Below are 439,520 nucleotides of genomic sequence, written 5' to 3' on the forward strand. Positions count from 1 at the left end.
TGCACCTGGGCACCGGCTTCCAGATACGCCGCCGCCAGCACTTCACCAATGCCGGCAGCCCCGCCGGAAATCAACACACGTAACCCAGGATAGGGCTGCAGCCGCTGTAAGACACTCATGCACGTTTACCTCCTGAAGCAGACGGCCGCGAACGGTCGTTCTTGACGAGCAGGCGCGCCAGGGAATCGGCGGCCTGCATGATGTCATCGGTCACCGCTGCGCGTGCACCGGCGCCATCGCGGGCCGCCAGGGCTTCGACGATGCGCGTGTGCGCCTCCATCGAGCGTTGCAGGTGAGCTTTATCCGGGGCGACCAGCGCAAAGCACGGGCCCATGTGCAGCCAGAAGTTTTCCACGGCGGCCATGGTCAACTCGGCCTGGGCCACGGCGTAGATCCGCCGGTGAAACGCAAAGTTGGTCCACAGGTAGCGCGACACGTCGACTTCGTCGGCGGCGTGCTGCATTTGCTGGCAGAGGTCGGTGATTTCGTCGAGGTCGGCCTTCTGCAGGCGCAGCACGGCTTTTTCCGCCAGCAGCCCTTCGAGGGCGACCCGTGCATCACGAATTTCACGCAGGCGTTCGACCGTCATCAAGCGCACGCGCAGACGAGAGGTTTCGGTGACTTCAAAGGCGTTTTCGGCGCTGAGGCGTTGCAGGGCTTCGCGCACCGGCATCGGGCTGGAACCGAGGGCTTCGGCAAGGCCGCGGATGGTGAGTTTCTGGCCAGGCTGGAAACGGCCACTCATCAGCGCTTCGCGGATCTGGCGGTAGACCTGGTCTTGCAAGGTATCGCGGGACACCTGGCGCAGGGTGGGCAGGAGGAGCGGACCATCTGTCATGAGGCAAAACCTGTGTTGTCGTTCTTATGGCCTCAATATGTGATCACAAATCAAATATGTCAAATAGTTTCCTGATTTTGGGAGTTGCACATACAACTGTGGGAGTGGGCTTGCCCACTCCCACAGTTGCAGCGCATTTAACCTGATATCAGGGTTTTAGCGGACGCTCCTGATCCCGCTCTGAAAGCTCGGTGCCATCATCGGGATGTTTCCAGGTCTGCGGTTTTTCTTCCTCCCGCCGCTGGGGCTGCTCACGTTCCGGCTCGTCGCGCCGTTTCTGTTGATCCGTCATTGCCACCTCCCATCCGTAAGAATTGGTCACATCTTCAGCATAGACAGCGAACGCATTTCCGACTGCATTACCGATTGATAGCCAACGAACATCAATCTATCCAAAATTGTCACTTAACATTTCTAAATGTGTCAGCCACTATTCCAGGTCTTAAGCGAAACAAGCACATTCAAAAAGAACGCTGGAGACATAAAACCATGACTAGCCCTACCCGGCCCGACTCTACCCGTTCGAAAGTGGGGGCGGTATTTCGCGTTACTTCGGGCAACTTCCTCGAACAGTTCGACTTTTTTCTGTTCGGTTTCTACGCCACCTACATCGCTGCCGCCTTCTTCCCCGCCGCTAATGAGTTTGCGTCATTAATGATGACCTTCGCCGTATTCGGCGCAGGGTTTCTGATGCGTCCGTTGGGCGCGGTCATCCTGGGTGCCTATATCGATGACGTCGGTCGCCGCAAAGGGCTGATCGTGACCTTGTCGATCATGGCCAGCGGCACCCTGCTGATCGTGCTGGTGCCCGGTTATCACACCATCGGTTTGTGGGCACCGCTGCTGGTGCTGCTCGGTCGTTTACTGCAAGGCTTCTCGGCCGGTGCGGAACTGGGCGGTGTGTCGGTGTACCTGTCCGAAATGGCCACGCCAGGCCGCAAAGGCTTCTACACCAGCTGGCAATCCGGCAGCCAGCAGATCTCCATCGTGGTCGCCGCCGCACTGGGTTATGGCCTGAACGTGTGGATGGAGCCGGCCGTGGTGGCCGATTGGGGCTGGCGCATTCCGTTCGCCCTCGGCTGCGTGATCATCCCGTTCATTTTCATCCTGCGCCGCAACCTGCAGGAAACCGAAGAGTTCGCCAACCGCAAGCATCGCCCGACCATGCGCGAAGTGATGGCGACCCTGGTGAAAAACTGGACCGTGGTCATCGGCGGCATGCTGATGGTGGCCATGACCACTACCGCGTTCTACCTGATCACCGTGTATGCGCCGACTTTCGGCAAGACCGTGCTGCAATTGAGCACGTCCGATGCGCTGCTGGTGACCTTGCTGGTAGCCGTTTCGAACTTTGTCTGGCTGCCGATCGGCGGCACCTTGAGCGATCGTTTCGGTCGCAAGCCGGTGCTGATCGCGATGACCGTACTGACCGTTCTCACGGCTTACCCAGCGCTGTCCTACGTGGTGAACGCGCCAAGCTTCGCCCATATGCTGGAAACCCTGCTGTGGTTCTCCTTCCTCTATGGCATGTACAACGGCGCGATGATCCCGGCCCTCACCGAAATCATGCCGGTGGAAGTGCGCGTGGCGGGCTTCTCCCTGGCCTATAGCCTGGCCACCGCGATCTTCGGCGGTTTCACCCCGGCGATCTCCACCTGGTTCATCCACATCACCGAAGACAAGGCCTCGCCGGCCTACTGGATGATGTTCGCCGCAGCATGCGCGCTGTGCTCGACCCTCGCGCTGTATCGTCGTGCCAACGCCCGTGGGCAAGTGATGCAGGGGGCCGCACAATGAAGGCTCTGCTCAAGACCCTGACGGCCCTGGCCCTGGGCGCACTGGCATTGTCGGCCCAGGCCGAGCAGTTGAAGGTAATGACATCGGGTGGCTTCACTGCCGCCTATAAACTGCTTGGCCCGCAATATGCCAAGCAAAGCGGCGATACCCTCGACACTATCCTCGGCCCGTCGATGGGCAAGGCGCCGGAAGCGATTCCCAACCGCCTGGCCCGAGGCGAACCCGCTGACGTGGTGATCATGGTCGGCTACGCCCTGGATGACTTGATCAAGCAAGGCAAGGTCGACCCGGCCTCCCGCGTGGAACTGGCAGACTCGCGCATCGGCCTGGTGGTAAAAGCCGGCGCCGTCAAACCGGCCATCGGCACCGATGCCGAATTGAAAGCCACCCTGAGCAAAGCCAAGTCGGTCGCCTATTCGGACAGCGCCAGCGGTGTATACGTCGAGAAAGAGTTGTTCAAGAAGCTCGGCATGCCCGCCAAAGGCACCATGATCGAACGCCAGCCGGTGGCCGAACAGGTGGCCAAGGGTGACTACGAAGTCGGCCTGCAACAGGTGGCGGAATTGTTGCCGGTGCCAGGTGTGACCTTCGTCGGCAAGATCCCGGAAGATGTGCAATCGGTGACGCGCTTTGCCGCCGGCATTCCGGTCAACGCGCAACACCCGGAGCAGGCCAAGGCGTTGTTGCAATTCCTGGCCTCACCCCAGGCGCAACCGGTGGTGCAATCCACCGGCCTGGACTCGGTGTCACGCTGAGCGAAACGGCATCTCCCGCAATAACCGCTCCAACTCCAGCGCCGCTGGCGGCAATGTCCGCCCGCGGCGTTTTATCAAGCCCACGTTGCGCATCACCTGCGGTTCCACCAGCGGCACGCCGACCAGGATCGGGTGCTCCAGGGCCGGCATCGCAATCGATGGCACCATCGCCACGCCCAATCCCGCCTCCACCAGGCCGATCATGGTAGTCACATGGTGCGTTTCGCAGACACTCGGCTTTTTCACCCGTATGCCGCGCAAGGCCTGGTCAAGCAGGAGGCGGTTGCCGGAGGTCTTGTCCAGGGTGATGTAATCATGTTCGCAGGCCTCGGCCCAGCTCACGCTGTCGCGCTGGGCCAGCGGGTGATCGCGGCGACAGGCCAGCACGTAGCGCTCCTGCAACAACAGTTCGAATTCCACTTCCTCGGCCAGGCTGCCGCTGAAACTCAAGCCGAAATCCGCTTCGCCACTCTCCACCGCGCTGCACACCTCGCCGGCACTGGTATCCAGCACCCGCAAGCGGATCTTCGGGTACAGCTTGCGGAATTCGGAGATCACGTGGGGCATGAAGTAGTACGCGGTGGACGGCACGCAGGCGACAGTGACATTGCCCATGCGCGTGGACGCGACGTTGCTGATGCCCATCAGCGCCACGTCGAGATCGTCAAGCATGCGTTCGACTTGTGGCAAAAACGTACGGCCCACCATGGTCAGGCTGACCCGCCGGGTAGTGCGTTCGAACAGCTTCACATCAAGGGCGGTTTCGAGCTTTTCGATGCGCCGGCTGAGGGCCGGTTGCGAGATGCGGATGGCCTCGGCGGCGCCACGGAAACTGCCCTTGTCTACCACGGCGCGGAAGGCCTGGAGGTCGTTGAGGTCGAAGTTGATGATCACGGGAGGGCCAATATGGTCGAAGTGGCGGGCATTATCGTACGCGAGCCGCAGGGTCGCCATCTGTGCGTGACCGATACGCCGTTAAATGACCCGCGTCACTGGCCAAACAGAAGGCCCAAACTATAGTCCCCCAGGGCACTTTTTAAAGTGACGCCCCCCCCGAACGAATCCGCTTGAAACAATTCCAAACAGCTCAATTTAGTATAGATTGCGCGCACCGCATCAATGGCATTCAAGGAGGTTACCGTGGCAACTCTGCAAACGAACACAATCCAGGCCCTGCAAGCTAATCGCAGCTCTCTCCTTGACCAATGGAAAGCCCGTCTCGAAGCCTCGGGGGCCACGCGCAATATCAAGCCTGACGACGTGCAAACACAGACCGCCGAGTTCCTGGCTCTGCTGACTGAAGCCCTGCAAAATGGCGGTTCGCAGCACATCGATCATGAAAACTGGGCACAAACCCGCCTATTCCTGGAAAAGCTCTCCCACACCCGCGCCCTCGCCGGCCAGGACTCGCAGCAGACCGCCAGCTTCATTTTTGTCCTCAAGGGCCCGCTGTTCACGCTGTTGCAGCGTGAATATGCCGACCAACCGGCACAATTGGCCGAACAACTGCTGACAGTCTCCGAGCTGCTCGACGCCCTGGGCATGCACACCATCCGCACCTTCCAGAAATCCCGCGAGTCGGTGATCAAGCGCCAGCAGGAAGAGTTGCTGGAGCTGTCCACGCCGGTGGTCAAGTTGTGGGAAGGCGTCCTGGCCCTGCCGATGATCGGCACCCTGGATTCGCAACGCACCCAGGTGGTGATGGAATCGCTGCTGCAACGCATCGTCGACACCGGCGCGGAAATCGCGATCATCGACATTACCGGCGTACCGACCGTCGACACCCTGGTCGCCCAGCACCTGCTCAAAACCGTCACGGCCATCCGCTTGATGGGTGCCGACTGCATCATCAGTGGCGTACGCCCGCAAATCGCGCAGACCATCGTGCACCTGGGTCTCGACCTGCAAGGCGTGGTCACCAAGGCCAACCTGGCCGATGCGCTGGCACTCTCCCTCAAACGCTTAGGCGTTACCGTCACCAAGGCCGTTTAAGCATGGAACGCATCCCTATTTTGCAGATGGGCGAGTTCCTGCTCGTGACCATCCAGGTGGACATGCACGACCAACTCGCGCTGACCCTGCAGGACGACCTGTCCGAGCGCATCAGCCGTACCTCCGCCCGCGGTGTGCTGATCGATATCTCGGCGCTGGACATGGTCGACTCGTTCATCGGACGCATGATCGGCACCATCTCCGGGCTGTCGCGCATCATGGATGCCCAGACGGTATTGGTCGGCATGCAGCCCGCCGTAGCCATTACGCTGGTGGAACTGGGCATGACCCTGCCTGGCGTGGCGACGGCGTTGAATGTCGAGCGCGGCATGAAACTGCTGCGCGACCGGGTAGAACACTCATGACCCAAGCCAGCAATGGCACCCACCCGGTGCTGATCGAACAGGACGTCGTGCTGGCTCGACAACTCGTACGCAAACTGGCCCAGGACTGCGGCATGCGCCTGATCGACCTGACCAAGCTGGTCACGGCGGTCAGCGAGTTGGCGCGCAACACAGTGGTCTATGGCAAGGGTGGCTACATGGACTGGGCGGTGGTCGAAAAAGACCACCGACCCGGCCTGCGCCTGACCTTTCGCGATGAAGGCCCGGGCATTCCCGACCTGAAACTGGCAATGACCGACGGCTGGACCTCCGGCAGCGGCCTGGGCCTGGGGCTCACCGGGGCCAAGCGCCTGGTGGATGAATTTGAACTGGAGACCGCGCCAGGCCAGGGCACCCGCGTGACGATCACCCGATGGGCCTGAATATTCCCAGTGCCTTGACGCATGTGCTGCTGATTGAAGACACCAGCCAGGTCGGCCACGCCCGCCGCACGGCGCAGCAACTCGCCGAGCAGTTGGGCTTCGACGACACCGATGCCGGGCGCGTGGCCCTGGTGGCCACCGAACTGGCCAGCAATGTCCTCAAGCATGCCGAACATGGCCAACTGCACCTGCGCACCACCGGTAATGGCGGCCTCGAACTGGTCGCCATCGACCGTGGCCAAGGCTTCGACCTGAATAGCTGCCTGGTGGACGGTTACTCTACCGGGGGCACCCAAGGGATTGGCCTGGGTGCGATTTCGCGCCTGGCCCAGGTATTCGATGCCTACGCCAATCCACGCGGAACGGCGATCCTGGCCAGGCTGTATCCACGCGGCTCAGTGGCAAAGGACATTCGCTACGGGGTCAGCCAGCACTCACTGCATGATGATCCGCATTGCGGCGATGCCTGGCACCTGGCAATCGAACCCGGTGGTTTCAGTGTGATGGTGGCCGATGGACTGGGCCATGGCGAATATGCCGAGCAAGCCGCCCGGGCAGGTGAGGTGGTATTTGCCCAGAATGCCTTCCTGGATTCGACGGTGCTGATGAACGATCTGCACATTGCCATGAACGGCACCCGCGGTGGCGCCCTCGCCGTGGCCCAATACGATGCCCAGGCCGATAACCTGAGGTTTACCGGCGTGGGCAATATTGGCGCCAGCCTGATCGGGCCGGAAAAGTCCCGTGGCCTGGCCTCCCATCCCGGGATCGTCGGCGTGCAGTTTCGCAAGGCACATGCCTTCGACTACGCTCAAGTGGGCGGCCAGTTGCTGATCCTCTACAGCGACGGCCTGCAGTCACGCTGGAACCTGTCGGACTACCCCGGGCTCGTCCACCGCCACCCTGCCCTGATCGCCGCCGTCCTGCACCGTGACTTCTGTCGCGGCCGGGATGACGTCACGGTCTTCGTGATTGCCCTGGAGGCCATTGATGGCTGATACCCCTGCCGCGCTCGCCGCTGAAATACAACGCCTTCGCCTGGAGGCGGACGCCCTGCGTGCCGAGCTGGACGAAACCAACCAGGGCGTGCTGGCACTGTATGCCGAACTGGACACCCAGGCCGACCAACTGCGCCAGGCGTCGGACCTCAAGAGCCGCTTCCTGTCCTACATGAGCCATGAGTTCCGCACGCCGCTGGGCTCGATCCTGAGCATCACCAGCCTGCTGGCCGATGAGCTGGATGGCCCGTTGAGCGAGGAACAGCACACCCAGGTCGGCTTCATTCGCAACTCGGCCCGCGAACTGCGCGAGATGGTCGATGACCTGTTGGACCTGGCGAAGATCGAGGCCGGACGTATCAGCATTTCCCCGGCCTGGTTCGATATGTTCGACCTGTTCTCGGCGTTGCGCGGCATGTTCCGGCCGATTGTCGATGCGTCCTCGGTGGACCTGATCTTCGAAGAGCCCTCCGGCTTGCCCAAGCTCTACACCGATGACAAGAAACTGGCGCAGATCCTGCGCAACTTTATCTCCAACGCGCTGAAGTTCACCGCGCAGGGCGAAGTGCGGGTGTCGGCGCGCATGGAGAATGAACACGAGATACGCTTTGCGGTGCAGGACACCGGCCTGGGTATACCGGGTGAATTGCACAGCAATCTGTTCGAAGACTTTTCCCAGATCGATTCGCCGTTGCAAAAGCGCCTGCGCGGCACCGGCCTGGGCCTGTCCTTGTGCAAGCGTTTCGCCGAACTGCTCGGTGGCCGGGTAGGCGTGGAAAGCACACCCGGTGTGGGCTCGCTGTTTTTTGTGGTCATTCCCTTTTCCATCGCCAGCGAGACCGTCGATGAAACGTGACATACAACTGCTGATCGTCGACGACAACGCTGCCACGCGCTATGCCCTGCGCCGACGCCTGGAGCGCCATCATTACCTGGTACTGGAAGCCGGCACGGGCCAGGAAGGGCTCGACCTGATCGCGAGGGGCAAGATCGACGCACTGATCCTGGACGTCAACCTGCCGGACATGAGCGGCTTCGACATCGTGCGTGGTTTGCGTGCCAACCCGGCCACGGCCTTGCTGCCGGTGGTGCACGTTTCGGCGGCGTCCATCGAGACCGGCGACATCATCACCGGCCTGGACGCAGGCGCCGATGCCTACCTGATCCACCCGGTAGACCCCGAGGTGCTCCTGGCGACCCTGCGCACCTTGCTGCGGGTACGCGACACCGAATACGCACTGCGCGAAAGCGAGGCGCGCTTCCGGGAAATCTTCTTCAATATCAGCGCACCGATTGCGGTGATGGACGCGCAGTTGAAGGTTCACGAGTGCAACCACGCCTTCGCCCAACTGATCCACGACAACCTCAACCCGGACGCCCTGCTCGAATGCTTCGCCAGCGATCAATACAGCGTCATCCAGGAGCTGTGCCTGCGCCTCGCGGCGGGTGAACGCTGGAAGGGCACGCTGCAGATGAAGGTCGATGGGCAACTGCGCGAAACCGAATGGCAGATTTCGCCCTATGACCGCGCCGAATTGAGCCTGGTGTTTGTCGAGGACGTGACCGAACACCGCCATCGTGAACGTCACCAACAGGCCGAGCTGGCCAACGCCGCCACCCAGTTGGCACGTACGGAAGCGCAACTGCTCCAGGCCCAGAAAATGGATGCCCTGGGCAAGCTCACCGGCGGTATCGCCCACGACTTCAACAACCTGCTGACGGGCATCATCACCAGCCTGGAACTGATCAAGAAGCGCATCGAAAGCCAGCGCACCGACAAGGTCCTGGGTTATGCCGACGCGGCGCTCAGTTCAGCCCTGAGCGCCGCCGGCCTGACCAACCGTCTGCTCGCCTTCGCCCGCCAGCAGCCGCTGGACACCCGGCCGACCGATATCAACGCACATATCCGCTCGCTGGAAGAGTTGCTGGTGCGCACCATCGGCGAACACATTGCCCTGAAACTGGAGCTGACGAGCAACCTTGCCGTGGCGCTGGTAGACCCGATCCAACTGGAAAGTGCGGTACTGAACCTGGTGATCAACGCGCGGGATGCACTGCCCCAGGGCGGGATTATCTGGGTGACGACTTACCCGTCGTATTCCAACGGCAACCTCAAGCTGGAAGATGGGCCGTACGTTGCCCTGTCGGTACGGGACAACGGTGTGGGCATCGAGCACAGCGTGATCGACAAGGTGTTCGACCCCTTCTTCACCACCAAACCCGTCGGCCAGGGCACCGGCCTGGGTCTGTCGACCATCTATGGCTTTGCCCGCCAGTCCGGCGGTGATGCACAGATTCGTAGCGTGACCCGCCAGGGCACCGAGGTGACCCTCATGCTCCCCGCCGCCGACGGCCCCGCCACCCTTGCCACCAAGACCGTGGCGGTGCCGGGCAACAGCAAGGGCGAACACATACTGATCGTTGAAGACATGCCCTCGGTCCGCAGTTTTGTCGCCGAGGTACTGACGGATGCCGGCTACCGCTGCAGCCTGGCGGCCGATGGTGACGAAGCCATCGTCATCCTGAAAGCCAATGCGGGCATCGATCTGCTGCTGACGGATGTCGGCTTGCCGTACATGACTGGCCGGGAGCTGGCCGACCACGCGCGAGCCCTGAACCCCAACCTGCCGATCCTGTTCATGACCGGCTACGCCGAGAATGCGGCCAACCGCCAGAACTTCCTGGGCGAACGCATGGACCTGATCACCAAGCCTTTTCATATCGATGAGCTGCTGGAAAAGATCAGACAGGGCGTAGGGGAGCAGGGCTAGGCGCCGATAGACCGGGACACCTAACAGGGCAGGAAGCCTATCTGCTGGCGGAAGGCGGCAGCGATCCGGTGCTGGAACGCACGCGTGCCCGGGCCTCAGAAATTTTCACCGTAAAACTGCGCAGTATCACTCAATTGATCGAGCCGCGAACCTGTCAGGAATGACAGTACCGCTGGTCTTGCAACGCGTTGACGGGTGGCCGCTTCGGGACTTTGCTTAGGCATACCGCTACCGGCAATGTGTCGGCGTACAGCGGGAGACATGGGTTTGCGAGGATACGAAGAATGAGCGGAAGACAAAACGGTACGGTGAAGTGGTTCAACAGCGAAAAAGGGTATGGGTTCATTACTCCGGAGAGCGGGCCTGACCTTTTCGTTCATTTCAGAGCGATTCAGGGGGATGGATACAAAGAATTGAAAGAGGGGCAGAAAGTCACTTTCGTAGCCGTGCAAGGTCAGAAGGGCATGCAGGCGGATGAAGTGGCCGTGCAGGTCTGATCCCCTTCGGATCAACGTTTGAGGCCCTCACTGAAGTCGCTATGTTGCACTGAAAAAGGAGAACGGCCATGCCCTGTAAAGCTCCGCGGACTGCAATCACCACCAGCAGCGAGACAGCGACCTACGATGACCAGGATATCTTCTTCCACAGCCCGTCCTTCGCCAGGGGAGGCCAGTTGCTACGCGAAGGGCAAACCGTGACCTACGAGTTGAGAAGAAGAAGCGACGGTGTGCTGGAGGCATTCAACATTCGCGTTGAGGAAGAACCCAGTACGCATTAGTGCAGCCTACGGCGTGCCATGAACCGCGTTCGCGGCACGCCTTTCACTCTTTCCTCCCCCGTACGGCCAACGCCCCACCTGCGCACGGACTGCTGCCTCGTCATGCAGTGCGTGCCAGAGCGTCGCATCGATAGCACTGATGATTACTATCGAAACGAGCGCCTGCCCGATTTTCAGTACCGGTTCCTATAATCGCCTCCAATTTCCCTCCCCCGCGCCTGGCTTCAGGCGACATTCACCCTGGAACCCAACACCATGCCAAGTGCCAGCCAAGCCCCCAGCGGCCTCCCCGAACATAATCAACAGAGCGTCAAACAGCAGTGGCTGGCGATTCTCTCGGTCGCCGTCGGTGCCTTCGCCCTGGTCACCAGTGAGTTTCTCCCGGTGGGCGTGCTCAACGACGTCGCCGCCGACCTCGGCATCAGTGCCGGCCACGCCGGTCTGATGGTGACCCTGCCCGGCATCATGGCGGCCCTCGCCGCCCCGTTGCTGTCGGTGATCATTGGCGCCATGGACCGCCGCTACCTGCTGATCGGCCTGACGCTGATCATGATCATTGCCAACATGGTCGTGGCGTTCGCCAGTGACTTCAGCCTGCTGCTGTTCGGCCGCGTGCTGCTGGGCATCAGTATCGGCGGTTTCTGGGCGACGGCCATCGCCCTCAGCGGCCGCCTGGCGCCCAAGGGAGTGGACGTCGCCAAGGCCACCTCGATCATCATGATGGGCGTGACCCTGGCCACCGTACTGGGCGTGCCGGTCGGTACCTGGCTCAGTGGCTTGATGGGTTGGCGCATGACGTTCCTGGTCACCGCGCTGGTGGGTATCCCGGTGTTGTTGGCGCAGGTCCTCCTGCTGCCCCGGCTGGACCCGGAGAAAGCCATTCTCGTGCGCGACCTGCCCGCCTTGTTCATCAACCCACGGGCTCGGGTCGGGTTGATCGCGGTATTGCTGATCGGGTTGGCACACTTTGCTGCGTACACCTATGTCGCACCGTTCTTTAAATACAGCTCCGGTTTCGACGGCCCAACGATTGGTTCACTGTTGCTGCTCTTTGGCGTGGCTGGGGTATTCGGAAATATTTTTGCCGGTTTTGCCGCCAACCGCAGCGTACGCCACACCTTGATGCTGGTTGCACTGATGATCGGCACCAGCACCGCCCTTTTCCCTTACTTCGCCACCGGCATGACCGGCGCAGCGATGCTGATCGGCCTGTGGGGCTTTGCCTTCGGCGCCTTCCCGGCCTGTGCAAGTATCTGGATGTTCGTGGTCGCGCCCAAGGATGTCGAACGCGGCATGCCGCTGTTCGTCGCCTTGTTCCAGGTGATCATTGCCCTGGGTTCGTTCTTTGGCGGGCGGATCGTCGACCAGATGGGCAGCTCGGTGTTGTTGAGCCTGGCCACGGCCTTGGTCGGCGTCGGTTTTATGACCGTGCTGGTGCTGGGGCGGAATGTAAGCAATAGCCTGGCGGCCCAACCCGCCTGAGCGAAGAGTGCCCACCCAAAAAGCCTGCTGAGCCTTAAGCCCAGCAGGCTTTTTTATTTTCAATGTCGCAACGACCGTCACAGCGATGGAAAAGCCTGGTAATGAGAATTCGCACAATGAATCTTGTGCCCCCGGGCCCCTGGGCTAGCCTGAAAAAGTCGCCGCCGTGGCGACAGACTGCCAAGGAGGTTATATGCCAGCTAGATATCGTGATGCGGTCACAGGGGAGTACGTGACAGAGGCTGAGGCAAAGAAGAGGCCTAGGGAGACGGTGAAGGAGACGGATAAAAAGCCGCCGTCAAAGCCCAGGGGCAAGAAGCAGGGTCACGCTTGAAGGCTTGCTGGCCACAGCGAAGGAACGATTACATTCCAAAATGAAAAAGCCCCGTAGCTTACTCGGCTACGGGGCTTTTTCTATGTAATGGCGGAGAGATAGGGATTCGAACCCTAGGTACCGGTGAAGGTACAACGGATTTCGAATCCGTCCCATTCGGCCACTCTGGCATCTCTCCAACGGCGCGCATCATAACAGCATGATTCGTGGATGCAAAGCGCCGAAGCGATTTTTTTCCGTGCTATCAGATGCTTGCGTCGATTAAAGCGGTACGCCGAGACGATTGGCGACTTCTTCGTAGGCTTCGATCACGTCACCGAGGCCCTGGCGGAAGCGGTCTTTGTCCATCTTCTTCTTGGTGTCCTTGTCCCACAGGCGGCAGCCGTCCGGACTGAATTCGTCGCCCAGAACGATGGAGCCGTCGTGGAACACGCCGAACTCGAGCTTGAAGTCCACCAGCAGCAGGCCGGCGGCGTCGAACAGCTTGCTCAGCACGTCGTTGACCTTGAGGGACAGCTCCTTCATGCGCGCCAGTTGCTCAGCGGTACCCCAGCCGAATGCCACGACGTGGGATTCGTTGATGAACGGGTCGCCCTTGGCGTCGTCCTTCAGGAACAGTTCGAAGGTGTACGGATTGAGCTTGAGGCCCTCTTCCACGCCCAGGCGCTTGACCAGGCTGCCGGCGGCGTAGTTACGCACGACGCATTCAACCGGGATCATGTCGAGCTTCTTGACCAGGCACTCGTTGTCGCCCAGCAGTTTGTCGAATTGGGTCGGGATGCCGGCCGCTTCGAGCTTCTGCATGATGAAGGCGTTGAACTTGTTGTTCACCATGCCTTTGCGATCAAGTTGTTCGATGCGTTTGCCGTCGAACGCCGAGGTGTCGTTGCGAAACAGCAGGATCAGGCGGTTGGCGTCGTCGGTCTTGTACACCGACTTGGCTTTGCCGCGGTAGAGTTCTTCACGTTTTTCCATGATGGGCTCCGCTTGCTAAATGGTGGGCTAGGCGATGTGTCGCCAGTCGAGCCCTGAATCTTGATCGGCCAGTTGCAGCCAGTCCGGGTCGCACCCGAGGGTGTCGACAAAACATTGCCGGGCCAGCTGCGGCAGGTTGTTCTTGCTGCTCAGGTGGGCCAGGACCAGGTGTTGCAAGTCTTGCCAGCCCAACTCATACACCAGGTACGCCGCCTGGTGGTTGTTCAAATGTCCCAGTTCGCCGCCCACCCGCTGCTTGAGGAAGTAGGGGTAATGACCACGGGCCAGCAGGTCTCGGCAATGGTTGGACTCGATCATCAAAGCATCGAGGTTCCGGTAGCCGTCCAACACCTTGGCGCAGTAGGAACCCAGGTCGGTCAGTACGCCGAAGCGCCGCTCACCGTCACTGAAGACATACTGCGTCGGCTCCTGGGCGTCATGCGCCACGGCAATCACGTCGATGCTCAAGGCGCCGATTTGCAACTGCTCGCCACCGGCCAGGAAACCTGCGGGTTCAATGGGTTTGCGCATCCCGCGCAAGGTGCCGCGACTGAGGTACACCGGGAGATTGTAGCGCCGAGACAGCAAACCCACGCCATGCACGTGGTCGGCATGTTCGTGGGTTACCAGAATCGCGCTCAGCTGCGCGGGGTGAACCCCCAGGCGCAGCAGGCGCCGCTCGGTTTCTTTTAACGAGAAACCACAATCCACCAGCACATACGTGTCGTCATGTGCGACCAGCGTGCCGTTCCCTTGGCTACCGCTGCCGAGAACGGCAAAACGCATCGGATCAGCCCAGGTTGTCCTGAATCACGCCCAACACTTTGCGCGCTGTTTCAGCTGGCGCAACGGTATTGATGTTCTTCTCGACGGTGACCTGCACGCTGTCGCCCACCTTGCTCAAACGAACCTGGTAACGCTCGGCGCGGGTCTCGATCTCTTCCTTGGTCGGCTTGCTGCCGAACAGTTTGCCGAAGAAACCAGGCTCGTCGTCTTTACGCTCGGCCTTTTCCGCCACGTTGATGTAGTACAGGCCCAGGCTGCGGTTGATGTCTTCAACGCGCCAAGGGCCCTGCTCCAACGCGCGGCCAACACTGGCCCATGCACGGTCGAGGTCTTCACCCAGGTTCAGCACCACGTTGCCGCTGCCGTCTTCGGTGAGGCTGACGCGGCTCGGGGTGTCGTAATCACGGGCGGCGAGCAGGGAAACCGAACCACCCTTCTCGGAGATACGGCTCATGCTGGCCAGCATCTCGTCGACCAGCGCCGAGTCGACACCGGTGTTAACCGAGCGGTTGGTGAAGTCAACGTTGGCGGTGCTGCCGGCCGGGCGCTCGGCGCTGACCACGTAGACCTCACTGGTATTGCGCTGTACGCCTGGCTCGATGCGCACACGCACGCGGGCTTCGCTGTCGGCGGCTACGCCACCGGCCTGCAAGCGCTTGGCCATGGTGGCGGACAGCTCGCTGCCCTGCTGCCATGCGGTGGTGAACTCACCGGTCTGCGGGCGCTGCTCGTCCAGGCGGAAACCGTTGTCCTGGAAGAACTGCACGGCCACCGGCCAGACTTCGGCAGGTGGGCGTTGTGCCACGATCCAGCGCGAGTCGCCGCTCTTCTGCAGGCTGTAGTCGCTGGCATCCGCCACCGCCGAGATCGGCTGTGGACGCGGCACCACGTATTCACCCTTGGTGGTGTCGTCGGCGACGTTGCGCGGGATCGGCAGCAACGGGTCAAGGCGCTTGGCGACGTTGACGCCCGGCGGCAATTCCATCGGTTTGGTGGGTTGTGCTTCCAGGTAATCGCTGCCGCGGTCACGGAAGTAGCCTTCCGGGCCCCAGATCCAACCGCAGCCACTGGTGCTGGAGATAATCAAGGCAAGTGCGGAAAGTCCGGCCAATCGCTTCATGCGTAGTGCTTCCTCAATTAAACCAGGACGCCGGACTGGCGCAGGGCCTGTCGCAGCGGTTCGTGACAGGCTTCGCTGAGACGGGTGAGCGGCAGACGGATACCGCCCGGCATCATGCCCATTTCAGTCAGTGCCCATTTCACGGGAATAGGGTTGGATTCGATAAACAGTGTCTTGTTGAGCGGCATCAGCTTCTCGTGGATCGCGCGGGCGGTCACGGCGTCGCCTGCGATGGCGGCGGCACACATTTCGCTCATGGCGCGGGGGGCCACGTTGGCGGTCACGGAGATGTTGCCCTTGCCGCCCAGCAGGATCAGCTCGACAGCGGTGGCGTCGTCACCGGAATACACCAGGAAATCGCTGCTCACGCCGGCCAGGATGTCCTTGGCGCGCTGCAGGTCACCGGTGGCTTCCTTGATACCGATGATGTTCGGCACGGTGGACAGGCGGATCACGGTCTCGGCCTTCATGTCGCACGCGGTGCGACCCGGTACGTTATAGAGGATCTGCGGGATATCGACCGCTTCGGCAATGGCGCGGAAATGCTGGTACAGGCCTTCCTGGGTCGGCTTGTTGTAGTACGGGGTCACCAGCAGGCAGGCGTCGGCGCCAGCCTTCTTGGCGTTTTTGGTCAGCTCGATGGCTTCACGCGTCGAGTTGGCTCCCGTACCGGCGATCACGGCAATACGGCCGGCAACACGCTTGACCACGAATTCGATGACCTGGATATGTTCTTCCACGTCGAGGGTAGCCGATTCACCGGTGGTGCCGACCGCCACGATGGCATTGGTGCCTTCTTGCAGGTGGAAGTCCACCAGTTTGCCCAGGCTGTCCCAGTCGAGATGACCTTGTGCATCCATGGGTGTGACCAGTGCCACCATACTGCCCGCAATCATGCAACCGCTCCTGCCGGAAAAAGAGAGCCGTAATGGTACTGGCGCCAAGATGCTTGCACAAGCGAAGTACCGCCTGAGGATGCGTTCTGCCGCAACTAAACGACGGGCAATGCCATCATTGGACGAAAGCATGCCCTGAAGCACGCTGAAATCGGACCGATCACGCAATGAAAACGCCACCTCCTATCCCTTGGCGACGGTTTTCGCTACCCTTCATCCTTTGATCGATACAGCCCACACGGTATCGACCGCTCATCGTTTTAGGAAGGCTGCATGTCCACCCCCACAGTTCGCGAACAATTCCTTGTTATCAGTGCCCTCGGCGCCAACCCCATGGAGCTGACCAACGTCCTGTGCCGCGCCAGCCATGAAAACCGCTGCGCCGTCGTGACCTCCCGCCTGACCCGCCACGGCGAGTGCAGCGCGCTGGTCCTGCAGATCTCCGGCACCTGGGATGCCCTGGCGCGCCTGGAGACCGGCCTGCCAGGCCTGGCCAAGAAGCATGACTTCACCGTCAACGTGGTGCGCAGCGCAGCCCTGGAGAATCGTCCCCAGGCCCTGCCGTATGTGGCTTACGTCAGCTCCGCCTACCGCTCGGACATCGTCAATGAGCTGTGCCAGTTCTTCATCGACCACAACGTCGAGCTGGAGAACCTGACCTGCGACACCTACCAGGCCCCGCAAACCGGCGGCACCATGCTGAACGCCACGTTTACCGTGACCCTGCCGGCCGGCGTGCAGATCAGCTGGTTGCGCGACCAGTTCCTGGATTTCGCCGATGCCTTGAACCTCGACGCCTTGATCGAGCCATGGCGCCCACAGAACCCAATGTAAGGAAGTTTTCATGGCGGTAGTCATCGACAAACCCGTAGCCGATTTCGAAGCCCAGGCCACCAGCGGCCAGACCTTCAGCCTCGCCGCCCTCAAGGGCAGGCAAGTGGTGATCTACTTCTACCCGAAGGACAGCACGCCGGGCTGCACCACCGAAGGCCAGGGCTTTCGTGATCAGTACGCAGCGTTCAAGGCGGCCAATACCGAGGTGTTTGGCGTGTCGCGTGACAGCGTGAAGTCCCACGAGAACTTCAAGGGCAAACAGGAGTTTCCCTTCGAGCTGATCAGTGACAAGGATGAAGCGGTTTGCCAGCTGTTTGATGTGATCAAGTTGAAGAAGCTGTACGGCAAGGAATACCTCGGCGTGGATCGCAGCACCTTCCTGATCGACAAGGATGGCGTGCTGCGCCAGGAATGGCGTGGTGTGAAGGTGCCGGGCCATGTGGATGCCGTGCTGGCGGCGGCGCAGGCCTTGAACAAAGCCTGAGACGCAGCAGACTTTTGTATGAGCGGGCTTGTCCCGCTCACTACAGAAGCGGCGCCACGACAGGCTCCTGCCGCGGCCACGCGTCCAGCACCGCCTTGAACAGCGTTGCCAGCGGGATCGCAAAAAACACGCCCCAGAATCCCCATAACCCACCGAACAACAGCACCGCGCAGATGATCGCCACCGGGTGCAGGTTGACTGCCTCTGAGAACAACAGCGGCACCAGCACATTGCCATCCAGGGTCTGGATAATCCCGTAAACCGCCATCAGGTAGATGAACTGGTCGCTCCAGCCCCACTGGAACAAAGCGATCAAGGTCACGGGCACCGTCACCACCACGGCGCCGACGTAGGGCACTACCACCGAAATCCCCACCAGCAAGGCCAACAAGGCTGCGTAGTTCAGGTCCAGGGCGATGAAGGCGATGTAGGTCACGCCCCCGCAGATAATGATCTCGATGACCTTGCCGCGAATGTAGTTGGCGATCTGCCGGTTCATTTCCTCCGCCACCCGGGTGATCAGCGCGCGCTCGCGCGGCAGGTAGCCTCGCACCCAGCGACCGATCATGGCGCGGTCCTTGAGGAAGAAGAACACCAGGATCGGCACCAGCACCAGGTAGATCATGATGTTGACCAGCAGCGGCAGGCTGGACAGAGAAAAGGTCAGCGCCCATTGCCCGAACTTTCCGATCTCGCCGCGCGCCACTTCGATGGCTTGCAGCACCTGTTCGTCCGACACCAGATGCGGGTAGCGCTCCGGCAACAACAGCAACAGCGACTGCCACTTGGCGAGCATGCCGGGCAGTTCATTGAACAGGGTGATCAACTGATGCCATAGCAACGGCAATACCACCACGATAAACAGCACCAACAAGCTCATGAACAAGGCGAACACCAGCCCTACCGCCGCCCCACCCGGCAGGTGCAGGCGCTCTAGCGTAGTGACCAGGCCCTGCATCAGGTAAGCCAGCACCATCCCCGCCAATACCGGCGCCAGCATGCCGCCCAAGGTGAGTACGGCCGTAAAGGCCAGAAACAGCAGGACTGCCAGCACCACCGCCTCCTCATCGGAGAAGTAGCGCTGGATCCAGTCTCGTAACACTTTGAACATCAATCAACCTCGGGTGATAGGGCAAACGATTCAGGCCTTGCGCAACCAGTAACGGTACACACCGGCGGCGTCTTCTTCATGCAGCAGCGTGTGGCCGGCCAGCTTGGCAAACGTACGGAAATCACGCTGGGAGCCGGCGTCCGTAGCGATCACCTTGAGCACTGCGCCACTGCTCAGACGGTTGAGTTCCAGCTTGGCCTTGAGCAAAGGCAGCGGGCAATTGAGGCCGCTGGCATCGAGTTCGGCATCAAAGGCTACAGCGTTGGTCATGGTTTACTCCGGGCAAGCGTTGAGAGTGCTTAGAATATCTGGTCCGAAGCTCAGTGTCCGGCTACAGTAAGCTCTTTGTCGAAAGGCTCTGTGCATGACTTTTTTGCGCCCCACCCTGCTGACGCTGGCTTGCCTGCTGGCCTCCCCAGGCTTCGCCGACGACCTGCCGTCACTTGGCGACGCCAGTTCTGCCATTGTCTCGCCGCAACAGGAATACCAACTGGGCCGCGCGTGGCTGGCCTACCTGCGGGGCCAGGTCTCGCAACTCAACGACCCGCAGCTCAAGGACTACGTCGAAACCAGCGTGTACAAGCTGGTGGAGACCAGCCAGGTCAATGACCGGCGGCTGGAATTCATCCTGATCAACAGCCCGCAACTGAACGCTTTTGCCGCACCGGGTGGCATCGTCGGGGTCAACGGCGGCCTGTTCCTCAACGCCCAGACCGAAGGGGAATATGCCTCGGTACTGGCTCACGAACTGGCGCATTTGTCCCAACGCCACTTCGCCCGTGGCGTTGAAGCGCAACAGCGCATGCAGATTCCGATGATGGCCGCCCTGCTCGGCGGCATCATTGCTGCTGCGGCGGGTGCAGGCGATGCAGGCATTGCCGCGATTGCCGGCACCCAGGCCGCGGCGATCCAGGAACAACGTCGGTTCTCTCGCCAGAACGAACAAGAGGCAGACCGTATCGGCATCCTCAACCTGGAAAAAGCCGGATATGACCCGCGCTCCATGCCGACCATGTTCGAACGCCTGATGCGCCAATACCGCTTCGACGCCAAACCGCCGGAGTTCCTGTTGACGCACCCGGTCACCGAATCGCGGATCGCCGACACCCGCAACCGCGCCGAGCAATCCAAGCCTGGCGGCAAGGAAGACAGCCTGCGTTATCAGCTCATCCGTGCGCGCGTGCAATTGCAATACGAAGACACCCCTGGCCTCGCCGCCAAGCGTTTCCAGGCGCAGCTGGACGAAAACCCGAAGAACGATGTAGCGCGCTACGGCTTGGCTATCGCCCAGATCAAAGGCTCCCAATTCAAGCAGGCTCGGGAAAACCTCGCGCCGCTGCTGGCCAAGGCGCCCAACGACATCACCTACAACCTGGCGCAGATCCAGCTGGACATCGACAACAGCCGCCTGCCGGATGCCCAGCAACGCACGGATCGGATGCTCACCCAGTACCCAGGCAACTATCCGTTGAATCAGGTGCGCGTGGACCTGCTGCTCAAGCAGAACCGCACGGCGGATGCAGAAAAGGCACTGGACGGTTTGCTCAAGTCTCGCCCGGATGACCCGGACGTGTGGTACCAGGTCGCTGAGACACGCGGTTTGTCGGGCAACATCATCGGTTTGCATCAGGCCCGCGCCGAGTACTTTGCGCTGGTCGGTGATTTCCAGCAGGCCATCCAGCAATTGGATTTTGCCAAGCGTCGCGCCGGCAGCAACTTCCCGCTGTCGTCGCGCATCGATGCACGCCAGCGTGAGTTGATCGAACAGGAACGCCTGGTCAAAGGGATGATGAGCTAAACCGATCAGGCACAAAAAAGCCCCGCCCTCGTTAAACGAAGGCGGGGCTTTTTGTTATTACCGACTTACTCAGCCAGTTTGAAGGTAATGAAGCTGGCGCGGCCCTGACGCAACACACGCATCGACACCGAGCGGTTCTTCGGCAACGCCTTGGCGATGTCGGTGAACTGCTTGGTGGTCTCGATCGCCTGGTTGTTCAGGTGGGTGATGACGTCACCCGGCTGTAGGCCGATCAGAGACGCCGGGCCATCCTGCACTTCCTTGATCACGACGCCGCTCTTGAGGTCAAAGCTCTTTTTCTGCTCAGCGGTCAGCTCGGCCACGGCGATGCCCAGGCGGTTGCTGCTGCGCTCGGCGCCCGGCTTGGTATTGCCCAGGGCATCCAGGGTGGCGCCTTCTTCAGGGATTGCGCCCACGGTCAGCTCAACAGTCTGGCGCTTGCCTTCGCGGATCACTTCCAGCTTGGCTTTGCTACCCGCCTTGAGCGCACCTACGAGATGCGGCAGGTCGGCCGACATGACGATTGGCTGGCCGTTCATGCTCAGGATCACATCGCCAACTTGCAGGCCGCCTTTGGCAGCCGGGCCGTCGTCCTGGATCTGTGCAACCAGTGCGCCGGCCGGCTTGTCGAGGCCGAAGGACTCAGCCAGGTCTTTATTCACTTCCTGGATCACTACACCCAACCAACCGCGGCTGACCTTGCCACCGCTTTTCAACTGGTTGGAAACGTCCATGGCCACGTCGATCGGGATCGCGAACGACACCCCCATGAAGCCACCGGAACGGGTGTAGATCTGCGAGTTGATGCCGACCACTTCGCCCGCCAGGTTGAACAGCGGACCACCAGAGTTACCCGGGTTGATCGGCACGTCGGTCTGGATGAACGGTACGTAGTTTTCGTTCGGCAGGCTGCGGCCGATGGCGCTGACGATGCCTTGGGTCACGGTATGGTCAAAACCAAACGGCGAGCCGATGGCGACCACCCACTGGCCGGCTTTCAGGTCCTGGGATTTGCCCAGCTTGAGCACAGGCAAGTCCTTGCCGTCGATCTTCAGCAAGGCCACGTCGGAACGTGGGTCGGTACCGACGAGCTTGGCTTTCAACTCACTGCGATCGGCCAGGCGCACGAGAATCTCGTCAGCGTCGGCAATCACGTGGTTGTTGGTAAGGATGTAGCCGTCCGACGAAATGATGAAACCCGAGCCCAGGGACTGGGCCTCGCGCTGACCACCGCCACCACGGGGTGCGCGCTGTTGCGGCATGCCGCGCTCGAAGAACTCGCGCAGCATCGGCGGCAGGCCTTCCAGGTCCGGCATCTGCTGGTTGGAGACTTTGCGATCCGGCAGTTTCTGCGTGGTACTGATGTTCACCACGGCAGGTGAGGCTTGCTCGACCAATTGGGTGAAGTCAGGCAGCTCGACTGCTTGCGCAGGCAGGGCCTGACCCAGCACCAACACCGTGGCGACTATGGATAGGTAAGACTTCAAACGTGGTATCGACATACAGCTCCCGTTACGACGAGCAGGGTTGAGCGACAGGGTTCAAGAAACGCCGGAAACCGCGACCGACATCTTTGTTCCGCGAATAAAACAAGGCCAGAGCCGACAAGCCCTGACCTATAAAAAACATGGGGGATTTTTGCAAGTGAAAATGCTGATCCAGACATTTCATGCTCTCGGCAGCCAACCTGGCATGGGAATACAGTGAAACGTCAGGATGAACATAGGATTAACGACTCACGGTTGGGCGGCTGGCTTTTTTTCACCGCGCACCGATAGGGCGATACGCTCTGCGGTGCCGATGGGTATTTCACCCACCACCGTTACCATCATCTCACCGTCTACCGTATTCAGCCGACGCGATACCGCGACTGTAGGGCCCAACTGAGTGCGGGTCTCCGTCATGCTTGCATCGCTGATCGGCTCCAGGAATACCGAGAACCGCGCCAGCCCGTCTTCATACATCAGGCTGTCGACGGTCGCCTTGGTCTGGGTATCTTTGCGGGCACTGGTGTTGGTCAATTGAAAACCCGGTGGCAACCATTCCATATGCCAAGTCTCGGTAGATTGCACCTCGGGCGCTTTGCTATTAACGACGGCGATAGGTGTGCAGTCGTTGCTGGGTTGCAGTTCCCGGTCATCAGGCACGACGGAAGTATTCAACCGCGTGAACTGGAAGCGCTCCAGCAACTGCCCTTGATCATTGAGCAACAGGGACTTGAGCGGCAGCGCGGTTTCCCGATCCAGGTGCAGTTCAAAGCCATAACGGTACTGGTCACGCGGCGTGATCGATACGATGACCGCATTTCGACCGGCCACGCGGGACTTGCCAATGACGGCCAGTTCGTAGAATTGATTGAGTTTTTGCGGATCAAGCGCACGTGATGGTGCATCACGCGAATTGCCAAGGCCTGCGACAAGAGTGCCGCTGACGCATTGCGTCCGGCCATTCAACCGCACGACTTCCTGGGCAGAACCATCGAGCTGCAAGAGCCGCTCACGGACCTGACCGTCCTGGACACGATGCCAGATGTCATGGGTAGAAAAACTGCCGTTGCGTTCGTAGACGAACGTACCTTGAAAGCTTTGCTGTTGCTCTGCACGCCCAAGTCGAGTCAGCCAGTCTTGGGCTTCATCGGCGTGGGCGGGGAGTGCAAACCAGCCACTGAGCAAAAGCGTAAGGAGCGGTATGGCTCGCATAGAGCTCCTTACGGATTAGCGGTTTTCCAGGCTTGCTGCACGAGCATAAGGCAGAGCGCTTTCAGTGCCCTTCAGAGCCGATTCCTGTGCGTGTTGGCGCAGGTAGCCTGGAAGACGCTGGTCTTGCCAACCGGATTGCCCTTGCAGTACACCGTTGGCCATCGGGCCGGTGGTGTCAGCGCTTTCCTTGTAGCCGGCCAATACCGCTGGGCCTTTGACCTGCGGACCCGCCATTACCGGCTGCTGGGTCTGCTGAGCCAGTTCGGCACCGGCGATCTCGTCCTGGTTGTACAGGCGAACACCCGCCAGCACGGCGACAGTCACCGAGGCAGCAACCGCCAGGCGACCCAGGCTACGCCATGGACCACGAGCAGCCTTTGCCGGAACGGCTTCATCAGCCAGTGCAGCAGAAACGGCCGCAGCAATATCCAGACGAGGGATTAGAAGATCCTTGTGCATCACCGCCCGAGCGACTTGGTAACGAGACCAGGTATCACGGGTTTCGGCGTCATCAAATGCGTTGAGCACTCGACGAAGTTCCAGTTCATCCGCTTCGTTATCCATCACTGCGGACAGCGATTCCTGCAGGGCATCACGACTCATGGCGGTTCCTCTCTTGGCTGTCGCCGCTGTCTTTAGTTCTCTTGCAACAACGGTTGCAAGGCTTTATCGATGGCTTCCCGGGCCCGGAAAATCCGTGACCTTACAGTCCCCACCGGACACTGCATGACGCTCGCAATGTCTTCGTAACTCAGACCATCGAATTCACGTAAAGTTAACGCCGTACGCAAATCTTCTGGCAGTTGCTGAATTGTGCGATGAACGGTGCCTTCGATCTCGTCGCGCAGCAATGCACGCTCCGGCGACTCGAGATCCTTGAGGCCGTGATCACCATCGTAAAATTCCGCATCTTCTGAACTTACATCGCTATCCGGTGGGCGGCGTCCGCGAGACACCAGATAGTTCTTCGCCGTGTTGATGGCGATTCGGTATAGCCACGTGTAAAACGCACTATCACCGCGAAAGTTACCAAGTGCACGGTACGCCTTGATAAAGGCTTCCTGTGCAACGTCCTGCGCTTCATGGGTGTCGTGCACAAACCGCACGATCAACCCGAGAATTTTGTGCTGGTATTTCAGCACTAGCAGATCAAAAGCTCGCTTGTCGCCGCGTTGAACGCGCTCGACCAGCTGCTGATCCTCTTCCTGGGTTAGCATGAACACTCCTCGTAGTACTTGAAGGAGGCTTGCATAACTAAACGATCAGGCTTGCAAACATAGACTCGGTCTTTTCGCAAAAGTTCTCCCCCTTCAAGCAAGTTTCCGGCACGCACTGATTTGGCACACACGAAAAACGCAGCACGGGCAACGCCGACTGCGCGAATAATCTTGTCGTCGGTTTTCTGACGCGTCCAATGCTCCCGACGGGCCAATAAACTCAACGTTTTCCCAGCTTTCGGGCAACCTGCTATTGAGTCGGGGGCCATGCAAAAAGTTCCCGCCTCAATAACCAGCTGATTTTACCCGAGCCGTGCACCGTAATCTCACATTGCCACGAATGCCCGGCTATTGTGCCGCTCCACCCCTCTATATACTAGTAGCCCGTGTGACCCTTTGATTCGCCGATCCAGGCGTCCTGTTTGCGCCACCTCTTCGGATCGCTTTTTGCGGAATCCTTCAAATGAGCCAACAGTTTCAACACGATGTCCTGGTGATCGGCAGCGGTGCGGCCGGCTTGAGCCTTGCGCTGACCCTTCCCAGCCACCTGCGCATTGCGGTTCTGAGCAAAGGCGACCTGGCCAACGGCTCTACGTTCTGGGCCCAGGGCGGTGTCGCCGCGGTGCTGGACGACACCGACACCGTGCAATCCCACGTCGAAGACACCCTCAACGCCGGCGGCGGCCTGTGCAATGAAGAAGCGGTGCGTTTCACCGTCGAGCACAGCCGCGAGGCCATCCAATGGCTGATAGACCAGGGCGTCCCCTTTACCCGCGATGAACACGCAGGCAGCGACGACGGTGGTTTCGAGTTCCACCTGACCCGCGAGGGCGGCCACAGTCACCGCCGCATCATCCATGCCGCCGATGCCACCGGCGCGGCTATTTTCAGGACACTCCTCGACCAGGCCCGCCAACGCCCCAACATCGAATTGCTGGAGCAACGCGTCGCCGTCGACCTGATCACCGAAAAACGCCTGGGCCTGGACGGCGAGCGCTGCCTCGGCGCCTACGTGCTCAATCGCGGCAGCGGCGAGGTGGACACCTACGGCGCACGCTTCACCATCCTTGCCTCCGGTGGCGCGGCCAAAGTCTACCTCTATACCAGCAACCCCGATGGCGCCTGCGGTGATGGCATCGCCATGGCCTGGCGCTCCGGCTGCCGGGTGGCCAACCTGGAATTCAACCAGTTCCACCCCACCTGCCTGTATCACCCACAGGCCAAGAGTTTCCTGATCACCGAAGCGCTGCGTGGCGAAGGCGCGCTCCTGAAACTGCCCAATGGCGAGCGCTTCATGCAGCGTCTCGACCCCCGTGCCGAACTGGCCCCGCGCGATATCGTCGCCCGCGCGATCGACCATGAAATGAAGCGCCTGGGCATCGACTGCGTGTATCTCGACATCAGCCACAAGCCCGAAGCCTTCATCAAGACCCACTTCCCCACCGTCTACGAGCGCTGCCTGGCCTTCAATATCGACATCACCAAAGGCCCAATCCCCGTAGTACCGGCCGCGCACTACACCTGCGGCGGCGTGATGGTCGACCAGCACGGACGTACCGACGTACCCGGCCTTTATGCGATTGGCGAAACCAGCTTCACCGGCCTGCACGGTGCCAACCGCATGGCCAGCAACTCGCTGCTCGAATGCTTCGTCTATGCGCGCTCTGCAGCGGCGGACATCCTTGAACAACTGCCGCGCATTCCGGTGCCCGCCGCCCTGCCCCGCTGGGACGCCAGCCAGGTGACCGACTCGGACGAAGATGTGATCATCGCGCACAACTGGGACGAGCTGCGCCGTTTCATGTGGGACTACGTGGGGATCGTGCGCACCAACAAGCGCCTGCAACGGGCGCAGCACCGGGTGCGGCTGCTGCTGGACGAGATCGATGAGTTCTACAGCAACTACAAAGTCAGCCGCGACCTGATCGAGCTGCGCAACCTGGCCCAGGTCGCCGAACTGATGATCCGCTCGGCCATGGAACGCAAGGAGAGCCGGGGCCTGCATTACACCCTCGACTACCCGCAGATGCTGCCCGAGGCCCGCGACACTATCCTGGTGCCAACCACCTACGGCGGCTGAACTTCAGGCGCACACGCAGGCGCCGATGCACATCGGCGGCCTGCGCGTCCCTGGGCACACAGGCTGAACGTACCCGCCATTCGCCCTGCACCCGATAACGCAGCACCACGATCAACGGCAACGCCAGGCTGTCGGGACGCAATTGCACGGCGTGCCAGCCCCGTGCGGCGCTCCATAGCTGCCAACCATCTTCATCGCGTCGCAGGCCACGAATCGACGAACGGTGAGTCAGCAAGATAGAACGCGGCAAAACCCAGGCGGCGTGCGCCAGGCACACCAGCATGCCCAGGCTCGAAAAAGGAAGTTGCATAAACATCAAGGCGCCCAGCGCAAACAGCTGGGCAAGCAGGTACGCCGCCAGCAACAGCCGCGAGGCCTGCCAGCGGCATTCAAAGCTATTACTTGGGCTGGACACGATCCAGGATCATGCGGACCATGCGCTGCAGCTCCGGGTCTTGCGACTCGGCGCGCTCCATGAACCAGCCGAACATGTCCTGGTCTTCGCACGTCAGCAGCCGCACATAGAGGTCGCGATCCACTTGATTGAGCGTCGCGTAGACCTCTTTGGTGAAAGGTACCAGCAACACATCCAACTCCAGCATGCCGCGACGGCTGTGCCAGTAGAGGCGATTGATTTCTACATCTTCGACCATGGAGCGCTCCTCAAATAGGCGGCAAGTATACAGACCCGACGGCACCGGAACAGTCGGCTTTGGTCGCCCCATACGGAAACTATCCATTTGCCGGGCGCCCCTCTATGATGCACCCATGACTTTTTTTGACCTGCGATGACCCATGGCCGACTCTGCTTTCTTCTGCCCCCTGTCCCACGAAGGCGTTCTCGCCGTCCGCGGTTCCGACGCTGCCAAATTCCTTCAGGGCCAACTGACCTGCAACCTCAATTACCTGAGCGACACCCAGGCCAGCCTCGGCGCGCGCTGCACGCAAAAAGGGCGCATGCAGTCGAGCTTCCGCATCCTGCTGCAAGGTGACGGCGTGTTGCTGGCCATGGCCAGCGAGCTGCTGGAGCCGCAACTGGCGGACCTGAAAAAATACGCCGTGTTTTCCAAGTCCAAACTCACCGATGAAAGCGCCTCCTGGGTGCGCTTCGGCCTGATGAATGCCGACCCGGCCCTGACGGGCCTTGGCCTTGAGCTGCCTGCCGAGACCGACAGCGTCGTGCGCAACGATACGTTGATCGCCATCCGCGTCTCCCCTGGCCGCGCTGAACTTTGGGTACCTGCCGAGCAAGGCGACGCCGTACGCAGTCAATTGGCTGCAACCCTTGAACAAACCGATCTGAATGAATGGCTGCTGGGACAGATCCGCGCCGGCATCGGCCAGGTCATGCCCCAGACCCGCGAACTGTTCATTCCACAGATGCTCAACCTGCAGGCCGTGGGCGGCGTCAGCTTCAAGAAAGGCTGCTACACCGGCCAGGAAATCGTCGCGCGCATGCAGTACCTGGGCAAACTCAAACGTCGCCTGTACCGCCTGAGTCTCGATACGTCTGAAATGCCCGCGCCAGGCACTCCGCTGTTTTCTCCCAGCCATAACAGCTCGATCGGCGAAGTGGTGATCGCCGCAAAAGCTGACCAGACCGTTGAACTTCTGGCCGTATTGCAAGCCGAAGCTGCCGATAGTGAAGATGTGCACCTGGGCGCGCTGGAGGGGCCCCGCTTGCAACTGCTCGACCTGCCTTACACGCTCGACCGCGATCGAGAGATCCAGCGCTGATCGCCGTACCTTTGTTGCAACACCCTAGAGAGCATGAATGAACAAGCTGGCGGAAAAAGTCCAACAGGCTTTGGTGAGGGCCATCGATAACGATGACCTGGTTCTGCCGACATTGCCGGAAGTGGCCCTGAATATTCGTCAGGCCGCCGAAGACCCGGAGATCAGCATCAGCCACTTGAGCAAAGTAATCGGTCGCGACACCGCACTGTCGGCACGCCTGATCAAAGTGGTCAACAGCCCGTTGCTGCGCGCGACCCAGGAAGTCACCGACCTGCACACCGCCATCACCCGGCTGGGTACCAACTACAGTAGCAACCTGGCGATCGGCCTGGTCATGGAGCAGATCTTCCACGCGCGCTCCGACGTGGTCGAACAAAAGATGCGTGATGTGTGGCGCCGCAGCCTGGAGGTCGCGGGTGTGAGTTATGCCCTGTGTCGCAGCCATTCCCAACTCAAGCCGGACCAGGCGGCCCTTGGCGGCCTGGTGCACCAGATCGGTGTGCTGCCGATCCTGACGTACGCCGAAGACCACTATGAGCTGCTCGCCGACCCGGTCAGCCTCAACCACGTCATCGAGAGCATCCACCCGCTGCTGGGCGACAAACTGCTGGGCGTCTGGGACTTTCCGGAAATGCTGGCGAAACTGCCGGGCCAATACCTGGACCTGGAGCGCGATTCAGCCCGCCTCGACTACATCGACCTGGTACAGGTCGCCGTGCTGTATTGCCATCGCGGCACCGATCATCCTTTGGCAAACGTTGCGGTCTCCACCTTGCCGGCGATCAAGAAACTGCGGGTCGACTCTTACAGCGACGCCTTGCGCGCCGAGTTGGATGAAGCGCGCTCGATGTTCTATTGATCAACCCGCGATAAAACTCACGCGCACCTTCAAGCCGGCGTGCTCGCCATCGTGCAGGCTGATCTGCGCCAGGTGCGCCCGGCAGATTTCGCCGACGATCGCCAGCCCCAGGCCTGAGCCCATGCCCTGCTGGCTGCGCCGGTAGAAACGCTCGAACACCCGGTCCCGTTCATCCAGCGGGATGCCCGGCCCATCATCTTCCACTTCCAGCACCGCCGGCGCCGTCACCCGCAGGATCACATTGCCGCCCGGTGGCGTGTGGGCCAGGGCGTTGTCCACCAGGTTGCTCAACAACTCGTTCAACAGGGTAGGTTCGCCGCGCAGCCACACCGGCTCGTCGGCTTCCAGCGCCAATGCCACACCGCGCGCATGGGCCAGCGGTGCCATGGCCATGCCCAACTCACGGGCCAGTTGGCTGAGGTCGAGCAACTGCGCGCCGCCTTCGGCAATGGCACGCGCCCCATTTTCGATGCGCGCCAGGGACAACAGTTGATTGGCCAGATGGGTCAGACGGTCAGTGCCCTGGGCGGCGGCTTCGAGGGTGCTGCGCCAGGTGGCGGGGTCCTCGGCGCGCAAGCCCAGTTCCAGCCGGGCCTTGAGGGCTGCCAGTGGCGTGCGCAGTTCATGGGCCGCATCGGCAATGAACTGCGCCTGGCGTTCGAACTGGCCGCGCAGGCGTTCGGTGAAATGGTTGAGGGAACGCACCAATGGGCCGAACTCATGCTGCACTTCCACCAGGGGCAACGGCCGCAGGTCGTCAGGCTGACGCTCCTCCACTGCCGTACGCAGGCGCTCGAGCGGCCGCAACGCCGCACTCACGGCAAACCACACCAGCAACAGTGCGCCGACGGCGAGCATGCCCAGGCGCAGCAGGGTATCGGCCATGAGGCTGCGGGCCATGCTCACGCGCGCTTCATCGGTTTCGGCAACGCGGATTTCGGCCATGCCGTTCATGTTCGGTTCGGAAACGGCCTTGAGCAGGCTCACCACGCGTACCTGCTGGCCCTGGTAGATGGCGTCGTAGAAGCGCGCCAATGCCGGATAGTCATCGGTGCGTGGCGTACCCGGCGGTGGACCGGGAAGGTTTTCGTAGCCGGAGATCAGCTTCTGGTCGATGTCGTTGACCTGGTAGTAAATGCGCCCGGCACTGTCATAGGCAAAGGTGTCCAGGGCCACGTAGGGCACGTTGGCGCTCAGGGTGCCATCCACCTGGGTCAAGCCGGCGGCGATGGTACGCGCAGAGGCCAGCAGCGTGCGGTCGTAGGCGGTATCGGCGGCCTCGCGACCGTTCCAGTAGGCGCTCATGCCACTGGCCAGCATCAACAGCACCAGCAACAGCGCCAGGTTCCACAGCAAGCGCCAGCGCAGGCTGCTGGGCTTATGCATCGCGGGCTTCCAACAGGTAACCGAGGCCACGGAAGGTCACGATGGCGATGGGCTGGCCATCGAGTTTCTTGCGCAGGCGATGCACATAGATTTCGATGGCATCGGGGCTGGCCTCCTCGTCCAGGCCGAACACCTGGGAAGCCAGTTGTTCCTTGCTCATCACCCGGCCCGGGCGGGCAATCAGCGCTTCGAGTACGGCTTGCTCGCGGGAGGTGAGTGTCATCAGTTCACCCCCTACGGTAAAGCGCCGGGTGTCGAGGTCGTACACCAGCACGCCGCAGGCCTGCTGACGCTCTCCGCCCAGCACGCTACGCCGCAGCAGCGCCTTGACCCGCGCTTCCAACTCCGTGAGTTCGAACGGTTTGGCGAGATAGTCGTCCGCCCCAAGATTGAGGCCGTGCACGCGGTCTTTCACATCACTGCGTGCCGTCAGCATCAGCACCGGCAGATTTTTCCCACGGGCACGCAGACGTGCGAGCACCTCGAAACCATCCATGCGTGGCAGCCCCACATCGAGGATCGCCGCCGCGTACTCCTCGCTGCTCAGGGCCAGGTCCGCCGCCACGCCATCGTGCAGCACGTCAACGGTCAGACCCGTGCTCTTGAGCGCTTGCGCAACACTTTCGGCGAGTTGCAGATGGTCTTCAACCAGCAAGACACGCATGGATTGCTACCTCATTCAGGGGTGGTCGGTGCCACGCTTTGGCGGGCAGTTTACAGGCGCCGACCGGCCTGTGAAGCCCGAAAACATTGAAAGCCGACTGAAAGGTTAGTGAAAGCTTCGCCCTTTAGCATCCAGCCTCGGTGGTCTATGCCCGCCAAGCTGCCTTATCCGCAGCGCCCGAAAAACGCCTCGAAGCGTTTTCGCCAAAAATAAGAACAATAACGGAGTACACAACGATGCTGTCGACACAGCCCCAGGCCTCCTCGCCTGTTCGTTTTTCTCGCCTGACCCAGACCGCCCTCGCCAGTGCTGCTACCCTTGCCGGCTTTTCGCCGCTTAGCCAGGCTGCCTTCTTCGAAGACAGTAGCGCGACCCTGGAAACCCGCAACATGTACTTCAACCGCGACTTTCGCGATGGCACCAGCGCGCAGCAATCCAAGCGCGACGAGTGGGCCCAGGGCTTCATGCTCAACCTGCAATCGGGCTACACCGACGGCACCGTAGGCTTCGGCGTGGATGCGCTGGGCATGCTCGGGGTCAAGCTCGACTCCAGCCCCGACCGCACCGGCACCGGCCTGCTGCCCACCCATGACGATGGCCGCGCCGCCGACGAATATTCCAAGCTGGGCCTGACCGGCAAAGTGAAGATCTCGGCCACCGAGCTGAAGATCGGTTCGCTGATCCCCGAGCTGCCGATCCTCAAGCCCAACGACGGGCGCATCCTGCCGCAAACCTTCAACGGCGGCCTGATCACCTCCAGGGAGTTCAAGAACCTGGTGTTCACCGGCGGGCGCCTGGACAAAGCCAAGGACCGTGACGACACCAATTACGAGGACATTGCCCTCAACAACAAGAACAGCCGCTTCGTCAGCGGCGCCACCGGCAAGCATTTCAATTTTGGCGGGGCCGACTACAAGTTCGCCGACAAGATCACCGGCAGCTACCACTTCGCCCAACTCGACGACGTGTACCGCCAGCACTTCCTCGGCCTGGTGGCTGCGCGCCCGATGGGTCCCGGTACGTTCGGCACCGACCTGCGCCTGGCCATCAGCGATGACACTGGCGCCGCCCGTGGCGGCAAGATCGACAACACCTCCCTCAACGGCCTGTTCAGCTATGCCCTCAACGGCCACAAGCTCAGCGCCGGCTACCAGCACATGTCCGGTGACAGCGCCTTCCCCTATGTGGATGGCAGCGACCCGTACCTGATCAACTTCGTGCAGATCAACGACTTTGCCGGCGCCCAAGAGCGTTCCTGGCAGGCGCGCTACGACTACGACTTCGCCAAGCTGGGCATTCCCGGCCTGAGCTTCATGAGCCGTTACCTCTCAGGTGACAACATCAAGCTCAAGAACGGCGAGACCGGCAAGGAGTGGGAGCGCAACACCGAGATCAAGTATGTGGTGCAAGCCGGCACGTTCAAGGACGTGGCCGTGCGCCTGCGCAACGCCACGTACCGCTCCAACTACTCGGCCCGTGATGCGGACGAAGTGCGTCTGCTGGTCAGCTACAGCGTTGCACTTTGGTAAGTAGTGCCTGGTAAGCCATTCATAACAACAACGACGGAGATAACCATGACCCTTTCACTGCGTAAACTGGCCCTCGCCGCCGGCTGCATGCTGTTCGCCGGCCAACTGCTGGCCGCTGACGAACCCAAGCGCCCAGAGTGCATCGCCCCGGCCTCGCCGGGTGGTGGTTTTGACCTGACCTGCAAACTGGCGCAAAGCGCGCTGGTCAACGAGAAGCTGCTGAGCAAGCCGATGCGCGTGACCTACATGCCCGGTGGGGTGGGCGCGGTGGCCTACAACGCCGTGGTCGCCCAGCGTCCTGCGGATGCCGGCACGCTGGTGGCCTGGTCCAGCGGTTCGCTGTTGAACCTGGCCCAGGGCAAGTTCGGCCGCTTCGATGAAAGCGCCGTGCGCTGGCTCGCGGCGGTCGGCACCAGCTACGGGGCTATCGCGGTGAAAGCCGATTCGCCCTACAAAACCCTCGACGACCTCGTCAAAGCCTTGAAGAAAGATCCGGGCAGCGTGGTGATCGGTTCCGGTGGCACCGTCGGCAGCCAGGACTGGATGCAAACCGCGCTGATCGCCAAGGCTGCCGGAATCAACCCGCGCGAACTGCGTTATGTCGCCCTTGAAGGCGGCGGTGAAATTGCCACCGCTCTGCTCGGCGGCCATATCCAGGTGGGCAGTACCGACATTTCCGACTCCATGCCGCACATCCTGAGCGGCGACATGCGCCTGCTGGCGGTGTTCTCCGAACAGCGCCTGGACGAGCCGGAAATGAAGAACATTCCGACCGCCAAAGAGCAAGGCTACGACATCGTCTGGCCAGTGGTGCGTGGCTTCTACCTCGGGCCAAAAGTCAGCGATGCCGACTACGCCTGGTGGAAAGAGGCGTTCGACAAACTGCTGGCCTCCGAGGAGTTCGCCAAGCTGCGTGACCAACGCGAGCTGTTCCCGTTCGCCATGACCGGGCCGGAACTGGACACCTACGTGAAGAAACAGGTGGCTGACTACAAAGTGCTGGCCAAAGAGTTTGGCCTGATCCAGTAATCGCCCCTCTTTTGTGCGGCCACGCCCTTTAGCCAAGCGGCGTGGCCCAGGAGTTCCACATGCTCTTACAACGCATTTTCGCCGCCGCGCTGCTGCTGGCCTGCGCCGGCCTGGCGCTGATGGCCTGGCCGTACCAGGCGTCGTTTTCCTACGAGCCGGTGGGGCCGCGTGCCTACCCGCTGCTGATGCTCGGGCTGATGAGTCTGGCACTGATCTACATGCTGTTTCGTCCACAGCCGACCAAACACACCGAAGAAGAACCCGCGCTGGACCGCGAAACCCTGATCAAGATCGGCGTGTGCGTCGCGCTGTTGATCGTGTTCGCCGGCACCTTCGAACCCCTGGGCTTCATCCTCAGCAGCATGCTGATCGGCATCCCCATGGCGCGCTTGTACGGTGGTCGCTGGTTGCCCAGCGTGGTGATCGTCACGTTGATGGCCATCGGCTTGTACCTGCTGTTCGACAAAGCCATGGATGTACCGCTGCCCCTCGGCCTGCTCGACGTTCTGGAGAACTGACATGGATACTTTCGGCTACCTGGGCCAGGGCTTCGGCGTTGCACTGTCCCCTTACAACCTGGTGACCGCGTTGTGCGGCACCCTGATCGGCACCGTGGTCGGCCTGTTGCCGGGCCTGGGCCCGATCAACGGCGTGGCGCTGTTGATCCCCATCGCCTTCGCCCTGGGCCTGCCGCCGGAATCGGCGCTGATCCTGCTGGCAGCCGTGTACCTGGGCTGCGAATACGGTGGGCGCATCAGCTCGATCCTGCTGAACATCCCGGGCGAAGCGTCCACCGTGATGACCACTCTCGACGGCTACCCCATGGCCCGCAAAGGCCTCGCCGGTGTGGCGCTGTCGCTGTCGGCCTGGAGTTCGTTCATCGGCGCGTTTATCGCCACCTGCGGCATGGTGCTGTTTGCGCCGTTGCTGGCCAAATGGGCGATTGCCTTCGGCCCGGCGGAATATTTCGTACTGATGGTGTTCGCAATTGTCTGTCTCGGCGGCATGGCTGGCGACAAACCGCTGAAGACTTTTGTGGCAGCACTGATCGGCCTGTTCCTCTCGGCGGTCGGCATCGACGCCAACAGCGGTGTGTATCGCTTCACCGGCGACAACATCCACCTCACCGACGGCATCCAGTTCGTCGTGCTGGTACTGGGCCTGTTCTCCATCAGCGAGATCCTGTTGCTGCTGGAGAAAACCCACCGTGGGCAGGAGGCAGTCAAAGCCACCGGGCGCATGATGTTCAACCTGAAAGAAGCGGGCGCGGTCTTCGTGGTGAATATCCGCTGCGGCCTGCTCGGCTTCATCATGGGCGTATTGCCGGGTGCCGGCGCTACCTTGGCCTCGGCCGTTGCCTACATGACCGAAAAACGCCTGGCCGGTGCCAGCGGTAAATTCGGCCAGGGCGACATGCGCGGCCTCGCCGCTCCGGAAACCGCCATCGGCGCGTCCGCCTGCGGTGCCCTGGTGCCGATGCTGACCCTCGGCGTCCCCGGTTCGGGCACCACCGCGGTGATGATCGGCGCACTGTCGCTGTACAACATCACCCCGGGCCCGCTGCTGTTCCAACAGCAACCGGACATCGTCTGGGGCCTGATCGCCTCGTTGTTCATCGCCAACATCATGCTGGTGATCCTCAACATCCCGATGATCCGCATCTTCACGCGCATCCTCGCCGTGCCGAACTGGGCGCTGGTACCGGTGATCGCAATCATCACCGCCATCGGGGTATACGCGGTGCACGCCACCACCTTCGACCTGTTCCTGATGGTCGGTATCGGCATCTTCGGCTACATCCTGCGCAAGCTCGACTTCCCGCTGTCGCCGGTGCTGCTGGGTTTTATCCTTGGCGGCCTGATGGAGCAGAACCTGCGCCGTGCGCTGTCGATCTCCAACGGTGACTTGCAGATCCTGTGGTCGAGCCCGATCACCTTTGGTGTGTGGGTACTGACCGCGCTGATGCTGGCTTTCCCGTTGCTGCGCATCTACCGTAAACGTGCCCTGCAGCGTCGTGCCGTGGCCGATGTCTGAGGTCACCTTTAAACATTGGTGGGGCACACCGCTGGTCGGCCTGGCCGGCGGATTCCTGGCCAGCCTGGTCGGCTGGCCTTTGCCGTACATGGTCGGTTCGCTGCTGGCGATCATCCTGGTGCGCTGCCTCACGCCGTGGCAGCTGGCGGAGATTCCCGGCGGGCGCAAATGCGGCCAATGGGTGGTGGGCATCGGAATCGGCCTGCACTTCACCCCGGTGGTGATCGAACAGGTGATGAGCCACTTCGGGCTGATCTTCTTCGGCGCACTGGTCACCAGCCTGTCGAGCGTGGTGGGCGTGTGGTTGATGCGCCGTAGCGGTGAAGACCGCGCCACGGCGTTCTTCTCGAGCATGCCCGGCGGTTCCGGTGAGATGGTCAACCTCGGCGCGCGTAATGGTGCGGTGCTCAGCCGTGTTGCGGCAGGGCAGAGTCTGCGGGTGCTGATGGTGGTGTTGTGTGTGCCGGCGATTTTCAAGTACTTGCTGGAAGGCGGTACACCGCAGTTTCATCCGGCGCCGGTGAACTGGCCGTGGCTGCTGGCGCTGTTTCCGCTGGGCGCCTTGGTCGCCTGGGGTTGGCAGCGCTTGCGCCAGCCCAACCCTTGGTTGTTCGGGCCGTTGCTGGTGAGTGCCACAGCCAGCGTGGTCTGGGACCTGCATATCGGCCTGCCCGATGGCGGCAGCCAGATTGGCCAGTGGTTGATCGGTAGTGGCCTGGGTTGCCACTTCAACCGGCAGTTCTTTCGTCGGGCGCCGTCGTTCATGGGGCGCACCTTGATTGGCACCGCGTTGACCATGGCGCTGGCGACGTTGGCGGCGGTGGGGCTGAGTGCAGTGACTCACTTGGATTTACGCTCGCTGACCCTGGGCATGATGCCCGGTGGCATTGCCGAGATGAGTCTCACGGCCGAGACCCTGCAACTGTCGGTACCGTTGGTGACGGCGATGCAGGTGATGCGGTTGTTGTTTGTGCTGTTTCTGGCGGAGCCGTTGTTCAGGCACTGGAACCGGCAACCGTAATCCACCTGTTTCAAGTAGCCCGTCCTGGGCCGCTACCGCTGGTCGGCACTGTCATTTCTCACAGCTTGTCGCCGCACTGCCCCTGGCTTTGAATGAAATCCGAACTCCCCGCATGCGCGATGAGCCAGCGTTCTATTTCAATCAGGGATCACGATCATGACAACCGTTACCGGTACACCAATCACAACCAACTTCGGCACTCCCAAAACGCAGGATGAAGAGGTCTACGAATTCGACCTCAGCAAACCCGAGCATATCCCCCCTGTCGCGTTCGAAGAATTATCATTAAATATACCCGGCCTCAGGCAGCCCTATACTGAGTACGATGGCGGGATCAATAAAGCAGCGAAAAATCTCCACCCTGAAAAAGGTCTCTTGTGTATTCTGAATCCATACTTGGATATGATAGAAAATGATTTCGTCGAGCTGTTCTTCGGAAGTGCTATTGAGCCAGCTGCCTTTACGACAGTTTCTGCTACCCAAGCTTCGGCGGGGTTATCGATTTCCTTGTATGTGTCACTCGCATGGCTTGAATACGGTCCCGTTTTTCCCTGTTTTTTCAGGGTCACGCGCGCTGGCGGAGGCGACGCGGAGACGAAAAAATTCAGGTTCTTTGTTGACGATGTTGAACCTGCCGGGCCCAACCCAGACGATGCAACTTATCACGACTATATAACTGCACCGCAATTGGAGAAACACATCATCGAAAATGGCGTGCAGCCAGAAGATGCTCAGATGGGTGTCAAGATACAGATCCACAAGTACCCAAATAGACAAGGTCTGAACCCGCTTTATGATTGGGCCGCACAAGATACAATTTGGCTGAGACTCAACGGCCATGTTGTGAGACACGAAGTAACAGAGGACGAAGCGAAAGGTACGGCCCCAATCACCATCACCGTCTACGATGCCAAATGGAAAGAAGTCGGCTACGGCGCCGTGATCATTCAACATTATGTGATAGACAAAGCTGGGAATAAAACAGTTTCCCCCTCCCCGCTGACAATTGTCGAGTCTTTTGTCGGCAACCCACATCCTCTTTTAGCTCCACCTTTTATCGCTGAGGTTAACGATGAAGGGAAGGTAGATATTGGCCTACTGGACGGTGAAGATGCGACCATCGTTATTAATGTCCCTGGCAACGACTTCCTAAAATTCGATGTAATAAAAGTAATTGCAGTGGGATATACCGCCGCAGGAACCCGTGTCGAAAAGGAATATACCGGCACCATCGACTCAGTCTTTACTAACAAGTATATTTCCCTGCCTTTCAAGGATTTAGAAACACTGGTCGGCGGAACCCTGCGTATTCACTTCGAACGTATGCGCGAAGGGGTCACACCTCATCGTCGTTCGAGAGTCAATGTATATGACATCATTGGCCACGCGATCCCGGTCGAGCTTCCTCCGGCGATAATTCTTCAGGCACCAGATGGCAATATACCGGCAGACTCTGCATCGATTACCGTCTGGATCAATCACTATCCAGGACAAGACCCGTCCGACGCGGTGATGTTGATTTTAATTGGGACCTACGCTAATGGAGCCGGTTACTATCGAGAAGTAGGGCCGCGACCCGCCGGAACAGGCAACATTATCTTCAACATCACAAACGGTCCCAACGGCGACATTGCCGGTCTTGAAGGAGGCACACTGGACGTTCATTACTCAGTCACGAATGAGGCCGGAACTCGTCCGTCCGAACCTGCCACCTTTGATGTAGGCGAACTTGTCCCTTCATTTGATCCTGTTGAGATTGAGGAGGCCCCGAAACCAGATTATGTGTTTGATCCATCCGTGAGCCTTTTTGGTGCAACCGTTTTTGTCAAGCGCAACTCGGCCTTTACTCAAGGCAGTACCGTTACATTGCATTTTGAAGGTTCGGCAGCGGGTGGCAGCACCACTAAACCTTTCCTCATTATTCCCATCTGGGTGGGGAGAGACCTATACTTCGATATCGAACGTTCTGTCGTGGTAAAAAACCTCGACAAATCAGCCAGGCTTTATTACACACTGACCAAGGCAAATGAACGTACGCGTATTTCCCATGCAGTGGATATGCGAGTTGGGGCGCCGCTGAATCTTCCAGTGCCGCAAATATTGGAGTCGACTGTTATAGAGCAAGGCAAAAGTGCGACGATGAATCCTGTTCACGTGCTAAATCCACCCGTAGCTACGTATCGCGTGCGTTATAAAATGCTCAACAGCGACCTGATTCAACCCTATTTTACAGGCAAGCCAGGTTTGGGAACGCCGACGATTACGCCGAAGTATGGAAACGCGGCGGATGGTTTTGTTGACTTTCAGATAAGCAATTCAGTGATCGCCGCCAACTTGGAAAGACACGTTATCGTACAATACAGGGTAACTCGGGGAAATGCGAAGTTACTGTCAGACCCATTGGACCTGGAAATACAAGCACTCCCTAACTCCGCCGCGAACGTGGTGAGCATTCCCCAAGCGTCAGGAGGTCAAGTCGACGCCAATACTGCCAACACGGTACAAGTGCTCGAATACCCCTTTATGCAGCGAGGTCAGCCCGTTTGGATATCTTTTGAGCATGATGATGGAACACCGGATTATCTGGTGCGTGACGGCGACCCGGTAACGCTCACAGAGTACAACTCCAGAAAAATCGTCACCTCTATCCCCAACGACTACCTGAAATCACGCCCAAATGGGAGCCTCCTTCGCATTAAAACACAGGTCTCAATGGATGGACTCAATAGCCAAAACTCTACCGTGCGCTTGTATGCACCACCCTACAGTATTAAAAGACAGGCGGGGATTGTTGCTCACATTGATGTAGGTGCAACCCCTAGGAGATTGGTACTCAGCCCAGATGGAAGCAGGGTCTACGTGACCAACCATGATTCTCACACCATCTCGGTAATCTCAACAGCCTCCCACAAGGTAATTCACACCATCACTGGATTAAACAGGCCCTATGCAATCACTGTAAGTCCAGATGGCGGAAGATTGTACGTGTGCAACTTAGGTTCACAACGTGTAACAGTCATCAACACGACCAACTATGCCTTCATCAATCAGATACCGGGGTTTGCCGCCCCCTATTCTATTCTATTGAACAAAGATGGCTCACGCCTATATGTGTCCTGTAATGCTTCACACGCTGTGTATACCCATGACGCGCTCGATGGCAGGCGCCTACATACGTTATCAGGGTATACCAACGCTGCCGGGCTGGCTTTCAACCCAAGCCAAACCCGACTTTATGCAGGCACCAGAAACACACTTTTTGTTATTGACCCACAGTCCAATGCCGCAGTAGCATCAATTTCAGGATTCACTAACCCTCGAGACATGGCTTATAGTCCGCACAACACCAGCACAAACCCTACGCTGTACGTGGCTAATAGCAGCGGCGCGAGTGTTCATATAATTAATGCGGGCTCCAATACCAGACGCAGTATCCTTTCCGATTTTTCCAATCCATTCGGCATCGTCATGCACCCTACCCAGCCACTCGCCTATGTTACCGACTACAATAATAATACGGTAAAAATAATAGATACCATTCAGGAAAGGGTGATCGATGCCATCTCGGGGTTCAATGGTCCCTACGGAGTGGCTATCAGCAATGACGGTTCCACCCTTTATGTGATCAATGGCGTGGGTGGCACAGTAGCGGTTTTAAACACCTGAGTTTTAATCACCCAGAAACAAAATGCCCCGTGCGTTACAGCCCGGGGCATTTTTCATTTATGCGCTCTCAAAAGTCATACCGCACCCCCACATTCACCCCCCACGGCTGGTCAACGCTCTTGCCCATGCTGCGCTCTACATCGGCGTGGACCTTCCAGTTCTTCGACACGGCCATGGCCAGTCCGGCTGCCATTTCAACCCGGGTACCCGACAGGTCGTTGTTGAAGCTGTTGCCGTTCACCGACACCTTGTTGCTCTGGTTGAACTCATGGGCAACGGCAGTCCGCAAGTACGGCTGCAGCACACTGCCTCCGTCCAGTTGGATGTCACGCCCGGCGGTCACACCGGCCTTGCCCACCACCGAAGCGGTACGCGCGCCCTTGGCTTGCAGGCCATTATCCAGCTCGTAGCTCTGGCGCTGGATGATCGCCGTGGCCAATTGGCCGTAAGGTTCCACGAAGAAGCCGTCGTCCAGCTTGATGTGGCGGCCCACTTCGGCCGAGGCGGTTACCGCATTCTGCGTGTAGTTGCCCTTGGCTTTCTTACCGTCACTCATTGCCACGTTGGACTCGTTGTGCAAGCGGTTGAACTTGAGCACGCCATCGAAGTAGAAGCCGCTCTCAGCGTCCAGCCACGTGGCGTAACCACCGGCGTAGTAGCTGTTGACGGTGGCTTTGCTGCCACGGTTCAGGTCCAGGTCGGAGGTGCTGTGACCGGCCAGGAAGCCTGCCAGCCATTGGCCGTCGCCGCCGGACAACGGTACGTCGGCACCCAGGGTGAAGCCACGCTGGACCTGGTTGTACTGCACACCTTTATCGCGGTTGTTCACTTCAAACTTGTTGCCGTACGTACGGCTCCACAAGCCGCTGGACTTGCCATCGCTGTGACGCAACTCCCCCATGCGGGTACGCAGGTTGGTCATTTCACCGTAGAGCACGCTCGGCGCTGCGTTGGCCAGAGCCAGAACGGAGTGGGTACTCGGGCTGATGACCTTGCTGTCCGGGTCCAGCAGCCAGTCTTTGCCTTCGTTGTCGTTGACCAGGCTGTAGGAGTAGGTCCCCACGTCCACGCGTTCACCCAGCAGGCTGAACTTGGCACCGCCATCTGCGGTGTGTACCACGTGCAGGCGGTCATCGCTCAAGGGGTCGGCACCGCTGCTGGCGATCAGCAGTTTGTGGTCACCCGACGACGTCCCGGTGACGTTAAGGAAGTCACCGGTCAAGGTGGAGAAATCCGCCGTCATGATGAAGGTGCCGTTGCCCGACAGGTTTTCCACGTCCAGTTGATAGAACACGCCCGGGTCGCCGAACTTGACGTTGCCGCCGCTCAGGGACAGGTCGCCCACTTGCTGGTTGTCGACCATCACCCAGGTCGCGTCGCTGTTGATCGCCAGCTTGTCGACGTTCTCCAGGCGACCAGTGAGGATCGAGCCGTTGCTCAGGCCAACGCTGGCGCTGCCGCCGTTGTTGATCACGTCGCCGTTCATGATGGCGTGGTCGAGGCTCAGGTCCAGGGCGCTGCCGGTGCCCACTTGGATGTTGCCGGTCAGGGCGCTGTTGTTGACGCGCATGTTGGCGTTGCCGCCCCCCGTCAGCTCGAGCATGTTGCCGTTGCCGCCGACCAGGGTGGAGCCATTGCGCACGTCGATTTCAGCAGTGAACGGTCGCTCTACGCTGATTGCCGGACCATTGAGCCCAACCACCCGCGAACCGTCCAGGGTCAATTGAGGCGTCGCAGGCACGGTCAGGCTTTCACCCGTCATTACCACGCCACTGGTAGCCCCTGTAATTTCACTGCCGGTCGCAATCGCCGCCCCCCCCTGCAGCACCAGGCCCTGCTGGCTTTGCCCTGTCAACGTAGAGTTATTCAGTTCCAGCAGGCTATGGGAGGTGACGTTGGCTCCCCAGGTCGCACCGATGACTTCGCTGCCATTGACCTGTGCGTAGGAACCAGTCGTCGTGCCCGTCTGGCGAGCCACGTTCAAGCCGCCGCTGAAATGGCTGGTAATCTTTGTGCCGGTGATGACTGCGTTCGAGTTGGCCAGGGTAATCGCCGCCTGGGAGGCGTGTGCCGAGGTCACGGTGGCACCGGTCATGGTCAGATTGGAGCCGGTCGTAGCACGGATTTCCTTGACCGTCGCGCCGTCGTGGACAGTGAGCGTCGCACCGTTCCGGGCAATGTAGTCGGTAGCGCCTGTACCGGGATAGACGTCATGTTTGCCGCTACCGACGTTACCGTCTACGACGATCGCGGAGAGCGCTTGCTCGCTCAGTAGGTAGAGCGGAGCAACCGCCATGAGTTTGATGATTGACGATAAACGCGACAAGCGAAAACGATGGGAAGCAATAGAAGTCATGCCATGTAGCCTCAGAAGTAAATACCAGTTCGAATCCGGATCCCGTATCGAATAGGTTTCCGTTTTCTTCGGCGCAGAGACTAAAGACCTGACTTCCCGAGTCCTGTAGGACTTTCCTTAAGGTCACACAGGTAGCGACTAAAGGTCATTACACAAAAAAGCCTCACCCTTTCAATCAGAAAGGATGAGGCTTCATCGTTGCTTCAAAGCGTACCGCTGCGACGTGACGCCCCCGGAACGCAACTACCCGGCACACCACCGCCAGTACCGACGAGGTCCCAGGCCGCCCTGACCTCATCGGAGATGCCCCTATCGCCTGTCGAGGGGCGATAAAGTTTCCAGCGCACGCCGACATAGCCTCGACCTGTAGTACCCGTGTGGTCTTCGAACCAGGCTCTCAAATCCATTGGCACAACCAGACCAAGATTGACATCTGAACTGTTGAGTTTGAACCACGCACTCTCTATGGGCGGACCGACAGGCACACCGATCGGTGCAGTAGGTAGGACATACACATACCTGACCGCCTCAATCATCACTTCATCGCCGATCTGGAGCAATCCAGGATCCAGGACCTGGATGGGCACACCCATCCAAGGACTTCTTGTGCAATTGATGTAGTAGCTGAAGTTCGTCTGGCCGGTAACAGGCTGGGCGTTACTAAAGATCGCATCGGCCAGGCCGCTTAGATTGAAGACTTCTACGACGACGTCTCGATGTGGCGAATGTTTGTAATTGACCGCATCACGGATGAGGCAGAAAAGGGGAATAGTACCGTTCCCCGTCACATCGATGTCATCCCAGTCCACGGTAACCGTCACGATAAACCCTGGGGCTTCGGCCCCCGTCACAGGATAGGTGGCGACAACATTGCCCGCATAGACAAAGTCAATGAAATCACCTGTCTCCAGGCCGGGTGGCAACAAGAAGGTTGCGGTGGCATCAAATCCACGGTCTTTTTCCGAGAGACGATTGAGTGGCCTTGGCAGCGGTCCTCCGCCAATCAGATCAGGCTTGGCCAGGTTGGAGTCTACCGGGCCTGGGTCCGGGTTGGTGACGCCCGGCTCACGCAGGTCGACGTCTACCTGCGTGTCTGGCCCTGGGTAAGTGCTACCGTCCTCGCGTTCAACGGTGAGTTTAATGTCCGCAGTGTAAAAGTCCCCACCTGCCGCAATGGCCGCAAACTCTGCGGGAATGTCCAGCGGGAAGACGCCCATGCCGATGCGTTCCCGGTAGATCACATCCGCTCCCCAGCGAACCACCAAGAAATCGGAGGGCAGATGGCCGGTAAGGTTTGCCAGGCGCACCGTCGCACCGTTGCGGGCTTCCTCTTTATCGATGAGAGGAGCTTCCAACACCGAGACAGCACCGAATTGCGGTGGATCGTTGAGTCTGACCCGCACATAAGCCGCAAGGGAGAGGACTGTGGCGTTACCAGAACGATCCTCCAGGATGTACTGCACGGGGATTTCGCCTGACTTTGCCAGGATCATCGCGGGGGGAATGGTCCCCGTAATGGCTCCTGTCAACGGAACTTTATTCTCCAGCGGGTGTGCGATCGTCCCGACATGAACCCTATAAATATCTCCCCCGCGACGATCGGCAGGATCAGGAATAGTGAATTCCAGACCGTCTTTTCCGTCCAAGTCGGCAGGAGTCAGTTCCGAACCGTAATCTTCCAGTGTGATCAAACCAGGTTGGTTGTTGTAGTTAGGGTCCTGCTTATCCACATAGACCCGGATGATGTTGTAGTCAACGTCATTGGCGCCGAAATTGACTACATGCACCTGGATGTCCTTGATGCCATGAGTCTGCAACGCGGATTTAGGCCCTAGATCCACCATCACAGGGTCTGTCAGAGCGTCTGTGCGGTCATAGGTCCTGATCTCTATAGGCCTGCCGTTAACGAATACGGTGAGTGTTTCAAAGAGATTGAGAAAGCCACTCCGATCCCACAGCCGGATGGACAGCACCACGCCCCGCAGTTGCATGTCCCTGTCCACAATATTCTTATGTGAGTCCCCAGGAATAGCGGGTAACAACCCGTCGATCAAAGGGGCAGGCTCAAGTGTGGGATCAATGACGGGGTCTTCCCAATCTTCCATGGGAAACTGCGGTTGCGCGGACGTTTTTTTATTGATGATGTTTTGGGGCTTGTTGGACATGGTGCACACTCCTGGTAGGAACAAGTTTTCACCCCGGTCAGCCCGGGTCGTCTATCGGGAAGAACGAACTACGACCGACAACTACCTGGTCTTGCGAACCTGCTGATCTCGTGCCCATTAAATGTGAGTTTTCGATCACCCGTAACTGTCAAACTTAACAGGTGCCGAGCGTTTGAAGCGCGCACGGGTGTAACGCCAGTGCGCGCGGCTTCAATCATCCGAAAGGCAAGGCGGCCGGCCACCAGGACGGATCAACGTAATGGCCACCAACCTGTAAGGAGACCACCCCATCCCGCCTCCTGCGGGTTTCATCACCCGGTACCGCGCTTTGGCTGAACCATATCGAGGATTTGTTTGCCCGGTAGGTGGTTTCACCAACCCTGGGTGCAGGATGTAGGGGTCGAAGGGAACTCTGAACTCATAACCATCCCGAGCCTCTGTGGAACTCAACGTATGGGAAAATGTGTCAATCGTTTCGGGCATGACGCCACTCGGATGACCGTTGGGGTTAGCGTAACTGGCCCATTCGAGAACCACCTGGTCACCGCCTTCCAGCAAGCTAGCGTCCCCCGGAATGAAGACGCCTACACCGTTAACCCAAGGCCTCAATGGGCAACTGATAAACCCTGCATCAGGCCCCGGTCCATAGGTGACACCAACGTACTCCAGGTCCTGCAACCCGACGATGGGCACAGTGTTGACAATCACCGGGGTGTCCTCTGCACGTTGGCGGTTCACACCATTAAAGGTCCAATAGAAGAAAGCGAAGATGCCGCCGCTACCAACAATGGGTGCCAAATCAGCCCAGTCGACGAAAAACTCGATCTCCTGCCCGGCGACGTCGGTGAGCTGCACGGTGTAGGTGGCCAACGGTACCGGATGGGTACCTACCATCAGCTCCAAGGTTTCGTTGGCATTAGGCTCGTCGAACAGCAAGGTCACGACCCGAACAGGGAGGCCCACGTCATTGGGGGTCAGCAGGTTGTCGCCGTCTCGCCCCTTGACCGTGACTGTCTCCAGCAAGCGGTTGATCGGGTGCGGATTGTCTGGGTTGACAGAGCCGGCAACCGTCAAGTTGACAGGGACAAATCGAGGTTGCGAGTCCCTGGGCGCCGCCGGAACTCGCTCCCATGTGTAACCCGCCCGAATCGTCCCCGGCGTCACCTCAAAACCACCTGTGGCGAGGACCGAATACGGGATTCCCACGGGGATGGGCCAAGTCTGAATAGCCGCAATCTCAATTACAGGCAAAGGAATCAGGTTCCAGAGAGGACGCAGAATGTCCCCCGGTGCAGAGCCGAATATTTCAGGAATATTCATGAACACACCACCGGGCTCGCGGGCATCGCTCAGTGTGATGAGTCCGTCGTTCAACTGAGGCAGGTCGACCGGGCGCAGCTCAACAGGTGTTACAGGCAAATTGATATACAAAATGCTGGTAAATGACGGACCCGATTCGCGTTCTGCCCGGTCTCGCAGCCAGTAGTATGCGTTGTACTCTCGATTGGACGCCAGACCACGCAGGACGTCCCCGGGGAAAATCACCTCAACGGGCGCTCCGTCCTTGTGTGCTTGGGTGATGGTGGTCTTGGCAACAATATCCTGTTGCCGTGGATGCCTGTGCAAGGGCCGACGCATAGGCAAAAGAGCCAGGTAGGCTTCGACCACATCGCCTAATCGCATATCCAGCCAGGCAGGCGTGGTCGAAGAAACGATGGTGCCCACCACTTGATCGTTATGGGCGGGGTCATTCAGGTAATCATCAGTGACCCCGTTTTGTTCAATTTCAGGTGGAAATCGCAAGCGTGGGCCACGCTGCCCCTGATTAGGCCCGACCTTGTCACTGTCCAGCAGGGTTACAAAAGACGACTCGCCGGGGTTCCCACTGCTTTCCCTGAGCAACACTTCGTAGTGCAAGTTATGCAAGCCAGCGGCATCCATCAGAGTGGACGGTACCACCGTGTCAACGAGAGGCAAGTCGGTGGCATCGTAAGGTGCCTCCAGCCGCTTGGTGTCAAACGGTACGCCATCCCAGTACCAGACAACGGCAGTTATGTCGCCAGGGAGCAGAATGCCAGTCCCCCCCCACAGGGCGGGTACCTGGACTCGCAACCCCGTACTTTGAAAGGGCACCGAGATCTTGAAACCAACATCGTCAGGCATCAGAGTCAACGCATCCGGCGCCACCGGGGCAACCGCTTCCAGTACCCCAGGAGTCCTGGAATTAACGGGCATTGGCGTCGTTACAGTGGGTTTAGTCATATCTAATCTCCTTGGCAATCAGCAGTAAGCCGCCGTCGACCAAGGGGTGGTATGCACTAGCCCCCACGGCCGAGAAGAGTAGTTAATACGTTTGAACTGACTACGAATACTGTCAGAACTAACAGGTATCCCTGCATTCTGAAGCGTGCAAGAAAAGTGAAGCCCGTGTAGAAACAACGAGTAGTGCCGTACAGGCGGCGTTGCACCGCCCTTTTCAATCAGACCAGCGGCAATCGCCACTCAATCGGCGTCTCACCATTCTGCTCAAGAAACTTGTTGGTCCGGCCGAAATGCCCACACCCCAAAAACCCGCGATACGCCGACAACGGTGACGGATGCACAGAGGTCAGCACCAGGTGCTTGGTCGCGTCGATCAGCTTCTGCTTGCTCTGGGCATGGGCGCCCCACAGCAGAAACACCAGGTGCGGCTGATGTTCGCTGACCACTTCGATAATCCGATCGGTAAAGAACTGCCAGCCCTTGCCCGCATGGGCGTTGGCATTGGCGCGCTCGACGGTCATGGTGGTGTTGAGCATCAGCACGCCCTGATCGGCCCAGCTCTGCAGGTAGCCGTGGTTGGGGATGTCGATGTTCAGGTCGCGCTTGAGCTCTTTGTAGATATTGACCAGCGACGGCGGCGTCGGTATGCCCGGTTGCACCGAGAAGCACAGGCCGTGGGCCTGGCCGGGGCCGTGGTACGGGTCCTGGCCGAGGATCACCACCTTGACCTTGTCCAGTGGCGTGGAGTTGAGCGCGTTGAAAATCAGCGGGCCGGGCGGGTAGATCTCTTTGCCGGCGGCATGTTCCTGGCGCAGGAACTCGCGCAACTGGGCCATGTACGGCAGCTCGAACTGATCCCGCAGGGCGTGTTTCCAGCTGGGTTCGAGTTTGATACGGTCGTCGTCGGTCATGGTGAATGGTCTTGTCAAAAAGAATGAGGCGAACCCTAGGAAAGCCGACCCCGCTTGTCAATTGATCTGACACATCGACGCCACTTTCCTGCGAAGCGATCATACTCATCCTTCACCTTCTCGATTGAGGTCACGATGAACCTGCACTTCGAAGAGCTGACCGGCAGCGACGGCGCCCGCATCGGCATCGCCAGCCTCGACGCTGAAAAGTCCCTCAATGCCCTTTCCCTGCCGATGATCCTCGCCTTGAGCAGTCGCCTGGACACCTGGGCCAAAGACCCGAATATCGTCTGCGTGCTGTTGCGCGGCAACGGCCCCAAGGCCTTTTGCGCCGGTGGCGAAGTGCGCAGCCTGGCGCAGGCTTGTCGCGAAGAGCCCGGTGTGGTGCCGGCGCTGGCGGCGCAATTTTTTGCGGCGGAGTATCGCCTTGATTACCGGCTGCACACCTACCCGAAACCGGTGATTTGCTGGGGTCACGGCTATGTGCTGGGCGGCGGCATGGGTCTGCTGCAAAGTGCCGCGATCCGCATCGTCACCCCCAGCAGCCGGCTGGCCATGCCGGAGATCAGCATCGGCCTGTACCCGGACGTCGGCGCCAGTGAGTTCCTGTCGCGCCTGCCGGGCAAGCTCGGGTTGTTCCTCGGACTCACCGGTGCGCATATAAACGGGCGTGACGCGTTGGACCTGGGCCTGGCCGACCGTTTCCTGCGTGACGACCAGCAGGACGAATTGCTTGATGGCCTGCTGCAACTGAACTGGCAGGAACAGACCCCGATGCAGCTCAACAGCCTGCTCAAGGCGCTGGCCCAGGAAGCCGCCAGCCAGCAACCCGAAGCGCAATGGCTGCCGCGCCGGGCACAGATCGACGAATGGCTGGATGTGGGCGACGTGCGGTGTGCCTGGCGCGCCTTGAGCCTGCTGAGTGAGCATACCGATCCACTGTTCAGCCGTGCCGGCAAGACGTTGAGCGAAGGCTGCCCACTGACCGCCCATCTGGTGTGGGAACAGATCCAGCGCGCCCGTCACCTGTCCCTGGCCCAGGTGTTCCAGATGGAATACACCCTGAGCCTCAATTGCTGCCGTTATCCTGAATTCAGCGAAGGGGTGCGCGCGCGTCTGATCGACAAGGACCAGGCGCCCCATTGGCATTGGCCGGATATCAACGCCGTTCCTGAGGCGGTGGTGCAGGCCCACTTCGACAAGGCCTGGGAAGGTCGCCACCCGCTGGCCGACCTGTCCGATTACTGACGGCTGCGCCCAAAAAAAAGCGGCGCTTCATGCGCCGCTTGCCGTACAGGCCCGTCAACGGTGACCGCCGCGGCCACCTCCATGGTCGGAGCCGCGACCGTGTCCACCACCATTCCCCCAATGACCTCCGCCCCAGCCCTGGTTTGGATACGGCCGGTAACCGGCACGCGGCCCGTAGTAACGCGGGGCCGGCTGGTAATAACGCGGGGCCGAGTAGTAGCGCGGTTGTGGCGCGTAGTAGCGCGGCGCGGGGTAGTAATCACGGCGGTACTGATACGCCGTGCCGCCGCCGTAGTAATACACCGGTGCCGGTGAGGTATAGACCTCGGATCGATAGTAGCTCTGGCCTCCATCGTAATAGGGCACGCAAGCGGAAAGGGTCAGACCGAGTAAAGCGCTGAGCAGCAGTCGTCGATACATGGCGGCCTCCTGGACCGCGGAAGAGCGCCTCCAGCGACGCTGGAGGGCGGCACTCAACTTTCATTGAATGACGAAATATCTGACATCAAAAACTGAATCTGGTGCGTTTTCGTAATAGGTTGAAACATCTACGTGCGCTTTATCGATTCAGTAAATTTATCTGGCTCGCAACTTTCTCAATTGCGATGATGTCACTATGACATCGCCAAGGGCCAGGGAGGCTCTAGCGTGCACCCTTCGCTACCCTGCCCGGACCTGACTCATGAAAATCTCAACCAAACTGCTGCTCTCATTCCTACTGTGCGCGCTGGTCACCCTGGGGGTGGGCCTGCTGGGGATCAAAGGCGTGGTTCGCCTCTCGTCAGCGCTGGAGCTGACGTTCTCCAACAACCTGGTCTCGGTCAGCAACACGGCCGCCACCCTCAATGGCATAGTGGCCCATAACCGTGGCTTGTATCGCTTGCTGGATGCCAGCAAGGGCGACGTCTCCCCACAGGATCGCGACCGTGTGCGCCAGGATATCGCCCAGGAACTCAAGCGCAGCCAGGCTGCGTACGCCACCTACCGCGCTACGCCGCTGGAAGACGACGAACGGGCAGCGGGAGACAAGCTTGACCTGCTCTGGCCCAGCTACATCAGCAACTCCGAAAGCATCATGGCGATGCTCGACGGCGGCCAGGTCGATCAGGCCCGCACCCAACTCAACACCAGCAATAATGAACTCTTCCGCCAGGCACGCGAGCTGATCCGCGTGATGATCGAGTCCAACAACCGCCAGATCAAGGAAGGCGCCATCGCTGCCGAGGAACTGCGCAACAGTGCCTTGACCTGGATGATCAGCGGCATTGTGCTGGCCTTCATCATTGCGGTCATCATCGGTGTGTTGATCACCCGCCTGATCACCCGCCCCATCGCTCAAGCCGTGCAGAACGCCCAACGCATTGCCCAGGGCGACCTGACCCAGGCCATCGTCACCGAGCGTACCGACGAAGCCGGGCAACTGCTGATGGCCCTCTCGGATATGCAGGGCGGCCTGAAAAGCACCCTGGTGGAAATCGCCAACGCGTCCGACCAGCTTGCATCGGCGGCTGAAGAACTGAGTGCGGTCACCGATGAAAGCAGCCGTGGCCTGACCCGCCAGAACGATGAGATCCAACAGGCGGCCACCGCCGTCAACCAGATGACCGCCGCCGTGGACGAAGTGGCCAGCAACGCCGTCTCGACCTCTGAAGCCTCGCGCCAGGCCACCACCGAAGCCGAAGAGGGTCGCCAGCAAGTGGAACAGGCCGTGTCCGGCATGAGCTCGATGGTGGTTGAGATCAATGACTCCACGCAGTCGGTGGCAGACCTCGCCGGGCAGGTACGGGAGATCGGCAAGGTGATCGATGTGATCCGTGGCATCGCCGACCAGACCAACCTGCTGGCGCTCAATGCGGCCATTGAAGCGGCCCGTGCGGGTGAGCAAGGTCGCGGTTTTGCCGTGGTCGCCGATGAAGTGCGCGCCCTGGCCCATCGCACCCAGACGTCCACGGTCGATATCGAAAAGATGATTGGTGAAGTGCAGACCGGTGCCGACGACGCCGTCGCGGCGATGAACAAGAGCCTGACCTGGGCTAACAACACCCAGACCCTGGCGCAGAACGCCGGCGAAGCGCTGCAACGGATCACCACCAGCGTGGCGAAGATCAATGAACGCAACCTGGTGATCGCCTCGGCCTCGGAGGAACAGGCCCAGGTGGCCCGCGAAGTGGACCGCAACCTGCTGAACATCCAGGACCTGTCCACCCAGACGGCCGCCGGCGCCCATCAGACCAACGCCTCCAGCCAGGACCTGTCGCGCCTGGCCACCTCGTTCAACGTGCTGGTCAGCAAGTTCCAGCTCTGAGTGGCCTGGGCGGGGACGGCCCTGTATCGTACAGGGCCTGGCGGAATCATCCGCAACCTTGCCCGAACCAGCCCATGACCACACCCACCCTTTGCCCCGCCTGCGGTGCACGCAACGACTGCAGCCTGGCTGACCCACGTACGGTTGACCAGGCCTGCTGGTGCTACAGCGTCACCATCGACCCGGCGGTGCTCCAGGCCCTGCCCGATGAACTGCGCAACCAGGCCTGCCTGTGCCCGCGCTGTGCCCAGGTCGATGAGCAACTGCGTAGGGTTGAGCCGACGTAATGCGGGTGGATCGTTTCCTCAGTAACCTGCCGCGCTTCAATCGCAAGCAAGTGCGCCTGCTGTTGGTTGAGCGGCGTGTGGCGGTGGATGGCGTGGCCGTCAGCGACCCCCATCACGAGGTGCGGGAATTCAGCCGAGTGAGCGTTGACGATGAGGTGCTGCAGGCAGGCAAACCGGCGCGTTACTTCATGCTGCACAAGCCCCGGGGGTGCGTGAGCGCCACCTCTGATCCGCAACATCCGACGGTTCTGGATTTACTCGATGAGCCGGACAAAGGCGAATTGCACATTGCCGGTCGTCTGGACTTCAACACCACCGGCCTGATGCTGATCACCAACGACGGCCAATGGTCGCGGCGCCTGACGCAACCGCAGACCAAGTTGCCCAAGGTCTATCTCGTCGAGACCGAACAGGCTATCGGCCCCGAATACGCAATGACATTTGCCAAGGGGATGTACTTCGCCTTCGAAGACCTGACCACCCAACCTGCCGAGTTGGAGTTGCTCGGGCCGAGACGCGCTCGCTTGAGCATCATCGAAGGGCGTTATCACCAGGTGAAGCGCATGTTCGGGCACTTTGATAACAAGGTCATCGGCCTGCACCGCGAGCGCATGGGCCCCCTGGTGCTGGATGCGACCCTTGCGCCCGGCCAGTATCGGGCGCTGACTGACGACGAAATCCGACAGGTCTGACGACCGTTCAGCCGCTGATAGCAAAAAACCGCCAGGTCACCTTGCGAGGTACCGACTCGACTGCTTGAATCAGGATCACCAGTTCAAATATGACTGGCGAGTCGCCTATAACCTCCAAGAAACACCTTGCCCCGCCCGCGCTTGATCTACGGGCCTTCCAGGCAAACAGCCCGTCACAACAACACCCGTCGGCCAGCCGTCATCGGATCGACATGGGCCCTCCTTTTCCAGGCGTATGCCTACCTGTCACAAAGCTCGTGCAGAGTGATCTGCGCGCCCTACCCGCTTGCCAGGAGTCTTACGACATGAGGCCAGAAATCGCTGTGTTGGATATACAGGGTCAGTATCGGGTTTACACGGAGTTCTATCGCGCGGACGTTGCTGCAAAGACCATCATCCTGGTCAACGGCTCCATGGCCACCACGGCATCCTTCGCCCAAACCGTGAAAAGCCTGTACCCGCAGTTCAATGTGGTTTTGTACGACCAGCCCTACGCCGGTCGCTCCAAAATCCATAACCGCCATGAGCAGATGCTGACGAAGGAAGTCGAAGGCCAGATCCTGCTGGAGCTCATCGACCACTTTGCCGCTGAACATGTGCTGTCGTTTTCCTGGGGCGGTGCCGCCACCCTGGTCGCCCTCGCCCACCGGCCACGTCGCGTGGAAAAAGCCGTGATCAGCTCGTTCTCCCCAGTGATCAACGCGCCCATGCGCGACTACCTGGAACGCGGCGTCGACTACCTCGGCAACCTCGACCGCGATCGCGTCGGCCACCTGGTCAACAGCACCATCGGCAAACACCTGCCGTCACTGTTCAAGCGCTTCAACTACAAGCACGTGAGCAGCCTGGCCGAGCACGAGTATGGGCAGATGCACTTCCACATCAGCCATGTGCTCAACAGTGACCGCCTGTGCTACCTCAAGGCGGCCAGACAGATTGACATCCCGGTGTTGTTTTTGAACGGTGAATGGGACGAATACACCAGCGCCCAGGATGCCAAGCTGTTTGGCCAGCATGTGGCAAAAAGCAGCTTCAGCACGATCCAGGCCACGGGGCATTTCCTGGACATGGAGCACAAGGCCGCCTGTCGGGACAGCCGGGATGCGGTGGTGGGCTTCTTGAAACCGGAGCGCCAGGTCAGCCGATTGCGTTATCAGACCGGCCCGGCACAACATGCCTTTGCACTCTGAAACACGCCCCCTTGCAAGAGCGGGCTTGCCCGCGAAGAACGTCAACGATAACGCTCGTCTCCTGAGAGAACGTGGCGCTCTTGAGTCTTTCGCGAGCAAGCTCGCTCCTGCAATGGGTTCGCTTGTCGATGTGTGAGACATCTGTAACCCACACATTTTTTTGAAGAAAAACTTCAAATCCCGGCGAACTTCTGGTACAAAGTCAGCCGCTCTGAGCGGGTATAGTTTAATGGTAGAACAGTAGCTTCCCAAGCTTCCGACGAGGGTTCGATTCCCTCTACCCGCTCCACTCAGACTCTCGTTCCGCGTCAGGTTGTCTCTGACGAGGGATGCAAAAAACCGGTCCTTTGGTGGCCGGTTTTTTTATGCGTTGAATTTGATGGGAGGGTGGCAACTGCACGCAGGCGAGTGAACCGGGTAGCTTTCGGGATACCGGCACACTTTATGCGTTGCGTGCAGTTGCCATCGAGCATGTAGCGGCTGACAAACCATAAATAGCCTTCCCATGGTGTACAACCCAACGCGTTCCGATGAGCGTGTAGGCAACTTCGCAAGATCAGACTTCAGCGGTCAACGCGTAGATGCACATTGTGTTTTTCGGCTTTCCTCCCCCGTGGTATGGGCGGCCTGGAGTCTGTACAAGGCGTTGGCTCCTGGACCAACGCCGCCCGAGCTGGACATACCGCCAGACACTCAACCGCTTGAGTGAATTCCCCGCTGCACCACCCACGCCAACGGCAACGTCACCCCCAACATCCCGGCCAGCAGCATCACCGCCACCGTCACGCCCAGCGCATCCCCCACCCCGCCGAGCACCACCGGCGCCAGCGCCCCGCCACCAATCGTGCCGGTGTAGAACACGGCGAACGCCTGTTCGCGTTTCTCTGCTGGTGCCAGATCGGGCACCGCACCGTACAACACCGAAGACGTGCCGTTGAGCACCAGCCCCAGCACCGGCAACATCACCATCAACCCGCTCAACGGCAGGTACACCGCCGCCACGATCAGCAGTACCGTGCAGCCCTCCGTCAACCACACCGTCTTCATAATGCCGATGCGTGCGCCCAGGTAGCCGCAGAATAATTTGCCGAACGCGCCGCCGATAAACAGCAGGGTCAGGGCCAGGCCAATACCGGCGGTGCCGGCCCCCTTGGCCTGCAGCAGAAACGGCAGGAAGGTGAGAAAACCCATGCGCACGGCGCTGTCGAGGGTGCCGGTGAGGATCAGTGCGCGCAGACCGGTGACGGAGCCTGTTCCGGTGAAGGGTTTGGCTTTTTTGGTCGAGGACGCTTCGGATGTTTGCGCAGGAATAAGCCACCACAGCAACCCCGCCGCCGCCAACCCCAGCAACCCCAGCAACGTGGCACTGGCGCGCCAACTGATCAGCGTGAGCAACAGGCCGACCAGACCGGGGATCAGGGTTTTGCCGATGTCGCCGGAGAAGTTGTACTGGGACAACGCCTGCTTGATTCCGCCACCGTCTTCGTAGGCATCGCTGATCATCGAAGACGCCAGCGGGTGTTGGCTACTGGCCCCCAGCCCACCGAGCAGCAGCGCCAGCAATAGCATCACCAGCCCGGTGGCCTGGCTCACCAACAGGTAAGCCGTGCCGGCGAGCGCGGTTCCGCCGACCAGCATCGGCACTCGGCCCCAGCGTTTTGCGGCGCGGCTGGCCATGAGCTGGAACACCGCCATCATCCCGGAATAGGCACCGCGCAACAGCCCGACCTGGGCGTAGGACAAGGCGAACTGTGTTTGCCAGATCGGCAGCAGCACGTAGATGACATCGGTCAGGCCATCATGCACGGCGTGGGCGCTGCAGCCGGCGATCAGCGTGCGACGGCGGGGTGGGATGGCATTCATGGCGTCGGGATCAGTTGGGGTTTGGCGGGCCTCCAGCCGGTCAGGGCGATCAGCAAGGTCAACACCTGGAAGGTGATAATCAGCGCCACACACCCGGCCCAGCCCCAGCGTTCCCAGATCAATGCCGGGACAATGGCGCCGCAACTGCCGCCCAGGTAGTAACACGTGAGGTACACCCCCACAGCGCCTGCCTTATTGTCACGGGCCGTTGCCGTGGTGAACGCGTTGACTGCCGACTGCGCGAGGAATACGCCGGTAGAACTGAGGGCCAGGCCCACCACGATGCACCACAAGGAAGGCACCAGCGTCAGCGCCGAGCCGCTGATGCCCAGTAGCGCAGCCACACTCAGCAGTTCGGAGTGGGGCCGGGATTTGCTGAGGCGCCCGGCGATGGGGATCACGATCAGCGCCAGCAAAAACACCATATACAGCGCGCCCAATGCCGCAGGCCCCAGGCTGAAGGGCGGTAATCCAAGGTACAAACCTGCGTAGGTAAACGCTGCGACCTGTGAGAACAACACACAAAATCCTACGGCGTAGGCAGCCAGCAAAGGCTTGCTAAAAACCGCCGAGAACGAGGGTTGAACCTTCTCTGATCGCGCACGACTCATCGGCAACAGAAACTGGATAAACCCACCCACCATCAGGCTCAGCACCGCCAGCCATTCAAAGGCTTCGCGCCAGCCGACATATTCAGTCACGACGCCTGTGATGAAACGCCCGGCGAACCCACCCAGCACGGTCCCTGCCACATACAGGCTGGTGACCTCCGTCAGCGTACCGCCACGCCAGCGGTCGCCGATATACGCCACGCTGGTGGCGAACACCACCGGGATCAACACACCCGCCACACACCGCCACACCAACACTTCGGCAAAGCTGTCGGCCCAGGCGGTCATCAGTGACGGCAGCGCCAACAGCAAAGCCGCTGCGCTGATCACCGTGCGTGGTTCGAAGCGCCCGGTCAGGCGGCTGACAAACGGCGCAGTGATCGCCACGGCCAGCGTCGTCACGGTGATGCTCCACCCCGCCGCCTTGGCGCTGATGTGAAACTGCGTAGCAAATGTCTGGAGAATGCTCTGTGTGGCATACAGGTTGAGGAACGCCGCGCAGCCACACAGGAACAGGGCAAGACGGGCACAATGCAGGCGCGGTTTCATGAAACCTCTCGTTTTATTTTGTGAGGTCTTTATAGAATGGCCGGCAGGTCTTGAACCAATACCGATTTCGGACCGATCAATACCCAAGGACCAGGATGCTCGACCTACGCAAACTGCGTTACTTTCTGACCGTCGCCGAAGAATTGCACTTCGGCCGCGCAGCTATTCGCCTGCACCTGGCGCAACCGCCGCTGACGCGACAGATCTCGGCGCTGGAAACCGAGCTGGGCTTCAAGCTGTTCGACCGCACCAGCCGCACGGTCACCCTCACCGCGCAAGGCCGCTCATTCCTGCCCTATGCACGCGGCGTACTGGAGCAGGTGGAATTGGCACAGGTGATCGCCGGCAAACTCGCGGCAGGTACGGCCGGGCAACTGGCGTTAGGCTATGTCAGCTCGATCGCACTGTCGGACCTGTTCAGCCAGGCGATCCAGGCGTTTGCCCAACGCTTTCCCGATGTGCAATTGACCCTGGTGGAATGCGCCTCGGGCAGCCTGGGTGCGCAGGTGACAGATGGGCGGCTGGATATCGGCCTGAGTCGCCTGTTGCCCCAAGGCGAAGCGGTGCAAGCGCTGTCCCTGGGTGAAGAACGCCTGGTGGCCGCTGTGTCCAGCGACAGCCCGTTGGCCAATCAACCCAACGTCAGCCTGGCGCAGCTCTGTGCCTACCCGTTGATTCTGTTTCCAGCGGATTATGGCTCGGGGCTCAACCAGTCCATCGAACAGCTTTACCGGCACCACGGCCAGCCGTTACGCCCAGGCCCGACCGGGCGGCAGATCACCTCGATCATTGCGCTGGTGGCCGCCGGACAAGGCGTGGCGTTGGTGCCGGCGTGTACGCAGAGCCTGGTGAATAAAGGCGTGACGTACAGGCCGTTGGTGGAAGCGGATGCGTGTGCGCAGCTGTTGGTACTGACCCGAACAGAATCAAAAAGTGTACTGGTTGATGCGTTTCTCGCAGTCATTGCACAGACGCTAAAGGTCCGGTAACGCCGCTGCAAAACCTCGCAATACCTCCTTGCGGCGCCATTCCGCCGCGCTCATACACTCTCTTGACCACCTGCCAAAACGCCGGTCATCGACCACTGGTAGGTAGAGTGTTGATAATTTCATTTCAGTGGTTATAGTCACCACCATCACACACCACAAGGAGGTGTTGTGGATAGCCGATATTTGATAGGTCACATCGTTGCGGACGGTTGGTATCTGGTATGCATCAGAGGCAGCCATCACCACTTCAAGCACCCGACAAAACCGGGGCTGGTGACGATTCCCCATCCAAAGAAGGACCTGTTGGACAAGACCGCCAAGAGCATTTTGAAACAGGCTCTGCTGAGTTAACCGTCCGTGGAGGACAACAGACATGCTTTACCCGATTGCAATTTCAACCGGCGACGACGACCACGCCTGGGGCGTGGAAGTCCCGGATATTCCCGGCTGCTACTCCGCCGGCGATGACCTGGACGACGCCATGGCCATGGCCCGCGAAGCCATTGAAGGACACTTCGAGATCCTGGCGGAAGACGGTGCACCGATTCCCAGCGCGCAAAAGGTCACCTTGCACGCCGCCAACCCTCAATATGCAGGTTGCACCTGGGCGGTGGTGGACATTGATGTCACCAAGTACCTGGGCAAGGCGCAGAAGCTGAACATCACGCTGCCCGGTTATCTGCTGAACCGCATCGATGAATATGTGCTGCACCACCCGGAAGAAAAAAGCCGTTCCGGCTTTCTGGCTTCAGCGGCACTTAAAGTGTTACAGCAGGACCACTGAACAAATCGAATTCAATCGCAAGAAACGTAGTTTCCAGTTGGGCGGCGTGGTCTAGATTCAACGCTACCCCGCCTACCCAGGAGCCCGCTCATGTCCTACGAATACAAGCTCATGCCTTCGCCTGTCGGCGTACTCACCCTCGTGGCGCGTGCTGGCAAACTCAGCGCCATCCTCTGGGCAGAAGAACGCGCCAACCGCGTGCGCCTGGGTGAACTGCACGAGGCCAATGACAGCCCGGTGTTGCTGGAGACCGAACGCCAGTTGCACGAGTACTTTGCCGGCAACCGCAACCAGTTCGAACTTGAGCTGGACTTTACCGGCACCGATTTTCAGAAGCAGGTCTGGCAGGCGCTGCTCACCATTCCCTTTGGCGAAACCCGCAGCTACAGCCAAATTGCCCAGCAGATCGGTAACCCTAAAGCCGTTCGCGCAGTGGGCGCGGCCAATGGACGTAACCCGATTTCGATCATTGCGCCGTGCCATCGGGTCATTGGCGCGTCGGGCGGCTTGACCGGGTTTGCCGGAGGGTTGAAAGCCAAGCAATATTTGCTCGCGCTTGAAGGTACTGGCCAGGTCGAATTGGCGTTTTAAGAAGCGTCGGTCAAATGTAAAAAGAAATTTCAAAGATTCCCTGCGGTCCATAACTTCATCACCCTTCCAAGGAAAACGGTCATGAAATTCTCCGCAGTCTCCCAATCCCTGTCCCGCTGGGCCGGCAGCCCGCGCACGTTCTACGCGGCAGTGGCGCTGATCCTGGCGTGGAGCTTGAGCGGGCCGTATTTCCACTACAACGACACCTGGCAACTGATCATCAATACCTCGACCACCATCATCACCTTCTTGATGGTGTTCCTGATCCAGAACACGCAGAACCGCGATAACGACATCCTGCATATCAAGATCGACGAGCTACTGCGTGTGTCCAAGGATGCACAGAATGCGGTACTTAGCCTGGATGGGCTGGATCGCAAGGAACTGGAAAAACTGCGCCAGGAATATCGCAGCATCGGCAACGCCGGCACGGTAAGCCTGAACAGCAGTTGTGGTCATGCCGCCGACGATGCGGCAGCGACCAAGACCGATTTGAACCAGGCATGAAAAAACGGCGGTTGGAGAAGATCCAGCCGCCGTTTTTTCAGTTCAGGAGACAGGCTCAACCGTCGCCTTGATGACCTTTGCCATAGGTCGACGCCAATTCACGGGCTTTTTGCAGACGCTCCTCCAGCTTGGGCAGCGTCTCATCGACCAGGGCTTTGATTTCCGGCACATCCGACGCCGCACCTTCCTGCTTGAACAGGGCGATGGCGTCTTCGTTTTCCTTCACTTGCTGCGCAGTGTAGGCCGCATCGAAGGAGTCGCCGTCCTTGAGTTCGGGCATCAGGGTTTCGGCTTTATCGACAATCTTTTCGCGCGGTGCCACGGGCAGGTCGAGCTTCTTGGCGATGGCCGCCAGGTGCTGGTTGGCCAGGGTGCGCTCGTTGATCACCTCGATGGTGTAGTCCTTGATTTCCTGGGACGAGGTCTTGGCGTGGGCCATGCGGCTGGTTTCGATATCGGCCATGCCTTTGGCCGAAGCCTGCTCGATGAATTCAGCAGGCGACTGGGCGAAAGCATTGCTGGCGCCGAGGCCCAGCAGCATCGCGAAACTGGCGGTGCGTAACCGGATAGCCATGCGGCTCATGATGGGTTCCTCCAGGGCAAAAATAGGGGCGGGGAATACACCCCGCCCTCATTTCGAATTTTGAGGGCGGTAAAGGTTTAGAAAAAACTTGTCAGTGCGACGAACGGTCATCACCGAATCAGGCGGGCTTGCCACCGTTGCAGTGTTCGCCCTCAATGGGCCGATCAGCCTTTATCGAGGGTGCGCAACTTCTGCGGCAGCCCCCACAGCAACAGCGCCGCCGCCAACAGCGCACACACACCGATCACGTAAAGCGCCGGGGTGGTGCTGCCGGTGAGGTCCTTGATCCGCCCCACCATCACCGGGCTGACAATGCCGCCGAACTGCCCGAGGGTATTGATCACCGCAATGCCTCCCGCCGCGCCTGCACCGGCGCCGGCCAGCAACTTGGGTGGCAGGGTCCAGAAGGTCGGGATCGAGGCGATGATACCCGCGCCCAACATGCCCAGGGCGATGATCAGGAAGGTGGTGTGGTCGGCAAAAATCCCGGCACTGAAAAAGCCTATCGCCCCCAGCACCACCAGGCCGCAGACAAACTTGCGCCGCTCGCCGGTGGCATCCGACAGCCGCCCGATTACCACCATGCTGATGGCGCCGCACACATAAGGAATCGCTGTGAGCAGGCCGATCATCACCGGGCTCTGGGTGCCGGCGCTGCGGATCAATTGCGGCGCCCAGAAGTTGAGGCCGTAGGACGCCACCTGGATCAGGAAGTAGATAAAACCGAGCATCAGGAACCCGGGGATGCGGATCGCCGACAGCAGCGAACCGCCGTGCTGGTTCGGCTCATGCTTGGCGATACGGCTTGCCAGCAACGTCTTCTCTGCCGCCGTCAGCCAATGGGCGTCTTCGATGCGATCCTTGAGCAACGTCAGCACCAGCAAACCCAGGCCAATGCAAGGCAAGCCGCCGAGCAGGAACAGCCAGTGCCAGCCGCGCATTTGCAACACGCCGTCGAGGTGTTCCAGCACCAGGCCGGAGAACGGTGCACCGACCAGACCGGCAAACGCCGAGGCCAGGAACAACATCGACGTGATACGCCCACGGAAGTGCTGCGGGAACCATAAGGTCAGGTAATACAGCACGCCTGGCGCAAAACCCGCCTCCATCGCGCCGATGATGAAGCGCAGGCCGTAGAACTGCCACTCGGCCGTGACAAACACCATGGCCGCCGTCGCCAGCCCCCACGACATCATGATCCGCGCAATCCAGCGCCGGGCGCCGACCTTGTACAGCATCATGTTGCTCGGCACTTCGAAGATCACATACCCCACCACGAACAGCCCGGCCCCCAGGCCATAGGCGGTGTCGCTCAGGCTCAGGTCGGCTTGCAGCTGGAACTTGGCGAAGCTGATGTTGATCCGGTCAAAAAACGCGAACAGGTAGCACACCATGATCAGCGGCATCAGGCGCCAGGCGACCTTGCTGACCAGGGCTTTTTCGGCATTGATTTCTGCGGCCGGGCACGCGCCGGCCTGCAACGTATGAGTGCTCATGGTTTCTCTCCAGCGGGCTGCTCAGCGGCGCCCGATTGTTTTTGTTGTCTGGTACGGCGTTACAGCATGGCGATGTAGGCCGGCGGCGCATGCAGGTCGCCGTTGCGCCCGGCCTTGGCGACCTGGCCGGGCAGGTCGTGGCCCAGCAGGGCCGGCAAGCGGCGGGACATGTGCAGCAGGTGCGGCAGATCGATCCCGGTGTGAATCCCGACTTCGTCGCACAGGTTCACCAGGTCTTCGGTGCAGATATTGCCCGACGCCCCCGGCGCAAACGGACAGCCGCCCAAGCCGCCGAGCGCCGCGTCAAAGCGACGGGCACCGGCCTCATAAGCGGCCAGCACATTGCACAAACCCAGACCGCGAGTGTTGTGGAAATGCAGGGTCAGGTCACGGGCGGATACGCGCTGCAACACGCGCTTGACCAGGCGTTCGACCTGACGCGGATTGGCCATGCCCGTGGTGTCGGCCAGGCTGATGCCCTGGATGCCCAATTGGAGATAAGCGTCAACGATGCGCAGCACGCGGTCTTCATCGATCCTGCCCTCGAACGGGCAACCGAAGGTGGTGGCGATGCTGCCGTTGAGCCTTACCGGATGGTCGGCGGCAAAGCGCGTGATATCGCCAAACGCCGCCAACGACGCTTCACAACGCATACGCATATTGGCCAGGTTGTGGGTCTGGCTGGCGGACATCACCAGGTTCAATTCATCGGCGCGAGACGCGACGGCACGCTGCGCGCCCTTGAGGTTGGGGATCAGCGCCACGTAGATCACACCCGGTTTACGGTCGATGCCCTGGAACACCTGCTCGCCATCACGCAACGCCGGGATGGCCTTGGGCGACACGAATGAACCGGCTTCGATCCGTGAGAAACCAGCGAGGGAAAGCTGATCGATCAAGGCGATCTTGTCCGCTGTTTCGACCCAGGTCGGCTCGATTTGCAGGCCATCGCGCGGGGAGACTTCCTGCACGATCAGCGGGTCGCAATAGTCTGAAATCATTGCACCACTCCCGAGGTTTTCAGGCGTTGGATATCGGCACCGGCCAGGCCCAGGCTGCCAAGAATTTCGTCGGTGTGCTGGCCCAGGGTCGGGCCTTGCCAGTTCACGCCGCCTGGGGTTTCCGACAGTTTGGGTACGATGCCCGGCATCTTCACCGATACACCGCCGGGCAGCTCGGCATTGAGCAACATCTCACGCGCCTGGTAATGCGGGTCGCTGACGATATCCGCCACGGAGTAGATGCGTCCGGCCGGCACTTCGGCGGCTTCCAGGGCGCTGAGCACCTGCTCGATGGGCAGGTTGCTGGTCCAGTGGGTAATCGCGGCGTCGAGCAAACCGCTCTTGGCGGCGCGGCCATCGTTGTGGGCGAACTCGGGCGCTTCGGCCAGGTCGGCGCGGCCGATGGTGTGCATCAGGCGCTTGTAGATCGGGTCGCTGTTGCCGGCGATCACCACGTAGGCCCCGTCGGCGGTCAGGTAGGTGTTGGACGGCGCAATGCCCGGCAAGGCGCCGCCGCTGCGTTCACGCACATGGCCGAGCATGTCGTATTCCGGCACCAGGCTTTCCATCAGGTTGAACACGCTTTCGGCCAGGGACACATCAACAATCTGCCCATCGCCCTGGCCGGTCTTGACCCGCAGCAGCGACATCAGTGCGCCGATCACACCGTGCAGTGAAGCCAACGAATCCCCCAGGCTCACGCCGACCCGCGCCGGTGGCGAGTCCGGGTTGCCGGTGGTGTAGCGGATGCCGCCCATGGCTTCGCCGATCGCGCCGAAACCCGGACGGTCGCGATACGGGCCGGTCTGGCCATAGCCGGAGATACGCACCAGGGTCAGCTTCGGGTTGAGAGCGTGCAGCACGTCCCAGCCGAGGCCGAGCTTTTCCAGGCCGCCGGGGCGCAGGTTTTCGATGAGCACGTCGGCGTCGCCGAGCAATTGCTTGATCAGGTCCAGGCCTTCCGGGGACTTGAGGTCCAGCGCCAGGGACTTCTTGTTGCGCGATTGCAGGTACCACCACAGCGACGTGCCTTCGTGCAGCTTTCGCCATTTGCGAAGTGGGTCGCCCTGGCCCATGGCTTCGATCTTGATCACCTCGGCGCCAAACTCGGCCATCAGCCGGGCGGCGAACGGCGCGGCAATCAGGGTGCCGATCTCGATCACCTTGATACCGCTCAGGGGAGCCGTCATCGGGTGTACCTCTTATTCTTGGAATGTGCGGCCAAGACTAGAGGGCCGATGCAGGAGAAATCCAACCGTCAGTTGGCAAGCAGCGTTCGCTAAACGCGAACGCTCAAATAATCGAACAACAATCGACTGACCGGTGACAGTTGGGTTTCATCGCGCACCACCAGGATCAGGCTGCGATCCGACCAATCGTCCGTCAGTGGTACGGCATGCAAACCCAGTGCGCGACCAAATAATTCATAGGCTTTCTGCGGCAGGATGCCGATGCCCATATTGGCCTGCACCATCCGGCACATCGCATCAAACCCCGGCACGTGAATGCGCAGGCGCAGCAGCTTGCCCGCCTCGCGTGCAGCCGCGTGGGTGCGCATATTGATGGAGCTGGCGGCGTGCAGGCCGACATAGTCGCTGTCGAGGGTTTCGGCGAAGGCCAGGCTTTCGCGGCTCGCCAGTGGATGATCCTTCGGCATCAGCACCACCAGTTTGTCGTGGCGATAGGTCACGCTGGGCAGGCCTTTGGTGTCGGTGTCACTGGAGCAGATCCCCAGGTCCGCGACGCCATCCAGTACGCCCTGCACCACGCCTTTGCTGGGGCGTTCTTCCAGATCGGTTTTGACTGCGGGGTGCAGTTCGGAAAAGTCCCGCAGGTCTTCCGGCAGGAACTCAATGATCGCCGACAGATTGGCCAACATCCGCACATAGCCGCGCACGCCATGGCTGTGTTCGCCCAGTTCCAGGCCCATCTTCTCGACGTTGAACAGCATCTGCCGCGCATGGTGCAGCAGGGTTTCACCGGCGGCCGTCAGGTCCATGCCCTTGGCCCGCCGCACGAACAGGCTCACGCCCAGCACCTGCTCCAGTTCCATCAAGCGCTTGCTGGCGGCGGACACGGCGATGGCTTCGCGGTTGGCGGCACGGGTCAGCGTGCCTTCCTCGAACACCGCGACGAACAACTGCAGCGTGATCAGGTCCAGCCGACGCACCAGACTCTTGTGCAGCATCAGCAACGCTCGCTGGCCAGCCGGTTGATCCCGGCCTGTTCCACCACCGGCTGCGGCGCGCCGTGGCTGGCCGCCTGCAACATGGCCCGGCCCACCGTCTCGGTACTCACTACCCAACCCGGTTTCAGCCGCCGTACAAACGACAGCAACGGCCCAAGCACGGAATAAAACCACTGATACAACGGCGTCTTCGAGCGCACGCCATGCAGCGGCTGGATCACCCCCGGCCGAAACACATACACCGCCTTGAACGGCAGGCGCAGCAAAGCGTTCTCGGTCTTGCCCTTGACCCGTGCCCACATCGACTTGCCCGCCTCGGAACTGTCGGTACCGGCGCCGGACACATAGATAAAGGTCATCTGCGGGTTGAGCCGCGCCAGGGTGCTGGCGGCGACCAGGGTGAGGTCGTAGGTGAGGTGGGTGTACCTGGCTTCATTCATGCCCGCCGATGAAACGCCGAGGCAGAAGAAACACGCATCAAAGCCTTGCAGCAGGTTTTCCAGGGGTTGGAAATCCAGCATGTCGCTGTGCAACACCTGGTGCAGCTTGCCGTGTTCCTGGGTCAGGGGCGTGCGACCGACGGCGACCACTTCCTGCACGTCGGCGGCCAGCAGGCACTCCCGCAGCACGCCCTGGCCGACCATGCCGGTGGCACCGAATAACAGAACTCTCATCCACTACTCCCTTCATCCCGCTGGTTTTGACTACCTGAGAGACAGGTCTTCGGAGGCTATCGTCACATTAGGCCCTTGCACTACCACCTTACTCAATATGGTGACAGGTGACTTCATCAAATCGTACGACGCCTCTGGGTATAGCTCGAAACACCACGATAAAAAACGCCTTGATCTCGTTACCCATTCAGTGCAGATGAATACACGCCAATGAAAATTGTAGGAAGTTACACACATCAAAATATCCGCCGACTGTCACCTCAAAAAGAAAGTCCTGACTTAACCTTCAAAAAAATTCCCATTAGTGTTATTTCTCTCCATCGCCAAGGACAGAAAAATGGAAAGCTCCAGGTCAACCAACAAATTCTCAAACTATAAAAAAATCATTCAAACCTCCAACCAAGACTGGGAATCGGCCAAAGAAGGACTAACCTGTGAACTTAATGCAATCATCAAAAGCAACAACTGCTTTGTCGACCAATACGGCCGTGAACTTCAAAATTTCTGTACCACCTCCTACCTCGGACTTGATTACAACCAGCAAATACTGGATGGCGCTATCGAAGGGATACTCAAAGCCAAGACCCTGCGAGTAGCGAACTCAAAAAATAGATGCAAGCTGGACATGCTCGAACAATATGAAACAGCGCTTTCAACGCTTTTCGACTCAATCTGTCTGAGCACCTTATCTTGCAGCGCGGCCAGCGCTGGATTACTGCCCTTACTTGCCAGCGGAGCGTTTACCAAAAACGTCCCCCCTACGATGATATTCGACAGACATTCTCACTATTCAATGAACTATATGAAGGCCTCCTGCGCGGATGAAACAGAAGTAATAACAGCGCCGCATAATGACATAGACTTCATTGATGAATCATGTAAGAAACACAAGAAAGTCGCCTACGTAGCCGATGGCATCTACAGCATGGGTGGAAAGGCGGATATTGACGGTTTGATCTACCTTAAATCCCGCTATGGTCTATTTTTATATCTGGACGACTCGCATGCTCTGTCGGCTTTTGGGGATAAAGGAAAAGGCTTCATCCGCCCTAATTTTCAAACGCTAGACGATCAAACCTTAATCATTGCAAGATATGACCCATGAAACAATACGTTTATTTTGCTCAAGGTTCCTGAGTCTGATAGAAGAAAATAAACGTGCTCGCTGAATTACACACGTTTCAAAAATGAAGAGTTTCAAACGGCACGATTCATATAACCCGACTTCCGACGATTTGTTCAGAACTCACGCTGGCGGTTTCCTCGTCTTGAAAAATACCACCACCCTTGTCATAGCCTGCAGTGCCGCCTTCCTCGCCCAAGTCGGCATCAGCAGCTACCTGCCCGCCGTCCCCACGATTGCAAATGCACTCCCCGCCGCCGAAGACCACGTCGCGCTGGCGCTGGCGATCTACTTGGTCGGCATGGCATTGCCGATGTTGCTGTGGGGCAGCCTGGGCGAACGCTTTGGGCGTAAGCCGGTGCTGTTGGCGGCGCTCTGCGTGTATGCGCTAGCGAGTGCGGCGATTCCCTCGGCGTTCAGCGTTGAAGTCTTCTTGGCGTTGCGGCTGGTTCAAGGGTTGGGGGCAGGCGGTGTTTCGGTGATGGCGCGGGTGTTGGTGCGTGACAGCTTCAGCGGTGCATTGCTGGCAAAAGCGTTGACATGGCTGGGCATGACTTTCGTGATTGCTTTGGGCATCGGTCAATTCGTTGGGTCGTTGTTGCAGGTGGTCTTCGGCTGGGAGGCGATCTTCTACGGATTGGCGATTGGCGCAGTCGGTTTGATGCTGGTGTTGAACCGGGTGATATTCCCTGCACGGGTAAAGGTCGATACATCGGCATCTGCCTGGCGTATCTACGCCATGATCATGCAGCATCCGCCGTTTCTGCACGCGGCGTTGGTCGGTGGCCTGGGTTATGGGGTGATCATCGCCTTCAACACCTGTGCACCGTTGATTCTGCAAGGGCGTTTCGAGTGGAGCGCGGCGCAATATGGCTGGCTGGGTTGGCCAATCAGCGTGGCGTATCTGGCGGGGGCATTAATGGTCAATCGCTTCGTCGCTCGCACGGGGCGGCTGAAAATGATGGGTTGGGGCATGACCCTGGTTCTAACGGGAACGGCTGTGATGTTGCTGAGCAGTGTGTTTGCTGGCGGAATCGCTGTCTTGCTGTGGCTGCCTTACTGCGTGGCGGTGCTGGGGCAAGCGATGAGTTACCCGATCAGTTTGTCCCTGGCCAACGATGCCTCACCGGTGAGCGGCTCCTACGCCATGGCGTTGAGCGGCTTCATGCATCAGTTGATGGCCGCGTTGATCGGCGGCGTGGCGAGCCTGCTGGTGAGTCAACAGGCCTGGCCGTTGGCGGTTTTATGTGTGGTGTTGGCGGGCGCCGCATCGATATGCGTCGCCCGTTGTCGGATGGATTAAAACGCGCTGCGAAAGATCTCCTCGATCTGCCGCTGGTCCGCGCGGCGTGGGTTGGTGAGGCCGCATGCATCCTTCAACGCGTTGGTCGCCAGCAGTGGAATGTCCTGCAGTTTGGCGCCGAGTTCGCGCAACCCCGCCGGGATTTCGACGTCGTGGGCCAGGCTGCGAATCGCGGCGATGGCGGCCTGGGCGCCCTCTTCATCGGTGATGCCCTTGATGTCCGCACCCAACGCTCGGCCTACGTCGCTCAGGCGTTTGGCGCTGACGCTGGCGTTGAAGCTTTGTACGTGGGGCAACAACACCGCGTTGCACACGCCGTGGGGCAGGTCGTAGAAACCGCCCAGTTGGTGGGCCATGGCGTGTACGAAACCCAGGGATGCATTGTTGAACGCCATGCCGGCGAGGAACTGCGCGTAGGCCATGTTTTCCCGTGCGGCCTTGTCAGTGCCGTCGCGAACGGCCAGGCGCAGGTTGGCGCTGATCAGTTCGATGGCCTTGATCGCACAGGCGTCGGTGATCGGTGTGGCGGCGGTGGACACGTAGGCTTCGATGGCGTGGGTCAACGCGTCCATGCCGGTGGCGGCGGTGAGGCCCTTGGGCATGCCGACCATCAGCGCCGGGTCGTTGACCGACAGCAGCGGCGTGACGTTGCGGTCGACAATGGCCATTTTCACGTGGCGGCTTTCGTCGGTGATGATGCAGAAGCGGGTCATCTCGCTGGCGGTGCCGGCGGTGGTGTTGATGGCCACCAGCGGCAGTTGCGGTTTGCTCGATTGGTCAACGCCTTCGTAGTCGCCGATATGCCCGCCGTTGGTGGCGCACAGCGCAATACCCTTGGCGCAGTCGTGGGGCGAGCCGCCGCCCAGGGACACCACGAAATCGCAGGCGCTCTGCTGCAACAGCGCCAGGCCTTTCTCGACGTTGTCCACATTGGGGTTGGGCTTGGCGCCGTCGTAGATCACCGAATCGATGTCCTGCATCGCCAGTTTCTCGGCGATCATGCTGGCCACGCCGACCTTGGCCAGACCGGCATCGGTGACGATCAACGCCTTGCGAAAACCATAGTTGCGGATGGCGATCATGGCTTCGTCGAGGCAGTCGGTGCCCATGATGTTGACGGCGGGGATGAAGAAGGTGCTGCTCATGGTCAATCCTCAGAGGCTTTATGCCTACAGAATCAACCGATCACGCGGTCTGCATCTTGATCAGGATCAACGCTCGCTCGTGATAAAGTCACCGTCCAGCCGATTTCGAGTAGACCCGCCCCGATGAAGGATTTCCAGGATATAGACGCCCACCTTGAAGACTGGAGCGCACTGCGCGCGAGCCTCGACTTCAGCGGGATTCTGATCGGCAACGGCGCCAGCCGCACGATTTGGGAAGACTTTGCCTACGACTCGCTGTTCGAAAATGCTCGCACCGTCGAAGAAAAACCCCTCGGCCAATCCGAACTCAGCGTGTTCGATGCCCTGCAAACCCGCAGCTTCGAGCAGGCCCTGGGCGCGTTGAAGACCACCAGCCGGGTCAACAAGGCCCTGGCCGTCAGTTCGGCGGCACCGCGCAACCGCTATTACGCGATCAAGGAAGCGTTGATCAATACCATCCACGCCGTGCATATCCCCTGGCGCCTGGTGCAACCGTCGACGCTGGCGACCCTCAACACGGAGTTGCAGCACTACGCGACGGTGTTCACCAGCAACTACGACTTGCTCAACTACTGGGCGACCCTGCACGCGCCGGGCATCGACGATCTGTTCCGCAGCGCCGACGCCAGCTTCGACCTGCGCAACACCCGTACCGACGCCACGCGTATTTTGTACCTGCACGGCGGCCTGCACCTGGTGCGCAACCTCGACGGCACCGCGCGCAAACTGCCGACCACCGACAGCACCTTGCTCAGCAGTTTTGCGATCAACAACACCATCAAGACCCTGGACGATGTGCCGCTGTTCGTCAGCGAGGGCAAGGTGCAAGAGAAGCTCAAGACCATCCGCAGCTCGGATTACCTGTCGTTCTGTTATGAGCAACTGCTGAACCACCAGGGCGCGCTGTGCATCTTTGGCCACGAGCTGGGGGAGCAGGATCAGCACTTGGTGGATGCGATTCGCCAGGCCGATGTGACAACCCTGGCAATCTCGGTGTCGGGGCGCAGCGATGGGTTTATTCGTCAGCAGAAGCGGCGGTATTCGCAATTGTTCGACGGGGCTGGAGTGGCGCTGAAGTTCTTTGCGGCGCGTACCCATCCATTGGGTAATCCGGCGCTGTCAGTTCCTGTCGAACGCTGATCACTCTTCGCCGCTGTGCACCACCACCAATAGCTGCGCCTGCACCGGCCCCACCGAACGCAACCGATGGGGCTTCTGCGCATTGAAGTGCAATGCATCGCCCCGCTCCAGGATCACCCGTTCACTCATGAAGTCCACCTCCACCTGGCCTTCATGCACGAACAGAAACTCTTCGCCCAGATGCTCCTTGAAGGTCTTGTCGGTGAACTCCGCCGGCGGATAGATGATGAACGGCAGCAGGCTGCGTTCACTGACCTGATGGGCCAGCACCGCATAACCGGGCGAGGTGTCGGGCCGCTCATGGCTGCGCACCAGGCTGTAGCTGTCCAGGCTGACGCTGTCTTCGCTGAACAGTTCCTCGACCTTCACGTTCAATGCCTTGGCCAGTTTCAGCGCGGCGGCAATCGATGGCGTGTTGAGCCCGCGCTCGACCTTGGACAGGTAACTCTTGGTCATCCCGGACTTTTCGGCCAGGGCTTCCAGGGTGACGCCAAGTTTTTTTCTCAATAATTTCAAACGGATAGACATGCGCGGCGGTTAATCCATGCAGTAAGCGATGAGCTGTGCTTGCCAATGACACAAAGTGTCATATAGCATCTTTAGTGTCATTTGCCTTCACCCAACGACCTTGCGAGCAGCGGGAGACAGCAAATCCGACGTCCATTGAACCCTCCAAAGGACACCGACATGGCCAAGACATTAGCACTCCCGAAAGACCAACTGGTCAAGCAAGCGCTGACCCAGATGCAAAACACCCTGGCGGATAATACGTGGACCGACCGGCAAAAGCTGGCGCTCACGTGTCGCATCCTGTTCGAGAACGGCCACGACTCCGGCCTGGCCGGGCAGATCACCGCGCGCGGGCCGGAACAGGGCACCTATTACACCCAGCAACTGGGCCTGGGGTTTGACGAGATCACCGCCAGCAACCTGTTGCTGGTGAACGAGGATCTTGAGGTGCTGGAAGGCCACGGCATTCCCAACCCGGCCAACCGTTTTCACAGCTGGGTGTACCGTGGGCGGCCGGATGTGAACTGCATCATCCACACGCACCCCACGCACATCGCCGCGCTGTCGATGCTGGAAGTCCCGTTGCAGGTGTCCCATATGGATCTCTGCCCGCTGTACGAAGACTGCGCGTTCCTGGAGACCTGGCCGGGTGTGCCGGTGGGCAACGAAGAAGGTGAAATCATCACCACGGCTTTGGGTGACAAACGCGCGATCCTGCTCTCGCACCACGGCCAGTTGTCCACCGGGGCGAGCATCGAGGAAGCCTGTGTGATCGCGCATTTGATCGAGCGCGCGGCCAAGTTGCAGTTGCTGGCGATGGCGGCCGGCACCATCAAGCCGATCCTGCCGGCGCTGGGTCGCGAGGCCCATGCCTGGATTTCCCGGCCCAAGCGCCATGGCGCCGCGTTCAACTACTACGCACGGCAGAACCTGCGCCAACACGCCGATTGCCTGAACTGATCTGCCCTTTTTCGACCGGAGACGTTCCATGTCCAGCCCAACCATCCACGGCATCATCGGCTACACCATCACCCCGTTCAGCGCCGACGGCCAACGCATCGACCTCGACGCCCTGGGCCGTTCCATCGACCGCCTGATCGCCAGCGGCGTACACGCCATCGCGCCGTTGGGCAGCACCGGCGAAGGCGCCTACTTGAGTGATGCCGAGTGGGATGAAGTCAGCGCCTACAGCCTGGCCAAGATTGCCCGGCTCGTACCGACCATCGTCAGCGTGTCCGACCTGACCACCGCCAAGGCCGTGCGCCGCGCGCGCTACGCCGAGGCCAATGGCGCCGATGCGGTGATGGTGCTGCCGGCGTCTTACTGGAAGCTCAGCGAAGCGGAAATCCTCGCCCACTACGCCGCGATCGGCGACAGCATCGGCGTGCCGATCATGCTCTACAACAACCCGGCCACCAGTGGCACGGACATGTCGGTGGACTTGATCCTGCGCATCATCAAGCAAGTGGCCAACGTGACCATGGTCAAGGAGAGCACCGGGGATATCCAGCGCATGCACCAGTTGCATCGCCACAGCGACGTGCCGTTCTACAACGGCTGCAACCCGCTGGCGCTGGAGGCCTTCGTGGCGGGCGCCAAGGGTTGGTGTACGGCGGCGCCGAACCTGATCCCACAGCTGAACCTGGACTTGTACGACGCGGTATTGAGCAATGATCTGAACCAGGCCCAGGCGCTGTTTTACCGCCAGTTGCCATTGCTGGAGTTCATCCTCAAGGGCGGGTTACCGGCGACAATCAAGGCAGGGCTGCGGTTGACCGGGCTGGAAGCGGGTGATCCACGGTTGCCGGTGTTCCCATTGGCTGAAACAGCACGCAATCAATTGAAGGCGCTGCTGGACGTCGCCTGAAAAAACGCCCCGGTTCTTGCGAGCCGGGGCATTTTGGTTTTCGCGACACTTTCAAGTCTTGTCTTTGATCGTGGTCGTCGGGCCATTGGCCTTTACGCTTGCAATGCCATTGTCCCGTGCCGCTGTCGAGGAATACTGCTCGCTGGTACCAATCACTTGGTGATTGGCAGCCTTGAGGTTAAAAAACGGCTGGCCATTGCTGGCCACTTTTTTCTCATAGCGCTCGTCATGCGGGCTGTTGGTCTGCACGGAAGCAATACCGTTTTCGGCTGCGTTGCGGGTGACGTAAAGCTCGCTGGTCAAAATGGTTTCTGCGTTCGCCGCCTTCAACTCGAAACGGAACTGCCCGTTGCCGCTTTTGCTCAACTCATACCATCCAGCCATGACTCTCTCCTTATCAAGTGGGATTTTGTTCACCTGCTTGTAGGATTAAAGGTCATACCCGGCTGATTACCAGCCATGAACTCAGTGAACTGTCATTTATCCAAATGACAAATGACAATAGTTCTCGATATCATTCACGACTTTTCCACGTCGTGCTTCGTCAAGAAGGATATCCATGTCTCGTCCCAAGCCCGACCCGTTGTCGGCCGATGCCTTTCGCGGGTTTTATACAGACATCCTGTATTTCCTGCGCAAACGCACGGGCAACGCCAGCGACGCGGCGGACATGACCCAGGATGTCTTCACACAGTGGCTGGACTACCGCGACCGGGCCAAGGTCGAGCAGCCACGGGCGTTTCTGTTCCAGATGGCGCGCAACCTGCTGCGTGATCACTGGCGCAAACAGAAGGTACGGCACACCGTCCACTCTGATCAGGCCGAAATGGATGCGGAGCCTGTCACCGACGAGCAAAACGACCCCATGGCCGCCGCGCAACGCTTGCAACGCCTGGAACAGTTGAAAGAAGTCCTCGCCGAACTCTCGCCCCGCAGGCGAGAAGCCCTTATGCTGCACCGCTTCGAAGGCCTGAGCCAGGCGCAGATCGCCGAGCGCATGGGCATTTCGACCAGCATGGTGGAAAAGCACATCGCTTTTGCCCTGCTGCATTGCAAGCGACGCCTTAAACACGAACCGGGCACGGAGCAGCCAGAATGAACCGCCTGAGCGACACTGACGTGCAGGACATCGAAGACAGCGACGCCATCGATGCCCAAGCCGCCAGCTGGTTTGCGCGCAACCGCAATGGCGTGGGGCGTGCCGAGCGAAAAGCCTTTGCCGCCTGGCAGGCCGAGCCCGCCCATGCCCGCGCCTATGCCGAATTCGAGCAACTATGGGCAGACCTGGCCCAATTGCAGCAACTGAACAAACCCATGGCGCTGCCCAAGCGCAAACCGTCGGTGTGGCGCCCTGCCCTGGCCGTGGCAGCCGCGTTGCTGTGCGCGGTGTTGGCTACCTCTATCGGCGCACCCCGCGAGCTGTATCACACCCAGGTCGCGGCCCATGCCAAAGGCATGCGCACCCTCAACCTGCCCGATGGCAGCACCTTGTATGTGAATGCCAACACCCGCGTACGCGTGGATTTCACCGCGCACCAGCGCATCCTGCACCTGGACAAGGGCCAGCTGTACATCGAAGTGGCCGCCGACAAGGAACGGCCGCTGTTCGTGCAAGCCGGCGAGGCCAATGTGCGCGTGGTCGGTACCGGCTTCGATGTGCGCCGCAGCCAGCAGCAACTGGTGGTCAGCGTCGCCCATGGCCAGGTCGCCTTCGAGCCGGACGCGAAAAGCCCCATCACCCTGCTGGGCGCCCGGCAACGTGCGATCTTCAGCTACGCCAAGGGCACATTGCAGCAGCAGACCCTCGCCCCCGAAGAGGTCGCCGACTGGCGCAGTGGTCACCTGGCGTTTCGCAACCGCGAGCTGGCCAGCCTGGTCGATGAGTTGAGCCTGTATCGCCCCCAGGCGCCACTGCAGGTCAGTAACACCGTGGCGCATCTGAAAGTCTCGGGCAATCTGGATGTGAATGATCCCGACGCCCTGCTCAACGCCCTGCCCGCCTTGCTGCCGGTGAAAACGGTGATGTCGACCGACGGCATCGTGAGGATCGAACCGAGCAAATAACCCCACTGAATTCTTATTTGAGAATATTTTGCATTCGCAGGTGTGGATTTTTTCAGCTGCACCGTCTTCCTCCGGTCTGAGTTCGATACGCACACCTTTTCGGCCAGTTGGCCATACCGGGGGATTTCATGTTTCGCGCGCCTTGCCACGCTTCGCACCTGTTTCTTCGACCGACCCTCATCGCCAGCTGCCTGGTATTGAGCCTCAGTGCCCAGGCCGAGGCATTCACGCTGCCAGCCCAGGCGCTGGCCACATCCCTGAGCCAGGTGGCGCAACAGGCTCAGATCCAGTTGCTGTTCGACGAAGAGCTGCTCAAGAACGTGCAGGCGCCCGCGCTCAACGGCGACTTTACGCCGGAAGTGGCGATTCGCACCCTGCTGAAAAACGGCGAGTTCACCCTGATCAAGGTTGGCAGCACTTATGTCGTGCGCCCCGATGAGGGCAAGACCACCAACAGCGGCGCAATCCAACTGGACGCCTTGAGCGTGATAGGCACTGGTACCGAGGTCGACTCCAGCACCGTCGGCCGCTCGACCCTGAGCCAGGAAGACATCGACCGCTACCAGTCCAACAACATCCCCAGCCTGCTGCAGACCCTGCCCGGCGTGAGCCAGGGCGGTTCGCTGAAGCCTGGCGGCCAGACCATCAACATCCGTGGTTTTGGCGATGCCGAAGACGTGCCGCTGACCGTCGATGGCGCCACCAAGAGCGGCTTTGAGCGCTATCAACAAGGCACCGTATTCATCGAGCCCGAGCTGATCAAAAGCATTGAGGTGGAGAAAGGCCCCAACTCGCCATTCACTGGCAACGGCGGTTTCGGCGGCACGGTCAACATGACCACCAAGGACGCCCCCGACCTGCTCAAGGACGGCCGCAACAGCGGTGCGATGCTCAAATACGGTTACTCCAGCAACGACCACGAGCAGGTCTACAGCAGCGCCGTGTATGGTCGCACCGACGACGGACGCTTTGATGCCCTGGCTTACCTGACCCAACGCGACGGCGACGACATGAAGGTGGCCGCCAAATTACCCAACGAGAACAACCAATACCCGATCAACCCCCAGCGCCTGCCGAACTCCGCCCAGAACGTCGACGGCAAGCTGTTCAAGGTCAACGCCCACTTCACCGAAGAGCACGCCGTTGGCTTGTCCTACTCGCGTTCACACAGCGACCGTTGGACACCGTTTTCTGCCGCCAGCTATCCCACGCCGCCCACCCAGGCGAATATTGACCGCTATGGCTACGAAGCGGCACTCAAGCGTTTTCTGGCCCACCGCGACACTGTCGACACCACCTGGTCCGGCAAATATGAATACACCCCGCTGGACAACCCGCTGGTGGACCTGACCGTCAAGTACTCCCAGTCCAACACCGACCAGACCGACGAACGCGACGCCACGGCGTTTTTCCAACTGGCCACTGGCGGGCGCAAGATGGACACCGCCTACACCGACAAGAACCTCGACATACGCAACGTCAGCCTGTTTGATACAGGTCCCTTGCAGCATGCCGTCACGGTCGGCGGCCAAATCCGCAAGCACATCCGCGAAACCGAGATGTGGATGCCGGGTACCACGTACAACACCCCACGCTATAACTATGGGCATTTCCAGCCAGGCTTCATGCCCCATGGCAAGGTCGATACCAACAGTTTCTTCGTACAGGATGCCGTCACGCTGGGCGACGTCACCATCACGCCATCGATGCGCTACGACCATGTCCGCAACCGTGGCGAAGCCAACGATGCGCCGTACTACAGCAATCCCGACCCGTCCTTCGGCCACGATTACAGCGACCGCACCTACACCGGCTGGTCGCCGCGCGTGGCGGTGTTCTGGACCGTCAACCCGAACCTGGGGCTATTCGCCAACTGGAGCAAGACCTGGCGTGCGCCGGTGATCGACGAGCAGTACGAAGTTCAAGGCCTGGGCAACCGCACCGCCACCAGCGTCGACCTCGACCCGGAACGCATCACCTCGATCAGCGTGGGCAGCGTCAGCAGCTTCGACAACCTGATCGCTCATGACGACAACCTGCAGCTGCGCACCACCTTCTTCCACAACAAAGTCGAAGACGAGATTTTCAAGTCCACGGGTGTCGGCTGCCAGAACCAGGCCATCAATGGCGGGACCATCTCCACCGCCTGCCCGCCGGGGGCCATGTCCAACTACCGCAACATCGGCGGGCTGACCATCAAGGGCTTCGAGCTCGAATCGTTCTACAACTCCACCTACCTGTTCGGCTCGGTATCGTTCGCTTATGCCAAGGGTGACCACGAAGGTGCGTACACCAACCCGTGGGGCCCGGACGTGGCCGCGCGCGATATTCCGCCGACCAAATGGGTGCTGGTGGTGGGCACCAATATTCCGGCGTGGGATGCCCAGGTCGGCTGGACGGGCCAGTTCATCGGGGCAACCACACGTTTGCCCAGTGATAAATACTCCGGCGGCCCTGGCAGTAGCGTGGGGGATCTGTTCTACGACCAGTACGGCAACAAGCGCTACAACACCCAGGGCCTGTTCGCCAAATGGAAACCCCAACAGGCTTATCTGAAAGGCACCGAGGTGAACTTCACCGTGGACAACCTGTTCAACAACAACTTCCGCCCGGCACTGAGCGGCGACCGCGCCTACACCAAGGGCCGTGATGCCAAGGTCAGCATCACCCGCTTCTTCTGAAAAACTGTACGGATAAATCCGCACTCAGCTGTAGGCCCGCAACCGGCGGGGGATGTGGCTAGATGGGCTTCCCTTGAAGCCCTCTCGTTTTGGTTGCCCCATGAGTTCGCGCGAAAATACCGGCATGGCCCTCGGCCTGCTGGGCGTCATCATCTTCAGCCTGACCCTGCCCTTCACCCGCATCGTGGTGCAGGAAATCCACCCGTTGCTCAACGGCCTGGGCCGAGCGCTGTTTGCGGCGATCCCGGCGGCGGCGCTGTTGTTGTGGCGCCGCGAACGCTGGCCGACCTGGCGCCAGGTGCGCGGGCTGTGCCTGGTGATCGCGGGGGTGATCCTCGGTTTCCCGGTGCTGTCGGCCTGGGCCATGCAGACCTTGCCGGCGTCCCACGGCGCATTGGTCAACGGCCTGCAACCGCTGTGCGTGGCGCTGTATGCGGCGTGGCTGTCCCATGAGCGGCCATCGAAAGCCTTCTGGGCCTGCGCAGCGCTGGGCAGTGGATTGGTGTTGAGTTACGCGCTGATTACCGGCGCCGGTAGCATCCAGGCCGGTGATTTGCTGATGCTCGGTGCGATTGCGGTGGGCGGCCTGGGGTATGCCGAAGGCGGTCGATTAGCCAAGGAAATGGGCGGCTGGCAGGTGATCTGCTGGGCGCTGGTGCTGTCGACGCCGGTGCTGATCGGCCCGGTGTGGTACCTGGCGGCGCAGCATCAAGGCGCGATTTCGATGCGCGCGTGGTGGGCGTTTGGCTATGTGTCGCTGTTCTCGCAGTTCCTGGGGTTCTTTGCCTGGTACGCCGGGTTGGCCATGGGCGGGATAGCGCGGGTCAGCCAGATCCAGCTGTTGCAGATCTTCTTCACCATCGCGTTTTCGGCGCTGTTTTTTGGTGAACACATCGAGCCGATAACCTGGCTGTTTGCGTGTGGGGTGATCGTGACGGTGATGCTGGGGCGCAAGACGGCGGTGCGACCTGCGCCCGTAGCATTGGCCGATCAGGCCAGGTAACCCTCCGCGCGCAGCAGGGTTTCCAGGCAGTGTTCGGTGATGTGGTAGAACGCCTTGAGTTGCTGGATCTTCTCCAGCAACTGCGCGTTGTCCAGCGGCTCTGAGCGCTTTACGGCCAGGATCATCTTGTTCTTGTTGGTGTGCTCCAACGAGATGAACTCGAACACCTTGGTCTCATAACCGCAGGCTTCGAGGAACAACGCCCGCAAACTGTCGGTGACCATTTCGGCCTGCTGGCCCAGGTGCAGGCCGTATTGCAGCATCGGCTTGAGCAGCACCGGGCTCTGGATCTGCAGGCGGATCTGCTTGTGGCAGCACGGCGAGCACATGATGATCGACGCGCCGGAACGGATGCCGGTGTGGATCGCGTAGTCGGTGGCAATGTCGCAGGCATGCAGGGCGATCATCACCTCCAGTTCGCTGGGGGCCACGCTACGCACGTCGCCACACTTGAACACCAGCCCAGGGTGCTCAAGGCGGGCGGCGGCGGTGTTGCACAGGGCCACCATGTCTTCGCGCAATTCAACGCCGGTCACTTCGCCCTCGGCCTTGAGGGTGTTGCGCAGGTAGTCGTGGATGGCGAACGTCAGGTAGCCCTTGCCCGAGCCGAAGTCGGCAACGCGCACCGGCTGGTCCAGCTTCAGCGGTGACGAGGTCAGCGCATGGCTGAACACTTCGATGAACTTGTTGATCTGCTTCCATTTGCGCGACATCGACGGGATCAGCGCCTGCCGGGCATCAGTCACCCCCAGGTCGGCGAGGAACGGCCGGCTCAGGTCAAGGAAGCGGTTTTTCTCGCGGTTATGCTCAGCCGATGGCGCTTCGCGCAGTTGCTGCGGCTTGCTTCTGAACAGCGAGCTTTTGTTCTTCTTGCTGTATTCCAGCTGGGCTTCGTCGGTCAGCGACAGCAGGTGCGCGTTCTTGAACCGGGCCGGCAGCAACTCGGCAATCGCTGCCACCCCCTCGGCCACCGGGAAGTTCTTGGTGATATCGCGGGTCTTGTAGCGGTAGACGAAGGACAGGCACGGCTGCTCCTTGACCGTTACCGGCTTGATGATCAGCCGTTGCAACTCGGCTTCATCGCCGACGTACTTGGCCAGCACCAGCTTGATAAAGGCATTCTGCGCGAGGCTTTCGCTCAGCAGTTCGATGAACTGGGCATGATGATCCGGTTGAGCAGTGACAGACATGAACAAAAACACCTCGGGCAGGGAATGCCGGGCATTTTAGGGGGGATAGTGATTCAGGGCACGGGGTTATTTGATCAGTGGTCATTGGATGGAACACCACAGAACCCAATGTGGGAGGGGGCTTGCCCCCGATAGCAGTAGATCAGCCAATGAATCGGGTGACTGACACACCGCTATCGGGGGCAAGTCGAACCGTCGCACCGCCCCTCCCACATTTTTTTGCCCAACACTGAGTTTTATTCGAGTACGACCAGGCGATTGGGCAGTTCATTGCGGGTTTGCGTCACCGGCACATGCACCTTCAACAACTCGCCACAGGCCTCGATGCACGCCACAAACCCCGCCAACGTCTGCCCCTGCTTCACCTGCTGGGTAAACGCCTTGACGATCCCATCCCAGTTGCTGTCATCCAGGCGACTGGAAATGCCGTCATCCACCAGGATCTCCACGTACCGCTCGGCCTCGCTGACAAAAATCAGCACACCGGTGCTGCCCAGGGTGTGATGCAGGTTCTGCTCGAGGAACTGGCGTCGCGCCAGGTTGGAGGCGCGCCAGTGGCGCACCGAACGCGGGATCAACCGTGTCGTCACCTTGGGCAGGCGGAACACCAGGCACAGCACGATGAAGGTCGCCCATTGCGCCAGCAGCAAGGTGTACATGGTCAGGTAGCCCGACAGGTAATGCACCACTCCCGGCACCACCAACGCGATCAGGCTGGCCCACAGCAGCGGGATGTAGGCGTAGTCATCGGCGCGGGCGGCCAGCACGGTCACCAGCTCCGCGTCGGTGGTCTTTTCCACGCGGGCGATCGCCTCAGCGACTTGGCGCTGCTCGTGTTCAGTCAGTAATGCCATGGTTGTGCTTGCTCTCTCATTATTATCATCACCAGCCGCCTGAAGCCCCGCCACCGCCAAAGCCGCCACCGCCGCCGCGGAAACCACCGCCGCCGCCCCCGCCACCACCGCCGCGTCCGCTGCTGCTAAGAATCGCCAGCAGGATCGCGCCCACCGGCAGGCCCAGGCGATTGCACAGCCACAACACGCCGATCAGCAGGATAAACAGGCCGATGGAAAACCCGGGATTATCCTTGGCAAAGTTGGCGTCCGCCACATGGGCCGGCACGGCCAGCGGTTCGCCGCTCACCACCTGCACCATCGCCGCCACACCGTCGCTGATGCCCTGGCTGAAGTTGCCGGCCTTGAACTTGGGTGCAATCACCTGGTTGATGATCACCCACGACTGCGCATCGGTGAGCACACCTTCCAGGCCGTAGCCGACTTCGATGCGCAATTTGCGCTCATCGCGGGCGACGATCAACAGCGCGCCGTTGTCCTTGCCCTTTTGGCCGATGCCCCACTGGCGGCCCAGTTGATAACCGAAGTCCTCAATCGGCACGCCCTGCAGGTCGGGCACGGTGACCACCACGATCTGGTCGCCGGACGTCTGCTCCAGCGCCTGCAATTGCTGGGTCAGTTGCGCACGCGTGGCCGGGTCGATCATCTGGGCGTTGTCCACCACCCGCCCGGTCAGCGCCGGGAAAGTCAGCGCAGCCTGGGCCACGCCCACGCAGGCCAGAAGCCACAGCGCCAGGCCTATCCGTAATAAACGCATCGACACCTCAGCGCAGCCTTATTTGAACTTCACTTGCGGCGCTTTATCGGCATCGGCACTGGTGGCTTCAAACGTGGCGCGGACCGGCAAGTCGCTGTACATCACGCTGTGCCACAGGCGGCCAGGGAAGGTGCGGATCTCGGTGTTGTAGGCCTGCACCGCCTGGATGAAATCGCGACGGGCCACGGCGATACGGTTTTCGGTGCCTTCAAGCTGGGATTGCAAGGCCAGGAAGTTCTGGTTGGCCTTCAGGTCCGGGTAGCGCTCGGAGACCACCATCAAACGACTGAGCGCGCCGCTCAAGCCGTCCTGGGCCTGCTGGAACTGCTTGAGTTTTTCCGGGTTGTCGAGGGTGCTGGCATCCACCTGGATCGAGGTGGCCTTGGCCCGCGCTTCGATCACGGCGGTGAGGGTGTCCTGCTCATGGGCGGCATAGCCCTTGACCACTTCCACCAGGTTGGGGATCAGGTCGGCGCGGCGTTGGTACTGGTTCTGCACCTGGCCCCAGGCGGCCTTGGCCTGTTCGTCCAGGGTCGGGATGTTGTTGATGCCGCAACCGCTGAGCACCGTACCGATCAATAGCAAAACCGCGGCTTTCAAGCCCCAGCGGTAACCTTGTGCTGCTTGCATGGTGTTTCTCCTGGCGAACCTTGATGGAATTGGGCACCGGTAAGGCATAATCCGCTGCCACGACTGGATTGCATCGAATCAATCAGCTAAAAAGATGCCCACCGCTAATAAGAGTTCCGAAGTGTGCGGCATTTGTCGGTATAACACTCGAACAACAACATTACGTTCCCCACATTTTGGCAGAACAGCGCATTTTCGCTGTGCAGTGAGCCGAAAAAGGATATTCATGAAGAAGCTGTGTTTGCTCGGCCTTGTTGCCACGCTGGCCACCCACCCCGCCTGGGCAGAAACAAAGCCTGCTGCGCTCAAGGACAAGGACGCCTTCGTCAGCGACCTGCTCAAGCAGATGACCCTCGATGAGAAGATAGGCCAATTGCGCCTGATCAGCATCGGCCCCGAAATGCCCCGCGAGCTGATCCGCAAGGAAATCGCCGCCGGCCGCATCGGTGGCACGTTCAACTCCATCACCCGCCCGGAAAACCGTCCGATGCAGGACGCGGCCATGCGCAGCCGCTTGAAGATCCCGATGTTCTTCGCCTACGACGTGATCCACGGCCATCGCACCATCTTCCCGATCAGCCTGGCCCTGGCCTCCAGCTGGGACATGGACGCCATCGGCCGCTCCGGGCGCATCGCCGCCCAGGAAGCCGCCGCCGACAGCCTCGACATCACCTTCGCGCCGATGGTCGACATCTCCCGCGACCCGCGCTGGGGGCGTACCTCCGAAGGCTTCGGTGAAGACACCTATCTCGTTTCGCGCATTGCCGAAGTGATGGTCAAGGCCTTCCAGGGCGTCAGCCCCGCGAACGCCGACAGCATCATGGCCAGCGTCAAGCACTTCGCCCTGTATGGCGCAGTGGAAGGCGGCCGCGACTACAACGTGGTCGACATGAGCCCGGTCAAGATGTACCAGGACTACCTGCCGCCGTACCACGCGGCGATCAAGGCCGGTTCCGGCGGCGTAATGGTGGCGCTGAACTCGATCAACGGCGTGCCCGCCACCGCCAATACCTGGCTGATGAACGACCTGCTGCGCAAGGACTGGGGCTTCAAGGGCCTGGCCGTGAGCGACCATGGCGCGATCTTCGAGTTGATCAAGCATGGCGTGGCCAAGGATGGGCGTGAAGCCGCCAAGCTGGCGATCAAGGCCGGCATCGACATGAGCATGAACGACACGCTGTACGGCAAGGAACTGCCCGGCCTGCTCAAGTCCGGCGAGATCGAACAAAGTGACATCGACAACGCCGTGCGCGAAGTGCTCGGCGCCAAGTACGACATGGGCCTGTTCAAGGACCCGTACCTGCGCATCGGCAAGGCCGAGGATGACCCGGCCGACACCTACGCCGAAAGCCGCCTGCACCGCAGCGAGGCCCGCGATATCGCGCGCCGTAGCCTGGTGTTGCTGAAAAACCGGGACAACACCCTGCCGCTGAAAAAATCCGCGACCATCGCCCTGGTCGGTCCGTTGGCCAAGGCGCCGATCGACATGATGGGCAGCTGGGCCGCCGCCGGCAAACCCGAGCAATCGGTGACCCTGCTCGACGGCATGAACGCGGTGATCGGCGAAAAAGGCAAGATCATCTATGCCCGTGGCGCCAACATCACCAACGACAAGGCGGTGGTCGACTACCTGAACTTCCTCAACTTCGATGCGCCGGAAGTGGTCGATGACACCCGACCTGCCCAAGTGATGATTGACGAAGCGGTCAAGACTGCCAAGGATGCCGATGTGGTGGTGGCCGCCGTGGGCGAGTCCCGTGGCATGTCCCACGAATCCTCCAGCCGCACCGACCTGAACATCCCGCAAAGCCAGCGCGACCTGATCAAAGCCCTCAAAGCCACCGGCAAGCCGCTGGTATTGGTGCTGATGAACGGTCGCCCGCTGTCGATTCTGGAAGAGAACCAACAGGCCGACGCCATCCTGGAAACCTGGTTCGCCGGCACCGAAGGCGGCAACGCCATCGCCGACGTGCTGTTCGGCGACTACAACCCGTCGGGCAAGCTGCCGATCACCTTCCCGCGTTCGGTGGGGCAGATCCCGACCTACTACAACCACCTGACCATCGGCCGACCATTCACCCCAGGCAAACCGGGCAACTACACTTCGCAGTACTTCGATGACACCACCGGGCCGCTGTTCCCGTTTGGATATGGCTTGAGCTACACCACATTCGGCCTGTCGGACATGGCGCTGTCGTCCACCACCCTGAACAAGACCGGCAAGCTCGACGCCAGCGTGACGGTGAAGAACACCGGCAAGGTCGATGGCGAAACCGTGGTGCAGCTGTATATCCAGGACGTGGCCGGTTCGATGATCCGCCCGATCAAGGAGCTGAAGAACTTCCAGAAGGTCATGCTCAAGGCTGGCGAAGAGCGCACCTTGCACTTCACCATCACCGAGGAAGACTTGAAGTTCTACAACACCCAGCTCAAGTACGCGGCGGAGCCAGGCGAGTTCAATGTGCAGATCGGGTTGGATTCCCAGGACGTACAACAGCAAACCTTCGAACTGCTGTAAACATGTGGGAGGGGGCTTGCCCCCGATAGCGGTGGTTCAGTCAATATTTTCAGTGACTGACACCCTGCAATCGGGGGCGAGCCCCCTCCCACATTTGCCTCCCAGTGAACTGGCTAGCCACGTCTATCCAGCAGGTTCACCACCAACCGATCAATCCACCCCCACACCCGCTGCTTCACCCGCCGCCACAACGGCCGCGACTTCCACGCCTCCAGGCTCACCGCCTGGCTCTGGGCAAAATCCCGCTCGAAACTGCCCGCCACCGCCCGCGTCAACTCAGGGTCCAACGCCTCCAGGTTGGCATCCAGGTTGAAGCGCAGGTTCCAGTGATCGAAGTTGCACGAGCCCACACTGACCCAGTCATCCACCAGCACCATCTTCAGGTGCAGGAAACACGGCTGATACTCAAAAATCTGCACGCCCGAACGCAGTAAACGTGGGTAATAACGATGCCCGGCATAGCGCACGGACGGGTGATCGGTACGCGGGCCGGTGAGCAGCAAACGCACTTCCACACCCCGCCCCGCCGCCCGGCGCAGAGCACGACGCACGCCCCAGGTCGGCAGGAAGTACGGAGTCGCCAACCAGATACGTGTCTTACTGCTGTTCAAGGCACGGATCAACGATTGCAAAATGTCCCGGTGTTGGCGGGCATCGGCATAGGCCACACGACCCAGACCCGGTCCGGTGGCGGGCATCCTGGGTAACCGTGGCAAGCCGAAATGGGTGGCGGGTTTCCAGGCGCGGCGCGCGTTGTTGGCGTGCCATTGGCGGTCGAACAGGGCTTGCCAGTCGAGCACCAAGGGTCCGCTGATTTGCACCATCACTTCGTGCCAGTCGGCACTGTCGTTGCCCGGCGTCCAGAATTCATCGGTCACGCCGGTGCCGCCGACAAAGGCGATGTCCTGGTCGATCAACAGCAGTTTGCGATGGTCGCGGTACAGGTTGCGCATCCAGCGGCGCCAGCGCAGGCGATTGTAGAAGCGCAGTTCCACACCGGCATCGGTCAAGCGCCTGCGCAGCCCGAGGGTAAACGCCAGGCTGCCGTAATCATCGAACAGGCAGCGCACCTGCACACCGCGTTCGGCGGCCAGCACCAGCGCCTGCACCATGGCTTCGGCGCAGGCGCCGGCTTCCACCAGGTACAACTCCAGCTCGACTTGCCGCTCGGCGCGGGCGATACCCACCAGCATCTGCGGGAAAAAACTCGGCCCGTCGATCAACAACTCGAAACGGTTGGCGCTGCGCCACGGGAACACCGCGCCACTCACGTCAGCGCGCCGTAAAGATCAGCACCGCACCCACCGGCACCGACAGACTGATCGACTTGAGCCCCGCCGCCTTGCGCAGTGCGGCCACACCCGGCGCCAGGTCGAAGTCCTCGGCATGCACCACCAGCGGCTCCAGGGTGACCACCTGGAAACGCCGGTCATCCAGGCGCGTGGCCAGCAGCTCGGCGCTGTAGGTCTGGGTCTTGCCGTGCAGCGTCACCGATAACGGCAGGCGCAATTCAAGCTGCGCGCCGGGGGCCAGGTCGTTGATGGGTTGCAGGTTGATTTGCGCGTTGACCAGCGCCTCGGGGAACGTCTTGATCTCGAACAGCTGATTGCGCATGCGCTCGTCGCGCAGCGGGATGCCGCTGTTGACGGACTCCAGCTCCACCTCAAGCTGCGCCGCGCCCTTGCTGTCGACCTTGCCATGCAACACCAGGAAGCGATGCACTTCGGCGATTTCGGTGTTCTTGGTGGTGACGAACGACAGCCGCGAGGACTCGTTATCCAGGTACCAGTCGGCATGGGCAGGCACGGCAGCGGCGGCCAACAGGGCGAAAGCCAGGGGTTTGATCACAGAAGCGTTGAACATTGAAGACTCGTGGGGCGAAAAACCTGGACGAACCTTAACCGGATCGCGAGGGTTACGCCAATGCGCGCTGCACTTCGCGCACCGTCTCCTCCAGACTGGCCATGTGCAGGTTCAACACCCGCTCAACCGGCGCCTGATGCATCGGCCAATGCAGCGCCATGCTCCCAACCAAGCGACCATTGGCGCGCACTGGCAAGGCCACGGCACGAATCAGAAACGGCAGGCGCACCGGATACTCCCAATACCCCTCGGTGCGCTGGCCGAAGCCCTGATGCTGGGTTTGTTCGCAGGCCTGGTACTGCTCGTCCGCCGCCACCCGGTCACGGCCCGCCAAACGTTGAACCTCTTCGGCCGGCAATTGGGTCAGGCAGGCCTTGCCCATCGCTGAATGAAACAGGCTGGCGTGCTGGCCGACGATCTGGCAATTGTTCGGGTAGAGCTTGCGCAACACACTGGGAATCGCGCTTTCCATGACCTCCAGGCGCTCGCCATCAAAACAGGACAAATCCACCACCAACCCGGTGCGCTCACTGAGCTCCAGCAGCCAAGGCGCTGCGCTTTCCACCACCTGGCGCTTGAAGCGTTGCTGGGTGTCGCCGAACAAACGTTGGGCACGCAGGCGGTAACGACGATCGCTCAAGCCGCGATAGACCCAACCCTGCTCCTGCAACGTCAGCAACATGCGCGACACTGTGGCCTTGGGCAGACGTGTGAGGTAATGCAACTCCTCCAGCCCCAGGGCCTGGTGCTCGCCCAGCAACTCGACGATTGCCAGTGCGCGCTCGACCGAGCGTACGGTGCCTGTCTCCATGTTCGATCTCCCTGTTGCCGATGGATGATCATTGTTCACAGCAAGATACAGGCCCGGTCGTGGCTCAACCCGTCGATTCAAGGCACGTCGGCGGTCGACGCTGCACCCATTGCGTCAGCTGTTCATGAGCATAGGCCAATTGCAACACCGCCCGATCCGCCTGGGCCGGGCCGATGATCTGCATGCCCATGGGCAGGCCCTGGGGGTTGAAGCCCACCGGGATGCTCATGCTCGGCAGCCCCGCCAGGGTCGGGCCGATTACCACTTCCATCCAGCGGTGATAGGTGTCCATCTCACGCCCGCCAACGTGGCGCGGCCAGGGTTGTTGTGCCTCGAAAGGGAACACTTGGGCAGTCGGTAACAGCAGGAAATCGTAGTGCTCGAACAGTTTGGCGAGGGCGCGATACCACGCGCTGCGGTCCACCGACGCCTGGTACACCTGCTGGGCCGTCAGATTCAGGCCGCCCTCGACTTCCCATTGCGCTTCGGGCTTGAGCCGCGCACGTTTCTGAGGGTTGGCGTAGGCCGCGCCGAGGTTGCCGTGCACCAGCCAGTGGCGATGCACCAACCAGCTGCGCCACAGCCGCGCCATGGAAAAGTCCGGCTGACAGCTTTCCACCGTGCACCCCAACGCGATGAAATCATCGAGGGCTGATTCGCACAGGCTCAGCACACCGTCGTCCATCGGCAGGTAGCCGTTGTAATCCCCCAGCCAACCCAGGCGTGCGCCCTTGAAATCACGCTGCAAGGGCTGGCTGAACACCGTCGGATCGTCCTTGGACGACAATGGCACCCGAGGGTCATAACCCGCCTGGATACCCAGCAACCGCGCTACATCCGTCACGCTGCGGCCCATCGGGCCTTCGGTGCCCAACTGTTGCACGAACATTTCAGGCATAGGCCCGTGAGGTACGCAGCCTTGTGACGGACGCAAGCCAAACACATTGTTGAACGCCGCCGGGTTGCGCAGCGAGCCCATCATGTCGCTGCCATCGGCCACCGGCAGCATGCGCAGCGCCACGGCCACGGCCGCCCCGCCGCTGCTACCGCCGGCTACCAGGCTGGGGTCGTAGGCATTGACAGTGGTGCCGAACAGCGTGTTGTAGGTCTGCGAACCCAGGCCGAACTCCGGCACGTTGCTCTTGCCGATGATGATCGCGCCACTGGCACGCACCCGAGCCACGCTGATGGCGTCTTCAGTGGGCACGTGCTCGGCGAACAAGGGCGAACCCAGCGTCGTACGCAAGCCTTTGGTAGCCGCCAGATCCTTGATCGCCTGGGGCATGCCGTGCATCCAGCCACGTGACTGGCCCTGGTCCAACTCGCGATCACGTTCCCGCGCCTCGGCCAACACGTCATCGGCATCGCGCAGCGACACCAGCGCATTCACCCTCGGATTGAAGCGCTGAATCTGCGCCAGATAGGCCTGCACCACCTCTACGCACGACACTTGTCGCGCGTGGATTGCCCGCGACAGTTCGGTGGCATCCCAATCAACAATACTCAAGGCTTCACCTCTTTGGAAAACGGCAGTGGTCGCTTGGCCCGCAGTGCCTCATGCATGCAGTAAGTGCCCAGCAGCGTCAGCACGCAAGCGAACAAGACATAGAAGGATGGCGCGACGGGCGTGCCCAGCACTTTGGTCAGCCACGTGACGATCAACGGTGCGAAACCGCCGAACACCATGACCGCCACGTTATAGGCGACCGATACACCGGTCGAGCGAACTTCGATGGGAAACTGCTCGGCCAATGCCGTCGGTGCCGGCCCGAAAAAACCACCGATGGCTGTGCACAGCAGCACCTGCATCGCCAGCAGCCGCTCGATGGACGGTGCGGCGGCGACCCACACGTACAGCGGATAAACCATGACGAAGAATGCGAGGGTGAATGCCATCAACACCGGCCGCCGCCCCAGGCGATCCGAGAGCAGCCCGGACAGTGGAATCACCACGGTCATCAGCGCCACCGCAAACATCTGCACCATCAATACTTGGTCCAGTGGCAGACCAAGGCTTTTGTGGGCGAAGGTCGGCATGTTCACCAGCACCACATAGAACGACACCGTCGCACCACAGGCCAGGCCCATGGAGACGAGGATGCCGCGTCTGTACTCGCGCACCACCTGCACCAGGCTCGGCGCCGGGCCGCTCGCCTGTTTGCGTGCCTCGATGAACTCCTCTGGATCTTCCATGTGCCGACGAATCCACAGGCCCACCGGGCCAATCAGCAAACCGAACACGAACGGCAAGCGCCACCCCCACAGGTCGAGGGTTTGCGGCGAAAAGAAATGCGTGACCGCCGCCACCATCGCTGCGCCGCCGAACACGGCCAGGCATTGCCCCACCAATTGCCAGGAGCCATATAAGCCCTTGCGATGGGCCGGAGCGCTTTCCACCAGAAACGCCGTTGCGCTCGCGTATTCACCGCCGGTGGCAAACCCTTGAAGCATGCGTGCCACCACGATCAACAACGGCGCGCCCATGCCGATGGCGGCGTAATTGGGCGCGAACGCGATCAATGCGATGGACACGGTCATCAGCCGGATAATCAACTGCATCGCGGCCTTGCGGCCTTTGCGGTCGGAATAGATCCCCAGCAGGATGCCCCCCACCGGGCGCATGAAAAAGCCCACGCCAAAAGTGGCCAAGGCCATCAACAGCGACGCGTACTCGTCATCCGAAGGAAAAAACTGCCGGGCAATGATGCTCGCCAGAAAGCCGTAGACAATGAAGTCATACCATTCCAGCGCATTGCCGATTACGGCCGCCACCACTTGGCGGGTGCGGGACACACCTGGTTTTGCAGTCTGCATGAGGAACACTCCATTCAACCGATCGAGGGAAAGGGTCCAGCGGCAGAAAAAGAAGATCGTCAGACAGGCTTGAGCCAGCTCTCGGCCAGCGCGCCCCAATAGGCGGCACCCGTCAGCAGGATATCGTCGTTGAAGTCATAGGCGGGGTTATGCACCATCGGCCGCGACACGCCATTGCCGATGAACAGATAGCTGCCGGGGCAGCGTTGCAGCATCCAGGCGAAGTCTTCGCTGCCCATCAGCGTGCGGGTGTTGCCGTCCACCGCATCGGCGCCTAGCAAGGCGACGCCAACCTGGCGAGCGAACTCGGTTTCTTCGGCGTGATTGACCAGCACCGGATAGGCCGGGCGGTGTTCGATCTGCGCCGTGCAGCCAAAGCTGGCAGCCTGGGTGTGGATGATGGCGAGCACGCGCTCCAGCATCTGTTCGCGCACCTTGGGGTTGAGCGCGCGCAGGCTCAGACGCAACAGCGCCTCTTGGGGAATCACATTGGCTGCCTGGCCCGCTTGCAGCGCGCCCACCGTGACCACGGCCGCTTCCTGAGTGTCGATATTGCGCGCCACCACCGTCTGCAACGCCATGACCAGGCTCGCCGCCGCTACCAACGGGTCCACCGTCAGATGTGGCATGGAGCCATGGCCGCCAACGCCTTCGAGGGTCACCGTGAGCAAGTCCTGCGACGCCATCATCGGCCCGACGCGCAACCCCAGATGCCCCGCCGGCAGCCCCGGCATGTTGTGCATGCCAAACAATCCATCGCAGGGGAAGCGCTCCAGCAAACCATCGGCCAACATGGCTTCGGCACCACCCTGGCCCTCTTCGGCAGGCTGGAAAATCAGGTTCAACGTGCCGTCGAATTGCCGCGTCGCCGCCAGGTAACGCGCGGCGCCAAGCAGCATGGTGGTGTGGCCGTCATGCCCGCAGGCATGCATGCAACCGGCGTGCTGGCTGGTGTAGGCCGCGCCGGTAGTTTCGATGATGGGCAACGCATCCATGTCAGCGCGGATGCCCAGGGTGCGCGAGCTGCTGCCATTGCGCAGCACGCCCACCACGCCGGTCTTGCCGATGCCGGTGTGCACCTCATAGCCCCATTCCCTCAGGCACTGCGCCACGAGGGCCGAGGTGCGGTTCTCTTCGAAACCGAGTTCAGGATGGGCGTGAATGTCGTGGCGCACGGCGCGCAAGTCGCCGGCAACGTCGCTGAGCCAATCCAGGATGTGCTGGTGTGGGCGCATGGTGATTCTCCTCACAGGCGGGTGTTCCCGTTCTTGTTTGCTGCACATCGCCAGATAACCGCGAAGTGCGCAGGAGGACAATCAAAGGTGGTTCCACCCTGTGGAACCTCAGGGCTCCAGGCGACACCCCTGGCGGTCGCCCAGCCACCTCGCCGTGTGCGTGCGCCCCAACCCGCTCGCCGCTACCTCACTGCGCTCCGGGTTATCACTGAACGCACTGGTCGGCACGTACTGCTTCACATACCCGCGGCAATACGCCGCCGGATTGTTCTGCACATACCGGCACGAACAGTATTCCTTGGCCGTATACGCCGCGATGATGTCGGGGAAGGCTTGCAGGTTGACGCGTTCGTGCCAGCCCCACCCCAGCAAGGCGAGCAACAGCAACAGCAACAGGCTGGTAAACGGCCGACGACGAATCATGGTTGCACCGCCGCCAGCACGCGCTTGAGCAGTTCGTTATGGCGATAGCTGCCGTCGCGGTCATCGCCGTAGCGCACGATCACCAGGTGTTCATCGGGCATCACGTATAACGCCTGGCCCCAGTGGCCGAGGGCGGCGAAGGTGTTGGCGGGGGCGTCAGGCCAGGGTCTCGACGCGCCGGTATTGAGCCACCAATGCCCACCCGGGACGGCTTCATCCTGGCCGACCTTGTATTTGTCGAAGGGCTGGCGATTGAAGGCGACCCAGTCTTTGGGCAGCAGTTGTTGATCGCCCCAACGCCCGTCCCGCGCCATCAGCAGGCCGACCCGTGCCAGGTCGCGGGCGGTGAGGTAGGCGTAGGACGAGGCGACGAAGGTTTCGTCGGCGTCGGTTTCCCAGGTGGCGTTGCGAATACCCAGCGGCTTGAACAGCGCATCCCACGGGTAACTCATATAGGCCTTGTGGCCGAGCATGCCCTTGAGGGTGGCGGACAGGATATTGGTGTCGCCGCTCGAATAACGGAACACCTGGCCCGGCTCAGCCGTCGCGTCGGTGTCAGCGGCAAAGTCGGCCATGTCACCGCGACCACGGGTGTAGAGCATCGCCACCACTGACGATTTCAGCGGGGCGTATTCGTAGTCTTCCTGCCAGTCCAGGCCCGAGGCCCAGTTCAGCAGGTCGGCCATGGTCACCTTGGGGTGTTGTTTCATCGGCGGGTAAAAGCGCGCGGCGGGATCGGAGAGTTTGAAGCGGTTCTCGCCGTAGGCCACGCCGAGCACCGTGGCCATCAGGCTTTTGCTGACCGACCAGGTCAGGTGCGGGGTGCTGGCGGTGGTGGGCGCGGCGTAGCGCTCATAGAGGATCACACCATCGCGGATCACCAACAGCGCATCGGTGCGGATGCCTTTGCGGGTGGTGTCGTCACGCGGCGGGAACGCGTAGGCATTTAGGGCATCGACAGCAGGGCCTTCGAGCGGCGTGGCCTTGAGCCAGTCCTTGTCAGGCCAGGTTTCGGCATGGGTGGCAACAGTGACAAACAGCAGGGCAACATACAACAGGCCTCTGACCATGGACGCAGACTCAAGGAACGATCAAACCCGGGAGGCTAGTCAATGCCAATGACCGTTTGAAGACACCGCTCTGTTCTTGAAGGCATACGCCACGTCAATAACCTTTGTTGGTGAAGGCCCTCCCCGCTTGCCCCAACGCTCCTCTCGCCCCTTAAACACCAAAGCGGCGTGACCGTTTGATTCAAAGACGCCCATCCGACCCTGGGCCAACTGCTCAGGCGGCACAGCCTCCACCTCGTCCCAAACACCTAGCCGCCTGAATGCATATTCAAGGCGGCCGCCGCTATTCAGCACGTGCATCGCCTCGGTAAAGCTCGCCGGGCCAGACTCCTGATACCGTTTGGCGCTGACCGCGAACATGAAATTGGCATACAACACCGTCATCGGATCTTCGCCTTTAAGCTGCGCAACAGCTGCGGCCTGTTTCAATTCGTCCTTCGTCAAGAACGTCGATTCCCCGTTTCTCAGCGTGACATGGTAGCCATCGGCCGTTTCACGCACCGATTTGAATACGTCCGTAGGACGCTTGCCAAATTGCATCATCACCGCCTTGATCGCCGCAACAGTCGAGCAATTTGCTTTGTTCCACTGACTGAAATCGCCCCAGATATTTCCGACTTTCCCTCCACCGGTGGACGCCGCAGGTTTGTAGTCAAATAGTTTCTCTCCCGAAACATTGGGCTTTTGACTCATCTTTTCGCCATAGGTACGACCATCTTTAACCCGTGTGCCGGTATGCCCTTCCAGAGGCGCAGGGACTGAAAAGGAAGTCGGCGGGAAGGCCGATGGTGTCGTGTCAGGACGCGGGGGAAACTGCGTAGCAACGGGATTTGGCATAGGTCAGCGCTCTGAAAAGCGGAGCCTGTCTGAAGCTCCTGACAGCTTGAAGGCCCAACTGCCTTCAAACCCGGCCACTGGGTGACCAATACCCCTCATTGGGTTCCCGCGGTCTTCTGCCCTGCGGCTTGCAAGGCGCTGTCATCCAAGCGTCACCATAACTTCATGGAGATGACACCGAGCCTACATAGCCTGACTTTGGACAAACAAGTCGACCGGCCGAAAGGTGGCTGGCACTCGGAGATTCGCCATGACTCAGATCGCCCGCATCAGCGACACCGGCAATGAACGCCGTCTGCAAGCCGAACGCCTGGTTGGCGCGCAGGCGTTGCAGGAAGCCCAGGCCCTGCGGTTCAACGTGTTCAGCGGCGAGTTCAACGCCAAGCTGAAAGGCGCGGAACTGGGCCTGGACATGGATGACTATGATGTTCACTGCAGCCACATCGGTGTGCGGGACTTGAACAGCGGTCGACTGGTGGCCACCACCCGTTTGCTGGACCATCAGGCGGCCAGCACCCTGGGCCGGTTCTACAGCGAAGAAGAATTCAGCCTGCATGGCCTGCTGCACCTGCAAGGCCCGATCCTGGAGATCGGCCGCACCTGCGTCGACCCCGCTTACCGCAACGGCGGCACCATCGCGGTGTTGTGGGGCGAATTGGCCGAAGTGCTCAACCAGGGCGGCTACAGCTACCTGATGGGTTGCGCGAGCATCCCGATGCACGACGGCGGCATCCAGGCCCACGCGATCATGCAGCGCCTGCGCGAACGCTACCTGTGCAACGAACACCTGCGCGCCGAACCGAAAAAACCGCTGCCGGCGCTGGACTTGCCGTCCAACGTGATCGCCGAGATGCCGCCGTTGCTCAAGGCTTACATGCGCCTGGGTGCGAAGATCTGCGGCGAGCCGTGCTGGGATGAAGATTTCCAGGTGGCCGACGTGTTCATCCTGCTCAAGCGCGATGAACTGTGCCCGCGTTACGCGCGCCACTTCAAGGCTGCAATGTGATGAGCCGCCTGCGGGTTTACGGGCGCATTGCCCGCGTGCTGGTGGTGGTGGCGCTGGGCCTGAGCATGGCCAGTGTGTTTGGGGTGTTCGAGCGCTTGGGGATCGCCAATTCGATGGTGCGGCGCCAGCGTTGGTCGCGGTTTTTCATGGCGCGCCTGACCAACGCCCTGCCCTTTCGCGTGACGGTGCACGGCGAATTGCCAACGCAGCCGATGCTATGGGTGAGCAATCACGTGTCCTGGACCGATATTCCGCTGCTCGGCGCCGTGGCGCCGATGTCATTCCTGTCCAAGGCCGAAGTGCGCACCTGGCCGGTGGCGGGCTGGTTGGCGGCCAAGGCTGGCAGCTTGTTTATCCGCCGGGGTTCGGGCGACAGCCAGTTGATCCGCAAGCAGATGACCCGCCACCTGGAGCAACAGCACCCGCTGTTGATGTTCCCGGAAGGCACCACCACCGATGGGCGCAGCCTGCGTACGTTCCACGGGCGCCTGCTGGCCAGTGCGATCGATGCGGATGTGTCGCTGCAACCCGTGGCGATCCGTTACCTGCGTGATGGGCAAGTGGACCCGCTGGCACCCTTTATTGGCGACGATGATTTGCTCTCGCACTTGATGCGCTTGTTTGCCAATGACCAGGGCGATGTGGAAATCCATGTGCTCACGCCGATTGCCTGTGCCGGGCAGGAACGTGCGGCGCTGGCGTATCAAGCGCAGCAGGCAGTGCAGAAGGCGTTGTTCGGGCCGGTGCCGGAAGCGGAACATGTGGATGCTCGACCAGCATTCGCTGCCTGAACTCAAGTGAACACCGTTCAAATGTGGGAGGGGGCTTGCCCCCGATTGGGGTGTGTCAGTCACTGCATGCTTTGACTGAACCATTGCTATCGGGGTAAGCCCCCTCCCACATTCAGCTTTACCTTGTCAGTTGGATCTGTGCGAATGCTTGCAGCTCGGGGTAGAACCGTCGGAAATCTTCACTCAGCGGCTCGTACAACTCTCGTAACTCGTGCATGGCATGCCCCAGTTCCTCGGGTTGTGTCAGCCGCCGCGAAATCCCCCGCAACACCTGCTCCATCACTGCAAACTCTCGGTACGAACCCAGCCAATCATCCGCCGCCATATACGGCGCAATCTGCGCCAGTCGCCCCGGCAATTGCGGTTCGGCGGCAAGCACGCGGTACACCTGCGAGGTGAAGTGTTCCAGTGGCTGGTCGGCATATAGCGCCCAATCCCGCGCCAGGCAGTGGTCGAAAAACACATCGAGGACGATCCCGGCATAACGCCTGCGGGTCAGGCTGAAGCGTGACAACGCCTCCCCCACCAGAGGGTGGCTGTCGGTGAAGCGGTCGATGGAACGATGCAGCTGGATCGCCGATTCGATTTGGGGGCTGAACTGGCCCTGCAGGCGGCCTTTGACAAAGTCGCCATAGAGGCTGCCCAGCAGTTGCGCAGGAAGTTGGCCGCCCAGGTGCAGATGTGCGAGATAATTCATGGCGCGCAGTCTACCACTGCCGTCAACGTATCGTTATAACCCGATATACCGAATGAGCCTAGGCTCAGACCAAAATCATATTGGTATATCGGGATAGACCGATTTAAAGTTCGCCTCATCGCGATATAACGCTGTACGCAACCGAGCACCTGCCATGTCCATCGACCTCGACGAAATAATAAAAGCCCTGGCACACCCAGTACGACGAGACATCCTCACCTGGCTGAAAGACCCGAAAGTGCAATTCCCCGAGCAACTGCACAACCACGAATACGGCATCTGCGCCGGGCAGATCGACCAGCGCTGCGGCTTGTCCCAGTCGACGGTATCGGCCCACCTGGCCACCCTGCAACGCGCCGGGTTGATCAGCAGCCAGAAGGCCGGCCAGTGGCACTTTTTCAAACGCAACGAGGACACCATCCAGGCCTTCCTCGCGGCGCTCACCACCGAACTCAACGCGCACGACAGCGCCGCGTTGTAACAAGGAAACGCCAATGCCCCTCTCGCTCCTCATACTGGCCCTCAGCGCCTTCGCCATCGGCACCACCGAGTTCGTCATCATGGGCTTGTTGCCCGATGTGGCGACGGACCTGGGTGTGTCGATTCCCGGCGCCGGCTGGCTGGTGACCGGTTACGCCCTGGGCGTGGCCATCGGCGCGCCCTTCATGGCATTGGCCACCGCCAAATTGCCACGCAAGGCGGCGCTGGTAGCGTTGATGGGCATCTTCATTATCGGCAACCTGCTCTGCGCCCTGGCCAGCGACTACAACGTGCTGATGTTTGCCCGTGTGGTCACCGCGCTGTGCCACGGTGCGTTCTTTGGGATCGGTTCAGTGGTGGCGGCCAACCTGGTGCCGGCCAACAAGCGTGCTTCGGCCGTGGCCCTGATGTTCACCGGCCTGACCCTGGCCAATGTGCTCGGCGTGCCGCTGGGCACCGCGCTGGGCCAGGCAGCCGGCTGGCGCTCGACCTTCTGGGCGGTGACGGTGATTGGGGTGGTGGCGTTGATCGGCCTGATCCGCTTCCTGCCGGCCAGGCGTGATGAAGAAAAACTCGACATGCGCGCCGAACTCGCCGCCCTCAAGGGCGCCGGCATCTGGCTGTCGCTGAGCATGACCGCGCTGTTTGCCGCGTCCATGTTCACCCTATTCACCTACGTCGCGCCGCTGCTCGGCGATGTCACCGGCGTGTCGCCCAAGGGCGTGACCTGGACCCTGCTGCTGATCGGCCTGGGCCTCACCGTGGGTAACATCATCGGCGGCAAGCTGGCGGACAAGCGCCTGGGGGCCACCCTGGTCGGCGTGTTCATCAGCATGGCGGTGGTCTCCACGGCACTGACCTGGACCAGCGTCGCCGTGATCCCCACCGAAATCACCCTGTTCCTGTGGGCCACCGCCTCGTTTGCCGCCGTGCCTGCGTTGCAGATCAACGTGGTGACCTTCGGCAAGGCCGCACCGAACCTGGTGTCCACCCTGAACATCGGCGCGTTCAACATCGGCAACGCCCTGGGTGCCTGGGTAGGCGGCAGTGTGATCGCCCACGGTTTCGGCCTGACCAGCGTGCCCTTGGCCGCAGCGGCCCTGGCGATTCTCGCGCTGCTGGTGACGCTGATTACTTTCCGTCAGGGCGGCGATGCCGACCTGGCCCTCGCTACCCACTGATCAACCACTTAATAGAGAAAGGTGTTATCCCATGACGACTATTTTCGATCCGATCAAACTGGGCGACCTGGAACTGTCGAACCGCATCATCATGGCGCCGCTGACCCGCTGCCGTGCCGACGCCGGTCGCGTGCCCAACGCGCTGATGGCCGAGTACTACGTGCAACGCGCTTCCGCCGGGCTGATCCTCAGTGAAGCCACTTCCGTGACGCCGATGGGCGTGGGCTACCCGGACACCCCAGGCATCTGGTCCAACGACCAGGTGCGCGGCTGGGCCAACGTGACCAAGGCCGTGCACGGCGCGGGCGGCAAGATCTTCTTGCAACTGTGGCACGTGGGCCGTATTTCCCATGAGTCGTACCTGAACGGCGAAAGCCCGGTAGCCCCGAGCGCGATCCAGCCTAAAGGCCACGTCAGCCTGGTGCGTCCACTGGCGGACTACCCGACCCCACGCGCCCTGGAAACCGCGGAAATCGCCGACATCGTCGATGCCTACCGCACCGGTGCCGAGAACGCCAAGGCTGCCGGCTTCGACGGCGTGGAAATCCACGGCGCCAACGGTTACCTGCTCGACCAGTTCCTGCAAAGCAGCACCAACAAGCGCACCGATCAGTACGGCGGCTCCCTGGAAAACCGTGCACGCCTGCTGCTGGAAGTGACCGACGCCGCCATCGACGTCTGGGGCGCTGGCCGCGTGGGTGTGCACCTGGCACCGCGCGCCGACTCCCATGACATGGGCGATGACAACCTGGCGGAAACCTTTACCTACGTTGCCAGCGAACTGGGCAAGCGTGGCATCGCGTTTATCTGCTCCCGTGAGAAAGAAGCCGGCGACAGCCTCGGTCCACAACTCAAGAAGGCTTTCGGCGGCGTGTACATCGCCAACGAACGCTTCACCAAGGACAGCGCCAACGCCTGGCTGGCCGAAGGCAAAGCCGATGCCGTGGCGTGGGGTGTGCCGTTCATTGCCAACCCGGATTTGCCAGCGCGCTTGAAGGCTGATGCGCCATTGAATGAAGCCCGCCCAGATACTTTCTATAGCAAAGGCCCAGTGGGTTACATCGACTATCCGACGCTGGCTCTGTGATGTAATCGAGCGAAACGAAAAGCCCCGCGCATGAGTGCCGGGGCTTTTTTCTCGTCAACTGAAAACACGCTGTGCCATTTGAAATGGGCGACCTACAGCGAGATCAACCCTTGCGCCAACGCCACACCGACGGCTTGCCGACGACTGAAAGACCCCAACTTGCGACTTGCATTCGCGATATGAAAGTTGATGGTTCGTTCCGAGCAACCCAGGATGCAGCTCATTTCCCACGTCGTTTTACCCACCCCGGTCCATTTCAACACCTCGGACTCACGCAATGTCAGGCTGCTGGGTGGTTCGCCCACAGTTTTCAAGTGTTTCTGCGAGCCTTCCAATAAAAACGGAATCAACATAAACAACATGCCCAACGGGCCATTCAGATCATCGGCAAGTTCATCTGTGTCGCTCACACATTGGGCAACATTGAGTGATCCGGCCATCTCGTTGAACCGCAGGGGAATACTCACGCCTCGTAATAGGCCATACCCCTCCCGCTCCTTCCAGAATCGGTTGGAACAGCCTCTCGCCTGTAGGCGCGCGCGCCCCCAAAACAGCGGGGCAAAGTGATGACGGCAATGCCTGATGATGGGGTCCACTTGAATGAAGTTTTCATCCTTGTACCGCTTCAGCCAGTCAGAAGGGTAAGTCGTCATGATTCTGTTGAAGGGATCATGGGTTGTCGAAGGCCCCAAGCTCAACAAGTAGCGTTCATAGCCGATGCGCCGCAGGATTTTACGCAGGTGACGCTCCCAGTTACGACGATGCAAGTCATTGGCGAGTAGGGAGAAATCATCCAACACGTGCTTGAAGTCTACCTTCGGCTGTACGCCTTCCTTTCTATACTTAAATAAGTCATCCACGATGAATCCCTGCCATCCATAGAAGCTTTCTGACATAACTTAGTGTTGAAAACGGGTCGAGCACTGTCGACCCGGTGCCCGTCATTTATGACCCTGATGGGCGGCAATGCTGCTCTATGAAGCTTCTGAATATGCCAAGGCCGTTCTCCGTCAAAATGCTCTCGGGATGAAACTGGACACCCTCGATCGAATACTCCAGATGCCGGACACCCATGATGTATCCATCATCCGTCGAGGTGGAGGTCACGGCCAATTGCTGCGCCAGACACTGATGATCAATGATCAGCGAATGGTAGCGGGTCGCTTTGATCGAGCGCCCTTGGGTGTGGGTGTAGACGCCACAACCATCGTTCTCAATGGTGCTGATCTTGCCATGCATCACATGGTCGGCCCGAATGACCGAACCGCCGAATGCCAGACCGATGGCTTGGTGCCCAAGGCATACCCCCAAAATCGGCAGGCGCCCTTTGAAGTGCTGGATGACTTCGATATAGCCGGCATCCTTCGGATGGCCAGGGCCAGGCCCCAGGACGCAAAAATCTGGAGCATAGGCTTCGATACGCTGGATCAGGTCCGGAACATCATTGCGCTCCACATGGGTTTCCAACCCCAGCTGCTCAAGGTACTGGCTGATGATGAACACAAAACTGTCATAGGCATCAATCAGGAAGACTTTCATTGCAGCATCTCCTTTCCGGTAACAGCACGGTATACGGAACCCATCTTGTGGAAAGTTTCAGTCCACTCGTTATCCGCCACCGAGTCGGCGACCACGCCCGCCGAAGCCCTCAGGTAGTACGTCCCATCCTTATGGACCGCTGAGCGAATACAGAGCGCTGTATTGATACTGCCGTCGAAGCCAATCAGACCGACGGCTCCGGCATAGATGCCACGGCGATTTTTTTCCATGCTTTCGATAATCTGCATGGCACGGATCTTCGGTGCTCCAGTCATGGTTCCAGCAGGAAAAGAGGCCTTGATCACGTCAAAGGCATCAAAGCCTTTTCGCAGTAACCCTCGCACGTTGGACACCATGTGATAGAGGTGGGAGTACTCCTCCACCAACATCAATTCGTCCACCTCAAGTGAACCTGGCTGGCAAACTCGGCCGATATCATTGCGGCACAGGTCCACCAGCATCAAATGTTCGGCCCGTTCTTTTTCAGAACGCGTCATGCTCAGGATCAGTTCGCTGGACGGTATGCCCGGTGTCTTGCCCACGGTACCGGCGATAGGCCGCATTTCAATCAGTTCGTCTTTGATACGAACGAATAACTCTGGGCTTGCGCCGATCAGATCAACGCCCCCCAGGTTGGCCAGATACATGTAGGGCGAAGGGTTGTTCTTGCGTAACGCGCGATAGACGTCGAACGGCTTGACCGGCGTATCCACCTGCACTTCATGACCCAGCTGGATTTGATAGATGTCACCTTGGCGGATGTGCTCCAGCGCCTTATCGACCCATCCCAGGAACTGCTCCTTTTGCACCGTATCGCGGGCGACCGTGACCGACGGGTAACTGATCGGTGTGTCATCCGCCGGAATCCCGGCCGCATCCGCCAGCAACGCGACGTAATCATCGGTGCTGCGAGACGTCCACAGGGCACTGTTGTTGACCATGACATCGACTGTTGCATTGGCGTGGAAATACATCAGCGTCTGAAACACGGTCAATGCAATGATCGGATAATCATTGGTTCGCTCGGTGAGGTCAGGAATATCTTCGACAAACCGAACGCAGTCGTATGACAGGTAACCAAAAAAGGCCAGGCTGGGATGAGCCTGGCGTGGAACGTTAAAAGGCGCTTGTAACGCACGCAATAAATCCCAGGTGGAATCGCTTGAATCAATCGCTATGCACCCGGCGGCGTCCACAACTATTCCGTTTTCCGACAGTGCATTTCTCAGGTAATTGATCAGCGGTTCATCGCCTTCAAGCGTTGCACGGCGCTCGTAGATTTTGACGGCCAGCAGAGGCTCTATTCCGATGATCGTCGCCTTGCGATCGCGGCTGGGGCCAGAGAGCGATTCGAGAATAAACGTCTTCTCCGCTCCCACTACTTTCGCCGCCGACTCATACACGGCAAGCGGGTCACATTTCATACGCTCACTATGCAGTTGGACACTGACGGGGGTGGTTATTCCACGCATGACATCACTCCTTGTTCTTGATAGCAGCCCATACAACAGAGATTCGAACGCACAGGGCGACGTTTCAAACTGTTGGGCAGTTCAACTTTCTAAGTATTGATATGAAGGACTCATTAACCACACGCCCACTCAAGGCCGGCAAAAGTTGAGACTCAAAAAAGAGACACAACTTCAGCGCACCCTTCGCGTATTACGATTTCCATGGGAACAGCCACGAAAGATCGAATAACAGCGTTCGGTTATTAATGAATCACTCTTGGGGGGTGTTTGACTGAAACAGACAGCAAGACACCGGCGGTCGCTGGATTAGCGACGCCAGATATTGCTTTTGAAAACCGAAAGATGGGCAGTGTTGGATTCGGAGCAAGATCCGAGGGTGTTATTCAGCACTGATAGTCGGTAGTACATTTAAGACTTCCTGTGTCTTGAGGGCATTGCAGGGTTAATTCCCGAATGCCCGTTGGATACTACTCATAGGATTATTAAGGGTCAACCTCTATTACCTACGTTTTATAAGTACTCACACCGGCGTGCGGGCAACGCTCATCAGACAAGAAACGCTTGAGCGCGTCCACAGTTTGCTCGGCACACTCCAGGTACGGAACATGCCCTGCCTCCTCGATGATACAAATGCTTGCCTGCGGTAAAAGACTGTAGGCCGCGTGCAGGCACGAAACATCAAACACGCGATCATTGCGCCCCCACACTATCAGGGTCGGGGCTTCAACCTGCTTCAATCGCAGCTGCAGCGGATACAGTCCGGCCACCTGAAAGTCCCTCAGTATTTTCCCGACCCTCGCATAACGCAGCGCCCCCTTGATGGCCAGCGCCCTTGCCAGAAACGCCGGAACCTTGGGTGGCCGAGTAAACACGGTCGCCCACAAGCCCTGCAGTTCGTCCACCGTTCGGTAGCCGAAGGGATGTCGCCCGGACTCAAGAAACTCGCTCATCGCCGGGCTCAGCTGTGCCGCCGGCAACCCTGCAGGCGCCAGCGCAATCAAGCGGGAAACGTCTGCCGGATAGCAGGCCGCGTAAAGACAGGCAATGCAACCCCCTATGGAACTGCCTATCAATACAAGATCGTTGAAGCGCTGTGCATCGAAAAACGCCTTCAGACGCTCGACCTGAGCCTCTGGGCAATAGCTGTGTGAGTTATCGAACCACGACTCACCTTCGCCCGGCAGGTCCAGGAACACACAGTTGTGCGTGCGCACCATCGAATAAATGTGCGGCCCCCACTGATCCTTGCTGGCACCCAGCCCGTGCAGGAACACCAGGGTAGGCCCGGACCGCTCGCCGCTTGACTGCAAGTAGGGAACATCGTAACCACGCCCCTGCCATCGCCGAGCCTTGAGTCTGTAACGGAATCGGTTGCACTCACACAGGGCGCGCAATACCCACTGACTTGGCCGAATCATCAGGTCTCACCTCTGCGCCGAGGTGTTCTCGGCGTGCGCCCGCCGTGCCGGTAGACGCACCTGGCACAGTGCAACACCCAGCAGCACGGCGACGCCACCCACGACCAGACTCAGCGATACCCCCTCCTGTAACAGCAATTGGCTGACGGCAACCGCAAACACTGGTACGAGTAACAGGAACGGTGTCAAACGCTGGACAGGATGCCGCCCCAAAAGCCAGTACCACAGGCCAAAACCGATCAGCCCGCCGCTGACTGCGGTATATACCACAGCGGCCCAAGCCTTCGGGCTGGCCGTCAATACCGAACCCCAGGCGTGCCACTCCACCGCCGCAGACACCATCAGTAACTCCGGCGCCGCAATCAAGGCGGTCCATGCGCTTATCGCTACGGGGTTGAAAGGCCCCCAGCGCTTGGTAAGCACCGTCCCCACCGCAAAAACAAAGGCCGCCGCAATTACCAGCAAGACACCTGACAACGCACCTCCCTGGCCAACACCACCCAGTACCGTCAGCACGCCAAGCAGTGCAATGACAATCCCCGCCACCACCTGCAGGCCAATGTGTTCCTTCAATACAGCGAACGCCAGCAACAGTGTAAATGGCGTCGAAAGTTGATAGGCAATAGCGGACGTGGATGCATCCACCCGCGAAATGCCGCAATACAACAGCCCGAAATGCACGGCCCCAACCAACGAGGCAATCGAAAAGATGGGCAGCCATTCCTGGCGCTTGGGCACTCCGCAGAACGGCAACAATGCAACCGCCATCATGAAAAAGCGCATGGCAACCATCAGAATCGGTGGGAGCTCCTCGCCCCCGATTTTAACCGCAGTCACCTGGGCGCCCCATAAAAAGGCCACCAGTACGGCTATCAGTGAATCGCGAATAGGCATGTATCCCTCATCCCGTTTGAAATTGGACTTGTTTGAGCAGGCGCAGACGCTCGACGCGTTGGCGCGGCCGATCATGTAATTTGTGAAAGTGCTCAAGGAGGCGGTCCAGAGTTTCTCGTAACGCTTGTTCCGCTTCGGGGTCTTGAACCAATTGCGTGTTGAAGGTGGCCGGAAACCCGGAGCCAACCAGTACCATTTTGTTCAACAGCACGTTGAGTACCACCTGACCAAAGACGGCAGTGTGTCCGTAGCGGCGCCCCACCACGGCCACCGCGGCGAGTTTGTCCCGTAGCGGACGCTCTCTGGGACGCATGAAGCCGTACCCCACCCGCTCCAGGAATGCCTGGAAGCGACTGTTGGTGCCATAGGCATGCATAACGGGCAGGTAAAGGATGGCGTCTGCCTTGGCCATTTCATCGACAATAGCGGCGACCTCGTCCTGCACCCCGCAGTCGGTGTGCGCGCACGCGTTGTCGGCATCGCAGTAGTCGATACGGTAATCACGCAACCAAAGGTCCTGGACCGTCGCTCGTCCCTCCAGATGGCGTCGAACCAACGACACCACCTGGCTGCTGACCCCGTGCGAGCGGCTTGAACCGACGATGACGATCAGCTTCATCAGTTCAGGACGCCTTGGCCAACGGCGCCTGGGCGAGACGTTCGTATTCCAGCAACGACTCTTCCAGCAACTGACCGGTGAGGTACAAGGTCACTCGCGTCACTTCTTTGATCAACGCCCGCTCTTCATCGGTTTTCACCGAACGCTGCATCGCCAGACGCACTTCTTCGGAATGTTTTTCATCAATGGTCGAATGGGCAACGAAAAAGGTCATTTGCTCATCCTTGAGCCCCAGGTCAGTGCGAAACTTATTCAGGATAGGCTGAATGTGCTCGTACACCTCTTCTGCCCAATAGCTGTAACCAAGGCGGGCAACCGGCCCTAGACGAATGGAAACGTCGTTGAGATAAGCGATCAGTGCCTGGGTGGGGGGCAGCGGTGCAGGCAGTGTGTCAGGCAGGGCGCCAATCGATTCCAGGTCACGAATGACCATTTTTTCGTGGCCCAACTCTTCAAGTGCATGCTTGTAGACGAAGCGCAACAGCGTGGTCTGGCTGGAGTCCGCGCTGAACGCGCAAGCCGCTTGGTTGATAGAGTTGAATCGGGTGTAGTGGTACACCTGGAGCATTACCTGCTGATACAACTCCCGCGTAATCGGCTGCTCAAGGCTATACTTCCAATAACGGCCTTGCTTGATCTTGGCCCAACCGCTATCAACAATCGTATCCAGTTCGTTGAATAACTTATCCATGAGCTACTTTTCCTTTGATGGTGTTAAAAACGGTATCCAGTTCCAGGTAAACCAGACTGTAATCACGTGATGATTGGCGGTTAGTCCAAGTAATGTCGTTGGCCAGCACATGGCCGCCTATATCGACATACAAGGCGGCCAAGCGCCCTCGGCATAACGCCGAGATATATTGAAACTGCGTATTGGCTTTCAACCAGATGGCGGTATGCAGAAGAAACACCCTCAGGTGCACACCTCCTCTGTATCGTTCATCCAATACCAATCGATTGGCATCAAACGAGTCCATCGGATGGGCAAAATAGTTTTCCACTTGAACAACACGCTCTACAAAACTCATGCCATGGCCCAACGGCGTTATACGGATAGCCCCGACTATCTCATCGCCATCCAGATAAGCCATATGGTACGAACAGGCATCGCGTAATGCCTCAGTATCGGAATAACTTTCTTCATTGGCCGGGTTGTCACCGATGTAACGAGCTCTCAACGCGCGGACCTTCTGGAACAGTTCACTTCTCGCCGAAACGATTTGCACGGACATGCTCATTCGCCGCCCTCGCCTATCGATTGCGCTGATCGATAATTCGCGCTTCTTTCCAGCTGAACCAACTGCCCAGGTTCACGTGGTCATCCAGGTCGTCGACCACCATGATGGTCGCATCGACACCCAGGCGCTCACGTACACGCTCACGAATCAACAAGGTCAATTGGCTGCGATCACCTTCATAGAACTTGGACATTTCCATCTTGGCAATCACCGTGTCCCTGCCGTTCACGCAGTTGATAACGATTTGATAGCCCAGGCATTGCTCTACGCCCTCAAGCAGCGCCTGCTCTATATGACCCGCTGTGAACGCCTTGCCATTGAGGGTCATCGCATCTTTCACGCGCCCGACGACCTTCATGACCTGTGCCTGGGAGATCGGATTTTTCGGATTTTTTTGAATACAGACCAAATCGCCCGTGCGGTAACGGATCAACGGTTTCACGCCGGCGATCAGCATGGTCACGCACAGTTCGCCTTCCCCACTGTCGCCCAGGCTTTCACCCGTCTGCGGGTTCAGCACCTCGATGATGTAGTTGAGGCGGTGCGGCATCAGTTGGTCGCTGGCGTTGGCAGCAGCAATGATCATTGCCTCCTGCGAGCCATACAGACTGTTGTAGGCTTCACCCCCCCAGAGGCTGTACAAATTGTTTTTCAAAGCGGGCGTACACAGCTCGCCACTCATCATGAACGCACGCAGATGAAAGTCCTCGCGCGGGTTGAAACCCAGCCGTTCGGCCTCCTTGGCCAGCGCCAGTAGCAGCCCCGGCGCCGACGCGACCACGCCGATGCGCAAGTCCTTCATCAACTGCAGGGTCTTGGGATATCCGATCACCGGGGAATGCGGCCAGATCTTGGCGTTACACACTCCAAGTTGATGACAGACATCACCCAAGGTATCGCCAAACGAGTGCACTTCAGTCGGGCCCATAATGCCAACAACGGTCTTCTCGTTAGGGAAATGCTTCTCCAGCACAGCCCGATAAGCCATAGACAGTTGTTTGTTACTGGCATAGCTTTCTTTTTTATCCCGAGGGCACGGAGTTGCCGGGCCGGTGGTGCCCGTTGTTTCATAATAATAAATGCTGTCTTCCAACGTACCGGAGAGAATGTCCATCATGGACTCTCGCAAATCATCCTTTGTGGTAAAGGGTAAAGCGCCAAGATCCGACAGAGTGATGCCGTCCACATCGATATCTTTAAAGTGCCTGGCATAGAACTCAGACTTATTTTTGACATGATGCAAGACTGTTCTAAGCTGCATTTCATGCCAGCGTTTAAGCTCGTACTCACTTAACGTATTGCTCCAGTACGCTTCGTGGATTTGGTCATAGTCAATAATGAACTCATCAAACACACTTTCCACACCCATTAGAGTTCCCCTCATCGCCGTAGGTTTTTCGTTGCTATTACGGTTGTCCGTCCTGGATGCGGACACTAGCAAGGCAAGAAAAACCAAACACCTGTCCACTCGACCAGTTGTATGCACGAAAACAATATGCTACGCGGAGAGTCGTACTCTGATTGCCCAGTAATACGACACGGCGTCAGGCTTCAGACAGGGCATGTATTGTGCTGAAACGAAAAAGCCCCGGCTCGCAGGAACCGGGGCTTTTTCATGGGGGCTGGGAAACACTCCTTCACAGCCCTGCAACAAAATCGCTACAAAATACTTAGGCGGCTACCTATCAACCGCCCGCCAGCCCGTATATAAAGTCACCCCACCCATCAGGCAGAAGGACGATTGACAGTCCTTGGGCTTTACTGTTGACACAACCTGATGCAATTACGCATTTTGTCTCAATTGCGCAGGCTGGGGCTCCAGCGCAGCATGTCCAGCCCGGCGTCCACCCAGCGTTCGGCTTCCTGATGCAGTTGGAAGCTGTCGGGTACCAGCAGCCACTGGCCGATCAGCCCGTTGATGTAGGCGTGGATGCACACCGCGCCACGGGTGGTATCGAGGTTTTCCGGAAGTTGCCCGCGATGGACCGCATTACGCAATGTCAGGCCGATGCGCAGGTTGCATTCCTGGCTGTGGGTCTGGCGCTGGCGACGCATGTCGCACATTTCATCGGTGAATTCGCACTTATGGAACAAGATCTCGTTGATGCGCCGGGTTTTCGGGTCCAGGGCCACTTGATGGAACAAATGAATCAACAACTTGCGCATACAGCCCAGCGGGTCGAGTTCATCCTCGCTTTCACTGGCCCTGGCCAACTCGTCCAGCGGCTCATGCAGCGTGTCGAGCAGCGCCTGGAGCAAATCGGATTTATTGCTGAAATGCCAGTAGATAGCGCCCCGCGTCACACCGGCCAGTGCGGCGATATCCGCCAGCGTGGTCCGCGCAACGCCACGTTCATAGAAGGCTTGCTCGGCGGCCTGGAGAATCTGGCTGCGCGTTTCCTGAGCTTCCTCTTTAGTGCGACGAACCATGGCAGTAAAACCTCAATCGGGACACGGTGGGTGGTGGTTGGCCACCGTCTGAATCATTGTGGGACGACACCGTCATGGGCGCCGAACGTACTAAAATCGAGGCTTTGGGCGTTGCTTTGTCAACATTCCGCGAAGCCTGTCAAGAGTTTACAAACAACCATGAACGTAAGTATATTGCGTAGCAAGCTACTTATCTACTCACAGCTTGTTTTTTACCCTTCCACACTTCTTGTGCGCACCTTGCGCGCCTGACCCGAGGATCTTCATGCAACTTAAGCCAGCTGTTACCGCTCTGGTCACTGCCGTCGCCCTGGCATCGCTGCTCAGCGGATGTAAAAAGGAAGAAGCGGCTCCGCCCGCCCAAACCCCTCAGGTCGGCGTGGTCACCATTCAACCGCAAGCCTATACCCTGACGACCGAGCTGCCAGGCCGCACCACCGCCTACCGCATCGCGGAAGTTCGCCCACAGGTCAACGGCATCATTCTCAAGCGCCTGTTCAAGGAAGGTGGCGACGTGAAGGAAGGGCAACAGCTCTACCAGATCGACCCGTCGGTGTATGACGCCACCCTGAAAAGCGCACAGGCCAGCCTGACCCAGACCAAGTCCATCTCCGACCGCTACAAGCAGTTGGTCGATGAGCAGGCCGTCAGCCGTCAGGAATACGACACCGCCGTCGCCAACCGCATGACCGCGGAAGCCAACGTTCAAACCGCCCAGATCAACGTGCGCTACACCAAAGTGTTCGCGCCGATCTCCGGGCGTATCGGCCGTTCTTCGGTAACCGAAGGCGCGCTGGTCAGCAACGGCCAGGCCGATGCCATGGCCGTCATCCAGCAACTGGACCCGATCTACGTCGACGTCACGCAGTCTTCGACCGAAATGCTGAAACTGCGCCGCGACCTGGAAAGCGGCCAGCTGGAAAAAGCCGGCGCCAACGCGGCCAAGGTCAAGCTGACCCTGGAAGACGGCACTGCCTATGGCCAGGACGGCAAGCTGGAGTTCTCCGAAGTATCGGTCGACCAGACCACCGGCTCCGTGACCCTGCGCGCCGTGTTCCCCAACCCTGACCACACCCTGCTGCCGGGCATGTTCGTGCACGCCCAGTTGCAAGCAGGCGTGAACAGCAAGGCCATCCTGGCACCGCAACAAGGCGTGACCCGTGATATCAAAGGTATCCCGACCGCCATGGTGGTGAACAAGGACAACAAGGTCGAGCAGCGTCAACTGGTAGCCAACCGCACTGCCGGCGCCTACTGGCTGGTGGAAAAAGGCCTGGACGCCGGTGACCGCGTGATCACCGAAGGCCTGCAATTCATCAAGCCGGGCATCGAAGTCAAGGTCAAGGACGCCGACAACGCCAAGCCTGCCGGTTCTGCTCCCGCTCCTGCCGCCGCTGCTGGCCAGGGGGAGTAACCCATGTCGAAATTTTTTATCGACCGTCCCATTTTCGCCTGGGTAATTGCCCTGGTGATCATGCTGGTCGGGGCATTGTCGATCCTGAAGTTGCCCATCAACCAATACCCGGCCATCGCGCCAACCGCCATCGACATCCAGGTGACCTACCCAGGCGCGTCCGCACAAACCGTGCAGGACACCGTGGTGCAGGTGATCGAGCAACAGCTCAACGGTATCGACAACCTGCGTTATGTCGCCTCGGACAGTAACTCCGACGGCAGCATGACCATCACCGCGACGTTCAACCAGGGTACCAACCCGGACATCGCCCAGGTCCAGGTGCAAAACAAGCTGAACCTGGCGACCCCGCTGCTGCCGCAAGAAGTGCAGCAGCAGGGTATCCGCGTGACCAAGTCGGTGAAGAACTTCCTGATGGTGATCGGTCTGGTGTCGGAAGACGGCAGCATGACCAAGGACGACCTGTCCAACTACATCGTGTCCAACATCCAGGACCCGATCTCGCGGACGGCAGGTGTAGGTGACTTCCAGGTGTTCGGTTCGCAGTACGCCATGCGTATCTGGCTCGACCCGGCCAAGTTGAACAACTACCAGTTGACCCCGGTCGACGTCAGCACCGCCATCGCGGCGCAGAACGTCCAGGTGGCCACCGGCCAATTGGGCGGCCTGCCTGCCCTGCCCGGTACCCAGCTGAACGCAACCATCATCGGCAAGACCCGCCTGCAGACCGCTGAAGAGTTCGGCAAGATCCTGATGAAGGTCAATACCGACGGTTCCCAGGTTCGCCTGCGTGACATCGCACGGATCGAACTGGGTGGCCAGAACTACAGCATCAGCGCACAGTTCAACGGCAAGCCGGCGTCGGGTATGGCGATCAAGCTCGCCTCGGGCGCCAACGCCCTGGACACCGCCAAGGCCATCCGTGCCACCGTGGCGTCCCTGGAACCGTTCTTCCCGCCAGGCATGAAGGCAGTGGTGCCGTATGACACCACGCCGGTAGTGACCGAATCGATCTCCGGTGTAGTCCATACCCTGGTCGAAGCGATCGTGCTGGTGTTCCTGGTGATGTTCCTGTTCCTGCAGAACTTCCGCGCCACCATCATCACCACCATGACCGTACCGGTGGTATTGCTGGGTACCTTCGGGATCCTGGCCGCGTTCGGTTTCACCATCAACACCCTGACCATGTTCGGCATGATCCTGGCCATCGGCCTGCTGGTGGACGATGCCATCGTCGTGGTGGAAAACGTCGAGCGGGTAATGGCCGAGGAACACCTGTCGCCCAAGGAGGCGACGGTCAAGTCCATGGGCCAGATCCAGGGTGCCCTGGTCGGTATTGCCCTGGTGCTGTCGGCGGTACTGTTGCCGATGGCATTCTTCGGTGGCTCCACCGGTGTGATCTACAAACAGTTCTCCATCACCATCGTTTCGGCCATGGCGTTGTCGGTACTGGTTGCCCTGATCTTCACCCCGGCCTTGTGCGCCACCATGCTCAAGCCGATCGACCCTGAGAAGCACGGCCAACCCAAGCGGGGTTTCTTCGGCTGGTTCAACCGCACCTTCGACCGTGGCGTACTGAGCTACGAGCGCGGCGTGGGCAACATGATCAAGCACAAGTTTCCAGCATTCTTCGTGTACCTGATCATCTTCGCCGGCATGATCTGGCTGTTCACCCGCATTCCGAGCGCGTTCCTGCCGGAAGAAGACCAGGGCGTGATCTTTGCCCAGGTGCAGACCCCGGTCGGTTCTTCGGCCGAACGTACGCAGAAAGTCATCGACGACATGCGTGCCTTCCTGCTCAACGACAAGGAAGGCGAGCCGGGCGAAGGCAAGGCGGTGAAGTCGGTATTCACCGTAAACGGCTTCAACTTCGCCGGTCGTGGCCAGAGTTCGGGCCTGGCGTTCGTGATGCTCAAGCCGTGGGATGAACGGGATGCGTCCACCTCGGTATTCGAAGTGGCCAAGCGTGCCCAGGGTTACTTCTTCGGTGCTTTCAAGGACGCCATGGTGTTCGCCATCGTGCCGCCTTCGGTACTGGAATTGGGTAACGCCACCGGTTTCGACGTGTTCCTGCAAGACCAGGGCGGCGTTGGCCACCAGAAGCTGATGGATGCACGCAACCAGTTCCTCGGGGCCGCCGCGCAAAGCAAGATCCTGGCGGGTGTGCGCCCCAACGGCGTGAACGATGAGCCGCAGTACGAGCTCACCGTCGACGACGAGAAGGCCAGTGCCCAGGGTATTTCGCTGTCGAGCATCAACCAGACCCTGGCGATCGCCCTGGGTGGCAGCTACGTCAACGACTTCATCGACCGTGGTCGGGTGAAGAAGGTGTACGTGCAGGGTGAAGCCGCTGGTCGCATGTCCCCAGAAGACCTGGACAAATGGTACGTGCGCAGCGACTCCGGGAAGATGGTGCCAATGTCGGCGATTTCCTCGGGCAAATGGATCTACGGTTCGCCCAAGCTCTCGCGCTACAACGGTGTAGCGGCAATGGAAATCCTCGGTACCCCGGCCCCGGGCTACAGTACCGGTGACGCCATGGCCGAAGTCGAACGTATCGCCAAGGAACTGCCGGCCGGTATCGGCTACGCGTGGACCGGGCTGTCGTACGAAGAACGTCTGTCCGGCTCCCAGGCGCCTGCGCTGTACGCGTTGTCGCTGCTGGTGGTGTTCCTGTGCCTCGCGGCCCTGTACGAAAGCTGGTCGATCCCGATTGCCGTGGTGCTGGTCGTGCCGCTGGGTGTGGTAGGTGCGTTGATCGCCACCAGCATGCGCGGGTTGTCCAACGACGTGTTCTTCCAGGTGGGCCTGTTGGTGACGGTGGGCCTGGCGGCGAAAAACGCCATCCTGATCGTGGAGTTCGCCAAAGAACTTCACGAACAAGGCAAGGGCATCGTCGAGTCGGCCATCGAAGCCTCGCGGATGCGTCTGCGCCCGATCATCATGACCTCCATGGCGTTCATCCTCGGCGTATTGCCGCTGGCGATCTCCTCGGGCGCAGGTTCGGGCAGCCAGCATGCCATCGGTACCGGTGTAATCGGCGGTATGATCACGGCCACCGTGCTGGCGATCTTCTGGGTGCCGCTGTTCTTCGCAACCGTATCCGCCGCTGGCGAACGTAAAAAGACTGACACAACTGAAACCCCTAAAGAGGCTGGCCAATGAGCAAGTCGCTACTTTCCCTAGCCGTCACCGCATTCGTGCTCAGTGGCTGCTCGCTGATACCTGACTATCAGCGCCCCGAAGCGCCGGTGGCCGCACAGTTCCCGCAGGGGCCGGCGTATTCGTCGGCCCAGGCGCCGAGCCAGGCCGCTGTCGAGCAGGGCTGGAAGCAGTTTTTCCATGATCCTGCCCTGCAACAGCTGATCCAGACCGCGCTGGTGAACAACCGTGACCTGCGTGTCGCGGCCCTGAACATCGACGCCTATGCCGCGCAGTACCAGATCCAGCGCGCCGACCTGTTCCCAGCCGTGTCGGCCACGGGCAGCGGCAGCCGTTCGCGTACCCCGGCCCGCTTGTCGCAGACCGGCGAATCGACCATCAGCAGCCAATACTCGGCCGGTCTCGGGATCAGCTCGTATGAGCTGGACCTGTTCGGTCGCGTACGCAGCCTGAGTGAAGAAGCCCTGCAGAAGTACTTCGCCACCGAAGAAGCACGGCGCAGTACCCAGATCAGCCTGGTGGCCAGCGTGGCCAACGCCTACCTGACCTGGCAGGCCGACAAGGAACTGCTCAAGCTGACCCAGGACACCCTGGACGCGTACGAGCAAAGCTTCAAGCTCACCTCGCGCAGCAACGAAGTCGGCGTGGCCTCGGCCCTCGACCTGAGCCAATCGCGTACCTCGGTGGAAAACGCCCGGGTTGCCCTGGCGCGTTATACCCGCCAGGTGGCCCAGGACGAAAACAGCCTGACCCTGCTGCTGGGCACCGGCCTGCCGGCGAATATCGTCAGCAAGCCGCTGTCGGATAACCTGCTCAGCGAAGTGCCGGCCGGCTTGCCATCGGACCTGCTGCAACGTCGTCCCGACATCATGCAAGCCGAGTACAACCTCAAGGCCGCCAACGCCAACATCGGTGCGGCCCGTGCCGCGTTCTTCCCGAGCATCAGCCTGACCGCCAGCGCCGGTACCGCGAGCCCTAACCTCGGCGGCCTGTTCAAAGGCGGTTCGGGCACCTGGTCGTTCGCCCCGCAGATCAACATCCCGATCTTCAACGCCGGTAGCCTGCGCGCCAGCCTGGACTACTCGAAGATCCAGAAAGAGATCAACGTGGCCAACTACGAGAAGGCGATCCAGACCGGCTTCCAGGAAGTCTCCGACGGCCTTGCCGCACGTGAGACCTACAAGCAGCAACTGGACGCCCAGCGCGGCTTCGTCGCGGCCAACCAGGATTACTACCGCCTGGCCGAGCGTCGCTACCGCATTGGTGTCGACAGCAACCTGACGTTCCTCGATGCCCAGCGCCAACTGTTCAGTGCCCAGCAATCGCTGATCACCGACCGCCTGGCGCAGCTCACCAGCGAGGTCAACCTGTACAAGGCCCTCGGCGGTGGCTGGAGCGAGCAGACCGCGAAGAACGAGCCGTTGAAAGAAGAAGCACCGCCACTGAAGTTGTTCTGATAACACCCGCGTCAACGAAGCCCACCTTTTGGTGGGCTTTTTGCTTTTCTGCACCGGACAACTTGCGTTCGATCATCGCCCACAACCCGCTCTCCCCCACTTTCATCGCCCCCGCGCCGCCGCGCACCATGGCCGCCACCTGCATAAACCCAATAACAACAGGTCCTTACGCCATGAGCACTTTCCACCCGCGCCAGCTTTTGCTGGCAACCGCTGTCGCCAGTCTTTCCCTGCCCGCCCTCGCCGAGGAACACGGCTTTCTCGAAGACGCCAGCGCCAACCTCAACCTGCGCAATTTCTTCTTCAACCGCAATTTCACCAACCCCACCAAGACCCAGGGCGGCGCGCAGGAGTGGACGCAGAGTTTCATCCTCGACGCCAAGTCCGGCTTTACCCAGGGCACGGTGGGTTTCGGCGTGGATGTGTTGGGGCTGTACTCGTTGAAGCTCGATGGCGGGCGTGGCACCGGGGGGACCCAACTGCTGCCGCTGGACCACGACGGCCGCCCGGCGGATGAATTCGGGCGTCTGGGCGTGGCGTTCAAGGCACGTATTTCCAAGACGGAAGTGAAAGTTGGCGAATGGATGCCGGTGCTGCCGATCCTGCGCTCGGACGATGGCCGTTCCCTGCCGCAAACCCTGCGCGGTGGCCAGATCACCTCCAAGGAGATCGACGGCCTGACGCTCTACGGTGGCCAGTTCCGCGCCAACAGCCCGCGTGACGACAGCAGCATGAGCGACCTGTCGATGTTCGGTAAAACCGCATTCACATCGGACCGCTTCAACTTCCAGGGCGGCGAATACCTGTTCAACGACAAACGCACCCAGATCGGCCTGTGGAATGCCCAGCTCAAGGACATCTACAGCCAGCAGTTCGTCAACCTGACCCACAGCCAGCCGTTGGGCGACTGGACCCTGGGCGCCAACCTCGGCTTCTTCTATGGCAAAGACGATGGCAGCGCCCGCGCCGGCGAGCTGGACAACAAGACCTGGTCCGGCCTGTTCTCCGCCAGATACGGCGGCAACACCTTCTACGTCGGCCTGCAAAAGCTCACCGGCAACAGCGCCTGGATGCGGGTCAATGGCACCAGCGGCGGCACCCTGGCCAACGACAGTTACAACAGCAGCTACGACAATGCCCAGGAGAAATCCTGGCAGGTGCGCCACGACTATAACTTCGCCGCCCTCGGCGTGCCCGGCCTGACCCTGATGAACCGCTATCTCAGCGGCAGCAACGTGCACACCGGCACCATCACCGATGGCAAGGAATGGGGCCGCGAAAGCGAATTGGGCTACACCGTGCAGAGCGGCAGCCTGAAGAACCTGACCGTGCGCTGGCGCAATTCCAGCATGCGTCGCGACTACAGTAACAACGAGTTCGATGAGAACCGGTTGATCGTCAGTTACCCGATCAGCCTGCTGTAAAGCCGCATAACATTTATCCTGGGAACGATCTGAAGCGTCCGGGCAACTTCATGAGACAGGGCCAGCGCTGGCTCTCTCATAGGGATTACACATGGACACTTCAAATCGCATTGCATGCCCCCAGATCTTCAGCAACAGCCACTACACACCCGACCCACCGCCTCAACTGGCGTTCACGTCCGACAGCCCGGTTCAAGCTCATCGGCATCCCTTTCTGGATGACGGCAATTTGAAGGCCTGCGGGCAATCAGTCTGGGAGCACGACCATGGCGAAAGCATCAGCAACAGCCTGATCCTTGAAACCGGTGACAACGCGGACCAGGTCCACATCAGCCAGACCCTGCCAGGCCAGTTGGACGTGAAGGTCAATGGCCGGCTGTATCGCTTTGACAGCCACGATAAAAACGGCGAGCCACTGACCTTTCACCTCAAGACCCACGGCGGTAACGACAACATCCGCATTGACGCCAACGTGACCCAACCCATCACGGTGGATGCCGGGGACGGCAATGATCGGGTGCGCGCCGGCAGTGGCTACACCCGCCTGTTCGGCGGTCCTGGCAACGACGTACTTCACCTCGGCAGCGGCCTTGGCTACGCCGAAGGCAACGACGGCGATGACATGATCTTTGGCGGCAGCGGCGACAACGTGATCTATGGCAACAACGGCAATGACCGCCTTTACGCTGGTACCGGGCCAAAAAGCAAAACCAGCTACCTGGACGGCGGCAATGGCAATGACCGCCTGTATGCCGGCAACGGCCATACGGTGCTGCATGGCGGCGCCGATAATGACCGCTTGATCGGCCACGACCGTAGTACGTTCTATACCGGCAGCGGTCGCGACGCAGTGGTTGCCAATCACCCCGGCGACCTGATCTACGCTCAATCCGGCGATACGATCCGGCACCTCAACGACTCGATATTAACCACCGTCACACCTGACCACGCGCCGCTTGAAGGGCTTGTCATAAAAGGCTCGGCCGACTTTATCCAACGGGTCGAAGACGATCTGGCCTTGCTGCGCAGCTCCCCCCAGGGCAAACAGATGCTTGCCGAAATGAACGCGATAGCCAGGCGCAACGGCGCACCGGTGACCGTGGTGGAGGACCAGTTCGACACGGGAAGCGGCTACACCTATGGCAGCCAGGAACTTAAAACCTTGTTGCAAAACGAACGCCCGCCGGTGGTCGGCGACGATCCCAAGTGGGGTTTCATGGTGGACGGCATACCGGGGTCGCGGGCGGACCGGGCTGAAATCGTCTATAACCGCTCAGCCTTGGAAGTACTGTCCCACAGGACATACTCACCTATCACCGTCCTCTATCACGAAATGGTCCACGCCTATAACGCCGGAAACGGCACCGCGTTGACGGGCTCGACCGTAGAGGTGGTCAACGGGGAGTCAGTTGATGTCTCCAACAGCGAACGTCAAGCCGTGGGGCTGCCGACCACCCCAGAGTATCCCCCCAACCCCAAGCCCTTCACTGAAAATGCCTTGAACGAAGAAATGGGCAAGCCGCTGCGTACCCACTATTTCGACTGAGCCTGAACACCGCTCGTTGGTCAGACGGTAACTCAACACCCGCCATCTTGCTGTATCGTGCGCGCCTGCCGCTGCTGATCCACCCAGCAGTGGCCTCCTATTCGAGCCCGCGCCCATCATGAAACCCTTCGCCATCGCATCCGCCGTGCTTGCCCTGGCCCTGAGCCTCAGCGGCTGTATTGGCGCACCTGTCGCCCTGACACCCCAGACCGAGCAACGCCTGCAAGGCCAGGCGCCGATCCGTTTTCTGCTGACCTTCGATGACGGCCCCAGCGCATCGGGCTACAACAACCCGAGCCGCTCAGTGGTGGCTGACCTGGCACAAAACCCGGTACTGCCGGGGATCAAGGCGGTGTTCTTCCTGCAAACCGAAGCCTCACGCTCCGGGGGCAGCTCACGAGGCCGCAAGACCATGCAGCGTGAGTATGCGGCGGGTCACATCCTCGCCTTCCACACCGCTACGGCGTTTCATACCAACCATCGCTGGCTGAACGACGCCGAACTGGAACGCACCCTCACCCAAGGTGCCGCTGACATTGCGTCGATCACCGGCAACCCGCCGGTGCTGGTCCGCCCGCCGTTCTGGAATTACGACCGCCGCACCTTCGCCGCCTACCAGCGTCACGGCATGCAGGTGCTGCTCACGGATTTGAGTGCCAATGACGGCAAGATCTGGGGCTTCAACGGCAGCCCACGGCGCCGGGCCAATTTGTATCGGCAACTGTCGGTGGTGCGCGAACACATTGCGTTGGGCGAGTTGCCGACGGTGGATGGCGTGATCCCTGTGGTAGTGACCTTCCACGACATCAACCGCTACACCGCGCGGCATATGCAGGAGTACTTGCAGATCCTGCTGGACAGTGCACGGATCACCGGTATGAAGACCGCCGCTGAACCGTTCTACACCGACACGGCCGCCCTGCAACGTGCGGCGCTGGCACGCACGGTGAAGGACGTGAATGAACCGGTGCGTCTGCCGGGCGTGTGGAATTGGGTGTGGGATGCCGATTCCCACTGACCCCTATTCCCGCGACTCAACCCCCAACTCATCCCACACCGACTCGGCCAGATGAAAAGTGGCGTTCGCCGCCGGAATCCCGCAGTAGATCGCGCTCTGCATCAGCACTTCCTTGATCTCGGCGCGGGTCACGCCATTGCTGGCGGCGGCACGCAGGTGCAGCTTGAGTTCTTCACTGCGGTTCATGCCGATCAGCATCGCGATGGTGATCAGGCTGCGGGTATGCCGTGGCAGGCCGGGGCGGGTCCAGATATCACCCCAGGCGTGGCGGGTGATCATTTCCTGGAACTCGCTGTTGAACTCGGTCAGGGCATTGAGGCTGCGGTCGACATGGGCATCGCCCAGCACTTCGCGGCGCACTTGCAGGCCTTCGGCGTAACGTTGTTTCTCGTCCACAAACAGCTCCTCAGCGGGCCAGCAGGAATTCGATTACGCAGTCACTGAACGCAGCGCCCGCCTGCACATTGGACAGGTGCGCCGCATAGAACTCGGCGTACTCGGCGCCCCGCACATGGTTCTGGATAAAGTGACCGCCGGCCGGTGGGGTGACCGCATCGTCGGTGCCGGCAATCACTAACGTCGGCACCTTGATCAAGGCCAGTTGCTCACGAAAATCCGCATCGCGCACCGCCGCGCAATTGGCGGCGTAACCTTCAGGCGAGGTCGCCGCGAGCATGTCGGTAATCTGCTTGGCCTGGTGCGGGTTGGCGGCTGCGAAATCAGCCGTGAACCAGCGTGCGATGGACGCATCGCGCAGCGCCACCATCGCCGCTGCGCCGTCACGCAACACCATCTCGATGCGAGGGTTCCACACCTCGGGCGTGCCGATCCTGGCGGCGGTGTTGCACACCACCAGGCGGTTCAGGCGCTCGCCCGCGTTGATCCCCAGCCATTGGCCGATCAGGCCGCCCATGGACAAACCGCAGAAATGCGCGCGTTGGATATCCAGCGCATCCAGCAGCGCGATCACGTCGCGGCCGAGCTGTTCGATGCTGTACGGCCCCGGGGTGACCAGGGATTTGCCATGGCCACGGGTGTCGAAACGCAGCACGCGAAAGTGCTGGGTGAAGGCCGCGATCTGGATGTCCCACATATGCAGGTCGGTGCCCAGTGAGTTGGACAACACCAGCACAGGCGCATCCACAGGCCCGTCCAGTTGGTAATGCAGGTCGCCTTCGGCGAGTTGTACAAATGCCACGGTGGTCTCCTCAAGCAAAGTGTTCGGCTACGGCGCGGGCGACCCAGGTGCAGGCCTGGCCCAGGTAGTGGGCCGGGTCGAGCAGGCGGTCCAGTTCGGCCGCCGACAGCTCGGCGGTGACTTGCGGCTCATCCGCCAGTACCGCACGCAAATGCCGTTGCTCGGTAACGGCACGCTTGCAGCAGTGTTCCAGCAAGTGGTGCGCCGTTTCCCGGCCCAGGCGTTGGGCGAGCACGCTGCTGACGGCTTCGGCCAGCACCAGGCCTTGGGTCAGGTCGAGGTTTTTGCCCATGCGCTCGGGGTCGACTTCCAACCCTTCGCTCACCAGCAGCGCCTGTTGCAGCGCGCCGGAAACCAGGCGGCAAATCTCGGGCAGGGTTTCCCATTCGGCATGCCACAGGCCCAGGCTGCGTTCGTGCTCCTGGGGCATGGCGCTGAACATCGTCGATACCAGGCCCGGCACGCGGGTGGCGGCGCCGATCAGCACGGCCGCGCCCACCGGGTTGCGCTTGTGCGGCATGGTGGACGAGCCACCCTTGCCCGGTGCCGACGGCTCGAACACCTCCGCCGCTTCGGTCTGCATCAACAGGCTGATATCGCGGCCCAGTTTGCCCAGGCTGCCGGCGATCAGGCCAAGCACGGCGGCGAACTCTACCAGTCGATCCCGCTGAGTGTGCCAGGGTTGTTCGGGCAGGGTCAGTTGCAGCTCGTCTGCCAAAGCTTCAGCCACCGGCATCGCCTGTTCGCCCAGTGCGGCCAGGGTTCCGGAGGCACCGCCGAACTGAAGCACCAGCAAGCGCGGCTTCAACTGCGCCAACCGTTGTCGACTGCGCGTCACCGCCCCCAGCCAACCGGCGATCTTCATCCCCAGGGTGACCGGCGTCGCATGTTGCAACCAGGTGCGGCCGGCCAAGGGCACGGCTGCGTAACGCTGGGCCTGGGCGGCCAGGATGTCGCCCAGGCGCGCCAGGTCGCTTTCGATCAACGCCAGCGCCCGGCGCAGTTGCAACACCAGGCCAGTGTCCATCACGTCCTGGCTGGTCGCGCCCAAATGCACATAACGTTCGGCCCCGGCGTCTTCACTGGCAATCAGCTTGCCCAGCGCCTTCACCAGCGGGATCGCCGAATTCCCCGCCGTGGCAATCGCCACGCCGAGGGCATCCACGTCGTACAGCGACGCCAGGCAGGCCTGGGCAATCGGTGCGACAGCGGCCTGGGGAATCAACCCGACCCGGGCCTGGGCCCGGGCCAATCCGGCTTCGAAATCCAGCATGCCCTGCAGGCGTCCGCTGTCGCAGAACACCTCGGCCATGCTGTCCGCCGTGAAGTAAGCGTCGAACAATTGATTGCTCGTGCGCAGTGTCATAACGCGTCCCTTATAGATCGTGGTGCAGGTACGCCGCCTGTTTCGGCAGACGCAGGCTGAACAGGAAAGCGATGGCCATCATCGCCGTCACATACCAATAGAAACTGTTCTCCATGCCGATGGATTTCAGACTCAGGGCGACGAATTCCGCCGAGCCGCCGAAAATCGCATTGGCCACCGCATAGGCCAGGCCCACGCCCAAGGCGCGCACCTGAGGCGGGAACATCTCCGCTTTGACCAGGCCACTGATGGAGGTGTAGAAGCTGACAATTGCCAAAGCCAGGGTAATCAGCACAAAGGCCAGGAAAGGGCTGCTGACGGTTTTCAGGGTGAGCAGGATGGGCACGGTGAACAGCGTGCCGAGGCCCGCAAACCACAACATCGAGTTACGCCGGCCGATCTTGTCCGCCAACATGCCGAACACCGGCTGCATGCACATGTAGAGGAACAACGCACCGGTCATGATGTAGCTGGACGTCTTGGCGTGCATGCCCACCGTGTTCACCAGGTACTTCTGCATGTAGGTGGTGAAGGTATAGAAAATCAGCGAGCCGCCGGCGGTGTAACCCAGCACCGTGATGAACGCGGCCTTGTGATCGCGAAACAGCGCGGCAATGCTGCCGGCGTCCTTGTCTTCGCGGGTTTCCTTGCTGGTGGTTTCTTTCAACGTGCGCCGCAGCAACAGGGAGATCACCGCCGCAATGGCGCCGATCACGAACGGAATCCGCCAGCCCCAGGCGCGCAGTTCTTCTTCGGTAAGAAACTGCTGCAGGATCACCACCACCAGCACCGCCAGCAACTGGCCGCCGATGAGGGTCACGTACTGGAAGGACGCAAAGAACCCGCGCTGGCCCTTGAGAGCCACCTCACTCATGTAAGTCGCGGTAGTGCCGTACTCGCCACCCACGGACAAGCCTTGGAACAGTCGCGCAATCAGCAGCAGGATCGGCGCCCAGACGCCGATGTCGTTGTAGGTCGGCAAAAAGGCGATGACCAGGGAGCCGGCGCACATCATCAGCACCGAAATCATCATTGAGTTCTTACGGCCATGCTTGTCAGCCACCCGGCCAAACAGCCAGCCGCCGATGGGGCGCATCAGGAAACCGGCGGCGAATACCCCCGCCGTATTGACCAACTGGACGGTAGGGTTGTCCGACGGAAAAAACGCCGGGGCAAAGTAAATGGCACAGAAGGCGTAGACGTAGAAGTCGAACCATTCGACGAGGTTGCCGGAGGATGCCCCGACAATCGCAAAAATCCGTTTGCTGCGTTCTTCTCCGGTGTAGTGACTCGTTGTTGTTGTCATGTGGTTTCACTCAGTGGGAACGGTTATAGCCTAGACATACTTTGCAACAACCATGTTCCGCAAGAAGACTTTTGGGTAGGTGGTGCCTGAACCGGCCCCATCGGGGGCAAGCCCCCTCCCACATTTGATAGGCGGTGCGGTCAACAGGTGGGAGGGGGCTTGCCCCCGATGGGGCCCGGAAAAACCACTCAATAATCGAAGAACACCGTTTCCTTATCCGTCCCCTGCAAAATCACATTCCACTGATACACCCCCGCCGCATCCTGCCGGGCGATCAAGGTGCCACGACGCTCCGAGGGCACACACGCCAGCAACGGGTCCTGCCCATTCAGCGCCTCGCCCTCGAAATAAATCCGCGTGAGCAAGTGCTTCACCAACCCACGGGCAAACACCAGCACCACCAGGTGCGGCGCCTGGGTGGTGCCCTTCAGTCCCGGTACGGCGCCCGGCTTGATGGTGGTAAAGCGGAACCGCCCTTCGGCATCCACCGGCACCCGGCCGAACCCTTCGAAGTTCGGGTCCAGTGCCTTGTCCTGATCATCCTCCGGGTGATCGTACTTGCCGGCGGCATTGGCCTGCCAGACTTCGAGCATGGCGTCGTTGACGACATCACCATTGCCATCCACCACCTGCCCGCTGATCGCCACGCGCTCGCCAAGGGTGGCAGCCACGGTGAGGTCTTCACGGTTCAGCCAGGTCAGGCCGATGTGGTAATACGGCCCGACGGTGTGGGACGTGGTCGCATTGAGTGTCATCTCATTTCTCCATCGGCGTAGCGTCGCGGCCGCGCAGGACGATGTCCCAGCGGTAGCCGAGGGCATAGGAAGGAATGGTTTTTTCCAGGTCGAAACGGGCGATCAAGCGTTCCTTGGCCGAGGTGTCCGGCACGCAGTTGTAGATCGGGTCGTATTCCAGCAGCGGGTCTCCAGGGAAATACATCTGCGTGACCAGGCGCGTCAGCACGCTAGGGCCGAACAGCGAAAAGTGGACATGCGCCGGGCGCCACGCGTTGTGGTGGTTGCCCCAGGGATACGCGCCGGGCTTGATGGTCTGGAACTGGTACCAGCCGTCGGCGTCGGTGACCGTGCGGCCGGTGCCGGTGAAGTTCGGGTCCAGCGGTGCGTCGTGCAGGTCGCGCTTATGGTTGTAGCGGCCGGCGGCGTTGGCCTGCCAGATTTCCACGAGGATGCCCGGCACCGGCAGGCCGTTTTCGTCGAGCACGCGGCCGTGAATGATGATGCGTTCGCCTTGGGGCTCGCCTTCATGCTGGGCGGTGAGGTCATTGTCCTTCGGGTTGACCCGCTCGGCGCCGATGGTCGGGCCGGTGATTTCCGACAAGGAATGGGGCAGGAACACCAAGGGCTGCGACGGCGAACGCAGGTTCGTCGACTGGTAGGCCGGGTGCAGGTAATCCGGTTGAGTGCCCGCTTGCGGGCGCCGGTATCCGGGCTTGTCACTCATGGAGCAATCCTCTCTTGTTAGATACGTTCAATCGCCAGGGCCAGGCCTTGGCCGACGCCCACGCACATGGTCGCCAGGCCTTTGCGGCCGCCGGTTTTTTCAAGCTGATGCAGCGCCGTCAGCACCAGCCGCGCGCCGCTCATGCCCAGCGGATGGCCAAGGGCAATGGCGCCGCCGTTCGGGTTGACCTGGGGTGCGTCGTCGGCAATGCCCAGCTCACGCAAGACGGCCAGGCCTTGGCTGGCGAAGGCCTCGTTGAGTTCGATCACGTCAAAGTCGGTGACGGCCAAGCCAAGGCGCTCGACCAGTTTGCGCACGGCCGGCACCGGGCCGATGCCCATCACCCGTGGCGCGACACCAGCGCTGGCCATCCCCAATACGCGAGCGCGAGCGGTCAGGCCATGTTTCTTGACCGCTTCGGCGGAAGCCAGGATCAGCGCCGCCGCACCGTCATTCACACCCGATGCATTGCCGGCGGTAACGGTCTTGTCGGGGCCATTGACTGGCTTGAGTTTGGCCAGGGCTTCCAGGGTGGTGTCCCGTGGATGCTCGTCCTGCTCTACCACGGTTTCGCCTTTTTTATGGGCGACCCGCACCGGCACGATTTCTTCGGCGAAGAAACCGGCGGCTTGCGCGGCGGCAGTGCGTTGCTGGCTGCGCAGGGCAAAGGCGTCCTGGTCGGCACGGGACACCTTGTAATCGTCGGCGACGTTATCGGCGGTCTGTGGCATCGCATCCACGCCGTACTGCTCTTTCATCAACGGGTTGATAAAACGCCAGCCGATGGTGGTGTCTTCCAGCTTCATGTTGCGCGAGAACGCCGCGTCGGCCTTGCCCATCACGAACGGCGCGCGGGACATCGACTCGACGCCGCCGGCAATCGCCAGCTCCATTTCGCCGCTGGCAATTGCACGGAAAGCGGTGCCAATCGCGTCCATCCCCGAGGCGCACAAACGGTTGAGGGTCACGCCCGGAATGCTTTCCGGCAAGCCCGCCAGCAACAGCGCCATGCGCGCCACGTTGCGGTTGTCTTCACCGGCCTGGTTGGCGCAGCCGAGGAAGACCTCATCGACTGCCGTCCAATCCACCGACGGGTTGCGCTCGATCAAGGCCTTGATCGGCAGCGCCGCCAGGTCATCAGCCCGCACGGTGGACAGGCCACCGCCAAAACGGCCGATGGGGGTACGAATGGCGTCACAGATAAATACATCGCGCATCAGGCTTCTCCCGGTGCTTGGCCATGGGCGGCCGCGGTGCGTGCTTCAAGGTCACGCAGGGCGGTCAGCTCTACATCAGTGGGTTCGGCGGTGGTGTCGACCTGCTCGGCAAACCGAATCGCCCAACCGGTGGCGGCCACCACTTGCTCGCGGGTCACGCCCGGATGCAGCGCGGTGACTACGAACTCATTTGTACCGGCTTCCGGCTCCATGATGCACAGGTCGGTAATGATCCCTACAGGCCCTGCGCCCGGCAGGCCCAGGCGCTTGCGCGAGTCGCCGCCTTCGCCGTGGCCGACCGAGGTGATGAAGTCCAGCTGGTCGACAAACGAACGCGCCGACTGCTTGAGGATGATCAGCACGCTCTTGGCCGAACCGGCGATCTCCGGCGCGCCACCGGCACCCGGCAGGCGCACTTTGGGCTGGTGGTAGTCACCCACCACGGTGGTGTTGATGTTGCCGAAGCGGTCGACCTGGGCGGCGCCGAGGAAGCCCACGTCGATGCGCCCGCCCTGCAGCCAGTAGCGGAAGATCTCGCCGGTCGGCACCACGGTGTCGGCGGTTTCCGCCAGTTCGCCATCACCGATGGACAGTGGCAGTACCGATGGCTTGGCGCCAATCGGGCCGGACTCGTAGATCAGCACCACATCTGGCGACGACGTCAGGCGCGCCAGGTTGGCCGCCTTGGACGGCAAGCCGATGCCAACGAAGCACACGGAGCCGTTCTTGAGGCGGCGCGCGGCGGCAACGGTCATCATTTCATTGGTCGAGTAAGCCATTACTTGGCCTCCTGCGCGGTGGCCAGCCTGGCCTGGAATTCGGTGAAGTCGGCGGTGCCGTGGATGTATTCGTTGATCCAGGCGGTAAAGGTCCCGCGGTCGCGGGCGATCGGGTCCCACGCCTGGTAGAAGCGGTTATCGCGCTCGTTGTAACCATGCGCGTAGGACGGGTGTGCGCCACCAGGTACATGGCACACCGCCGTCAGGGCCCAGGTCGGCAAGACGCAGCTGTTCATCGGTGCATTCAAGTCATCGACGATTTCTTCGACGGTGACGATGCAGCGCTTGGCCGCCAGGGCCGCTTCCTTCTGCACACCGAGGATGCCCCACAGCAACACATTGCCCTTGCGGTCGGCTTTTTGCGCGTGGATCACGGTGACGTCCGGTCGCACCGACGGCACCGCCGCCAGCACTTCGCCGGTGAATGGGCAGGTCACGGTCTTGATCAGCGGGTTGACCTTGGGCAGGTCGGAACCAGCGTAGGCACGCAACACCGCGAATGGCAGGCCCGACGCACCGGCGACGTAGGCATTGGCCAGGTCGGCGTGGCTGTGTTCTTCGATTTCCAGCGGTTGCGGCCATTGCTTCTCGACCGCGTCGCGCAAGCGATGCAGGGAACCCACGCCGGGGTTGCCGCCCCAGGAGAAAATCAACTTGCGGGCACAGCCGGCACCGATCAACTGGTCGTAGATCAGGTCAGGCGTCATACGCACCAGCGTCAGGTCTTTCTTGCCCTGACGAATGATTTCATGACCCGCTGCCGTAGGGATCAGATGGGTGAAGCCTTCGAGGGCGACGGTGTCGCCGTCGTTCACAAATTGCTTCACCGCGTCACGCAGCGCGAGGATTTCAGCCATGGGGTTCGGGCTCCCGGTGTGGATCGAAAAAGGCGCTGAGGTGGCGCCGAAGTGCTTGAAGATTAAGCCGGGGAAATGGGCCAAACAATCCGATAATCGACTCAGTGTTCGATTATCGAACGGATTGTTGCTTGGCTAAGCATTAAGCAAAACTCGATAACTGTGGGAGCGGGCTTGCCCCCTCCCACAGGTCTCAGGTCGCGTCGGCATGGCTGACCATGCCTTTGATCACCACGGCCGTGGTGGCCAATGCGGCGGGGATCACCAGGGCGGTGAGCACTTGCTCGAAGTTCCAGCCCAGGCCCAGCAACGTCGCGCCCATCCACGCGCCGAGGATCGCGCCGAAACGGCCGATGCCGAGCATCCACGACACGCCCGTGGCACGGCCTTGAGTGGGGTAGAAACGTGCGGCCAGGGACGGCATCGCCGATTGCGCACCGTTGACACACATCCCGGCAATCAGCACCAGGGTCGCCAGTAAGGTGATACTGCCCAGGCTCTGCCCTACCGCGTAGGCAAACACCCCGGCCAGCAGGTAGAACGTGCCGATGACCTTGTGCGGATTGAACCGGTCCATCGCCCAGCCCACGCCCACCGCGCTCAACACACCACCGAACTGGAACAACGCGCCGATAAACGCAGCCTGCTCCATGCTCGCGCCGCTGTCGCGCATCAGGGTCGGCAGCCAGCTGGTGAGCAGGTACACGATCACCAGGCCCATGAAGTAGGTGAGCCACAGCAACAACGTACCGGCGCTGTAGGTGCCGGAGAAGATCACCGCAAACACGTTGCGCGCCTTGACGGTTTTTTGCTCGGGCACACTGAAACTGCTGGCTTGGGCGACGATGTTCGGCTCAATGGGCGACAAGGTTTTGCGCACCTTGTCGGCCCCCCGGTTGCGCACCACCAGGTAGCGCGCCGATTCCGGCAGCCATACCAGCAACACCAGCGCCAGGATCAACGGCAGGATGCCGCCGATCAGCAGCAGGCTGTGCCAACCGAATGCCGGGATCAGCTTGGCCGAGATAAACCCGCCACCGGCCATGCCCAGGTTGAAGCCACAGAACATGCTGGTCACCAGCAACGACTTGTGGCGCTCAGGGGTGTATTCGGACAACAGCGTGGTGGCATTCGGCATGCCGGCGCCCAGGCCGAGCCCGGTCAGGAAGCGCAGCACCAGCAGTTGATCGACGTTGCTGCTGTAGGCCGACGCCAGACTGAATGCACCAAACACCAGCACCGCGCCCACCAGCACCACTTTGCGCCCGAAGCGATCCGCCAGCGGGCCGGAGCCGAGCGCGCCGAAGACCATGCCGATCAACGCGGCGCTCATCACCGGACCGAGGCTGGCGCGGTCGATGCCCCAATCCTGGGACAGCGCCGGCGCGATAAAGCCCATGGCGGCAGTGTCGAGGCCATCCAGGAAAACAATCAGGAAACACAGGATCACCACGCGCCACTGGTAACGGGACAGTGGCTGGGTGTTGATAAAGGACTGCACGTCCAAGGAAGTACCGACAGAGGGCTGATTCATTGTTTTTATTTCCACACCGATGGCGGGCTGACGACCTTGGGTCGTCGTTATTATTGAGCGCTCCCTGGAGCGCTGTCGCACAGTAATAAGCCAGGGAAAACAGCGCAATCGACCCAACCGGGATCTGTGCGGTCACCGAACAGCTTAGGCAAACAGCTGCGCACTCAACTCGCGGCTGGCACTGAGCATGCTCGGCAGGAAGCGCTGCTCCAGCTCGCTGCGGCTGACACGGCCGGCGTGGGTGCTGACGTTCAGCGCGGCCAGCACCTGGCCCGAGGCGTCATACACCGGCACCGCGATGGAGCGCAGGCCCTGCTCCAGTTCCTGGTCGACAATGCACCAGCCTTGCTGACGCACCTGTTGCAGGCAGTCGAACAGCGCGGCGGGCGTGGTCAGGGTGCGGCTGGTCTTGGTCTGCAGGTCGGCGTGGTCGAGATAATCCTGCAGCGAGGCGTCATCCAGCGCCGCGAGCAAGATGCGGCCCATGGAGGTGCAGTAGGCCGGCAGCCGTCCGCCCACCGACAGGTCCACCGAAATCAGGCGCTGGGTGGTGGCCGAACGGGCGATGTAGAGAATGTCGTCGCCTTCGAGGGTCGCCATGTTGCAGGCTTCGTGGAGTTGCTCGCTCATGCGGTCCAGATAAGGCTGGGCGGACACCGCCAGTGGCGTGGACGACAGATAGGCATGGCCCAGGGTCAGGACTTTGGGCAACAGCGAATAGGTACGCCCATCGGTAGTCGCGTAGCCGAGCTTGATCAAGGTGTGCAGGCAACGGCGCACGGCGGCGCGAGGGATTTCGGTGCGGTGGCTGATCTGGGCGATGGTGAGGTGGCGCTTGCGCTCCTGGAACGCCTGCACCACGGCCAGGCCACGGGCCAGGGAGGTCATGAAGTCCGGATCACCGGTAAACGCCTGGATACGCTTGGCCGGGGACGCAACGATCGGCGGCGCCACTGACGCGAAAGAGTTGCGCAATTGATCGTTCATGTCGAGATCCTTTGTCTTATTGTCAACCGCAGGGGAGGATTGGCCACTATTACAAGCTGCGTCAGCCGAGATGTACAAGGCAGGGCCGACAACATTGTGCGATTATCGGACGATCATTCGATTATCGCAATTTGCTCGCAACCTCCCCCTTCACCCACGACGGATTGAAAAAAAACGAGGCCTCTTATTAACGTTTGAAGTTTGGATGGATTCATGACACCCGAATGTGTGCAATTACCAATAGGCGCGTGTAACAAAACACTCATACAAAGTTGACGGTTTTTAACTTTATACCGATAGTGTTATTCAAATGCGCCGCTATAATGCACCCTGTGTACTGGTCCACCCGGTTTCATTATCGGCAACGGAGCTGGCCGCATGATGCACAGGCCGTGCATCGTCGATAGCAACTACCTGCCTTGAATGACGGCACTAGCAGTGTTCACCCATGTCTGTTTCAAACTTGAACGCTATGGCGGTTCGACTTGAAACACCCTGAGGGCGCATTCCGGCATAACGCTGCAACGTATTGACACTCAACTCAATTAGGTAACGATGTGACGAAAGATGAACTGCGCGCGGAACTTGAGCGCCAGGAGCAACGTTACAAGGACGTTTACGGCGGGGAAGTCACCACCTACGCCGCCCAGCCTGAACCTGAGCGCAAACCATGGCGCAAGCGCGCCAGCCTGCTTGACCAGGCCTTTGCACAGGAAATCCAAAAGATTGAACAGGAACTCAAAACCGAAGAGCCCTAGGCGATTCGGTTTGAGCCTCAAGGTCATGGCCCAGGTTGATGGCACTCAGCCATCAGCCAGAAATCTTGCACCCTACCAAGAACGGTAAAATTTCATACAAATGTTTCAGTCGTGACGTTTTTGTGACAGTCCCCCGCTTCTGGCGCCCTCTGCCATATAAATCAAAGACTTGCCCAAGCCCCGAAAACCCTGGGATGCACGCCCTTTCCGGGATTTTTTTCAGGGAAGATTGATACCGATGAGCAGCTAGTGCATCGATTACTGAGGTTTTCTGGCATAATCGCGCCCCCTTACGACCGGGTCAGAAAACCTTCATGATCGATTTATTCAGCGGACTGGATGCTTGGGTTCTCGTGAGCCTGTTGCTCGCCCTGGCCTTTGTCCTCGCCTTCGAGTTCATCAATGGCTTTCATGACACCGCTAACGCGGTGGCCACAGTCATCTATACCAAAGCCATGCCGCCGCACCTGGCCGTGTTCTTCTCCGGGGTGTTCAACTTCCTCGGCGTGTTGCTCGGTGGTGTCGGTGTCGCCTACGCCATCGTGCACTTGTTGCCGGTGGAGTTGCTGATCAATGTGAACACCGGCCATGGCCTGGCGATGGTCTTCTCTTTATTGGCGGCGGCGATCACCTGGAACCTGGGCACCTGGTACTTCGGTATCCCGGCCTCCAGCTCCCACACCCTGATCGGCTCGATCCTCGGGGTCGGCCTGGCCAACGCCCTGATCAACCACATTCCCCTGGCTGACGGTGTGAACTGGCAGAAAGCCGTGGATATCGGCGCTTCGCTGGTGTTCTCGCCGATGGCCGGCTTCCTGGTTGCAGCCCTGGTGCTGATCGGCCTGAAGTGGTGGCGTCCGCTGTCCAAGATGCACAAGACCCCGGACCAGCGCCGCAAGCTCGATGACAAGAAACACCCGCCGTTCTGGAACCGCCTGGTGCTGGTGATTTCCGCCATGGCCGTGAGTTTCGTGCACGGCTCCAACGACGGCCAGAAGGGTATCGGCCTGATCATGCTGGTGCTGATCGGTATCGTGCCGGCGCAGTTCGTGCTCGACCTGGGCAGCACCACCTACCAGATCGAACGGACCCGCGACGCCACCGTGCATTTGAGCCAGTTCTACCAGCGTAACAACGCCACGCTCGGCGAGTTCCTGGCCCTGGGCAAAAGCGTGCAGAACGACCTGCCTGGTAAGTTCCAGTGCAATCCACAGCAGACCGAGCCGACCATCAACGCGCTGGTCGACACACTCAAAGGCGTGTCCGACTATCACGCGCTGACGGCGGACCAGCGTATTGAAGTGCGCCGCTATCTGCTCTGCCTGGACGACACCGCGAAGAAAGTCGGCAAGCTGCCAGGCCTGGATGCCCGTGAGAAATCCGACCTCGACAAACTGCGCAAAGACCTGACCGCCACTACCGAATACGCCCCGTTCTGGGTGATCCTTGCCGTCGCACTGGCCTTGGGCCTGGGCACCATGGTGGGCTGGAAGCGTGTGGTACTGACCATCGGCGAGAAGATCGGCAAGCAAGGCATGACCTATGCCCAGGGCATGTCGGCACAGATCACCACCGCGACCATGATTGGCTTTGCCAACATCTTCGCGCTGCCGGTGTCGACTACCCACGTGCTGTCGTCGGGCGTGGCCGGTACCATGGTCGCCAACAAAAGCGGCCTGCAGGGCGGCACCGTGAAGACCATCCTGATGGCCTGGGTACTGACCCTGCCGGCAACCGTGGCCCTGTCGGCCGGGTTGTTCTGGTTGGCTTCCAAGGCGCTGGGCAGCTGATAAGCCGCCTGCGATAAAAAAGGTGCGATCCGCGAGGGTCGCACCTTTTTTTATGATCACTATTGGGTTAATTCAGGCGCAAAAAAAGGGCGACCGAAGTCGCCCAAAATGCCTTGCGTGCTCATGTAACCTGGAAAAACTATGGTTTTTTCCGCTTGTTCGCGTCTTTCCAGATAAAAATTCCAAACCCTACAAAAAACATCACCATCAGGCTTACCGTCAGCACTCCGGCGAACACCACATTATCGATAAACATGACCGGCCTCCTGCGCTTGCCCTGTTGCGATAGGGCTAAGTTAATGGAGAAGGCGGATTGGAAAATTGACGGGGATCAATGTCGCCCGCGACGGGGCGTAAAGAAGGGCAATAACTGACCTGCATCAATGGATGCAGGTACTTTCAACGCTTTTTTGGCTTGTTCTTCGGTTTCTTTTTAACTTTGCCGAGTGGCATTGCCTGTTCAAATGCCTGGCGGACTTCATTCAGGCGTTTGTCATTGAGGTCGTGAACGCGCTTGGCGCGCTCGGCATTCAGGTCGATCAGCTTGTCGTCTTCACTCATGGCTTGGCTTACGTCGTGGAGGGAATGACCCAATAATGCGGCCTCCCCCGCTCAACGGCAAATCAGCGGGCGACAAAAGGCAGGTCATCGCACAAAATCGCTGTTTTCCCGAACCAGGAGATTCACCCAGGTGGCACTGCACAAGGACCTTCCGCCGCTGCTGGCGCTGCGCGCCTTCGAAGCCGTGGCGCGGCACTTGAGTTTTATCAAGGCCGCCAGCGAGTTGTCAGTGACTCAGAGCGCGCTGAGCCATCAGGTGCAAAAGCTTGAGCAGCACCTGGGCAAACCCTTGTTTATCCGACGCACCCGTGCGATCGATCTGACCACCGACGGCCAACAGTACTACGACGAAATCCGCCCAGCCCTCGATGCCATCGCCGCCGCCACACGCGCCCAACGGGTCACCCCCAGCGCCACCGTGCTGCGCATCGGCTTGCTGGCCTCCTTTGCGACCCTGTGGCTGGCGCCCCGCCTGGCAGGCTTCCTCAATCGCTACCCACATATCCAGGTGGAATTGTTGCCGGCCATTCAATTGGCAGACGTGGCAGGTGCGGAGGTCGACCTGGCCATCCGTTATGGCAAAGGCGACTGGCCCGATGTGCAGGCCACGCGACTGATGCCGGAAATCATCTCGCCGGTGTGCAGCCCGACGTTCAAGGCAACGCAAGACAGCCCATTGCTGATGGCCACTTCGCACCGCCCCTTTGAATGGACCGACTGGTCCGAGCACTATCAGGTCGACCTCGGTCACCACCCCCGCGTGATGCTGCACGACTACAACATCGTGGTCGAAGCCGCCGTGGCCGGCCAGGGCATCGCCATGGGCCGTCATCGCCTGATCGAGCGCAGGCTGCAGGACGGCAGCCTGGTGGAAGCCTTCGATTGGCCGCCCTATCACAGCGACATCGGCTACTGGTTGATCGCACCTCAAGGCACCACCAGCGAAGCCGCCGCGTGTTTCAGCCAATGGCTGAAGGAAGCCTGCACCGATACGTGAGTTTTTTCGATACATCGCGTGAGATCTATCCGTTTGTCGCGCCTCGATACAGCCAACATGCTGAAGCCTCCCGACCCAAGAGGATTCATCATGAGCGACTCCCTCCACCAACGCGTGCAAGCCCTTGGCCTCACGCTGCCAACCCCCAGCCAGCCGATCGCCAACTACATCAACCACGTGGTCAGCCAGAATCACCTGTTCGTCTCCGGGCAAATCCCACTGGTGGATGGTAAACCCGCCTATGTGGGCCGGTTGGGCGAGTCGCTCAGCGATGCAGAAGGTGCACAAGCAGCGGAACTCGCTGCGCTGGGCCTGCTGGTGCAGTTGAGCAATGCCCTCGGCGATGACCTGTCGCGCCTGGTGCGCACCGTGCGCCTGGGAGTATTCATCGCCAGCAGCGGCGACTTCACGCAACAGAGCGTGGTGGCCAACGGTGCCTCCAACCTGCTGGTCAATGCGCTTGGCGAAAAAGGCCGACATGTGCGCACCGCCGTCGGCGTGTCCAGCCTGCCGGCCGGTGTGGCCGTGGAGGTTGATGCGATTTTCGAGCTGCACCCATGAGCCCGCTTGAAGTCCAGCACCTGCGGGATGACACGCCCGGCTGCCAGTCCGGCATCGTGCACTTCAACCATGCCGGCGCCTCGCTGCCCAGCCAGGCAACCCTCGACGCGATCTTCGAACAACTGCAACGGGAGGCTCGCGACGGCCCGATGGAAGCCGGCGAACATGGCGCCGTGCTGGTGGAAAGAGCCCGCCGCGCCGCCGCACAACTGCTCAACGCTCCTGCCTCATCCATCGCGTTTGCCAGCAGTGGTTCGACCGCCTGGAGCCTGGCGTTCCAGGCCCTGGGCCCCTGGCAACCCGGCGACCGCATTCTGGTAGGCCGTCACGAATGGGGCGGCAACCTGGCCAGCATGGAACTGGCGGTGCAAGCGGGTGCCCGCGTGGAAGTCATCCCCTGCGATGCAAGCGGCGCGGTCTGCCCGGTGGCGTTGGAGTCGATGCTCGATGCCAGGGTAAAGCTGATCGACCTTACGTGGCTCCCGGCCAACGGCGGCCTGATCAACCCCGCCCAGGCCATCGGTGACCTGGCCAGGCGTCACGCCATCCCCTACTTCATCGACGCCGGCCAGGCCGTCGGCCAGGTGCCGGTGGACGTACAAGCATTGCAGTGCGATGTGCTCAAGTCCGCCGGAAGAAAGCACCTGCGCGGTCCACGCGGGACGGCGCTGTTGTATGTGCGGCCGGATTTCCTCGGGCGCCTGAACCCGGCCCAACGCGATGTATTTTCGGCGCCCTGGACCGCCCAGGGTTTTGATCTGCGCAATGACGCACGGCGCTTTGAAACCAGCGAGGCATCCTTCGCCTTGCTGGCCGGGCTGGGCAATGCGCTGCAGGAGATGAATCGGCTGGGGGTCGAGCGCGCCTGGGAGAGGGTTTCGCAGACCAGCGCGCAAATCCGTGAAGCGTTGCGTGGGATTGCGGGCATTACCCTGCATGACCTGGGCACTTGCCAATCCGGCTTGATCGCCTTCAACCTCGCCGGCTGGGATGCCTTTGAACTCAAGCGGCGCCTGGGCTTGAAACGCATCAATATCGGCGCCAACGGCGTGGCCTACACCCCGCTGGATATGCAGGCGCGTGGCCTGGAGAGCGTGGCGCGGATCTCGGTGAGCCCGCTCAACAACGAGCATGATATCGAGCTGCTGATAGCGGCTCTGCGTGAGTTGCGCGACTAAACCTCGACGTCCACCCAAAGGCCCTGGCGCGGTGCATCTTCGATCAGCGGCGCCACTGGCACGGTGTTGTCGGCATTCAACAAATCGCCCGGAATGGCCAGGTGCTGCTCCGGGTCTTCATCGGCTTCACGCCGGCGTCTCTGCTGTTCCTGCTGGCGGCGCTGTTCTTCGCGCAGCAAAAAGGTCGACGTCTCGGCATCGCCTTTTTTCAGGTCGATGGTGCTCTCGTTGGAGCCCGGCTGGACGGGCACCACGGGCGGTATGTCCGGCTTCTGGCGCACCGGATCGAGTTGTGACGTGACCGGCACAACGCTGACGGGCAGCATGGGTGGAAGCATAGTGATTATTCTCCTGATCAACAGGCTGTCGGCGGGTTGCAGGGTGACTTGAGCACAGGCTCGCCAACCTGTGACCCAGTCGACACTCCCAAGTGCCCGCCACCCGTCGATTCGGTTTCCGGCCCCCCCACGCAAACGGAGTAGTTTTTGTCAGAGTCCTTGGGCGTGGGGGCTTGTTCCGTTAAGATAGTCGGCTTTTTCACGGCGGGAGTCAGGCAGCATGGCGCAGCAGTATCAACCGGGGCAACGCTGGATTAGTGACAGCGAAGCAGAGCTGGGGTTAGGCACCGTTCTGGCACAGGACGGGCGCTTGTTGACCGTGCTCTATCCGGCCACTGGCGACACTCGTCAGTATGCGCTACGGAATGCGCCCCTCACCCGCGTGAGGTTCTCGCCGGGCGACAGCATCACCCATTTCGAAGGCTGGAAAATGACCGTGCAGGAAGTCGACGACGTCGACGGCCTGCTGGTGTACCACGGCCTCAATGGGCAGAACGAGCAGGTCACCCTGCCGGAAACCCAACTCTCCAACTTCATCCAGTTCCGCCTGGCCAGCGACCGTCTGTTCGCCGGGCAGATCGACCCGCTGGCCTGGTTCTCGCTGCGCTATCACACCCTGGAACACACCAGCCGCCAGTTGCAGTCCTCGTTGTGGGGCCTGGGTGGCGTGCGTGCGCAGCCTATCGCGCACCAACTGCACATCGCCCGTGAAGTCGCCGACCGTATCGCGCCACGGGTCTTGCTGGCGGACGAAGTGGGCCTGGGCAAGACCATCGAAGCCGGCCTGGTGATCCATCGCCAACTGTTGTCGGGCCGCGCCAACCGCGTGTTGATCCTGGTTCCGGAAAACCTGCAGCACCAATGGCTGGTGGAAATGCGCCGCCGTTTCAACCTGCAGGTGGCACTGTTCGACGAAGAACGTTTTATCGAAAGCGATGCCACCAACCCGTTCGAAGACACCCAGCTTGCGTTGGTCGCCCTGGAGTGGCTGGTCGACGACGAGAAGGCCCAGGACGCGCTATTTGCCGCCGGCTGGGACCTGCTGGTGGTCGACGAAGCCCACCACCTGGTGTGGCATGAAGACAAGGCCAGCCCCGAGTACGCGCTGGTCGAGCAACTGGCCGAAGTGATTCCCGGCGTGCTGCTGCTCACCGCCACCCCGGAGCAATTGGGCCAGGACAGCCACTTCGCGCGCCTGCGCCTGCTCGACCCGAACCGCTTCCATGACCTCGCCGCCTTCCGCGCCGAGAGCGAGAACTATCGCCCGGTGGCCGAAGCCGTGCAGGAGCTGCTGGACAAGGGTCGCCTGTCCCCTGCCGCACACAAGACCATCCAGGGTTTCCTCGGCGACGAAGGTGAAGCCCTGCTCACCGCCGTCAACGATGGCGACACCGAAGCCAGCGCGCGCCTGGTGCGTGAGCTGCTCGACCGCCACGGCACCGGCCGTGTGCTGTTCCGCAACACCCGCGCCGCCGTGCAGGGTTTCCCGGAGCGCAAGCTGCATGCCTACCCGCTGCCGAACCCGGACGAATACCTGGAGCTGCCGCTGGGCGAACACGCCGAGCTGTACCCCGAAGTCAGCTTCCAGGCGCAGCCGGACGTCGAAGAAGAAAATCGCTGGTGGCGCTTCGACCCTCGGGTCGAATGGCTGATCGACCAGCTGAAAATGCTCAAGCGCACCAAGGTCCTGGTGATCTGCGCCCACGCCGAAACTGCCATGGACCTGGAAGACGCCCTGCGCGTACGCTCCGGCATTCCGGCCACGGTGTTCCACGAGGGCATGAACATCCTCGAGCGTGACCGCGCCGCCGCCTACTTCGCCGATGAAGAGTTTGGCGCCCAGGTATTGATCTGCTCGGAAATCGGCAGTGAAGGCCGCAACTTCCAGTTCTCCCATCACCTGGTGCTGTTCGACCTGCCGTCCCACCCCGACCTGTTGGAACAGCGCATCGGCCGCCTGGACCGGATCGGCCAGAAACATGTGATCGAACTGCACGTGCCGTACCTGGAAACCAGCCCGCAAGAGCGCCTGTTCCAGTGGTACCACGAAGCGCTGAACGCGTTCCTCAACACCTGCCCGACCGGCAACGCCTTGCAGCATCAGTTCGGCCCGCGCCTGCTGCCGCTGCTGGAAAACGCCGACGACGGCGAGTGGCAAGCCCTGATCGACGAGGCCCGTGCCGAGCGCGAGCGCCTGGAAGAAGAGCTGCACACCGGTCGCGACCGCCTGCTGGAACTCAATTCCGGCGGCGCAGGTGAAGGTGATGCCCTGGTCGAAGACATCCTCGAGCAAGACGACCAGTTCGCCCTGCCGATCTACATGGAAACCCTGTTCGACGCGTTCGGTATCGACAGCGAAGACCATTCGGAAAACGCACTGATCCTCAAGCCCAGCGAAAAAATGCTCGACGCCAGCTTCCCCCTGGGCGACGACGAAGGGGTGACCATCACCTACGACCGTAACCAGGCGCTGTCCCGTGAAGATATGCAGTTCATCACCTGGGAACACCCGATGGTGCAGGGCGGCATGGACCTGGTGCTGTCCGGCTCCATGGGCAACACCGCCGTGGCGCTGATCAAGAACAAGGCGCTCAAGCCGGGCACCGTGTTGCTGGAACTGCTCTACGTCAGCGAAGTGGTTGCCCCGCGCTCCCTGCAACTGGGCCGTTACCTGCCGCCGGCCGCCCTGCGCTGCCTGTTGGATGCGAACGGCAACGACCTGTCCAGCCGCGTGTCGTTCGAAACCCTCAACGACCAGTTGGAAAGCGTGCCACGCGCCAGCGCCAACAAGTTCGTGCAGGCCCAGCGCGATCAACTCACGCCACGGATCAACGCCGGTGAAGAGAAGATCACTCCGCGCCACGCCGAGCGTGTGGCCGAAGCCAAGCGTCGCCTGGCGGCGGACACCGACGAAGAACTGGCGCGCCTGACGGCGTTGCAGGCGGTCAACCCGACCGTGCGTGACAGTGAGCTGGTGGCCCTGCGCAATCAGCGCGAGCAAGGTTTGGCCATGCTGGACAAGGCGGCGCTGCGGTTGGAAGCGATTCGGGTGTTGGTGGCGGGTTGATCACCGCCCTGCCCTGTTAAATGAAAAAGACCCGCGCAATGCGGGTCTTTTTCATTGGCCTTGGAGGCCCCATCGGGGGCAAGCCCCCTCCCACAACTGATCGGTGATCGACATGACAGCACCGTCAAATGTGGGAGGGTTCTACACCCCGATGGCGTCACCTCACTATCAGGCCGTTGCAGCAGCAGCCGGCACCTCAACCGCCCCCAACCCATCCTTCATCCGCTTGGAATCGCGCACAAAACTGCGCGACGCCTGGAACAGGAACAGCATGGTCAGGAACAACGCCACCGGAATCAGGTACATGGCATCGTGCAATCCCACCGCCTTGTAAGCCTCGGTCATCTGGCGCGCCCCCGCTGCATACATCGCCGAATGGGCAAAGTAGTCAGATAAGCCACCCACCACGATCGGCCCCATCCCGCCGCCCAGCAAATACAAGCCTGCGAAGAACAGCGCCATCGCCGTGGCCCGCAGGCGCGGCTCGACCACGTCCTGAATCGCTGTGTACACGCAGGTGTAGAAGTTGTAGGCAAACAACCAGCCCACGCTGAACAGCGCCACGAACACACCAATCTCGATGCGCCCGGCGTGCAAAGCCCACGCGGTGGTCACGGTAGAAATGATCAGACTGAACGCCGCAAACAAGAGACGGCCATTGGCGACCCGCTGATGGATCTTGTCGGCAACCCAGCCGCCCAGGGTCAGGCCCACCAGGCCGGTCAGGCCGACGATCACCCCGGTGGCGACCGCAGCGTCCTGCAAGGGCATCAGGAAGTAACGCTGCAACATCGGCACCAGGAACGAATTGCAGGCGTAGGTGGCGAAGTTGAAGCACAACCCCGCCAACACCAGCCACAGGAAGGTCGGCACCGCCAGCACGCGACGGATCGGGCGGTCGACACGCTCCTGGGAAACCTGCACGGTTTCTGCCGCGCCGCGCTTGGGCTCCTTGATATAGAACATGAACACCGCCAGGATCAACCCCGGCACAGCGGCGATAAAGAACGGAGCGCGCCAGCTGTCGAACGCCTTGACCATCCAACCGATGGTGAAGAATGCCAGCAGCAACCCCAACGGCAGGCCCAGCATGAAGATCCCCATGGCCCGCGCACGGCGGTGTGCCGGGAACAGATCGCCAATCAGCGAGTTGGCGGCCGGCGCATAGCTGGCCTCACCAATACCGATGCCCATGCGCACCAGCAGAAACGTCCAGAAACTGCCGACCAGGCCATTGACCGCCGTCAGCCCGCTCCAGGCGAACAGGCCCCAGCCCATCAGTTTGCTGCGTGAGCCGGTGTCGGCCAGCCGCCCGAGCGGTAGCCCGGCAATCGCGTAGACGATGGTGAAGGCGGTGCCGATAATCCCGAGCTGAAAGTCGCTCAGGTGCCATTCCATGCGGATTGGCTCGATGATGATCGCCGGGATGGTGCGGTCGAAGAAGTTGAACAGGTTGGCGAGGAACAGCAGGAACAGAATGCGCCAGGCATTCGCCGCTTGGGTCGAGTTCTGCATGGGTCCGTCTCTTTTATTGTTATGAGAGCTGCGATGCCCGATGCATCCTGCCCGGTACCAGCAACATAGTCAGGCAGGGCCCGGTTGTCTGTAATGATTCGTAAAGCTGATAGGGCATGATTTCGCCCGGCAACACGGGACTTTCCCCACAAAAATATAAGTGCGCGCCCCCCTTCCCAACGGCCATGGCACGGATAGAATGGCGAGCCTTCCGTAGCATCCCCAACCTACTTTTCTTATTGATGACGCCCATGTCCGAAGCCAGTCCGTGTCTGAATTGCGGTGCCTGCTGTTCACACTTTCGTGTGTCTTTCTTCTGGGGTGAGTGCGCCTCGTCGGGGGGCACGGTGCCCGATGACCTGGTGGTGCAGATCAACCCGACCCGCGTTGCAATGATCGGCACCGACCAGAAACCCGCGCGCTGCTGCAGCCTTGAGGGCGAAGTGGGCCAAGGCACCCGTTGCACGATCTACGAACAACGCTCAAGCGTGTGCCGTGAGTTCGAGTCCTCGTGGTACGAGGGCGTGCACAACGCCGATTGTGATGCAGCCCGTGCCGCCTTTGGCCTGGCACCGCTGGAACAGCCTTTGGAACTGGCGTTGCCGATCAGCGCTTAGCATCAAACGCTATGGACGGCATGCCAAAATCGTAGCAAAGCAAAATGCCATTACTCCTTGCGAATTCTCCTATGCTTCTATACTCGACCTCATAGGTCATCGCCTCAGGCAGTGACGTGACTCTATGACGGGACATGCTATGGAATGGCTAGGTCTGCATTTTTTTACCGAGCTTCCAGAGAGCGGGCACTTATTACTCAATTGCAGTCATAACCCCTTCCTGGTGCTGCTCGCCTATCTGGTCGCTTGCGCGGCCGGCTTCGGTACGCTGGACATGGCCGAACGTGTCGGCCATGTCGAGGACGCTACCGCCAGACGTCATTGGCGCTGGCTCGGCGCCGGTTGCCTGGCAGGCGGGATCTGGTCCACCCATTTCATCAGCATGCTGGCCTTCCAGGCCCCCATCGCAATCCACTACGAATTATTGATGACGTTTGCTTCGCTGTTGATTGCGTTGGTCGCCTCGTTGTTCGCCATGCAAACCCTCAGTCATTCCAACCTGCGTTTCCACCAGTACCTGCTGGCGTCGGTGTGGATGGGCATCGGCATCGCATTGATGCACTACGTCGGCATGTCTGCCATGCGCTCACAGGCCCAGGTCTATTTCGAGTCCGGACTGTTCATGGCCTCGGTGGGCATCGCCATCGGTGCCAGCCTGTCTGCGCTGTTGCTGTCGAGCTACCTGCGTACCGGCGCCGGTGTGTTCCATCAACTGCTCAAGTACGCTGCCAGCCTGGTACTCGGCGCCGGGATCCTGAGCATGCACTTTACCGGCATGGCGGCCATGCGACTCATCGTTCCCACCGGGGCCGACCTTTCGTTACCCCTGGATAACAACCCCATTCAACTGGGCCTGTCGGTGGCCGTTATCACCCTGCTGGTGATCGGCAGCAGCATCAGCGCCGCCCTGGCGGACAAGAAACTGCAGCACAAGGAACGCGACCTGCGGCGGGTCAACGCCCTGCTCAGCGAACTGGACCAGGCCCGAGCATCGCTGCAACAGGTGGCGCATTACGACGCCCTCACCAGCCTGCTCAATCGCCGCGGCTTCAACCAGATCTTTGCGGAGAAGCTCGCCGAAAAAACCGCGTCCAACGGCATGATGGCGGTGATCTTCCTCGATATCGACCACTTCAAGCGCATCAATGACAGCCTCGGGCATGACGCCGGCGACCAGTTGCTCACCGTGCTGGCCGGGCATATCAAGGGCTCGGTACGCAGCCACGCGGATGTGGTGGCGCGCTTTGGCGGCGATGAATTCTGCATCCTGATCAGCATCCACCACCGCGACGAAGCGCGGCACCTGGCCCAACGCATCATGCAGCAGATGAAAGAACCCATCGAACTGGCCGGCCGGCGCATGGTGATGACCACCAGTATTGGCATCAGCCTGTTCCCCGACGATGGCCTGACCTGCGAAGAGCTGCTGAAAACCGCCGACCTGGCGCTGTACCAGTCCAAGGACGCCGGGCGTAACAACCTGAATTTCTTCAGTTCAAACCTGAAGACCCGCGCGTTCCTCGAACTGCAACTGGAGGAAGAACTGCGCAGCGCCCTGCGCATCCGCAACCAACTGGTGTTGTTCTATCAACCGATCTTTGACATGAAACTCGGCAAGGTCACACGCCTGGAAGCCTTGGTGCGCTGGCAACACCCCCAGCATGGGTTGCTGGCGCCGGACCGGTTTATCGGTATCGCAGAAAGCAACGGGCTGATTGCCGAACTGGACCACTGGGTATTGCGCCAGGCCTGTCATGACCTGAGCCTGCTGTCTGACCGGGGCTACACCGATCTGACCATGGCGGTGAACTGCTCGGCCCTGAACCTGGCCCGTGACGAGCTGGCGGACGAAATCGAAGACGCCTTGCGCTTCAGTGGCATCGGCGCGAACCGCCTGGAACTGGAAGTCACCGAAAATGCACTGATGGGCAACATCAGCAGTACCCTGGCGTTACTGCGGCAAATCCGCGCGCTGGGCGTATCGCTGGCCATCGACGACTTTGGTACCGGCTACTCTTCCCTTGCCTACCTCAAGCGCCTGCCACTCAACACGTTGAAGATCGACCGCTCGTTTATCCAGGATATTCCCAGGTCCACCGCCGATATCGAGATTGTCCAGGCGGTTATCGGCATGGCCCATACCCTGCACCTGGAAGTCGTGACCGAAGGCGTGGAAACCCAGGCCCAGTTCGAGGTGCTGCTCAAGCATGGCTGCGATTTCGTCCAGGGTTACCTGCTGAGCCCGGCGGTGCCGGCCAGTGACATCGTTGATGTGATGCAAGGCATCAACATGCGTAACCCGCTACACACAACCAGTACGCTGGCCGCCAAAGACATCAGTGCACCAAAGGAACCTGCACCGGGTCGCGGTGGGTCCACGTCCATCGTCAGGCCAATTCGCTGACGCCGAATCTTTGGCATTTCGCCATCATTTGCCTAAAGAACCCCGACGAACGGCCGATTCACCAGAGTCCGGCCGTGTTTTCCCTGAAATCACAGGGGTAAAACCCAATCGTCCAGGACAAGGACGCACTGCAAAGTCGCGAACACCCATTCCGTGATGGCCCCTTGATCTGTTTCAGCCATCCGCCCAGGCACATGGCGCACAATGACTTCTAAAAATAACTCTGCCACCGTGGTATCCGACGTATTGCTCCCAGCTCCTGCGGACACACCCCCAGGTTCAAAGTCATTGAGCACCGCCCGCCCGCTGGCCACCCAGCAATACCTGTACTTCACCGAAACCAATACCGACCGCATCCTCGACAACCTCGACGGCCTGCGCGACATGGTGTTCCCGCGCCCGCCCCACCTGGAAGGCGACAGCGACCCGCGCAACGAACAGGAATTCCCCTCGGTATGCCTGATCGGCCTGGGCCGCTGCGGTTCGAACATCGCGCTGGACGTAGCGGAACTGGTGTACAACGCGCGCAAGTTCTACCTGAACGAATTCAGCAATGAAGATAAGTCACAGGACAAGGGTTACAGCCCGGCCCAGTGGATCCGCAACAACCTGCGCCTGGGCAGCGGCAAGGCCAGCAAACCGGTATTCCTCGTCGAGCCGCTGGTGATGCTGGGCGACCTGGACAAGGACATCGCCGGACGTATCCGCTTCTCGCGCAAGGGCGAGAAAAGCGGTTTCCTGCGCGACTACAGCAAGATGAAAATCATGGACCTGTCGGAAGTCCATGCTGGCGGCGCCGGTAACGCGCCAATCCTCGGCCAGTACCTGGCCAAGATCATCCTGAACAAAGACACCCAGCGTTTTTCCAGCCCCGACTGGAAGATGATCCACTCGTACCTGATCGACTCCTGCGGTATCAAGGCCAACCAGTCGCGCCTGTACTTCTCGATCTTCAGCGCCGGCGGCGGCACGGGTTCAGGCATGGCCTCGGAATTCGGCCTGGCCCAGCAACACTCGTACATGAACAAGACCTTCGACACCAAGCCCGCCGATGAGCACGACAGCAAAAGCGGTCACGCCTTTGTGTTCGAGCCGATCTTCACCAGCGGCATCTGCGTGCTGCCGAACATTTCCGACCACCGCAGCGAAATGTCCGAGGCGCTGCACATCAACGCCGGGCGACTGCTGTGCAAATACCTGTCGGAAGAATGGGATTTCTCGTACAACTTCGCCAATGAAGACAGCAGCGAAGCCAGCGTGAAGGGACGGATCCGGCCGTGGAACGCGATGATGCTGATCTCCAATGACATCATGCGTTATGCCGAAGAAAGCGATGACGGCAATATCCAGAACATTGACGTCAATGCCATGGAAAAACACGCCAACCAGTATATTTCCCAGCAGATCTTCAACATCCTCACCGCCCAGGCCGTGACCACCGACTACGACCAGAACTACTTCCGGCGCGCTGGCATCGACATCGGCGAAACCATTCGCCTGGATGCCAACGACCTGTTCATGAGCCTGGCCGGCCCGGTGGCGATTGCCTACGCCGAGTCCGTGGTCCCGGAAACCCCGGCGCCGTCGAACGACAAGTTCAAGGTGTTCGAGAAAGAGCCGCAGCGCCTGAACATCGACGATCTGTTCTTCCGTTCCATCGACCTGCCGCACTTCAACAAGGTCACCCAGGCCATCGAAGGCATCAGCCTGTTGCCGATCGAATCCAAGCGCTACAAGGCGTCCCTGGAACAGTACAAGAACTCTGGCTACGACGCCGCCGCGCTGCATGACCTGCACTTCTTCAAGAACTGCTCGTCGGTGGTCTCGATTGTGTCGCTGCCCAAGGACTACAAGCTGTCCTACATGGACCTGAATCGGCTCAAGACCCACCTCAACAGCCTGTTCCCCAACACCACGCTCAAGCGCTACGCCCTGGTGATCGGCGCCTCGGCCAACCTGTCGCTGACCACCCTGATCGCCAAGAGCCCGTGCCTGTCGGATGACTTCCTCACATTGATCGTGGCCTTCATCAAACGCTGTTTTGCGCGCAACCCGTACCGCTTCGATGACACGCTGGATAACTCGATCCTGGACTTCATCATCCACGAGGACTTCGACGAAGATCGTATCGACGAGTTGCTCAACGAGTTCGAGAACCCGGCGAAGATCCTCGATACCAACTGGTACGCGATCAAGCCGATGTATGAGAAGAAGTACCGCGAGCTGATCAACGACAAGGAGAAGTTCGTGTCGATCAATGACATTCGCCTGTCACGGGATTGCGTGAAGAAGGCGATCAAGTACCTGCGTGAGATCTACCGCCACCGAATTGGCAAGACCAAAGTTATCTCCTTGAACAACCATACCGGCAAGACGGCTTAGACCGAGGCGCGCCCATCGCAGGCAAGCCAGCTCCCACACTTGGAATGCATTTCAAATGTGGGAGCTGGCTTGCCTGCGATGACGGCCTGTATTGCAAAAAAATGTATAGCCTTGCCACACCACGAAACAATTCTGCAGCCGTTTAGCCACCCGCCCAACTGTTCCCGTGACGCGCACGTCACCCTCGGCTGTGACCTTTCTCTACGGCAAGATGCCATCACCGCCTCAGCGGTTACTCCGCTACACACTTACCGCGGCAAAAAAGACGCACCTTTTTCGTGCGGGCTTTTATTGCGCCGCCCTTTCCTGGATCAGAATCCACGGCGAAACCACCACCGCCCACAGGCTCGGATCGCGCTCCACCAGGTCCAGCGCCCGCGTCGCAGACACTTCGCCAAGGCTCCCCGCAGCCAGCCACCCGGCGACTTTGTCGCGGTTATCCTCGGCCATGCCTTCGGCCGCTTCGATCAAATCCAGGCCAGCGTCGACCCACAATAGGGCACCCTTGGCAAAGAACGGCTCAAGCTCCTTCCAGGAAATTTCGGCAGTTTCACCGAGCAGCTTGGCATAGAGGGTGCTAGGTTCTTGCGTCATGGGAGTTCACCTGAATAAAAAATCGGCGCAATCATAACGTCGAGCGTCAGGCAGAAAAACCCAGTTGCAAATGCGTCATCGATTGAAAGGGTCAGGAAAGCCAAGGATTGCCCGGAACTCTGGCATCACCCCGCCGCAATTCTGTCTTTTTCTTTCATTTAAGCGACATACCCGGGTTTTGCCCCCAGCAGCCAGCTTTTCAAGCGATCAACCGGCGCTCTACACTGTACCGGTACAGTTGCCAGGGCACTGCCGGGGGGATATCCGAGATATCTGATCCGGTTCTGCAGCTCACAAGGCCGCTAGAACTATAAAAAATACAACAGTAAGAGTGGAGCACTATGAATAAGGCTACTAAGCAGATTTCCAAACTGTTTGCCGCTATGGTCCTGGCTGGGGTTGCCGGCCATTCGTTCGCAGCCGACACCATCAAGATCGGTATCGCAGGTCCTAAAACCGGTCCTGTGACGCAATACGGCGACATGCAATTCATGGGTGCCAAGCAAGCCATCGCCGACATCAACGCCAAGGGCGGCGTCGACGGCAAAATGCTTGAAGCCAAGGAGTACGACGACGCTTGCGATCCTAAACAAGCCGTTGCCGTGGCCAACAAAGTGGTCAACGACGGCGTCAAGTTCGTGGTCGGCCACCTCTGCTCCAGCTCCACTCAGCCAGCCTCCGACATCTATGAAGACGAAGGCGTGATCATGATCACCCCGGCTGCCACCAGCCCGGAAATCACTTCCCGTGGTTACAAACTGGTCTTCCGCACCATCGGCCTGGACAGCGCCCAAGGCCCTGCGGCCGGTAACTACATCGCCGACCACGTGAAGCCAAAAGTCGTTGCGGTCATTCACGACAAACAGCAGTACGGTGAAGGCATCGCCACCGCCGTTAAACAGACCCTCGAGAAGAAAGGCGTGAAAGTTGCCCTATTCGAAGGCATCAACGCCGGCGACAAAGACTTCGGTTCGCTCATTCAGAAGCTCAAGCAAGCCAACGTCGACTTCGTCTACTACGGCGGCTACCACCCTGAGCTGGGCCTGATCCTGCGCCAAGCCAAGGAAAAAGGCGTGAACGCCAAGTTCATGGGCCCGGAAGGTGTCGGCAACGACTCCATCTCGCAAATCGCCCAGAACGCTTCCGAGGGCCTGCTGGTTACCCTGCCGAAGTCGTTCGACACCGATCCGGCCAACAAGGCCATCGTTGAAGAGTTCACCAAGAACAAGCAGGACCCAACCGGTCCGTTCGTGTTCCCGGCCTACTCGGCTGTTGAAGTCATCGCCGGCGGTATCGCTGCCGCGAAGTCCGAAGACACCGCCAAAGTGGCTGCGGCCATCCACGCAGGCACCTTCAAGACCCCAACCGGCGACCTGAGCTTCGACGCCAAGGGCGACCTGAAGGACTTCAAGTTCGTGGTCTACGAATGGCACTTCGGTAAACCAAAAACCGAAGTTTCCCCTCAGTAAGCCAGGCGTTACTGGTCCAACAAGCCCACTGTGAGAGCAGTGGGCTTTGTTTTACGAGGTTTATGGGCCTGACACCCGCGATCCGGGCGCTGGCTCACCTGAAAATCTTAAAACCGTCACCAGCGGTTCGCTGGCAAACGCTTTGTGCAAATGTGCTCACAGAACACAGCACGGGGCCGGAACATGACTCCACCAGTGAAATGCGTATCGGGTTTTTAGGAGCGCTGTAATGCCTGAGATCTATCATTTTTTCCAAACGCTGGTTAACGGCATGACCGTTGGCAGCACCTATGCCTTGATAGCCATTGGCTACACAATGGTTTACGGCATCATTGGAATGATTAACTTCGCCCATGGCGAGGTGTACATGATTGGCTCCTACGTGGCCTTCATCGCCCTTGCCGGGCTGGCCATGCTGGGTATCCACTCCCTGCCGCTGTTGATGACCGCTGCGTTCCTTGCATCGATCGTCGTGACCAGTGCCTATGGCTACAGTATCGAGCGTGTTGCCTACCGTCCCTTGCGTGGCAGCAACCGTTTGATCCCGCTGATTTCCGCCATCGGCATGTCGATTTTCCTGCAGAACACTGTACTGCTGTCCCAGGACTCCAAGGACAAGTCCATTCCCAACCTGATTCCGGGGAGCTTCTCCTTCGGCCCGGGTGGCGCACAAGAAGTGCTGGTTTCGTACATGCAGGTCCTGGTCTTCGTCGTCACCCTGGTGGCGATGCTGGGCCTGACCCTGTTCATCTCCCGCTCCCGTCTGGGGCGTGCCTGCCGGGCCTGCGCCGAAGACATCAAGATGGCCAACCTGTTGGGCATCAACACCAACAACATCATTGCCCTGACCTTCGTGATCGGTGCTGCGCTGGCCGCCGTCGCGGCGGTGCTGCTGAGCATGCAGTACGGCGTGATCAACCCCAACGCCGGTTTCCTGGTAGGCCTAAAGGCTTTCACCGCGGCGGTATTGGGCGGCATCGGCAGTATCCCGGGCGCGATGCTCGGTGGCCTGGTGCTGGGTGTGGCTGAAGCCTTTGGTGCCGATATCTTCGGTGACCAATACAAGGACGTCGTGGCGTTCGGCCTGTTGGTTCTGGTGCTGTTGTTCCGTCCGACCGGCATCCTGGGCCGTCCGGAGGTTGAGAAAGTATGAGCAGATATCTTAAATCGGCGTTTTTCAGCGCCTTGCTGGTATGGGCCGTGGCCTTCCCGGTACTCGGCCTCAAGCTGAGCATTGTCGGCATCAACCTTGAAGTGCATGGCACAGGGCCCGTCACCCTGACCGTCATCGCCCTGTGTTCGGTGCTGATGTTCCTGCGCGTGTTGTTCAGCGATCAGTTCAATGCCTTGCTCAAGAGCAACCGTGGTCCGTTGGTATCGCCCAAGGTCAGCCAATTCCTGACCCTGCCGCGCACCCAACGCTACATCATCATTGCCCTGATCATCGCCGCGTTGATCTGGCCGTTCTTCGGCTCGCGCGGTGCGGTCGACATCGCCACCCTGATCCTTATCTACGTGTTGCTGGGCCTGGGCCTGAACATCGTGGTGGGCCTGGCCGGCCTGCTCGACCTGGGTTACGTGGGCTTCTATGCCGTGGGTGCCTACACCTATGCGCTGCTCTCACATTACCTGGGCTGGAGCTTCTGGATCTGCCTGCCACTGGCTGGCATGGCGGCGGCGACGTTCGGCTTCCTGCTGGGCTTTCCGGTGCTGCGCCTGCGCGGTGACTACCTGGCGATCGTGACCCTGGGCTTCGGTGAAATCATCCGCCTGTTCCTGCGTAACCTCACCGATATCACCGGTGGCCCCAACGGCATCAGCAGCATCCCCAAGCCAACGTTCTTCGGGCTGTCGTTCGACCGTTCCGCCGCTGAAGGCATGCAGACGTTCCACGAGTACTTCGGGATCGACTACAACCCGGTGAGCAAAGTGGTGTTCCTGTACCTGGTGGCGCTGCTGCTGGCACTGGCCGCCCTGTTCGTGATCAACCGCCTGCTGCGCATGCCCATCGGCCGTGCATGGGAAGCGCTGCGCGAAGATGAGATCGCCTGCCGCGCACTGGGCCTGAACCCGACCATCATCAAGCTCTCCGCCTTTACCCTGGGCGCTGCGTTCGCCGGTTTCGCTGGCAGCTTCTTCGCCGCGCGCCAAGGCCTGGTGACCCCGGAGTCGTTCACCTTTATCGAGTCGGCGATCATCCTCGCCATCGTGGTACTGGGGGGCATGGGCTCGCAACTGGGCGTGATCCTCGCGGCGATCGTGATGATCCTGCTACCGGAAATGATGCGTGAGTTCAGCGAATACCGCATGTTGATGTTCGGCGCCATGATGGTGCTGATGATGATCTGGCGTCCTCAAGGTTTGCTCCCGATGCAACGCCCACACATGGAGCTGCGCAAATGAGCCGCGAGATCCTGAAAGTTGAAAACTTGAGCATGCGCTTCGGCGGCTTGCTGGCGGTCAACGGCGTGGCCCTGACCGTGAAAGAGAAACAAGTAGTCGCGCTCATCGGCCCCAACGGGGCCGGCAAGACCACGGTGTTCAACTGCCTCACCGGCTTCTACAAGCCGAGCGGTGGCAGCATCCTGCTGGACGGTCAGCCGATCCAGGGCCTGGCCGGTCACGAGATCGCCCGCAAGGGCGTGGTGCGGACCTTCCAGAACGTGCGCTTGTTCAAGGACATGACGGCGGTCGAGAACCTGTTGATCGCCCAGCACCGTCACCTGAACACCAACTTCTTTGCGGGACTGTTCAAGACCCCGGCGTTCCGCAAGAGCGAGCGCGAGGCCATGGAATACGCCGAGTACTGGCTGGACAAGGTCAACCTCACCGAGTTTGCCAACCGCCCTGCTGGCACCCTGGCCTACGGTCAGCAACGTCGCCTGGAAATCGCCCGCTGCATGATGACCCGTCCGCGGATCCTGATGCTCGACGAACCGGCCGCCGGCCTGAACCCCAAGGAAACCGAAGACCTCAAGGCGCTGATCAGCGTGTTGCGTGAAGAAAACAACGCCACGGTGTTGTTGATCGAACACGACATGAAGCTGGTCATGAGCATTTCCGACCACATCGTGGTGATCAACCAGGGCACGCCTTTGGCCGACGGGACACCGGAGCAGATCCGCGACAATCCTGAAGTGATCAAAGCCTATTTGGGGGAAGCGTAAAATGCTGCAATTCGAAAACGTTTCCACTTTCTACGGCAAGATCCAGGCCCTGCACAGCGTCAACGTGGAAGTGCGCCAAGGTGAGATCGTCACGCTGATCGGTGCCAACGGCGCCGGCAAGTCGACCTTGCTGATGACCTTGTGCGGATCGCCCCAGGCCCATAGCGGCAGCATCCGCTACATGGGTGAAGAGCTGGTGGGGCAGCAGTCGTCCCACATCATGCGCAAAAGCATTGCGGTAGTGCCGGAAGGCCGCCGCGTGTTCTCGCGCCTGACGGTCGAAGAAAACCTCGCCATGGGCGGCTTCTTCACCGACAAGGGCGACTACCAGGAGCAGATGGACAAGGTGCTGCACCTGTTCCCTCGGCTCAAGGAACGCTTCAGCCAGCGCGGCGGCACCATGTCCGGCGGCGAGCAGCAAATGCTCGCCATCGGCCGGGCGCTGATGAGCAAGCCCAAGCTGTTGCTGCTGGACGAACCTTCCCTGGGCCTGGCGCCGATCATCATCCAGCAGATCTTCGACATCATCGAACAACTGCGCAAGGACGGTGTGACGGTGTTCCTGGTGGAACAGAACGCCAACCAGGCCTTGAAGATTGCTGACCGCGCCTATGTGCTGGAAAACGGCCGGGTGGTGATGCAGGGCACGGGCGAGCAGTTGCTGACCGATCCGAAGGTACGTGAAGCGTACTTGGGCGGGTAATCGTTCTGCTCCTGAAAACGGCCTTTACAGGCCGTTTTTTTATGGGTGCTAGAACGGTCATCTCGACACAACAGTTCAATTTCCTACAAAAATAAAAGAAATTTCAAAACCGTCTGTAACGTACGAATCTCGACGTTCTCTAGTAGGTTAAGCATGCATCATCGCTTCCTTGACTCACCTTATCAAACTGGAGAAACACCATGAAAACTTCGAACCGTTCCCTGTCTGCAGCTTCCCTGATCCTGGCCTTGGGTTCTGCCCTGAGCCTATCCACTCTGACCACCACCGCCCATGCTGCCGACGACATGCAAAAATGCTACGGCGTCGCGGAAGCCGGCAAGAACGATTGCGCTGCAGGCGCCGGCACTTCCTGCGCCGGTACTTCGAAAGTCAAAGACCAGGCCAACGCCTGGAAGCTGGTTCCTGCCGGCACTTGCCTCAAAACCCCGAGCTCCACCTCGCCGACCGGTTACGGCCAGGAAGCGGCATTCACCGCCAAATCCTGATCCCTCGCAAAACCTGAGTACTGATGATGACTCTTTCATCCCTGCCAGCCGTCTCCCAGGCTCAGGCGCCCGGCCTTCCCGGCCGGGCCGGACTGGGGCTCAAGCATGAGCACTTCATTGAAGTGCTCGAGACCTCACCCGATATCGGTTTTTTTGAAGTGCACGCCGAAAACTACATGGTGGCCGGCGGCCCGTTTCATCATTACCTGGGGTTGATCCGCGCACAGTACCCACTGTCCTTGCACGGTGTGGGCCTGTCCATCGGTGGCGAAGCCCCACCGGACCGTGAGCACCTGGCACGGTTGGCGGCACTGATCGAGCGCTATCAACCTCATTCCTTTTCCGAACACCTGGCCTGGTCCAGCCACGGCCCGGTGTTTCTCAATGACCTGCTGCCCCTGGCTTACGACAACGCCACCCTGCAACGGGTGTGCGAACACGTAGACCAGGTGCAAAGCACGCTCAAGTGCACGATGCTGCTGGAAAACCCGTCGACCTACCTGCAATTCCAACGTTCCACCCTGGACGAAACCGACTTCATCAGTGAAATCATTCGCCGTACCGGCTGTGGCTTGCTGCTGGATGTGAATAACGTGTACGTGTCGTGCATCAATCATCAACGTGATCCGCAGTCCTACATCGATGCCTTGCCGTTGCACACGGTGGGAGAGATTCATCTGGCCGGGTTTGCCGAAGACACCGACAGCCTGGGTGATCGCTTGTTGATCGATGACCACGGCGCCTCTATCGATAACGCCGTGTGGCAACTCTACGAGTCGGTACTGGCACGCATCGGTCCAGTGGCAACGCTGATCGAGCGGGATAACCAGTTGCCCGCGTTCAGCGTGCTGCAAGCCGAGGCCCGACAAGCCGAATGGCATCTTTCACAGGTGACGCCATGAGCCGGCATGACGCTTTTACCGCCGCCTTGTTGGCACCCGAACTGCCTTGCCCCGATGGCCTTTTCAGCAGTAACGGCGCCGATCCGGCCAGCCGCTTCGCGGTGTACCGCAACAATGTGCACAGCTCACTGATCAACGCCTTGGCGGCGGCTTATCCCGTGACATTGCAACTGGTGGGCGACGCGTTTTTCCGCGCCATGGCCGGCCTTTATGCACAGGCGCACCCGCCCACCAGCCCATTGATGAGCGAGTACGGTAGCGCGTTCGCCTGCTTCATCGAGACGTTCGAACCGGCAGCCAGCGTGCCTTACCTCGCAGACATGGCCCGGTTGGAGCGCTTGCGGGTACAGGCCTACCACGCGGCGGACGAGCATCCCCTGGATCAGCAGACCGTACTGCAAGCGCTGCAAGGACAAGCGGAACTGGGCGAGCTGCGCCTGCAATGGCACCCCTCCCTGGCCACGCTGGATTCAGCCTATGGCGTAGTAGCGCTGTGGGCGGCGCACCAGACCGAGGGAGGTCTGGAAAACCTGGATCCCTGGCAGGCACAGAGTGCCCTGGTGTTGCGCCAGGGTCTGGAAGTCAAGGTATTCGCCGTCAGCCCTGCTGCAGTGGCGTTCATCAACAGCCTGGCCCGGGGCGCGACCTTGGAAAACGCCGTGGAGCGCGCGCTTGAGGCTGACGCCCAGTTTGACTTGCACCAATGCCTGGCGCTGCTGATCAGCCACAACGCCATTACTCATCTGCATCCAGAACAAGAGGTATCGCCATGAACACTCACCCTTCGGGTCTGATCAATCAGGTCATCGCGCTTTTCGAGCAAATTCCCTACAGCCTGATCGCCTTTCTCGCGCGCTTTTCGATTGCCGCGGTGTTCTGGAAATCCGGGCAAACCAAAGTCGAAGGCTTTGCCGTGGACCTGATCAACGGCACCTTCCAATTCGGTGGACTGCGCCTCGCGGCCTCGACGCTGCCGCTGTTTCGCAGCGAATACCATGTGCCGTTGCTATCGCCGGAAGTCGCAGCGCACTTGGCTGCGTTTGCCGAGCACTTTTTCCCGGTGCTGATCCTTGTCGGGTTCGCCACGCGCTTCTCGGCCCTGGCTCTGATCGGCATGACTCTGACCATTCAATTGTTTGTCTACCCGGATGCTTACCCAACCCATGGCACCTGGCTCGCGTTATTGCTGTTGCTGGTCGCGAAAGGCCCGGGTCGCTTGTCGATCGATCACCTCATCGCTCGCCGCTACTGTTAAAGGCGGTCCAGGGCTTCGCCGCTACGCTTGAACCACTCCACCAGGTAGTCGGCCAACACCTGGGTGCGACGCGGCAAGCCGCCCTGATACGGATGCACCAGGTACATCGGCATGCTGCGCGTCTGATAATCGCGCAGGAGCCAACGCAATCGGCCTTCCGCCAATTCCGTCGGCAACACGTAGGACGGCAGCCGTGCAATGCCCGCTCCCACCAGCGCAGCCTTTTTCAGCAGGTTGTAGTGGTTGGACGCAAAGGTGCCGCTGACGCGTACTCGCAGTAATTCGTGCTGCTGGTGGTACAACCACTCTTCACGGCCGCTGTAGTGGCTGTTGAGCAGGCAAGCATGGTTGGCCAGGTCGGCCGGCGTCTCAGGTTCGCCGTGTTGCTCAAGGTAAGCCGGGCTGGCGCAGGTCATCTCACGCCAGGCCAGCAACGGCTTGACCACCAGGCGCTCGCTCTCAATGGAACCTGAGCGTACCCCCAGGTCGAACCCATCTCGCGCCAGGTCTCGATAGTTGTTATTGAGCTCCAGCTCAATTTGCACCTGCGGGTATTGCTTGGAAAACTCCAGCAGCAGCCCATCAAAAAAGGTTTCCCCCAAGGACACTGGCACCGTCATGCGCACTGGCCCGGCAAGATCGTCCTTGAGCCGGGCCAATGCCTGACGTGCACGATCCACCTGCACCACCAGGGCCTGGGCCTGGGGCAACAAGGCCGCACCGGCTGCCGTCAGGCTGAGCCTGCGCGTGGTGCGGTGCAGCAACACCACAGAGAACCGCGCTTCCATCTGGCTGATACGCTTGGACAATTGCCCTTTGCTACAGCCCAGTTGCTCGGCGGCGACGGTAAAACTGCCGGCTTCGATCAGCACGGCAAAGGCTGCCAAGTCATCCATCTCGCTCATGGATTGTTTCCAAAAGAAAACCAAAGGTTGCCTATTAGCGCGTTTATCCAGCAAAAAAGCCACTCTAGACTGAACCTTCACTTACTCCCGGAGGAACAGCACCATGAAAATCCTATTGATTGGCGCCAGCGGCACCGTCGGCTCGGCGGTCAAGGCGGAACTGGCTCAGCGTCACGAGGTGATCAGCATCGGCCGCAGCAGCGGTGACTTCCAGGTGGATATCAGCGACAGCGCGTCGATCCGCAAGCTGTTCGAACAGACCGGTAAATTCGACGCCCTGGTCTGCGCAGCAGGCAGCGTGAACTTCGTGGCATTGGGCGAAATGAGCGAGAGCGATTTCGAGCTGGGCTTGCGTGACAAGCTGATGGGCCAGGTCAATCTGCTGCTGATCGGCCGTGAGTTCGCCAACGATGGTGCCTCGTTCACCTTCACCAGCGGCATCCTCAACCGCGACCCGATCCGCACCGGCGCCTCGGCTGCATTGGTCAATGGCGCCATCGATGCCTTCGTCAAAGCGGCCGCCATCGAGCTGCCACGAGGCCTGCGCGTAAATGCTGTCAGCCCGACAGTGCTGGTGGAAGCCATGGGCAGCTATGCACCGTATTTTCGTGGTTTCAAACCCGCGGCAGGTGCTGACGTGGCGTTGGCCTACGCGAAGAGTGTCGAGGGTTTGCAGACCGGGCAGACCTACATCGTCGGTTGAGCGGCAACTGTCTCAGGTGATAACTGAGACATCCACTCAACCACCAGCGCACGCGGGGCTATAAGTCTTAACGCCCCGCCCAGTTGGCTGTGAACCCGGCCCGTACTTAACTGATACCCGTCTACATAAAATGTGACGTACTTTAGGTAGGCCAGCAACGTGATGGATTTTGTCCTTGCTGTCGCCTCTGGGCTCAGTGAAACATTCACTTCGACATAACCCGGCACAGGGTGCTCACTTCCCTTGAGTATCACCGAAATATCCGTGAAATCGGTGGCTGACGAGTAGGAGAGCTGGGCGGGCTCGCCTGAGAAGGCTGCATTGGCCCAGAGCATGAGCACACAGATACACCATTTGATATTCATTGCTGCTCCCACTCAAAAGAGCTCGACGCTCTCATGCCTCTCCAAACCCAAGTGTAGGAAACGCCTGATCGGCGGCGCTACTTTTCCCATCCGTTCAGGGCCGATGGTTCAAACCATGTCACGGGCTTGTGATACGGCGCCGGCCTGAGTAACGTGACGGCACTTGCCTGGAGACCCGATAATGTGTGCCGCCCATACCCTGTTCCTGCTTGCCCTGCTTCCCTTGTTCGCTGCCTGCCAAATGTTCGAGAGTGATCCTGCCAAGCCGTCGCTGGCCGGGCTGACGCGCATGCAGGGTGAACTGACTGCGGTTGGCGGCAAACTGCTGTTCCAGCCGTGCAACGACAAGCGCAACTACGTGGTCAACGACACCGGTGGCACCAGCATCCTGCAGGAAGCGGCCTCCCTGGCCGGTCAGCAAGGCGCGTTGTTTGCCGACCTGCGCGGCAAGTTCTCCGGGGTTGCCAGCGGCACCGAGGGCAGCGTCGACCTGCAACAACTCTACCGCGTCGAGCGCTCGACCTCGGCCTGCGGCGACCCGGACTTCAAGCGCATGATCCTGCGCGCCAACGGCCACAAGCCGACCTGGGTGATGAACGTGACCGCCAAGGGCCTGGTGCTGGAACGCGAGGGCCAGCCACCACTGGCGGTGCCCTATGTGGAAGAGCAAATCGGTGACGGTCGCTTTAACCTGATGACCGAGGCCAACAATCAGCACGTGGAATTGTGGGTGGCGCCGCAGCGTTGTGTCGACCCGGTCAGCGGCAGTTTGCAACACATGACCGCCGAGTTGCGCGTCAATGGCCAGGTCCAGCGCGGTTGCGCATCGTTCGGCGGCTCGCGCGACGACTGACGCGACGCCATGCTGTTTTAACATGACGGGAAACGCTCATTGGGGCTTATAATCGCCGGTTTGCAAAACAGCCGGCCTCTCTGCCCGCCGCCTACCGGATCCCGTCATGTTACGAATCACCGAACTCAAGCTGCCCATCGACCATCCCGAAGAAGACCTGCGGCCTGCCATCGTGCAGCGCCTGGGCATCGCCAGTGATGACCTGCTCGATTTCACCCTGTTCAAACGCAGCTACGATGCGCGCAAGAAGTCGTCGGAACTGTGCTTCATCTACACCATCGACCTGAACGTAAAGGGCGAAGCCGCCCTGCTGCTCAAATTCGCCGACGACCGCAACGTCAACCCGGCGCCGGATGTCAGCTACAAGGTCGTAGGCCAGGCACCGCAAGGCCTGACCGAACGCCCGATCGTCGTCGGCTTTGGCCCCTGTGGAATCTTCGCCGGGCTGCTGCTGGCGCAGATGGGCTTCAAGCCGATCATCCTCGAGCGCGGCAAGGAAGTGCGCCAGCGCACCAAGGACACCTGGGGCCTGTGGCGCAAAAGCGTGCTCAACCCCGAGTCCAACGTGCAGTTCGGTGAAGGCGGCGCCGGGACCTTTTCCGACGGCAAGCTGTACAGCCAGATCAAGGACCCGAAATTCCACGGCCGCAAAGTGCTGCACGAGTTCGTCAAGGCCGGTGCGCCGGAAGAAATCCTCTACGTCAGCAAACCGCACATCGGCACGTTCCGCCTGACCGGCGTGGTGGAAAACATGCGCGAGCAGATCATCGCCCTGGGCGGTGAAGTGCGCTTCGAGCAGCGGGTGACCGATGTGCTGATCGAAGACGGCCAGTTGAATGGGGTGGTCATCGATGGCGGCGAACAGATCCTGTCCAAACATGTGATCCTGGCCTTGGGCCATAGCGCCCGTGACACCTTCCGCATGCTCCACTCCCGTGGCGTGTACATGGAAGCCAAGCCGTTCTCGGTGGGTTTCCGTATCGAACATCCGCAGTCGCTGATCGACGCCGCGCGCCTGGGCAAATACGCCGGGCACCCGAAACTCGGCGCCGCCGACTACAAGCTGGTGCACCACGCCAAGAACGGCCGCTCGGTGTACAGCTTCTGCATGTGCCCGGGCGGCACCGTGGTGGCGGCGACTTCCGAGCCGAACCGCGTGGTCACCAACGGCATGAGCCAGTACTCGCGCAACGAGCGCAACGCCAACTCCGGCATCGTGGTCGGTATCACCCCAGAGGTGGACTACCCAGGCGGCCCGCTGGCCGGTATCGAGTTGCAGGAACGCCTGGAGTCCCACGCCTATGTCCTCGGCGGCAGCAACTACGAGGCTCCCGCACAACTGGTAGGTGATTTCATCGCTGGCAAGCCGTCCACCGCGATTGGCAGCGTGGAGCCTTCCTACAAACCTGGCGTGTCTCTTGGCGATTTGGCCCTGGCCTTGCCCGACTTCGCCATTGAAGCGATCCGCGAAGCGTTGCCAGCGTTCGAGAAGCAGATCAAGGGCTACTCGCTGCACGACGCGGTGTTGACGGGTATCGAGACGCGCACCTCATCACCGTTGCGGATCACCCGTAACGAATCGATGCAGAGCTTGAACGTGAAAGGGCTGTTCCCTGCCGGTGAAGGCGCTGGTTACGCCGGTGGGATTCTATCGGCGGGCGTGGATGGGATTCGGATTGCCGAGGCGTTGGCGCGGGATATGCTGGGGCTGCACGGCTGAAACATAACCTGTAGGAGCCCGGCAAGCCGGGCTCCTACAGATTCAGATATTGGCGCGCAAGATGCTGTCCGGCAACGGCTCGCCCCGTTCGACACTGGCAGCAACAGCCGCAATCAAACCGTCCAATTCATAACCCTGCCCCGCCAGCCAGGCCTGATCGTAGTACGTCGTCGCATACCGCTCACCACCGTCACACAATATCGCCACGATCGACCCCGACTCCCCCTCCGCTTTCATCTGCTGCGCCGCCACCAGGGCACCAATCAGGTTGGTCCCGCTGGAGCCACCGACCCGTCGTCCCAGCCGGTCGGCCAGGTAATGCATGGCCGCCAGCGACAGGGCATCCGGTACCTTGACCATCGCATCGATGACCTTGGGCAAAAACGATGCCTCGACCCGTGGTCGGCCAATGCCTTCAATCCGCGAACCGCAGTCCAGGCGCAAACTGGCATCACCACTCTGGTAGAAATCAAAGAACACCGAACGCTGCGCATCGGCACACAACACGCGGGTGCAATGCTGGCGATAACGCACATAACGACCGAGCGTAGCGGTGGTGCCGCCGGTGCCGGGGCTGGAGATCAACCAGCTCGGCTCCGGATGCTGCTCGAAACGCATTTGCTGGAAGATCGACTCGGCAATGTTGTTGTTCGCCCGCCAGTCGGTGGCACGTTCGGCGTAGGTGAACTGGTCCATGAAATGACCACCGCTTTCCCGAGCCAGGCGTTCGGATTCGGCGTAGATCTGCGTGGGGTCCTGTACCAGGTGGCTCTTGCCGCCGTAGAAGGCAATCTGTGCGATTTTTTCCTGGGACGTGGTGGCTGGCATTACCGCAATAAACGGCAAACCCAGCAGACGCGCAAAGTAGGCTTCGGAAATCGCCGTCGAGCCACTGGATGCTTCGATCACCGGCGCACCAGGCTTGAGCCATCCATTACACAATGCGTACAGGAACAACGAGCGGGCCAGCCGATGCTTCAGGCTGCCGGTGGGATGGCTGGACTCGTCCTTGAAGTACAACTCGATACCCGGCAATCCTGGTAACGGCAAGGGAATCAGGTGCGTATCGGCACTACGCTGGAAGTCTGCTTCAATGATACGAATGGCTTCGCGGGCCCAGGGACGGTGGTCGCTCATGGAGAGTTTCTCTGAAGGTATCAGTCCTGATTTTAGGGGGTTTCCTACACGCCACACAGATACAGTACCGACTCAATCGGACACACAATTGCTAGGCTTGGCGGCAACATCGCCCCAGACAGCCTCTTATAACAAATAAGAATATAACTTTTGTTTTAACAACTAACGGTACGGGTTAGGGTACCCACCTATTGAACCTGGATTGGAGAGCATCCCTTGCCTCTGCGTAGCACTTTCACCCGTTTCTTCCAGCTGGAAGCCGCCAGCGGTCTATTGTTGATCGCGGCTGCGGCCTTGGCGCTGATCATCAACAATTCACCTTTGTCGCACCTGTACAGCGCGTTTCTCGATGTGCCGGTGGTGGCGCAGATCGGCGCGCTGAAAATCGCCAAGCCCGCCCTGCTGTGGATCAATGATGGCCTGATGGCTCTGTTCTTCCTGCTGATCGGCCTGGAGGTCAAGCGCGAGTTGCTCGACGGCCACCTGTCCAAGCCCTCGCAAGTGGTGCTGCCTGGCGCCGCAGCCATCGGCGGCATGGTGGTGCCGGCGCTGATCTACTGGGCGATCAACAAGGACTACCCCGCCGCGCTTTCCGGTTGGGCGATTCCCATGGCCACCGACATTGCCTTCGCCCTCGGCGTACTGGCCTTGCTGGGTAAGCGCGTGCCGGTGTCGCTGAAACTGTTCCTGATGACCCTGGCGATCATTGACGACCTCGGCGCGATCATCGTGATCGCCGTGTTCTATTCTGCCGATCTCTCCGGTGCCGCCCTGGCGGGTGCGGGCGCCTGCCTGATTGCGTTGATCGCGATGAACCGCCTGGGCGTGATCAAGCTCGGGCCGTACCTGATCGTCGGGCTGATCCTGTGGGTGTGCGTCCTAAAGAGTGGTGTGCACGCAACGCTGGCCGGTGTGACATTGGCGTTCTGCATCCCGATGCGCACCAAAAACGCCGAGCCCTCGCCGCTGCTCACGCTGGAACATGCCCTGCACCCCTGGGTGGCCTACGGCATCCTGCCGCTGTTCGCCTTTGCCAACGCCGGCGTGTCCTTGACCGGCGTGAGCCTGGAAAGCTTCACCCACCATGTGCCCATGGGCATCGCAGCGGGCCTGCTGATCGGCAAGACCATCGGTGTGTTCGGCCTTACCTGGCTGGCCATCAAGACCGGCCTGGCCGCCCTGCCCACCGGCGCGAACTGGGGCCAGGTATTTGGCGTGGCGATCCTGTGCGGTATCGGCTTTACCATGAGCCTGTTTGTTGGCTCCCTGGCATTCGTACCGGGGGCCAGTGAGTTTGCCGGGGAAGACCGGATGGGGATTTTGACCGGGTCGATACTGGCGGCGTGTATCGGGTATGCGGTGACGGCAATGGCGAGTCGTAAAAAGGCCGCACCTCAGGTTTGAATTTGACAGCCTCGAAAACCAAAAACCCCAACCAGTCACCCGGTTGGGGTTTTGTGTTTCTACAACCGACGGTTAGCGAGTAACGCGGCTGGTACCGTCAACGGTCATGATGCGTACGCGGTCGCCGATGCGGAAGATTTCATTCTCCTGCACGGCCTGCACGTAGGCACGCATGCTGCCGTCGTCTTCGCGCACGGTGATTTCCACACCTTGGGTACGGGTCAGGCCTTCTTCGGTGGCCGAACCCAGCAGGCCGCCAGCAACAGCGCCGATCACCGCGGTCACGATACTGCCACGGCCACCGCCGATGGCACTGCCGCCAACACCGCCGATAACGGCGCCGGCAGCGCCGCCGATTGGGGTCTTGGTGCCTTCGATTTTCACCGGACGCAGGGATTCGATGGTCCCCATGCGCACGGTCTGGACACGACGCGCCTCGTCACGGGAGTACGAGTCGCCGGTCAGACTCGAGGCGCAGCCACCCAGTAGCAACGACAGGGTAGTAAAGCAGGCAACCAGTAAAACAGACTTACGCATAGCATCAACTCCAAAGGACAGGTGGTCATTAAACGCTGCAGCTTGACGCCTGTCACGGCAAGCACCGCAGAAAATTGCTTTCATTCAGCCTTAGTACAGACTGCCCACACCAGAAAAACAGACGAACGGTAGCGCTGCTCTCTCAACCGGGATCTTCATGGATTACTTCATCATTGTAGTCACAACCCTTGCGGGACTGTATTTCCATGCCTGGTTGTACCTGCGCATCAGGCGTTGGATAGACCGTGACCTGGCACTGTCGCTGGCGGGTAATGATCTGCACAAGCGCACCTTCATGCCGCAACAGCTGCAAGAGGCTCGCCGCTTGAAGATCAAACGGTCCCACTTGCCTCACTGGCTGAAGAACGCGGCACAGCAGTACACGCCCGAAGCCTCTTCAATAGAGACGTCGGGGTGACAGGCATCATTCAAGCGGAGTGACGAAAGGTGCAGCTCAGGGTGCCAGGCGTTCGCGGGTCCAGTCGGCCCCTTGCAGGCGATAGTTCAGGCGGTCATGCAAGCGGCTGGCGCGGCCTTGCCAGAACTCGATGCGCTCGGGTAACAGGCGATAACCACCCCAGTGCTCCGGGCAGTCAGGCTGGGTATCGCTGAAACGCTGCTCGGTAGCCTTGAGCAGGTCCTGCAGCTCTTCCCGGTCACGGATGACCTGGCTTTGCGGAGACGCCCATGCCCCCAGGCGGCTGCCCAAGGGACGAACCTGATAATAAGCATCCGACTCTTCAGGCGTGACCTTCACCACTCGACCCTCAATGCGCACTTGGCGCTCCAGGGTCGGCCAGAAAAACGTCATGGCTGCAAACGGCCGCGCCGCAAGCTGTTGGCCCTTGGCGCTCTGATAATTGGTGAAGAAGGTAAAGCCCTGCGCATCCAGGCCCTTGAGCAACAGGATGCGGCAGTGCGGGCGACCGTCCTGGTCGACCGTGGCCAAGGTCATGGCATTGGCCTCCACCGGTGGCTGCTCGGTTTTCACCGCGTCGGCAAACCACTGGTGGAACAAGGCAAACGGCTCGCTCGGGGCCTGTGCCTCGCTCAAACCATCCCGTGTGTAGTCACGGCGCATATCGGCCAGTGCCTGGGTCATGCGGCTTTATCCTTCTGGTTCAGCAGATCAGTTTTTCGCCTGGTCGTTTGCCGGTGCAGCAGCCTTGGCTTTGGCGGGTGCCGCTTTTTTCGCCGCTGGCTTGGCCGGGGCTTTCTTGGCCGCTGGCTTGGCAGCCGCTTTCTTGGCGGTCGAAGCCTTCTTGGCCGGGGCCTTGGCGGCTGGAGCCGGAGCTGGAACATCCTGCACCGCCACCATTTCGGCGACAGGCGGGGTCTTGCCCGACTGATATTTGCTCAGCAGCGCCAGCATGGTAGTGCGCTGGGTGAACATGATTTCCATGCGACGGTTCAAGGCTCGGCCCTGGCTGCTGTCGTTGGCGGCACGTGGCATCAGGTCGCCCATGCCGCGCAGCATCAGGCGGTCCTGCTTCAAACCGCTGAGGCTGAAGATCGAGGCGATGGACTGTGCACGCTCCTTGGTCAGCGCCTGGCTGGCCGGGGCGGTGCCGGTGGCATCGACGTGACCCAGTACCAGCACGGCAGTCTTCGGATCGGCTTCAACGGCCTTGGCAACCCGGGTGAACGGACCGAGGGTGACCGGCAGCAGCATGGCCGGGCGTTTCGGGTTGTAGGAACCATCAACCGGGGCAATCACCACGAGCACGTTGTCGCGACGCTCGAGTTGCAGGTTGCTGTCCTTGATAGCCGCGCGCAGACGCGGCTCATAGTCGTCCAGCCAGGCTTGGGTGATTTTCGGGTCGGGCATCGGCACGTTGGTCACGTCGACCTTGGCCAATGGCTTGGGTTTGCTTTCGAACGGCCACCACCAGTGGGTTTCGGTGTCGGTCTTGGCGACTGCTGGGGCTGGATCAGCGGCCTTCAGGTCGGCTTTCAGGTCGGCCTTCGCATCGGCCGCCTTCTCATCGGCGCTCTTGGAGGAAAACGGCCACCAGCTGGAACCGGTGTCCGCCTTGGCGGCGGGAGCTGGAGCCGAAGCTGGCGCTGCGGCGGCGGCAGCTACCGGTGCGGCAGGCTTGGCGCCTGCAGCCGGCTTGGCGTCTGGCTTGGCTTCCGGCTTGGTGTCGGCCTGGGTCACTGCGTCCTTGGTCGAGGCCTTATCGGATCCAAATGACCACCAATGCCCGCCCTCGGCATCATTTTGTGGAGTTTGTGCGCAACCGGTAATAGTGAGACATAGCGCAAGAGCCAAGGACTTGTTCGATAACATGAGATATCCACAAAATGAGAAAAAACCAGGGACCTAGATGATCCGTTAAACAGACGCTTGCAGAAGAATAAAGTTACAACTTTTCCTACAGCGTCTTCTTATAGTTGCCTTTGTAACAAAAAAATGTGAAACAGCAAGGGGTTTACAGACAACCGGCCAATATTCTGACCAACTTCTGTGCCCGCGGGTCCATAAGTACATAAGGTCCGAGTGTATTAGTCACGAAACCGAACGCAACATCATGTTCAGGATCGGCAAACCCCACCGAACCACCAGCACCCGGATGCCCGAATGCACGTGGGCCAAGGCCGAAGGTGGCATTGGCCAACTGCGGCTGATCCAACATGCAGCCCAGGCCGAAACGGGTTTGTGTCAATAATGTTTTATCCGGGCCGATGCTGTGCTCGCGAGTCAATTGTTCGAGCATGTCGGCCTCCAGCAAACTACCGTCCAACAGTCCACTATAAAAACCCGCCAGGCTGCGCGCATTGCCGTGACCATTTGCCGCCGGCTGCTGCATACGGCGCCATTCGGGTTTATTAGTGCTGGTCAGAATAGACGGTGGATTGGCAAATGCACGCGTGGTCATCGCCGTCGGTTCGCGCATCATTACTTGCAGTAACCGTTGCGCGGCTTCATCGCCCATATTGCCTTTGCTGCGCGCTATATGGGCCACGCGATAAAACTCTTCGTCCGCCAGGCCCACATGGAAGTCCAAGCCCAATGGCCGCGCGACCCGCGCCACGATGGACTCTCCCGGCCCGCGCCCATCGGCACGCCGCAGTAGCTCACCGACCAGCCAGCCGTAGGTGATCGCCTCGTAGCCATGGCCCTGGCCCGGCGTCCACCACGGGGCTTCGGCCGCCAGGGTGTCGACCATCAGTTGCCAGTCGTACAGGGCTTCGGTGGGGAGCATCTCGCGGATCGCCGGCAACCCGGCCTGATGGCACAACAACTGGCGCAGGGTGATGGTTTCTTTCCCGGCCGCGGCAAACTCCGGCCAGACGTTGGCGACCGGCGCATCCAGTTGCAACTTGCCTTCGGCCACCAATTGCAGGGCAGTGACGGCGGTAAAGGTCTTGGTACAGGAGAACAGGTTGACGATGGTGTCGCTGTGCCAGGCCTCGGCGCCGTCCTTGTCGGCGGTGCCGGCCCACAGGTCGACGACCGTTTCGCCGCCGACCTGGATGCAGAGCCCGGCACCACGCTCCTGCGGGTCATCGAACAACGCGGCGAACGCTTCACGTACCGCTTCGAACTGGAGTTCGTAATGACCCTGGATCTGCACCTGAGCGCCCTCGGAAAACATCTAAAAAAGTGGCCGACATTGTTCCAGCCCTGGTGGGTTTTGTGAACCCGTCAGCACTCAATCAGTGACCGTTCCCGGAGTGACCGCCTGCATGCCCGGCGCCCTGCCCCGGGCCTTTGCCTTCATGCCCGGCGCTGCCACCTTCGCTTTCACGCGTGGCGCCTGCCGCCTTGGCCTTTTGCGCTTCCTTGCCCAGTTGGTCGACCGCCGCCAGGTTGCTTTTGCGCACACTCTCCACAAAACCCTGGAACGGTACGTCGGTGATACCGACCAGGCCAAAGTGACCGTTTTCACCGTCCAGCAGACGCCCGGTCACCGGCTGGTCCAGATACTGGAACCAATGCACGCCGACAATCGACGGTTCGGCCATGGCCTGCTTGAGGAAGTTGCCATACGCCGCGCCACGATCTTCTTCCCTGGCCAACTGTGTCACGCCGCCCCAGAACGGCCCACGGTCGGCCGAGCCGAAATTGAATTCGGTGATCAGCACCGGCTTGTCCAACGCCCGCAATGCGGCGAAGTCGTAGCCGTCCTGAGGCTTGAGGGTGTACATGTTGAAACTCAACACATCGCAGTATTGCGCGCAGGAGGCCACGGCTTCCGGCGTGCTGACCGCATAACGGCCACCCAGCAGCAGTTGATGGGGCGCGTGCCATTTCAGCGAGTCGGAAATGGTCTTGAAGTAGGCATCGGCGAAGGTCTTCTGGAAGTATTTGAAGTCCGCCTCGATTTCCGGGTGCTCGGGATTCGGCATCGGCGGTTCGAAACCCGGGTCCTCCATCAGCTCCCAGCCCTTCAATTCGATACCCCAGGCTTTCGACAAACCTTCTTCGTTGCGGTACTTGTCGCGCAGTTGCTTGAGGAACGCGCGCTTGGCCGGTACGTCGGTGGTCATGCGCAACGTGCCGTACGCCAAGGCGTAGCGGGATTTCGGATCATCGCCAGGGCCGGCCCAGGCCAACTCGTTGTCGGCAAAAAAGCCGATCAACCACGGGTCATCGCGGTGGTCACGGGCGGCAATCGCCACGGCGCGCTCGGTGGCCATGGCGAAACGCGGGTCGAACGGGTCGGGCATGCCGCCCCACCAGTCGGTGCCGGTGCTGATGCTGGCGTAATCGCCGACGATCGACAGCGGCAAGGTGTAGGGAACCCGGCCGGCGGTGGCCAGGCTCTCGTCGCTCCAGTTGCCGACGGTGTTGAAACCCCAGGCCTGCAAGCGGTCGAGGGTGTGAGTGACCCAACGTTTCTGGTCGAAGCCGTCACCGCCATAGGTACGCTGCAAGTTGGCGCCGTAAAAGTCATACCAACGCCCGGCACCGAAGCCACGGCCTTCCCCCGCGCCATTGCCGGTGCGGTTGTCGCCGCTGCCGTAATACTTGTCGAAGGGTTCGCCGCCCTTGGGCAGCGCGGCGAACATCCATTCACGGCCGGCCACATAGGTCTGGCTGTTGTCCGGGGCCACGGTATTGACGCCCAGGGAGTAGAACGGATGTCCTTGCGGTGTCACCAGGTACCAGCGTCCGTCGCGCTTCTCGGTACGGAAAAACCCGCTGGCGTCGAATGCCGGGCCTTTGTTCCAGCCACCGTATTGGTCCAGCGCGGATTTATCCCGCGTGGCCAGCCAACCCTGGAGCTGCTGTTGCTCCTTGGCGGCAGCGGCTTTGAGTTGCTCGTCGCTGCTGACTTTTTCCGGCCACCGCGCACGGGTGGATTGACCATAGGCATCCACCAGCTCGCTGTAGGCCGCCTTCAGCACCGGCTCGCTGTCCTGCACGCCGAAGCGCTCCAGCAGGATGCTCTGGGCGGCGTTGGGTTTGAGCATCGACAGCGTCACCGAAACCACCTGGCTGCGGTCGATCTCGCCAGCGCTACTGGCCAGCAACACACGCTGGCCGTCCACGGTGATCGGCATCGGTGGGCCGGCCTTCATGCCCTGGCTCAGCGGCGAATTGGCCTGCAGCGGAACCAGCAAGGTCTGAGCCGGGCCGGCGGGCAGGTCGATGCGGCTGACCAGGGTCTTGCCATCCGCGCTCTGCACCTTGACGTAGAGGGTCAACGCCCAGTCCATCGCACTCTGGATGCGCAGGCTCATGGCACCCGACCGGGACCAGTCCCAGGCGCCGGTCTGCGGGCTCAGCACCAGGCTCGGTTCGGCGGCCGGGTTGAACGTGATGCGGCGCAGCACTTCGCCTTCGGGGGTTTGTTCGGCGTTGTATTGCGGCAGGCTGGCGTCCTGGGTCGCCACCTTGACCACATCGGCAGGCCGGACGAAGTTGAACAAAGTCTGTTGCCCCGCAGGCGCAGCCATCAAGGGCGCGGCGAGCAGCAAGGCAAAAAGAGCGGGCAACGTGCGAATCATACGAACAAGGTTCTCCCAGACGGCCGATGAATGGCCTGATGAAATACAGTGAGATAGACCACGAAGTGGGCGAAACCGCCCACAGTGGCTTAAGAAATTTCGCGCCTGAAAGGCGGCAAGGCATTCAGGATAGCCTTGCCATAGCGCTGGGTGACCAGACGCCGATCAAGCAAGGTGATGGTGCCCCGGTCCTCTTCGGTACGCAGCAGGCGACCGCAGGCCTGGACCAGCTTCAAGGAAGCATCCGGCACCGAGATCTCCATGAACGGATTACCGCCCCGCGCCTCGATCCACTCGGCCAAAGCCGCCTCGACCGGATCGTCCGGCACCGAGAACGGGATCTTGGCAATCACCACGTGTTCGCAATAGGCACCCGGCAAGTCCACCCCTTCGGCGAAGCTGGCCAGGCCGAACAGCACGCTGGAGTCGCCGCCGTCTACACGCGCCTTGTGTTTGTTCAGGGTCTCCTGCTTGGACAGGTTGCCCTGGATAAACACTTGCTTGCGCCAATCACGGTCGAGGCCGTCGAACACGTCCTGCATCTGTTTGCGTGACGAGAACAGCACCAGCGTTCCGCGCGAACCTTCGACCAGCTCCGGCAGGTCGCGGATGATCGCGGCGGTGTGGGCCGCTGCGTCCCGTGGGTCGGCCTTGAGGTCCGGCACCCGCAGCACGCCAGCATCGGCGTGATGGAACGGGCTCGGCACCACGGCGGTGACGGCTTTTTTCGGCAGGCCGGCGCGCATGCGGAAGCGGTCGAAGGTGCCCAGCGCGGTCAGCGTGGCGGAGGTCACCAGGCAGCCATAGGCCACGTTCCACAGGTTGCGGCGCAGCATTTCGGCGGCCAGGATCGGGCTGGCGTTGACCTCGATATCGAACAGCGCACCGCTTTCCGACAAGGTCAGCCAGCGCGCCATGGGCGGGTTGTCTTCCGGGTCTTCGACGGTGAAGGCGGTCCACAGCTCCCAGTTGCCCTGGGAACGGGACAGCAGGCTGCCGAACAGCGGATACCATTCCTCGGCCTGGTTGCTGGCGATGCCGATATTGACCTCGCCGTCCATGCCTTCCTTGAGCAAATCCGTAAGACGGGTGAACAGATCGGTCAGGCGTGAAAAGCCTTTCTTCAGCTCGATGCCCATTTCGCGCATGTGCTCGGGGATCAGCCCACCGACAAAACGATGGCGGGGACGCTCACGACCCTCCACATCTTCACCGGGCTTGAAGTCGGCCACCTGCTCGCAGGCACTGAACATGAATTGCTGCTGGGTCTTGATCTCGCGCGCCAGCTCCGGCACCTGTTCGATCAGCTTGCCCAGGTCGCCCGGAAGCGGGTGCTGGGCCAGCAGTTTGGTGAGGTTCTTCGCGGTGGTTTCGAGCCAGTCGGCGGTGGAGCGCAGGCGCGTGTAATGGGCGAAATGGCCGATGGCCTTGTCGGGCAGGTGGTGGCCTTCGTCAAACACATAGAGGGTGTCGCGCGGGTCCGGCAACACCGCACCGCCGCCCAGGGCCAGGTCGGCCAGCACCATGTCGTGGTTGGTGACGATCACATCGACCTTGCCCATGCCTTCGCGAGCCTTGTAGAAGGCGCACTGGCCGAAGTTGGGGCAATGGCGGTTGGTACACTGGCTGTGGTCGGTGGTCAGGCGCGCCCAGTCGGAATCCTCCAGGGCGGTGGGCCAGCTGTCGCGGTCACCGTCCCATTTATTGCCGGCCAGTTTCTCGATCATGCTGGTAAACAGCTTCTGGCTGGCTTCATCGACTTCGATCTTGAAGCCTTCTTCTTCGAACAGCTGGGCGGTGGCGGTTTGCGCGTGACCTTCCTGCAACAGCACGTCGAGCTTGGACAGGCACATGTAGCGGCCACGGCCTTTGGCCAGGGCGAAGGTGAAGCTCAGGCCACTGTTGCGCATCAGGTCGGGCAGGTCCTTGTAGACGATCTGCTCCTGCAGGGCGACGGTGGCGGTGGCGATCACCAGGCGCTTGCCGGCGGCCTTGGCGGTCGGGATCGCGGCCAGGCTGTAGGCCACGGTCTTGCCGGTACCGGTGCCGGCCTCGACGGCCACGACCGCGGGCTCACCCTCGCGGCGGCCTTCGTCGTCGGTGTCGATATCCCCGAGGACCTTGGCCACTTCGGCGATCATCAGGCGTTGGCCGTAGCGCGGTTTCAAGCTCTTGGCTTCGAGAAAACGCGAATAGGCACCCTGGATCGTGGTTTTGAGTTCAGTGCTGATCATGGATAGTCGGGCGCAAAAAACGCTGGATAAATTTTCAGTGGTTCGGATCGGCGGCTATCATACCCCGCTAATGAATCCCGCGCAGAACGGAGTACCACAATGACCGCGTTTAGCCTCGCTTACACCCTGCATGTATTGGCCGCCCTGGTATGGGTCGGCGGTATGTTTTTCGCCTGGATGATCCTGCGCCCCGCCGCTGTGGCGGCACTTGAAGGCCCTGCCCGGCTCAAATTATGGGCAAATGTGTTTCAACGTTTTTTCGTATGGGTGTGGATCGCCGTGGCGGTTTTGCCGATCAGCGGCATTGGCCTGCTGCACTTGCGCTTCAACGGGTTTGAGACGGCACCGCGTTATGTGCAGGTGATGATGGGTTTGTATCTGGTGATGACGGCGCTGTTTATCCGCATCCAGGCGCTGAAGTTCCCGGAGTTGCGCAAGGCAGTGGCGGCTGAGGATTGGCCGGCGGGTGCGGCGGTGCTGGGGCAGATTCGCCGATTGGTGGGCATTAACCTGATTGTGGGGTTGGTGGTGGTGGCGATTGCTTCGGCTCGACCGATGTTCTGAGGCAGGCTTTAGTCCGCTATCGGGGGCAAGCCCCCTCCCACAGTTGGAATGCAGTCCAATTGTGGGGGGGGGCTTGCCCCGATGGCGTCAGACCAGGCAATTCAAAGCCGCTGGATGGTCACAGTCCCCGCAGGCCCAGCCGGCCCCGGCTGCCCTTCCAAGCCTGGACGGCCTTTCTCGCCGCCATCGGCGCGGTACACCAGGCAGCCTTTGGACTGGCCGCCCTTGCCCGGCTTGCCCGCCGTGCCGGCCAATCCACCGGGACCGCCATCGACCCAGACCTTTATATGGTCAGCCGGAAAGTCCTGCGGCAACTCGACCCGCACCTGCGCGCCCGACGCGCCAGGCAAGCCATCACCGCCGTTATCCCCGTTGGCACCGCGACCGGCCGAGCCCCAGGTGCACCCTGGGTCTTCGCCGTTGGCGCCATCCAGCCCGGCATAACCCTGGGCGCCGGCACCGCCACGGGCGTCCACCGAGAGTTCTTCTGCCGCCAGGGAGTTGATACGCAAGGTCAGGTCACGCCCGGACTTGGCCGGTTTTTCGTGGGTGCCGGGAGCGCCGCGGGAGGTGATCTGGCTACCGTGGTCCAATTGCGCATGGCGCACCTGCAATTGCAGAGCGGTGTTGCCGGGCACAATGGCGATACGGGCGTCGCGGCCCAGGTGCAGCTCATCCACGGAGACCTGGCTGATGTTGGCGGGAATCAGCAAGGTGCCGTAGTCCGCCACCTCCAGGCGCTCCAATTGCAACACGCTGGTGCTGTTGGGCAGGCGCATCAACGAGTTGGGTTCAACACTGACGCTCTGGGCCAGGGCAACGGGGCTGACCAACAGGGCCAACAGAAAAACCTTACGCATCATGGAGCTCCCCTGATTTTTTTCAAAAAATATTTCTAGTTTTTCTTTGGACGCACAGTAACGACTTCCGCAGGCGCTTTGCCAGTGAAGGATCAAAAAAGTTGATAAAGGGGGAGGATTGGCAGCAATGCCCCTGTGTATCCCACAGGGGCAGGGCCGTCAGCGGTTGATCTGGATTTCCGTACGACGGTTCAAGGCACGGCCTTCAGCGGTTTTGTTGTCGGCTACCGGATGGCTCTCGCCTGCACCGGTCACCGATACAAAACTGCTGCGCGGCACGCCGGACTTGATCAGGTACTCGACCACCGAATGCGCGCGTTTTTCCGAGAGTTTCTGATTGTAGGCCTCTTTGCCGACGCTGTCGGTGTGGCCACTGACACGCAACTGGGCGCCTGGGGCTTCCTGTTTCAGGCGGGCGGCGACGGTGTCGAGCTTGGCGGTATCCGCCGCCGTCAACTTCGCCGAGTCGAACTGGAAGTGCACGTCACGGATCACGATGGTTTCCTCCTTGACCACGACCACTTCCTCAACCACGGCCGGTGGCGGTGCGGGCGGGCAACCATTGGCATCCACCTGCACACCTTTTGGCGTGCCCGGGCACTTGTCGCGGCTGTCCGGCACGCCATCGCCATCTTCGTCACCGTCGCCATGCACCCAGCAATAGGCGCCGGCCATACCGCCGATCAACAACGCGCCATAGCCTGCATAGGCCGAGCTTTCAGTGGCACCGATCGCCGCACCGGTCACACCGCCAACGGCGGCGCAGGTGGGCCAGTCGGTTTTTTGCAAACCTGCGCAACCTGTCAATACTCCGGTTAGCAGAACCAAGGGTAGAGCTGTCCGCATGATGCTCATCTGATTTCTCCTGAGGGGATCGGCGGGGGCCGATGAGTGGAGTAAAGACGGCTCTTTTCATCTGCGCCACTACGCCGCGCCCCCGTATTCATTGAGGATCGTCGCCCTCGTAGGAGTTTTCGCCACCACCCGCTCTAGGCCCGCACGCTCAGCCGCGCTAGTCTCTACGGTCCTGATGTGAGGATCTCTGATGACCGCCGGTATTTCTGACCGTACACCCCAGCAGGCCCTGGCCGCCTTGCTCGACCTGCACCAACCCAAACGCCTGTTGCTGTTGGGCGCCAGCCAGTTCCCGGCGCTGGAGGCTTTTCAAGCAGCACACCCCGGCACCCAGGTTGCCGTTGCCCCACCCGGCCCACTGCCGGCGGAGCTGGCCGCGCAGCGTTTTGACCTGGCGCTGGTGGTGGATTGCCTGGAGCACCTGTCAAAACCGCAAGGCCTGACCCTGCTGGGCGGTATCCGCAACCTCAACGCCAGCCGCATTGCGGTGCTGGTTGACCTGGGGGCCTGCGACTGGAAGGACACCGACTTCTTCTCCCTGGCCCTGCAGGCCGGCGAGCGTTTCCAGCGTGACGAACAGGTTCTGACGCTGTTTACCTATGATCTGCTTGACTATAAACAGGTACCGGACTGGCTCAATGCCCGCTTCTGGGCCAACCCGGAAAACTTCGGAAAGTATTGGTGGTAACCCGATGAGTACATCCATTTGCCCCTGCGGCAGTGGCAACCTGCTGGATGCCTGCTGCGGCCATTATCACGCCGGGCACCCCGCGCCCTGCGCGACCGCGTTGATGCGCTCGCGCTACAGCGCCTACGTACTGGGCTTGGTGGACTATCTGGTTGCCACCACGCTGCCCGCGCAACAGCCCGGCCTGGACCGTGCCGCCATCGCCGCGTGGAGCGCCCAGAGCACCTGGCTCGGCCTTGAAGTGGAAAGCTCCGAGGTATTCGGCGGCCAGCCGGAACACGCGTTCGTGACCTTCACCGCGCGCTGGCATGACAGCACCGGCGAACATAGTCACCGCGAGCAGTCTTCTTTCGTACAGAATGACGGGCGCTGGTACTTCATCGACCCGACCGTGGAAGTGAAGACCGGACGTAACGATGCCTGCCTGTGCGGCAGCGGGCAAAAATTCAAGAAGTGTTGTTCCAGCTATCTATAGCCACCACAGGACTCACGCCATGCTCCGGATCTACAGCTTGATGCTGGCGTTAACCCTTGGCCTGACCGGCTGCGCGTCGTGGTTCGAGGACGACGCGCCGCCGCCCCACATCTCCCTGGTGAAGGTCGAAGTGGTGCGAGCCAAGCTGCTGGAGCAGAAATTCAAGCTGTACTTTCGCGTGGACAATCGCGACGACGCCGACCTGACCGTGCGTGGCCTGATCTACAAAGTGACGCTGGATGACTTTGTGCTGACCGAAGGCGAGTCCAACCAATGGCTTACCGTGCCGCCGCGCGGCCATGCCTTTTTCAAGGTGTCGGTGCGCACCAACCTCTGGCCACAGATCCGCGATGTGGTGCAGATGCTGAAAAAACCCGACCGCCCCGTGCCCTATCGCCTCGAAGGCGAGCTGAAAACCGGATTATTCATCGGTTATGACGTGCAGGTGAATCACAATGGCGAGATAATCCCCGGCGATTTTATTCCGGAGCGACATCGATGACTCAGCAACCCCATGTCCATGGTCCTGACTGCAACCATGATCACGATCACCATGATCACGACCACGGCCATGTCCACGGCCCGAACTGCGGCCACGCTCACCAGGAGCCGGTGCGCAATGCCCTGAAGGACGTGGGCCGCAACGATCCTTGCCCGTGCGGCAGCGAGAAGAAATTCAAGAAGTGCCACGGGGCGTAAAGCCACGCTGAAGATTTAAATGTGGGAGGGGGCTTGCCCCCGATAGCGGTATACCAGTCTCCTATTCAGTGCCTGACAGCCAGCAATCGGGGGCAAGCCCCCTCCCACATTCAGTTGCGTTCCACATTCAGGATTTGCGTTGAAACACCAGTTCCACCTCAAGCCCTCCGCCGTCCCGGTTGCGCAACGCCAAACGCCCGTCATGCGCCTTGGCGATGGTGTGGGCAATGCTCAATCCCAGGCCATACCCGCCGGTCTCGGCATTGCGTGAACCTTCCACGCGATAGAACGGCTCCATCACCTGCTCCAACTGTTCCCGGGGAATCCCGGGGCCACGGTCACTGATGACGATCTTCAAGCTGTCCGCCTGGTCCTCGACCCGCACCACCACATCACGGCCATAACGCACAGCGTTCTCCAGCAGGTTCTGCACGCAACGTTTAAGGCTGCGGGCATACCCCGGCAATGGCTGCTTCGCCCGGCCTTCGATCACCACCTGCTCGCCAACGTCCTGCAAGTCCGCCTGCAGGCTTTGCAGCAAGGCGTTGATATCGATGTTCTGCCGCGTCTCGTTGATTTCGCCGCTGCTGACAAAATCCAGCGTGCTGGACACCATGTGCTCCATTTCTTCCAGATCGCTGCGAAAACGCTCCTTGGTGCGATTGTCCTCAAGCATCTCGGTGCGCAGACGCAGTCGTGTGATCGGTGAACGCAAATCGTGGGAAATCGCCGCAAGGAAACGCGTGCGCTCGGCGATGTTGGCGATCAGCCGCTGTTGCATCGCATTAAATGCCTGGGCGGCGCGGCGAACTTCAGTGGGACCGTCCACCGACAGCGGCGGGCGCTGGATATCCCGGCCCAACGCCTCGGCGGCCTTGGCCAGGGTGTTGAGCGGGCGAATCGCCAGGCGTACCGCGACCAGCGCGATCACCACCAACACCAGCACCCGCAGCAGGTAGATGCGCATCACGTAATCGAACAGCAGGTCCAGCGGCGAGGTACTGGTCCAGCCCTGCTCTTCACTGGCATCCACCTGCAACCAGCGCCCGTCGGGCAGGCGCAGGTCGATCAAAAATTGTCCCACCACCGGTTGGGAAACGAGCAAGGTTGACAGGCCGGCGGTCTGCCCGTCGCCATCGACCAGAGACAGGCGCAACAGGATCAGGGTTTGGGCGTAACCGGTTTTTTCCGACAGCACCTTCTTGATCAATCGCTCGGTGGGCCGGTCACTTTCGTGCAGGGTGCTCGGGGTGTTGCTGGCCTGGTCGCTGAGGGTCAGGCGGAAGTTTGGCGTGTCGAGCAGCTTGATCAGCACATCCGCTTGCTGCGGATCGCTGTGCACCAGGCGCACCACGTCCGCCAGGCGCGTGGCGATCAACCGCGCCGGGATTTCCAGCACCTGCCCATGGCGTCGGTCGTACCAGATGCTACTGGTCAGGGCCTGCGCGGCGAGCATGCCGCTGACGAGAATCAGCACCAGCCGGCCGAACAGCGAACGCGGCAGCAGTCTCACGACTCCAACACCACGTCATCGGCGGTGAGCATGTAGCCCTCGTTGCGCACGGTCTTGATCAACCCTGCCGGCAATTGCGAGCGCAGGCGGCTGACGCACACATCGATGGAGCGGTCGAACGGCGTGCTGTCCTTGTCGAACACATGGTTGAGCAGAAAGTCGCGGTTCAACGGGCGGTTGGGGTGCTGCAACAGCAGGCGCAACACGCGGTAATCCGAGTTGCCCAGGCTGACCACCACGCCCTGCGGCGACAGCAATTGCCGCGCCCGCGTGTCGAGTTGCCAGCCTGCGAAACGAATGCTCGGCGCTTCATCCAGGCGGGCGCGGTCGGGAAAGCTCTGTACCCGGCGCAGCACCACTTTTATCCGCACCAGCAACTCACGTGGGTCGAAGGGTTTGGGCAAGTAATCGTCGGCGCCGATTTCCAGGCCGACGATACGATCGATCAACGAGCCCTTGGCGGTGAGCATCACCACCGGCGTGTTGGAGTTAACCCGCAGTTCGCGGCAAAGGCTCAGGCCGTCTTCGCCGGGCAGCATCAGGTCGAGCACGATCAGGTCGATCACATTCAGCGCCAGGCGGCGGCGCATTTCCTTGCCGTCGGCGGCGGTGGATACCTGGAAGCCGGCGTCGCTCAGGTAGTCGCAGAGCAGTTGGCGGATTTGCGGGTCGTCGTCAACGATCAGCAGGTGGTCTTGCTTGGCCATGGGCAGTCAATCCGAAAAACGATGAAACGCAGCAAATAGCCGAAAATTCAGCCGGCAGCGCAGGCAAATGTAATGGAATGTTGTGGGAAACCCTAATCACGCATCAGCGATACAAACCTGGGGTATGGCAGGAGGAATCGCTCTTTAGACTACCGAACCTAAATGAGAGTAATTGTAATTTAGACTCGGACGCTACCATGTCATTGCCCCTATCATTGCCCACGCCTCACCGCCACACGCGGCACACCACCCTGGCACCGATGTTCGGTTTGCTGGCTGCCGGCAGCGTCGCACCGGTGGCCCTGGCTGGCGCCCCAACCGCCACGTCCAGCGATTCGGTGTTGAGCCTGCCGGAAATCAAGATCGACGGCGAAGCCACTTCCACCTTCAAGGTGGACCGCGTCACCTCGGCCAAGATCAGCCAGCCGCTGCTGGACGCACCGCAAAGCGTGACCATCGTGCCGCAACAGGTGCTCAAGGAGCAGAACGCGCAGACCTTGCAGGAAGTGTTGCGCAATGTCCCGGGCATTACCTTTATGTCCGGCGAGGGCAACCTGGGCTGGGGCGACCTGTTTTCGATCCGCGGTTTTTCTTCCGAGCAGAGCCTGACCGTCGACGGTGTGCGCGATGCCGGCATGTCCACGCGCACCGACACCTTCAACCTGCAGCAGGCCGAAGTGTTCAAGGGCACCGGTTCCATTGAGTCCGGGGTCTCGGCCGTGGGCGGCAGCGTCAACCTGGTCAGCAAGGAAGCGCATCTGGGCGATGCCAACAAAGTCTCGGCCGGGATCGGCACCGACAGCTACCGCCGCCTCACTGCCGACCTGAATAAACAGCTGAACGACACCAGCGCCGTGCGCATCAACCTGATGAAGCACTACAACCAGGTGGCCGAACGCGACGATGTGGACTACGACCGCTGGGGCATTGCCACCTCGTTCGGCTTCGGCCTGGGCACCGACACGCGGTTGTTCATCGACACCTTCTACCAGAAAGACACCAACACCCCGGACGGCGGTGTGCCGATCCAGCGCGGCACCAACGGCGACCGCATGCCGGGCGTGAAACGCTCCAACTGGTACGGCGACTCCCACCTCTACACCCAAGAGAACAAAACCACCTCGCTCACGGCGCGCTTTGAGCATGACTTCGCCTGGAACGACGCCAACCTGCGCAACCAGACGCGCTGGGAACGCAGCGACAACTTCGCCGTGCTCTCGCCGGCGCGCTTCTTCGCCGCCAACGCCAGCGGCCAGAAGACCTGCACCGGCACCCGCTGTGCGACTTTGGGCTACACCGGCGCAGGCCCGATCAGCCAAGTGCCGGGCAGCACGGTGAATGCCTACACCGACTACGTAAACAACAGCAACACCGCCTACGGCATCCTGCGCGGCAGCGACTTTGGTTTGTCCAAGCGCTACACCATCCTGGACAACCAGACCGACTTCAATTTCAACCTCACCACCGGCAGCCTGCAGCACGCGGTGGTCAGCGGCCTGGAGTTCTATCACGAGACCTACGGCGGCCTGAAACGCAACGCCGAAGTGCCGGCAGGCAACATGCTGTTTGATATGCACGACCCCAGCCACAGCTTCGCCAGCACCTACGTGACCAAAGGCGAAGGCGACCCGCGCTCGGTGATCGAAAACGCCGGTCTCTACCTGGGCGACACCCTCACCCTCAACGAGCAGTGGCAAGTACTCGGCTCGTTGCGCTACGACAACTGGCGCGCCGAAACCCGCCAGCGCGGCCAGGCGACGATCAGCAGTACCGACGGTGCCGTCAGCGGTCGGGTTGGCGCCGTGTTCAAACCGTTGCCCAATGGCAGCATCTATGTGTCCTACAGCGAGGCGGCGCAGCCCTCGGCGCTGGGCGCGTCCACCAACAACCAGATCTACGGCGCGGCCAGCACCCGTCGTTACAGCCCGGCCAAATCCAAGACCTATGAACTGGGCACCAAGTGGGACATCGCCCATGACATGCTCAACGTTACGGCGGCGATCTTCCGCACCGAACTGGACAACGCCTGGGAATACCAGGACGGCGAATCCGCCCCGGTACGCGCCCTGCCCGCCAAGCGCGTCGACGGCATCGAGCTGGGCCTGCAAGGTAATATCACCCCACGCTGGACCGCCTATAGCGGTTTCTCGGCCCTCAAGAGCACCCAGACCAAAGGCATCAACAAAGGCGCCGAAGCCAAGAACGTCCCGGACCTGACCGCCAACCTGTGGACCACCTACGCCGTCACCGACGCCCTGAGCCTCAGCTACGGCGAGCAATACGTGGGCCGGCGCCGCTACACCGACAACAAATACGTCGGCGGGTTGAACAACAACAGCAGCTACGCCAACGGCCCGTCCGGGGTCTACGCGATCTACACCCGCGACCACGAAAAAGCCCCCGGCTACTGGCTGAGCAACCTGGCCGCGCAATACAAGGTGAACAAGGACACCACGGTCAACCTCAACCTCAACAACGTGTTCAACACGTTCTATTACAGCCAGGTCGGCGCGTCCCTCGATGGCTTCCAGCTCTACGGCATTCCGGGCGCAGGGCGCACCCTCACTGCCAGCGTCGACTATGAGTTCTGAACCGTGCTGGTCGAGATCCCGGCACTGCTCAACGCCTGCGAAGTCGACACCTGCCTGGCCGCCTTGCCTCACAACCCCTTGCGGCGCTGTAGCAATGCCTGATGCGCCGCCTTCACCTGGAGTTCCCGCCATGTTGAAACCCCGTAATGTCCTCAAGCTGTGCGTGCTGTTCGCCGCGCTGGTCCTCGGCCATGCCGAAACCGCTGCCGCCCATGAAGTCACCGATGTGCTGGGGCGCAAGGTCGACGTGGCGGACAACGTCAAGCGCGTGGTCCTCGGTGAAGGCCGCTTGATTTCGGCGTTTGCCCTGCTGGACCGCGATGCGCCGTTCCAACGCATCGTCGGTTGGCAGAACGATTTGAAGCTGCTGGACCAGCACACCTATAACGCCTACGTGGCGAAATTTCCCAGCGTGAAAGACATCCCGCTGATCGGCCAGGCGTCGGAACAAAGCGTCAGCGCCGAGGAAATCCTCTCGCTCAAACCCGACCTGGCGGTGTTCAGCATTTCTGGCCACGGCCCGACTGAACACAGCCCGGTCGCCGATGTGCTGGCCAAGGCGGGCATCCCGGTGCTGTTCGTCGACTTTCGCATCAACCCGGTGCAAGGCACCCACACCAGCATGAACGCGCTGGGCCAGGCGCTGGGGCGCGAAGCCCAGGCCAAGGCTTTCCTGGATTTCTATGACCAGCACCTCAAGGTCATCACCGACGCGGTCGCCACCTTGCCGGCCGGCCCGCGTCCGAGCGTGTTCCTCGAACTGCTGGCCGGCGCCTGGCAAGCGCCGGGGCACACCACGGGCAAGAGTGGCATGGGGGAAGTGATCAAGCTGGTGGGCGGGCGCAACATCGCCGCCGATGTGGTACCGGGGGCACTGGGGGATATCAGCGTGGAATACGCCTTGAAAGCGGACCCGGATATTTATGTCGCCACCGGTAACCACAAGCCGGGGCTGATCCTGGGTGCCGGCGTGAGCCATGACGAGGCGCGTGAAGCCTTTGACCGCGTATTGGCGCGCCCCGAGTTCGCCAACCTGCGTGCCATCCGCGCAGGCAATGCCCACGGCCTGTGGCATGACTTCTACAACTCGCCGTACAACCTGCTGGCGATTGAGTCGCTGGCCAAGTGGGTGCATCCGCACTTGTTCGCCAAGCTGGACCCGCAGGCGACCATGGAACAGATCAACCAGCAATTCCTGGGGATGCCGTTGCAGGGTGCCTATTGGATCGACACCTCTAAATGACCACGCAAACCCTCGACCTCGCCTCAGCCACCCACGGCTATCGCCGCCTGCTGGCGCGGCGTGCCTGGCTATTGGCGCTACTGGGCATGGCGCTGGTGTGCGCCATGCTGGTGGACCTGGCCAGCGGCCCGTCCGGCATGGGCCTGCTGGCCTTGCTTGACGGGATTGCGCACCCGTCCCACCTCAGCGCCACCGACCAGGTGATCATCTGGAACGTGCGCCTGCCCTACGCGTTGATGGCGGTGCTGGTGGGCTGTGCGTTGTCGCTGGCCGGGGCGGAGATGCAGGCGATCTTGAACAACCCGCTGGCCAGCCCGTTTACCTTGGGCGTGTCGTCGGCGGCGGCGCTGGGGGCATCCCTGGTGATTGTGTTCCCGGTGACGACCTTGTGGGTGTCGGCCAATACGGCGATTTCCATTTCGGCGTTCATCTTCGCCGCCGCCTCGGTGTTTTTGCTGCAAGCCATGTCGCGCTTGCGGGGCGCCGGCGTAGAGAGCCTGGTGCTGTTCGGCATCGCCCTGGTATTCAGTTGCAACGCGGTGGTGGCTTTGTTGCAACTGGTGGCCACCGAGGATGTGCTGCAACAACTGGTGTTCTGGACCCTGGGCAGCGTGACCCGGGCCAACTGGGACAAGCTCGGTATCCTGGCCCTGGTGGTCGCGGTGGTGTTGCCGTTTTCCTTCGCCGCCGCACCGCGCCTGACCTTGCTGCGCATGGGCGAAGACCGCGCGCAAAGCTTCGGCGTGGACGTCAAACGCCTGCGGTTTTTCTCGTTGCTGCGCATCAGCCTGTTGTCGGCTACCGCCGTGGCGTTCGTCGGCACCATCGGCTTTATCGGCCTGGTGGGTCCGCATATCGCGCGGATCCTGGTCGGTGAAGACCAGCGCTTCCTGCTGCCGGCCAGCGCCCTGACCGGCGCGCTGTTGCTGGCGCTGTCGTCGATTGCCAGCAAGCTGATCATGCCCGGTATGAGCGTGCCGGTGGGCATCGTCACGGCGTTGGTGGGCGTGCCGATTTTCGTGATGCTGGTGTTCAAGCGCGGGAGGCAGTTATGAGCGAAGGGTTAAGCGTACGCAACGCCAATGTGAGTTATGGCCGCCGGCAGATCGTGCATGACCTGAGCCTGCCGACCTTGCCCCACGGCAGCCTGACCGCCCTGATCGGCCCCAACGGCGCCGGTAAGTCCACTTTGCTGCGCGCCGTGGCCGGGCTGGAAAAGATGCACGGTGTCGTACGACTGGGTGACCTCGACCTGTCAGCCATGTCCGTGGCCGAGCGCGCCAGGCGTGTGACCTACATGCCGCAGAACCTGCCACCGGGCCTGAGCCTCAGCGTAATGGAGAGCGTGATTGCTGCGTTGCGCGTCACCTCTGTGGACGGCCTTCCATTGTCCAACGACGCCTGTCTGCGCGAAGCCTTCGAGGCATTGCAGCGCATTGGCATCGCGCACCTGGCCGATCAGTGGTTAAACACGCTGTCGGGCGGCCAACGCCAACTGGTCAGCCTCGCACAACTGATTGCACGGCGCCCCCAAGTGATGCTGCTGGACGAACCCACCAGCGCCCTCGACCTCAATTACCAATTGAAAGTCATGGAGTGCGTGCGTGGGCTGGTGCGCGAACACAACCTGATCGCCGTGGTGGTGTTGCACGACATCAACCTTGCCGCACGTTTTGCCGACCATATTGCCGTGCTGCGCCAAGGTCGCTTGTACGCCAGTGGCGCAGCAAACGAGGTGCTTAATCCGCTGTTGTTTGCCGAGGTGTATCGCGTGCGGGCGCGCATCGAGCGCTGTTCAGAGCAGTCGCTGCAGGTGTTGGTGGATGGCGCTTTTTGATTTGCTTCTAAGGGTATGCGCAAATGTTTCATTGAATTTTCGCACGCCCAACATTACCTATACCTACAGGCATCCGTTCAAGCATCACCACTTTTGGAGAGCTTCATGATCGACCTGTATTACTGGACCACCCCCAACGGCCACAAAATATCGTTGTTCCTGGAAGAAGCCGGCCTGCCCTACAAGGTGCACCCGATCAACATCGGCCAGGGTGAACAGTTCAAGCCTGACTTCCTGAAGATCGCTCCCAACAACCGCATCCCGGCCATCGTCGACCAGACCCCGACCGACGGCGGTGCACCGATTTCCCTGTTTGAGTCCGGCGCGATCCTGTTGTACCTCGCGGAAAAAACCGGCCAGTTCATTCCAAAAGACCTGCGCGGTCGCCAGGAAGTACTGCAATGGCTGTTCTGGCAAATGGGCGGCTTGGGCCCGATGGCGGGGCAGAATCATCACTTCAGCCAGTTCGCCCCGGAGAAAATCCCCTACGCGATCAAACGCTACGTGGATGAAACCGCACGCCTCTACGGGGTGCTCGACCGGCGCCTGGCGGACCGTGCGTTCGTCGCGGGCGAGGACTACAGCATTGCCGACATGGCGATCTACCCCTGGATTGTTTCCCACAAATGGCAAAGCCAGCGCCTGGAAGATTTCCCACACCTGCATCGCTGGTTCAACAGCATCAAGGAACGGCCGGCGACGGTCCGGGCGTATGAGCTGGTGCAGAAAGTCAACCCGCCCAAGTCTTGATACGCAATTGCTGAAAATAAGGCATGACTCCCGCTTGCGTCGTTTCGCCGCGCTCACTAACGTAGCGCCTTTACTGACGCTACCCCCCCGCAGGAGCTTTGCCATGGCCTCGCCAGCCCTCTCACATTTTCTTCCCCGGTTCGGCGTTGCCGCGGCAGTGGCCAGCGCGTTAAGCCTGGCCGGTTGCCAGCTCCAGAGCACCCAGGACACCCTGCCGCCGGTTGCCGGCGTACAGCCGATCAAAGGCCTCGCGCAGAATGTATCGGTACGCCGCAATGCCCAGGGCATGCCGCTGATCGAAAGCAACACCTTCCATGACGCGCTGTTCAGCCTCGGTTACGTGCATGCCAGTGATCGCATCACCCAGATGGTCACCCTGCGCCTGCTGGCCCAGGGCCGCCTGGCGGAAATGTCCGGGCCTGAAGTGCTGGATGTCGACCGCTTCATGCGCGCGGTCAACCTGAAGAAAAGCGCCGGCGAGCTGTACAACGCCTCCAGCCCGCGTCTCAAGCGCTTCTTTGAAGTGTATGCGCGTGGCGTCAACGCCTACCTGTTCCGCTACCGCGACAAGCTGCCGCCGGACCTGGCCCAGACCGGCTACAAGCCCGAGTACTGGAAGCCGGAAGATTCGGCGCTGCTGTTCTGCCTGCTGAATTTCAGCGAGTCGGCCAACCTGCAGGAAGAGATTTCGTCGCTGGTGCTGGCGCAGAAAGTCGGCGTCGACAAACTCGCCTGGCTCACCCCAAGCGCGCCGGATGAAGCGATCCCGCTGGCCGAGGCCGAAAAACTCAAGGGCGTGAACCTGGGCCAGATCACCGGCCTGGCCGGGCTGGACGCGGTCAGCCAGCAACTGAGCAGCCTCAACGCCCTGGCGGTCACCACCTCAAGCAACTGGGCGATCGGCCCACAGCGCAGCCGCAGCGGTAAAAGCCTGCTGGCGGGCGACCTCGCCGCCCAGCCGCAGGCACCGTCGCCGTGGAGCTACGTGCAGATCCGCGCACCGAAATACCAGGCCGCCGGCGCTTCGATTGCCGGCCTGCCGACGCTGCTGTCCGGCTTCAACGGCAAAGTCGCGTGGAGCATGAGCACGGTCAAGGGCGACACCCAAGACCTGTTCCTCGAAAAAGTCAGACGCCAGGGCAGTGCGCTGTATTACGAGAACAACGGCAAATGGCTGCCGGCGGGCGTGCGTAACGAAACCTACTTCGTCAAAGGCCAGCGCTCGATCCGCGAAGTGGTGTACGAAACCCGTCACGGCGCCCTGCTCAACAGCAGCCAGGCGCTGACAACCGGTCTGGGCCTGGCCCTGCAAACCGCCGATTTCAAGGACGACAAGAGCCTGGATGCGTTCTTCGACCTGTCCCGCGCGCAAACCATCGGCAAAGCCTCGGACGCAACCCGGGAAATCCGTGCCATCGCGTTGAACATGATCTTCGCCGACGCCGGCAGCATTGGCTGGCAAGTCACCGGCCGTTTCCCCAACCGCCGCGAAGGCGAAGGTTTGCTGCCGTCGCCGGGCTGGGACACGCGGTTCGACTGGGATGGCTACGCCGACGCCATGCTGCATCCCTATGACCAGGACCCGGCCCAAGGCTGGATCGGCACCGCCAACCAGCGCACCGCGCCGCGTGGCTATGGCATGCAACTGTCCAATTCCTGGGATGCCCCGGAGCGCAGCGAGCGCCTGGCGCAACTGGCCAATGCCGGCAAGCACGACAGCCGCAGCCTGATCGCCATGCAGTACGACCAGACCACCACCTTCGCCGCCAAACTCAAGAGCATGTTCCAGGCGCCGGGCATGGCCCAGCCGCTGAAACAGGCGATTGACGCACTGCCGGCGGCGGAACAGGCCAAGGCCCGTGAAGCGCTGGGTCGCCTGATGGCCTTCGACGGTCGCCTGGTGTCGACCTCCGCCGACGCTGCGCTCTATGAACTGTTCCTGCAGGAAAGCACCAAACAGATCTTCCTCGACGAGCTGGGTCCGGAAAACAGCGCCAGCTGGAAAGCCTTTGTCAGCAACGCCAGCCTGTCCTATGCCGCCCAGGCCGATCACTTGCTGGGCCGCGAAGACAGCCCGTTCTGGGATGACGTGCGTACGCCGCAGAAAGAAGACAAACCGGCGATTCTCGCCCGCAGCCTGGCCGCCGCGATCAGCGCCGGCGACAGTCAGCTGGGCGCCGACCACAAGGCCTGGCAGTGGGGCAAACTGCACACCACCACCTGGAAAAACGCCAATGGCCAGGTGATTCGTGGCCCACTGGCCTCCGGTGGCGACCACAACACCTTGAACCCGGCGCCCTACAACTGGGGACAGGACTTCGCCACCACCCAGGTGCCCGCGCTGCGCCTGATCGTCGATTTCGGCCAGGTGGAACCGATGATGGGCCAGGGTGGCATCGGCCAGTCCGGCAACCCGGCCAGCCCGAACTATGCCAATGGCATCGACCCGTCGCTCAAGGCGCAATACCTGAGCTTCCCGATGCAGCCGCAGAACTTCGAGAAGGTGTACGGGAAGGCCAGGTTGACCCTGACACCCGGCAAGTAACCCGGCTTTCCTGAAAAACCTGGATCTAATGTGAGAGGGGGCTTGCCCCCGATTGCGGTGGGTCAGTTGCACCTTGGCTAGCTGATACACCGCTATCGGGGGCAAGCCCCCTCTCACATTTGGACTGCATGCATTCAGATAGAACTTCCCAGCCCACACCCGCCTCATAAGTAACAAGCCCACCTCCCCCGGTCACCCCATGGACCTTGTCATCGCCCGCCCCGAAGGCCTCTACTGCCCCGCCGGAGATTTCTATATCGACCCCTGGCGGCCGGTGGAACGCTCAGTCATCACCCACGCCCATGGCGACCACGCCCGCACCGGCAACCAGCACTATCTGGCGGCGGCCCCCGGCGAAGGCATCCTGCGCTCCAGGCTGGGCCAGGACATCAACCTGCAGACCCTGGCCTACGGTGAGCCACTGGTGCACCACGGCGTCACCTTGAGTTTCCACCCGGCCGGGCATGTGCTCGGCTCGGCTCAGGTGCGCCTGGAATACCAGGGCGAAGTCTGGGTCGCGTCCGGCGACTACAAGGTCGAGCCCGACGGCACTTGCGCGCCGTTCGAGCCGGTGCGCTGCCACACCTTTATCACTGAATCCACCTTCGGCCTGCCGATCTACCGCTGGCAGCCCCAGGCGCAGATCTTCGCCGGGATCAACGACTGGTGGCAGGCCAACATCGCCGCCGGCAAGGCCAGCGTGTTGTTCTGTTATTCATTCGGCAAGGCCCAGCGTATCCTGCATGGCATTGACGCCAGCATCGGGCCCATCCTCAGCCACGGCGCGGTCGAACCGTTGAACCGGGTGTACCGCGAGGCCGGCATCCATATCCCTGAAACCCTCTACGCCGGCGACTTCAACAAGACCGACCCATTGCTGCGCCAAGCCTTGATCATCGCCCCACCCTCCGCTGGCGGCAGCAGTTGGATCAAACGCTTCGGCGACTACAGCGACGCCTTCGCCAGTGGCTGGATGCGCCTGCGCGGCACCCGGCGGCGGCGTGGAGTCGACCGGGGCTTTGTGCTCTCGGACCACGCCGATTGGCCCGGCCTGTTGTGGGCCATCGAGCAGACCGGCGCCGAGCGGGTGATGGTCACCCACGGTTCTGTCAGCGTATTGGTGCGCCATCTGCGGGAAAAAGGCCTGGATGCCCAGGGCTTCACCACCGAATACGGCGATGACGAAGAAGAGGCCGGCGCATGAAGGCCTTTGCCGAGCTGTACGCGAATCTCGACGCCACCACTTCCAGCAACGCCAAGCTGGCTGCGTTGCAAGCCTACTTCCGGGATGCCGCGCCAGAAGATGCCGCCTGGGCCGTGTATTTCCTGTCCGGCGGACGGCCACGGCAACTGGTGCCGACGCGCCTGCTGCGGGACATGGCCACAGAAGCGTCCGGCATCGAGCCGTGGCTGTTCGAGGAAAGCTACCAGTCAGTGGGTGACCTGGCGGAGACCATTTCCCTGCTGCTGCCAGAATCTACCTACACCTCGGAGGACGGCCTGGCCGTATGGCTGGAGGAAAAACTCCTGCCATTGCGCGGCTTGCCTCCCCTGGAATTGGCTGAGCGCCTACCGGCGTTGTGGGCGCAACTGGATCAACCCAGCTTGATGGTGTGCATCAAATTGATCACCGGCAGCTTTCGCGTCGGCGTGTCCAAGTTGCTGGTTACCCGTGCCCTCGCCGCCATGGCCGACCTCGACAGCAAGCGTGTGGCGCAGCGGTTGGTGGGCTACACCGACCTGTCCAATCGTCCGACCGCTGAGGGCTACCTCAAGCTGATCGCTGCCGAATCGTCCGACGAGCATGCACAACGGGGCGGCCAGCCTTATCCGTTTTTCCTGGCTCATGGCTTGGCGCAACCGGTGGAGCAATTCGACGCGCTGCTCGGTGCCCCCACCGACTGGCAGGTGGAATGGAAATGGGATGGCATCCGCGCACAACTGGTCAAGCGCGACGGGCGCCTGTGGATCTGGTCCCGTGGCGAAGAGCTGGTCACCGAACGTTTTCCCGAACTTCACAGCCTGGTGAGTGGGTTACCGGACGGCACGGTGATCGACGGCGAGATCGTGGTGTGGAAGGACACAGTGCAACCCTTCGCCCTGCTGCAACAGCGGATCGGCCGCAAGACCTTGAGCAAGAAAGTGCTGGAGGATGCGCCGGTGGCAATCCTGGCCTACGACCTGCTGGAACATCGGGGCGACGACTGGCGCAACCATACCCAGGCCGAACGCCGCGCCCAGCTTGAGCAGGTGGTCACCCAGTGCAACCAACCGGTATTGCTCGCCTCACCGTTGCTGAACGCAACCACCTGGCAAGCGCTGGCCGAACAACGCGAAGCTTCGCGCAGCCTGGGCGTGGAAGGCATGATGCTCAAGGCCCGCGATGGCCTGTACGGCGTCGGCCGCACCAAGGACATGGGCGTGTGGTGGAAGTGGAAGGTCGACCCGTTCAGCGTCGACGCGGTGTTGATCTACGCCCAGCGCGGCCACGGTCGGCGCGCCAGCCTCTACAGCGACTACACCTTCGCGGTGTGGGACGGACCGCCCGGCAGCGAACGCTCACTGGTGCCCTTTGCCAAGGCCTATTCCGGGCTGACCGATGAAGAAATGCGCAAGGTCGACGCGATTGTGCGCAAAACCACCGTAGAGAAATTCGGCCCGGTGAGCAGTGTCACGCCCAGCATGGTGTTTGAGCTGGGGTTCGAGGGCATTGCCTTGTCCAAGCGGCACAAGAGCGGGATTGCGGTGCGGTTTCCGCGGATGTTGCGCTGGCGGCAGGATAAGGCGGTGGATGAGGCCGACAGCCTTGCCACTCTGCAAGACCTGCTGGCCTGACGCCGATCAACTGGTGGGAGGGGGCAAGCCCCCTCCAACATCTGAATTCCTTTACGACCCGAAATGGTGCACCCAGTTTTCAGCGCCCATTTTCGGGCATCTCCTACACTCAGATCTCCCTTGTCCCACCTTTTAAAACGCTCATTCGGAACTATGGTGCAGAAATTGCTACTTGTGATCCGTCTGACACCGTTCAGTAACAGTCCTAAACGCGCCACAAGCGCTTATCTTGGTTTCCAGGGATTACATAATGAAAAAAGCATTGCTGACCCTTTCTGCACTGGCTCTGTGCATGGCCGCGGGTGTAGCCACGGCCAAGGAATACAAGGAACTGCGTTTTGGTGTCGATCCGTCCTACGCGCCATTCGAATCCAAGGCAGCGGACGGCAGCCTGGTGGGCTTCGATATCGACCTGGGCAATGCGATCTGCGCCGAGCTGAAAGTGAAGTGCAAGTGGGTCGAAAGCGATTTCGACGGCATGATTCCAGGCCTGAAAGCCAACAAGTTCGACGGCGTGATTTCGTCCATGACCGTGACCCCGGTGCGTGAAAAGGCCATCGACTTCTCCAGCGAACTGTTCTCTGGCCCGACCTCGCTGGTGTTCAAGAAAGGCGCGGGCTACTCGACACCTGAGTCTCTCAAGGGCAAGTCCGTAGGCTACGAGCAGGGCACCATCCAGGAAGCCTACGCCAAGGCCGTGCTGGATAAAGCCGGTGTGACCACCAAGGCCTACGCCAACCAGGACCAGGTGTACGCCGACCTGACCTCCGGCCGTCTCGACGCCTCCGTGCAGGACATGCTGCAAGCCGAACTGGGCTTTCTGAAGTCGCCGGCCGGTGCCGGTTACGAAGTCAGCGCGGCCATCGACGACCCTTTGCTGCCGTCCAAAACCGCCATCGGTATCAAAAAAGGTAACACTGAACTGAAGGCGCTTTTGGATAAAGGTATCAAAGCGTTACACGATGATGGCACCTACGCCACCATCCAGAAGAAACACTTTGGCGATCTGAACCTGTACAGCGGCAAATAATGCCTGGAGCGCCCTTCCCTGGGAGGGGCGCTTTTTTATCGCCATAGGTCCTGATTTATGTTCGAAGAACTGTTGCAAACCCTCGGGTTGAGCGCGCTCAGCCTGAAGGGTTTCGGCCCGCTGTTGCTGCAAGGCACCTGGATGACCATCAAGTTGTCGGTGCTGTCCCTGGCCGTCAGCGTGGTGCTGGGCCTGCTCGGCGCCAGCGCCAAACTTTCCAGCCTGCCCTTCCTGCGCATCCCCGCCCAGCTCTACACCACCCTGATTCGCGGCGTGCCCGACCTGGTGCTGATGCTGCTGATTTTCTACAGCCTGCAAACCTGGCTTACCGGCCTGACCGACTTCATGGAATGGGAATACATCGAGATCGACCCGTTCAGCGCCGGGGTGATCACCCTGGGCTTTATCTACGGGGCGTATTTCACCGAGACTTTTCGCGGCGCGATCCTCGCGGTGCCCCGTGGCCAGCTGGAAGCCGCTACCGCCTATGGGCTCAAGCGCGGGCAGCGGTTTCGCTACGTGACCTTCCCGCAAATGATGCGCTTTGCCCTGCCGGGTATCGGCAATAACTGGATGGTGATGCTCAAGGCCACGGCCCTGGTGTCGATCATCGGCCTGGCCGACCTGGTCAAGGCCGCCCAGGATGCCGGCAAGAGCACCTACCAACTGTTCTACTTCCTGGTCCTCGCCGCGTTGATCTACCTGTTGATCACCAGCGCGTCCAACTTCGTCTTGCGCCGCCTTGAACGTCGCTACTCCGCTGGCGCCCGGGAGGCCGTGCGATGATCGAACTCTTGCAGGAATACTGGCGCCCCTTCCTTTATAGCGACGGCCAGCACATCACCGGCCTGGCCATGACGATGTGGTTGCTCAGCGCCGCCCTGGTCATCGGCTTCCTGGTGTCAATCCCGCTGTCCATTGCCCGCGTGTCGCGCAAGCGCCTGATTCGCTGGCCGGTGCAGTTCTATACCTACCTGTTCCGGGGCACGCCGCTCTATATCCAGTTGCTGATCTGCTACACCGGCATCTACAGCCTCGCCGCCGTGCGCGAACAACCGTTGCTGGATGCGTTCTTTCGCGACGCGATGAACTGCACCATCCTGGCCTTCGCCCTCAACACCTGCGCCTACACCACGGAGATTTTCGCCGGGGCGATCCGCAGCATGGCCCATGGCGAAGTCGAGGCGGCCAAAGCCTACGGCCTCAGCGGCTGGAAGCTCTATGCCTACGTGATCATGCCGTCGGCGTTGCGTCGCTCGCTGCCCTACTACAGTAATGAAGTGATTTTGATGCTGCACTCGACCACGGTGGCCTTCACCGCGACGATTCCAGACATCCTCAAAGTGGCGCGGGATGCCAACTCGGCCACCTTCATGACCTTTCAATCATTCGGTATCGCTGCGCTGATCTACCTGACCGTGACCTTTGCCCTGGTCGGTCTGTTTCGTCTGGCGGAGCGCCGTTGGCTGGCCTTTCTCGGGCCGAGCCATTAAGGAGCGTTCATGCGGCATCAGATTCATGAGTTGATCGCGCCGGTGCCCGGCACGGCGCGGCAGATTCACAGTTTTCACTTCGGCCCGGAGCAGGCCGAGGGCAAGATTTACATCCAGTCGTCGCTGCATGCCGATGAACTGCCGGGCATGCTGGTGGCCTGGCACCTCAAGGTGCAGTTGGCGAAATTGGCCGCCGCCGGTCGCCTGCGCAGTGAAATCGTGCTGGTGCCCATCGCCAACCCGGTCGGCCTGGAACAGGTGTTGATGGACATCCCGCTGGGCCGCTACGAACTGGAAAGCGGGCAGAACTTCAATCGCCGGTTTGTCGACCTCGGTGAAGCGGTGGGTGACCAGGTCGAGGAGTTACTCGGGGATGATCCCCGGCACAACGTCGAACGGATCCGCAGCGCGCTGTCCACCGCCCTCGCAGAGCAAAGCGCCGACACCCAACTGCAGTCCCAGCGCCTGGTACTGCAACGCCTGGCCTGCGACGCCGATATGGTGCTGGACCTGCATTGCGACTTCGAAGCCGTGGCACACCTGTACACCACGCCCGAGGCCTGGCCGCAGGTGGAACCCTTGGCGCGCTATATCGGCTCGGAGGCGAATCTGCTCGCCACCGACTCCGGCGGGCAATCCTTCGACGAGTGCTTCACCCTGGTGTGGTGGCAGTTGCAGCAACGCTTCGGCGAGCGCTTCCCGATCCCCATGGGCAGCTTTTCGGTGACCGTCGAGCTGCGCGGGCAAGGCGACGTCAACCATGGCCTGGCGGCGCTCGACTGCCAGGCGATCATCGATTACCTGATTCACTTCGGCGCCATTGCCGGCGATGTCGCACCGCTGCCGGACCTGCCCTACCCCGCCACGCCACTGGCCGGCGTTGAACCGGTGGCGACGCCGGTGGGCGGCCTGCTGGTGTTCAGCGCCCTGCCCGGTGAATACCTGGAAGCCGGGCAACTGATCGCCGAAATCATCGACCCCATTACCGACCGCGTAACGCCCGTGCACTGCCAGAAGGCCGGCCTGCTTTACGCCCGTTCGCTGCGCCGCATGGCCACTGCCGGGATGGTCATCGGCCATGTCGCAGGCTTAGAGGCCTACCGCAGCGGCTACCTACTTTCGCCTTGAGGATGCACGCCCCATGTACAAATTGACCGTTGAAGGCCTGCATAAAAGCTATGGCGACAATGAGGTGCTCAAAGGTGTGTCGCTCAAGGCCAGGACCGGTGACGTGATCAGCCTGATCGGCGCCAGTGGCTCGGGCAAGAGCACTTTTTTGCGCTGCATCAACTTCCTGGAAACCCCCAACGACGGCGCGATGACCCTCGACGGCCAGCCGATCCGCATGGTCAGCGACCGCCAGGGCATGCGCGTGGCCGATGACGCCGAATTGCAGCGCCTGCGTACACGCCTGGCCATGGTGTTCCAGCACTTCAACCTGTGGAGCCACATGAGCGTGCTGGAAAACATCACCATGGCTCCGCGCCGGGTGCTGGGTTGCAGCAAGAAGGACGCCGAAGACCGTGCCCGTCGCTACCTCGACAAGGTCGGCCTGCCGGCACGCGTGGCCGATCAATACCCGGCGTTCCTGTCCGGCGGCCAGCAGCAACGCGTCGCCATCGCCCGCGCCCTGGCGATGGAGCCGGAGGTGATGCTGTTCGACGAGCCCACCTCGGCCCTCGACCCGGAGCTGGTGGGCGAAGTGTTGAAGGTGATCCAGGGCCTGGCCGAGGAAGGTCGCACCATGATCATGGTGACCCACGAGATGAGTTTTGCGCGCAAGGTGTCGAGCCAGGTGCTGTTCCTGCACAAGGGCCTGGTGGAAGAGCAAGGCGCGCCGGAGGATGTGCTGGGCAATCCGAAGAGCGAGCGTTTACAGCAGTTCCTGAGTGGCAATTTGAAGTAAACCTTTGCGCGCTCTGGAAGGTCTGTGGAATAGACCTTCCAGAGTTCCGCCGCCCCATGGCAAAACCCATCGACTTCGCCAACCAGTGGTTTGCCGCCAAAGGCTGGAAGCCGTTCGCTTTTCAGAAAGAGGTGTGGGCGGCGGTCAAGGGCGGCCAGTCGGGGTTGCTGCATGCCAGCACCGGCGCCGGCAAGACCTACGCGCTGTGGTTTGCGGCGCTCAATCGCTTTGCCATCACTCGCCCGCCTGTTGTGGGTAAACGTAAACCACCCGCTGAACCGCTGACGGTGCTGTGGATCACGCCCATGCGTGCCTTGGCGGCCGACACCGCCCGCGCCCTCGAAGCACCGCTTGCAGCCTTGCAGATTCCCTGGAGCATCGGCCTGCGCACCGGCGACACCAGCAGCAGCGAGCGCGCTCGCCAGACCCGTCGCCAGCCGACCGCGCTGGTGACCACCCCGGAAAGCCTGACCCTGATGCTGGCCCGCGCCGACAGCCAGGTGAGCCTGGCGCACCTGCGCATGGTGATCGTGGATGAATGGCATGAATTGATCGGCAACAAGCGCGGCGTGCAGTTGCAATTGGCACTGGCGCGGCTGCGGCGCTGGCATCCGGAACTGATAGTGTGGGGCATTTCGGCGACCTTGGGTAACCAATCCCATGCCTTGGAGGTGTTAGTCCCGCAAGGCGACGGGATCAATGTACAGGGGCAAACGGCCAAAGAGTTAAAGGTCGACACCTTGCTGCCGCCGGTCGCCGAGCGCTTTCCCTGGGCCGGGCACATCGGCTTGAAGATGTTGCCCCAGGTAGTGGCCGAGGTCGAAAGCAGCAGCAGTTGCCTGGTGTTTACCAATACCCGGGCCCAGTCGGAAATCTGGTACCAGGCGTTACTGGACGCCCGGCCCGACTGGGCTGGAGTGATTGCCTTGCACCATGGCTCGCTGTCTCGGGAAACCCGCGACTGGGTGGAACGGGCGTTGAAGGATGGCCAGCTCAAGGCCGTGGTGTGCACCTCCAGCCTGGACCTGGGGGTGGACTTCCTACCGGTGGAACGGGTGCTGCAGATCGGCTCGGCCAAAGGCGTCGCACGCCTGATGCAACGCGCCGGGCGCTCGGGGCACGCGCCGGGGCGGCCCTCGCGGGTGACGCTGGTGCCGACCCACAGCCTGGAACTGGTGGAAGCGGCGGCGGCCCAGGATGCGATTGCCCAGCGGCGCATCGAAGCGCGGGAATCGCCGCACAAACCGTTGGATGTACTCGTACAACATTTGGTGAGCATGGCGCTGGGCGGTGGCTTCACGCCAGATGCGCTGCTGGCGGAAGTGCGCGGGGCCTGGGCGTACCGTGACCTCACGGACGCAGACTGGGCATGGGCCCTGGGGTTTGTGCGCCATGGCGGCCTGTCGCTGACGGCCTATCCGGATTACCGTCGCGTGGAGCCGGACGAACAGGGCGTCTGGCGTGTCCCCGATGCCCGTCTGGCGCGCCGTCACCGCATGAGCGTGGGCACCATCGTCAGTGACGCGAGCATCCATTTGAAATACTGGAGCAAGGGCGGGGGCGGCAAGAACCTGGGCAGTGTCGAAGAAGGTTTTATTGCGCGGCTCAAGCCCGGGGATGGTTTCCTGTTCGCCGGGCGTCTGCTGGAACTGGTGCGCGTGGAAAACATGACCGCCTACGTGCGCCGCAGCACCGCCAAAAAAGCCGCCGTGCCGCGCTGGAATGGCGGGCGCATGCCACTTTCCAACGAGCTGGCCGAGGCGGTGGTGGAGCGCTTTGATGCGGCGGCGCACGGGCATTTCAAGGGGCCGGAAATGCAAGCGGTGCAACCGTTGTTACAGACGCAGTTGCGTTGGTCGGGCCTGCCGACACGCGAGCATCTGCTGGCCGAAGCGCTGAAATCGCGGGAAGGCTGGCACCTGTTTCTTTATCCGTTCGCCGGGCGCCAGGTGCACCTGGGGCTGGCGAGTCTGTTGGCGTGGCGGGTGAGCCAGGGGCAGGCGGTGACGTTTTCGATTGCCGTGAATGACTACGGGCTGGAGTTGCTGAGCGCCACGCCTGTGGATTGGCCGGTGTTGTTGAATGACGCGCAGCTGAGTCCTGAGAACCTGCTGGAAGACGTGGCCGCCAGCCTGAATGCCGGGGAGCTGGCCCTGCGCCGCTTTCGCGAAATCGCACGCATCGCCGGGCTGGTGTTCGCCGGCTACCCCGGTGCGCCGAAAAGTACGCGGCAGGTGCAGGCGTCCAGCGGTCTGTTCTTCGAGGTGTTCAAACAGTACGACCCGCAGAACCTGTTGCTGACTCAGGCTGGGGAAGAAGTCCTGCGCGATGAGTTGGATATTCGTCGGCTGGAAGTGACGTTGCGTCATCTGTCGGCGTTGAAGCTGGACCTGCACCGGATCGAACGGCCGACTCCCCTGGCCTTTCCGCTGCTGGTCGAGCGGATGCGCGAAAGCATGAGTTCGGAAAAACTCTCGGAGCGTATTGCAAGGATGGTCAAGGACCTGGAAAAAGTCGCGGATAACGGGAAGCGCTGATGGTCTGTTCGATAACGCTCGAGGGTGAGCAATTGTGGTTGCTGGCAGACAAGGCGATCTACTGGCCTGCGCGCGGGTGCCTGTTGATTGCCGATGCGCACTTTGGCAAGGCCTCGGCGTACCGCAGCCTGGGGCAGCCCGTGCCGCAAGGAACCACCACTGCCAATCTGGAGCGGCTGGACCGGCTGCTCGCTTCGCATGGGTGCGCGCAGGTGATCTTTCTTGGCGACTTCCTGCATGGTCCCGGCTCTCACGCCAGCGGCACCCTGGGCGCCTTGCGGGCCTGGCGCGAGCGCCATCCCGCGCTGGCCCTGACGCTGGTGCGCGGCAATCACGATAAACGCGCCGGTGACCCACCGCTGGACCTGAGGATTGAAGTGGTTCCGGAACCACTGCTGATGGGCCCCTTTGCCTTGCAGCACGAACCTGACGCCCACCCCAGCCACCACGTGCTGGCGGGGCATGTGCATCCGGTGTACCGCTTGCGCGGCAAGGGCCGGCAAAGCCTACGGTTGCCCTGCTTTCAGATCGGGACGCGGGTAAGCTTGTTGCCGGCGTTCGGTGCGTTTACCGGTGGCTTTGCGGTGGAACAGGCCGATGACCACCGACTCTATGTGGTCGGTGATCAGGAGGTGTGGCCAGTGGGCTAGGTATCAGGCGACAGGTGCGGGTGGTGGCTCGTCCGGCAGGGTCGGCTCACCGGGTTCGGTGGGTTGTGGGTAGTCCGGCTCGGGTTGGCCGGGGATGCCGCCCCCGTATGCGGGGTCGGCCATCAGGGACCAGGCCAGAACACCAATCTGGTTGGGTTCAAGCCGGGCAAGTTCTGCGCTGATTCGCGGGTCGAGCTTCATAAAGTACTCCTCAAGCGTGGCCCGGCACGTTTTACACGCGCCGAGGCAGTACACCTAGATAGAGTCACTTTCTGCAGACTAATTCCCTTAGCATGTAAGACCTTTCGATCAAGCTCGTGGGAGGGTGACGCCGCGCTGGCCCTGGTACTTGCCGGCACGGTCTTTGTAGGACACTTCACAGGCCTCGTCGGACTGCAGGAACAGCATCTGCGCCACACCTTCGTTGGCGTAGATCTTCGCCGGCAAGGTGGTGGTGTTGGAGAACTCGAGGGTTACGTGGCCTTCCCACTCCGGCTCAAGCGGCGTCACGTTGACGATGATGCCGCAGCGCGCGTAGGTGCTTTTACCCAGGCAGATGGTCAGCACGTCACGCGGGATACGGAAGAACTCCACGGTGCGCGCCAGGGCGAAGGAGTTGGGCGGGATGATGCACACGTCGCTCTTGATGTCGACGAAGCTCTTTTCGTCGAAGTTCTTCGGATCGACGATCGCCGAGTTGATATTGGTGAACACCTTGAACTCATCGGCGCAGCGCACATCGTAGCCGTAGCTGGAAACACCGTAGGAAATCACCGGGGCATCGCCTTGGCCACGGATCTGGCGCTCGACGAACGGTTCGATCATGCCGTGCTCTTGCGCCATGCGGCGAATCCACTTGTCCGATTTGATGCTCATGGCGGGTGTCCTGAATAGCGAGGTGGAAAAATTCTGTGGGGCATCTTACCGGGGCCGGCGTTGGGGTTCAAAGGCCACGCGGCTTTTCTTGATGAACGCGCCTGCTGCTATGAGCCGCAGCCAGCGGGGCCGGGACCCGCATTGACGTGCAGGGTGACCGGAAATACCACCGCCAGTCACGAAAATGGAGAAACCTTCGGAAATACCATTGGCACGTTCCGGAAAAAGGGTTAAGGTGGCGCCACTGTGCTGCTTGTGTCACTGAGAATCTCTACACGATATGTTGAATTTCGATCCAACCATCTCCAAGAATTTTTCCTGCTCTTTGCACTCAGTCTCGGCCAGGGCTTTTCCTGAGTCGCAGTTAACTTTGTCCAAGGAGATACACCATGTCTAATCGCCAAACTGGTACCGTTAAGTGGTTCAACGATGAAAAAGGCTTCGGCTTCATCACTCCACAATCCGGTGACGACCTGTTCGTTCACTTCAAAGCTATCCAATCCGACGGCTTCAAAAGCCTGAAAGAAGGCCAACAGGTTTCTTTCATCGCTACCCGCGGTCAGAAAGGCATGCAAGCTGAAGAAGTTCAAGTTATCTAACTTGTACTGACTCAGTCAAAAAGACCCCGCCCTTAAAAGCGGGGTTTTTTTATGCCTGGGATTTGACCCTATGCCCCCTATAAGACTCTGCATAAAACCAATGTGGGAGGGGGCTTGCCCCCGATTGCGGTGTGTCAGTCAATAAAGATTTGACTGAGTCACCGCTATCGGGGGCAAGCCCCCTCCCACATTCAAGCGTTAAAGCTGGGTCGTTACTGAAACAACGACTCACTCGACAAGCCATTCTTCTCCAGGATCTCGCGCAAGCGCTTGAGCCCTTCTACCTGGATCTGCCGTACCCGCTCACGGGTCAGGCCGATCTCCAGGCCTACGTCTTCCAGGGTGCTGCTCTCATGGCCACGCAGGCCGAAGCGGCGAATCACCACCTCGCGCTGTTTGTCCGTGAGCTCCGACAACCACTGGTCAATGCTTTGGGACAGATCATCGTCCTGCAACAGCTCGCAAGGATCCGTAGGACGATCATCGGTCAGGGTGTCCAGCAGGGTTTTATCCGAATCCGGACCCAGCGAGACGTCGACCGAAGACACACGCTCGTTGAGGCCCAGCATGCGCTTGACCTCCCCTACCGGTTTTTCCAGCAGGTTGGCGATTTCTTCGGGCGAAGGTTCATGATCGAGTTTTTGAGTAAGCTCACGCGCTGCCCGCAGGTAGACGTTGAGCTCCTTGACCACATGGATCGGCAACCGGATCGTGCGGGTCTGATTCATGATCGCCCGTTCGATGGTTTGGCGAATCCACCAGGTGGCATAGGTCGAAAAGCGGAAACCCCGCTCAGGGTCGAACTTCTCCACCGCCCGGATCAGACCCAGGTTGCCTTCCTCGATCAGGTCCAACAGGGACAGCCCACGATTGACATAGCGTCGGGCGATTTTCACCACCAGGCGCAGGTTGCTTTCAATCATGCGCTTGCGCCCAGCCGGATCGCCCTTTTGCGACAAGCGCGCAAAATGGACTTCTTCTTCGGGGGTCAGCAGAGGGGAAAAGCCGATTTCATTGAGATACAGCTGGGTCGCATCGAGCGCCCGTGTGTAGTCGATGTACTTGTGTTGCTTTAACGCGGTGGAGTTCTTGGATTTGGTGCGAACTGAAGGTACAGCAGGTCCCTCATTCGACATCGATTCCGTAGCGATACCGGTCTCCATCAGGAGAACCTCATCGTCGATGTCAAACTCCGGCGCTTCTTTACTGAGAGCCATTGTTATAGTCCTTTGGTGAGTTCGACCTCAAGCTCAAGCGGCGCCTTTATCCTTGGCAACGCTGGAGCCTGTTCCTTCTACGTGAGGGAACAGGCTGTGCAACATATCAACGACGGGGTAGGAATTGCAGTGGATCTACAGGCTTCCCTTGACGGCGAATCTCAAAGTGCAGTTTCACCCGGTCTGTACCAGTTGACCCCATTTCGGCAATTGTCTGTCCGACTTTGACCTGCTGCCCCTCCCGAACCAACAGCCTGCGGTTGTGACCGTAAGCACTGACGTAGGTATCGCTGTGTTTGATGATGACCAGCTCGCCGTAGCCCCGTAAACCACTCCCGGCGTACACCACTGTCCCATCAGACGCAGCTAAAACAGGCTGTCCCAAATCTCCGGCGATATCAATGCCTTTATTCAAACTACCGTTTGAAGAGAATTTTCCAATCAGCACTCCGTTTGAGGGCCATCCCCAACCGGTCGGTGCAGGCCCGGCAGGTGGCAACGGCGCGGGTGCCGGCTTGCTTGCAGGAGCGGGCGCGGCGGTGCCTGCAGGCCGGGTAATGATGGTGGTTTTGCTGGAGGACGACGGCGAAGATCCGGTGTTTGTCACAACTGTCGTAGGCGCAGAACCGGTGCGGCCGTCGAAACGAATCGTCTGACCGGGATGTATCGTGTAGGGCACGGGAATATTGTTACGGGCTGCGAGCGCCTTGTAGTCCCAGCCATACCGGAAGGCAATCGAGAACAATGTGTCGCCTTTGCGCACCACGTATTGCCCGGTGGTCACCGTCGGCTTTTGCGGGACGGCATTGTTACGGTCAACCACCCGTGCGCCGCTGCTTGGCGAGCTGGAGCAGCCGACCAGCACGGAACTGAAGACGAGGCCAAGCACCAGTCGATGAAAGCTTGTTTTACTCATACGCTGCGCAAGACCTGTGAGACTCACCCGCCGCTCCCTTTGTGGTGGCTGAACATGAATGCCTGTATCAGGCTTGAAATATGACGCAAGTATAACTGGGCATTGGAGTTTTACCGGCACACGACGGAAACGAAACATTCATCGCGTTTAATTCCGACTCCCGATCATGTTGACTCGATGGACCCCGCCGTAAGACACATCCCCGCCAACAGAATTCACTGCCCGCGAACAAATGATCAGGCCAGTGGCCCATTGAGCAACGGCACAAAACGCACGGCCCCCAGCACATGTCGGGAAAAGCCTTCGTCCTCACGGATAATGAGCATCAATTGTTGCACTTCGCCGGAGCCCACCGGGATCACCAGGCGTCCGCCTGGGGCCAGTTGATCGAGCAACGCTTGCGGGATATCGGTAGCCACAGCGGTGACGATGATGCCGTTGTACGGCGCCAGCGCCGGCCAGCCTTCCCAGCCGTCACCCCAGCGGAATACCACGTTGCGCAGGTTCAACTCCACCAGACGCTCCTTGGCCCGGTCTTGCAGCACCTTGATGCGCTCGACCGAGAACACCCGCTCCACCAGTTGCGCCAGCACGGCGGTCTGGTAGCCGGAGCCGGTGCCGATTTCCAGCACCTTGTCCAACGGCCCCGCCGCCAGCAGCAGTTCGCTCATGCGCGCCACCATGTACGGTTGGGAGATGGTCTGGTTATGGCCGATGGGCAACGCTGTGTCTTCGTAGGCTCGGTGAGCCAGGGCTTCATCGACAAACAGATGGCGAGGCGTACGCCGGATCACTTCAAGCACCTGAGCGTTGGACAACCCTTCTTCGTACAGGCGCTGGATCAGGCGTTCGCGGGTACGCTGGGACGTCATCCCGATGCCGCGACGCAGCAAGTCGTCTTGTTCACGGCCCATCAGCGCAGCCCCTCCAGCCAGCCATCGAGACCACTGAAGGCATCACTGAAGGTGCGATCAAATTGCAATGGGGTAATCGACACATAGCCTTGCATCACCGCATGAAAGTCCGTGCCTTCACCGCCATCTTCGGCATCACCCGCTGCGGCAATCCAATAGCCTTCCTTGCCACGCGGGTCGACCACCTTCAACGGCGCCGCCGCACGGGCACGATGGCCCAGGCGCGTCAGCTTGATACCGCGAATATGATCAAGGGGCAGGTTGGGAATATTGACGTTGAGCACCGTACGGGGTGGCAGATCCAGAGAGCCATGGGCCTCCACCAGCTTGCGCGCGAAATGCGCAGCGGTTGCCAGGTTATCCAGTTGCCGCGAGGCAAACGAAAAGGCGAACCCAGTACGACCCAGGAAGCGCCCCTCAAGGGCCGCCGCCACGGTCCCGGAATACAGCACATCATCCCCCAGGTTTGCACCCAGGTTGATGCCCGACACCACCAGGTCCGGCGCCTGCTCCAGCAGACTGTTGATTGCCAGGTGGACGCAGTCGGTAGGCGTGCCGTTCACACTGATAAAGCCATTGGCCAGGACTTGCGGGTGCAGCGGACGGTCGAGCGTCAACGAACTGCTGGCGCCACTCTTGTCCTGGTCGGGGGCAACCACCACGCACTCGGCATAATCCTGCAGCGCAGCATAAAGCGCGGCAAGACCGGGTGCGGTGGCACCGTCATCGTTTGATATCAGAATACGCATGGGTTGTCCGTCTGCCCCACCGGCACCAGATCAACAAGCTCGCGCACCAACACAGTGGCGAAGCATCCGGCCGGCAGGACGAATTCCAATTGCAGAATGTCCAGCGAGGGATAATGCCACGTCAAACCGCCAATGGGCAGTCGAAGAATGCGACGTTCCTGGCTCATGCCGGCATTCACCAGCCAATCTCGCAGGTCGGCTTCACCAGCGGCAACCGCCTGTTCCAGCTCGAAGGTTGCACCACTGGCCGGCGAGTCGCCCTCGCCCCACTGCGGCCCGGTCGGGTGCAGGTCCAGGATTGCCAGGCGCGGGTCACTGCATTCCGCTTCGCCAGCCGGGAAAAAACTGCGGCTGTCGGTAAACGCCAGCAGGTCGCCGACCTGGGCTCGTTGCCACGAGCCATCGGCCACACGTGCCGCCAGCACTTTGTTGAACAAAAAGCTGCGGGCGGTGGACAACAACCGCGAACGCACATTGCGCTGCTCCGGCAAGGCTTTGCGGGCGGCCCACTCGCGAGCGTCCATGACATTGCCGCCGTTATGGCCAAAACGCTGGGCACCGAAATAGTTGGGAATGCCGTGTTGGGCAATCTGTTGCAACCGCGCATCGATGGCTGCGGTATCACCGGCCAACTGCGTCAGACGCAAAGTGAACCCATTGGCCGAATGCGCACCGCGCTGCAGCTTGCGCTTGTGGCGAGCGGTCTTGAGAACCTTGAGCGTGTCGTTCTCTGCCGCGCTCATGTCCGGGTCGGCCTTGCCCGGCAGTTGCACGCTGAACCATTGGCGAGTCAACGCCTGGCGATCCTTGAGCCCGGCATAGCTGACGGTGCGTAACGGCACGCCGGCCGCCCTGGCGATACGCCGCGCGGCTTCCTCGGTGTTGAGGCCGCGCTTTTCCACCCACAACCACAGGTGTTCGCCTTCGCCGGTCAGCGGAATGTCCAGCACCTCGTCAACCTGGAAGTCTTCGGCCGTCGCCTTCAGTACCGCGCTGCCCAAGGCCTCGCCATAGGCCCGAGGGCCCAGCAGTTGCAGGTCATTCATGCGCGCAGCAACAAGGCAACGGAGTGCACGGCAATGCCCTCTTCACGGCCGGTGAACCCGAGCTTTTCGGTGGTGGTGGCTTTCACGTTGACTTGATCCAGTTCAATTTGCAGGTCGGCGGCAATCAGCGCGCGCATCGACTCGATATGCGGGGCCATCTTCGGCGCCTGGGCCACGATGGTGTTGTCGACGTTGCCGACTTTCCAGCCCTTGGCATGGATCAGGCCGACCACATGGCGCAGTAAGACTCGGCTGTCCGCGCCCTTGAACGTCGGGTCGGTGTCCGGAAAGTGCTTGCCGATATCACCCAACGCCGCCGCGCCGAGCAAGGCATCGCTCAAGGCATGCAACACGACGTCGCCGTCGGAATGAGCCAGCAAACCATGGTGGTGCGCAATGCGCACGCCGCCCAGGGTGATGAAATCGCCTTCGGCGAAACGGTGCACATCGTAGCCGTGGCCAATACGCATAAAAAAACGCCCCGATTTAATTCAGGGCGTGATTCTACCTACTTTTGCCTCACATTAACCGAGCAAAGCACGGCCATGGTGTCGTAAATGGTCTTCGATGAAGCTGGCGATAAAGAAGTAGCTGTGGTCATAGCCCGGTTGCAGGCGCAGTTCCAGCGGGTGGTTGGCCGCCTTGGCTGCCTGCTGCAGGGCTTCGGGCTTGAGTTGCACGGCGAGGAAGTCGTCGCGGTCGCCCTGGTCAACCAGCAGTGGCAGCTTTTCCGTAGCTTCGCTGATCAGCACACAGGTGTCCCACTCGCGCCATTTTGAACGCTCTTCGCCCAAGTAGCGGGAGAACGCTTTCTGGCCCCACGGGCAATCCATCGGGTTGTTGATCGGCGAAAACGCCGACACCGACAGGTAGCGCCCGGGGTTGCGCAAGGCACAGACCAGCGCACCGTGGCCACCCATGGAGTGGCCGCTGATGCCACGTTTATCCGAGGCAGGGAAATGCCCTTCGATCAACGCCGGCAATTCTTGCACGACGTAGTCATACATCCGGTAGTGCTTGGCCCAGGGTTCCTGGGTGGCATTCAGATAAAAGCCGGCACCGAGACCGAAATCCCAAGCGTTATCCGGGTCGTCCGGCACACCCGGACCTCGCGGGCTGGTGTCCGGCGCCACGATGATCAACCCCAGCTCGGCAGCCATGCGCTGCGCGCCCGCCTTCTGCATGAAGTTCTCATCGGTGCAAGTGAGACCGGACAGCCAGTACAGCACCGGCAACTTGCCGCCCTGCTCCGCTTGCGGCGGCAGGTAGACAGCGAAGGTCATGTCACAACCAAGCACATCGGAATGATGCTTGTAGCGTTTATGCCAGCCGCCGAAACTCTTCTGGCACGACAGGTTTTCCAGACTCATGGCGAACCTCAGAAGTGGATGACGGTACGAATGCTCTTGCCTTCATGCATCAGGTCAAACGCTTTGTTGATGTCTTCCAGGCCCATGGTGTGGGTGATGAAGGTGTCCAGCGGGATCTCGCCGGTCTGGGCCATTTCTACGTAGCTTGGCAGTTCTGAGCGACCACGCACGCCACCGAAGGCCGAACCGCGCCAGACGCGACCGGTCACCAACTGGAATGGACGGGTGGCGATTTCCTGGCCGGCACCGGCCACGCCGATGATCACCGACTCGCCCCAGCCTTTGTGGCAGCACTCGAGGGCGGCGCGCATCAGTTGCACGTTGCCGATACATTCGAAGGAGAAGTCCACGCCGCCGTCGGTGAGGTCGACGATCACGTCCTGGATCGGACGATCGTAGTCTTTCGGGTTGATGCAGTCGGTGGCGCCCAGTTGCTTGGCGATTTCAAACTTGGCCGGGTTGATATCGATGGCGATGATGCGACCCGCCTTGGCCTTGACCGCACCGATCACTGCCGACAGGCCGATACCGCCAAGGCCGAAGATGGCCACGGTATCGCCTGGCTTGACCTTGGCGGTGTTGATTACCGCGCCGATGCCCGTGGTGACGCCGCAACCGAGCAGGCAGACTTTTTCCAGGGGCGCCTCTTTAGGAATCCTGGCCACGGAGATTTCCGGCAGCACGGTGTACTCGGAGAACGTCGAAGTGCCCATGTAGTGGAAAATCGGTTGGCCTTTGTAGGAGAAACGCGTGGTGCCGTCCGGCATCAGACCCTTGCCCTGGGTGGAACGGATGGCCTGGCACAGGTTGGTCTTGCCCGACAGGCAGAACTTGCACTTGCCACATTCCGGGGTGTACAGCGGGATCACATGATCGCCCACGGCCACCGACGTCACGCCTTCGCCGATCGCTTCAACCACCGCGCCGCCTTCATGGCCGAGGATCGACGGGAAGATGCCTTCCGGGTCGGCGCCCGACAGGGTATAGGCGTCGGTGTGGCACACGCCGGACGCGACCACGCGCAACAGCACTTCACCCGCCTTGGGCATGGCGACATCCACTTCGACGATTTCAAGGGGCTTCTTGGCTTCGAAGGCTACGGCGGCGCGGGACTTGATCATCCAGGTTTCTCCAGGAGGTTAAAAAACTGAGTGTGTGAGTGTAAAACATGCCTGACTGATGAATAATCCAGGCAAAAGCAAAACTTTATTGCTGTACAGGGATAATTGACGTGCTTGAAAACCGCTGGGAAGGTATCGACGAATTTGTCGCGGTGGCCGAATGCGGCCAATTCACAGCGGCGGCGGAACGGCTGGGGGTGTCGTCTTCCCATATCAGCCGGCAGGTGGCGCGTCTGGAAGAACGCCTGCAAACCCGCTTGCTATATCGCAGTACGCGCAAAGTGACGTTGACCGAAGCAGGCCAGACGTTCCTGCAACACTGCCAACGCCTGCAGGACGGGCGTGAAGAAGCCCTGCGCGCCGTAGGTGACCTCACCAGCGAGCCCAAGGGCATGTTGCGCATGACCTGCGCGGTGGCGTATGGCGAGCGCTTTATCGTGCCACTGGTCACCCGGTTCATGGGGCTGTATCCGCAGTTGCGGGTGGATATCGAGCTGAGCAACCGCCAGTTGGACCTGGTGCACGAAGGCCTCGACCTGGCGATCCGCCTGGGGCGTTTGCAGGATTCGCGCATGGTCGCCAGCCGACTGGCGCCGAGGCGCATGTACCTGTGTGCGTCGCCGTCCTACCTCGCTCGGTATGGTCGGCCACATAGCTTGTCGGAATTGAGCCGGCATAACTGCCTCATCGGCAGCTCGGATATCTGGCAACTGGCCCAGGAGGGCCGGGAATTTTCCCAGCGCGTGCAGGGAAATTGGCGCTGCAACAGCGGGCAAGCGGTGCTGGATGCGGCGCTACAGGGCGTCGGGTTGTGCCAGTTGCCGGACTATTACGTACTGGAGCATTTGCACAGTGGCGCGCTGGTGTCGCTGCTGGAGGCGCATCAACCGCCGAATACGGCAGTGTGGGCGCTGTATCCACAGCAGAGGCATTTGTCGCCGAAGGTCAGGAAGTTGGTGGATTTCTTGAAGGAGGGGCTGGCTGAAAGGCCGGAGTACAGCAGTTGACTGTTGGTGGTTTGGACGGGCCTCATCCGGGGCAAGCCCCCTCCCACACTTGGAATGCATTTCAATGTGGGAGGGGGCTTGCCCCCGATGAGGTCGACACGGTATCGCGGATTACCTGCGGTTGACCCACCGCAGCCGTAGCCATTCCAGATCTTCGGGCCGGGTCACCTTGATATTGTCCGAGCGCCCTTCGATCAGGCGCGGTGCCTGGCCGGACCACTCCATGGCCGAAGCTTCATCGGTAATCACCGCATCCGCCACCAGACTGTCGGCCAAGGCACGATGCAAAGCCCCCAGGCGGAACATCTGCGGCGTATAAGCCTGCCAGATCAGGCTGCGATCGACGGTCTCGACCACACGGCCACGCTTGTCGACGCGCTTGAGGGTGTCGCGGGCCGGTACGGCCAACAGGCCGCCAACCGGGTCGTCCGCCAGTTCGGCGAGCAAGCTGTCCAGATCATCACGGCTCAGGTTCGGCCGTGCCGCATCATGCACCAACACCCAATCGTCATCACTGGCGCCCAGGGCATTGAGCTGAAGCAGCGCATTGAGCACAGACCCCGAACGCTCGTCGCCGCCGTCCGCACGCACGATGCGTGGGTCGTTGGCGCAAGGCAGGTTGGGCCAGTAAGGATCATCGACAGCAAGACTGACCACCAACCCTTTAAGGTCTGGATGGTCAAGAAAACAGCCAAGGCTGTGTTCGAGAATAGTGCGCCCACCCAGTTGCAGATATTGCTTGGGACGGTCCGCGGCCATACGGGCACCGACGCCCGCGGCAGGAATCACGGCCCAGAAGGCCGGCAAACGGCTACTCATTGGGCCAACTGGTAGAGGGTTTCACCCTCCTTGACCATGCCCAATTCATGACGAGCCCGCTCTTCAACGGTCTCCGTACCTTTTTTCAACTCAAGCACTTCGGCATCGAGGACGCGGTTGCGCTCCAGCAGGCGTTCGTTTTCGGCGTGCTGGTCGGCAATTTGCTGGGTCAGGTCTTTTACCTGCGCAAAGCTGCCATTACCCACCCATAGGCGGTACTGCAGGCCAGCCAGCAACAAGAGCAAGACGAGGAACAACCAATTGGGACTGCGCATCGAATATCGGGTATCCAGTGAAAAAAGACCGCCATGCAAAACTTTTGCAGCAACTGATAGCACGAAGCCTGGAAAAACCAGGCTTGTGCTTGATAGCCATCAGATTAGCGTCGAAATCCACACTGTCGTGAGTTTTCCGACGCAATCCGCCGACTTTTTACCATGTTTCACCATCAACTAGCGATCAGCCGCGAAACTCGCCGCGACCGTTGTACTTGGCCTTGCCAGCCAGTTGCTCTTCGATACGCAGCAATTGGTTGTACTTGGAAACACGGTCGGAACGGCACAGGGAACCGGTCTTGATCTGGCCAGCCGAGGTGCCCACGGCCAGGTCGGCAATGGTCGAATCTTCGGTTTCGCCGGAGCGGTGCGAGATCACGGCGGTGTAGCCCGCAGCCTTGGCCATCTGGATGGCCTCCAGGGTTTCGGTCAGGGTGCCGATCTGGTTGAACTTGATCAGGATCGAGTTGGCGATCTTTTTATCGATGCCTTCTTTCAGGATCTTGGTGTTGGTCACGAACAGGTCGTCGCCCACCAGTTGGATTTTCTCGCCGATCTTGTCGGTGAGGATTTTCCAGCCGTCCCAATCGGACTCGTCCAGGCCGTCTTCAATCGAGATGATCGGGTAGCGCTGGGTCAGGCCCTTCAGGTATTCGGCGAAACCTTCGGAGTTGAACACCTGGCCTTCGCCGGACAGGTTGTACTTACCGTCCTCGTAGAACTCGCTGGCCGCGCAGTCCAGGGCCAGGGTCACGTCGGTGCCCAGCTTGTAGCCAGCGTTGGCCACGGCTTCGGAGATCACTTTCAGTGCATCTTCGTTGGACGCCAGGTTCGGTGCAAAACCGCCTTCGTCACCCACCGCAGTGCTCAGGCCACGGGCCTTCAGCACAGCCTTGAGGTGATGGAAAATCTCGGTGCCCATGCGCAGACCTTCGGAGAAGGACTTGGCGCCGACCGGCTGTACCATGAATTCCTGGATATCGACGTTGTTATCGGCATGCTCGCCACCGTTGATGATGTTCATCATCGGTACCGGCATCGAATAGACGCCCGGGGTGCCGTTCAGGTTGGCAATGTGCGCGTACAGCGGCAGGTCCTGGTCCTGTGCGGCGGCCTTGGCGGCAGCCAGGGACACGGCGAGGATGGCGTTGGCGCCCAGGCTGCCTTTGTTTTCGGTGCCGTCGAGCTTGATCATCGCGTGGTCCAGGGCTTTCTGGTCCAGCGGGTCCTTGCCCAGCAATAGGTCACGGATCGGGCCGTTGATGTTGGCCACGGCTTTCAGTACACCTTTGCCCAGGTAACGGCCCTTGTCGCCATCACGCAGTTCCAGCGCTTCGCGCGAACCGGTAGAAGCACCGGACGGCGCGCAGGCGCTGCCGATGATGCCGTTATCGAGAAGCACGTCGGCTTCGACGGTGGGGTTGCCACGGGAGTCGAGAACTTCACGACCTTTGATGTCGACGATTTTTGCCATTGTTGTAAACACTCCAAAGTTGACGAAAACGACGCAGCTGAAGGGAATCTTTTGACCGACCGCAAGGGTGGAACAACGGGGCAGGCTTGCAGGCGACAAGGCTCAGGCCCGTAGGCCTGAGCGTAAAGCGTGGGAAAGTCTACCGGAGAAACGACGCTTACGCGGTCTCTACCGTCGGAAAACTCTTGACCAGTTCGTCCAACTGCTTGAGCTGGGCCAGGAACGGCTCCAGCTTGTCCAGGCGCAGGGCACATGGGCCGTCGCATTTGGCGTTGTCCGGGTCCGGGTGGGCTTCCAGGAACAGGCCAGCCAGGGACTGGCTGATGCCTGCCTTGGCCAGGTCCAGCACCTGGGCACGGCGCCCGCCCGCGGAATCGGCGCGACCACCGGGCATTTGCAGCGCGTGGGTCACGTCGAAGAACACTGGGTATTCGAACTGTTTCATGATGCCGAAACCAAGCATGTCCACCACGAGGTTGTTGTAGCCGAAGCTCGAACCTCGCTCGCAGAGGATCAGTTGGTCGTTACCCGCTTCCACGCACTTGTTCAGGATGTGTTTCATCTCCTGGGGCGCGAGGAACTGGGCTTTCTTGATATTGATCACAGCGCCGGTCCTGGCCATCGCGACGACCAGGTCGGTCTGGCGCGACAGGAAGGCCGGCAACTGGATGATGTCGCACACCTCGGCGACCACGGCAGCCTGCTCAGGCTCGTGGACGTCGGTGATGATCGGCACGCCGAAGGCTTGCTTGATGTCCTGGAAGATCCGCATGCCTTCTTCAAGGCCCGGGCCGCGATAGGAGGTCACGGACGAACGGTTGGCCTTGTCGAAGCTGGCCTTGAATACGTAAGGGATACCGAGCTTCTCGGTGACCTTGACGTACTCTTCACAGACCTGCATCGCCATGTCACGGCTTTCCAGCACGTTCATGCCACCGAACAGCACCATGGGCTTGTCGTTGGCAATCTCGATATCGCCTACGCGAATGATCTTCTGGGCCATCAGGGTTACGCCTTCTTCTGGTGTTGCGTCAGGGCTGCCTTGACGAAACCGCTGAACAACGGGTGACCGTCGCGCGGCGTCGAGGTGAACTCAGGGTGGAACTGGCACGCCACGAACCACGGATGATCCGGCGCCTCGACCACTTCAACCAGCGCGCCGTCACCGGAGCGACCGGAGATCTTCAGGCCGGCCTCTTTGATCTGCGGCAGCAGGTTGTTGTTCACTTCGTAGCGGTGACGGTGACGCTCGACAATCACGTCCTTGCCATAGCAGTCGTGAACCAGCGAGCCCGGCTCCAGCAGGCAGTCCTGCGCACCCAGGCGCATGGTGCCGCCCAGGTCGGAGGCTTCGGTGCGGACTTCGACGGCGCCGGTGGCATCTTCCCACTCGGTGATCAGGCCCACGACCGGGTGACCGCTCTTGCTGTCGAACTCGGTGGAGTTGGCGTCTTTCCAGCCCAGCACGTTACGGGCGAACTCGATGACAGCCACTTGCATGCCCAGGCAGATCCCCAGGTACGGCACCTTGTTTTCACGAGCGTACTGAACCGCGGTGATCTTGCCTTCCACGCCACGCAGGCCGAAACCGCCTGGCACGAGGATCGCGTCGACACCTTCGAGCAGCGCGGTGCCCTGGTTCTCGATGTCTTCGGAGTCGATGTAGCGCAGGTTGACCTTGGTACGGTTGCTGATACCCGCGTGGCTCATCGCTTCGATCAGCGACTTGTACGCGTCCAGCAGCTCCATGTACTTGCCGACCATGGCGATGGTGACTTCGTGCTCAGGGTTGAGCTTGGCGTCGACCACGGCTTCCCACTCGGACAGGTCCGCGCCGTTGCATTGCAGGCCGAAGCGCTCGACCACAAAATCGTCCAGGCCTTGGGAGTGCAGGATGCCCGGGATCTTGTAGATGGTGTCGGCGTCTTCCAGCGCGATCACCGCACGTTCTTCAACGTTGGTGAATTGCGCGATCTTGCGACGCGAGGAAATGTCGATCGGGTGATCGGAGCGGCACACCAGCACGTCCGGCTGCAGGCCGATGGAACGCAGCTCCTTGACCGAGTGCTGGGTAGGCTTGGTTTTGGTCTCGCCGGCGGTGGCGATGTACGGCACCAGGGTCAGGTGCATCAGCATCGCGCGCTTGGCGCCGACTTCGAAACGCAACTGGCGGATGGCTTCGAGGAACGGTTGGGACTCGATGTCACCCACGGTGCCACCGATCTCGACCATCGCCACGTCGGCATCGCCGGCACCCTTGATGATGCGGCGCTTGATTTCGTCGGTGATGTGCGGGATCACCTGGATGGTTGCACCCAGGTAGTCACCACGGCGCTCCTTGCGCAGCACGTGCTCGTAGACGCGGCCGGTGGTGAAGTTGTTGTTTTGGGTCATGGTCGTGCGGATGAACCGCTCGTAGTGGCCCAGGTCCAGGTCGGTTTCGGCGCCGTCGTGGGTGACGAACACTTCACCGTGCTGGAACGGGCTCATGGTGCCCGGGTCAACGTTGATGTAGGGGTCCAGCTTGAGCATGGTGACCTTAAGTCCCCGCGCCTCCAGGATGGCCGCCAATGAAGCGGAGGCAATGCCTTTCCCCAATGAAGAAACAACACCGCCCGTGACGAATATGTAGCGCGTCATGAAAAACCCTAGAAGTCTGCGTTAAAGCGGTCCGAGCCGCCGGGGAAAGCGAAGGAAGGCCGAAGCCCCCGATCACCTGCATTAATCACAGTGCACCTTTCAAAAAAACCGCCGCGTGGTGACAGACCAGCAATGAAACACCGGTACGTTGATCGCTACACATTTTTTGGAATCGCCCAGCAAAGACTGCTTGGTAATCGGCAACTGCTGCGATTCAGCCGAATCCACAGAAGTTGTATCAAGAAGGGAGCGTAGTCTACCGGAAAGGCGCTATCAGCTCAAACCTTGATCGCAGGTCTGTGGCATCCAATGTAATTGCCAGTCATCACTTGCCGCCGGCCACAGTCCCACAAGGCTGGGTGCACCCAGCAATTGCTGGCCGCGATACAGCAGCGGCAATCTGCCACGGACGAAACCCGGCAGGCCACTTTCGTTAAGCAGGCGCTTCAAATCACGCCGGCCTCGACCGGGTACGTCGAGGATTTCGCCGCCCTGGCGGTAGCGGACCTCCAGCGGGCCTGCGGGCACGCTGCCCGTGAGCGTCAACTGACCATTACCGGGTAACTCTAGTGGGTTTTGTGGATCGGACCAGCTCAGCGATGCGTCGGAAAATTCTGATCCTGCGCGAGGCAGCCACCAGATGCGCTCGCCACCGCGATGCAACTCACCGTCGGCCAGGCGCCATAGAGGTTGTGCGTCACCCCTGGCATCGCGCAGGGAATACCAGCCTGCCCAGTGGTCACTGTCGGGCAGGCGCGTCAGCGGCGTCAGCCAATGACGCAGGGCGTTGCGCTGACGGGCGTCGGAAAGCTCACGCAGCGGCGTAAGAGCCAAGGACGGCAAATTCAGCCAGGGAAAAGGGGAAGGTTGATCGGCGGCCTGCAGGTCCATCTGCGCCAGCTCATCGAGCAGGCCCTGGGCTTCACTCAGGTGTTCGGCGGTGCGCGCCAGGCTTGAGACGGCCTGAGGCCAGCGTTCCGTCAGTGCAGGAAGCACGCGGTGACGCAGGTAATTACGGGAGAAACGCAAATCTGCGTTTGAAGGGTCTTCGATCCATTTGAGCTGATACTGGCGTGCGTAGGCTTCCAACTCGTCCCTGGAGACACGCAACAATGGCCTTACCAGGTAGCCACTTGCCAATCGGCGCTGCACGGGCATCGCTGCCAACCCGCGCACCCCAGCCCCACGCAGCAGGCGGAACAACAGCGTTTCTGCCTGGTCTTCACGATGCTGGCCGGTGAGCATCACCTGCCCCGCCCCGATCACCTCGGTAAATGCCTGGTAGCGCGCATCACGGGCGGCACGCTCGAGGCTGGCGCCGGGTTGTACCTGCACGCCCATCACGCGCAAAGGCACGCCCAGGCTGTCACAGATCGACTGGCAATGAGCCGGCCACGCGTCGGCGGCAGCCTGCAGGCCATGGTGGACATGGACAGCGCTGAGGGGTGGCAGGGTTTCGGTTTTCGCCAGGTTGGCCAGGAGGTGCAGCAGGACGGTGGAATCAAGGCCACCGGAGAGTGCGATCTGCCAGGCCGGGGCGTTGCGCCAAGGCGCTAGGATTTGCATGAGTTTGGCGGGCAGAGCCGGTTTCATGACAAGTTACCGCCTCTGGTCTGGAATACGCTCACCAAGCATACACAACGCAAATGTGGGAGGGGGCAAGCCCCCTCCCACATTTGGGTATTGCGTGGGTCTTAGAGACCGTAGCTCATCAGGCGCTCGTAACGACGAGCCAGCAGCGCTTCGTTATCCATCTTCTTGAGCATCGCCAGTTGCGAACCCAGTTCGGCACGGATGGTCGCAGCAGCAGCAGCCGGGTCACGGTGAGCGCCGCCCAATGGCTCGGCGATCACTTTGTCCACGATCCCAAGGCCTTTGAGGCGATCGGCGGTGATGCCCATGGCTTCGGCAGCGTCCGGTGCCTTTTCGGCGGTTTTCCATAGGATAGAGGCACAACCTTCCGGCGAGATCACCGCGTAGGTCGAGTATTGCAGCATGTTCAACTGGTCGCAGACGCCGATGGCCAGTGCACCGCCGGAACCGCCTTCACCAATCACGGTGGCAATGATCGGGGTTTTCAGGCGGGCCATGACGCGCAGGTTCCAGGCGATAGCTTCGCTCTGGTTACGCTCTTCGGCGTCGATCCCCGGATAAGCGCCCGGGGTGTCGATGAAGGTCAGGATCGGCATCTTGAAGCGCTCGGCCATTTCCATCAGGCGGCACGCCTTGCGGTAGCCTTCTGGACGCGGCATGCCAAAGTTGCGGCGGACCTTCTCGCGCACTTCACGGCCTTTCTGGTGACCGATCACCATCACCGGCTGGTCGTCCAGGCGAGCGATACCGCCGACGATGGCCGCGTCGTCGGAGAAGTGGCGGTCGCCATGCAGCTCGTCGAACTCGGTGAAGATGTGCTGAATGTAGTCCAGGGTGTACGGACGGCGCGGGTGGCGAGCCAGGCGCGCAATCTGCCAGCTGGTCAGCTTGCCGAAGATGTCTTCGGTGAGCGTTTTGCTCTTGTCTTGCAGGCGGGAGATCTCATCGCCGATATTCAGCGAATTGTCATTGCCGACCAGGCGCAGCTCTTCGATCTTGGCTTGCAGGTCAGCGATCGGCTGTTCGAAATCAAGAAAATTCGGGTTCATAAGCGTCCGTCTTGGGTCGACGGCCAGGGCGTGCCTGGCCAGCCGGTTGTCTATTCGCGCCCTACCTTAAGGGAGAGGCGCGTTTAGGTCGAGATTAAATGTTTAGCCGAGGTCAGACATATCTGACCATCAACGGTATTGGAGGAAGACGTTGTCTCGCCCGAACTGGTCACGCAAAGCTTGAATCAAGCCATCAGCGGGATCGATTCGCCAGGTCTCGCCAAACTGCAACATGGCCTTGGCGTCATTGCCGGTGTACTCCATGGTCACCGGGCACGCGCCACGGTGGCGTTTGAGCAGGTCGCCCAACCAGCGTAGCTGATCGCCCTTGAGCGCTTCGGTTTTCACCTTCAAGCGCAGGCTCTCGGCCAGATTGGTGCGCGCATCTTCCATGCTCATCACCCGCTTGATCCGCAGGCGCAGGCCGCCGGAGAAGTCATCGTTGCTGACCTCCCCTTCGACGACCACCATGGCGTCGGTCTGCAACAACGACTGGGCGGAGTGGAACGCGTCGGCAAACAGCGACGCTTCGATGCGGCCCGAGCGGTCGTCGAGGGTGATAAACCCCATCTTGTCGCCCTTCTTGTTCTTCATCACCCGCAGGGCAATGATCATGCCGGCGACGGTCTGGGTGTCCCGCGCCGGTTTCAAGTCGATGATGCGCTGACGGGCGAAGCGACGGATTTCACCTTCGTATTCGTCAATCGGATGGCCGGTCAGGTACAAGCCCAGGGTATCTTTCTCACCCTTGAGGCGTTCCTTGAGGGTCAGTTCCTTGGCCTTGCGGTGGTTACCGTAGACATCCGCATCGTCTTCGACGAACAACCCGCCAAACAGGTCGGCATGGCCGCTGTCATGGGTACGTGCAGTCTGTTCGGCCGCCTTGATCGCTTCTTCCATGGCGGCGAGCAGCACCGCACGGTTACGGTCGATATTGGCCTGGTAGGCCTTCGGCTCGTCATGGAAATACGGGCCAAGACGGTCGAGCGCGCCGCTGCGGATCAGGCCATCGAGGGTTCGTTTGTTGATGCGCTTGAGGTCCACCCGTGCGCAGAAGTCGAACAGGTCCTTGAACGGACCGTCCTGGCGCGCTTCGGTAATGGCTTCCACCGGGCCTTCACCGACGCCTTTGATCGCGCCCAGGCCATAGATGATGCGGCCTTCGTCGTTTACCGTGAACTTGAACTCCGAGGCGTTCACATCCGGCGCATCAAGGCGCAGCTTCATGGTGCGCACTTCCTCGATCAAGGTCACGACCTTGTCGGTGTTGTGCATATCCGCCGAAAGTACCGCAGCCATGAACGGCGCCGGGTAGTGGGCTTTCAGCCAGGCAGTCTGGTACGACACCAGGCCGTAGGCGGCGGAGTGGGATTTGTTGAAGCCGTAACCGGCGAATTTCTCCACCAGGTCGAAGATGTTACCCGCGAGGTCGGCGTCGATATTGTTGGTCGCGCAACCTTCAATGAAACCGCCGCGCTGCTTGGCCATTTCCTCGGGTTTTTTCTTACCCATGGCTCGACGCAGCATGTCCGCGCCACCCAGGGTGTAACCGGCCATCACCTGGGCAATCTGCATCACCTGTTCCTGATACAGGATGATGCCGTAGGTCGGTGCCAATACCGGCTTGAGGCCTTCGTACTGGTAGTCCGAGTGCGGGTAGGCCAGCTCGGCGCGCCCGTGTTTACGGTTGATAAAGTCGTCCACCATGCCCGATTGCAGCGGGCCCGGACGGAACAGGGCCACCAGTGCGATCAAGTCTTCCAGGCAGTCGGGCTTGAGCTTTTTGATCAGCTCTTTCATGCCGCGCGATTCAAGCTGGAATACCGCCGTGGTTTCGGCTTTTTGCAGCAGGGTGTAGGTCGGCTTGTCGTCCAGCGGGATGAAAGCGATGTCCAGCGGTTCTTCGCCCACCTTGGCGCGGTCGCGGTTGATGGTCTTGAGCGCCCAGTCGATGATGGTCAGGGTCCGCAGGCCGAGGAAGTCGAACTTCACCAGGCCGGCCGCCTCCACATCATCCTTGTCGAACTGGGTGACCAGGCCGTCGCCTTCTTCATCGCAATAGATCGGCGAAAAGTCAGTCAACTTTGTCGGCGCGATGACCACGCCACCCGCGTGCTTACCGACGTTACGCACCACGCCTTCAAGCTTGCGGGCCATCTCCCAGATCTCGGCCGCTTCTTCATCGACCTTGATGAAGTCGCGCAGGATTTCTTCCTGCTCGTAGGCCTTTTCCAGGGTCATGCCGACTTCGAACGGGATCATCTTCGACAGGCGATCCGCCAGGCCGTAAGACTTGCCCTGCACCCGGGCCACGTCGCGGATTACCGCTTTGGCCGCCATGGAACCGAAGGTGATGATCTGGCTTACCGCGTTGCGGCCGTATTTCTCGGCCACATATTCGATCACGCGGTCACGGCCATCCATGCAGAAGTCGACGTCGAAGTCGGGCATGGAAACCCGTTCCGGGTTCAGGAAACGTTCGAACAGCAGGTCATATTCCAACGGATCAAGGTCGGTGATCTTTTGCACATAGGCCACCAGCGAACCGGCACCTGACCCCCGGCCCGGACCAACCGGCACGCCGTTGTTCTTGGCCCACTGGATAAAGTCCATCACGATCAGGAAGTAACCGGGGAATCCCATCTGGATGATGATATCCAGCTCGAAATTCAGCCGGTCCACATAAACCTGGCGCTTGGCCTCGTAATCTTCGGTGGTGTCCCTGGGCAGCAGAACGGCCAGCCGCTCTTCCAGCCCGTCGAACGAGACTTTGCGGAAGTACTCGTCGATGGTCATGCCATCCGGAATCGGGAAGTTGGGCAGGAAGTGCTTGCCCAGCTTGACCTCGATATTGCAGCGCTTGGCGATCTCGACGGAGTTTTCCAGCGCCTCGGGCAGGTCGCTGAACAGCTCGGCCATTTCCTCAGCGCTTTTGAGGTACTGCTCTTCGCTGTAGTTCTTCGAACGACGCGGGTCATCCAGGGCCCGGCCTTCACCGATGCACACGCGGGTTTCGTGGGCTTCGAAGTCTTCCTTCTTGATGAAGCGCACGTCGTTGGTCGCCACCAGTGGCGCGCCCAGCTTGTCGGCCAGGGCCACCGCAGCGTGCAGGTGCTCTTCATCGTTGGGGCGGTTGGTCCGCTGGACTTCCAGGTAAAAACGGTCGGGGAAGACCTGCATCCATTCCCTGGCCAGCACTTCGGCTTCTTGGGGGTTGCCGCCCAGCAGCGCGATACCGATTTCGCCCTCTTTGGCGGCCGACAGCATGATCAGGCCTTCGCTGGCCTCGGCGACCCATTCGCGCTCGATGATGATCGAGCCATTGCGCTGGCCGTCAATGAAACCACGGGAAATCAGTTCAGTGAGGTTGCGGTAACCCACGCCGTTCATCGCCAGCAGGCTGATGCGGCTCAGGGGGTTATCCGGGTCTTTGTTGGACAGCCACAGGTCGGCGCCGCAGATCGGCTTGATGCCGGCGCCCATGGCGTTCTTGTAGAACTTGACCAGGGAACACATGTTGTTCTGATCGGTGACCGCCACCGCAGGCATGTTCATGCCCACCAGGGTTTTGACCAGCGGTTTGATCCGTACCAGGCCGTCGACCAGGGAGTATTCAGTGTGCAGGCGTAGGTGAACGAATGAAGCCGGCATAGTGATCTCTTATACGTGGAAACAACAAGGCCCGGATTGTACCGGGCCTTGGCAAAAACATCAGCCTCGCGACTACACCTCGCTGAGACTCTCCCGCGCCTCGCAAGCCTGGCGCACCGGAGCGAACGAGCGGCGATGGATCGGTGTCGGGCCAAGACGTGCGAGGGCTTCCAGATGAACGGGCGTCGGGTAGCCTTTATGACCGCCGATGCCATAGCCGGGGTAGATCAGCTCGAAAGCCGCCATTTCACGATCACGACTGACCTTTGCCAGGATGGAGGCCGCCGCAATCGCCGGCACCTTGCTATCGCCCTTCACCACCGCTTCCGATGGCATGGCCAGTCTGGGGCAGCGGTTGCCATCGATCATCGCCAGTTTGGGCGTAATGTGCAGGCCCTCCACTGCACGCTGCATGGCGAGCATGGTGGCGTGGAGGATGTTCAGCTCGTCGATTTCCTCAACTTCGGCCCGGGCGATGTGCCAGCTCAGGGCTTTCTCGCAAATCTCGTCGTAGAGTTTTTCACGGCGCGCTTCGGTGAGTTTTTTCGAGTCGTTGAGGCCGAGGATCGGACGGTTCGGATCAAGAATCACCGCCGCCGTGACGACCGCACCGCACAAAGGTCCGCGCCCGACCTCGTCAACACCGGCTACCAGTTCGTGGGCTTGGGCAACCAGGCTGAAATCCAGGCCCATTTGCGTACTCATAACACCTCCTGCTTCTGGCCGATCAGAGTCAACACGGCGTCTGCCGCCTGGTTCGAGGCGTCACGGCGCAGTATGCGATGGATGTCGTCGAAACCACGGGTCTGTTCTTCGCCACCCTCGATCAAGGGGAGCAAGGTTTGCGCGAGCGCCTCAGGCGTTGCATCGTCCTGCAACAACTCCGGCACCAACAGGCGCTGGGCCAGCAGGTTGGGCAGGGAGATGTAAGGACTTTTGACCATGCGCTTGAGAATCCAGAACGTCAGCGGCGCCAGGCGGTAGGCCACGACCATCGGGCGCTTGTACAGCAAGGCCTCCAGCGTGGCCGTCCCCGAAGCGATCAATACCGCATCGCAGGCCGCCAGGGCCAGGTGCGATTGACCATCGAGCAGGGTCAACGGCAGGTTGCGCCCTTCCAGCAATGTCTCGATCTGCACACGCCGTTGCGGGCTTGCGCAGGGCAACACGAAACGTACGCCCGGCTTCAAGACCTGCAGACGCTCTGCGGCGTCGAAAAATACCGAGGCCAGGCGGCCGACTTCGCCGCCCCGGCTGCCCGGCATCAGCGCAACCAATGGGCCGTCGGGCAAGCCCAACTCGGCACGCGCGGCCGCGCGATCCGCCTGCAAGGGAATAGTGTCGGCCAGGGTGTGCCCGACAAACCGCACCGGCACGCCCTTTTCTTCATAGAACCGCGCTTCGAACGGCAGTAAGGTCAGCATCAGGTCGCAGCCTTCGCGGATCTTGAGCACGCGCTTCTGCCGCCATGCCCAGACGGACGGGCTGACATAGTGCACCGTCTTGATGCCGGCCTGGCGCAACTTGAGTTCGATATTGAGGGTGAAGTCCGGCGCGTCGATTCCGATAAAGACGTCCGGCTTTTCTTCGATCAGGGTCTGGATCAGCAGCTTGCGGCGGGCCAGCAGCTCGCGCAGGCGGCCCAGCACCTCGACCAGCCCCATGACAGACAAACGCTCCATGGGGAAGTAGGACGTAAGCCCCTCAGCCTGCATCAGCGGGCCGCCGACGCCGATGAACTCTACCGCTGGATGCTGGGCCTTGAGGGCCCGCATAAGACCTGCGCCCAGAATGTCGCCGGAAGCTTCCCCGGCCACCAGCGCGATACGCAGATTAGCCATGATCAGCGGGTGATGCCGCGAGTCGACGCCTGGATCGAGTCACGGAACACCGCGACTTCCGGGAACAACGCTGCCGGCTCGGTCAGTTGGGTCAACGCCTGGTCCACCGTGAGCCCCTGGCGGTAAACCACCTTGTAGGCGCGGCGCAGGGCGTGGATGGCTTCTTCGCTGAAACCCCGACGACGCATGCCTTCGAAGTTCATGCTACGGGCTTCGGCGGGGTTACCGAATACCGTGACGAATGCCGGAACATCCTTGCCAATGGCGGTACCCATGCCGGAAAAGCTGTGAGCACCGATATGGCAGTACTGATGCACCAGGGTGAAACCGGACAGGATTGCCCAATCGTCAACATGCACATGGCCGGCCAACGCGGTGTTATTGACCAGGATGCAATGGTTGCCGATCACGCTGTCGTGGCCGATATGGGCGTAGGCCATGACCAGGTTGTGGTCACCCAGCGTGGTCTCGGCCCGATCCTGCACTGTGCCACGGTGAATGGTCACGCCTTCACGGATGATGTTGTGATCACCGATTACCAGGCGGGTCTCTTCACCCTTGTACTTCATGTCCGGGGTGTCTTCGCCTACCGAGGAGAACTGGTAGATGCGATTGTACTTGCCAATGCGGGTCGGACCTTTGAGGATCACGTGCGGCCCGATGACAGTCCCCTCGCCGATTTCCACACCTGCGCCGATGATCGACCAGGGGCCGACCTCAACGTCGGCGGCCAGAACGGCCGACGGATCGATGATTGCGCGAGGGTCAATCAAACTCATAGTTTGCGTTCCGCACAGATGATCTCGGCAGAGCACACCGGCTTGCCATCCACCGAGGCCTGGCATTCGAACTTCCAGATCTGGCGCTTGCAGCTGATGAACTTGGCTTCCAGGATCAACTGGTCACCCGGGGTAACCGGATTGCGGAAACGCAACTTGTCGGAGCCCACGAAATAGTAAAGCGTGCCATCGGCAGGCTTGAGGTCGAGCATTTTGAAACCAAGGATACCGGCAGCCTGGGCCATCGCCTCGATGATCAACACACCCGGCATGATCGGATGCGCAGGAAAGTGACCATTGAAGAACGGTTCGTTGATGCTGACATTCTTGTAGGCACGAATGCGCTTTTCCTCGACATTGAGGTCCACTACGCGATCCACCAACAGGAACGGGTAACGGTGAGGCAGGTATTCGCGAATCTCGTTGATGTCCATCATTTCGGGGGGAAGCCTGTAATAAAGATTGGGGGCGGGCGAACTAAAAGCACGCCCCGCTAGCAAATCAAGGAGGCAGTCTAGCGGCTGTGCACACTTGATATGGAAATGGTATCAGCCTTCTGATGAAGCATTACCGCCAGGGGTCACGTCCCCAACACGCTTTTCCAGCTGTTTGAGACGTCGAGCCATGTCGTCGAGCTGCCTCAACCGTGCTGCACTCTTGCGCCATTCAGCCGCAGGCTGCATGGCGGTACCGGAAGAATAAGCACCCGGTTCGGTAATCGAGTGGGTGACCATGGTCATGCCGGTGATGAAGACGTTGTCGCAAATATCGATGTGCCCCACCAGCCCGACGCCACCGGCCAGCATGCAATGCTTGCCGATCCGGGTGCTGCCGGAGATACCCACGCATGCTGCCATGGCGGTGTGATCGCCAATCTGCACGTTGTGGGCGATCTGGATCTGGTTGTCGAGCTTTACGCCGTTGCCGATCACGGTATCGGCCAGGGCCCCGCGATCAACAGCTGTGTTCACGCCAATTTCCACGTCGTCGCCGATCAATACGCCGCCGACCTGGGCAATCTTGTTCCAGATGCCCTTGGAATTGGCAAAGCCAAAGCCTTCACCACCGATCACGGCACCTGACTGGATGACCACACGCTCACCGATACGCACGTCGTGGTACAGGGTTACGCGGGGTGCCAGCCAACCGCCTGCGCCGATTTCGCAGCGCGCACCGATAAAACAATGGGCACCAATGGTCACGCCCGCCGCAATGCGTGCACCGCTCTCGATCACCGCAAAGGCACCGACGCTGGCAGCAGGGTCAACCTGGGCATCATCGGCGATCACCGCAGACGGGTGAATACCGCTGGCGGCCTTGGGTTTCGGATCGAACAGGTGCGACACCCGCGCATACGCCAGGTATGGGTCGGCCACCACCAGCGCATCCCCGGCAAACCCTTCGGCATCAGCGGCCTTCAGCAACACGGCTGCGGCTTGGCTGTCGACCAGGTATTTACGGTATTGGGGGTTTGCGAGGAAGCTCAACTGAGCTGGGCCAGCCTCCTGCAAGGTGGCTAGCCCAGTGATTTCCTTCTCCGGGGAGCCACGCAAGGTGGCCCCCAGGAACTCGGCCAACTCGCCGAGCTTGATAGTCGCGGTCATGGCTTACTTCAGCTGGTTCATGCGCTCGATCACCTGACGGGTGATGTCGTATTGAGGCTTGACGTCGATCACAGCGCCACGCTCGAACACCAGGTCAAAGGCACCTTTCTTGATGACTTCTTCCACAGCGCTGTCGAGTTTCGGCTTCAGCTGTTTCAGCATTTCACGGTCAGCAACAGCCTTGGCTTCGTTCAGCTCCTTGGACTGGAACTGGTAGTCACGGGCCTTTTGCTTGAATTCGAGCTCCAGACGCTCGCGCTCGCCTTGCTGCATCTTGTCACCACCGGCTACCAGACGATCCTGGATGCCCTTGGCGCTGCTTTCCAGGGTCTTGAGCTTGGTCAGTTGCGGACCGAATTTTTTCTCGGCATCTACGGCGTATTTCTTGGCCGCATCGGATTCCAGCAGGGCCATCTGATAGTTCAGGACGGCGATTTTCATTTCGGCGAAGGCCGGGGTGGTTACCAGCACGGTTGCCAGCAGCACCAATTGAGTCAACTTGCGCACGATGTACTCCTACAGAATCCGTTGTCGTTATCTTGGGTCAGACGCTTAGAACGTCTGGCCGAGGGAGAATTGGAAAATCTGGGTTTCAGCGTTATCCGGTTTCTTGATCGGCATGGCCAGAGCAAAGCTCAATGGGCCAAGCGCAGTCACCCAGGTCACACCCACGCCCACGGAGCTTGCCAGATTACTCAGGCTCACGTCGTTACACTGAGTGTTGGACTTCACGCCGCTCGGGTTACGGATCTGCTCGCACTTGGAATCGAACACATTACCCACATCCCAGAATACCGAAGTACGCAGGGAGCGCTGATCTTTCACGAACGGCAGCGGGAACAGGATTTCCGCACCACCCTGGATAAGGACGTTACCACCGAACGGCAGTGGGTCGTTGTCGGAGTCCACTACGGTGCCCTGGTTACCGGTTACACCAACACCACGGCTCGGCGTACCACGCGGGCCCAGGGTGCTGTCTTTGAAACCACGTACGGAGTTGAAGCCACCCGCATAGTAGTTCTCGTAGAACGGTAGACCATTGGTGGAGCCATAACCATCGCCATAACCCAGCTCAGTGTGCAGGCGCATGGTGTAGTTGTCGCTCAACGGCTGGAACAGCTGGCCGCGGTAGTCGAGCTTGAAGAACGACAGGTCGCTGCCCGGCGTGGTGGTTTCCAGGGTCAGGCTCTGGGAATGACCACGGGTCGCCAGTACACCTTTGTTCAGGGTCGACTCGGACCAGCCGGCGGACGCCTTGAAGTTCAGGAACTTGTCACCTTCACGACGGGTAAAGTCGAAGATTTCGTCCACGGTGTACACACCGGTCTTGATCTCATCCTGCTGCGCAGTCAAGCCGAACGTCAGGCGCGAGGTCTCGCTGATCGGGTAACCAACGTTCACGCCAGCACCAAGACTATCGATTGCATAGCTGGCTACGTCAACGTCGAGGTCTTTGTAGTCAGTGGTGCGATAAAAGGCGTTGTAGCCCAGGCTCACACCGTCAGCAGTCCAGTAGGGGTCGGTATAACCGAAGTTATATCGGCTCTGGTATTCGCTTCGGGTCAGGCCGATGGAAACTCGGTTACCGGTACCCAGGAAGTTGTTCTGGGTGATCGAACCACCGAGGATCAGGCCGGCGCTCTGTGCGAAGCCAACACTGGCGGTGATGGAGCCCGATGCCTGTTCTTCTACGGCGTAGTTCACGTCAACCTGGTCATCCACACCCGGTACGGCCGGGGTTTCGACGTTGACTTCCTTGAAGAAGCCCAGACGCTCAAGACGGGTCTTGGACTGGTCGATCAGGTAAGTCGACGCCCAGCCACCTTCCATCTGACGCATTTCACGACGCAGCACTTCGTCCGCAGACTTGGTATTGCCACGGAAATTGATACGGTTTACGTAGGCGCGCTTGCCTGGATCGACCACGAAGGTGATGTCCACGGTGTGGTCATCATCATGGGGCGTCGGCACGCCGTTGACGTTGGCGAAGGTGTAGCCTTCGTTGCCCAGGCGACGGGTGATCAGTTCGGACGTGGTGGTCATCAGCTTGCGCGAGAACACCTGGTCTTTCTGCACCAGCAACAGCGCCTTGACCTGGTCTTCAGGCACCTTCAGGTCGCCGCTCAGCTTGACGTCGCGAACCTTGTACTTCTCGCCTTCGTTGACGTTGACGGTGATGTAGACGTGCTTCTTGTCCGGGGTGATGGACACCTGGGTCGAAGCGATATCCATATTGATGTAGCCACGGTCCAGGTAGTAGGAGCGCAGGCGCTCCAGGTCACCGGACAGTTTTTCGCGGGCATACTTGTCATCGTTCTTGAAGAACGACAGCCAGTTGGTGGTCTTGAGTTCGAACAGGTCGATCAGGTCGTCATCAGAGAACTTGGTATTGCCTACCACGTTGATGTGCTGGATCGCCGCCACAGTGCCTTCGTTGATGTTGACCTTGAGGCCGACACGGTTACGCGGCTGCGGCACCACTTCCGTTTCCACGGTCGCGGAGTAGCGGCCCTGCGCAACGTACTGGCGTTGCAGCTCGTTACGCACACCTTCGAGGGTGGCGCGCTGGAAGATCTCGCCTTCGGCCAGGCCGGATTGCTTCAGACCCTTCATCAGGTCTTCAGTCGAGATCGCCTTGTTGCCTTCGATCTCGATACTGGCGACGGAAGGTCGCTCGACCACGGTGATGACCAGGACGTTGCCTTCGCGACCCAGTTGGATGTCTTGAAAGAAACCGGTTTTGAACAGCGCACGAGTGGATTCCACCAGGCGACGGTCATCAGCCTGTTCCCCAACGTTCAACGGCAAGGCACCAAAGACGCTACCCGCGGAAACCCGCTGGAGGCCGTTGACGCGAATATCGGAGATGGTGAAGGACTCGGCGTGAACTTCGGCGATCATCAATACGGTGAGAACCGCAGTTAGCAGCAGACGTTTCATGAAGTCCTTTCTTATTCCAACTGGCAATAAACAAACTGCCGCAAAATGCGGCAGATTCGCAATTCAGCGAAGCGTTACAGTCGACCCAGATCGTTGACCAGGGCTAACAACATCACCCCGACCACCAAACTGATACCGATCTGTATCCCCCAACCCTGCACCCGATCCGACAAGGGGCGACCACGCACCCACTCGACCAGATAAAACAACAGATGCCCCCCATCCAATACTGGAATGGGCAGCAAATTCAGAACCCCCAGGCTAATACTCAGATAAGCCAGGAAATTCAGGAAATCCGCGACACCCGACTGGGCAGAAGCGCCCGCCACTTTAGCAATGGTTATCGGTCCACTCAAGTTTTTTACCGAGAGCTCGCCGAACAACATTTTCTTGAGCGATTCCAGGGTCAGCACACTCATGGTCCAGGTGCGTTTCGCACCCTCGCCAATTGCCGCCAACGGCCCGAAACTCACCTCACGCACCATCGATGGCGGCCAATCGACACCTTTGACTCCAGCCCCCAGGTAACCCCCGGCCGCCTTGGCTTCCCCGCGAACCGACAAGGTCACAGGGACGTCGATTTGAGCACCGTCGCGCTCAACTTTCAGCACAATTTTGGTATCAGGACGTACACGAACCAGATCGACCACCTGCTGCCAGTCACCCAGTGGCTGACCATCGAGGGCCAACAGGCGATCGCCGGTTTTCAGGCCAGCAGCCTGGGCCGGACCTTTCGGATCCAGCTCGGCAAGCACCGGCGGCAAGGCCGGACGCCATGGACGTATGCCCAGGGATTTGATCGGATCAGGCTCATCTGCGCCCTTGAGCCAGTGGTCGAGAGCCAGTTCACGCGGGCTTTCGGCGGTGGAGCCCTGCTCGCGCACCACTACATTCACAGTCCCGCTTTCGCCCAGGCGACGCACCAACTGCAAATTGACTGCGCCCCAACCCGTGGTGGGTTCGCCATCAATGGAAACAATTTCCTGCCCAGCGACCAGCCCGGCCTTGGCGGCGATGCTGTCCGATTCAACCGCACCGATCACCGGACGCACCTGTTGGCTGCCCAGCATGGCCAACACCCAGAAGAACACCATCGCCAACAGGAAGTTGGCGATCGGACCCGCAGCAACAATGGCGATACGCTGACGAACGGTCTTGCGATTGAAGGATTGATCCAACTGGTCTGCAGGCACTTCGCCTTCGCGCTCATCGAGCATCTTGACGTAGCCACCCAACGGGATGGCCGCAATCACAAACTCGGTGCCACGACGGTCATGCCAGCGCAGCAGCGGCATGCCGAAGCCGACGGAAAAGCGCAATACCTTGACGCCGCAACGACGCGCCACCCAGAAGTGGCCGAATTCGTGGAAGGTGACCAGCACGCCCAGAGCAACCAGGGTGCCGACAATCATGTAAAGCGCACTCATCTAATTTCTCCGCATTCCAATCCAGTGCCTGAAGGCTCGAACCCATCCGCCCACAGGCTAACGCGTGTTGCGGCTCAACCATTGCTCTGCCAGGGCTCGAGCCTTGGTATCGGCTTCGAATACCGCCGCCAGGTCACTCACCGCCACGACAGGCTCAAGCGCCAGGACGTCCTCGATGATACTCGCGATCTGCGGAAAGCGGATGCGCCGTTCGAGAAACGCCGCCACAGCCACTTCGTTGGCCGCATTCAGCATTGCTGGCGCGCTGTTCCCCACCTCGGCCGCTTGCCGGGCCAGGCGCAGACAAGGAAAGCGCTGCTCGTCCGGCGCTTCAAAGTCCAGGCGGGCCACTGCAAACAGATCCAGCGGGGCGACACCTGAATCAATCCGCTCCGGCCAGGCCAAGGCATTGGCAATCGGCGTGCGCATATCGGGGTTACCCAACTGCGCAAGTACCGAACCGTCGACGTAATCGACCAGGGAATGAATCACACTTTGCGGGTGAATCACCACTTCGACCTGATCCGGCCGTGCATCGAACAGCCAGCACGCCTCGATCAGTTCCAGCCCCTTGTTCATCATGCTCGCCGAATCCACCGAGATCTTACGCCCCATGGACCAGTTCGGATGAGCGCATGCCTGGTCGGGCGAAACATGCTCAAGCTCGGCCAGCGGGGTTTGCCGGAACGGACCACCGGAGGCGGTCAGCAGAATCCGACGCACGCCAACCTGACCCAAACCACGCGCATAGTCGCCAGGCATGCATTGGAAGATCGCGTTGTGCTCGCTGTCGAGCGGCAGCAGCACCGCGCCGCTTTTACGCACTGCCTGCATGAAGAGCGCGCCAGACATGACCAGCGCTTCTTTGTTGGCCAGCAGGATCTTCTTGCCGGCATCTACAGCGGCGAGGGTTGGACGCAGGCCGGCGGCACCGACGATAGCGGCGACTACCGTATCCACCTCAGCGTCAGCCGAGACCTGACACAACCCCTCCTCGCCCACCAGCACTCGAGTCGCCAACCCGGCAGCCCGCAGATCATCCTGCAAGCCACGCGCCGCTCCTGCCTCAGGGACTACCACGAAGCGCGGTGCGTGGCGCACACACAAAGCCAACAGCTCGCTCAGACGGCTGAACCCAGTCAGGGCAAAGACCTGATAGCGATCAGGATGACGCGCAATCACATCCAGGGTGCTCAGCCCCACCGAGCCGGTTGCACCCAGCACGGTCACTTGTTGAAGGCGGCTCACGAAGCAGTCATCCATAGCAACACAGCGAAGATCGGAATAGCCGCCGTCAGGCTGTCGATACGGTCCAACACACCACCGTGCCCGGGCAGCAGGTTACTGCTGTCCTTGATACCGGCCTGACGCTTGAACATGCTTTCGGTGAGGTCACCCACCACAGAAACAAACACGACAATGGCTGTGGCCAGCAGCGCCAGGAAGATTTCCTTCACCGCCCAGCCACGCACGACACCAACCACCAGCGCAATCACCAGTGTCAACGCCAAACCACCATAGACCCCCTCCCAGCTCTTGCCCGGACTGACCGCCGGCGCCAACTTGCGCTTGCCGAAGGCCCGACCGGAGAAGTAGGCACCGATATCAGCCCCCCATACCAGCACCATGACTGCCAGGATCAACCAGTTACCCATTGGATAACGCTTGATCTCCACCAGCCCTTGCCAAGCCGGCAAGAGGATCAGCAAACCAATCACCAGCTTGCAGGCAACGCTGGACCATTGGCCGCTGGTGCGCGGATAGGTCAGCACCAGGAACGTCGCCAGCGCCCACCACAGCACCGCCGCCCCCAACACCCAGGGCGCGAGGTCCGGCAGGATGTACAAGAGGAACGCCAGCGCGGCCACGACGGCGGCATACACCACGCGCGGCAACTGCGCGCCGAACCCGGCCAGGCGCGCCCATTCCCAGGCGCCCAGGGTGACGACCAGGCCAATGAACAGCGCAAAGCCGGAACCCTCGAGCAGGAAAAACCCGCACAAGGCGATCGGCAACAGGATCAGTGCAGTGATGATTCGTTGTTTAAGCATTTAAACCCGGGCTCCAGCTTCGATCTGCTCACTCGTTTTACCGAAGCGACGCTGACGGGAAGCGAAATCGGCCAGTGCATTACGCATGGCATCGTGTTTGAAGTCCGGCCAGAACAGGTCGGAGAAGTACAGCTCGGTATAGGCCAGCTGCCACAGCAGGAAATTACTGATGCGGTGCTCACCACCGGTCCGGATGCACAGGTCCGGCAACGGCAGGTCACCGGTCACCAGGCAGGTTTGCAACAGTTCGGGCGTGATGTCGTCGGGCCGCAGGTGCCCGGCCTGCACTTCGCGAGCCAGCCGCTGCGCTGCCTGGGCGATATCCCACTGGCCGCCGTAGTTGGCTGCGATCTGTAGCACAAAACGGTTGGCACCAGCGGTGATTGCCTCAGCCTCGCGCATGGCAGCCTGAAGTTCCGGGTGGAAGCGCGAGCGGTCGCCAATGATGCGCAGGCTGATGTTGTTGTCGTTAAGGCGCTTGGCCTCACGACGCAAGGCCTTGAAGAACAGATCCATCAAGGCACTGACTTCTTCGGCGGGCCGCTGCCAGTTCTCACTGGAGAACGCAAACAGGGTCAACACTTCGACCTTGGCCTCGGCACACACCTCGATCACAGCCCTTACCGCATCGACACCGGCTTTATGCCCGGCGACACCCGGCATAAAGCGCTTCTTCGCCCAGCGATTATTCCCATCCATGATGATCGCGACATGGCGCGGCACCACGGAGGGTACAGTCTGCTTGGTCTTTTCCATGAAGGCGTCCTGACCCCTTATACGGCCATCAGGTCCTTTTCTTTTTCTTCCGTGGCCTTGGTGATCTGGGCCTCGGCATCCTTGGTCAACTTGTCGATATCGGCGGTGGCACGACGCTCTTCGTCTTCGCTGATTTCCTTGTCCTTGACCAGCTTCTTCAGGTCACCCAAGGCATCGCGACGGATATTACGTACGGCAACACGCGCGTCTTCTGCAGCGCTGCGAGCCTGCTTGGTGAAGCCTTTGCGGGTCTCTTCAGTCAGGGCCGGCATGGAGATCAGCAGCAACTCACCCAGGTTGGTCGGGTTGAGGTTCAAACCGGCGCTCTGGATGGCCTTGTCGACAGCACCCAGCATGTTGCGCTCAAACGCTACGACTTGCAGGGTGCGCGAGTCTTTAACGGTAATGTTGGCGACGCTGCTGATAGGGGTATCGGAGCCGTAGTAAGGCACCATCACGCTGCCCAGGATGCTTGGGTGCGCCTTGCCGGTACGAATCTGGCCGAATGCATGGCTCAGAGACTCCAGGGATTTCTGCATACGCGCTTGGGCGTCTTTCTTGATTTCGTTGATCATTGTTGGCCTTCCTCGATCAGAGTCCCTTCTGCGCCGCCGTGTACGATGTTCAGCAGGGCGCCGGGCTTGTTCATGTTAAATACGCGCAGTGGCATCTTGTGGTCGCGGCACAGGCAGATAGCCGTCAGATCCATTACGCCCAGCTTGCGATCCAGTACTTCATCGTAGGTCAGATGATCGAACTTCTCGGCATGCGGGTCTTTGAATGGATCTGCGGTGTACACGCCGTCTACCTTGGTCGCCTTGAGCACCACGTCCGCATCGATCTCGATGGCGCGCAGGCAGGCTGCCGAATCGGTGGTAAAGAACGGGTTACCCGTGCCGGCCGCGAAGATCACCACTTCCTTGGAATTCAGGTGGCGCATGGCTTTGCGGCGGTCATAGTGATCGGTTACGCCGACCATGGAAATAGCCGACATCACGATAGCCGAGATATTGGCGCGCTCCAAGGCGTCACGCATGGCCAGGGCATTCATCACAGTGGCCAGCATGCCCATATGGTCGCCGGTGACCCGGTCCATGCCAGCAGCACTCAGGGCCGCGCCACGGAACAGGTTGCCACCACCGATCACCAGGCCAACCTGCACGCCGATACCGACCAGTTGGCCGACTTCCAGCGCCATGCGGTCGAGCACCTTGGGATCGATCCCGAACTCTTCCGAGCCCATCAGGGCCTCGCCGCTAAGCTTGAGTAGAATGCGTTTATAGCGAGCCTGATAACCACTGCCCTGCTGAGCCATTGCGAATCTCTCCTGCGGCGTATTTTTTAAAAATTCTTGGCGAGCCGTTTTACGGCTTGCGTTCACTCTAGCTGGACGCTGTAACAGCGCCATCGGAACACGGCTTTGTAAGCCAGTTCCGGAGGGATGCCAATTAAAATCGGCCTTCCCATTTGAAAAGAGGCTGCGCGCGTGAGCGGGCAGCCTCTTTCGGGCGACAGTTGAAAGCTGTCTTATTGCTTGGCGGCAGCCAACTGGGCAGCAACTTCTTCAGCGAAGTTGTCGACCGGCTTCTCGATGCCTTCGCCTACTTTGTAGTAAGTGAAGGAAACGATTTCAGCACCGGCTTTCTTGGCCAGTTCGCCAACCTTGATTTCAGGGTTCTTGACGAACGCCTGCTCAACCAGGCTCGCTTCAGCCAGGAACTTGCTGATACGGCCTTTGATCATGTTTTCCACGATGTTTTCTGGCTTGCCGGCGATCTTGTCGGCGTTCAGGCTCAGGAATACCGCTTTTTCACGCTCGATCGCTTCGGCAGACACTTCCGAAGGCAGCAGGAACTCAGGGTTGCTGGCAGCAACGTGCATAGCGATGTCTTTGGCCAGCTCAACGTCGCCGCCTTTCAGAACAACAGCTACACCGATCTTGTTGCCGTGCAGGTAACCACCGACGACATCACCTTCAACGCGAGTCAGGCGACGGATGTTGACGTTTTCGCCAACTTTGCCGACCAGTACCAGGCGATCCGCTTCTTGAGCTTCGATCAGAGGCTCAACGGTGGTCAGCTTCTCATCGAATGCCTTCTTGACGCTGGCAGCAACGAATGCCTTGAAGTCGTCTTGCAGGGCCAGGAAGTCGGTCTGCGAGTTCACTTCCAGCAGAACGGCGGCTTTACCGTCTTCAACCAGGGCGATAGCGCCTTCAGCAGCGACGTTGCCGGCTTTCTTGGCGGCCTTGATGGCGCCGGAAGCGCGCATGTCGTCGATGGCTTTTTCGATGTCGCCGCCAGCCTTGGTCAAGGCCTTTTTGCAATCCATCATGCCTTCGCCGGTACGCTCACGCAGTTCTTTAACCAACGCTGCAGTAATCTCTGCCATTTCAAAATCCTCTTGGATAGGTTTTCAACCATTCCACCCGATCAGACGGGCGATCAATTCTTCCCGAATCTCCCTTGTAGGCCGCTGCACGTTACAGATGATGTAGCCGCGCTGCCGACAAATGGTTTTCGAGGTGGCAAAAAGGGGGCCAAGCCCCCTTTTTGCTTACTGAGTCAACGCCAGGGCGCTAATTACTCAGCGGCAGCTACCGGAGCTTCTTCAACGAACTGCTCGGTACCGCCAGCAACGTGGTTGCGACCACGGATGACAGCGTCAGCCATCGAACCCATGTACAACTGGATAGCGCGGATTGCGTCATCGTTGCCTGGGATGATGTAGTCAACGCCTTCCGGGCTGCTGTTGGTATCGACTACGCCGATAACAGGGATGCCCAGCTTGTTGGCTTCGGTGATCGCGATGCGCTCGTGATCAACGTCGATAACGAACAGTGCGTCAGGCAGACCGCCCATGTCCTTGATACCACCCAGGGAACGATCGAGCTTTTCCAGGTCACGGGAGCGCATCAGCGCTTCTTTCTTGGTCAGCTTGGCGAAAGTACCGTCTTCGGCTTGCACTTCAAGGTCACGCAGACGCTTGATGGAAGCACGGATGGTTTTGAAGTTGGTCAGCATGCCGCCCAACCAGCGGTGATCGACGTACGGCGAACCGCAACGTGCTGCTTCTTCAGCAACGATCTTGCCAGCGGAACGCTTGGTGCCGACGAACAGAATCTTGTTTTTGCCCTGGGCCAGGCGCTCTACGAAAGTCAGCGCTTCGTTGAACATTGGCAGGGTTTTTTCAAGGTTGATGATGTGGATCTTGTTACGCGCGCCGAAAATGTACTTACCCATTTTCGGGTTCCAGTAACGGGTCTGGTGACCGAAGTGCACACCGGCCTTCAGCATATCGCGCATGTTGACTTGGGACATGATAGTTCCTTAATAAGTCGGGTTTGGCCTCCACGTATCCCAATGACCAACCAGCGGCATCAAGGCCTCCGGCACCCAGGTCATCGTGTCGACACGTGTGTGGATTTAAGCTTTGCGGGGTATCCCCGGAAAGCGGCGCATTTTATACCACAGCATCGGCAAAAACGGAACACGCAATCACATTTGCCGTCGGGCGCGTTCGTGTAACCCCTTGAATAGAGGTGACATAGCCCTACCTTATAGACAGAAGCGATCATCAGAGGCTCATGATTTGACGCCATGGTCTGTTAGAATCGCGTTTTCTGTGGCTTGTGCGAATTTTGCAACCTTTTGTCGCACGCCCGTAAACCGTATTGATTTCAGCGCGTCGCGCTAGAGAGAGCCTGTATGACCGTTAGTTTGAAAACCGCCGAAGACATCGCTGGCATGCGCATCGCCGGCAAACTGGCTGCCGACGTGCTGGAAATGATTGCCGAACACGTCAAGCCCGGCGTCACCACCGAGACCCTCAACCAGATCTGCCACGACTATATCGTCAACGTGCAGGGCGCCATCCCTGCGCCGCTGAACTACAAGGGCTTCCCCAAGTCGATCTGCACCTCGGTCAACCACGTGGTTTGCCACGGAATTCCGGGCGACAAGCCGCTGAAGGACGGCGACACCCTGAACATCGACGTCACCGTGATCAAGGACCGCTACTTCGGCGACACCAGCCGCATGTTCCACGTCGGCAACGTACCGGTCTGGGCCGAACGCCTGTCCCAGGTCACCCAGGAATGCATGTACAAGGCCATCGAGATCGTCAAGCCTGGCTGCCGCCTGGGCGACATCGGCGAAGTGATCCAGAAGCATGCGGAAAAGAACGGCTTCTCGGTGGTACGCGAGTTCTGCGGCCACGGTATCGGCACGGTCTTCCACGAAGAGCCACAGATCCTGCACTACGGCCGCGCCGGCACCGGCATGGAGCTGAAGGCAGGCATGACCTTCACCATCGAGCCGATGATCAACCAGGGCAAGGCCGACACCAAGGTGCTGGGCGACGGCTGGACTGCCATCACCAAGGACCGCAAGCTTTCGGCCCAGTGGGAACACACTTTGCTGGTCACCGAGACCGGCTACGAGATTTTCACGCTGCGAGCCGATGACACGATCCCGCGTACGTCGGGTACAACGTCGGCATAAACGTTGCTCAGGTTTTCCCCCACTGTGTTGTGACTGACTGAATAGATAGAAAGGAAAGCCGATCAATGCCCCAGGTGGATCCCGAACTCTTCGACCGTGGCCAGTTCCAGGCCGAACTGGCCCTGAAGGCGAGCCCCATCGCCGCGTTCAAGAAGGCGATCCGCCAGGCCCGCGAGGTGCTCGACGAGCGCTTTCGCAGGGGGCGGGACATCCGCCGACTGATCGAGGACCGAGCCTGGTTCGTCGATAACATCCTGCAAAAAGCCTGGGAACAGTTCAGTTGGAGCGAAGACGCCGACATCGCCCTGGTGGCGGTCGGCGGCTACGGTCGCGGTGAGCTGCACCCTTACTCCGACATCGACCTGCTGATCCTGCTGGACAGCGCCGACCATGAGATCTTTCGCGATTCCATCGAGCGCTTTCTCACATTGTTGTGGGACATCGGCCTGGAAGTCGGCCAAAGCGTACGCTCGGTGGACGAATGCGCCGAAGAAGCCCGCGCCGACCTTACCGTCATCACCAACCTCATGGAAAGCCGTACCATCGCCGGCCCCGAGCGCCTGCGCCAGCGTATGCTTGAAGTCACCAGCACCGCGCACATGTGGCCGAGCAAGGACTTCTTCCTGGCCAAGCGCGCCGAGCAAAAGGCCCGGCACCACAAGTACAACGACACCGAATACAACCTGGAACCCAACGTCAAAGGCTCGCCGGGCGGGCTGCGGGATATCCAGACGATTCTGTGGGTTGCGCGTCGCCAGTACGGCACCCTGAACCTGCGCGCCCTGGCCGGCGAAGGCTTCCTGGTGGAAAGCGAAAACGCCCTGCTGGCCTCCTCCCAGGAATTCCTCTGGAAAGTGCGCTACGCCTTGCACATGCTGGCCGGGCGTTCCGAAGACCGCCTGCTCTTCGACCACCAGCGCTCCATCGCCACCCTGCTGGGCTTTGAAGGCGAAGACGCGAAGACCAGCATCGAAAGCTTCATGCAGCAGTACTACCGGGTGGTCATGAGCATTGCCCAGCTCAGCGATCTGATCATCCAGCATTTTGAAGAAGTGATCCTGGCCCCCGAAGACGAGGCGCCGCCGCAACCGATCAATGCGCGTTTCCAACTGCACGATGGCTATATCGAGGCGCGCAACGACAACGTGTTCCGCCGCACACCGTTTGCCATGCTGGAAATCTTCGTGCTGATGGCCCAGCAGCCGGAAATCAAAGGCGTGCGCGCCGATACCATTCGCCTGTTGCGGGAAAACCGGCACCTGATCGACGACGATTTCCGCAACGATATCCGCAACACCAGCCTGTTCATCGAGCTGTTCAAGTGCAAGATCGGCATCCACCGCAACCTGCGGCGCATGAACCGTTACGGCATCCTCGGGCGCTACCTGCCGGAGTTCGGTTTTATCGTCGGGCAGATGCAACACGATCTGTTCCACATCTATACCGTGGACGCCCACACCCTGAACCTGATCAAGCACCTGCGTAAGCTGCAGTACACCCAGGTGTCGGAGAAATTCCCGCTGGCCAGCAAATTGATGGCCAAGCTACCCAAGCCCGAGCTGATCTACCTGGCCGGCCTGTACCACGACATCGGCAAGGGCCGGCATGGCGATCACTCCGAGGTCGGTGCGGTTGATGCCGAGGCCTTCTGCCAGCGCCACCAGTTGCCGCTGTGGGACAGCCGCCTGATCGTCTGGCTGGTGCAGAACCACCTGGTGATGTCGACCACCGCCCAGCGCAAGGACTTGTCCGACCCGCAGGTGATCCACGACTTTGCGCAGATCGTCGGCGATGAAACCCGCCTCGACTACCTGTACGTGCTGACCGTCTCGGATATCAACGCGACCAACCCGACGCTGTGGAACTCGTGGCGCGCCAGTCTGCTGCGCCAACTGTACACCGAGACCAAGCGCGCCCTGCGCCGTGGCCTGGAAAACCCGGTAGACCGCGAAGAGCAGATCCGCCGCACCCAAAGCGCCGCCCTGGATATCCTGGTGCGCGGCGGCAACGACCCGGACGATGTGGAACAACTGTGGTCGCAACTGGGCGACGATTACTTCCTGCGCCACACCGCCGGTGATGTGGCCTGGCACACCGACGCGATCCTGCAGCAACCGGCCGACGGCGGCCCACTGGTGCTGATCAAGGAAACCACCCAGCGCGAATTCGAAGGCGGCACGCAGATTTTCATCTACGCGCCGGACCAGCACGACTTCTTCGCCGTGACCGTAGCGGCCATGGACCAGTTGAACCTGAACATCCATGACGCACGGGTAATCACCTCCAGCAGCCAGTTCACCCTCGACACCTATATCGTGCTCGACACCGATGGCGACTCGATCGGCGACAATCCAGCGCGCGTGAAGAAGATCCGCGAAGGCCTGACCGAAGCCCTGCGCAACCCTGACGACTACCCGACCATCATCCAGCGTCGAGTGCCGCGCCAACTCAAACACTTTGCGTTTGCGCCCCAGGTGACCATTTCCAACGACGCCCAGCGCCCGGTGACGGTGCTCGAACTGAGCGCCCCGGACCGCCCAGGCCTGCTGGCGCGTATCGGTGGGATTTTCCTGGAGTTCGACCTGTCGTTGCAGAACGCCAAGATTGCGACCCTCGGCGAACGCGTGGAAGACGTGTTCTTTATCACCGATGCCGACAACCAGCCGTTGTCCGACCCGGAGCTGTGCCTGCGGTTGCAGGAAGCGATCGTCCAGCAATTGAGCGTGACCCAGGAACCCGGCGTCGAGCTGACACGCCTGACTCTCTAAAAAACAAACAGGGCCCGTGTGCGAGGGGGCTTGCCCCCGATAGCGGTGGATCAGATAAAAATGCTTTGGCTGGCACACTGCAATCGGGGGCGAGCCCCCTCCCACATTTAGATGGCTTCGCCCAGCAGACCGCATGCTTTAAACCGAATTGAACGAGATGCCCATGAACAACGCCCTGAACCAACTGCAACCCTACCCGTTCGAGAAACTGCGCTCCCTGCTCGGCAGCGTTACGCCAAACCCGGACAAGCGCCCGATTGCGCTGTCCATCGGCGAGCCGAAGCACAAGTCTCCCACGTTCGTGGCCGAAGCGTTGAGCAACAACCTCGACCAGATGGCCGTGTACCCGACCACCCTGGGTATCCCGGCGCTGCGCGAAGCCATCGGTGCCTGGTGCGAACGTCGCTTCAACGTGCCCAAGGGCTGGCTCGACCCGGCGCGCAATATCTTGCCGGTCAACGGCACCCGTGAAGCGCTGTTCGCCTTCACCCAGACCGTGGTCAACCGTGGCGAGGATGCGCTGGTGGTGAGCCCGAACCCGTTCTACCAGATCTACGAAGGCGCCGCGTTCCTGGCCGGGGCCAAGCCACACTACCTGCCGTGCCTGGACGCCAATGGCTTCAACCCGGACTTCGACGCCGTGACGCCGGACATCTGGAAACGCTGCCAGATCCTGTTCCTGTGCTCGCCCGGCAACCCGACCGGCGCGCTGATCCCGGTCGACACCCTGAAAAAACTCATCGCCCTGGCCGACGAATACGACTTCGTCATCGCCGCCGACGAGTGCTACAGCGAACTGTACTTCGACGAACAAACCCCGCCGCCCGGCCTGCTGAGCGCCTGTGTCGAACTGGGTCGCCAGGACTTCAAGCGCTGCGTGGTGTTCCACAGCCTGTCCAAGCGCTCTAACCTGCCGGGCCTGCGCTCCGGTTTCGTGGCCGGCGATGCCGACATCCTCAAGGCGTTCCTGCTGTACCGCACCTACCACGGCTGCGCGATGCCGGTGCAAACCCAGCTGGCGAGCATTGCCGCCTGGCAGGATGAAGCCCACGTGCACGCCAACCGTGACCTGTATCGCGAGAAATTCGACGCGGTGCTGGCGATTCTCAAGCCGGTGCTGGATGTGCAGAGCCCGGATGGCGGCTTCTATCTGTGGCCGAATGTGAACGGCGACGATGCCGCATTCTGCCGCGATCTGTTCGTGGAAGAACATGTGACCGTGGTGCCGGGTTCGTACTTGTCCCGTGAAGTGGACGGCGCCAACCCCGGCGCTGGGCGAGTGCGTATGGCGTTGGTCGCGCCGTTGGCCGAGTGTGTGGAAGCGGCTGAGCGCATTCGCGATTTTATTCAGCGTCGCCGCTAACGGGCTTGAGGGTCATTTCACCTGACCCAGATTCGCCTCACTCATATCCAGATCCGCCAACACCTCCCTCAGCACGTCATCACCAATCTGGTGATGACGACTCAGGCTGTATAACTCCAGGCGCTGTGCCCGCAGCGCCTTGAGGCGCAATTTGCGCTCGAGCAGGTCCATCTGCCGTGCCAACGCCTGGGCTTCGGCCGAGTCGTTGAACACCTCCAATTGATGGCGATATTCCGACATCAGCCGTGCCTTGAGTTCGGTGGCGAGCGCAGCCTGGGCGGCGTCCTGGGTTTCGGGCTCAACGGGCTCTTCCGTTTCCAGCGCATGGATCGCAGCGACGGCCGTTTTTTTCCAAGCCTCGCGGACCTCTTTATGGCGTTTCTCGTCCGGGCTCTTTTCAATGCCGCGTAACAACAACGGCAAGGCGATACAGGCGGCGATCAGCGACAGGAGGATCACGCCTGCCGCGATGAAGATCAGCAGGTCGCGCTCGGGAAAGTCCTGGCCCGGCGCCAGCAGCAACGGCACCGACATCACACCGGCCAACGTCACCGCACCGCGCACACCACCCACGGTCAACAACCAGCAAGAGCGGGCGGTCGGCACCAGCGTCAGCTCGCTTTTCCCACGAATCCGGCGTAACAGGCCTGACAGCCGCCAGATGCTCTGCACCCAGATAAAACGCAGCACTACCAACACCAGGAAGATCGCAATCACATCCAGGCAGCGATAAAACAGGGTCGGCCACAGTGTCGGCTCATGGCTGACCACGGCCTTGATGATGTCCGGCAGTTGCAGGCCCAGCAGCAGGAAGATCAGGCCATTGAAGGCAAACTCCAGCAGCGACCAGACGCTGCGGTTGAGCAAGCGCGTGCTGGTCTGGCGCGGTAGCAGATCAAGCCAGCTTTGCATCATGCCTGCCGCGACCGCCGACAAGATGCCCGAGGCTCCCAGGCGCTCGGCCAGCACATAGGCGGCAAAGGGCAGCAACAACATGAACACCACGTGGGTTGCCGGGTCGTCCCAGCCACGGGCGATCATCCAGGCGCGCAGTCGGCCGACCAGCCAGCTCAGGGCCACGCCAACGGCCAGGCCACCGACGGCGACCAACACGAAGGTCAGGCTGGCATCCGCCAGGGAAAACACCCCGGTCAACGCCGCCGCCAGGGCAAACTTGAACGTTACCAGGCCCGATGCGTCGTTCATCAAGGCCTCGCCCTGCAACATGTGCATCAGTGGCGTAGGTAAACGATTCTGGGAAATGGCCGACACCGCCACGGCATCCGTCGGCGACAAAACCGCCGCCAGGGCGAAGGCCACCGGCAACGGGATCGTAGGCAATATCCAGTGAATGAAATAACCAGCACCGACCACCGTGAACAACACCAGCCCCACCGCAAGCGTCAGGATCGGCCCACGCAACCGCCACAACTCACGCTTGGGCATACGCCAGCCATCCGAAAACAGCAACGGTGGCAGGAACAGAAACAAGAACAGCTCCGGGTCCAGCGCCACATGCAGGCCCAGCGTCGGCCAGGCCAGCAAGGCACCGGCGGCGATCTGCACCAGGGGCAACGGCAGAGGAATGACACGCCCAACCAGACGCGAAACGCTGACCAGCATCAGCAGGATAAGAACGGTGTAGGCGGTTTGCATAACGCGGGTTTCCCGGACAATCGACTTGCAACGACACACATGAGGCAACAACTGGCCGCTGAAGTGCCATATTACCCAGCTATGTTAACCGCCTATGCTGCCTGCCGGCCTTTGCACATAAGTCGCACGCCGCATGACGAGGGGCACCCGCCCGCTGGTCGTGGCATAATCCGTGACCTTTAATTTTCACTTGGTCCAAAGGGGGGCAATTCCTTGACCGCTTCAAGCAAAACGTTGCACCTTTTCGGCATCAAAGCCTGCGACACCATGAAAAAAGCGCGCACCTGGCTCGATGAGCACGGCGTGGGCTATGAGTTCCACGACTACAAAACGGCCGGTATCGACCGCGAACACTTGACCCAATGGTGCAACGAGCACGGTTGGCAGGTGGTGTTGAACCGTGCGGGCACCACCTTTCGCAAACTCGAAGACGAACGCAAAGCCGATCTCGATCAGTCGAAAGCCATTGAATTGATGCTCGCACAACCCTCGATGATCAAGCGCCCGGTGCTCGATCTCGGTGACAGAACCCTGATTGGCTTCAAGCCAGATAGTTATTCGGCGGCCCTCAAGTAGGCCAGCCCTTTCCATTTTTGTAGAGGTAACAGCATGTCCAATTCCCTGTTCAGCCTGGGCTTCGGCGTCGGCACTCAGAACCGCCAAGGTGCTTGGCTGGAAGTGTTTTACGCACAGCCGCTGCTCAACCCATCGGCTGAAATCGTCGCGGCCATCGCGCCGATCCTCGGTTACACCGAAGGCAACCAGGCCATCACCTTCACCATCAGCCAAGCGCTGCAACTGGCCGATGCCCTCAAGAATGTCGACGCCACCCAAGCCGCGCTGCTCAACCGCCTGGCCGAAAGCCACACCCCGCTGGTCGCCACCCTGCTGGCCGAAGACGCCGCACTGACCTCCACCCCTGAGGCCTACCTCAAGCTGCACCTGCTGTCCCATCGCCTGGTCAAGCCCCATGGCCTGAGCCTGGCCGGTGTGTTCCCGCAGCTGCCGAACGTGGCCTGGACCAGCCAGGGCGCGATCGACATCAACGAACTGGCCGAACGCCAGCTGGAAGCCCGCCTGCGTGGCGAGCTGCTGGAAGTGTTCTCGGTGGACAAGTTCCCGAAAATGACCGACTACGTGGTGCCGAGCGGCGTGCGTATCGCTGATGCCGCGCGTCTGCGCCTGGGCGCCTACGTGGGCGAAGGCACCACCGTGATGCACGAAGGGTTCATCAACTTCAACGCAGGCACCGAAGGCCCGGGCATGATCGAAGGCCGTGTATCGGCAGGCGTGTTCGTCGGCAAGGGTTCGGACCTGGGTGGCGGTTGCTCCACCATGGGCACCTTGTCCGGCGGCGGCAACATAGTGATCAAGGTTGGCGAAGGCTGCTTGATCGGCGCCAACGCCGGTATCGGTATCCCGTTGGGCGACCGCAACACCGTGGAGTCGGGCCTGTACGTCACCGCCGGCACCAAGGTCGCGCTGCTGGATGAGAAAAACCAACTGGTCAAAGTGGTCAAGGCCCGCGAGCTGGCCGGCCAACCGGACCTGTTGTTCCGCCGCAACTCCGAGACCGGTGCCGTGGAGTGCAAAACCCACAAATCGGCCATCGAACTGAACGAAGCGCTGCACGCTCACAACTAAGCAGCCACTCGATGCCACTAGCGGGCCCCGACCCTGGGGCTCGCTTATACGAGTCTTGAACACCATGCTAGTGCCCTCCCCCTGGCGCGCCGATTTCCCGGCCATCGCCACCCTGCAACGGCAAGACCAGACGTACCTGGACAACGCCGCCACCACACAAAAGCCCCAGGCCCTGCTGGATGCCATCAGCCATTACTACGCCAATGGCGCAGCCAATGTGCACCGTGCCCAGCACTTGCCCGGCGCCCATGCGACCCAGGCGTTCGAAGACAGCCGCAGCAAGGTCGCGCAGTGGTTGAATGCAGGCGACAGTGGGCAGATCGTGTTCACCCACGGCGCGACTTCTGCGCTGAACCTCTTGGCCTACGGCCTTGAGCACTTATTCAATGCGGGCGATGAGATTGTGGTCAGCGCCCTGGAACACCACGCCAACCTGCTGCCCTGGCAGCAACTGGCCAAACGCCGCGCTGCCACGCTGGTGGTGTTGCCGTTGAACGATGACGGCGTGATCGACCTGACAGCCGCCGCCGAATTGATCGGCCCGCGTACACGCCTGCTGGCGGTAAGCCAGCTATCCAACGTGCTGGGCGCCTGGCAACCCTTACAGACGCTGATCACAACGGCCAAGGCCCACGGCGCACTGACCGTGGTCGATGGCGCCCAAGGCATCGTCCACGGCCGCCACGACGTGCAGGCCCTGGGCTGCGACTTCTATGTGTTTTCCAGCCACAAGTTGTACGGGCCGGACGGCGTCGGCGTGCTGTTTGGCCGCAACGAAGCCCTGCACCACCTGCGCCACTGGCAGTTTGGCGGCGAGATGGTGCAACAGGCCGACTACCACAGCGCCAGTTTCCGCCCGGCGCCGCTGGGTTTCGAAGCGGGCACACCGCCGATTGCCGGCGTGATCGGCCTGGGAGCCAGCCTGGATTATCTGAATTCGCTGGACCAACAGGCAGTGATCGCCCATGAAGCGGCGTTGCACGAGTATCTGCTGCGCGGTTTGAAAGCGCGCAATGGCGTGCGCGTGCTGGGCTCGCCGCAAGTGGCGTTGGTCAGCTTTGTGGTCGAAGGCGTGCATAACGCCGACCTCGCGCATCTGTTGACCGAACAAGGCATCGCTGTGCGCGCCGGGCACCATTGCGCCATGCCGTTGCTCAAGGCGATGCATCTGTCGGGGGCGATTCGTGTGTCCCTGGCGCTGTATAACGATTCCGATGACCTGGAACGCTTCTTCGAAGCGCTGGACCAGGCCTTGGATATGTTGCGATGAGCCTGCCGCGAGATGCAGTCGCTGCACTGGAGGCCTTCCAGGCGGTAGGCAGCTGGGAACAGCGCGCGCGCATGCTGATGCAATGGGGCGAGCGTCTGCCTGCCCTGCCCGATGAGGATAAAGTCGACGCCAATCTCGTGCAGGGCTGCGAAAGCCTGGTGTGGCTGGTCGGGCAATTGCACGATGACCACTGGCAGTTCGCCGCCAGCAGCGAGGCGCGGATGATTCGCGGGTTGGTGGCGTTGTTGCTGGCGCGGGTCAATGGACTCTCTGCCGCCGAGCTGCAAGCCGTCGACTTGCCCGACTGGTTCAACCAACTGGGGCTTTCCCGCCAATTGTCGCCGTCGCGCAGCAATGGCCTGAATGCGGTCTTGCAGCGCATGCGAGCATTGAGCCTTATACAAAACTAAATGTGGGAGCTGGCTTGCCTGCGATTACAGGGTGTCAGTCGTCGAAGAGGTTGACTGATCCACCGCTATCGCAGGCAAGCCAGCTCCCACATTTTGAATGGTGCAAGTATCCAGTATTAAGTGGGCTTGACCCGCTCGGAAGGCCTGCGCACCCCGGCCACAATCTTGTCCACCGCCTTGGTCGCCGCCACCATGCCGAACGTGGCGGTCACCATCATCACCGCACCAAACCCACCCGCGCAGTCCAGCTTCACGCCATCCCCGACAAAACTCTTCTGCAAACAAATGCTGCCATCCGGCTTGGGATAACGCAGTTGCTCGGTGGAAAACACGCACGGCACGCTGTAATGACGGGTCACGGTGCGTGAAAAACCATAGTCGCGACGCAAGGTAGAACGCACTTTCGAGGCCAGCGGATCGTTGAACGTGCGGTTCAGGTCGCAGACCTGGATCAACGTCGGGTCGATCTGCCCGCCGGCGCCGCCGGTGGTGATGATCTGGATCTTGCGGCGCTTGCACCAGGCGATCAGCGCAGCTTTGGCGTTGACCGCGTCAATGCAGTCGATCACGCAATCGATGTTGGGGGTGATGTATTCGGCCATGGTGTCGCGGGTCACGAAGTCGGCCACCGCATGCACCGTACAGTGCGGGTTGATGCCGCGCAGGCGCTCGGCCATCACCTCGACCTTGGGTTTGCCCACGGTACTGTCCAGGGCGTGCAACTGGCGGTTGCTGTTGCTGACACAGACGTCATCCAGGTCAAACAGCGAAATCTCGCCCACCCCACAACGGGCCATGGCTTCCGCCGCCCAGGAGCCTACGCCGCCGACGCCGACGATCGCCACATGGGCCGCTTTCAAGCGCTCCAGGCCTTCAATGCCATACAAGCGGGCGACGCCTGCAAACCGCGGATCTTCTGTACTCATGACCATTACCCCAAAAACCGGCGCGCATTATAGGGCTACGCAGCGACAAGTTCGAAGCTTCAAGCTACAAGTTAAGAACTAAGATGGCCTTTCGCTGACTAATGTCCGGTTTTTCTCTGCTTGCTGTACGGTCAGGGAAGGGCCGGTGTAGGATGCGCGCCGTTCGGCGCAGGCCGACACCTCTTTTCGTTCCACACCTTTTGGAACCCGAAATAGCCATGGCATCGCGTAAATTTGGACTCAACCTGGTGATCGTGCTGGCAATCGCCGCGCTGTTCACCGGCTTCTGGGCGCTGATCAACCGCCCCGTCACCACCCCCAACTGGCCCGAACAGATCTCCGGTTTTTCCTACTCGCCGTTCCAGCAAGGCCAGTTCCCACAGAAAGACCAGTACCCGACCGACGACCAGATGCGTCAAGACCTTGCGATCATGAGCAAGCTGACGGACAACATCCGCACCTACTCGGTCGACGGCACCCTGGGGGACATCCCCAAGCTGGCGGAAGAGTTCGGCCTGCGCGTGACGCTGGGGATCTGGATCAGCCCGGACCTGGAGCGCAACGAGCGAGAAATCCAGCGTGCCATCGAAATCGCCAACACCTCGCGCAGTGTGGTGCGGGTAGTGGTGGGTAACGAAGCCCTGTTCCGGGAAGAAATCACCCCTGAGGCACTGATTGTGCTGCTGGACCGGGTGCGCGCCGCCGTGAAAGTACCGGTGACGACCTCCGAGCAGTGGCACATCTGGGAAAAGAACCCGCAACTGGCCAAGCACGTCGACCTGATCGCCGCGCACATCCTGCCGTTCTGGGAATACATCCCGATGGACAAGGCCGGCCAGTATGTACTCGACCGTGCCCGTGACCTGAAGAAACTGTTCCCGAAAAAACCGCTGCTGCTGTCGGAAGTGGGCTGGCCGAGCAACGGCCGCATGCGCGGGGGTAATGAAACCTCCCCGGCCGACCAGGCGATTTACCTGCGTACGCTGGTAAACAAGCTGAACCGCCAGGGCTACAACTACTTTGTGATCGAGGCCTTCGATCAGCCGTGGAAAGTCAGCGACGAAGGCTCGGCGGGCGCCTACTGGGGCGTGTACAACGCCGCACGCCAGCAGAAATTCAACTTTGAAGGCCCCGTGGTCGCGATCCCGCAATGGCGCGTGCTGGCCATCGGTTCGGTGGTGCTTGCGCTGTTGTCGCTGACCCTGCTGATGATCGACGGCTCGGCCCTGCGCCAGCGCGGCCGTACCTTCCTGACCTTTATCGCGTTCCTGTGCGGTTCGGTGCTGGTGTGGATCGGCTACGACTACAGCCAGCAATACAGCACCTGGTTCAGCGTGACCGTGGGCATTCTCCTGGCCCTCGGTGCCCTGGGCGTGTTTATCGTGTTGCTGACCGAAGCCCATGAGCTGGCGGAAGCGGTCTGGACCCACAAGCGTCGGCGTGAATTCCTGCCAGTAGTGGGAGATTCGGACTACCGCCCAAAAGTGTCGATCCACGTGCCCTGCTACAACGAGCCGCCGGAGATGGTCAAACAGACCCTCGACGCGTTGGCCGCGCTCGATTACCCGGACTACGAAGTCCTGATCATCGACAACAACACTAAGGACCCGGCCGTGTGGGAGCCGGTGCGCGACTACTGCGAAACCCTGGGCCCGCGCTTCAAGTTCTTCCATGTCGCGCCCCTGGCCGGTTTCAAAGGTGGCGCACTGAACTACCTGATCCCGCACACCGCCAAGGATGCCGAGGTGATCGCGGTGATCGACTCCGATTACTGCGTATCGCCGAACTGGCTCAAGCACATGGTGCCGCACTTCGCCGACCCGAAAATCGCCGTGGTGCAGTCGCCGCAGGATTACCGCGACCAGAACGAAAGCACCTTCAAGAAGCTCTGCTACGCGGAATACAAAGGCTTCTTCCATATCGGCATGGTCACCCGCAACGACCGCGATGCGATCATCCAGCACGGCACCATGACCATGACCCGTCGCTCGGTGCTCGAAGAACTGGGCTGGGCCGACTGGTGCATCTGCGAAGACGCCGAACTGGGCCTGCGTGTGTTCGAGAAAGGCCTGTCGGCGGCGTATTACCACGACAGCTACGGCAAGGGCCTGATGCCGGATACCTTTATCGACTTCAAGAAACAGCGTTTCCGCTGGGCCTACGGCGCGATCCAGATCATCAAGCGCCACACCGCGAGCCTGTTGCGCGGCAAGGACACCGAACTGACCCGTGGCCAGCGTTACCACTTCCTGGCGGGCTGGCTGCCGTGGGTGGCGGACGGCATGAACATCTTCTTCACCGTGGGTGCGCTGCTGTGGTCGGCGGCGATGATCATCGTGCCGACGCGGGTCGATCCGCCGCTGCTGATTTTCGCGATCCCGCCGTTGGCGCTGTTCGTGTTCAAGGTGGGCAAGATCATCTTCCTGTACCGTCGTGCGGTAGGCGTGAACTTGAAGGACGCATTCTGCGCGGCGCTGGCCGGTCTGGCGTTGTCCCACACCATCGCCAAGGCGGTGCTGTATGGCTTCTTCACCACCAGTATCCCGTTCTTCCGTACACCGAAAAACGCCGATAACCACGGCTTCTGGGTGGCGATTTCCGAAGCCCGCGAAGAGATGTTCATCATGCTGCTGTTGTGGGGCGCGGCGCTGGGGATCTACCTGGTGCAGGGCCTGCCGAGCAATGACATCCGCTTCTGGGTGGTGATGTTGCTGGTGCAGTCGCTGCCGTATGTGGCGGCGCTGGTCATGGCGTTCCTGTCTTCGCTGCCGAAACCGGCGGCGGCAACGCAACCCGCACCGGCTGCGTAAAAACTTGCGCAATGCACTAAACGGCGGCCTCTGGCCGCCGTTTTGCTATAAGATAACGGCCGTTTTATGAGTCTTGGCTCGGCCAATGCTTTGTGTGGGAGGGGGCTTGCCCCCGATGGTGGTGAGCCAGTCAACAGATGCAGTGACTGACACTCAGCCATCGGGGGCAAGCCCCCTCCCACACTGAATCTGCGCCCCTTACGTCCTGCGCCCATCACATGCTTCCGGAGTTTCCCATGACGGCCCATGCCGACCTTTCGCCGACCCTTCAACTTGCCATCGACCTGATCCGTCGCCCCTCGGTGACGCCGATCGACGCCGATTGCCAGAAGCTGATGATGCAGCGCCTGGGCGACGCCGGTTTTGCGCTTGAGCCGATGCGCATCGAAGACGTGGACAACTTCTGGGCCACCCACGGCAAGCACGATGGCCCGGTGCTGTGCTTTGCCGGCCACACCGACGTGGTACCGACCGGCCCGGTGCAGGCGTGGCAGAACGACCCGTTCGACGCGCTGATCGATGAAAACGGCATGCTCTGCGGGCGTGGCGCAGCGGACATGAAAGGCAGCCTGGCGGCCATGCTGGTGGCGGCGGAGCGTTTTGTCGCCGACTACCCCGACCACAAGGGTTCGGTGGCTTTCCTGATCACCAGCGATGAAGAAGGCCCGGCGCACCACGGCACCAAGGCCGTGATCGAACGCCTGGCTGCACGCAAGGAACGCCTGGACTGGTGCATCGTCGGCGAACCGTCGAGCACCACGCTGGTGGGCGACGTGGTCAAGAACGGCCGTCGCGGCTCCCTCGGCGCCACCCTGACCGTGCGCGGCGTGCAAGGTCACGTAGCCTACCCGCACCTGGCGAAGAACCCGATCCACCTGGCCGCGCCGGCCCTGGCCGAACTGGCCGCCGAGCACTGGGATGACGGCAACACCTTCTTCCCGCCGACCAGCTTCCAGATTTCCAACCTCAACTCCGGCACCGGCGCGACCAACGTGATCCCCGGTGACCTGAAGGCGGTGTTCAACTTCCGTTTCTCCACCGAGTCCACCGTCGAAGGTCTGCAGCAACGGGTTGCGGAGATTCTCGACAAGCATGGCCTGGACTGGCACGTGGAATGGGCGCTGTCGGGCCTGCCGTTCCTCACCGAACCGGGCGCCTTGCTGGATGCGGTGTCGGCGAGCATCAAGGCAATCACCGGGCGTGAGACCCAGGCGTCCACCAGCGGTGGCACCTCCGATGGGCGTTTCATCGCAACCCTCGGCACCCAAGTGGTCGAGCTGGGCCCGGTCAACGCGACGATCCACCAGGTCAACGAGCGCATCCTGGCCAGCGACCTCGATGTGCTGACCGAAATCTACTACCAGACCCTGATCAAGTTGCTCGCCTGATGCTCGCCTGCCCCATTTGCAGCGCGCCGCTCAACACGGTGGACAATGGCGTGGCGTGCCCGGCCGGGCATCGTTTTGACCGTGCGCGCCAGGGTTACCTGAACCTGTTGCCGGTGCAGCACAAGAACAGCCGCGACCCGGGCGACAACCTGGCCATGGTCGAAGCGCGCCGCGATTTCCTCAACGCCGGGCACTACGCCCCGGTGGCCAGGCGCCTGGCCGAACTGGCCGCCGAACGCGCGCCGCAGCGCTGGGTCGATATCGGCTGTGGCGAGGGTTACTACACCGCGCAAATCGCCGATGCCCTGCCTCACGCCGATGGCTACGCACTGGACATTTCCAAGGAAGCGGTCAAGCGTGCATGCAAGCGCAACCCTGCGCTGACCTGGTTGATCGCCAGCATGGCCCGCGTGCCGTTGGCGTCAGGCAGCTGCCAGTTTCTCGCCAGCGTGTTCAGCCCATTGGACTGGGAAGAGGCCAAGCGCCTGCTCAGCCCCGGCGGCGGTCTGATGAAGGTCGGTCCGACCAGCGGCCACCTGATGGAATTGCGCGAGCGCTTGTACGACGAAGTGCGTGAATACACCGACGACAAGCACCTGGCCCTGGTGCCGGACGGCATGAGCCTGGCGCACAGCGAAACATTGGAATTCACGCTGAACCTGGCCGAGCCCCGGGACCGCGCCAACCTGCTGGCCATGACGCCTCACGGCTGGCGTGCCAGTGCCGAGCGCCGTGCGCAAGTGATCGAGGCGGCCGAGCCGCTGGTGGTCACCGTGTCGATGCGCTACGACTATTTCGTGCTTCAATAAACACCTTTCCAATACCCGCGAATGGATTTTCGAATCCCGCAACGAGGAACATCCATGCGCCAACCCGATATCGAGATTTACCTGAAGGACGCCGACGTCGACCACAAGGCCATTGCCGCCTGGCTGGGCGCCGCCCTGGGCCCGTGCACCGATTGGGTCCAGAAAGGCCAGACCTACAAATGCAAGGCCGGCAACGTGCCGGTCACCTGGCTGCCCAAAGCCGTCGGCAAATGGAACAGCCTGTACCTGGAAAGTGACCAGACGCCGTGGGACGACGACATTGCCTGCGCCCGCGCTGCGTTTGCCGCACTGAACGTGGAAGTGCGTTGTGCACCGGGGACCTGGGTCGAGGAAGAAGGCGAAGAAAGCGCCGATACCTGGATCCGGATCAGCGTGGACGGTGAAGAGCAGATCACCTGGAAAACAGCCTGATCCTGAAAGCATGAGGGAAGGGCTTGTGTGGTGAGCGGGCTTGCCCCGCGCTGGGCTGCGAAGCGGCCCTAAAACCCTACGCCGCGGAGTGCCTGACACAACGCGGCGTTCTTATTAGGGCCGCTTCGCAGCCCAACGCGGGGCAAGCCCGCTCACCACAACAGGGGTTCAGCGCGCGTTAAAGCCCCACCACATCTTCCGCCTGCAACCCCTTCTCGCCGCTCACCACGGCGTACTCCACCTGCTGTCCCTCGGCCAGGGAGCGATGGCCTTCACCGCGAATGGCGCGGTAGTGCACGAACACATCCTTGCCGTCTTCGCGTTGAATGAAGCCATAGCCCTTTGCATCGTTGAACCATTTCACATTGCCGGTTTCACGCGTTGCCATTCTGTTTTTGCTCCCACAGTTTTTTATTGTTGGGTCAGTCGCATTGAACTGCCGAGTATAAGACAGGCTCAAAAACGATCAACTCAAGTTTACATCGCTGCTTTTTTGCCGATTTTCGGCGAATACGGCACACTACCCGCCCGAGCGCCTGCTCGGTTTTTTCCACTTGAAGCAGCACGCCTATGACCCGCTCCCCGTTCCGCCGTCTAGTGTTTGGCACCTTGCGCCGACTGTTGTACCTCTGGGTTCGCTCGGAGACGATCAACCAGTCGTCCCTAACCCTCAACCTGGACCGCAGCCGGCCGGTGTTCTACGTCCTGCAATCACCCTCCCTCACCGAATTGGCCGTGGTCGATGCCGAGTGCACCAAGGCCGGCCTGCCGCGCCCGGTGCTGCCGGTTTCGGTCGGCCCGCTGATGGAACCGGCGGCGTTCTTCTACCTCACGCCGGAACCGGACTGGCTCGGCCGCCAGGACAAGCGTGGTGCACCGCCCACGCTGACCCGCCTGGTCGATACCCTCAGCGAGCACGCCGAAGAGAATGCACAAATCATTCCGGTCAGCGTGTTCTGGGGCCAGTCCCCCGAGAGCGAGTCCAGCCCGTGGAAGCTGTTGTTTGCCGACAGCTGGGCGGTCACCGGGCGTCTACGTCGCCTGTTGAGCATCCTGATCCTGGGTCGCAAGACCCGCGTGCAATTCTCTGCGCCAATCAACCTGCGTGAATTGATCGAGCACAATAAAGGGCACGAACGCACGGTGCGCATGGCCCAACGCATCCTGCGTGTGCACTTTCGTAACCTGAAGACGGCGGTGATCGGTCCCGATCTGTCACACCGGCGCAATCTGGTGAAGGGCCTGGTCAACATGCCGCTGGTGCGCCAGGCCATCATCGACGAGGCCGAACGGGAAAAGATCAGCCCGGAAAAAGCCAAGGCCCAGGCCTTGCGCTACGGCAACGAAATCGCCTCGGACTACACCTACACCGCGATCCGCTTTCTCGAAGTGGTGCTGAGCTGGTTCTGGAACAAGATCTACGACGGCATCAAGGTCAACAACATCGAAGGCGTGCAAAAGGTTGCCCAGGGCTACGAGGTGATCTACGTCCCTTGCCACCGCAGCCATATCGATTACCTGCTGCTGTCCTACCTGCTGTTCAAGAATGGCCTGACCCCACCGCACATCGCCGCCGGGATCAACCTGAACATGCCGGTGATCGGCAGCCTGCTGCGCCGTGGCGGTGCGTTTTTCATGCGCCGCACCTTCAAGGGCAACCCGCTGTACACCTCGGTGTTCAACGAATACCTGCATACCTTGTTCACCAAGGGTTTCCCGGTGGAGTACTTCGTCGAAGGCGGACGCTCGCGTACCGGGCGCATGCTGCAGCCGAAGACCGGGATGCTGGCGATCACCCTGCGCAGCTTCCTGCGCTCATCGCGCATGCCGATCGTGTTCGTGCCGGTGTACATCGGTTATGAACGCGTACTCGAAGGTCGTACCTACCTCGGTGAATTGCGCGGCGCGAGCAAGAAGAAAGAGTCGATCTTCGATATTTTCAAGGTGATCGGCGCCCTCAAGCAGCGCTTCGGCCAGGTCGCGGTCAACTTCGGCGAACCGATCAAGCTGGCCGAATTCCTCGACAGCGAACAACCGGACTGGCGTGCCCAGGAGCTGGGGCCGAACTACAAGCCGGCCTGGCTCAACGAAACCACCAACCGCCTCGGCGAACAGGTGGCACGCCACTTGAACGAAGCCGCCGCCGTGAACCCGGTGAACCTGGTCGCCCTGGCGCTGCTGTCCACCACCCGCCTGGCCCTGGACGAACAAGCCATGGCGCGCCAGTTGGACCTGTACCTGGCGCTGTTGCGCCGTGTGCCCTACTCGCCGCACACCACCTTGCCCGAAGGTGATGGCCTGGCGCTGATCAAGCATGTGAAGGACATGGATTTGCTGTCGGAACAGAGCGATGCGTTGGGCAAGATTCTGTACCTGGACGAGCAGAACGCTGTCCTGATGACCTACTACCGCAACAATGTGCTGCACATCTTTGCCCTGCCGGCACTGCTGGCGAGTTTCTTCCAGAGCAGCTCGCGGATGAGCCGCGAGCAGATCCAGCGCTACACCCACGCGCTGTACCCGTACCTGCAATCGGAGCTGTTTATCCGCTGGTCGCTGGAAGAACTCGATACCGTGATCGACCAGTGGCTGGAAGCCTTTGTCGAACAAGGTTTGCTGCGTTTCGAAAACAACGTATACCTGCGCCCGGCGCCGAGTTCACGGCACTTCGTGTTGCTGACGCTGCTGTCCAAGAGCATCGCCCAGACCCTGCAACGCTTCTACATGGCGATTTCGCTGCTGCTCAACAGCGGCCAGAACAGCATCAGCGCCGAAGAGCTGGAAGACCTGTGCACGATCATGGCCCAGCGCCTGTCGATCCTGCATGGCCTCAATGCCCCGGAATTCTTCGACAAGAGCCTTTTCCGACATTTCATCCAGACCTTGCTGGAACAAGATGTGCTGCGCCGCGATGACGCCGGCAAGCTGAGCTATCACGACCTGCTCGGCGAACTGGCCGAAGGCGCGGCCAAGCGCGTATTGCCAGCAGATATTCGCCTGTCGATTCGCCAGGTGGCATTGCATCGTGTGGATGGCGCGGCCGAAATACCCATCGAACCTGAAGAAAACCGCTAGATTTGAAAAGGCGTTGGTTGGATGCCGGCGCCGTTGAAAAGGAGCGACACCGTGAAAAAGATCATCCTCCTGGGCCTTACCGCCCTGCTCGGAGCTTGCCAGTCCATGAGCCCCACCCCCAAGGCCAGCCTCGATGGCGAAGTGTTCTACCTGCAACGCATCGCCCTGCCGCCAACCGCGACCTTGAGTGTGAGCCTGCAAGACGTTTCCCTGGCAGATGCACCGGCTGTGACCCTCGCCGAGCAGAAAGGCCCGGTCAAAGGCCAGGTGCCGCTGCCGTTTCACCTGAGCTACGACCCGGCCCAGGTCAAACCCGGCCACAGCTACTCGGTCAGCGCTCGCATCGAAGTGGATGGCAAGCTACTGTTTATTACCACCGAGCGACACGCTGTACAGCTCAACGGCCAGGCTCCTCAACCACTGCGTCTGCGCGTTGACGCGGCGGCCCACTGAATTCGATAAAAAGGAAGCGCCCATGCTCCGTAACTCCCTTCGCCTGACTGCCCTGTGTGCCGGCCTGCTGCTCGGTGCCAACGCCATGGCCCTGGACCTCAGCAGCCTGTCCCAGGGCGACGCCAGCGGCGGCCTCAAGGACGCCCTGACCCAAGGCGCGCAAATCGCCGTGAAACAACTGGGTGTACCCGGTGGTTTCAGCAACAACCCGGAAGTGAAGATCGGCCTGCCTGGCAAGCTGGGCAAAGTCGCCGACAAGCTGAAGATGTTCGGCATGGGTGACCAGGTCACGCAGCTGGAAACCAGCATGAACAAGGCTGCTGAAACCGCCGTGACCCAGGCCCAGCCGATCCTGGTGAATGCCGTGAAGAACATGAGCGTGACGGACGCCAAGGGCATCCTCAGCGGTGGCCAGGATTCCGCTACCCAGTACCTGAACAAAAGCAGCCGTGAACAGATCCGCGCCAAGTTCCTGCCCATCGTCAAGGCGGCTACCGACAAGGTCGGCGTAGCCCAGCAGTACAATGCCCTGGCCGGCAAGGCTGCGGCTTTCGGTGCGGTGGACGCCAAAAGCGCCAATGTGGAGAGCTACGTAACCGAGCAGGCACTGGACGGTTTGTTCAAGATGATTGCCAAGCAGGAAGAAACCATTCGCGAGAACCCGGCGGCGGCGGCTACCAGTTTGGCGAAGAAGGTGTTTGGGGCGCTGTAATACCCGTAATGCCCACGGTTCAAGAAGACGTGGGCATTCGTTAAATTAACGAGAAGTCTTCAACCAGTTTTTTTGTATTTCTGCTTGATCACGCATTGAAAAAACCCATTCACGACCCTGCTTCTTCTTGACGAAGATGTTCAATTCAACAAGACCGTTCAGGACGGCTGACGCCGTGTTGTAGGAACAGCCCAGATTTTCCTTCACGTTGACCGCAGTGAACTGCTTCGCGGTGCCACTCTTGGCGACCTGAAATACAGTCTTCTGTTTCTCGTTCAACTCTTTGTAAAGCCCTGACTCCCAGAGCCATTGCTCGAACGACTCAGCCTCCTTAACACTTTTTTCGTAAGACGCCTTGAAGCTATCAACCGCCCGCTGGACCACAGAGCACTGGTAGTCAATAAAGTAAGTCAGATCCAGTTCATCTGTCTCGGTATAGAGGTAAGACGTACCGTACTGAACGGCGGCATTCTTAAGCAGAACACTGATGGAGATATACCTGAATGCCGCGTAATCGCTTTTAAACATAAACCAATAAAACAACGCACGCGCCACGCGACCATTGCCATCCCGAAAAGGGTGCTCGTAACCCAGCGCAAAATGCAGAGAAATACCTTTGATCAACGGATGGAGGTAGCGGCTTGTCGTAGCGTCGTCGTGGCAGGTGTTGATCCAGTCAGCTAATCGCCCCAATCTTTTGGCGATGCCTTCTGCAGGAGGGGGCGTATGGACCACATTGCTATCACCATCTTGGACAACTACGTCATCATTTAGACGAAAGCTGCCGGGAGAATATTTGTCATCGTCAATGCCTTGAACACCCACCTCATGCATTTCAGCGATCAGTTCGGCACTGAGAGGAGCGTTTCTCTTATCCCAAGCGAAACGCATCATCCGGTAATTACCAATGATCATTTTTTCATCGGGTGTTCTGGGTAGCCGCTCTCTTTTCAACATATCTTTTGCTACGAGCGTCGTGGTTGCTGCCCCTTCCAGCTGACTGCTGCTGATGGCTTCATCTTCAATCAAATCATTGAGCAGATACTTGATGTGAGCGGCCTTCCCAATCTTGCTGCTCATGTACTCAAGTGCTGCAGTTGAGGCGTACCTGTCGACCGTGGATACCACGCGCTGTGCGGTCGGTGTCAGTAAAAACTTGCACCAGGCCTCAGGCGTACCGACGGGCAATATTTGCTGGTACAGACGAGAGCGCTCGTATTTTACGATGCCCCAGCATATCGCCTGATCCAAATGCTTTGGGAAGCGGTGACGTAGTTGATCAAAGTGTAAGTAACGCCCCTGGCTATCGGTTGGCTGAGTCAGCTTCATATAGTCAGAAAGATGCTGAAGATGGGGTTCCTGGCCAATTAAAACGAAAACCCCTTCCGGCACCCTCGGTGGCAACTTGATCATCAAAATCTCAATTTTTCGATTTCTGAGACTTGAGTACAGCAGAAAACTGCAACTATCTCAATAAACATCAAATCTGAGACGCGCGCTCCCTCAATTCACCATCGATTCCGCCAACCGCCCCACCATCAGCGTGGCAAAGCAGCCAATCGCAATAGAGGTCGCACGGTTGATCTTCAATGGCGTGAGCCAGGCCTTTTGAATTCCTTCAAAGCGGCTGCCCAGCATGATCCACCCCGCCCCCACTGGAATCACCACCAGCACCAGCGTGGCCATGAACCCGGCATAGCCGGGTAGCGTGGCAAAGGTGCCGAACGGTGCAATGAATGACACGATCAGCAATCCCTTGGGATTCATCACCGTCAGCCAGAAGAAGTACAGCCCGGAGAAACGGTCGGAACCGGGGTGGATGACACTGTTCTTACGCTGCCAAAGCTTGTAGGAGACATAGAGCAAGTAGCAGGCTGCCGCCAATTGCGTTGCCTTCAGCGCCCATGGCGAGTACGCCGACAGGTACAGCAATGCCACGCCCCATACCGAAACTTGCAGCAGGTACGCCAGGCACTCGACAAATGCCAGCCTCCACGAAGCCCGCAAGCCACACAACACACCGGCACGAAATAACAGGGTGTTGGTAGGGCCTGGGGCAAGCAACAACAACATAAGGGCTGAAACGGTGGCCAGCATGATTACGCGACGTCCTTCCTCACTCGGAACCACGCAGCATACAGGGCCGGCAAGAACAATAGTGTCAACGCCGTCGCCACTATCAACCCGCCCATGATCGCCACGGCCATCGGCCCGAAGAACACACTGCGCGACAGCGGGATCATCGCCAATACCGCCGCGAGGGCGGTCAGCACAATCGGGCGGAAGCGGCGGACGGTGGCTTCGATGATCGCTTGCCACGGTGCCAGCCCCGCCTTGATGTCCTGCTCGATCTGGTCCACCAGGATCACCGAGTTGCGCATGATCATCCCCGACAGCGCAATGGTCCCGAGCATGGCGACGAAACCGAAGGGTTGGCGGAATACCAGCAGGAACAAGGTCACCCCGATCAAGCCCAGCGGTGCCGTCAGAAACACCATCGCGGTACGCGAGAAACTGCGCAACTGCAGCATCAACAAGGTCAGCACGACCACGATAAACAGTGGCACCCCGGCTTTCACCGAATTCTGTCCACGGGCGGAATCCTCCACGGTCCCGCCCACGTCGAGCAGGTAGCCATCCGGCAGTTCGGCACGCACGCCTTCCAACGTCGGCAGGATCTGCTGGACCAGCGTCGCGGGCTGTTCCTTGCCGTAGATATCGGCGCGTACGGTCACCGTCGGCAAGCGGTTGCGGTGCCAGATGATGCCTTCTTCGAAACCGTATTCGAGGGTGGCAATTTGTGACAGCGCCACGCTTTTGCCGTTGTCCGTCGGCACTGCCAGGCTCGGCAGCAATGACAGTTCGGTGCGTTCGTGCACGGTGCCGCGCAGCAGGATTTCGATCAACTCGTTGTCCTCCCGGTACTGGCTGACGCTGGAACCGGTCAATGAACTCTGCAGGAATTTCGACAGGTTGGCCGTGCTCACGCCGAGGGCGCGGGCGCGGTCCTGGTCGATATTGAGGTAGACGATCTTGCTCGGTTCTTCCCAGTCCAGGTGCACGTTGACCACGTGAGGGTTTTCGCGAACCTTGGCCGCCACTTTGCGGGCGAGCGCGCGGACCTCTTCGATATGTTCGCCGGTCACACGGAACTGCACCGGGTAACCCACGGGCGGGCCGTTTTCCAGGCGGGTGACCCGTGAGCGCAGGTCGGGGAATTGTTCGTTGAGGGTTTCGATCAACCAGGTACGCAGGCTTTCGCGCTCTTCGATGGTTTTGGCCAGCACCACGAACTGGGCAAAACTGGCGGCCGGCAGTTGTTGATCCAGCGGCAGGTAGAAACGCGGCGATCCAGTACCGACATACGCCACGTAGTTGTCGATGCCGGCGTGATCCTTGAGCAGGGTTTCCAGGCGCTTGACCTGCTCGGCGGTGTTGCTCAGGGAGGCGCCTTCGGCCAGCTTCAGGTCGACCATCAGTTCCAGGCGACCGGAAGCCGGGAAGAACTGCTGCGGCACAAAACGGAATAGCGCGACCGAGCCGATAAACAGCAACAGGGTCAGGACGATCACGGTTTTGCGGCGACGCACGCACCACTCCACCAAACGCCTTACGCGCTGGTAGAACGGTGTGCCGTAGGGGTCAGGACCATCGGTGCCATGTTTGGCTGCGTGAATTTTCGCCAGGTCCGGCAGGAGCTTTTCCCCCAGGTAGGGCACAAACACTACGGCAGCCACCCACGAGGCGAGCAACGCAATGGTCACCACCTGGAAAATCGAGCGGGTGTATTCGCCGGTGCTCGACTGCGCAGTGGCAATCGGCAGGAAGCCGGCGGCGGTGATCAACGTACCGGTGAGCATCGGGAACGCGGTACTGGTCCAGGCAAAGCTGGCGGCCTTGAGCCGGTCGTAGCCCTGCTCCATTTTGATCGCCATCATCTCCACGGCGATGATCGCGTCATCCACCAGCAAGCCCAACGCCAACACCAGTGCGCCCAGGGAAATCTTGTGCAGGCCGATGCCGAGGTAATACATGGTGGCAAACGTCATCGCCAGCACCAGCGGAATCGCCAGGGCCACCACCATGCCGGTGCGCACGCCGAGAGAGAAGAAACTCACCAGCAACACGATGGCCAGCGCTTCGGCCAGTACCTGCACGAATTCGCCGACGCTGGTCTTCACCGCTGCCGGTTGGTCCGACACCTTGCGCAGCTCCATACCCGCCGGAAGGTTCTTCTGCAGGCGTGCGAATTCACCTTCCAGGGCCTTACCCAATACCAGGATGTCGCCGCCATCGCGCATCGCCACGGCCAGGCCGATGGCGTCTGCGCCCATGTAGCGCATGCGGGGTGCCGGTGGATCGTTGAACCCGCGGTGGATGTCGGCCACATCACCGATGCGGAAGGTGCGGTCACCCACGCGGATCGGGAAATTGCGGATCTCTTCCACGCTCTTGAAGTTGCCCGATACACGCAGTTGCACACGTTCACTCGGGGTTTCAAAGAAGCCCGCAGTGGACACCGCATTCTGTTCCTGCAACGCCTGTTGCACCGCCGCCAAAGGCAAGCCGAGGGTGGCGAGCTTGAGGTTGGACAGCTCGATCCAGATTTTTTCATCCTGCAGGCCGAGCAACTCGACCTTGCCCACATCCGCCACGCGCTGCAGTTGGATCTGGATGCGGTCGGCGTAGTCCTTGAGCACCGCGTAGTCGAAACCGTCGCCGGTCAGGGCGTAGATATTGCCGAAGGTGGTGCCGAATTCATCGTTGAAAAACGGCCCCTGGATATCCGGCGGCAAGGTCTGGCGGATGTCGCTGATCTTCTTGCGCACCTGGTACCACAGCTCGGGGATCTGCGCCGAATGCATGGAGTCGCGGGCCATGAAGGTGACCTGGGATTCGCCGGGGCGCGAGAAGGAGACGATACGTTCGTACTCGCCGGTCTCCATGAGTTTTTTCTCGATGCGTTCGGTGACCTGCCGCGAGACTTCCTGCGCCGTTGCGCCAGGCCAGTTGGTCTTGATCACCATGGCCTTGAAGGTGAACGGCGGGTCTTCACTTTGCCCCAGCTTGGAGTAGGACAGGGTGCCGACCACTGCCAGCAGGATCATCAGGAACAGTACGATCTGGCGATTGCGCAACGCCCATTCGGAAAGATTGAAACCCATCGGGGACTACTCCTTGGCCGCCAGATTCACCACACGGTTGGAGCGGTCCACCGGGCGCACTTGCTGGCCCTCGTGAAGCACGTGCACACCGGCGGCGATCACCCAATCCGTCGGGGCCAGGCCTTCCAGGACCGGGACGGTTTTCTCACCGAAGGCACCGATGCGCACCGGCGTGCGCTTGAGCGTGTTGTCGGGCTGGACGCGCCATACGTAGGACGCACCGTTCTCCGCACTGAGGGCAGACAGCGGCACCGACAACGGAACATCGCCGTCGACCTGTATGAATACCCGTGCGCTCTGGCCCAGTTCGGCCGGGACCTTGCCGCCGGTGAACGCCACACGCGCCGCAAACGTGCGCGACTTGGGATCGGCCGCCGGTGACAGCTCGCGAATACGCCCGGTAAAACGCTGATCCGGCTGGCTCCACAACTCCACAGAGACCGGCTGGCCGATCTTGAAGCGGCCAAAACCTTGTTCCGGCAGGCTGATCAGCACTTCGCGCTCACCATCGGTCGCCAGGGTAAACACAGTTTGCCCGGCGGACACCACTTGGCCGACTTCCACCGCACGCTTGGCCACCACCCCGTCCTGAGGTGCACGCAGAACGGCATAGCCGGCCTGGTTGCTGGCCACGTCGAACTCGGCCTTGATCTGCTTGAGGCGTGCTTCACCGGATCGGTAGAGGTTTTCGGAATTGTCGTACTGGGAACGGCTGACCATCTGACGGTCCATCAGGGTCTTGTAGCGGTCGCGCTCGGCCCGCACCAGGCTCAGGTTGGCCTCGGCGGCGGCAACCTGGGCGCGGGTCGCTTCCAGTTGCAGGCGCACGTCCTGAGGGTCCAGCTCCGCCAGCGGCTGGTTGGCCTTGACCCGTTCGCCCTCCTCCACCAAACGCTTGCTGACTTTGCCACCGATGCGAAAGGCCAGGTCCGGTTCATAGCGGGCGCGCACTTCGCCGGGGTAGCTGTCCATCGACTGCGAAGAAGGCTGAGGCTGCACCACCATGGCTGGGCGGATGGTAACCTGGGCCGCTTCTTCATGGCCGCAGGCGGCCAACAGCACGACCAAACTGACAGGCAAAGCAAAGGGCAGGAAGGTGCTGCGCATGCTGTAGGACCTTTCGCGAGTAGAGCTAGGAATAATTATACTGGCAGGTATGGTATTAATACCAAACTCGCCAGTCCAGTATTAAAGGTGAAAATGTCCGACAATCCTCTGAACACCAATAGCCCCGGGCGCCCCAAGGACATGGCAAAACGCCAGGCAATCCTCGAAGCAGCGAAAATCCTGTTTTTGAGCAATGGCTACGCCAGTACCAGCATGGACGCGGTGGCACTGGAAGCTGGCGTGTCGAAACTGACCGTCTATAGCCACTTCAACGATAAAGAGACCTTGTTCACCGCCGCGGTGGTGGCCAAGTGCGAAGAACAACTGCCGGTGATGTACTTCGAGTTGCCCGAGGGCATACCCGTACAAACTGTGCTGTTGAATATCGCGCGGGGGTTCCATCGGCTGATCAACAGTGAAGAGTCGGTCAACCTGCATCGCCTGATGATGACCACCGGCAACCAGGACGTGAAACTCTCGCAGATCTTCTTCGAGGCCGGCCCCATGCGCATGCTGCAGGGCATGGAACGCCTGCTCGGCAAGATCAACCAGAGCGGCGCGCTGAGCATCGACAAGCCATTTACGGCGGCCGAGCACTTCTTCTGCCTGCTCAAAGGCACGGCGAATTTCTGCTTGCTTTATGGCTGCGGCGGGCAACTGAGCGAAGAAGCCGCCGAAGCCCATGTACAGGAGGTGGTGGGGCTGTTTATGCGGGCTTATAGGAGAGAGGCAGCGGTAAGTTGTTAGCTGCAAGCTGAAAGCACTTTAGCTTGCAGCTTGTGGCTTAAGGCTTGAGTGCTTTTTTAGGGTAGATGTCATAGCGACTGGATTTGCCATCCAGCGCATGGCTCGGCTTTGGCCCGTCAATGCACGGCGCCTTGCGCGGGCGCTTGACCACCACGCGGTGGCTGGCCAGGGCCAGGGCGGCGGCCAGTAGCGCGGGGGCGTCAGGATCATCGCCAACCAGCGGCCGGAACAGGCGCATTTCCTTCTTCACCAGGGCAGTTTTCTCACGGTGCGGGAACATCGGGTCGAGGTAGATCACCTGGGGCGGCTCGCCTTCCCAGTTACGCATCACGTCGATGGAATTGCCCTTGAGCAGCTTCATGCGCGCCACAATCGGCGCCACTTCAAAATCCTCCGCGCCGCGCGCCAGCCCATCTTCGAGCAAGGCGCCGATCAGCGGCTGGCGCTCGATCAGGCTCATCTCGCAACCCAGGCTGGCCAGTACGAAGGCGTCCTTGCCAAGGCCAGCCGTAGCGTCGAGTACCCGTGGGCGCACGCCTTGGGCGATGCCCACGGCCTTGGCGATCATCTGCCCGCTACCGCCCCCATAGAGGCGCCGATGCGCCGCGCCACCCTCGACAAAATCCACGCGCACCGGCCCCGGTGCATCAGGCCCGAGCTGTTGCAATTGCAGGCCATGCTCCCCCACTTGCAGGGAAAAGTCCGCATCCGCCTGCTGCAACGGCAAGCCAAGCCGCTGCGCCCATTGCTCGGCGCGGGCCTGGAAAAACTCGCCCAAGGCCTCGACCCGGATGCGGCTGGCCGCTGGTTGTTCGCTCATCAATCGCTACGCTCAAAAATATTAAGGATCGGCAAACAGCGGCCGATAAAAACAACAGTCAGGTATTTTGCCAGAGCTGAGCGTCGACCGAGAAAAATGTCAGACATTCTTCCCCTAACCATCGGTGTACTGCCGACCCACAACCACTACGGCCTGCGCAATACTCAAGCGCTGGCCGGGGTGAGTCATGTGTGGCAGGACTTCTTCGCCCGGGCACTGGCCGAGCAGCTCGGCGATACGCCGGACACGCTCGCCGTGCAGGCGCCAGCACCGGCGGACCCGGCGGTAGAACCCAGCGAAGGCGCCGACCTGCTGTCGCAGATCCTCACCCAGCGTGAGTGCGACGTGAAAGATACCGAGATTGCCCCGCCGGAGCCGCTGTTCCTGCCGATTGCCGAGTTCGAGACTGACTTGCTGCCACCGGCCGCCACACAGTATCCGGAAGAAGAAATCGTCGCGCAGCAACGCCAGCAGAATTTCGAAAGCGGCTGGGTCCGCCCCATCGTGCTGACGGCCGGCCAGCCGCTGCCGGAACCGGGCCCAGCCCCGGAGCCGCGCCCTCTGCACCTGCCCATCGCAGAATTCGAACTGGACCTGCTGCCTCCACCTGCCACGCCATTCCCGGAAGAAGAGCTGGTCGCGCAACAAAAGGCCCTGGATTTCGATTACTACTGGGCTCGCCCACTGGTCACCCAGAACCTGCGCCTGGCCGCCTGAGTCTCAGCGACACACCCACCAACGCCCCATATCCAGGTGGAAGTGGTTGCGGTGCGCGGCGTTGTAGTCAGGGCTCAGCACGACATTGAAATCATCACAGGCACTGTCGCGGACCTGACGCAGGAACCGCGCCTTATCGCCCTCCCCCGGCCAGTCCTTGAGCACGCTGATGCTGCGCCCATCCGCCAGGCGAAAGCCGGCAATATCCAGCGCATTGGCCGACGCATGCTGGCTGAGTCGCCCTTCGGCACGGTTATACATATTGCGACAGGCAAAGCTGCCCAGGTGATCGACCCGCGTCACTGCCTGGCCGAATACCGCCTGGGCCGTCGGTTGCAAGCTGTGACGCTCAAACAGGGCGAACGCCACCGCCAGTGGGCAACTGGCGAGAAAACTGCTGCTCAGCCCCACCGCCGAACCCTGTACGCGCAAGGTATTGCGCAGGGGGCAAGCGGCATCTGCCGGCGAGTCCGCCTGATGACTGACGCGCAGGCCCGAGGTTTCCAGCACCTGGTCGCACAATGCCGGATCATCCTGCAGACGACCCAATTTGTAGCGGGTCAACACGTTGGGGGTCGCCCGCACGTCCAGCGGCGCCCATGGGTTCCAATCGGCCGGCAGTGGGACCCATCCACGCCAGACACCCACGGCAACGGCACCCGCCAGGATCAGCAGCATGCCCATGACTTTGAAAAAACGCACCGCCTAGCCCTTGAAGAACTGGTTGGCCTGGCTGAACGGCATCTTGCGCTCGGTAAAGGTGAACGTGCCCCGTTCATACATTTCCTGGGCTGCGCGATAGAACTCACCATAGGCGGCCAACGCCAGCGCCGAGCCGACGCTGATCCGCCGCACGCCCATCTCGCTCAACTGCGCCACGCTCAGGTTCAAGCCACCGGACATCAACACATTCACCGGCTTGGGCGCCACGGCCTTGACCACCGCCAGCACTTCCTCGGCACTGCGCAGGGCCGGCGCATACAGCACGTCGGCACCGGCTTCGGCGTAGGCTTGCAGACGGCGGATGGTGTCGGGCAAATCCAGGCGGCCATGCAGGAGGTTTTCCGCACGGGCCGTCAGGGTGAAGGCAAAAGGCAGGCTGCGGGCGGCGGCGACGGCGGCTTCCACACGCTCGACCGAAAGTTCGAAGGGATAGATCGGGTCGGCGGCAATGCCCGTGGCGTCCTCGATAGAGCCGCCGACAATGCCGACTCCCGCTGCGCGCAGGATGGTCTGGGCGCAGCCTTCAGGGGTGTCGCTGAAGCCGTTTTCCAGGTCGGCGGCCACTGGCAACGGGGTGGCGTTGGCGATCATACCGGCATTGACCAACGTGTCCTCCAGGGACAACGCGCCTTCCGCATCCGGTCGCCCCAGGCTGAACGCGTAGCCTGCACTGGTGGTGGCCAGCGCTTCGAAACCCAGGCTGGCCAACATTACAGCGGAGCCCGCATCCCATGGGTTGGGCATCACGAATGCGCGGTCGCGCTCATGCAAGGCCTTGAAGGTTTCGGCGCGAAGGGTTTGGGCATCCATGTCGGGCTCCTGGCGGAAAAAGGAGCCCTAGAGTAACCCCAGTTGCTCCACGGCGGGGGCACGATCCAGCACGGGCAGGGGCTGCAGGCCTGGTAGGCGCGCCATCAGTTGATCGTGGAAACGCAGGGCCAGTTGCGCGGCCAGGCGGTTATCCGAGGTATGCAGGAACACGTAGGGGGTGCGCCCTTCTTCGATCCAGCCCGCGACTTTTTCCACCCATGGCATCAGGAACGAATCGTTGGCCTCCAATTCGGGATGGCCAATAAAGCGTACCTGGGGAAACTGCGTCAGCGCCGCCGGGCGGGGTGGCACCTTGGGCTTTTTGGATTGGGCGTGCAGCACGGCGGCCGAGGTGGACGTGCAACTGAACAACGCACGCGGATCCAGGCAGATGCGCTCCACGCCGCGGTCACGCAACAAACGGTTAAGCATGCGCTCGGCATCCCCCTTGGCGAAGAATTCCAGGTGGCGCACTTCCACCGCCATCGGCCGCTCCAGGCCATCGATGAAGCCTGCCAACTCCCCCAGGCGCTGCGGGGTGAAAGACGCGGGCAGTTGCAACCACAGCGGCGATACCCGCTCCCCCAACGGACTCATCAGGCCCACGAAGCTTTCCGCTGCCGGTAGCTGCTCGATCAGGTTGCCACTGTGGCTGATATCACCGGGAAATTTGGCGGTGAAGCGAAAGTCGTCAGGCATGATTTCGGCCCAGCGCTGCACGGTGGCGGCGGAGGGGCGGGCGTAAAACGTGGTATTGCCTTCAACGGCGTTGAAGACCTGAGAGTACAGCGCGAGGTAATCGCTGGAACGGGCATCGGCGGGGTACAGGTACTCGCGCCAGGCATTTTCACTCCAGGACGGGCAACCGAGGTAGTAAGGCAGACGCATCAGATATGGATGTCGAGGCCCAGCACTTCCATATCCCATTCGACAAAGCCGGCGGTGGTCAGGTAGCTGGCCAGGGCGGTGGCGACGCTTTTGCTCATGGAGCGCGGGAAGACCATGTCTTGCTGACGGGCGGGAAGACCGCTGATACGGGCTTGGGCGTTGGCTTGCGCATCGGCTTGGACTTCGATGAAGTCCGGCGAGTCCTCGACCGACTCATCCACCGTGACGTTCGCCTTACGCGGCTTGCGCTTGATTGGGTAAGACTGTGAGGAAAAGCCATCAATACGCATGGGCGCGAACTCGCTATCAGTAATGGCATTTTGGCAGCACTGTCCGTAGTGCGCAAATGCTCTGGTGATAACTAGAACACATAATTTGAAAAAGGTTTAAAACCCAGGGGAAATTCTGACGATTGGTGCAAGTTTGGGGGATTTTAGCGCTGCTTCGCAGCCCAATGCGGGGCAAACCCGCTCGCCACAACCAGCCCGCTCGCCACAATTAAAGGCCGCGCTCTGCCTTGGTCTGCGCCACTTTATCGCGCAGATAGACCGGCGCCGCCTGGTCGGCCGGAATCGCCTCGCCACGCGCAAAGGCAAAACGTGCCAATGTCAGCAAGTCCTCGGCGTGAGGCAACATCGCCGCGTCCTGGCCCACCAACGGCACAGCGAGGCGCTCGCCATACCCCCAACCAGTACCAGCCCCGAACCAATCGCCGCTGGCGTCGGCTGGCAATTGCGATGACTCCGGCGGTTGCACGGCTTCCACGCCGACCAGACGCATCTCGCCCGCCGTTTCGCGGTAGCAACCCCAATAGACTTCATCCATGCGCGCATCGATAGCCGCCGCCACCTGATGCGCGCCATGTTCACGCAAGGCGCGCTGGGCCAGCACGGCCAGGTTGGACACCGGCAACACCGGACGCTCCAGCGCAAACGCCAGGCCCTGCACCACGCCAATGGCGATACGCACACCCGTGAATGCACCCGGTCCGCGACCGAAGGCGATGGCATCGACCGCAGCCAGAGTGGTGCCGGCGTCTTCCAGCAGTTGCTTGATCATCGGCAACAGCTTCTGCGCGTGCAGGCGCGGGATCACCTCGTAGTGGCTCGTTACCTTGCCATCGTGCAGCAAGGCAACGGAGCAAGCTTCAGTCGCGGTGTCCAGGGCCAGCAGGGTGCTCATCGGTGTAGGTGTCCAAGTCGAAAAAAAGTGCGCCAGTATAAACAACAACGGCCCGCAAGCGGGCCGTTATCCATGAAGCCGGTCGAGGGATCAGCTCAGTGCTTGCAGCACTTTGGCGGTGATCGCCTCAACCGAGCCGACGCCAGGAATGTGGCTGTACTTCGGCTTGCCTTGGACGGCGGACAGCTTCTGGTAGAAGTCCACCAGCGGCTTGGTCTGGGAATGGTAGACCGACAGGCGATGACGCACGGTTTCTTCGGTGTCGTCTTTGCGCTGCACCAGGTCTTCGCCGGTGACGTCGTCCTTGCCTTCCACCTTTGGCGGATTGTAGACGGTGTGATACACGCGCCCCGAGGCTTCGTGGACGCGACGACCGGCGATACGCTGGACGATTTCTTCGTCTTCAACCGCGATTTCGACCACGGCATCCAGCTCGACGCCGGCCTTCACCAGGGCCTCAGCCTGGGGAATGGTGCGCGGGAAGCCGTCGAACAGGAAACCGTTCTTGCAGTCTTCCTGGCTGATGCGTTCCTTGACCAGGTTGATGATCAAGTCATCGGAAACCAGGCCACCGCTGTCCATCACGCTCTTGGCGATCAGGCCCAGCTCGGTGCCGGCCTTGACGGCCGCGCGCAGCATGTCGCCGGTGGAGATTTGTGGAATGCCGAATTTTTCAGTGATGAACTTTGCCTGAGTACCTTTACCGGCCCCGGGAGCTCCCAGCAGAATGACGCGCATTGATGTGCTCCTCAATTTTTTATAGAGATGACGCTCGGATTCGCCGCGGCGGGCCAATCGCGTAAAAATAGAATTCGGGCCGCCCAAACGGCCAAAGGCTGATCAAGATACACAGCAGGCCTTAAGCACACAAGCCGCCAAAAGTCGCAGGAACCCGTGCAGCGCTTACGTCATAGGTAGGGTGTGCCTGGGTGCAACCCGACGCCATAAACGCCGACCGCCCTTTTCAGGGCGGCCGCCGTGGTTTATCTGCAAGCCGTTGAGAACATGCAAAAAACCTTAGCCGGTATTACGCAAACCGGCGGCAATACCGGCCACGGAGACCAGCAGCGCCTGTTCCAGAGGGCTGTCCTGTGCCGCTTCCTGCTGGCGCGAACGCGCCAGCAACTCGGCCTGCAACAGGTGCAGCGGGTCGAGGTAGGTGTTGCGCAGGCGGATGAACTCCAGGGTGTCCGGGCTATGGGCCAGCAGCTGCGACTGGCCAGTCAGGCCAAGCACCACCTTGCAGGCCTGCGACAATAGGTCGCGCAAATGCGCACCCAGTGGCAACAGGTCCGGCTGCACCAGGCGCTCGTCATACAGACGGGCGATGTCGGCGTCGGCCTTGGCCAGCACCATTTCCAGCATGTCGATGCGGGTGCGGAAGAACGGCCACTGCTCACGCATCTGCCCCAGCAAGTCGCCTTCACCACGTTCCAGGGCCTTGCTCAGCGCCGCTTCCCAGCCCAGCCAGGCCGGTAGCATAAGACGGGTCTGGGTCCAGCCGAAGATCCACGGAATCGCACGCAGGCTTTCAATCCCGCCCGCACGGCGCTTGGCCGGGCGGCTGCCCAACGGCAAACGGCCCAGCTCTTGTTCCGGCGTGGACTGGCGGAAATACTCGACGAACTGCGGATTCTCGCGCACCACGGCGCGGTAAGCGCTGACACCGTCTGCCGCCAATTCGTCCATCAAATGGCGCCAGGCCGGTTCGGGCGGCGGCGGTGGCAACAGGGTCGCCTCCAACACGGCGGCCAGGTAAAGGTTGAGGTTCTGCTCGGCAATATCCGGCAGGCCGAACTTGAAGCGGATCATCTCGCCCTGTTCGGTGGTACGGAAGCGCCCCGCCACCGACCCAGGCGGCTGCGACAGGATCGCCGCGTGGGCCGGGCCGCCGCCACGCCCCACGGTGCCACCACGCCCGTGGAACAACAGCAGTTCCACTTGCTGTTCACGGCAGATATCCACCAGGCGTTCCTGCGCCCGGTACTGCGCCCAGGCAGCGGCAGTGGTGCCGGCGTCCTTGGCCGAATCCGAGTAGCCGATCATCACTTCCTGCGGGCCCTGCAGCCGCGCGCGGTAGCCCGGCAGCAGCAACAGTTGCTCGATCACCGGGCCGGCGTTATCCAGGTCGGCCAGGGTTTCGAACAGCGGCACCACGCGCATCGGCCGTTGCACACCTGACTCTTTAAGCAGCAACTGCACCGCCAGCACGTCCGACGCAGCGCCGGCCATGGAGATGACATACGAGCCCAGGGACGCCGCCGGGGCCGCGGCGATTTCCTTGCAGGTGTTGAGCACCTCCGCGGTATCCGCCGACGGTTTGAAATAACCCGGCAGCAACGGTCGACGGTTGGCCAGTTCCTTCATCAGGAAGCTGATGCGCATCTCTTCGTTCCAGTCCTCGTAGCGACCGAGACCAAGATAATCGGTGATTTCGGTCATGGCCGCGCAATGGCGACTGGAATCCTGGCGCACATCCAACCGCACCAGGAACAGGCCGAAAGTCACCGCCCGCCGCAGGCAATCGAGCAACGGCCCATCAGCGATCACGCCCATGCCGCATTCGTGCAGCGACTGGTAGCACAGCTCCAGCGGCTCCAGCAGGTCGCGGTTGTTCTGCAATACCTCGGCAGGCGCTGGCGTGCTGCTGCTCAACGCCGTATGCGCCCATTGGCGCGTGGCACGCAGGCGTTCACGCAGTTGCTTGAGCAAGGCACGATAGGGTTCGACGCTGTCGCCGACCCTGGCCTGCAACGCCGGGCTGGCGCGCTGCATCGACAGCTCGGAGGCCAGGTGATCGATATCGCGCAGGTACAGATCCGCAGCCATCCAGCGCGCCAGCAGCAACACTTCGCGGGTGACCGGTGCAGTGACATTCGGGTTGCCGTCACGATCGCCGCCCATCCAGGACGCAAAGCGGATCGGCGCCGCTTCCAGCGGCAATCGCAGGCCTGTGGCGGCGTGCAGGGCCTGGTCGGCCTTGCGCAGGTAATTGGGAATAGCGTGCCACAGCGAATGCTCGATCACCGCGAACCCCCACTTGGCTTCGTCTACCGGCGTGGGCCGGGTGCGGCGGATTTCTTCGGTGTGCCAGGCCTCGGCGATCAAGCGTTGCAGGCGCTGGCGGATCTGCTCACGCTCGGCCGTGGTGAGGTCGCGGTGATCCTGCAGTGCCAATTGGGCGGCGATGGCATCGTATTTCTGGATCAGGGTGCGGCGCGCCACTTCGGTGGGGTGGGCGGTGAGGACCAGTTCGATCTCCAGGCGCCCCAACTGGCGGGCCAGGGATTCGTTGCTGTGGCCTTCGGCTTGCAGGCGCGCCAGCAACTCAGGCAATACGCGGGATTCGAAGGGTGCCGGTTGCGACTCATCGCGTCGATGAATCAGCTGATACTGCTCGGCAATGTTGGCCAGGTTGAGGAACTGGTTGAAGGCACGGGCGACCGGTAGCAGCTCATCTTCCTGCAACTGGTTGAGGCTGGTGCTCAGTTCATCGCCTGCGCCACGGCGGTCGGCCTTGGCGCCCTTGCGGATCTGCTCGATCTTGTCGAGGAAATCATCGCCGTATTGCTCTCGAATGGTGTTGCCCAACAGTTCACCCAGCAGGTGAACATCCTCACGCAAGCGTGCATCGATATCACTCATCAGCCAATCTCCAGCCAGAAATCCGGGACGCGCAGGTTTGCCAGAGTGCCGCCAGCGTTCATTTATGACAAGACTTTAAACCTTGCGAGTTGCAGCTAGTCTCAACACTAAGTCGCCGCGTTTATCCGCGCGAGCGGCGGGTCACTCATCACCGCCTGCTATCGCAGGCTTTACTGAGGTTGCCATGAAAATCCGAGAACTGGCCCAGCATTGGGAAGAGAACGCCAAGGGTCGCCTGACCAAGACCGAGTACGCCATCCATCTGGATGTGGAAGCTGCGGCACGCCTGGCAGCGATCGCCGAGATGTACCCCAAGCGCAGCACCGAAGAACTGCTCGGCGAACTGATCGGCGCCGCACTGGAAGAGCTGGAAGCCAGCTTTCCGTATATCAAGGGGCAGCAGGTGATCGCGACTGATGAAGAGGGCGACCCGCTGTACGAAGATGTCGGCCCTACTCCGCGCTTTCTGACACTGTCGCGTCGCTATCTGCATGACTTGTCAGCAAGCAGCGACAAACCGAACCACTGAAACCCCTTGTACGCCGGACTCTTTATGGGTCCGACGTACCGCTGCGCAACGCAGAAGTTCCAAGTTTTTTCGCTGACCGAACAGTCAGATATTTTTTTAGGCAAATCGCCATCTTCTCTGAACTTTTGAAAAAAGCCTCCGGTCACAGCCAGTAAGCCATCACTTGGAACGGCCGTTTTAAAGGGCTTTTTGTACATCACCCTGAAGCCCCGGCCGAGTACCAGTGACATGGATTTTGATGTTTTTCAGGAGTTATCCAATGGAGTTGAAGACGATGAAGACCAGCACTGCCAAATCCTCGTTTAACCACCTGCGCGGGCTCAAATTGGCCGCGCTGGCAATCGGCACCAGCTTCGTTCTGGCGGGCTGCGCCGGCAACCCTCCGACCGAGCAGTACGCGGTGACCCAGTCCGCAGTCAACAGCGCAGTCAGCGCTGGCGGCACTGAGTTTGCGGCTGTGGAAATGAAGTCGGCTCAGGACAAGCTCAAAGAAGCTGAAATCGCCATGCACGACAAGAACTACGACAAAGCTCGCCAGTTGGCTGAACAAGCCGAGTGGGACGCTCGCGTCGCAGAGCGCAAGGCCCAGGCTGCCAAGGCTCAACAGGCTGTGAAGGATTCCCAGAAGGCTGTTGACGAACTGCGTAGGGAAGGCATGCGTCCGGCTGCTATCCAGCCGAAGTAAGACGCCCCTTGACTGCTTCGCACTTGATATCGAATTGAAAGGACGACACGACTATGCGTAAACAATTGATGATCCCTGCCCTGCTGGCGATGAGCGTTGCCCTGGCGGCCTGCTCCACCCCGCCTAACGCGAACCTGGAAAACGCACGGACCAACTTCTCTTCCCTGCAGACCAACCCGCAGGCCACCAAGCTCGCGGCGCTGGAGACCAAAGACGCCAGCGAATGGCTGGACAAGGCAGACAAGGCCTACCGCGACAAGGAAGACGAGAAGAAAGTTGACCAACTCGCCTACCTGACCAACCAGCGCGTTGAAGTGGCCAAAGACACCATCGTGCTGCGCGAATCCGAAGCCAAGCTGAAAAATGCCGGTGACGAACGCGCCCGCGCCCTGCTGGAAGCCCGTGACGCGCAGATCAAGCAACTGCAAGACAGCTTGAACGCCAAGCAGACCGATCGTGGCACCCTGGTGACCTTCGGTGACGTGCTGTTCGCCACCAACAAGTCCGACCTGAAATCCAGCGGCCTGGTGAACATCACCAAGCTGGCGCAGTTCCTGCGCGATAACCCGGACCGTAAAGTGATCGTCGAAGGCTACACCGACAGCACCGGTTCCGATGCGTACAACCAGAGCCTGTCGGAGCGTCGTGCGGCCTCCGTACAACGCGCACTGGCGCAACAGGGCGTGGATATCTCGCGCATCGTGACCCAGGGTTATGGCAAAGAATACCCGGTTGCCGATAACGGCAGCGTTTCCGGTCGTGCCATGAACCGCCGCGTTGAAGTAACCATCTCCAACGACAACCAGCCGGTCAAGCCACGGTCTTCCGTCGCCAACTGATGCTGGATGCCCTAAAAGCCCCGTCTATATAGACGGGGCTTTTTAATTTCTTGTGTATTTGAAAGGCACTGAGATTTTAGTAGTTGATACCCACACGGCGATTGCCGTTCTGACCAGAGTTGATGTAACTGCTGAACCCGCCGAAGTTGCCATTATTCCCATAGTTTCCGTAGTTGCCGAAACCCGCGTAGTCACCGAGCGAGTCCCTCCACCGCCCGATCATTTCATTGCCGTTCTGCCCGTGATTTGCATAGTGACTGTGTGCGCCGCGATTTCCGTTATTGCCGTAGTTACCGTAGTTACCGTTATCACGGCCACCTTGTGCACGACCCCATACCCGTTGCCCTCCCACCGTCTTCCAAGTGTGCTCATCAGAATAACGCGGATAAGATTGAGTGTAGTGGTCATATCGCGAGCCTAATCGCTGAGTCATATTGATACCCTCTCCAAACTGAATAATTTATAAACCAGGCCATAACAAGCCACACTGTATTAATACGCTCTGAACTTTGACGCCTCAGGCGCGAATGCGCTAGGCCAGGCCAGGCTGGGAGAACCTGGCGCTTGCGGAATTTCGAAGATTGCCGTTGCTACCGTGATTGGCATAACGGCTGCCACTTCCGCTGTTGCCGTTATTTCCATAGTTCCCGAAATTGCCGTTATTCATACTGCCGTTGCCGCTATTGACGTGCACGCCGACCTGGGATGACTTAACATCCCCGACACTCACATAATTCGTGTTGAACACATAGTTGATATGGTTGACCGTAGACGGTTGTTGCAACGCCGGCGGTTGGGCGCCGGAAAACCTTGGTTGCTGGCTCGGTTGAGAGCGGGAGTAATGAAGTGTGTTGCCGCTCCACCTGCCACCTCTACCCTGCCCTGTAAAAACATTCCATGTCGTGTGAATAGTCGCGAGGGTATTCATCAAAACCGTACTCATCAACGAGTCCAATCTCATTATTTCACTCCAAATTTAATTTCCCATGAGTCCGGGTTTGATCTCCTGACCGATATAGCAGTGGTCGCTGACAGCTATCAGTTCCCGACGGTATACGCTGGTAATAAATGATGGAATGAAAATAAAAAACCCACCAGGAACGGTGGGTTTTTCACACTTAGAATTTGATCGGACGCTTGTCGCTTTCGAAGCCTGCATAGCCAGGTTTCTCCTGGGACCGCTCCCCCTGCTCCTTTTTCGCGATATCGTCGACGGCTTCACGGAGCGCTTCAACGAGCTCCTGCGTCCTGGACATCTTCAACATCCTGTCTATCGCGCTTATCTCACCCAACATAACCATGACACTCCCCTGGCTGGCGGTTCGCAAATCTCACCATGAACGCTGACAAGCCCTTGAGTGGTCTGTTACGCAAAACGGTTCCAGATATTCCAGGTGCGATGCGTCCGGCTTAGTGCTGGAGTTGTGGTGTTTCCTGCCCCAGGCAGCGCACAGCCTGTTTCTTGTTATTCACCAACACACCGCTCAGGCCTTTCTGCTCAGTGTCGAACATCACCAGTACACCATCCACGCATTGCGCCACCTGAGCGGCTGGCGCCAGGGAGATCTTGTAGTCCTCGCCGGGCACGGTCTTGAGCATGGTGAAGTCGCTGAGCAACAACGCATCTTCCGGCTTGGCGAAGTGCAGGTAGCCGTAATACCACAGGCAACCGACAGTACCGATGATGGTGCCGATACCGGTGAGGATCAGCGGGATCATATTGCGTTCTTCGCTCATTGCGGGCTCTCTGATGAGTCAACTTTAGGAATCGGGTAATTCGGGATTTCGCCCAGGCGACGCAGGCCGTTGAAGTGCTGAGGGTCATCCAGGTAACGCAGCATCACGGTTTGCCAGGTCTTGTCGGCAAAGGTCTGCACATGCCCGCCGCGGGTCAACTGCAACACCCTGGGTGGCGGTGCGGCCTGGTACAGGCGGATCCCGTTGGCCACCGGCACAATCGGGTCATCCAGGCTGTGGAACAGCAGCTTGGGTACTCCTGTCAGCCGGGGCATGGCGTAAATGGCACTGTCGGCGTCCGGGACCAGCCAGGACAACGGCACCTGAAACGGCCATGTTAACCAGGAGGTACTCAGGGCGAATTGTCCTACGTCACGATAACTGGCGGGCACGCCGTCCAGCACCAGCGCCTTGAGCCGGGGTTGGCGCTCCGGGTGGGCGGCCAGGTAATGCACCGCCAATGCGCCACCCAGGCTCTGGCCCAGTACTATCAACGGCTGGCCTTGGGTTTCGGGAGCCTTGTCGATCCATTGGAACGCCGCGTCCAAATCCTGGTAGATCGCCGGTAATGATGGCTTCCCCTCCGACAAGCCATAACCGCGATAGTCCACCAACAGCACTTGGTAGCCCTGCTCGGGCAACCACCAACTGCCGCCCAGATGCCAGGCCAGATTGCCGCCGTTGCCATGCAGGTGCAGCACCGTTCCCTTGAGCGGCACTCCGGGGTTGGCCGGTAGCCACCAGGCGTGGAGCTTTATGCCGTCGGCAGTGGTGAGGGTGACGTCACGGTATTGAAGGTGAGCTTTTTCCGGCGTGAACGGCAGGCCGGGCTCGGGGTAGAACAGCAGGGAACTGCAGCCGTTCAATGTGAGTAGCAGGCACAGAATGCCGAGGATTCTCATCCGTTGAAGCCTCGCGAATAGCACGGTTTAAAGGATATTGGAGTAATCCGCCTCGATCCGATCCAGGCTCAGGTGGTTGAGGAAGTTGGAGAAGCACATCCACGCCGCCAGCGCGTTCATGTCGCGGAACTGCTCGGGCAGGTACTTGGGTGGCACCACCAGGCCTTCGTCGACCAGTTGGCGCAGAGTACGCATGTCTTCCAGGGTGGTCTTGCCGCAGAACAGCAGCGGTACTTGTTCCAGCTTGCCTTTGCGCACGGCCAGCTGGATGTAGTTGTAGACCATGATAAAGCCCTTGAGGTAGGACAGGTCCTTGGTGAACGGCAGACCGGTCGGCACCGAACCACGGAAAACACGACTGGCGTTGCCGTAGCTTTCAGCCATCTCAAAGCCTTGCTCACGGAAGAACTCGAACACCTGCAGGAAGTCGGCGCCCTCTTCCACCATATGGATGGCGCGGGTGCGGTTGGTCAACTTGCGCAGGCGGCTCGGGTAGGAGGCGAAGGTGATGATCTCCATCAAAATCGCCAAACCTTCCTGGGTCACGGTGGACGAGGGCGGGCCCTTGGACAGGAAGGTGCAGATCGGCTGGTTCTGGCCATTGAGGGTAGTGCCGACATGCACCAGGCCTTCATGCACCTCCAGGGCGCGCACGTCGCGGTCGTTGAACATCGCGTCGGCGCGGATCTTGATGTAGTCGGCGCCCGCTGCGGCGTCAGCGACAATACCGTCGGACTCGAACACGCGGATGGTCTCTTCGGCCTCACCGAACACCTTGTTCAGGCGGGTTTGCAACAAGGCGACGGCGTCCTTGGCGGTGAGCGTCTTGGCCTCATCCTTCAGGTCACCACGGCCATCGATATTGTTAAGGTAATCGGAAAGCATCAGGCCCAAGTCAGCCAGGGTCGGGTCGCCGGCGTGAAACGCATCGGAGGCAGCGCCATACAGTTCCTGGGAAATCAGGCCGAAATCCTCGGTACCACGCGCTTCGAGCATGCGCACCACCATGCGGTATTCCTTGCACATGCGGCGCATGATCTGCCCCACCGGGCTGAATTGGCCGAGGCGGCGGGTGATGTCGCGCTCGATGTTCTGGAACTCCAGCTTCACCGCGCTGGAGTCGAACGACAGTGGCCGATTGAGGTAGTAGTCGCGGCTCACCGCCGGCATTTCCTTGCCCTTGGCCTTGAGGAATCCCTGGCGAATGTTTTCGTCCCACTTCACGGCGTCGAGGACGCGAATCGGTGTTTGCGCCAGCACAATGCGATCAGACAAGGTGCGTATCGTCTGCTGGTAATCGTCCACCCGGTGCTTCCTCTTTAAACGTTATTGGCCCGTGTGCTGGTAGCGCACGGCTTCCACGAATACATCGGCATTGGCCGGGTCATCCAGGTAGGCAAACACCTGGTCCAAGGGGCTGTCGACCAGCACCCCGGCGCCCTCGACCGTGTCCACGGTGCTGCCGTGCAACGCCTGCTGGCCTATGGCTTGGTGGATCTGCTCAAGGTCGAGGTTGTAGACCACCAATTCGTGCTTTTCGTTGATCTCAAACCCCGCCAGGATGAAATGCCCACCCAGCTTGGCCGGCAGCGGCGCCGACAAATACCAGCGGCTGCCATGGCGCGAAACGGTAAACAGGTATTCGTCACGCTGGCCGGGCTTGGCTGTAGGGTAGCTCACGGCTTTATAGCGGTGTTCACCAACGGCACTGATATGCAGGTTGAGCGGCTCGCCCCAGGCATTTTTGCTCGACCACTGGCCGAGCAGGGCCGGCGGCGCGGCCTCATGGGCTGGCAGCGGGTCCTTGAAGGTCACCAGGCAACCGCTGAGCAGCAGGAACGACAAGGCGATTGCAACCACGCGCCAGGCTTTCATTGGACATCCCCCGGTGTCAGACCGAAGCCAACACCAAATGCATATAGCGCTTGAGGATCTCAAGCATCTCTTCACCGGTCAGAGGCTCTGCGCTGCCCAGCAGGCCCTGATATTCCATCCGACTGATTATCGCCGTCAACACTTTGGCATCCTGTTGCGGCTCGCGCGAGCCCAACACCTGGAAGAACTGCCCGGTCCCCTGCAACAGAATCTGCTGGTGGGAACGCACCAGCTCCGCCAGGCGCGGGTTGAGCAGGGCTTCCTGGCGAAACGCCTGCTCGGCCATCAGGTATTCACGGCGGTTGGTCAATTGGCGCAGGACGTAATCAGCGGTCAGCCGTGCAATGTCATCGGCCAGTTGTGAACGCGATTCGGGGCTGCCATCGCCATAGGCGACCATTTCGCGCAGCAGGCCTTCGTTACGCACCCACAGCTTGCCCATGAATGCGGCGCTGCGCTCGACGTATTGGGCGAAGGTATCGGTGAGCAGGTCATCGATATCCTTGAAGTAATAGGTGGTGGCGGACAGGGGCACGCCCGCCTCCGCCGCCACCGCTCGATGGCGCACGGCCCGTACGCCGTCACGGACCACGATGCGCATGGCCGCATCGAGAATGTCTTGCCTGCGTTGCTCGCTGCCCCGACGACTGGCCTTGCGGCCCTGGTACTGGACGCTTTCAGCCACGGCAGCGGCAATGCCGGCGGCGCCTTCTTGAGCGGTTACGCGGTTCACGACACACATCCTTGAATAGATCAAAACCTGGCGCTGTTTGCTTGACGCTTATTAACGCCACATAAAAAAGCCGCCTTATAAAAGGCGGCTCCGGATTTCGCTACGGTTACGCTTGTGGCCGCATGTGCGGGAACAAGATCACGTCGCGGATCGACGGCGAGTTGGTCAGCAGCATCACCAGGCGGTCGATGCCGATCCCTTCACCGGCGGTCGGCGGCATGCCGTATTCCAGGGCGCGGACGAAGTCGGCATCGTAATGCATGGCTTCGTCGTCGCCGGCGTCCTTGTCGGCCACCTGGGCCATGAAGCGCTCGGCCTGGTCTTCCGCGTCGTTCAACTCGGAGTAGGCGTTGGCGATCTCACGGCCGCCGATGAACAGCTCGAAACGGTCAGTGACGTTTGGGTTGTCGTCGTTGCGACGGGCCAGCGGCGACACTTCGAACGGGTACTGGGTAATGAAGTGCGGCTGTTCCAGCTTGTGCTCCACCAACTCTTCGAAAATCATCACCTGCAATTTGCCCAGGCCTTCGAAGCCCAGCACCTTGGCGCCGGCTTTCTTGGCGATGGCGCGGGCCTTGTCGATGTCGTTCAGGTCGTCGGCGGTCAGTTCAGGGTTGTACTTGAGGATCGAGTCGAACACCGACAGGCGCACGAACGGCTCGCCGAAGTGGAACACCTTGTCGCCGTACGGCACGTCGGTGCTGCCCAGGACCAGTTGCGCCAGTTCGCGGAACAGTTCTTCGGTCAGGTCCATGTTGTCTTCGTAGTCGGCGTAGGCCTGGTAGAACTCCAACATGGTGAATTCTGGGTTGTGACGGGTCGAAACGCCTTCGTTACGGAAGTTGCGGTTGATCTCGAAGACTTTTTCGAAGCCGCCAACCACCAGGCGCTTGAGGTACAGCTCCGGCGCGATACGCAGGAACATTTCCATGTCCAGGGCATTGTGGTGGGTTTCGAACGGCTTGGCTGCGGCGCCGCCAGGAATGGTCTGCAGCATCGGCGTTTCGACTTCCAGGAAGTCGCGCTTCATCAGGAAGCTGCGGATGTGCGCGATCACTTGCGAACGCACGCGGAAGGTCTGGCGTACTTCTTCGTTGACGATCAGGTCAACGTAGCGCTGGCGGTAGCGCTGTTCGGTATCGGTCAGGCCGTGGTGCTTGTCCGGCAGCGGGCGCAGCGACTTGGTCAGCAGGCGCACGTTGGTCATTTCCACGTACAGGTCGCCCTTGCCGGAACGGGCCAGGGTGCCTTCGGCGGCGATGATGTCGCCCATGTCCCAGGTTTTCACCGAGGCCAGGGTTTCTTCCGACAAGGTCTTGCGGTTGACGTAGACCTGGATACGCCCGGTCATGTCCTGGATCACCATGAACGAGCCACGGTTGAGCATGATGCGACCTGCCACCTTGACCGGGATCGCAGCCTCTGCCAGTTCTTCCTTGGTCTTGTCCGCGTACTGTTTCTGCAAGGCATCGCAGTAGTTTTCGCGGCGGAAGTCGTTGGGGAAGGCATTGCCCTTGGCGCGCTCGGCAGCAAGCTTTTCCTTGCGCAGGGCGATCAGGGAGTTTTCTTCCTGTTGCAGGGCTTGCGGGTCGAGTTGTTGGTCGCTCATGTCTTTTGAAATTCCATCACAGATACGTTTTCCCCAGCCTTCGGCTGGGGATCGCGGGCAAGCCCGCTCCTACAAGGTTCTTTAGAGGCCGGATTTCAGGCTGGCTTCCAGGTATTCGTCGATATCGCCGTCGAGCACCTTGTCACAGTCGCTGCGTTCGATGTTAGTGCGCAGATCCTTGATCCGCGACGCATCCAGCACATAAGAGCGGATCTGGTGACCCCAGCCGATGTCCGACTTGGTGTCTTCCAGCGCCTGGGATGCGGCGTTGCGTTTCTGCATTTCCTGCTCGTACAACTTGGCCCGCAGCATTTTCATGGCGGTGTCCTTGTTGGCGTGCTGGGAACGTTCGTTCTGGCAGCTGACCACGGTGTTGGTCGGTACGTGGGTGATACGTACGGCCGAGTCGGTGGTGTTTACGTGCTGGCCACCGGCACCGGAGGAGCGGTAGGTGTCGATGCGCAGGTCGGCCGGGTTGATCTCGATCTCGACCTTGTCGTCGATCTCCGGCGAGACGAACACCGCGCAGAACGAGGTGTGGCGACGGTTGCCGGAGTCGAACGGGCTCTTGCGCACCAGGCGGTGCACGCCGATTTCGGTACGCAGCCAGCCAAAGGCGTACTCACCCTTGATGTGCACGGTCGCGCCCTTGATTCCGGCAACTTCACCGGCGGACAGCTCCATGATGGTCGCTTCGAAACCGCGCTTGTCCGCCCAGCGCAGGTACATGCGCAACAGGATGTTGGCCCAGTCCTGGGCCTCGGTGCCGCCGGAACCGGCCTGGATGTCCAGGTAGGCGTTGTTCGGGTCCATTTCATGGCTGAACATGCGGCGGAATTCGAGTTTGGCGAGGTTTTCCTCGAGACGGGCCAGCTCGGCGACGACATCGCCCACTGCGCCTTCGTCGTTTTCTTCGACGGCCATGTCCAGCAGGTCACGGCAATCGGCCAGACCGGTGTTCAGCTCGTCAAGTGTATCGACGATCTGCGCCAGCGCAGCGCGCTCGCGCCCCAGTTCCTGGGCGTATTCAGGTTTGTTCCAGACAGCAGGATCTTCAAGCTCGCGATTGACTTCGGTCAGACGCTCATGCTTTTGATCGTAGTCAAAGATACCCCCGAATAGTTTCGGAGCGCTCGGACAGGTCCTTGATGGTGTTAAGGATCGGGTTGATTTCCATGGCGGGCAGCACTCGTTGGCGAACTTTTGAAAGCCGGCGAGTATAACGGCAAATGGGGGGGAACGGCAGTCCGCTGGGCGAAAAGGCAGGATTTGTACACAACCCAAGACCCATCAAGATCCCAATGTGGGAGGGGGCTTGCCCCCTCCCACATTGAATGGGGTAAGACTTCAGGTCACTCGATACCGACCTGATTGCGCCCATTATGCTTGGCCGTATACAACCCCTTGTCCGCCGCCACAATCACCTGCCGACAATCCGTGCCCTGCTGCGGCGTCATCGTGGACAAACCAATGCTGATGGTCAGGCTGGAACCCTCGGTCGGCGCAATGTGCGGAATTTTCAGCGCAGCCACCGCCATCCGCAGCTTCTCGGCCACCAACCGCGCCCCGCCCGGCGAGGTATTCGGCAGCACCAGGGCAAACTCCTCACCGCCATAGCGCGCCGGCAAATCCGAAGGCCGACTGCTGGCCTCTCGGATGGTCGCCGCCACCTTGCGCAAAGCCTCATCACCTTCGACATGCCCGAAGCTGTCGTTGTAAGTCTTGAAGAAATCCACATCAATCATCAACAACGACAACTGAGTCTGGTCACGCATGGCACGCCGCCATTCCAGTTCCAGGTACTCGTCGAAATGGCGACGGTTGGACAGCCCGGTGAGGCCATCGGAGTTCATCAGCCGTTGCAGCACCAGGTTGGTGTCCAGCAGTTGTTGCTGGCTGACCCGCAACGCACGGTACGCCGCATCCCGCTGCAACAGGGTCATATAGGAGCGCGAGTGATAGCGAATGCGCGCCACCAATTCGATGTTATCCGGCAACTTGACCAGGTAATCATTGGCCCCGGCCGAAAACGCCGCGCTCTTGATCAGCGGGTCTTCCTTGGTGGAAAGCACGATGATCGGGATGTTCTGCGTGGCCGGATGGTTGCGGTATTCGCGCACCAGGGTCAGGCCATCGAGGCCGGGCATTACCAGGTCTTGCAGGATAACGGTCGGCTTGATGCGGATCGCCTGGGCAATCGCCTGGTGCGGATCGGCGCAGAAGTGGAAGTCGATATTTTCTTCATGGGCCAGGCCACGCCGCACGGCTTCGCCGATCATGGCCTGGTCGTCGACCAGCAACACCATGGCGGCGTTTTCGTCGGTCTTGATGTCGTCGATCTGTAAATCATTCATGTGCAGTCACCTGAATTACTGCCTGCAAGCCAGCACCGCAAGAGGCCTTGTTCATTTGGCAAAGACCTCCAGCAATCGGGGCGCAATTCTATCCAGTGGGCGAATTTCAACAGCAGCATCAATCGCCGCCGCCGCTTTGGGCATGCCGTACACCGCCGAGCTCTGCTGATCCTGGGCGATGGTCAAATAACCTTGTTCACGCAGCAATTTTAGGCCCTGGGCCCCGTCGCGCCCCATGCCGGTCAGCAACACGCCGACGGCATCGCCATTCCAGTGGCTGGCCACGCTTTCGAAAAACACGTCGATCGACGGCCGGTAAATCTCGTTCACCGGCTCTGCGGTATAGGCTAGCGTGCCATTCTTCAATAAACGAATGTGGTGGTTGGTACCGGCCAGCAGCACCACCCCGCTTTGCGGTGGCTCGCCCTCGCGGGCCAGGCGTACCGGCAGGCCGGAGGCGCTGCTCAGCCACTCGGCCATGCCGGCGGCGAACACCTGGTCCACATGCTGCACCAGTACGATGGCGGCGGGAAAGTCCCGGGGCAAGCCCTTGAGCAGGATTTCCAGGGCAGCCGGGCCACCTGCCGAAGACCCGATGGCCACCAGGCTCTGGCGTTTGCCGGTAGTCCGCAGCGTAACGGTTTCGGCGCGTACACGGCTGCCGCGCTGGCCGATCAGCCAGCCGATATTGAGGATCTTGCGCAGCAGCGGCGCCGCCGCATCCTTGGGATTGCCCACGCCCAAGGTCGGCGTGTCCACCACGTCCAGGGCGCCATGGCCCATGGCTTCGAACACCCGGCTGACGTTGGCCTGGCGGTCGACGGTCACGATGACGATGGCGCACGGGGTCTCGGCCATGATCTGCCGGGTAGCCTCCACGCCGTCCATCACCGGCATGATCAGGTCCATCAGGATCAGGTCCGGGGTCAGCTCGGCGCAGCGCTGCACCGCTTCCAGGCCGTTGCTGGCCACCCACACCACTTCGTGCGCGGGCTCGAAACTCAAGGCGCGGCGCAAGGCCTCTACCGCCAGGGGCATGTCATTGACGATCGCAATCCTCATGCCCGTGCGCCTCCGATCAGCTCCACCACGGCGTCCAGCAGGGCGTCATCGTGGAAACTGGCTTTGGCTAAATAATAGTCGGCGCCGGCGTCCAGTCCACGACGTCGGTCTTCTTCACGGTCTTTGTAGGACACCACCATCACCGGCAACGATTGCAGGCGACTGTCACGGCGCAAGAGTGTGACCAATTCAATACCGTCCATACGAGGCATATCAATATCAGTGATCAACAGGTCAAAGTCTTCGGAACGCAAGGCGTTCCAGCCGTCCATCCCATCGACCGCCACGGCCACTTCATAACCACGATTAAGCAGCAATTTGCGTTGCAGTTCGCGCACTGTCAGAGAGTCGTCCACCACCAGCACCCGCTTGCGCGGTGCCTCGGTGGCTTGCTGGCTGCGCCGGGCAATGCGCTCCAAGCGGCCGGTGTTGAGCAGTTTGTCCACCGAGCGCAGCATGTCTTCGACGTCGACGATCAACACCACCGAGCCGTCGTCCAGCAAGGCACCGGCGGAAATATCCTGGACCTTGCCCAGGCGATCATCCAGCGGCAACACCACCAGCGTACGCTCGCCGACAAAGCGCTCCACGGCAATCCCATACACCGCATCACGCTCGCGGATCACCACCACTTTCAAGGTGTCCGACTGACTCTGCCCCGCCGGGCGCTGCAACAACTGGCTGGCGGCGACCAGCCCGACATGCCGGCCCTCGTGCCAAAAATGCTGGCGACCCTCCAGTTGCACGATGTCGTCGGGCGCCAGGTCGCACATGCGTTCGATATGGGCCAGCGGGAACGCGTAGGCTTCTTCGCCGACCTCCACCACCAGGCTGCGCACCACCGACAGGGTCAGCGGCACCTCCAGGTGGAAACGACTGCCCTGCCCTGCCGTTTGCTCCAGCACCACCGCACCACGCAGTTGGCGGACCATATGCTGCACCGCATCCAGGCCGACCCCGCGCCCGGACACTTCGGTGACCTTGTCGCGCAGGCTGAACCCCGGCAGGAACAGGAACGTCAGCAGTTCTTCTTCGCTCAGGCGCAGGGCGGTTTCCACCGGTGACAGGTGCCGGTCGACGATGGTGCTGCGCAGGCGCTCCAGGTCGACGCCGTTGCCGTCATCGCTCAATTCCAGCACCAGCAACCCGGCCTGATGGGAGGCGCGCAGGCGGATCAAACCTTCCGCCGGCTTGCCCGCCAGCAGACGTTGTTCAGGCATTTCGATGCCGTGGTCGACGGCATTGCGCAATAAATGAGTGAGTGGCGCTTCGAGCTTTTCCAGCACGTCGCGGTCGACCTGGGTCTTTTCGCCTTCGATCTCCAGGCGTACCTGTTTGCCCAGGCTGCGACCGAGGTCGCGCACCATGCGCACTTGCCCGGCCAGCACATCGGCAAACGGGCGCATGCGACAGGCCAGCGCGGTGTCATACAGCACTTGGGCGCGCTGGCCGGCTTGCCAGCCAAACTCGTCCAGTTCAGCGGTTTTTTCCGCCAGCAGGGCCTGGGCTTCGCTGAGCAGGCGGCGGGTGTCAGCCAGGGCTTCCTGGGCTTCGAGCGGCAATTGTTGAGTCTTGAGTTGCCCGTCCAGCGTATCCAGCGCTCGCACGCTCTGGCTCTGAAGGCGCTTGAGACGCTGCAGGCTGGCCAGATACGGCTTGAGCCGCTGGGTCTCCACCAGGGATTTACTCGACAGGTCGAGCAGGCTGTTCAAACGCTCGGCGGTCACCCGCAGCACGCGTTCGCCGCCTTCGGTCATGCGTTTGTTCTGGCGTGGCGGCTCGGCGACCACCGGCGGCGCGGGCTCCGGTTCGGGTTCGGGCTCCGGCAGCAGTGTTTCGACGATGGGCGCCGGCTCTGGCACAGGCGCCTGGGACGGGTCCAGCAAGCGCTCCATCAACGCCACATAGGCGTCGATGTCCGCCGGCCCCACATCATTGCCCGGCGTGGCGATGCGCATCAGCAGGTCGGTGCCTTGCAGCAGCGCATCGATATGTTCGGGTTGCAGGTACAGGCGACCTTCCTGGGCACTGACCAGGCAATCCTCCATGACGTGGGACACGCTGACTCCGGCGTCCACCCCAACGATCCGCGCGGCGCCTTTGAGCGAGTGCGCCGCGCGCATGCATGCTTCAAGCTGATCGGCCTGGGTCGGGTTGCGTTCCAGGGCCAGCAGGCCCGCGCTCAATACCTGAGTCTGCGCATCGGCTTCCAGGCTGAACAGTTCCAGCAGCGAGGCATCGCGCATCTGGTCGGGGGTCATGTGAGGCTCCGGGTCACGGCAGACAACAATTGCGCCTCGTCCAGCCAACGCAGGCTGCGGCCTTTCCACTGCAACACGCCTTGGGTGAAGCGCGCACTGGCCTGGGCGCCCGAGGCCGAGGCGGCCTTCAAGGTGCGCTCATCGATGGCATGGATGCCGTCGACTTCATCCACCGGCACCACCACCGGACCATCCTGCGCGGCGATGATCAACATGCGCGGCATGATGCGCCCACCGCTGGCGCCGTTGCCGGTGGCATCCAGGCCCAGCAGTTCCACCAGCGACAGGCACGCCACCAGCGCACCACGGACATTGGCCACGCCGAGCAAGGCGCGGGAACGCTGGTGGGGCAGCGAATGAATCGGTTGCAGCGGCGCAACTTCCACCAGGCAGCGGGTGGCAATGCCCAGCCATTCCTCACCGAGGCGGAACATCAGCAGGGAGCGGGTGACCACGTCTTCGCCGACGTCAGCAGCGGCAACCGGACGATGATCATCCTGCTGCAAGGCATAACGGTCCAGCAAACGTGTGGCCGCTGCCGAGTACACCGAGCAGTTGCGGCAGTGAATATGGTCCGCCAGCAGCGGGCAGGACTTGTCGCCATGGATGCCGATGCGGTTCCAGCAGTCGTCGATGGCCTGGGTATCGGCCAGGGTCAGGTCCAGCCCTGCGGTATCGAGTGCGTCGGTGTTACTCATCGTTTGGACTCACTGTCAGCTCGCTCACTCCGCGCGGCACGCGCCTGCAAGCGGCGCGCCCCCGCACTGTCGCCCTGGGACTCGAGCAACGCCGCCAGGTGCATCAAGGCCTGCGGGTGCTGGGGTTCCAGGTACAAGGCTTTTCGATAATAACCCTGGGCTTCCAGGGCGCTGCCGGCCACATCGCTGAGCAGCCCCAGCCAGTAGAACACCTGGGCGGCCGGCGGATGGTTACTCAAATACTGTTCGCATGCAGCGCGGGCTTCGGCGCTTTTGCCTTCGTTGGCCAGGGTAGCGATGCGGCTGAGCAAGTCGCCCGCATCGGTTTGCACCGTCTTGATCGGCACCACCTGGGCGCTGGCCTTGCTGAAAGGCCGTGGCTTGCTCGGGATCGGTGCCGCACTGCGTTGCGGGACGGGCGCGGCGCTCGGCACAAATACCGGCTCGGGCTTGACCGGCTCGGCATGCCGACTGAACGCAAAGGACTGCGGCACACCAATCGAACGCATGCCGTGGCGCCCCAGCAGGCTGCCCTCGGCCGGACCGATAAACAGCACGCCGTCCACGTGGGTCAGGCCCTTGAGCACCTCGAACACTTGTTTCTGGGTCGGCTGGTCGAAGTAGATCAGCAGGTTGCGGCAAAACACGAAGTCGTAGCTCGCCTCATTGGCCAGCAGTGTCGGGTCGAGCAGGTTGCCGACTTGCAGGCGCACCTGTTCGCGCACGCGGTCGGCAATGTGATAACCGTCACCGTACTCGGTGAAATGGCGGTCACGGAAGGCGATATCGCCGCCGCGAAAGGAGTTTTTGCCATACACCCCACGCCGTGCGCGCTCCACCGACAACGGGCTGACATCCACGCCCTGCACCTTGAACTGATGCGGCGCCAGCCCGGCATCCAGCAACGCCATGGCGATCGAATAAGGTTCTTCACCGGTGGAGCACGGCAGGCTGAGGATGCGCAGTGCGCGCATCTGCTTGATTTCGGCCAGGCGCGCCTTGGCCAGGCGGGCCAGGGTCGCAAAGGATTCGGGGTAACGGAAAAACCAGGTTTCCGGGACGATCACCGCTTCGATCAGCGCTTGCTGTTCATCCTGGGAGCTTTGCAGGTACTGCCAGTATTCGCCGGGGGTCTGCGCGTTGACAGCCTGAGTGCGTTGGCGCACCGCCCGCTCGATAATGGCTTCGCCGACCGAGGCAACGTCCAGGCCGATGCGTTCTTTCAGGAAGGCAAAGAACCGCGGATCGTGGCTCATAGGCTCAACCCGGGGCAAAACAGCACGGCGCGCACGTCGTCGGTCAGCAGGTCATTCACGCCGATCCACTGCATCAGGCCCTGCGCATCTTCGCGCACCGGTCCCAGGTACGGCGCCTGGCGGTTGTCCAGGCCATAGGGCTGGAACTGGGCCGGGTCGCAGCGCAGGGTGTCGGTGGCCTGTTCCAGGATCAACCCCAGCCAACGCGGCTCGCGCCAGGGCTCCGGCTGGTAATTGACCAGCACCAGCCGCGTGCTGGTACGCGCCTGGGCAGCGGTGCCGAAAGTCAGGGCGCTGAGGTCGATCACCGGCACCAGCGCGCCGCGATGGGCAAAGATGCCCGCCACCCACAGCGGCGCATGGGCAATCGGTTTCAATGGCAGGCGCGGCAGCACCTCGGCCACTTCCGTGGCCTTGAGGGCATAACGTTCGTTGCCGATGTGGAACACCAGGAACAACGCCTTTTTCGCTGCCGGGACGGCGCCGCGTTTAGCCGCGAGGTCGCTCATCAGACTTTGAAACGCGACACGCCGCTGCGCAGACCGACCGCCACCTGGCTCAGCTCATCGATGGCAAAGCTGGCCTGGCGCAGGGACTCGACGGTCTGGCTGCTGGCATCGCCCAGTTGCACCAGGGCGTGGTTGATCTGCTCGGCACCGGTGGCCTGGGCCTGCATGCCTTCATTGACCATCAACACCCGCGGCGCCAGCGCCTGTACCTGGTGGATGATCTGCGACAGTTGCTCGCCCACTTGCTGCACTTCGAACATGCCGCGGCGTACTTCTTCGGAGAACTTGTCCATGCCCATCACGCCCGCCGACACCGCCGACTGGATCTCGCGCACCATCTGCTCGATGTCGTAGGTGGCCACGGCAGTCTGGTCGGCCAGACGCCGCACTTCGGTGGCAACCACGGCAAAACCACGCCCGTATTCACCGGCTTTCTCGGCTTCGATGGCGGCATTCAACGACAGCAGGTTGGTCTGGTCGGCGACCTTGACGATGGTCACCACCACCTGGTTGATGTTGCCGGCCTTCTCATTGAGGATCGCCAGCTTGGCGTTGACCAGGTCGGCGGCGCCCATCACCGAGTGCATGGTTTCTTCCATGCGCGCCAGGCCTTGCTGGCCGGAACCGGCGGCAACCGAGGCCTGGTCGGCGGCGGTGGACACTTCGGTCATGGTGCGCACCAGGTCCTTGGAGGTGGCCGCGATCTCGCGGGAGGTAGCGCCGATCTCGGTGGTGGTGGCGGCAGTTTCGGTGGCGGTGGCCTGTTGCTGCTTGGAGGTGGCGGCAATCTCGGTCACCGAGGTGGTCACCTGCACCGACGAGCGCTGGGCCTGGGACACCAGGGCCGTGAGCTCGGTCATCATGTCGTTGAAGCCGGTTTCGACCGCGCCGAACTCGTCCTTGCGTTCCAGGTTCAAGCGTTTGCTCAGGTCACCGTCGCGCATGGTTTCGAGGATATCGACGATGCGCTGCATCGGCGCCATGATCGCGCGCATCAGCAGCAGGCCGCACAGGCCGGCAGCGAGGATTGCCAGGGCCAGCGATACAAACATGCTGATTTTCGCGGCGGATACTGCATCATCGATCGCGTTGGTCGCACGGTCGGCGACGTTCTTGTTCTCGGTGATGATGTCGTTGAGCTTCATGCGGCCTGCGACCCAGCTGGGCGTCATCTGCGTGTCGAACAGTTTGCGTGCGCCAGCTATGTCCTTGTTCTGCAGGCGCTCTACGACGGCAGCCAGCGCCTTGTTGTAGGCCTGGTGCTGGATTTCGAATTTATCGAACTCGGCCTGGTCCTCGCCCCCACTGATGGTCGCCTGGTAGTTGGCCATCTGCTGCAGGATGCGCGCTTCATAGGACTTGAAGTCGGCTTTGTCGGTGTCGGTGAGCCCCTTGTCTTCACGCAGGCCGATCAACTCCAGGGTCTGCAGGTAACTGTCGACCCACGCGCTACGGATCATGGAGCTGAGGTAGACCCCGGGCACCGCGTCGTCGCGCACCGCGACTTCACTGGTTTCGATCTTCAGCAACCGTGAATAGGAGACCACGACCATTAACAGCATGATGGCGATAATGACCGCAAAACTTGCCAGGATGCGTTGGCGCAAGGTCCAGTTCTTCACAGTAATTCCTCGGAGGGCCATTCAAATGGAGGGGAGTATAGCTGAGCAGAAGCCCTCATTTATCAACGGGTTTTGCTGTAGCGTCCACAGAATGCAAATGTGCGAGGGGACTTGCCCCCGATGGCGATGTGCCAACCAACTGTAAATAGGCTGAAACACCGCTACCGGGGCGAGTCCCCTCGCACATTTTGATCGCTGCACGCCCCGTCTTTACGCGTTCAGCCGCACCTGTTTTTCCAGTTCCAGCTTCAAGCCGGGCTCGAGCTTCAGTTGGCGGGCCAGCTCGTCGAGGTAGGCTTTCTCCATGAAGTTCTCCTCGTCCACCAGCATCACGCTGGCGATGTACATCTCGGCCGCCATTTCCGGAGTGCCGGCAGCCCGCGCCACATCGGCCGGGTCCAGGGGTTTGTTGAGTTCGGCGTGCAGCCAGCTTTGCAGCTCGCGGTCGTTGTCCAGTCTGGTGAATTCGCCTTCGATCAGCGCACGCTCGCGCTCGTCCACATGGCCATCGGCTTTGGCCGCCGCAACCAGCGCCTTGAGGATGCCCTGACTGTGTTGCTCGACCTGGGCCGGTGGCAGGCGATCGATAGTCTGTGGCTCGCCCTGGGGCGCGCTGGCCTGATTGGCCTGCCAGTTGCCGTAGGCCTTGTAGGCGATAACGCCCAACGCCGCCAGACCGCCGTAGGTCAGCGCCTTGCCGCCGAATTTACGCGCCTTCTTGTTGCCCAGCAGCAGGCCCATGGCCCCCGCCGCCAGCGCGCCGCCGCCAGCACCACCGAGCAGGCTGCCCAGGCCGCCACCGCCGAGCAGACCGCCCAGAGCACCTTTGTCGTCCTGCCTACGCTGGCCGCCAGCCTTGTTTTGCAGCATGTCCTGGCCAGACTTGAGCAACTGATCGAGCAATCCACGGGTATTCATTCGCAGCCTCCAGACACTTGGGTTCATAGGACCAATAGGCCCCCAGCGTAAAACTAAGTGCCAAAAAGCCCTGATCTAGAGTGCTTCCAGATGTAACGCGACCGCCCTTCACTTAAATCGATATACACTCGAACAAATCTATAAAAACACCCCACTGGTAATTCCAGCATGATGACCTTGCGTCAAATCCGGCACTTTATTGCCGTGGCCGAGACTGGTTCGATCTCCGCCGCCGCGCAGACGGCGTTTATTTCCCAGTCGACCCTGACCCTGGCGATCCAGCAACTGGAACAGGAAATCGGCGTCAACCTGTTCAACCGTCACGCCAAGGGCATGACCCTCACCCACCAGGGCCATCAGTTCCTGCGCCAGGCGCACCTGATCCTCGCCACCGTCGACAACGCCAAGCGCAGCCTGCAACAGAGCACCGACCAGGTCGCCGGGCAGTTGATCATCGGCGTGACCAGCCTGGTGGCCGGTTATTACCTGGCCGATTTGCTGACTCGCTTCCAACGCGCCTACCCCAATGTGGAAATCCGCGTGATGGAGGACGAACGCCCGTATATCGAGCATTTGCTGGTCAGCGGCGAAATCGACGTGGGCGTGTTGATCCTCTCCAACCTCGAAGACCGCCACGCCCTGCAGACCGAAGTGCTCACCCACTCCCCGCACCGGCTTTGGCTGCCCGCACAGCATCCGCTGCTGGAGCACGACAGCATCAACCTGGCCGACGTGGCGCGCGAGCCCTTGATCCAGCTGAACGTCGATGAAATGGGCCACAACGCCCAACGCCTGTGGACCAGCGCCGGCCTGCAACCGCGCGTGACCCTGCGCACCGCCTCCACCGAAGCGGTGCGAAGCCTGGTGGCGGCAGGCCTGGGCGTGTCGATCCAACCCGACATGACCTACCGCCCCTGGTCGCTGGAGGGCGACATTATTGAAGCGCGGCCGATTGCCGACCTCAGCCAGACCCTCGACGTGGGCCTGGCCTGGCGCCGTGGCACGGCGCGCCCGGCGCTGGTGGACCCGTTCCTGACCGTTGCCCGCGAACAGCCGCACCCGCGCAAGCCATCTATTTAATCGAATGCTGTATTCAGTATTTAGTATTTGTTGACCTCGCGCCTGACCTCTAGTCTCTGCTTATCCCCTAAGAGAAAGGTCAGGCCCTCGTAAGAGAACGCCCATGGCCGCACAAGAAAAGAGATCACGAAAAATGTCCGGCGCGCCCACCCCGCTGCTCACTGCGTTGCTGATCGACGGCGAACTGGTCCCGGGCCAGGGTTTTGCCGAGCCGATCCTCAACCCGGCCACCGGTGAAGTCCTCACCCAAATCGCCGAAGCCAGCGCCGAGCAGGTCGAGACCGCGATCCTTGCCGCCCACCGTGCCTTTGCCGGTTGGTCGCGGACCACGCCGCAGCAACGTTCGAACATCCTGCTGGGCATTGCCGACGCCATCGAAAAACACGCCGATTACCTGGCCCGCCTGGAGTCCCTGAACTGCGGCAAGCCGCTGCACCTGGCACGCCAGGATGACTTGAGCGCCACCGTGGATGTGTTCCGCTTCTTCGCCGGGGCCGTGCGTTGCCAGACCGGGCAACTCAGCGGTGAATACCTGCCGGGCTACACCAGCATGGTGCGTCGCGATCCGATTGGCGTAGTGGCCTCGATTGCGCCATGGAACTACCCGCTGATGATGGCCGCGTGGAAAATCGCTCCGGCCCTGGCGGCCGGTAATACGCTGGTGTTCAAGCCATCGGAACACACGCCGCTGTCGATCCTCGCCCTCGCCCCGGTGCTCAAAGACCTGTTGCCGCGTGGCGTGATCAACATTCTGTGTGGCGGCGGCGAAGGTGTCGGCAGCCATCTGGTCAGCCACGCCAAGGTGCGCATGGTTTCGCTGACCGGCGATATCGTCACCGGACAGAAGATTCTGCAGGCTGCCTCCAAGACCCTGAAACGCACGCACCTGGAACTGGGCGGCAAGGCGCCGGTGATCGTATGCAACGACGCCGACCTGCAAGCCGTGGTCGAGGGTGTGCGCGCCTACGGTTACTACAACGCTGGCCAGGACTGCACCGCCGCATGCCGCATCTACGCCCAGGCGGGTATCCACGACAAACTGGTCGCCGAGCTCGGCGCCGCTGTCAGTAGCCTGCGCTTTGCCGGCAAGCGCGACACCGACAATGAGCTGGGGCCGCTGATCAGCACACGCCAGCGCGACCGCGTGGCCAGTTTTGTCGAACGCGCCCTCGGCCAGCCACATATCGAACGCGTCACCGGCGCCGCCGTGCATTCCGGTGCCGGCTTCTATTACCAGCCGACGCTGCTGGCCGGCTGTAAACAGAACGATGAAATCGTGCAGCGCGAAGTGTTCGGCCCGGTGGTCACCGTAACGCGCTTCGACGAACTGGAACAGGCGGTGGACTGGGCCAACGACTCCGAGTACGGCCTGGCCTCGTCCGTGTGGACCCAGAACCTGGACAAGGCCATGCAAGTGGCGGCGCGTCTGCAATACGGCTGCACCTGGATCAACAGCCATTTCATGCTGGTCAGCGAAATGCCCCATGGCGGCTTGAAGCGCTCGGGGTATGGGAAGGATCTGTCCAGCGACTCGCTGCAGGACTACAGCGTGGTGCGGCACATCATGGCGCGCCACGGCCAGCATCTTTAAAACAACAACTAAGCTCTTGCGTTACCGGTTCAAACAACTGCCCCGACCATAATTAAAGAAGAGGGAACCCCCATGTCTGCGCACAAGACCGCACTGCTCAGTGCTTTGACTACCGCGCTGCTGGCCAGCGCCAGCCTGCAGGCCGCCGAACCGCTCAAAGCGGTGGGTGCCGGTGAAGGCCAACTGGATATCGTCGCCTGGCCCGGCTATATCGAACGCGGCGAAAGCGACAAGGCCTACGACTGGGTCAGCGGTTTCGAGAAGGAAACCGGCTGCAAGGTCAACGTGAAAACCGCCGCTACCTCTGACGAAATGGTCAGCCTGATGGCCAAGGGTGGCTATGACCTGGTGACCGCATCGGGCGATGCGTCGCTGCGGCTGATCGTCGGCAAACGGGTGCAGCCAATCAATACCGCACTGATCCCCAACTGGAAGAACATCGACCCCCGCCTGAAGGACGCGCCGTGGTACGTGGTTGGCCAGCAAACCTACGGCACCCCGTACCAGTGGGGGCCAAACGTGTTGATGTACAACACCAACGTATTCAAGACCGCGCCCACCAGCTGGAATGTGCTGTTCGACGCGCAGAACCTGCCGGACGGCAAGCCGAACAAAGGCCGTGTGCAGGCGTATGACGGCCCGATCTACATCGCCGACGCGGCGCTGTACCTCAAGTCGGCCAAGCCGGAACTGGGCATCCAGAACCCGTACGAACTCACCGAAACACAGTACAAGGCCGTGCTTGAATTGCTGCGCGCCCAGCAACCGCTGATCCACCGCTACTGGCACGACACCACCGTGCAAATGAGTGACTTCAAGAACGAAGGCGTGGTGGCCTCCAGCGCCTGGCCGTATCAGGTCAACGGCCTGCAGAACGAGAAGCAGCCGATTGCCTCGACCATTCCGAAGGAAGGCGCCACCGGCTGGGCCGACACCACCATGCTGCATGCCGAAGCCAAGCACCCGAACTGTGCCTACAAATGGATGGACTGGTCGCTGCAACCGAAGGTCCAGGGCGATGTGGCCGCCTGGTTCGGCTCCCTGCCGGCGGTGCCGGCGGCGTGCCAGGCAAGCGAATTGCTCGGCGCCGAAGGCTGCAAGACCAACGGCTTCGACCAGTTCGACAAGATCGCCTTCTGGAAAACCCCGCAGGCGGAAGGCGGCAAGTTCGTGCCCTACAGCCGCTGGACCCAGGATTACATCGCGATCATGGGTGGCCGCTAGACACCATCGGTCTCCTGTGGGAGGGGGCTTGCCCCCGAGTGCAGTGTGTCAGTCAGCACATCTGTAACTGATCCACTGCTTTCGAGGGCAAGCCCCCTCCCACATTGACCGCATTCACAGATGTTTTGTTTTTTCAGAAGTCCAGGCCGGGCCGCTGCGACGACCCGTGCCTTTTCGGAGCACCGCACCATGACACTTGCAGTCCAATTCACTCACGTTTCCCGTCAGTTCGGCGAAGTGAAAGCCGTTGACCGGGTTTCCATCGATATCCAGGACGGCGAGTTCTTTTCCATGCTCGGGCCTTCCGGCTCGGGCAAGACCACCTGCCTGCGCCTGATCGCCGGGTTCGAGCAGCCGAGCGCAGGCTCGATCCGTATCCACGGCGAGGAAGCCGCCGGCTTACCGCCCTACCAGCGCGACGTGAACACCGTGTTCCAGGATTACGCGCTGTTCCCCCATATGAATGTGCGCGACAACGTCGCCTACGGCCTCAAGGTCAAGGGCGTGGGCAAGACCGAGCGCCTCAACCGCGCCGAAGAAGCCCTGGCCATGGTCGCCCTCGGCGGCTACGGCGAGCGCAAGCCGGTGCAGCTCTCCGGCGGTCAACGCCAACGGGTGGCCCTGGCCCGCGCCCTGGTCAATCGCCCGCGTGTGTTGTTGCTGGATGAACCCTTGGGCGCCCTCGACCTCAAGCTGCGCGAGCAGATGCAGAGCGAACTGAAAAAGCTGCAACGCCAGCTGGGCATCACCTTTATCTTCGTGACCCACGACCAGACCGAAGCGCTGTCGATGTCCGACCGCGTCGCAGTCTTCAACAAAGGTCGCATCGAGCAGGTCGACACCCCGCGCAACCTGTACATGAAACCGGCCACCGCCTTCGTCGCCGAGTTCGTCGGCACCTCCAACGTGATTCGCGGCGAGCTGGCGCAGCGCCTCAGCGGCAGCACGCAACCCTTCTCGATCCGCCCGGAACACGTGCGCTTCGCCGAGGGCCCGCTGGGCGCCGGCGAAGTGGAAATCAGCGGCCTGCTCCACGACATCCAGTACCAGGGCAGTGCCACCCGCTATGAACTGAAACTGGAAAACGGCCAGGCGCTGAACATCAGCCAGGCCAACAACCAGTGGCTGGACATCAGCAGCGGCCACCAGGTCGGCCAGTCCATCACCGCCCGTTGGGCGCGGGAAGCCATGACCCCGCTGACCGACAGCGCAGGCGAGGTGTGACATGAGCCTGGCTATTTCCCACCCGCCGATGCGCAGGTTTTCCAACCTGCTCTACCGCAAGCCCAACCTCTACCTGGCAATGCTGCTGGTGCCGCCGCTGATCTGGTTCGGCGCGATCTACCTCGGTTCGTTGCTGACCCTGCTGTGGCAAGGTTTCTATACCTTCGACGACTTCACCATGGCGGTCACGCCAGACCTGACCCTGGCCAACTTCGCCGCGCTGTTCCAGCCGTCGAACTTCGACATCATTGTGCGCACCTTGAGCATGGCGATCGTGGTATCGATCGCCAGTGCCATCGTGGCCTTCCCCATCGCCTACTACATGGCGCGCTACACCACGGGCAAGACCAAGGCGTTCTTCTACATCGCGGTGATGATGCCGATGTGGGCCAGCTATATCGTCAAGGCTTATGCCTGGACCTTGCTGCTGGCCAAGGGCGGCGTGGCGCAGTGGTTCGTGCAGCACTTGGGCCTGGAGCCTGTGTTGCAGTTCGTGCTGGGCGTTCCCGGCGTGGGCGGCAGTACCTTGAGCACCTCGCATCTGGGACGGTTCATGGTGTTTGTCTATATCTGGCTGCCGTTCATGATCCTGCCGATCCAGGCGTCCCTGGAGCGTTTGCCGCCGTCCTTGCTGCAAGCCTCTGCCGACCTGGGCGCCAAACCGCGCCAGACCTTCATGCAGGTGATATTGCCGCTGTCGGTGCCAGGGATTGCCGCAGGTTCCATCTTCACCTTCTCGCTGACCCTGGGCGATTTCATCGTGCCGCAACTGGTCGGCCCGCCCGGCTACTTCGTCGGCGGCATGGTCTACGCGCAGCAAGGCGCCATCGGCAACATGCCCATGGCAGCGGCGTTCACCCTGGTGCCGATCGTGCTGATCGCGGTTTACCTGTCCATCGTCAAACGCCTGGGGGCCTTCGATGCACTCTGAAAAATCCTCATTGGGCCTGAAGATCGCCGCCTGGGGCGGGTTGGTGTTTCTGCACTTCCCGATCCTGATCATCTTTCTTTATGCCTTCAACACCGAAGAAGCTGCGTTCAGCTTTCCGCCCCAGGGCTTCACCCTGAAGTGGTTCAGCGTGGCGTTCGCGCGGCCGGACGTACTGGAGGCGATCAAGCTGTCGCTGCAGATCGCCGCCATCGCCACGCTGATCGCCATGGTGCTCGGCACGCTGGCCTCGGCGGCGCTGTATCGCCGCGAGTTCTTCGGCAAGCAAGGCGTGTCGCTGATGTTGATCCTGCCGATTGCCCTGCCGGGGATCATCACCGGTATCGCACTGCTGGCGACGTTCAAGACGCTGGGTATCGAGCCTGGGATGTTCACCATCATCGTCGGCCACGCGACCTTTTGCGTGGTGATCGTCTACAACAACGTCATCGCCCGCTTGCGCCGCACCTCCCACAGCCTGATCGAGGCCTCGATGGACCTGGGCGCCGACGGCTGGCAGACCTTCCGCTACATCATCATGCCCAACCTGGGCTCGGCGCTGCTGGCCGGCGGCATGCTCGCCTTTGCATTGTCGTTCGACGAAATCATCGTCACCACCTTCACCGCCGGCCACGAGCGCACCTTGCCGCTGTGGCTGCTCAACCAGTTGAGCCGCCCACGGGATGTGCCGGTGACCAACGTGGTGGCGATGCTAGTGATGCTGGTAACGATGTTCCCGATTCTCGGTGCCTATTACCTGACCCGCGGCGGTGAAAGCGTGGCCGGGAGTGGCGGCAAATAACGATGCTATTGAAGGAACACGGTTCAAATGTGGGAGGGGGCTTGCCCCCGATGGCAGTGGGTCAGTTGTAGAGGGTGTGACTGGAAGATTGCTATCGGGGGCAAGCCCCCTCCCACATTTAGAGCCAGTTTATTCAAGGAAATAACGATAGTTGGTGGAGAGCTGAACCATGCAAACCAAATTACTGATCAACGGCCAACTGGTCGAAGGCGAAGGCCCGGCGCAGGCTGTATTCAACCCGGCTCTGGGCCGCGTACTGGTAGAAATCAAGGAAGCCAGCGAAGCCCAGGTCGACGCCGCCGTGCGCGCCGCCGATGCGGCCTTCGAAGGCTGGTCGCAAACCGCGCCCAAGGATCGTTCGCTGCTGCTGCTGAAACTGGCGGACGTGATCGAGGCCCACGGCGAAGAGCTGGCCAAGCTGGAATCGGACAACTGCGGCAAGCCCTACAGCGCCGCGCTCAACGATGAAATCCCGGCGATTGCCGATGTATTCCGTTTCTTTGCCGGCGCCAGCCGTTGCATGAGCGGTTCGGCCGGCGGTGAATACCTGCCCGGCCACACGTCGATGATCCGCCGCGACCCGGTGGGGGTGATCGCCTCCATCGCGCCGTGGAACTACCCGCTGATGATGGTCGCCTGGAAAATCGCCCCGGCCCTCGCCGCCGGTAATACCGTGGTGCTCAAGCCGTCGGAGCAAACCCCGCTGACCGCATTGCGCATGGTCGAACTGGCCGCTGAAATCTTCCCGGCCGGCGTGCTCAACCTGGTGTTCGGCCGTGGGCCTACCGTGGGCAGCCCACTGGTCACGCACCCTAAAGTGCGCATGGTGTCGCTGACCGGCTCCATCGCCACCGGCGCAAACATCATCTCCAGCACCGCCGACAGCGTGAAACGCATGCACATGGAGTTGGGTGGCAAGGCGCCAGTGATCATCTTCAACGATGCGGACATCGACGCCGCCGTGGAAGGCATTCGTACCTTCGGTTTCTACAACGCCGGCCAGGATTGCACGGCGGCCTGCCGGATTTACGCGCAGGCGCAGATCTACGACAAGTTCGTCGAAAAACTCGGCGCGGCGGTCGCCAGCATCAAGTATGGATTGCAGGATGACCCGGCCACGGAGTTGGGCCCGTTGATTACTGCGCAACATCGCGACCGTGTTGCCGGGTTTGTCGAACGCGCCGTGGCGCAACCGCACATTCGCCTGGTCACGGGTGGCAAGGCGGTGGAAGGCAATGGTTTCTTCTTTGAACCCACCGTGCTGGCCGACGCACAGCAGGACGACGAGATCGTGCGCCGCGAAGTATTCGGGCCGGTGGTCTCAGTGACCAAGTTCAACGACGAAGCGCAGGTGCTGGGCTGGGCCAACGATTCGGACTACGGCCTGGCGTCGTCCGTATGGACCGCCGATGTAGGACGTGCCCATCGCCTGGCCGCACGCCTGCAGTACGGCTGCACCTGGGTGAACACCCACTTCATGCTGGTCAGCGAAATGCCTCACGGCGGTCAGAAACTGTCTGGCTATGGCAAGGACATGTCCATGTACGGGCTGGAGGACTACACCACCGTGCGTCATGTGATGTTCAAGCACTGACAATTCAACCCGGCATTCCCTCTGGATGCCGGGAACCTATAACAATAATTTTCAGGATCCCCCATGGATATCACCCGCCGCGACTTCCTCAACGGCGTCGCTGTCACCCTCGCCGCCGGCATGACCCCACTGCAAATCCTGCAAGCCGCCCCTGATGGCCGTTACTACCCACCCGCCCTTACCGGCCTGCGCGGCAGCCATGCCGGCTCGTTCGAAGTGGCGCACCAGATGGGCTGGGAAAAGAAGGTGTTCGACACCGACAAGCTGCCGGTCACCGAAGACTATGACTTGGTCGTCGTGGGCAGTGGCTTGAGTGGGCTGTCGGCGGCGTGGTTCTATCGCGAGAAGCACCCCAAGGCGAAGATCCTGATCCTGGAAAACCACGACGACTTCGGCGGCCACGCCAAGCGCAATGAATTCCAGGCCGGTGGCCGCATGATCATCGGCTACGGTGGCAGCGAGGCGTTCCAGTCGCCCAATCACCTGTACAGCAAGGAAGTGAACGGGCTGCTGAAAAAGCTCGGCGTGAACATCAAGCGCTTCGAAACCGCCTTCGACCGCCGGTTCTACCCCGGTCTCGGGCTGTCGCGCGGGGTGTTTTTCGACAAGGAGAACTTCGGCGAAGACAAACTGGTGACCGGCGACCCGACGCCGATGGTCGCCGACGACATCGCCCCCGACCAACTCAACGCACGGGCCATCCGCGATTTCATCAATGACTTCCCGTTGCCGGCGGCAGACCGTCAGGCCCTGATCGAGCTGCACACCGCGCCCAAGGACTACCTGCCGGGCAAGACCGCCAAAGAAAAGGCCGACTACCTGGCAGCCACCAGCTACCGCGATTTCCTGCTCAAGAACGTCGGTTTGTCGGAAGGCGCGGTGAAGTACTTCCAGAGCCGCACCAACGACTTCATGGCGCTGAGCATTGATGCCGTGGCGTCGGCCGATGCCTACAGCGTGGGTTTCCCAGGTTTTGCAGGGATGAACCTGGCGCCAATCAGCGAAGAAGCGGCAGCCGAAATGGAAGAGCCCTACATCTATCACTTCCCGGACGGCAATGCGTCGGTGGCACGGTTGCTGGTACGCAGCCTGATCCCGGGCGTGGCGCCGGGACATACCATGGACGATATCGTGCTGGCGGCATTCGACTACGCCAGGCTCGACCAACCCAAGGCGGCGGTGCGGCTGCGCTTGAACAGTACGGCGGTCAGCGTGCGTAACGTCGGCGACGGTGTGCATATCGGCTACAGCCGTGGCGGCCAACTCGCACAAGTGCGTGGAAAACGCTGCATCCTGGCCTGCTACAACATGATGATTCCGTATTTGTTGAAGGATTTGCCGGCACCGCAGGCTCACGCCTTGAGCCAGAACGTGAAGTACCCGCTGGTGTACACCAATGTGGTTATCCGCAATTGGCAGTCATTCCAGAAGCTCGGCGTTCACGAGATTTACGCGGCAACCCAGCCCTACAGCCGGATCAAACTGGACTACCCGGTGAGCATGGGCGGCTATGACCACCCGCGCGACCCGACGCAGCCGATCGGCTTGCACATGGTCTACGTGCCCACCAGCCCCAACAGCGGCATGAACGCCCGCGACCAGGCCCGCGCCGGGCGTGGCAAGTTGTATGGGCAGACGTTCGAACAACTGGAAGCGCAGTTGCGCGACCAGTTGCAACGCATGCTCGGGCCCGGCGGTTTCAATCATGAGACCGATATTCTGGCGATCACTGTCAACCGCTGGTCACACGGTTATGCGAGCTTCTCCAACAGCTTGTTCGATCAAGCCGATGAAACCGAAGCGTGGATGCAGCTGGCGAAAAAGCCGGTGGGGCATGTGAGCATCGCCAACTCGGATGCGGCGTGGAGTGCGTATGCCCATGCGGCGATTGATGAGGCTTACCGAGCGGTGGGTGAAGTCGCCTGAAATGCAGTCTAAATGTGGGAGGGGGCTTGCCCCCGATTGAGTTGGACCTGCGCAGTATTCAATGACTGGCACACCGCTATCGGGGGCAAGCCCCCTCCCACATTTGGATCTTCATATTTCTTAACTAATGTGTTCGGTCACAGAATCGGAAATGTCTTGTCGCATTTGCAACGCCATCACCACGCTATCAATCAATTTTCCTGCGTCATCGAACCGCTTAAGCTATCCGGCGTCTGTTTAATGTCCGTTGCGTTTGGTCGAAGGCATGTCCGAACCGTAATTTCTGATCCGCTACGTGCCAGGAACGGCGCGGGATTTGCTCACGACAGGTTGTCTCTATGCACCGCAGGAATTTGCTCAAAGCGTCCATGGCCATTGCGGCTTACACCGGCTTGTCGGCCAGCGGCCTGCTCGCCGCCCAGGCCTGGGCCGGGAACCGTGCTGCCGATGGCAAGGCCGTGGCGTTCGACTTCGACACGCTCAAGGCCCAGGCCAAACAACTCGCCGGGACCGCTTACAAGGACACCAAACAGGTGTTGCCGCCCACGCTGGCGACCATGACCCCGCAGAATTTCAACGCCATCGGCTACGACGGCAACCATTCGCTGTGGAAGGAATTGAACGGCCAACTGGACGTGCAATTCTTCCACGTCGGCATGGGCTTCAAGACGCCGGTGCGCATGCACAGCGTCGACCCCAAGACCCGTGAAGCCCGTGAGGTGCATTTCCGCCCCTCCCTGTTCAACTATGAAAAAACCACGGTCGACACCAAGCAACTGACCGGCGACCTGGGCTTCTCCGGCTTCAAGCTGTTCAAGGCGCCGGAACTGGATCGCCATGACGTGCTGTCGTTTCTCGGTGCCAGCTACTTCCGCGCGGTGGATTCCACCGGCCAGTACGGCCTTTCTGCCCGTGGCCTGGCCATCGACACCTACGCGAAAAAACGCGAGGAATTCCCCGACTTCACGCAGTTCTGGTTCGAAACCCCGGACAAGAACGCCACCCGCTTCGTGGTCTACGCACTGCTCGACTCGCCGAGCGCCACCGGCGCGTACCGCTTCGATATCGACTGCCAGGCCAACCAGGTGGTGATGGCCATCGACGCCCATATCAATGCGCGTACCACCATCGAACAATTGGGCATCGCGCCGATGACCAGCATGTTCAGTTGCGGCACCCACGAACGCCGCATGTGCGACACCATCCACCCGCAGATCCACGATTCGGACCGCCTGGCGATGTGGCGCGGCAACGGCGAGTGGATCTGCCGACCGCTGAACAACCCGGCCAAGCTGCAATTCAACGCATTTGCCGACAAAGACCCGAAGGGGTTCGGCCTGGTGCAGACCGACCATGAGTTCGCCAGTTACCAGGACACCGTGGACTGGTACAGCAAGCGCCCGAGCCTATGGGTCGAACCGACGACCGCCTGGGGCGAAGGCTCGATCGACCTGCTGGAAATCCCGACCACCGGCGAGACCCTCGATAACATCGTGGCCTTCTGGACGCCGAAAACACCCGTGGCCGCTGGCGACTCGCTCAACTACGGCTACAAGCTGTACTGGAGCGCGCTGCCGCCGGTGAGCACACCGTTGGCGCAAGTCGATGCAACCCGTTCGGGCATGGGTGGCTTCACCGAAGGCTGGGCACCGGGTGAGCACTATCCGCAAGTCTGGGCGCGTCGTTTTGCCGTGGACTTCAAGGGCGGCGGCCTGGATCGCCTGCCGCCAGGCACCGGGATCGAGCCGGTGGTGACCTGTTCCCATGGCCAGGTGAAGGACTTCAGCGTGCTGGTGCTGGATAACATCAAGGGCTACCGCATCCTGTTCGACTGGTACCCGACCAGCGACAGCGTGGAGCCAGTTGAGCTGCGCCTGTTCATTCGCACCCAGGACCGCACCTTGAGCGAAACCTGGCTGTACCAGTACTTCCCGCCGGCGCCGGACCAGCGCAAGTACACCTGATGCACCGCGTTCCCACGCTTGCGTGGGAACGCCCCCTCTTCGGTTCAGAACCGCGACACACTCTTCATTGCGCCAATCAAATAGCGCATCGCCACCTGATCGTTCTCGGTCAGCGCTCGATACTGCGCCAGCAACTCCATTTCATCCGAGCTCAACCTTCGCCCCCGCAATGACACCCTGCGGGTCAGAAAAGACGCTACCGCACCCGCCACACCATAGGACTTGGCCATGGACTGCTTCTCCTGTTATCCAACAAATACTCCTGGTGCCCATAACCCCTTCCCGTGAAGCGCAATGCCTGCGTGGGAAAACCGACTGACTCCCTGGGCCAGAAATCAGGCTTACCCTAAGCGTAGAAACGATCTCGCCAAGCGTGCGATTTTTTTAGAGTAATCACTTAAATAATTACATCGGTAACGAATACCTACAGCGCTATCCCACGCTATGACCGTAAAAAAACCCACCGGGTCAGGGTGGGTTTCGGCGGAGCGTGTCAGGGCTCAATCTCTCAAATCCGACTCGTGGATGGGTTGGTCACGATGGGTAGCACGCTGGTACTGCGCCGGCCAGATCGCCTTGCGCCCGCCCAGGTCATCATCGGCGTGCAACGGCCAGTACGGGTCGCGCAACAGCTCACGGGCAAGGAAGATAATATCGGCCTGACAGGTGCGCAGGATGTGCTCGGCCTGGGCCGGCTCGGTGATCATGCCCACGGTGCCGGTGGCGATGCCCGACTCCTTGCGCACGCGTTCGGCGAAGCGGGTCTGGTAGCCAGGGCCAGTGGGGATCTCGGCGTTGGCGGCGGTACCGCCTGACGAAACGTCGATCAGGTCCACGCCCAGCTCTTTCAGGCGACGCGCCAGCTCCACGGTTTCATCCGGGTTCCAGCCGTCTTCCACCCAGTCGGTGGCCGACACCCGCACAAACAGCGGCAGCTCCTGGGGCCAGATATCACGCACAGCCCTGGTCACTTGCAGCACCAGGCGGATGCGGTTTTCGAACGAGCCACCGTACTGGTCCTGACGTTGGTTGCTGATCGGTGACAGGAATTGATGCAGCAGGTAACCATGGGCGGCGTGGATTTCCACCACTTCAAAACCGGCGGTCAGCGCACGTTTGGCAGCGGCGACGAAATCGGCGATCACTTGCTGGATCTGCCCTTCGTCCAACTGCCTGGGTTGGGTGTGCTGAGGGTCGAAGGCAATCGGCGACGGCCCCACCGGCACCCAGCCGCCGTCCTCCGGCTTGACGCTGCCATGCTTGCCGATCCACGGCCGATGGGTGCTGGCCTTGCGCCCGGCGTGGGCCAGTTGAATGCCGGCCACCGCGCCCTGGGCGGCAATGAAGCGCGTGATGCGTTGCAGCGGTTCGATCTGGGCGTCGTTCCAGAGACCCAGGTCCTGTGCGGTGATGCGGCCATCGGCGGTCACGGCGGTGGCTTCGGTGAAAATCAGCCCGGCGCCACCGACGGCGCGGCTGCCAAGGTGCACCAGGTGCCAGTCATTGGCCAGGCCGTCATCGCTTGAGTATTGGCACATCGGTGAGACCGCGATGCGGTTGAGCAGGGTCAATTGACGGAGGGTATAGGGTTCGAGCAGCTGACTCATGGCGCACCTCTTCTGGGTTCTGTGGGCACTATTCAAACGGTGCTTAGAGCCTAGTCGACAACGCTGGATTGCACAGGGTTCAGAAGGAAAAGCGGGAGCCGATTGCCGGCCCCCGGTTGGCTGCCGCTTACATTTCGACCTGGGTGCCCAGCTCGATCACGCGGTTTACCGGCAGTTTGAAGAAGCGCAGATTGCCGTTGGCGTTTTTCAACATAAAAGCGAACAACGCTTCGCGCCAGCGGGCCATGCCCTTGATTCGCGAAGCGATCACCGTTTCGCGGCTGAGGAAGTAGGTGGTGCGCATCGGGCTGAAGTCCAGGCCATCCAGGTGACACAACTTCAGCGCTTCGGGCACGTCCGGCTCATCGGTGAAACCAAAGTGCAGGATCACGCGGAAGAAGCCTTCGCCGTAGGAATCCACCTCGAAACGCCGTGTGGCCGGTACGCGGGGAATATCCTCGTAGACCACCGTCAGCAGCACCACTTGCTCATGCAACACCTGGTTATGCAGCAGGTTGTGCAACAGCGCGTGGGGCACGGCGTCCGGACGCGCCGTGAGGAACACGGCGGTACCCTGCACGCGATGGGGCGGTTGCACGCGGATACTGCCGATAAAGATCGGCAGCGGCAGGCCGCCTTCGTCGAGGCGCTCAACCAGCAATTGCTTGCCGCGCTTCCAGGTGGTCATCAGCACGAACAGCACAATCCCCGCCAGCACCGGGAAAGCACCGCCCTGGATGATCTTCGGCACGTTGGCGGCAAAGTACAGCCCGTCGACCAGCAGGCAGCACACCAACACCGGCACGGCCAGGATCGGGGGCCATTTCCACAGCAGCAGCATCACCGCCGACACCAGGATGGTGGTCATCAGCATGGTGCCGGTCACCGCCACGCCGTAGGCCGATGCCAGTGCGTTGGAAGATTCGAAGCCGAGCACCAGCAGGATCACGCCGACCATCAACGACCAGTTCACCGCGCCGATGTAGATCTGGCCCTGTTCGGCGCTGGAGGTGTGCTGGATATGCATGCGTGGGATGTAACCCAACTGGATCGCCTGGCGCGTCAACGAGAACGCACCGGAAATCACCGCCTGGGATGCGATCACCGTAGCCAGGGTGGACAACACCACCAGCGGGATCAGTGCCCAGCTCGGGGCCAGCAGGTAGAACGGGTTGCGCGCGGCTTCCGGATCGCCCAGCAGCATCGCACCCTGGCCGAAGTAATTGAGCACCAGCGCCGGCAGCACCAGCATGAACCAGGCCCGGGCGATGGGTTTGCGCCCGAAGTGGCCCATGTCGGCATACAGCGCTTCGGCGCCGGTCAGTGCCAGCACCACCGCGCCAAGGATGGCCACGCCAATGCCGGGGTGAGCCTCGAAGAAGCGCACGGCCCATATCGGGTTCAGCGCACTGAGCACTTCAGGGTGCAGGGTGATGCCATACACACCGAGGCCACCCAGCACCAGGAACCAGGTCACCATCACCGGCCCGAACAACTTGCCGATGTGATCGGTGCCGTGCTTCTGGATCAGGAACAGCGCCACCAGCACCACCAGGGCGATGGGCACGACCCATTTCTCCAGGCCGTCGAACGCAAGTTCCAGGCCTTCAACGGCGGACAATACGGAAATGGCTGGGGTGATCATGCTGTCGCCATAGAACAGCGCCGCGCCACACAGGCCGCACACCACCAGGAAACTGCGCAGCTTCTTGCGCTCCCCTGCCGCCCGCCGTGCCAGAGCCGTAAGGGCCATGATGCCGCCCTCGCCCTGGTTGTCGGCGCGCAGCACGAACAGCATGTACTTGATCGAGACCACCCAGATCAGCGACCAGAAGATCAGCGCCAGGATCCCCAGCACGCCATCATGGTTGACCTGAACCCCATAACCGCCGTTGAACACCTCTTTGAGGGTGTACAGCGGGCTGGTCCCGATATCGCCGTAAACCACCCCGACCGCTGCCACCAGCATGCCAATCGGCTTGGCGTTTGACTGCTCGGCACCTGCTGCCTGACTACTCGCGTGACCCATCAACCACTCCTGCCCTTTGACCTGCGGTCTTTTATTAACAACGCGTCTAAGCTGACCCTAGCATGCGCCGTTTTACTTCTCGTAACAGACGTTTTGTTGACCTTAGGGTTTTACCTACGCACAACGGCGCGAAGCATAGCGCAGCACTCGTCGCATTTCCCTGCATAAAGCTGGTCAAGTGCGCTGCCCGTCGCTAGAATTGCGCACTTTTTGATCAGAGGCGCGCCAAGCGCCCGTCCGCAGCCCTGTCGTGCCCGATGGGCGGCGTCATTCAATACCGAGGTTAGACATGTCCACCACCATCGCAAAAGCCAACCCCAAGGTTGGCTTTGTTTCCCTGGGTTGCCCGAAGGCTCTGGTCGACTCCGAGCGCATCCTCACGCAACTGCGTATGGAAGGCTATGACGTTGTGTCCACCTACCAGGACGCTGACGTGGTGGTGGTCAACACCTGCGGCTTCATCGACTCGGCCAAGGCAGAGTCGCTGGAAGTGATTGGCGAGGCCATCAAGGAAAACGGCAAGGTCATCGTGACCGGCTGCATGGGCGTGGAAGAAGGCAATATCCGCAACGTGCACCCGAGCGTGCTGGCCGTGACCGGCCCGCAGCAGTACGAGCAGGTAGTCAACGCCGTGCACGAGGTGGTGCCACCGCGCCAGGACCACAACCCGCTGATCGACCTGGTACCGCCGCAAGGCATCAAGCTGACGCCGCGTCACTACGCTTACCTGAAGATTTCCGAAGGCTGCAACCACAGCTGCAGCTTCTGCATCATCCCGTCGATGCGCGGCAAGCTGGTCAGCCGTCCGGTCGGTGACGTACTCGACGAGGCCCAGCGCCTGGTCAAATCCGGCGTCAAAGAGCTGCTGGTGATCTCCCAGGACACCAGCGCCTACGGCGTCGACGTGAAATACCGTACCGGTTTCTGGAACGGCGCGCCGGTGAAAACCCGCATGACCGAACTGTGCGAAGCCTTGAGCAGCCTGGGTGTGTGGGTGCGCCTGCACTACGTCTACCCGTACCCGCACGTGGACGAGCTGATCCCGCTGATGGCCGCCGGCAAGATCCTGCCGTACCTGGACATCCCGTTCCAGCACGCCAGCCCGAAAGTGCTCAAAGCCATGAAACGCCCGGCCTTCGAAGACAAGACCCTGGCGCGCATCAAGAACTGGCGCGAGATCTGCCCGGAATTGATCATCCGTTCGACCTTCATCGTCGGTTTCCCCGGCGAAACCGAAGAAGACTTCCAGTACCTGCTGGACTGGCTGACCGAAGCCCAACTGGACCGCGTCGGCTGCTTCCAGTATTCGCCGGTGGAAGGTGCCCCGGCCAACCTGCTGGACCTGGCCGTGGTGCCGGACGACGTCAAGCAGGACCGTTGGGAGCGTTTCATGGCGCACCAGCAGGCCATCAGCTCGGCGCGCCTGCAACTGCGCATCGGCAAGGAAATCGAAGTGCTGATCGACGAAGTCGACGAGCAAGGCGCCGTTGGCCGCTGCTTCTTCGACGCGCCGGAGATCGACGGTAACGTGTTTATCGACGATGCCAGCGGCCTGAAGCCGGGCGACAAGGTCTGGTGCACCGTGACCGATGCCGATGAATACGACCTGTGGGCTGAAAAGCGCGACTGATCGGCGTAAAAATTTGAAAAAGCCCTGCTTCTGGACAAGATGCGGGGCTTTTTTAGGTCTATCGTTTTGCCCATCAACGCCGATCATCGGCAAGGGGCAGCGGGCATGCGTCAGCATTCGGTTATCCACACACCTAAAACCAGCGACTACACCGAGTTGGCGCGGATCTGGGAGGCCTCGGTACGCGCCACCCATGACTTCCTGCCGGACAGTTACATCGAGTTGCTGAAAAACCTGGTGCTGACCCGCTATCTGGATGCCGTGATGCTGATCTGCACCAAGGACGCCCGTCAGCGCATCACCGGGTTTGCCGGGGTCGCGAGCGGCAAGGTGGAGATGCTCTTCATCGACCCGCAGCACCGGGGCCAGGGCCTCGGGCGGCAGTTACTGCGCTATGCCATCGAACACCTGAATGCCGACGAACTGGATGTCAACGAGCAGAATCCCCAGGCGCTGGGGTTCTACTTCAAACAAGGCTTCGAGGTGATCGGACGCACGGAGCATGACGGCCTGGGCCAGCCTTATCCGTTACTGCATATGCGTCTGGCAACGCCTGACACAATGGTGAACAACTGTGGGAGGGGGCTTGCCCGCGATAGCCGATCACCAGCCACTGGTTTCTTTGCTGATACACCGCCATCGGGGGCAAGCCTCCTCCCACATTCAGACCGGGTTGAGCCAAATAAGACCGCGCGCCCTGAAATGGAGCCGGGATTAACCGGCGCCAGGCAGGTACAATAGCCACCCCCTTTTGTTACGGCCCTTGTCATGACTGACCCCATACGCCTCTCCAAACGCCTCATCGAGCTGGTCGGTTGTTCCCGTCGGGAGGCTGAGCTGTTCATCGAAGGCGGCTGGGTCTCGGTGGACGGTGAAGTGATCGACGAACCGCAGTTCAAGGTCACCACCCAGAAGGTCGAACTCGACCCCGAGGCCAAGGCCACCGCGCCCGAGCCGGTGACCATCCTGCTGCACGCCCCGGCCGGCGTGGATGCCGAAACGGCCATGGCGTCGATCAGCGCCGAAACGCTCTCGGAAGAACACCGCTTCGGCAAGCGCCCGCTCAAGGGCCACTTCCTGCGCCTGACCGCCAGCGCCGACCTGCAGGCCAAGGCCAGCGGCCTGCTGGTGTTCACCCAGGACTGGAAGATCCTGCGCAAGTTGACCGCCGATGCCGCCAAGATCGAGCAGGAATACGTGGTGGAGGTTGAAGGCGACATGGTTGCCCACGGCCTCAACCGCCTGAACCACGGCCTGACCTATAAAGGCAAGGAACTGCCGGCCGTCAAAGCCAGCTGGCAGAACGAAAACCGCCTGCGCTTTGCGATGAAAAACCCGCAACCGGGAGTGATCGCACTGTTCTGCGAAGCGGTTGGCCTGAAAGTCATCGCCATTCGCCGTATCCGCATCGGTGGCGTGTCCATCGGCAAGGTGCCAGTCGGCCAATGGCGTTACCTGTCCGGCAAAGAGAAGTTCTAAGCCGCCGCACTTTTTCCGACACCGCCTGATTGGCGGTGTCCTCAGTTGAATACCAGGATTGCCCACCATGATTCACAACGACGTACTGCGCAGCGTGCGCTACATGCTCGACATCAGCGACAACAAGATGGTCGAGATCATCAAGCTCGGCGGCATGGACGTGACCAAGGACGACCTGCTCACCTACCTCAAGAAGGACGAGGAAGAAGGCTTCGTGTTCTGCCCGGACGACGTCATGGCGCATTTCCTCGATGGGCTGGTGATCTTCAAGCGCGGCAAGGACGAAAGCCGTCCGCCGCAGCCGATCGAAACGCCAGTGACGAACAACATCATCCTCAAGAAACTGCGTGTGGCCTTCGAACTGAAGGAAGACGACATGCACGCCATCCTCAAGGCCGCCGAGTTCCCGGTGTCCAAGCCGGAACTGAGCGCGCTGTTCCGCAAGTTCGGCCACACCAACTACCGTCCATGCGGCGACCAGTTGCTGCGTAACTTCCTCAAGGGCCTGACCCTGCGGGTTCGTGCGTAAGCCATGAGTTACCAGGTCTCGCCCGTCGGGTTCGTGCGCTCCTGTTTCAAGGAGAAGTTCGCCATTCCGCGCCAACCGCAGTTGGCGCCAGCCGCCCGTGGCATATTGGAGCTAGTGGCGCCGTTCGACAGCGGCGAGGCGGTGCAGGGCCTGGAGCAGGTCAGTCATGTGTGGCTGCTGTTTCTGTTCCACCAGGCCCTGGAAGACAAGCCACGCCTGAAAGTGCGCCCACCTCGCCTGGGCGGTAACACGTCCATGGGCGTGTTTGCCACCCGCGCAACCCATCGCCCCAACGGCATTGGCCAATCAGTGGTGAAGCTGGACAAGGTGGAACCGGGGCGCCTGTGGATTTCCGGGATCGATTTGCTGGATGGCACGCCGGTCCTGGATATCAAGCCGTATGTGCCGTATGCCGACATTGTCGACACGGCCACCAACAGCATCGCCAGCGCAGCGCCGCAGCTGATCCCCGTGCAGTGGCTGAAGACTGCGCTGCAACAGGCACAAGAGCATGCTCACCGCCTTGGCGAGCCCCTGGTGGAACTGATTGATCAGTGCCTGGCGCAGGATCCACGACCGGCGTATCAGGTGCCGGGACCGGAGCGCGAATACGGCGCGCAGTTCTGGGATGTGGATGTGCGTTGGCACTATCCCGAGGCGGGGGTGATTTGTGTGTTGGAAGTGCTACCGGCTGGATAAACCGAAAACCCAATGTGGGAGGGAGCTTGCCCCCGATAACAGTGTGTCAGCTACAGATGTATCAACTGACACGCACTCATCGGGGGCAAGCCCCCTCCCACATTTGGATACTCTGTGTTGCACAGCCAGCACATGGCCTGACTCTCTTACTTCTCGACGAACGCGCGCTCGATCAGGTAATCACCCGGCTCACGCATGCGTGGCGAAACCTTCAGGCCGAAGCTGTTCAGCACTTCGCTGGTTTCATCCAACATGCTTGGGCTGCCGCACAGCATGGCGCGGTCGTCCTCGGGGTTGATCGGGGGCAGGCCGATGTCGCTGAACAGCTTGCCGCTGCGCATCAGGTCGGTCAGGCGGCCTTCGTTCTCGAACGGCTCGCGGGTCACGGTCGGGTAATAGATCAGCTTGTCACGCAAGGCCTCGCCGAAGAATTCGTTCTGCGGCAGGTGCTCGGTGATGAATTCGCGGTAGGCGACTTCGTTGACGTAACGCACGCCGTGGCACAGGATCACCTTTTCGAAACGCTCGTAGGTTTCCGGGTCCTGGATCACGCTCATGAAGGGAGCAAGGCCGGTACCGGTGCTGAGCAGGTACAGGTGTTTGCCCGGCTTCAAATCGTCAAGCACCAGGGTGCCTGTCGGTTTTTTGCTGATGATGATCTCGTCGCCTTCCTTCAGGTGCTGCAATTGGGAAGTCAGCGGGCCATCAGGCACCTTGATGCTGAAGAACTCCAGGTGCTCTTCCCAGTTCGGGCTGGCAATGGAGTAGGCGCGCATGAGCGGGCGGCCGTTGGGCTGTTGCAGGCCGATCATCACGAACTGACCGTTCTCGAAGCGCAGGCCCGGATCGCGGGTGCACTTGAAGCTGAACAGAGTGTCGTTCCAGTGATGAACACTGAGGACACGCTCGTGGTTCATGTTGCTCATGTACGGGGGACTCCTGGAAATGGGTCTGCGCCAAATGTAGTTGCGCAATTGCACAGCATTCTAATGGCGGCGACAATATCTGTTAACTGGATTATTAAGATAAGGGTTATCGGTTATATCGATATGCGATTTACTCTCCGTCAACTGCAAGTCTTCGTCGCCGTCGCCCAGCAGGAAAGCGTCTCCCGCGCTGCTGGCCTTCTGGCCTTATCTCAATCCGCCGCCAGCACTTCCATTACCGAGCTGGAGCGTCAATCCAGCTGCCAATTGTTCGACCGTGCAGGCAAACGCCTGAGCCTCAACGCGCTCGGTCATCAACTGTTGCCCCAGGCGGTAGCGCTGCTGGACCAGGCCAAGGAGATCGAAGATCTGCTCAACGGCAAGTCCGGCTTCGGCTCCCTGGCGGTCGGCGCCACCCTGACCATCGGCAACTACCTGGCCACCCTGCTGATCGGCAGCTTCATGCAGCAGCACCCCGAGAGCCAGGTGAAACTGCATGTGCAGAACACTGCACATATCGTGCACCAGGTTGCGCATTACGAAATTGACCTGGGTCTAATCGAAGGCGACTGCAGCCACCCGGATATCGAGGTGCAAACCTGGGTGGAAGATGAACTGGTGGTGTTTTGCGCGCCGCAGCATCACCTGGCCAAGCGTGGTATGGCGAGCATGGATGAGTTGACCCACGAGGCGTGGATCCTGCGGGAGCAAGGCTCGGGCACACGCTTGACCTTCGACCAAGCCATGCGCCATCACCGCAGCGCGCTGAATATCCGCCTGGAGCTGGAACACACCGAGGCGATCAAGCGTGCGGTGGAATCGGGACTGGGGATTGGCTGTATTTCGCGGCTGGCGCTGCGCGACGCGTTTCGCCGCGGCAGCCTGGTGCCGGTGGAAACCCCGGACCTGGACTTGGCCCGGCAGTTCTACTTCATCTGGCATAAACAGAAGTACCAGACCTCGGCCATGCGCGAGTTCCTGGAGTTGTGCCGCGCCTTCACCGCCGGGGTTCAGCGCAGCGACGAGATCGTGTTGCCGAGCATTGCCTGAGGCTCAGATCAGGATGACGGCCCACACCAGGGTGATCATGGTCAGGGCCACGAATTGCGCAGCGCTGCCCATGTCCTTGGCGTTTTTCGACAGTGGGTGGCGGTCCAGGGAGATGCGGTCGATCGCCGCCTCTACCGCTGAATTGAGCAACTCGACGATCAACGCCAGCAGGCACACGGCGATCAACAACGCTCGCTCGACCCGGCTGACATTCAGGAAGAAGCTCACCGGGATCAGGATCACGTTGAGCAACACCAACTGACGGAACGCCGCCTCGCCGGTGAACGCCGCGCGCAGGCCATCCAGGGAATATCCCCCAGCATTGAAGATACGTTTGATACCGGTTTGACCCTTGAAAGGCGACATAGATGTAGGCAACTGAACCAAAGAAGTGGGGAAACTAGATCACGCAAAGTCAAAAAAGCGTGAATCGGTAACAAGCTAGTGCTGCGAAATTGACTCAAGTTGTTGCAAGAGCAGCGCCGCCTGGGTGCGTGTACGTACGCCCAACTTGCGGAAAATCGCCGTCACATGCGCCTTGATCGTCGCTTCCGAGACGCTCAGCTCATAGGCAATCTGCTTGTTCAACAGGCCTTCGCAGACCATGGTGAGCACCCGGAACTGCTGGGGCGTCAGGCTGGCAAGGCCATCACGGGCAGCCTTGGCTTCGTCGGACACGTTGATTTGTTCAAAAGCCTGCGGCGGCCAGGACACGTCGCCATCCAACACTGTGCGCACGGCTTTCTGGATATCTTCCATCGCACTGGACTTGGGAATGAAACCGCTCGCGCCGAACTCCTTGGAGCGCACGACCACGTCGGCTTCTTCCTGGGCCGAGACCATCACTACGGGGATCTGCGGGTATTGGCCGCGCAACAGCACCAGCCCGGAGAAACCGTAGGCGCCCGGCATGTTCAGGTCGAGCAGCACCAGGTCCCAGTCGGACTTTTCGGTGAGGCGGGCTTCCAACTCGGCAATGCTGGCCACTTCAACCAGGCGCACGTCCGGGCCGAGGCCCAGGGTCACGGCCTGGTGCAACGCACTGCGAAACAGCGGGTGGTCATCGGCTATCAGGATTTCGTATGTGGCCATTGATTAAATGATCCTGTTTTCAGGGGTGCCCTGATCGGCGCCCAGCATGCCCAGCGTAGCCTGGAGGGTCAAGCACTACGCCCGTGGGCATTTTAGCGGGTTGCGGGTGCGTGGTGCCATCATGCAAACGTCGTCTGGTTATGCCGTCGGAATATAGGGCGCAAGGCGCGTATGCACAGTGTCCGCAGGATCCAGCGGCATCTGGAACTTGGCGGCCAGGTAATGGGTGCTGAAGACATCCAGATAGGCGTCCAGGACTTCACTGGCTGCCAGATCATCGGCCAACTCAAGGCACAGGGCAGCGACTTCAGCGGTACAGAAATGGTCGTCGCGCTTGGAGCGGCGCAATTTGTAGCGCGACAGTTGTTCCGGCGCCAGGCTGAGTACCGGCAAATGCTCCAGGTAGGGGCTTTTGCGGAACATCTTGCGCGCTTCACTCCAGGTGCCGTCCAACAGGATGAACAGCGGGCGCTTGCCCTCCTCCACCTTCACTTCACTCACAACGCGCTCGGGCACGACGAATTCGCCGGGGAACACGATATAGGGCTGCCAATGCGGATCGGCCAGCAAGGTGAGCAGTTCAGGGTCGACCTCAGTGCGCGACCAGGCGAATGCCGTGGTGTCCTGGATGACATCGGCGATCAACCAACCGGTGTTGCTGGGTTTCATCGGCTCAACGTCATGCATCAGCAGGCACATGGCGGAGCGCGCTTCGACCTTGGGCCGCCAGGCGCATAGGCAGTATTCGGGGATGACTCGGCAGCCAGGGCAGCGTTCGGCACGCGAGCCACGATTGAGAAACGGCCGCACGGCACGGGCCAGGCGCTGGGTGCGCAGGCGGGAAACGGCGTGGCTCATCGGCTGTGCCGCAGGGACGGGTAAATCGACACGGTGAAAACTCGTGGAAGGCGGAAGTGGCGGCAGTTTACCAGCGATACGCCTGGCTGTAGTGGCAACGGCTCACCTATAATTGCGCGCCACTGAACGCACAGCGCAGTGGCTGGTCTATGCACCAGTAACCGAATCAGGAGAGTTTCATGCTGCGTTCCATGCTGCGTCTTGTCGCCCCATCCGTCGCCCTCGCGCTGGTATTGCCCGTGTGCGCCCAGGCGGCCTCGCTGCTGGAGGCCCAAATGAACCGGAAGCTGCAAAGCGTCGCGGCCGAAAGCAACAAGGACCTGCCCCGGGAAATCGACGAAAAAACCCTGGAAGTGGCCTACACCGTGGAAGGCATGCAACTGATCGATCACCTGAGCGTCCTGCCTGACCGCGCCGAACAAATGCGCGCCAACCCCAAGGCGGTGTATTTCCAGCTGGGCCAGAGCGTGTGCCTGAACAAGGGCTACCGCGAGCTGATGGCCAAGGGCGCAGTGATGCGTTACGAAATCACCGAGAACAAGACCAACCGTCCTGTGGCCTCGGTGAAATTCATCGAAGCGGATTGCCCGGCACCGGCGGCGGCAAAGAAGAAAAAGTAACAGCATGGCCTTCGCGCGCTGCCGTCCGGTGGCGCGTACTCCCCCGCTTCAACGTCCTGCCAACGGCTAAACTCCCTGATGAGTGACCAATAAGCGGTTGCCAGCCAAGGGTTTTGCGGCCCATGATCAAGTCATCCCGACCATTCATTCACAGCACTTTTCATGCTGTTCTGTAATATTTTCAGGGCAAAACAAGGTTGCCCCCTGCGGCAAGCTACGACACATGCAGTGTCGTCGCCTCCGGCGAACGGCTCGTCGGCCACCCGGGCCCTGCAATAAGGAGAAGTTGAATGCCTTACGAACCGAATGAGCGCCTGCTTCGGCACTTTGAAGAAAACGGTGCTGACCTCACGCAGCAGGTCGACGCTCAACTCCAGCTGATCGCTCCCAACAGCCCGAATATTCCCCTGTATCGCGACATGATCCTCACCGTGCTGCGCATGGCCCAGGACGACCGCAATCGCTGGAACGCCAAGATCACCCTGCAAGCCATCCGTGAACTGGACAATGCCTTCCGCGTGCTCGAACAGTTCAAGGGCCGCCGCAAAGTGACGGTATTCGGCTCGGCCCGTACTCCGGTGGAAAGCCCGCTGTACGCCCTGGCCCGCGAAGTCGGCGCTGCACTGGCACGCTCTGACTTGATGGTGATCACCGGCGGTGGTGGCGGCATCATGGCGGCGGCCCACGAAGGCGCGGGCCTGGAACACAGCCTGGGGTTCAACATCACCCTGCCGTTTGAACAGCATGCCAACCCGACCATTGATGGCACCGAGAACCTGCTGTCCTTCCACTTCTTCTTTACCCGCAAGCTGTTCTTCGTCAAGGAGGCCGATGCGCTGGTACTGTGCCCAGGCGGTTTCGGCACCCTGGATGAAGCGCTGGAAGTACTGACCCTGATCCAGACCGGCAAGAGCCCATTGGTGCCGGTGGTGTTGCTGGACGCGCCCGGCGGCGGGTTCTGGCAAGGCGCCCTGGACTTTATCCGCAGTCAGTTGGAAGCCAACCGCTACATCCTGCCTACCGATCTCAAGCTGATACGCCTGGTGTACAGCGCCGAAGAGGCCGTGGAAGAGATCAACCAATTTTATGCCAACTTCCACTCCACCCGCTGGTTGAAGCGTGAGTTTGTGGTGCGTATGCATCACCCTCTCAGGGATGGGGCATTGGCTCATTTGCAGACTGAATTTGCCAGCCTGCGGTTGAGCGGAGAGTTTCAACAGCTCGCGTACACCGGCGAGGAACATGATGAGCCACGGTTCAGCCATTTGACGCGGCTGGTGTTCAACTTCAATGGCCGCGATCAGGGCCGGCTGCGGGAGTTGGTGGATTACATCAACCTGCCGGAGAACTGGGCGCAGGCTCAGGGGAAGGCGCAGCAGCGGGTTACGCCGGAGCCGGCTTGATTTTTTGAGGGCAAAAAAAAAGACCCACTATTTTCATAGTGGGTCTTTTTGGTGGTGTTTCAGGTGGAGTGGAGGCGAGGCATTTGGGGCTGCTGCGCAGCCCAACGCGGGGCAAGCCCGCTCGCCACAACAAGCCCGCTCGCCATAGAAGTCTGCTCATCAATGCGGCCAGCACAGCAAGGTGTTCAGTCGTCCATATCCCGACCACTCAACAAGCGGCTTATCATTTCCATCGAAAACCCGCGATAACTCAGGAAGCGACCTTGCTTCGCACGCTCCCTGGCATCAATCGGAAGATAGCCAGCGAACTTGCGTCGCCAGGTGTCTTCCAACTGCGCCTGCCAACTGATGCCGCACTCACGTAGGGCAAGGTCGATATCAGCTCGCTGCAGGCCACGCTGGCTCAGCTCTTCGCGAATACGCGCCGGGCCGTAGCCGGATCGGGCTCGATAGGAGACAAAACTTTCAAGGTAACGGGATTCGGAAAGCAGCCCCTCTTCCGTCAAGCGGTCGAGGGCGGTTTCGATCATCTCGGGCTCCGCGCCGCGCTGACGCAGTTTACGCGTCAGCTCGACTCGACCATGCTCGCGGCGAGCGAGCAGGTCCATTGCGGTGCGCCGAACGGCGACGAGTGTATCCAGTACAACGGTCATCGTTTGCTTCAGATATCAGTGTCAGCTTCTTCCACTTCTTCAACCGGCTCGCGGTTGGCGGCAGCTTTCACGTCTGGTGCTGCGGTCAGCAGCTTGTCGCGAATCTGCTTCTCAAGCGTGGCGGCGATGTCCGGGTTATCCGCCAGGAACTTGGCCGAGTTGGCCTTGCCTTGGCCGATCTTGCTGCCGTTGTAGGCATACCAGGCACCGGATTTCTCGACGAAACCGTGCAGTACGCCCAAGTCGATCATCTCGCCGTTCAGGTAGATACCCTTGCCATAGAGAATCTGGAACTCGGCCTGACGGAAAGGCGGAGCCACTTTGTTCTTCACGACTTTGACGCGGGTTTCGCTACCCACAACCTCGTCACCTTCTTTCACCGCGCCGGTACGGCGGATGTCCAGACGGACCGAAGCGTAGAACTTCAGCGCGTTACCACCGGTGGTGGTTTCCGGGCTGCCGAACATCACACCGATCTTCATACGGATCTGGTTGATGAAGATCACCAGGCAGTTGGCATTCTTGATATTACCGGTGATTTTACGCAGCGCCTGGGACATCAGACGGGCTTGCAGGCCCACGTGCATGTCACCCATCTCGCCTTCGATTTCAGCCTTGGGCACCAGGGCGGCCACGGAGTCGACCACGATCACGTCGATGGCGTTGGAGCGCACCAGCATGTCAGTGATTTCCAGGGCCTGCTCACCGGTGTCCGGCTGGGAAACCAGCAGGTCGTCGACGTTGACGCCCAGCTTGCCGGCGTATTCAGGATCCAGGGCGTGCTCGGCATCGACGAAGGCGCAGGTGGCGCCCATTTTCTGTGCCTGGGCAATCACCGACAGGGTCAGGGTGGTTTTACCAGAAGATTCAGGACCGTAGATTTCAACGATACGGCCTTTTGGCAGGCCGCCAATGCCGAGCGCGATGTCCAGACCCAGAGAGCCAGTGGAAATAGCCGGGATCGCCTGACGGTCGTGATCGCCCATACGCATTACGGCACCCTTGCCGAATTGACGTTCGATCTGACCCAGGGCCGCAGCCAAGGCTTTCTTCTTGTTGTCGTCCATTAAAGTCCTCACGTAATCAATAAGGCCTGGTCGGCCAACACCTGTATAAGTAGACAGTATTGTTCCACAAAGATCAGAGATCGCCTACCCCTGATTTTCTATTTCTGCTGCAGCTCGTCGCAACAAGCCCTCTAGCGCGGCCTTTACCGTTTGTCGGCGGACCTCATCGCGGTTGCCGGTGAAGTGCTCAAGCTCGGCCGTGATCTCTTCGCCCACGCCAAACGCCAGCCATACGGTGCCGACCGGTTTGTCTGGCGAACCACCGTCCGGACCTGCCACACCACTGACGGCGACAGCAAACCGCGCCAGGCTTTTTTCCTGGGCGCCACGAACCATTGCCTCCACCACTTCCTGGCTGACCGCCCCGACTTTTGCAAACAATGTCTCCGGCACATTCAATTGCCGGGTCTTCTGCCGATTGGAATAGGTGACATAGCCCGCCTCGAACCAGGCCGAGCTGCCCGGAATTCGCGTGATGGCCTCCGCGATACCGCCGCCGGTGCACGACTCAGCGGTGGTGACGTGAGCGTTGAGCACCTGCAGGCGGCGACCCAGTTCGGCAGCCAGTTGAGTGATTTCCTTCACGGTCGTCTCCAGTCGTGGGCGGGGGGTTCACCTACCCTACAGGAGCCAATCGCGCGCGCAAGTGACGGACTGTCTCAAGACACTAACGGGCGACGGCTCGCACATACGCCTGGCAGGCACGCAAGGCAATCAGGGCGCTGTCGCCGTCGTCGGTGATGCGGATAATTCGCTGAGCATGCGCTGGGTCAAGTCGGGCTCGCGGGGCTGCATGAACCACGCTGCCGGCGGCGGTGGCGGCCGGCATTGGGCAGCCACTGGAAGCGTCGAGAAGGACTGACAGCCGCACATCAGCAGTAGCCAGGCGATCACGCAAAGCTGCTTGAGTACGTTGGGCATCGCTCAACTCCCGCGCATGTTGTTGGTCGATGGCACTGAGCTGTTGCTCAAGGGCCAGCCGTCTGTCTTGTTCGGCCTGCTGTAGATGCAGGGCTTTCTGGGTCTGTGCGGCCGACAAGCGTTCAATCTGTGCCCCGTACCGCCAAGCCTGCACCTGCCAGACAACGACCACCAGCACGCATACGCCAATCGCAACTAAGAAACGCATAACACCGCCTTCGCCCTCGCCCACAGCTGCAAACGATCCTCCAGGCCATTGAGCCCGCCGTTGATGCGCCGGGTGATGGTGGTGAACTGGTCTTTGTCAGCGAGTTCATTCAAGCCATTGCTTTGCCAGAACCAGGCGGCGGATTCGGCAGCCCACTGGGGCTGCTCCAGCAACATCGGCTCGCGCAATAAACGATCATCACCAAACAATGCCTGGCTGCAGGCCAGGTAGTTGCGGCGACCGGTGATCTGGATCAGCCCCCGGCCCCGGTACTTCTGGCCGTCGCCGTCCGCCTCAGGGGTATTGCCCAGGCGTGCGGCCAGGGTGCCGGTGTCGTACTTGCTCAGGTATTGATCGCTACCCAGTTCGCGCACGTAGCGCAGTTGCCCGGACTCGTGGCCGATTTGGGCGAGGAAGGCGGCGATGCGTTGTGGCGTGTTGATTTGACGGTGGAGCATGGCGCAGTTCAGCGCAGTAATGAAAACTCCCGCCTTGATGCGGGAGTTCGGTAGGATTGTTACGAGTTGCTGCTCAGACAGGACCATATTGTCTCCACATCAGAAACCTCAAACGAAGCATGAGGGGTGTCAATGGCGCGGTTTATTCCGCGAGGGACAAACCGCTCGCGCTGATCGTGCAGCGATAGCTGTCTTTGCGCTTGCCACTGGCCGTCACGGTATTGATCGACCAGCGCCCTTGCATGAAGCCTGGCCATGACTCATCCAGCAGCAACAAGCCTTCAGCGGCGAATGCGGGGTTTCCAGGGCAAATCACCTCGATCTTCAGCCCTTCACGTCTCACACGGCGCATCTCGCCTTCAGCAGCGGAACGGGCTTCAGCTTCGTTCTGGTAACGCTGCGTAACCTCTTTAAACGGCTCGATACCCACCTGCACCACGTTTTTCTTACCGGCCGCCGCATCCCACCAGGACGCTTTTGCGCCGTCATATTTGGCGCGACTGCCCTCGGACATCTTGGCGCTGATAAAAGCACGCTCACCCGGGCGATTGTCACGCGTCAGCGACAGCCGCACATCCGGCAGGGTCTTGCCCGACAACGACGTGAGCTGGCCTTTACGGCCCAGCACATAAAACTCATCGACCGGCTTGGCCACGGCATCAAAACGTCTGGCCAAGCGTGTCAGCAACGCCATGTCACTTTCGTTGGTCTGGTCAATGTGCGGAATCTGCTTGCCTTCAAGGTCAGGCGCCACCCGTGGTGAATAACCGTAGCGCGCCGTCAATTGACGGAACAACGCGCCCAGGGTGATCGGCCCGTGACTGGCGGTGCGACGTTGCTTGAACCCGTCCATGTCAAACGGTGCCGCCGTGGCCTCCAATGCCAGGCGCATGGGAAACAGTGACGGTGTGCGCTTGGTGATCTTGAACGTCCCCTTGTCCACCAGGCCGGTTTCCAGATACCCCACGCGCAGACCGATTTTCCCACCCAGGTCGGGCAGGCCATCAAGGCCCTCGATATCGAGGGTTAACTTGAGATGGTCTGAGACAAGACCGGCCGTATCACTATGCTCCCACTCCAACAGGCGTTCGTTAAGCAGCGCGGCATTGGCTCCGTAGATTTCCACCACTGGCGTATATCCAAGTGTCATAGTCGCTCCTTAGTCCCAGGCCGAAACGGGCTGCTTCGCAATGGGCTGCCTGTCCAGTTCCGGCACAATCACACTGACACCTGCCGGCAGTACTGCGCCCTGCTCGGCCAACCCTGGGTTCAACCGCCACAGCACTTCCTCGGCGGCATCGTCACAGCGGCCAAGCTCGCGGTACAGCAACAGGTTCACCGAATCACCAGCAATACTTCGCACCCTACGCATTGACGAACTCCTCCAATACCAGCGACCAATTGATAACCATGGCGGTGCCATCGTCGATCACATTGGATTGTTTTTCGCTCACCGATTTGATCGTCCACAGCCCCCAGCTGAGGCCTACGCCATCGACCAGCGGCAATGGCGCACGCAGGGCTTGCAACGCACGCAGCTCATCCAGGCGTGCCATGCCGGTTGCCCGTGCGGCCTTACCGCCGAAGGTCAGCGTTTCAAGCTCTTGGCCGACCTGGCTGGACTTGGGTTTGCCGGCAATAATCGGCAGGCCGACCCATCCACCTGTGCTGGCGCGGTCCAGGGTGTCGTAGGCGAATCCACGCGACAGCCCGAAAATAAACGTGCCCAATGCCATCTGTTGCCGCATCACACCCCTCCAATATCGGTCAGTGCCGAATCACGTCGCGACCCCAGCAGGTCGCTCATCGACAGCGGCGAAAATTGCGCTTCGATCTGTTGCACCACCAACTCCGCCAGCTGTTGATAGCTGGCCTGCTCCGTTGCATTGATGGTGATCTGCGGGGCGAACGTGACTTGACGGTTGTCGGCCGGGGCATTGTCCAGGCGCTTGCTGACGTCCGCGGGCGCGGGCAGGCGGTCGCTTGAACCGAGCAGCTTGTCACCGAGCCAACTGCCAGCCTCACTGCCCAACAAACCACCGATTGCACCACCGACCGCTGTACCGACACCGGGAAAAATCATGGTGCCGATGGCCGCACCGGCAGAGGCCCCGGCCCAGGCGCCACCGGCGGCACTGAGCCCGGCGCCGACGGATTTGGCGTCACCGTTGCGCACGCCTTCAACCACATTCATAGCGGTATCGACATACCGCATCGGGCCGAGACGACGGGCACCGACCGACTCCAGCCGGGTCATGGTGCCGGCCAACCGCGAAGTCGAGGCTTGAGGCAAATGGAGCGCCTGCGCAGCGTGCAACGCAGGCGGCGTGGGCAACATCGCCTTACCCAATCGATCGGATGCATCACGCAGCCAATTACCGAGCCTGCCGCCTTTTTTACCCGAGCCCTTGCCCTGGGCTTTACCGGAAGTGCTTTGTCCACGCTCACGCTCGTAGCCCGGCGGCAGAATAATGCTGGGACGTGTGGAGCCGCTCTGCGACTCGTCAGGGCAGCAGCAACCTTGACCCTTGTCCTTTTCTTTATCGTAACCGCCGTCCTTGAACAACTTGCCAACCCCGGGCAACTTGCCCAGCGTCATATCCACCAAATTGCCCGTCACCCGCTCTTTAATCGTCTCGCCCACGCCCGAAAAAAATTCGGAAACCACTGGTGAAACGACCGACGACATCACCGTTTCAGCAGTCTTGAGCGATTCAGCGGCGACCGGTGAATCGCTGGCCCAATTGTTGACGGTGTCCAACACGCCGGTTTTAGCCCGCAGCCATGTGGCTTCTCCCAGGACCGGCACAGGTTCAAGTGTTTTGGTCAACCGCTCCGTGCTTTTGGTCGACTCTTCGCGCAAGACCGTTATTGATTTTTCCGGGGGGAGTTTCGATCCAAACGCAAAGCTGGCATTCGCCTGCTGAAAAGCCGTGACCGGGTCGAGGCGCTCCATGTTGCGCACCGTCAAGGCTTCGTGGGTCAGGCGCCGATCATCCACCTTGCTCGACTGGAACGCCGTGGCGCTGCTCGGCTCAATCTGCCTGTCAGTTCTGGACGGGTTAACGTCTACGGCTTCAAGCCGCGATACAGAGGCGCGCAGTCCATCCACGCTGCTGCGCAGTAACCCCAGGGACAATGACAGACCACCGAGCTGCAAGCTTGCGTTAGTCAGCGCCACGCTCATCGGGTGTATCGGTGTCGCCTCACCAAGGTGTTCAGGTGCCAAGGCGCCTGAGTTGACAATGGCGGCGTCCTTGCCGACGACCGCCTGGCCATCCTTGGCCGTGGCATACGCCAACGAATACTTGTCCTGCATCCCGCTTACTCCTGTTTGACGCCAAGGCGAGTGATCGCGATGTCGTAGCGGCGCAATGCTTTCCCGGCGTCCCAGTCGAGGATCTCGGCCTCATTGACTGAGTAAATCAGCGGCACCACATCGAGGATCACTTCGATGTCGCGCTCCGAAAGAAGTCCGCCGGTTGATTTAAAAAATCGTCGATACGCTCCTGCAATTCAGTCCAGTCAGGCACGGTCAGGCCGGCCAGGTCAGGAATCATCAGGCCGGCGCAGTGAGCAGTGATGAACTCGGCGCGTTCTTTGTTGGTGGCGAGTTTTTTCATCACCTTGGTAGCGCGCAGCGCGGGCATTTCCAGGGGCAGTTCGATGAGGTTTCGGCCGGCTGCGTCGAGGGGCAACAGCAGTCGGACGGGTTGGTCGTGGGTCGACTCCGCTTGTTCGCCGAGAAAGAACGACGCAGGAAGAGTCGACATCTCGTGTACGTACTGGGAAATGCTCACGTAGTCCGGGCGCTTGAGTTGGTCGAGTTCTTTTTCCGACAGGCCGGTGGCGAGTTTCGCCAGTTCGAAAAACTGGTCGTCCTCGTCATCACCGGCCCGGGCCAGCGCGTCTTTTTGCGCGGCGTAGTACAGCGGTTTGAGTTGCACCTGCTCGATTATCGCGCCGGTATCGGCGGTGATCGGGGACAGCAGGACATGCAGCGGTGGCATCCAGGCCATGGGACAGCTCCTTGGTGAAGTATGGGGGCGAGCACGCCCGCCCCCGGGGCATTACGGCATCAGCACGGCGCGGCGCGCATCGCCGAGGATGTCGACGCCGTTGAGCACGAACTTCTGGGTGCGTACATCGATGTCGATGACCGGAATACCGTTTTCCAGGCGGTTGTAAGTGCGGCAGGACAGCTCCAGGGTGGTGAGTGCCTTATCGCCCATCTTCAGCTTCGCTTCGGACAGGGATTTGAGCTTGCCGCCAACGGTGTGGTAGGTGAAGTAGGTCTTGCCATCCTGATCCTGGCCGGCTTCGCGCACGTTGAGCAGGATGTCATCACCCAGGCGTACGCCCAGCGCGAGCATGATCTCCGGGCCGGCACCTTGCAGCACCAGCGTGGCGCCGAGCACCTTGCCGCTCTTGGCCATTTCCTCGGCGATAAAACGCCCGCCGGACATGGGCTCCATGTCGAACTCGATCTTCGGCGGAGTGAACTCCTCCACCGTCGCGGACAACGGCAGGCCTTGAAGGGTGGCCGCGATGGCCTGTCTGACTCGGTTGGTAAACATTAGAGAACGTCCTCCAGGAACTGCTCGATGATTTCATCGCGGGCATTGAGTTGATAAATCATGTGTTCATTCGGCGCGTAGCGGCCGTAGTCGATGACGATGAACCAGGTGCCGTTCTTGTACTTCTCGACACTGTTCAATTCCGGATGCAGGTACACGCTGCCACCAGGGATGGTTTCATCGGCGACCAGGGTTTGCAGCCAGTCGTTGATGCGCTTGACCTCCTGGTCCATGAAGGACTTCGTGAGGTTCTTGGCCATGGCTTTCTGGCCGGCCTTGACCAGCTTGCGGCTGATCGCATCTTCCAGGCCGACGTAGCTGATGAACTTGCCGGTGATGGAGCGGTTACCCAGCAGCGAGAAACCGCCGAGGATGGTACGGGCGTAGTAGCTCACGCCGTAGCGGTTGAGCAGGTCGCCTTCGGTGGAGGTGTCGAGGATGTTGTACTCGACCACGCGGGAAACGTCCTCGGCGAACGTCACCTGATTGCCTGGGCTTTCCCACTGCTTGACCTTGGCCAGCGCAGCGATGGCCAGGGACGATGGCGCGAGGAACACGTTTTTCTTGGCCGCCTTGGAGTACACCGACGGCATGTTGTGCACCAGAAGGCAGCGGTCAAAACCGAGATCGGCGCCGCCCAGTTCGCCGCTGTAGGTCACTTGGTCGGCGACGCTGGCGTCTTTGCCATCCAACACCACGCGAGCTTTGATGCGCTTGCCGAACGAGGCGAACTCACCGGCTACCGCCTTGGTGCCGGTGAAGCCTGGGGCGCCGATGATAGTCAGGTCTTCCGGTACGCTGGCCAGCGCGGCCAGGCCCAGTTTACGACCGGTCACCGGCTCGTCACCGCCGATCACGTTATTGAGCGTGTCCGCCGGGGTGGCGCCCTCCTCCACGATCACCACATAGACCGGTACCTTCACCACCTTGAGTATCTGGTACACGGCGTGGAACAGCGTGCCCGACTCCGTGCCGGTCGGGTCCAGCAGCGCCTGGGTGGTTAAACTGTTGATGCGGAACGGCGCATTCTTCGGGATCGACGCATGGGCCTTCGGCGCAGTGCCGACCAGGCCGATCACGTTGTCACCCAGGCCACCCATGGCCTCGGGGGATTCGGTGGCATTCACGGTGATGCCGTTGTGCTCGAAGTTCAGAACCTCAGCCATGGTCAGTCAGCCTTCTTGGGGGTGGAATTGAGGACGCTGGTCAGTTCCAGGCGGCCAGCGGTGCGCAGGGCGGATGCTTCGACGTCCAGCAGCTCAAGTTCCTCGCCGACGGTGGACCAATGGCCGCCTCCGGTGGGGAAAGGGATGAGGACGGTGTAGGTTTGGCGGTTTTGCATAGGGACAAATCTCCGGGTGGAAAACGCCAAAGCCCCTGCGGGAGGGGCTTTGGGAGGCGAAAAAAAACCGCTTTCGCGGTAGGTTATTTAAGGAATATTGGCAGGTCCGGCCATACCACCTTATAAGGGTCGCCGGAGTCTTGGGGAACATCACGCACGGCCTGACGATACAGCGCGAGCTCACTTCGTTGCGCATCCGTGAGTGGACTATCTACGGCCTGCATTGCTTCTGTTGCGTTCAGCAACTGTCGACGACAGGTACGAATGGACGCCCACTCGGCGAGGGCGATAGACTCAGGATTAGGTTTGTATTGAGATCCCACTTCAATTGTTTCGCTCATTTAAAACTCCACCTTATCTGTCAGTGACAGTTTCGACTTAAGACTCCCCACTGCAAACAACCCTCCGATACCGACCTGCATTGTATCGATACGAATGGTTGTCACATAAATGCTTGGAAACTTCAAGCGCATAATCACATTACCAGTCGAATCGGTGTAAATTCCTGGAGACATGTTCCCGAAAACGGCTTTGTTCAATACTGCCCTTTGAGGCGAGTAGCAGTAGCCCACAATAGTCTCGTCTACGATAGTTGCACTGCCGTAACTGTAACCACGAATATTAAACCAAAACATTTGATCGTGAGTATTGATATTCACCGGCAGTTTGAAGTGCATGTAAATATTATCCGACGTGCCTAGATCAACGACGGAAAATCCGCCAGATGCACCTGTGTTTTGGGGCCCACCGGTCCCCCACACGCCGCCTTGGAACACGTTAAGTTGGACCGAACCTGATGCCCCTACCAACCCAACCATATCTTTTTTGCTGCGGAATTCATCAAACTCTGCACGCGCCACATCCATCCGTGTGTCAATTTGAGAAATCTTCCCGTTGACGACAGCTGTCAAACTATCTGTTGCAGTGACCAACTCACCTATTTTCTGCTCAATGCCCATATTGAACCTCTTAATTATTAATCGTCCCGAATAGTGCCAACGCACACAGCCTTCAGATTATTGTTAACCGTTATTTTCCAGAGCCATCACTCGAAATAACACACCGACGTGCCTGGCCATATTATTCACAGTGGCGGCTGCTAAAACTGCCAACTCTTCCGTAAGCAACAAGTTAAAGTTGTCACTCCCCACCACGATCGTCACACTGTTCGCTGGCAATGGCGAAATATCCAGCGTAAATTTTTGCAGTACTCGCGCTGCCGCCGCTTTATACGTCAACAACTTCCCTGCCACGGAATACACCGCCAGCAAAGTCCCGCTGGCGAGATAAAACCCGAACTCGCCGATTTCATATTCGGCCTCGCCATCAAACAGTGCGGCCATCCTGAGTTGCCGGTCGCCCAAGTCCTCGTAATCCACAATGGCGACCCGTTGGCGCTCATCGCGCAAGGCTATTTCCGAGCCGTCAGGGCTGTAGCGGCCGGTACCGGCGCCAATGTGGGTGATTTCGCCTTTCAAGCCCTGGTTCTTTGCCTGCAGCACTTCATCCAAACCTTTGGAGGTGAAGCGCACCAGGCGCGTAATGTCATCTGTCATGGCTGCGCCCTGAGGTCGTAGTCGTTAATGGTGTAGTGACGGGTGGCCCCGACACTGTTAAGCCGAGCAGCCAACGCCAACTCCGGTAGTGCGCTGGTCAGAGAAAACTCACCATCACTCAACGAAGCATGTGCGACTTGAGTGAACGCAAGGCGCCCTTGGGTTTCGAGAACGATGGTGATCGTTGCCAGGTCCCGCTCACTCTGCGCTGCATTGATGCGGCGGATTAGGCGGTTGTGGTCACCACTGGACCAACTGCGCCCGATGATGGCCTGCACATCAAAGGTGTAAGGCAAGCCCAAGGGCCGCTGCTGATACCAGGCACTGATGTTGGGAGTGAACCCCAGTGACTCCACCGCGTGAACGAGCGCCTTCGGTGTCCCCGCCTGACGCTGTATCTGCCAGGACAAGGCCACAGTCAGGCGTTTTTCCGACTCGCTGGCGTCAGCATCCCATTCACTGACGCCGCGGTCGGCGGCCAGATAAGGAAGAAACTCGCTGGGCGTTTGCAGCGGACTCATCAAGGCCGGAAATGGCGGACTCACTCGATCCAGCAGCCTGCCCAACCCCAGGTCCAGCGCCCTTTCCAGCGGTGAGCTGTTGACCGGCAACAGGCTCGCTTTGGGTTCATCCATCATAGCGTGCGCACCTCCACCTCGACGCCCGTGCAATACGGGGCCTGGAACGCGGTGCTGATGATCGGCTCCAGCGGCTCAAGGATTTGCAGTTGCGCGGCGCCGGCACTGTGGATCGCGTAGTCGATCCAGCTCGGGTCGACCCGGCCTTCCAGGCGATGGCACGAGTCGGCGTAGGTTTGCAGCAGTTTCTGTGCCGCGACCTGGGTCAAGCCCGAATCCGGGCCGGCGTTGATCTTGGCGACCACCCGAATCTTGTAGCGCTGGATCTGCGCGCCCTGGACGCTGACCAGATCGGTCTCCGGCCTTACATCGGGCCGTGCGAAATGTCGCCGAACGCCGTCAAGCAAATCGGCGGAAGCGGTGCCATCACCCTCCCTGGAAAGCACGGTGACCATCACCTCGCCGGGCGCGGTACGTCGAGCGTTGCCGTCCTTGACCTGCGCCGCGTAGCCGTCCGGATCAAAGGTGTAGCTGACGGTCACTACGCCCGGCGTGGCGCTTTGCACCTTGACCGATGGCCGCTCGCCCAGGGTGAACACCTCGCGACGATACTGCATGCGCGAGCCTGCCGCCGGGGCGTGGGGCGCCAGGTAGTAACGCAGGCGGGCGTCGTCGTCGCTTTCCAGAATCGGCGGCACCGGCGGGAAAGCGGCCGGGTCACCTGGGTCGAGGACCTGGCGCTCCAGGCCCATATCGGCCAGGCGTGCATCCAGGTTGCTGCCGGTGGCCCACCACGCCAGCATCTGCTTGATGCGGGCGTTGTACTTGCGTTCGTGGGTTTGCAGGCGCACGCAAAATGCTTCCATGGCCAGGGTCAGCAGTTCGCTTTCATTGTCGAGGCTGATCTTGAGTTTGGCCGCGCTTTGCGGGGCGCGAGTGGCGACGTAATCAACCACGAAGGCCTTGAACTCGGCCAGCAATGGTTCGAACTCATCGACCGCGATGATGGCCGGTTCGGCCAGTTGGTTCTGGCCAGGGATCAACATGCTCATGTCACGACCTCGAAGGATTGCTGGCGGTTTTTCCAGGTGCCGGCAAAACGCAGCAACAAACCGGCGCCCTGACGGGTAGCGACGATGATCTGGGGCTGAAAGTCGGCGATACCGTTCTGGGGGTTATAGAACGCCTGGGCGGCGTGGCTTTGGGCGAGGATCAGCAGATCGTCACCGAGGTTCTGCCCGAGCAGTTGCGGGATCAGCGAGCCGTACAACGGGCGCTTCTGGCGAGTGCCCACGGGAGTGGTCAGCGCTCGGGTGGCGCGCTGCACGAATTGCAACCAGTCATCGACGGCTGCCCCGGTGTCACGGTCGATTCCAATCATGGGATGTCCTTATCAGGGGCTGATGACCCGGCCTTGATGGTCCACCACCGGGCCGGTGAAGTGCGCGCCGCCGGCATCCAGCGACAGGCTGGTACCGCCGACTTGCAGCGTGATGCTCTGGCCGCTCATCGTCAGGCTGGCGGCGCCGACCTTGACGTAGACCTGTTCGCGAGAACCGATAAACGTGGTTGGGCCGTTGACCCAATTGAAGGCGTGGCTGGCGTCGTCGTAGTCGCTCTGGGTGCCATCCTGATAACGCCGCCGGGTCAGCGTCGGAACACTGGAAACCGGCGGAAAACGATCGCTGTTCAAGCCGAACAAAGCCACCGACTGCGCCCCACCCTCGCCGCCGCCATAGTTGAGCAACAAGCATTGTTCGCCCACTGAGGGGATACGGGTTTCGGTCTGCGCCCCGGCGCTGGGGTTGAAAAACCTGATCGCCGGACTGAGTAAGTCCCCGTGGCTGATCGTGCAGGTATTGCTGGCGGCGTCGACCTCCTGGCACACGCCAATTCGGCAGAAGCTTTCTGCGCGTCGATAGAGATCTTCAAGCTGGGCTTCCATTTCGGCCAGGCGCTCGACGATCGGCCCCAGTTGCATGCGTAGCAATGCATCGAACATGGGCTACTCCTGCAACGGGCGGTATTGGTCGGGATCATCGATGTTCGTGACTTCCCAGGTGCAGGCAAACAGCGGCTTGCCTGTGGGATCTTCGAGCAGCGACGGGCCGAGATAGAGGGTTTGGATGAAGGAAACAGTCCAAGTGTCGTAGTCCGTTTCTGCACTGCTGAGCACGGAAGGTGCCGCGACAATCGCGGTGGGCAGGTCACATTGATCGGGCGGCAGGCCCCAGCGGTTATCCAGGGCCAAGTCCATCAGTTGGCTGGCCAGGTCGCAGGCGTCAAAGGGCGTCGAGCCACTGACGACCGTGACCTTGAGTGAAACCGACAAGGCATGCGCCTTGCGCCCGGCAAGGGAGCGAACGCCCGGGCCATTGCGCTCCACGCTGATCAAAATGCCGTTTTTGTCGCCCGTGTCGGAGAAGTCATGGTGATTACCGACCCGTAGTTGTGGGAACGCGCGCGTCAGCGCGTCGCCAATCGCCACAGGCAGTTGGGAAGGTTTTTCGAGAAGTGTCATCTGCTTGCATCCTTGCAGCGCTTACTGCTGATCCGGGCGAGAGTTCGGGGCCTGGTTGACCCCAATGCGCTTGGCCGCCCAGCGTTCATAAAGGCCGATGGCCACGTCCGCACCGGCCATGGCGGTGAGGCAACCAATGGCCCCGGCGGTCCAGATCGACATGCCGGCGGCGTAGCACAGCATCAAGGCCGAGACCCCGCAGACCATGCACGCCCCGGACCGCAGGGCCAGGCGCCGGATCAACGACCAACCGCGGGCGCCCTCCTTGTCGGCGCGCCACATTTCGCCGGACACCCCGCCGATCAGGGCCAGTACGATCACCAGCCAGATAGGCATTTCCGCTAACGCTTGCTGCTCGTTTGTCATGTCACGCCTCCTGGCTGAGCACTACCGGCGCCGGGCCGGCTCTTGGGTAAATCCATTTCGTAGGTAGGCATTCCAAAAAGCCCGGTTGCCCGGGCATTTCAGTAATGCGGTCCATATTCGATCTTTCGGCGCTACTGGCGCGGTACGGATCTTTCCTCGATGTTTTTCCGACCACGATCCCTGTCTGCCGGATAACTGCTTCTGGTGCTTTACGCTGCACACCCGGGTCAGTTGCCAACCCTCTGAACCGTTATGAGGCCGGTTCATCGCTGCCTGTGTTGGTCATGCTTTGAAACTAAAGAGCGTCGGCATCCTTGCCGGTATTGCCTGGCATCCCTGCCATCGCTCAGATGGCGTCCTTGCCGGTGTTGCGTGCCTTCCTTGTCTTTCCTGGCAGCATCCTTGCCGCCTCCACCAAGCCTTGTTTGGCTGGCTTGAGACGAAGAATAGATATGTATGCATATACAGTCAATGCACAAATGCATTTATTTTTACCAAACAAATGCATTGGCGCATTTATAGCCTTATAGGACGGGGGTTTGGCGATTTTCTGCAGACGGAAAAAAGCCCGCTCGTTGGCGGGCTTTGTCTTACGCGGGAAGGTTAACGGGCGTACATACCCCACCAGAACACATGACCCAGGATGCTGATCTGCTCATCCTGGATTTCCTGGAAGCTGTAGTCCTCATCCGGGTGCTCATCGCGGTTGAAACTGCGCAGGCGGATCCCGGAAGGCAGGCGATAGAGCTGTTTCACGCGCAATTGGCCGTTGTGATTGATGGCATACAAGTCACCATCGACGATATCGCCGATGCCACTCTTGCCCGCGTTCACCCCGACCGTCGCACCGTCGCGCAGCACCGGCAACATGCTGTTGCCGCGCACCGTCACGCACTTGGCCTGGTCGAACTGCACACCGTTATGCCGCAGGCTGCGCTTGCCGAACCGCAGGCTGGCCTTCTCGCTTTCCTCGATGACGAATCTTCCTGATCCAGCAGCCAATTCAACCTCGCGCAGAAAGGGGATCGACACCTCGTCATCATTGACGGGCGTGTCGTCGTCCCACAGGCTTATGTCCTTGAGTTCCGAATGCATCGGGTCGCGCGCGTCATCGCGCAACGCGCCCATCGCCGCGCGCCCGCGCAGGTAATCGGTGCTGACACGGAAGTACTCGGCGATACGGGAGATGTGCTTGTCCGACGGATCAACGATCTTGCCGCTGAGGATCCGGGACAGCGTGGATTGTGGCACGCCGGTGCGCCGGTAAAGCTCCGTGGGGGAGATCCGGTCGCGGTCCAGCAATTCTCTTAAGACGATAGAAACGTTGCGTTTTTGCATAACGAGGATAGTGACGGGAGTTTTTTGGCTTGGCAAATGCTAATTTGCATTTTTTATGCATACTATCACGCACTATGACAACCAAATCCTCCGTCCACGCATCCCGCGCCGAGTACGCCCGACGCATGAACCGCGTACTCAACTACATAGATACCCACCTGGATACCCCCTTGGAGGGTGCCCGGTTGGCCGATATCGCCAACTTTTCGCGCTTCCATTTTCATCGGATTTTCGCGGCGTGGATGGGCGAGACATTGGGCAGTTATGTCCGCCGGCGGCGACTGGAGAAGGCGGCGTTCCGCCTGTCCTGCGGCAACCACGAAACCGTACTGGAAACAGCATTGGCCAGCGGTTTCAACTCGGGCGAAGCATTCGCACGGGCCTTCAAACTACAGTTTGGCTGCACGCCATCCGAGTGGCGCACCAACACACCGCAGCGACTGGCAGCACAGGCGGCTGCCATCGGCCCGCGCCCGGGTGCGCAGCAGAGCAATCCTGATCAGGTCTTCGGCAATGCCCATCAGGCACATGAGCGTACGTTCGACGACGCTGGGCTCTCTTCTCCTTCAACGAAAGAGCCCATCATGGACGTACGCATCATTGATTTACCCAAGGTACGCGTTGCCTACCAACGCCTGATCGGCCCCTATGGCCCCGCAATCGGCCACTTCTGGCGCGGGACCATGGCGCCGTGGATGCACTCCAATGGCCTCGGCGATGAACGGTGTTACGGCATAGGGTATGACGACCCATCCATCACGCCCCCGAACAAGTGCCGCTACGATGCTTGCGTTGAAGTGCCAGCCTCTTTTGTGACCAGCGCCCAGGCAGACACCCAGACCCTGCCGGGCGGCCGCTATGCCGTAGCGAGCTTCAAAGGGAAAACAGAAAAAATAGCCGATGCCTGGATGTGGCTGACGCGAGAATGGATGCCTTCCAGCGGTCTGCAATGCGATGACCGACCATGTTTCGAGATGTTCTTTGCGGCAACCGCAACCGATTCTGACACCGGTGAGTTCATCTGCGACATCTGCATCCCTGTGCGGTCGCTGTAATACAAAGGCATGAAAGATATCGGCGGCGCGCTTACTTGCAGTTAAGTAAATGCAGCGCCGGCTTTTGCGTTTTACCTATCCGTTTGCGACCTGCGAAGCTCCGACCTCGCATGTTAACCTTGCGCCCATCGCAAAATCGCAGGGCGGAATGCCCCACATTTGCCCCACTCCTTTCAACGAATTTGCCTACGACCAATGAGTAAAACCACTTCAGACCTGTCCTCCCACACCCCGATGATGCAGCAGTACTGGCGCCTCAAGAACCAGCACCCTGATCAGTTGATGTTCTACCGCATGGGCGACTTCTACGAGATCTTCTACGAAGACGCAAAGAAGGCCGCCAAGTTGCTGGACATCACGCTGACCGCGCGCGGGCAGTCGGCGGGGCAGTCGATTCCGATGTGTGGGATTCCTTACCATTCGTTGGAGGGTTACCTGGTCAAGCTGGTGAAGCTGGGCGAGTCGGTGGTGATCTGTGAGCAGATCGGCGACCCGGCGACCAGCAAGGGGCCAGTTGAACGCCAGGTGGTGCGAATTATTACGCCAGGAACGGTGAGTGATGAGGCGCTGCTGGATGAGCGTCGCGATAACCTGATTGCCGCCGTGTTGGGCGATGAGCGCCTGTTTGGCCTGTCGGTACTGGATATCACCAGCGGCAACTTCAGCGTGTTGGAGATCAAGGGCTGGGAGAACCTGCTGGCGGAGCTGGAACGCATCAACCCAGTGGAGCTGTTGATCCCGGATGATTGGCCAAAGGATCTGCCGGCAGAAAAACGTCGTGGGGCCAAGCGCCGTGCGCCGTGGGATTTCGAGCGTGATTCGGCGCTGAAAAGTCTGTGCCAGCAGTTCTCCGTACAGGACCTCAAAGGCTTCGGGTGCGAGACCCTGACCCTGGCCATCGGCGCCGCCGGTTGCCTGCTTGGCTACGCCAAGGAAACCCAGCGCACCGCCCTGCCGCACTTGCGCAGCCTGCGTCATGAGCGTCTGGACGATACCGTGGTGCTCGATGGCGCCAGCCGTCGCAACCTGGAGTTGGATACCAACCTGGCCGGTGGTCGCGATAACACCTTGCAATCGGTGGTCGACCGCTGCCAGACGGCCATGGGCAGCCGCCTGCTGACCCGCTGGCTGAACCGTCCGCTGCGGGACCTGACAGTGCTGCAAGCACGCCAGACGTCCATTACCTGCCTGCTGGACGGCTATCGCTTTGAAAAGCTGCAGCCACAGTTGAAGGAAATCGGCGATATCGAGCGCATCCTGGCGCGGATCGGCCTGCGTAACGCACGACCCCGTGACCTGGCGCGCCTGCGCGATGCCCTCGGTGCCCTGCCGCAACTGCAGGTGGCGATGACCGAGCTGGATACGCCGCACCTGCAACAGCTTGCAACTACAGCCGGGACTTACCCGGAGCTGGCGGCCTTGCTGGAAAAAGCCATCATCGACAACCCGCCGGCGATCATCCGTGACGGCGGCGTACTCAAGACCGGTTACGACAGCGAACTGGACGAACTGCAGTCCCTGAGCGAAAACGCCGGGCAGTTCCTGATCGACCTGGAAGCCCGCGAAAAAGCCCGCACCGGTCTGGCCAACCTGAAAGTCGGCTACAACCGTGTGCATGGCTACTTTATTGAGTTGCCCAGCAAGCAGGCCGAATCGGCGCCGATCGATTATCAACGTCGCCAGACCCTCAAAGGCGCCGAACGGTTTATCACCCCGGAGCTGAAAGAATTCGAAGACAAGGCACTGTCGGCCAAGAGCCGCGCCCTGGCTCGAGAGAAGATGCTCTATGAGAATCTGCTGGAGGACTTGATCAGCCAATTGGCACCGCTGCAGGACACTGCCGCAGCGCTGGCCGAACTGGACGTGCTGAGCAACCTCGCCGAGCGTGCGCTGAACCTTGATCTGAACTGCCCGCGTTTTGTCAGCGAGCCGTGCATGCGCATCGTGCAAGGTCGTCACCCGGTTGTAGAACAGGTGCTGACCACGCCGTTCGTTGCCAACGACCTGTCCCTGGACGACGATACCCGTATGTTGGTGATCACCGGTCCGAACATGGGCGGTAAATCCACCTACATGCGTCAGACCGCTTTGATCGTGCTGTTGGCGCATATCGGCAGCTTTGTGCCGGCGGCCAGTTGCGAGCTGTCCCTGGTGGACCGCATTTTTACCCGGATCGGCTCCAGCGATGACCTGGCCGGTGGGCGCTCGACCTTTATGGTGGAAATGAGCGAAACCGCCAACATCCTGCATAACGCTACCGAACGCAGCCTGGTGCTGATGGACGAAGTGGGTCGCGGCACCAGCACCTTCGACGGTTTGTCCCTGGCCTGGGCGGCAGCCGAACGCCTGGCGCACCTGCGTGCCTACACGCTGTTTGCCACGCACTATTTCGAGCTGACGGTGTTGCCGGAAAGCGAGCCGCTGGTAGCCAACGTGCACCTGAACGCCACCGAGCACAACGAGCGCATCGTGTTCCTGCACCACGTACTGCCAGGGCCCGCCAGCCAGAGCTACGGCCTGGCCGTGGCGCAACTGGCGGGGGTGCCGAACGATGTGATCATTCGCGCTCGCGAGCACCTCAGCCGCCTGGAAACCACGGCCCTGCCCCATGAGACGGTGGTCGCCAGCCCAGCCAAAGCCGCCAGCAAACCGGCTGCGCCGCACCAGAGCGACATGTTTGCCAGCCTGCCCCATCCGGTGCTGGATGAATTGGCTAAGCTTGACTTGGATGGCTTGACGCCGCGAAAAGCGCTCGAAATGTTATATGCACTGCAAGTTCGGATATAACGCACACGCTTGCAAGCTGGTAGACTCTCGCGCGGTTTGGGATGCTGCAGGCTATTAGCCTGGCCTGCAGACTATCGCTCCCAAACCTCGCGAGCCCTGCCACAAAGGGTTTCGCTGCCGCCGCCTGAGGAGAAAATTAGAAATGACCTTCGTCGTTACCGACAACTGCATCAAGTGCAAGTACACCGACTGCGTCGAAGTGTGTCCGGTGGACTGCTTCTACGAAGGCCCGAACTTCCTGGTTATCCACCCGGATGAGTGCATCGATTGCGCCCTGTGTGAACCTGAATGCCCGGCCGTCGCTATTTTCTCCGAGGATGAAGTCCCGGCGGAGATGCAGGAATTCATTCAGTTGAACGTCGAGCTGGCGGAAGTCTGGCCGAATATCACTGAGCGCAAGGATCCGATGCCGGATGCAGCGGAGTGGGATGGCAAAAAAGGTAAGATCGCACACCTCGAACGCTGATAGCGTCGCCCCATCCAAAAGGCCCCTTGCGGGCCTTTTTGCGTTTCTAGGTGGCCGGTTTCTCTTTCCTACAGGCAAAAAAAAGGGGCGGTATGACCCGCCCACATTTTTTCCCTAGTCCCTGTATTCCTTTTCATCATCCTGATGAATCGCATCCTGCGACGTTCCTTCAACCATCGTTCCTTGATGGCCGTGCCAATCCGTGGACACAGGGCTGATCTTAAAGAGTTCCAAAGGAAGTTCAACGGGATCCTACCCATGAACTGACATGCAATCGCCCTGAATACGGAATAATTAATTGTTAAATTTCAATTGGTTAGAAAAAAGCTTCGAAGAAAACCGACGTCCGTGGAAGGTAAAAAAACCAAACACTTACGAAAAAGTAAGCAAATGCTTACACGACCAACTGCGTGATTGAGAAACAAACACACCTTGACCATCTTCCAGACATGAAAAAGCCCCGACACGTCGGGGCTTTTTTCCCTTCAACCGCCTCAGTCGTCGCTGACGGTGATGGTCGGCATGGCTGGCGTGGCTGCTTCCTGCAGGACGATCCGCGCACCTACATGACGCGCCAGCTCCTGATAGATCATGGCGATCTGGCTGTCCGGTTCAGCCACCACGGTAGGCTTGCCACCATCCGCCTGCTCGCGGATGAGCATCGACAGCGGCAACGAGGCCAACAGTTCCACGCCGTACTGAGTGGCCAGCTTCTCGCCGCCGCCTTCGCCGAACAGATGCTCGGCATGACCACAGTTGGAGCAGATGTGCACCGCCATGTTCTCCACGACGCCCAGCACCGGGATGTTGACCTTGCGGAACATCTCTACACCTTTCTTCGCGTCGAGCAGCGCCAGGTCCTGGGGCGTGGTAACAATCACCGAGCCGGCCACCGGGACTTTTTGCGCCAGGGTCAACTGGATATCACCGGTGCCTGGCGGCATATCGATCACCAAGTAGTCCAGGTCGCCCCAGGCGGTCTGGGTAACCAGCTGCAGCAAAGCGCCGGAGACCATCGGGCCGCGCCAGACCATCGGCGTGTTGTCATCAGTGAGGAAGGCCATGGACATCACTTCCACGCCCAGGGACTCGATCGGCACGAACCACTTCTGGTCCTTGACCTTCGGCCGTGTGCCTTCGGCGATGCCGAACATCACGCCCTGGCTCGGGCCATAGATATCCGCATCGAGAATGCCCACGCGCGCACCTTCGCGGGCCAGGGCCAGGGCCAGGTTGGCCGCCGTGGTGGATTTACCCACGCCGCCCTTGCCGGACGCCACGGCCACTACGTTCTTGACGTTGGCCAGGCCAGGGATCTGTGCCTGGGCCTTGTGCGCGGCGATCACGCACTGGATGTCGACCTTGGCCGAGCGCACGCCGTCGAGGTCTTCAATGGCCATTTGCAGCATCTGTGCCCAACCGCTCTTGAACAGACCAGCTGCATAGCCCAGTTCCAATTGGACCGACACCTGGTCACCCTGGACGTCGATGGCGCGTACACAGCCGGCACTGACCGGGTCCTGGTTCAAATAAGGGTCGGTGTACTGGCGAAGCACGGCTTCCACCGCTGCGCGATTGACGGCGCTCATGGGCTACTCCCGAAAAAGACTGACTGAAACAGGCGGCTATCCTAACCGTTCCAGCGGCGTTACGGCATGCTTTCGCAGGTTGGGAAGATTCTGAAACAGCACCACGGGGTGAAATATATTTCCCGGCGCTTTATAGTGGCCGACCTCCGTTTCATCAAGTAGCCGAGCCCCATGTCCGAGCCACGCAAGATCCTCGTCACCAGCGCCCTGCCCTATGCCAATGGTTCCATCCATCTTGGCCATATGCTTGAGTACATCCAGACCGATATGTGGGTGCGCTTCCAGAAGCATCGCGGCAACCAATGCATTTATGTCTGCGCGGACGACGCCCACGGTTCGGCCATCATGCTGCGCGCCGAAAAGGAAGGCATCACCCCGGAACAACTGATCGCCAATGTGCAGGCTGAACACAGCGCCGACTTTGCCGAGTTCCTGGTGGATTTCGACAACTTCCACTCGACCCACTCCGAAGAAAACCGTGAACTGTCGAGCCAGATCTACCTGCGGCTCAAGGAAGCCGGGCATATCGACCAGCGTTCGGTGACCCAGTATTTCGACCCGGAAAAGAAAATGTTCCTGGCCGACCGTTTCATCAAGGGCACCTGCCCGAAATGCGGCACTGAAGACCAGTACGGCGACAACTGTGAAAAGTGCGGTGCAACCTATGCACCCACTGACCTGAAGGATCCCAAGTCGGCGATCTCCGGTGCTACCCCGGTGCTCAAGGATTCCCAGCACTTCTTCTTCAAGCTTCCGGATTTCCAGCAGATGCTGCAAACCTGGACCCGCAGCGGCACCCTGCAGGATGCCGTGGCCAACAAACTCTCCGAATGGCTCGACAGCGGTCTGCAGCAATGGGACATCTCCCGGGATGCGCCGTACTTCGGTTTCGAGATCCCGGGCGAGCCGGGCAAATACTTCTATGTGTGGCTGGATGCGCCGATCGGTTACATGGCCAGCTTCAAGAACCTTTGCGACCGCACGCCGGAGTTGGACTTCGATACGTTCTGGAGCAAGGACTCCAGCGCCGAGCTGTACCACTTCATCGGCAAAGACATCGTCAACTTCCACGCCCTGTTCTGGCCGGCGATGCTCGAAGGTTCGGGCTACCGCAAGCCAACCGGCATTGCCGTACACGGCTACCTGACGGTCAACGGCCAGAAAATGTCCAAGTCCCGTGGCACTTTTATCAAGGCGCGCACCTACCTGGACCATCTGTCACCGGAATACCTGCGCTACTACTACGCGTCCAAACTGGGCCGTGGCGTCGACGACCTGGACCTGAACCTGGAAGACTTCGTACAGAAGGTCAACTCGGACCTGGTCGGTAAAGTCGTCAACATCGCCAGCCGTTGCGCTGGGTTTATCCACAAGGGCAACGCGGGTGTACTGGTAGCCGAGAACGCTGCGCCGGAACTGACCGACGCCTTCCTGGCCGCCGCGCCGAGTATTGCCGACGCCTATGAAGCCCGCGACTTCGCCCGTGCGATGCGCGAGATCATGGGCCTGGCCGACCGCGCCAACGCCTGGATCGCCGACAAGGCACCATGGTCGCTGAATAAGCAGGAAGGCAAGCAGGCGGAAGTCCAGGCGATCTGCGCCACAGGCATCAACCTGTTCCGCCAGTTGGTGATCTTCCTCAAACCCGTGCTGCCACTGCTGGCCGCCGACGCCGAGGCGTTCCTCAACGTGGCGCCGCTGACCTGGAACGATCACGCCACCCTGCTCGGCAATCATCAGTTGAACGAGTTCAAGCCACTGATGACCCGTATCGACCCGGTGAAAGTCCAGGCCATGACCGACGCTTCGAAAGAAGACCTGGTCGCCAGCCAGACCGACACTGGCGAATCGGCGCCGGCGGGTAATGGCGAGCTGGCCAAGGATCCGATTTCCGCGGAAATCGACTTCGACGCTTTTGCTGCAGTGGACCTGCGTGTCGCGCTGATCGTCAAGGCCGAAGCCGTGGAGGGTGCCGACAAGTTGCTGCGCCTGACACTGGACCTCGGCGGCGAGCAACGTAACGTGTTCTCCGGGATCAAGAGCGCTTACCCGGACCCGTCCAAACTCGATGGCCGCCTGACCATGATGATCGCCAACCTCAAGCCTCGGAAAATGAAGTTCGGCGTGTCTGAAGGCATGGTAATGGCGGCCGGCCCTGGTGGCGAAGAGATCTACCTGCTCAGCCCTGACAGTGGTGCCAAGCCGGGTCAGCGCATCAAGTAAGCTACCTTGCATGGGCATGTTGTGGTGAAGGAGCTTGTTGTGGCGAGCGGACATGCCACGCTCACCACAACATATCCCTGCCCTCCCATTAAACCCAGTTTGCTATGCCTGTGATCACAGCATGAACCTCATTCAACGCATCGACGCACTGCTGCCGCAGACCCAATGCGGCAAGTGCGGGCACCCGGGTTGCAAGCCTTACGCCGAGGGCATCACCCGTGGCGAGGCGATCAACAAGTGCCCGCCCGGTGGCCAGGAAACCATCGCCGACGTTGCACGGTTGCTGCAGGTGCCGGTGCTGGATCTGGACGCCAGTCGCGGGGAAGCACCCGCCCAGGTTGCCTACATCCGCGAAGCTGAGTGCATCGGTTGCACCAAGTGCATCCAGGCCTGCCCCGTAGACGCAATCGTCGGCGCCGCCAAGCTGATGCACACCGTCATCATGGATGAATGCACCGGTTGCGACCTCTGCGTCGCGCCCTGCCCCGTCGACTGCATTGAAATGCACCCGACAACTACTGTATTGCCGATTGTCGGTGGCCTGGCGACAAATGATCAGCAACGCCATGAACGCCACCTCAAGCGCGACCGGGCAAGGCGGCGGTATGAGCAACGCAATGCGCGCCTGCAACGGGAGGAAGCGCAAAAACTCGCTGAACGCCAGGCCCGGACCAAGCGCTCCGTGCCGGTTTTACCTGTGCAAGCCGATACGGCACAGGATGTCGCGATCAAGAAAGCTAAAATCGCTGTCGCAATGAGCCGGGCCCAATTGCACAAATCCTTGAAGGCGTTTGGTCACCCTCCGACCTTTGAACAGCAGTCGCAGTTGATCATCCTGCAACGGCAATTCGAAGCGGCGGAACAAGCGCTGGCCGCCTTGGAGGTGGGTGTCGTACCGAAAGCAGCGACGTCATCCAGCAACACTGCTGATCTGAAACGCGCCAAAATCCAGCTGGCGATGCGTCGAGCGGAACTGAAGAAAGCCCAGGACCTGAACATCGAACCTCGGCAACTGGCCGAGGCGCAACGCAAGCTGGAGGACGCGCAGCGCCAAATGGATGCGCTCAACAACGCCTGATCTGCAAACCGGGTGTGTGTTGATACAATCCCGCCGACCTTCTGCAAGGAACCCACCGCCCCATGAACGCCGCAAAACGCCTGGAAATATTCCGCAGGCTTCACGAAGACAATCCAGAACCCAAGACCGAACTGGCCTACACCTCGCCGTTCGAGTTGCTTATTGCGGTGATCCTGTCGGCCCAATCCACCGACGTCGGCGTCAATAAGGCCACGGCCAAGCTGTATCCCGTGGCGAACACACCAGAGGCGATCTATGCCCTGGGTGTGGAAGGGTTGTCTGAGTACATCAAGACCATCGGCCTCTACAACAGCAAAGCCAAAAACGTTATCGAGACTTGCCGCCTGCTGGTGGAACTGCATGGCGGTGAAGTGCCACAAACCCGTGAAGCCTTGGAAGCCCTGCCAGGAGTCGGTCGTAAAACTGCCAATGTGGTGCTCAACACCGCGTTCAGGCAACTGACGATGGCGGTGGACACCCATATCTTCCGGGTCAGCAACAGAACCGGCATTGCCCGTGGGAAGAACGTGGTTGAGGTCGAAAAGCAGTTGATGAAGTTTGTACCCAAGCCCTATCTACTGGACTCTCACCACTGGCTGATCCTTCATGGACGCTACGTTTGCCAGGCCCGCAGGCCGCGTTGCGGCAGCTGTCGTATCGAAGACCTGTGCGAATACAAGGACAAGACGTCCGACGATTGAGGGATCATTGGTTTTTTCGATCAGCCGATTGAAAAAATCTTTTTTACCCGATCATGGATTATCGTTATAAGGAGCGCCAACGGCAGTCCTAGCCCGGAGTGAACCTTATGAGCACTGGCAAAGAACAACTGGAAGTGGAAGACGACCTTGTTGAGTCGGATGACGATGGGGCAGAAGCACCCATTGAGGTAGCCAAGACCAATTTGAGCAAACGCCGCACCATCGACAATCTTCTGGAAGAACGACGCTTGCAAAAACAGCTGGCAGATTACGACTTCGATCTGTGATCGAACGGTCGACGGCCGGAAGCCTCCCTTACGGAGGCTTTTTTCTGCCGGTCACCCAGACAATGTGCGCTGCAGTGCCCTCCTCTATACCAAGCCGTTACGCTGGGCCAGTTCGATCAGGTCCACAAGGGAGCGGGCGTTGAGCTTGAGCAGCAAACGTGTCTTGTAGGTGCTGACGGTCTTGTTGCTGAGGAACATGCCGTCGGCAATCTCCTTGTTGGTCCGGCCCCGGGCCAACTGCTGCAATACCATCATTTCCCGACCCGACAGACGCTCGACCATATCGGCCTCGCTGGCATTGCCCATGGTGGAGCGTACCGAGTTGAGTGCCTGGTTGGGGAAGTAGCTGTAGCCCGACAGCACCGCCTTGATCGCACTCAGCAACTCGGTCAGGTCCTGTTGCTTGCACACGTAGCCGGCAGCCCCCGCCTGCATGCAACGCATGGAAAAATGGCCAGGGGCCTGGGACGTCAGCACCAGCACCTTGAAGGGCACGGATTGCTTGGTAGAAGACAGCCGGCAAATAACTTCCAGCCCGTCAAGTTTGGGAATCCCAATATCCAGTATGACAATGTCCGGCATATGCTCCCGTGCAAGTTGCAATGCATCGACACCGTTATCGGTCTCGGCAACGACCTCATAACCATGACGCTCCATTAGCATACGCACAGCAAGACGAATGACGGGATGATCATCCACGATCAGCACTTTATTCATGAGAAAGTCCAATTTCGCTGTTCGAATTATTTAGAGCAAGCACAATAGCCTAGTCGTTTCCTGGTTGGCATAGCGTTCCCCCCCGAGCAACAGCAAGCAGAGACCCACCCCACAGCGATAAAGGAATCGCCCTACAAAAAAACGCCAACTCAGATGTATCCAGTTTTATAGATCCTTTCAGACCTTTCCGGGGACTTACATATTTTGAGTGAAATATCCATGGAGTATCAGGGGGTGGGTAAACGTGCCGCACACAACTCTCAGGAAATGCCCCTTCCCTCTGCACTCCACTCAAGAATCCCGACAAGAAATGTCCGACTGTTTTAGTTCCATTTAACATATTCTCTTACACCCTTAATTCCTACAGCGTATTCCGTGCTTTATACGTTTGCCTCACTTTCATGAGTGAATCTTCTGTAAGACCAGTTCCTAGTCAGGTGTAAAAAAATCATTCGCCCTACAAACTTTCAACAACAGCACCCTCGAAGGTGCATTTGAAAATGCGTCGACTGAAAAACATCAACAAATGTTTAACCAGCTATAAACATCGCAATTCCACACAAAATCCATAGACAAAAAAATGGCCCCTGAATAAGGGGCCATTCTTAAAACCGGCTGAGACTTAGAACAACGAGCGACCTTTGTTGGCCGCAATGCGCATGCGCAGTGCGTTCAACTTGATAAAGCCTGCTGCGTCCGCCTGATTGTAGGCGCCGCCATCTTCTTCGAAGGTAGCGATGTTGGCGTCGAACAACGACTCATCAGACTTGCGACCGGTGACGATCACGTTGCCCTTGTACAGCTTCAGGCGCACAACGCCGTTCACATGCACCTGGGAAGCATCGATCATCTGTTGCAGCATCAGACGCTCAGGGCTCCACCAGTAGCCGGTGTAGATCAGGCTGGCGTACTTGGGCATCAGCTCGTCTTTGAGGTGAGCCACTTCGCGGTCCAGGGTGATGGATTCGATGGCCCGGTGGGCGCGCAGCATGATGGTGCCACCTGGGGTTTCGTAGCAACCACGGGACTTCATGCCCACGTAGCGGTTCTCGACGATGTCGAGACGGCCGATACCGTGTTCGCCACCGATACGGTTCAAGGTCGCCAGCACAGTGGCCGGGGTCATTTCGACGCCGTCCAGCGCGACGATGTCGCCATTGCGGTAGGTCAGTTCCAGGTATTGCGGCTTGTCTGGAGCGTTCTCCGGGGAGACGGTCCATTTCCACATGTCTTCTTCGTGCTCGGTCCAGGTGTCTTCCAGCACGCCGCCTTCATAGGAGATGTGCAGCAGGTTGGCATCCATCGAGTACGGGGACTTCTTCTTGCCGTGACGCTCGATCGGGATCGCGTGCTTTTCAGCGTAATCCATCAGTTTTTCACGGGACAGCAGGTCCCATTCACGCCAAGGGGCGATCACTTTCACGCCTGGCTTGAGTGCATAGGCGCCCAGCTCGAAACGCACCTGGTCGTTGCCCTTGCCGGTAGCACCGTGGGAAATGGCGTCGGCGCCGGTTTCGTTGGCGATTTCGATCAGGCGCTTGGCAATCAGCGGACGTGCGATGGAAGTACCCAGCAGGTATTCGCCTTCGTAGACGGTGTTGGCGCGAAACATCGGGAAGACGAAATCGCGGACGAACTCTTCGCGCAGGTCGTCAATGTAGATCTCTTTCACGCCCATGGCTTGCGCCTTGGCACGTGCAGGTTCGACCTCTTCGCCCTGACCCAGGTCAGCGGTGAAGGTCACCACTTCACAGTTATAAGTATCCTGCAGCCACTTTAGGATCACCGAAGTGTCCAGGCCGCCGGAATACGCGAGAACGACCTTGTTTACGTCGGCCATGCCATCACTCCACGGGGTTGTACGGAAAGGCGTCGATTCTACCGACCAAAACCGTGGATTTACAGGGGCGCGACAGCAAATGAAGATAAAGCGACAGATTATGTCGAACGGACGACCGATGGTCGCACCTTAAGACGTGTGTGCAGGATTACTTGCGCCAGTGGCTTGGGGCGCCGGCTTCTCGGGGGCTGCCACGCGTTCAAGCTGGATATTCACACGACGATTGCGTGCCCGGTTGGCCGCATTGGTGTTGGGCGCAAGGGGGTAGCTTTCGCCATGGAAGCGCAGGGTGATCTGCGACTCCTGGATACCGTTGGCCTTGAAGTAGTCCATCACCGCCAAGCCACGGCGGCGAGAGACGTCGCGATTGGTCAGGCGGTTGCCGCTGTTGTCCGAATGGCCATTCAACTCGATATGGTTGACCGTCGGGTCGGCTTTCATGAATGCAAGAATCACGTCGAGTTTCTTCTTGGCGGCTGCGTCCAACTCGATACCGCCACCCGGGAATCCGACTTCGGTCTGTTTGACCTGATCGTAATTCATCGGCAACAGCTTGGCGGTGCACAGCTGGTAGTCGTTATAAGCCTTATTGAATTTCACCGGCAACAAGCGGATTTCGGAGTAGCCGCCTTCACGGCCGTAGTGGCGGACCGTCGGGCTGCGCCCTTCCAGCAGTCCGGTGAACAGGCGACCGGCCTGGGCCTGCGAGCTATTGAACAACACATCGCCACTACCGGCACGCACGGCGCCGAGGTTGATATCGCCTCGGCCTGGCTGCCAAGGGGCGGCGGCGGCCAACAAGGTGGCCGAGCCTGTGCCCAGCGAACCGTTATAGGCTTTCAGACGAAATGTTGCCTGCTCACCCGCCCGGCGCACGAACTCACCCGAACCGAAGTCTGTGATCGGCTGGGTCAGACGGCACTCGAACTGGTCGCCCTCTACCTTCCACTCAATGTTCTCCAGACGTGTCTGGAACGTGAGGGCCATCGCGGGCAGGCTGGCGAACACACTGAGCAGGGCTAGATAATGCTGGCGCACGGGAGGCTCCACTGGTTTCTACAACACTTCAAAGCGTCATACATCGATAAGGCATACAAAAGGCTATCGGTTGCATCCTGCAAAACTTGATAGCGAGTGCCTGATAGAGTCTTTTCCGGTAGCATTCCCCCCAGATTGACCCGCCTGGAATCCCCAATGTCCGACCGCCTGACCCTGCTGCGTCCCGACGACTGGCATATTCATCTTCGCGATGGTGCTGCGTTACCCCACACCGTGGCCGATGTGGCGCGTACCTTTGGCCGCGCCATCATCATGCCTAACCTGGTTCCTCCGGTGCGTAACGCCGAGCAAGCCGATGCCTACCGCCAGCGTATCCTCGCTGCACGGCCGGCCGGCAGCCGGTTCGAACCGCTGATGGTGCTGTACCTTACCGACCGCACCCAGCCCGAAGAAATTCGCGAGGCCAAGGCCAGTGGGTTTGTGCACGCCGCCAAACTGTACCCGGCCGGCGCCACCACCAACTCCGATTCCGGCGTGACCAGTATCGACAAGATCCTGCCGGCCATCGAAGCCATGGCCGACGTCGGCATGCCGCTGCTGATCCACGGTGAAGTCACCCGTGGCGATGTGGACGTGTTCGATCGCGAGAAGATCTTCATCGACGAACACATGCGTCGCGTGGTGGAGCTGTTCCCGACCCTCAAGGTCGTGTTCGAGCACATCACCACTGCCGATGCAGTGCAGTTCGTCACCGAGGCCTCGGCCAACGTCGGTGCGACCATCACCGCGCATCACCTGCTGTACAACCGCAACCACATGCTGGTAGGCGGGATTCGGCCGCACTTCTATTGCCTGCCGATCCTCAAGCGCAACACGCACCAGGTGGCCTTGCTGGATGCGGCGACCAGCGGCAATCCGAAGTTTTTCCTCGGCACCGACTCCGCGCCTCACGCCCAGCACGCCAAAGAAGCCGCGTGCGGTTGTGCCGGCTGCTACACCGCCTATGCCGCCATCGAGCTGTACGCTGAAGCGTTCGAACAACGCAACGCGCTGGACAAGCTCGAAGGGTTCGCCAGCCTCAATGGCCCGCGTTTCTACGGCCTGCCGGCGAATACCGATCGCATTACCCTGGTTCGTGAAGACTGGACCGCCCCTGCCAGCCTGCCGTTTGGCGAGCTGACTGTCATCCCGCTGCGCGCCGGTGAAACACTGCGCTGGCGCCTGCTGGAGGAAAGCAAGTGAGTGAAGACCATTACGATGACGAACACGAGCACAGCGGTGGCGGATCCCGTCATCCGATGGCCGAGCGGTTCCGCGGCTATCTGCCGGTTGTCATCGACGTAGAAACCGGTGGTTTCAACTGCGCCACCGATGCGCTGCTGGAAATCGCCGCGACGACTATCGGCATGGACGAACAGGGTTTTGTGTTCCCGGAACACACCCACTTCTTCCGCGTCGAGCCGTTCGAAGGCGCCAATATCGAAGCGGCTGCCTTGGAGTTCACCGGGATCAAGCTCGATCACCCATTGCGCATGGCAGTAAGTGAAGAAGCGGCACTGACCGATATCTTCCGTGGCGTGCGCAAGGCATTGAAGGCCAATGGCTGCAAACGCGCGATCCTGGTCGGCCACAATAGCAGCTTTGACCTGGGCTTCCTGAATGCCGCCGTGGCGCGGTTGGACATGAAGCGCAACCCGTTTCACCCGTTCTCCAGCTTTGACACCGCTACTCTCGCCGGGCTGGCGTATGGCCAGACCGTGCTGGCCAAAGCCTGCCAGGCAGCCGGCATCGACTTTGACGGTCGTGAGGCTCATTCGGCCCGCTACGACACAGAGAAGACGGCCGAGCTGTTCTGCGGCATCGTCAACCGCTGGAAACAGATGGGCGGCTGGGAAGACTTCAACGACTGAAGTGGAATCCCGCGCATAAAAAAACCGGCCTTCTCAGGCCGGTTTTTTTTGCCGCAAACGTGGCTTACAGCTTGCCGGCGTTCTCGGTCAGGTAAGCCGCAACACCTTCCGGCGAAGCGTTCATGCCTTTGTCGCCTTTTTTCCAGTTGGCAGGGCAGACTTCGCCGTGCTCTTCGTGGAATTGCAGGGCGTCGACCAGACGGATCAGCTCTTCCATGTTACGACCCAGTGGCAGGTCGTTGATGATCTGGGAGCGAACCACGCCTTTGTCGTCGATCAGGAACGCGCCACGGAAGGCCACGCCGCCTTCGGACTCAACGTCGTAGGCCTTGGCGATGTCGTGCTTCATATCGGCAGCCATGGTGTATTTCACTTTGCCGATGCCGCCATCATTGATGGCGGTGTTGCGCCAGGCGTTGTGGGTGAAATGGGAATCGATGGAAACGGCTACCACTTCAACGTTGCGCGCCTTGAAATCGTCCATGCGGTGGTCCAGAGCGATCAGCTCCGACGGGCAGACGAAGGTGAAGTCCAGCGGGTAGAAGAACACCAGGCCGTATTTGCCTTTGATGGCTTCAGACAGTTTGAAGCTGTCTACGATTTCGCCATTGCCGAGGACGGCAGGTACGTCGAAATCCGGGGCTTGTTTGCCGACGAGTACGCTCATTGGTTATCTCCTGATGTAAGGGTGACGATTGAAGTAAAAGGACCGGCCTCGAGTCTGCCGTTTATAAGCGACAGCCCTGTGACGCAGTCACGCTTCGTGAAGACCGACCATCATACACTGAAAAAACCGTTCGTCAGTGCGGGCACGGTGCCAGTGAATACCCTACGATTCTACTTTGACAATCATTCTCGTTAACATTAAGATCCACCGCACTTAAGCCTTAAACCCGCGATGGTTCTCCCTTATGTATGTGTGCCTTTGTACTGGCGTCACCGACGGAAAAATCCGCGAAGCAATCTATGAAGGTTGCTGCAGCTACAAGGAAGTGCGTGAAGCCACCGGCGTTGCCAGCCAGTGTGGCAAATGTGCTTGCCTCGCCAAGCAAGTGGTACGGGAAACCCTGACACAGCTGCAGACCGCTCAGGCTGCGCTCCCCTATTCAGCAGAATTTACACACGTCTGATTAGGCATGTTTTAAAGAACCGGACTTAGTGTCCGGTTTTTTTATGCCCGCAATTCAATAAGTTAGCGCTAAGACGCGGAACACAAACATTCTTATTCCGATTAATTTTCATTTATTATTCAATAACTTAGGTTTGACACTAGGGATTTCGCCGCTCAAACTCCGCTTTATACACAGCTATTACAGGGCAGGACCCCAGTCATGAAAGGCGACATCTCAGTCATCCAGCAACTCAACAAAATCCTTGCCAATGAACTGGTCGCGATCAATCAGTACTTTCTGCATGCACGCATGTATGACGATTGGGGCCTGGAAAAGCTGGGCAAGCGCGAATACAAAGAATCGATCAAAGCCATGAAGGACGCGGACGCGCTGATCAAGCGCATCCTGTTCCTGGAAGGCCTGCCGAACGTGCAGGACCTGGGCAAGCTGAACATCGGCGAGCACACCCAGGAAATGATAAGCAGCGACCTGGGTTTCGAGCGCAAGAGCCACAGCGACCTCAAGGCCGCCATTGCTCACTGTGAAACCAAAGGTGACTTCGGCAGCCGCGAACTGCTGGAAGACATCCTGGAAGACCAGGAAGAGCACATCGACTGGCTGGAAACCCAACTGGGCCTGATCGATAAAGTCAGCCTGGAAAACTACCTGCAGTCGCAGATGGGCGAGTAACTCCGCTTCCTGTAGAAGCAAAAAAGCCCCGCTCTCTCTCGAGAAGCGGGGCTTTTTATTGCAGGCCAATCACGCGTCGGTCTTGGCCGCCGCATTTGCCGCTGCTTCTTTGATCAGCGTTTGCAACGAACCATCAGCCGCCATCTCAACGATGATGTCGCTGCCGCCGACCAGTTCACCGGCAACCCACAGTTGTGGGAAGGTCGGCCAGTTGGCGTACTTCGGCAGGTTGGCGCGGATTTCAGGGTTTTGCAGGATATCCACGTAAGCGAATTTCTCGCCGCACGCCATGATGGCCTGGGAAGCTTTCGCGGAGAAACCGCACTGAGGAGCATTAGGCGCGCCCTTCATGTAAAGCAGAATGGTGTTGTTGGCAATCTGCTCTTTGATCGTTTCGATGATATCCATGGAACACCTCGGCTGGAACTTTGCGACTCACAGGTCGGCACGGTGGCGCATTGTAACGCAAAATTCCAGCGTGGTGCTCAGGCGGCTGCTACCTGCACCGGAACGCCATTGAGTGCGGCATTGCCCGACAACTGATCCAACTGCCGCTCGTCGGTCAAATCGTTGGCGCTCGCCCCCGGCTGTCCGCTGGCGATTGTCATCTGCACGCCTGGACGGCCATGGCCCCAACCATGCGGAAGGCTGACTACGCCGGGCATCATGTCCAGGCTGGCCAGGACTTCCACTTCAATCATGCCGATGCGCGAACTCACGCGCACGCGCTGCCCATCGCTCAACTGCCGACTGGCCAGATCATCCGGGTGCATGAGCAATTGATGACGTGGCTTGCCCTTCACCAGCCGATGGTAGTTGTGCATCCAGGAATTATTGCTGCGCACGTGACGGCGGCCGATCAACAGCAGTTCGTCGGCCGCCGGCACTGGCTGCGCGGCAAAACGCGCCAGGTCGGCAAGGATCACCCCCGGCGCCGCCTGTACCTTGCCATCAACGGTTTTCAAGCGTGCCGCAAGATTGGGCTGCAGCGGCCCCAAGTCCACACCATGAGGATGGTCCGCCAGCACGGCCACCGACAACTTGTGGCTGGACGCATCACCGTACACCCCGGCACGCAGCCCGAAGTCGATCATCTGCGCAGGCGGCATGGTCGGCTTGAGCGCCGCGCCCGTCTGTGCGGCAAAGGCCTTGGCCAGTCCGACAAAGATCTCCCAGTCATGCAGCGCGCCCGCAGGCTTGGGCAGGATTGCGCGATTGAAGCGGGTGACATTGCGCACCGCGAACATATTGAAGGTGGTGTCGTAGTGATCATTCTCCAGCGCCGACGTGGACGGCAGGATCAGGTCGGCATAGCGCGTGGTTTCGTTGATATAAAGGTCGATGCTGACCATGAACTCCAATCCGTCGAGGGCTTGTTCCAACTGCCGGCCGTTGGGCGTCGACAACACCGGGTTGCCCGCCACCGTCACCAACGCACGGATTTGTCCTTCCCCTTCGGTGAGCATTTCTTCGGCCAATGCTGACACCGGAAGCTCGCCGCCATACTCCGGGCGCCCGGAAACCCGGCTCTGCCAACGATTGAAATGCCCACCACCAGTCGATGCCACCAGATCCACCGCCGGCGTGGTGCACAGCGCCCCCCCCACGCGGTCCAGGTTGCCGGTCACCAGGTTGATCAGTTGCACCAGCCAATGGCACAGCGTGCCGAACGCCTGGGTCGATACCCCCATGCGTCCGTAACACACCGCCTTGTCGGCGGCAGCAAAGTCCCGCGCCAACTGGCGGATCTGTTCGGCAGGCACCGCACACTGACGGCTCATGGCCTCGGCGGTAAAGCCAGCGATGGCGCGACGAACCTGCTCAAGGCCTTCAACCGGCAAATGGCTGGTGCGGGTCAGGTTCTCGCTAAACAACGTGTTGAGCACTCCGAACAGCAATGCCGCATCACCACCCGGGCGCACGAACAGGTGCTGGTCGGCCATCGCCGCCGTCTCGCTGCGCCGTGGGTCGACCACCACCACTCTGCCACCCCGGGCCTGGATCGCCTTGAGGCGCTTCTCCACATCAGGCACGGTCATGATGCTGCCGTTGGACGCCAGTGGGTTGCCGCCCAGAATCAACATGAAGTCGGTGTGATCTATATCCGGGATTGGCAATAGCAGGCCATGGCCGTACATGAGGTAGCTGGTGAGGTGATGGGGTAACTGATCTACCGAGGTGGCAGAAAACCGATTGCGCGTCTTCAACTGGCCCAGGAAGTAATTGCTGTGGGTCATCAGTCCGTAGTTGTGCACGCTGGGATTGCCCTGATACACCGCCACTGCATTCTGCCCGTGCCGCGCCTGAATCCCTGAAAGCCGCTCGGCTACAAGCGCAAAGGCGTCTTCCCACGCAATCGGCTGCCATTCACGGCCCACCCGCAACATCGGCTGGTGCAGGCGGTCGGGGTCATTCTGGATATCCTGCAGCGCCACAGCCTTGGGGCAGATATGCCCGCGACTGAATGTATCCAGCGGATCCCCTTTGATCGAGGTGATCGCCAGGCTGCCGTCGTCGGCCTGGGTGGTTTCCAGGGTCAGGCCACAAATGGCTTCACACAGATGGCAGGCACGGTGATGGAGAGTCTTGGTCATGGCCAGTCTCTTTTATAGGGGCATTGATCCCACTATGGGCCGGGAGCGGCAGGCGCGCCAGCAACGTTCGCCACGTGAATCGACCAGCATCAGGCCCGGCCATGAGCAAGCGTGAGCAAATGTTTCAAAACCCGCCCCATAGCCTCTGAAACCGACGCAGCCTGGTCTGCGCCCGCCTCCGCGCATTGCAAAAGGTCTCGGCGCCAGTGTACAAATGGCCCGCTGCTGTCTGGAATTCATCTTCAAAAGCGCTTCGGCGCCCTGCTTGAACACCCTTAAAAACCGTAGCCCTATTGGTAAGACGCGACATTTAATTATAAGATCGCGCCTTCCCCTATTTCGTCGCCCCGTGCGGCTTTCGCCGCAGGTCTCGCCCGTTGTCACAACAAACAAGGCTTTGAGTATCTGCGGTCTGTTGCAAAAAGGTAGTTAATGATGAGCGCAAGGCACTTTCTCTCCCTGATGGATTGCACGCCCGAAGAGCTGGTCAGCGTGATCCGTCGAGGCATTGAGCTTAAAGACCTGCGTAACCGCGGCGTACTGTTCGAGCCTTTGAAAAACCGCGTGCTCGGCATGATCTTCGAGAAGTCGTCGACCCGCACCCGTGTGTCGTTCGAAGCCGGCATGATCCAACTCGGTGGCCAGGCTATCTTCCTGTCCTCGCGCGACACCCAACTGGGCCGTGGCGAGCCGATCGCCGACAGCGCGAAAGTGATGTCGAGCATGCTCGATGCCGTGATGATCCGTACCTTCGCCCACAGCACCGTGACCGAATTTTCCGCCAACTCCCGTGTACCGGTGATCAACGGCCTGTCCGATGACCTGCACCCGTGCCAACTGCTGGCCGACATGCAAACCTTCCTTGAACACCGTGGCTCGATCCAGGGCAAGACCGTGGCCTGGATCGGCGACGGCAACAACATGTGCAACAGCTATATAGAAGCGGCCATCCAATTCGACTTCCAACTGCGCGTGGCCTGCCCGGCAGGCTACGAGCCTGACGCGCGCTTCCTGGCACAAGCCGGCGACCGCGTGACCCTGGTCCGCGATCCGCGTGACGCGGTGATCGGCGCCCACCTGGTGAGCACCGACGTCTGGACCTCCATGGGCCAGGAAGACGAAACCGCCAAGCGCCTGGCCCTGTTCGCCCCGTATCAGGTGACCCGCGCCCTGCTCGACCTGGCCGCGCCCGATGTCCTGTTCATGCATTGCCTGCCGGCCCACCGTGGCGAAGAGATCAGCACCGACCTGCTCGACGACCCTCGCTCGGTCGCCTGGGACCAGGCTGAAAACCGCCTGCATGCACAAAAGGCCCTGCTCGAATTCCTCGTCCCACCGTCGTACCACCACGCATGAGCCATCCATTACTGCTGAACCTGCGCAACCTGGCATGCGGCTATCAAGATCAACGGGTGGTACAGAACCTCAACCTGCACCTCAATGCGGGCGACATCGGTTGCCTGCTGGGCTCCTCGGGCTGCGGCAAGACCACCACGCTACGAGCGATTGCCGGGTTTGAGCCGGTGCACGAAGGTGAAATCAGCCTGGCCGGCGAAGTGATCTCCAGTGCCGGCTTCACCTTGGCCCCTGAGAAACGTCGCATCGGCATGGTGTTCCAGGACTACGCGCTGTTTCCTCACCTGAGCGTGGCCGACAACATTGCCTTCGGTATTCGCAAGCACCCGCAAAAAGACCGGGTGGTTGCCGAGTTGCTGGAGCTGGTAAACCTGAAGAACCTGGGCAAGCGCTTCCCTCATGAGCTATCCGGCGGCCAGCAACAACGCGTCGCCCTCGCCCGTGCCCTGGCGCCAGAACCGGCCTTGCTGTTGCTGGATGAGCCTTTCTCCAACCTCGATGGCGAGTTGCGACGCAAGCTCAGCCACGAAGTGCGCGACATCCTCAAGGCTCGCGGCACCAGCGCGATCCTGGTGACCCATGACCAGGAAGAAGCCTTCGCCGTCAGCGACCAGGTCGGCGTGTTCAAAGAGGGCCGTCTCGAGCAGTGGGACACGCCCTACAACCTTTATCACGAACCGCAGACACCTTACGTCGCCAGCTTTATCGGCCAGGGTTACTTCATCCGTGGTCAATTGAGCTCGCCGGAATCGGTCAGCACCGAACTGGGTGAGCTGCGCGGCAACCGCGCCTACACCTGGCCTACCGGCGGTGCGGTGGATGTGTTGCTGCGCCCGGATGACATCGTCTACGCGCCGGACAGCGGGTTGAAAGCGCGGATCGTCGGCAAGACGTTCCTCGGCGCATCGACGCTGTACCGCCTGCAACTGCCGACCGGCGCGCAGTTGGAGTCGATTTTTCCGAGCCATGCCGATCATCAGGTCGGTGCGGATGTGGGAATTCGAGTGGCCGCCGAGCACCTGGTGTTGTTCCAGGCGTCCGGCAGCACGGCCGCACACCTCCCTCCAGTCGAATCCGGCGTACGGCGTTACAGCCCGGTATAAAGCCCCGTCATACCCGGCCAATTTCCGCGAACTTGGCCTGGGTATGCTCAGCCAGCACCGCCGCCGGCAGCTCAACCTCCAACCCGCGCCTCCCCGCGCTCACAAAAATCGTCGCGAACGGCTGCGCCGTCACATCGATAAACGTGCGCAGACGCTTTTTCTGACCCAGCGGGCTGATGCCGCCCAACAGATAGCCAGTGGAGCGTTGCGCGGCCGCCGGGTCGGCCATTTCGACTTTCTTGACGCCTGCCGCGTGCGCCAGGGCCTTCAGATCCAGACTTCCGACGACCGGCACCACTGCCACCAGTAATTCGCCCTTCTCGCTGCTGGCCAGCAAGGTCTTGAACACCTGCGCCGGGTCCAGGCCCAATTTTTCCGCGGCCTCCAGCCCATAGGACGCCGCCTTTGGGTCATGTTCGTAACTGTGGACTCGATGTTCGGCGCGAACTTTTTTCAACAGGTCCAATGCGGGCGTCATGGTATCTCCGAGGCATGGCAAACAGATGGCCAATTCTAGGCCAAGCCCACGTAAAACGCTCTAGTCCGCACACTCTTGTGCTACAAGCGCAATGTGACAAGCGTGATCATTCACCAGACCAATAGTTTGAAAGTGACTGACAGTTCACTTTCGACCTTTGACAGCCGTCATTCTTGTCTATATTTTTTCGTTTCCGAATACTGTAGGAATACACCCGCAGCGTTCAAAGCAGTAAGCCATGGTCGGGATGGGGATCCCTGCCACGGTGAAAATCGCGCAACAGCCCGTTGAGGTTGTGCGCCAGACAAGAACAACAACTGAGGTTTTCCATGACAACTGCTCTTCAACAGCCTTCACTTTCGAGCCAATGCATGGCCGAATTCCTGGGGACTGCGCTTCTGATCTTCTTCGGTACAGGATGTGTCGCTGCGCTCAAGGTCGCGGGTGCCAGCTTTGGCTTGTGGGAGATCAGTATCATCTGGGGGGTCGGCGTCAGCATGGCGATCTACCTGAGCGCCGGTATTTCCGGAGCCCACCTCAACCCGGCTGTCAGCATCGCGCTGTGCATTTTCGCCGACTTCGAAAAGCGCAAACTGCCCTTCTACATTCTCGCCCAGATCGCCGGCGCCTTCTGCTCGGCGGCCTTGGTATACACGCTCTACAGCAACCTGTTTTTCGATTACGAACAAACCCACCATATGGTGCGCGGCTCCCAGGCCAGCCTGGAATTGGCGTCGGTGTTCTCCACCTACCCCCATGCGCTGCTGAGCACCGCCCAGGCGTTCCTGGTGGAAATGGTCATCACCGCCATCCTGATGGGCGTGATCATGGCCCTCACCGATGACAACAACGGCCTGCCACGCGGCCCGTTGGCGCCCCTGCTGATCGGCCTGCTGATCGCAGTGATCGGCAGCGCCATGGGCCCGTTGACCGGCTTTGCGATGAACCCGGCGCGGGATTTCGGGCCCAAGCTGATGACCTTTTTTGCGGGTTGGGGTGAAATGGCCTTCACTGGCGGCCGCGATATTCCTTACTTCCTGGTACCGATTTTCGCGCCGATTGTCGGCGCATGCCTCGGCGCTGCAGCCTATCGCGGGCTGATTGCCCGCCACCTGCCGAGCGCCGCACCTGCTATAGCTGAAGCAACACCTGACACGGCTGTCAACGGCAAGACCCGTATTTCCTGATAGCGCCAGCCTGAACGTACCTGCCCTTTTTTACGGCCCAGGCTGATTACCGACTTTCTTATTTTCCAAGGCATTCGACATGACCGATATTCAGAATAAGAACTACATCATCGCCCTTGACCAAGGCACCACCAGCTCCCGGGCGATCATCTTTGATCGTGACGCCAACGTGGTCTGCACCGCCCAGCGCGAATTCGCCCAGCATTACCCGCAGGCGGGCTGGGTCGAACATGACCCGATGGAAATCTTCGCCACCCAGAGCGCCGTGATGGTCGAGGCCCTGGCTCAAGCGGGCCTGCACCATGACCAGGTCGCCGCCATCGGTATCACCAACCAGCGTGAAACCACCGTGGTGTGGGACAAAGTCACCGGTCGCCCGATCTACAACGCGATCGTCTGGCAGTGCCGCCGCAGCACCGAGATCTGCCAGCAGCTCAAGCGCGACGGCCACGAGCAATACATCGGCGACACCACCGGCCTGGTCACCGACCCGTACTTCTCCGGCACCAAGCTCAAGTGGATCCTCGACAACGTCGAAGGCAGCCGCGAGCGTGCGCGCAACGGCGAGCTGCTGTTCGGCACCGTCGACAGCTGGCTGATCTGGAAATTTACCGGCGGCAAGACCCACGTCACCGACTACACCAACGCTTCGCGCACCATGCTCTTCAACATCCACACCCTCGAGTGGGATGCGAAGATGCTGGAGATCCTCGACGTGCCGCGCGAAATGCTGCCGGAAGTGAAGTCCTCCTCGGAAATCTACGGCCGTACCAAAAGCGGCATCGCCATCGGCGGTATCGCCGGCGACCAACAGGCCGCCCTGTTCGGCCAGATGTGCGTCGAAGCCGGCCAGGCCAAGAACACCTACGGCACCGGCTGCTTCCTGCTGATGAACACCGGCGACAAAGCGGTGAAGTCCAAGCACGGCATGCTCACCACCATCGCCTGCGGTCCGCGTGGCGAAGTGGCCTACGCCCTGGAAGGTGCTGTATTCAACGGCGGTTCCACCGTGCAGTGGCTGCGTGATGAGCTGAAAATCATCAACGATGCCCACGACACCGAATACTTTGCCGGCAAGGTCAAGGACAGCAACGGCGTGTACCTGGTACCCGCGTTTACCGGCCTGGGCGCGCCCTACTGGGACCCGTATGCCCGTGGCGCACTGTTCGGCCTGACCCGCGGCGTACGCGTGGATCACATCATTCGTGCCGCCCTGGAGTCGATTGCCTACCAGACCCGCGACGTGCTCGACGCCATGCAACAGGACTCCGGCGAACGCCTCAAGGCCCTGCGTGTGGACGGCGGCGCGGTGGCCAACAACTTCCTGATGCAATTCCAGGCCGACATCCTCGGCACCCAGGTCGAGCGCCCACAAATGCGTGAAACCACCGCACTCGGCGCCGCCTACCTGGCCGGCCTGGCATGCGGTTTCTGGGGCAGCCTGGACGAGTTGCGCGGCAAGGCGGTGATCGAGCGCGAATTCGAACCGCAACTGGACGAAGCCGCCAAGGAAAAACTCTACGCCGGCTGGCAAAAAGCTGTCAGCCGCACCCGTGATTGGGAGCCGCACGAAGGCGCTGAATAAGCCAACGTCGGGTTGTAACTGGCAGGGAGCGGATTCCTGCGTCATCATGGGCCACTTTTGTATGGCAGCCCAAAGGACGCCCCATGAATCTGCCTCCCCGCCAACAACAAATCCTCGAACTGGTCCGCGAACGCGGCTATGTCAGTATCGAGGAAATGGCGCAGCTCTTCGTTGTTACCCCGCAAACCATCCGCCGCGATATCAACCAGCTGGCGGACGCCAATCTGCTGCGCCGCTACCACGGCGGCGCGGCCTATGACTCCAGCGTCGAAAACACCGCCTACGCCATGCGGGCCGACCAGATGCGCGACGAGAAACAGCGCATCGGCGAAGCCATCGCCGCGCAGATCCCCGATCACGCCTCGCTGTTCATCAATATCGGCACCACCACCGAATCCATCGCCCGTGCGCTGCTCAACCACAACCATCTGAAAATCATCACCAACAACCTCAACGTCGCCACCATGCTCAGTGCCAAGGACGACTTCGACGTGCTGCTGACCGGCGGCAATGTGCGGCGTGACGGGGGCGTGGTCGGTCAGGCGAGTGTCGATTTCATCAACCAGTTCAAGGTCGACTTTGCCTTGGTGGGCATCAGTGGTATCGATGAAGATGGCAGCTTGCTCGACTTTGACTATCAGGAAGTCCGGGTTTCCCAGGCGATCATCGCCAATGCGCGCCAGGTGATCCTGGCGGCGGACTCCAGCAAGTTCGGGCGCAATGCCATGATTCGCCTGGGGCCGATCAGTTTGGTGGACTGCCTAGTGACTGACCAGCAGCCGGTGCCGGCGTTGGTGCAGTTGCTCAATGACCACAAAGTTCGTCTGGAAGTGGTGTAGCGTCTGCACTGACGCCATCGGGGGCAAGCCCCCTCCCACAGGTTGATCACATTCCAATGTGGGAGGGGGCTTGCCCCCGATAGCTATTGACCTGACCACCCATTTCTCCAGCCAGCACTGGCTGATGTTCAAAAATCTTCCTTTCTCCGCCCTTCGATGAGTTTTTTCAATCGAACTCAGGTGGCTGCGCGCGCGTTTATCCGCTACCATTTTCGCAAATGAACATTAATGTTCGAATTCCAATACGAAAAAGATCGCGAGGCCAGCCGATGAACCCTTCTACCTTGCCTGCTCCACCGCTTGCCGAAGTCTATGATGTTGCCGTTATCGGCGGCGGGATCAATGGCGTCGGTATTGCAGCAGACGCAGCCGGTCGCGGTTTGTCGGTATTCCTTTGCGAAAAGGACGACCTGGCCAGCCACACCTCCTCCGCCAGCAGCAAGCTGATCCACGGCGGCCTGCGTTACCTCGAACATTACGAATTCCGCCTGGTGCGCGAAGCCCTGGCCGAACGTGAAGTGCTGCTGGCCAAGGCCCCGCACATCGTCAAGCAGATGCGCTTCGTGCTGCCGCACCGCCCGCACCTGCGTCCGGCGTGGATGATCCGCGCCGGCCTGTTTCTGTACGACCACTTGGGCAAGCGCGAAAAACTGGCCGGTTCGAAAAGCCTCAAGTTCGGCGCCGACAGCCCGCTGAAAAGCGAAATCACCCAAGGTTTCGAATACTCCGACTGCTGGGTCGATGACGCCCGCCTCGTGGTGCTCAACGCCATGGCCGCCCGCGAAAAAGGCGCACACATCCACACCCAGACCCGTTGCATCAGCGCCCACCGCAGCAATGGCATGTGGGAAATGAACATGGAGCGCGCCGACGGCAGCCTGTTTTCGATCCGCGCCCGGGCCCTGGTGAACGCTGCCGGCCCGTGGGTCGCCAAGTTCATCAAGGACGACCTGAAGCTGGATTCGCCCTACGGCATCCGCCTGATCCAGGGCAGCCACCTGATCGTGCCGAAACTGTATGAAGGCGCCCACGCGCATATCCTGCAGAACGAAGACCAGCGCATCGTCTTCACCATTCCGTACCTGAACCACCTGACCATCATCGGCACCACCGACCGCGAATACACCGGCGATCCGGCAAAAGTGGCGATCACCGAAGGTGAAACCGACTACATGCTGAAAGTGGTCAACGCGCACTTCAAGAAGCAACTGAGCCGCGATGACATCGTGCACACCTACTCCGGCGTACGCCCGCTGTGCAACGACGAATCGGACAACCCGTCGGCCATCACCCGTGACTACACCCTGGCACTGTCCGGTGGCACGGGCGAAGCGCCGATCCTGTCGGTGTTCGGCGGCAAGCTGACCACCTATCGCAAACTCGCTGAATCGGCGATGGCGCAACTGGCACCGTACTTCACCCAGATGCGCCCGAGCTGGACCGCTACCGCCAGCCTGCCGGGCGGTGAAAACATGACGACGCCAGAAGCCCTCGCCGAAGCCATTCGTAGCAAGTTCGACTGGATACCGAGCGAGATCGCCCGCCGTTGGTCCACCACCTACGGCAGCCGCACCTGGCGCCTGCTGGAAGGTGTGCAGTCGCTGGCCGATCTGGGTGACCACCTGGGCGGTGGCCTGTACACCCGCGAAGTCGATTACCTGTGCGCCGAAGAGTGGGCCACCCAGCCCCAGGACGTGCTGTGGCGCCGTACCAAGCTCGGCCTGTTCACCACCCCGGAAGAACAGGACAACGTGCAACTTTACCTGTCCAAGGTCGAGCAGACCCGTGCAAAGATTGAAGCGGCCTGATCAGGTCGCCCCGCAAAGCCCCTGCGCCGGAAGGCCCAGGGGCTTTTTTATGCAAGATAAATCCCACACGCCCTATTCGGTTTTCCGAACGCCATACCACAGCCTATTCGGATTGCCGGATCACGGTGTGACAAATTCCTCGAAGAAAAAATTTAATACCCTTATAAATCAAAGATATAACCTTTTATTCGAGGTATGGCACGACTCATGCTCTACACTCCCTGACGATTGCCTGAGACGCCTCAGGAGCCGTCACGGGCATTCGCTGTACAAGAGAGCCGTCTAGCCGGCTTCATAAAAAAAACAAATGTCGAGGAAGTATTGATGCGCATCGTTCCCCATATCCTGGGCGCAGCTATCGCTGCTGCTCTGATCAGCACTCCAGTTTTCGCCGCCGAACTCACCGGCACACTGAAGAAAATCAACGACTCCGGCACCATCACCCTCGCTCACCGCGACAGCTCCATTCCGTTTTCCTACATCGCGGATGGCTCGGGCAAACCTGTGGGCTACTCCCACGACATTCAGCTGGCTATCGTTGAAGCCCTGAAAAAAGACCTGAACAAACCCGACCTGAAGGCCAAGTACAACCTGGTCACTTCGCAAACCCGTATTCCGCTGATCCAGAACGGCACCGCGGACCTCGAGTGCGGTTCCACCACCAACAACGCCGAACGCGCCCAACAAGTTGATTTCACCGTCAACATCTTCGAAATCGGCACCCGTCTGCTGGTCAAGAAAGACAAGGATGGCAAGCCGAGCTACGCCGACTTCGCCGACCTGAAAGGCAAGAACGTCGTGACCACCGCTGGCACCACGTCCGAGCGCATCATCAAGGCGATGAACGCCGACAAGCAGATGGGCATGAACGTCATCTCCGCCAAAGACCACGGCGAATCCTTCCAGATGCTGGAAAGCGGCCGCGCCGTAGCGTTCATGATGGACGACGCCCTGCTGGCCGGTGAAGAAGCCAAGGCCAAGAAGCCGGACGACTGGGTCATCACCGGTACTCCACAGTCCTTTGAGGCCTACGCCTGTATGGTTCGCAAAGGCGACCCGGACTTCAAGAAGGCTGTAGATGACGCCATCGTTGCCCTGTACAAATCCGGCGAAATCAACAAGATCTACAGCAAATGGTTCGAGAGCCCGATCCCACCAAAAGGCCTGAACCTGAACTTCCCGATGAGCGACAAGGTGAAGGAGCTGATCGCCAACCCAAGCGACAAACCAGCCCCTGACGTAAAAATCTGATACCTGACTAAGCTTATCTCCTGAGGGAGCCAACCTCCCTCAGGCGTCTGTTACTACCTGCTGGCTTTATTGTGGAACACTCGACCTGGCGGTTTTCGAGCCGATCGCGTGTGCCTGGCGTTCATCGCCAGGCGGGAAAGGATCTTCCCCAAGCGGGTGCTTGTACATCGATCGATCTCGAGGGGAGACCCTAATGAATTACAACTGGGACTGGGGCGTGTTCTTCAAGTCCACTGGCGTGGGCAGCGAGACTTATCTCGACTGGTACATCGCCGGATTGGGCTGGACCATCGCCATCGCTGTCGTGGCATGGATTATCGCCTTGCTGCTGGGGTCCATTCTGGGCGTCATGCGCACCGTGCCAAACCGCATCGTAGCGGGCATCGCGACCTGCTACGTGGAACTGTTTCGTAACGTGCCGCTGCTGGTTCAGCTGTTCATCTGGTACTTCCTGGTACCCGACATGCTGCCGCAGAACCTGCAGGACTGGTACAAACAGGACCTCAACCCGACCACCTCGGCCTACCTGAGCGTTGTCGTGTGCCTGGGCCTGTTCACCGCCGCCCGTGTGTGCGAGCAAGTGCGTACCGGCATCCAGGCGCTGCCACGCGGCCAGGAATCCGCTGCACGCGCCATGGGCTTCAAGCTGCCGCAGATCTACTGGAACGTGCTGCTGCCCCAGGCCTACCGGATCATCATTCCGCCGCTTACCTCGGAATTCCTCAACGTCTTCAAGAACTCCTCCGTGGCGTCCCTGATCGGCCTGATGGAACTGCTGGCGCAAACCAAGCAGACCGCCGAGTTCTCGGCCAACCTGTTTGAAGCCTTCACCCTGGCCACGCTGATCTACTTCACCCTGAACATGAGCCTGATGTTGCTGATGCGCGTGGTCGAAAAGAAAGTCGCAGTGCCCGGCCTGATCTCCGTGGGGGGTAAATAATGGACTTCGATTTCAGCGGCATCATCCCCGCCATCCCGGGCCTGTGGAACGGCATGGTCATGACCCTGCAGTTGATGGTCATGGGCGTGGTCGGCGGTATCGCGCTGGGTACGGTCCTGGCGCTGATGCGCCTGTCGTCCAGCAAACTGCTGTCGCGCGTTGCCGGCGCTTATGTGAACTACTTCCGCTCGATCCCGCTGCTGCTGGTGATCACCTGGTTCTACCTGGCGGTGCCGTTCGTATTGCGCTGGATCACCGGCGAAGACACCCCGATCGGCGCATTCACCTCCTGCGTCGTGGCGTTCATGATGTTCGAAGCCGCGTACTTCTGTGAAATCGTGCGGGCCGGCGTGCAGTCGATCCCCAAGGGCCAGATGGCGGCTGCACAGGCCATGGGCATGACCTACGGCCAGACGATGCGCCTGATCATCCTGCCCCAGGCGTTCCGCAAGATGACCCCGTTGCTGCTGCAACAGTCGATCATCCTGTTCCAGGACACCTCGCTGGTCTACACCGTGGGCCTGGTGGATTTCCTCAACTCCGCCCGTTCCAACGGCGACATCATCGGCCGCTCCAATGAGTTCCTGGTTTTCGCCGGTGTCGTCTACTTCATCATCAGCTTTTCCGCCTCGCTGCTGGTCAAGCGTCTGCAAAAAAGGTTTGCCGTATGATCTCTATCAAGAACATCAACAAGTGGTATGGCGACTTCCAGGTGCTGACCGATTGCAGCACCGAGGTTAAAAAAGGCGAAGTGATCGTGGTGTGCGGGCCGTCCGGCTCGGGTAAATCCACCCTGATCAAGTGCGTCAACGCGCTGGAACCGTTTCAGAAGGGCGACATCGTGGTCGACGGCACGTCCATCGCCGACCCGAAGACCAACCTGCCGCAGCTGCGCTCGCGCGTCGGCATGGTGTTCCAGCACTTCGAACTGTTCCCGCACCTGACCATCACCGAAAACCTGACCATCGCGCAGATCAAGGTGCTGGGCCGCAGCAAGGAAGAAGCCACCAAGAAAGGCCTGCAACTGCTCGAGCGCGTCGGCCTGTCGGCACATGCGCACAAGCACCCGGGCCAGCTCTCCGGCGGCCAGCAACAACGTGTGGCGATTGCCCGCGCCCTGGCCATGGACCCGATCGTCATGCTGTTCGACGAACCGACCTCGGCGCTGGACCCGGAAATGGTCAACGAAGTGCTCGACGTGATGGTGCAACTGGCCCACGAAGGCATGACCATGATGTGCGTGACCCACGAAATGGGCTTCGCCCGCAAAGTGGCCGACCGCGTGATCTTCATGGACGCCGGCAAGATCATCGAAGACTGCCCGAAAGAAGAGTTCTTCGGCGACATCAGCGCCCGCTCCGAACGCGCGCAGCACTTCCTCGAGAAAATCCTGCAGCACTAAGAAGCAACTCGCTGCTCTGTCTGTGAAGACGGGCTTGTTGTGGCGAGCGGGCTTGCCCCGCGTCGGGCTGCGCAGCAGCCCCGGTACTGAAAAATGCCGTGTATCAGGCATCTCTCAGTACCTGATTTTGGGGCTGCTGCGCAGCCCGACGCGGGGCAAGCCCGCTCGCCACAGAATAAGCACCATCAGCACAACTGGTTGACCCAAGGCATCTGTGATGAAATGCGACCCCAACCAATTTCGCGCCGCACCGCCATCACTTGCCGTGAAACCACGCCTGATACGCCAACTGTTCCTGCCGCCACTGATCATCGCCCTGATGATCGGCCTGGGTTTCATCGGCTTCTGGGTCAGTGAGTACTACGGCATCCGCACCCTCAGCGACACTGGCGAACGCCAGTTGGAGTTGCATGCCCGCACCGTCGAAAGCGAGCTGAGCAAATACACCTACCTGCCCAGCCTGCTGGAACTGGAGTCCAGCGTCTCCACGCTGCTGGCCGACCCGAACCAGGAAACCCGCAAGACCGTCAACGATTACCTCGAAGGCCTGAACCGACGCAGTCGCAGTCGGGCCATCTACGTGATGGACACCACCGGCCGCGTGCTGGCCACCAGTAACTGGCGCGATGCCGACAGTTACCAGGGTGAAGACCTGTCCTTCCGCGCCTATTTCCAGAACGCCGTGCGGGGCCAGCCAGGTCGCTTCTACGGCATCGGCAGCACCAACGGCGAACCCGGCTACTACCTGGCCCACGGCCTGGAAGAGCATGGCAAGATCATCGGCGTCGCGGTGGTCAAGGTACGCCTCGAAGCCCTCGAAGAGCGCTGGCAACGCGCACGCCTCGAAGCGTTCGTGAGCGACGAAAACGGTATCATCATCCTCTCCAGTGACCCGGCCCGGCGCCTCAAGGCCGTGCGCCCGCTGAGCGATGACACCAAGGACCGCCTGGCCCACAGCCTGCAATATTATTGGGCGACGCTGAACGAGCTGGAGCCCCTGGCCCGCGAGCGCCTCAACGAAGGTACCGAAAAGCTGACCTTCCCAGCCAACAGCGAAGTGGTCAACGACGCCCACGAAGTCAGCTACCTGGCGCAGACCCGTCCGCTCAACGACACGCCGTGGAATTTCACCCTGCTCACTCCGCTCAACGACCTGCGCCGCGCCGCAATCAACCAGGGCATCCTGGTGGCCGTTGCGTTTGGCCTGGTGGCGTTTTTGCTGATTGCCTGGAACGAGCGACGCAAAGTCATCGCCACCCGCCTCGCCGCACGGGAAGCCTTGCAGGAAGCCAACAGCCAGTTGGAACGACGGATCGCCGAGCGCACCGCCGACCTGCGCGCCAGCAACGAACGGCTCAAGGGCCAGATCCGCGAACGGCGCCAGGCCGAAGAAACCCTGCGCCGTGCCCAGGATGAACTGGTGCAGGCCGGCAAACTGGCGGCCATCGGCCAGATGTCCACCAGCATCGCCCACGAATTGAATCAACCACTGGCCGCGCTGCGGACCCTGTCCGGCAACACCGTGCGTTTCCTGGAGCGCGGCGCCCTGGATACCGCCAGCGCCAACCTCAAGACCATCAATGAACTGATCGACCGCATGGGCCGTATCACGGCCAGCCTGCGCTCCTTCGCCCGTCGCGGAGACGACCAGGGCGAAGCCAGCCTGGCCAAAGCGGTAGACGCCGCGTTCCAGGTGCTCGGCGCACGCCTGGACAGCCTGCCACTGACCCTGCACCGCGACTTTTCCCACGCCCAATTGCAAATCGACCAGACGCGCCTGGAACAGATCCTGGTCAACCTGATCGGCAATGCCCTCGACGCCATGCAAGCCCAACCGGCGCCGCAATTGTGGCTGGAGGGCAGCAGCAGCGAGGGCAAATACCGCCTGCAAGTGCGCGACAATGGCCACGGCATCGATCCCGAGGCGCGCAAGCATTTGTTCGAACCGTTCTTCACCACCAAGCCCGGCGAGCAAGGCCTGGGCCTGGGCCTGACGCTGTCCGCCAGCCTCGCGGCGGCCACCGGCGGCAACCTCGCCGTGGAACACCCGGCCAGTGGTGGAACGGCCTTTGTCTTGTGCCTGCCGCTGGCGGGCACTCAACAAGCTGAGTCGACATGAATACAAACGCTACCGCCGTTAAAGAAGACCTCACCGTGCTGATCGTCGAAGACGACCCCCACGTGTTGCTCGGCTGCCAGCAAGCCCTGGCCCTGGAAGATATTCCCAGCGTCGGCGTGGGCAGTGCCGAAGAAGCCTTGAAGCGCATCAGCGAAAACTTCGCCGGCATCGTGATCAGCGATATCCGATTGCCGGGCATCGACGGCCTGGAGCTGCTCACCCGCCTCAAGGCCCTGGATAAAAGCCTGCCGGTGGTGCTGATTACCGGGCACGGCGATATTTCCATGGCGGTCGGCGCGATGCGCAACGGCGCCTATGACTTCATGGAGAAACCCTTCTCCCCCGAACGCCTGGTCGACGTCGCCCGGCGCGCCCTGGAGCAGCGCGGGCTGGCGCGGGAAGTCTGGTCGCTGCGCCGCCAATTGGCCGAGCGCGATTCGTTGGAAGGCCGCATCATCGGCCGTTCGCCGGCCATGCAGAACCTGCGCGAACTGATCGCCAACGTCGCCGACACCTCGGCCAACGTGCTGATCGAAGGCGAGACCGGCACCGGCAAGGAACTGGTCGCGCGCTGCCTGCATGATTTCAGCCGGCGTCACGCCCACCAGTTTGTCGCCCTGAATTGCGGCGGCCTGCCGGAGAACCTCTTCGAAAGCGAGATTTTCGGCCACGAAGCCAACGCCTTCACCGGTGCCGGCAAGCGCCGCATCGGCAAGATCGAACACGCCCACGAAGGCACGCTGTTCCTCGATGAAGTGGAAAGCATGCCGATCAACCTGCAGATCAAGTTGCTGCGGGTATTGCAGGAACGCACTCTGGAACGCCTGGGGTCGAACCAGAGTGTCGCAGTGGATTGCCGGGTGATCGCCGCCACCAAGTCCGACCTCGACGAACTGAGCCGCGCCAACCAGTTCCGCAGCGACCTGTACTACCGTCTCAACGTGGTGACCCTGGAACTGCCGCCCCTGCGCGAGCGTCGCGAAGACATCCTGCAACTGTTCGAACACTTCCTGCAGCAGTCATCCCTGCGTTTCGACCGCACCGCGCCGGAGCTGGACAACCAGACCCTGTCGAGCCTGATGAGCCACGACTGGCCGGGCAACGTGCGCGAATTGCGCAACGTCGCCGAACGCTTCGCCCTCGGCCTGCCCGCCTTCAAAAAAAGCGGCGCCGGCAGCGGCGGCCAGGGGCTGGCCTTTACCGAGGCAGTGGAGGCCTTCGAACGCAACCTGCTCAACGATGCACTGCAACGCAGCGGCGGCAACCTGACCCAGGCCAGCCAGGAACTGGGGATGGCCAAGACCACGCTGTTCGACAAGGTCAAGAAGTACGGGTTGAGTCACTGATGGACTTGCTATTGAAGGCCGCCCTCGGCGCGGCAGTGGTACTGATTCTGGCGGCGCTGGCCAAGACCAGGAACTATTACATCGCAGGGCTGGTGCCGCTGTTTCCGACCTTTGCGTTGATCGCCCACTACATCGTCGGCAAAGGGCGCTCGGTAGACGACTTGAAGACCACGATCCTGTTCGGGATGTGGTCGATCATTCCGTATTTTGTGTACCTGGCGACCTTGTATGTGATGGTCGATCGGATGCGGCTGGAAGCATCACTCGCCGTGGCTGCCGTGGCTTGGTTGATGGCCGCGACGGTGTTGGTCACGGTATGGGTACGTCTTCATACCTGACACACCACAACTCAAATGTGGGAGGGGGCTTGCCCCCGATGGCGGTGTATCAGAGACAGAAAAGCTGTCTGACCCACTGCAATCGGGGGCAAGCCCCCTCCCACATTTTTATCCCGGTTGAGTCAGCGGACGATCTTGTCGACCTGGATACCCAGCTTCTTCAGGCGATACCAGAAACTGCGCTCGGAAATCCCGATCTTCGCCGCCGCTGCGGCCTGCACGCCATTGCTCTCCTGCAACGCTGCCAGAATATAGGCCTTCTCCACCTCTGCCAGCGCCGCATCCAGGTCCTGGGGAATGCCCGGCCCATCGCTGAGGATCGCCGTCACACCGCCCTCGCTCGGTTTGGATGCAAACAGGTAACCCGGCAGGTCGATATCCTCGATTACCGGTGACGCCGCCACGATGGTCGCGCGCTCCACGCAGTTCTGCAGTTCACGGATATTGCCCGGCCAGTGATACGCAGCCATGGCCTGCAAGGCTTCCGGGCTGAAGCCAGTGATACGTTTGCCGGCGGTGGCACTCAGGGTGTGGGCGAAGTGGCGGGCCAACGGCGCGATGTCTTCCACCCGCTCGCGCAAGGCCGGCAATGGGATCGGGAACACGTTGAGGCGGTAATACAGGTCTTCGCGAAACTCTTTGTTGGCCACCGCGTCCAGCAAATTCTTGTTGGTGGCGGCAATCACCCGCACGTCCACCTTGCGCTCGCGCGGGTCGCCCACCGGTTCGATCACCCGCTCCTGCAATGCACGCAGGATCTTCGCCTGCAACGCCAACGGCATGTCGCCCACTTCGTCGAGAAACAACGTGCCCTTGTCGGCCTGCTGGAAACGCCCTACCCGGTCGGCCACGGCGCCGGTAAACGCGCCTTTGCGATGGCCGAACATTTCGCTTTCCAGCAGCCCTTCCGGGATCGCCGCACAGTTGACCGCCACGAACGGCTGGTCGGCACGGCTGCCGTGTTTGTGGATGGCGCGGGCGACCATTTCCTTGCCGGTGCCGCTTTCGCCGGTGAGCAGGATGGTGGCGCTGCTGTCGCGCACCGAGTCCACCGCCTGCAGCACTTTGCGAAACGCCGGGCTGTCGCCGACCAGGCTGTCGAACTGTGCATGCTCGTCCAGTTCGGCGCGCAGGCGCGCGTTGTCGCGCATGATGTCGCGAAACTGCAGGGCCTTGGCCACGGTGATGTCCAGCTCGTCGATATCGAACGGCTTGGCGATGTAGTCGTAGGCGCCATTGCGCATCGACTGCACGGCGTTTTTCACGGTGCTGTAGGCAGTCATCACGATCACTGGCACGTGGGGGTAACGCACCTTGATCTCGGCCAGCAGCGCCGGCCCGTCCATGCCTGGCATGCGCCAGTCGCTGATTACCAGGTCGATGTCTTCCTGCTCCAGCACCTTGAGCGCGTGCAGGCCGTTGCCGGCGATGAACACCTGCACGTTGTTCTGGCCCAGGGCCGACGCCAGCAGGTCGCAGAGCTTGGGTTCGTCGTCGACTACCAGAATGTTATGCGTCATGACTGTCCTCGTCGTCTTCGCCCATCGCCGGAATGTACAGGCTGAACGTGGCGCCAGCATCTTTTTCACTGGCGCATTCGATGCTGCCGTCGTGACTTTCCATGATCGAATAGACTTTGGCCAGGCCCAGCCCGGTGCCCGAGGCCTTGGTGGTGACGAACGGGGTAAAGATACGTTCGATCATGTCCGCCGGAATGCCCTGGCCGGTGTCGGCGATGCTGATCACTGTGTTGTCGTCCACCGAACGAATGCCCAACGTCAGCCGCCCGCCTTCGGGCATCGCGTCGACGGCGTTGAGAATCAGGTTGAGACACGCCTGCTTGAGCTGCTTGGCGTCAGCATAGATGGTCGCTCCCGGCGCCTGGTCATCGACATGCGCATCGATCGCATGGGTGGCCAGTTCCGGCGCGCAGAAGCCGAGGATCTCGTCCACCAGCGCGCGCGCCGGTTGCAACACGCGCAGCGGCGGGTTGGGCTTGGCGAAGTCGAGAAACTCGGTGATCAGGTCGTTGATGCGGCTGACTTCACTGACCACGTATTCCAGGTGACGCTTGTCGGTTTCCGGCAGATCGGCACGCCGATGCAACAGTTGCGTGGCTGTCTTGATGATGCCCAGCGGGTTGCGGATCTCGTGGGCCAGGCCCATGGCGACTTCGCCCAGGGCGTGCAGGCGATCGCGTCGGCGCAACTGGGCCTCGAGGTAATGCAACTCGCCCAGGCGCTCGGTCATATGGTTGAAGGTGCTGCTCAACTGCGCCAGCTCATCGCCGCCGCTGACCGGCACACGGTGTTCGTAGTGACCCGAAATCACCGCGTCCACACCTTGGGACAGGTCGCGCAGCGGTTTGGTCAGGCGCCGCGACACCAGCACCCCGGCCGCCAGCGACAAGGCCGAGCTAAGCAGGAAGATCAGCACGAACAGGTTGCTCTGGTTGACCAGCCCGACCAGGCTGGTGTGGCGCAGCAGGCCGCTGAAAATCACGCCCTGCAAATCCCCCGCATCATTGAAGATCGGCCAGTACAGTCCGCTGTAGTTGTTGGTGAACTGCTCGCTGGGCTGGCGGGTGCTGCGCATCGCCGCTTCGACGCTCTTGGGGATGCGCGAGGGGTGATCCACGAAGCGCTGGGTCGAGAAGATCTCGGAAAAACCGTCGGGGTTGGCCAGGTACAGGCGCAGGTCGAGGGAATGCACATCGGCCACGCTGGTGAGGAAACTGCTGTCCAGGTAGGTGGCGACCAGCAACAGGTAGTCGACACCGTCACGGCTGGTTTCGAAGGTCGACACCACCAGGCCGGTATTCACCCCGGCCACCTGCACGGTCTGCAACACCGCGTTGCTGGTCAGGTTGATCTGTTTGACGATGTCATCGGAGGCGGTGCTGAATTCGACCTTGTGGTCGCTGGCGCGAATCAGCGCCACCACGTCGATGTCGGTAGCGTCGGCAATGTCGGCGGTCAGGCGGTCGTGCTTGGCGGCTTGCCGGCTTGACGGCGGGCTGGTGTAGCGCAGGAACAATTTGGCCATGCGCGCGTTGTCGTGAAGGATGTCGCCGATTTCGTCCTTGACGATCTTGGTCGACTCCTGCAGCCAGATGCGCACGTTGCTGTCGAAGATCTGCGACAGCGTGGTCGCGGCCAGCTCGGCCGCGATCATGGTAGGAATCACGCTGACCAACCAGAACGCCAGCACCAGCTTGCGCTGGACGCTCCAGCGCGAAATGGCAAAGGGGCGGGCTTTCTGGCGGGTCTTGGTGATCATCAGGTTTCGCTTATCGCAGCAGCCATGGCAGGGTCGGAACGGTCCGGTCGAATAAACAGTTTTACAAGCTTGAGCAGGCCGTTGACCAGCCGGTTGCGGTGACGGAAAAACACACTGTTGCCCTGGAACTCGCAGCCCAGGCGCAGCTTACTGGCATACCCGGCCTGGCCGCACTCATACACGGCAATATTGTGTTGAATACAGTAGTCGACATTGGTCAGCCAGCTACGGAAGTACAGGTTGTAGTCGCGGGTGAACGCCACGTCATGCCCGAAAAACTTGTCCACCAGCCGGTGTTGGTCGACCAGCACCAGGTTGAACGCCACCAGTTGCTCGTCCACCCAGTAAAGAACACAGACCGCGCGCTCATCCAGGCGTTCGAGCACACCGGTGAAGTAACCGGCGGGCAGCCGTTCGAACTGCAACTCGGCACGCGTGAGCGTGGCCTCGTACAAGCGCATCACCTCGGGCAGCACGTCGTCGATATTGCGCCGCCACTCCACCCGCGGCCCCGGCGCACGCAGCTTGCGGCGCAGGTCCTTGCGCGTGGATTTGCCCAGCGAACCCAGGTAGGCATCCACCGAGCCGTACGGCAGCGGCAACACACCAGTGGGCAAGCTCGGCATGCTCTGGAAGCCTGCCGCGCGGCAGCTCTGGAGCCAATGCGGGTCCTTGCTCGGCGCATCCTTGACCGCCACCAGTCCGATGCCGAAGTCATCGGCATCCTGGCGGGCGGCGCCCAGCAGGTGCTTGAGCAACAGCGGACGCTGGGCGTCCGGCACGCTGCTGGCGAAACCCACGTCGCAGCGTTCGGCCACCGGCGATCCGAGGGCATACAGCCCCAGCTGCAAAAGCCCCGGCCACAATCGCTCGACACGTTCGGTCAAGCGCTTGCCGGCGCCCGACACCGTGGTGTCGAGGCGATAATGCGTGATGAACGCGGCCGCCACGGCCACCAGCGTTCCATCTTGATAAACCGCGAGATAACGCCACTGGAAATCATCAATGGCGGCGTTTTCCACGGCGACGTAATAGTCCCAGTCCTCCAGGGCACCCGGGAAACAGTCGTTCCAGGCACTGCGCTGGATAGCCCGGATGGTCGGGAAGGCTTGGGCGGTGATCACATCGTGTCCTTTGTCAGAGTCTATGGCCGAGAGTGGGCTTGCTGTATCGAGTGGGCTCGCCACAAAGTGAACTGGTGCCCATGGCGGAGGTGTGTTGTTCGACGAAATCGGCGCTCAACTCGATCACCCGGCGGTATTGCAGGTCGACGGTGATCATGTGGTAGCAGTTGTCCAGCAGGATCTTGGTCACCGGCCCGCCGAGGTGGCGTTCCACGTAATCGGCGTTCCAGCGGCTGGTGATGTCATCCTCGATGGAGTGCAATACCAGCGCCGGTACGTTGATCGACGGCATGCGTTTCTTGACCACGGCGTTCATCCAGTGCAATTCACGCACCGTCACGCCCTCCATCGTCAACAGGCCCGCCTCGCTGCTTTCGCCTTCCTTCATCTGCCGTTCAACGATGGCGCGCAGGCGTTCATTCTTGATGCCGTAGGGCGGCTTCTCGGTAAAGCGGAACAGGCGCACGCCGAACGGGATACGGATGAGCAACGGCGTGATAAACGCCATTTTGTTGATGCTCCACCCGTCGTACTTGAGCGTGGTGGAATACATCAGCAAACCGGCCACCTGGCCCGGATGCTCCGACGCCAGGTACATCGACATCACCGCGCCCATCGACAAGCCGCCGACAAACACCTGCGCGTGGCGTTGCTTCACGCCCACGAAGGTCTTGCGCACGCCTTCGTACCAGTCCCGCCAGCCCGTGGCCTGCAGGTCGCTGTTGTCACCGCAGTGCCCGGCCAGGGTGGGCACGTACACCGTGCAATTGCCCACCTTGGCCAGGCCCTTGGCGACCTGGCGCAACTCCGTCGGGGTGCCGGTCAGGCCGTGGATCAACAGGATCCCGACCGGACCGTCACCGAGAACGAAACCGGCATCACCTTCACCGAGGTCGATCCCGACGCTGTTCACCGGTTGGTCGCCCGCACCAGCAGTTGCTCGAGCAGCTTCAGGCCCAGCTCGATTTCCGGATAGCTGATTTCCAGGGACGGTGCCAGGGTGATCACGTTCTTGTAGTAGCCGCCCACGTCGAGGATCAGCCCGAGTTTCTGGCCGTCCACCACCATGTCGCCTTTCATGCCTTCTTCGACCATGTAGTCCAGGGTCGCCTTGTCCGGGGTGAAACCATCCGGGGCGCAGATTTCGCAGCGCAGCGCCAGGCCCAGGCCGTCGACATCGCCAATGATCGGGAAACGTTTCTGCAGGTCCTGCAGGCCTTCGAGGAAGAACTTGCCCTTGGCCATGACCATCGCGCCGTAGTCGATCTCGTTGGTCATCTTGAACATTTCCAGGCCTACCGCCGTGCCCAACGGGTTGGAGGCGAAGGTGGAGTGGGTCGAACCTGGCGGGAAGATCTTCGGGTTAATCAACTCTTCACGGGCCCAGATGCCGCCCAGTGGGTTGAGGCCGTTGGTCAGCGCCTTGCCGAACACGATCACGTCCGGCTGCACGTCAAAGTGTTCGATCGACCACAGTTTGCCGGTGCGGTAGAAGCCCATCTGGATCTCGTCGGAGACCATCAGGATGCCGTGTTGATCCAGCACGTGCTTCAACTCGCGGTAGAAGTTCATCGGCGGGATCACGTAGCCGCCGGTGCCCTGGATCGGCTCGACGTAGAACGCGGCGTATTCGCTGGAGCCGACTTTCGGGTCCCACACCCCGTTGTATTCAGTCTCGAACAGGCGGGCGAATTGCTGCACGCAGTGGCTGCCGTATTCTTCCTTGGTCATGCCTTTGGGGCCACGGAAGTGGTACGGGAACGGGATGAACTGCGCGCGCTCGCCGAAGTGGCCGTAGCGGCGACGGTAGCGGTAGCTGGAGGTGATCGACGAAGCACCCAGGGTGCGCCCGTGGTAGCCGCCCTCGAAGGCGAACATCAGGCTCTTGCCGTTGGTGGCGTTACGTACCACTTTCAGGGAGTCTTCGATGGACTGCGAACCGCCGACGTTGAAGTGCACGCGACCGTCGAGGCCGAATTTCTTCTTGGCGTCGACCGCGATCATTTCCGACAGCTCGATCTTGCCCTTGTGCAGGTACTGGCTGGCGATTTGCGGCAGCGTGTCGATCTGCTGTTTCAACGCGTTGTTCAGGCGCGGGTTGGCGTAGCCGAAGTTGACCGCCGAGTACCACATTTGCAGGTCGAGATAGGCCTGGTCTTCGGTGTCCCACACGTAGGAGCCTTCGCAACGGCTGAAAATACGCGGCGGCTCGATGTAGTGAACGGTGTCGCCGTAGGAGCAATACTTGGCTTCTTTGTCCAGAAGGATCTGGTCTTCGGCGGTAGCGATACGGATATCAGACATGATGGAAGAGTTCCTGGTTGTCAGCAGTAAAGGTGGTGGCGTTGGCGGCGATGCCCTGAGGCAGCAGCGCCAGCAATGCAGGCAGTTCGGCAAAGGTGTCGAAGCGTGCGTGAGGAATGTCGTTGGCTTCGCAGTACTTGGCGAGGCTGCCCTTGGCGAACACGAAGTCGGCGGTGGAGGCCACGCACATGTCGGACTTGCCGTCGCCGATCACCAGCACGCGCTTGCTGCGTGGGGTGGACTTGCACTTGCAGTTGCCGGAAGCGGCACGGCAGGCGTCGCTGGCATACGGGAAATCGATGCGCCAGCTGTTCTGGTCGACCTGGCGCAGGCGGTTGGCAAGGATCGGCAGCAAGGTCACGTAGTTGCGCGACAGGATGCGGGCGATGCCCTGCTCGATGCCGTCGCTGACCACTTCGATGGTCGCACCCAGTCCCATGACGTGGTCGACGAAGTCGGGGAAGTCCGGGTCGATCTCGACGCTGTCGAAGTACGCCAGCAGCTCGGAAGGTGTGGCCTTGATCAGCGCCAGTTGGCGGCTCAGGCATTCGCGTGAACCGATATGCCCATCCAGCCATTCCTGTTCGATGGTTTCCCACTCGGGGCCGGCGAAGCGTTGGAGGACGTTGTCGATGACATCGGTGGGGGTAATGGTCCCGTCGAAGTCACACACGATATGCCACTGGATCATCGTTGTTTACCTTGGAGGAGCGCGCTGTGTGCGCTTGCACCAGAGGTAGAGCAGGGACTGTGCCAACTGGCCACCACCCAGCAGGGCTGGGGCTCTGGCGCGTATCGAGGGCGTAATGTGTCGTCGAAGCTACAATTTTTGTAGCTTGCTACAAACAAGATGAGTGCTTGCGTGAAGCGGGCCCTTCGCGCGTTCATGCGCACGTAATCAATCAAGGAACCTGACCATGTACAGGATCACATGCGCTGCATTCGCCGGTTTGCTTGGCCTGTGGAGCTTTTCAAACGCTGCCCTGGCCGAAGGAATCACCGGTGAAGTGGGCGCAGGCATCAGTTATCAACCCCATGACCCCACCGCCAGCCGCTACGAAGTCCGCCCCGTGCCCTACCTGGACCTGGATTGGGGCAGCGTCAGCCTGGGCACCGATGATGGCTTGACCTGGAGCGCGCTCAACACCCACGGCTTTACCGCCGGCCCCTATATCAACTACCTGTCGGGGCGCACGTCCAATGGCGATCTGCAAGGCCTGCGCAATGTGTCGGACATGGCCGAGGTGGGTGGCTTCGTCCAGTACGCCCCGGCTGATTTCTGGCGGGTCTACGCGCAAGTGGGGCAAGCCGTGGGCGGTGGGCATTCGCAGAGTGGCGCCCTCGGCAAACTGGGCGGCGAACTGGGCTACCCGCTGGGCGGTGGGATCATCGGCAGCAGCGGGCTGGTCGCGCATTTTGCCGATGCACGCCAGACCAACACGTTTTTTGGCGTGGATGACAACGAAGCCGCTTCCACCGGCTTTCGTCCCTACAACGCCAGCGGTGGCTTCCAGAACCTGACACTGACCCAGAGTTTCGAATTTCCCCTGGCTGCCAACTGGTCCTTGCTGACCAGCGCCAGCTGGATTCACCTGGTGGGATCGGCCGCCAACAGCAGCATCGTCAAAGAGACCGGCGATGTGAACCAGGGCCAGGTGCAGACGGCCATCAGCTACAAGTTCGATTAGGTTGGTCTGGGGTTTGCAACAAGGTGCTGGAATCCACTTTTCCAGGACACTCTTCATGGCTCGCCCCGCTTACCGCCTGCTCCATCACTCGCTCTGGGACCTGGTGCCCATCGCCCTGGGCCTGGCGCATTTCGCGTTTGTCGTCTGGCTGGTTGCCGCCTTCCATCACCTGAGCTGGTGGGCCCTGGTGCCGCTGGCGCTGCTTTACGCAGTCAGCCTGTCGTGGAGCATCAACAGCATCTCCCACAACCAGATCCACAACGCCTACTTCACCCATCGCGCCATGAACCGGGCCTTCGACCTGCTGCTGTCGGTGACCATCGGTTTCTCCCAGACGCTCTATCGCGATATCCACAACCGCCACCACCGTGGCAACGCCGACCTGCCGGGGCCGGATGGCAAGACCATCGACCCGCTGTCGATCTACCAGCGTGGCCACAACGGCCAGCCGGAAAACCCGTGGGCCTATACCTTCCTGAGTTTTTTCCGCGACGACCCCAAGCCCTTCTATGACGAGATGAAGCGCAAACGCCCGGCCGATGCGCGCTGGGTCAAGGTCGAGATCGGCGTGACCGTGGCGTTCTACATCGCGCTGGCGTTCTACAACTGGCAGGCGGTGCTGTGGCTGTTGCCGTTCTGGTACCTGGGCCAGTGCCTGTCATCGCTCAATGGCTACTACGAGCATTTCGGCGGCAACCCGGACCTGCCAATCGCCTGGGGCGTGAGTTCCTACAGCGTGTTGTACAACCTGATCTGGATGAACAACGGCTACCACGCCGAGCATCACTACCGGCCGAAGATGCACTGGACCCAGGTGAAGGCGTTTCATCGGGAGATTGCCGGGCAGCAGCGGGAGGCAGGGGTCAAAACACTTCCGGTGTCCCATGGTCTAGGGTTTTTGGTGGCACACCGCAAACCCTAGGCACTCAGTTTTCTTCGCCCTCTGCCAGGAGGGCGATACCACCGATAATCACCGCCACCCCCACCCAGTGCAGCGGGCTGATATGTTCCCCCAGCCCCAGCCACGAACCCAGCAACACCACCACGAACACCAGTGAACTCAGCGGAAACGCCAGGGACAGGCTGCTGCGCCGCAGGATCAGCATCCACACGAAAAACGCGCCGATGTAGCTGGCAATCGCCGCCAGGATCCCTGGATTGCGCGCCACTTGCGCCAACCACTGCCAACTGAAATCCATCTGCCCCAGTTGATCCCCGGCCACTTTGGTAAACAACTGGCCAGCGCTTTCGGTGCAGATCAACAAGGCCCACAGCACCACCGTGCCGAGGCGCCCGTGCAACCATCCGTTATTCATAATCTGCGTACTCATGCCTGACTCCCCGCAATCGCTACCAACATCACGCCTAAAGTAATCACCAGCGTGCCCAACCAACGGCGCCGGCTGACGGTTTCGCCCAGCACCACCTTGCCCGCCAGCACCACCCCGCAATACGCCAGCGCGGCCGCCGGAAACAGCAGGCTCAACGGCGCTCGGGACAACGCTTCAAGCCACACGAAAAATTCGACGGCATAGGCGCCGATCCCCGCCCACAGCAACGGCGCATTGAACACCTGGCCCCAGAACGCATTCAGGCGAAAACCGCCGTCCAACTCCGGCAAACGGTCCAGGCCGATCTTGAAACACAGCTGGCCGATCACATCGAGCACGATGGAAAACGCCACCAGCAACACCACGGTCAAGGTCACGGGAACAGCTCCTCAAACAGGTCAATCAGGGCTTCATTGGTCGCGGCATTGCGCTGCAGATCCTCAGGGCTCCAACGTTCGGGCGGCGGCTGGTCGGACTTGGCTTCCCAACGCTTGAAGGCATTGCTGAACGCCGGCGTGGCGAACTCGCCGCACACGTCGATGCCGATGATGCGCTTGCGCGCCGCCAACGCCCGCAAGGCTTGCAGCAGGTGGGTCAGGCGCATGCCGCCCTGATCCCAATTGGTGGCGGCGTCTTCGCTGGCGAGTACGTCTTTGTCGAGGGTGATCCAGATTGCCTCGGTGGGCAGGCTGTCGATCATCTGCTCAAGGAACGCCGCCCAGTCCAGCTCGGCCAGGTTGCGCCAATGCAGGTGGTTTTCCCGCTGCTGGTGGCCAGCGCCGTCCCCTACCCGCCCCCAGACTTTGGAGGGCGCATGCTGCCAGGGAAACAGCTGCAATTGCCCGCGTTTGAGGGCACCGAGGTTGCCGCCGCGCAGTTGCGGGTTGTGCAGGTCGTCGCTGCACGGACCGAGGGTGACGATGCGTTTGATCGCCGGCATTTTCAGCGCGCGATTGACCCACGAACCACAGTGACGCTTGGGCGCAAAGCGCACCCAGTCGGGGTGGTTGTCGAAGTGGATCAGGCTGATGGGCTCTTTCAAATCAGCCAGGAATGCCGGCGTGAGGTGGTGATAATCGCCGGAGCCGACAAACAGGATTTCCGGCCGTGCGTCGGAAGGCCGGGGCCGTTGGGCCAGGCGTTCGGCGAAGCGCTTCCAGGTTTTTTCGGTGGACCACAGGCGCAGCTTGGGGCCAAGGTCCAGCAGGTCGATACGATGGGCGCGCCCACTGGCCAGGCGCCGTGCAATCGGTGCCTGGCCGGTGAGGCTGTGGTCGAGGTCAAGAATGTTCAAGGCAGTGTCCCCTAAGGCTTTAAGGGGTCAATGCAAGGGACGGGCCAGCACCTGTCTCAAGACCAATGGAGAACAATGTGGGAGGGGGCTTGCCCCCTCCCACATTTTGACCTGCGTTCGGCTTTAGCTTTTGGCTTCGCTGATGATCTGCCGGATCGCCCCCACAAAGGCTTCAGCCGGCTGGCCACCGCTCACGGCGTACTGGTCGTTGAACACGATGGTCGGCACCGAGGTCACGCCACGGGAGATCCACAGTTGTTCCTGTTCGCGGACTTCGGCGGCGTACTCGTCGCTGGCCAGAATCTCGGCCGCACGCTGGATATCCAGCCCGACGCTCTCGGCAATGATCGCCAGGGTCGCGTGGTCGGACGGGTCCTGCCGGTCGGTGAAATACGCCTTGAACAACGCTTCCTTGAGGTTGTATTGCAAGCCCTCCAGCCCGGCCCAATGCAACAGGCGGTGCGCGTCGAAGGTGTTGTAGATGCGGCTCTGGCCGTCAGTGCGGAAGGCGAAGCCCAACCCGGCGCCCATGTCGCGGATGCGCTCGCGGTTAGCCTGGGATTGCTCGGCGGTGGAGCCATATTTCTCGGTGATGTGCTCGACGATGTTCTGCCCTTCGGCAGGCATGTTCGGGTTCAGTTCGAACGGCTGGAAGTGGATCTCGGCTTGCACATCGGCGCCAAGCTGGTCGAGGGCTTCGGTCAGGCCGCGCAGGCCGATGATGCACCAGGGGCAGGACACATCGCTGACGAAATCGATTTTCAGGGGAGTACTCATGGCAGGCAACCTCGCTGGCAGTAATGCGCCGTAAAGGTTGCACGATACACCAATGTCACAACACCTTCGAAGGCTCGCCCAGGTCAATCTGCGCCCAGTGCGCCGCATCTTCCCGATGGGCTTGCAGGTACGGCAACACGGCCGTCAACAGGGGCGCCTTGAACGCTTCCTGGAACCGATGGGCCATGCCGGGAATCAGCTTCAACTGGCTGCCCTGGATATGCGCCGCCAGGTGCACGCCGTGCATCACCGGCAACAACGGGTCGGCCGTGCCGTGCACCACCAGGGTCGGCACGCGCAGTTGGTTGAGCAACGGCACGCGGCTCGGTTCGGCGAGGATCGCCATGATCTGGCGCTTCACGCCGTCCGGGTTGAAGGCGCGGTCGTAGGACTGCGCCGCCTGGTGCAACAGCGCCTGGCGATCATCCTTGACGTTCGGGCTGCCCAGTGCGGCGAGCAAGTCGGCCTGCTGCTCCAGGGCCACTTCACGATTCGGCGCGCTGCGTCGCGACAACAGCTGTACCAGCGCGGCATTCGGCGCCGGCAGGCCTTCGGCGCCGGAACTGGTCATGATCAGCGTGAGGCTTTCGACCCGCTGCGGCGCCATGGCGGCCAGGTGCTGGGCGATCATCCCGCCCATGCTCGCGCCGAGTACGTGGAATTGCTGGATCTGCAACGCGTCCATCAGGCCTATGGCGTCATCGGCCATGTCGGTCAAGGTATACGGAGCCGCCACCGGCAGGCCGAGTTTGTAGCGCAGCACTTCGAAGGTCAGGTTGGCATTGGCCGGAGCCTGGCGCCAGGTGGACAGGCCGACGTCTCGATTGTCATAGCGGATCACCCGGAACCCTTGCTGGCACAAGGCGACGACCACCTCGTCAGGCCAGTGGATCAACTGCCCGCCCAGGCCCATCACCAGCAGCAAGGCAGGGTCGGACGCACGGCCGATGCTCTGGTAGGCGATGCTCACCTGAGCCAGGTCGACCATTTGGGTCGGGACATTCACATCACATCGAGAAGCCGCAAAAGACGGCAGGCCGAACACTAAGGCGGCCAATAAAAACAACACACGCATGGAAAACACCGAAACGCAGAACCCCAGTAGAGCGCGAGTCTGATGAAGTTTGTTCAAGCGCGCTGCCACAGTTGCGTGACAGTTTGATGAAGAGTGCTCAACGGTCACTGTCGACACGGATTGCAACATGAGACAAACTCACGTCATCCCGATTCGTCACAAATTGTATTCATGGAGAGCCCGTGCTCGAGATCCGTCATCTCAAGACCCTGCACGCCCTGCGCGAAGCTGACAGCCTGGTGGAAGCGGCCGAGCGCCTGCACCTCACGCAATCAGCGCTGTCCCACCAGTTCAAGGAACTGGAAGAACGCCTGGGCATGCCGCTGTTCGTGCGCAAGACCAAGCCGCTGCGTTTCACCAGCGCAGGGCTGCGCCTGCTGCAACTGGCCGACGCCACCCTGCCGCTGCTGCGCGGCGCCGAACGGGATATTGCGCGCTTGGCCGGCGGCACCGCCGGACGCCTGCACATGGCGATCGAGTGCCACAGTTGCTTCCAGTGGCTGATGCCGACCATCGACCAGTTCCGCGATGCCTGGCCCGAAGTCGAGCTGGACCTGGCCTCGGGTTTCGCCTTCGCGCCGCTGCCGGCCCTGGCCCGTGGCGACCTCGACCTGGTGGTCACCTCCGACCCGCTCGAGTTGCCCGGCATCACCTACGTGCCGCTGTTCACCTATGAAGCCATGCTGGCCGTGGCCAATCAGCACCCGTTGGCGAACAAGGCGTACATCGTGCCGGAGGACCTGCTGACCGAAACCCTGATCACCTACCCGGTGGAGCGTGACCGCCTGGACATCTTCACCCGCTTCCTGGAACCGGCCGACGTGGAACCGGCCCAGGTGCGCACCTCGGAGCTGACGGTGATGATGATGCAACTGGTGGCCAGCGGCCGTGGCGTATGCGGCATGCCCCACTGGGCGCTGCATGAATACAGCTCGCGTGGTTATGTGAAAGCCAAGCGCCTCGGCGAGAAAGGCTTGTTCGCGACGTTGTATGCGGGGATTCGCGCCGACATGCTGGATGCACCGTACATGCGCGACTTCCTGCTGACGGCCAAGGACACCTCGTTCTCCACCCTGGATGGGGTCAGCGCGGTTCGCTGACCGCCCCCCATCAAGCGGACGTCGCGCAGCCGACCAGCGATTCGCGGTAGAACGGCAGGATCAGGTCGCGGGTCAGCGGCGCCAGATGCAAGCCGCCGTCGCCCATGGGATCGATCCAGCGTATTTCTTCGATTTCAGCGGCAGGCGTCACCGGTACGTCGATCCGCACCTGGAACAGCTCGGCTTCCACGGTGAAACCCGGCTCGTTGGCGGCCGGTGCCGAGAAGTGCCCCAGGTACAAGGCCTGGCCTGGATCGATATGCAGGTTCAGCTCTTCGTGCAGCTCGCGGGCCAGGGCCTGGGCGGGTTGCTCACCGGCATCGATCTTGCCGCCCGGTTGCATGAAGGCCTGGGTGCCGCGCTTGCGGACCAGCAACGTGTGGCCATCACTGCCGATCAGGAGGGCGGCAGCAATGCGGATAATGGTGGACATGCAATAAACCTCAGGCGCAAAAGCGGCAAGGATCACATGGGCTTGCGTTGCAGGCAATCGCCCCCGGGCACGCGTTCACCCACACACATGCACCGCAACACGTGCAACCGCCAACCCTAGACTCCGAACTCTGATCCAGCCGTGCGCAGCAAGCGCCTTCCATACGAGTTCACCATGTACCAGTCATCGCTTCCCCCCTCAGATGCCCCGGAACCACTCTTGCCGGTCAACGGGCCTGCCAACCTCTCGCAACCCGTGACCCTGCCGGTGGTACCCGCCGCCAACCAGACCGGCGACACCCAGCAAGTGCGGCTTATCCAGGCACTCGGCAGGTTCAATACCCAGACCGACGAACTGCTCCAGCAACAGCCGAATCTTGAAACGGTGTATCAGCAACAGTTGGCTGCCTTGTTTCCTGATTTGCAGCGGCCCATCAATCCCAACCACATTTTCTACAGCCGCTATCGCGAGGACGTACCGGGCCAGAAACAATGGCTGGGCAGCGAACCCCTGGGATCACTGCTGGCCAGGTTACGCGGCTCTGACGCGCAGGCTTATCTGACGCAAGAGAGCGGTGCCTTCTACCGGGAAAGCGGTACCGTGGACGAGGGCAAACGCCTGTCTGCGGCCAGCCCGACCGCCACACTGGCGGGCGTGCTGGAAATCGCCTTCACGGTCAAGCTCAATGAATTCTGGAGAGATCGGGAAGGCGACCAACCGACCCTCGAGGAGCGACTGGTCGACCTGCGCCGGCAGGTCCTGGCCCACCAATTGGCCCTGCGCACGCTGGACGGCACATTGTCGGCCGCGTCACGGACACTGGCGGACACGGTATTGAAATACCCCACCGCCGCGGCGCGCAAAAAGGTGTTTCCCACAGGCCCCAGACCTGCCGTGTACCGGCTGGCGCTGGACAATGGCAGCGAGTTCGCCGCCGCGTTCATCCTGAACGCCACCGGTGGCACACCGCCCGTTGGCAGCGTGCTGCTCTTCAGCCCTGGCGAAGGCTTCGAGGAATTTGAAAACCTGGCGCGATTGAATGAAACCGTGGCGGCACGTCTGCGCGCCAGCGACCCCGCGGGCCAACGCCTGATTGCCAGCCTGCCGCTGGCCGCTCAAGCACACGCGAGTGACACGCCAATATTGGCGAGCGACCCGGCACGGATCGAGGCCGACGTGATCGCCGACCACGTCCGCTCCCTGCGGGTACGGCAGTACTTCAACACCCGGGCGGCTCTGCGCCAACAGACGTTGCCACTGGCCGGTGAGCTCGCTCTGGTCGCCGACCTGGCGCCACACCTGGATGTATCCGCGGCCCTCGCGGCACGCAACCTGCGCCTGGTCGCGCCGCACGACCCCGTCTGGCTGAGCACGGCCAGCCCGGCGGACCAGCAGTTGTACCGACAGCTGGAAACAACCCTGGTCGACAACAATGAGGCGCTGCGCCCACTGCTTGAACAGATTTCGACCCTGCCAGCGTTCGCGGAGGATGAAACCCGCAAGGTGCTCAGCCGCCAGAAACCGGAATACGCCAATGTGGACCTGGACGTCCACAAGAGCCTGGTACGACTGCGTGTGAGCACGTCAATGCCGGTCAAGGTCACGGGTTATCGAGACGACGAATCCGAAACGGTCTACATCTGCGAAGACCCACAGCTCGATATTCCCCTGGTGTTGACGGAGCAGACACTGACCTTCGGCACCTGGAACGCCAAAGAAGTCGTGGACCTGCGCACCCTGGGAAGCTATGCCCGGCGCAACATCGATGCGTGGTCGCCCCATGAATTGCACAGAACGATCACCGCCACTGCCGATCTTTTCGACACGCGAGGAGAAAAAGTCGGCAGGCTCGACAACGCAGACCTGCGCGCCCTTGCCCTACAGGCCGACATTGGCCAGCAGTACGCGGCGTACCTCAGGGCGGCGTTCGCGCCAGACGGTGAAGGCCGCGCTTTCGCCAGCGCCTGGCAGCGCGCGAATGCGGCAAGGATGCGCAAGGACGCCTTGGAGAGCCGGCTCAATCCTGCTGTCAACGACCTGTTTATTTTCAAGACACCCGGCGGTGGACTGGACTGGGCGCAGGCGGTTGCGCAGCATCCCGACCCCACCACCCGGCCCAAGGTCGGCCAGTTCGATATCGAGGTCAATCTCCTGGTCATGGGAGGCGGGCTTGAAGGGGGCCAGGGCGGCCAGGTGATCAACGGCGTGCTGGTCATTCAGCGCAAGGGCACCAGGCCCGGCGGCGTGTGCGTGCTCTACACACCGGAGGCCCCCGATGATGCGCCCTTCAGGGAATTGGTGCTGGGCCTGGCGGAACTCGACACGCTCAAGGCCAAACCCGAATGGCGTGCCTATTTCAGCCAACGGATGGCCACGCACGATGTGCGCGAACTCTCCCGGGTGTTCAATGACACGCGCAGCGTGCACCGTTATGCCCTGACCCCCGTCACCGTCGAGCTGCATGCCTATTTGTATTCGGCACAACTGGGCTTTCAGCTTTCCCATGCCGATTACCGTTCGCGGACCAACGCGGAAATTACCCTCGAATCGGCAGTCAACGGCTTTCTATTTTCCGTCGAAGTGGCTGATTTCCTCCTCGGACTGTCCCTGTTCAAGGCCCTGCGGCGCCTTGCCCATCGCTACATTGTCCGAGGGGTGCGCAACGCGCAGAAGTTGGGGCGCAGCATCCCGGGCCTGATCCGCAAAATAGGCGAAGACAAAAAAGCCTCCATCGTTCTCGCCAAACCCGCGATCCGCCCGCTGGACCCGGCCTGGGTCGATGTCGCAGAGTACCGACTGCCCCACTCGATCGACGCTCTTTTTGACGTCGAAGCGTTTGCCCAAACCCACCATTTTCGACTGTCGCGCGCGATGGGCGCGCCCAGTTTCATGGACAGTCGCAATCAGCAATTTGTCGCGATGATGGGCAACGACGGTCGCTATTACCTGTATGCGTCCCATGTGGAAGAAGGTGCGCGCTTTATCAAGCACCCGACGGGGAATAAGCCGGATTTCATGGTCGTGCCGGGCGATGCAAAAAGCTGGAAGCCACGCTTTGAGCGTACGACACGCGGGGGCGGGTCGGTGTTGGGCGTTCTCGGGGGGCGTACCGCCGAACAGCAAGTGCACGATGACCTGATCGCAGCGATGCGCATCTACTCCTCTGCTACCCATGGCGAAGCGATGCTCAAGGAGGTGACCGCGTCACAGAAACGTCGACTGCTGGACAACGCGCTGGAGCGCCTGGGTGTCGATGAGGCCACGTTCCGCCGCATTGTCTGGGGGCAGCGGGGGGTTCCCGCGCCGCGACTGCGCGAGACGTTATTGAACATTGAATTCGAAGCGAACCTTTATACACACCTGAACAAGACCACCTACTTCCTGTCCGGACAACTCACCCTCTCCAGCGAGGAGATGGAAAATCTGTTTATTAAAATCAAACGAATCGTTGGCCGGAACGACGACTTCTCAAAACACATCAGGGCATCGATCAGTATTATCGACCACGATACCGGCGCCACTTTCGTCGGTTATGCGTTCACCCAGAAACAGCTGAACAGCCTGACCAAGTTCGATAATAAGTTTCACTTGTCCACCTGGCGCCAGGAAACCCTCGAGGCGTTTGTGAGAGAAAAAGGACGCACGAAGATCGTCCAGGACATCGCTACACAACACAACATCAGCTTTAACGAGGCCTTGAAGAAACTGCTCGAGGCCCCGAGTATCCAGGAAGCCTTGGAAACGTTCAGGACCGAACGGCGCCGTGAGCTTTTACTGAAGCTCGGCGTCGATTCATTTTCAGACGATTTCAAAAAAGCCGGCATTCCCTACATTGCCTTGTCCCACGGCGAAAGGACCGGAGCAGTCTCCAGTTTCAAGGCGGTGGACAGCGTGACGGTCGCAGAATTTGAAAGAACCATTCCCAAATTCTCAACGCCTTTGGAATTTCAACCCGCACACCCGCCACTTCCTCGCGGTGAAAGGCTGCCTCAAAGGCCACAATCCCCTGTGCCACCGAGCGCCGTCACCCCCTCGGGCGACGGGGCGGCCCACATCGTCAGGTTCGACGAGCTGATGGAAACCCAACTGTCTCTGCTGCCAGCCAACGCCAAAAGCAAAATCGACGAAATCGTTCAGGACATTCAAGGAGGACGGGTCAGCGGCAAGAAAATCGGCAGCTACAGCTACGTGGATCTGCCGCAACTGGACCCAGGCGCCGGGCGCGGTCGATGGCGAGTGGCGCTCGAGAAAACCGGGAAAGACGGTGAGAAAGACGTGTACGTGCTCAGGGGCATCATCGACTATCACGGCAGCCGGCGTAAAACCTGGGGCCTGTAGGCAAGCCGGGCCCCGTACGGAGCGCACTAGGGGAGTTGCGCCTGCTCCTCGGGCGTCTTGATGAACACGCTGTACTTGGCGCCCTCCATCGCTTCGAACGCAATCAACTTGTCGACCAGCGGCAGGTTCAACACCTTGCCGGCGTTCAACAACAACATGCCGTTGTCGGCATTGAGGTTGCGGGCCAGGACCATGCCGGCCTCCAGCTCTCGAGTGGTGAGGACTTTTACCGTGGGGTCGCCCAGGGTCACGTCGCTCAGGAAGGTTGCGCAGGCCTGCACGAAATCTTCCACCAGGTCCGGATCGTAGAGGCGCCCGGCATATTTGCGGATAAACAGCAGGGCTTCATCGCTGTTCAAGTTGCGCTCGAGGATCAAGCCTTTCTGCAACTCGATGAAGTCCACCGCCAATTTCAACAGCCGTGAACCGGGAGGAATCGACTCGCCCTTGAGGTGGTCGGGAAAGCCCGTACCGTCCCAGCGCTCCTGATGATGGCGAATGATCCGCGCCGCGTCTTTCATCGGTTCAAGGGTCATCAACAGCGATTCACTCTGGGCCGGGTACTCGCGGTAGAGCGTGCGGTCGGTGCTGTGCAATTTGTCCGACGGCGACACCATCATGCTGTCGGTCCAGCTCAGCTTGCCGATGTTGTACAGCGCGGCGGCCATGGTCAGGTCGCGAGTGCTGGCTTCATCCATGGCCTGGGCGGCGCAGTACACGCGGATCAGTTCGATCAGCGCGCGGTTGGTCTGCTTATCCCTGGGCAGACGCAGGTTGGCCAACAGCGAAAACACTTCGGTGCCGGTCACGTAGCTGCGCTTGAGTTCTTCGTAGGCCAGGTCGAGCATGTCGGCGGTTTGCTGCAACTCGGCGGTGCGCGACGCGACGCGCTTTTCCAGGGTGGCATTGAGCGCCTTGAGCTGGTCGTTCTGCACCTGGGTCAGCCGTTCAAGCCGCTGATGTTCAAGCGCCTGCTGCAGGATCAGCTTGAGTTCATCGTCATTCCACGGCTTGGCGATATAACGGTGGATCTGCCCTTCGTTGATCGCCTTGATGATGGTCGGCACGTCAGCGTAGCCGGTCAGCAGGATACGGCTGGTGGCCGGGTACAGCCGGTGGACTTCGGCCAGTAACTGCGCGCCATCCATGCCGGGCATGCGCGCATCGCTCATGATCAGGTCGATGGGCTGTGCCGCCATGATCTCCAGAGCCTGGGCGCCGCTGCCGGCCAGCACTACGTCGAAGGCTTGACTGCGCAACAGCCGGCGCAGGCTATTGAGAATCGACTCTTCATCATCGACCAGTAAAACAGTGGGTTTCTCATCCATGGTGACCGCGCCTTCAAATCAAACAAAATTGAGCTAAATTGAACCCTTGTGCCCGGCCAGCTTCCTTCGCCTGAGGCGCGGGGTTGATTTGACGCCAACTGGCCGTCGATATCAAGCGACCTCGACTATGCTGACAGAACAGGTTGGCGCCCCGCTCCGAGGCGAAATCAGGGAAGGAATCGTTATGCCGTCAAACCTTTTGTCGTCACGGAGCAGGCCATGACTGCTGATTCCGCCAGGGCCAACCGGCGCATTCTGATCGTCGATGACACGGCCTCGATCCACCAGGACTTCCGCAAGATTCTCTGCGCCGATGCCAATGGCGAGCCTTCGTTGGAGAACCTTGAAGAAACGCTGTTCGGCACCGCCCCTAAAGTACGCCAGGCCTTCAAGCTGGACTCCGCCTACCAGGGTGAGGAAGCTCTGGAACTGGTCAACCGGGCCCTGGCCGCCAACGCGCCCTATGCCCTGGTGTTCATCGACATGCGCATGCCGCCGGGTTGGGATGGCCTGCAGACCATCGAACAGCTGTGGAACGTTGACCCCAACCTGCAGATCGCCCTGTGCACGGCTTATTCCGACTATTCCTTCGAAGCCATCGAGGCGCGACTGAAGTACAACGACCAGCTGCTGATCCTGAAAAAACCCTTCGATCATCTGGAGATCCGCCAGATGGCAAGCGCCCTGACCTGGAAATGGCAGCTTGCCCAGGACATAGCGCTAAAGGTGATCGGCCTGGAGCGCACTATCGAAGAACGTGTGCAGGAGCTGCTCAAAGTCTCGCACCTGCTGCAATACGACACCCTCACCGAATTGCCCAACAGCACGCTGCTGGGCGACCGGCTCACGCAGGCGATTGCGTTGGGCCACCGGCATGACACGCAACTGGCGGTGATGTTTATCGGGCTGGACCGCTTCAAGCGCGTCAACAATGCCTTGGGCTACCCGGTGGGCGATGAGGTACTGCAACAGGTCAGCCACAGCCTGGTGGCGAGCGTGCGTGCATCGGATTCGGTGTTTCGCTACGGCGCGGACGAATTTGTGGTTGTGCTCAGCGATATCGAGCATCCGCAGCAAACCCAGCATATCGCACAAAAAATCCTCACGGCCGTGAGTGCCACCCGACATGTCGCAGGGCACGACCTGAGCGTCACCGCCAGCCTGGGCATCGCGATCTACCCCGATGACAGCGGCAATGCCGTGGAACTGATCAAACACGCCGAGACCGCCATGCGCACCCGCAAGGAACAGGGCCCGGATGGCTTCAGCTTTTACACCGAAGACATGAACCGGCGCGCCCGACACCAGCAAAACCTGGAAAGCGCGATTCGCCAGGCGCTGGACCGCGAAGAGTTTGTGCTGCACTACCAGCCGAAGCTGGACCTGAAATCCGGCAAGATCGTCGGCGCCGAAGCGCTGATCCGCTGGTTCCAGCCACGCTCGGGCTGGGTCAACCCCGGCGATTTCATCCCCGTGGCCGAAGACAGCGGGCTGATCGTGCCCCTGACCCAATGGGTGCTGCGCCAGGCCTGCGAGCAAGTGCAGGCCTGGCGTGCGATGGGCCTGCCACCGCTGTGCATCTCGGTGAACATCTCGGCCATCGACTTCCGTCAACGCGACTTCGTCGACAACCTCGTCGCAATCTTGAAGCAGACCGATATGCAGCCACATCTGCTTGAACTGGAAATCACCGAAAGCGTGCTGATGCAGAATGTCGAAGAAACCGTCAAGACCCTGCACACCATCAAGGCCATGGGCGTGCGCCTGGCCCTGGACGACTTCGGCACCGGTTACTCCAGCCTCAGCTACCTGAGACGCTTCCCCATCGACGTGTTGAAGATCGACCAGTCCTTCGTGCGCGGCCTGAACGTAAATAACCAGGACGAGCAACTGATCAGCGCTATCATCGGCATGGGCAGGAGCCTGGAACTGACTATCATCGCCGAAGGGGTCGAAACCCTCGATCAGCTGAGTTTCCTGCAAGCCCAGCTGTGTGAAGAAGGCCAGGGCTTTTTATTCAGCAAGGCCGTGCCTGCCAAAGACTTCGCCCAGTTGCTGCAAGTGGGCTGCGCGACATTGATGCCCACCCCATAGCCCTACGCTTGCAAGGAGTGCTCGCTTGAGCGATGTCTCAACTTACCGTCTTGGCCTGATGTTCATGCTGGGCCTGGCGGCACCGCTGCTGGCCGCACCACTGGATGAAGCGCTCAAACCGCTGCCTGCGGTTCCGGCGCTGGACCCGGCCAGGGTCGAGCTGGGTCGCCAGCTGTTCAACGAACCGCGCCTGTCGGTCAACGGCACCCTCTCCTGCGCCAGTTGCCATCGACTGGCGTCCGGCGGTGCCGACGACAAGCCGTTTTCCCTTGGCTTCGACGGCAAGCCGGTCGCGATCAACACGCCGTCGGTATTCAACGCCAGCCTGAACTTCAAGCAGTTCTGGAATGGCCGGGTGGATACCCTGGAAGCCCAGGTCGAACAGGTGGTGATCAGCCCGGTGGAAATGGGCAGTGACTGGAAAACCGTGGTGCAGAACCTGTCCGCCATGCCTGCCTACCAGACCGCGTTCAGCCAGGCCTACCCCGACGGCGTCACCGCCGCCAATGTGCAAAACGCACTGGCCACCTATGAACGCACCCTGCTGACACCCAACTCGCGATTCGACCAGTACCTGCTGGGCAACACCGAGATCCTCACGACCCAGGAAAAGTACGGCTACCAACGCTTCAAGGACTACGGCTGCATTGCTTGCCACCAGGGGGTCAATATCGGCGGCAACATGTTCCAGAAATTCGGCGTGATGGGCGACTATTTCAAGGCACGGGGCAATCCGGTGGAGTCGGACCTTGGGCGCTACCTGCAGACCCAGGACGAAGAGGACCGCCATGTGTTCAAGGTGCCCAGCCTGCGCAATGTAGCCGTCACCGCCCCGTACTTTCACGACGCCTCGGCCAGGACCCTGGAAGAAGCGGTCGATGTGATGTTCAATTATCAACTGGGGCGCAACCCGTCCCAGGAAGACAAGGACCTGATCATTCAATTCCTCAAGACCCTGACGGGCGAATGGGCGGGCAAACCACTATGACCCTGTCCAGACGCCGTACCAGCCAACTGCTGCTCGGCCTGATCACCGTGCTGCTGGCCTCGACACTGGTCTTTCTGTACTTCAAGTCAGGCCGTGACCAGACAGCCAGTTACACTCACTCGCGGGACCTGATCCGGCAACTCCAGCAACTCAATGCCCAATGGGACAGTGAGGTGCTCAAGGCCAGGATCTCTATTACCCATAACTACGACCCCCTGGTCGCGCCACTGCTGGAAATGACCCGACTCTGGACCGAGCTGAAAAGCCGCGGTTCCTACCACGAGGCCACCGACCTGCCCCGCTGGCAGGCCGATCAACAAGCCTATGAGGCGGCCATCCAGGAAAAGGCCCGGTTGGTGGACCAGTTCAAATCCCACAACGCGGTGCTGCGCAACTCGCTGGCCTTCCTCCCGACTGCCGAGGACGATATCCAGGCCCAATTCAACCGTGTGGACGATGAGGGCAAGGCGCAACTGCAAAGCGTGGCCACCGACACCTACGACCTGCTGCTCAGCAGCCTGGAGTTCGCCCAGGTCACCAGCGATGATCGAGCCGCCGACATTCTCGTCGGCCTGGGCAAGCTGGCCGTCAACAAAGAGTTGCTGCCTGTCGAGTTCCAGGCGCCGGTCGATATTCTCAGCAATCATATTTCGCTGATCCTGCGCGAACAGCCTTTGGTCAACAGCCTGCTCGAACGAATCGCGGCGGTGCCCGTGGCCGAACGCCTGGATGACCTGACCACCCATCTCAACCAGGACCAGCAGACGGCCGACCTGGTCGACCATCAATACCACCGTTACCTGCTGATTTTCTCGACCTTGCTGGTGGTGCTGTTGCTCTATCTGGCCGTGCGCCTGTTGCGCAGTTTCGCCGAGATCAACCGGGTCAACCGCGCCTTGCAGGCGGCCAATGAAACCCTGGAGCAACGCGTGGAGCGGCGTACGCGGCAGCTCAAGGATGCCCAGAGTGAACTGATGGACAGCGCCCGCCAGGCCGGCATGGCCGAGATCGCCACCAACGTGCTGCACAACGTCGGCAATGTGCTCAACAGCGTGAACATTTCCGCCGACCTGGTCAGCCGCAAATTGCGTAGCAGCAAGGCCCTGGGCCTGGGCAAAGCCATGCAGTTGATCAACGAACGCCAGGCTGACCTGGGCACGTTCCTTACCGAAGATGAAAAGGGCAAACTGTTGCCCGGCTACTTGAACCAGTTGGTGGAGGCCATCGCCGCCGAACAGCAGGGCATGACCGAGGAACTGGCGCAGTTGAGCAAAAGCGTCGACCACATCAAGGACATCGTCGCCACCCAACAATCCTACGCCGGTGCGTCCACGCTGCTGGAGCCGGTCAACATCAGTGCCTTGATGGAAGATGCCTTGCGCATGAATGCCGGTGCCCTGAGCCGTCACCACGTCACGGTGGTCAAGGAGTACGCACGGGTGCCGGAAATCCTCGGGGATAAGCACCGGCTGTTGCTGATCATGGTCAACCTTATCAGCAACGCCAAGTACGCCATGTCCAACCTCACCGACCGGCCACGACAAATGACCCTGGTTGTCCAGCCGGGTGCCGATGACACCTTGCAAATCAGCGTGAAAGACGAGGGCGAAGGCATTCCGCCCGAGAATATGACCCGGATCTTCACCCACGGCTTCACCACCCGCAAGGAAGGCCACGGCTTCGGCCTGCACAGCTGCGCCCTGGCCGCCGTGGAAATGAACGGCCAGCTCAGCGCACACAGCGATGGGCCTGGCCTGGGTGCGGTGTTTACCTTGACGATTCCTCTCACTCTTGCCGGAAGCCCCCCATGAACCAGCCTCCCAACCGGCGCATTTTGTTGATCGATGACACGCCGTCGATCCATGACGACTTTCGCAAAATCCTGATGCCAGCCGTCGAATCCAACCAGGCGCTGGATGACATGGAGTCGGCCCTGTTCGGCGACACGGCCAAAGCCCAGGCCCAGGTGTTCGAGTTGCATTCGGCATACGGTGGAGAGGAAGGCCTGCAACTACTCGTCACGGCCATGGCAAACAAACAACCCTACGCCCTGGCCTTTGTCGACATGCGCATGCCCCAGGGCTGGGATGGCGCGAAAACCATCGAGGAACTCTGGAAAGTCGCGCCCGGCCTGCAGGTGGTGGTGTGCACCGCTTACTCGGACTATTCCTGGGAAGACCTGCTGGAGCGCCTGCACGCCCATGATCGCCTGCTGATCCTGAAAAAGCCTTTCGACAATATCGAAGTCCAGCAAATGGCCAACACCCTGGCCAACAAATGGGACATGGCCCGGCGTGCCTCCCTGCAAACCGCGCACCTGGAACAGTTGGTGGAACAGCGCACCCAGGCGTTGCAACTGGAGATCGACGAGCGCAAGCACCTGGAAAGCCAATTGGTGCAGTCGGAAAAACTCGCGTCGCTGGGGCAACTGGCGGCGGGCGTGGCCCATGAGATCAACAACCCGGTGGGGTTTATCTCCTCCAACCTCAGCACCCTGGATGGCTATTTCAACCAGCTGCAACAGATGTTGGATGCCTACCGGACGGTCGAGCAAACCCTTGCGCCGGGAACACAGCGCGATCAACTCAAGGCGATGCGCGACGCGGTGGAACTGGACTTCCTCAAGGAAGACATTCCGATCCTGATCAGGGAATCCAAGGAAGGTATCAGCCGTGTGATACAGATTGTGAAGGACCTGAAGAACTTCTCCCGGGTGGACAACGACCAGACCTGGCAATTTGCCAACCTGCAACAGGGCATCGACTCCACGCTCAACATCGTCGCCAGCGAACTCAAGTACAAGGCCGATGTGGTCAAGCACTATGCCCCGCTACCGGAAATCGAGTGCCTGGCATCCCAGCTCAACCAGGTGGTGATGAACCTGGTGATCAATGCTGCGCAAGCCATGGGACCCGAGCGCGGCACCATCACCATCAGCAATGGCGTGGAAGGCGAGCATGTATGGCTGGAAGTGGCCGATAACGGCTGTGGGATTGCGCCTGAGACCGTGCAGAAAATCTTCGACCCGTTCTTCACCACCAAACCGGTGGGTGAAGGCACAGGGCTGGGCCTGTCGCTGTCCTACGGCATCGTCAAGAAACACCGGGGCGATATTTCCGTCAGCAGCGAACTGGGCAAAGGTACAAAATTTAGAGTGGTCTTGCCGATCCGGCAGACGGCGGCGTAGGACACGCCGCCATCATGTCGCTCAGGCCTCGGCTTTTTTCGGGCTAGAGCCAAACGACGCGAACCGCTTGTTGAACCCGGCAATGCGGCCTTCGGCCTGGGTCTTGCGCTGTTGGCCGGTGTAGATCGGGTGCGAGGCGCTGGACACGTCCAACGGAATATACGGGTAAGTGTTGCCGTCACTGTGTTTATGGGTGCGGTCGCTGTCGGCGGTGGAGCCGATCAGGAAAAACACGTCGGCGGCGGTGTCGTGGAACAGCACGGTGCGGTAGTCGGGATGGATACCAGCTTTCATAAGGCCTCCGGGGCGTTTGAGTGCATTCGATGCGTTATACAGTAACACAATCCACACACCCAAACGAGAACAGATTGCAATAAGCATATACCTGTCAGAACTCACAGCAGACGTTGTTGGTTGCTAACCAGACACTCCAGGCAAGCGAGTTGCCTCAATTGAGCAGCACGCGCCTCGGCTCCAGCCAGCCCTTGACTGTAACGACCAGCGTCACCAATACCGGCCCACGCGCAGGCGACGAAATTGTTCAGCTTTACCTGCGGGACGCTGTCGCCAGCGTCACCCGCCCGGTACGCCAGTTACGCGGCTTTCGCAAAGTGCATTTAGCAGCCGGCCAAACCCGGGAAGTGGTTTTCACACTCGATGAAAATGACTTTGCCTTACTGGGTGCGGATTTGGCGCCAGTGGTGGAGGCCGGCACCTTTACTGTTTTTGTCGGGGGTGACTCAACCACCGACAACCAGGCCCACGTCGAAGTCACTGATAGCCGCAAGCTCTCTATATCGGGCCAGTCCGTCTCACCCAGCGTGCCAAATTGAATATTCCCACAGGTTGTCTAGGGTTTCCTTACAGGCGCAGAATGCCGTACCGACCAAAAGAGTCTGAACCCAAGGAAACCGTATGAGCCTGTCCTTGCTAAGCCGTTACGCCTTCTTTGCCGTGTGCGTCATTTTCACCCTTGCCAGCTTGCCCTTTATCGAACACGAATGGCTGTGGCCCATCACGGTGGTCACCGGCGTGTTGAGCCTGATCGGCCTCTTCGACCTGCTGCAAAGCCCCCACGCCGTGCGCCGCAACTACCCGATCCTGGGCAATATCCGTTACCTGGTGGAAGCCATCCGCCCGGAGATCCGCCAGTACCTGCTCGAATCCGACAGCGATGCCCTGCCCTTCTCCCGCGCCCAGCGCTCGCTGGTCTACTCGCGGGCGAAGAACGAAACCGCCGACAAACCCTTCGGCACTCTGATCGACGTGTACCAGTCGGGCTTCGAATTCATCGGCCACTCCATGCGCCCGGCGCCGCTCAGCGACCCCAGCGCATTTCGCGTGATGGTCGGCGGCCCGCAGTGCACGCAGCCGTACTCGGCATCGGTGTTCAATATCTCGGCGATGAGCTTTGGCTCGCTGAGCGCCAACGCGATTCGTGCGCTGAACCAGGGCGCCAAGCTCGGCAACTTCGCCCACGACACCGGCGAAGGCAGCATCAGCCCTTACCACCGCGAAAACGGCGGCGACCTGACCTGGGAACTCGGCAGCGGTTACTTCGGTTGCCGCACCAGCGATGGCCGTTTCGACCCTGAGCTCTTCGCCGTGCAGGCGCAGAACCCGCAAGTGCGCATGATCGAAATCAAGATGAGCCAGGGCGCCAAACCCGGCCACGGCGGGATCCTGCCCAAGCACAAGGTCACCCAGGAAATCGCCGACACGCGTGGCATCCTGATGGGCGAAGACTGCATCTCGCCGTCGCGTCACAGCGCGTTCTCCACACCGATCGAATTGATGCAGTTCATCGCGCAACTGCGTGAACTGTCCGGCGGCAAACCGGTAGGCTTCAAGTTCTGCCTGGGCCACCCGTGGGAATTCATGGGCATCGCCAAGGCCATGCTCGAAACCGGCATCCTCCCGGACTTTATCGTGGTCGATGGCAAGGAAGGCGGCACCGGCGCCGCGCCGGTGGAGTTCACCGACCATATCGGCGTGCCGCTGCGTGAAGGCCTGCTGTTCGTGCACAACACCCTGGTGGGCCTGAACCTGCGCGACAAGATCAAGCTCGGCGCCAGCGGCAAGATCGTCAGCGCGTTCGATATCGCCAGCGTACTGGCCATCGGTGCCGACTGGGCCAACTCGGCGCGCGGCTTCATGTTTGCCATTGGCTGCATTCAGTCCCAGTCGTGCCACACCAACAAATGCCCGACCGGCGTGGCGACTCAAGACCCGCTGCGCCAGCGCGCCCTGGTGGTGCCGGACAAGGCCCAGCGCGTGTTCAACTTCCACCGCAACACCCTCAAGGCCCTGGCGGAAATGCTCGCGGCGGCGGGCCTGGAGCATCCGTCGCAACTGTCGGCCAAGCACCTGGTGCGGCGCATGTCGGCAACCGAAATAAAGTTGTTCTCGCAGTTGCATGTGTTCCTCAAGCCGGGTGAATTGTTGACCGGTGAGGTGAATGGCGAGTTCTATTCGCGGATGTGGCAGATGGCGCGGGCGGACAGCTTTGAACCCCACGAAGCCAGCGCCGCGTGATATCAAGATAACGACCCTCACCGCTGAACCGGACCACCAACGGCATCGTTGAAACAAGGAGATTCACATGCCGTTACTGGACTTTTCCGCCATGGCCGCGCAACTACCCGAGAGTTGGAAATCCAAGCGTCTGGGCCAGGTTGGCCCCGCGTGGATCAAGGTGTTGCGTATGGATGAGCAGGCGTACGAGGTAGAAACCCATGACTACAACGAAGGCCTGCTGGTGATCGATGGCCTGTTGCGCCTGAGCATCGGCGACGACGAAATCAGGGTAGGCGCCGGCCAGATGTACCTTGTGGAAGCCGGTATCGCCCACGCAGTGCTCGCCGGCAGCCATGGCACACTGGTCATCATTGATGTCTAGAGACATTCAGTAATATCCAACCTTTGCAATTGCTTACAAATACCGCCAACCTGCGCCCGCCCGACGTGCGGCGTACGACAACGCCCACGCTCACCTGTCCTTGTTAAACCTGACATTCAAGAGCCCGTAGCCATGCCTGACGGACGCGACCCACGCATCGATTTTTTTCGGGGCCTGGCGTTGATCTTCATTTTCTGGGATCACGTCCCCCACAACCCTCTCGGCCAGATCACCTTGCGCAACGTCGGTTTCAGCGACGCGGCGGAGGTGTTCGTGTTCCTCGCCGGTTTTGCCGCCGTGCTCGCCTACGGCAAGATCCTGCAGCGCGACGGTTACTGGCTGGCCAGTTTGAAAATCCTGCGACGCACCTGGGTGCTGTACGTGGTGCATATCTTTTTGCTGGCGCTGCTGATGGGCATCGTGTTCTTCGCCAACAGCCATGTGGAAACCCGCGACCTGGTCGAGGAGATGGGCCTGACGCACTTCGTCACCCACCCCCAGCAGGCGCTGACCGACGAACTGCTGCTGCGCTTCAAGCCCAACCTGATGGACCCGCTGCCGCTGTATATCGTGCTGTTGGGCGGCCTGCCGCTGGTGCTGCCGATGATGATGCGCAGGGTCGAGGCCGTGGTGGCCGTGTCGCTGGCGATCTACTTGATGGCGCCCTGGATGGGCTGGAACCTGCGCGCGATTGCCGACGGCGTGTGGTACTTCAACCCGGTCACCTGGCAGTTGCTGTTCGTGCTTGGCGGCGCGGCGGCGGTGTACAGCCAGCGGCCGAAACCTGTGCAGGTACGCCCGTTGTCGCGCCAGCCGCTGTTTGTCGCATGTGCCCTGTATGTAGTGCTGGCGGCGGTGATCACCCTGTCGTGGCGCTGGCCGCACGTGCATGACGCCTGGATGCCGGCCTGGCTCAGTGATGGGCTGTACCCGATCAGCAAGACCGATTTGTCACCGGTGCGCCTCGTGCACTTCCTCGCCCTGGCCTACGTTACGGCGAAGCTGTTGCCCCACGCCGGTTGGACGCAGAACCGCGTTGCCACTGAGGTGTGCCGCATGGGCCGCTACTCCCTGGAAGTGTTTTGCCTTGGGGTCGTGCTGGCGCCCCTGGCAGACATGATCAACGCCTTGGCCCACGATGCCGTCGCCATGCAACTGGCGACCGCCGTGGCCGGTGCGCTGTTGATGGTCGGCCTGGCTATGTGGCTGGACATGCTCAAGCGCCTGGACTCGGCCCCCAAGCCCGCGCTACATAGGTAGCGCCCGGCAAAACCGGCAGGGTGATTCCATTTCCTTCCACTTAACCCGTGAAAGGAAATGGCCCATGCCAACCCATCAACTGCTCAACGGCCTGTCGGGCAACCTGCAATCGAGTGATGCCTGGGGCCGACAGCAAGCCCTGGAGCAGATCCGTGAAACCCTCACGCGCACACTGAACACCCTGAGCCCTGACCAGCAGCGCGATTATGTGCGGCTGCAACGCAATGCCCTCCAGGCCCTGAAAGCGGTAGAGACAGAAAACAACGCCCTGATCGGCACGTTCAAGACGTGGGGGCAGGCCCAATTGCGCGCGCGCATCGGCAACCAGGACCCCAAGCGCGTGTTCCTGCACACCCGCTACCTGGAACAGGTGCAGCCGCCGATGCCCTGGGAACCGCGCACCAGTTCCACCAGCCTCTCCCGGGAACGGCGGCGTTTTCGCCGGGCATACGATGAATGGAAATACCGCTCCCATGTGTCCACCCTCTCGTTGTGGGACGCCGCGTGCCTGAACTTCGACTTCACCACCGGCACACCGCAACGCCAGGGCAGTACCTTCGTCGATGCCTCCTACTTCACGGGCAATGAAAACCCGGTGTTGACCGTCCAGGGTTTTGTCGAGATCGCCCGCGAGCTGGACCTGGGCGGGCAACTGCAACGCACGCTCGATGCAGCCCTGGGCCGGGACGGGAGACTGCAACAGTTGCTGCAGGACAGCGCCCGTGCCTGCCTGCTCTTCGAAGCGTTGGAAGCCTATCGCAACCGCGCCGTGACAGGCGTCACCCTTGAACTCTACCACCGCCTGACCCAGGCCATTGATGGCAGTGGCGCGGCGCTGGAATTCGAAACACTTGGGATGAGCACCGGCATCACGCTGCTGCCGGCGGTGCCGTTCGTGCCCTCCGGCGAGACCATCCCGGTGCCGCTGCTGCTGATCCGGGTGGGCAGCCTCGGGGTAGTGTCCTACTTCCCGTTCCGTCCCGGCGGTGCGCTGCACTATCACATCGACAGCAACGCGGCCCACGCGCACTTCATGCAGCAACTCAAGGACAGCCACCGCCAACATGACCTGGGCTGGTTCGCACGACAACTGCCCGTGACCGAAATGACGGCGTTCAAGCGCCTCGACCAGCAGGAGCGACGCCCGGAGCACCTCAGCGCCCTCGCCGGCTTCCTGTACGACACGTTCCATCGCCTGTTCCCGGCCAAGACCCTGGACAGCCTGCGCTTCAGCCCAGACCCCAAGCACGGGCGTCCCGAAACCCTGGTGCAAGCCCTCACATACCGTCACGTCCAACACTACCAGGCCAATCTCTCCACCCTGGCCACCAGCCGCTCGACCCGCGACTTGCAGGCCGTCATGGACGGCGCTGCCGCCATCGCCGACGAAATCCTGCAATTGCTGCTGACGCCCATGCCCGGCGGCGTCACCGGCCTGAACCGGGTGATGCAGGCGGCGGTATTCGGCAGCCTCACCTACAGCACGATCGTCGGTATCAATGAAGCCGCGAAGGGCCAGGCCATGGACTTTGCCGCCGCATTGGCGGATGTGATGGACCTGGCAATCAACGGTCTGTTGATCACCACCGCCGGGCGGGTGCATCGGCTACGCATCCAAGGTTTGCTGCAACGCCTGGGCAACCCGCAAAAGCTGATGCGCAACGACGAAACCGGGGTGCTCTGGAAACCGGACATAGGCCCCTACGCCATTCTCGATCAGAACCTGCTCAATGGTCAGACGCCCAATGCCCAGGGCGTGTACCAGATCAACGGGCAGCAGTACGCCTGGTTGAACTACGGTAAAGAGCGACGCGTCGTGGAAATCAGCCATGACGCCAAGACCCTCAGGTTCGTGCTCAAGCAGGAAAACCGCGGCGACGCAGCGCCGCCGATCGTGTTCGACTCCGCCTTGCAAGCCTGGACCCTGGACTTGAGAAACGCCCATGACCTGTCCGACGTGCAACTGATCGAGCGCATGCTGCCCAATGGCTCAAGCCCGGTGCCCAGGCTCGACTTGGAACGCATGCTGCGCAGCATCTCGCCCAGCCGAGCCACCCTGGACAACGTCTGGGCCGGAGAGCCCGCCCCCGTCAACCTCACCGAAGGCGTCAGGCGCCTGCAGGTTGACCGGGTCATAGACCAGTTGATCAGCGACTTTCACCGCCGCGGCCACCTGCCGCCCCATGCCGATAGGGCGGTGCTGTGCCTGTTGCCTCACGTGCCCGGCTGGCCAGCAGATGCGTCCCTCCAGGTGCATGACGCCCAAGGCACGCTCATCGAAACCTATGCCGCCGCCGATACCCCACCGGCCACGGGCGCCGTTATCAAGCTCAAGCGCCGCGACGATGGCACCTATATCGCCCTGGACGGTCCGGACACCACCGTCGTCTCCCAGGAGCCGTTGTTCGAGCTGATCCTTGAGCAACAGCCTTCCGGTTCGGTACTGGGCAAAGAAGGCAGCCCGCATTTGACCACGGCGCAACGCATCGCCCGCGTGCGCCTGCAAATCAGCGAGCTGGCCCAGGCCCGGCGGTTGGCGCTGTTCAGCGCGCTGTACCGCTACGCCGGCCATGCCCGGCATGAAGTACCGGCCAGCGATCCCGCGCGCCTCTTTACGCCGCTGAAGGTCGCGCCCCCTTTGGTAGAAGTCACGTCTGTGCTGAAGACTCTGCGCGAGCGATTCGCCCCGTTGACCCCGGCAAACCTGGCACAGTTGCTCAACGACATGCCCTTGAGCGAGCCTGAGCAGGCGCGTTTGCTGCAGACCGGCAAATTGCCGCAGGCCCTGCACGAGCACCTGGAGCATCACCGTACCGCGCTGCGTATCGATGTGGTCATCGACGGCCTCTACCACCGCCGCGCATTCAACCCGGACACCGATCAATGGGCACGGGAGTTCGCCGCCAGCCTGCTACGCGACACCCTGGGACGACATTTCGTGGTCACCGATATGAGCAGCGGCGATCCCGGGCAACGTTACGAGTCCAGCGGACCCGACGACACCACGGTGGAATTGCTGTTCTACGGCGAAGGTCGCTACGAAGCCTACGACATGCGTAACGGCGGAGCGATCCCGGTATCGCCGGCCGTCGACAGTTTCTACCTGGCCATCGGCTCGGTGCTGCAACCCCACGAACGCTTGAAACTGGGTATGCAATCCGCTTCCGATGCCCAGGGGCTGCGCACCACCTTGGGCGACCTGATGAGCGCCCAGCGCAGCCCCAGCGGCTATGTCAGCCTCCTGGACCTTTCGTTGCACCAGTACGAGCAGAACGTGGTGCTGCCGGCACACTTGCAAGCGGGCGCCAATGGCCTGTATGACCTGGACGGGCAAACCCTGCTGCCGCTCTATGGCTCGCTGTATCCGGTTGTCTATGACAACAGCCTGCGCAAGTGGCGGCTCAAGCACCCGGAAAAAATCGGCGTCGACACGCCCACTCTGGAACACAACCGTCGGGGCGCATGGCGCTTGTCCACCGAGAACCCGATGACCTGGAGCGATCATCGCCTGCTCTACCGCCTGGGAGCCCAGGACTACAACGTGGACGAAACCACCGCCGCGCGTATCCTGAAAATCACCGATACCCCGGCACGGGCCCTGCGCGAATCGCACAGCACTCAATTGCCGCCACCGCCGTTGCTGGAAGACACCTGCAAACGCTTTCGCATCGAGCGCGACATCCTGCACTTTATCCAGGCGATGACCACCTATTCTGCCCAACAGAATGCGCGACCGTCCTTGCAACTGCAGCTCGCCAGCCACTTGCCTACCTGGCCGGACAGCCACAGCCTGGAGGTTTTCGACGACAACGGCCGCGTGATCAGCCAGTACCGCTACCACCCCACTACCGAGAAAATACGCCTCACGGAGGCCGAAAGCCGCAGTCGCGAACCGTTGAAAAAGCTGGTGCAGAACGATGCCTTGACTCGCGCCTTGCTCGGCGAACTCCCGGCCACCCAGGAAGAACGCCTGTTCAAACTGGCCAAGGCAATCGCCGAATATGCCTACCGCGAACGCGCGCAACTGTTCGACAACCTGTACGCCCAGAGCGAGCAAGGTGGCAACCGGCTGGAACAGCGCTTGAAATCCAGTTTCCCGCAACTGCCCCGTAGCGCGGTCAGGGCCATTCTCGACCAAGCCACCCCACGGGAACTCAAGCAACTGCAGGACCATGGCCGGGTCGGCCTGCGCCTGGTCGAACAGGCCCGGCTCACCGCCGACGATATGCGCCTGAACCGCGCCTACGAAGGCCTTTACCTCAGGACCCTGGCCAACCCCGACAGCGAAAGGATCACCTTGCACCTGCTCAAGGAACTGCCCGGCTGGCCCCGGCAACTACGCCTGGACATCCACGACGGCAACGCCAGGGGCCGTCTGCTGGAGAGCGCAGGTCACCTCGCCGGTATCGATCGGCGCACCCTGGCGCGATTCAACGGCGGATTCCATGCTTATGACAAGCAAGGCCGCTTGCTCAACGACCCCGCCGATGTCGGCAGCGACCTGTTGAGCGCCATCGCCCTGCTGCTGTCGGAAACCGAGTGCCGGGCACTGGGCATTGCCGACAGCATTGACCTGTCACCCCTGCGACAGGCGATTGCCGAGCTGGCGTTGAACCGGCGCATTGCAATCAAGGGCCTGCTCGGCCTACGGCATATACCGCCGTGGCTGCAACCGCCGATGCAGGTGGACAGCTCATTCATCGCCTATCCGTTTTCATTGAGAGGGCTGTGGCCATTCGGCGGGGACCAGCCGGTGGACTTGCTGAGCAAGGTGCGTGAACTCTACCCCAGCTTCAGCCAATTCCGAGCGCAGGAACTGATCGACAGCCTGGGCATGAGCGAACCCGCCGCCCTGATTGAATTGCAACGCCGCAAAGCCGAGTACCAGGCCCTGCAATTCGAATTGCAACGCTGGATCGGTCCCCCCCAGGCCGTCGACGCCCCGCGCACCGATCCGGTCGTTCGGAACTATGGCGTGCGTCGGCAATTGGCCGACAGCATCCTGCGGGCCTGGCGCCAGGAAACACGCGTGGCCTATATCAGCGGTACGGGTCTGTTCGACGCTCACCAACTGGTGCTGCGCCTGGACGGCAACAGCTTGCCTGACGCTGATTTCATCCTGAATAACCGAGGCTTCGAGCACATTGAATACCTGCGCATCGACGGCGACGCCTTCCCGGAGACCGGCAACGCCTTCCTCGGCAAATTCACCGGCCTGACCCACCTGAAAATCGACTGCATGCTCAATGAGCTGCCCGCCAGCCTGACGCAGATGACCCAGCTTGAGAACCTTGACCTGAGCGACAACACTATCGTGCTGACGGCCGAATCTCGCCAGCGACTGGCCGGTATGACGCGACTGGCCGAGCTCCACCTGGATGGTAACCCCCTGGGCCTGACCCCGGATATTTCCCGCATGACCCGCCTGCGCGTACTGTCGTTGCCTCAGACCAACATTGATCAGTGGCCCATCGGCGCCGAAACCCGCAGCAGCCTGCGCACCCTGTTATTGCAGGAAAACCGCTTGACCACGGTACCTGACGCAGTGTTTTCCGACGTGCGCATGGGGCCGACCAACCGCAACACCATCCTGCATGACAACCCATTGAGCGAAACGACCCTGGCCAGGATTCGCGACTACCGTCGTCGCACCGGCATCGTCATCGGTGGCGCATTGCCGGGGACCTTGCACCAACAAGCCATGTCCAGGGAATTCAGCCGCTGGCTGGCCGGGGTTCCTGTGGCACAGCACAGTGAACGGCAACAGTTATGGGAGCAGTTGCAACACCACGAGGGGGCGAGGTCGGATGACGCGTTCCGGGTACTGCGCGACCTGATCCAGTCCTATGCCTACACCCACAGCCCGGCCAGCCAGCAAACCCTGACCACCAGGGTCTGGCACCTGCTCGAGGCCATGGGCCAATCGACCGAGCTGCGCGAGCAGATTTTCCTGAACACCTATGTCGCCGGTACGTGCGGCGATGGCGCCATCCTCGCCTTCATCGATATGGAGATTCAGCACAAGGTCCACCAGGCCCGGTCCCAGGCCGGCAGCAGCCAGGCCGACCACGATCTGCTGAGCCTTGCCAGAGGCCTGTTCTACCTGCGCAAAGTGGATGAATTGGCCGATACGCACCTGCAAAAGTTGCGTGAAGAGGAGATAGATCCGGACGATGCCGAGGTGAAACTGTATTACCGGCTGCGTTTTCGCGATGAGTACAACCTGCCGATTCGTCGCGAAGAGATGCTGTACTCCGTGGAGGAGTGGGTCGACGAGCAAGATATTGTCGAAGCCCGCGATAGTCTGGCCGGGTTGGAGAGAACCCAGGCAGTGCAGAACTCGGTGCTGATGGAGGAGTTCTGGATCGAGTACCTGGCCCGCAGTTACCCGGAACCTTTCTCGACCATCGAGAACGTCGTGAGTCACCAATTGAAAAGCCTGAACCTGGAGATCTCGGACAGACGCTCGGAAGCCTACCTGGAACGTCGGCAATCGCTGATGGAGTTGGAGATCGCCGAACGCAATCGGCTGGTGCGCCAGTTGACCGAAGCGGCGCAACTGGCACAACAGCAGGTCAATTGAGCCTCACGCCGAACGCGTGGCCCCCTGGGCAGTGTTCAACGGCTGCAGCTTGAACACGTAGAACAACACGGTCAGCAGCACCAGGAACGCCGGCCCCACATACAGCGCCACGCGAGTGTCCGGGAAGTACGCCATCAGGCCCACCACCAGCACCAGGAACGCCAGGGCCAGGTAGGAACTGACCGGATACAGCCACATGCGGTATTTGAGCCCTGCCCGTTCGGCGGGGCTCAGGCCTTTGCGGAACTTGAGCTGGGCCAGCAGGATCATCAGCCAGGTCCAGATCGCACCGAAGGTGGCGATGGAGGTGACCCACACAAAGACTTTTTCCGGCACCAGGTAGTTGAGCAACACGCCCAGCAGCAAGGCAAAGATCGACAGCAGCAACGCCTTGCGTGGCACGCCATTGCTGGAGGTCTGGCCGAACGTGGCCGGCGCCTGGCCGTTCTGCGCCAGGCTGTAGAGCATGCGCCCGGTGCTGAAGATGCCGCCGTTGCACGACGACAGCGCGGCGGTGATCACCACGAAGTTGATGATGCCTGCGGCGGTCTTGATACCGAGCCGTTCGAAGGTCATCACGAACGGGCTGCCCTGGGTGCCGATCTCGTTCCACGGGTAGATCGACAGGATCACAAACAATGCACCCACGTAGAACAACAGGATGCGCCAGAACACTGAGCCGATGGCGCTGGGAATGGTCTTTTGCGGGTTCTTCGCTTCACCGGCGGTGAGGCCGATCATCTCGACGCCCAGGTAGGCAAACATCACCATCTGCAACGACATCAACACGCCCTGCACGCCATTGGGCATGAAGCCGCCGTGGGCCCACAGGTTGGAAATCCCCAGGGCCACGCCGTCATTGCCGAAGCCGAAGGCGATGATGCCGACGCCGCCGATGACCATGGCAATGATGGTGACGATCTTGATCAGGGCGAACCAGAATTCGAACTCACCAAACGCCTTGACCGCGATCAGGTTGATGGTGCCCATGCTGATCAACGCCGCCAGGGCCCAGATCCAGCGCGGCGTATCCGGGAACCAGACGCCCATGTACACCGCCACGGCGGTGATCTCCGCCACGCAGGTCACCAGCCACAGGAACCAGTAGTTCCAACCGGTGAGAAAACCCGCCAAGGGGCCGAGATAGTCTTGGGCATAACGGCTGAACGAACCGGCGACCGGGTTGTGCACGGCCATCTCGCCGAGGGCGCGCATGATCACCAGGATCGCCAGGCCACCGATGATGTACGACAGCATGATCGCCGGGCCGGCCATTTCGATGGCCTTGGCCGAGCCGAGGAACAGGCCGACGCCGATGCAGGCGCCCAGCGCCATCAGGCGGATATGCCGTTCACCGAGTTCGCGTTTGAGCGGGCCGCCTTGAGCGGTCTCGCCATGGGGCAGTGGGTTGCCGACTGGCATAGGGTACAACCTCATTTTGTTATTGGATTGTCCGTCGAGTCTCCAGGGCGCGGGCCGGTAAGCCGGCACCCTTGCCGAGACCGGGGCCGCCTCATGGACGGGCCCTTCTTGCCAGGCAAGATCAGCGGGGCGTGCAGTATAAAAAGCCCGGAGCAGGGTCTTTCACTATAAAAGCGAGGCAATTTAGTGGAAGTGCTCGCTGTCTTGCAATTTAACAGGAGCATCTGACCTGCATTGAGCGGCAAAACGTCGCGGCAGGCCCGCCCCCATAACCGTCGGAAGGTTCTGACTCGAAAAACACATTTCCCTCACAAGCAGCGTCCAGCGACTACGCTTCAAGCAAGTCCGATCAATCTGCGTGAATGGATCAATCGACTATGGGCGCACTGTGGCAAACCGAATCGACCAAGGCTGCGAAACCACAAGGCAGTTCGGACCCAGCGCCTTTACCCGAAAGTAAACCCCGGCCGCGCCATGGGCGTCGCCTGTTCTGGTTGATCGTGCTGATGGCGCTGATCGCCCTGGGCTTTGCCGCCGCCAGGGAGATGCGCACCTCGCACCTGCAGGCCGAGGCACTCAGCCGGCTGGCCCGCGACCTGACTTATGACGTCAGGCCCGGCCCCAGCGATGCGATCGTTTACCCCGGCGCAGGCCCATTCGATCGTCGCCTGGGCTACAGCGACCTCGATACATTCCTGCCGCGCTTGCTCAAGCGCGGCTACGTGATCGAAGCCCAGGCGTGGTTTTCCCCCGCGTTGATGGACTACAGCGCCAAAGGGCTGTTCGTGCCCTACACGGAAAAAATCCAGGCGGGACTTTCCATCACCGATTGTCGCGCCGTGCCGCTGTATCGGTACGACTACCCGCAACAGTTGTACTCAAGCTTCACGGCTATCCCCTCACTGGTCGTGAACAGCTTGCTGTTCATCGAAAACCGCGACCTGCTCGACCCCGCGCAACCCCAGGCCAACCCCGCCGTGGACTGGCCACGCTTCGCCAAGGCAGCCTGGTCGCAAGTCGCCCGGCTGCTGCACCTGCCAGGCCAGAGTGCCGGCGGCAGTACCCTCGCCACCCAGTTGGAGAAATATCGCCATTCGCCGGACGGGCTGACCGTATCGGGTGGGGAAAAGCTGAGACAGATGTTTTCCGCCGCCGTGCGCGCTTACCACGATGGGCCCGAGACCTTGCCGGCGCGGCAGGATATTGTGCGCGACTACCTCAACAGCGTGCCGCTGTCGGCGGTGCCGGGGCACGGCGAAGTGCACGGCATGGCCGAGGGGTTGCGGGTGTGGTACGGCGCCGACTTCAACCAGGTCAACCAGGCCTTGCGCGGCCCAGTGAATGCGCAGCAAGGCCTGGCGTTGCGTCAGGTGCTGTCGTTGATCATCGCGCAGCGTCGTCCTTCCCATTACCTCGCCAAAGGGCGGGACGAACTTGCCGACCTGACCGACAGCCATTTACGCCTACTGGCCCAGAATGGCGTGATCGGACCTGACTTACTGAAGGTCGCCCTGGCGAGCAAGGTCACTTACCGCGACTGGGCACAACAACCCACGCTTCAACCGATAGAAACCAATAAAGGCATCAGTGTGGCCCGCAGCCGTTTGGCCGCATTACTTGACCGGCCGCTGTACGACCTCGACCGCCTGGACCTGTCCGCCACCACGACCCTGCAAGCGCAGTTGCAGGGCCAAGTCAGTGACTACCTCAAGCACCTCGCCGACCCCGAGTATGCACGCCAGATCGGCCTGATCGGCGAGCGCCTGCTCACTCCCGCCAGTACCGCCCAGGTGCGCTACAGTTTCACCCTGTTCGAACTGACCCCGGACGGTGCGCGGGTGCGGGTACAGACCGACAACACCGACCAGCCCTTCGACATCAACGAAGGCAGCAAGCTGGAGCTGGGCTCCACCGCCAAGCTGCGGGTGCTCACCACCTACCTGCAAATCATCGCCGAACTACACGGCAAGTACGCCGCGCAAGCGCCCGCCGCGCTGAAAAAAGTCGCCGTCGACGACCAGGACCGCCTGAGCCGCTGGGCCCTCGATTACCTGATCCAGGCCCCGGACAAATCCCTGGCCGTCATGCTCGACGCGGCGCTGGACCGCACCTACTCGGCCAGCCCCGGCGAGCGCTTCTTCACCGGCGGCGGCTTGCACAGCTTCCATAACTTTCGCAGCCAGGACAACGGCCGCAGCCCGACCCTGCGCGACGCCTTGCGCGAATCGATCAACCTGCCATTTATTCGGCTGATGCGCGACGTGGTGCGCTATGTCACCTATTCGGGCGAGAACAACAGCGCCGAGTTGCTCAAGGACGACAGCGACCCGCGCCGCCAGGAATACCTTGCCGGTTTCGCTGACCGCGAAGGCACCACCTTCCTGCGCAAGTTCTGGAAGAAGTACCAGAAGAAAGACACCCAGGCACGCCTGGACACCTTCCTCGACAGCCTGCGCCCAACGCCGATCCGCCTGGCGGCCGTGCACCGCTACCTGTTGCCCGACGCCAGCCAGGCGAGCTTCAACCTGTTCGTGCGCTCACACCTGGCCGGCATCAAGACCCACGAAAAACTCACCGACGAACGCCTGCAAAAACTCTACAAGGACTACGGCCCCGGCACCTACGACCTGCCCGACCAAGGCTACATCGCCAAGGTGCACCCGCTGGACCTGTGGTTGCTCGGCTACTTGCTCAACCATCCCGAGGCAACGTTCAGCGAGGTGGTCAAGGCCAGCCAGTTCGAACGCCAGGAGGTGTACAGCTGGTTGTTCAAGAGCCGCCACCAGAGTGCGCGGGACAGCCGCATTCGCACCATGCTGGAGATCGAAGCCTTCCTCGACATCCATCAGCGCTGGCAGGCCGTGGGCTACCCCTTCGATCACCTGGTGCCGTCCCTGGCGACGGCGATCGGCAGCTCTGGCGATCGCCCGGCGGCCTTGGCTGAACTGATGGGCATTATTCTCAACGACGGGGTGCGCCCCAAGGTGCTGCGTATCGACAGCCTGTTGTTCGCCGCCGGCACGCCGTACGAAACGCGCGTCGTCAACGACCCGGCACCCGGCAAACAGGTGATCCCGGTCGAGGTCGCCAGGGCCCTGCGCGGCGCCTTGTCCCAGGTGGTGGACGCCGGCACCGCCAAACGCGTCGCCGGCAGTTTCAAGCTGGCCGACGGCACGCCGCTGGCCATGGGCGGCAAGACCGGCACCGGCGATAATCGCATCGAGGCCATCGGCGCCGGTGGGCGCATCCTCAGTTCCAAGTCGATCAACCGCACTGCCACGTTTGTGTTCTACCTGGGCGAACACCACTTCGGCACGTTAACCGCGTTTGTCCCCGGCCAATCCGCCGAGCACTTCACCTTCACCTCGGCCCTGCCCGTGCAGGTGCTCAAGGGCATGGCGCCGTTGCTGATGCCGTACTTGCAACCCGGCAGCCAGACCCTGTGCCGGGCAAACGCTGACCTCAGTCGAGGCTGAAAAACAGGCGCCTGGCCACGCCCAGAGAGAGAGCTTGACGTTCGATCTCAGGCACAGGTTGCAACTGACCAGTCTGCCCGCGACGAATACGCGCAAACCTGTCCGCCTCGACTTCGGCCTGGTCCTGGCGGCCCAGGTGTTCCTGTTCGGGACGCTTGAGGTGGGCGGCCACGAAATGATCGTCCAACGCCTTCTGCGTCGGGTAATGGAAATGGGCGACACACAGCGCTTCGCCGTTCGCGGCATCGACGACGGCGTAGACCTGCAGATAGTCGTCGCGGTGCCCCTTGAGCGCCACCCGCCCGCCGCGCCGGGTTATCCGAACCTCGTGGTGGCGATGCAGGAACTCCAGCGTGTCCTGGGTGATGGGCCGTACCTTGCTCGCCTGTATGCGAGCCTCCAGGCCGGCGGCCTCCAGGCTCGCCACCGAGGCGTGCAAGCGGCTGACCATGGCCCGGGCGTTGGCCTGTTGCACCACTGCCAGCCGCGTACTGTCGAGCACACTCAGCTTCTTGTTGATGTCCTCGGCCACCCAGCGTCGACGGGTGGCCTGGGACTCCAGCAGGTATTGCAGGCTCGACGGCTGGTTGACGCCAGGGATCATGGCCTTGACCTGATTGATGGCTTTATCGACCGTCGCCAACAGGGCTTCGCCTTTTTCCATCAGGCTGCTCAATGCCGGATCGGGGCGGCGCCGGGCGGGTGTCGGCCGGGCATCCCACACGCCGTCTTCGGCTTCGGTGAAGGCGGCGATGACTTGGCCCGAAGGGTCACGCAGTTCGGCGGCTGGGTGGTCGGACGGCAGGTCGCTCAGTTGGGCAACATACAGGTCGCGGTTACGCGTGCGGATGATCTTCTTGCGCCTTGCCCCTGGTACGGGTGCGGGCGGCTTGGTCCGTGGCCTGGTCTTGGCGACCGGTTGCGTCAGGTCGTTGAGTTGGCCTTCGATGTACAGATGCAGCTGTGTCAGTAACGCCTGGAGTTTTTGCAGGTAATCCACGTTGAACTTGTCCGGCTCCATGGCCCGCCAGAACTCGATCTGATCGTCGGTTTGCGCGTAGACCTGGTCAACGCTCTCCAGCAATTCGATGCGCTCCTGGTCAGTGACCTCCACGTGACGCAAGTCCGCCATGGAACGGTTGGCCCGACGCGCCCGGTTGATGGTTTCGCTGATGCTGTCGAAGAAGGCGTCCTCCAAAGGCGGCCCCGCCACATCGATGGCGATACCCCATAACGTGGTGAACTGCAGGGCTTGCAGGTCCTGCACCGATGGCCGTGGGGGCAAGCCTGCCGTCAAGGCCTCGGCCTTGTCGCGGCCAAGCCTGGGAACCTGCCGCAATTCGTCCAGGTGAAGGTCCTCCAGGGTTCGCCAGTGAATAGCGTGGTCGTGCAGCGTCGCCAATTCGCGCAGGCCCTGTCCCAACTCCACATGGGCCTGGCGGTTGATGTCGGACTGAGCCTCATCCTCGGTTTCGTCCTCCAACAATTTGAACACCGGATCGAGTCGCGCGTTGGTTGCCACCATCTGGTCGCGGGTCAGGGAACTGAGCAATTGCGTGCTCAGCACAACCGACTCCAGGGCGCCGCACAGCTCTTCTTCATAACGCGTGCGCGGTGCCAATTCGCGCAATGCGCGCAGGGTGTGCAGTTCCTTGCGGGCGAAACCACAGGCGCGTTCGGCTTCCTGGTGATAACGCTGCCTGGCTTGCACCCGACGTTGCTCATCAATGGCGCCTTCAGGCTGTTCGACCAGTGCACGGGCCACCGCCATCGCCTGGCGAGCCCGCGTCTGGTCCTGGCGTGCCTGCTGGTAGTCGCGGGTCAGGCTTTCACGCCGTGTACTGGCTGCCTGGCGGGCTTCCTGCCGGGCAGGGTCATCCGCGCCGCCACGCAGGTGCAGGCCCAGGTCGATGTCCCAACGCCCGTTGCCCAGGTGTTTGAGCCAGGGCCCCAGGATTTCGTCCGTGGCACCGACCACCCGTACCCGCCCCTGTTGGATCTGAACGCGATAGACCCGCCCGCGTACCAGCGCCTGCCAGTACCCGCCGACAGCCGATGCGGGTTTCAACAACCCTTGCAACGGACCGCTGGCTTCAGCCTGTTTCAGATCGTCGGGCGTGGGCTGCGACTCGAGGCTCAAGGCCGTCAGCCGCGCCTGCATGGCCGGGGTCAGGGTATCCCGTGCGTTGGCCCAGCCAAGCGGCGCACTGAACGATGCCGGGGCCACCACCCGCACCGGCGCGGCAGGCAACGGTTCGGCGCGGGCCAATGGCGCAAACGCCGGATGTTCCAGGTCCAGATGGCGCTGCACGTCATGGGGGGCAGCCTGATGCGCTATCACGGCTATCAGGTTGACCAGCATGTCCGTGACGGCGGCGGCTCGCGCCTGGGCATCGGTACTGTGCAGGCTCTGAAGATCCTCTCGTACGCTGTCCGTCAACTGCAGCAGCCACCCGGACAACGCCGCCGGCCCACGCAGGAACGGCAGCAGGTTGGTAAACAGCAGCCAACCGAGTTTTTTCAGGGTGGCCCAGCGCTGTTCGGCATTGGACTGTGACTGACGGTCGGCCAGGGTCACCAGCGCCTCGGCGGTTGCAATGAAAACCTGTTGCGCCGGGTCGCCCTCGACCACCTGTTTGTGCAGTTGTGCGGGAGCCGGTTTGGTGTAGACCGTGAACTCATCCGTCGGTAAAAAATGCCGGATGTGCGGCTCGATGAAACCACCCTTGACATAGATCGCCTGGCGTCGTGCATCTATCCAGCTCAGCACCTGATCCTGCAGTTCGCCAGGGGCCCTGATCGCCTCGAGCAAAGCCGCCAGGCTTTCATACTCCTGCAACGTCGGGCTCAGCAGTGGCCGGTACAACAGGTGCGGCCCTTCGTGCCCGGCCTGGGGCCCGATGATGAACTGGTTGGCAACCACGTCCGCCACCTGATCGGGCGCAGCGCGAAACGCCAGCGGCCACAGGGCCATGCCTTTTCCATCGAGCAGGCGTTGGGCCGGAGTAGCTTGCAACGCGGCCTGCAAGCGCAGGAAACCGGTGCGGGTCAGGCCGTGCAGCCCCTGGATTTTGTATTGCAGAGCCAGCAGCGGCAGTTGGTTACGCAGTTGCCGGCTGAACAACCGCCGGCGGCGCGTGGCTTCAGATTGGTCCTCCACCAGCTTGCGCTTGAGCAACAGCGGATAGGCTTGCCCGATATCGACCTGCTCGATGCAGGTGCTCAGCAGGTTGTACGTCAACCACGTCGGGGCCTTTTCGCCCTTGAGGCTGATCGACTTGGGCGTGTGTGGAAAGCCGGCGAGGTTTTCCAGGGCCAATTGCACCAGTGTCACGGTGACGGGTTCGACTTCCCCGGCAATGAAGCCGCCCGGCAGCGGCACGGCAGCGGCAATCACGCGATCGAACCGCAGGCTGATGTCTTGTGCTTTCAGCTTGGCCGTCAAGGGCTGCTGCTGCAAACACCCTTGCAATTGCTCGATGGCAAACTGCTCAATCGTCGGGATACCTTCCAGGTAGTCGTGTGCGCCCTCGGCATGCCCGGCCAGCACACAGCCACGCAGCAATTGGGCACAGGCGATACTGTCGGCGGCATCGGCCTGGCTCAGCCACAGCGGCAAGCCAGCACGCAACTTCTGTTGAAGAGAACTCAGGCGCGCGACAAACCAGTGAAAGGGGTCAGTGATGTCGTTCAGCAACTGTTGCAAAGCCTGGGGCGTGCGTGGCACCCGGCGGTCGATGCGGTCGAGGTCGCGCAACTGCCGCTCCAGGTAACTGGCCGCCAAAGCATCGAAGGGGTCCCCCTCCACCGGCTGGGAAAACCACTGTGCGACTTGCCCTGACGGTGACGGTTCCACCTCGGCAGCCAGCAAAGCCCCTATATCGTCTATAGCTTCAATGGGGGTGATTCCCGAGGCCGGGTTGTAGACCAACAAAGACGAACGCCCCAGCGCCAGGGTCCGCTCAAGCAACAGCCAAGGCAGCGTGCGCAGCTGGTTTTGCTGCAGGTGCAGCGTTTGCACGCGCAATGCCGCGCTGTGCAGGCTCCACTCACGGTCGGGCCGGGTCGCACGCAACAAGGTTTTCGGAAACAGCTCGGCAAAGCGCGCCGGGCTCATGCCAGGCGGCATGGGGGCATCGTAGAACAGCGCCAACAACTCATCGGACAAATACCCCCAGCGCACGCTGTCCACGGGCATTGCCTCATGCCACCACGCCTGCAATCGCTGGGAAAAAGCCTCCAGCAGAAAGCTACCGCATTCGTTGATCAATACCTCCAGTTCGGCAAGGCTCGGCCCGCCCGGCCCAATCACCTCGCGTACGCGTCGGACCACCTTGTGATAGTCCTGCACCAGCAACACTGGCCGAGCAGTCGCCAGGCGCTCCACCACCATCTGCGCCAATGAGGCATAGCGCCAGGCGCCTTCATCGGGGTGATCTTCAGGGGTTGCGATATGGAGCCATCGCGCGTGCTCGTTACGCGCGCTGAAATGACGGTCCAGGTAAGCCTGGGCACTGTCCAGGGCGACTGCCAACAAGGAGGGAGGGTCGTTGAACAGGGTTTCGATCTGTTCAATATGAGCTTGGCGCAGGGCGCTGGCAGTGAGGGGCATCCAGGTCTCTCCATGGGGTGGGTCCACTCAAGCTAATCCCTTGCGCCACCTCCGAAGACGTAGACAGTTAACACCGCCGACCGAGCCCCAGGAATAAAGCGCAGGCGACTTCAACTATCTACTGCCTCGCCCCCACCCCAGGGCACCTAGGCTGACGACCTTTTCTACACCTCAAGGTCATCTGCCATGCACCCGCCACCGCAGCCCGCGCCCGCGTCGTCCCTCCACCCAGACAAAGGCCCGCACTATGAATTGATCAAACAGAAGATCCCGCCATGGCTGCTCGCAACCTCGCCGGCCAGAGCTGAAGCCTTGAGCAAGGCCCGCCTGGACCTCGCGTCCTGGTATCACAGCGCGCCCCCTCAGGCTCACGCCAGCCTCAAGACGGCCAACGCCCAGGCATGGGTCACCCAGAACACGGTGGATGAGCGCCTCGAACAGGTCCAGGACGTCTATGCCTTCGCCGAGCCGTTGCTGACCCAGGCGCTCAAGACAACATACGGCGTGGACGCCAGCGTCCGGGACACCTTCCTGTTCCTGTACAGCGTCAAGGGCACGTTCATCCAGGGTGTCACCAGCCGCAGTGTGTCTCTGCTGGACGCCGCCCTGCACAACTTTGCCAAGGATGAGCACTTCACCGACGACTCCAGCTACACCAGCCGGCCCGACGCCCGCGGTCACTTCACCCTCAAGCCCCTAAAGCAGCAGATGAGCATTGCGCAGTTCACCGCCCTGTGCCGACAACTGGATCTGGGTGCCCAGTACCAGCGCCACCTGCAACAGCACCTGCTGCCCACCGACGAAACGCAACTGGCCGCGCTGCACGATGCGCTCATCGCCAGCCAGAAAGCCGCCCTGAACGCCGCGGCCCACCACGCCTTGCTCACGCACGCCATCGACGCCGCCAGTTTCCATGTGCTGCAACGCGCCCTCAACGGCGAGCGAGGCGTGCTGCAGTTTTATGAGTTGCAGATGATGGACTCGCGCCTGACCAGCATCCTGCTGATCGCCGCCGACCTTGAGCGCGCAACGGTCACCGTGCCGGTACTGGCGTATATCCCCCATGACCCACAGGCACCACTGATGGCATACCCCAGCAGCGCGGCGTTCATGCAAGCGCTGACCGATAAGTTGCGCACCGCCGCGTACCGCCAGTTCTTCAGCCAATTCATCGACCAGCAACAGCGCGGGCACTTTTTCGCCAACCTCGAACAACGCCTGAACCGCGTCCAGTGGTATCGCCGCACCGATCCGCTGGACACGCGCCCTACCTGGCGGGACACGCCGGTGGACCAGCCGCGCCTGCAATACGCCGCCGTGCCCATCGACGGCGACCTGTGGCGCCATCGCCTGCAACGCGGCCTCGACAAGATCTTCAATGACGCCCGCGACATCGTGGTATCCACCGCCGACAGCGACAGCCGCGCCCGCTGGGCCTGGTGGGATAATTTCAGCCGCGTGCTCAGCGAGATCTTCAACGCCGCCTTGCTGGTGATCACACCCTTCGTGCCGTGGCTGGGTGAGCTGATGCTGGCCTACACCGCCTACCAGTTGCTCGATGAAGTGGTCGAAGGTGTGGTCGACCTTGCCGAAGGCCAGGCCAGGGAAGCGGCCACGCACCTGGTCGGCGTGGTCAACGAAGTGGTGCAGTTGGGTGCGTTTCACATCGGCGGTCAACTGGTCAAGCTCATCCCTTCGCCCTTCGTCGATCAACTGCAGGCCATCGAACACAATGGTCAACCGCGCTTGTGGAACCCCGACCTGCGCCCCTACGCGTTGAAGGCCCCCGGCCTGCCCGGCGATTCGGCACCCGACGCGCTGGGCTTGCACACCCACGCAGGCCGCAGCGTGCTGCCCCTGGACGGCGAGCACTATGAAGTCAGGCTCGACGACGCCGGCCACCGTATCCAACACCCCAGCCGCCCCGACGCCTACGCACCGCGTTTGCAACACAACGGCCAGGGTGCCTGGACCCACGAGGCCGAAGACCCCAGGACCTGGGACGACCCCCAATTGATGCGACGCCTGGGTCACAGTGTCAATGACCTGGACGCGGCGCAACTGGAACAACTGCGCCAGACCAGTGGCACCGAGTACAACGAACTGCGTGCGCTGCATCGCGACAACGCAGCCCCCTCTCCGCGCCTGGCCGACAGCCTCAAGCGCTGGCGGCTGAGGCAGCACACGGAGCGCCTGGCCCAACGTTTAAAGGTCGGCGAGGCGGTGGATGATGACACCTACTGGAGCCCTCACTTGGCCACCGAACTGCCGCAATGGCCAGCGGACCAGGCGATTGACGTGTACGAAGAAGATGACCTCGGCGGCGCGCCCCTGCGTTACGGCGCCACCGACGCCAACGCCGTGCTGCCGATCAGCCGCCAGGCCCTGAACAGGGGCGAGCTGGCGCCGCGCCTGCTCGACGTTCTCAACGAAGCGCAACTCCAGGCCCTCGCCGGCCCCTTGCCGCAGACACGGGCGGCGCGTATCGATGCATTGCGCCAGCGCCTGGCCGATCAGCTCGCCGTACGTCAACGGGCAGTGTTCGACTACCTCTACCAGCACAGCGAGAGCGTGAACCAGGCAACGGCGCTGCGGGTCCGCGAGGCGTTCCCCGAACTGCCCAAAAGCCAGGTCGAATATCTGCTGGAACAAGCGCGCCCGGACGAACGGGCGCTCATGACCCACGGCCATCACTTGCCCCTGCGCCTCAAAAGCCTCGGGCGCGCACTCCAACTGCAAGCCCGGGCCACTCACGCGTATGAAGGCTTCCACGCCGCGCCGCTGCTCAACGAGCACAGCGAGCGCATGATGCTCGGTGCGCTTGAGCAACACAGCCCGGCCCTCGCCGCGCTGCACTTGCAAGTGCGCAGCCAGTCCACCGGCGGTGCAGTGCGCGCCGAGGCGGGTCGCGGCGACGCCCGGCGTATCCTGGTACATCGCGAAGACGGCCAGTACGCGGTCTACGACGGCGCTCACCAGAGCCTGCACCCCGCCAGTGACTTTTACAGCGCATTGCTCAACGCCCTGCCCAGGCCAACGCGTACCGCGATGGGCGACGCCGCCGCCGACGGCCCGGCGTTGCGCAACTGGTTGATGGAGCGCCTGGTACCGCTGGAGGATCGCTGCCGAGTGCTCGCCGACCCCATCGGCGCGCCGCCCGAACGCGAGACCCTGCGCCTGGTGCAGGCGCCAAGGTTCAAATGGGCGAGCAAGCTGCTGGGGCTGTCGCCAGGCTCGGTGGAAGAACGCGTCAAAGCCTTGTACCCGGGATTGAGCGCGGCAAAGGTGCAGGAACAGGTGCAAGCGTTTGACTCACCGGATGGCCTCACGGCGCTGCGTGAGCTGGAGCGGGAGAAAAAGCAGCTGGCCAAGGACCTGAAGAAATGGGTGGAGGCCCCCACGAGCCGGCATCAGGGCAACATCGAAGAACAAACCGCCGAGCGACTGGTGCGCTCTCAACTGTCCCAGGCCTTGCGGCGCAGTTGGGAGAAATCGGCAAGTGGCTACCGCGACGGGTTTGGCGAGCGCCAGCCAGGCAGCCGCCTGGACCTGGAAGGCTGGCCGCTGGGTACCTACCTGTTGCATATGCCGACACTGCGCACACCGCTCAAACACATCACCAGTCTGAACCTTGGCGACACCGGACTGGGCGATGCGCAGGCCAGGTTCCTGGAATTGTTTCCCAACCTCATCACTCTGGAGCTGGCGCAGAATCGCCTGACGCGGCTGCCGGAAACACTCACCACTCTGCCACGCCTGACCCAACTGGGGCTGAGCGCCAACCCCTTGCAATGGGACGCCCACTCCCTGGCCCAACTCAACACCCTCAGCCGCCTCAAGGTGCTGGACCTGTCCTACAACCGCCTGTTGCGCGAGCCACCGGACATCAGCGGCATGCCCGACCTGCGCGAGCTGTACCTGACGAATACGCAGTTGACGCAGTGGCCGCAAGGGTTGTTCGAACAGCCACGGCCCGAGGATTTCCTGCTCGACCTGCAAAACAGCCCGATCAAGAGCGTGCCGAAGTTTCTGCCCTGGCAAGCCGAGGCGCTGTTGGTGGCGCGCACGCGGTTGGACCGCAACCAGCTCGGCCTGGACGACGAAGAACGCATGGTCAGCTATCGCCTTGGCGCCGGCCTCGACCCTTATCGCACCTACCCGCCGCGTGGCGAACAGGACAGCGCGTTCTGGCTGCAGGACCTGCCGGCCGAACAGGGTCCATCGCGTCAGCGCCAATGGGACGAGCTGGAACAGGAACACGGCTCCCAGGGTTTCTTCGAAGTGATCCGCAGCCTGCAGACGCCCAACTACTTCGAGACCGAGGGCGATCGGGCCGCGTACCTGGCCAACCGGCGGGCGCTGAGCCTGAACGTCTGGCGCATGCTCGACGCGATGCACGCCGATGAAGCGCTGCGCAGGCGCTTCTTCACCCTGGCCAGCGCGCCCGCCAACTGCGCCGATGCGGGTGCGCAGGTGTTCAATAGCCTGGGCGTGCAGACCCTGGTGTACGAGGCCTACGCTGCGCGCCCGGCCCTGGAAGAAGGCGCCTTTGCCCGGCGACTGGCGCACCTGGCCTGGCAGGCCGCACGCCTGAGCCGCGTCACCGCCCTGGCCCGCCAGGAAGTGGCGCACCGACTGGCGCCGATTGACCAGGGTGGGCTCGGGTTGCGACTGACCAGCGAAGTGATCGATGGCGTACCGGGCAGCGTGGATGAAGTGCAGGTACACACGGCGTTGCAGACCGCCCTCAAGGCACGCCTGCACTTGCCCTGGCTGGCCGAACATATGGTCTATCGTGTCACCGCGTCGGTGAACCCCGCACTGATCGAGAAGACCTACAAGGCCGTCATCGAGAGCGAGGCCGGCGACGGCCGGGTGGATGCATTGTTGAACGTCGAGTTCTGGGACCGGTACCTGGAAGCCACTCACGCCGAAGCGCTGGCGCTGAACACCCAGGTCCATCAGGACAAAGCCGCACGCCTGGACGACTTGCTGCAGGCCCAGCACGCCTGGGTGCAGGGCCAGGGTTCGCGGCAAAGCGTTGAGACCCTGGCCGACGCGTTGGGCGTGCCCCGTGCCAGCGTGCTGACCGACGCCCCCGTCAGCCAGGCAACCTATGAACGCTGGCTGGAAGACGTGGGGCAGGCCCACAAGGCCCTGCGCCGACAATTGACCCGCGACGCGCTGGGACCGCTGCAAAGCGAGGCCGCGCCCTCAGACTTCGGAGTCCCAGACCACCGTAGCCGTTCCTGAATAGGTGGTGCCGCTGCCGTGTTCGAGCATCTGTGCCACACCGTCGGCCAGTACCGAAAAGTGCAAGGTGCTGGGTTGCCGGTAGATGTAGATGCGCGGCTGGAAGCGCTCGGTGCCGCTGCCGTCCAGGCGCAGCGGCAAGCGGTTGACCGGCCGCCCGGCACTGTCATACAAACCCGCCGGCAGGCTGACGGCCACCTCCAGCGGCACCTGGTGCGTGCCGTTGCTGACGCTGCAGGTGTTGCCCAGCGGCTGCCCGCACTCCAGGGTCATCTTGAAGGGGCCGCCCGACCACAGGCTGACGGTCTGGTCCCTGGCCAGGCGCGTCGGTTTGCGCCCGTTCTGCAGCCAGTTCTGCCAGCCGCCCTGGGGTTCCAATTGCACCCGGTTGCCGCCCGGCGGCACCTGTACGCGCAGGTGATGGTCCACTGTCAGGGTGAAGTTGAACGTCAGGACGTTATCGTTGGGGATCATCACATCGCCGAAATCGAAATCCCCACCCGGGCCTAGCACATAACTGATGCTGCCCGTGTATTCACCCGGCGCCATGGCCAACGGGTTCGGGGTTTTCAGGCCGTAGGCATACTCCATATTGCTGTAGTTGAACCAGTCGATGGTGGTGGAAGGCACCCGGTGACACACGCCAGCGTTTTCCGGGACCAGCCAGAAGAACAACACGAAGTTGGTTCCAGCGGCAAAATAGTTGATGCCGCGACAAGGGCTGGGCGCATCCCGCCACGCGCTGCTCCAAGGCAAGCCGGGTTGCCCCCAGGCACTCACGCCGGGGCGGCTGTTCCAGCGATGGCCGATGCCTGCGATGCGCATCTGTACCGTATCGGTCTGCCCGGTTTCGGTATGGGTGACCTGCACCGCACGCCACTCCGAAGGCACCTTCCACATGGCCCCCTGGCGGGGGCTGGGGTGGTTTGCGGGAATGGGCCCGTTGGCCTCGGCCGTGAAGGCGTTGGTGCGGATGGTGAAGATCCCCAGCGCGTTGCAATGCCCCGGGATATGCCCCGGGCAAATGCCGCTCTGGGGCGTGGTGTTGACGAACTCGTTGACCGTCGGGTTGGACGGGTCGGGGCGGAACTTGGCGGTGATGTCCTGGGTAAGTGCGCTGGCCAAAGGGCTGATCAACGCGGCCGTCAGCCCGGATGCCAGGATCAGTCTGCTGATCCAATAGTGACTCATTTAAACCTCCGAATCCCAGATCACGGTGGCTGTGCCTGTATAGGTACTGCCGCTGCCGTGTTCGAGCATCTGCGCCACCCCCTCGGATTGAATGGAAAAGTGCAGCGTGCTGGGCTTGCGGTCGACAAAGCGGGTCGGTTTAAACAGCTCGCTGCCACTGCCGTCAAGGCGCAGGGGCAAGCGGTTGACCGGACGTCCGGAGGCATCGCTCAAACCTGCGGGCAACGTGACAGCGATGTCCAGCGGCACCTGATGCGTACCGTTGCTTACGCTGCAGGAATTGCCCATGGGCGCCCCGCACTCCAGGGTCATCTTGAACTGAGTACTGGTCCACAGGTTGAGGGTCTGGTCGCGGTACAACCGGGTCGGTTTGCGCCCGTTTTGCAGCCACGCCTGCCACCCCCCTTGAGGCTCAAGCTGTACGCGATTGCCACCGGGGGGCACCTCGACCTTGAGGATATGGTCCACATCCAGTACGAAGTCCAGGATGGCGACGTTGTCGAACGGAACGACGCGGTCGCCGAAATCGAAGTCCATCCCCGGGCCTACGGTGTAGAGCTGGCTGCCACGGTAAATCCCGGCGGGCATATCCAATGGGTTGGGCGTACGCAGCTCGTAAGTGAAATACAGGTCGGGGAAATCCATATAGGGCAGATCAAACAGCGCCTGGGTGGCGCAGGCGCCCGCATTTTCCGGCACATGCCAGAGCCACTCGACCCAGTAAGCGGTGCCATTGATCATTCCGGTGGGGATACACGGTGCCGGCGCTTTATGCCAGCGTCCGGTACTCCACAATTGTTCGTAGTCTCCACCATTGGTGATCAGCGTCACATGCCCGCCGTGACGCTCGGTGCCACCGATCCCCGAGATACGCACCTCCAACTGACTGCTGTCGCCAGCAGCGCTGGTGACCGTGATGGTTCGCCATTCGGACGGAACCTTCAGGTATACGCCCTGACGCGGGTCGGCGTGGTTGGCGGCAACCGGTCCACCAGTGGTTTGCGGCCTTGGGCCGATGGGCATGTCCAGACTGAACCAGCCTCTAGGCTCGCAGTAATAAACGAAGTGCTTACAGAACCCCGTACTGGGCGTGACGTTGGTAAAGCGGTTGACCATCGGGTTGCTGGGGTCGGGACGGAATTCGGCACGGACCTCGGCGGAACCGGCCTGGGCTGCACTCGCAACCAGCGTGAGAACCAGGCCAAGGCCCCATTGGATATGACGTAAATACCTCATGGATTCGCCCCCGGCGCCAGCGCATCGAACACCATGTGCACCGTGCCGTAATAGTTACCCGGGGCGTAGTCATCCGCCGGTTTGATCGCGGCGATTTCCAAAGCCACGCGCTTGCCCGGCGCGGCATCGGTGCTGGACACCACTTCGCTGGAGGTCAGGCCCAGCTCTTGATTGTTGAAGGTCACGCGCAGGTCGATACGCTCCCTGCCGTTGAACAGAAACGGTTCGGCATCCAGCCGTGCGCCAATGGCGCCGCTGACGTTTTTCACATCGAATTGCGCACGCAGCGGCTTGAGTTGCGATGACACCGGGTTGTAATCCAGCGGCTGGTCGCGCTGCACCAGGGTCGGATCCACCGGGAGCACATAAAACTGCGCCGTGGGGATTTCCACGAACACCTCGAAGGTTTCCCGCTCTACCGCCGCGCGGGCCGAGGGCAACACGCAAATGGCACTGAGCGAGGCGAATGCCAGCGTCTTGAAGAGTGTGATCACCCCTTGACCTCCATCGGTTTTTTCTCGCTGCCTTCGATCAGGCTGAAGCGGTAGGAGCGGCCAGGCTCTTTATCGAATCCATAGGAACGACCGGCCATGATGTGGTGCTTGACCGTCGGCCGGCATTCCAGGGTATTGGCCGCCGAGCAGTCCTTGAATTCATCGACCACCACGACACTGTTGCCCTTGTTGACCAAGGTGTAGCGCTTGCCTTCGTCACGCACCTGGGTGTCAAACCGCACGTTGCTGGGGCGCACGAAAAACACCGTGCCGTAACCCGCCAGCACGCGTACGCCAGCGGCCAGGCTGTCTTTGTATTGCTTGCGCTCTTCTTCGGTGACGGCGAACTCGTCTTCGGTCTCGGGCACCACCGGTACGAAGCGCACGCGGAAGTAGCGTTCCTTGTCACGGTTGCCCATGAACAGCAGGCGCGTGCCCTGGGTGCCGTTGGCCGGTACGATCAGCCGCGCCGGGCTGGCCATCAGGCCATCGCGCGCAGCGGCGCCGGGCTGGTTCTGCAACGGTACTTCACGGTAGGAGCCATCGGCGTCGTAGATCATTTCCAGGATGTTGACCTTGACGAACGCCGTGGAGGTGCCGCCATTGAACACCCGTTTCATATAGGTGCTCTTACCCGCCTCCAGGTAGTCGTACACCACGCCTACGTTGATCTGGGGGCCCGCCTGGGCCCCCAGGGAGAAAAGACATACGCATAACAACCAAAAACGTTTCATGCCACAACCTCATGTTTTGCAAGCGGCCAAGCGCGGCCATTTATCCAGGAACTATTCAACCCGCCGTTGCCGTGCCCAGGGTGGCCTCGGCCAGGGTGTCAGGGGTACAGCGCAGGTCACCGATCATCAGCACATCGCTCTCCTGGCGCGCCTGGCTGGGGTCAAGGCGGAACTGGCAGAGCAACTGGTTGGCGTAGCGCACTTCCAGGGTGGGCGAGCTGGCGTTCATCTCCATGGAGAAGAACCCGTCGACCTCGCTGACCCCGCGACTGGCGTGATTGATCACGTGGTGCCCCTTGAGCGGCCGGCCCTGGGCATCCAGCAGGCGACCGAGCACCGTGACGGTTCTCATCACGCTGATCTTGCGGTAGCCCACCCCGCCCTTGTTCAAGTGGTAGCTGGACCGCGCCGGCTGAATGTTGGCCGCCGGTGGATGGTTGCCCTCGAAGTCGAAACTCAGGGTGCTGTTCTTGTAGGCGGTGATGGGCACGAAGTTGCGCCCCGGCCGCAGGGTGCTGCTGCCGCCGGTAAGGTCGTCGGCGCGCAGGGTGATGTCGTCCAGGTCGGTCTCCACATCCACGATCATCCCGGCGCCGTGGCCTTGGGGCTGGCTGCTCAGGGCAACTTTCTGCCCGCCCACCGCGACGGTGCTGCTCAGGTTCAAGCCACCGGTGATCTTGTTGTTGAAGGAGGAACGCTGGGCAAAGGCATCGCCGTACAGCGCATCGGTCTGGAAGCTGGTACGACCGGACAACCCGACGCCGTAAGTATCGGCAATCGCCGTGGCCGACACGCTTTGCAGCACGTGATCGTCCAGGGTGCGCTGGTAGGTCAGCGAGCCATTGTTGTCGCGGCTGCCGTCACGGGCGGTGCGCGTACCGAGGCTGGCGGACCATTGCTCGTTGGGCCCGCCCAGGGCCAGGCTGACGCTCACGTCGACGCCCACGTTGCGTTTGTCGCCGGTGCTGGAGGTGGCCGGGCGATCGAACACCGAAAAACGCCAGTTGGCGTCGCTGCCGAGAAGCTTGCCGCGCTGGTTCCAGCCCAGGTCCAGGCCCAGCCCTTCGATGTTGCCCTGGCTGTAGGACAGGCGCGAGTTGATCGAACTCTTGTTGCTCAATCGATGGTTGATCGACAGCGACGAGTTGCTGGTCTGGCCGATAAAGGTGGTCCGCGGCCGCAGCCGTGTGCCGTCGGGGAGGATCTCGTAGGTGCGGCGGGTGTCCAGCCAACTGCGGTTGTGGCTGAGTACCACGCTGCCGTGCCCGTAGCTGTAGAGGCCTTGCATATCCAGGCCGGTGCCATGGTCCTGGGTCTGGTAGACGTTGGCGTAGAGGCTGGTGCTGTTGGCCAGGGTCCAGTCGATGGACGTGCCGTATTGCATCTTCTCGCGCACTTTGCGCGTGGACAGGCCCAGGATTACCCGTGGATGGGCCAGGTAGTTGGCGCTGGCGCCGTAGGTCATGAACCCGGTGGCTTGTTCGTCCCAGTTACTGAGCAGCTTGGTTTCCCGACCGACGAAGGTGTTATAGCGCCAGCGTTCGTCGGCATTGCGCCAGTTGTTGGGTTTGTACACCAGTTCCTGGGTGGTGGCCGTGGTCAGCCCGTCTTCGATCAGACGCACCTCTACTTCATAGATGCCCCCCGGCAGCGAGCGTGTGTCGAGGGTCTGCAACCCCGCCGCCACCGGCTGGCTATTGATCAACAGGCCATTACGGTAGATCTCTACCGACGCCTGGCGGCTGGCGGTGACGTAAATCGGGTACACGCTGGGCTTGGGGTTGTTGATCAGCAGGCTGTCGGAGCTGCCGTACATCAGGCCCACGGCGGTGTCGGGGTTGGCGCCGAATGAGCGGACCTGCCGCGTGAGGCCATCGGAGCCAGGGGTGAAGTAACCCAGGCGCAGGAAGTTGCCTTCCATTTCACGCTGGCTGTAAAGCTCATGCACGGCGTGGTACAGCGTGGTATCGGTGCCGCCGAAACGCGACAGTTGCAGGTTCAGTGCCTGGGTCCAATTGCCGACGCTGGCGCTGGCTTCCAGGCCGTAACGGCCGCCCAACGCTTCATCCTGCCCACCATTGAGGTTCAATTGGTTATTGACGATCAGGCCCAGGCTTCCGGCCTCCGGCTGGTCGTAATAACGCTTGGTCTGCGTGGTGCGCTCGACATTCTCGGTGAGGATCGAGACCAATGAGTTTTCCAGGCTGTAGTGCATCGCCAGGAGTTGCTCTGGGCAACTTCTTTCGCAACTTCCAAGGGTCATGCCCTGTTGCAGGAGTTGCTGCCACTTGGCCCGTTCTGAAGCCGCGAAGGGACTGTCGTTGGCGTCCGTGAATTCCAGCAAGGTAATACGGTCATTGCGGTCCAGCACAATCATGGCCTCGCCGAGAAACTGTTGGTCCAGTTCCACGCGCACGGCCAAGGGCACGTCAAAAAAGTGCTCTTCGAAATCGTTTGGCAATCCCTTGGACTGTGACAGCAAACTGCCCGGCGTCGTGCCAGGCGCTGTCGGCGCGGCCAGGGCGCCGGCGCACATCAATAGCGCCAGCGCGCCCGCAATAGGCGTCTTCGAAAACATGAACGGAATACTCGTAAATACGCACAGTCAGGGCTGCTTGACAAGGTCGGCAGCCATTGCCGGCAACCGACCTTGGGTCAATGCCCGCGTGATCGTCGCGATCACGGGGCCAGGGGTGCTCCGCGTCGGTTACGGATTCGGCGTACGCGGCACGGCGTCGAAGATCACCGTGTAACTGGCGGTGTACAGGCCATTCTGGGTGTCTGTCGGCTTGGCCGGAGTGATCACCAGGTCGGCCTGGGTGCCCGGGGTGGATTGAGGGTCGTCCACCACTTCCTGCGGGGTGCCAGTCAGGGTGACGCCGTTGAAGGTGTTGGTCAGCGCAATGCTGTTGGAACCGTTGTACAGCGCGGCCGACGTCGGGCCGCCTTCGATGTAGGCATGCACCGAACCGTCGGTGTTTTTCACGTCGAACGTGGCGCGCAGGGAACTCAGCTCACCGCTCACCGGGTTGTAGTTCATGGTTTCGTCTTTACCGAAGTTCGGGTCCCGTGGCTGCGCATGAAACTGCTTGGTCGGGATGTCGGCCTTGATGTTGATGGCGGTGCGCGCGTCATCGGCGGCAACGACCAGGGACGAATTCAAGGCGACCGCGACCAGAGCGGCCGCGACGGAAAGTTGTTTCAACATAGCGATATACCTGTTGGTTAAAAACAATTTAGTGAAGTCATTAAAAACCTGCATTACGCAAACTTTTCAACAACTTGCATTGACGAACGCACCGTCTCGCCTTATGCCAAACAAGTATTCTCAAAATAAAAGTTCAAGTAAGCAGTCCGCTTCTCTACTTCATGTAGCCGAGACACACCTAGTAATATGGGAAAAAAGTGGCATTTTGCCAAAACTTTAAAATCACCTGTAAGAAAAAGACTACTTGATAATAAACGAGAATAATTACGCACCGAACAAGTATGTAAGAACAATACGACATGCGCATAAAAACTCCAACATTCGCGTGCCGACAACGCGTGTAAGAGAACACCACTGACTACTTGAGTAGTTACTCTATTTATACAGAGTTGAATAACTCGAAACTTTCAGCCTGCTTTTCAGGCTCGTAATGCCTTGCGTGCCGTTGGTCGGGTGCGTTTGCCCTAGTCATAAGATATATCTTACGTTGTATCTAACCACGACAGGAGAAGCGCAATGAGAGGACACCCTCACCACGACAGCCACGACGGCTTCGAAAAACGCGGCGGTCGCGAACGCGGTGGCCGCGGCCCGCGGGTCTTTGCCCCAGGCGATCTGAAATTGCTGCTGCCGGCGCTGATCGCCGAACAGCCCTGCCATGGCTATGACCTGATCCGTCAGATCGAAAGCCTGTTCGACGGCGCCTACAGCCCCAGCCCCGGGGTGATCTACCCCACGCTGACCTTTCTTGAAGAAAGCGAGTTGATCAGCGGCGACACCGAAGGCGGGAAAAAACGCTACACAATCACCGACGCCGGTCGTCTCTTCTTAAGCGAGCAGACGGTTGCCCTCGACGGTATTCGTCTGCGCATGGACGTGAGCAAGCGCGCGCTGCGCGGCCAGGACCGACCGCCGGAAATCCACGAGGCGGTGCACAACCTGCGCCATGCCTTGCATTCGCACCACGGGCGCTGGAGCCCGGAAGAAATCGTGCGTGTCGCGGCACTGCTCAACAGCACCGCCCAAGCCATTGTCGACGGGAAAAACCAATGAATACGCAAACCATCCATCGCGTTACCCACGAAATCAAACGTCGCCGCCTGCACGTGCTGCGGGTGGTGGACATCACCCCACGCATGCGCCGCATCACCCTGGGCGGGCCCGAATTGGCCGGGTTTGTCAGCCTGGGCAGTGACGATCACATCAAGCTGCTGTTCCCCCAGAACGCCGCCGAACAGGCCGCGCTGGAAAGCCCGACGTTCGCCATCAAGGGCGACGGGCCGCAACCGGCCATGCGCGACTACACGCCGCGGCGTTTCGACCTGAGCATCGGTGAACTGGATATCGACTTTGTGCTGCATGGCGACGGCCCTGCGTCGACCTGGGCCGAGCAGGCGCAGGTCGGCCAACACCTGTACATCGGTGGGCCACGGGGCTCGATGATCGTGCCTGATATCTTCGACAGCTACCTGTTGATCGGCGATGAAACCGCCATCCCGGCCATCGCTCGCCGCCTGGAAGAATTGCCGGCAGGGCGCACCGTGCTGGCCGTGATCGAGATCGCCAATACAGCCGAAAAGCAGGCGCTGCAAAGCGCGGCCGACGTCCAGGTGATCTGGGTGATTCGCGGCCAGGACGACCTGCTCGACACCGTGCGCAAACTGACGCTGCCGAGTGGCTTGCTGTACAGCTTTGTCGCCACCGAAACCAAGCTGTCGCGCCAGGTGCGCCGCGTGCTGCTGGACACGCACCAGGTCAAGGAGGAGTTCCTCAAGGCCGTCGGTTACTGGCGCGCCGAAGGCAGCGACGAAGAATGAATCAGGGCTGGGGCTTGATGAGCTTGTCCAGCCCCACCACTGCCCCTGCTATCGCGACAAACCCCGCCAGAATGCCCCCCGCATTCACGAACACCTGTGGATAACCAAGGGTGCCCACATCAATGAACGGGTACTGATACTGCCCGAGCAAATCCCCCCGCAGCAGCACATAGGCAAAGTACACCAGCGGGTAAATCACCCAGCCGGCGATGTGCCTGAGGTGCAGGTTGCCCTTGGGCACGCACTGCCACCAGTAGATAAAAAACAGCACCGGCATTACGTCGTGCAGCAACTCGTCGGCGATGAACTGGAAGCCTTCGGGTTGCCACAGATGCCGCAGCAACAGGTTGTAAGCCAGGCCCACCACCAGGATGCTCACGGCGATACCACTGCTGATGCCGGGCGCGAGGAAAAACCGCTTCGCGGGTGAATCGCGCTTCACCAGCGCATAGCTCAACACCACCACCGCGAGGGTGTTGGTGAGCACGGTGAAGAAACTGAAAAAGTTGACCAGCCCGCCCATCAGGCTGGCGCCGGATTCCCAGCGCGAATAGAAAATCAGGTATTGCTGAATCACCAACCCCACCCAACCAGCAAGCGCCGCCGCAGCCACAAACCGCTTCATGGGATCAGTCCAGCGGACGTTTGGTACGCATCAGTTTCACGTACAACCCTTCGACTTTTTCCCGCGCCCACGGGGTCTTGCGCAAGAACGTGAGGCTTGACTTGATGCTCGGGTCGCTCTTGAAGCAGCGTACGTCAATGCGTTCGGCCAGGCCGGCCCATTCGTAATGCTCCACCAGGGTGGTGAGGACGTGTTGCAGGGTCACGCCGTGGAGAGGGTCGTTGCTTGTCGCGGTCATGCCAGGCCTTTAGAAAAGAGAACACACAGCTGCGCACTTTAGCACGATCAAAAAAGTTCCCGTTTTCAGCGAAAAAGAGATGTTATATTGTAACTATACATCTCAAATCTTTTCGTTGCTTTACAAAGGAATGCCCAATGCTCTTCTCTTCCCTATGGCGCCTGTCCCCGCTCGCCGCCGCCCTCCTGATCGGCTCCGAAGCCCATGCCCTGGAGCTGCAACCCCAAGTCATCACCGGCAACCCGCTGGGCAGCGAGCAGCTCGCCTCGCCGACCACCGTGCTGGAAGGCGATGACCTGACCCTGCAACAAAAGGGCAGCCTCGGCGAAACCCTGAACAAGCAGCCAGGCGTGTCGTCGTCGTACTTTGGCCCGGGCGCCAGCCGGCCGATCATCCGCGGGCAGGATGGCGACCGCATTCGCATCCTGCGCAATGGCGTGGGCGCGCTGGATGCGTCATCGCTGTCCTACGACCACGCGGTGCCGCTGGATCCGGTCAACGTGGATCGCGTTGAAATCGTGCGCGGCCCGGCGGCGCTGTTGTACGGCGGCAGCGCCATCGGTGGCGTGGTCAACACCTTTGACAACCGCATCCCCACCGAAGCCATCGAAGGCATCCACGGTGCCGGTGAATTGCGTTACGGCGGCGCCGACACCACGCGCAGCAGCGCCGGCAAACTGGAGGCTGGCAACGGCACGTTCGCCTTGCACCTGGACGCCAACGCGCGGGAATTCAACGACCTGAAAATCCCCGGTCAGGCGCGCAGCCGCCACGCCCCGGCAACCGACGACGCCCCCGGCAAGAATGGCCGCCTGGGCAACAGCGACGGGCGCCAGGACGGCGGTGCCGTGGGCGGTTCCTACACCTGGGACGACGGCTATGCCGGGTTGTCCTACAGCAACTACGACGCCAACTACGGCTCCCCTGCCGAACAGGATGTGCGCATCCGCATGAAGCAGGATCACTACGCCTTCGCTTCGGAGATCCGCAACCTGCAGGGTCCGTTCACCTCGGTGAAACTCGACGCGGGCTACACCGACTACGAGCACCGCGAAATCGAAGGTGGCGAAACCGGCACGATCTTCAAGAACAAGGGGTATGAAGCCCGGATAGAAGCCCGCCACCAGCCGCTTGGCCCGTTCGATGGCGTGGTGGGCGCGCAAGTGACCCGCAACGAGTTCTCCGCCCTCGGCGAAGAGGCCTTCGTGCCGCAGACCGACACCAACGCCGGCGCGCTGTTTATCCTCGAAGAAATGCAGGCCACCGAGCGCCTCAAACTCAGCCTCGGCGGGCGCCTGGAACACACCAGCGTCGACCCGGATGCCAAGGGCAACGCGCGTTTTGCCAATGCCGACAAATCCAATGACTTCACCGCCGGCAGCTTGTCTTCGGGTGCGGTCTACACCCTCACACCCGTGTGGTCCCTGGCCGCCACCCTGGGCTACACCGAGCGTGCACCGACCTTCTACGAGCTGTATGCCAACGGCGCCCACGTCGCCACCGGCACCTACGAGCTGGGGGATGCCAACCTGAAAAAAGAAAAAGCCGTGTCCAGCGACCTGGCGCTGCGCTTTGACAATGGCACTCACAAGGGCAGCTTCGGGGTGTTCTACAGCCGCTTCTCCAACTACATCGGGCTGTTGGGCAGCGGTCGCACGCTGAACGATGAAGGCGAAGAAGACGCGGGCGGTATCCCTGAGTACAAGTACTCTGGCGTGCGGGCACGCTTCGCCGGCTTTGAAGCCCAGGATCACTGGAAACTTGGCGAAAGCGCCTACGGTAAGTTCGCGCTGGAACTGTCAGGCGACTACACCCGTGCGACCAACCTCGACACCGGCGAAGCCCTCCCGCGTATCGCACCGTTGCGCTTGAACAGCGGCTTGCTGTGGGAACTGGACCGCTGGCAGGCACGTATCGATGTGGAACACGCGGCGGGCCAGGGTCGCGTGCCGGATAACGAAAGCGGCACCGATGGCTACACTACGCTCGGCGCAAGCATGGGTTATCACTTCAATATGGGTGGCAGCCAGTGGCTGGCGTTCGTGAACGGCGAGAACTTGACCAACCAGACCGTGCGCTATGCCAGCTCGATCCTGCGCGATATTGCCCCGGCGCCGGGTAGAAGTGTGCAGTTTGGCGTTCGAACCACCTTCTAAAAATTTTCCCCCCAGCCTGTAGGAACCCGCTTACTGTGGCGAGCGGGCTTGCCCCCCGCGTTGGGCTGCGCAGCAGCCCCAAAACCAGTCACTGAGTCTTTCTCAAAGACTGTGGTGAATTGACAGGGGCTGCTTCGCAGCCCAACGCGGGGCAAGCCCGCTCGCCACAGGGCAGGGCTTCATGAAGCCAACGTTGCAGCGACTATCTGTCACTGTTACCAAATCTGAAATGATGCATCTTGCGATTTACGCTTTCTCTCGACGCCCTCTCCCTTTATCCTTGCCGCAACAAACTGAAACGTTTCACGCCCCCGGTCGACCTCATCTTGCTGATTATTCCCACCTGCAAAGACAGCGCTGTCTTACCTCGAGCTGCGCCTGGGGATAAATCGCCCCTCTGTGGATAACCCCACTTATCCCCAGAAAAACCGAATTAACGCTGAACCAAGCCCGTGCCGAATCGTCATCTACAGTGAAGCACGGGGTCACATAATTCCAACGTCACGGAGAAACACACTATGAGCACTGATGGTGCTTCGAGCCGAAGCCGCCTGCTGCCCAGGTTGCTAGGCGTCTTGCTGCTGATCATGGGCCTGGCCTTGCTGGCCGGGGGTATCAAGCTGACGATGCTCGGCGGGTCGCTGTACTACCTGCTGGCCGGTATCGGCATCACCCTGACCGGCATCCTGTTGCTGGCCACCCGCCGCGCCGCGCTGGGCCTGTACGCACTGGTGCTGTTCGCCAGCACCGTATGGGCGCTGTGGGAAGTCGGCCTGGACTGGTGGCAGTTGGTGCCGCGCCTGGCGCTGCTGTTCGCCCTGGGCATCGTCATGCTGCTGCCGTGGTTCCGCCGTCCGTTGCTGCGCGGCCAGCCTGCCCCACTGGGCACTGGCGCGCTGAGCGTCGCCGTGGTGTTGGCAGGTGCTACCGCCCTGGCCAGCCAGTTCACCAACCCGGGTGAGATGGTCAAGACCGGCCAACTGGACCGCGACGCGGTGCCAGGCATGGCCAGCGCTGCGCCGTCCCAGGCCGATGGCGACTGGAACTCCTACGGCCGTTCGGCCTACGGTGACCGTTACTCGCCGCTGGCGCAGATCACCCCGGAAAACGCCCACAAGTTGGTACCAGCGTGGACCTACCGCACCGGTGACATCCCTGGCCCGAATGATCCAGGCGAGACCACCGCGGAAAACACCCCGCTGAAAGTCAACGGCATGCTCTACGTGTGCACCCCGCACAGCCAGGTGATTGCCCTCGACCCGGACACCGGCAAGGAAATCTGGCGCTTCGATCCGAAGATCAGCAGCCAGGGTGCCGAGAACTTCAAGGGCTGGGCACACATGACCTGCCGTGGCGTGTCGTATCACGATGACGCCGTGTACGCTTCCGAGCAAAGCCCGACCGGCAGCGCCAGCCCGGCCGCAGCACCGAACGCCTGCCCGAAACGCATCTTCGTGCCAACCGCCGACACCCGCCTGATCGCCCTCAACGCCGACACCGGCAAGATGTGCGAAGACTTCGGCGACAAAGGCCAGGTCGACCTGCGTGCCAACATCGGCAGCTTCGCCCCAGGCGGTTACTACTCCACCTCGCCACCGGCCGTCACCAAGAACCTGGTGGTGATCGGCGGCCACGTCACCGACAACGTCTCCACCGACGAGCCCAGCGGCGTGATCCGCGCGTTCGACGTGCACACCGGCAAGCTGGTGTGGAACTGGGACAGTGGCAACCCGGACGACACTACCCCGTTGGCCGAAGGCAAGACCTACACCCGCAACTCGCCGAACATGTGGTCCATGTTCGCCGTGGATGAAAAACTCGGCATGCTGTACCTGCCGATGGGCAACCAGATGCCCGACCAATACGGCGGCGACCGTACCGAAGACTCGGAAAAATACAGCGCCGGCCTGACCGCCCTGGACATCGACAGCGGCCATGTGAAGTGGACCTTCCAGTTCACTCACCATGACCTGTGGGACATGGACGTAGGCGGCCAGCCGTCGCTGATCGACATCAAGACCGAAGCCGGCGTGAAGCAGGCGGTGATGGCGTCGACCAAGCAAGGCAGCATCTACGTGCTGGACCGCGCCACCGGCCAACCCGTGGTGCCGATCCACGAAGTGGCCGTGCCGCAAGGCGCCGTCGCGGGCGACCACACCTCGCCAACCCAGCCGAAGTCGGACCTGAACTTCATGCCGCCGCCGCTCAAAGAGCGTGACATGTGGGGCGTGACACCGTTCGACCAACTGCTGTGCCGCATCGATTTCAAATCCATGCGCTACGACGGTGCGTTCACCCCGCCATCGCTGCAAGGTTCGATCGTGTACCCGGGCAACTTCGGCGTGTTCGACTGGGGTGGCATTTCCGTCGACCCGGTGCGTCAGATTGCCTTCGTCAACCCGAGCTACATGGCGTTCAAGTCCAAGCTGATCCCGGCGGCCGACATCGCCAAGCAAGGCCCGCGCGTCAGCGAAACCGAAGGCGTGCAGCCAAACAAAGGCGCGCCGTACGGCGTGATCCTCGAAGCCCTGCTGTCGCCAATGGGCCTGCCGTGCCAGGCACCGGCATGGGGTTATGTGGCCGCGGTCGACCTGACCACCCACAAAACCATCTGGATGCACAAGAACGGCACCGTGCGTGACAGCTCGCCGGTTCCGGTCCCGCTGACCATGGGCGTGCCCAGCCTGGGTGGCACCTTCACCACCGCCGGTGGCGTCGCGTTCCTCAGCGGCACCCTCGACCAGTACCTGCGTGCCTACGACGTGAAAAACGGCAAGCAACTGTGGGAAGGTCGCCTGCCAGCCGGCGCGCAGACCACCCCGATGACCTACACCGGCAAGGATGGCAAGCAGTACGTGCTGGTCATGGCCGGCGGTCACGGTTCCCTGGGCACCAAGCAGGGTGACTATGTGATGGCGTTCAAACTGCCGGAATAAGCGACACCGGCAACAGAACTGTCACTGTGGGAGGGGGGCAAGCCCCCTCCCACATTTTTTATCAGTGTTCTATGACTTCACCGCGCATCACCGCCAGCCGCGCAATCAGGCGGTTCTGCACCGGCACCGCAATTGCCTCGCTGTCCATCGCCTTGATCAAGTCCTCCACCAACGCATTGAAATCACTGCGGCTCACATTCTGGCCCTTGTGACTCTCGGCCATGCTGTCACCGGTGTAGGTGCAGGGCCCACCCGCCTCCACACAGAACTGCTCGATCAGCTTGTTGCGCAGACGCTGGATATCAATGCGCCGGAAGCGCTCGACGATACGATCATCCCGGGCGATGTTGAGCAACATGCCCTCCACGATCCGCGTGATGCCGGGCATGGCGCCGAGGTCGCGATAGAGGCTGTCGTCCTTGGGCGGTTGCTGCGCGCAGGCGCTGAGCAGCAGCACGAAAACCAGCGGTAGACAGCGCATCAGAAACTCCCCTGCACGGACAAATACGTGCCGTTCTGGTGGTCCAGCGTGGCGATTTCGCCAAGCCGTGCATAAGCCAATACAAACGACACATGCTTGTTGGGGAAGTACCCCACGAACAGATCCGCCCAATCACTTTCGCCGGCAAACGACAGGTTGTCGGGCTTCTCACGGTACTCCACGCCCACCGCCCAACGCGGGTTGAGCAGCAACGCCAGCGAGCCTTCCTTGAGCAGGCTGCGGCTGTCGCGGCGGTCGCCGCCAAAGCCGAGCAAGCCGGTTTCATTGGCCCGACTGTAGCGCAGGCTGCCGTTGACCAGCACGTTGTAGCCAAACGCGGCGCCCATGAACAGGCGGCTGGCGGCCAGGTAGCCTTCGACGTCGCTGTCGCGCCTGGCGCCCACCAGGCTGGGGATATCAAAGTTCGTCTGGTGCTTGTATTCCAGGCCCAGGGAAACCTGCGGCAGCGCGTCGTAGATCACATCACCGAACAGGCGCACCTTGAGGCCGACCACGTCCTGGCCCAGGTTGTCCTCGGGCAGATTGAGCTTATGCACCAGGCTGCCGAGGTCGAAGCGCTGGCGGGCGAAAGACACCTCGACGCGGTTGTCGTAGGCCAGCGCCAGCCCGGCCACGTCCAGCCGATAATCCGGCAGGTTGACCGTGGTCGCGAACGCCGTGGCGCCCCATTCGTGCTGTTCGCCGTATCCGGCCAGCACTGCCCAGGGTGTGACCCCACCGCCCGCCGTGCCTTCGATACTGCTGGCGCCACCGGTAGCGATCAGGCGGCCGTTGTCGGCCAGTGCCGTTTGCAGGGCCAGTGCGCCAAGGCAACCGATCAGGAAAGAAAAACGCACGGTCATGTCACTCAATGAACCAGGGAAGTTTGCGCACTGAGCGGCAAGGCCATCCAGGCTTCGAAGGCGTCGGCACTCAACGGCCGGCTGATCAGGTAACCCTGGGCCGTGTCGCACTGCCAGCGCTCGAGCAGGCGCAGGCTGTGGGCATATTCGACGCCCTCGGCAACGACCTTGAGGCCCAGGTTGTGGCTCATCTCGATGGTGGAACGCACGATCACTGCGTCTTCACTGGTTTCATCGAGGTTGCGCACAAAGGATTGGTCGATCTTCAACTCCTGCACCGGCAGGCGCTTGAGGTGCGCCAGTGACGAATAGCCGGTGCCGAAATCGTCCACCGACAGGCCGATACCGCAATCGCGCAGCAAGTTGAGCACCTTGAGGGCTTTTTCCGGCTCACGCATCACCGCGCTTTCGGTGATTTCAAACAGCAGTTGCTCGGCCGGCAAACCATAGCGACACAGCAATGCCGAGACCCGGTGGGCCAGCTCATCGCCGAGCAGATCGTCCGCCGAGATGTTCAGCGACAGTTGCAAGGACAGGCCGCGCCGGTTCCATTCGCACAACTGGCGAATGCCCTGCTCGATCACCCATTGGGTCAGCAACTGGATGCTGCCCGAGCGCTCGGCCAGCGGGATGAATTCCCCCGGCGAGACCATGCCGAACTGCGGATGCTGCCAGCGCAACAGCGCTTCGGCCTGACGCACATGGCCCTGGCGGATATCCAGCTTGGGCTGGTAGTGCAGCAACAGTTGACCCTGGTTGGCCGCGTGGCGCAGGTCACGGATCAGCGTAATCTGGCGGCGGTGCGCCAGGTCGCGGCCCTGCTCGTAGATTTGCAGGCGGCCGGGCATTTGCGCGGCGTCCTTCATGGCGATGGCCGCGCGTTCCAGCAAGGTGTGCGGGCTTTCACCATCGACCGGGTACACCGCGATGCCCAGGCGACAATCCAGCGCCAGGTCATGGCCGTTGATGCGCTGGGGACGCAGCAGCAGCTGTTGCAGTTTGTCGGCCATGCCCACCGCTTCGTCGCTGCCTGCCCCTTCGAGCAGCAGCAGGAATTCGTCGGCGATCAGGTGCGCCACGGTATCGCCGGGGCGCAACGCCGCTTGCAGGCGCTGGCTGACCGTGATCAGCAGTTGGTCCACCGCTTCGGGGCCGGCGGTTTCGCTGGCGGCGCGCAGGTTGTCGATGCCCAGGTAGATCAGGGCCACCGGGCGTTGCAGGGCAATCGAACTGCCCAGGCGTTCCATGGCCAGCGCACGGTTCGGCAGGCCGGTGACACGATCATGCAAGGCATTGTGCGCCAGCTGTTGTTCGCGCTCGGCAATGCCGTTCTGCATCGCGTTGACCGCCAGGGCCAGGCGCCCCAGTTCATCACTGCGCGCCAGCACCACCGGGGTCTGATAGTCGCCGCTGCCGATGCGTTCGGCCGCCTGCGCCAAGGCCTGCACCGGACGCGACACCGTGCGCGCCAGCAGCAAGGCACCGATCAATGAAGCGATCAGCGCGACCAGGGCAATCCCGAGAATCTTTTCATCCAACGGCACAAAGGCCTGCATCGCCGCATCCAGCGGGCTTTGCAGCAGGGCCAGGACTTTGCCGTTTTCATCACTGGCCAATACCAGCGATTGACTGAGGAAGCGGTGCTCAAGGTGATCGGTGGTGGACACCCCACGCCGCGTCGAGTCGCCCAGCATCAGCGCGCTGATGCTCTGGCGCAGTGCTTGCGGCTGGGTACTGACCAGCTCGCCGGGGCGGTCATGATCAATCGCCAGGAACGAGACTTCCAGGTTGCTCAACGAACGCAGCTCATCGGCAAATGCCGCGTCCATGCTGAACCCCATTACCACCCGCGCGATAGGCAACGGCGCCAGCACCGAAGCTTCCACCAACAGATGCGGCTCGCCCTGCAACGGCACCATCAGCATCGCCTGACGATTGCGCCGGGCTTCGCGCAGGGCCTGGTCGTAGCGAAAGGTCGAGCCCTCCGGAACGTCCTCCAGGGTGCTGGCCAGGACTTTTCCGTCCATGCCCAGCAGGATCATGTCGCTGGCGTTGATGCGCTTGCCGTGGTTGAGCAGCACCGAGCGCAGGGTTGCCGAATCGCCACTGGCGACCGCATCGCGAAAACCGAAGTCGGCCGCCAACAACTGCACGCCATCGGCCAGGCGCCGACCGCGTGTGTCGAGCAAGCGCTCGAACACCCGCGTGCCCACGTCCAGCTGGGCCAGGGCCTGGCCGTGGACCGCCGAGCGGGTGGCGGCCTTGACGCTGAAATACAGCGCGCCGATCACCACCAGTGACAGCACGATCAACACGCAGGCGACCCGCGCCTGGAAGCTACTGCGCAGTTTCATGGGCGGCTCGATTGAAGGCATCGCCAAAGGCGCTGGGCGGCGGCGGCAAATCCGCCGGTGCGGGCTCCAGGCTCAACGTCACACGGTGGCTGAGCCCGGCAGCAGGCATGTGCAAGGTGCCGCCATCCAACGGCTGCATATCTGCCAGTTGCGGATGCCACACGGTGAGGTGGTAGTCACCGGCCGGCAACTGTTCCAGGCGCACACGGCCCTGGGCATCGCTGACGCCGAAACGTGGGTCATCGGTGACATAGATATAGCCGAGCATCCAGTCATGGATATTGCAGCCCAGCACCACCACGCCGGGCCTGTCGAACAGCAGCGGGTCAGTGGGCGTGCCTTCGTAAAGGCGCAGTTCGAAGCGCTTGGCAGCGGAGAACGAATACACCTGATGGCGAATATTGTCGCTGTTGGGGAAGCGCACCTGGGTACCGGTGTGCACTGCCAGTACATGGGGCGCGAAGCGTTGACCGCGCTGGTCCATATCCGCCTTGAGCACGCCTTGCGGCGCCTGCGCAGGGCCGTGCAAGGTGACCACGGCATCGGCAACAGGCTGACCGTCGACCTGCAGGGCCAACACCTCAAGCGTCGCCGCCGATGCGGGGCCGGCCACAGCCAGCAACAGTGCCGTACGAAGTAACGAGTGAAAAATCCAAGCCATGGTCGATCCGCAGGAAATGAGCTGAAAGAGCAGCCTGCCTTGGCACAGAAACATTGAAGTGCATGCATGATGACGCAAACAAGGCCAATGGCCATCATCGGTTTTACAGCAATACATAACCGCCTGTCGGCAAAAAACTATGCATTCGGTCAAGCCTTGTAGAGGTTATCGACGCTGTTTTGAAAATCTGCAGTCGAAGGGAAAGGCTTTTCTAGATCGGCACCCGCTCACGCCGCATCCACATCTCGAACGCCATCGCGTTCAGCGGGCGGCTGATCAGGTAGCCCTGGGCGGTATCGCAATTCCACTGCTTGAGCAGCTTGAGGCTGGGGGCAAACTCCACGCCCTCGGCCACTACCTTGAGTCCGAGGTTGTGGCTCATCTCGATGGTGGAGCGCACGATCACGCCATCGCCGCTGGTGCTGTCGAGGTTGCGCACGAAGGACTGGTCGATCTTCAACTCCTGCACCGGCAAGCGCTGCAATTGCGCGAGGGACGAGTAGCCGGTACCAAAGTCATCCACCGACAGGCTGGTACCGCAACCGCGCAGTTGCTCCAGCACGCTGAGGGCCTGTTGCGGGTTGTGCATGATCGCGCTTTCGGTGATCTCGAAGATCAGTTGCCCGGCGTCCACCTGGTACTGCATCAACAGCGCGGTGACGCGAATCGCCAGGTCGTCATCAGCCAGGTCGTCCACCGAAATATTCACCGACAGCTGGATCAGCATGCCGCGGTGCGCCCACTCGGCGATCTGGCGCACCGCTTCTTCGATCACCCACAGCGTCAGGCTGCTCATGCTGCCGGTGCGTTCGGCCAGGGGGATGAACTCGGCGGGAGACACCTGGCCCAGGGTCGGGTGCTGCCAGCGCAACAAGGCTTCGGCCTGACGCACATGGCCGTGCTTGAGGTCGAGTTTGGGCTGGTAGCACAGGAACAACTCGCCCTCGATGGCCGCACGCCGCAGGTCGCGGATCAGGGTGATCTGGCGCTGATGGGCCAGGTCGCGGTCCTGCTGGTAGATCTGCAGATGCCCCGGCAGGCTCGCGGCGTCATGCCGGGCGATGGCGGCGCGGCTGATCAACTCTTCCACTTGCTGGCCGTCGGCGGGGTAAGCCGCGATGCCGATGCTGACTTCGTGGCGCAGTTCGTCATTGCCGATGCGCTGGGGCTCGGTGAGCAGCGCGTAGAGGCGGTCGGCGCGGGCCACGGCGCGGTCGACCTCGGTGTTTTCCAGCAACAGCAAAAACTCACTGCCGGCGATGCGTGCCGCGGTGTCGCTGGCCAACAGGCTCATGGCCAGGCAGCGACTGGCTTCGCGCAGCATTTCCTCGACACCTTCGGGGCCAAAGCCTTCGTTGATCACCCGGTAATTTTCGATCCCCACATACAGCAACACCACCGGCCTGCCGGCGCTGATCGCACTGCCCAGGCGCTCCATCGCCAGGGCGCGATTGGGCAGGCCGGTGAGCGGATCATGCAACGCGTTGTGCGCCAGTTGCCGCTCACGCACAGCGATGCCGCTTTGCATGGCGTTGAACGCACGGGCCAACAGGCCGAACTCATCATGGCTGCGCACCCGCACCGGCGTGCGGTAGTCACCGGCGCCGATGCGTTCGGCCGCCTGCACCAGCGCATTGAGCGGGCGCGACACTCGCCGCGCCAAAAACAACGCGCCGGCCAACGACACCACCAGCACCGCCAGGGCAATCCCGAGGAACTGCCGGTCCAGCGGCGCAAAGGATTCCAGGGCGTGGTCCAGCGGGCTTTGCAACAGCACCCGCACATCATCGCCGTCGCCCGTGTTGGCCAGCGGTAATACCTGGCTGAGCACACGCTGGCCGTAGAACAAATGGATCCGCGGTTCGGGGTCGACATGCCCGTCGCGCAACAGGCTGAGGGTACCGGCCTGGTAGGCGTCCGGCTGCGTGCTGAACAACGGGCCGGGCTTGCCGTCCTGCACGCTGAGGAACGACACCTCCAGGTTGCTCATGGAACGCAGTTCACTGGCGAACAGCTTATCCATGGGGAACCCCATGACGATGCGAGCGATAGGCAGCGGGTCGAGTACTTCATCCTGCACCAACAAATACGGACGCCCATCCATGGCCACGATCAACATCTGCAGCCCCGTGCGCCGCGCGTGACGCAGGGCATCGTCGTAGGGGAAAAACTGGCCACGGGTGAGGATCGGCAACGTGCTGACCATGACCTTGCCATCCAGGCCCAGCACAAACACCTCGCTGGAGCGGATACCCGTGCCGTGACGGCGCAGCGCAGCAAGGATCGGCACGGTCTTGCCGTCGGCCACGGCTTGCTTGAACGGCAGGTCGGCGGTCAGCCAGTCCAGGCCGTATTGCAGGCGATGCCCGCGCAGATCGAGCAAGCGTTCGAACACCTGGCTGCCGGTTTTCAGTTGGACTTGCGCCTGGTTTTCCACTGCGCGGGCGGTGGCGGTCTTTACCGAGAAATAGGTGGCGGCCACGACTACCAGCAGCAGCAGCGCGAGCACCCCGGCGATGCGGGTCTGGAACGTGTGGCGCCACTTCATCGCAGTGCCCTCTGGCAGCGTTCGCCTCTCTCTGCCACTACGTCCCTTTGTCATGTGCATTCCCTGCGACTGCTGACCTGGCGTCAAAAAAATATCCATTTTGATTGAATATTCGATTTGAGGAGATTAGCTGGGAGTGGGCGTATGTGCACCCAATAAAGCCGGGGAATTGGGTGGCGGTTTTTTGGCGACAAAGGGTTGGCTGAGGTTTTGAGTTGAGTACATATCCGTTATTTTGATAACGGCGACTTATGGCTCCACTCTTACAGTTGCGAACACTGCAATTGTGGCGAGCGGGCTTGCCCCGCGCTGGGTTGCGAAGCGACCCTGAAGAAGGAATTCGTTGAGTCAGATACTCTTCGGTCGCCGGTTTTGGGGCTGCTTCGCAGTCCAACGCGGGGGAGACTGTCAGAAATTTTGTGTTCGGGCATAACATGTAGCTAGAGGTGCATGTATGCCGACCAAAAAGAAGTCCGCCAATGCAACAGCGAGGGAGTTGCCCTCGATTCCCCAAGAGCTGATCGAGCAGTTTGTTAAAGGCCCGATGAGCGCCGAAGCCATTCAAGACGCGTCCATGGCGTTCAAGAAGGCTCTGATCGAGCGTGCGCTAGGCGCCGAGCTGGGTCACCACCTTGGTTACCCTCAGGGCGCGGAGCGCCCTGAGGAGTCGACCAATCAGCGCAATGGCAAAAGCAGCAAGACGGTT

Annotated in this window: 400 protein-coding genes, 2 tRNA genes and 1 pseudogene (1 of these 403 running past the window's edge); 181 read left to right on the forward strand and 222 right to left on the reverse strand. The window is 60.8% G+C overall.

From position 1 onward, the window contains the following. From BM026_RS04750 to BM026_RS29145, 3 genes are all read right to left on the reverse strand, one after another. Positions 1-119, reverse strand: the 5' end (the start) of a protein-coding gene (locus tag BM026_RS04750) for an SDR family oxidoreductase (RefSeq protein WP_071488952.1). The gene continues 670 nt to the left of window position 1, outside the view; the window shows 119 of its 789 coding nt (coding positions 1-119); its start codon is at positions 117-119; its stop codon lies off the left edge, out of view. Next, the gene (locus BM026_RS04755) at positions 116-838 is read right to left on the reverse strand and encodes a GntR family transcriptional regulator (protein WP_092247252.1); all 723 of its coding nucleotides are present in this window, start codon (positions 836-838) and stop codon (positions 116-118) included. Before BM026_RS04755 ends, BM026_RS04750 begins: the two co-directional genes overlap by 4 nt. A 148-nt stretch (positions 839-986) precedes the next feature. Beyond that, a complete protein-coding gene (locus tag BM026_RS29145) occupies positions 987-1,130 on the reverse strand; it encodes a hypothetical protein (RefSeq protein ID WP_165447906.1) in 144 nt (47 codons plus the stop codon). 197 nt (positions 1,131-1,327) lie between these two features. On the opposite strand from BM026_RS29145, the gene BM026_RS04760 reads away from it, so the two are divergent. Then, positions 1,328-2,635, forward strand: a complete 1,308-nt coding sequence (locus BM026_RS04760) for an MFS transporter (RefSeq protein ID WP_071488951.1) — start codon at positions 1,328-1,330, stop codon at positions 2,633-2,635. Further along, positions 2,632-3,390, forward strand: a complete 759-nt coding sequence (locus tag BM026_RS04765; protein WP_092247250.1) for a substrate-binding domain-containing protein — start codon at positions 2,632-2,634, stop codon at positions 3,388-3,390. The genes BM026_RS04760 and BM026_RS04765 overlap by 4 nt, the downstream gene beginning before the upstream one ends. Here the strand turns inward: BM026_RS04765 and BM026_RS04770 are convergent. Beyond that, a complete protein-coding gene (locus tag BM026_RS04770) occupies positions 3,382-4,284 on the reverse strand; it encodes a LysR family transcriptional regulator (protein ID WP_092247636.1) in 903 nt (300 codons plus the stop codon). The two genes, BM026_RS04765 and BM026_RS04770, sit on opposite strands and share 9 nt — an antisense overlap. A 246-nt stretch (positions 4,285-4,530) precedes the next feature. On the opposite strand from BM026_RS04770, the gene BM026_RS04775 reads away from it, so the two are divergent. From BM026_RS04775 to BM026_RS04815, 9 genes are all read left to right on the forward strand, one after another. Next, complete coding sequence (locus BM026_RS04775; protein ID WP_093527561.1) at positions 4,531-5,382, forward strand: STAS domain-containing protein; 852 nt, start codon at positions 4,531-4,533, stop codon at positions 5,380-5,382. Between the two features lie 2 nt (positions 5,383-5,384). Beyond that, on the forward strand, positions 5,385-5,747 hold the full coding sequence (locus BM026_RS04780) for an STAS domain-containing protein (RefSeq protein ID WP_017254285.1): 363 nt from the start codon (positions 5,385-5,387) through the stop codon (positions 5,745-5,747). Further along, positions 5,744-6,148: an ATP-binding protein gene (locus tag BM026_RS04785; RefSeq protein WP_071488948.1), complete on the forward strand. Its 405-nt coding sequence runs from the start codon at positions 5,744-5,746 to the stop codon at positions 6,146-6,148. Before BM026_RS04780 ends, BM026_RS04785 begins: the two co-directional genes overlap by 4 nt. After that, the gene (locus tag BM026_RS04790) at positions 6,139-7,146 is read left to right on the forward strand and encodes an ATP-binding protein (RefSeq protein ID WP_092247245.1); all 1,008 of its coding nucleotides are present in this window, start codon (positions 6,139-6,141) and stop codon (positions 7,144-7,146) included. Before BM026_RS04785 ends, BM026_RS04790 begins: the two co-directional genes overlap by 10 nt. Beyond that, positions 7,139-8,002: a sensor histidine kinase gene (locus BM026_RS04795; RefSeq protein ID WP_092247242.1), complete on the forward strand. Its 864-nt coding sequence runs from the start codon at positions 7,139-7,141 to the stop codon at positions 8,000-8,002. The genes BM026_RS04790 and BM026_RS04795 overlap by 8 nt, the downstream gene beginning before the upstream one ends. Beyond that, entirely contained in the window at positions 7,992-9,917 is a 1,926-nt protein-coding gene (locus BM026_RS04800) for a response regulator (protein ID WP_093527563.1), read from the forward strand. The genes BM026_RS04795 and BM026_RS04800 overlap by 11 nt, the downstream gene beginning before the upstream one ends. A gap of 284 nt (positions 9,918-10,201) precedes the next feature. Further along, the gene (locus BM026_RS04805) at positions 10,202-10,414 is read left to right on the forward strand and encodes a cold-shock protein (protein WP_092247236.1); all 213 of its coding nucleotides are present in this window, start codon (positions 10,202-10,204) and stop codon (positions 10,412-10,414) included. Between the two features lie 68 nt (positions 10,415-10,482). Next, positions 10,483-10,695 (forward strand): cold-shock protein, encoded by a 213-nt coding sequence (locus BM026_RS04810; RefSeq protein WP_092247232.1) that lies wholly within the window; start codon positions 10,483-10,485, stop codon positions 10,693-10,695. A 255-nt stretch (positions 10,696-10,950) separates the two neighbouring features. Beyond that, entirely contained in the window at positions 10,951-12,177 is a 1,227-nt protein-coding gene (locus BM026_RS04815) for an MFS transporter (RefSeq protein ID WP_071488945.1), read from the forward strand. Between the two features lie 422 nt (positions 12,178-12,599). Here the strand turns inward: BM026_RS04815 and BM026_RS04825 are convergent. From BM026_RS04825 to dapA, 5 genes are all read right to left on the reverse strand, one after another. Beyond that, positions 12,600-12,689 (reverse strand) — tRNA-Ser (locus tag BM026_RS04825). Positions 12,690-12,772: 83 nt separating this feature from the next. Beyond that, positions 12,773-13,486: a phosphoribosylaminoimidazolesuccinocarboxamide synthase gene (purC, locus tag BM026_RS04830; protein WP_093126057.1), complete on the reverse strand. Its 714-nt coding sequence runs from the start codon at positions 13,484-13,486 to the stop codon at positions 12,773-12,775. 27 nt (positions 13,487-13,513) lie between these two features. Further along, the gene (locus tag BM026_RS04835) at positions 13,514-14,272 is read right to left on the reverse strand and encodes an MBL fold metallo-hydrolase (protein ID WP_012722776.1); all 759 of its coding nucleotides are present in this window, start codon (positions 14,270-14,272) and stop codon (positions 13,514-13,516) included. A 4-nt stretch (positions 14,273-14,276) separates the two neighbouring features. Then, the gene (gene bamC, locus BM026_RS04840) at positions 14,277-15,392 is read right to left on the reverse strand and encodes an outer membrane protein assembly factor BamC (protein WP_058425138.1); all 1,116 of its coding nucleotides are present in this window, start codon (positions 15,390-15,392) and stop codon (positions 14,277-14,279) included. A gap of 17 nt (positions 15,393-15,409) precedes the next feature. Beyond that, the gene (gene dapA / locus BM026_RS04845; protein ID WP_092247226.1) at positions 15,410-16,288 is read right to left on the reverse strand and encodes a 4-hydroxy-tetrahydrodipicolinate synthase; all 879 of its coding nucleotides are present in this window, start codon (positions 16,286-16,288) and stop codon (positions 15,410-15,412) included. 273 nt (positions 16,289-16,561) lie between these two features. On the opposite strand from dapA, the gene BM026_RS04850 reads away from it, so the two are divergent. Both BM026_RS04850 and BM026_RS04855 read left to right on the forward strand, forming a co-directional pair. Beyond that, a complete protein-coding gene (locus BM026_RS04850; RefSeq protein ID WP_003172487.1) occupies positions 16,562-17,122 on the forward strand; it encodes a glycine cleavage system transcriptional repressor in 561 nt (186 codons plus the stop codon). Between the two features lie 10 nt (positions 17,123-17,132). Continuing rightward, a complete protein-coding gene (locus tag BM026_RS04855; RefSeq protein WP_071488941.1) occupies positions 17,133-17,606 on the forward strand; it encodes a peroxiredoxin in 474 nt (157 codons plus the stop codon). 40 nt (positions 17,607-17,646) lie between these two features. Here BM026_RS04855 and BM026_RS04860 read toward each other — a convergent pair whose 3' ends face one another. Together BM026_RS04860 and BM026_RS04865 are read right to left on the reverse strand one after the other, a co-directional pair. Further along, positions 17,647-18,717 carry an AI-2E family transporter gene (locus tag BM026_RS04860; protein ID WP_092247223.1) on the reverse strand — a complete coding sequence of 357 codons (1,071 nt, stop codon included), beginning with the start codon at positions 18,715-18,717 and terminating at the stop codon, positions 17,647-17,649. Positions 18,718-18,747: 30 nt separating this feature from the next. After that, on the reverse strand, positions 18,748-18,987 hold the full coding sequence (locus BM026_RS04865; RefSeq protein WP_092247220.1) for a sulfurtransferase TusA family protein: 240 nt from the start codon (positions 18,985-18,987) through the stop codon (positions 18,748-18,750). 94 nt (positions 18,988-19,081) lie between these two features. On the opposite strand from BM026_RS04865, the gene BM026_RS04870 reads away from it, so the two are divergent. Then, positions 19,082-20,515, forward strand: coding sequence for a M48 family metalloprotease (locus BM026_RS04870; RefSeq protein ID WP_071488938.1), 1,434 nt, complete (start codon positions 19,082-19,084; stop codon positions 20,513-20,515). A 65-nt stretch (positions 20,516-20,580) separates the two neighbouring features. Here BM026_RS04870 and BM026_RS04875 read toward each other — a convergent pair whose 3' ends face one another. Continuing rightward, on the reverse strand, positions 20,581-22,017 hold the full coding sequence (locus BM026_RS04875) for a DegQ family serine endoprotease (RefSeq protein WP_092247213.1): 1,437 nt from the start codon (positions 22,015-22,017) through the stop codon (positions 20,581-20,583). Positions 22,018-22,042: 25 nt separating this feature from the next. On the opposite strand from BM026_RS04875, the gene BM026_RS28850 reads away from it, so the two are divergent. Beyond that, positions 22,043-22,222: a hypothetical protein gene (locus BM026_RS28850; RefSeq protein WP_102592614.1), complete on the forward strand. Its 180-nt coding sequence runs from the start codon at positions 22,043-22,045 to the stop codon at positions 22,220-22,222. Positions 22,223-22,251: 29 nt separating this feature from the next. Here BM026_RS28850 and BM026_RS04880 read toward each other — a convergent pair whose 3' ends face one another. The 3 genes from BM026_RS04880 to rpoE are packed head-to-tail and all read right to left on the reverse strand — an operon-like array spanning position 22,252 to position 24,431. Continuing rightward, positions 22,252-23,214, reverse strand: coding sequence for a MucB/RseB C-terminal domain-containing protein (locus tag BM026_RS04880; RefSeq protein WP_092247210.1), 963 nt, complete (start codon positions 23,212-23,214; stop codon positions 22,252-22,254). Between the two features lie 15 nt (positions 23,215-23,229). After that, entirely contained in the window at positions 23,230-23,817 is a 588-nt protein-coding gene (locus tag BM026_RS04885; protein WP_071488935.1) for a sigma-E factor negative regulatory protein, read from the reverse strand. A gap of 32 nt (positions 23,818-23,849) precedes the next feature. Further along, the gene (rpoE, locus tag BM026_RS04890) at positions 23,850-24,431 is read right to left on the reverse strand and encodes an RNA polymerase sigma factor RpoE/AlgU (protein WP_003172477.1); all 582 of its coding nucleotides are present in this window, start codon (positions 24,429-24,431) and stop codon (positions 23,850-23,852) included. Positions 24,432-24,894: 463 nt separating this feature from the next. Here rpoE and nadB point away from each other — a divergent pair, with 463 nt between their 5' ends. Further along, entirely contained in the window at positions 24,895-26,511 is a 1,617-nt protein-coding gene (gene nadB, locus BM026_RS04895) for an L-aspartate oxidase (RefSeq protein WP_093527565.1), read from the forward strand. On the opposite strand, the gene BM026_RS04900 is transcribed toward nadB, so the two are convergent. Both BM026_RS04900 and BM026_RS04905 read right to left on the reverse strand, forming a co-directional pair. Next, a complete protein-coding gene (locus BM026_RS04900) occupies positions 26,480-26,926 on the reverse strand; it encodes a protein YgfX (protein ID WP_071488933.1) in 447 nt (148 codons plus the stop codon). The two genes, nadB and BM026_RS04900, sit on opposite strands and share 32 nt — an antisense overlap. Next, a complete protein-coding gene (locus tag BM026_RS04905) occupies positions 26,910-27,164 on the reverse strand; it encodes an FAD assembly factor SdhE (RefSeq protein WP_071488932.1) in 255 nt (84 codons plus the stop codon). Before BM026_RS04905 ends, BM026_RS04900 begins: the two co-directional genes overlap by 17 nt. A 142-nt stretch (positions 27,165-27,306) precedes the next feature. Here BM026_RS04905 and BM026_RS04910 point away from each other — a divergent pair, with 142 nt between their 5' ends. Both BM026_RS04910 and BM026_RS04915 read left to right on the forward strand, forming a co-directional pair. Beyond that, on the forward strand, positions 27,307-28,248 hold the full coding sequence (locus tag BM026_RS04910) for a CAF17-like 4Fe-4S cluster assembly/insertion protein YgfZ (RefSeq protein WP_093527567.1): 942 nt from the start codon (positions 27,307-27,309) through the stop codon (positions 28,246-28,248). 37 nt (positions 28,249-28,285) lie between these two features. Next, the gene (locus BM026_RS04915; RefSeq protein WP_093527569.1) at positions 28,286-29,107 is read left to right on the forward strand and encodes an HDOD domain-containing protein; all 822 of its coding nucleotides are present in this window, start codon (positions 28,286-28,288) and stop codon (positions 29,105-29,107) included. On the opposite strand, the gene BM026_RS04920 is transcribed toward BM026_RS04915, so the two are convergent. Next, positions 29,108-30,493, reverse strand: coding sequence for a sensor histidine kinase (locus BM026_RS04920; RefSeq protein ID WP_071488929.1), 1,386 nt, complete (start codon positions 30,491-30,493; stop codon positions 29,108-29,110). After that, positions 30,486-31,157, reverse strand: a complete 672-nt coding sequence (locus BM026_RS04925) for a response regulator (RefSeq protein ID WP_010212220.1) — start codon at positions 31,155-31,157, stop codon at positions 30,486-30,488. Before BM026_RS04925 ends, BM026_RS04920 begins: the two co-directional genes overlap by 8 nt. 236 nt (positions 31,158-31,393) lie before the next feature. On the opposite strand from BM026_RS04925, the gene BM026_RS04930 reads away from it, so the two are divergent. From BM026_RS04930 to BM026_RS04955, 6 genes are all read left to right on the forward strand, one after another. Then, positions 31,394-32,686, forward strand: coding sequence for an OprD family porin (locus tag BM026_RS04930; RefSeq protein ID WP_092247198.1), 1,293 nt, complete (start codon positions 31,394-31,396; stop codon positions 32,684-32,686). A 39-nt stretch (positions 32,687-32,725) separates the two neighbouring features. After that, positions 32,726-33,715, forward strand: a complete 990-nt coding sequence (locus BM026_RS04935; RefSeq protein ID WP_170856104.1) for a Bug family tripartite tricarboxylate transporter substrate binding protein — start codon at positions 32,726-32,728, stop codon at positions 33,713-33,715. 59 nt (positions 33,716-33,774) lie between these two features. Further along, positions 33,775-34,233 carry a tripartite tricarboxylate transporter TctB family protein gene (locus BM026_RS04940; RefSeq protein ID WP_071488927.1) on the forward strand — a complete coding sequence of 153 codons (459 nt, stop codon included), beginning with the start codon at positions 33,775-33,777 and terminating at the stop codon, positions 34,231-34,233. 1 nt (position 34,234) lies between these two features. After that, a complete protein-coding gene (locus BM026_RS04945; protein WP_092247192.1) occupies positions 34,235-35,749 on the forward strand; it encodes a tripartite tricarboxylate transporter permease in 1,515 nt (504 codons plus the stop codon). Continuing rightward, positions 35,742-36,770 carry an AbrB family transcriptional regulator gene (locus BM026_RS04950; protein ID WP_093512079.1) on the forward strand — a complete coding sequence of 343 codons (1,029 nt, stop codon included), beginning with the start codon at positions 35,742-35,744 and terminating at the stop codon, positions 36,768-36,770. The genes BM026_RS04945 and BM026_RS04950 overlap by 8 nt, the downstream gene beginning before the upstream one ends. A 156-nt stretch (positions 36,771-36,926) precedes the next feature. After that, entirely contained in the window at positions 36,927-40,436 is a 3,510-nt protein-coding gene (locus BM026_RS04955) for a YncE family protein (RefSeq protein ID WP_093512081.1), read from the forward strand. 67 nt (positions 40,437-40,503) lie between these two features. Here BM026_RS04955 and BM026_RS04960 read toward each other — a convergent pair whose 3' ends face one another. The 4 genes from BM026_RS04960 to ung form a co-directional block, all read right to left on the reverse strand. Further along, complete coding sequence (locus BM026_RS04960) at positions 40,504-42,792, reverse strand: autotransporter outer membrane beta-barrel domain-containing protein (RefSeq protein WP_093512083.1); 2,289 nt, start codon at positions 42,790-42,792, stop codon at positions 40,504-40,506. Positions 42,793-42,995: 203 nt separating this feature from the next. Continuing rightward, complete coding sequence (locus BM026_RS04965; RefSeq protein WP_093512085.1) at positions 42,996-44,957, reverse strand: hypothetical protein; 1,962 nt, start codon at positions 44,955-44,957, stop codon at positions 42,996-42,998. Between the two features lie 210 nt (positions 44,958-45,167). Continuing rightward, a complete protein-coding gene (locus tag BM026_RS04970; RefSeq protein WP_256575336.1) occupies positions 45,168-47,219 on the reverse strand; it encodes a hypothetical protein in 2,052 nt (683 codons plus the stop codon). Positions 47,220-47,437: 218 nt separating this feature from the next. Further along, on the reverse strand, positions 47,438-48,130 hold the full coding sequence (gene ung / locus BM026_RS04975; RefSeq protein WP_093512087.1) for a uracil-DNA glycosylase: 693 nt from the start codon (positions 48,128-48,130) through the stop codon (positions 47,438-47,440). 135 nt (positions 48,131-48,265) lie between these two features. Here ung and BM026_RS04980 point away from each other — a divergent pair, with 135 nt between their 5' ends. Then, positions 48,266-49,378, forward strand: coding sequence for an enoyl-CoA hydratase/isomerase family protein (locus tag BM026_RS04980; protein WP_093512089.1), 1,113 nt, complete (start codon positions 48,266-48,268; stop codon positions 49,376-49,378). 54 nt (positions 49,379-49,432) lie between these two features. On the opposite strand, the gene BM026_RS04985 is transcribed toward BM026_RS04980, so the two are convergent. Continuing rightward, positions 49,433-49,798, reverse strand: a complete 366-nt coding sequence (locus tag BM026_RS04985; protein WP_083351549.1) for a hypothetical protein — start codon at positions 49,796-49,798, stop codon at positions 49,433-49,435. 262 nt (positions 49,799-50,060) lie between these two features. Here BM026_RS04985 and BM026_RS04990 point away from each other — a divergent pair, with 262 nt between their 5' ends. The 5 genes from BM026_RS04990 (at position 50,061) to BM026_RS05010 (ending at position 54,141) form a co-directional block, all read left to right on the forward strand. Next, positions 50,061-51,683 (forward strand): methyl-accepting chemotaxis protein, encoded by a 1,623-nt coding sequence (locus tag BM026_RS04990; RefSeq protein WP_092241366.1) that lies wholly within the window; start codon positions 50,061-50,063, stop codon positions 51,681-51,683. Positions 51,684-51,757: 74 nt separating this feature from the next. Further along, complete coding sequence (locus BM026_RS04995; protein WP_071488921.1) at positions 51,758-51,970, forward strand: cysteine-rich CWC family protein; 213 nt, start codon at positions 51,758-51,760, stop codon at positions 51,968-51,970. Continuing rightward, positions 51,970-52,662 carry a pseudouridine synthase gene (locus tag BM026_RS05000; RefSeq protein ID WP_092241364.1) on the forward strand — a complete coding sequence of 231 codons (693 nt, stop codon included), beginning with the start codon at positions 51,970-51,972 and terminating at the stop codon, positions 52,660-52,662. The genes BM026_RS04995 and BM026_RS05000 overlap by 1 nt, the downstream gene beginning before the upstream one ends. 305 nt (positions 52,663-52,967) lie before the next feature. Continuing rightward, the gene (locus BM026_RS05005) at positions 52,968-53,852 is read left to right on the forward strand and encodes an alpha/beta fold hydrolase (protein ID WP_071488919.1); all 885 of its coding nucleotides are present in this window, start codon (positions 52,968-52,970) and stop codon (positions 53,850-53,852) included. 215 nt (positions 53,853-54,067) lie between these two features. After that, positions 54,068-54,141, forward strand: a tRNA-Gly gene (locus BM026_RS05010). Positions 54,142-54,545: 404 nt separating this feature from the next. Here BM026_RS05010 and BM026_RS05015 read toward each other — a convergent pair. Next, on the reverse strand, positions 54,546-55,715 hold the full coding sequence (locus BM026_RS05015; RefSeq protein ID WP_093527571.1) for an MFS transporter: 1,170 nt from the start codon (positions 55,713-55,715) through the stop codon (positions 54,546-54,548). Continuing rightward, a complete protein-coding gene (locus BM026_RS05020; RefSeq protein WP_093527573.1) occupies positions 55,712-56,875 on the reverse strand; it encodes an MFS transporter in 1,164 nt (387 codons plus the stop codon). Before BM026_RS05020 ends, BM026_RS05015 begins: the two co-directional genes overlap by 4 nt. A gap of 95 nt (positions 56,876-56,970) precedes the next feature. On the opposite strand from BM026_RS05020, the gene BM026_RS05025 reads away from it, so the two are divergent. From BM026_RS05025 to BM026_RS05045, 5 genes are all read left to right on the forward strand, one after another. Next, positions 56,971-57,864, forward strand: a complete 894-nt coding sequence (locus tag BM026_RS05025) for a LysR family transcriptional regulator (RefSeq protein ID WP_093527575.1) — start codon at positions 56,971-56,973, stop codon at positions 57,862-57,864. A 168-nt stretch (positions 57,865-58,032) separates the two neighbouring features. Then, positions 58,033-58,215 carry a type II toxin-antitoxin system HicA family toxin gene (locus tag BM026_RS05030; RefSeq protein ID WP_093527577.1) on the forward strand — a complete coding sequence of 61 codons (183 nt, stop codon included), beginning with the start codon at positions 58,033-58,035 and terminating at the stop codon, positions 58,213-58,215. A 22-nt stretch (positions 58,216-58,237) separates the two neighbouring features. Continuing rightward, entirely contained in the window at positions 58,238-58,648 is a 411-nt protein-coding gene (locus BM026_RS05035; RefSeq protein ID WP_071488915.1) for a type II toxin-antitoxin system HicB family antitoxin, read from the forward strand. A 90-nt stretch (positions 58,649-58,738) separates the two neighbouring features. Then, positions 58,739-59,239 carry a methylated-DNA--[protein]-cysteine S-methyltransferase gene (locus tag BM026_RS05040; protein ID WP_092241352.1) on the forward strand — a complete coding sequence of 167 codons (501 nt, stop codon included), beginning with the start codon at positions 58,739-58,741 and terminating at the stop codon, positions 59,237-59,239. Positions 59,240-59,320: 81 nt separating this feature from the next. Next, the gene (locus tag BM026_RS05045; protein WP_092241350.1) at positions 59,321-59,746 is read left to right on the forward strand and encodes a low affinity iron permease family protein; all 426 of its coding nucleotides are present in this window, start codon (positions 59,321-59,323) and stop codon (positions 59,744-59,746) included. Between the two features lie 55 nt (positions 59,747-59,801). Here the strand turns inward: BM026_RS05045 and BM026_RS05050 are convergent, their stop codons facing one another. From BM026_RS05050 to BM026_RS05075, 6 genes are all read right to left on the reverse strand, one after another. After that, positions 59,802-60,329: a DUF4142 domain-containing protein gene (locus tag BM026_RS05050; RefSeq protein ID WP_071488912.1), complete on the reverse strand. Its 528-nt coding sequence runs from the start codon at positions 60,327-60,329 to the stop codon at positions 59,802-59,804. A 164-nt stretch (positions 60,330-60,493) separates the two neighbouring features. Beyond that, entirely contained in the window at positions 60,494-61,825 is a 1,332-nt protein-coding gene (locus tag BM026_RS05055) for an MFS transporter (protein WP_093527579.1), read from the reverse strand. 59 nt (positions 61,826-61,884) lie between these two features. Further along, on the reverse strand, positions 61,885-62,826 hold the full coding sequence (locus BM026_RS05060) for a hydroxymethylglutaryl-CoA lyase (RefSeq protein ID WP_093527581.1): 942 nt from the start codon (positions 62,824-62,826) through the stop codon (positions 61,885-61,887). Beyond that, complete coding sequence (locus tag BM026_RS05065; protein ID WP_092241344.1) at positions 62,823-64,016, reverse strand: CaiB/BaiF CoA transferase family protein; 1,194 nt, start codon at positions 64,014-64,016, stop codon at positions 62,823-62,825. Before BM026_RS05065 ends, BM026_RS05060 begins: the two co-directional genes overlap by 4 nt. An 89-nt stretch (positions 64,017-64,105) precedes the next feature. Beyond that, a complete protein-coding gene (locus BM026_RS05070) occupies positions 64,106-65,014 on the reverse strand; it encodes a LysR family transcriptional regulator (protein ID WP_092241342.1) in 909 nt (302 codons plus the stop codon). Continuing rightward, on the reverse strand, positions 65,014-65,688 hold the full coding sequence (locus tag BM026_RS05075) for an NAD(P)H-binding protein (protein ID WP_093527583.1): 675 nt from the start codon (positions 65,686-65,688) through the stop codon (positions 65,014-65,016). The genes BM026_RS05070 and BM026_RS05075 overlap by 1 nt, the downstream gene beginning before the upstream one ends. Before the next feature lie 337 nt (positions 65,689-66,025). Between BM026_RS05075 and BM026_RS05080 the strand changes: the two genes are divergently transcribed. Then, positions 66,026-66,793 carry a PLP-dependent aminotransferase family protein gene (locus BM026_RS05080; protein WP_093527585.1) on the forward strand — a complete coding sequence of 256 codons (768 nt, stop codon included), beginning with the start codon at positions 66,026-66,028 and terminating at the stop codon, positions 66,791-66,793. Between the two features lie 163 nt (positions 66,794-66,956). After that, complete coding sequence (locus BM026_RS05085; RefSeq protein ID WP_093527587.1) at positions 66,957-68,114, forward strand: MFS transporter; 1,158 nt, start codon at positions 66,957-66,959, stop codon at positions 68,112-68,114. Here the strand turns inward: BM026_RS05085 and yiaY are convergent. Further along, positions 68,111-69,259 carry an L-threonine dehydrogenase gene (yiaY, locus tag BM026_RS05090; RefSeq protein ID WP_093527589.1) on the reverse strand — a complete coding sequence of 383 codons (1,149 nt, stop codon included), beginning with the start codon at positions 69,257-69,259 and terminating at the stop codon, positions 68,111-68,113. The two genes, BM026_RS05085 and yiaY, sit on opposite strands and share 4 nt — an antisense overlap. A gap of 123 nt (positions 69,260-69,382) precedes the next feature. Between yiaY and BM026_RS05095 the strand changes: the two genes are divergently transcribed. After that, positions 69,383-70,399, forward strand: coding sequence for a DUF4917 family protein (locus tag BM026_RS05095; protein ID WP_093119206.1), 1,017 nt, complete (start codon positions 69,383-69,385; stop codon positions 70,397-70,399). On the opposite strand, the gene BM026_RS05100 is transcribed toward BM026_RS05095, so the two are convergent. After that, positions 70,400-70,927, reverse strand: coding sequence for a helix-turn-helix domain-containing protein (locus tag BM026_RS05100; RefSeq protein WP_093119208.1), 528 nt, complete (start codon positions 70,925-70,927; stop codon positions 70,400-70,402). Positions 70,928-71,086: 159 nt separating this feature from the next. On the opposite strand from BM026_RS05100, the gene BM026_RS05105 reads away from it, so the two are divergent. After that, positions 71,087-71,869, forward strand: a complete 783-nt coding sequence (locus tag BM026_RS05105) for an aldolase (protein WP_093527591.1) — start codon at positions 71,087-71,089, stop codon at positions 71,867-71,869. A 28-nt stretch (positions 71,870-71,897) separates the two neighbouring features. Next, positions 71,898-72,776: a dihydrodipicolinate synthase family protein gene (locus BM026_RS05110; protein WP_093527593.1), complete on the forward strand. Its 879-nt coding sequence runs from the start codon at positions 71,898-71,900 to the stop codon at positions 72,774-72,776. A 51-nt stretch (positions 72,777-72,827) separates the two neighbouring features. On the opposite strand, the gene BM026_RS05115 is transcribed toward BM026_RS05110, so the two are convergent. Beyond that, complete coding sequence (locus BM026_RS05115) at positions 72,828-73,160, reverse strand: YegP family protein (protein ID WP_092241326.1); 333 nt, start codon at positions 73,158-73,160, stop codon at positions 72,828-72,830. Between the two features lie 175 nt (positions 73,161-73,335). On the opposite strand from BM026_RS05115, the gene BM026_RS05120 reads away from it, so the two are divergent. The 4 genes from BM026_RS05120 to BM026_RS05135 all read left to right on the forward strand — a co-directional run bounded on the left by BM026_RS05120 (position 73,336) and on the right by BM026_RS05135 (position 78,524). After that, positions 73,336-73,875, forward strand: coding sequence for an RNA polymerase sigma factor (locus BM026_RS05120; RefSeq protein ID WP_093527595.1), 540 nt, complete (start codon positions 73,336-73,338; stop codon positions 73,873-73,875). Further along, positions 73,872-74,840, forward strand: coding sequence for a FecR family protein (locus BM026_RS05125; protein ID WP_093527597.1), 969 nt, complete (start codon positions 73,872-73,874; stop codon positions 74,838-74,840). The genes BM026_RS05120 and BM026_RS05125 overlap by 4 nt, the downstream gene beginning before the upstream one ends. Before the next feature lie 128 nt (positions 74,841-74,968). Beyond that, complete coding sequence (locus BM026_RS05130) at positions 74,969-77,521, forward strand: TonB-dependent receptor (protein ID WP_093527599.1); 2,553 nt, start codon at positions 74,969-74,971, stop codon at positions 77,519-77,521. A 100-nt stretch (positions 77,522-77,621) separates the two neighbouring features. Continuing rightward, the gene (locus BM026_RS05135; protein ID WP_071488895.1) at positions 77,622-78,524 is read left to right on the forward strand and encodes a DMT family transporter; all 903 of its coding nucleotides are present in this window, start codon (positions 77,622-77,624) and stop codon (positions 78,522-78,524) included. On the opposite strand, the gene BM026_RS05140 is transcribed toward BM026_RS05135, so the two are convergent. The 4 genes from BM026_RS05140 to BM026_RS05155 all read right to left on the reverse strand — a co-directional run bounded on the left by BM026_RS05140 (position 78,512) and on the right by BM026_RS05155 (position 81,955). After that, positions 78,512-79,714, reverse strand: coding sequence for a class I SAM-dependent methyltransferase (locus BM026_RS05140; RefSeq protein WP_093527601.1), 1,203 nt, complete (start codon positions 79,712-79,714; stop codon positions 78,512-78,514). The two genes, BM026_RS05135 and BM026_RS05140, sit on opposite strands and share 13 nt — an antisense overlap. Positions 79,715-79,950: 236 nt before the next feature. After that, a complete protein-coding gene (locus BM026_RS05145) occupies positions 79,951-80,568 on the reverse strand; it encodes a TPM domain-containing protein (RefSeq protein ID WP_071488893.1) in 618 nt (205 codons plus the stop codon). Between the two features lie 28 nt (positions 80,569-80,596). After that, a complete protein-coding gene (locus tag BM026_RS29490; protein ID WP_092241318.1) occupies positions 80,597-81,325 on the reverse strand; it encodes a TPM domain-containing protein in 729 nt (242 codons plus the stop codon). 18 nt (positions 81,326-81,343) lie between these two features. Beyond that, positions 81,344-81,955: a LemA family protein gene (locus BM026_RS05155; RefSeq protein WP_058425190.1), complete on the reverse strand. Its 612-nt coding sequence runs from the start codon at positions 81,953-81,955 to the stop codon at positions 81,344-81,346. Between the two features lie 226 nt (positions 81,956-82,181). Here BM026_RS05155 and bglX point away from each other — a divergent pair, with 226 nt between their 5' ends. Beyond that, positions 82,182-84,473, forward strand: a complete 2,292-nt coding sequence (gene bglX / locus BM026_RS05160; RefSeq protein ID WP_093527603.1) for a beta-glucosidase BglX — start codon at positions 82,182-82,184, stop codon at positions 84,471-84,473. 113 nt (positions 84,474-84,586) lie between these two features. On the opposite strand, the gene BM026_RS05165 is transcribed toward bglX, so the two are convergent. The 9 genes from BM026_RS05165 to BM026_RS05205 form a co-directional block, all read right to left on the reverse strand. Next, positions 84,587-85,744: a phospholipase D-like domain-containing protein gene (locus BM026_RS05165; protein ID WP_071488890.1), complete on the reverse strand. Its 1,158-nt coding sequence runs from the start codon at positions 85,742-85,744 to the stop codon at positions 84,587-84,589. A gap of 1 nt (position 85,745) precedes the next feature. Continuing rightward, the gene (locus BM026_RS05170; RefSeq protein ID WP_092241316.1) at positions 85,746-86,336 is read right to left on the reverse strand and encodes a YceI family protein; all 591 of its coding nucleotides are present in this window, start codon (positions 86,334-86,336) and stop codon (positions 85,746-85,748) included. Between the two features lie 52 nt (positions 86,337-86,388). Further along, entirely contained in the window at positions 86,389-87,147 is a 759-nt protein-coding gene (locus BM026_RS05175; protein ID WP_092241314.1) for an IclR family transcriptional regulator, read from the reverse strand. Between the two features lie 64 nt (positions 87,148-87,211). Then, positions 87,212-88,654 (reverse strand): amidase, encoded by a 1,443-nt coding sequence (locus BM026_RS05180; RefSeq protein WP_093527605.1) that lies wholly within the window; start codon positions 88,652-88,654, stop codon positions 87,212-87,214. Continuing rightward, the gene (locus BM026_RS05185; protein WP_093527607.1) at positions 88,651-89,961 is read right to left on the reverse strand and encodes a citrate-proton symporter; all 1,311 of its coding nucleotides are present in this window, start codon (positions 89,959-89,961) and stop codon (positions 88,651-88,653) included. Before BM026_RS05185 ends, BM026_RS05180 begins: the two co-directional genes overlap by 4 nt. 59 nt (positions 89,962-90,020) lie before the next feature. Continuing rightward, positions 90,021-91,196 (reverse strand): M20 aminoacylase family protein, encoded by a 1,176-nt coding sequence (locus tag BM026_RS05190; RefSeq protein WP_092241308.1) that lies wholly within the window; start codon positions 91,194-91,196, stop codon positions 90,021-90,023. A 108-nt stretch (positions 91,197-91,304) separates the two neighbouring features. Further along, positions 91,305-91,619: an amidase gene (locus tag BM026_RS05195; RefSeq protein WP_092241307.1), complete on the reverse strand. Its 315-nt coding sequence runs from the start codon at positions 91,617-91,619 to the stop codon at positions 91,305-91,307. After that, positions 91,616-92,689, reverse strand: a complete 1,074-nt coding sequence (locus BM026_RS05200) for a serine hydrolase domain-containing protein (protein ID WP_092241305.1) — start codon at positions 92,687-92,689, stop codon at positions 91,616-91,618. The genes BM026_RS05195 and BM026_RS05200 overlap by 4 nt, the downstream gene beginning before the upstream one ends. Positions 92,690-92,728: 39 nt before the next feature. Further along, the gene (locus BM026_RS05205) at positions 92,729-93,526 is read right to left on the reverse strand and encodes a hypothetical protein (protein WP_139216843.1); all 798 of its coding nucleotides are present in this window, start codon (positions 93,524-93,526) and stop codon (positions 92,729-92,731) included. A gap of 250 nt (positions 93,527-93,776) precedes the next feature. On the opposite strand from BM026_RS05205, the gene olsB reads away from it, so the two are divergent. Together olsB and BM026_RS05215 are read left to right on the forward strand one after the other, a co-directional pair. Further along, positions 93,777-94,532 (forward strand): L-ornithine N(alpha)-acyltransferase, encoded by a 756-nt coding sequence (gene olsB, locus BM026_RS05210; protein WP_003172415.1) that lies wholly within the window; start codon positions 93,777-93,779, stop codon positions 94,530-94,532. After that, positions 94,532-95,323 (forward strand): lysophospholipid acyltransferase family protein, encoded by a 792-nt coding sequence (locus tag BM026_RS05215; RefSeq protein WP_071488882.1) that lies wholly within the window; start codon positions 94,532-94,534, stop codon positions 95,321-95,323. The genes olsB and BM026_RS05215 overlap by 1 nt, the downstream gene beginning before the upstream one ends. 118 nt (positions 95,324-95,441) lie before the next feature. On the opposite strand, the gene BM026_RS05220 is transcribed toward BM026_RS05215, so the two are convergent. Next, on the reverse strand, positions 95,442-96,020 hold the full coding sequence (locus BM026_RS05220) for an acyl carrier protein phosphodiesterase (RefSeq protein WP_071488881.1): 579 nt from the start codon (positions 96,018-96,020) through the stop codon (positions 95,442-95,444). 154 nt (positions 96,021-96,174) lie between these two features. Between BM026_RS05220 and BM026_RS05225 the strand changes: the two genes are divergently transcribed. Genes BM026_RS05225 through BM026_RS05235 form a run of 3 tightly spaced genes read left to right on the forward strand, consistent with a single transcriptional unit; the run spans position 96,175 to position 98,768 of the window. Continuing rightward, on the forward strand, positions 96,175-96,501 hold the full coding sequence (locus BM026_RS05225; RefSeq protein WP_092241301.1) for an ArsR/SmtB family transcription factor: 327 nt from the start codon (positions 96,175-96,177) through the stop codon (positions 96,499-96,501). 13 nt (positions 96,502-96,514) lie between these two features. Continuing rightward, positions 96,515-97,681 (forward strand): MFS transporter, encoded by a 1,167-nt coding sequence (locus BM026_RS05230; RefSeq protein WP_093527609.1) that lies wholly within the window; start codon positions 96,515-96,517, stop codon positions 97,679-97,681. A gap of 31 nt (positions 97,682-97,712) precedes the next feature. Beyond that, positions 97,713-98,768 (forward strand): alkene reductase, encoded by a 1,056-nt coding sequence (locus BM026_RS05235; RefSeq protein WP_093527611.1) that lies wholly within the window; start codon positions 97,713-97,715, stop codon positions 98,766-98,768. 92 nt (positions 98,769-98,860) lie between these two features. Here the strand turns inward: BM026_RS05235 and BM026_RS05240 are convergent, their stop codons facing one another. From BM026_RS05240 to BM026_RS05285, 10 genes are all read right to left on the reverse strand, one after another. Beyond that, the gene (locus tag BM026_RS05240; RefSeq protein WP_093527613.1) at positions 98,861-99,628 is read right to left on the reverse strand and encodes a LuxR family transcriptional regulator; all 768 of its coding nucleotides are present in this window, start codon (positions 99,626-99,628) and stop codon (positions 98,861-98,863) included. An 85-nt stretch (positions 99,629-99,713) separates the two neighbouring features. After that, positions 99,714-100,307 (reverse strand): anthranilate synthase component II, encoded by a 594-nt coding sequence (locus BM026_RS05245; RefSeq protein ID WP_093527615.1) that lies wholly within the window; start codon positions 100,305-100,307, stop codon positions 99,714-99,716. Then, positions 100,304-101,779: an anthranilate synthase component I family protein gene (locus tag BM026_RS05250; protein ID WP_093527617.1), complete on the reverse strand. Its 1,476-nt coding sequence runs from the start codon at positions 101,777-101,779 to the stop codon at positions 100,304-100,306. Before BM026_RS05250 ends, BM026_RS05245 begins: the two co-directional genes overlap by 4 nt. Positions 101,780-102,282: 503 nt before the next feature. Beyond that, the gene (locus BM026_RS05255; RefSeq protein ID WP_240039845.1) at positions 102,283-103,053 is read right to left on the reverse strand and encodes an alpha/beta fold hydrolase; all 771 of its coding nucleotides are present in this window, start codon (positions 103,051-103,053) and stop codon (positions 102,283-102,285) included. 150 nt (positions 103,054-103,203) lie between these two features. Continuing rightward, positions 103,204-104,091 carry a DMT family transporter gene (locus tag BM026_RS05260; protein ID WP_093527619.1) on the reverse strand — a complete coding sequence of 296 codons (888 nt, stop codon included), beginning with the start codon at positions 104,089-104,091 and terminating at the stop codon, positions 103,204-103,206. A 7-nt stretch (positions 104,092-104,098) separates the two neighbouring features. Continuing rightward, positions 104,099-104,710 (reverse strand): flavodoxin family protein, encoded by a 612-nt coding sequence (locus tag BM026_RS05265; protein WP_093527621.1) that lies wholly within the window; start codon positions 104,708-104,710, stop codon positions 104,099-104,101. A 4-nt stretch (positions 104,711-104,714) separates the two neighbouring features. Beyond that, on the reverse strand, positions 104,715-105,401 hold the full coding sequence (locus BM026_RS05270) for an iron-containing redox enzyme family protein (RefSeq protein WP_093527623.1): 687 nt from the start codon (positions 105,399-105,401) through the stop codon (positions 104,715-104,717). After that, complete coding sequence (locus BM026_RS05275; protein WP_068936517.1) at positions 105,394-105,948, reverse strand: acetyltransferase; 555 nt, start codon at positions 105,946-105,948, stop codon at positions 105,394-105,396. The genes BM026_RS05270 and BM026_RS05275 overlap by 8 nt, the downstream gene beginning before the upstream one ends. A 13-nt stretch (positions 105,949-105,961) precedes the next feature. Further along, positions 105,962-107,317 carry a phenylacetate--CoA ligase family protein gene (locus BM026_RS05280; RefSeq protein ID WP_093512145.1) on the reverse strand — a complete coding sequence of 452 codons (1,356 nt, stop codon included), beginning with the start codon at positions 107,315-107,317 and terminating at the stop codon, positions 105,962-105,964. A gap of 428 nt (positions 107,318-107,745) precedes the next feature. Beyond that, on the reverse strand, positions 107,746-108,378 hold the full coding sequence (locus BM026_RS05285; protein ID WP_071488878.1) for a TetR family transcriptional regulator: 633 nt from the start codon (positions 108,376-108,378) through the stop codon (positions 107,746-107,748). Between the two features lie 265 nt (positions 108,379-108,643). Here BM026_RS05285 and BM026_RS05290 point away from each other — a divergent pair, with 265 nt between their 5' ends. From BM026_RS05290 to BM026_RS05315, 6 genes are all read left to right on the forward strand, one after another. After that, positions 108,644-109,792 (forward strand): efflux RND transporter periplasmic adaptor subunit, encoded by a 1,149-nt coding sequence (locus BM026_RS05290; protein ID WP_093527625.1) that lies wholly within the window; start codon positions 108,644-108,646, stop codon positions 109,790-109,792. Between the two features lie 3 nt (positions 109,793-109,795). Then, positions 109,796-112,957 (forward strand): efflux RND transporter permease subunit, encoded by a 3,162-nt coding sequence (locus BM026_RS05295; RefSeq protein ID WP_071488877.1) that lies wholly within the window; start codon positions 109,796-109,798, stop codon positions 112,955-112,957. Beyond that, positions 112,954-114,411: an AdeC/AdeK/OprM family multidrug efflux complex outer membrane factor gene (gene adeC / locus BM026_RS05300; protein ID WP_071488876.1), complete on the forward strand. Its 1,458-nt coding sequence runs from the start codon at positions 112,954-112,956 to the stop codon at positions 114,409-114,411. The genes BM026_RS05295 and adeC overlap by 4 nt, the downstream gene beginning before the upstream one ends. Positions 114,412-114,584: 173 nt before the next feature. Beyond that, positions 114,585-115,835, forward strand: a complete 1,251-nt coding sequence (locus BM026_RS05305; protein ID WP_092241291.1) for an OprD family porin — start codon at positions 114,585-114,587, stop codon at positions 115,833-115,835. A gap of 91 nt (positions 115,836-115,926) precedes the next feature. Then, a complete protein-coding gene (locus BM026_RS05310; protein ID WP_093527627.1) occupies positions 115,927-117,381 on the forward strand; it encodes a M91 family zinc metallopeptidase in 1,455 nt (484 codons plus the stop codon). A 118-nt stretch (positions 117,382-117,499) separates the two neighbouring features. Next, a complete protein-coding gene (locus BM026_RS05315) occupies positions 117,500-118,399 on the forward strand; it encodes a polysaccharide deacetylase family protein (protein WP_092241287.1) in 900 nt (299 codons plus the stop codon). A 3-nt stretch (positions 118,400-118,402) separates the two neighbouring features. On the opposite strand, the gene pcaC is transcribed toward BM026_RS05315, so the two are convergent. From pcaC to pcaR, 11 genes are all read right to left on the reverse strand, one after another. Next, on the reverse strand, positions 118,403-118,795 hold the full coding sequence (gene pcaC / locus BM026_RS05320) for a 4-carboxymuconolactone decarboxylase (protein WP_028619276.1): 393 nt from the start codon (positions 118,793-118,795) through the stop codon (positions 118,403-118,405). Between the two features lie 10 nt (positions 118,796-118,805). Further along, positions 118,806-119,597, reverse strand: a complete 792-nt coding sequence (gene pcaD, locus BM026_RS05325) for a 3-oxoadipate enol-lactonase (protein ID WP_093527629.1) — start codon at positions 119,595-119,597, stop codon at positions 118,806-118,808. A 10-nt stretch (positions 119,598-119,607) separates the two neighbouring features. Beyond that, on the reverse strand, positions 119,608-120,963 hold the full coding sequence (locus tag BM026_RS05330; protein WP_092241283.1) for a 3-carboxy-cis,cis-muconate cycloisomerase: 1,356 nt from the start codon (positions 120,961-120,963) through the stop codon (positions 119,608-119,610). A gap of 10 nt (positions 120,964-120,973) precedes the next feature. After that, on the reverse strand, positions 120,974-122,269 hold the full coding sequence (locus BM026_RS05335; RefSeq protein ID WP_092241281.1) for an MFS family transporter: 1,296 nt from the start codon (positions 122,267-122,269) through the stop codon (positions 120,974-120,976). A 188-nt stretch (positions 122,270-122,457) separates the two neighbouring features. Then, positions 122,458-123,024, reverse strand: a complete 567-nt coding sequence (gene pcaG / locus BM026_RS05340) for a protocatechuate 3,4-dioxygenase subunit alpha (RefSeq protein ID WP_093527630.1) — start codon at positions 123,022-123,024, stop codon at positions 122,458-122,460. Between the two features lies 1 nt (position 123,025). Beyond that, positions 123,026-123,730, reverse strand: a complete 705-nt coding sequence (pcaH, locus tag BM026_RS05345) for a protocatechuate 3,4-dioxygenase subunit beta (protein WP_092241276.1) — start codon at positions 123,728-123,730, stop codon at positions 123,026-123,028. A gap of 17 nt (positions 123,731-123,747) precedes the next feature. Then, entirely contained in the window at positions 123,748-124,950 is a 1,203-nt protein-coding gene (gene pcaF / locus BM026_RS05350) for a 3-oxoadipyl-CoA thiolase (RefSeq protein WP_170856036.1), read from the reverse strand. Beyond that, entirely contained in the window at positions 124,947-125,726 is a 780-nt protein-coding gene (locus tag BM026_RS05355; protein WP_092241272.1) for a CoA-transferase subunit beta, read from the reverse strand. Before BM026_RS05355 ends, pcaF begins: the two co-directional genes overlap by 4 nt. Further along, entirely contained in the window at positions 125,726-126,583 is an 858-nt protein-coding gene (locus BM026_RS05360; RefSeq protein WP_092241270.1) for a CoA transferase subunit A, read from the reverse strand. The genes BM026_RS05355 and BM026_RS05360 overlap by 1 nt, the downstream gene beginning before the upstream one ends. A gap of 193 nt (positions 126,584-126,776) precedes the next feature. After that, positions 126,777-128,117: a 4-hydroxybenzoate transporter PcaK gene (locus BM026_RS05365; RefSeq protein ID WP_093527632.1), complete on the reverse strand. Its 1,341-nt coding sequence runs from the start codon at positions 128,115-128,117 to the stop codon at positions 126,777-126,779. 144 nt (positions 128,118-128,261) lie between these two features. Then, the gene (gene pcaR / locus BM026_RS05370) at positions 128,262-129,104 is read right to left on the reverse strand and encodes a pca regulon transcriptional regulator PcaR (protein WP_071488865.1); all 843 of its coding nucleotides are present in this window, start codon (positions 129,102-129,104) and stop codon (positions 128,262-128,264) included. 557 nt (positions 129,105-129,661) lie between these two features. Between pcaR and BM026_RS05375 the strand changes: the two genes are divergently transcribed. Both BM026_RS05375 and BM026_RS05380 read left to right on the forward strand, forming a co-directional pair. Beyond that, positions 129,662-129,862 carry a hypothetical protein gene (locus BM026_RS05375; protein ID WP_003189295.1) on the forward strand — a complete coding sequence of 67 codons (201 nt, stop codon included), beginning with the start codon at positions 129,662-129,664 and terminating at the stop codon, positions 129,860-129,862. A 314-nt stretch (positions 129,863-130,176) separates the two neighbouring features. Continuing rightward, positions 130,177-131,652, forward strand: coding sequence for an inorganic phosphate transporter (locus BM026_RS05380; protein WP_093527634.1), 1,476 nt, complete (start codon positions 130,177-130,179; stop codon positions 131,650-131,652). 139 nt (positions 131,653-131,791) lie between these two features. Here the strand turns inward: BM026_RS05380 and ccoM are convergent, their stop codons facing one another. Then, positions 131,792-131,908 carry a cytochrome c oxidase subunit CcoM gene (ccoM, locus tag BM026_RS29495; protein WP_010212341.1) on the reverse strand — a complete coding sequence of 39 codons (117 nt, stop codon included), beginning with the start codon at positions 131,906-131,908 and terminating at the stop codon, positions 131,792-131,794. Between the two features lie 143 nt (positions 131,909-132,051). Next, on the reverse strand, positions 132,052-132,213 hold the full coding sequence (locus BM026_RS29150) for a hypothetical protein (RefSeq protein ID WP_017137225.1): 162 nt from the start codon (positions 132,211-132,213) through the stop codon (positions 132,052-132,054). 130 nt (positions 132,214-132,343) lie between these two features. Between BM026_RS29150 and BM026_RS05390 the strand changes: the two genes are divergently transcribed. From BM026_RS05390 to BM026_RS05400, 3 genes are all read left to right on the forward strand, one after another. After that, on the forward strand, positions 132,344-133,210 hold the full coding sequence (locus tag BM026_RS05390; RefSeq protein WP_093527636.1) for a LysR substrate-binding domain-containing protein: 867 nt from the start codon (positions 132,344-132,346) through the stop codon (positions 133,208-133,210). Between the two features lie 90 nt (positions 133,211-133,300). Continuing rightward, positions 133,301-133,771, forward strand: coding sequence for a RidA family protein (locus tag BM026_RS05395; RefSeq protein ID WP_093512159.1), 471 nt, complete (start codon positions 133,301-133,303; stop codon positions 133,769-133,771). Next, on the forward strand, positions 133,768-134,949 hold the full coding sequence (locus BM026_RS05400; RefSeq protein WP_093512161.1) for an aminotransferase class V-fold PLP-dependent enzyme: 1,182 nt from the start codon (positions 133,768-133,770) through the stop codon (positions 134,947-134,949). Before BM026_RS05395 ends, BM026_RS05400 begins: the two co-directional genes overlap by 4 nt. On the opposite strand, the gene BM026_RS05405 is transcribed toward BM026_RS05400, so the two are convergent. Beyond that, the gene (locus BM026_RS05405) at positions 134,946-135,287 is read right to left on the reverse strand and encodes an aspartate-semialdehyde dehydrogenase (RefSeq protein WP_092241258.1); all 342 of its coding nucleotides are present in this window, start codon (positions 135,285-135,287) and stop codon (positions 134,946-134,948) included. The two genes, BM026_RS05400 and BM026_RS05405, sit on opposite strands and share 4 nt — an antisense overlap. Positions 135,288-135,507: 220 nt before the next feature. On the opposite strand from BM026_RS05405, the gene rapA reads away from it, so the two are divergent. Further along, positions 135,508-138,354, forward strand: a complete 2,847-nt coding sequence (rapA, locus tag BM026_RS05410; RefSeq protein ID WP_071488858.1) for an RNA polymerase-associated protein RapA — start codon at positions 135,508-135,510, stop codon at positions 138,352-138,354. A 168-nt stretch (positions 138,355-138,522) separates the two neighbouring features. Here rapA and BM026_RS05415 read toward each other — a convergent pair whose 3' ends face one another. Further along, positions 138,523-139,869, reverse strand: a complete 1,347-nt coding sequence (locus tag BM026_RS05415; protein ID WP_093527638.1) for a spinster family MFS transporter — start codon at positions 139,867-139,869, stop codon at positions 138,523-138,525. Between the two features lie 251 nt (positions 139,870-140,120). Here BM026_RS05415 and BM026_RS05425 point away from each other — a divergent pair, with 251 nt between their 5' ends. From BM026_RS05425 to BM026_RS05435, 3 genes are all read left to right on the forward strand, one after another. Then, positions 140,121-140,486, forward strand: coding sequence for a YkgJ family cysteine cluster protein (locus tag BM026_RS05425; protein ID WP_071488855.1), 366 nt, complete (start codon positions 140,121-140,123; stop codon positions 140,484-140,486). Between the two features lie 139 nt (positions 140,487-140,625). Then, positions 140,626-142,890, forward strand: coding sequence for a putative bifunctional diguanylate cyclase/phosphodiesterase (locus BM026_RS05430; protein WP_093527640.1), 2,265 nt, complete (start codon positions 140,626-140,628; stop codon positions 142,888-142,890). A gap of 204 nt (positions 142,891-143,094) precedes the next feature. Beyond that, the gene (locus BM026_RS05435) at positions 143,095-145,272 is read left to right on the forward strand and encodes a hypothetical protein (RefSeq protein WP_071488853.1); all 2,178 of its coding nucleotides are present in this window, start codon (positions 143,095-143,097) and stop codon (positions 145,270-145,272) included. A gap of 288 nt (positions 145,273-145,560) precedes the next feature. On the opposite strand, the gene BM026_RS05440 is transcribed toward BM026_RS05435, so the two are convergent. Then, positions 145,561-145,866, reverse strand: coding sequence for a DUF2288 domain-containing protein (locus BM026_RS05440; RefSeq protein WP_092241248.1), 306 nt, complete (start codon positions 145,864-145,866; stop codon positions 145,561-145,563). A gap of 341 nt (positions 145,867-146,207) precedes the next feature. Between BM026_RS05440 and BM026_RS05445 the strand changes: the two genes are divergently transcribed. The 9 genes from BM026_RS05445 (at position 146,208) to BM026_RS05485 (ending at position 153,868) form a co-directional block, all read left to right on the forward strand. Further along, on the forward strand, positions 146,208-147,335 hold the full coding sequence (locus tag BM026_RS05445; RefSeq protein WP_058425228.1) for a branched-chain amino acid ABC transporter substrate-binding protein: 1,128 nt from the start codon (positions 146,208-146,210) through the stop codon (positions 147,333-147,335). Positions 147,336-147,564: 229 nt separating this feature from the next. Next, positions 147,565-148,488: a high-affinity branched-chain amino acid ABC transporter permease LivH gene (livH, locus tag BM026_RS05450; RefSeq protein ID WP_071488852.1), complete on the forward strand. Its 924-nt coding sequence runs from the start codon at positions 147,565-147,567 to the stop codon at positions 148,486-148,488. Further along, the gene (locus tag BM026_RS05455) at positions 148,485-149,738 is read left to right on the forward strand and encodes a high-affinity branched-chain amino acid ABC transporter permease LivM (RefSeq protein ID WP_058425230.1); all 1,254 of its coding nucleotides are present in this window, start codon (positions 148,485-148,487) and stop codon (positions 149,736-149,738) included. The genes livH and BM026_RS05455 overlap by 4 nt, the downstream gene beginning before the upstream one ends. Then, a complete protein-coding gene (gene livG, locus BM026_RS05460; RefSeq protein ID WP_016975067.1) occupies positions 149,735-150,502 on the forward strand; it encodes a high-affinity branched-chain amino acid ABC transporter ATP-binding protein LivG in 768 nt (255 codons plus the stop codon). Before BM026_RS05455 ends, livG begins: the two co-directional genes overlap by 4 nt. Before the next feature lies 1 nt (position 150,503). Next, complete coding sequence (locus tag BM026_RS05465) at positions 150,504-151,205, forward strand: ABC transporter ATP-binding protein (protein WP_017844798.1); 702 nt, start codon at positions 150,504-150,506, stop codon at positions 151,203-151,205. Positions 151,206-151,405: 200 nt separating this feature from the next. Continuing rightward, entirely contained in the window at positions 151,406-151,711 is a 306-nt protein-coding gene (locus BM026_RS05470) for a BufA1 family periplasmic bufferin-type metallophore (RefSeq protein ID WP_092241246.1), read from the forward strand. 23 nt (positions 151,712-151,734) lie between these two features. After that, positions 151,735-152,613 (forward strand): MNIO family bufferin maturase, encoded by an 879-nt coding sequence (locus BM026_RS05475; RefSeq protein ID WP_093527642.1) that lies wholly within the window; start codon positions 151,735-151,737, stop codon positions 152,611-152,613. Beyond that, positions 152,610-153,386 carry an HvfC/BufC N-terminal domain-containing protein gene (locus tag BM026_RS05480; protein ID WP_093512173.1) on the forward strand — a complete coding sequence of 259 codons (777 nt, stop codon included), beginning with the start codon at positions 152,610-152,612 and terminating at the stop codon, positions 153,384-153,386. Before BM026_RS05475 ends, BM026_RS05480 begins: the two co-directional genes overlap by 4 nt. Then, the gene (locus BM026_RS05485) at positions 153,383-153,868 is read left to right on the forward strand and encodes a DoxX family protein (protein ID WP_093527644.1); all 486 of its coding nucleotides are present in this window, start codon (positions 153,383-153,385) and stop codon (positions 153,866-153,868) included. The genes BM026_RS05480 and BM026_RS05485 overlap by 4 nt, the downstream gene beginning before the upstream one ends. Here BM026_RS05485 and BM026_RS05490 read toward each other — a convergent pair. Then, positions 153,865-154,773: a LysR family transcriptional regulator gene (locus BM026_RS05490; protein WP_092241238.1), complete on the reverse strand. Its 909-nt coding sequence runs from the start codon at positions 154,771-154,773 to the stop codon at positions 153,865-153,867. The two genes, BM026_RS05485 and BM026_RS05490, sit on opposite strands and share 4 nt — an antisense overlap. A gap of 103 nt (positions 154,774-154,876) precedes the next feature. Between BM026_RS05490 and BM026_RS05495 the strand changes: the two genes are divergently transcribed. Continuing rightward, a complete protein-coding gene (locus BM026_RS05495) occupies positions 154,877-155,476 on the forward strand; it encodes a short chain dehydrogenase (protein WP_092241236.1) in 600 nt (199 codons plus the stop codon). Here BM026_RS05495 and BM026_RS05500 read toward each other — a convergent pair. After that, positions 155,461-155,841 carry a hypothetical protein gene (locus BM026_RS05500; protein WP_093512175.1) on the reverse strand — a complete coding sequence of 127 codons (381 nt, stop codon included), beginning with the start codon at positions 155,839-155,841 and terminating at the stop codon, positions 155,461-155,463. The two genes, BM026_RS05495 and BM026_RS05500, sit on opposite strands and share 16 nt — an antisense overlap. A 181-nt stretch (positions 155,842-156,022) precedes the next feature. Here BM026_RS05500 and BM026_RS05505 point away from each other — a divergent pair, with 181 nt between their 5' ends. Beyond that, the gene (locus tag BM026_RS05505; RefSeq protein ID WP_093527646.1) at positions 156,023-156,694 is read left to right on the forward strand and encodes a COG3650 family protein; all 672 of its coding nucleotides are present in this window, start codon (positions 156,023-156,025) and stop codon (positions 156,692-156,694) included. A 106-nt stretch (positions 156,695-156,800) separates the two neighbouring features. Beyond that, a complete protein-coding gene (locus tag BM026_RS05510) occupies positions 156,801-158,414 on the forward strand; it encodes an NAD(P)/FAD-dependent oxidoreductase (RefSeq protein WP_093527648.1) in 1,614 nt (537 codons plus the stop codon). A gap of 42 nt (positions 158,415-158,456) precedes the next feature. On the opposite strand, the gene BM026_RS05515 is transcribed toward BM026_RS05510, so the two are convergent. Then, complete coding sequence (locus tag BM026_RS05515) at positions 158,457-159,551, reverse strand: PLP-dependent cysteine synthase family protein (protein ID WP_092241228.1); 1,095 nt, start codon at positions 159,549-159,551, stop codon at positions 158,457-158,459. A gap of 216 nt (positions 159,552-159,767) precedes the next feature. Between BM026_RS05515 and nhaA the strand changes: the two genes are divergently transcribed. Next, the gene (gene nhaA / locus BM026_RS05520) at positions 159,768-160,955 is read left to right on the forward strand and encodes a Na+/H+ antiporter NhaA (RefSeq protein ID WP_093512179.1); all 1,188 of its coding nucleotides are present in this window, start codon (positions 159,768-159,770) and stop codon (positions 160,953-160,955) included. A gap of 72 nt (positions 160,956-161,027) precedes the next feature. On the opposite strand, the gene BM026_RS05525 is transcribed toward nhaA, so the two are convergent. Continuing rightward, positions 161,028-161,492, reverse strand: coding sequence for an outer membrane lipoprotein (locus BM026_RS05525; RefSeq protein WP_003189251.1), 465 nt, complete (start codon positions 161,490-161,492; stop codon positions 161,028-161,030). 157 nt (positions 161,493-161,649) lie between these two features. Between BM026_RS05525 and BM026_RS05530 the strand changes: the two genes are divergently transcribed. After that, positions 161,650-161,910, forward strand: a complete 261-nt coding sequence (locus BM026_RS05530; protein WP_093527650.1) for a hypothetical protein — start codon at positions 161,650-161,652, stop codon at positions 161,908-161,910. 36 nt (positions 161,911-161,946) lie between these two features. Here the strand turns inward: BM026_RS05530 and pdxH are convergent, their stop codons facing one another. The 5 genes from pdxH to dinG form a co-directional block, all read right to left on the reverse strand. Then, positions 161,947-162,594 carry a pyridoxamine 5'-phosphate oxidase gene (gene pdxH / locus BM026_RS05535; RefSeq protein ID WP_071488840.1) on the reverse strand — a complete coding sequence of 216 codons (648 nt, stop codon included), beginning with the start codon at positions 162,592-162,594 and terminating at the stop codon, positions 161,947-161,949. Positions 162,595-162,621: 27 nt separating this feature from the next. Next, a complete protein-coding gene (locus BM026_RS05540; RefSeq protein ID WP_093527652.1) occupies positions 162,622-163,782 on the reverse strand; it encodes an OmpA family protein in 1,161 nt (386 codons plus the stop codon). Between the two features lie 142 nt (positions 163,783-163,924). Further along, positions 163,925-165,070, reverse strand: a complete 1,146-nt coding sequence (locus BM026_RS05545) for a serine hydrolase domain-containing protein (RefSeq protein WP_093527740.1) — start codon at positions 165,068-165,070, stop codon at positions 163,925-163,927. Between the two features lie 82 nt (positions 165,071-165,152). Next, a complete protein-coding gene (locus tag BM026_RS05550; RefSeq protein ID WP_093527654.1) occupies positions 165,153-167,450 on the reverse strand; it encodes a beta-galactosidase in 2,298 nt (765 codons plus the stop codon). A gap of 89 nt (positions 167,451-167,539) precedes the next feature. Next, positions 167,540-169,684, reverse strand: coding sequence for an ATP-dependent DNA helicase DinG (gene dinG / locus BM026_RS05555; RefSeq protein WP_071488837.1), 2,145 nt, complete (start codon positions 169,682-169,684; stop codon positions 167,540-167,542). Positions 169,685-169,783: 99 nt separating this feature from the next. On the opposite strand from dinG, the gene BM026_RS05560 reads away from it, so the two are divergent. Further along, entirely contained in the window at positions 169,784-170,248 is a 465-nt protein-coding gene (locus tag BM026_RS05560) for a CopD family protein (RefSeq protein ID WP_071488836.1), read from the forward strand. A gap of 101 nt (positions 170,249-170,349) precedes the next feature. On the opposite strand, the gene BM026_RS05565 is transcribed toward BM026_RS05560, so the two are convergent. Together BM026_RS05565 and BM026_RS05570 are read right to left on the reverse strand one after the other, a co-directional pair. Beyond that, positions 170,350-171,108, reverse strand: coding sequence for a hypothetical protein (locus BM026_RS05565; protein WP_093527742.1), 759 nt, complete (start codon positions 171,106-171,108; stop codon positions 170,350-170,352). Positions 171,109-171,267: 159 nt separating this feature from the next. Then, the gene (locus tag BM026_RS05570) at positions 171,268-171,963 is read right to left on the reverse strand and encodes a PA1041 family peptidoglycan-binding anchor lipoprotein (protein ID WP_092241215.1); all 696 of its coding nucleotides are present in this window, start codon (positions 171,961-171,963) and stop codon (positions 171,268-171,270) included. A gap of 190 nt (positions 171,964-172,153) precedes the next feature. Here BM026_RS05570 and BM026_RS05575 point away from each other — a divergent pair, with 190 nt between their 5' ends. Genes BM026_RS05575 through BM026_RS05590 form a run of 4 tightly spaced genes read left to right on the forward strand, consistent with a single transcriptional unit; the run spans position 172,154 to position 173,825 of the window. After that, positions 172,154-172,651 carry a DUF6231 family protein gene (locus BM026_RS05575; RefSeq protein ID WP_071488834.1) on the forward strand — a complete coding sequence of 166 codons (498 nt, stop codon included), beginning with the start codon at positions 172,154-172,156 and terminating at the stop codon, positions 172,649-172,651. Between the two features lie 4 nt (positions 172,652-172,655). After that, positions 172,656-173,126, forward strand: a complete 471-nt coding sequence (locus BM026_RS05580) for a YchJ family protein (RefSeq protein ID WP_058425250.1) — start codon at positions 172,656-172,658, stop codon at positions 173,124-173,126. Between the two features lie 19 nt (positions 173,127-173,145). After that, positions 173,146-173,628: an LEA/WHy family protein gene (locus tag BM026_RS05585; RefSeq protein WP_093119293.1), complete on the forward strand. Its 483-nt coding sequence runs from the start codon at positions 173,146-173,148 to the stop codon at positions 173,626-173,628. Next, the gene (locus tag BM026_RS05590) at positions 173,625-173,825 is read left to right on the forward strand and encodes an SEC-C metal-binding domain-containing protein (RefSeq protein WP_003189235.1); all 201 of its coding nucleotides are present in this window, start codon (positions 173,625-173,627) and stop codon (positions 173,823-173,825) included. The genes BM026_RS05585 and BM026_RS05590 overlap by 4 nt, the downstream gene beginning before the upstream one ends. A 127-nt stretch (positions 173,826-173,952) precedes the next feature. Here BM026_RS05590 and BM026_RS05595 read toward each other — a convergent pair whose 3' ends face one another. Further along, a complete protein-coding gene (locus tag BM026_RS05595; protein ID WP_093527656.1) occupies positions 173,953-175,338 on the reverse strand; it encodes an ATP-binding protein in 1,386 nt (461 codons plus the stop codon). After that, positions 175,335-176,045: a response regulator gene (locus BM026_RS05600; RefSeq protein WP_058425253.1), complete on the reverse strand. Its 711-nt coding sequence runs from the start codon at positions 176,043-176,045 to the stop codon at positions 175,335-175,337. The genes BM026_RS05595 and BM026_RS05600 overlap by 4 nt, the downstream gene beginning before the upstream one ends. Positions 176,046-176,242: 197 nt before the next feature. Here BM026_RS05600 and BM026_RS05605 point away from each other — a divergent pair, with 197 nt between their 5' ends. The 15 genes from BM026_RS05605 to pdeM all read left to right on the forward strand — a co-directional run bounded on the left by BM026_RS05605 (position 176,243) and on the right by pdeM (position 195,462). Continuing rightward, positions 176,243-178,636, forward strand: a complete 2,394-nt coding sequence (locus BM026_RS05605; RefSeq protein ID WP_093527658.1) for a TonB-dependent receptor — start codon at positions 176,243-176,245, stop codon at positions 178,634-178,636. A 130-nt stretch (positions 178,637-178,766) separates the two neighbouring features. After that, the gene (locus tag BM026_RS05610; RefSeq protein WP_071488830.1) at positions 178,767-179,879 is read left to right on the forward strand and encodes an ABC transporter substrate-binding protein; all 1,113 of its coding nucleotides are present in this window, start codon (positions 178,767-178,769) and stop codon (positions 179,877-179,879) included. Then, the gene (locus BM026_RS05615) at positions 179,876-180,934 is read left to right on the forward strand and encodes a FecCD family ABC transporter permease (RefSeq protein WP_092241205.1); all 1,059 of its coding nucleotides are present in this window, start codon (positions 179,876-179,878) and stop codon (positions 180,932-180,934) included. The genes BM026_RS05610 and BM026_RS05615 overlap by 4 nt, the downstream gene beginning before the upstream one ends. Next, positions 180,931-181,716 carry an ABC transporter ATP-binding protein gene (locus BM026_RS05620; protein WP_093119300.1) on the forward strand — a complete coding sequence of 262 codons (786 nt, stop codon included), beginning with the start codon at positions 180,931-180,933 and terminating at the stop codon, positions 181,714-181,716. Before BM026_RS05615 ends, BM026_RS05620 begins: the two co-directional genes overlap by 4 nt. A 105-nt stretch (positions 181,717-181,821) precedes the next feature. Further along, the gene (locus tag BM026_RS05625) at positions 181,822-182,466 is read left to right on the forward strand and encodes a glutathione binding-like protein (RefSeq protein ID WP_071488827.1); all 645 of its coding nucleotides are present in this window, start codon (positions 181,822-181,824) and stop codon (positions 182,464-182,466) included. A 103-nt stretch (positions 182,467-182,569) separates the two neighbouring features. After that, positions 182,570-185,011, forward strand: a complete 2,442-nt coding sequence (locus BM026_RS05630) for a penicillin acylase family protein (RefSeq protein WP_093512197.1) — start codon at positions 182,570-182,572, stop codon at positions 185,009-185,011. Positions 185,012-185,210: 199 nt separating this feature from the next. Next, a complete protein-coding gene (locus tag BM026_RS05635) occupies positions 185,211-186,215 on the forward strand; it encodes a ligase-associated DNA damage response exonuclease (protein ID WP_093119306.1) in 1,005 nt (334 codons plus the stop codon). Then, positions 186,212-187,846, forward strand: a complete 1,635-nt coding sequence (locus tag BM026_RS05640; protein WP_093119308.1) for an ATP-dependent DNA ligase — start codon at positions 186,212-186,214, stop codon at positions 187,844-187,846. The genes BM026_RS05635 and BM026_RS05640 overlap by 4 nt, the downstream gene beginning before the upstream one ends. A gap of 250 nt (positions 187,847-188,096) precedes the next feature. After that, positions 188,097-188,876, forward strand: a complete 780-nt coding sequence (locus BM026_RS05645) for a transporter substrate-binding domain-containing protein (RefSeq protein WP_014717255.1) — start codon at positions 188,097-188,099, stop codon at positions 188,874-188,876. Positions 188,877-188,933: 57 nt separating this feature from the next. Continuing rightward, positions 188,934-189,662, forward strand: coding sequence for an ABC transporter permease (locus tag BM026_RS05650; protein ID WP_071488823.1), 729 nt, complete (start codon positions 188,934-188,936; stop codon positions 189,660-189,662). Continuing rightward, positions 189,659-190,369: an ABC transporter permease gene (locus BM026_RS05655; protein WP_071488822.1), complete on the forward strand. Its 711-nt coding sequence runs from the start codon at positions 189,659-189,661 to the stop codon at positions 190,367-190,369. Before BM026_RS05650 ends, BM026_RS05655 begins: the two co-directional genes overlap by 4 nt. A 9-nt stretch (positions 190,370-190,378) precedes the next feature. Then, complete coding sequence (locus BM026_RS05660) at positions 190,379-191,497, forward strand: succinylglutamate desuccinylase/aspartoacylase family protein (protein WP_071488821.1); 1,119 nt, start codon at positions 190,379-190,381, stop codon at positions 191,495-191,497. A 13-nt stretch (positions 191,498-191,510) separates the two neighbouring features. Further along, positions 191,511-192,275: an ABC transporter ATP-binding protein gene (locus BM026_RS05665; RefSeq protein ID WP_092241191.1), complete on the forward strand. Its 765-nt coding sequence runs from the start codon at positions 191,511-191,513 to the stop codon at positions 192,273-192,275. Between the two features lie 56 nt (positions 192,276-192,331). Continuing rightward, positions 192,332-194,812, forward strand: a complete 2,481-nt coding sequence (locus tag BM026_RS05670; protein WP_093527660.1) for a ligase-associated DNA damage response DEXH box helicase — start codon at positions 192,332-192,334, stop codon at positions 194,810-194,812. Continuing rightward, positions 194,812-195,462: a ligase-associated DNA damage response endonuclease PdeM gene (gene pdeM, locus BM026_RS05675; protein WP_093527662.1), complete on the forward strand. Its 651-nt coding sequence runs from the start codon at positions 194,812-194,814 to the stop codon at positions 195,460-195,462. The genes BM026_RS05670 and pdeM overlap by 1 nt, the downstream gene beginning before the upstream one ends. Before the next feature lie 3 nt (positions 195,463-195,465). Here pdeM and BM026_RS05680 read toward each other — a convergent pair whose 3' ends face one another. Both BM026_RS05680 and dcd read right to left on the reverse strand, forming a co-directional pair. Further along, on the reverse strand, positions 195,466-195,663 hold the full coding sequence (locus BM026_RS05680; RefSeq protein WP_058425267.1) for a hypothetical protein: 198 nt from the start codon (positions 195,661-195,663) through the stop codon (positions 195,466-195,468). 108 nt (positions 195,664-195,771) lie between these two features. Next, on the reverse strand, positions 195,772-196,338 hold the full coding sequence (gene dcd / locus BM026_RS05685; protein ID WP_071488817.1) for a dCTP deaminase: 567 nt from the start codon (positions 196,336-196,338) through the stop codon (positions 195,772-195,774). 389 nt (positions 196,339-196,727) lie between these two features. On the opposite strand from dcd, the gene BM026_RS05690 reads away from it, so the two are divergent. After that, on the forward strand, positions 196,728-196,937 hold the full coding sequence (locus BM026_RS05690) for a cold-shock protein (protein ID WP_002554837.1): 210 nt from the start codon (positions 196,728-196,730) through the stop codon (positions 196,935-196,937). A gap of 212 nt (positions 196,938-197,149) precedes the next feature. Here the strand turns inward: BM026_RS05690 and rpoS are convergent, their stop codons facing one another. The 8 genes from rpoS to BM026_RS05730 form a co-directional block, all read right to left on the reverse strand. Further along, positions 197,150-198,154: an RNA polymerase sigma factor RpoS gene (gene rpoS / locus BM026_RS05695; protein WP_025855149.1), complete on the reverse strand. Its 1,005-nt coding sequence runs from the start codon at positions 198,152-198,154 to the stop codon at positions 197,150-197,152. A gap of 106 nt (positions 198,155-198,260) precedes the next feature. Further along, the gene (locus BM026_RS05700; RefSeq protein ID WP_071488816.1) at positions 198,261-199,097 is read right to left on the reverse strand and encodes a peptidoglycan DD-metalloendopeptidase family protein; all 837 of its coding nucleotides are present in this window, start codon (positions 199,095-199,097) and stop codon (positions 198,261-198,263) included. A gap of 209 nt (positions 199,098-199,306) precedes the next feature. Further along, positions 199,307-199,942: a protein-L-isoaspartate(D-aspartate) O-methyltransferase gene (locus BM026_RS05705; RefSeq protein WP_170856035.1), complete on the reverse strand. Its 636-nt coding sequence runs from the start codon at positions 199,940-199,942 to the stop codon at positions 199,307-199,309. Positions 199,943-199,983: 41 nt separating this feature from the next. Then, positions 199,984-200,733 (reverse strand): 5'/3'-nucleotidase SurE, encoded by a 750-nt coding sequence (gene surE, locus BM026_RS05710; RefSeq protein ID WP_071488814.1) that lies wholly within the window; start codon positions 200,731-200,733, stop codon positions 199,984-199,986. Then, positions 200,721-201,779: a tRNA pseudouridine(13) synthase TruD gene (gene truD, locus BM026_RS05715; RefSeq protein ID WP_093119316.1), complete on the reverse strand. Its 1,059-nt coding sequence runs from the start codon at positions 201,777-201,779 to the stop codon at positions 200,721-200,723. Before truD ends, surE begins: the two co-directional genes overlap by 13 nt. After that, the gene (ispF, locus tag BM026_RS05720; RefSeq protein ID WP_012722614.1) at positions 201,776-202,249 is read right to left on the reverse strand and encodes a 2-C-methyl-D-erythritol 2,4-cyclodiphosphate synthase; all 474 of its coding nucleotides are present in this window, start codon (positions 202,247-202,249) and stop codon (positions 201,776-201,778) included. The genes truD and ispF overlap by 4 nt, the downstream gene beginning before the upstream one ends. A 54-nt stretch (positions 202,250-202,303) precedes the next feature. Continuing rightward, entirely contained in the window at positions 202,304-203,149 is an 846-nt protein-coding gene (gene fghA, locus BM026_RS05725; protein ID WP_071488812.1) for an S-formylglutathione hydrolase, read from the reverse strand. An 8-nt stretch (positions 203,150-203,157) separates the two neighbouring features. Further along, positions 203,158-204,270: an S-(hydroxymethyl)glutathione dehydrogenase/class III alcohol dehydrogenase gene (locus tag BM026_RS05730; protein WP_071488811.1), complete on the reverse strand. Its 1,113-nt coding sequence runs from the start codon at positions 204,268-204,270 to the stop codon at positions 203,158-203,160. Between the two features lie 110 nt (positions 204,271-204,380). Between BM026_RS05730 and BM026_RS05735 the strand changes: the two genes are divergently transcribed. After that, positions 204,381-205,277, forward strand: a complete 897-nt coding sequence (locus BM026_RS05735) for a LysR substrate-binding domain-containing protein (protein WP_093527664.1) — start codon at positions 204,381-204,383, stop codon at positions 205,275-205,277. A 111-nt stretch (positions 205,278-205,388) separates the two neighbouring features. Here the strand turns inward: BM026_RS05735 and ispD are convergent, their stop codons facing one another. The 23 genes from ispD to rpsB form a co-directional block, all read right to left on the reverse strand. Then, positions 205,389-206,096, reverse strand: coding sequence for a 2-C-methyl-D-erythritol 4-phosphate cytidylyltransferase (ispD, locus tag BM026_RS05740; RefSeq protein WP_093512211.1), 708 nt, complete (start codon positions 206,094-206,096; stop codon positions 205,389-205,391). After that, a complete protein-coding gene (ftsB, locus tag BM026_RS05745) occupies positions 206,093-206,371 on the reverse strand; it encodes a cell division protein FtsB (protein ID WP_003172294.1) in 279 nt (92 codons plus the stop codon). The genes ispD and ftsB overlap by 4 nt, the downstream gene beginning before the upstream one ends. A 184-nt stretch (positions 206,372-206,555) precedes the next feature. After that, positions 206,556-207,845, reverse strand: a complete 1,290-nt coding sequence (gene eno, locus BM026_RS05750) for a phosphopyruvate hydratase (RefSeq protein ID WP_071488808.1) — start codon at positions 207,843-207,845, stop codon at positions 206,556-206,558. Between the two features lie 157 nt (positions 207,846-208,002). Next, positions 208,003-208,848 carry a 3-deoxy-8-phosphooctulonate synthase gene (gene kdsA / locus BM026_RS05755; RefSeq protein WP_027604465.1) on the reverse strand — a complete coding sequence of 282 codons (846 nt, stop codon included), beginning with the start codon at positions 208,846-208,848 and terminating at the stop codon, positions 208,003-208,005. 5 nt (positions 208,849-208,853) lie between these two features. Beyond that, on the reverse strand, positions 208,854-210,485 hold the full coding sequence (locus BM026_RS05760; protein WP_071488807.1) for a CTP synthase: 1,632 nt from the start codon (positions 210,483-210,485) through the stop codon (positions 208,854-208,856). A 273-nt stretch (positions 210,486-210,758) separates the two neighbouring features. Further along, positions 210,759-212,078 (reverse strand): tRNA lysidine(34) synthetase TilS, encoded by a 1,320-nt coding sequence (gene tilS / locus BM026_RS05765; RefSeq protein ID WP_093512214.1) that lies wholly within the window; start codon positions 212,076-212,078, stop codon positions 210,759-210,761. Between the two features lie 101 nt (positions 212,079-212,179). Beyond that, positions 212,180-213,127 carry an acetyl-CoA carboxylase carboxyltransferase subunit alpha gene (locus tag BM026_RS05770; RefSeq protein ID WP_093119327.1) on the reverse strand — a complete coding sequence of 316 codons (948 nt, stop codon included), beginning with the start codon at positions 213,125-213,127 and terminating at the stop codon, positions 212,180-212,182. Positions 213,128-213,256: 129 nt separating this feature from the next. Then, positions 213,257-216,778: a DNA polymerase III subunit alpha gene (dnaE, locus tag BM026_RS05775; RefSeq protein WP_071488805.1), complete on the reverse strand. Its 3,522-nt coding sequence runs from the start codon at positions 216,776-216,778 to the stop codon at positions 213,257-213,259. A 72-nt stretch (positions 216,779-216,850) separates the two neighbouring features. After that, entirely contained in the window at positions 216,851-217,483 is a 633-nt protein-coding gene (gene rnhB, locus BM026_RS05780) for a ribonuclease HII (protein ID WP_071488804.1), read from the reverse strand. After that, positions 217,480-218,619 carry a lipid-A-disaccharide synthase gene (lpxB, locus tag BM026_RS05785; RefSeq protein WP_093119329.1) on the reverse strand — a complete coding sequence of 380 codons (1,140 nt, stop codon included), beginning with the start codon at positions 218,617-218,619 and terminating at the stop codon, positions 217,480-217,482. The genes rnhB and lpxB overlap by 4 nt, the downstream gene beginning before the upstream one ends. A gap of 2 nt (positions 218,620-218,621) precedes the next feature. Further along, positions 218,622-219,398, reverse strand: coding sequence for an acyl-ACP--UDP-N-acetylglucosamine O-acyltransferase (gene lpxA, locus BM026_RS05790; RefSeq protein ID WP_071488802.1), 777 nt, complete (start codon positions 219,396-219,398; stop codon positions 218,622-218,624). Further along, positions 219,395-219,835: a 3-hydroxyacyl-ACP dehydratase FabZ gene (gene fabZ / locus BM026_RS05795; protein WP_003172281.1), complete on the reverse strand. Its 441-nt coding sequence runs from the start codon at positions 219,833-219,835 to the stop codon at positions 219,395-219,397. Before fabZ ends, lpxA begins: the two co-directional genes overlap by 4 nt. A 111-nt stretch (positions 219,836-219,946) precedes the next feature. Then, positions 219,947-221,002, reverse strand: a complete 1,056-nt coding sequence (gene lpxD, locus BM026_RS05800; RefSeq protein WP_092241172.1) for a UDP-3-O-(3-hydroxymyristoyl)glucosamine N-acyltransferase — start codon at positions 221,000-221,002, stop codon at positions 219,947-219,949. Positions 221,003-221,005: 3 nt separating this feature from the next. After that, positions 221,006-221,509, reverse strand: a complete 504-nt coding sequence (locus BM026_RS05805; RefSeq protein ID WP_003172279.1) for an OmpH/Skp family outer membrane protein — start codon at positions 221,507-221,509, stop codon at positions 221,006-221,008. Positions 221,510-221,554: 45 nt separating this feature from the next. Then, positions 221,555-223,942 (reverse strand): outer membrane protein assembly factor BamA, encoded by a 2,388-nt coding sequence (gene bamA / locus BM026_RS05810; RefSeq protein ID WP_092241170.1) that lies wholly within the window; start codon positions 223,940-223,942, stop codon positions 221,555-221,557. A 74-nt stretch (positions 223,943-224,016) separates the two neighbouring features. Then, positions 224,017-225,369: a sigma E protease regulator RseP gene (gene rseP, locus BM026_RS05815; protein ID WP_093527666.1), complete on the reverse strand. Its 1,353-nt coding sequence runs from the start codon at positions 225,367-225,369 to the stop codon at positions 224,017-224,019. Between the two features lie 57 nt (positions 225,370-225,426). After that, complete coding sequence (gene ispC / locus BM026_RS05820; protein WP_093512216.1) at positions 225,427-226,617, reverse strand: 1-deoxy-D-xylulose-5-phosphate reductoisomerase; 1,191 nt, start codon at positions 226,615-226,617, stop codon at positions 225,427-225,429. Then, a complete protein-coding gene (locus BM026_RS05825) occupies positions 226,614-227,420 on the reverse strand; it encodes a phosphatidate cytidylyltransferase (protein WP_092241166.1) in 807 nt (268 codons plus the stop codon). Before BM026_RS05825 ends, ispC begins: the two co-directional genes overlap by 4 nt. After that, a complete protein-coding gene (gene uppS / locus BM026_RS05830; RefSeq protein ID WP_016974405.1) occupies positions 227,421-228,176 on the reverse strand; it encodes a polyprenyl diphosphate synthase in 756 nt (251 codons plus the stop codon). Positions 228,177-228,193: 17 nt separating this feature from the next. Further along, positions 228,194-228,751: a ribosome recycling factor gene (gene frr, locus BM026_RS05835; protein WP_012722596.1), complete on the reverse strand. Its 558-nt coding sequence runs from the start codon at positions 228,749-228,751 to the stop codon at positions 228,194-228,196. Next, the gene (pyrH, locus tag BM026_RS05840; RefSeq protein ID WP_003189161.1) at positions 228,748-229,491 is read right to left on the reverse strand and encodes a UMP kinase; all 744 of its coding nucleotides are present in this window, start codon (positions 229,489-229,491) and stop codon (positions 228,748-228,750) included. Before pyrH ends, frr begins: the two co-directional genes overlap by 4 nt. 212 nt (positions 229,492-229,703) lie before the next feature. Next, positions 229,704-230,567: a translation elongation factor Ts gene (gene tsf / locus BM026_RS05845; RefSeq protein WP_058425287.1), complete on the reverse strand. Its 864-nt coding sequence runs from the start codon at positions 230,565-230,567 to the stop codon at positions 229,704-229,706. Between the two features lie 191 nt (positions 230,568-230,758). Then, positions 230,759-231,496, reverse strand: a complete 738-nt coding sequence (gene rpsB / locus BM026_RS05850) for a 30S ribosomal protein S2 (RefSeq protein ID WP_003189158.1) — start codon at positions 231,494-231,496, stop codon at positions 230,759-230,761. A gap of 387 nt (positions 231,497-231,883) precedes the next feature. Between rpsB and map the strand changes: the two genes are divergently transcribed. The 3 genes from map to dapC all read left to right on the forward strand — a co-directional run bounded on the left by map (position 231,884) and on the right by dapC (position 236,809). Next, complete coding sequence (gene map, locus BM026_RS05855; protein WP_058425288.1) at positions 231,884-232,678, forward strand: type I methionyl aminopeptidase; 795 nt, start codon at positions 231,884-231,886, stop codon at positions 232,676-232,678. Between the two features lie 65 nt (positions 232,679-232,743). Then, positions 232,744-235,446, forward strand: a complete 2,703-nt coding sequence (locus BM026_RS05860; RefSeq protein ID WP_092241163.1) for a [protein-PII] uridylyltransferase — start codon at positions 232,744-232,746, stop codon at positions 235,444-235,446. A 163-nt stretch (positions 235,447-235,609) separates the two neighbouring features. Beyond that, positions 235,610-236,809, forward strand: a complete 1,200-nt coding sequence (gene dapC / locus BM026_RS05865) for a succinyldiaminopimelate transaminase (protein ID WP_093527668.1) — start codon at positions 235,610-235,612, stop codon at positions 236,807-236,809. Positions 236,810-236,821: 12 nt separating this feature from the next. Here dapC and BM026_RS05870 read toward each other — a convergent pair whose 3' ends face one another. Then, positions 236,822-238,465, reverse strand: a complete 1,644-nt coding sequence (locus BM026_RS05870) for a Na+/H+ antiporter (protein WP_071488795.1) — start codon at positions 238,463-238,465, stop codon at positions 236,822-236,824. A 267-nt stretch (positions 238,466-238,732) separates the two neighbouring features. On the opposite strand from BM026_RS05870, the gene BM026_RS05875 reads away from it, so the two are divergent. The 4 genes from BM026_RS05875 (at position 238,733) to BM026_RS05890 (ending at position 241,789) form a co-directional block, all read left to right on the forward strand. Then, entirely contained in the window at positions 238,733-239,041 is a 309-nt protein-coding gene (locus BM026_RS05875; RefSeq protein WP_231999482.1) for an arsenate reductase, read from the forward strand. A 33-nt stretch (positions 239,042-239,074) separates the two neighbouring features. Beyond that, positions 239,075-240,109: a 2,3,4,5-tetrahydropyridine-2,6-dicarboxylate N-succinyltransferase gene (dapD, locus tag BM026_RS05880; protein ID WP_058425293.1), complete on the forward strand. Its 1,035-nt coding sequence runs from the start codon at positions 239,075-239,077 to the stop codon at positions 240,107-240,109. Positions 240,110-240,173: 64 nt separating this feature from the next. Next, a complete protein-coding gene (locus BM026_RS05885; RefSeq protein WP_093512221.1) occupies positions 240,174-241,379 on the forward strand; it encodes an aminotransferase class V-fold PLP-dependent enzyme in 1,206 nt (401 codons plus the stop codon). Next, the gene (locus tag BM026_RS05890; RefSeq protein WP_093527670.1) at positions 241,376-241,789 is read left to right on the forward strand and encodes a SufE family protein; all 414 of its coding nucleotides are present in this window, start codon (positions 241,376-241,378) and stop codon (positions 241,787-241,789) included. The genes BM026_RS05885 and BM026_RS05890 overlap by 4 nt, the downstream gene beginning before the upstream one ends. A gap of 116 nt (positions 241,790-241,905) precedes the next feature. Here the strand turns inward: BM026_RS05890 and tcdA are convergent, their stop codons facing one another. Further along, the gene (gene tcdA / locus BM026_RS05895) at positions 241,906-242,721 is read right to left on the reverse strand and encodes a tRNA cyclic N6-threonylcarbamoyladenosine(37) synthase TcdA (protein WP_083351546.1); all 816 of its coding nucleotides are present in this window, start codon (positions 242,719-242,721) and stop codon (positions 241,906-241,908) included. Between the two features lie 212 nt (positions 242,722-242,933). On the opposite strand from tcdA, the gene BM026_RS05900 reads away from it, so the two are divergent. From BM026_RS05900 to BM026_RS05915, 4 genes are all read left to right on the forward strand, one after another. Beyond that, a complete protein-coding gene (locus BM026_RS05900) occupies positions 242,934-245,525 on the forward strand; it encodes a glycosyltransferase (RefSeq protein ID WP_092241154.1) in 2,592 nt (863 codons plus the stop codon). Positions 245,526-245,761: 236 nt separating this feature from the next. Continuing rightward, positions 245,762-246,913, forward strand: coding sequence for a succinyl-diaminopimelate desuccinylase (gene dapE, locus BM026_RS05905; RefSeq protein WP_093119342.1), 1,152 nt, complete (start codon positions 245,762-245,764; stop codon positions 246,911-246,913). Next, on the forward strand, positions 246,913-247,722 hold the full coding sequence (locus BM026_RS05910; RefSeq protein WP_071488790.1) for a putative RNA methyltransferase: 810 nt from the start codon (positions 246,913-246,915) through the stop codon (positions 247,720-247,722). Before dapE ends, BM026_RS05910 begins: the two co-directional genes overlap by 1 nt. A 54-nt stretch (positions 247,723-247,776) precedes the next feature. After that, positions 247,777-248,154 (forward strand): hypothetical protein, encoded by a 378-nt coding sequence (locus BM026_RS05915; protein ID WP_058425300.1) that lies wholly within the window; start codon positions 247,777-247,779, stop codon positions 248,152-248,154. 178 nt (positions 248,155-248,332) lie between these two features. On the opposite strand, the gene BM026_RS05920 is transcribed toward BM026_RS05915, so the two are convergent. Then, complete coding sequence (locus BM026_RS05920; protein WP_024073812.1) at positions 248,333-248,542, reverse strand: cold-shock protein; 210 nt, start codon at positions 248,540-248,542, stop codon at positions 248,333-248,335. Positions 248,543-248,724: 182 nt separating this feature from the next. Between BM026_RS05920 and plsB the strand changes: the two genes are divergently transcribed. Genes plsB through BM026_RS05935 form a run of 3 tightly spaced genes read left to right on the forward strand, consistent with a single transcriptional unit; the run spans position 248,725 to position 252,394 of the window. Then, complete coding sequence (gene plsB / locus BM026_RS05925; protein WP_093527672.1) at positions 248,725-251,229, forward strand: glycerol-3-phosphate 1-O-acyltransferase PlsB; 2,505 nt, start codon at positions 248,725-248,727, stop codon at positions 251,227-251,229. A 51-nt stretch (positions 251,230-251,280) separates the two neighbouring features. Then, entirely contained in the window at positions 251,281-251,682 is a 402-nt protein-coding gene (locus BM026_RS05930; RefSeq protein ID WP_093527744.1) for a YbaY family lipoprotein, read from the forward strand. Between the two features lie 22 nt (positions 251,683-251,704). After that, the gene (locus BM026_RS05935) at positions 251,705-252,394 is read left to right on the forward strand and encodes a DUF4197 domain-containing protein (protein ID WP_071488787.1); all 690 of its coding nucleotides are present in this window, start codon (positions 251,705-251,707) and stop codon (positions 252,392-252,394) included. Between the two features lie 45 nt (positions 252,395-252,439). On the opposite strand, the gene BM026_RS05940 is transcribed toward BM026_RS05935, so the two are convergent. The 4 genes from BM026_RS05940 to BM026_RS05955 all read right to left on the reverse strand — a co-directional run bounded on the left by BM026_RS05940 (position 252,440) and on the right by BM026_RS05955 (position 258,666). Next, on the reverse strand, positions 252,440-253,804 hold the full coding sequence (locus BM026_RS05940) for a Fic family protein (RefSeq protein WP_371914360.1): 1,365 nt from the start codon (positions 253,802-253,804) through the stop codon (positions 252,440-252,442). A gap of 93 nt (positions 253,805-253,897) precedes the next feature. After that, positions 253,898-254,491, reverse strand: a complete 594-nt coding sequence (locus BM026_RS05945; protein ID WP_071488786.1) for a LysE family translocator — start codon at positions 254,489-254,491, stop codon at positions 253,898-253,900. Between the two features lie 2 nt (positions 254,492-254,493). Continuing rightward, positions 254,494-257,559: an efflux RND transporter permease subunit gene (locus tag BM026_RS05950; protein ID WP_093119349.1), complete on the reverse strand. Its 3,066-nt coding sequence runs from the start codon at positions 257,557-257,559 to the stop codon at positions 254,494-254,496. A 6-nt stretch (positions 257,560-257,565) separates the two neighbouring features. Further along, entirely contained in the window at positions 257,566-258,666 is a 1,101-nt protein-coding gene (locus tag BM026_RS05955) for an efflux RND transporter periplasmic adaptor subunit (protein ID WP_093512228.1), read from the reverse strand. 93 nt (positions 258,667-258,759) lie between these two features. Here BM026_RS05955 and BM026_RS05960 point away from each other — a divergent pair, with 93 nt between their 5' ends. Continuing rightward, on the forward strand, positions 258,760-259,413 hold the full coding sequence (locus tag BM026_RS05960) for a TetR/AcrR family transcriptional regulator (protein WP_092241142.1): 654 nt from the start codon (positions 258,760-258,762) through the stop codon (positions 259,411-259,413). Between the two features lie 37 nt (positions 259,414-259,450). On the opposite strand, the gene BM026_RS05965 is transcribed toward BM026_RS05960, so the two are convergent. Continuing rightward, complete coding sequence (locus tag BM026_RS05965; RefSeq protein WP_093512231.1) at positions 259,451-260,233, reverse strand: class I SAM-dependent methyltransferase; 783 nt, start codon at positions 260,231-260,233, stop codon at positions 259,451-259,453. A 96-nt stretch (positions 260,234-260,329) separates the two neighbouring features. Here BM026_RS05965 and BM026_RS05970 point away from each other — a divergent pair, with 96 nt between their 5' ends. Continuing rightward, on the forward strand, positions 260,330-260,950 hold the full coding sequence (locus tag BM026_RS05970; protein ID WP_093512233.1) for an energy transducer TonB: 621 nt from the start codon (positions 260,330-260,332) through the stop codon (positions 260,948-260,950). A 3-nt stretch (positions 260,951-260,953) separates the two neighbouring features. On the opposite strand, the gene BM026_RS05975 is transcribed toward BM026_RS05970, so the two are convergent. The 7 genes from BM026_RS05975 to ppc all read right to left on the reverse strand — a co-directional run bounded on the left by BM026_RS05975 (position 260,954) and on the right by ppc (position 268,198). Further along, a complete protein-coding gene (locus BM026_RS05975; protein ID WP_371914402.1) occupies positions 260,954-261,634 on the reverse strand; it encodes an extensin-like domain-containing protein in 681 nt (226 codons plus the stop codon). A 21-nt stretch (positions 261,635-261,655) separates the two neighbouring features. Next, the gene (locus tag BM026_RS05980) at positions 261,656-262,483 is read right to left on the reverse strand and encodes an isocitrate lyase/PEP mutase family protein (protein ID WP_093527676.1); all 828 of its coding nucleotides are present in this window, start codon (positions 262,481-262,483) and stop codon (positions 261,656-261,658) included. A gap of 27 nt (positions 262,484-262,510) precedes the next feature. Then, a complete protein-coding gene (locus tag BM026_RS05985) occupies positions 262,511-263,371 on the reverse strand; it encodes a DUF72 domain-containing protein (RefSeq protein WP_093527678.1) in 861 nt (286 codons plus the stop codon). Next, the gene (locus tag BM026_RS05990) at positions 263,371-263,661 is read right to left on the reverse strand and encodes a hypothetical protein (protein WP_058425317.1); all 291 of its coding nucleotides are present in this window, start codon (positions 263,659-263,661) and stop codon (positions 263,371-263,373) included. The genes BM026_RS05985 and BM026_RS05990 overlap by 1 nt, the downstream gene beginning before the upstream one ends. A gap of 208 nt (positions 263,662-263,869) precedes the next feature. Next, positions 263,870-264,553, reverse strand: a complete 684-nt coding sequence (tsaB, locus tag BM026_RS05995) for a tRNA (adenosine(37)-N6)-threonylcarbamoyltransferase complex dimerization subunit type 1 TsaB (protein WP_092241129.1) — start codon at positions 264,551-264,553, stop codon at positions 263,870-263,872. 90 nt (positions 264,554-264,643) lie between these two features. Then, entirely contained in the window at positions 264,644-265,291 is a 648-nt protein-coding gene (gene adk, locus BM026_RS06000; protein ID WP_093527680.1) for an adenylate kinase, read from the reverse strand. A 279-nt stretch (positions 265,292-265,570) separates the two neighbouring features. Continuing rightward, on the reverse strand, positions 265,571-268,198 hold the full coding sequence (gene ppc / locus BM026_RS06005) for a phosphoenolpyruvate carboxylase (protein WP_092241126.1): 2,628 nt from the start codon (positions 268,196-268,198) through the stop codon (positions 265,571-265,573). Positions 268,199-268,382: 184 nt separating this feature from the next. Here ppc and BM026_RS06010 point away from each other — a divergent pair, with 184 nt between their 5' ends. The 3 genes from BM026_RS06010 (at position 268,383) to BM026_RS06020 (ending at position 270,251) form a co-directional block, all read left to right on the forward strand. After that, positions 268,383-268,727 (forward strand): pilin assembly protein, encoded by a 345-nt coding sequence (locus BM026_RS06010; RefSeq protein ID WP_092241124.1) that lies wholly within the window; start codon positions 268,383-268,385, stop codon positions 268,725-268,727. 259 nt (positions 268,728-268,986) lie between these two features. Then, entirely contained in the window at positions 268,987-269,412 is a 426-nt protein-coding gene (locus tag BM026_RS06015; RefSeq protein ID WP_092241122.1) for a DUF4398 domain-containing protein, read from the forward strand. A 53-nt stretch (positions 269,413-269,465) separates the two neighbouring features. Then, positions 269,466-270,251 (forward strand): lipotoxin F family OmpA-related lipoprotein LptF, encoded by a 786-nt coding sequence (locus tag BM026_RS06020; RefSeq protein WP_071488772.1) that lies wholly within the window; start codon positions 269,466-269,468, stop codon positions 270,249-270,251. A 76-nt stretch (positions 270,252-270,327) separates the two neighbouring features. Here BM026_RS06020 and BM026_RS28855 read toward each other — a convergent pair whose 3' ends face one another. From BM026_RS28855 to BM026_RS06105, 18 genes are all read right to left on the reverse strand, one after another. Then, on the reverse strand, positions 270,328-270,684 hold the full coding sequence (locus tag BM026_RS28855) for a hypothetical protein (protein WP_139212836.1): 357 nt from the start codon (positions 270,682-270,684) through the stop codon (positions 270,328-270,330). 99 nt (positions 270,685-270,783) lie between these two features. Further along, a complete protein-coding gene (locus BM026_RS28860) occupies positions 270,784-271,194 on the reverse strand; it encodes a hypothetical protein (RefSeq protein ID WP_139216842.1) in 411 nt (136 codons plus the stop codon). 175 nt (positions 271,195-271,369) lie between these two features. Further along, positions 271,370-271,507, reverse strand: coding sequence for a hypothetical protein (locus BM026_RS29155; RefSeq protein ID WP_156682175.1), 138 nt, complete (start codon positions 271,505-271,507; stop codon positions 271,370-271,372). Positions 271,508-271,661: 154 nt separating this feature from the next. Continuing rightward, on the reverse strand, positions 271,662-271,988 hold the full coding sequence (locus BM026_RS06035) for a PA3694 family proteiin (RefSeq protein ID WP_093527682.1): 327 nt from the start codon (positions 271,986-271,988) through the stop codon (positions 271,662-271,664). Next, complete coding sequence (locus BM026_RS06040; protein WP_092241114.1) at positions 271,985-272,890, reverse strand: alpha/beta hydrolase; 906 nt, start codon at positions 272,888-272,890, stop codon at positions 271,985-271,987. Before BM026_RS06040 ends, BM026_RS06035 begins: the two co-directional genes overlap by 4 nt. Before the next feature lie 27 nt (positions 272,891-272,917). Further along, positions 272,918-274,195, reverse strand: coding sequence for a flavohemoglobin expression-modulating QEGLA motif protein (locus BM026_RS06045; protein ID WP_010212629.1), 1,278 nt, complete (start codon positions 274,193-274,195; stop codon positions 272,918-272,920). Positions 274,196-274,216: 21 nt separating this feature from the next. Continuing rightward, on the reverse strand, positions 274,217-274,765 hold the full coding sequence (locus BM026_RS06050; protein ID WP_092241112.1) for a hypothetical protein: 549 nt from the start codon (positions 274,763-274,765) through the stop codon (positions 274,217-274,219). A gap of 16 nt (positions 274,766-274,781) precedes the next feature. Beyond that, positions 274,782-275,498 carry a TetR/AcrR family transcriptional regulator gene (locus tag BM026_RS06055; protein WP_092241110.1) on the reverse strand — a complete coding sequence of 239 codons (717 nt, stop codon included), beginning with the start codon at positions 275,496-275,498 and terminating at the stop codon, positions 274,782-274,784. A gap of 106 nt (positions 275,499-275,604) precedes the next feature. After that, positions 275,605-277,107, reverse strand: coding sequence for a lysine--tRNA ligase (lysS, locus tag BM026_RS06060; protein WP_058425327.1), 1,503 nt, complete (start codon positions 277,105-277,107; stop codon positions 275,605-275,607). An 81-nt stretch (positions 277,108-277,188) separates the two neighbouring features. Next, positions 277,189-278,284, reverse strand: a protein-coding gene (gene prfB, locus BM026_RS06065; protein ID WP_102591687.1) for a peptide chain release factor 2 whose coding sequence is annotated in 2 segments (ribosomal slippage) — positions 277,189-278,211 and positions 278,213-278,284 — 1,095 coding nt in all. Because the reading frame shifts where the segments join, the coding sequence is not laid out codon by codon here. Between the two features lie 175 nt (positions 278,285-278,459). Further along, positions 278,460-279,461 carry a diguanylate cyclase gene (locus BM026_RS06070; protein ID WP_012722554.1) on the reverse strand — a complete coding sequence of 334 codons (1,002 nt, stop codon included), beginning with the start codon at positions 279,459-279,461 and terminating at the stop codon, positions 278,460-278,462. 51 nt (positions 279,462-279,512) lie between these two features. Then, positions 279,513-280,523, reverse strand: coding sequence for a chemotaxis response regulator protein-glutamate methylesterase (locus BM026_RS06075; protein WP_093527684.1), 1,011 nt, complete (start codon positions 280,521-280,523; stop codon positions 279,513-279,515). Then, positions 280,520-282,784, reverse strand: coding sequence for a hybrid sensor histidine kinase/response regulator (locus BM026_RS06080; protein WP_093512242.1), 2,265 nt, complete (start codon positions 282,782-282,784; stop codon positions 280,520-280,522). Before BM026_RS06080 ends, BM026_RS06075 begins: the two co-directional genes overlap by 4 nt. Then, positions 282,781-283,482 carry a chemotaxis protein CheW gene (locus tag BM026_RS06085; RefSeq protein WP_092241104.1) on the reverse strand — a complete coding sequence of 234 codons (702 nt, stop codon included), beginning with the start codon at positions 283,480-283,482 and terminating at the stop codon, positions 282,781-282,783. The genes BM026_RS06080 and BM026_RS06085 overlap by 4 nt, the downstream gene beginning before the upstream one ends. Continuing rightward, the gene (locus tag BM026_RS06090) at positions 283,479-284,738 is read right to left on the reverse strand and encodes a CheR family methyltransferase (RefSeq protein ID WP_092241102.1); all 1,260 of its coding nucleotides are present in this window, start codon (positions 284,736-284,738) and stop codon (positions 283,479-283,481) included. Before BM026_RS06090 ends, BM026_RS06085 begins: the two co-directional genes overlap by 4 nt. Beyond that, positions 284,735-285,247, reverse strand: a complete 513-nt coding sequence (locus tag BM026_RS06095; RefSeq protein ID WP_092241100.1) for a chemotaxis protein CheW — start codon at positions 285,245-285,247, stop codon at positions 284,735-284,737. The genes BM026_RS06090 and BM026_RS06095 overlap by 4 nt, the downstream gene beginning before the upstream one ends. Next, positions 285,247-286,869, reverse strand: a complete 1,623-nt coding sequence (locus BM026_RS06100) for a methyl-accepting chemotaxis protein (RefSeq protein ID WP_071488761.1) — start codon at positions 286,867-286,869, stop codon at positions 285,247-285,249. The genes BM026_RS06095 and BM026_RS06100 overlap by 1 nt, the downstream gene beginning before the upstream one ends. Positions 286,870-287,079: 210 nt before the next feature. Further along, on the reverse strand, positions 287,080-287,787 hold the full coding sequence (locus BM026_RS06105) for a tellurite resistance TerB family protein (RefSeq protein WP_092241099.1): 708 nt from the start codon (positions 287,785-287,787) through the stop codon (positions 287,080-287,082). A gap of 168 nt (positions 287,788-287,955) precedes the next feature. Between BM026_RS06105 and BM026_RS06110 the strand changes: the two genes are divergently transcribed. The 9 genes from BM026_RS06110 to BM026_RS06150 all read left to right on the forward strand — a co-directional run bounded on the left by BM026_RS06110 (position 287,956) and on the right by BM026_RS06150 (position 300,120). Then, positions 287,956-288,867, forward strand: coding sequence for a LysR family transcriptional regulator (locus tag BM026_RS06110; RefSeq protein ID WP_071488759.1), 912 nt, complete (start codon positions 287,956-287,958; stop codon positions 288,865-288,867). A gap of 133 nt (positions 288,868-289,000) precedes the next feature. Beyond that, positions 289,001-290,458, forward strand: a complete 1,458-nt coding sequence (locus tag BM026_RS06115; protein ID WP_175486650.1) for a gamma-aminobutyraldehyde dehydrogenase — start codon at positions 289,001-289,003, stop codon at positions 290,456-290,458. Between the two features lie 72 nt (positions 290,459-290,530). Continuing rightward, positions 290,531-291,682, forward strand: coding sequence for a putative ABC transporter substrate-binding protein YdcS (gene ydcS, locus BM026_RS06120; RefSeq protein WP_071488757.1), 1,152 nt, complete (start codon positions 290,531-290,533; stop codon positions 291,680-291,682). Positions 291,683-291,871: 189 nt separating this feature from the next. Continuing rightward, positions 291,872-292,906, forward strand: coding sequence for an ABC transporter ATP-binding protein (locus tag BM026_RS06125; RefSeq protein WP_071488756.1), 1,035 nt, complete (start codon positions 291,872-291,874; stop codon positions 292,904-292,906). A gap of 1 nt (position 292,907) precedes the next feature. Then, positions 292,908-293,837: an ABC transporter permease gene (locus tag BM026_RS06130; RefSeq protein WP_092241091.1), complete on the forward strand. Its 930-nt coding sequence runs from the start codon at positions 292,908-292,910 to the stop codon at positions 293,835-293,837. Further along, a complete protein-coding gene (locus BM026_RS06135; protein WP_025856826.1) occupies positions 293,827-294,636 on the forward strand; it encodes an ABC transporter permease in 810 nt (269 codons plus the stop codon). Before BM026_RS06130 ends, BM026_RS06135 begins: the two co-directional genes overlap by 11 nt. 169 nt (positions 294,637-294,805) lie before the next feature. Next, positions 294,806-296,230: a gamma-aminobutyraldehyde dehydrogenase gene (locus BM026_RS06140; protein ID WP_071488754.1), complete on the forward strand. Its 1,425-nt coding sequence runs from the start codon at positions 294,806-294,808 to the stop codon at positions 296,228-296,230. 63 nt (positions 296,231-296,293) lie between these two features. After that, positions 296,294-298,156: a flavin monoamine oxidase family protein gene (locus BM026_RS06145; RefSeq protein WP_093527686.1), complete on the forward strand. Its 1,863-nt coding sequence runs from the start codon at positions 296,294-296,296 to the stop codon at positions 298,154-298,156. Between the two features lie 338 nt (positions 298,157-298,494). After that, complete coding sequence (locus BM026_RS06150) at positions 298,495-300,120, forward strand: glucan biosynthesis protein D (protein WP_092241085.1); 1,626 nt, start codon at positions 298,495-298,497, stop codon at positions 300,118-300,120. Between the two features lie 44 nt (positions 300,121-300,164). On the opposite strand, the gene BM026_RS06155 is transcribed toward BM026_RS06150, so the two are convergent. The 3 genes from BM026_RS06155 to BM026_RS06165 form a co-directional block, all read right to left on the reverse strand. Next, positions 300,165-300,350: a hypothetical protein gene (locus BM026_RS06155; protein ID WP_058423750.1), complete on the reverse strand. Its 186-nt coding sequence runs from the start codon at positions 300,348-300,350 to the stop codon at positions 300,165-300,167. Between the two features lie 270 nt (positions 300,351-300,620). Continuing rightward, positions 300,621-301,727 carry an NADH:flavin oxidoreductase/NADH oxidase gene (locus BM026_RS06160; RefSeq protein WP_092241083.1) on the reverse strand — a complete coding sequence of 369 codons (1,107 nt, stop codon included), beginning with the start codon at positions 301,725-301,727 and terminating at the stop codon, positions 300,621-300,623. 127 nt (positions 301,728-301,854) lie between these two features. Beyond that, complete coding sequence (locus BM026_RS06165; RefSeq protein WP_071488750.1) at positions 301,855-303,756, reverse strand: potassium transporter Kup; 1,902 nt, start codon at positions 303,754-303,756, stop codon at positions 301,855-301,857. A 289-nt stretch (positions 303,757-304,045) separates the two neighbouring features. Here BM026_RS06165 and rimO point away from each other — a divergent pair, with 289 nt between their 5' ends. The 5 genes and pseudogenes from rimO to tsaA all read left to right on the forward strand — a co-directional run bounded on the left by rimO (position 304,046) and on the right by tsaA (position 308,093). Beyond that, positions 304,046-305,386 carry a 30S ribosomal protein S12 methylthiotransferase RimO gene (gene rimO, locus BM026_RS06170; RefSeq protein ID WP_003231334.1) on the forward strand — a complete coding sequence of 447 codons (1,341 nt, stop codon included), beginning with the start codon at positions 304,046-304,048 and terminating at the stop codon, positions 305,384-305,386. 105 nt (positions 305,387-305,491) lie between these two features. Further along, positions 305,492-305,932, forward strand: a pseudogene (locus BM026_RS06175) (GNAT family N-acetyltransferase); the annotation flags it as partial. A gap of 222 nt (positions 305,933-306,154) precedes the next feature. Then, positions 306,155-306,865, forward strand: coding sequence for an rRNA pseudouridine synthase (locus BM026_RS06180; protein WP_078047152.1), 711 nt, complete (start codon positions 306,155-306,157; stop codon positions 306,863-306,865). A gap of 67 nt (positions 306,866-306,932) precedes the next feature. Further along, entirely contained in the window at positions 306,933-307,394 is a 462-nt protein-coding gene (locus BM026_RS06185) for a YehS family protein (RefSeq protein WP_016977930.1), read from the forward strand. A 3-nt stretch (positions 307,395-307,397) separates the two neighbouring features. After that, complete coding sequence (gene tsaA / locus BM026_RS06190; RefSeq protein WP_093512261.1) at positions 307,398-308,093, forward strand: tRNA (N6-threonylcarbamoyladenosine(37)-N6)-methyltransferase TrmO; 696 nt, start codon at positions 307,398-307,400, stop codon at positions 308,091-308,093. Between the two features lie 146 nt (positions 308,094-308,239). Here tsaA and fpr read toward each other — a convergent pair whose 3' ends face one another. Next, on the reverse strand, positions 308,240-309,019 hold the full coding sequence (gene fpr, locus BM026_RS06195) for a ferredoxin-NADP reductase (protein ID WP_003189055.1): 780 nt from the start codon (positions 309,017-309,019) through the stop codon (positions 308,240-308,242). A 123-nt stretch (positions 309,020-309,142) separates the two neighbouring features. Between fpr and BM026_RS06200 the strand changes: the two genes are divergently transcribed. Then, on the forward strand, positions 309,143-310,069 hold the full coding sequence (locus BM026_RS06200) for a LysR family transcriptional regulator (RefSeq protein WP_093512263.1): 927 nt from the start codon (positions 309,143-309,145) through the stop codon (positions 310,067-310,069). A 3-nt stretch (positions 310,070-310,072) separates the two neighbouring features. Here the strand turns inward: BM026_RS06200 and BM026_RS06205 are convergent, their stop codons facing one another. The 3 genes from BM026_RS06205 to BM026_RS06215 form a co-directional block, all read right to left on the reverse strand. Then, positions 310,073-310,435, reverse strand: coding sequence for a diacylglycerol kinase (locus tag BM026_RS06205; RefSeq protein ID WP_058423756.1), 363 nt, complete (start codon positions 310,433-310,435; stop codon positions 310,073-310,075). Positions 310,436-310,510: 75 nt separating this feature from the next. Next, positions 310,511-311,161 carry a response regulator transcription factor ErdR gene (gene erdR, locus BM026_RS06210; protein ID WP_071488746.1) on the reverse strand — a complete coding sequence of 217 codons (651 nt, stop codon included), beginning with the start codon at positions 311,159-311,161 and terminating at the stop codon, positions 310,511-310,513. Between the two features lie 138 nt (positions 311,162-311,299). After that, positions 311,300-312,019: a tRNA-uridine aminocarboxypropyltransferase gene (locus BM026_RS06215; protein WP_071488745.1), complete on the reverse strand. Its 720-nt coding sequence runs from the start codon at positions 312,017-312,019 to the stop codon at positions 311,300-311,302. Positions 312,020-312,198: 179 nt separating this feature from the next. Here BM026_RS06215 and BM026_RS06220 point away from each other — a divergent pair, with 179 nt between their 5' ends. Further along, positions 312,199-312,639: a PA3611 family quorum-sensing-regulated virulence factor gene (locus BM026_RS06220; protein WP_071488744.1), complete on the forward strand. Its 441-nt coding sequence runs from the start codon at positions 312,199-312,201 to the stop codon at positions 312,637-312,639. 290 nt (positions 312,640-312,929) lie between these two features. Continuing rightward, a complete protein-coding gene (locus tag BM026_RS06225) occupies positions 312,930-314,042 on the forward strand; it encodes an LOG family protein (RefSeq protein ID WP_093527688.1) in 1,113 nt (370 codons plus the stop codon). Positions 314,043-314,227: 185 nt separating this feature from the next. Here BM026_RS06225 and recX read toward each other — a convergent pair whose 3' ends face one another. From recX to BM026_RS06335, 24 genes are all read right to left on the reverse strand, one after another. Then, entirely contained in the window at positions 314,228-314,695 is a 468-nt protein-coding gene (gene recX, locus BM026_RS06230) for a recombination regulator RecX (RefSeq protein ID WP_093527690.1), read from the reverse strand. An 8-nt stretch (positions 314,696-314,703) separates the two neighbouring features. Continuing rightward, positions 314,704-315,762 (reverse strand): recombinase RecA, encoded by a 1,059-nt coding sequence (recA, locus tag BM026_RS06235; protein WP_003189042.1) that lies wholly within the window; start codon positions 315,760-315,762, stop codon positions 314,704-314,706. Between the two features lie 84 nt (positions 315,763-315,846). Then, positions 315,847-316,347 carry a CinA family protein gene (locus BM026_RS06240; RefSeq protein ID WP_071488741.1) on the reverse strand — a complete coding sequence of 167 codons (501 nt, stop codon included), beginning with the start codon at positions 316,345-316,347 and terminating at the stop codon, positions 315,847-315,849. An 82-nt stretch (positions 316,348-316,429) separates the two neighbouring features. Beyond that, a complete protein-coding gene (locus BM026_RS06245; protein WP_092241073.1) occupies positions 316,430-316,891 on the reverse strand; it encodes a lysis system i-spanin subunit Rz in 462 nt (153 codons plus the stop codon). Further along, on the reverse strand, positions 316,879-317,436 hold the full coding sequence (locus BM026_RS06250) for a glycoside hydrolase family 19 protein (protein ID WP_093527692.1): 558 nt from the start codon (positions 317,434-317,436) through the stop codon (positions 316,879-316,881). Before BM026_RS06250 ends, BM026_RS06245 begins: the two co-directional genes overlap by 13 nt. A gap of 55 nt (positions 317,437-317,491) precedes the next feature. Continuing rightward, positions 317,492-318,499, reverse strand: coding sequence for a phage tail protein (locus BM026_RS06255; RefSeq protein WP_093119402.1), 1,008 nt, complete (start codon positions 318,497-318,499; stop codon positions 317,492-317,494). Between the two features lie 9 nt (positions 318,500-318,508). Further along, complete coding sequence (locus BM026_RS06260) at positions 318,509-318,721, reverse strand: tail protein X (RefSeq protein WP_071488737.1); 213 nt, start codon at positions 318,719-318,721, stop codon at positions 318,509-318,511. Continuing rightward, positions 318,714-319,097 carry a phage tail protein gene (locus BM026_RS06265; protein ID WP_071488736.1) on the reverse strand — a complete coding sequence of 128 codons (384 nt, stop codon included), beginning with the start codon at positions 319,095-319,097 and terminating at the stop codon, positions 318,714-318,716. The genes BM026_RS06260 and BM026_RS06265 overlap by 8 nt, the downstream gene beginning before the upstream one ends. Continuing rightward, positions 319,097-320,668 carry a phage tail tape measure protein gene (locus BM026_RS29315; protein WP_256572922.1) on the reverse strand — a complete coding sequence of 524 codons (1,572 nt, stop codon included), beginning with the start codon at positions 320,666-320,668 and terminating at the stop codon, positions 319,097-319,099. The genes BM026_RS06265 and BM026_RS29315 overlap by 1 nt, the downstream gene beginning before the upstream one ends. Before the next feature lie 5 nt (positions 320,669-320,673). Then, positions 320,674-320,799: a hypothetical protein gene (locus tag BM026_RS29320; protein WP_017844653.1), complete on the reverse strand. Its 126-nt coding sequence runs from the start codon at positions 320,797-320,799 to the stop codon at positions 320,674-320,676. Continuing rightward, positions 320,796-321,368, reverse strand: coding sequence for a phage tail assembly protein (locus BM026_RS06275; RefSeq protein WP_093119405.1), 573 nt, complete (start codon positions 321,366-321,368; stop codon positions 320,796-320,798). Before BM026_RS06275 ends, BM026_RS29320 begins: the two co-directional genes overlap by 4 nt. A gap of 51 nt (positions 321,369-321,419) precedes the next feature. Beyond that, positions 321,420-321,926 (reverse strand): phage major tail tube protein, encoded by a 507-nt coding sequence (locus BM026_RS06280; RefSeq protein ID WP_071488733.1) that lies wholly within the window; start codon positions 321,924-321,926, stop codon positions 321,420-321,422. Further along, a complete protein-coding gene (locus tag BM026_RS06285) occupies positions 321,926-323,092 on the reverse strand; it encodes a phage tail sheath protein (RefSeq protein WP_093119407.1) in 1,167 nt (388 codons plus the stop codon). Before BM026_RS06285 ends, BM026_RS06280 begins: the two co-directional genes overlap by 1 nt. A gap of 2 nt (positions 323,093-323,094) precedes the next feature. Then, on the reverse strand, positions 323,095-323,268 hold the full coding sequence (locus tag BM026_RS29160) for a hypothetical protein (protein ID WP_175486651.1): 174 nt from the start codon (positions 323,266-323,268) through the stop codon (positions 323,095-323,097). An 83-nt stretch (positions 323,269-323,351) separates the two neighbouring features. Further along, positions 323,352-323,609 (reverse strand): phage tail assembly chaperone, encoded by a 258-nt coding sequence (locus BM026_RS06290; RefSeq protein ID WP_093119414.1) that lies wholly within the window; start codon positions 323,607-323,609, stop codon positions 323,352-323,354. Beyond that, positions 323,610-324,227 carry a hypothetical protein gene (locus BM026_RS06295; RefSeq protein ID WP_093119416.1) on the reverse strand — a complete coding sequence of 206 codons (618 nt, stop codon included), beginning with the start codon at positions 324,225-324,227 and terminating at the stop codon, positions 323,610-323,612. It abuts the gene before it with no gap. A gap of 63 nt (positions 324,228-324,290) precedes the next feature. Beyond that, positions 324,291-324,824 (reverse strand): hypothetical protein, encoded by a 534-nt coding sequence (locus BM026_RS06300; RefSeq protein ID WP_093119418.1) that lies wholly within the window; start codon positions 324,822-324,824, stop codon positions 324,291-324,293. Next, a complete protein-coding gene (locus tag BM026_RS06305; protein WP_093120068.1) occupies positions 324,821-325,459 on the reverse strand; it encodes a phage tail protein I in 639 nt (212 codons plus the stop codon). The genes BM026_RS06300 and BM026_RS06305 overlap by 4 nt, the downstream gene beginning before the upstream one ends. Continuing rightward, entirely contained in the window at positions 325,459-326,454 is a 996-nt protein-coding gene (locus BM026_RS06310) for a baseplate J/gp47 family protein (RefSeq protein ID WP_093119420.1), read from the reverse strand. The genes BM026_RS06305 and BM026_RS06310 overlap by 1 nt, the downstream gene beginning before the upstream one ends. After that, positions 326,451-326,783 carry a phage baseplate protein gene (locus tag BM026_RS06315; RefSeq protein WP_071488728.1) on the reverse strand — a complete coding sequence of 111 codons (333 nt, stop codon included), beginning with the start codon at positions 326,781-326,783 and terminating at the stop codon, positions 326,451-326,453. The genes BM026_RS06310 and BM026_RS06315 overlap by 4 nt, the downstream gene beginning before the upstream one ends. A gap of 12 nt (positions 326,784-326,795) precedes the next feature. Continuing rightward, positions 326,796-327,404: a phage baseplate assembly protein V gene (locus tag BM026_RS06320; RefSeq protein WP_093119423.1), complete on the reverse strand. Its 609-nt coding sequence runs from the start codon at positions 327,402-327,404 to the stop codon at positions 326,796-326,798. A 3-nt stretch (positions 327,405-327,407) separates the two neighbouring features. After that, positions 327,408-327,923 carry a hypothetical protein gene (locus BM026_RS06325; RefSeq protein ID WP_093527694.1) on the reverse strand — a complete coding sequence of 172 codons (516 nt, stop codon included), beginning with the start codon at positions 327,921-327,923 and terminating at the stop codon, positions 327,408-327,410. Positions 327,924-327,944: 21 nt separating this feature from the next. After that, positions 327,945-328,289, reverse strand: a complete 345-nt coding sequence (locus BM026_RS06330; protein ID WP_071488725.1) for a phage holin family protein — start codon at positions 328,287-328,289, stop codon at positions 327,945-327,947. Between the two features lie 603 nt (positions 328,290-328,892). After that, positions 328,893-329,627, reverse strand: a complete 735-nt coding sequence (locus tag BM026_RS06335; protein ID WP_092241067.1) for a LexA family transcriptional regulator — start codon at positions 329,625-329,627, stop codon at positions 328,893-328,895. A gap of 125 nt (positions 329,628-329,752) precedes the next feature. Between BM026_RS06335 and BM026_RS06340 the strand changes: the two genes are divergently transcribed. The 3 genes from BM026_RS06340 to fdxA all read left to right on the forward strand — a co-directional run bounded on the left by BM026_RS06340 (position 329,753) and on the right by fdxA (position 333,935). Further along, positions 329,753-330,682: an AraC family transcriptional regulator gene (locus BM026_RS06340; protein ID WP_218189398.1), complete on the forward strand. Its 930-nt coding sequence runs from the start codon at positions 329,753-329,755 to the stop codon at positions 330,680-330,682. Between the two features lie 195 nt (positions 330,683-330,877). Next, the gene (mutS, locus tag BM026_RS06345; protein WP_093512275.1) at positions 330,878-333,469 is read left to right on the forward strand and encodes a DNA mismatch repair protein MutS; all 2,592 of its coding nucleotides are present in this window, start codon (positions 330,878-330,880) and stop codon (positions 333,467-333,469) included. Between the two features lie 142 nt (positions 333,470-333,611). Continuing rightward, positions 333,612-333,935 carry a ferredoxin FdxA gene (fdxA, locus tag BM026_RS06350; RefSeq protein ID WP_071488721.1) on the forward strand — a complete coding sequence of 108 codons (324 nt, stop codon included), beginning with the start codon at positions 333,612-333,614 and terminating at the stop codon, positions 333,933-333,935. A 494-nt stretch (positions 333,936-334,429) separates the two neighbouring features. Here the strand turns inward: fdxA and apbC are convergent, their stop codons facing one another. Then, positions 334,430-335,524, reverse strand: a complete 1,095-nt coding sequence (gene apbC / locus BM026_RS06355; RefSeq protein WP_093119431.1) for an iron-sulfur cluster carrier protein ApbC — start codon at positions 335,522-335,524, stop codon at positions 334,430-334,432. 171 nt (positions 335,525-335,695) lie between these two features. Between apbC and metG the strand changes: the two genes are divergently transcribed. The 4 genes from metG (at position 335,696) to BM026_RS06375 (ending at position 339,813) form a co-directional block, all read left to right on the forward strand. Next, a complete protein-coding gene (gene metG / locus BM026_RS06360; RefSeq protein ID WP_093119434.1) occupies positions 335,696-337,747 on the forward strand; it encodes a methionine--tRNA ligase in 2,052 nt (683 codons plus the stop codon). A gap of 121 nt (positions 337,748-337,868) precedes the next feature. After that, positions 337,869-338,825: an electron transport complex subunit RsxB gene (gene rsxB, locus BM026_RS06365; RefSeq protein ID WP_093527698.1), complete on the forward strand. Its 957-nt coding sequence runs from the start codon at positions 337,869-337,871 to the stop codon at positions 338,823-338,825. Positions 338,826-338,887: 62 nt separating this feature from the next. After that, the gene (gene nth / locus BM026_RS06370; protein ID WP_071488717.1) at positions 338,888-339,526 is read left to right on the forward strand and encodes an endonuclease III; all 639 of its coding nucleotides are present in this window, start codon (positions 338,888-338,890) and stop codon (positions 339,524-339,526) included. Positions 339,527-339,633: 107 nt separating this feature from the next. Further along, positions 339,634-339,813, forward strand: coding sequence for a PA3496 family putative envelope integrity protein (locus tag BM026_RS06375; RefSeq protein ID WP_092241058.1), 180 nt, complete (start codon positions 339,634-339,636; stop codon positions 339,811-339,813). Positions 339,814-339,897: 84 nt separating this feature from the next. On the opposite strand, the gene BM026_RS06380 is transcribed toward BM026_RS06375, so the two are convergent. From BM026_RS06380 to BM026_RS06390, 3 genes are all read right to left on the reverse strand, one after another. Continuing rightward, positions 339,898-340,530: a response regulator transcription factor gene (locus BM026_RS06380; protein WP_058423776.1), complete on the reverse strand. Its 633-nt coding sequence runs from the start codon at positions 340,528-340,530 to the stop codon at positions 339,898-339,900. A gap of 622 nt (positions 340,531-341,152) precedes the next feature. Then, the gene (locus tag BM026_RS06385) at positions 341,153-342,370 is read right to left on the reverse strand and encodes an argininosuccinate synthase (protein ID WP_010212738.1); all 1,218 of its coding nucleotides are present in this window, start codon (positions 342,368-342,370) and stop codon (positions 341,153-341,155) included. Between the two features lie 129 nt (positions 342,371-342,499). Further along, a complete protein-coding gene (locus tag BM026_RS06390) occupies positions 342,500-343,408 on the reverse strand; it encodes a flagellar protein MotY (RefSeq protein WP_092241056.1) in 909 nt (302 codons plus the stop codon). Positions 343,409-343,564: 156 nt separating this feature from the next. On the opposite strand from BM026_RS06390, the gene pyrC reads away from it, so the two are divergent. Beyond that, positions 343,565-344,611 carry a dihydroorotase gene (pyrC, locus tag BM026_RS06395; RefSeq protein WP_071488714.1) on the forward strand — a complete coding sequence of 349 codons (1,047 nt, stop codon included), beginning with the start codon at positions 343,565-343,567 and terminating at the stop codon, positions 344,609-344,611. Then, complete coding sequence (gene rnt / locus BM026_RS06400) at positions 344,608-345,279, forward strand: ribonuclease T (RefSeq protein WP_010564138.1); 672 nt, start codon at positions 344,608-344,610, stop codon at positions 345,277-345,279. Before pyrC ends, rnt begins: the two co-directional genes overlap by 4 nt. 64 nt (positions 345,280-345,343) lie before the next feature. Here rnt and BM026_RS06405 read toward each other — a convergent pair whose 3' ends face one another. After that, positions 345,344-345,946: a peroxiredoxin gene (locus BM026_RS06405; protein ID WP_003172097.1), complete on the reverse strand. Its 603-nt coding sequence runs from the start codon at positions 345,944-345,946 to the stop codon at positions 345,344-345,346. A 244-nt stretch (positions 345,947-346,190) separates the two neighbouring features. Here BM026_RS06405 and BM026_RS06410 point away from each other — a divergent pair, with 244 nt between their 5' ends. Continuing rightward, the gene (locus BM026_RS06410; RefSeq protein WP_093512278.1) at positions 346,191-346,409 is read left to right on the forward strand and encodes a bacterioferritin-associated ferredoxin; all 219 of its coding nucleotides are present in this window, start codon (positions 346,191-346,193) and stop codon (positions 346,407-346,409) included. Positions 346,410-346,610: 201 nt separating this feature from the next. Next, positions 346,611-347,081 carry a bacterioferritin gene (bfr, locus tag BM026_RS06415; protein ID WP_012722487.1) on the forward strand — a complete coding sequence of 157 codons (471 nt, stop codon included), beginning with the start codon at positions 346,611-346,613 and terminating at the stop codon, positions 347,079-347,081. Between the two features lie 69 nt (positions 347,082-347,150). On the opposite strand, the gene grxD is transcribed toward bfr, so the two are convergent. Together grxD and BM026_RS06425 are read right to left on the reverse strand one after the other, a co-directional pair. Then, positions 347,151-347,489: a Grx4 family monothiol glutaredoxin gene (gene grxD, locus BM026_RS06420; RefSeq protein ID WP_016970749.1), complete on the reverse strand. Its 339-nt coding sequence runs from the start codon at positions 347,487-347,489 to the stop codon at positions 347,151-347,153. 77 nt (positions 347,490-347,566) lie between these two features. Beyond that, positions 347,567-349,675 (reverse strand): molybdopterin oxidoreductase family protein, encoded by a 2,109-nt coding sequence (locus tag BM026_RS06425; protein WP_093527700.1) that lies wholly within the window; start codon positions 349,673-349,675, stop codon positions 347,567-347,569. 435 nt (positions 349,676-350,110) lie between these two features. On the opposite strand from BM026_RS06425, the gene argF reads away from it, so the two are divergent. Continuing rightward, positions 350,111-351,031: an ornithine carbamoyltransferase gene (argF, locus tag BM026_RS06435; protein ID WP_093527702.1), complete on the forward strand. Its 921-nt coding sequence runs from the start codon at positions 350,111-350,113 to the stop codon at positions 351,029-351,031. Next, on the forward strand, positions 351,028-352,134 hold the full coding sequence (locus BM026_RS06440) for an ABC transporter ATP-binding protein (RefSeq protein ID WP_071488711.1): 1,107 nt from the start codon (positions 351,028-351,030) through the stop codon (positions 352,132-352,134). Before argF ends, BM026_RS06440 begins: the two co-directional genes overlap by 4 nt. A gap of 7 nt (positions 352,135-352,141) precedes the next feature. On the opposite strand, the gene ybaK is transcribed toward BM026_RS06440, so the two are convergent. Further along, positions 352,142-352,612: a Cys-tRNA(Pro) deacylase gene (ybaK, locus tag BM026_RS06445; RefSeq protein ID WP_071488710.1), complete on the reverse strand. Its 471-nt coding sequence runs from the start codon at positions 352,610-352,612 to the stop codon at positions 352,142-352,144. 329 nt (positions 352,613-352,941) lie between these two features. On the opposite strand from ybaK, the gene BM026_RS06450 reads away from it, so the two are divergent. From BM026_RS06450 to BM026_RS06500, 11 genes are all read left to right on the forward strand, one after another. Then, the gene (locus tag BM026_RS06450) at positions 352,942-353,799 is read left to right on the forward strand and encodes an MIP/aquaporin family protein (protein WP_071488709.1); all 858 of its coding nucleotides are present in this window, start codon (positions 352,942-352,944) and stop codon (positions 353,797-353,799) included. 79 nt (positions 353,800-353,878) lie between these two features. Continuing rightward, positions 353,879-355,384, forward strand: coding sequence for a glycerol kinase GlpK (gene glpK / locus BM026_RS06455; RefSeq protein WP_071488708.1), 1,506 nt, complete (start codon positions 353,879-353,881; stop codon positions 355,382-355,384). Between the two features lie 83 nt (positions 355,385-355,467). Next, complete coding sequence (locus BM026_RS06460; protein ID WP_034118315.1) at positions 355,468-356,223, forward strand: DeoR/GlpR family transcriptional regulator; 756 nt, start codon at positions 355,468-355,470, stop codon at positions 356,221-356,223. Between the two features lie 269 nt (positions 356,224-356,492). Continuing rightward, complete coding sequence (gene glpD, locus BM026_RS06465) at positions 356,493-358,031, forward strand: glycerol-3-phosphate dehydrogenase (RefSeq protein ID WP_093527704.1); 1,539 nt, start codon at positions 356,493-356,495, stop codon at positions 358,029-358,031. A 324-nt stretch (positions 358,032-358,355) separates the two neighbouring features. Beyond that, positions 358,356-359,282, forward strand: coding sequence for a glutamate/aspartate ABC transporter substrate-binding protein (locus BM026_RS06470; protein ID WP_058423787.1), 927 nt, complete (start codon positions 358,356-358,358; stop codon positions 359,280-359,282). Positions 359,283-359,475: 193 nt separating this feature from the next. After that, complete coding sequence (locus tag BM026_RS06475) at positions 359,476-360,222, forward strand: amino acid ABC transporter permease (protein ID WP_071488705.1); 747 nt, start codon at positions 359,476-359,478, stop codon at positions 360,220-360,222. Next, a complete protein-coding gene (locus BM026_RS06480; RefSeq protein WP_071488704.1) occupies positions 360,222-360,893 on the forward strand; it encodes an amino acid ABC transporter permease in 672 nt (223 codons plus the stop codon). The genes BM026_RS06475 and BM026_RS06480 overlap by 1 nt, the downstream gene beginning before the upstream one ends. After that, positions 360,890-361,624 (forward strand): amino acid ABC transporter ATP-binding protein, encoded by a 735-nt coding sequence (locus BM026_RS06485; RefSeq protein ID WP_025856887.1) that lies wholly within the window; start codon positions 360,890-360,892, stop codon positions 361,622-361,624. Before BM026_RS06480 ends, BM026_RS06485 begins: the two co-directional genes overlap by 4 nt. A gap of 217 nt (positions 361,625-361,841) precedes the next feature. After that, positions 361,842-363,743 carry a two-component sensor histidine kinase AauS gene (locus BM026_RS06490; protein ID WP_071488702.1) on the forward strand — a complete coding sequence of 634 codons (1,902 nt, stop codon included), beginning with the start codon at positions 361,842-361,844 and terminating at the stop codon, positions 363,741-363,743. After that, entirely contained in the window at positions 363,740-365,089 is a 1,350-nt protein-coding gene (locus tag BM026_RS06495; protein ID WP_093527706.1) for a two-component response regulator AauR, read from the forward strand. The genes BM026_RS06490 and BM026_RS06495 overlap by 4 nt, the downstream gene beginning before the upstream one ends. Continuing rightward, positions 365,089-365,427 (forward strand): GlpM family protein, encoded by a 339-nt coding sequence (locus tag BM026_RS06500; protein ID WP_093527708.1) that lies wholly within the window; start codon positions 365,089-365,091, stop codon positions 365,425-365,427. The genes BM026_RS06495 and BM026_RS06500 overlap by 1 nt, the downstream gene beginning before the upstream one ends. Before the next feature lie 122 nt (positions 365,428-365,549). On the opposite strand, the gene BM026_RS06505 is transcribed toward BM026_RS06500, so the two are convergent. Genes BM026_RS06505 through BM026_RS06530 form a run of 6 tightly spaced genes read right to left on the reverse strand, consistent with a single transcriptional unit; the run spans position 365,550 to position 372,825 of the window. Continuing rightward, entirely contained in the window at positions 365,550-366,947 is a 1,398-nt protein-coding gene (locus BM026_RS06505) for a sigma-54-dependent transcriptional regulator (protein WP_071488699.1), read from the reverse strand. After that, positions 366,937-368,706 carry a sensor histidine kinase gene (locus tag BM026_RS06510; RefSeq protein WP_071488698.1) on the reverse strand — a complete coding sequence of 590 codons (1,770 nt, stop codon included), beginning with the start codon at positions 368,704-368,706 and terminating at the stop codon, positions 366,937-366,939. Before BM026_RS06510 ends, BM026_RS06505 begins: the two co-directional genes overlap by 11 nt. Next, positions 368,706-369,830: a GNAT family N-acetyltransferase gene (locus BM026_RS06515; protein ID WP_093527710.1), complete on the reverse strand. Its 1,125-nt coding sequence runs from the start codon at positions 369,828-369,830 to the stop codon at positions 368,706-368,708. Before BM026_RS06515 ends, BM026_RS06510 begins: the two co-directional genes overlap by 1 nt. A 13-nt stretch (positions 369,831-369,843) precedes the next feature. Beyond that, the gene (locus BM026_RS06520; protein ID WP_256575496.1) at positions 369,844-370,743 is read right to left on the reverse strand and encodes an alpha/beta hydrolase; all 900 of its coding nucleotides are present in this window, start codon (positions 370,741-370,743) and stop codon (positions 369,844-369,846) included. Beyond that, positions 370,740-372,134 carry an aspartate aminotransferase family protein gene (locus tag BM026_RS06525; protein WP_071488695.1) on the reverse strand — a complete coding sequence of 465 codons (1,395 nt, stop codon included), beginning with the start codon at positions 372,132-372,134 and terminating at the stop codon, positions 370,740-370,742. Before BM026_RS06525 ends, BM026_RS06520 begins: the two co-directional genes overlap by 4 nt. After that, positions 372,127-372,825 (reverse strand): MtnX-like HAD-IB family phosphatase, encoded by a 699-nt coding sequence (locus BM026_RS06530; protein WP_093512286.1) that lies wholly within the window; start codon positions 372,823-372,825, stop codon positions 372,127-372,129. Before BM026_RS06530 ends, BM026_RS06525 begins: the two co-directional genes overlap by 8 nt. A 226-nt stretch (positions 372,826-373,051) precedes the next feature. Here BM026_RS06530 and BM026_RS06535 point away from each other — a divergent pair, with 226 nt between their 5' ends. Continuing rightward, positions 373,052-373,822, forward strand: coding sequence for a MipA/OmpV family protein (locus BM026_RS06535; protein ID WP_092241040.1), 771 nt, complete (start codon positions 373,052-373,054; stop codon positions 373,820-373,822). A gap of 55 nt (positions 373,823-373,877) precedes the next feature. Continuing rightward, positions 373,878-374,744, forward strand: coding sequence for a fatty acid desaturase family protein (locus tag BM026_RS06540; RefSeq protein WP_092241038.1), 867 nt, complete (start codon positions 373,878-373,880; stop codon positions 374,742-374,744). A 4-nt stretch (positions 374,745-374,748) separates the two neighbouring features. Here the strand turns inward: BM026_RS06540 and BM026_RS06545 are convergent, their stop codons facing one another. The 5 genes from BM026_RS06545 to BM026_RS06565 all read right to left on the reverse strand — a co-directional run bounded on the left by BM026_RS06545 (position 374,749) and on the right by BM026_RS06565 (position 378,299). Then, positions 374,749-375,153 carry a DMT family transporter gene (locus BM026_RS06545; protein WP_093119465.1) on the reverse strand — a complete coding sequence of 135 codons (405 nt, stop codon included), beginning with the start codon at positions 375,151-375,153 and terminating at the stop codon, positions 374,749-374,751. Next, the gene (locus BM026_RS06550; protein ID WP_016977488.1) at positions 375,150-375,530 is read right to left on the reverse strand and encodes a DMT family transporter; all 381 of its coding nucleotides are present in this window, start codon (positions 375,528-375,530) and stop codon (positions 375,150-375,152) included. Before BM026_RS06550 ends, BM026_RS06545 begins: the two co-directional genes overlap by 4 nt. Further along, on the reverse strand, positions 375,527-376,447 hold the full coding sequence (locus tag BM026_RS06555; RefSeq protein ID WP_092241036.1) for an arginase family protein: 921 nt from the start codon (positions 376,445-376,447) through the stop codon (positions 375,527-375,529). The genes BM026_RS06550 and BM026_RS06555 overlap by 4 nt, the downstream gene beginning before the upstream one ends. A 123-nt stretch (positions 376,448-376,570) precedes the next feature. Next, positions 376,571-377,224 carry a DsbA family oxidoreductase gene (locus BM026_RS06560; protein WP_092241034.1) on the reverse strand — a complete coding sequence of 218 codons (654 nt, stop codon included), beginning with the start codon at positions 377,222-377,224 and terminating at the stop codon, positions 376,571-376,573. A gap of 55 nt (positions 377,225-377,279) precedes the next feature. Then, on the reverse strand, positions 377,280-378,299 hold the full coding sequence (locus tag BM026_RS06565; RefSeq protein ID WP_093512291.1) for an alpha/beta fold hydrolase: 1,020 nt from the start codon (positions 378,297-378,299) through the stop codon (positions 377,280-377,282). A gap of 182 nt (positions 378,300-378,481) precedes the next feature. On the opposite strand from BM026_RS06565, the gene metR reads away from it, so the two are divergent. Further along, positions 378,482-379,399, forward strand: coding sequence for a transcriptional regulator MetR (metR, locus tag BM026_RS06570; RefSeq protein ID WP_071488687.1), 918 nt, complete (start codon positions 378,482-378,484; stop codon positions 379,397-379,399). Positions 379,400-379,409: 10 nt separating this feature from the next. On the opposite strand, the gene BM026_RS06575 is transcribed toward metR, so the two are convergent. Beyond that, positions 379,410-379,832: an NUDIX hydrolase gene (locus BM026_RS06575; protein ID WP_093527712.1), complete on the reverse strand. Its 423-nt coding sequence runs from the start codon at positions 379,830-379,832 to the stop codon at positions 379,410-379,412. Positions 379,833-380,006: 174 nt separating this feature from the next. Here BM026_RS06575 and BM026_RS06580 point away from each other — a divergent pair, with 174 nt between their 5' ends. After that, on the forward strand, positions 380,007-384,170 hold the full coding sequence (locus BM026_RS06580) for a DUF6543 domain-containing protein (RefSeq protein ID WP_139217543.1): 4,164 nt from the start codon (positions 380,007-380,009) through the stop codon (positions 384,168-384,170). Positions 384,171-384,196: 26 nt separating this feature from the next. Here the strand turns inward: BM026_RS06580 and BM026_RS06585 are convergent, their stop codons facing one another. Next, a complete protein-coding gene (locus BM026_RS06585; protein ID WP_093512296.1) occupies positions 384,197-385,498 on the reverse strand; it encodes a response regulator c-di-GMP phosphodiesterase, NosR family in 1,302 nt (433 codons plus the stop codon). Between the two features lie 219 nt (positions 385,499-385,717). On the opposite strand from BM026_RS06585, the gene BM026_RS06590 reads away from it, so the two are divergent. Genes BM026_RS06590 through BM026_RS06605 form a run of 4 tightly spaced genes read left to right on the forward strand, consistent with a single transcriptional unit; the run spans position 385,718 to position 391,767 of the window. Next, entirely contained in the window at positions 385,718-387,592 is a 1,875-nt protein-coding gene (locus BM026_RS06590; RefSeq protein ID WP_093119483.1) for a putative bifunctional diguanylate cyclase/phosphodiesterase, read from the forward strand. Between the two features lie 58 nt (positions 387,593-387,650). After that, a complete protein-coding gene (locus BM026_RS06595; protein ID WP_371914403.1) occupies positions 387,651-388,580 on the forward strand; it encodes a cytochrome-c peroxidase in 930 nt (309 codons plus the stop codon). Continuing rightward, positions 388,577-390,391, forward strand: a complete 1,815-nt coding sequence (locus tag BM026_RS06600) for a DAHL domain-containing protein (protein WP_093119487.1) — start codon at positions 388,577-388,579, stop codon at positions 390,389-390,391. The genes BM026_RS06595 and BM026_RS06600 overlap by 4 nt, the downstream gene beginning before the upstream one ends. Then, on the forward strand, positions 390,388-391,767 hold the full coding sequence (locus BM026_RS06605; RefSeq protein WP_093527718.1) for an ATP-binding protein: 1,380 nt from the start codon (positions 390,388-390,390) through the stop codon (positions 391,765-391,767). The genes BM026_RS06600 and BM026_RS06605 overlap by 4 nt, the downstream gene beginning before the upstream one ends. 21 nt (positions 391,768-391,788) lie before the next feature. On the opposite strand, the gene BM026_RS06610 is transcribed toward BM026_RS06605, so the two are convergent. After that, positions 391,789-392,061, reverse strand: a complete 273-nt coding sequence (locus tag BM026_RS06610) for a type B 50S ribosomal protein L31 (protein ID WP_071488679.1) — start codon at positions 392,059-392,061, stop codon at positions 391,789-391,791. A 116-nt stretch (positions 392,062-392,177) separates the two neighbouring features. Between BM026_RS06610 and BM026_RS06615 the strand changes: the two genes are divergently transcribed. The 5 genes from BM026_RS06615 (at position 392,178) to BM026_RS06635 (ending at position 402,509) form a co-directional block, all read left to right on the forward strand. Beyond that, positions 392,178-392,600 (forward strand): fibronectin type III-like domain-contianing protein, encoded by a 423-nt coding sequence (locus BM026_RS06615; protein ID WP_256575497.1) that lies wholly within the window; start codon positions 392,178-392,180, stop codon positions 392,598-392,600. Between the two features lie 82 nt (positions 392,601-392,682). After that, on the forward strand, positions 392,683-394,302 hold the full coding sequence (locus tag BM026_RS06620; RefSeq protein ID WP_093527720.1) for an FMN-binding glutamate synthase family protein: 1,620 nt from the start codon (positions 392,683-392,685) through the stop codon (positions 394,300-394,302). A 67-nt stretch (positions 394,303-394,369) separates the two neighbouring features. Further along, positions 394,370-394,666, forward strand: a complete 297-nt coding sequence (locus tag BM026_RS06625; protein ID WP_092241017.1) for a cupin domain-containing protein — start codon at positions 394,370-394,372, stop codon at positions 394,664-394,666. A 132-nt stretch (positions 394,667-394,798) separates the two neighbouring features. Then, positions 394,799-395,926, forward strand: a complete 1,128-nt coding sequence (locus BM026_RS06630) for an OpgC family protein (RefSeq protein ID WP_093119499.1) — start codon at positions 394,799-394,801, stop codon at positions 395,924-395,926. A 64-nt stretch (positions 395,927-395,990) separates the two neighbouring features. Beyond that, on the forward strand, positions 395,991-402,509 hold the full coding sequence (locus tag BM026_RS06635; RefSeq protein ID WP_093527722.1) for an NEL-type E3 ubiquitin ligase domain-containing protein: 6,519 nt from the start codon (positions 395,991-395,993) through the stop codon (positions 402,507-402,509). Positions 402,510-402,512: 3 nt separating this feature from the next. On the opposite strand, the gene BM026_RS06640 is transcribed toward BM026_RS06635, so the two are convergent. Next, positions 402,513-403,931, reverse strand: a complete 1,419-nt coding sequence (locus BM026_RS06640) for an amino acid permease (RefSeq protein WP_092241013.1) — start codon at positions 403,929-403,931, stop codon at positions 402,513-402,515. A 377-nt stretch (positions 403,932-404,308) separates the two neighbouring features. Between BM026_RS06640 and BM026_RS06645 the strand changes: the two genes are divergently transcribed. Further along, the gene (locus BM026_RS06645; protein ID WP_093512305.1) at positions 404,309-407,407 is read left to right on the forward strand and encodes a transglycosylase domain-containing protein; all 3,099 of its coding nucleotides are present in this window, start codon (positions 404,309-404,311) and stop codon (positions 407,405-407,407) included. Here the strand turns inward: BM026_RS06645 and BM026_RS06650 are convergent. Further along, entirely contained in the window at positions 407,394-412,019 is a 4,626-nt protein-coding gene (locus BM026_RS06650; RefSeq protein WP_093527724.1) for a hypothetical protein, read from the reverse strand. The genes BM026_RS06645 and BM026_RS06650 overlap by 14 nt on opposite strands. Positions 412,020-412,205: 186 nt before the next feature. Between BM026_RS06650 and BM026_RS06655 the strand changes: the two genes are divergently transcribed. Beyond that, positions 412,206-417,272 carry an NEL-type E3 ubiquitin ligase domain-containing protein gene (locus BM026_RS06655; RefSeq protein ID WP_093527726.1) on the forward strand — a complete coding sequence of 1,689 codons (5,067 nt, stop codon included), beginning with the start codon at positions 412,206-412,208 and terminating at the stop codon, positions 417,270-417,272. Here the strand turns inward: BM026_RS06655 and BM026_RS06660 are convergent. From BM026_RS06660 to BM026_RS06685, 6 genes are all read right to left on the reverse strand, one after another. Further along, complete coding sequence (locus BM026_RS06660; protein ID WP_092241005.1) at positions 417,234-418,463, reverse strand: hypothetical protein; 1,230 nt, start codon at positions 418,461-418,463, stop codon at positions 417,234-417,236. The two genes, BM026_RS06655 and BM026_RS06660, sit on opposite strands and share 39 nt — an antisense overlap. Next, positions 418,464-419,699 carry a hypothetical protein gene (locus tag BM026_RS06665; protein ID WP_175507930.1) on the reverse strand — a complete coding sequence of 412 codons (1,236 nt, stop codon included), beginning with the start codon at positions 419,697-419,699 and terminating at the stop codon, positions 418,464-418,466. Continuing rightward, complete coding sequence (locus BM026_RS06670; RefSeq protein WP_371914358.1) at positions 419,696-420,193, reverse strand: CS1 type fimbrial major subunit; 498 nt, start codon at positions 420,191-420,193, stop codon at positions 419,696-419,698. Before BM026_RS06670 ends, BM026_RS06665 begins: the two co-directional genes overlap by 4 nt. After that, entirely contained in the window at positions 420,190-420,927 is a 738-nt protein-coding gene (locus tag BM026_RS06675) for a pilus assembly protein (protein ID WP_071488668.1), read from the reverse strand. Before BM026_RS06675 ends, BM026_RS06670 begins: the two co-directional genes overlap by 4 nt. A gap of 55 nt (positions 420,928-420,982) precedes the next feature. Next, positions 420,983-423,505 (reverse strand): CS1-pili formation C-terminal domain-containing protein, encoded by a 2,523-nt coding sequence (locus BM026_RS06680; RefSeq protein ID WP_093527728.1) that lies wholly within the window; start codon positions 423,503-423,505, stop codon positions 420,983-420,985. 129 nt (positions 423,506-423,634) lie between these two features. Next, positions 423,635-424,135, reverse strand: coding sequence for a CS1 type fimbrial major subunit (locus tag BM026_RS06685; protein ID WP_092241001.1), 501 nt, complete (start codon positions 424,133-424,135; stop codon positions 423,635-423,637). A 516-nt stretch (positions 424,136-424,651) separates the two neighbouring features. On the opposite strand from BM026_RS06685, the gene BM026_RS06690 reads away from it, so the two are divergent. Continuing rightward, complete coding sequence (locus tag BM026_RS06690) at positions 424,652-425,188, forward strand: PadR family transcriptional regulator (protein WP_092240999.1); 537 nt, start codon at positions 424,652-424,654, stop codon at positions 425,186-425,188. Then, positions 425,185-425,952, forward strand: coding sequence for a siderophore-interacting protein (locus BM026_RS06695; RefSeq protein ID WP_093527730.1), 768 nt, complete (start codon positions 425,185-425,187; stop codon positions 425,950-425,952). Before BM026_RS06690 ends, BM026_RS06695 begins: the two co-directional genes overlap by 4 nt. Before the next feature lies 1 nt (position 425,953). Here the strand turns inward: BM026_RS06695 and BM026_RS06700 are convergent, their stop codons facing one another. Both BM026_RS06700 and BM026_RS06705 read right to left on the reverse strand, forming a co-directional pair. Beyond that, positions 425,954-426,577, reverse strand: a complete 624-nt coding sequence (locus BM026_RS06700) for a Pr6Pr family membrane protein (RefSeq protein ID WP_092240995.1) — start codon at positions 426,575-426,577, stop codon at positions 425,954-425,956. A gap of 4 nt (positions 426,578-426,581) precedes the next feature. Continuing rightward, positions 426,582-426,815 (reverse strand): VF530 family protein, encoded by a 234-nt coding sequence (locus BM026_RS06705; protein WP_048720273.1) that lies wholly within the window; start codon positions 426,813-426,815, stop codon positions 426,582-426,584. 137 nt (positions 426,816-426,952) lie between these two features. On the opposite strand from BM026_RS06705, the gene BM026_RS06710 reads away from it, so the two are divergent. Next, complete coding sequence (locus BM026_RS06710; protein ID WP_093512319.1) at positions 426,953-428,971, forward strand: TonB-dependent receptor; 2,019 nt, start codon at positions 426,953-426,955, stop codon at positions 428,969-428,971. A 518-nt stretch (positions 428,972-429,489) separates the two neighbouring features. Continuing rightward, a complete protein-coding gene (locus BM026_RS06715) occupies positions 429,490-431,907 on the forward strand; it encodes a glucose/quinate/shikimate family membrane-bound PQQ-dependent dehydrogenase (RefSeq protein ID WP_093119528.1) in 2,418 nt (805 codons plus the stop codon). A 61-nt stretch (positions 431,908-431,968) separates the two neighbouring features. Here BM026_RS06715 and BM026_RS06720 read toward each other — a convergent pair whose 3' ends face one another. The 5 genes from BM026_RS06720 to BM026_RS06740 all read right to left on the reverse strand — a co-directional run bounded on the left by BM026_RS06720 (position 431,969) and on the right by BM026_RS06740 (position 438,814). Beyond that, entirely contained in the window at positions 431,969-432,388 is a 420-nt protein-coding gene (locus BM026_RS06720; protein ID WP_093119530.1) for a group I truncated hemoglobin, read from the reverse strand. Then, positions 432,388-433,251, reverse strand: a complete 864-nt coding sequence (locus BM026_RS06725; protein WP_093527732.1) for a DUF3034 family protein — start codon at positions 433,249-433,251, stop codon at positions 432,388-432,390. The genes BM026_RS06720 and BM026_RS06725 overlap by 1 nt, the downstream gene beginning before the upstream one ends. Positions 433,252-433,256: 5 nt before the next feature. Next, entirely contained in the window at positions 433,257-435,605 is a 2,349-nt protein-coding gene (locus tag BM026_RS06730; RefSeq protein WP_093119536.1) for a putative bifunctional diguanylate cyclase/phosphodiesterase, read from the reverse strand. Beyond that, positions 435,589-436,266: a methylamine utilization protein gene (locus tag BM026_RS06735; protein ID WP_092240981.1), complete on the reverse strand. Its 678-nt coding sequence runs from the start codon at positions 436,264-436,266 to the stop codon at positions 435,589-435,591. Before BM026_RS06735 ends, BM026_RS06730 begins: the two co-directional genes overlap by 17 nt. A 211-nt stretch (positions 436,267-436,477) precedes the next feature. Continuing rightward, entirely contained in the window at positions 436,478-438,814 is a 2,337-nt protein-coding gene (locus tag BM026_RS06740) for a putative bifunctional diguanylate cyclase/phosphodiesterase (protein WP_093527734.1), read from the reverse strand. Between the two features lie 454 nt (positions 438,815-439,268). Here BM026_RS06740 and BM026_RS06745 point away from each other — a divergent pair. Further along, the coding region (locus BM026_RS06745) for a transposase (protein ID WP_175507931.1) at positions 439,269-439,520 on the forward strand (252 nt) is incomplete at its 3' end.

Origin of the sequence: Pseudomonas sp. NFPP24 (genome assembly GCF_900112095.1) — a bacterium.
Lineage (GTDB): Bacteria > Pseudomonadota > Gammaproteobacteria > Pseudomonadales > Pseudomonadaceae > Aquipseudomonas > Aquipseudomonas extremorientalis.

Coding starts and splice junctions, on each gene's coding strand:
- BM026_RS29160 (WP_175486651.1), bottom strand. CDS start 323,268: ATGCAAAACCGCCAAACCTACACCGTCCTCATCCCTTTCCCCACCGGA.
- BM026_RS06080 (WP_093512242.1), bottom strand. CDS start 282,784: ATGACCCCCGACCAGATGCGCGATGCCTCGCTGCTGGAACTGTTCAGC.
- BM026_RS06330 (WP_071488725.1), bottom strand. CDS start 328,289: ATGACAAACGAGCAGCAAGCGTTAGCGGAAATGCCTATCTGGCTGGTG.
- BM026_RS05315 (WP_092241287.1), top strand. CDS start 117,500: ATGAAACCCTTCGCCATCGCATCCGCCGTGCTTGCCCTGGCCCTGAGC.
- BM026_RS06650 (WP_093527724.1), bottom strand. CDS start 412,019: ATGCCCCTCACTGCCAGCGCCCTGCGCCAAGCTCATATTGAACAGATC.
- BM026_RS05770 (WP_093119327.1), bottom strand. CDS start 213,127: ATGAACCCGAATTTTCTTGATTTCGAACAGCCGATCGCTGACCTGCAA.
- BM026_RS06530 (WP_093512286.1), bottom strand. CDS start 372,825: ATGATCCAGTGGCATATCGTGTGTGACTTCGACGGGACCATTACCCCC.
- BM026_RS05250 (WP_093527617.1), bottom strand. CDS start 101,779: ATGCGTGGAATAACCACCCCCGTCAGTGTCCAACTGCATAGTGAGCGT.
- BM026_RS06740 (WP_093527734.1), bottom strand. CDS start 438,814: ATGAAGTGGCGCCACACGTTCCAGACCCGCATCGCCGGGGTGCTCGCG.
- BM026_RS05950 (WP_093119349.1), bottom strand. CDS start 257,559: ATGGGTTTCAATCTTTCCGAATGGGCGTTGCGCAATCGCCAGATCGTA.
- BM026_RS05760 (WP_071488807.1), bottom strand. CDS start 210,485: ATGACGCGCTACATATTCGTCACGGGCGGTGTTGTTTCTTCATTGGGG.
- BM026_RS06610 (WP_071488679.1), bottom strand. CDS start 392,061: ATGAAAGCTGGTATCCATCCCGACTACCGCACCGTGCTGTTCCACGAC.
- fpr (WP_003189055.1), bottom strand. CDS start 309,019: ATGAGCAACATGAACCACGAGCGTGTCCTCAGTGTTCATCACTGGAAC.
- ybaK (WP_071488710.1), bottom strand. CDS start 352,612: ATGACGCCCGCATTGGACCTGTTGAAAAAAGTTCGCGCCGAACATCGA.
- BM026_RS05140 (WP_093527601.1), bottom strand. CDS start 79,714: ATGTCTGTCACTGCTCAACCGGATCATCATGCCCAGTTCATCGAACTG.
- tcdA (WP_083351546.1), bottom strand. CDS start 242,721: ATGGTCATGAGTACAGAAGATCCGCGGTTTGCAGGCGTCGCCCGCTTG.
- BM026_RS05690 (WP_002554837.1), top strand. CDS start 196,728: ATGTCTAATCGCCAAACTGGTACCGTTAAGTGGTTCAACGATGAAAAA.
- BM026_RS04805 (WP_092247236.1), top strand. CDS start 10,202: ATGAGCGGAAGACAAAACGGTACGGTGAAGTGGTTCAACAGCGAAAAA.
- BM026_RS04885 (WP_071488935.1), bottom strand. CDS start 23,817: ATGAGTCGTGATGCCCTGCAGGAATCGCTGTCCGCAGTGATGGATAAC.
- BM026_RS05635 (WP_093119306.1), top strand. CDS start 185,211: ATGGACCTTGTCATCGCCCGCCCCGAAGGCCTCTACTGCCCCGCCGGA.
- BM026_RS06660 (WP_092241005.1), bottom strand. CDS start 418,463: ATGAGTCACTATTGGATCAGCAGACTGATCCTGGCATCCGGGCTGACG.
- BM026_RS06320 (WP_093119423.1), bottom strand. CDS start 327,404: ATGTTCGATGCATTGCTACGCATGCAACTGGGGCCGATCGTCGAGCGC.
- BM026_RS06630 (WP_093119499.1), top strand. CDS start 394,799: ATGCCTGACGGACGCGACCCACGCATCGATTTTTTTCGGGGCCTGGCG.
- BM026_RS04785 (WP_071488948.1), top strand. CDS start 5,744: ATGACCCAAGCCAGCAATGGCACCCACCCGGTGCTGATCGAACAGGAC.
- eno (WP_071488808.1), bottom strand. CDS start 207,845: ATGGCAAAAATCGTCGACATCAAAGGTCGTGAAGTTCTCGACTCCCGT.
- BM026_RS04755 (WP_092247252.1), bottom strand. CDS start 838: ATGACAGATGGTCCGCTCCTCCTGCCCACCCTGCGCCAGGTGTCCCGC.
- plsB (WP_093527672.1), top strand. CDS start 248,725: ATGACCCGCTCCCCGTTCCGCCGTCTAGTGTTTGGCACCTTGCGCCGA.
- BM026_RS06690 (WP_092240999.1), top strand. CDS start 424,652: ATGAGAGGACACCCTCACCACGACAGCCACGACGGCTTCGAAAAACGC.
- BM026_RS06010 (WP_092241124.1), top strand. CDS start 268,383: ATGAAAATCCGAGAACTGGCCCAGCATTGGGAAGAGAACGCCAAGGGT.
- BM026_RS05355 (WP_092241272.1), bottom strand. CDS start 125,726: ATGGCTTACTCGACCAATGAAATGATGACCGTTGCCGCCGCGCGCCGC.
- BM026_RS05655 (WP_071488822.1), top strand. CDS start 189,659: ATGATCGAACTCTTGCAGGAATACTGGCGCCCCTTCCTTTATAGCGAC.
- BM026_RS05490 (WP_092241238.1), bottom strand. CDS start 154,773: ATGAGCGAGATGGATGACTTGGCAGCCTTTGCCGTGCTGATCGAAGCC.
- rapA (WP_071488858.1), top strand. CDS start 135,508: ATGGCGCAGCAGTATCAACCGGGGCAACGCTGGATTAGTGACAGCGAA.
- BM026_RS06225 (WP_093527688.1), top strand. CDS start 312,930: ATGCCTTACGAACCGAATGAGCGCCTGCTTCGGCACTTTGAAGAAAAC.
- dapD (WP_058425293.1), top strand. CDS start 239,075: ATGTCCAATTCCCTGTTCAGCCTGGGCTTCGGCGTCGGCACTCAGAAC.
- BM026_RS05660 (WP_071488821.1), top strand. CDS start 190,379: ATGCGGCATCAGATTCATGAGTTGATCGCGCCGGTGCCCGGCACGGCG.
- BM026_RS06185 (WP_016977930.1), top strand. CDS start 306,933: ATGATTCACAACGACGTACTGCGCAGCGTGCGCTACATGCTCGACATC.
- BM026_RS05200 (WP_092241305.1), bottom strand. CDS start 92,689: ATGGTCAGAGGCCTGTTGTATGTTGCCCTGCTGTTTGTCACTGTTGCC.
- BM026_RS05015 (WP_093527571.1), bottom strand. CDS start 55,715: ATGAATGCCATCCCACCCCGCCGTCGCACGCTGATCGCCGGCTGCAGC.
- BM026_RS06125 (WP_071488756.1), top strand. CDS start 291,872: ATGACACTTGCAGTCCAATTCACTCACGTTTCCCGTCAGTTCGGCGAA.
- BM026_RS06525 (WP_071488695.1), bottom strand. CDS start 372,134: ATGTCTGATATCCGTATCGCTACCGCCGAAGACCAGATCCTTCTGGAC.
- BM026_RS05080 (WP_093527585.1), top strand. CDS start 66,026: ATGGAAAGCTCCAGGTCAACCAACAAATTCTCAAACTATAAAAAAATC.
- tsaA (WP_093512261.1), top strand. CDS start 307,398: ATGAGTTACCAGGTCTCGCCCGTCGGGTTCGTGCGCTCCTGTTTCAAG.
- dapA (WP_092247226.1), bottom strand. CDS start 16,288: ATGATTGCGGGCAGTATGGTGGCACTGGTCACACCCATGGATGCACAA.
- BM026_RS05100 (WP_093119208.1), bottom strand. CDS start 70,927: ATGTCTATCCGTTTGAAATTATTGAGAAAAAAACTTGGCGTCACCCTG.
- BM026_RS06540 (WP_092241038.1), top strand. CDS start 373,878: ATGGCTCGCCCCGCTTACCGCCTGCTCCATCACTCGCTCTGGGACCTG.
- BM026_RS04925 (WP_010212220.1), bottom strand. CDS start 31,157: ATGCGTGTCTTGCTGGTTGAAGACCATCTGCAACTCGCCGAAAGTGTT.
- BM026_RS05500 (WP_093512175.1), bottom strand. CDS start 155,841: ATGAATATCAAATGGTGTATCTGTGTGCTCATGCTCTGGGCCAATGCA.
- ftsB (WP_003172294.1), bottom strand. CDS start 206,371: ATGCGCAGTCCCAATTGGTTGTTCCTCGTCTTGCTCTTGTTGCTGGCT.
- BM026_RS05190 (WP_092241308.1), bottom strand. CDS start 91,196: ATGCGCCCACACCAGCACATCCTGGATTGGCTCAGCGACGTTGCCGGC.
- BM026_RS06425 (WP_093527700.1), bottom strand. CDS start 349,675: ATGACCAAGACTCTCCATCACCGTGCCTGCCATCTGTGTGAAGCCATT.
- BM026_RS06535 (WP_092241040.1), top strand. CDS start 373,052: ATGTACAGGATCACATGCGCTGCATTCGCCGGTTTGCTTGGCCTGTGG.
- BM026_RS05415 (WP_093527638.1), bottom strand. CDS start 139,869: ATGCAGAACTCGACCCAAGCGGCGAATGCCTGGCGCATTCTGTTCCTG.
- BM026_RS05395 (WP_093512159.1), top strand. CDS start 133,301: ATGAGCGACTCCCTCCACCAACGCGTGCAAGCCCTTGGCCTCACGCTG.
- BM026_RS05920 (WP_024073812.1), bottom strand. CDS start 248,542: ATGGCAACGCGTGAAACCGGCAATGTGAAATGGTTCAACGATGCAAAG.
- BM026_RS06105 (WP_092241099.1), bottom strand. CDS start 287,787: ATGAATACCCGTGGATTGCTCGATCAGTTGCTCAAGTCTGGCCAGGAC.
- BM026_RS28855 (WP_139212836.1), bottom strand. CDS start 270,684: ATGACTCAGCGATTAGGCTCGCGATATGACCACTACACTCAATCTTAT.
- BM026_RS06680 (WP_093527728.1), bottom strand. CDS start 423,505: ATGTTTTCGAAGACGCCTATTGCGGGCGCGCTGGCGCTATTGATGTGC.
- BM026_RS06665 (WP_175507930.1), bottom strand. CDS start 419,699: ATGAGGTATTTACGTCATATCCAATGGGGCCTTGGCCTGGTTCTCACG.
- BM026_RS06180 (WP_078047152.1), top strand. CDS start 306,155: ATGACTGACCCCATACGCCTCTCCAAACGCCTCATCGAGCTGGTCGGT.
- glpK (WP_071488708.1), top strand. CDS start 353,879: ATGACCGATATTCAGAATAAGAACTACATCATCGCCCTTGACCAAGGC.
- BM026_RS06475 (WP_071488705.1), top strand. CDS start 359,476: ATGAATTACAACTGGGACTGGGGCGTGTTCTTCAAGTCCACTGGCGTG.
- BM026_RS06020 (WP_071488772.1), top strand. CDS start 269,466: ATGCGTAAACAATTGATGATCCCTGCCCTGCTGGCGATGAGCGTTGCC.
- BM026_RS06260 (WP_071488737.1), bottom strand. CDS start 318,721: ATGCGTAGGGTGCGAAGTATTGCTGGTGATTCGGTGAACCTGTTGCTG.
- BM026_RS05070 (WP_092241342.1), bottom strand. CDS start 65,014: ATGCTGCACAAGAGTCTGGTGCGTCGGCTGGACCTGATCACGCTGCAG.
- BM026_RS05270 (WP_093527623.1), bottom strand. CDS start 105,401: ATGGATAAGTTATTCAACGAACTGGATACGATTGTTGATAGCGGTTGG.
- erdR (WP_071488746.1), bottom strand. CDS start 311,161: ATGGCCACATACGAAATCCTGATAGCCGATGACCACCCGCTGTTTCGC.
- BM026_RS05360 (WP_092241270.1), bottom strand. CDS start 126,583: ATGGCTGAAATCCTCGCGCTGCGTGACGCGGTGAAGCAATTTGTGAAC.
- BM026_RS04960 (WP_093512083.1), bottom strand. CDS start 42,792: ATGACTTCTATTGCTTCCCATCGTTTTCGCTTGTCGCGTTTATCGTCA.
- BM026_RS06110 (WP_071488759.1), top strand. CDS start 287,956: ATGATGACCTTGCGTCAAATCCGGCACTTTATTGCCGTGGCCGAGACT.
- BM026_RS04835 (WP_012722776.1), bottom strand. CDS start 14,272: ATGCGTTTTGCCGTTCTCGGCAGCGGTAGCCAAGGGAACGGCACGCTG.
- kdsA (WP_027604465.1), bottom strand. CDS start 208,848: ATGGCCCAGAAGATCATTCGCGTAGGCGATATCGAGATTGCCAACGAC.
- frr (WP_012722596.1), bottom strand. CDS start 228,751: ATGATCAACGAAATCAAGAAAGACGCCCAAGCGCGTATGCAGAAATCC.
- BM026_RS04780 (WP_017254285.1), top strand. CDS start 5,385: ATGGAACGCATCCCTATTTTGCAGATGGGCGAGTTCCTGCTCGTGACC.
- tsf (WP_058425287.1), bottom strand. CDS start 230,567: ATGGCAGAGATTACTGCAGCGTTGGTTAAAGAACTGCGTGAGCGTACC.
- BM026_RS05405 (WP_092241258.1), bottom strand. CDS start 135,287: ATGCTTCCACCCATGCTGCCCGTCAGCGTTGTGCCGGTCACGTCACAA.
- BM026_RS05530 (WP_093527650.1), top strand. CDS start 161,650: ATGGATTACTTCATCATTGTAGTCACAACCCTTGCGGGACTGTATTTC.
- pcaG (WP_093527630.1), bottom strand. CDS start 123,024: ATGACACTCAATGCGACCACGTCCCACACCGTCGGGCCGTATTACCAC.
- BM026_RS06265 (WP_071488736.1), bottom strand. CDS start 319,097: ATGCGGCAACAGATGGCATTGGGCACGTTTATTTTCGGGCTGTCGCGT.
- BM026_RS05075 (WP_093527583.1), bottom strand. CDS start 65,688: ATGAGAGTTCTGTTATTCGGTGCCACCGGCATGGTCGGCCAGGGCGTG.
- BM026_RS05570 (WP_092241215.1), bottom strand. CDS start 171,963: ATGAGCATCATGCGGACAGCTCTACCCTTGGTTCTGCTAACCGGAGTA.
- BM026_RS06300 (WP_093119418.1), bottom strand. CDS start 324,824: ATGACAGATGACATTACGCGCCTGGTGCGCTTCACCTCCAAAGGTTTG.
- dapC (WP_093527668.1), top strand. CDS start 235,610: ATGAACAACGCCCTGAACCAACTGCAACCCTACCCGTTCGAGAAACTG.
- BM026_RS05130 (WP_093527599.1), top strand. CDS start 74,969: ATGTTTCGCGCGCCTTGCCACGCTTCGCACCTGTTTCTTCGACCGACC.
- BM026_RS05990 (WP_058425317.1), bottom strand. CDS start 263,661: ATGCGTATTGATGGCTTTTCCTCACAGTCTTACCCAATCAAGCGCAAG.
- dcd (WP_071488817.1), bottom strand. CDS start 196,338: ATGAGCATCAAATCGGACAAGTGGATTCGCCGCATGGCGCAAGAGCAC.
- BM026_RS05680 (WP_058425267.1), bottom strand. CDS start 195,663: ATGAAGCTCGACCCGCGAATCAGCGCAGAACTTGCCCGGCTTGAACCC.
- livG (WP_016975067.1), top strand. CDS start 149,735: ATGAGCCGCGAGATCCTGAAAGTTGAAAACTTGAGCATGCGCTTCGGC.
- livH (WP_071488852.1), top strand. CDS start 147,565: ATGCCTGAGATCTATCATTTTTTCCAAACGCTGGTTAACGGCATGACC.
- BM026_RS05560 (WP_071488836.1), top strand. CDS start 169,784: ATGACCGCGTTTAGCCTCGCTTACACCCTGCATGTATTGGCCGCCCTG.
- BM026_RS05235 (WP_093527611.1), top strand. CDS start 97,713: ATGACGACTATTTTCGATCCGATCAAACTGGGCGACCTGGAACTGTCG.
- BM026_RS06050 (WP_092241112.1), bottom strand. CDS start 274,765: ATGAAAGCCTGGCGCGTGGTTGCAATCGCCTTGTCGTTCCTGCTGCTC.
- BM026_RS06565 (WP_093512291.1), bottom strand. CDS start 378,299: ATGCGTGTGTTGTTTTTATTGGCCGCCTTAGTGTTCGGCCTGCCGTCT.
- BM026_RS06200 (WP_093512263.1), top strand. CDS start 309,143: ATGCGATTTACTCTCCGTCAACTGCAAGTCTTCGTCGCCGTCGCCCAG.
- BM026_RS05475 (WP_093527642.1), top strand. CDS start 151,735: ATGATGACTCTTTCATCCCTGCCAGCCGTCTCCCAGGCTCAGGCGCCC.
- BM026_RS29315 (WP_256572922.1), bottom strand. CDS start 320,668: ATGCAGGACAAGTATTCGTTGGCGTATGCCACGGCCAAGGATGGCCAG.
- apbC (WP_093119431.1), bottom strand. CDS start 335,524: ATGAGCGCCGTCAATCGCGCAGCGGTGGAAGCCGTGCTTCGCCAGTAC.
- recX (WP_093527690.1), bottom strand. CDS start 314,695: ATGACCGTTGTACTGGATACACTCGTCGCCGTTCGGCGCACCGCAATG.
- BM026_RS05465 (WP_017844798.1), top strand. CDS start 150,504: ATGCTGCAATTCGAAAACGTTTCCACTTTCTACGGCAAGATCCAGGCC.
- BM026_RS06725 (WP_093527732.1), bottom strand. CDS start 433,251: ATGACCGTGCGTTTTTCTTTCCTGATCGGTTGCCTTGGCGCACTGGCC.
- glpD (WP_093527704.1), top strand. CDS start 356,493: ATGAACCCTTCTACCTTGCCTGCTCCACCGCTTGCCGAAGTCTATGAT.
- BM026_RS06245 (WP_092241073.1), bottom strand. CDS start 316,891: ATGCGTTTCTTAGTTGCGATTGGCGTATGCGTGCTGGTGGTCGTTGTC.
- truD (WP_093119316.1), bottom strand. CDS start 201,779: ATGAATGACCTGCAACTGCTGGGCCCTCGGGCCTATGGCGAGGCCTTG.
- BM026_RS04965 (WP_093512085.1), bottom strand. CDS start 44,957: ATGTCCAACAAGCCCCAAAACATCATCAATAAAAAAACGTCCGCGCAA.
- BM026_RS06410 (WP_093512278.1), top strand. CDS start 346,191: ATGTATGTGTGCCTTTGTACTGGCGTCACCGACGGAAAAATCCGCGAA.
- BM026_RS04950 (WP_093512079.1), top strand. CDS start 35,742: ATGTCTGAGGTCACCTTTAAACATTGGTGGGGCACACCGCTGGTCGGC.
- BM026_RS05365 (WP_093527632.1), bottom strand. CDS start 128,117: ATGAATCAGCCCTCTGTCGGTACTTCCTTGGACGTGCAGTCCTTTATC.
- BM026_RS06510 (WP_071488698.1), bottom strand. CDS start 368,706: ATGATCACCAAGACCCGCCAGAAAGCCCGCCCCTTTGCCATTTCGCGC.
- BM026_RS06505 (WP_071488699.1), bottom strand. CDS start 366,947: ATGACGCATAACATTCTGGTAGTCGACGACGAACCCAAGCTCTGCGAC.
- BM026_RS06700 (WP_092240995.1), bottom strand. CDS start 426,577: ATGAAGCGGTTTGTGGCTGCGGCGGCGCTTGCTGGTTGGGTGGGGTTG.
- BM026_RS06140 (WP_071488754.1), top strand. CDS start 294,806: ATGCAAACCAAATTACTGATCAACGGCCAACTGGTCGAAGGCGAAGGC.
- BM026_RS05445 (WP_058425228.1), top strand. CDS start 146,208: ATGAATAAGGCTACTAAGCAGATTTCCAAACTGTTTGCCGCTATGGTC.
- yiaY (WP_093527589.1), bottom strand. CDS start 69,259: ATGAGCAGCACCTTCTTCATCCCCGCCGTCAACATCATGGGCACCGAC.
- BM026_RS05265 (WP_093527621.1), bottom strand. CDS start 104,710: ATGAAGCTGATCGTCATCGTCGGTTCAAGCCGCTCGCACGGGGTCAGC.
- BM026_RS04905 (WP_071488932.1), bottom strand. CDS start 27,164: ATGGTCGAAGATGTAGAAATCAATCGCCTCTACTGGCACAGCCGTCGC.
- pcaR (WP_071488865.1), bottom strand. CDS start 129,104: ATGAACGATCAATTGCGCAACTCTTTCGCGTCAGTGGCGCCGCCGATC.
- map (WP_058425288.1), top strand. CDS start 231,884: ATGACCGTTAGTTTGAAAACCGCCGAAGACATCGCTGGCATGCGCATC.
- BM026_RS05540 (WP_093527652.1), bottom strand. CDS start 163,782: ATGTTATCGAACAAGTCCTTGGCTCTTGCGCTATGTCTCACTATTACC.
- BM026_RS05965 (WP_093512231.1), bottom strand. CDS start 260,233: ATGAGCGAACAACCAGCGGCCAGCCGCATCCGGGTCGAGGCCTTGGGC.
- BM026_RS06405 (WP_003172097.1), bottom strand. CDS start 345,946: ATGAGCGTACTCGTCGGCAAACAAGCCCCGGATTTCGACGTACCTGCC.
- BM026_RS06205 (WP_058423756.1), bottom strand. CDS start 310,435: ATGTCGCCTTTCAAGGGTCAAACCGGTATCAAACGTATCTTCAATGCT.
- BM026_RS06220 (WP_071488744.1), top strand. CDS start 312,199: ATGCTGCGTTCCATGCTGCGTCTTGTCGCCCCATCCGTCGCCCTCGCG.
- lpxD (WP_092241172.1), bottom strand. CDS start 221,002: ATGACCGCGACTATCAAGCTCGGCGAGTTGGCCGAGTTCCTGGGGGCC.
- BM026_RS06250 (WP_093527692.1), bottom strand. CDS start 317,436: ATGGTCCTGTCTGAGCAGCAACTCGTAACAATCCTACCGAACTCCCGC.
- BM026_RS05455 (WP_058425230.1), top strand. CDS start 148,485: ATGAGCAGATATCTTAAATCGGCGTTTTTCAGCGCCTTGCTGGTATGG.
- BM026_RS06500 (WP_093527708.1), top strand. CDS start 365,089: ATGGACTTGCTATTGAAGGCCGCCCTCGGCGCGGCAGTGGTACTGATT.
- BM026_RS29490 (WP_092241318.1), bottom strand. CDS start 81,325: ATGCGTTTATTACGGATAGGCCTGGCGCTGTGGCTTCTGGCCTGCGTG.
- BM026_RS05480 (WP_093512173.1), top strand. CDS start 152,610: ATGAGCCGGCATGACGCTTTTACCGCCGCCTTGTTGGCACCCGAACTG.
- BM026_RS06440 (WP_071488711.1), top strand. CDS start 351,028: ATGAGCCATCCATTACTGCTGAACCTGCGCAACCTGGCATGCGGCTAT.
- BM026_RS06075 (WP_093527684.1), bottom strand. CDS start 280,523: ATGAGGATTGCGATCGTCAATGACATGCCCCTGGCGGTAGAGGCCTTG.
- BM026_RS06155 (WP_058423750.1), bottom strand. CDS start 300,350: ATGGCCAAGTCCTATGGTGTGGCGGGTGCGGTAGCGTCTTTTCTGACC.
- BM026_RS05005 (WP_071488919.1), top strand. CDS start 52,968: ATGAGGCCAGAAATCGCTGTGTTGGATATACAGGGTCAGTATCGGGTT.
- BM026_RS06095 (WP_092241100.1), bottom strand. CDS start 285,247: ATGAGCGACCTCGCGGCTAAACGCGGCGCCGTCCCGGCAGCGAAAAAG.
- BM026_RS04985 (WP_083351549.1), bottom strand. CDS start 49,798: ATGTATCGACGACTGCTGCTCAGCGCTTTACTCGGTCTGACCCTTTCC.
- BM026_RS06380 (WP_058423776.1), bottom strand. CDS start 340,530: ATGAATAAAGTGCTGATCGTGGATGATCATCCCGTCATTCGTCTTGCT.
- BM026_RS06590 (WP_093119483.1), top strand. CDS start 385,718: ATGACTGCTGATTCCGCCAGGGCCAACCGGCGCATTCTGATCGTCGAT.
- BM026_RS29155 (WP_156682175.1), bottom strand. CDS start 271,507: ATGTCCAGGACGCAGGAGCTCGTTGAAGCGCTCCGTGAAGCCGTCGAC.
- BM026_RS05615 (WP_092241205.1), top strand. CDS start 179,876: ATGACCACGCAAACCCTCGACCTCGCCTCAGCCACCCACGGCTATCGC.
- BM026_RS06640 (WP_092241013.1), bottom strand. CDS start 403,931: ATGCCAGTCGGCAACCCACTGCCCCATGGCGAGACCGCTCAAGGCGGC.
- BM026_RS05205 (WP_139216843.1), bottom strand. CDS start 93,526: ATGCCAAATCCCGTTGCTACGCAGTTTCCCCCGCGTCCTGACACGACA.
- BM026_RS05275 (WP_068936517.1), bottom strand. CDS start 105,948: ATGAGCATGTCCGTGCAAATCGTTTCGGCGAGAAGTGAACTGTTCCAG.
- fabZ (WP_003172281.1), bottom strand. CDS start 219,835: ATGATGGACATCAACGAGATTCGCGAATACCTGCCTCACCGTTACCCG.
- BM026_RS05550 (WP_093527654.1), bottom strand. CDS start 167,450: ATGATTCGCACGTTGCCCGCTCTTTTTGCCTTGCTGCTCGCCGCGCCC.
- BM026_RS05625 (WP_071488827.1), top strand. CDS start 181,822: ATGATCGACCTGTATTACTGGACCACCCCCAACGGCCACAAAATATCG.
- bglX (WP_093527603.1), top strand. CDS start 82,182: ATGAAGAAGCTGTGTTTGCTCGGCCTTGTTGCCACGCTGGCCACCCAC.
- BM026_RS05955 (WP_093512228.1), bottom strand. CDS start 258,666: ATGCGCAGCACCTTCCTGCCCTTTGCTTTGCCTGTCAGTTTGGTCGTG.
- BM026_RS05220 (WP_071488881.1), bottom strand. CDS start 96,020: ATGAATTATCTCGCACATCTGCACCTGGGCGGCCAACTTCCTGCGCAA.
- pcaH (WP_092241276.1), bottom strand. CDS start 123,730: ATGAGTGACAAGCCCGGATACCGGCGCCCGCAAGCGGGCACTCAACCG.
- uppS (WP_016974405.1), bottom strand. CDS start 228,176: ATGGAAAAGACCAAGCAGACTGTACCCTCCGTGGTGCCGCGCCATGTC.
- BM026_RS06685 (WP_092241001.1), bottom strand. CDS start 424,135: ATGTTGAAACAACTTTCCGTCGCGGCCGCTCTGGTCGCGGTCGCCTTG.
- pdeM (WP_093527662.1), top strand. CDS start 194,812: ATGGTCTGTTCGATAACGCTCGAGGGTGAGCAATTGTGGTTGCTGGCA.
- BM026_RS05875 (WP_231999482.1), top strand. CDS start 238,733: ATGAAAAAAGCGCGCACCTGGCTCGATGAGCACGGCGTGGGCTATGAG.
- BM026_RS28860 (WP_139216842.1), bottom strand. CDS start 271,194: ATGAGTACGGTTTTGATGAATACCCTCGCGACTATTCACACGACATGG.
- BM026_RS05915 (WP_058425300.1), top strand. CDS start 247,777: ATGCGCCAACCCGATATCGAGATTTACCTGAAGGACGCCGACGTCGAC.
- BM026_RS06280 (WP_071488733.1), bottom strand. CDS start 321,926: ATGTTTACCAACCGAGTCAGACAGGCCATCGCGGCCACCCTTCAAGGC.
- BM026_RS05590 (WP_003189235.1), top strand. CDS start 173,625: ATGACTCAGCAACCCCATGTCCATGGTCCTGACTGCAACCATGATCAC.
- BM026_RS05285 (WP_071488878.1), bottom strand. CDS start 108,378: ATGGTTCGTCGCACTAAAGAGGAAGCTCAGGAAACGCGCAGCCAGATT.
- BM026_RS05440 (WP_092241248.1), bottom strand. CDS start 145,866: ATGACGCAAGAACCTAGCACCCTCTATGCCAAGCTGCTCGGTGAAACT.
- BM026_RS05585 (WP_093119293.1), top strand. CDS start 173,146: ATGCTCCGGATCTACAGCTTGATGCTGGCGTTAACCCTTGGCCTGACC.
- BM026_RS06285 (WP_093119407.1), bottom strand. CDS start 323,092: ATGGCTGAGGTTCTGAACTTCGAGCACAACGGCATCACCGTGAATGCC.
- BM026_RS06695 (WP_093527730.1), top strand. CDS start 425,185: ATGAATACGCAAACCATCCATCGCGTTACCCACGAAATCAAACGTCGC.
- BM026_RS06215 (WP_071488745.1), bottom strand. CDS start 312,019: ATGAGCCACGCCGTTTCCCGCCTGCGCACCCAGCGCCTGGCCCGTGCC.
- BM026_RS06335 (WP_092241067.1), bottom strand. CDS start 329,627: ATGCAAAAACGCAACGTTTCTATCGTCTTAAGAGAATTGCTGGACCGC.
- BM026_RS05935 (WP_071488787.1), top strand. CDS start 251,705: ATGCTCCGTAACTCCCTTCGCCTGACTGCCCTGTGTGCCGGCCTGCTG.
- BM026_RS05175 (WP_092241314.1), bottom strand. CDS start 87,147: ATGGAGACAGGCACCGTACGCTCGGTCGAGCGCGCACTGGCAATCGTC.
- BM026_RS05605 (WP_093527658.1), top strand. CDS start 176,243: ATGTCATTGCCCCTATCATTGCCCACGCCTCACCGCCACACGCGGCAC.
- fghA (WP_071488812.1), bottom strand. CDS start 203,149: ATGAGTCTGGAAAACCTGTCGTGCCAGAAGAGTTTCGGCGGCTGGCAT.
- BM026_RS05055 (WP_093527579.1), bottom strand. CDS start 61,825: ATGAGCACTCATACGTTGCAGGCCGGCGCGTGCCCGGCCGCAGAAATC.
- BM026_RS04790 (WP_092247245.1), top strand. CDS start 6,139: ATGGGCCTGAATATTCCCAGTGCCTTGACGCATGTGCTGCTGATTGAA.
- olsB (WP_003172415.1), top strand. CDS start 93,777: ATGACTCAGATCGCCCGCATCAGCGACACCGGCAATGAACGCCGTCTG.
- BM026_RS06160 (WP_092241083.1), bottom strand. CDS start 301,727: ATGAGTCAGCTGCTCGAACCCTATACCCTCCGTCAATTGACCCTGCTC.
- BM026_RS06715 (WP_093119528.1), top strand. CDS start 429,490: ATGAGCACTGATGGTGCTTCGAGCCGAAGCCGCCTGCTGCCCAGGTTG.
- BM026_RS04860 (WP_092247223.1), bottom strand. CDS start 18,717: ATGTTCAAAGTGTTACGAGACTGGATCCAGCGCTACTTCTCCGATGAG.
- BM026_RS05095 (WP_093119206.1), top strand. CDS start 69,383: ATGAAGGATTTCCAGGATATAGACGCCCACCTTGAAGACTGGAGCGCA.
- BM026_RS04795 (WP_092247242.1), top strand. CDS start 7,139: ATGGCTGATACCCCTGCCGCGCTCGCCGCTGAAATACAACGCCTTCGC.
- dapE (WP_093119342.1), top strand. CDS start 245,762: ATGACGGCCCATGCCGACCTTTCGCCGACCCTTCAACTTGCCATCGAC.
- BM026_RS05290 (WP_093527625.1), top strand. CDS start 108,644: ATGCAACTTAAGCCAGCTGTTACCGCTCTGGTCACTGCCGTCGCCCTG.
- BM026_RS05670 (WP_093527660.1), top strand. CDS start 192,332: ATGGCAAAACCCATCGACTTCGCCAACCAGTGGTTTGCCGCCAAAGGC.
- BM026_RS05525 (WP_003189251.1), bottom strand. CDS start 161,492: ATGCGTAAGTCTGTTTTACTGGTTGCCTGCTTTACTACCCTGTCGTTG.
- BM026_RS06620 (WP_093527720.1), top strand. CDS start 392,683: ATGAGCCTGTCCTTGCTAAGCCGTTACGCCTTCTTTGCCGTGTGCGTC.
- BM026_RS05245 (WP_093527615.1), bottom strand. CDS start 100,307: ATGAAAGTCTTCCTGATTGATGCCTATGACAGTTTTGTGTTCATCATC.
- BM026_RS05260 (WP_093527619.1), bottom strand. CDS start 104,091: ATGCCTATTCGCGATTCACTGATAGCCGTACTGGTGGCCTTTTTATGG.
- pyrC (WP_071488714.1), top strand. CDS start 343,565: ATGTCCGACCGCCTGACCCTGCTGCGTCCCGACGACTGGCATATTCAT.
- BM026_RS05185 (WP_093527607.1), bottom strand. CDS start 89,961: ATGCAGACTGCAAAACCAGGTGTGTCCCGCACCCGCCAAGTGGTGGCG.
- argF (WP_093527702.1), top strand. CDS start 350,111: ATGAGCGCAAGGCACTTTCTCTCCCTGATGGATTGCACGCCCGAAGAG.
- dnaE (WP_071488805.1), bottom strand. CDS start 216,778: ATGCCGGCTTCATTCGTTCACCTACGCCTGCACACTGAATACTCCCTG.
- BM026_RS05170 (WP_092241316.1), bottom strand. CDS start 86,336: ATGTTCAACGCTTCTGTGATCAAACCCCTGGCTTTCGCCCTGTTGGCC.
- BM026_RS05730 (WP_071488811.1), bottom strand. CDS start 204,270: ATGATCAAGTCCCGCGCCGCCGTAGCCTTCGAAGCCAAGAAGCCCCTT.
- BM026_RS05435 (WP_071488853.1), top strand. CDS start 143,095: ATGACTTCTAAAAATAACTCTGCCACCGTGGTATCCGACGTATTGCTC.
- BM026_RS06085 (WP_092241104.1), bottom strand. CDS start 283,482: ATGAGTAACACCGACGCACTCGATACCGCAGGGCTGGACCTGACCCTG.
- BM026_RS05025 (WP_093527575.1), top strand. CDS start 56,971: ATGCTCGACCTACGCAAACTGCGTTACTTTCTGACCGTCGCCGAAGAA.
- BM026_RS06675 (WP_071488668.1), bottom strand. CDS start 420,927: ATGAAACGTTTTTGGTTGTTATGCGTATGTCTTTTCTCCCTGGGGGCC.
- BM026_RS06580 (WP_139217543.1), top strand. CDS start 380,007: ATGTACCAGTCATCGCTTCCCCCCTCAGATGCCCCGGAACCACTCTTG.
- BM026_RS05705 (WP_170856035.1), bottom strand. CDS start 199,942: ATGACGTCCCAGCGTACCCGCGAACGCCTGATCCAGCGCCTGTACGAA.
- BM026_RS04940 (WP_071488927.1), top strand. CDS start 33,775: ATGCTCTTACAACGCATTTTCGCCGCCGCGCTGCTGCTGGCCTGCGCC.
- BM026_RS05515 (WP_092241228.1), bottom strand. CDS start 159,551: ATGAGCGACCACCGTCCCTGGGCCCGCGAAGCCATTCGTATCATTGAA.
- BM026_RS05135 (WP_071488895.1), top strand. CDS start 77,622: ATGAGTTCGCGCGAAAATACCGGCATGGCCCTCGGCCTGCTGGGCGTC.
- BM026_RS04955 (WP_093512081.1), top strand. CDS start 36,927: ATGACAACCGTTACCGGTACACCAATCACAACCAACTTCGGCACTCCC.
- nth (WP_071488717.1), top strand. CDS start 338,888: ATGAACGCCGCAAAACGCCTGGAAATATTCCGCAGGCTTCACGAAGAC.
- rseP (WP_093527666.1), bottom strand. CDS start 225,369: ATGAGTGCGCTTTACATGATTGTCGGCACCCTGGTTGCTCTGGGCGTG.
- pyrH (WP_003189161.1), bottom strand. CDS start 229,491: ATGGCTCAGCAGGGCAGTGGTTATCAGGCTCGCTATAAACGCATTCTA.
- fdxA (WP_071488721.1), top strand. CDS start 333,612: ATGACCTTCGTCGTTACCGACAACTGCATCAAGTGCAAGTACACCGAC.
- BM026_RS06655 (WP_093527726.1), top strand. CDS start 412,206: ATGCACCCGCCACCGCAGCCCGCGCCCGCGTCGTCCCTCCACCCAGAC.
- BM026_RS05665 (WP_092241191.1), top strand. CDS start 191,511: ATGTACAAATTGACCGTTGAAGGCCTGCATAAAAGCTATGGCGACAAT.
- BM026_RS06290 (WP_093119414.1), bottom strand. CDS start 323,609: ATGAGCGAAACAATTGAAGTGGGATCTCAATACAAACCTAATCCTGAG.
- BM026_RS06255 (WP_093119402.1), bottom strand. CDS start 318,499: ATGACACTTGGATATACGCCAGTGGTGGAAATCTACGGAGCCAATGCC.
- BM026_RS05145 (WP_071488893.1), bottom strand. CDS start 80,568: ATGGCATTACTGACTGAACACGAGCAGCGCCAAGTCGCTGAGGCGATC.
- BM026_RS04850 (WP_003172487.1), top strand. CDS start 16,562: ATGTCCACCCCCACAGTTCGCGAACAATTCCTTGTTATCAGTGCCCTC.
- BM026_RS06710 (WP_093512319.1), top strand. CDS start 426,953: ATGCTCTTCTCTTCCCTATGGCGCCTGTCCCCGCTCGCCGCCGCCCTC.
- BM026_RS05020 (WP_093527573.1), bottom strand. CDS start 56,875: ATGAAACCGCGCCTGCATTGTGCCCGTCTTGCCCTGTTCCTGTGTGGC.
- pdxH (WP_071488840.1), bottom strand. CDS start 162,594: ATGACCCAGGCACTGGCCGATATGCGCCGTGACTACACACGGGATGGT.
- ppc (WP_092241126.1), bottom strand. CDS start 268,198: ATGAGTGATATCGATGCACGCTTGCGTGAGGATGTTCACCTGCTGGGT.
- BM026_RS05045 (WP_092241350.1), top strand. CDS start 59,321: ATGAAATTCTCCGCAGTCTCCCAATCCCTGTCCCGCTGGGCCGGCAGC.
- BM026_RS05225 (WP_092241301.1), top strand. CDS start 96,175: ATGTCCATCGACCTCGACGAAATAATAAAAGCCCTGGCACACCCAGTA.
- BM026_RS06135 (WP_025856826.1), top strand. CDS start 293,827: ATGCACTCTGAAAAATCCTCATTGGGCCTGAAGATCGCCGCCTGGGGC.
- BM026_RS05825 (WP_092241166.1), bottom strand. CDS start 227,420: ATGCTTAAACAACGAATCATCACTGCACTGATCCTGTTGCCGATCGCC.
- BM026_RS05115 (WP_092241326.1), bottom strand. CDS start 73,160: ATGGCTGGATGGTATGAGTTGAGCAAAAGCGGCAACGGGCAGTTCCGT.
- BM026_RS04815 (WP_071488945.1), top strand. CDS start 10,951: ATGCCAAGTGCCAGCCAAGCCCCCAGCGGCCTCCCCGAACATAATCAA.
- BM026_RS04810 (WP_092247232.1), top strand. CDS start 10,483: ATGCCCTGTAAAGCTCCGCGGACTGCAATCACCACCAGCAGCGAGACA.
- BM026_RS04970 (WP_256575336.1), bottom strand. CDS start 47,219: ATGACTAAACCCACTGTAACGACGCCAATGCCCGTTAATTCCAGGACT.
- BM026_RS05980 (WP_093527676.1), bottom strand. CDS start 262,483: ATGGATGCCCAAACCCTTCGCGCCGAAACCTTCAAGGCCTTGCATGAG.
- BM026_RS05985 (WP_093527678.1), bottom strand. CDS start 263,371: ATGCGTCTGCCTTACTACCTCGGTTGCCCGTCCTGGAGTGAAAATGCC.
- lpxA (WP_071488802.1), bottom strand. CDS start 219,398: ATGAGTTTGATTGACCCTCGCGCAATCATCGATCCGTCGGCCGTTCTG.
- BM026_RS05890 (WP_093527670.1), top strand. CDS start 241,376: ATGAGCCTGCCGCGAGATGCAGTCGCTGCACTGGAGGCCTTCCAGGCG.
- rpoS (WP_025855149.1), bottom strand. CDS start 198,154: ATGGCTCTCAGTAAAGAAGCGCCGGAGTTTGACATCGACGATGAGGTT.
- rpoE (WP_003172477.1), bottom strand. CDS start 24,431: ATGCTAACCCAGGAAGAGGATCAGCAGCTGGTCGAGCGCGTTCAACGC.
- BM026_RS05495 (WP_092241236.1), top strand. CDS start 154,877: ATGAAAATCCTATTGATTGGCGCCAGCGGCACCGTCGGCTCGGCGGTC.
- BM026_RS05565 (WP_093527742.1), bottom strand. CDS start 171,108: ATGCGTAAGGTTTTTCTGTTGGCCCTGTTGGTCAGCCCCGTTGCCCTG.
- BM026_RS05900 (WP_092241154.1), top strand. CDS start 242,934: ATGGCATCGCGTAAATTTGGACTCAACCTGGTGATCGTGCTGGCAATC.
- BM026_RS04855 (WP_071488941.1), top strand. CDS start 17,133: ATGGCGGTAGTCATCGACAAACCCGTAGCCGATTTCGAAGCCCAGGCC.
- BM026_RS06625 (WP_092241017.1), top strand. CDS start 394,370: ATGCCGTTACTGGACTTTTCCGCCATGGCCGCGCAACTACCCGAGAGT.
- BM026_RS04930 (WP_092247198.1), top strand. CDS start 31,394: ATGCTGTCGACACAGCCCCAGGCCTCCTCGCCTGTTCGTTTTTCTCGC.
- BM026_RS05000 (WP_092241364.1), top strand. CDS start 51,970: ATGCGGGTGGATCGTTTCCTCAGTAACCTGCCGCGCTTCAATCGCAAG.
- BM026_RS06035 (WP_093527682.1), bottom strand. CDS start 271,988: ATGAGCGAAGAACGCAATATGATCCCGCTGATCCTCACCGGTATCGGC.
- BM026_RS05195 (WP_092241307.1), bottom strand. CDS start 91,619: ATGATTCGTCGTCGGCCGTTTACCAGCCTGTTGCTGTTGCTGTTGCTC.
- BM026_RS06315 (WP_071488728.1), bottom strand. CDS start 326,783: ATGATTGGAATCGACCGTGACACCGGGGCAGCCGTCGATGACTGGTTG.
- BM026_RS06450 (WP_071488709.1), top strand. CDS start 352,942: ATGACAACTGCTCTTCAACAGCCTTCACTTTCGAGCCAATGCATGGCC.
- rnhB (WP_071488804.1), bottom strand. CDS start 217,483: ATGAGTACGCAAATGGGCCTGGATTTCAGCCTGGTTGCCCAAGCCCAC.
- BM026_RS06340 (WP_218189398.1), top strand. CDS start 329,753: ATGAACCGCGTACTCAACTACATAGATACCCACCTGGATACCCCCTTG.
- BM026_RS04945 (WP_092247192.1), top strand. CDS start 34,235: ATGGATACTTTCGGCTACCTGGGCCAGGGCTTCGGCGTTGCACTGTCC.
- BM026_RS04760 (WP_071488951.1), top strand. CDS start 1,328: ATGACTAGCCCTACCCGGCCCGACTCTACCCGTTCGAAAGTGGGGGCG.
- BM026_RS04875 (WP_092247213.1), bottom strand. CDS start 22,017: ATGTCGATACCACGTTTGAAGTCTTACCTATCCATAGTCGCCACGGTG.
- ispF (WP_012722614.1), bottom strand. CDS start 202,249: ATGCGTATTGGCCACGGCTACGATGTGCACCGTTTCGCCGAAGGCGAT.
- BM026_RS05505 (WP_093527646.1), top strand. CDS start 156,023: ATGTGTGCCGCCCATACCCTGTTCCTGCTTGCCCTGCTTCCCTTGTTC.
- metG (WP_093119434.1), top strand. CDS start 335,696: ATGTCCGAGCCACGCAAGATCCTCGTCACCAGCGCCCTGCCCTATGCC.
- BM026_RS05870 (WP_071488795.1), bottom strand. CDS start 238,465: ATGCAAACCGCCTACACCGTTCTTATCCTGCTGATGCTGGTCAGCGTT.
- BM026_RS06165 (WP_071488750.1), bottom strand. CDS start 303,756: ATGGGTCACGCGAGTAGTCAGGCAGCAGGTGCCGAGCAGTCAAACGCC.
- nadB (WP_093527565.1), top strand. CDS start 24,895: ATGAGCCAACAGTTTCAACACGATGTCCTGGTGATCGGCAGCGGTGCG.
- BM026_RS29150 (WP_017137225.1), bottom strand. CDS start 132,213: ATGAGTGAAGACGACAAGCTGATCGACCTGAATGCCGAGCGCGCCAAG.
- BM026_RS06485 (WP_025856887.1), top strand. CDS start 360,890: ATGATCTCTATCAAGAACATCAACAAGTGGTATGGCGACTTCCAGGTG.
- bamA (WP_092241170.1), bottom strand. CDS start 223,942: ATGAAACGTCTGCTGCTAACTGCGGTTCTCACCGTATTGATGATCGCC.
- BM026_RS06605 (WP_093527718.1), top strand. CDS start 390,388: ATGAACCAGCCTCCCAACCGGCGCATTTTGTTGATCGATGACACGCCG.
- BM026_RS05885 (WP_093512221.1), top strand. CDS start 240,174: ATGCTAGTGCCCTCCCCCTGGCGCGCCGATTTCCCGGCCATCGCCACC.
- BM026_RS05910 (WP_071488790.1), top strand. CDS start 246,913: ATGCTCGCCTGCCCCATTTGCAGCGCGCCGCTCAACACGGTGGACAAT.
- BM026_RS04995 (WP_071488921.1), top strand. CDS start 51,758: ATGACCACACCCACCCTTTGCCCCGCCTGCGGTGCACGCAACGACTGC.
- BM026_RS05305 (WP_092241291.1), top strand. CDS start 114,585: ATGAGCACTTTCCACCCGCGCCAGCTTTTGCTGGCAACCGCTGTCGCC.
- BM026_RS04980 (WP_093512089.1), top strand. CDS start 48,266: ATGAACCTGCACTTCGAAGAGCTGACCGGCAGCGACGGCGCCCGCATC.
- BM026_RS05310 (WP_093527627.1), top strand. CDS start 115,927: ATGGACACTTCAAATCGCATTGCATGCCCCCAGATCTTCAGCAACAGC.
- mutS (WP_093512275.1), top strand. CDS start 330,878: ATGAGTAAAACCACTTCAGACCTGTCCTCCCACACCCCGATGATGCAG.
- BM026_RS04915 (WP_093527569.1), top strand. CDS start 28,286: ATGAACAAGCTGGCGGAAAAAGTCCAACAGGCTTTGGTGAGGGCCATC.
- BM026_RS06090 (WP_092241102.1), bottom strand. CDS start 284,738: ATGAGCCACGATCCGCGGTTCTTTGCCTTCCTGAAAGAACGCATCGGC.
- BM026_RS05630 (WP_093512197.1), top strand. CDS start 182,570: ATGGCCTCGCCAGCCCTCTCACATTTTCTTCCCCGGTTCGGCGTTGCC.
- BM026_RS05580 (WP_058425250.1), top strand. CDS start 172,656: ATGAGTACATCCATTTGCCCCTGCGGCAGTGGCAACCTGCTGGATGCC.
- BM026_RS04765 (WP_092247250.1), top strand. CDS start 2,632: ATGAAGGCTCTGCTCAAGACCCTGACGGCCCTGGCCCTGGGCGCACTG.
- tsaB (WP_092241129.1), bottom strand. CDS start 264,553: ATGAGCACCCTGCTGGCCCTGGACACCGCGACTGAAGCTTGCTCCGTT.
- BM026_RS06495 (WP_093527706.1), top strand. CDS start 363,740: ATGAATACAAACGCTACCGCCGTTAAAGAAGACCTCACCGTGCTGATC.
- purC (WP_093126057.1), bottom strand. CDS start 13,486: ATGGAAAAACGTGAAGAACTCTACCGCGGCAAAGCCAAGTCGGTGTAC.
- BM026_RS06040 (WP_092241114.1), bottom strand. CDS start 272,890: ATGAGAATCCTCGGCATTCTGTGCCTGCTACTCACATTGAACGGCTGC.
- BM026_RS05335 (WP_092241281.1), bottom strand. CDS start 122,269: ATGACAACAACAACGAGTCACTACACCGGAGAAGAACGCAGCAAACGG.
- BM026_RS05600 (WP_058425253.1), bottom strand. CDS start 176,045: ATGGCCAAGCAAGACCACCTGCTGATCGTTGACGACGACCCGCAAATC.
- BM026_RS05485 (WP_093527644.1), top strand. CDS start 153,383: ATGAACACTCACCCTTCGGGTCTGATCAATCAGGTCATCGCGCTTTTC.
- BM026_RS05860 (WP_092241163.1), top strand. CDS start 232,744: ATGCCCCAGGTGGATCCCGAACTCTTCGACCGTGGCCAGTTCCAGGCC.
- BM026_RS05215 (WP_071488882.1), top strand. CDS start 94,532: ATGAGCCGCCTGCGGGTTTACGGGCGCATTGCCCGCGTGCTGGTGGTG.
- BM026_RS04990 (WP_092241366.1), top strand. CDS start 50,061: ATGAAAATCTCAACCAAACTGCTGCTCTCATTCCTACTGTGCGCGCTG.
- BM026_RS05230 (WP_093527609.1), top strand. CDS start 96,515: ATGCCCCTCTCGCTCCTCATACTGGCCCTCAGCGCCTTCGCCATCGGC.
- BM026_RS06385 (WP_010212738.1), bottom strand. CDS start 342,370: ATGGCCGACGTAAACAAGGTCGTTCTCGCGTATTCCGGCGGCCTGGAC.
- BM026_RS05640 (WP_093119308.1), top strand. CDS start 186,212: ATGAAGGCCTTTGCCGAGCTGTACGCGAATCTCGACGCCACCACTTCC.
- bfr (WP_012722487.1), top strand. CDS start 346,611: ATGAAAGGCGACATCTCAGTCATCCAGCAACTCAACAAAATCCTTGCC.
- lpxB (WP_093119329.1), bottom strand. CDS start 218,619: ATGGCTAATCTGCGTATCGCGCTGGTGGCCGGGGAAGCTTCCGGCGAC.
- adk (WP_093527680.1), bottom strand. CDS start 265,291: ATGCGCGTCATTCTGCTGGGAGCTCCCGGGGCCGGTAAAGGTACTCAG.
- BM026_RS06470 (WP_058423787.1), top strand. CDS start 358,356: ATGCGCATCGTTCCCCATATCCTGGGCGCAGCTATCGCTGCTGCTCTG.
- BM026_RS04800 (WP_093527563.1), top strand. CDS start 7,992: ATGAAACGTGACATACAACTGCTGATCGTCGACGACAACGCTGCCACG.
- rpsB (WP_003189158.1), bottom strand. CDS start 231,496: ATGTCCCAAGTCAACATGCGCGATATGCTGAAGGCCGGTGTGCACTTC.
- bamC (WP_058425138.1), bottom strand. CDS start 15,392: ATGAAGCGATTGGCCGGACTTTCCGCACTTGCCTTGATTATCTCCAGC.
- ung (WP_093512087.1), bottom strand. CDS start 48,130: ATGACCGACGACGACCGTATCAAACTCGAACCCAGCTGGAAACACGCC.
- BM026_RS29145 (WP_165447906.1), bottom strand. CDS start 1,130: ATGACGGATCAACAGAAACGGCGCGACGAGCCGGAACGTGAGCAGCCC.
- BM026_RS05575 (WP_071488834.1), top strand. CDS start 172,154: ATGACCGCCGGTATTTCTGACCGTACACCCCAGCAGGCCCTGGCCGCC.
- BM026_RS06325 (WP_093527694.1), bottom strand. CDS start 327,923: ATGACACTTCTCGAAAAACCTTCCCAACTGCCTGTGGCGATTGGCGAC.
- BM026_RS06545 (WP_093119465.1), bottom strand. CDS start 375,153: ATGAGTACGCAGATTATGAATAACGGATGGTTGCACGGGCGCCTCGGC.
- rimO (WP_003231334.1), top strand. CDS start 304,046: ATGTCCACCACCATCGCAAAAGCCAACCCCAAGGTTGGCTTTGTTTCC.
- BM026_RS06575 (WP_093527712.1), bottom strand. CDS start 379,832: ATGTCCACCATTATCCGCATTGCTGCCGCCCTCCTGATCGGCAGTGAT.
- BM026_RS05970 (WP_093512233.1), top strand. CDS start 260,330: ATGTCAGACATTCTTCCCCTAACCATCGGTGTACTGCCGACCCACAAC.
- BM026_RS06015 (WP_092241122.1), top strand. CDS start 268,987: ATGGAGTTGAAGACGATGAAGACCAGCACTGCCAAATCCTCGTTTAAC.
- ydcS (WP_071488757.1), top strand. CDS start 290,531: ATGTCTGCGCACAAGACCGCACTGCTCAGTGCTTTGACTACCGCGCTG.
- BM026_RS05120 (WP_093527595.1), top strand. CDS start 73,336: ATGTCTCGTCCCAAGCCCGACCCGTTGTCGGCCGATGCCTTTCGCGGG.
- BM026_RS05425 (WP_071488855.1), top strand. CDS start 140,121: ATGTCCGAAGCCAGTCCGTGTCTGAATTGCGGTGCCTGCTGTTCACAC.
- BM026_RS05650 (WP_071488823.1), top strand. CDS start 188,934: ATGTTCGAAGAACTGTTGCAAACCCTCGGGTTGAGCGCGCTCAGCCTG.
- BM026_RS06070 (WP_012722554.1), bottom strand. CDS start 279,461: ATGAATGATTTACAGATCGACGACATCAAGACCGACGAAAACGCCGCC.
- BM026_RS06635 (WP_093527722.1), top strand. CDS start 395,991: ATGCCAACCCATCAACTGCTCAACGGCCTGTCGGGCAACCTGCAATCG.
- BM026_RS05125 (WP_093527597.1), top strand. CDS start 73,872: ATGAACCGCCTGAGCGACACTGACGTGCAGGACATCGAAGACAGCGAC.
- BM026_RS06295 (WP_093119416.1), bottom strand. CDS start 324,227: ATGGGCATTGAGCAGAAAATAGGTGAGTTGGTCACTGCAACAGATAGT.
- BM026_RS05040 (WP_092241352.1), top strand. CDS start 58,739: ATGTCCTACGAATACAAGCTCATGCCTTCGCCTGTCGGCGTACTCACC.
- BM026_RS04865 (WP_092247220.1), bottom strand. CDS start 18,987: ATGACCAACGCTGTAGCCTTTGATGCCGAACTCGATGCCAGCGGCCTC.
- BM026_RS06705 (WP_048720273.1), bottom strand. CDS start 426,815: ATGACCGCGACAAGCAACGACCCTCTCCACGGCGTGACCCTGCAACAC.
- BM026_RS06130 (WP_092241091.1), top strand. CDS start 292,908: ATGAGCCTGGCTATTTCCCACCCGCCGATGCGCAGGTTTTCCAACCTG.
- BM026_RS05945 (WP_071488786.1), bottom strand. CDS start 254,491: ATGCTGGCCACCGTTTCAGCCCTTATGTTGTTGTTGCTTGCCCCAGGC.
- BM026_RS06150 (WP_092241085.1), top strand. CDS start 298,495: ATGCACCGCAGGAATTTGCTCAAAGCGTCCATGGCCATTGCGGCTTAC.
- BM026_RS05960 (WP_092241142.1), top strand. CDS start 258,760: ATGTCCGACAATCCTCTGAACACCAATAGCCCCGGGCGCCCCAAGGAC.
- BM026_RS05400 (WP_093512161.1), top strand. CDS start 133,768: ATGAGCCCGCTTGAAGTCCAGCACCTGCGGGATGACACGCCCGGCTGC.
- BM026_RS05110 (WP_093527593.1), top strand. CDS start 71,898: ATGTCCAGCCCAACCATCCACGGCATCATCGGCTACACCATCACCCCG.
- BM026_RS06560 (WP_092241034.1), bottom strand. CDS start 377,224: ATGAGTACTCCCCTGAAAATCGATTTCGTCAGCGATGTGTCCTGCCCC.
- BM026_RS05155 (WP_058425190.1), bottom strand. CDS start 81,955: ATGCAAGCAGCACAAGGTTACCGCTGGGGCTTGAAAGCCGCGGTTTTG.
- BM026_RS05645 (WP_014717255.1), top strand. CDS start 188,097: ATGAAAAAAGCATTGCTGACCCTTTCTGCACTGGCTCTGTGCATGGCC.
- BM026_RS06600 (WP_093119487.1), top strand. CDS start 388,577: ATGACCCTGTCCAGACGCCGTACCAGCCAACTGCTGCTCGGCCTGATC.
- BM026_RS06480 (WP_071488704.1), top strand. CDS start 360,222: ATGGACTTCGATTTCAGCGGCATCATCCCCGCCATCCCGGGCCTGTGG.
- ispD (WP_093512211.1), bottom strand. CDS start 206,096: ATGAGTAGCCGTTTGCCGGCCTTCTGGGCCGTGATTCCTGCCGCGGGC.
- BM026_RS05105 (WP_093527591.1), top strand. CDS start 71,087: ATGGCCAAGACATTAGCACTCCCGAAAGACCAACTGGTCAAGCAAGCG.
- grxD (WP_016970749.1), bottom strand. CDS start 347,489: ATGGATATCATCGAAACGATCAAAGAGCAGATTGCCAACAACACCATT.
- BM026_RS05050 (WP_071488912.1), bottom strand. CDS start 60,329: ATGAGCCGCATGGCTATCCGGTTACGCACCGCCAGTTTCGCGATGCTG.
- BM026_RS05510 (WP_093527648.1), top strand. CDS start 156,801: ATGTTACGAATCACCGAACTCAAGCTGCCCATCGACCATCCCGAAGAA.
- BM026_RS06490 (WP_071488702.1), top strand. CDS start 361,842: ATGAAATGCGACCCCAACCAATTTCGCGCCGCACCGCCATCACTTGCC.
- BM026_RS06305 (WP_093120068.1), bottom strand. CDS start 325,459: ATGGATGAACCCAAAGCGAGCCTGTTGCCGGTCAACAGCTCACCGCTG.
- adeC (WP_071488876.1), top strand. CDS start 112,954: ATGAGCAAGTCGCTACTTTCCCTAGCCGTCACCGCATTCGTGCTCAGT.
- BM026_RS04870 (WP_071488938.1), top strand. CDS start 19,082: ATGACTTTTTTGCGCCCCACCCTGCTGACGCTGGCTTGCCTGCTGGCC.
- BM026_RS05975 (WP_371914402.1), bottom strand. CDS start 261,634: ATGGGCATGCTGCTGATCCTGGCGGGTGCCGTTGCCGTGGGTGTCTGG.
- BM026_RS04920 (WP_071488929.1), bottom strand. CDS start 30,493: ATGCATAAGCCCAGCAGCCTGCGCTGGCGCTTGCTGTGGAACCTGGCG.
- BM026_RS06275 (WP_093119405.1), bottom strand. CDS start 321,368: ATGGCCTGGATGCCACCGCTGCATGTCCTGCTGTCCCCGATCACCGCC.
- dinG (WP_071488837.1), bottom strand. CDS start 169,684: ATGATCAGCACTGAACTCAAAACCACGATCCAGGGTGCCTATTCGCGT.
- BM026_RS05065 (WP_092241344.1), bottom strand. CDS start 64,016: ATGACGGCTCCCCTGAGCGGTATCAAGGTGATCGAGATCGGCACCCTG.
- BM026_RS06730 (WP_093119536.1), bottom strand. CDS start 435,605: ATGAAACTGCGCAGTAGCTTCCAGGCGCGGGTCGCCTGCGTGTTGATC.
- BM026_RS06735 (WP_092240981.1), bottom strand. CDS start 436,266: ATGGCTTGGATTTTTCACTCGTTACTTCGTACGGCACTGTTGCTGGCT.
- tilS (WP_093512214.1), bottom strand. CDS start 212,078: ATGAAACCGGCTCTGCCCGCCAAACTCATGCAAATCCTAGCGCCTTGG.
- rsxB (WP_093527698.1), top strand. CDS start 337,869: ATGAACCTCATTCAACGCATCGACGCACTGCTGCCGCAGACCCAATGC.
- BM026_RS05330 (WP_092241283.1), bottom strand. CDS start 120,963: ATGACACTGCGCACGAGCAATCAATTGTTCGACGCTTACTTCACGGCG.
- BM026_RS06145 (WP_093527686.1), top strand. CDS start 296,294: ATGGATATCACCCGCCGCGACTTCCTCAACGGCGTCGCTGTCACCCTC.
- BM026_RS04910 (WP_093527567.1), top strand. CDS start 27,307: ATGGCCGACTCTGCTTTCTTCTGCCCCCTGTCCCACGAAGGCGTTCTC.
- surE (WP_071488814.1), bottom strand. CDS start 200,733: ATGCGTATTCTGATATCAAACGATGACGGTGCCACCGCACCCGGTCTT.
- BM026_RS06375 (WP_092241058.1), top strand. CDS start 339,634: ATGAGCACTGGCAAAGAACAACTGGAAGTGGAAGACGACCTTGTTGAG.
- BM026_RS05380 (WP_093527634.1), top strand. CDS start 130,177: ATGATCGATTTATTCAGCGGACTGGATGCTTGGGTTCTCGTGAGCCTG.
- BM026_RS05280 (WP_093512145.1), bottom strand. CDS start 107,317: ATGGGTGTGGAAAGTGTGTTTGATGAGTTCATTATTGACTATGACCAA.
- BM026_RS06585 (WP_093512296.1), bottom strand. CDS start 385,498: ATGGATGAGAAACCCACTGTTTTACTGGTCGATGATGAAGAGTCGATT.
- ccoM (WP_010212341.1), bottom strand. CDS start 131,908: ATGTTTATCGATAATGTGGTGTTCGCCGGAGTGCTGACGGTAAGCCTG.
- BM026_RS05470 (WP_092241246.1), top strand. CDS start 151,406: ATGAAAACTTCGAACCGTTCCCTGTCTGCAGCTTCCCTGATCCTGGCC.
- BM026_RS04880 (WP_092247210.1), bottom strand. CDS start 23,214: ATGCGAGCCATACCGCTCCTTACGCTTTTGCTCAGTGGCTGGTTTGCA.
- BM026_RS05430 (WP_093527640.1), top strand. CDS start 140,626: ATGGAATGGCTAGGTCTGCATTTTTTTACCGAGCTTCCAGAGAGCGGG.
- BM026_RS05035 (WP_071488915.1), top strand. CDS start 58,238: ATGCTTTACCCGATTGCAATTTCAACCGGCGACGACGACCACGCCTGG.
- BM026_RS06595 (WP_371914403.1), top strand. CDS start 387,651: ATGTTCATGCTGGGCCTGGCGGCACCGCTGCTGGCCGCACCACTGGAT.
- BM026_RS06645 (WP_093512305.1), top strand. CDS start 404,309: ATGGGCGCACTGTGGCAAACCGAATCGACCAAGGCTGCGAAACCACAA.
- recA (WP_003189042.1), bottom strand. CDS start 315,762: ATGGACGACAACAAGAAGAAAGCCTTGGCTGCGGCCCTGGGTCAGATC.
- BM026_RS06720 (WP_093119530.1), bottom strand. CDS start 432,388: ATGCGCTGTCTACCGCTGGTTTTCGTGCTGCTGCTCAGCGCCTGCGCG.
- BM026_RS05060 (WP_093527581.1), bottom strand. CDS start 62,826: ATGATTTCAGACTATTGCGACCCGCTGATCGTGCAGGAAGTCTCCCCG.
- BM026_RS05620 (WP_093119300.1), top strand. CDS start 180,931: ATGAGCGAAGGGTTAAGCGTACGCAACGCCAATGTGAGTTATGGCCGC.
- BM026_RS06310 (WP_093119420.1), bottom strand. CDS start 326,454: ATGAGCATGTTGATCCCTGGCCAGAACCAACTGGCCGAACCGGCCATC.
- BM026_RS05610 (WP_071488830.1), top strand. CDS start 178,767: ATGTTGAAACCCCGTAATGTCCTCAAGCTGTGCGTGCTGTTCGCCGCG.
- BM026_RS05295 (WP_071488877.1), top strand. CDS start 109,796: ATGTCGAAATTTTTTATCGACCGTCCCATTTTCGCCTGGGTAATTGCC.
- lysS (WP_058425327.1), bottom strand. CDS start 277,107: ATGAGCGACCAACAACTCGACCCGCAAGCCCTGCAACAGGAAGAAAAC.
- BM026_RS06460 (WP_034118315.1), top strand. CDS start 355,468: ATGAATCTGCCTCCCCGCCAACAACAAATCCTCGAACTGGTCCGCGAA.
- BM026_RS06115 (WP_175486650.1), top strand. CDS start 289,001: ATGTCCGGCGCGCCCACCCCGCTGCTCACTGCGTTGCTGATCGACGGC.